Origin of the sequence: Sphingomonas phyllosphaerae FA2 (assembly GCF_000427645.1) — a bacterium.
Lineage (GTDB): Bacteria > Pseudomonadota > Alphaproteobacteria > Sphingomonadales > Sphingomonadaceae > Sphingomonas > Sphingomonas phyllosphaerae.
On the sequence record NZ_KE386571.1, the window covers coordinates 57,672 to 515,527 of the forward strand.

400 protein-coding genes, 4 tRNA genes, 4 pseudogenes and 1 riboswitch (1 of these 409 only partly in view) are annotated in these 457,856 nt (G+C 67.7%); of the genes and pseudogenes, 197 read left to right on the forward strand and 211 right to left on the reverse strand.

Annotation, left to right across the window (positions count from 1 at the left end):
* Both SPHPH_RS0100715 and SPHPH_RS0100720 read right to left on the reverse strand, forming a co-directional pair.
* Positions 1-251 carry the 5' portion of a hypothetical protein gene (locus SPHPH_RS0100715; RefSeq protein WP_028964980.1) on the reverse strand. Its footprint begins 172 nt before the window's first position, so only the first 251 of its 423 coding nucleotides appear in the window; the start codon lies at positions 249-251; the stop codon falls past the left edge of the window.
* 309 nt (positions 252-560) lie between these two features.
* Positions 561-2,141, reverse strand: a complete 1,581-nt coding sequence (locus SPHPH_RS0100720; protein WP_051272754.1) for an MFS transporter — start codon at positions 2,139-2,141, stop codon at positions 561-563.
* A gap of 185 nt (positions 2,142-2,326) precedes the next feature.
* Between SPHPH_RS0100720 and SPHPH_RS20975 the strand changes: the two genes are divergently transcribed.
* Both SPHPH_RS20975 and SPHPH_RS21760 read left to right on the forward strand, forming a co-directional pair.
* Positions 2,327-2,707, forward strand: a complete 381-nt coding sequence (locus tag SPHPH_RS20975) for a hypothetical protein (RefSeq protein WP_156025747.1) — start codon at positions 2,327-2,329, stop codon at positions 2,705-2,707.
* A gap of 181 nt (positions 2,708-2,888) precedes the next feature.
* Positions 2,889-3,266 (forward strand): annotated as a pseudogene (locus SPHPH_RS21760) (IS6 family transposase); the annotation flags it as partial.
* A gap of 44 nt (positions 3,267-3,310) precedes the next feature.
* On the opposite strand, the gene SPHPH_RS0100730 reads toward SPHPH_RS21760, so the two are convergent.
* A protein-coding gene (locus SPHPH_RS0100730) for an IS3 family transposase (protein WP_420329280.1) occupies positions 3,311-4,476 on the reverse strand; the annotation gives its coding sequence in 2 pieces (ribosomal slippage) (positions 3,311-4,215 and positions 4,215-4,476; 1,167 coding nt in all).
* A gap of 98 nt (positions 4,477-4,574) precedes the next feature.
* On the opposite strand from SPHPH_RS0100730, the gene SPHPH_RS0100740 reads away from it, so the two are divergent.
* Positions 4,575-5,291: an IS6 family transposase gene (locus SPHPH_RS0100740; protein WP_028964985.1), complete on the forward strand. Its 717-nt coding sequence runs from the start codon at positions 4,575-4,577 to the stop codon at positions 5,289-5,291.
* 133 nt (positions 5,292-5,424) lie between these two features.
* On the opposite strand, the gene SPHPH_RS0100745 is transcribed toward SPHPH_RS0100740, so the two are convergent.
* The 11 genes from SPHPH_RS0100745 to SPHPH_RS0100795 all read right to left on the reverse strand — a co-directional run bounded on the left by SPHPH_RS0100745 (position 5,425) and on the right by SPHPH_RS0100795 (position 25,091).
* A complete protein-coding gene (locus SPHPH_RS0100745; RefSeq protein ID WP_028964986.1) occupies positions 5,425-5,901 on the reverse strand; it encodes a hypothetical protein in 477 nt (158 codons plus the stop codon).
* Positions 5,898-6,335 (reverse strand): globin domain-containing protein, encoded by a 438-nt coding sequence (locus tag SPHPH_RS0100750; protein WP_028964987.1) that lies wholly within the window; start codon positions 6,333-6,335, stop codon positions 5,898-5,900. Before SPHPH_RS0100750 ends, SPHPH_RS0100745 begins: the two co-directional genes overlap by 4 nt.
* 130 nt (positions 6,336-6,465) lie before the next feature.
* Complete coding sequence (locus tag SPHPH_RS0100755; RefSeq protein WP_028964988.1) at positions 6,466-7,875, reverse strand: methyl-accepting chemotaxis protein; 1,410 nt, start codon at positions 7,873-7,875, stop codon at positions 6,466-6,468.
* A gap of 446 nt (positions 7,876-8,321) precedes the next feature.
* Entirely contained in the window at positions 8,322-8,699 is a 378-nt protein-coding gene (locus tag SPHPH_RS0100760) for a response regulator (RefSeq protein ID WP_238302782.1), read from the reverse strand.
* A 46-nt stretch (positions 8,700-8,745) separates the two neighbouring features.
* Positions 8,746-9,849: a sensor histidine kinase gene (locus SPHPH_RS0100765; RefSeq protein ID WP_028964990.1), complete on the reverse strand. Its 1,104-nt coding sequence runs from the start codon at positions 9,847-9,849 to the stop codon at positions 8,746-8,748.
* A 235-nt stretch (positions 9,850-10,084) separates the two neighbouring features.
* On the reverse strand, positions 10,085-12,502 hold the full coding sequence (locus SPHPH_RS18470; RefSeq protein WP_238302783.1) for a bifunctional diguanylate cyclase/phosphodiesterase: 2,418 nt from the start codon (positions 12,500-12,502) through the stop codon (positions 10,085-10,087).
* Between the two features lie 269 nt (positions 12,503-12,771).
* Positions 12,772-16,071 carry a family 43 glycosylhydrolase gene (locus SPHPH_RS18475; protein ID WP_051272755.1) on the reverse strand — a complete coding sequence of 1,100 codons (3,300 nt, stop codon included), beginning with the start codon at positions 16,069-16,071 and terminating at the stop codon, positions 12,772-12,774.
* A 223-nt stretch (positions 16,072-16,294) separates the two neighbouring features.
* Positions 16,295-19,024 (reverse strand): TonB-dependent receptor, encoded by a 2,730-nt coding sequence (locus tag SPHPH_RS0100780; protein ID WP_037487819.1) that lies wholly within the window; start codon positions 19,022-19,024, stop codon positions 16,295-16,297.
* 48 nt (positions 19,025-19,072) lie between these two features.
* Positions 19,073-21,661 carry a carbohydrate-binding protein gene (locus SPHPH_RS0100785; RefSeq protein WP_202900623.1) on the reverse strand — a complete coding sequence of 863 codons (2,589 nt, stop codon included), beginning with the start codon at positions 21,659-21,661 and terminating at the stop codon, positions 19,073-19,075.
* Positions 21,658-23,046, reverse strand: a complete 1,389-nt coding sequence (locus tag SPHPH_RS0100790) for an MFS transporter (RefSeq protein WP_028964993.1) — start codon at positions 23,044-23,046, stop codon at positions 21,658-21,660. Before SPHPH_RS0100790 ends, SPHPH_RS0100785 begins: the two co-directional genes overlap by 4 nt.
* Complete coding sequence (locus SPHPH_RS0100795) at positions 23,043-25,091, reverse strand: glycoside hydrolase family 31 protein (protein WP_037487821.1); 2,049 nt, start codon at positions 25,089-25,091, stop codon at positions 23,043-23,045. The genes SPHPH_RS0100790 and SPHPH_RS0100795 overlap by 4 nt, the downstream gene beginning before the upstream one ends.
* Before the next feature lie 120 nt (positions 25,092-25,211).
* On the opposite strand from SPHPH_RS0100795, the gene SPHPH_RS0100800 reads away from it, so the two are divergent.
* From SPHPH_RS0100800 to SPHPH_RS0100840, 9 genes and pseudogenes are all read left to right on the forward strand, one after another.
* Positions 25,212-26,243, forward strand: coding sequence for a LacI family DNA-binding transcriptional regulator (locus SPHPH_RS0100800; RefSeq protein WP_028964995.1), 1,032 nt, complete (start codon positions 25,212-25,214; stop codon positions 26,241-26,243).
* Between the two features lie 120 nt (positions 26,244-26,363).
* Positions 26,364-26,594, forward strand: a pseudogene (locus SPHPH_RS18480) (DDE-type integrase/transposase/recombinase); the annotation flags it as partial.
* Between the two features lie 750 nt (positions 26,595-27,344).
* Positions 27,345-27,449 (forward strand): annotated as a pseudogene (locus SPHPH_RS20630) (PEPxxWA-CTERM sorting domain-containing protein); the annotation flags it as partial.
* A gap of 412 nt (positions 27,450-27,861) precedes the next feature.
* The gene (locus SPHPH_RS20310; protein WP_051272757.1) at positions 27,862-29,397 is read left to right on the forward strand and encodes a sensor histidine kinase; all 1,536 of its coding nucleotides are present in this window, start codon (positions 27,862-27,864) and stop codon (positions 29,395-29,397) included.
* Positions 29,394-29,768 (forward strand): response regulator, encoded by a 375-nt coding sequence (locus tag SPHPH_RS0100820; RefSeq protein WP_037487823.1) that lies wholly within the window; start codon positions 29,394-29,396, stop codon positions 29,766-29,768. Before SPHPH_RS20310 ends, SPHPH_RS0100820 begins: the two co-directional genes overlap by 4 nt.
* A gap of 418 nt (positions 29,769-30,186) precedes the next feature.
* Positions 30,187-31,017 (forward strand): 23S rRNA (adenine(2030)-N(6))-methyltransferase RlmJ, encoded by an 831-nt coding sequence (locus SPHPH_RS0100825; protein ID WP_028964998.1) that lies wholly within the window; start codon positions 30,187-30,189, stop codon positions 31,015-31,017.
* Positions 31,018-31,382: 365 nt separating this feature from the next.
* Entirely contained in the window at positions 31,383-34,238 is a 2,856-nt protein-coding gene (locus SPHPH_RS0100830; protein WP_051272758.1) for a TonB-dependent receptor, read from the forward strand.
* A gap of 62 nt (positions 34,239-34,300) precedes the next feature.
* Entirely contained in the window at positions 34,301-35,017 is a 717-nt protein-coding gene (locus SPHPH_RS18495) for a DUF6445 family protein (protein ID WP_051272759.1), read from the forward strand.
* Positions 35,014-36,534, forward strand: a complete 1,521-nt coding sequence (locus SPHPH_RS0100840) for a tryptophan halogenase family protein (RefSeq protein WP_028965000.1) — start codon at positions 35,014-35,016, stop codon at positions 36,532-36,534. The genes SPHPH_RS18495 and SPHPH_RS0100840 overlap by 4 nt, the downstream gene beginning before the upstream one ends.
* A 126-nt stretch (positions 36,535-36,660) precedes the next feature.
* Here SPHPH_RS0100840 and SPHPH_RS18500 read toward each other — a convergent pair whose 3' ends face one another.
* From SPHPH_RS18500 to SPHPH_RS0100870, 6 genes are all read right to left on the reverse strand, one after another.
* Positions 36,661-37,407: an ABC transporter ATP-binding protein gene (locus tag SPHPH_RS18500; protein ID WP_037487825.1), complete on the reverse strand. Its 747-nt coding sequence runs from the start codon at positions 37,405-37,407 to the stop codon at positions 36,661-36,663.
* 1 nt (position 37,408) lies between these two features.
* Positions 37,409-38,263, reverse strand: coding sequence for an ABC transporter permease subunit (locus tag SPHPH_RS0100850; protein ID WP_028965001.1), 855 nt, complete (start codon positions 38,261-38,263; stop codon positions 37,409-37,411).
* 12 nt (positions 38,264-38,275) lie between these two features.
* Complete coding sequence (locus SPHPH_RS18505; protein ID WP_051272760.1) at positions 38,276-39,238, reverse strand: aliphatic sulfonate ABC transporter substrate-binding protein; 963 nt, start codon at positions 39,236-39,238, stop codon at positions 38,276-38,278.
* Complete coding sequence (locus SPHPH_RS0100860) at positions 39,235-40,599, reverse strand: LLM class flavin-dependent oxidoreductase (protein WP_028965002.1); 1,365 nt, start codon at positions 40,597-40,599, stop codon at positions 39,235-39,237. The genes SPHPH_RS18505 and SPHPH_RS0100860 overlap by 4 nt, the downstream gene beginning before the upstream one ends.
* A 31-nt stretch (positions 40,600-40,630) precedes the next feature.
* Positions 40,631-43,051: a TonB-dependent receptor gene (locus tag SPHPH_RS18510; protein ID WP_051272761.1), complete on the reverse strand. Its 2,421-nt coding sequence runs from the start codon at positions 43,049-43,051 to the stop codon at positions 40,631-40,633.
* Between the two features lie 124 nt (positions 43,052-43,175).
* A complete protein-coding gene (locus SPHPH_RS0100870) occupies positions 43,176-43,655 on the reverse strand; it encodes a TauD/TfdA dioxygenase family protein (RefSeq protein WP_028965003.1) in 480 nt (159 codons plus the stop codon).
* 317 nt (positions 43,656-43,972) lie between these two features.
* Between SPHPH_RS0100870 and SPHPH_RS0100875 the strand changes: the two genes are divergently transcribed.
* The 6 genes from SPHPH_RS0100875 (at position 43,973) to SPHPH_RS0100900 (ending at position 50,096) form a co-directional block, all read left to right on the forward strand.
* The gene (locus SPHPH_RS0100875; RefSeq protein WP_238302787.1) at positions 43,973-46,327 is read left to right on the forward strand and encodes a membrane-bound PQQ-dependent dehydrogenase, glucose/quinate/shikimate family; all 2,355 of its coding nucleotides are present in this window, start codon (positions 43,973-43,975) and stop codon (positions 46,325-46,327) included.
* 71 nt (positions 46,328-46,398) lie between these two features.
* Positions 46,399-48,234, forward strand: a complete 1,836-nt coding sequence (locus SPHPH_RS18515) for a cation:proton antiporter (protein ID WP_037487828.1) — start codon at positions 46,399-46,401, stop codon at positions 48,232-48,234.
* A complete protein-coding gene (locus tag SPHPH_RS0100885; protein WP_051272762.1) occupies positions 48,231-48,881 on the forward strand; it encodes an OmpA family protein in 651 nt (216 codons plus the stop codon). The genes SPHPH_RS18515 and SPHPH_RS0100885 overlap by 4 nt, the downstream gene beginning before the upstream one ends.
* A 93-nt stretch (positions 48,882-48,974) precedes the next feature.
* Complete coding sequence (locus SPHPH_RS0100890; RefSeq protein ID WP_028965006.1) at positions 48,975-49,223, forward strand: glutaredoxin domain-containing protein; 249 nt, start codon at positions 48,975-48,977, stop codon at positions 49,221-49,223.
* A gap of 28 nt (positions 49,224-49,251) precedes the next feature.
* On the forward strand, positions 49,252-49,605 hold the full coding sequence (locus SPHPH_RS0100895; protein ID WP_272944257.1) for a thiol-disulfide oxidoreductase DCC family protein: 354 nt from the start codon (positions 49,252-49,254) through the stop codon (positions 49,603-49,605).
* Positions 49,602-50,096 carry a DUF427 domain-containing protein gene (locus SPHPH_RS0100900; protein WP_028965008.1) on the forward strand — a complete coding sequence of 165 codons (495 nt, stop codon included), beginning with the start codon at positions 49,602-49,604 and terminating at the stop codon, positions 50,094-50,096. The genes SPHPH_RS0100895 and SPHPH_RS0100900 overlap by 4 nt, the downstream gene beginning before the upstream one ends.
* Before the next feature lie 60 nt (positions 50,097-50,156).
* Here SPHPH_RS0100900 and SPHPH_RS20980 read toward each other — a convergent pair whose 3' ends face one another.
* The 4 genes from SPHPH_RS20980 to SPHPH_RS0100920 form a co-directional block, all read right to left on the reverse strand.
* On the reverse strand, positions 50,157-50,303 hold the full coding sequence (locus SPHPH_RS20980; RefSeq protein ID WP_156025757.1) for a lmo0937 family membrane protein: 147 nt from the start codon (positions 50,301-50,303) through the stop codon (positions 50,157-50,159).
* A gap of 177 nt (positions 50,304-50,480) precedes the next feature.
* Complete coding sequence (locus SPHPH_RS0100910; RefSeq protein WP_028965009.1) at positions 50,481-50,750, reverse strand: hypothetical protein; 270 nt, start codon at positions 50,748-50,750, stop codon at positions 50,481-50,483.
* Between the two features lie 84 nt (positions 50,751-50,834).
* A complete protein-coding gene (locus SPHPH_RS0100915; RefSeq protein WP_081668421.1) occupies positions 50,835-53,195 on the reverse strand; it encodes a TonB-dependent receptor in 2,361 nt (786 codons plus the stop codon).
* Between the two features lie 81 nt (positions 53,196-53,276).
* Entirely contained in the window at positions 53,277-53,687 is a 411-nt protein-coding gene (locus SPHPH_RS0100920; RefSeq protein WP_028965011.1) for a hypothetical protein, read from the reverse strand.
* 137 nt (positions 53,688-53,824) lie between these two features.
* Here SPHPH_RS0100920 and SPHPH_RS0100925 point away from each other — a divergent pair, with 137 nt between their 5' ends.
* From SPHPH_RS0100925 to SPHPH_RS21635, 9 genes are all read left to right on the forward strand, one after another.
* Positions 53,825-54,718, forward strand: coding sequence for a Gfo/Idh/MocA family protein (locus SPHPH_RS0100925; RefSeq protein WP_028965012.1), 894 nt, complete (start codon positions 53,825-53,827; stop codon positions 54,716-54,718).
* 80 nt (positions 54,719-54,798) lie between these two features.
* On the forward strand, positions 54,799-55,380 hold the full coding sequence (locus tag SPHPH_RS0100930) for an ANTAR domain-containing response regulator (RefSeq protein WP_028965013.1): 582 nt from the start codon (positions 54,799-54,801) through the stop codon (positions 55,378-55,380).
* On the forward strand, positions 55,377-56,588 hold the full coding sequence (locus tag SPHPH_RS0100935) for an ABC transporter substrate-binding protein (RefSeq protein WP_028965014.1): 1,212 nt from the start codon (positions 55,377-55,379) through the stop codon (positions 56,586-56,588). The genes SPHPH_RS0100930 and SPHPH_RS0100935 overlap by 4 nt, the downstream gene beginning before the upstream one ends.
* A gap of 242 nt (positions 56,589-56,830) precedes the next feature.
* Positions 56,831-58,081, forward strand: coding sequence for a nitrate/nitrite transporter (locus SPHPH_RS0100940; RefSeq protein ID WP_028965015.1), 1,251 nt, complete (start codon positions 56,831-56,833; stop codon positions 58,079-58,081).
* A gap of 27 nt (positions 58,082-58,108) precedes the next feature.
* The gene (gene nirB / locus SPHPH_RS0100945) at positions 58,109-60,589 is read left to right on the forward strand and encodes a nitrite reductase large subunit NirB (RefSeq protein ID WP_028965016.1); all 2,481 of its coding nucleotides are present in this window, start codon (positions 58,109-58,111) and stop codon (positions 60,587-60,589) included.
* Positions 60,586-60,924, forward strand: coding sequence for a nitrite reductase small subunit NirD (gene nirD / locus SPHPH_RS0100950; RefSeq protein WP_028965017.1), 339 nt, complete (start codon positions 60,586-60,588; stop codon positions 60,922-60,924). Before nirB ends, nirD begins: the two co-directional genes overlap by 4 nt.
* Positions 60,925-61,057: 133 nt before the next feature.
* Positions 61,058-63,640, forward strand: coding sequence for a nitrate reductase (locus tag SPHPH_RS0100955; RefSeq protein ID WP_028965018.1), 2,583 nt, complete (start codon positions 61,058-61,060; stop codon positions 63,638-63,640).
* Positions 63,630-64,412, forward strand: coding sequence for a uroporphyrinogen-III C-methyltransferase (gene cobA, locus SPHPH_RS0100960; RefSeq protein WP_028965019.1), 783 nt, complete (start codon positions 63,630-63,632; stop codon positions 64,410-64,412). The genes SPHPH_RS0100955 and cobA overlap by 11 nt, the downstream gene beginning before the upstream one ends.
* Positions 64,405-64,533, forward strand: a complete 129-nt coding sequence (locus tag SPHPH_RS21635; protein WP_272944230.1) for a hypothetical protein — start codon at positions 64,405-64,407, stop codon at positions 64,531-64,533. The genes cobA and SPHPH_RS21635 overlap by 8 nt, the downstream gene beginning before the upstream one ends.
* Before the next feature lie 48 nt (positions 64,534-64,581).
* On the opposite strand, the gene SPHPH_RS0100970 is transcribed toward SPHPH_RS21635, so the two are convergent.
* On the reverse strand, positions 64,582-65,610 hold the full coding sequence (locus tag SPHPH_RS0100970) for a methionine synthase (protein WP_028965020.1): 1,029 nt from the start codon (positions 65,608-65,610) through the stop codon (positions 64,582-64,584).
* Between the two features lie 30 nt (positions 65,611-65,640).
* Positions 65,641-66,627 carry a DUF1852 domain-containing protein gene (locus tag SPHPH_RS0100975; RefSeq protein ID WP_028965021.1) on the reverse strand — a complete coding sequence of 329 codons (987 nt, stop codon included), beginning with the start codon at positions 66,625-66,627 and terminating at the stop codon, positions 65,641-65,643.
* 123 nt (positions 66,628-66,750) lie between these two features.
* Positions 66,751-66,971, reverse strand: a riboswitch (cobalamin riboswitch).
* Positions 66,972-67,114: 143 nt separating this feature from the next.
* Between SPHPH_RS0100975 and SPHPH_RS0100980 the strand changes: the two genes are divergently transcribed.
* A complete protein-coding gene (locus SPHPH_RS0100980) occupies positions 67,115-68,572 on the forward strand; it encodes a S41 family peptidase (protein ID WP_238302794.1) in 1,458 nt (485 codons plus the stop codon).
* Between the two features lie 12 nt (positions 68,573-68,584).
* Here the strand turns inward: SPHPH_RS0100980 and SPHPH_RS0100985 are convergent, their stop codons facing one another.
* Both SPHPH_RS0100985 and SPHPH_RS21505 read right to left on the reverse strand, forming a co-directional pair.
* A complete protein-coding gene (locus SPHPH_RS0100985) occupies positions 68,585-69,106 on the reverse strand; it encodes a flagellar basal body-associated FliL family protein (protein WP_238303250.1) in 522 nt (173 codons plus the stop codon).
* A 457-nt stretch (positions 69,107-69,563) separates the two neighbouring features.
* A complete protein-coding gene (locus SPHPH_RS21505; protein WP_051272763.1) occupies positions 69,564-70,415 on the reverse strand; it encodes a lectin-like domain-containing protein in 852 nt (283 codons plus the stop codon).
* 301 nt (positions 70,416-70,716) lie between these two features.
* On the opposite strand from SPHPH_RS21505, the gene SPHPH_RS20315 reads away from it, so the two are divergent.
* From SPHPH_RS20315 to SPHPH_RS18525, 3 genes are all read left to right on the forward strand, one after another.
* Positions 70,717-71,664: an AraC family transcriptional regulator gene (locus SPHPH_RS20315; RefSeq protein WP_051272764.1), complete on the forward strand. Its 948-nt coding sequence runs from the start codon at positions 70,717-70,719 to the stop codon at positions 71,662-71,664.
* Positions 71,665-71,917: 253 nt separating this feature from the next.
* A complete protein-coding gene (locus SPHPH_RS0101005; RefSeq protein ID WP_028965025.1) occupies positions 71,918-74,914 on the forward strand; it encodes a TonB-dependent receptor in 2,997 nt (998 codons plus the stop codon).
* A 95-nt stretch (positions 74,915-75,009) separates the two neighbouring features.
* The gene (locus SPHPH_RS18525) at positions 75,010-77,208 is read left to right on the forward strand and encodes a GH92 family glycosyl hydrolase (RefSeq protein WP_081668423.1); all 2,199 of its coding nucleotides are present in this window, start codon (positions 75,010-75,012) and stop codon (positions 77,206-77,208) included.
* Positions 77,209-77,212: 4 nt separating this feature from the next.
* Here SPHPH_RS18525 and SPHPH_RS18530 read toward each other — a convergent pair whose 3' ends face one another.
* Complete coding sequence (locus tag SPHPH_RS18530) at positions 77,213-78,901, reverse strand: hypothetical protein (protein ID WP_051272765.1); 1,689 nt, start codon at positions 78,899-78,901, stop codon at positions 77,213-77,215.
* A 304-nt stretch (positions 78,902-79,205) separates the two neighbouring features.
* Between SPHPH_RS18530 and SPHPH_RS0101020 the strand changes: the two genes are divergently transcribed.
* Positions 79,206-80,018 carry an IclR family transcriptional regulator gene (locus SPHPH_RS0101020; RefSeq protein WP_028965026.1) on the forward strand — a complete coding sequence of 271 codons (813 nt, stop codon included), beginning with the start codon at positions 79,206-79,208 and terminating at the stop codon, positions 80,016-80,018.
* Between the two features lie 164 nt (positions 80,019-80,182).
* On the forward strand, positions 80,183-83,329 hold the full coding sequence (locus SPHPH_RS18535) for an alpha-L-rhamnosidase (protein ID WP_037487832.1): 3,147 nt from the start codon (positions 80,183-80,185) through the stop codon (positions 83,327-83,329).
* A gap of 111 nt (positions 83,330-83,440) precedes the next feature.
* Here the strand turns inward: SPHPH_RS18535 and SPHPH_RS0101030 are convergent, their stop codons facing one another.
* The 3 genes from SPHPH_RS0101030 to SPHPH_RS18545 all read right to left on the reverse strand — a co-directional run bounded on the left by SPHPH_RS0101030 (position 83,441) and on the right by SPHPH_RS18545 (position 87,478).
* Positions 83,441-85,906 carry a TonB-dependent receptor domain-containing protein gene (locus SPHPH_RS0101030; protein ID WP_238302795.1) on the reverse strand — a complete coding sequence of 822 codons (2,466 nt, stop codon included), beginning with the start codon at positions 85,904-85,906 and terminating at the stop codon, positions 83,441-83,443.
* Positions 85,907-85,991: 85 nt separating this feature from the next.
* The gene (locus tag SPHPH_RS18540) at positions 85,992-87,257 is read right to left on the reverse strand and encodes a PQQ-dependent sugar dehydrogenase (RefSeq protein WP_238302797.1); all 1,266 of its coding nucleotides are present in this window, start codon (positions 87,255-87,257) and stop codon (positions 85,992-85,994) included.
* Positions 87,230-87,478 (reverse strand): hypothetical protein, encoded by a 249-nt coding sequence (locus SPHPH_RS18545; protein ID WP_037487835.1) that lies wholly within the window; start codon positions 87,476-87,478, stop codon positions 87,230-87,232. The genes SPHPH_RS18540 and SPHPH_RS18545 overlap by 28 nt, the downstream gene beginning before the upstream one ends.
* 2 nt (positions 87,479-87,480) lie before the next feature.
* Here SPHPH_RS18545 and SPHPH_RS0101040 point away from each other — a divergent pair, with 2 nt between their 5' ends.
* A complete protein-coding gene (locus tag SPHPH_RS0101040) occupies positions 87,481-89,154 on the forward strand; it encodes a GH39 family glycosyl hydrolase (protein WP_028965028.1) in 1,674 nt (557 codons plus the stop codon).
* Between the two features lie 93 nt (positions 89,155-89,247).
* Here the strand turns inward: SPHPH_RS0101040 and SPHPH_RS0101045 are convergent.
* The 7 genes from SPHPH_RS0101045 to SPHPH_RS0101075 all read right to left on the reverse strand — a co-directional run bounded on the left by SPHPH_RS0101045 (position 89,248) and on the right by SPHPH_RS0101075 (position 93,064).
* Positions 89,248-89,323, reverse strand: a tRNA-Phe gene (locus tag SPHPH_RS0101045).
* Positions 89,324-89,353: 30 nt separating this feature from the next.
* On the reverse strand, positions 89,354-89,527 hold the full coding sequence (locus SPHPH_RS20635; RefSeq protein WP_081668428.1) for a DNA gyrase inhibitor YacG: 174 nt from the start codon (positions 89,525-89,527) through the stop codon (positions 89,354-89,356).
* Positions 89,524-90,450 carry an Rne/Rng family ribonuclease gene (locus SPHPH_RS0101055; protein ID WP_028965029.1) on the reverse strand — a complete coding sequence of 309 codons (927 nt, stop codon included), beginning with the start codon at positions 90,448-90,450 and terminating at the stop codon, positions 89,524-89,526. The genes SPHPH_RS20635 and SPHPH_RS0101055 overlap by 4 nt, the downstream gene beginning before the upstream one ends.
* Positions 90,443-91,015, reverse strand: coding sequence for a Maf family protein (locus SPHPH_RS0101060; protein ID WP_028965030.1), 573 nt, complete (start codon positions 91,013-91,015; stop codon positions 90,443-90,445). Before SPHPH_RS0101060 ends, SPHPH_RS0101055 begins: the two co-directional genes overlap by 8 nt.
* Before the next feature lie 34 nt (positions 91,016-91,049).
* The gene (gene infA / locus SPHPH_RS0101065) at positions 91,050-91,295 is read right to left on the reverse strand and encodes a translation initiation factor IF-1 (protein WP_022685627.1); all 246 of its coding nucleotides are present in this window, start codon (positions 91,293-91,295) and stop codon (positions 91,050-91,052) included.
* 309 nt (positions 91,296-91,604) lie between these two features.
* Entirely contained in the window at positions 91,605-91,979 is a 375-nt protein-coding gene (locus SPHPH_RS0101070; protein WP_028965031.1) for a response regulator, read from the reverse strand.
* A 77-nt stretch (positions 91,980-92,056) separates the two neighbouring features.
* On the reverse strand, positions 92,057-93,064 hold the full coding sequence (locus SPHPH_RS0101075) for an SDR family oxidoreductase (RefSeq protein WP_028965032.1): 1,008 nt from the start codon (positions 93,062-93,064) through the stop codon (positions 92,057-92,059).
* Between the two features lie 171 nt (positions 93,065-93,235).
* On the opposite strand from SPHPH_RS0101075, the gene SPHPH_RS0101080 reads away from it, so the two are divergent.
* Together SPHPH_RS0101080 and SPHPH_RS18550 are read left to right on the forward strand one after the other, a co-directional pair.
* The gene (locus SPHPH_RS0101080) at positions 93,236-95,098 is read left to right on the forward strand and encodes a M61 family metallopeptidase (protein ID WP_162143907.1); all 1,863 of its coding nucleotides are present in this window, start codon (positions 93,236-93,238) and stop codon (positions 95,096-95,098) included.
* Between the two features lie 75 nt (positions 95,099-95,173).
* Complete coding sequence (locus SPHPH_RS18550) at positions 95,174-98,266, forward strand: PAS domain-containing protein (RefSeq protein WP_037487843.1); 3,093 nt, start codon at positions 95,174-95,176, stop codon at positions 98,264-98,266.
* Between the two features lie 98 nt (positions 98,267-98,364).
* Here the strand turns inward: SPHPH_RS18550 and SPHPH_RS0101090 are convergent, their stop codons facing one another.
* The 5 genes from SPHPH_RS0101090 to SPHPH_RS0101110 form a co-directional block, all read right to left on the reverse strand.
* A complete protein-coding gene (locus tag SPHPH_RS0101090; protein ID WP_028965034.1) occupies positions 98,365-99,516 on the reverse strand; it encodes a saccharopine dehydrogenase family protein in 1,152 nt (383 codons plus the stop codon).
* 5 nt (positions 99,517-99,521) lie between these two features.
* A complete protein-coding gene (locus SPHPH_RS18555) occupies positions 99,522-99,836 on the reverse strand; it encodes a hypothetical protein (protein ID WP_051272767.1) in 315 nt (104 codons plus the stop codon).
* Positions 99,837-99,945: 109 nt separating this feature from the next.
* The gene (locus tag SPHPH_RS0101100) at positions 99,946-100,137 is read right to left on the reverse strand and encodes a hypothetical protein (protein ID WP_028965035.1); all 192 of its coding nucleotides are present in this window, start codon (positions 100,135-100,137) and stop codon (positions 99,946-99,948) included.
* 89 nt (positions 100,138-100,226) lie between these two features.
* Entirely contained in the window at positions 100,227-100,958 is a 732-nt protein-coding gene (locus SPHPH_RS0101105) for a phosphocholine cytidylyltransferase family protein (protein ID WP_028965036.1), read from the reverse strand.
* Positions 100,959-100,970: 12 nt separating this feature from the next.
* The gene (locus tag SPHPH_RS0101110) at positions 100,971-102,077 is read right to left on the reverse strand and encodes an inositol-3-phosphate synthase (RefSeq protein WP_028965037.1); all 1,107 of its coding nucleotides are present in this window, start codon (positions 102,075-102,077) and stop codon (positions 100,971-100,973) included.
* Positions 102,078-102,272: 195 nt separating this feature from the next.
* On the opposite strand from SPHPH_RS0101110, the gene SPHPH_RS18560 reads away from it, so the two are divergent.
* Both SPHPH_RS18560 and SPHPH_RS0101120 read left to right on the forward strand, forming a co-directional pair.
* Positions 102,273-103,079 (forward strand): CDP-alcohol phosphatidyltransferase family protein, encoded by an 807-nt coding sequence (locus SPHPH_RS18560; RefSeq protein ID WP_051272768.1) that lies wholly within the window; start codon positions 102,273-102,275, stop codon positions 103,077-103,079.
* Positions 103,080-103,143: 64 nt separating this feature from the next.
* Positions 103,144-103,686, forward strand: a complete 543-nt coding sequence (locus tag SPHPH_RS0101120; RefSeq protein ID WP_028965038.1) for a superoxide dismutase family protein — start codon at positions 103,144-103,146, stop codon at positions 103,684-103,686.
* A gap of 96 nt (positions 103,687-103,782) precedes the next feature.
* Here SPHPH_RS0101120 and SPHPH_RS0101125 read toward each other — a convergent pair whose 3' ends face one another.
* Together SPHPH_RS0101125 and thpR are read right to left on the reverse strand one after the other, a co-directional pair.
* A complete protein-coding gene (locus SPHPH_RS0101125; RefSeq protein WP_028965039.1) occupies positions 103,783-105,333 on the reverse strand; it encodes a spinster family MFS transporter in 1,551 nt (516 codons plus the stop codon).
* 246 nt (positions 105,334-105,579) lie between these two features.
* Positions 105,580-106,143 carry an RNA 2',3'-cyclic phosphodiesterase gene (gene thpR, locus SPHPH_RS0101130; protein ID WP_028965040.1) on the reverse strand — a complete coding sequence of 188 codons (564 nt, stop codon included), beginning with the start codon at positions 106,141-106,143 and terminating at the stop codon, positions 105,580-105,582.
* A 121-nt stretch (positions 106,144-106,264) separates the two neighbouring features.
* On the opposite strand from thpR, the gene SPHPH_RS0101135 reads away from it, so the two are divergent.
* From SPHPH_RS0101135 to SPHPH_RS0101150, 4 genes are all read left to right on the forward strand, one after another.
* Positions 106,265-107,005 carry a Bax inhibitor-1/YccA family protein gene (locus SPHPH_RS0101135; RefSeq protein ID WP_028965041.1) on the forward strand — a complete coding sequence of 247 codons (741 nt, stop codon included), beginning with the start codon at positions 106,265-106,267 and terminating at the stop codon, positions 107,003-107,005.
* Positions 107,006-107,085: 80 nt separating this feature from the next.
* Positions 107,086-107,859 (forward strand): transglutaminase-like domain-containing protein, encoded by a 774-nt coding sequence (locus tag SPHPH_RS0101140; RefSeq protein ID WP_028965042.1) that lies wholly within the window; start codon positions 107,086-107,088, stop codon positions 107,857-107,859.
* 61 nt (positions 107,860-107,920) lie between these two features.
* Complete coding sequence (locus SPHPH_RS0101145) at positions 107,921-108,214, forward strand: hypothetical protein (protein WP_081668704.1); 294 nt, start codon at positions 107,921-107,923, stop codon at positions 108,212-108,214.
* Positions 108,215-108,462: 248 nt separating this feature from the next.
* Complete coding sequence (locus SPHPH_RS0101150; RefSeq protein ID WP_420329281.1) at positions 108,463-109,002, forward strand: hypothetical protein; 540 nt, start codon at positions 108,463-108,465, stop codon at positions 109,000-109,002.
* Between the two features lie 3 nt (positions 109,003-109,005).
* On the opposite strand, the gene SPHPH_RS18565 is transcribed toward SPHPH_RS0101150, so the two are convergent.
* The 4 genes from SPHPH_RS18565 to SPHPH_RS0101170 form a co-directional block, all read right to left on the reverse strand.
* Positions 109,006-109,290 carry a barstar family protein gene (locus SPHPH_RS18565; protein WP_037487847.1) on the reverse strand — a complete coding sequence of 95 codons (285 nt, stop codon included), beginning with the start codon at positions 109,288-109,290 and terminating at the stop codon, positions 109,006-109,008.
* A complete protein-coding gene (locus SPHPH_RS0101160; protein WP_028965045.1) occupies positions 109,281-109,991 on the reverse strand; it encodes an extensin-like domain-containing protein in 711 nt (236 codons plus the stop codon). The genes SPHPH_RS18565 and SPHPH_RS0101160 overlap by 10 nt, the downstream gene beginning before the upstream one ends.
* Positions 109,992-110,008: 17 nt before the next feature.
* On the reverse strand, positions 110,009-110,782 hold the full coding sequence (locus SPHPH_RS0101165) for an NUDIX hydrolase (protein WP_028965046.1): 774 nt from the start codon (positions 110,780-110,782) through the stop codon (positions 110,009-110,011).
* A 10-nt stretch (positions 110,783-110,792) separates the two neighbouring features.
* A tRNA-Ala gene (locus tag SPHPH_RS0101170) sits at positions 110,793-110,868 on the reverse strand.
* 241 nt (positions 110,869-111,109) lie between these two features.
* Between SPHPH_RS0101170 and SPHPH_RS0101175 the strand changes: the two genes are divergently transcribed.
* From SPHPH_RS0101175 to SPHPH_RS0101195, 5 genes are all read left to right on the forward strand, one after another.
* A complete protein-coding gene (locus tag SPHPH_RS0101175) occupies positions 111,110-112,399 on the forward strand; it encodes an SWFGD domain-containing protein (RefSeq protein WP_028965047.1) in 1,290 nt (429 codons plus the stop codon).
* Positions 112,400-112,530: 131 nt separating this feature from the next.
* Complete coding sequence (locus tag SPHPH_RS0101180) at positions 112,531-113,301, forward strand: 3'-5' exonuclease (protein WP_238302798.1); 771 nt, start codon at positions 112,531-112,533, stop codon at positions 113,299-113,301.
* 86 nt (positions 113,302-113,387) lie between these two features.
* A complete protein-coding gene (locus tag SPHPH_RS0101185; protein WP_037487851.1) occupies positions 113,388-114,896 on the forward strand; it encodes a sensor histidine kinase in 1,509 nt (502 codons plus the stop codon).
* A complete protein-coding gene (locus tag SPHPH_RS0101190) occupies positions 114,893-115,345 on the forward strand; it encodes a response regulator (RefSeq protein ID WP_028965050.1) in 453 nt (150 codons plus the stop codon). Before SPHPH_RS0101185 ends, SPHPH_RS0101190 begins: the two co-directional genes overlap by 4 nt.
* Positions 115,342-116,373 carry a sensor histidine kinase gene (locus SPHPH_RS0101195; RefSeq protein ID WP_028965051.1) on the forward strand — a complete coding sequence of 344 codons (1,032 nt, stop codon included), beginning with the start codon at positions 115,342-115,344 and terminating at the stop codon, positions 116,371-116,373. Before SPHPH_RS0101190 ends, SPHPH_RS0101195 begins: the two co-directional genes overlap by 4 nt.
* A gap of 178 nt (positions 116,374-116,551) precedes the next feature.
* Here the strand turns inward: SPHPH_RS0101195 and metH are convergent, their stop codons facing one another.
* The 4 genes from metH to SPHPH_RS0101215 all read right to left on the reverse strand — a co-directional run bounded on the left by metH (position 116,552) and on the right by SPHPH_RS0101215 (position 122,273).
* Positions 116,552-119,224 (reverse strand): methionine synthase, encoded by a 2,673-nt coding sequence (gene metH, locus SPHPH_RS0101200; RefSeq protein ID WP_028965052.1) that lies wholly within the window; start codon positions 119,222-119,224, stop codon positions 116,552-116,554.
* 129 nt (positions 119,225-119,353) lie between these two features.
* On the reverse strand, positions 119,354-120,400 hold the full coding sequence (locus tag SPHPH_RS0101205) for a homocysteine S-methyltransferase family protein (protein ID WP_028965053.1): 1,047 nt from the start codon (positions 120,398-120,400) through the stop codon (positions 119,354-119,356).
* Positions 120,397-121,338, reverse strand: a complete 942-nt coding sequence (gene metF, locus SPHPH_RS0101210) for a methylenetetrahydrofolate reductase [NAD(P)H] (protein ID WP_028965054.1) — start codon at positions 121,336-121,338, stop codon at positions 120,397-120,399. The genes SPHPH_RS0101205 and metF overlap by 4 nt, the downstream gene beginning before the upstream one ends.
* Positions 121,335-122,273 (reverse strand): ArsR/SmtB family transcription factor, encoded by a 939-nt coding sequence (locus SPHPH_RS0101215; protein ID WP_028965055.1) that lies wholly within the window; start codon positions 122,271-122,273, stop codon positions 121,335-121,337. The genes metF and SPHPH_RS0101215 overlap by 4 nt, the downstream gene beginning before the upstream one ends.
* 127 nt (positions 122,274-122,400) lie before the next feature.
* Between SPHPH_RS0101215 and SPHPH_RS0101220 the strand changes: the two genes are divergently transcribed.
* From SPHPH_RS0101220 to SPHPH_RS18570, 3 genes are read left to right on the forward strand one after another with little or no spacing between them, the layout of a single operon-like run.
* Positions 122,401-122,697, forward strand: a complete 297-nt coding sequence (locus SPHPH_RS0101220; protein WP_028965056.1) for a hypothetical protein — start codon at positions 122,401-122,403, stop codon at positions 122,695-122,697.
* A gap of 56 nt (positions 122,698-122,753) precedes the next feature.
* The gene (locus tag SPHPH_RS0101225; protein ID WP_028965057.1) at positions 122,754-123,704 is read left to right on the forward strand and encodes an aldo/keto reductase; all 951 of its coding nucleotides are present in this window, start codon (positions 122,754-122,756) and stop codon (positions 123,702-123,704) included.
* A complete protein-coding gene (locus SPHPH_RS18570; protein WP_051272769.1) occupies positions 123,697-124,323 on the forward strand; it encodes a hypothetical protein in 627 nt (208 codons plus the stop codon). Before SPHPH_RS0101225 ends, SPHPH_RS18570 begins: the two co-directional genes overlap by 8 nt.
* Positions 124,324-124,360: 37 nt before the next feature.
* Here SPHPH_RS18570 and SPHPH_RS0101235 read toward each other — a convergent pair whose 3' ends face one another.
* A complete protein-coding gene (locus SPHPH_RS0101235) occupies positions 124,361-124,999 on the reverse strand; it encodes a DUF4893 domain-containing protein (protein WP_028965058.1) in 639 nt (212 codons plus the stop codon).
* Positions 124,996-125,781, reverse strand: a complete 786-nt coding sequence (locus SPHPH_RS0101240; RefSeq protein WP_028965059.1) for a 3-hydroxybutyrate dehydrogenase — start codon at positions 125,779-125,781, stop codon at positions 124,996-124,998. Before SPHPH_RS0101240 ends, SPHPH_RS0101235 begins: the two co-directional genes overlap by 4 nt.
* 125 nt (positions 125,782-125,906) lie before the next feature.
* Here SPHPH_RS0101240 and ypfJ point away from each other — a divergent pair, with 125 nt between their 5' ends.
* On the forward strand, positions 125,907-126,809 hold the full coding sequence (gene ypfJ / locus SPHPH_RS0101245) for a KPN_02809 family neutral zinc metallopeptidase (RefSeq protein WP_028965060.1): 903 nt from the start codon (positions 125,907-125,909) through the stop codon (positions 126,807-126,809).
* Between the two features lie 233 nt (positions 126,810-127,042).
* Here the strand turns inward: ypfJ and SPHPH_RS0101250 are convergent, their stop codons facing one another.
* From SPHPH_RS0101250 to SPHPH_RS21640, 4 genes are all read right to left on the reverse strand, one after another.
* Positions 127,043-127,720 (reverse strand): DUF1013 domain-containing protein, encoded by a 678-nt coding sequence (locus tag SPHPH_RS0101250; protein WP_028965061.1) that lies wholly within the window; start codon positions 127,718-127,720, stop codon positions 127,043-127,045.
* Positions 127,721-127,819: 99 nt separating this feature from the next.
* A complete protein-coding gene (locus tag SPHPH_RS0101255; protein ID WP_028965062.1) occupies positions 127,820-128,842 on the reverse strand; it encodes a glycosyltransferase family 4 protein in 1,023 nt (340 codons plus the stop codon).
* Positions 128,843-128,846: 4 nt separating this feature from the next.
* Positions 128,847-129,737, reverse strand: coding sequence for a UDP-2,3-diacylglucosamine diphosphatase (locus tag SPHPH_RS0101260; protein ID WP_028965063.1), 891 nt, complete (start codon positions 129,735-129,737; stop codon positions 128,847-128,849).
* Positions 129,738-129,832: 95 nt separating this feature from the next.
* Positions 129,833-129,967 carry a hypothetical protein gene (locus SPHPH_RS21640; protein WP_272944231.1) on the reverse strand — a complete coding sequence of 45 codons (135 nt, stop codon included), beginning with the start codon at positions 129,965-129,967 and terminating at the stop codon, positions 129,833-129,835.
* 159 nt (positions 129,968-130,126) lie between these two features.
* Here SPHPH_RS21640 and SPHPH_RS0101270 point away from each other — a divergent pair, with 159 nt between their 5' ends.
* The 6 genes from SPHPH_RS0101270 to SPHPH_RS0101295 all read left to right on the forward strand — a co-directional run bounded on the left by SPHPH_RS0101270 (position 130,127) and on the right by SPHPH_RS0101295 (position 137,179).
* Positions 130,127-131,188 (forward strand): NAD(P)H-dependent flavin oxidoreductase, encoded by a 1,062-nt coding sequence (locus SPHPH_RS0101270; RefSeq protein ID WP_420329282.1) that lies wholly within the window; start codon positions 130,127-130,129, stop codon positions 131,186-131,188.
* 254 nt (positions 131,189-131,442) lie between these two features.
* Positions 131,443-131,967, forward strand: coding sequence for a hypothetical protein (locus tag SPHPH_RS18575; RefSeq protein WP_051272770.1), 525 nt, complete (start codon positions 131,443-131,445; stop codon positions 131,965-131,967).
* A gap of 47 nt (positions 131,968-132,014) precedes the next feature.
* On the forward strand, positions 132,015-132,758 hold the full coding sequence (otsB, locus tag SPHPH_RS0101280; protein ID WP_028965065.1) for a trehalose-phosphatase: 744 nt from the start codon (positions 132,015-132,017) through the stop codon (positions 132,756-132,758).
* The gene (locus tag SPHPH_RS0101285) at positions 132,755-134,536 is read left to right on the forward strand and encodes a glycoside hydrolase family 15 protein (RefSeq protein WP_028965066.1); all 1,782 of its coding nucleotides are present in this window, start codon (positions 132,755-132,757) and stop codon (positions 134,534-134,536) included. Before otsB ends, SPHPH_RS0101285 begins: the two co-directional genes overlap by 4 nt.
* Entirely contained in the window at positions 134,533-135,927 is a 1,395-nt protein-coding gene (otsA, locus tag SPHPH_RS0101290) for an alpha,alpha-trehalose-phosphate synthase (UDP-forming) (RefSeq protein WP_028965067.1), read from the forward strand. The genes SPHPH_RS0101285 and otsA overlap by 4 nt, the downstream gene beginning before the upstream one ends.
* 94 nt (positions 135,928-136,021) lie before the next feature.
* Positions 136,022-137,179, forward strand: a complete 1,158-nt coding sequence (locus SPHPH_RS0101295; RefSeq protein WP_028965068.1) for a GGDEF domain-containing protein — start codon at positions 136,022-136,024, stop codon at positions 137,177-137,179.
* Here SPHPH_RS0101295 and SPHPH_RS0101300 read toward each other — a convergent pair.
* The 3 genes from SPHPH_RS0101300 to SPHPH_RS0101310 form a co-directional block, all read right to left on the reverse strand.
* Positions 137,152-138,237: a mechanosensitive ion channel family protein gene (locus tag SPHPH_RS0101300; protein ID WP_051272771.1), complete on the reverse strand. Its 1,086-nt coding sequence runs from the start codon at positions 138,235-138,237 to the stop codon at positions 137,152-137,154. The genes SPHPH_RS0101295 and SPHPH_RS0101300 overlap by 28 nt on opposite strands.
* A 62-nt stretch (positions 138,238-138,299) precedes the next feature.
* On the reverse strand, positions 138,300-139,928 hold the full coding sequence (locus SPHPH_RS0101305; protein WP_238302799.1) for a long-chain-fatty-acid--CoA ligase: 1,629 nt from the start codon (positions 139,926-139,928) through the stop codon (positions 138,300-138,302).
* 117 nt (positions 139,929-140,045) lie between these two features.
* A complete protein-coding gene (locus tag SPHPH_RS0101310) occupies positions 140,046-141,845 on the reverse strand; it encodes a peptide MFS transporter (RefSeq protein WP_028965071.1) in 1,800 nt (599 codons plus the stop codon).
* A 127-nt stretch (positions 141,846-141,972) separates the two neighbouring features.
* Here SPHPH_RS0101310 and SPHPH_RS0101315 point away from each other — a divergent pair, with 127 nt between their 5' ends.
* The 3 genes from SPHPH_RS0101315 to SPHPH_RS18580 are packed head-to-tail and all read left to right on the forward strand — an operon-like array spanning position 141,973 to position 143,450.
* A complete protein-coding gene (locus SPHPH_RS0101315) occupies positions 141,973-142,551 on the forward strand; it encodes a nitroreductase family protein (protein ID WP_028965072.1) in 579 nt (192 codons plus the stop codon).
* Between the two features lie 37 nt (positions 142,552-142,588).
* A complete protein-coding gene (locus tag SPHPH_RS0101320) occupies positions 142,589-142,945 on the forward strand; it encodes a GntR family transcriptional regulator (RefSeq protein WP_028965073.1) in 357 nt (118 codons plus the stop codon).
* Between the two features lie 16 nt (positions 142,946-142,961).
* Entirely contained in the window at positions 142,962-143,450 is a 489-nt protein-coding gene (locus SPHPH_RS18580) for a hypothetical protein (RefSeq protein ID WP_051272772.1), read from the forward strand.
* A gap of 165 nt (positions 143,451-143,615) precedes the next feature.
* On the opposite strand, the gene SPHPH_RS0101330 is transcribed toward SPHPH_RS18580, so the two are convergent.
* Positions 143,616-145,286 (reverse strand): acyl-CoA dehydrogenase family protein, encoded by a 1,671-nt coding sequence (locus tag SPHPH_RS0101330; protein ID WP_028965074.1) that lies wholly within the window; start codon positions 145,284-145,286, stop codon positions 143,616-143,618.
* 73 nt (positions 145,287-145,359) lie between these two features.
* Here SPHPH_RS0101330 and SPHPH_RS0101335 point away from each other — a divergent pair, with 73 nt between their 5' ends.
* Entirely contained in the window at positions 145,360-146,250 is an 891-nt protein-coding gene (locus SPHPH_RS0101335) for an L-threonylcarbamoyladenylate synthase (protein ID WP_037487854.1), read from the forward strand.
* Positions 146,251-146,506: 256 nt separating this feature from the next.
* Here the strand turns inward: SPHPH_RS0101335 and msrA are convergent, their stop codons facing one another.
* Positions 146,507-147,046, reverse strand: a complete 540-nt coding sequence (gene msrA, locus SPHPH_RS0101340) for a peptide-methionine (S)-S-oxide reductase MsrA (RefSeq protein WP_028965076.1) — start codon at positions 147,044-147,046, stop codon at positions 146,507-146,509.
* Between the two features lie 67 nt (positions 147,047-147,113).
* Between msrA and galE the strand changes: the two genes are divergently transcribed.
* Positions 147,114-148,115, forward strand: coding sequence for a UDP-glucose 4-epimerase GalE (gene galE / locus SPHPH_RS0101345; protein WP_037487856.1), 1,002 nt, complete (start codon positions 147,114-147,116; stop codon positions 148,113-148,115).
* 153 nt (positions 148,116-148,268) lie between these two features.
* Here the strand turns inward: galE and SPHPH_RS0101350 are convergent, their stop codons facing one another.
* The gene (locus SPHPH_RS0101350) at positions 148,269-148,757 is read right to left on the reverse strand and encodes a phosphatase PAP2 family protein (protein WP_238302800.1); all 489 of its coding nucleotides are present in this window, start codon (positions 148,755-148,757) and stop codon (positions 148,269-148,271) included.
* A gap of 230 nt (positions 148,758-148,987) precedes the next feature.
* On the reverse strand, positions 148,988-149,839 hold the full coding sequence (locus tag SPHPH_RS0101355) for an ABC transporter permease (RefSeq protein WP_028965078.1): 852 nt from the start codon (positions 149,837-149,839) through the stop codon (positions 148,988-148,990).
* Positions 149,840-149,902: 63 nt separating this feature from the next.
* On the opposite strand from SPHPH_RS0101355, the gene SPHPH_RS0101360 reads away from it, so the two are divergent.
* Entirely contained in the window at positions 149,903-150,658 is a 756-nt protein-coding gene (locus tag SPHPH_RS0101360; protein ID WP_028965079.1) for a GcrA family cell cycle regulator, read from the forward strand.
* 318 nt (positions 150,659-150,976) lie between these two features.
* On the opposite strand, the gene SPHPH_RS0101365 is transcribed toward SPHPH_RS0101360, so the two are convergent.
* Entirely contained in the window at positions 150,977-151,837 is an 861-nt protein-coding gene (locus SPHPH_RS0101365) for an outer membrane protein (protein ID WP_028965080.1), read from the reverse strand.
* A gap of 119 nt (positions 151,838-151,956) precedes the next feature.
* On the opposite strand from SPHPH_RS0101365, the gene parE reads away from it, so the two are divergent.
* The 7 genes from parE (at position 151,957) to queE (ending at position 159,915) form a co-directional block, all read left to right on the forward strand.
* Positions 151,957-153,933, forward strand: coding sequence for a DNA topoisomerase IV subunit B (parE, locus tag SPHPH_RS0101370; RefSeq protein ID WP_037487858.1), 1,977 nt, complete (start codon positions 151,957-151,959; stop codon positions 153,931-153,933).
* Positions 153,934-154,268: 335 nt separating this feature from the next.
* Entirely contained in the window at positions 154,269-154,910 is a 642-nt protein-coding gene (locus SPHPH_RS0101380; protein ID WP_037487861.1) for a YoaK family protein, read from the forward strand.
* 91 nt (positions 154,911-155,001) lie between these two features.
* Positions 155,002-156,204 carry an aspartate aminotransferase family protein gene (locus SPHPH_RS0101385; protein WP_272944232.1) on the forward strand — a complete coding sequence of 401 codons (1,203 nt, stop codon included), beginning with the start codon at positions 155,002-155,004 and terminating at the stop codon, positions 156,202-156,204.
* 48 nt (positions 156,205-156,252) lie between these two features.
* Positions 156,253-157,170, forward strand: a complete 918-nt coding sequence (gene argF, locus SPHPH_RS0101390) for an ornithine carbamoyltransferase (RefSeq protein ID WP_028965084.1) — start codon at positions 156,253-156,255, stop codon at positions 157,168-157,170.
* A gap of 147 nt (positions 157,171-157,317) precedes the next feature.
* The gene (gene hslO, locus SPHPH_RS0101395) at positions 157,318-158,232 is read left to right on the forward strand and encodes an Hsp33 family molecular chaperone HslO (protein ID WP_028965085.1); all 915 of its coding nucleotides are present in this window, start codon (positions 157,318-157,320) and stop codon (positions 158,230-158,232) included.
* Positions 158,233-158,587: 355 nt separating this feature from the next.
* Entirely contained in the window at positions 158,588-159,286 is a 699-nt protein-coding gene (gene queC / locus SPHPH_RS0101400; RefSeq protein WP_028965086.1) for a 7-cyano-7-deazaguanine synthase QueC, read from the forward strand.
* Positions 159,283-159,915 (forward strand): 7-carboxy-7-deazaguanine synthase, encoded by a 633-nt coding sequence (gene queE, locus SPHPH_RS0101405; RefSeq protein ID WP_028965087.1) that lies wholly within the window; start codon positions 159,283-159,285, stop codon positions 159,913-159,915. Before queC ends, queE begins: the two co-directional genes overlap by 4 nt.
* Positions 159,916-159,954: 39 nt before the next feature.
* Here the strand turns inward: queE and SPHPH_RS0101410 are convergent, their stop codons facing one another.
* The 3 genes from SPHPH_RS0101410 to lipB form a co-directional block, all read right to left on the reverse strand.
* Positions 159,955-160,644: a hypothetical protein gene (locus SPHPH_RS0101410; RefSeq protein WP_028965088.1), complete on the reverse strand. Its 690-nt coding sequence runs from the start codon at positions 160,642-160,644 to the stop codon at positions 159,955-159,957.
* 220 nt (positions 160,645-160,864) lie between these two features.
* A complete protein-coding gene (locus tag SPHPH_RS0101415; RefSeq protein ID WP_028965089.1) occupies positions 160,865-161,125 on the reverse strand; it encodes a hypothetical protein in 261 nt (86 codons plus the stop codon).
* 92 nt (positions 161,126-161,217) lie between these two features.
* Entirely contained in the window at positions 161,218-161,919 is a 702-nt protein-coding gene (lipB, locus tag SPHPH_RS0101420; protein WP_420329283.1) for a lipoyl(octanoyl) transferase LipB, read from the reverse strand.
* Between the two features lie 125 nt (positions 161,920-162,044).
* Here lipB and SPHPH_RS0101425 point away from each other — a divergent pair, with 125 nt between their 5' ends.
* The gene (locus tag SPHPH_RS0101425) at positions 162,045-162,866 is read left to right on the forward strand and encodes a hypothetical protein (RefSeq protein ID WP_037488919.1); all 822 of its coding nucleotides are present in this window, start codon (positions 162,045-162,047) and stop codon (positions 162,864-162,866) included.
* Positions 162,863-163,606 (forward strand): hypothetical protein, encoded by a 744-nt coding sequence (locus SPHPH_RS0101430; protein ID WP_028965092.1) that lies wholly within the window; start codon positions 162,863-162,865, stop codon positions 163,604-163,606. Before SPHPH_RS0101425 ends, SPHPH_RS0101430 begins: the two co-directional genes overlap by 4 nt.
* Here SPHPH_RS0101430 and SPHPH_RS0101435 read toward each other — a convergent pair.
* Together SPHPH_RS0101435 and hemF are read right to left on the reverse strand one after the other, a co-directional pair.
* Positions 163,576-164,172, reverse strand: coding sequence for a GNAT family N-acetyltransferase (locus SPHPH_RS0101435; RefSeq protein ID WP_037487866.1), 597 nt, complete (start codon positions 164,170-164,172; stop codon positions 163,576-163,578). The genes SPHPH_RS0101430 and SPHPH_RS0101435 overlap by 31 nt on opposite strands.
* A gap of 2 nt (positions 164,173-164,174) precedes the next feature.
* Complete coding sequence (gene hemF / locus SPHPH_RS0101440; RefSeq protein WP_028965094.1) at positions 164,175-165,017, reverse strand: oxygen-dependent coproporphyrinogen oxidase; 843 nt, start codon at positions 165,015-165,017, stop codon at positions 164,175-164,177.
* A gap of 64 nt (positions 165,018-165,081) precedes the next feature.
* Here hemF and SPHPH_RS18585 point away from each other — a divergent pair, with 64 nt between their 5' ends.
* Positions 165,082-165,858: an AcvB/VirJ family lysyl-phosphatidylglycerol hydrolase gene (locus tag SPHPH_RS18585; protein WP_051272773.1), complete on the forward strand. Its 777-nt coding sequence runs from the start codon at positions 165,082-165,084 to the stop codon at positions 165,856-165,858.
* On the opposite strand, the gene SPHPH_RS0101450 is transcribed toward SPHPH_RS18585, so the two are convergent.
* The gene (locus SPHPH_RS0101450) at positions 165,785-166,237 is read right to left on the reverse strand and encodes a tRNA (cytidine(34)-2'-O)-methyltransferase (RefSeq protein ID WP_028965095.1); all 453 of its coding nucleotides are present in this window, start codon (positions 166,235-166,237) and stop codon (positions 165,785-165,787) included. The two genes, SPHPH_RS18585 and SPHPH_RS0101450, sit on opposite strands and share 74 nt — an antisense overlap.
* Before the next feature lie 174 nt (positions 166,238-166,411).
* Between SPHPH_RS0101450 and petA the strand changes: the two genes are divergently transcribed.
* The 10 genes from petA (at position 166,412) to tatC (ending at position 173,364) form a co-directional block, all read left to right on the forward strand.
* Positions 166,412-166,990, forward strand: a complete 579-nt coding sequence (petA, locus tag SPHPH_RS0101455) for a ubiquinol-cytochrome c reductase iron-sulfur subunit (RefSeq protein ID WP_376699661.1) — start codon at positions 166,412-166,414, stop codon at positions 166,988-166,990.
* A gap of 14 nt (positions 166,991-167,004) precedes the next feature.
* Positions 167,005-168,291: a cytochrome b gene (locus SPHPH_RS0101460; RefSeq protein ID WP_028965097.1), complete on the forward strand. Its 1,287-nt coding sequence runs from the start codon at positions 167,005-167,007 to the stop codon at positions 168,289-168,291.
* A 30-nt stretch (positions 168,292-168,321) separates the two neighbouring features.
* Complete coding sequence (locus tag SPHPH_RS0101465) at positions 168,322-169,164, forward strand: cytochrome c1 (RefSeq protein ID WP_028965098.1); 843 nt, start codon at positions 168,322-168,324, stop codon at positions 169,162-169,164.
* A gap of 115 nt (positions 169,165-169,279) precedes the next feature.
* Positions 169,280-169,810 carry an adenine phosphoribosyltransferase gene (locus SPHPH_RS0101470; protein WP_028965099.1) on the forward strand — a complete coding sequence of 177 codons (531 nt, stop codon included), beginning with the start codon at positions 169,280-169,282 and terminating at the stop codon, positions 169,808-169,810.
* 88 nt (positions 169,811-169,898) lie between these two features.
* Complete coding sequence (locus SPHPH_RS20985; RefSeq protein WP_156025763.1) at positions 169,899-170,447, forward strand: peptidase; 549 nt, start codon at positions 169,899-169,901, stop codon at positions 170,445-170,447.
* Between the two features lie 72 nt (positions 170,448-170,519).
* Positions 170,520-171,257: a segregation and condensation protein A gene (locus SPHPH_RS0101480; protein ID WP_028965100.1), complete on the forward strand. Its 738-nt coding sequence runs from the start codon at positions 170,520-170,522 to the stop codon at positions 171,255-171,257.
* On the forward strand, positions 171,254-171,823 hold the full coding sequence (gene scpB / locus SPHPH_RS0101485) for an SMC-Scp complex subunit ScpB (protein WP_238302801.1): 570 nt from the start codon (positions 171,254-171,256) through the stop codon (positions 171,821-171,823). Before SPHPH_RS0101480 ends, scpB begins: the two co-directional genes overlap by 4 nt.
* A 28-nt stretch (positions 171,824-171,851) precedes the next feature.
* Positions 171,852-172,091: a twin-arginine translocase TatA/TatE family subunit gene (locus SPHPH_RS0101490; protein WP_028965102.1), complete on the forward strand. Its 240-nt coding sequence runs from the start codon at positions 171,852-171,854 to the stop codon at positions 172,089-172,091.
* Positions 172,092-172,120: 29 nt separating this feature from the next.
* Positions 172,121-172,588 carry a Sec-independent protein translocase protein TatB gene (gene tatB, locus SPHPH_RS20640; RefSeq protein ID WP_081668429.1) on the forward strand — a complete coding sequence of 156 codons (468 nt, stop codon included), beginning with the start codon at positions 172,121-172,123 and terminating at the stop codon, positions 172,586-172,588.
* Positions 172,589-172,593: 5 nt separating this feature from the next.
* Positions 172,594-173,364: a twin-arginine translocase subunit TatC gene (tatC, locus tag SPHPH_RS0101500; RefSeq protein ID WP_028965103.1), complete on the forward strand. Its 771-nt coding sequence runs from the start codon at positions 172,594-172,596 to the stop codon at positions 173,362-173,364.
* Between the two features lie 629 nt (positions 173,365-173,993).
* Here the strand turns inward: tatC and SPHPH_RS0101505 are convergent.
* The 3 genes from SPHPH_RS0101505 to SPHPH_RS21290 all read right to left on the reverse strand — a co-directional run bounded on the left by SPHPH_RS0101505 (position 173,994) and on the right by SPHPH_RS21290 (position 176,135).
* On the reverse strand, positions 173,994-174,128 hold the full coding sequence (locus SPHPH_RS0101505) for an entericidin A/B family lipoprotein (RefSeq protein ID WP_028965104.1): 135 nt from the start codon (positions 174,126-174,128) through the stop codon (positions 173,994-173,996).
* Between the two features lie 249 nt (positions 174,129-174,377).
* Positions 174,378-175,916: a sensor histidine kinase gene (locus SPHPH_RS0101510; protein WP_028965105.1), complete on the reverse strand. Its 1,539-nt coding sequence runs from the start codon at positions 175,914-175,916 to the stop codon at positions 174,378-174,380.
* A 60-nt stretch (positions 175,917-175,976) separates the two neighbouring features.
* Positions 175,977-176,135 (reverse strand): NepR family anti-sigma factor, encoded by a 159-nt coding sequence (locus tag SPHPH_RS21290; protein WP_162143908.1) that lies wholly within the window; start codon positions 176,133-176,135, stop codon positions 175,977-175,979.
* 266 nt (positions 176,136-176,401) lie between these two features.
* Here SPHPH_RS21290 and SPHPH_RS0101520 point away from each other — a divergent pair, with 266 nt between their 5' ends.
* The 3 genes from SPHPH_RS0101520 (at position 176,402) to SPHPH_RS0101530 (ending at position 178,173) form a co-directional block, all read left to right on the forward strand.
* Positions 176,402-177,196, forward strand: a complete 795-nt coding sequence (locus tag SPHPH_RS0101520) for a response regulator (RefSeq protein WP_028965106.1) — start codon at positions 176,402-176,404, stop codon at positions 177,194-177,196.
* 88 nt (positions 177,197-177,284) lie between these two features.
* Complete coding sequence (locus tag SPHPH_RS21360; protein WP_028965107.1) at positions 177,285-177,422, forward strand: hypothetical protein; 138 nt, start codon at positions 177,285-177,287, stop codon at positions 177,420-177,422.
* A 103-nt stretch (positions 177,423-177,525) separates the two neighbouring features.
* Positions 177,526-178,173, forward strand: a complete 648-nt coding sequence (locus SPHPH_RS0101530; RefSeq protein WP_028965108.1) for a sigma-70 family RNA polymerase sigma factor — start codon at positions 177,526-177,528, stop codon at positions 178,171-178,173.
* A 98-nt stretch (positions 178,174-178,271) separates the two neighbouring features.
* On the opposite strand, the gene SPHPH_RS0101535 is transcribed toward SPHPH_RS0101530, so the two are convergent.
* Positions 178,272-178,451 (reverse strand): hypothetical protein, encoded by a 180-nt coding sequence (locus tag SPHPH_RS0101535; protein WP_028965109.1) that lies wholly within the window; start codon positions 178,449-178,451, stop codon positions 178,272-178,274.
* 39 nt (positions 178,452-178,490) lie between these two features.
* Here SPHPH_RS0101535 and SPHPH_RS0101540 point away from each other — a divergent pair, with 39 nt between their 5' ends.
* The 7 genes from SPHPH_RS0101540 to SPHPH_RS0101570 all read left to right on the forward strand — a co-directional run bounded on the left by SPHPH_RS0101540 (position 178,491) and on the right by SPHPH_RS0101570 (position 185,691).
* On the forward strand, positions 178,491-181,136 hold the full coding sequence (locus SPHPH_RS0101540) for a bifunctional [glutamine synthetase] adenylyltransferase/[glutamine synthetase]-adenylyl-L-tyrosine phosphorylase (protein WP_028965110.1): 2,646 nt from the start codon (positions 178,491-178,493) through the stop codon (positions 181,134-181,136).
* Complete coding sequence (locus SPHPH_RS0101545) at positions 181,115-181,561, forward strand: peroxiredoxin (RefSeq protein WP_028965111.1); 447 nt, start codon at positions 181,115-181,117, stop codon at positions 181,559-181,561. The genes SPHPH_RS0101540 and SPHPH_RS0101545 overlap by 22 nt, the downstream gene beginning before the upstream one ends.
* A gap of 478 nt (positions 181,562-182,039) precedes the next feature.
* Positions 182,040-183,176, forward strand: coding sequence for a M23 family metallopeptidase (locus SPHPH_RS20320; protein ID WP_238302802.1), 1,137 nt, complete (start codon positions 182,040-182,042; stop codon positions 183,174-183,176).
* 160 nt (positions 183,177-183,336) lie between these two features.
* On the forward strand, positions 183,337-183,675 hold the full coding sequence (gene erpA / locus SPHPH_RS0101555; RefSeq protein ID WP_028965112.1) for an iron-sulfur cluster insertion protein ErpA: 339 nt from the start codon (positions 183,337-183,339) through the stop codon (positions 183,673-183,675).
* A gap of 37 nt (positions 183,676-183,712) precedes the next feature.
* Positions 183,713-184,483, forward strand: coding sequence for an exodeoxyribonuclease III (xth, locus tag SPHPH_RS0101560; RefSeq protein WP_028965113.1), 771 nt, complete (start codon positions 183,713-183,715; stop codon positions 184,481-184,483).
* Positions 184,480-185,283 carry a transporter gene (locus SPHPH_RS18605; RefSeq protein WP_051272774.1) on the forward strand — a complete coding sequence of 268 codons (804 nt, stop codon included), beginning with the start codon at positions 184,480-184,482 and terminating at the stop codon, positions 185,281-185,283. Before xth ends, SPHPH_RS18605 begins: the two co-directional genes overlap by 4 nt.
* Positions 185,284-185,439: 156 nt before the next feature.
* Entirely contained in the window at positions 185,440-185,691 is a 252-nt protein-coding gene (locus SPHPH_RS0101570; protein ID WP_028965114.1) for a hypothetical protein, read from the forward strand.
* Between the two features lie 52 nt (positions 185,692-185,743).
* On the opposite strand, the gene SPHPH_RS0101575 is transcribed toward SPHPH_RS0101570, so the two are convergent.
* Positions 185,744-186,895: a hypothetical protein gene (locus SPHPH_RS0101575; protein ID WP_028965115.1), complete on the reverse strand. Its 1,152-nt coding sequence runs from the start codon at positions 186,893-186,895 to the stop codon at positions 185,744-185,746.
* 120 nt (positions 186,896-187,015) lie between these two features.
* On the opposite strand from SPHPH_RS0101575, the gene SPHPH_RS0101580 reads away from it, so the two are divergent.
* On the forward strand, positions 187,016-188,098 hold the full coding sequence (locus SPHPH_RS0101580) for a fatty acid desaturase family protein (protein ID WP_028965116.1): 1,083 nt from the start codon (positions 187,016-187,018) through the stop codon (positions 188,096-188,098).
* A gap of 217 nt (positions 188,099-188,315) precedes the next feature.
* Here the strand turns inward: SPHPH_RS0101580 and lptG are convergent, their stop codons facing one another.
* The 11 genes from lptG to SPHPH_RS0101635 form a co-directional block, all read right to left on the reverse strand.
* Positions 188,316-189,410, reverse strand: coding sequence for an LPS export ABC transporter permease LptG (gene lptG / locus SPHPH_RS0101585; RefSeq protein ID WP_028965117.1), 1,095 nt, complete (start codon positions 189,408-189,410; stop codon positions 188,316-188,318).
* A complete protein-coding gene (gene lptF, locus SPHPH_RS0101590) occupies positions 189,407-190,606 on the reverse strand; it encodes an LPS export ABC transporter permease LptF (protein ID WP_028965118.1) in 1,200 nt (399 codons plus the stop codon). Before lptF ends, lptG begins: the two co-directional genes overlap by 4 nt.
* Before the next feature lie 84 nt (positions 190,607-190,690).
* Positions 190,691-192,634 carry an ATP-binding protein gene (locus SPHPH_RS0101595; RefSeq protein ID WP_337587813.1) on the reverse strand — a complete coding sequence of 648 codons (1,944 nt, stop codon included), beginning with the start codon at positions 192,632-192,634 and terminating at the stop codon, positions 190,691-190,693.
* A gap of 47 nt (positions 192,635-192,681) precedes the next feature.
* Entirely contained in the window at positions 192,682-193,950 is a 1,269-nt protein-coding gene (spt, locus tag SPHPH_RS0101600) for a serine palmitoyltransferase (protein WP_028965120.1), read from the reverse strand.
* A gap of 5 nt (positions 193,951-193,955) precedes the next feature.
* Complete coding sequence (locus SPHPH_RS0101605; protein ID WP_028965121.1) at positions 193,956-194,198, reverse strand: acyl carrier protein; 243 nt, start codon at positions 194,196-194,198, stop codon at positions 193,956-193,958.
* 42 nt (positions 194,199-194,240) lie between these two features.
* The gene (locus SPHPH_RS0101610; protein ID WP_028965122.1) at positions 194,241-195,140 is read right to left on the reverse strand and encodes an NAD-dependent epimerase/dehydratase family protein; all 900 of its coding nucleotides are present in this window, start codon (positions 195,138-195,140) and stop codon (positions 194,241-194,243) included.
* Positions 195,137-196,240 (reverse strand): glutamate 5-kinase, encoded by a 1,104-nt coding sequence (proB, locus tag SPHPH_RS0101615; RefSeq protein WP_028965123.1) that lies wholly within the window; start codon positions 196,238-196,240, stop codon positions 195,137-195,139. The genes SPHPH_RS0101610 and proB overlap by 4 nt, the downstream gene beginning before the upstream one ends.
* Positions 196,241-196,271: 31 nt before the next feature.
* The gene (locus SPHPH_RS0101620; RefSeq protein WP_028965124.1) at positions 196,272-196,835 is read right to left on the reverse strand and encodes a Uma2 family endonuclease; all 564 of its coding nucleotides are present in this window, start codon (positions 196,833-196,835) and stop codon (positions 196,272-196,274) included.
* Between the two features lie 36 nt (positions 196,836-196,871).
* On the reverse strand, positions 196,872-197,942 hold the full coding sequence (locus SPHPH_RS20325; protein ID WP_051272776.1) for an RICIN domain-containing protein: 1,071 nt from the start codon (positions 197,940-197,942) through the stop codon (positions 196,872-196,874).
* 62 nt (positions 197,943-198,004) lie between these two features.
* Entirely contained in the window at positions 198,005-199,051 is a 1,047-nt protein-coding gene (gene obgE / locus SPHPH_RS0101630) for a GTPase ObgE (protein ID WP_028965125.1), read from the reverse strand.
* 206 nt (positions 199,052-199,257) lie between these two features.
* Complete coding sequence (locus SPHPH_RS0101635; RefSeq protein ID WP_238302803.1) at positions 199,258-199,818, reverse strand: TetR/AcrR family transcriptional regulator; 561 nt, start codon at positions 199,816-199,818, stop codon at positions 199,258-199,260.
* Positions 199,819-199,909: 91 nt separating this feature from the next.
* Here SPHPH_RS0101635 and SPHPH_RS0101640 point away from each other — a divergent pair, with 91 nt between their 5' ends.
* Positions 199,910-200,764 (forward strand): metal-dependent hydrolase, encoded by an 855-nt coding sequence (locus SPHPH_RS0101640; RefSeq protein WP_028965127.1) that lies wholly within the window; start codon positions 199,910-199,912, stop codon positions 200,762-200,764.
* Positions 200,765-201,396: 632 nt separating this feature from the next.
* Here the strand turns inward: SPHPH_RS0101640 and SPHPH_RS0101650 are convergent.
* From SPHPH_RS0101650 to hspQ, 4 genes are all read right to left on the reverse strand, one after another.
* The gene (locus SPHPH_RS0101650) at positions 201,397-201,948 is read right to left on the reverse strand and encodes a GNAT family N-acetyltransferase (protein ID WP_028965128.1); all 552 of its coding nucleotides are present in this window, start codon (positions 201,946-201,948) and stop codon (positions 201,397-201,399) included.
* Between the two features lie 184 nt (positions 201,949-202,132).
* Complete coding sequence (gene rpmA / locus SPHPH_RS0101655; RefSeq protein WP_022687450.1) at positions 202,133-202,402, reverse strand: 50S ribosomal protein L27; 270 nt, start codon at positions 202,400-202,402, stop codon at positions 202,133-202,135.
* 28 nt (positions 202,403-202,430) lie between these two features.
* On the reverse strand, positions 202,431-202,727 hold the full coding sequence (rplU, locus tag SPHPH_RS0101660) for a 50S ribosomal protein L21 (RefSeq protein ID WP_022687449.1): 297 nt from the start codon (positions 202,725-202,727) through the stop codon (positions 202,431-202,433).
* Between the two features lie 134 nt (positions 202,728-202,861).
* Positions 202,862-203,242, reverse strand: a complete 381-nt coding sequence (gene hspQ / locus SPHPH_RS0101665; RefSeq protein WP_051272777.1) for a heat shock protein HspQ — start codon at positions 203,240-203,242, stop codon at positions 202,862-202,864.
* A gap of 128 nt (positions 203,243-203,370) precedes the next feature.
* Here hspQ and SPHPH_RS0101670 point away from each other — a divergent pair.
* From SPHPH_RS0101670 to SPHPH_RS0101725, 12 genes are all read left to right on the forward strand, one after another.
* Positions 203,371-203,460 (forward strand) — tRNA-Ser (locus tag SPHPH_RS0101670).
* A gap of 384 nt (positions 203,461-203,844) precedes the next feature.
* Positions 203,845-207,012 carry a TonB-dependent receptor gene (locus SPHPH_RS0101675; RefSeq protein ID WP_028965130.1) on the forward strand — a complete coding sequence of 1,056 codons (3,168 nt, stop codon included), beginning with the start codon at positions 203,845-203,847 and terminating at the stop codon, positions 207,010-207,012.
* Positions 207,013-207,097: 85 nt separating this feature from the next.
* The gene (locus SPHPH_RS0101680) at positions 207,098-208,603 is read left to right on the forward strand and encodes a tryptophan halogenase family protein (protein WP_028965131.1); all 1,506 of its coding nucleotides are present in this window, start codon (positions 207,098-207,100) and stop codon (positions 208,601-208,603) included.
* Entirely contained in the window at positions 208,600-209,814 is a 1,215-nt protein-coding gene (locus SPHPH_RS18615) for an ROK family transcriptional regulator (RefSeq protein ID WP_051272778.1), read from the forward strand. The genes SPHPH_RS0101680 and SPHPH_RS18615 overlap by 4 nt, the downstream gene beginning before the upstream one ends.
* 4 nt (positions 209,815-209,818) lie before the next feature.
* Entirely contained in the window at positions 209,819-213,211 is a 3,393-nt protein-coding gene (locus tag SPHPH_RS0101690; RefSeq protein ID WP_028965132.1) for a glycoside hydrolase family 2, read from the forward strand.
* Positions 213,212-213,267: 56 nt separating this feature from the next.
* Positions 213,268-214,344, forward strand: a complete 1,077-nt coding sequence (locus tag SPHPH_RS18620; RefSeq protein WP_238302804.1) for a lactonase family protein — start codon at positions 213,268-213,270, stop codon at positions 214,342-214,344.
* A 78-nt stretch (positions 214,345-214,422) separates the two neighbouring features.
* Positions 214,423-214,914 carry a 2Fe-2S iron-sulfur cluster-binding protein gene (locus SPHPH_RS18625; protein WP_051272779.1) on the forward strand — a complete coding sequence of 164 codons (492 nt, stop codon included), beginning with the start codon at positions 214,423-214,425 and terminating at the stop codon, positions 214,912-214,914.
* A complete protein-coding gene (locus SPHPH_RS0101705; RefSeq protein WP_028965133.1) occupies positions 214,911-215,900 on the forward strand; it encodes an FAD binding domain-containing protein in 990 nt (329 codons plus the stop codon). The genes SPHPH_RS18625 and SPHPH_RS0101705 overlap by 4 nt, the downstream gene beginning before the upstream one ends.
* The gene (locus tag SPHPH_RS0101710; RefSeq protein ID WP_028965134.1) at positions 215,897-218,239 is read left to right on the forward strand and encodes a xanthine dehydrogenase family protein molybdopterin-binding subunit; all 2,343 of its coding nucleotides are present in this window, start codon (positions 215,897-215,899) and stop codon (positions 218,237-218,239) included. Before SPHPH_RS0101705 ends, SPHPH_RS0101710 begins: the two co-directional genes overlap by 4 nt.
* A 210-nt stretch (positions 218,240-218,449) precedes the next feature.
* Entirely contained in the window at positions 218,450-218,941 is a 492-nt protein-coding gene (locus tag SPHPH_RS0101715) for a nucleoside deaminase (protein WP_028965135.1), read from the forward strand.
* Between the two features lie 266 nt (positions 218,942-219,207).
* Entirely contained in the window at positions 219,208-220,476 is a 1,269-nt protein-coding gene (locus tag SPHPH_RS0101720) for an MFS transporter (protein ID WP_028965136.1), read from the forward strand.
* Positions 220,477-220,546: 70 nt separating this feature from the next.
* Positions 220,547-221,797 (forward strand): arsenic transporter, encoded by a 1,251-nt coding sequence (locus SPHPH_RS0101725; RefSeq protein WP_028965137.1) that lies wholly within the window; start codon positions 220,547-220,549, stop codon positions 221,795-221,797.
* 100 nt (positions 221,798-221,897) lie between these two features.
* Here the strand turns inward: SPHPH_RS0101725 and SPHPH_RS0101730 are convergent, their stop codons facing one another.
* The 4 genes from SPHPH_RS0101730 to SPHPH_RS0101745 form a co-directional block, all read right to left on the reverse strand.
* Positions 221,898-222,305, reverse strand: coding sequence for a hypothetical protein (locus SPHPH_RS0101730; RefSeq protein ID WP_028965138.1), 408 nt, complete (start codon positions 222,303-222,305; stop codon positions 221,898-221,900).
* A 264-nt stretch (positions 222,306-222,569) separates the two neighbouring features.
* Positions 222,570-223,193: a TetR/AcrR family transcriptional regulator gene (locus SPHPH_RS0101735; RefSeq protein ID WP_028965139.1), complete on the reverse strand. Its 624-nt coding sequence runs from the start codon at positions 223,191-223,193 to the stop codon at positions 222,570-222,572.
* 52 nt (positions 223,194-223,245) lie between these two features.
* Positions 223,246-223,986, reverse strand: coding sequence for a hypothetical protein (locus tag SPHPH_RS0101740; RefSeq protein WP_028965140.1), 741 nt, complete (start codon positions 223,984-223,986; stop codon positions 223,246-223,248).
* Positions 223,987-224,025: 39 nt separating this feature from the next.
* Complete coding sequence (locus tag SPHPH_RS0101745) at positions 224,026-225,405, reverse strand: hypothetical protein (protein WP_028965141.1); 1,380 nt, start codon at positions 225,403-225,405, stop codon at positions 224,026-224,028.
* A gap of 165 nt (positions 225,406-225,570) precedes the next feature.
* On the opposite strand from SPHPH_RS0101745, the gene SPHPH_RS0101755 reads away from it, so the two are divergent.
* From SPHPH_RS0101755 to SPHPH_RS0101770, 4 genes are all read left to right on the forward strand, one after another.
* Positions 225,571-226,983, forward strand: a complete 1,413-nt coding sequence (locus SPHPH_RS0101755) for an L-serine ammonia-lyase (RefSeq protein ID WP_028965142.1) — start codon at positions 225,571-225,573, stop codon at positions 226,981-226,983.
* A 114-nt stretch (positions 226,984-227,097) separates the two neighbouring features.
* Entirely contained in the window at positions 227,098-227,655 is a 558-nt protein-coding gene (locus SPHPH_RS0101760; protein ID WP_051272780.1) for a PAS domain-containing protein, read from the forward strand.
* A 25-nt stretch (positions 227,656-227,680) separates the two neighbouring features.
* The gene (locus SPHPH_RS0101765) at positions 227,681-231,109 is read left to right on the forward strand and encodes a CheR family methyltransferase (protein WP_051272781.1); all 3,429 of its coding nucleotides are present in this window, start codon (positions 227,681-227,683) and stop codon (positions 231,107-231,109) included.
* Positions 231,102-231,485 carry a response regulator gene (locus SPHPH_RS0101770; protein WP_238302805.1) on the forward strand — a complete coding sequence of 128 codons (384 nt, stop codon included), beginning with the start codon at positions 231,102-231,104 and terminating at the stop codon, positions 231,483-231,485. Before SPHPH_RS0101765 ends, SPHPH_RS0101770 begins: the two co-directional genes overlap by 8 nt.
* Positions 231,486-231,586: 101 nt before the next feature.
* Here SPHPH_RS0101770 and SPHPH_RS0101775 read toward each other — a convergent pair whose 3' ends face one another.
* From SPHPH_RS0101775 to SPHPH_RS0101805, 7 genes are all read right to left on the reverse strand, one after another.
* Positions 231,587-231,859 carry a CsbD family protein gene (locus tag SPHPH_RS0101775; protein WP_028965146.1) on the reverse strand — a complete coding sequence of 91 codons (273 nt, stop codon included), beginning with the start codon at positions 231,857-231,859 and terminating at the stop codon, positions 231,587-231,589.
* 76 nt (positions 231,860-231,935) lie between these two features.
* Positions 231,936-233,003, reverse strand: a complete 1,068-nt coding sequence (locus SPHPH_RS0101780; RefSeq protein WP_028965147.1) for a CgeB family protein — start codon at positions 233,001-233,003, stop codon at positions 231,936-231,938.
* Positions 233,003-234,091 carry a CgeB family protein gene (locus SPHPH_RS0101785; RefSeq protein ID WP_028965148.1) on the reverse strand — a complete coding sequence of 363 codons (1,089 nt, stop codon included), beginning with the start codon at positions 234,089-234,091 and terminating at the stop codon, positions 233,003-233,005. The genes SPHPH_RS0101780 and SPHPH_RS0101785 overlap by 1 nt, the downstream gene beginning before the upstream one ends.
* Entirely contained in the window at positions 234,088-235,200 is a 1,113-nt protein-coding gene (locus tag SPHPH_RS0101790; protein WP_028965149.1) for a CgeB family protein, read from the reverse strand. Before SPHPH_RS0101790 ends, SPHPH_RS0101785 begins: the two co-directional genes overlap by 4 nt.
* A complete protein-coding gene (locus SPHPH_RS0101795) occupies positions 235,197-236,264 on the reverse strand; it encodes a glycosyltransferase family 4 protein (RefSeq protein ID WP_037487881.1) in 1,068 nt (355 codons plus the stop codon). The genes SPHPH_RS0101790 and SPHPH_RS0101795 overlap by 4 nt, the downstream gene beginning before the upstream one ends.
* Before the next feature lie 14 nt (positions 236,265-236,278).
* Positions 236,279-237,334, reverse strand: a complete 1,056-nt coding sequence (locus tag SPHPH_RS0101800) for an SDR family NAD(P)-dependent oxidoreductase (RefSeq protein WP_028965151.1) — start codon at positions 237,332-237,334, stop codon at positions 236,279-236,281.
* Positions 237,331-238,443, reverse strand: coding sequence for an NAD-dependent epimerase/dehydratase family protein (locus SPHPH_RS0101805; RefSeq protein ID WP_028965152.1), 1,113 nt, complete (start codon positions 238,441-238,443; stop codon positions 237,331-237,333). The genes SPHPH_RS0101800 and SPHPH_RS0101805 overlap by 4 nt, the downstream gene beginning before the upstream one ends.
* 165 nt (positions 238,444-238,608) lie before the next feature.
* Here SPHPH_RS0101805 and SPHPH_RS0101810 point away from each other — a divergent pair, with 165 nt between their 5' ends.
* Positions 238,609-239,190, forward strand: a complete 582-nt coding sequence (locus SPHPH_RS0101810; RefSeq protein WP_028965153.1) for a histidine phosphatase family protein — start codon at positions 238,609-238,611, stop codon at positions 239,188-239,190.
* 176 nt (positions 239,191-239,366) lie between these two features.
* Here the strand turns inward: SPHPH_RS0101810 and SPHPH_RS0101815 are convergent, their stop codons facing one another.
* Positions 239,367-239,765, reverse strand: a complete 399-nt coding sequence (locus tag SPHPH_RS0101815) for a DUF6165 family protein (RefSeq protein WP_028965154.1) — start codon at positions 239,763-239,765, stop codon at positions 239,367-239,369.
* Positions 239,722-240,633, reverse strand: coding sequence for a glycosyltransferase family 9 protein (locus SPHPH_RS18630; protein WP_156025767.1), 912 nt, complete (start codon positions 240,631-240,633; stop codon positions 239,722-239,724). The genes SPHPH_RS0101815 and SPHPH_RS18630 overlap by 44 nt, the downstream gene beginning before the upstream one ends.
* Positions 240,634-240,753: 120 nt before the next feature.
* On the opposite strand from SPHPH_RS18630, the gene SPHPH_RS0101825 reads away from it, so the two are divergent.
* Positions 240,754-241,542: a TIGR04290 family methyltransferase gene (locus SPHPH_RS0101825; RefSeq protein ID WP_028965155.1), complete on the forward strand. Its 789-nt coding sequence runs from the start codon at positions 240,754-240,756 to the stop codon at positions 241,540-241,542.
* On the forward strand, positions 241,539-242,456 hold the full coding sequence (locus SPHPH_RS0101830; RefSeq protein ID WP_028965156.1) for a glycosyl hydrolase: 918 nt from the start codon (positions 241,539-241,541) through the stop codon (positions 242,454-242,456). The genes SPHPH_RS0101825 and SPHPH_RS0101830 overlap by 4 nt, the downstream gene beginning before the upstream one ends.
* On the opposite strand, the gene SPHPH_RS0101835 is transcribed toward SPHPH_RS0101830, so the two are convergent.
* Entirely contained in the window at positions 242,431-242,940 is a 510-nt protein-coding gene (locus tag SPHPH_RS0101835; protein WP_028965157.1) for a DUF1003 domain-containing protein, read from the reverse strand. The two genes, SPHPH_RS0101830 and SPHPH_RS0101835, sit on opposite strands and share 26 nt — an antisense overlap.
* A gap of 38 nt (positions 242,941-242,978) precedes the next feature.
* On the opposite strand from SPHPH_RS0101835, the gene SPHPH_RS0101840 reads away from it, so the two are divergent.
* Positions 242,979-243,932: an MDR/zinc-dependent alcohol dehydrogenase-like family protein gene (locus SPHPH_RS0101840; protein ID WP_051273178.1), complete on the forward strand. Its 954-nt coding sequence runs from the start codon at positions 242,979-242,981 to the stop codon at positions 243,930-243,932.
* Between the two features lie 283 nt (positions 243,933-244,215).
* On the forward strand, positions 244,216-245,211 hold the full coding sequence (locus tag SPHPH_RS0101845) for a Gfo/Idh/MocA family protein (RefSeq protein WP_028965159.1): 996 nt from the start codon (positions 244,216-244,218) through the stop codon (positions 245,209-245,211).
* Positions 245,212-245,423: 212 nt separating this feature from the next.
* On the opposite strand, the gene SPHPH_RS0101850 is transcribed toward SPHPH_RS0101845, so the two are convergent.
* Positions 245,424-246,869, reverse strand: a complete 1,446-nt coding sequence (locus SPHPH_RS0101850) for a methyl-accepting chemotaxis protein (RefSeq protein ID WP_028965160.1) — start codon at positions 246,867-246,869, stop codon at positions 245,424-245,426.
* Between the two features lie 195 nt (positions 246,870-247,064).
* The gene (locus tag SPHPH_RS0101855; RefSeq protein WP_028965161.1) at positions 247,065-247,544 is read right to left on the reverse strand and encodes an Lrp/AsnC family transcriptional regulator; all 480 of its coding nucleotides are present in this window, start codon (positions 247,542-247,544) and stop codon (positions 247,065-247,067) included.
* Between the two features lie 114 nt (positions 247,545-247,658).
* Between SPHPH_RS0101855 and ald the strand changes: the two genes are divergently transcribed.
* Positions 247,659-248,747 carry an alanine dehydrogenase gene (gene ald, locus SPHPH_RS0101860; protein ID WP_028965162.1) on the forward strand — a complete coding sequence of 363 codons (1,089 nt, stop codon included), beginning with the start codon at positions 247,659-247,661 and terminating at the stop codon, positions 248,745-248,747.
* Positions 248,748-248,873: 126 nt separating this feature from the next.
* On the opposite strand, the gene SPHPH_RS0101865 is transcribed toward ald, so the two are convergent.
* Positions 248,874-249,254 carry a hypothetical protein gene (locus SPHPH_RS0101865; protein WP_028965163.1) on the reverse strand — a complete coding sequence of 127 codons (381 nt, stop codon included), beginning with the start codon at positions 249,252-249,254 and terminating at the stop codon, positions 248,874-248,876.
* A gap of 252 nt (positions 249,255-249,506) precedes the next feature.
* Here SPHPH_RS0101865 and SPHPH_RS0101870 point away from each other — a divergent pair, with 252 nt between their 5' ends.
* Both SPHPH_RS0101870 and SPHPH_RS0101875 read left to right on the forward strand, forming a co-directional pair.
* Entirely contained in the window at positions 249,507-250,139 is a 633-nt protein-coding gene (locus SPHPH_RS0101870; RefSeq protein ID WP_028965164.1) for a class I SAM-dependent methyltransferase, read from the forward strand.
* The gene (locus SPHPH_RS0101875) at positions 250,136-250,783 is read left to right on the forward strand and encodes a hypothetical protein (RefSeq protein WP_238302806.1); all 648 of its coding nucleotides are present in this window, start codon (positions 250,136-250,138) and stop codon (positions 250,781-250,783) included. The genes SPHPH_RS0101870 and SPHPH_RS0101875 overlap by 4 nt, the downstream gene beginning before the upstream one ends.
* Positions 250,784-250,976: 193 nt before the next feature.
* Here the strand turns inward: SPHPH_RS0101875 and SPHPH_RS0101880 are convergent, their stop codons facing one another.
* On the reverse strand, positions 250,977-252,635 hold the full coding sequence (locus SPHPH_RS0101880) for an aminotransferase class III-fold pyridoxal phosphate-dependent enzyme (protein WP_028965166.1): 1,659 nt from the start codon (positions 252,633-252,635) through the stop codon (positions 250,977-250,979).
* Positions 252,636-252,688: 53 nt separating this feature from the next.
* Here SPHPH_RS0101880 and asd point away from each other — a divergent pair, with 53 nt between their 5' ends.
* Positions 252,689-253,528, forward strand: a complete 840-nt coding sequence (gene asd, locus SPHPH_RS0101885) for an archaetidylserine decarboxylase (protein ID WP_202900626.1) — start codon at positions 252,689-252,691, stop codon at positions 253,526-253,528.
* 107 nt (positions 253,529-253,635) lie between these two features.
* Here the strand turns inward: asd and SPHPH_RS0101890 are convergent, their stop codons facing one another.
* Both SPHPH_RS0101890 and SPHPH_RS0101895 read right to left on the reverse strand, forming a co-directional pair.
* Positions 253,636-254,961, reverse strand: a complete 1,326-nt coding sequence (locus tag SPHPH_RS0101890) for a sensor histidine kinase (RefSeq protein ID WP_037487886.1) — start codon at positions 254,959-254,961, stop codon at positions 253,636-253,638.
* Complete coding sequence (locus SPHPH_RS0101895; RefSeq protein ID WP_028965169.1) at positions 254,958-255,620, reverse strand: response regulator transcription factor; 663 nt, start codon at positions 255,618-255,620, stop codon at positions 254,958-254,960. The genes SPHPH_RS0101890 and SPHPH_RS0101895 overlap by 4 nt, the downstream gene beginning before the upstream one ends.
* A 254-nt stretch (positions 255,621-255,874) precedes the next feature.
* Between SPHPH_RS0101895 and SPHPH_RS20330 the strand changes: the two genes are divergently transcribed.
* Positions 255,875-256,519 (forward strand): hypothetical protein, encoded by a 645-nt coding sequence (locus SPHPH_RS20330; RefSeq protein ID WP_051272784.1) that lies wholly within the window; start codon positions 255,875-255,877, stop codon positions 256,517-256,519.
* Between the two features lie 47 nt (positions 256,520-256,566).
* On the opposite strand, the gene SPHPH_RS0101905 is transcribed toward SPHPH_RS20330, so the two are convergent.
* A complete protein-coding gene (locus tag SPHPH_RS0101905; RefSeq protein WP_028965170.1) occupies positions 256,567-257,520 on the reverse strand; it encodes a 2-hydroxyacid dehydrogenase in 954 nt (317 codons plus the stop codon).
* Between the two features lie 32 nt (positions 257,521-257,552).
* Positions 257,553-257,738: a hypothetical protein gene (locus SPHPH_RS0101910; protein WP_028965171.1), complete on the reverse strand. Its 186-nt coding sequence runs from the start codon at positions 257,736-257,738 to the stop codon at positions 257,553-257,555.
* 132 nt (positions 257,739-257,870) lie between these two features.
* Here SPHPH_RS0101910 and SPHPH_RS18640 point away from each other — a divergent pair, with 132 nt between their 5' ends.
* Positions 257,871-258,299 (forward strand): NIPSNAP family protein, encoded by a 429-nt coding sequence (locus tag SPHPH_RS18640; RefSeq protein ID WP_037487890.1) that lies wholly within the window; start codon positions 257,871-257,873, stop codon positions 258,297-258,299.
* 87 nt (positions 258,300-258,386) lie between these two features.
* Here the strand turns inward: SPHPH_RS18640 and SPHPH_RS0101920 are convergent, their stop codons facing one another.
* The 10 genes and pseudogenes from SPHPH_RS0101920 to SPHPH_RS0101965 all read right to left on the reverse strand — a co-directional run bounded on the left by SPHPH_RS0101920 (position 258,387) and on the right by SPHPH_RS0101965 (position 268,256).
* Positions 258,387-259,718, reverse strand: coding sequence for an amidohydrolase (locus tag SPHPH_RS0101920; protein ID WP_028965172.1), 1,332 nt, complete (start codon positions 259,716-259,718; stop codon positions 258,387-258,389).
* A 162-nt stretch (positions 259,719-259,880) separates the two neighbouring features.
* Positions 259,881-260,375 (reverse strand): annotated as a pseudogene (locus SPHPH_RS0101925) (TonB-dependent receptor domain-containing protein); the annotation flags it as partial.
* 186 nt (positions 260,376-260,561) lie between these two features.
* Positions 260,562-261,167 carry a bifunctional 4-hydroxy-2-oxoglutarate aldolase/2-dehydro-3-deoxy-phosphogluconate aldolase gene (gene eda / locus SPHPH_RS0101930; protein WP_028965174.1) on the reverse strand — a complete coding sequence of 202 codons (606 nt, stop codon included), beginning with the start codon at positions 261,165-261,167 and terminating at the stop codon, positions 260,562-260,564.
* Entirely contained in the window at positions 261,164-262,132 is a 969-nt protein-coding gene (gene glk / locus SPHPH_RS0101935; protein ID WP_028965175.1) for a glucokinase, read from the reverse strand. Before glk ends, eda begins: the two co-directional genes overlap by 4 nt.
* A 121-nt stretch (positions 262,133-262,253) precedes the next feature.
* Positions 262,254-264,083, reverse strand: coding sequence for a phosphogluconate dehydratase (gene edd / locus SPHPH_RS0101940; protein WP_028965176.1), 1,830 nt, complete (start codon positions 264,081-264,083; stop codon positions 262,254-262,256).
* Positions 264,084-264,343: 260 nt separating this feature from the next.
* Positions 264,344-265,048, reverse strand: a complete 705-nt coding sequence (gene pgl / locus SPHPH_RS0101945) for a 6-phosphogluconolactonase (RefSeq protein ID WP_028965177.1) — start codon at positions 265,046-265,048, stop codon at positions 264,344-264,346.
* A gap of 152 nt (positions 265,049-265,200) precedes the next feature.
* Entirely contained in the window at positions 265,201-266,664 is a 1,464-nt protein-coding gene (zwf, locus tag SPHPH_RS0101950; RefSeq protein ID WP_028965178.1) for a glucose-6-phosphate dehydrogenase, read from the reverse strand.
* A gap of 14 nt (positions 266,665-266,678) precedes the next feature.
* Positions 266,679-267,608, reverse strand: a complete 930-nt coding sequence (gene argC, locus SPHPH_RS0101955) for an N-acetyl-gamma-glutamyl-phosphate reductase (RefSeq protein ID WP_028965179.1) — start codon at positions 267,606-267,608, stop codon at positions 266,679-266,681.
* Positions 267,605-267,928 carry an SH3 domain-containing protein gene (locus SPHPH_RS0101960; protein WP_238302807.1) on the reverse strand — a complete coding sequence of 108 codons (324 nt, stop codon included), beginning with the start codon at positions 267,926-267,928 and terminating at the stop codon, positions 267,605-267,607. Before SPHPH_RS0101960 ends, argC begins: the two co-directional genes overlap by 4 nt.
* A complete protein-coding gene (locus SPHPH_RS0101965; protein ID WP_028965181.1) occupies positions 267,912-268,256 on the reverse strand; it encodes a MarR family transcriptional regulator in 345 nt (114 codons plus the stop codon). The genes SPHPH_RS0101960 and SPHPH_RS0101965 overlap by 17 nt, the downstream gene beginning before the upstream one ends.
* A 265-nt stretch (positions 268,257-268,521) precedes the next feature.
* On the opposite strand from SPHPH_RS0101965, the gene secG reads away from it, so the two are divergent.
* The 3 genes from secG to SPHPH_RS21515 all read left to right on the forward strand — a co-directional run bounded on the left by secG (position 268,522) and on the right by SPHPH_RS21515 (position 271,954).
* On the forward strand, positions 268,522-268,896 hold the full coding sequence (gene secG / locus SPHPH_RS0101970) for a preprotein translocase subunit SecG (protein WP_028965182.1): 375 nt from the start codon (positions 268,522-268,524) through the stop codon (positions 268,894-268,896).
* 84 nt (positions 268,897-268,980) lie between these two features.
* The gene (locus tag SPHPH_RS0101975) at positions 268,981-270,618 is read left to right on the forward strand and encodes a CTP synthase (RefSeq protein ID WP_028965183.1); all 1,638 of its coding nucleotides are present in this window, start codon (positions 268,981-268,983) and stop codon (positions 270,616-270,618) included.
* Between the two features lie 346 nt (positions 270,619-270,964).
* Positions 270,965-271,954 carry an SGNH/GDSL hydrolase family protein gene (locus SPHPH_RS21515; RefSeq protein WP_028965184.1) on the forward strand — a complete coding sequence of 330 codons (990 nt, stop codon included), beginning with the start codon at positions 270,965-270,967 and terminating at the stop codon, positions 271,952-271,954.
* A 242-nt stretch (positions 271,955-272,196) separates the two neighbouring features.
* On the opposite strand, the gene SPHPH_RS0101985 is transcribed toward SPHPH_RS21515, so the two are convergent.
* On the reverse strand, positions 272,197-272,664 hold the full coding sequence (locus SPHPH_RS0101985; RefSeq protein WP_028965185.1) for an Hsp20 family protein: 468 nt from the start codon (positions 272,662-272,664) through the stop codon (positions 272,197-272,199).
* A gap of 203 nt (positions 272,665-272,867) precedes the next feature.
* Here SPHPH_RS0101985 and SPHPH_RS0101990 point away from each other — a divergent pair, with 203 nt between their 5' ends.
* The 4 genes from SPHPH_RS0101990 to SPHPH_RS0102005 all read left to right on the forward strand — a co-directional run bounded on the left by SPHPH_RS0101990 (position 272,868) and on the right by SPHPH_RS0102005 (position 278,329).
* Complete coding sequence (locus SPHPH_RS0101990; protein WP_081668439.1) at positions 272,868-275,318, forward strand: TonB-dependent receptor; 2,451 nt, start codon at positions 272,868-272,870, stop codon at positions 275,316-275,318.
* A 584-nt stretch (positions 275,319-275,902) separates the two neighbouring features.
* Positions 275,903-277,153, forward strand: a complete 1,251-nt coding sequence (locus SPHPH_RS0101995; protein ID WP_028965187.1) for a lipoprotein-releasing ABC transporter permease subunit — start codon at positions 275,903-275,905, stop codon at positions 277,151-277,153.
* A complete protein-coding gene (locus SPHPH_RS0102000) occupies positions 277,146-277,853 on the forward strand; it encodes an ABC transporter ATP-binding protein (protein WP_037487893.1) in 708 nt (235 codons plus the stop codon). Before SPHPH_RS0101995 ends, SPHPH_RS0102000 begins: the two co-directional genes overlap by 8 nt.
* Positions 277,850-278,329 (forward strand): glutathione peroxidase, encoded by a 480-nt coding sequence (locus tag SPHPH_RS0102005; protein WP_028965189.1) that lies wholly within the window; start codon positions 277,850-277,852, stop codon positions 278,327-278,329. Before SPHPH_RS0102000 ends, SPHPH_RS0102005 begins: the two co-directional genes overlap by 4 nt.
* A 231-nt stretch (positions 278,330-278,560) precedes the next feature.
* On the opposite strand, the gene SPHPH_RS0102015 is transcribed toward SPHPH_RS0102005, so the two are convergent.
* Complete coding sequence (locus SPHPH_RS0102015) at positions 278,561-279,148, reverse strand: HdeD family acid-resistance protein (protein ID WP_037487895.1); 588 nt, start codon at positions 279,146-279,148, stop codon at positions 278,561-278,563.
* A gap of 103 nt (positions 279,149-279,251) precedes the next feature.
* Between SPHPH_RS0102015 and dnaE the strand changes: the two genes are divergently transcribed.
* Positions 279,252-282,752 carry a DNA polymerase III subunit alpha gene (gene dnaE / locus SPHPH_RS0102025; protein WP_028965191.1) on the forward strand — a complete coding sequence of 1,167 codons (3,501 nt, stop codon included), beginning with the start codon at positions 279,252-279,254 and terminating at the stop codon, positions 282,750-282,752.
* A 7-nt stretch (positions 282,753-282,759) separates the two neighbouring features.
* On the opposite strand, the gene SPHPH_RS18645 is transcribed toward dnaE, so the two are convergent.
* Entirely contained in the window at positions 282,760-283,338 is a 579-nt protein-coding gene (locus SPHPH_RS18645) for a TetR/AcrR family transcriptional regulator (protein WP_081668441.1), read from the reverse strand.
* Positions 283,339-283,400: 62 nt separating this feature from the next.
* On the opposite strand from SPHPH_RS18645, the gene SPHPH_RS0102035 reads away from it, so the two are divergent.
* Positions 283,401-283,856 (forward strand): monooxygenase family protein, encoded by a 456-nt coding sequence (locus tag SPHPH_RS0102035; protein ID WP_028965192.1) that lies wholly within the window; start codon positions 283,401-283,403, stop codon positions 283,854-283,856.
* 109 nt (positions 283,857-283,965) lie between these two features.
* On the opposite strand, the gene SPHPH_RS0102040 is transcribed toward SPHPH_RS0102035, so the two are convergent.
* Positions 283,966-285,042 carry a PA0069 family radical SAM protein gene (locus SPHPH_RS0102040; RefSeq protein WP_028965193.1) on the reverse strand — a complete coding sequence of 359 codons (1,077 nt, stop codon included), beginning with the start codon at positions 285,040-285,042 and terminating at the stop codon, positions 283,966-283,968.
* A 56-nt stretch (positions 285,043-285,098) separates the two neighbouring features.
* On the opposite strand from SPHPH_RS0102040, the gene SPHPH_RS0102045 reads away from it, so the two are divergent.
* A complete protein-coding gene (locus SPHPH_RS0102045; protein WP_028965194.1) occupies positions 285,099-285,431 on the forward strand; it encodes a VOC family protein in 333 nt (110 codons plus the stop codon).
* A gap of 102 nt (positions 285,432-285,533) precedes the next feature.
* Here SPHPH_RS0102045 and moaB read toward each other — a convergent pair whose 3' ends face one another.
* The 3 genes from moaB to SPHPH_RS0102060 all read right to left on the reverse strand — a co-directional run bounded on the left by moaB (position 285,534) and on the right by SPHPH_RS0102060 (position 288,985).
* The gene (gene moaB / locus SPHPH_RS0102050; RefSeq protein WP_028965195.1) at positions 285,534-286,061 is read right to left on the reverse strand and encodes a molybdenum cofactor biosynthesis protein B; all 528 of its coding nucleotides are present in this window, start codon (positions 286,059-286,061) and stop codon (positions 285,534-285,536) included.
* Between the two features lie 360 nt (positions 286,062-286,421).
* On the reverse strand, positions 286,422-288,209 hold the full coding sequence (locus tag SPHPH_RS18650) for a lytic transglycosylase domain-containing protein (protein ID WP_156026132.1): 1,788 nt from the start codon (positions 288,207-288,209) through the stop codon (positions 286,422-286,424).
* Between the two features lie 38 nt (positions 288,210-288,247).
* Entirely contained in the window at positions 288,248-288,985 is a 738-nt protein-coding gene (locus SPHPH_RS0102060) for a uracil-DNA glycosylase family protein (protein WP_028965196.1), read from the reverse strand.
* 118 nt (positions 288,986-289,103) lie between these two features.
* Between SPHPH_RS0102060 and SPHPH_RS0102065 the strand changes: the two genes are divergently transcribed.
* The 9 genes from SPHPH_RS0102065 (at position 289,104) to SPHPH_RS0102100 (ending at position 297,828) form a co-directional block, all read left to right on the forward strand.
* Positions 289,104-290,762: an electron transfer flavoprotein-ubiquinone oxidoreductase gene (locus SPHPH_RS0102065; protein ID WP_028965197.1), complete on the forward strand. Its 1,659-nt coding sequence runs from the start codon at positions 289,104-289,106 to the stop codon at positions 290,760-290,762.
* A gap of 330 nt (positions 290,763-291,092) precedes the next feature.
* The gene (locus SPHPH_RS20645; RefSeq protein WP_202900627.1) at positions 291,093-291,776 is read left to right on the forward strand and encodes a glutathione S-transferase family protein; all 684 of its coding nucleotides are present in this window, start codon (positions 291,093-291,095) and stop codon (positions 291,774-291,776) included.
* 207 nt (positions 291,777-291,983) lie between these two features.
* Complete coding sequence (locus tag SPHPH_RS0102070; RefSeq protein WP_238302809.1) at positions 291,984-292,235, forward strand: ribbon-helix-helix domain-containing protein; 252 nt, start codon at positions 291,984-291,986, stop codon at positions 292,233-292,235.
* 1 nt (position 292,236) lies between these two features.
* Complete coding sequence (locus SPHPH_RS0102075) at positions 292,237-292,530, forward strand: type II toxin-antitoxin system RelE/ParE family toxin (RefSeq protein ID WP_028965199.1); 294 nt, start codon at positions 292,237-292,239, stop codon at positions 292,528-292,530.
* A 68-nt stretch (positions 292,531-292,598) separates the two neighbouring features.
* On the forward strand, positions 292,599-294,293 hold the full coding sequence (locus SPHPH_RS0102080; protein ID WP_081668444.1) for a tetratricopeptide repeat protein: 1,695 nt from the start codon (positions 292,599-292,601) through the stop codon (positions 294,291-294,293).
* Positions 294,293-295,126, forward strand: a complete 834-nt coding sequence (locus tag SPHPH_RS0102085; RefSeq protein ID WP_028965201.1) for a 4-(cytidine 5'-diphospho)-2-C-methyl-D-erythritol kinase — start codon at positions 294,293-294,295, stop codon at positions 295,124-295,126. Before SPHPH_RS0102080 ends, SPHPH_RS0102085 begins: the two co-directional genes overlap by 1 nt.
* A 113-nt stretch (positions 295,127-295,239) precedes the next feature.
* On the forward strand, positions 295,240-296,313 hold the full coding sequence (gene recA / locus SPHPH_RS0102090; RefSeq protein WP_028965202.1) for a recombinase RecA: 1,074 nt from the start codon (positions 295,240-295,242) through the stop codon (positions 296,311-296,313).
* A 28-nt stretch (positions 296,314-296,341) separates the two neighbouring features.
* Entirely contained in the window at positions 296,342-297,184 is an 843-nt protein-coding gene (locus tag SPHPH_RS0102095) for a class I SAM-dependent methyltransferase (protein ID WP_028965203.1), read from the forward strand.
* Positions 297,181-297,828: a glutathione S-transferase family protein gene (locus tag SPHPH_RS0102100; RefSeq protein WP_028965204.1), complete on the forward strand. Its 648-nt coding sequence runs from the start codon at positions 297,181-297,183 to the stop codon at positions 297,826-297,828. Before SPHPH_RS0102095 ends, SPHPH_RS0102100 begins: the two co-directional genes overlap by 4 nt.
* Before the next feature lie 281 nt (positions 297,829-298,109).
* Here the strand turns inward: SPHPH_RS0102100 and SPHPH_RS0102105 are convergent, their stop codons facing one another.
* Positions 298,110-300,839, reverse strand: a complete 2,730-nt coding sequence (locus tag SPHPH_RS0102105) for a TonB-dependent receptor (RefSeq protein WP_028965205.1) — start codon at positions 300,837-300,839, stop codon at positions 298,110-298,112.
* Between the two features lie 210 nt (positions 300,840-301,049).
* Here SPHPH_RS0102105 and SPHPH_RS0102110 point away from each other — a divergent pair, with 210 nt between their 5' ends.
* Together SPHPH_RS0102110 and SPHPH_RS18655 are read left to right on the forward strand one after the other, a co-directional pair.
* Positions 301,050-302,501: a L,D-transpeptidase family protein gene (locus SPHPH_RS0102110; protein WP_202900628.1), complete on the forward strand. Its 1,452-nt coding sequence runs from the start codon at positions 301,050-301,052 to the stop codon at positions 302,499-302,501.
* 11 nt (positions 302,502-302,512) lie between these two features.
* A complete protein-coding gene (locus SPHPH_RS18655) occupies positions 302,513-302,851 on the forward strand; it encodes a hypothetical protein (protein WP_037487902.1) in 339 nt (112 codons plus the stop codon).
* A 227-nt stretch (positions 302,852-303,078) separates the two neighbouring features.
* On the opposite strand, the gene SPHPH_RS21645 is transcribed toward SPHPH_RS18655, so the two are convergent.
* The 3 genes from SPHPH_RS21645 to SPHPH_RS18660 form a co-directional block, all read right to left on the reverse strand.
* Positions 303,079-303,207 (reverse strand): hypothetical protein, encoded by a 129-nt coding sequence (locus SPHPH_RS21645; protein ID WP_272944233.1) that lies wholly within the window; start codon positions 303,205-303,207, stop codon positions 303,079-303,081.
* A gap of 76 nt (positions 303,208-303,283) precedes the next feature.
* Positions 303,284-304,939 (reverse strand): DNA repair protein RecN, encoded by a 1,656-nt coding sequence (recN, locus tag SPHPH_RS0102125; protein WP_028965207.1) that lies wholly within the window; start codon positions 304,937-304,939, stop codon positions 303,284-303,286.
* A 64-nt stretch (positions 304,940-305,003) separates the two neighbouring features.
* A complete protein-coding gene (locus tag SPHPH_RS18660; RefSeq protein ID WP_051272786.1) occupies positions 305,004-306,002 on the reverse strand; it encodes an outer membrane protein assembly factor BamD in 999 nt (332 codons plus the stop codon).
* Positions 306,003-306,121: 119 nt separating this feature from the next.
* On the opposite strand from SPHPH_RS18660, the gene SPHPH_RS0102135 reads away from it, so the two are divergent.
* Together SPHPH_RS0102135 and SPHPH_RS20335 are read left to right on the forward strand one after the other, a co-directional pair.
* The gene (locus SPHPH_RS0102135; RefSeq protein WP_028965208.1) at positions 306,122-306,946 is read left to right on the forward strand and encodes a class I mannose-6-phosphate isomerase; all 825 of its coding nucleotides are present in this window, start codon (positions 306,122-306,124) and stop codon (positions 306,944-306,946) included.
* 134 nt (positions 306,947-307,080) lie between these two features.
* A complete protein-coding gene (locus SPHPH_RS20335; protein ID WP_051272787.1) occupies positions 307,081-307,773 on the forward strand; it encodes a PAS domain S-box protein in 693 nt (230 codons plus the stop codon).
* A 26-nt stretch (positions 307,774-307,799) separates the two neighbouring features.
* Here SPHPH_RS20335 and SPHPH_RS0102145 read toward each other — a convergent pair whose 3' ends face one another.
* Positions 307,800-309,998, reverse strand: coding sequence for a coiled-coil domain-containing protein (locus SPHPH_RS0102145; protein ID WP_238302811.1), 2,199 nt, complete (start codon positions 309,996-309,998; stop codon positions 307,800-307,802).
* A gap of 233 nt (positions 309,999-310,231) precedes the next feature.
* Here SPHPH_RS0102145 and SPHPH_RS0102150 point away from each other — a divergent pair, with 233 nt between their 5' ends.
* From SPHPH_RS0102150 to SPHPH_RS18675, 3 genes are read left to right on the forward strand one after another with little or no spacing between them, the layout of a single operon-like run.
* Positions 310,232-311,404 carry a hypothetical protein gene (locus SPHPH_RS0102150; protein ID WP_028965210.1) on the forward strand — a complete coding sequence of 391 codons (1,173 nt, stop codon included), beginning with the start codon at positions 310,232-310,234 and terminating at the stop codon, positions 311,402-311,404.
* Positions 311,405-311,444: 40 nt separating this feature from the next.
* Positions 311,445-312,545 (forward strand): DUF2336 domain-containing protein, encoded by a 1,101-nt coding sequence (locus tag SPHPH_RS20990; RefSeq protein ID WP_156025770.1) that lies wholly within the window; start codon positions 311,445-311,447, stop codon positions 312,543-312,545.
* Positions 312,545-313,921: a sensor histidine kinase gene (locus SPHPH_RS18675; RefSeq protein ID WP_037487905.1), complete on the forward strand. Its 1,377-nt coding sequence runs from the start codon at positions 312,545-312,547 to the stop codon at positions 313,919-313,921. The genes SPHPH_RS20990 and SPHPH_RS18675 overlap by 1 nt, the downstream gene beginning before the upstream one ends.
* Here SPHPH_RS18675 and SPHPH_RS0102165 read toward each other — a convergent pair.
* The 3 genes from SPHPH_RS0102165 to gltX are packed head-to-tail and all read right to left on the reverse strand — an operon-like array spanning position 313,871 to position 316,822.
* Positions 313,871-314,071: a hypothetical protein gene (locus tag SPHPH_RS0102165; RefSeq protein ID WP_028965211.1), complete on the reverse strand. Its 201-nt coding sequence runs from the start codon at positions 314,069-314,071 to the stop codon at positions 313,871-313,873. The genes SPHPH_RS18675 and SPHPH_RS0102165 overlap by 51 nt on opposite strands.
* A 6-nt stretch (positions 314,072-314,077) precedes the next feature.
* Positions 314,078-315,361, reverse strand: coding sequence for a citrate synthase (locus SPHPH_RS0102170; protein WP_028965212.1), 1,284 nt, complete (start codon positions 315,359-315,361; stop codon positions 314,078-314,080).
* A gap of 12 nt (positions 315,362-315,373) precedes the next feature.
* Positions 315,374-316,822 carry a glutamate--tRNA ligase gene (gene gltX, locus SPHPH_RS0102175; RefSeq protein WP_028965213.1) on the reverse strand — a complete coding sequence of 483 codons (1,449 nt, stop codon included), beginning with the start codon at positions 316,820-316,822 and terminating at the stop codon, positions 315,374-315,376.
* 176 nt (positions 316,823-316,998) lie between these two features.
* On the opposite strand from gltX, the gene SPHPH_RS18680 reads away from it, so the two are divergent.
* Positions 316,999-319,083, forward strand: a complete 2,085-nt coding sequence (locus tag SPHPH_RS18680; RefSeq protein WP_238303258.1) for a ComEC/Rec2 family competence protein — start codon at positions 316,999-317,001, stop codon at positions 319,081-319,083.
* A 247-nt stretch (positions 319,084-319,330) separates the two neighbouring features.
* On the opposite strand, the gene lexA is transcribed toward SPHPH_RS18680, so the two are convergent.
* Genes lexA through SPHPH_RS0102210 form a run of 6 tightly spaced genes read right to left on the reverse strand, consistent with a single transcriptional unit; the run spans position 319,331 to position 324,060 of the window.
* Positions 319,331-319,993, reverse strand: a complete 663-nt coding sequence (gene lexA, locus SPHPH_RS0102185; RefSeq protein ID WP_028965214.1) for a transcriptional repressor LexA — start codon at positions 319,991-319,993, stop codon at positions 319,331-319,333.
* A gap of 58 nt (positions 319,994-320,051) precedes the next feature.
* Positions 320,052-321,227, reverse strand: a complete 1,176-nt coding sequence (locus SPHPH_RS0102190; protein ID WP_028965215.1) for a molybdopterin molybdotransferase MoeA — start codon at positions 321,225-321,227, stop codon at positions 320,052-320,054.
* Entirely contained in the window at positions 321,224-321,694 is a 471-nt protein-coding gene (gene moaC / locus SPHPH_RS0102195; protein ID WP_028965216.1) for a cyclic pyranopterin monophosphate synthase MoaC, read from the reverse strand. The genes SPHPH_RS0102190 and moaC overlap by 4 nt, the downstream gene beginning before the upstream one ends.
* A 1-nt stretch (position 321,695) precedes the next feature.
* A complete protein-coding gene (gene trpC / locus SPHPH_RS0102200; RefSeq protein ID WP_028965217.1) occupies positions 321,696-322,481 on the reverse strand; it encodes an indole-3-glycerol phosphate synthase TrpC in 786 nt (261 codons plus the stop codon).
* Entirely contained in the window at positions 322,478-323,473 is a 996-nt protein-coding gene (gene trpD / locus SPHPH_RS0102205) for an anthranilate phosphoribosyltransferase (protein WP_028965218.1), read from the reverse strand. The genes trpC and trpD overlap by 4 nt, the downstream gene beginning before the upstream one ends.
* Complete coding sequence (locus SPHPH_RS0102210; protein WP_028965219.1) at positions 323,470-324,060, reverse strand: anthranilate synthase component II; 591 nt, start codon at positions 324,058-324,060, stop codon at positions 323,470-323,472. Before SPHPH_RS0102210 ends, trpD begins: the two co-directional genes overlap by 4 nt.
* A 158-nt stretch (positions 324,061-324,218) precedes the next feature.
* Between SPHPH_RS0102210 and SPHPH_RS0102215 the strand changes: the two genes are divergently transcribed.
* Together SPHPH_RS0102215 and SPHPH_RS0102220 are read left to right on the forward strand one after the other, a co-directional pair.
* Positions 324,219-324,656 (forward strand): hypothetical protein, encoded by a 438-nt coding sequence (locus SPHPH_RS0102215; RefSeq protein ID WP_028965220.1) that lies wholly within the window; start codon positions 324,219-324,221, stop codon positions 324,654-324,656.
* A gap of 85 nt (positions 324,657-324,741) precedes the next feature.
* The gene (locus SPHPH_RS0102220; RefSeq protein WP_028965221.1) at positions 324,742-325,800 is read left to right on the forward strand and encodes an NAD(P)H-dependent flavin oxidoreductase; all 1,059 of its coding nucleotides are present in this window, start codon (positions 324,742-324,744) and stop codon (positions 325,798-325,800) included.
* A 46-nt stretch (positions 325,801-325,846) separates the two neighbouring features.
* Here SPHPH_RS0102220 and SPHPH_RS0102225 read toward each other — a convergent pair whose 3' ends face one another.
* Entirely contained in the window at positions 325,847-327,355 is a 1,509-nt protein-coding gene (locus SPHPH_RS0102225) for an anthranilate synthase component I family protein (RefSeq protein WP_028965222.1), read from the reverse strand.
* The gene (locus tag SPHPH_RS0102230; RefSeq protein WP_028965223.1) at positions 327,333-329,267 is read right to left on the reverse strand and encodes a peptidylprolyl isomerase; all 1,935 of its coding nucleotides are present in this window, start codon (positions 329,265-329,267) and stop codon (positions 327,333-327,335) included. Before SPHPH_RS0102230 ends, SPHPH_RS0102225 begins: the two co-directional genes overlap by 23 nt.
* 110 nt (positions 329,268-329,377) lie before the next feature.
* Between SPHPH_RS0102230 and tpiA the strand changes: the two genes are divergently transcribed.
* Positions 329,378-330,121 (forward strand): triose-phosphate isomerase, encoded by a 744-nt coding sequence (tpiA, locus tag SPHPH_RS0102235; protein ID WP_028965224.1) that lies wholly within the window; start codon positions 329,378-329,380, stop codon positions 330,119-330,121.
* Positions 330,122-330,386: 265 nt separating this feature from the next.
* Here tpiA and SPHPH_RS0102240 read toward each other — a convergent pair whose 3' ends face one another.
* Positions 330,387-331,772: a leucyl aminopeptidase family protein gene (locus tag SPHPH_RS0102240; protein WP_028965225.1), complete on the reverse strand. Its 1,386-nt coding sequence runs from the start codon at positions 331,770-331,772 to the stop codon at positions 330,387-330,389.
* 79 nt (positions 331,773-331,851) lie between these two features.
* Between SPHPH_RS0102240 and trxB the strand changes: the two genes are divergently transcribed.
* The 6 genes from trxB to SPHPH_RS0102270 all read left to right on the forward strand — a co-directional run bounded on the left by trxB (position 331,852) and on the right by SPHPH_RS0102270 (position 338,878).
* Positions 331,852-332,820, forward strand: a complete 969-nt coding sequence (gene trxB / locus SPHPH_RS0102245; RefSeq protein ID WP_028965226.1) for a thioredoxin-disulfide reductase — start codon at positions 331,852-331,854, stop codon at positions 332,818-332,820.
* Between the two features lie 150 nt (positions 332,821-332,970).
* Positions 332,971-334,131: an MBL fold metallo-hydrolase gene (locus tag SPHPH_RS0102250; protein ID WP_028965227.1), complete on the forward strand. Its 1,161-nt coding sequence runs from the start codon at positions 332,971-332,973 to the stop codon at positions 334,129-334,131.
* A gap of 202 nt (positions 334,132-334,333) precedes the next feature.
* Positions 334,334-336,100 (forward strand): LysM peptidoglycan-binding domain-containing protein, encoded by a 1,767-nt coding sequence (locus tag SPHPH_RS20340; protein WP_051272791.1) that lies wholly within the window; start codon positions 334,334-334,336, stop codon positions 336,098-336,100.
* Between the two features lie 17 nt (positions 336,101-336,117).
* Positions 336,118-336,714 carry a hypothetical protein gene (locus SPHPH_RS0102260; RefSeq protein ID WP_028965228.1) on the forward strand — a complete coding sequence of 199 codons (597 nt, stop codon included), beginning with the start codon at positions 336,118-336,120 and terminating at the stop codon, positions 336,712-336,714.
* Positions 336,715-336,916: 202 nt separating this feature from the next.
* Positions 336,917-338,044: a DNA polymerase IV gene (gene dinB / locus SPHPH_RS0102265; RefSeq protein ID WP_081668451.1), complete on the forward strand. Its 1,128-nt coding sequence runs from the start codon at positions 336,917-336,919 to the stop codon at positions 338,042-338,044.
* 30 nt (positions 338,045-338,074) lie between these two features.
* Positions 338,075-338,878 carry a shikimate 5-dehydrogenase gene (locus tag SPHPH_RS0102270; RefSeq protein WP_028965230.1) on the forward strand — a complete coding sequence of 268 codons (804 nt, stop codon included), beginning with the start codon at positions 338,075-338,077 and terminating at the stop codon, positions 338,876-338,878.
* A 107-nt stretch (positions 338,879-338,985) separates the two neighbouring features.
* On the opposite strand, the gene SPHPH_RS0102275 is transcribed toward SPHPH_RS0102270, so the two are convergent.
* Together SPHPH_RS0102275 and SPHPH_RS0102280 are read right to left on the reverse strand one after the other, a co-directional pair.
* The gene (locus SPHPH_RS0102275) at positions 338,986-339,903 is read right to left on the reverse strand and encodes an ROK family protein (protein ID WP_028965231.1); all 918 of its coding nucleotides are present in this window, start codon (positions 339,901-339,903) and stop codon (positions 338,986-338,988) included.
* Positions 339,904-340,347 (reverse strand): MarR family winged helix-turn-helix transcriptional regulator, encoded by a 444-nt coding sequence (locus SPHPH_RS0102280; protein ID WP_028965232.1) that lies wholly within the window; start codon positions 340,345-340,347, stop codon positions 339,904-339,906.
* Between the two features lie 132 nt (positions 340,348-340,479).
* Between SPHPH_RS0102280 and SPHPH_RS18700 the strand changes: the two genes are divergently transcribed.
* Positions 340,480-341,388 carry an alpha/beta fold hydrolase gene (locus SPHPH_RS18700; protein WP_037487914.1) on the forward strand — a complete coding sequence of 303 codons (909 nt, stop codon included), beginning with the start codon at positions 340,480-340,482 and terminating at the stop codon, positions 341,386-341,388.
* 3 nt (positions 341,389-341,391) lie between these two features.
* Here SPHPH_RS18700 and SPHPH_RS0102290 read toward each other — a convergent pair whose 3' ends face one another.
* Positions 341,392-342,150: a PEPxxWA-CTERM sorting domain-containing protein gene (locus SPHPH_RS0102290; RefSeq protein ID WP_028965233.1), complete on the reverse strand. Its 759-nt coding sequence runs from the start codon at positions 342,148-342,150 to the stop codon at positions 341,392-341,394.
* A gap of 165 nt (positions 342,151-342,315) precedes the next feature.
* On the opposite strand from SPHPH_RS0102290, the gene SPHPH_RS0102295 reads away from it, so the two are divergent.
* Positions 342,316-342,501, forward strand: a complete 186-nt coding sequence (locus SPHPH_RS0102295; protein ID WP_028965234.1) for a hypothetical protein — start codon at positions 342,316-342,318, stop codon at positions 342,499-342,501.
* Between the two features lie 105 nt (positions 342,502-342,606).
* A complete protein-coding gene (locus SPHPH_RS0102300; RefSeq protein WP_028965235.1) occupies positions 342,607-343,776 on the forward strand; it encodes a GGDEF domain-containing protein in 1,170 nt (389 codons plus the stop codon).
* A gap of 31 nt (positions 343,777-343,807) precedes the next feature.
* On the opposite strand, the gene SPHPH_RS0102305 is transcribed toward SPHPH_RS0102300, so the two are convergent.
* Together SPHPH_RS0102305 and SPHPH_RS0102310 are read right to left on the reverse strand one after the other, a co-directional pair.
* Complete coding sequence (locus SPHPH_RS0102305) at positions 343,808-345,028, reverse strand: pyridoxal-dependent decarboxylase, exosortase A system-associated (protein WP_028965236.1); 1,221 nt, start codon at positions 345,026-345,028, stop codon at positions 343,808-343,810.
* Complete coding sequence (locus SPHPH_RS0102310; RefSeq protein ID WP_028965237.1) at positions 345,025-346,524, reverse strand: AMP-binding protein; 1,500 nt, start codon at positions 346,522-346,524, stop codon at positions 345,025-345,027. The genes SPHPH_RS0102305 and SPHPH_RS0102310 overlap by 4 nt, the downstream gene beginning before the upstream one ends.
* A 98-nt stretch (positions 346,525-346,622) precedes the next feature.
* Between SPHPH_RS0102310 and SPHPH_RS0102315 the strand changes: the two genes are divergently transcribed.
* The gene (locus tag SPHPH_RS0102315) at positions 346,623-346,895 is read left to right on the forward strand and encodes an acyl carrier protein (RefSeq protein ID WP_028965238.1); all 273 of its coding nucleotides are present in this window, start codon (positions 346,623-346,625) and stop codon (positions 346,893-346,895) included.
* 232 nt (positions 346,896-347,127) lie between these two features.
* On the opposite strand, the gene SPHPH_RS0102320 is transcribed toward SPHPH_RS0102315, so the two are convergent.
* The gene (locus SPHPH_RS0102320; protein WP_420329296.1) at positions 347,128-349,005 is read right to left on the reverse strand and encodes a ribonucleoside-diphosphate reductase subunit alpha; all 1,878 of its coding nucleotides are present in this window, start codon (positions 349,003-349,005) and stop codon (positions 347,128-347,130) included.
* Between the two features lie 381 nt (positions 349,006-349,386).
* Here SPHPH_RS0102320 and SPHPH_RS0102325 point away from each other — a divergent pair, with 381 nt between their 5' ends.
* The gene (locus SPHPH_RS0102325; RefSeq protein WP_028965240.1) at positions 349,387-350,913 is read left to right on the forward strand and encodes a fumarate hydratase; all 1,527 of its coding nucleotides are present in this window, start codon (positions 349,387-349,389) and stop codon (positions 350,911-350,913) included.
* 87 nt (positions 350,914-351,000) lie between these two features.
* Here SPHPH_RS0102325 and SPHPH_RS0102330 read toward each other — a convergent pair whose 3' ends face one another.
* The 3 genes from SPHPH_RS0102330 to SPHPH_RS18705 all read right to left on the reverse strand — a co-directional run bounded on the left by SPHPH_RS0102330 (position 351,001) and on the right by SPHPH_RS18705 (position 355,403).
* Complete coding sequence (locus tag SPHPH_RS0102330) at positions 351,001-351,690, reverse strand: prolyl hydroxylase family protein (RefSeq protein ID WP_028965241.1); 690 nt, start codon at positions 351,688-351,690, stop codon at positions 351,001-351,003.
* A gap of 46 nt (positions 351,691-351,736) precedes the next feature.
* A complete protein-coding gene (locus tag SPHPH_RS0102335; RefSeq protein WP_156025772.1) occupies positions 351,737-352,537 on the reverse strand; it encodes an RcnB family protein in 801 nt (266 codons plus the stop codon).
* A gap of 88 nt (positions 352,538-352,625) precedes the next feature.
* Positions 352,626-355,403 (reverse strand): PAS domain-containing hybrid sensor histidine kinase/response regulator, encoded by a 2,778-nt coding sequence (locus tag SPHPH_RS18705; RefSeq protein WP_051272793.1) that lies wholly within the window; start codon positions 355,401-355,403, stop codon positions 352,626-352,628.
* Between the two features lie 173 nt (positions 355,404-355,576).
* On the opposite strand from SPHPH_RS18705, the gene SPHPH_RS0102345 reads away from it, so the two are divergent.
* From SPHPH_RS0102345 to SPHPH_RS0102355, 3 genes are all read left to right on the forward strand, one after another.
* Positions 355,577-357,625 carry an NAD(+) synthase gene (locus SPHPH_RS0102345; protein WP_028965243.1) on the forward strand — a complete coding sequence of 683 codons (2,049 nt, stop codon included), beginning with the start codon at positions 355,577-355,579 and terminating at the stop codon, positions 357,623-357,625.
* 184 nt (positions 357,626-357,809) lie between these two features.
* Entirely contained in the window at positions 357,810-358,850 is a 1,041-nt protein-coding gene (locus tag SPHPH_RS0102350) for a COX15/CtaA family protein (RefSeq protein ID WP_028965244.1), read from the forward strand.
* Entirely contained in the window at positions 358,847-359,623 is a 777-nt protein-coding gene (locus tag SPHPH_RS0102355; protein ID WP_156025774.1) for a hypothetical protein, read from the forward strand. Before SPHPH_RS0102350 ends, SPHPH_RS0102355 begins: the two co-directional genes overlap by 4 nt.
* On the opposite strand, the gene SPHPH_RS21295 is transcribed toward SPHPH_RS0102355, so the two are convergent.
* Positions 359,598-359,780, reverse strand: a complete 183-nt coding sequence (locus tag SPHPH_RS21295) for a hypothetical protein (protein WP_162143904.1) — start codon at positions 359,778-359,780, stop codon at positions 359,598-359,600. The genes SPHPH_RS0102355 and SPHPH_RS21295 overlap by 26 nt on opposite strands.
* Here SPHPH_RS21295 and rplM point away from each other — a divergent pair.
* From rplM to SPHPH_RS20345, 3 genes are all read left to right on the forward strand, one after another.
* Entirely contained in the window at positions 359,755-360,234 is a 480-nt protein-coding gene (gene rplM / locus SPHPH_RS0102360) for a 50S ribosomal protein L13 (RefSeq protein ID WP_028965246.1), read from the forward strand. The two genes, SPHPH_RS21295 and rplM, sit on opposite strands and share 26 nt — an antisense overlap.
* Positions 360,234-360,785: a 30S ribosomal protein S9 gene (gene rpsI / locus SPHPH_RS0102365; protein WP_028965247.1), complete on the forward strand. Its 552-nt coding sequence runs from the start codon at positions 360,234-360,236 to the stop codon at positions 360,783-360,785. Before rplM ends, rpsI begins: the two co-directional genes overlap by 1 nt.
* Positions 360,786-360,941: 156 nt before the next feature.
* A complete protein-coding gene (locus SPHPH_RS20345; RefSeq protein ID WP_238302813.1) occupies positions 360,942-361,586 on the forward strand; it encodes a PEPxxWA-CTERM sorting domain-containing protein in 645 nt (214 codons plus the stop codon).
* Between the two features lie 73 nt (positions 361,587-361,659).
* Here SPHPH_RS20345 and SPHPH_RS0102375 read toward each other — a convergent pair whose 3' ends face one another.
* Genes SPHPH_RS0102375 through SPHPH_RS0102415 form a run of 9 tightly spaced genes read right to left on the reverse strand, consistent with a single transcriptional unit; the run spans position 361,660 to position 368,857 of the window.
* Complete coding sequence (locus tag SPHPH_RS0102375; RefSeq protein WP_037487923.1) at positions 361,660-361,986, reverse strand: hypothetical protein; 327 nt, start codon at positions 361,984-361,986, stop codon at positions 361,660-361,662.
* Positions 361,983-362,987, reverse strand: coding sequence for a chemotaxis protein CheB (locus SPHPH_RS0102380; RefSeq protein WP_028965250.1), 1,005 nt, complete (start codon positions 362,985-362,987; stop codon positions 361,983-361,985). The genes SPHPH_RS0102375 and SPHPH_RS0102380 overlap by 4 nt, the downstream gene beginning before the upstream one ends.
* A 37-nt stretch (positions 362,988-363,024) precedes the next feature.
* Positions 363,025-363,465 (reverse strand): chemotaxis protein CheW, encoded by a 441-nt coding sequence (locus tag SPHPH_RS0102385; RefSeq protein ID WP_028965251.1) that lies wholly within the window; start codon positions 363,463-363,465, stop codon positions 363,025-363,027.
* A 20-nt stretch (positions 363,466-363,485) separates the two neighbouring features.
* Complete coding sequence (locus tag SPHPH_RS0102390; RefSeq protein WP_028965252.1) at positions 363,486-363,860, reverse strand: response regulator; 375 nt, start codon at positions 363,858-363,860, stop codon at positions 363,486-363,488.
* A 47-nt stretch (positions 363,861-363,907) separates the two neighbouring features.
* Positions 363,908-364,462 (reverse strand): chemotaxis protein CheD, encoded by a 555-nt coding sequence (locus tag SPHPH_RS0102395; protein ID WP_028965253.1) that lies wholly within the window; start codon positions 364,460-364,462, stop codon positions 363,908-363,910.
* Positions 364,459-365,484 carry a protein-glutamate methylesterase/protein-glutamine glutaminase gene (locus SPHPH_RS0102400; protein ID WP_028965254.1) on the reverse strand — a complete coding sequence of 342 codons (1,026 nt, stop codon included), beginning with the start codon at positions 365,482-365,484 and terminating at the stop codon, positions 364,459-364,461. The genes SPHPH_RS0102395 and SPHPH_RS0102400 overlap by 4 nt, the downstream gene beginning before the upstream one ends.
* Entirely contained in the window at positions 365,481-366,332 is an 852-nt protein-coding gene (locus tag SPHPH_RS0102405) for a CheR family methyltransferase (RefSeq protein ID WP_028965255.1), read from the reverse strand. Before SPHPH_RS0102405 ends, SPHPH_RS0102400 begins: the two co-directional genes overlap by 4 nt.
* Entirely contained in the window at positions 366,329-368,563 is a 2,235-nt protein-coding gene (locus SPHPH_RS0102410) for a chemotaxis protein CheA (RefSeq protein ID WP_028965256.1), read from the reverse strand. Before SPHPH_RS0102410 ends, SPHPH_RS0102405 begins: the two co-directional genes overlap by 4 nt.
* A 30-nt stretch (positions 368,564-368,593) precedes the next feature.
* A complete protein-coding gene (locus tag SPHPH_RS0102415) occupies positions 368,594-368,857 on the reverse strand; it encodes an STAS domain-containing protein (protein ID WP_028965257.1) in 264 nt (87 codons plus the stop codon).
* Between the two features lie 298 nt (positions 368,858-369,155).
* Between SPHPH_RS0102415 and SPHPH_RS0102420 the strand changes: the two genes are divergently transcribed.
* Both SPHPH_RS0102420 and SPHPH_RS0102425 read left to right on the forward strand, forming a co-directional pair.
* Entirely contained in the window at positions 369,156-370,184 is a 1,029-nt protein-coding gene (locus SPHPH_RS0102420) for a DUF2332 domain-containing protein (protein ID WP_051272794.1), read from the forward strand.
* 81 nt (positions 370,185-370,265) lie between these two features.
* Positions 370,266-372,110 carry a methyl-accepting chemotaxis protein gene (locus tag SPHPH_RS0102425; protein WP_028965259.1) on the forward strand — a complete coding sequence of 615 codons (1,845 nt, stop codon included), beginning with the start codon at positions 370,266-370,268 and terminating at the stop codon, positions 372,108-372,110.
* 112 nt (positions 372,111-372,222) lie between these two features.
* On the opposite strand, the gene SPHPH_RS0102430 is transcribed toward SPHPH_RS0102425, so the two are convergent.
* The 7 genes from SPHPH_RS0102430 to SPHPH_RS0102460 all read right to left on the reverse strand — a co-directional run bounded on the left by SPHPH_RS0102430 (position 372,223) and on the right by SPHPH_RS0102460 (position 388,667).
* Positions 372,223-374,124 (reverse strand): alpha-L-fucosidase, encoded by a 1,902-nt coding sequence (locus SPHPH_RS0102430; protein ID WP_028965260.1) that lies wholly within the window; start codon positions 374,122-374,124, stop codon positions 372,223-372,225.
* 154 nt (positions 374,125-374,278) lie between these two features.
* Complete coding sequence (locus SPHPH_RS0102435) at positions 374,279-376,591, reverse strand: GH92 family glycosyl hydrolase (protein ID WP_028965261.1); 2,313 nt, start codon at positions 376,589-376,591, stop codon at positions 374,279-374,281.
* Positions 376,591-378,015: a glycoside hydrolase family 125 protein gene (locus SPHPH_RS0102440; RefSeq protein WP_028965262.1), complete on the reverse strand. Its 1,425-nt coding sequence runs from the start codon at positions 378,013-378,015 to the stop codon at positions 376,591-376,593. The genes SPHPH_RS0102435 and SPHPH_RS0102440 overlap by 1 nt, the downstream gene beginning before the upstream one ends.
* Positions 378,016-378,282: 267 nt before the next feature.
* Entirely contained in the window at positions 378,283-380,805 is a 2,523-nt protein-coding gene (locus SPHPH_RS0102445) for a glycoside hydrolase family 3 C-terminal domain-containing protein (protein WP_037487928.1), read from the reverse strand.
* Positions 380,802-383,387 (reverse strand): beta-mannosidase, encoded by a 2,586-nt coding sequence (locus SPHPH_RS0102450; RefSeq protein ID WP_028965264.1) that lies wholly within the window; start codon positions 383,385-383,387, stop codon positions 380,802-380,804. Before SPHPH_RS0102450 ends, SPHPH_RS0102445 begins: the two co-directional genes overlap by 4 nt.
* Positions 383,387-385,702 carry a beta-N-acetylhexosaminidase gene (locus SPHPH_RS0102455; RefSeq protein WP_028965265.1) on the reverse strand — a complete coding sequence of 772 codons (2,316 nt, stop codon included), beginning with the start codon at positions 385,700-385,702 and terminating at the stop codon, positions 383,387-383,389. The genes SPHPH_RS0102450 and SPHPH_RS0102455 overlap by 1 nt, the downstream gene beginning before the upstream one ends.
* 136 nt (positions 385,703-385,838) lie before the next feature.
* Positions 385,839-388,667, reverse strand: a complete 2,829-nt coding sequence (locus SPHPH_RS0102460) for a TonB-dependent receptor (protein WP_028965266.1) — start codon at positions 388,665-388,667, stop codon at positions 385,839-385,841.
* Positions 388,668-388,990: 323 nt separating this feature from the next.
* Here SPHPH_RS0102460 and SPHPH_RS0102465 point away from each other — a divergent pair, with 323 nt between their 5' ends.
* Positions 388,991-389,728: a GntR family transcriptional regulator gene (locus tag SPHPH_RS0102465; RefSeq protein ID WP_028965267.1), complete on the forward strand. Its 738-nt coding sequence runs from the start codon at positions 388,991-388,993 to the stop codon at positions 389,726-389,728.
* 199 nt (positions 389,729-389,927) lie between these two features.
* Here the strand turns inward: SPHPH_RS0102465 and SPHPH_RS0102470 are convergent, their stop codons facing one another.
* From SPHPH_RS0102470 to SPHPH_RS0102510, 8 genes are all read right to left on the reverse strand, one after another.
* Positions 389,928-390,890 (reverse strand): IS5 family transposase, encoded by a 963-nt coding sequence (locus SPHPH_RS0102470; RefSeq protein ID WP_028965268.1) that lies wholly within the window; start codon positions 390,888-390,890, stop codon positions 389,928-389,930.
* A gap of 91 nt (positions 390,891-390,981) precedes the next feature.
* Positions 390,982-392,682 (reverse strand): N-acetylglucosamine-specific PTS transporter subunit IIBC, encoded by a 1,701-nt coding sequence (gene nagE / locus SPHPH_RS0102475; RefSeq protein ID WP_028965269.1) that lies wholly within the window; start codon positions 392,680-392,682, stop codon positions 390,982-390,984.
* Positions 392,679-395,156: a phosphoenolpyruvate--protein phosphotransferase gene (gene ptsP / locus SPHPH_RS0102480; protein WP_028965270.1), complete on the reverse strand. Its 2,478-nt coding sequence runs from the start codon at positions 395,154-395,156 to the stop codon at positions 392,679-392,681. The genes nagE and ptsP overlap by 4 nt, the downstream gene beginning before the upstream one ends.
* 23 nt (positions 395,157-395,179) lie before the next feature.
* Positions 395,180-396,310 carry an N-acetylglucosamine-6-phosphate deacetylase gene (gene nagA, locus SPHPH_RS0102485; protein ID WP_028965271.1) on the reverse strand — a complete coding sequence of 377 codons (1,131 nt, stop codon included), beginning with the start codon at positions 396,308-396,310 and terminating at the stop codon, positions 395,180-395,182.
* Positions 396,307-397,341: an SIS domain-containing protein gene (locus tag SPHPH_RS0102490; protein ID WP_028965272.1), complete on the reverse strand. Its 1,035-nt coding sequence runs from the start codon at positions 397,339-397,341 to the stop codon at positions 396,307-396,309. Before SPHPH_RS0102490 ends, nagA begins: the two co-directional genes overlap by 4 nt.
* An 84-nt stretch (positions 397,342-397,425) precedes the next feature.
* Positions 397,426-398,178 carry a copper homeostasis protein CutC gene (locus SPHPH_RS0102495; protein WP_028965273.1) on the reverse strand — a complete coding sequence of 251 codons (753 nt, stop codon included), beginning with the start codon at positions 398,176-398,178 and terminating at the stop codon, positions 397,426-397,428.
* Entirely contained in the window at positions 398,175-399,176 is a 1,002-nt protein-coding gene (locus tag SPHPH_RS0102500; protein ID WP_028965274.1) for a glycosylasparaginase, read from the reverse strand. The genes SPHPH_RS0102495 and SPHPH_RS0102500 overlap by 4 nt, the downstream gene beginning before the upstream one ends.
* Before the next feature lie 440 nt (positions 399,177-399,616).
* Positions 399,617-399,862 (reverse strand): DUF1488 family protein, encoded by a 246-nt coding sequence (locus SPHPH_RS0102510; protein ID WP_238302815.1) that lies wholly within the window; start codon positions 399,860-399,862, stop codon positions 399,617-399,619.
* Positions 399,863-400,102: 240 nt separating this feature from the next.
* Between SPHPH_RS0102510 and SPHPH_RS0102515 the strand changes: the two genes are divergently transcribed.
* Positions 400,103-400,348 carry a hypothetical protein gene (locus tag SPHPH_RS0102515; protein WP_028965277.1) on the forward strand — a complete coding sequence of 82 codons (246 nt, stop codon included), beginning with the start codon at positions 400,103-400,105 and terminating at the stop codon, positions 400,346-400,348.
* Positions 400,349-400,407: 59 nt separating this feature from the next.
* Positions 400,408-401,760: a L,D-transpeptidase family protein gene (locus SPHPH_RS0102520; protein ID WP_238302818.1), complete on the forward strand. Its 1,353-nt coding sequence runs from the start codon at positions 400,408-400,410 to the stop codon at positions 401,758-401,760.
* Positions 401,761-401,781: 21 nt separating this feature from the next.
* Here the strand turns inward: SPHPH_RS0102520 and SPHPH_RS0102525 are convergent, their stop codons facing one another.
* Positions 401,782-402,327, reverse strand: a complete 546-nt coding sequence (locus tag SPHPH_RS0102525) for a (2Fe-2S)-binding protein (protein WP_028965279.1) — start codon at positions 402,325-402,327, stop codon at positions 401,782-401,784.
* Between the two features lie 56 nt (positions 402,328-402,383).
* Complete coding sequence (locus SPHPH_RS0102530; RefSeq protein ID WP_028965280.1) at positions 402,384-402,740, reverse strand: PilZ domain-containing protein; 357 nt, start codon at positions 402,738-402,740, stop codon at positions 402,384-402,386.
* A gap of 138 nt (positions 402,741-402,878) precedes the next feature.
* Between SPHPH_RS0102530 and SPHPH_RS0102535 the strand changes: the two genes are divergently transcribed.
* Positions 402,879-405,011, forward strand: coding sequence for a histidine kinase dimerization/phosphoacceptor domain -containing protein (locus SPHPH_RS0102535; RefSeq protein ID WP_051272796.1), 2,133 nt, complete (start codon positions 402,879-402,881; stop codon positions 405,009-405,011).
* A gap of 98 nt (positions 405,012-405,109) precedes the next feature.
* Here the strand turns inward: SPHPH_RS0102535 and SPHPH_RS0102540 are convergent, their stop codons facing one another.
* Genes SPHPH_RS0102540 through SPHPH_RS0102555 form a run of 4 tightly spaced genes read right to left on the reverse strand, consistent with a single transcriptional unit; the run spans position 405,110 to position 408,057 of the window.
* A complete protein-coding gene (locus tag SPHPH_RS0102540) occupies positions 405,110-405,628 on the reverse strand; it encodes a biliverdin-producing heme oxygenase (RefSeq protein WP_028965282.1) in 519 nt (172 codons plus the stop codon).
* Between the two features lie 5 nt (positions 405,629-405,633).
* Positions 405,634-406,866 carry a M20 metallopeptidase family protein gene (locus SPHPH_RS0102545; RefSeq protein WP_028965283.1) on the reverse strand — a complete coding sequence of 411 codons (1,233 nt, stop codon included), beginning with the start codon at positions 406,864-406,866 and terminating at the stop codon, positions 405,634-405,636.
* A gap of 52 nt (positions 406,867-406,918) precedes the next feature.
* Positions 406,919-407,539, reverse strand: coding sequence for a peptidylprolyl isomerase (locus tag SPHPH_RS0102550; RefSeq protein WP_028965284.1), 621 nt, complete (start codon positions 407,537-407,539; stop codon positions 406,919-406,921).
* Positions 407,536-408,057, reverse strand: a complete 522-nt coding sequence (locus tag SPHPH_RS0102555; protein WP_028965285.1) for a hypothetical protein — start codon at positions 408,055-408,057, stop codon at positions 407,536-407,538. Before SPHPH_RS0102555 ends, SPHPH_RS0102550 begins: the two co-directional genes overlap by 4 nt.
* A 144-nt stretch (positions 408,058-408,201) precedes the next feature.
* Here SPHPH_RS0102555 and SPHPH_RS0102560 point away from each other — a divergent pair, with 144 nt between their 5' ends.
* Positions 408,202-408,540 (forward strand): phasin family protein, encoded by a 339-nt coding sequence (locus SPHPH_RS0102560; protein WP_028965286.1) that lies wholly within the window; start codon positions 408,202-408,204, stop codon positions 408,538-408,540.
* 104 nt (positions 408,541-408,644) lie between these two features.
* Here SPHPH_RS0102560 and SPHPH_RS0102565 read toward each other — a convergent pair whose 3' ends face one another.
* From SPHPH_RS0102565 to SPHPH_RS0102585, 5 genes are all read right to left on the reverse strand, one after another.
* Positions 408,645-410,195, reverse strand: coding sequence for an efflux transporter outer membrane subunit (locus SPHPH_RS0102565; protein WP_028965287.1), 1,551 nt, complete (start codon positions 410,193-410,195; stop codon positions 408,645-408,647).
* A complete protein-coding gene (locus SPHPH_RS0102570) occupies positions 410,195-413,500 on the reverse strand; it encodes an efflux RND transporter permease subunit (protein WP_028965288.1) in 3,306 nt (1,101 codons plus the stop codon). The genes SPHPH_RS0102565 and SPHPH_RS0102570 overlap by 1 nt, the downstream gene beginning before the upstream one ends.
* 6 nt (positions 413,501-413,506) lie before the next feature.
* The gene (locus tag SPHPH_RS0102575) at positions 413,507-414,727 is read right to left on the reverse strand and encodes an efflux RND transporter periplasmic adaptor subunit (RefSeq protein ID WP_028965289.1); all 1,221 of its coding nucleotides are present in this window, start codon (positions 414,725-414,727) and stop codon (positions 413,507-413,509) included.
* Between the two features lie 108 nt (positions 414,728-414,835).
* Positions 414,836-415,603: an enoyl-CoA hydratase/isomerase family protein gene (locus SPHPH_RS0102580; RefSeq protein ID WP_028965290.1), complete on the reverse strand. Its 768-nt coding sequence runs from the start codon at positions 415,601-415,603 to the stop codon at positions 414,836-414,838.
* A complete protein-coding gene (locus SPHPH_RS0102585; protein WP_028965291.1) occupies positions 415,600-416,766 on the reverse strand; it encodes an acyl-CoA dehydrogenase family protein in 1,167 nt (388 codons plus the stop codon). The genes SPHPH_RS0102580 and SPHPH_RS0102585 overlap by 4 nt, the downstream gene beginning before the upstream one ends.
* A gap of 289 nt (positions 416,767-417,055) precedes the next feature.
* Here SPHPH_RS0102585 and SPHPH_RS0102590 point away from each other — a divergent pair, with 289 nt between their 5' ends.
* The 5 genes from SPHPH_RS0102590 (at position 417,056) to SPHPH_RS0102615 (ending at position 428,079) form a co-directional block, all read left to right on the forward strand.
* Positions 417,056-419,260: an autotransporter assembly complex protein TamA gene (locus SPHPH_RS0102590; RefSeq protein WP_028965292.1), complete on the forward strand. Its 2,205-nt coding sequence runs from the start codon at positions 417,056-417,058 to the stop codon at positions 419,258-419,260.
* Positions 419,260-423,489 carry a translocation/assembly module TamB domain-containing protein gene (locus SPHPH_RS0102595; RefSeq protein WP_028965293.1) on the forward strand — a complete coding sequence of 1,410 codons (4,230 nt, stop codon included), beginning with the start codon at positions 419,260-419,262 and terminating at the stop codon, positions 423,487-423,489. The genes SPHPH_RS0102590 and SPHPH_RS0102595 overlap by 1 nt, the downstream gene beginning before the upstream one ends.
* Before the next feature lie 484 nt (positions 423,490-423,973).
* On the forward strand, positions 423,974-425,281 hold the full coding sequence (locus SPHPH_RS0102605; RefSeq protein WP_238302823.1) for an EAL domain-containing protein: 1,308 nt from the start codon (positions 423,974-423,976) through the stop codon (positions 425,279-425,281).
* On the forward strand, positions 425,278-427,650 hold the full coding sequence (locus tag SPHPH_RS18715) for an ATP-binding protein (RefSeq protein ID WP_051272797.1): 2,373 nt from the start codon (positions 425,278-425,280) through the stop codon (positions 427,648-427,650). Before SPHPH_RS0102605 ends, SPHPH_RS18715 begins: the two co-directional genes overlap by 4 nt.
* Positions 427,651-427,692: 42 nt before the next feature.
* Positions 427,693-428,079 (forward strand): response regulator, encoded by a 387-nt coding sequence (locus SPHPH_RS0102615; RefSeq protein ID WP_028965295.1) that lies wholly within the window; start codon positions 427,693-427,695, stop codon positions 428,077-428,079.
* An 8-nt stretch (positions 428,080-428,087) separates the two neighbouring features.
* Here SPHPH_RS0102615 and SPHPH_RS0102620 read toward each other — a convergent pair whose 3' ends face one another.
* On the reverse strand, positions 428,088-428,924 hold the full coding sequence (locus SPHPH_RS0102620; protein WP_028965296.1) for a class I SAM-dependent methyltransferase: 837 nt from the start codon (positions 428,922-428,924) through the stop codon (positions 428,088-428,090).
* A 48-nt stretch (positions 428,925-428,972) separates the two neighbouring features.
* On the opposite strand from SPHPH_RS0102620, the gene SPHPH_RS0102625 reads away from it, so the two are divergent.
* From SPHPH_RS0102625 to SPHPH_RS18720, 3 genes are read left to right on the forward strand one after another with little or no spacing between them, the layout of a single operon-like run.
* Positions 428,973-429,701: a ComF family protein gene (locus SPHPH_RS0102625; RefSeq protein WP_037487935.1), complete on the forward strand. Its 729-nt coding sequence runs from the start codon at positions 428,973-428,975 to the stop codon at positions 429,699-429,701.
* Positions 429,702-429,732: 31 nt separating this feature from the next.
* The gene (gene grxC / locus SPHPH_RS0102630; protein ID WP_028965298.1) at positions 429,733-429,990 is read left to right on the forward strand and encodes a glutaredoxin 3; all 258 of its coding nucleotides are present in this window, start codon (positions 429,733-429,735) and stop codon (positions 429,988-429,990) included.
* Positions 429,991-429,997: 7 nt separating this feature from the next.
* The gene (locus tag SPHPH_RS18720) at positions 429,998-430,423 is read left to right on the forward strand and encodes a DUF1178 family protein (protein ID WP_037489011.1); all 426 of its coding nucleotides are present in this window, start codon (positions 429,998-430,000) and stop codon (positions 430,421-430,423) included.
* Positions 430,424-430,700: 277 nt separating this feature from the next.
* On the opposite strand, the gene SPHPH_RS0102640 is transcribed toward SPHPH_RS18720, so the two are convergent.
* Together SPHPH_RS0102640 and leuA are read right to left on the reverse strand one after the other, a co-directional pair.
* On the reverse strand, positions 430,701-431,363 hold the full coding sequence (locus SPHPH_RS0102640) for an HAD-IA family hydrolase (RefSeq protein ID WP_028965299.1): 663 nt from the start codon (positions 431,361-431,363) through the stop codon (positions 430,701-430,703).
* Positions 431,360-433,018, reverse strand: a complete 1,659-nt coding sequence (gene leuA, locus SPHPH_RS0102645) for a 2-isopropylmalate synthase (RefSeq protein ID WP_028965300.1) — start codon at positions 433,016-433,018, stop codon at positions 431,360-431,362. Before leuA ends, SPHPH_RS0102640 begins: the two co-directional genes overlap by 4 nt.
* A gap of 241 nt (positions 433,019-433,259) precedes the next feature.
* On the opposite strand from leuA, the gene SPHPH_RS0102650 reads away from it, so the two are divergent.
* Together SPHPH_RS0102650 and SPHPH_RS0102655 are read left to right on the forward strand one after the other, a co-directional pair.
* A complete protein-coding gene (locus tag SPHPH_RS0102650) occupies positions 433,260-433,649 on the forward strand; it encodes a BLUF domain-containing protein (RefSeq protein WP_028965301.1) in 390 nt (129 codons plus the stop codon).
* 67 nt (positions 433,650-433,716) lie between these two features.
* Positions 433,717-434,082, forward strand: coding sequence for a hypothetical protein (locus SPHPH_RS0102655; RefSeq protein WP_028965302.1), 366 nt, complete (start codon positions 433,717-433,719; stop codon positions 434,080-434,082).
* A 34-nt stretch (positions 434,083-434,116) separates the two neighbouring features.
* On the opposite strand, the gene SPHPH_RS0102660 is transcribed toward SPHPH_RS0102655, so the two are convergent.
* From SPHPH_RS0102660 to miaA, 6 genes are all read right to left on the reverse strand, one after another.
* Complete coding sequence (locus SPHPH_RS0102660; protein WP_028965303.1) at positions 434,117-434,734, reverse strand: YceI family protein; 618 nt, start codon at positions 434,732-434,734, stop codon at positions 434,117-434,119.
* Between the two features lie 95 nt (positions 434,735-434,829).
* On the reverse strand, positions 434,830-435,555 hold the full coding sequence (locus tag SPHPH_RS18725) for a hypothetical protein (protein WP_051272798.1): 726 nt from the start codon (positions 435,553-435,555) through the stop codon (positions 434,830-434,832).
* A gap of 374 nt (positions 435,556-435,929) precedes the next feature.
* Positions 435,930-436,949, reverse strand: a complete 1,020-nt coding sequence (gene ilvC / locus SPHPH_RS0102670) for a ketol-acid reductoisomerase (protein ID WP_028965304.1) — start codon at positions 436,947-436,949, stop codon at positions 435,930-435,932.
* A gap of 127 nt (positions 436,950-437,076) precedes the next feature.
* Positions 437,077-437,592: an acetolactate synthase small subunit gene (ilvN, locus tag SPHPH_RS0102675; RefSeq protein ID WP_028965305.1), complete on the reverse strand. Its 516-nt coding sequence runs from the start codon at positions 437,590-437,592 to the stop codon at positions 437,077-437,079.
* Positions 437,593-437,741: 149 nt separating this feature from the next.
* Positions 437,742-439,517: an acetolactate synthase 3 large subunit gene (locus SPHPH_RS0102680; protein ID WP_202900630.1), complete on the reverse strand. Its 1,776-nt coding sequence runs from the start codon at positions 439,515-439,517 to the stop codon at positions 437,742-437,744.
* Positions 439,518-439,590: 73 nt separating this feature from the next.
* The gene (gene miaA, locus SPHPH_RS0102685; protein ID WP_202900631.1) at positions 439,591-440,496 is read right to left on the reverse strand and encodes a tRNA (adenosine(37)-N6)-dimethylallyltransferase MiaA; all 906 of its coding nucleotides are present in this window, start codon (positions 440,494-440,496) and stop codon (positions 439,591-439,593) included.
* Here miaA and serB point away from each other — a divergent pair.
* The 3 genes from serB to SPHPH_RS18730 all read left to right on the forward strand — a co-directional run bounded on the left by serB (position 440,495) and on the right by SPHPH_RS18730 (position 442,971).
* A complete protein-coding gene (gene serB, locus SPHPH_RS0102690; protein WP_028965307.1) occupies positions 440,495-441,376 on the forward strand; it encodes a phosphoserine phosphatase SerB in 882 nt (293 codons plus the stop codon). The two genes, miaA and serB, sit on opposite strands and share 2 nt — an antisense overlap.
* 78 nt (positions 441,377-441,454) lie before the next feature.
* Positions 441,455-442,171 carry a ParA family protein gene (locus tag SPHPH_RS0102695; protein WP_028965308.1) on the forward strand — a complete coding sequence of 239 codons (717 nt, stop codon included), beginning with the start codon at positions 441,455-441,457 and terminating at the stop codon, positions 442,169-442,171.
* Positions 442,171-442,971, forward strand: a complete 801-nt coding sequence (locus SPHPH_RS18730; RefSeq protein WP_051272799.1) for a tetratricopeptide repeat protein — start codon at positions 442,171-442,173, stop codon at positions 442,969-442,971. The genes SPHPH_RS0102695 and SPHPH_RS18730 overlap by 1 nt, the downstream gene beginning before the upstream one ends.
* A gap of 10 nt (positions 442,972-442,981) precedes the next feature.
* Here SPHPH_RS18730 and SPHPH_RS0102705 read toward each other — a convergent pair whose 3' ends face one another.
* The 4 genes from SPHPH_RS0102705 to SPHPH_RS0102720 all read right to left on the reverse strand — a co-directional run bounded on the left by SPHPH_RS0102705 (position 442,982) and on the right by SPHPH_RS0102720 (position 447,308).
* Positions 442,982-444,202 (reverse strand): dihydroorotase, encoded by a 1,221-nt coding sequence (locus SPHPH_RS0102705; RefSeq protein ID WP_028965309.1) that lies wholly within the window; start codon positions 444,200-444,202, stop codon positions 442,982-442,984.
* Entirely contained in the window at positions 444,199-445,188 is a 990-nt protein-coding gene (locus SPHPH_RS0102710; RefSeq protein WP_028965310.1) for an aspartate carbamoyltransferase catalytic subunit, read from the reverse strand. The genes SPHPH_RS0102705 and SPHPH_RS0102710 overlap by 4 nt, the downstream gene beginning before the upstream one ends.
* A gap of 307 nt (positions 445,189-445,495) precedes the next feature.
* Positions 445,496-445,960 (reverse strand): Holliday junction resolvase RuvX, encoded by a 465-nt coding sequence (ruvX, locus tag SPHPH_RS0102715; RefSeq protein WP_028965311.1) that lies wholly within the window; start codon positions 445,958-445,960, stop codon positions 445,496-445,498.
* A gap of 247 nt (positions 445,961-446,207) precedes the next feature.
* Positions 446,208-447,308 carry a DUF3089 domain-containing protein gene (locus SPHPH_RS0102720; protein ID WP_028965312.1) on the reverse strand — a complete coding sequence of 367 codons (1,101 nt, stop codon included), beginning with the start codon at positions 447,306-447,308 and terminating at the stop codon, positions 446,208-446,210.
* A gap of 134 nt (positions 447,309-447,442) precedes the next feature.
* On the opposite strand from SPHPH_RS0102720, the gene gatC reads away from it, so the two are divergent.
* On the forward strand, positions 447,443-447,730 hold the full coding sequence (gene gatC / locus SPHPH_RS0102725) for an Asp-tRNA(Asn)/Glu-tRNA(Gln) amidotransferase subunit GatC (protein ID WP_028965313.1): 288 nt from the start codon (positions 447,443-447,445) through the stop codon (positions 447,728-447,730).
* A complete protein-coding gene (gatA, locus tag SPHPH_RS0102730; protein ID WP_028965314.1) occupies positions 447,730-449,214 on the forward strand; it encodes an Asp-tRNA(Asn)/Glu-tRNA(Gln) amidotransferase subunit GatA in 1,485 nt (494 codons plus the stop codon). Before gatC ends, gatA begins: the two co-directional genes overlap by 1 nt.
* 13 nt (positions 449,215-449,227) lie before the next feature.
* Here the strand turns inward: gatA and SPHPH_RS18735 are convergent, their stop codons facing one another.
* A complete protein-coding gene (locus tag SPHPH_RS18735; RefSeq protein ID WP_028965315.1) occupies positions 449,228-450,280 on the reverse strand; it encodes a glycosyltransferase 61 family protein in 1,053 nt (350 codons plus the stop codon).
* A gap of 149 nt (positions 450,281-450,429) precedes the next feature.
* Between SPHPH_RS18735 and gatB the strand changes: the two genes are divergently transcribed.
* Both gatB and SPHPH_RS0102745 read left to right on the forward strand, forming a co-directional pair.
* Positions 450,430-451,866 (forward strand): Asp-tRNA(Asn)/Glu-tRNA(Gln) amidotransferase subunit GatB, encoded by a 1,437-nt coding sequence (gene gatB, locus SPHPH_RS0102740; RefSeq protein WP_238302825.1) that lies wholly within the window; start codon positions 450,430-450,432, stop codon positions 451,864-451,866.
* A 92-nt stretch (positions 451,867-451,958) separates the two neighbouring features.
* The gene (locus tag SPHPH_RS0102745; RefSeq protein WP_028965317.1) at positions 451,959-452,822 is read left to right on the forward strand and encodes a hypothetical protein; all 864 of its coding nucleotides are present in this window, start codon (positions 451,959-451,961) and stop codon (positions 452,820-452,822) included.
* Between the two features lie 41 nt (positions 452,823-452,863).
* Here SPHPH_RS0102745 and SPHPH_RS0102750 read toward each other — a convergent pair whose 3' ends face one another.
* Both SPHPH_RS0102750 and SPHPH_RS21370 read right to left on the reverse strand, forming a co-directional pair.
* Entirely contained in the window at positions 452,864-453,064 is a 201-nt protein-coding gene (locus SPHPH_RS0102750) for a hypothetical protein (RefSeq protein WP_028965318.1), read from the reverse strand.
* Between the two features lie 13 nt (positions 453,065-453,077).
* The gene (locus SPHPH_RS21370) at positions 453,078-453,230 is read right to left on the reverse strand and encodes a hypothetical protein (RefSeq protein WP_202900632.1); all 153 of its coding nucleotides are present in this window, start codon (positions 453,228-453,230) and stop codon (positions 453,078-453,080) included.
* A gap of 106 nt (positions 453,231-453,336) precedes the next feature.
* Here SPHPH_RS21370 and SPHPH_RS0102755 point away from each other — a divergent pair.
* From SPHPH_RS0102755 to SPHPH_RS0102770, 4 genes are all read left to right on the forward strand, one after another.
* Positions 453,337-453,421 (forward strand) — tRNA-Leu (locus tag SPHPH_RS0102755).
* Positions 453,422-453,478: 57 nt separating this feature from the next.
* Positions 453,479-455,167, forward strand: coding sequence for a trigger factor (gene tig, locus SPHPH_RS0102760; protein WP_028965319.1), 1,689 nt, complete (start codon positions 453,479-453,481; stop codon positions 455,165-455,167).
* 143 nt (positions 455,168-455,310) lie between these two features.
* Entirely contained in the window at positions 455,311-456,879 is a 1,569-nt protein-coding gene (locus SPHPH_RS0102765; protein WP_028965320.1) for an A24 family peptidase, read from the forward strand.
* Positions 456,876-457,820, forward strand: a complete 945-nt coding sequence (locus SPHPH_RS0102770; protein WP_037487942.1) for a glycosyltransferase family 2 protein — start codon at positions 456,876-456,878, stop codon at positions 457,818-457,820. Before SPHPH_RS0102765 ends, SPHPH_RS0102770 begins: the two co-directional genes overlap by 4 nt.
* Positions 457,821-457,856: the final 36 nt, after the last annotated feature.

Sequence of the window (457,856 nt, forward strand, 5' to 3'; positions counted from 1 at the left end):
TTCATAGCTAAGTGCTGGGCGCCGAGCGGGTCGCCTTTTCTATACCCGGCGTAGGCGAGTCCACTTTGGCTGTATCGCTCTGAGATGCGGCCAACCTTGCTCAACTCGCTACCCAGCTCCACCATCGCGGAGGTGTCGCCTGCAAACGCAAGGTGCCAGAGGATCGGCATTCGGTGCCCGATCTGATGATTGTCGCGGATGCCCCAGTAGCGCGCCCATAGTCGATCAACTTTGCCCATCGTCCCCAGCATGCCGTCATGAATGAGTGACGGCAATTGGGCGGGCGATCATCCGGGTCAAACGGCCGACTTTGGGCGCAAGCGGACGAGCGGCTGCGGGTACCCGGCGGGTATAATCGAGTTCGTCCGCACCTTTGTACCAGGGAAAAAGGCGACCGAGGCGGAGGGCGTCTCCGCCTCAATCAGCCGAATGTCGAATTGTGGTGTGAACCGAAATGCGGCTTTGAAAAAGCCGGTTCGTATTTGCAGACATTCTCGGGCTGCGGCTTTCCCAAGAAGCATCGTCAAACGGGATGTCGTTGAAAGCGCCTGCCTTACCGATCAGGCGTGGTGGCCGCTCTGACCGTTGTCGGCGTCCAGATCTCGCAAATCCCGACCGAGTGTTTCTTGACCGAACCAGGCGACGAGAACCAGGGACAGCACGGTCGGCACCATGACCATCAGCGATGAGGTTCCCATCGACAATGCGACCCCGCTGATCGTCAGGCCCTGTGCCAACAATCCCCCGGCTTTGGTGCAGGCCGCCACCCAACCGGTCGCCCGACCGCGTACCCGCATTGGGAAACTTTCTGCTGTATAGGGCAAGACAATCGCGATGATGCCGTTCGATCCGACAATCAGCAATGCGACGGGAAGCACCGGGCTGCCGGTGCCCGCCAGCTCCAGTCGCAGTACGAGCAGCAGGCCCGCCAGGGTCAGCGCGATCATCGTCGCCAGCGCCCATTTGGTGCTCCACCGACTGTAGAGCAGCGCCGCGATGAAGACGGTGGGGAAGGCGATCAACGCGCTTTCCGCGAGCAGGCGGCTCGACACGCCGACCGAATAGCCCTTGGCGACCAGATCGGCGGGCAACCACAGCAGCAGGCCGAAGTTGATGAGGCCCCACGACAGCGCGCACATGCTGAGTGCAGCCAACTTTCCGTAGAGCGACCATCCCGTGAGAGCGTGCGACGGACGCTTCCCCGCCGACACCATCGGACTGGCGCGGGTCGCGCGCGCACCAAAGCGACGCATCACTGCTTCCGCTTCCTGAACGCGGCCCCGCGCGAGCAGAAACTTTGCCGATTCCGGAATGAGCGCACCAAGGAGCACCAGCGTCAGCCCGGTCGGCAGGTTGGCGAGCCACAGGATGCGCCAGCCGAAGACCGGCTGAAGGATCGCCGACATTCCGCTCGCGGCGAAATAGCCACCGACCGCGCCCAATCCACCGACGAGCACCAGGCTCCATCCGCGATGCCGATTGGGCATCATCTCCGCGAGCAGCGCGTAGGTGACAGGAAGCATACCGCCGGCCGCCGCGCCCATCATGAAGCACATCGCGATGTTCCATGCGAGGCTCGGCATCGCGCCGCAGATCGAGGTGCCGACGAACATCACCGCCGACAACAGGATCGATGCCTTGCGGCCATAAACGTCGGCGATCCAGCCCCACAACACCGATCCCGTCACCGTCCCCGCCAGCGCGAAAAACGGGACAAGTGACACGGTCTTCTTGGGCACGCCATATTCGCTGATCATGCCCGGCACGGTGAAGCCGAGCGAGGCGGGCTTCATCACGTCAATGATAAGTGCGATGACGAGGACCGCCATAAGGCCCCAATGAGCCAGGCTCAGTGGGGCGTCCTCCGGCGCGGTGACGACTATGTCGGCCGCAGCGGCGCGCTGCGCGGATACGTCGCGTGGCAACAGGCCGTAGGCCGCTACCAGCGTGCCGAGCACGATCAGCGCCATGCCCACCAGCATCATGCCGTCCATCGGCATCCCCACCAGACGATAATGCATGGCGCGCGCCATCGCGAACATGGGCAGATGGGCGACGACCCCGATCGTCACCGCGATACAGCCCAGAACGAACGCCCAGACCGCTTGCCGATCCGACAGCGTGCTTTTGATCGAACCCATTACCTGGTCGCACCTCTCTGTCGCGTCGATAGAGGTTCGCGATGGGAGGGTGAAGGTGCTCCGCACCCGGAACGGCACTTTCGGATGACAGGCCTACCCCCCCCATTTGGGCCCCGGTCATCATTCGACTAAGTAGCTGCGATTCCTCATTTCTGCTACAGCTTCCCCGAGTCTGGGGGGAATCTATGGGCAGCTTCACCGTCGTGCCGCTGATCGCGCAACGCATCCTCTCGGTGCGCGTCGAGGGCAACCTGTCGCTCAACGACGTTGAGGAATTAAAAACCGCTCAACGTTCGGCGATCGACTTGGTCGGTTGGCTGGTTCAGGAGTATTCTCTTATAGTCGACATCACTGACGCTAAGATTCAGGATACTTCCGTTGCGTCCGCGCTAGACAAACTGCGAACGGACCCAAGCCTGGAGCCGAGCCGATTAGCGTTCGTTCATGGTTCCTCACCCGCCAAATTGCAGGTGCGACGACTTGCTACGCAGCGAGGCGATGGTGTGTTCGAAACCAGCGCAGAGGCCCGTGACTGGCTGAATAGTGGATCACGGCGAGGATCTTAGAGGAGCCGTCCTAGCCGCGCCGCAACAAGACTCTATTCAAACGTCGGGTAAGAACGGGGTGTCTCCGGCTCCGTCAAATCAAATGCACCTGCTGGTAAATGGGTGATGGTGGGGTAGGGGGAGCATGCATTGCCCGCGCAAGCCAGCTTCTCCGTTCCGCTACTTAAATTTGTCGCCGTAGGTGATCCGGCTGGTGGTGCTGATGTACGTGCGCTTTCCACTAAGTCTGCGAAACGTAGAGGATCTGCTGATCGAGCGCGGTATCAATATCTGCCATGAGACGTGTGGCTGCGGTGAAACAGGTTTGGTCCGATGTTTGCGGGCGACATCCGTCGCGCACGCATAAGCCGGATGCGTGGCTCCGACATTGGCGCTGGCACCTGGATGAAATGTACGCGAAGCTGAACGGCGACATGGTCTACCTCTGGCGCGCCGTCGATCACAAGGGTGAGGTGCTGGAAAGCTACGCGAATAGAACCCGTGACAAGGTAGCCGCGCTTGCCTTCATGAAGAAGGCGCTGAAGCTCACGGCTCACCGGAGGCGATCACCACCGATGGTACCGTCAAACCAAATGCACCGGGTGGTGACGTGACCCCAGTCTTTCATCCAGCGGCAACCAGAGACCGACCGGTGTTGTTGCGCATGAGCGCAGGTGAAGCAACGGACGGGGTTAACCCCGTCCGTTGCTGTTCGAGCCCGGCAGCGAACGCAGCCGGGGTAGCGTAGCCGAGCGACGAGTGCAGCCGCTCGGTGTTGTAGTCGTCGACCCAGCGCGCCAGGATCGAGCGGGCCTGACCGATGGTGAAGAACAGCGTCTCGTTGAGCAGTTCGTCGCGCATGCGACCATTGAAGCTCTCGACGAACCCGTTCTGCGTCGGCTTGCCCGGCGCGATGTAATGCCACTCGACGCCAACCTCACCGGACCAGGCGAGCACCGCGTTCGACGTCAGCTCGGTCCCGTTGTCGCTGACGATCATCGTCGGTTTGCCACGCTCGGCGATCAGAGCGGTCAACTCGCGCACGACCCGCCGGCCTGAGATCGACGTATCGGCCACCGCCCGGAGGCATTCGCGCGTCACGTCGTCGACGATGTTGAGCACGCGGAAGCGCCGGCCGGTGACGAGCTGGTCGTGCACGAAGTCCAGGCTCCAGCGCTGATTGGGGAGCGCCAGCACCGGCGCGGGCGCCCGTGCGCCAACCGCTCGCCTTCGCCCCTTCCGACGCCTGACCGTCAGCCCTTCCTCGCGATAGAGCCGCTGGGTCTTCTTGCGGTTGATCGTGATGCCATCCCGGCGAAGCAGGATGTGCAGCCGACGATAGCCGAACCGCCGGCGCTGCTGCGCCAGCTCACGCAAACGCGACCGCAGGTCGCCATCATCCGCCCGGCACGAGCGATACCGCATGCTCGTGCGGTTCGCTCCGATGACCATGCACGCCCGCCGCTCGCTCATCCCCAGCGTCGCCTGGAGATGGGCGACCGCTTGCCGCTTCGCGGCGGGCGTCACCACTTTTTTGACAGCAGGTCTTTCAACCCCGCATTGTCCAGCATCGTGTCCGCGAGCAGCCGCTTCAGTCGAGCATTCTCCTCCTCGAGCGACCGCAGACGCTTCGCGTCGGATACCTCCAGGCCGCCGAACTTCGCCTTCCAGGCATAGTACGTCGCGCTCGACATACCGTGCTTGCGGCAAAGCTCCGTCACCACTGCACCCGCCTCGGCCTCCTTCAGGATGCCGATGATCTGCTCTTCCAAAAACTGCTTCCGCTTCATTCCGTCCGTCCCTTCAAGGGCCGGTCTCTAGCTCCAACTGGATGAAGAAACGGGGGTCACGTCAGTGGTAATCGGGTGATCGTGGGGTAGGGCAGGGCATGCCTCGCCCGCGCAAGCCAGCCTCTCCGTTCCGCTACTTCAACTCGTCGCCCGAAGTGATCCGGCTGGTGGTGCTGATGTACGTGCGCTTTCCGCTCAGCTTGCGAAACGTGGAGGATCTGCTGTTCGAGCGCGGGATCGACATCTGTCACGAGACGGTGCGCCTGTGGTGGAACAGATTCGGTCCGCTGTTCGCGGGCGACATCCGCCGGCAGCGGATGAGCCGCATGCGCGGCTTTCGTCATTGGCGCTGGCACCTGGACGAAATGTACGTGAAGCTGAACGGCGAGATGGTCTACCTGTGGCGCGCGGTGGACCACGAAGGCGAGGTGCTGGAAAGCTACGTCACCCGCACCCGCGACAAGGCGGCCGCGCTTGCGTTCATGAAGAAGGCGCTGAAGCGCCACGGCGCGCCGGAGGCGATCACAACCGACGGCCTGCGCAGCTACCGTGCCGCGATGAACGAGCTTGGCAATGCCGAGAAGCAGAAGGTCGGCCGCTGGGCGAATAACCGGGTGGAAAACAGCCACCTGCCATTCCGACGACGGGAGCGGGCGATGCAGCGGTTCCGGCAGATGAAGACGCTGCAGAAGTTCGCCTCCGTGCACGCCCACGTCCACAACCACTTCAGCCTGGAACGCCACCTCATCGATCGACAGACCTACCGGGAACGACGCTCCGCCGCACTGGCGGAGTGGCAGTCGCTTGTCAGCTGAACACCGCCGTCAAAGACTGAAATGCATCGGGTGGAGAGCGGTTCGCATTAGACTGACACCACCATCTCGAGGGCTTAATGTCCCCTTGCGGGTCCTCGCCGCCGTCGCGAGATCTGGCCATTTGGAGAAGCTGCTACCTTCGATAGAACTCGGCCACCATGAGCAACTGGCGTATCGCCCGCAGCTCTGCATCCAGATGGAGCGACAGCTTGTCGACGGTCGCGAGCATGTCGGCCTTGTACCATCGCCACTCCGATGGGGGCACGCGCAACCATCGCGTCTGGTACGCAACGAACTCCTGCCCCAATTCCATGCAATCGATCTTCATGCCTCTGGCGATGATCTTGCTCGAAGTGGGGGCGTAGGCCACGATCGGATCGAAGATGCTGCCATGCTTGAGGCGTTGGTAGCGCTGGAAGTGCTGGCCGAGCGCGGTTCGCCGATCCGTAAGCAATGCGCATGCGTCGACGCGATCGTTCGTCACCAGCGCCCGGGCGCGCCGCATCATCAGGCTCGCGCGGAGGACGTATCCTTCGGCCTGGACGCGCAGCGCTTTCCGCTGATCGGTCAATCCGAAGAGGTTCGGCGGCGCTAAAGGGCTGTCGGTCATGCGGCGACGCCTCGCTTGGTCGAAACGGCTTCATTGGCGGCCGCGATCATGACACTCGAGAGGATGGCATAGGCGCTCGTCCATGCCGCTTCGGTTGCGGTGTCAAAGCGCGGCCCGAGCGCCCCGCGCAGCGTCTCGATGAGCGCCACGCCGACAATCGAGTAATGCCGCTCCTCGACACCATAGCCGACATGCCTGATGGCTAGCGCTCGGGCGACCGGCACCACCTTCTCGAGTTGATCAAGGGCATCGACGACGGCCGCGAGCGTGAGAAACAGCTTGCGACCTTGATCGTCGATATCGCCATGGAACAGCGCGCGCGTTTCCGGCGCCAGCGTGAACAGCTGATCATAGAAAGTGTGTGCTGCGCCGGCGGCTGCTGGCAGCACGTGGGCGAAGCTTTCCTGAACCAACTCAATCTGATCGCCGGTCATCATGATCCGGAGGTACAGCGCAAATGAGACCGGTGCGTTAACGGGGCGCGGTGATCGAGGCAGTCGAAGGTCGGCTGAAAGAACGAGGGTTAAGGCTATCCGGGATGCATGGGCCACTGTCGTCATTTCGTCAGAACGATGACCAGTCTTCCTGCGCGGTCGGCCGCAGCGCGGTTACCCGCGGCGCCGAGCGCACCACCTCGAGCCTGGAACGCGGCCCGCCGCCAGCACGACGTTGCTGGGCCGACCGGTGGTCGCCCTTATCGGCAAGCGTGAACCGTGCGACTTCCGTTGCCAGATCCTGCGCCTCCGAAGCCAGTGTGCGCGTCGCCGCGGTCGCCTCTTCCACCATCGCCGCATTCTGCTGCGTCACGCCGTCCATCTCCGAGATGGCGGAATTGACCTGCTGGAGACCGATCGCCTGCTGCTCAGCCGAGGCGGCGATCGTCGAGACGATCGTGTTGATCTCCTCGACACGCCCGATGATCCCGCGCAACGCCGATCCCGTGGCGCTCACCAGCTCGACCCCGGCCTCGACCTGCACGGTGGAGGCGGCGATGCGCGCCTTGACGTCCTTGGCCGCATCCGCCGAGCGCTGTGCAAGCGCGCGCACCTCGGAAGCGACCACCGCGAAACCCTTGCCGGCGTCCCCGGCGCGCGCCGCCTCGACGCCGGCATTGAGTGCCAGCAAGTTGGTCTGGAAGGCGATCCCGTCGATGACGCTGATGATCTCACCGATCTCGACCGACGTGCGCTCGATCCCGTCCATCGCGGTCACGGCGCGGTCGACGATCTCGCCGGACGAATGCGCCTCGCTGCGTGCCTGCAGCACCAGCGCGCTGGCCTTGTTCGCGCCCTCGGCTGTCTGGCGGACCGTGGCCGTGATTTCATCCATCGCCGCGGCGGTTTCCTCGAGCGCCGCCGCCTGCTGCTCGGTCCGACGCGATAGATCGTCTGACGCGGCGCGGATGTCAGCGCTCCCGCTGTTGATGCCGTCCGCAACCACCGACACATTGTTCAGCGTCGAAGCCATAGCCGTCATGGCGGCGTTGAAGTCGTGGCGGACGGTTTCGAACTGCCCCGCCAGCGGCGCCTTTATCTCCAGCGTCAGGTCGCCCGACGCCATCCGCCCGAGCCCGGAGCCCAGCGCCTCGACCATCGCGTGCGAGTCCGCGGTGGCGCGCCGGATTGTCTCGGCATTGTCGCGAAAGACCCGCATTGCCCGACTCATCCGCCCAACGCAGTCGCGATGGTCGGCGAACAGGATGGCGGCGTCGAGATCGCCCGCTGCTAGCGCTTCCATCCGTACCACGGTCGTGACGTAGGGGTCGCTGATCAGCTTGCCGCTGTACCAGGTGAGCAAGACCGGTAGCGAGGCCAAAACCGAGCCGCCCAGCATGATGCTCCACACCTCGGCCGCCGGCGACATCGCCGCCATGTAGATCAGGCTCAGGCTCAGCGCCGCGACCAGGATCTGGAAAGCCACAACCACGCGAAATTTGATGCGGATCGGGGCATTGTTTCGGAACCAGGAAATCATCTTCGTACTCCTACCGGCCGGCAGAACTAGCGAAGCTCAATAAATTTCCATTGGCGAAAGTCATTTGCGACGATCTGTATGATCGAAAACACTTGGTTAAGTTCGCGCAGTTATTTCTAGCTCTATTTAACCATAAAATATCGCTGAAGTGCGTTAGATGCTGAGGAGCGTGATCGCGAAAGGCAATTTATTATTAAGGGTAAAGAAGGCGTGTCCTTTGTAGATCGGATGAAAAATCCTCCGATTGTTAAAGTCCTGTTAAATCACTTCAATATCTGTGGAGCTATAAGGAAAGGCACAGTTTCGCGTTCTGCTCGTGAGCATCTGAAGCCAGCAGGAGCACCTTTAGCGGGCATACCGCTGGTTAAGGTTCGTCCGGCCATGTTTCGCGCCAGGGGAGGGCGGGGCGGTACGCGCTCCCCCCCGAAGGTTTTATGACGAGCCGGTCAAGTTGCCGGCGCTTCTGCCTCGGCGATCGGGCGCTCCATCAATCGTCGCATCGCATCCACGATTTCAAAGCGGTCAATTGGCTTGGGATAGAATTCCGCGCGCTCCGGGAGCGACACGCTTTCGCGGGTGAAGTACGCGGCGGTCAGGATGATCTCGATGGGTGGCCAGCGCTTTCTGATCGCCGCAGCAATCTCGATCCCCTTGCGACTGCGCGGCATGTCGAGGTCCATGTAAACCAGACGAATATCCAGCCGCTCCTCCAGCAGCGTGACCGCATCGGCGCTGCTCATCGCTTCCACCGCTTCGAAGCCGGCATCCTCGACCATGCTGATCGCATCGATCCTCAAGATCGGCTCGTCTTCGACGATCAGCACCGGCCATCGTTTAAGGGGTTGAGACTGTCCCATGCTTGTCTACGCGTTACGCCTCTTGCACCTGATACAGCGGTGCAGTTGCCTCTACGGTCAAACCTTCCGGTCCATAGGAAAGCGTAACGCCCCCGGAGCCGGTTAGTCCCATGCGGATCAGGCGCGAGCCAAACCCCTTGCGCGCCGGCTCGATCGCTGGCGGTCCGCCGCGCTCCGACCAGCTCAGACACAGCATGTCCTTGTCTCCATCGCCTGTAACGGTCCACGACACCGCCACCTTGCCATCAGGTGCCGTGAGCGCGCCGTATTTGGCGGCGTTGGTGGCCAGTTCATGCAGCATCAGCGACAACGACAAGGTGGCCCTCGGACCGATAATCACGTCGGGCCCGGACAGTACGAAGCGATCTTCGCCGAAGGTCGCCAAAGCCCCCTTTGCGACGTCGCCCAGGCCCGCGCTGGACCATTGATCCCGCGTCAGCACGTCGTGCGCTGCGGCAAGAGCAGTCAACCGCTTCCCGAACGAGCGAACGGCTTCTTGATCCTCAACCTTGTTCAACGTCTGTTGCGCGAGCGCCTGCACCACGCTCAGCGTGTTTTTGATGCGGTGGGCCAGTTCCTCGTTGAGGAGAAGCTGCTGTGCGTTTGCGACGTCGCGATCGCGCTTTGCTACGACTTCGGAGGTGGTTTCTGTGACGACGAGGAAGATTCCTGCGACCCGGCCGTCCACATCCCAGATCGGACTATGTGAATGCGTAAAGAACGCCTCTTTCGGCACGCCGTCGCGATCCGGCGTGTAACGCCCGTTTTCGACAAACACCGTCTTTCCGGCGAGCACCTGATCGAAGACCGGCGTCAGCTGGTTCCACATCTCCGACCACCACGCGCGTGCCGGCTGTCCCATATGCCCGGGATGCTTGCGGCCGAGACTCGGCGCATAGGCGTCATTGTAAAAGGTGAAGAGCTCCGGGCCCCAATGCACCATCATCGGAAACCCGGAGGCGAGCACGATCTGGACCGCCGTTTTCAGCGGTGCCGGCCAGCGGATCGGATCGCCTAGCGGGTGATCGGTCCAATCGATCGCTCGCAAGGTTTCGGCGCAACCGCCGCCGACTGCCGGAAACGGGTGATGTGGGTCGCTGAGGGCGGGATCGGTCACAAACCGGCCTTATTGCTCTCTTTACGGCTATGCAGCTGTTTTTTTTGCTCGTTCGCGTTTGGCACTGCGCGCATTCGCAGCTCTAAAGGTCTAATCGGCCTACGGCTCTCCGACGATACAGTGACGATCCGGAAGGCGAGAATAGATAGGAACGCGTCAGGCTCGTGGCGGCGATATCGTACAGGTATGAGAGGGTATTTGAACGATCTGCGCAGCGCTGATGTGCGCGGGTAGATCAGGCCGGAATTGATGAAGACATTGCTTGATCGAGAAAGGCGGCAGGCCGTGATGGCTGCGTGAGATCGAGAACGTCATGGAAAGAAGTCGCGGTGAGCGGTCGGCTGACGTGGTACCCCTGGATCGTGTCACAACCTTCCGCGACCGAGAAGGCGAGTTGCTCGCTCGTTTCGACTCCTTCAACGGTCGTTTTGATGCCAAGACATGCGCTCATTGTGATGATCGCCCGGATAATTGCCGCGCTTTCCGGATCGTCGGGGATCCGTCGTACGAAGGATTGATCGATCTTGATCTTGTCGAATGGAAATTTGCGAAGGTAGCTCAGCGATGAATAGCCGGTGCCGAAATCATCCATTGAGATGCGCACGCCAGCCGCCTGAAGCTCGGCCAGTGTCGCAAGCGTACCCGCCTCGTCGTTGAGCAGCACGCCCTCGGTGATCTCCAACTCCAGTCGGCTCGGCTCGAGTCCTGACGCGTGGAGCGCAGACAAAACGACCTTGCTGAGGGCTGGATCACGGAACTGCGCAGGCGAGAGGTTCACCGCCACACCTATGTGCGCTGGCCAGTTTACCGCTTCAGAGCATGCTGTCCGCAGCACCCAATCGCCGAGCGGCAGAATCAGTCCTGTTTCCTCTGCCAATCCTATGAAATCGACTGGTGGGACGAGTCCTCGCTCGGGATGGTTCCACCGCACCAGCGCTTCGGCAGAGGTAATCGCGCCGCTTTGAGCGTCCACCACCGGCTGGTAGTGCAACTGAAGCTCTCCGTGGCTGATCGCGTGCCGAAGGCCGATCTCGAGGCGCCGCCGCTTTTGTGTCTCCTCGTCAAAACGCGGGTCGTAGCGCCGCCAGATTGCACGCCCGTCTGATTTCGCGGCGTAAAGGGCCAAATCGGCGTTCCGCAGCAGTTCGGCGGGATCGTCGCCGTCTTGCGGCGCCCACGCGAAGCCGACGCTCGCACCCAGGTGCAGCGCCTGACCTTGATAGATGAAGGGTCGGCCTCCGATGGTCTGCACAATGCGTTCCGCCAGGATGGCCACGGAGTCGAGATGGTCTGCGGCAATCTGCAGAACAGCAAACTCGTCGCCGCCAAGCCGGGCAAGCACATCGCCGTCACGTAGCGTCGCCTGGAGCCGCTCCGCTACCATCTGCAGGATGGCATCGCCTGCGGCGTGACCAAGCGTGTCGTTCACTGGCTTGAAGCGATCGAGGTCGAGCATGAGCACCGCGAAGGATTGATCGCGCTCCCGTCGCGAAGCCGTGTGGATTGAGAGCAGATCAAAAAAGCGCCCGCGGTTGGCCACACCGGTCAGCGAATCGCTGAATGCCAGGGTGCGCATGCGAGCCTCGGTCCGCAGCCGCTCACGCTGGTCACGTACGGCGATGACCGTGTGGACCTTGTATCCGAGCGCGACCTGCGCGCGCAGGATGCGAACGGGAATGGTGTCGCCGCTTGCGCTGGTGAGCTGCGCCTCCCGTTCCTCGCGCTCGGGAATGCTGGCGAAGTCGACGCCCGGAAGCAATTGGCTCAGGAATGATCCGGGGAGCGTGCCGGGCGCGTAGCCGGAGAGGCGCTCGATACTCTGATTGGCGGTAGTGATCTCATCCCCGGTGCAGATCAGCAATCCCTCAAGCGCGACATCGGCGAGTTCGCGCAGGCGGCGCTGATCATGGCGGAGCCTTGCTTTGGCGGCGAGGTCGAAGCGCCAGCCGAATATCGCAAGGGTGAGGAGGGCAATGGACACGCCCGCTACCCACGGCGCGATGGTCGCCGGCGACATGGCGATTGCCGGGAACTTGACAGCCGGATCTGACCGCACGGTCATCGCCGCCATGCCGCAGAAATGCAGAACGGCGATCGAGAGCAGGAGAAGCGGCGGCGCAGCACGGCGTACGGAGCGACGTCGGTGCGCCAACGTCATCATGCCCAGCCCGGTCACTGGCACACCGACTACAAGCGAGAGCAACACCAGCAACGGGTCCCATGCCACGTTGCCCCGGACAAGATACGCCGATTGTCCGATGTAGTGCAGCGCGGCAATACCGACGCCGATGACGAGTCCTGCGATAAACTGCTGCAAGCGGCGGCGCGAGCGCATCGACACCAGTATGCCGCCGCCGATGCCCGTGATCGCGCAAACCAACGATGCGATGGTGACAAGCGGATCAAAGGCGGCTTCAATGCCTGGCTGATAGGCCAGAAGCACGATGAAGTGTGTGGCCCAGGCGGTGCAGCCGCCCGAAACGATACTGACTAGGGCCCATCGTGAACGAGGCACTCCAACTGCCCGAGCCGCGTGGCGAGCGATCGCGAACGTCGCGTATACGCCGACAGCACAGACAGCAGCGGCAAGCGCCACAAGGCGGTGGTCATGATTGTGCACCATGCAGCGCACGATGGTATGGAGCAGACCCATAACTGCGCGATACGCCGCAAAACTTAATGTTCACGGTAGCGTCCCTATGATCATGAGCGTGCTGCGGTGCCTGCTTCGAGTCCATGCCATTAGCAGCCCACCGTCCAATAGGCCAAAGCTACTGCGGCAAAAAGTTGGCCGGGGGTCGGTACACCCTTCTCCCGGGCTGTTCAGCACCCAAACGCGCTGACGGCTATCTGTCGTGATGAAGATGAACGAACGTCGGATGTGGGGAAGCTCTGCGAACCAACTGGGCGTCCGCTTGTGGGTCAGGTCACCGAGTTCTGTTTGAACGTTGTTACCACTATCGTGATACGGCGATTGGCGGGGGCGACTTCCTCGTCGCGGGTCATGTCGAGCAACAGTCGCCCGTCCGCGGCCCAATGGACTCGGCGCACCCGCGCATCACGCCCGTCGCCGCCGACACCGTTGCCCCATGTGTGATACACATACAGCGGATTGCCATCTTCGTCGGTGGTGAAGGCGCCATGTCCCGGCCCCTGTTCATAGCGGCGATAGTCAGTCACCCCGGCTGGCATCGACTGGCTTTTCTGCAGCGGCGCCGACCATTTGCGCCAGGAACCGATCCTAGTGAGGTCGGCGTTGAGCGGCGCGGAGATGCCGTTGACGACATATTTCGGGCTCACCCCTGAACTGGAATAGACGAGGGTCAGGCGACCGTTGTGGGTGAGCGCGAACGCTCCTTCGGCAAGGTTTTCCTCGACCGAGGTCTGCGGCGCGATGATCGGGGTCGGCGGGCCGGCCAGTCGCGTCGGATGCGCAGGGTCGACCGGCGCGATCCACGTCAGCGGATCGCCGAGCGTGCCCGACGCCGGTAGGTAGCGTTGCGACCAGGTGTAATAGGACCGCTTCCCGACCGTGAAGAACGACATGTCTAGGCTGATGTTCGCCGGCATCTCCGCGCGGCCGAGCGGGGTGCCGTCCGCCTTGCGGATCGCCGCCGGGCGCGACCAGTCGGCCGGGTTGGCGGGATCGCCCCCGTCGCGCAACTGGATGAGGTGCGACGCGACCCGCGACCACGCGCCGCCTTCGTTCGACTGGTCGTCTTTCGGGTTGAAGCAGGGTGCGAACAGGATCGACAGCTTGCCGCCGATCTCGTGGATTTCGGGCGCCCAGTAGCAGCCGGCGATCACGCGCCCCTCGGTGGTGCGGTCGCGGCGCGTGCGCCGGTTGAGCAGGTCGACTTCGCGCGCGCGACCGCCATTGGCATCGGCAAGGTCCGCAAGCCGGTCGGCGACGCGCAGCGGCAGGTGCACGGAGCCGACATTGTCGTTGTCGGTGTCGTCGGTGGCGGTGAGCAGATAGCGGACCCGTCCGTCCTTCTCCCAGCGATAGATGTCGGGATCGGCGCGATTGTAGGCGAAGATCGCCGGATAGCTTCGCTGGCGGACCGTGCCGTGGACCAGATGACGGCCCGGTTGCATGAGCCGCGCGAGGTCGGCGGCATCCCAGTCCACCGCGCGCGTGGCGGTGGAGCCGTCCGAATAGCCGAGCGTCACCCGCGCGCTCCCGAGATCGGCGCTGCGACCCGCGGCGATCTTCTGCGGCGCGACCGTCGCGTTGGTATTGACGATGCGGCCGAAGCGATGGGTGAGGCCGGTTGCGATGTCGGCGCTGATCGCCAGCGCATCGTGAGTGGTCACCGCGCCGATCTGCGCGTCGCCGACGTTGCCGGCCGAGACGATCCGCCGGCGTCGGCCACCATTGTCCGGCTGCCACGTCGCGGCTTGCCACTCCGTCCGCGTCAGATCGGCGACCGTCGTCCACCGCTGCTGCGCGTTGCGGTCGGTCCATGACACGAGATAGCGGCGCGTGGCGCTGTCCCAGACCGCGTGCGGTTGCGTGACGGCATCGGCGCTACGCAGGTCGAGCGTGCCCAGTTCCTCAAAGTCGCCCGGGCGTGCGGGATCGCTGCGGAAGATCACCGTCGCTGTCGCGGCGGGATCGGGCTTGCCCGCCATATCGACGCGCGTCGCGATCACGCCGAGCGCTCCGTCTGCGAAATGGAAGAGAGACGGATCGGCGACGCCGCGCAATGCTACCCGGTCGACCCCGATGTAATCGCCCTTCGCGAACACCACGCCATAATCGTCATTGAGCGGCGTCATGCGACCGTCCGAGCCGCTGAGGGCGAGATGCACGCTGCGAGCGATCGTGGACTGGTTGGCGTCATGCGCGCTGGTCGGGGTGCGAGCATAGGCTTCGAGCTGCCGTGCACCGCTGCCGAGCACGCGGACCGTGAAGCTCTTGGTGAGCGTCGTCCCGTCCGCGCGGGTCAGCCTGCCGTCGAGCCGGACGACCCGCGCCGCCGCGCCGCGGTTCGTGAGCACGCCATCGCGGACCACTCGTCCATCGGCCCGCCATGTCGCGGCGAACCCGTCCGGCACCGGCAGCCGAGTCCCCGACGCGAGCACCGGCGGCATTACCCAGCGCGCCGCAAGGTCGCCGGCATCCGGCGTGGCGCTACGCCAATGCGCCTCGATCTGGTCGCGCTCGGCGGCGGTGATCGACAGGACGGTGCCGTGGCGTGGCGACGGCGGCAGCTGGAAGTCGCGCGGATAGGTCCAGGCGATCGGGGCTTTGAGCGCATTGGTGGCGAGCGGGATGTAGCCGCCGCCGCCATAGTCATCGACCCACAGGAAGTATTTGAACCCGCTCGTGTCGCCCGGATTGGCGACGAAGGCGGTCGGCCCTTCCACCTCGGGCGTCCCGGCGCGGCGGCCGATGCAGCGATCGAGGATCGTCCACTGCCCCGACGCCCCGTCCGCGCGCAGCGACGGCGAAACCTGCGCCAGAATGTCGCTCGACGAGCATCCTTGCGCATCGCTGATCTTGGTGAAGCGGTAATAGAGGTCGCCATCCTTCATGACGGTGGCGTCGATCATCCCCTTCGCCCTGACCGAGCCCGGTACGTCGGCGGCCTTGAACCACGGGGTCGGGGTGGTGAAGGTGCGGAAGTCGCGGGTGATCGCGCTCAGGATCTGCGGCCCCTCGCCATCCTCGACCGTGTGCGCCGCGTCCTTGTAGAGCGTCGAGGTCCAGTAGACGACATAGGCGCCGATCGTCGGATCGTAGGTGGCTTCGGGCGCCCAGGTCATGCCGGCGGCGGGCAGGTTGACGCGGACGTGGCGCTGCTTGCCCCAATGGATCAGGTCGGTCGATTCCCAGATCTCGAGATAGCGGCTGCCGTGGCGGGTCGCGTCGCCCCAGCCGCTGCGCGCCGCCGACAGATCGGTCGCGAGCAGGAAGAAGCGGTCGCCCTCTGCCGAGCGCATGATGAACGGATCGCGCAGCCCGCGCGTGCCCTCGGTCGATTGCAACATCGGCTTGCCATGGTTGAGCGTCTTCCACTGCAAGGCATTGTTGCCGTCGGAGATCGCGAAGCGCAGCTTCTCGCCGTCGATCGTGTTCTCAGTGAAATAGACGAACAGATAGGCCGCGCCGGCGGGCGCAGGCGTGACAGGCGCGGCCGGCGGCGTCGCGCCGGTCAGCGCGATCGGCGCGGCGAGCAGCAGCAGCGGGCGGGCAAACCCTGACGTCCAATCCAACCATCGTCTCCCGATCACCGGGCGGTCGTTTCGCCGGCCCGTCATCGTCCCTAAGGCGTTGATACCCAAAGTCGAAGCCCTCCGTTCGACGGCTCCGCTTCGAGCAGCCGGCTCCGCGATCCGTCATCCCGGACTTGATCCGGGATCCCGCTTCTTCTTCCCACGGTCGGCAAGGAGAAGCGGGACCCCGAACCAAGTGCCGCGCGACGAACGAAGGCCGTGCCTAGAACCGGAAGCGCACGCCCGCCGACAACAGGCTCGCCTCCCAGCGCACGTCGCGCGGATAGCGCGGGTCCTTGACGTAGCTGTGATACGGCGTGCGCAGCAGGTTGGTGGCGTCGACGGTCAGCGTGATATTGTCGTTGACGTTGTAGCTTGCCGACAAATCGAGCCGCCCGACCGCGTCCGAATAGACCGTGGTGAACACGCCGGGCGCGCCGAAGCCGTCCACGTTGGCGCTGCGGTAATTATAGGCGAGCCGCACGCTCGCCGGCCCCAGTTCGTACAACCCGATGACGTTGAAGCTGTACTTGGACACGCCGGGCAGGGTGTTGCGCCCGCCCGCGAAATTGGCTGCGGCGGGGACGACCTGCTCGCCGTCGATATAGGTGAAGTTCGCCTGTGCGCCGAGCCCGCGCAACGCGCCGGGCAGGAAGTCGAAGAAGGTCGTCGCCGCCGCCTCGATCCCCTTGATCGTCCCCGAGCTGGAGTTCGACGGGCGGTAGACGAGGATGTTGCCGAACGGCTGGACGTTGACGACCTGCGGCAGCGAATTGATGAACCCCTCGATCTCGCGATAGAAACCCGCGACCGACACCGACCCGGTGCGCGAAAAATAATATTCGAGCGATGCATCGTAATTGTTCGAGCGGATCGGTTGTAGCTCGGGATTGCCGCCGTTGCCGGTGTAGGAGATGTTGCCGCCGATCGTCCCCTGCGTGATCGTCAGCGTCGGGTTGATCTGGTTGAAGCCGGGGCGGGTCAGCGCCTCGGTGCGCGACAGCCGCAGCTTGAGCCGGTCGGTGAAATGCAGCTGCGCGCTGATGTTCGGCAGCACGTCGACATATTGCGTCGAGGAATCGATCGGGACGAGCTGCGTCTGGCTGGTGCCGGGGATCGGCAGCGAGTTGGTGCCGTCGAGGCGGTTGCGCGTGACGACGACGCGCGTGCCGATCACGCCGTCGATCGGGAAGCCGACATCGAACGCATAATCGAGCTGCGCATAGCCCGAGAACACCTGCTCGCGCGCGCGGAACGACGCGAGCGGATCGTAGCGCGGCTCGTCCGACGCCCACGCCGCCTGCGTCCCGGCATCGGCGTTGAGCCGGGCGAGCCCGTCGCGGACATAGCCGCGCACGTCGTTGAGCTTGTCGTTGAACAGATAGGCGTCGGGGGCGTACCAGCTGCGGAACTGCTGGACGTCGTCACCGCGGAAACCGGGTTCGATGATCCCGCCTTGCGACACGGTCGGCACCTTGCTGATGACCTCGCGCAGCCCCGACAGTCCGGCGTAGCGGCCACCGAATTCAGAGCGCGCATTGCGATCGGCGTAGCGCAAGCCGAGCCGGAACTTGGGGAACAGCACCGAGCCGGTGTCGATCAGCGCATTGCCCTGCCATTGCCACTGGCTGCCTTCGGAGCGGCGGCGCTCGTCATAGACGCCGCGCACGTAGAAGCTGTCGGGATTGGCGAAATCGACCCCGCTCGGCACGAAATTGACGCTGCGTTGGTCGTTGAGCCGCACCGCCAGCGACAGCGGGGACACGGTCTGGGTCTCGAAGCGGCCGAAGGTGTTGCTGACCACCGAGCGCGTGTACGCAAGGTCGGTGGTGAAGACCGCATTGCCGACCTCCCATTTCGCGCCCAGCGCGCCCTGATAGGTGTCGGTGCTGCTGTCGCCGAATTCCTTGGTCGGGCCGTTGACGATGCCGAGATCGATGTCGAACGATTCCAGCGTCGTGCCGTCCGGGGTCAGCACCGCGTTGCGGATCGTCGGCGGGGTGCCGCCGGTGGTGCTCGACTGGATCGGCACGCCGAAGAAGTCGTTGGCGTTCTTGTTGCGATATGCCTGCCACAGCCCGTCGGCGTAGATCATCAGATTGTCGGTCGGCTGCCATTGCAGCGAGCCGTTGACCGACGGCCGCTGGCGCGTGCCGCGCCCGTAGAACAGCCCGATGTCCTGCGGGAAGGTGAAGTCGCGTCCCACCGACGCGGGCAGGATCGCCTGCGCGGCGGGGACATTGTCCTGAAAGCCCTGATAGCGGACCGAATTGAGGTAGCGCGTCTGCGTGAACGAGACGTTGAGCAGCGCGCCGATCTCGCCGATCCCGGTCTGCCAGCGGTCGCTGACCAGCAGGCTGCCGATCGGGTCGAGCTTGCGGCTCTGGTCGTTATAGACCCCGCGCAGCGCGCCGGCGAGTTCGAAGCCCTTGAAGTCGAACGGCCGGCGCAGCCCGACGTCGAGCAGCCCGGCGATCCCGCCTTCGAGGTTCACCGCGGTCACCGCCTTGAACACGTCGACGCGCGCCACCGCCTGCGCGGGGAAGTCCTGGATCGCCACGGAGCGTCCGTCGGCGGTGAAGATCTCCCGCCCGTTGACGGTCGTCTGGACGTTGGGCAGCCCGCGGATCAGCACCCCGTTCGCCTCGTCGAGATAGCGCGTCACCTGCACGCCGGTGATCCGCGCGATCGCTTCGGAGGCGTTGTTGTCGGGGAATTTGCCGATATCCTCGGCGACCAGCGCATCGACGATCGCGTCGGAATTCTGCTTGATGTTCTGCGCGCTGCTCAGGCTCTGGCGGATGCCGGTGACCACGATCTCCTCGGGCGCGTCGCCCGAGGGCGCCGTGGTGCCCGGCTCGGGCGCGGTCTGCGCGGCGGCGGTGGTCGCGGCGACGGTGATCGCCAGTGCGGCGCTCGAGGCGAGCAGGCGCGCGTTCGTCAGTATGAACATCGTAATCCTCCCATTTTTTCGTTTCTGCTTGTCGTTCGGCCGCGCGGATCACGGCATCTGCGTCACCGTGATCCGGTCGATGTTGGGGGCGAAGCGCGAGCGCAGCAGCACGTCGGGCCACACCGTCGAGGCATAGCTCTTGCCGTCCCAGTTCGGCTGTTCCTCGCCCGCGATGCGCACCGTGTTGCGCCCGGCGCGCAGCGTGACGGGCACGGTCATCTCCCACCAATTGTTGCGGTGAAAGCTGTTGGGGAAGGTCGCCAGCACCGGTGCCGCGCCGTTCACCGCGATCCGAGCGACGCGCGCGAGCGGATCGGGATTGTAATGCGTCGCCTTCGACTGTTCGTCGTTCGAGAAGCGCAGCGTCAGCGCGTAGGTGCCCGCGCGCGCGACGCGCACGTCGGGGAAGGTCAGCGCATTGCCGTTGCCCGGCGCGCCGCCGATGTCGAACACCGCTCGGCCGCCGCTCGCCCGCGACGCCGCCGCTACCCGCGCCGTACCCACGACCTGCGCCGCCTCGGCTTCGTAATGCTGCGCACCGACCGCCGGCACTGGCGTCACCCGCAGCCCGCTTCCACCGTCGACCACCACCTTGTTGATGCCGCCGAGCAGGAAGGCGCGATCGCCGCGCAGCGCGCGCCCGTTGACGCGCAGCACCCGCCCACCCGCTGCAGCGAGCCGCGCCGGCCCGTCCTCGGCGGCATAGACCCAGTACGTCGCCATCGCGCCGTCTCGCTTCGCATCACGCGGGTCATAAACCTGCGCCGCATCGCCCGTCGCCTCGGTCAGCGTGATCCGGTCGACCAGCGCGTTGCCCTGCGTCCGCGCGCGCCCGTCGCGGCTGCGCGTCGCCAGCGTCACGACATGCCGCCCCGCGCCGAGCGTCAGCTTGGTATCGGCATGATCGAGCACCGCCGGCTTGTAGCCGAGCGGCAGGTACAGCTCGCCGACCTCCTTGCCGTCGACGCGCAGGAAGACGTTGGTCGCCCCCTCCGCCTCCGCCAGCGGGTCCTTGTTGAACGTGCTGGCGAGCACGCGCAGCGTGTAGCGCCCCGCGCGCGGCACCTGCACCGCAAAGTCGAGCGCGGCATCGTTGCCGCCCGCGAACCCCTCGACCGAATAGCCATCGGACGTATGGAAGCGCGACACGTCCTTGGGCGACCCCTCCGGCCCGCGCACCCTCAAGCCGCTGCCACGCCGCGTCGCCGCCTCGGCCTCATAATCCTGTCGCCACGGTGCGCGCGGTGCGGGCAGGGCGGTCCCGGCCGGGGTGACGACCAGCTCATAGGCCGACTCCTCGCGCAGCGCCGGCAGGTCGCCGCGCCCGAACGTCAGCGCGATTGTGCCGTCGGAGACCGGCACGCGCCGGTCGGCGATCGTCACGGGCGGGGCGGCATCGCCCAATTGCCCAGTCCATGCGATCTCGCGCACGCGCACCTGCGCCGCCGCGCCGAACAGCGCGGGCAAGTTCGTCAGCGCCACCGTCGCCGCGCCGCTCTTGCCCCCGAGCAGCACGCGCGCCTGTCGCTGCGCCGGGTCGAGCGTCGCGACCCCCTGCAACGTATAGCTCTGGTCGCGGTGCGGCGGCGTCACCGCCAGCGTGTGCCCGCTCATCGTCGCATAGGCGTTGAGCAGCCACCATTGCCCGTTGCCGCGGTTCGCCTGCACCGCGCTGTCGCTCAGATTGCCGTCGATGTTCCAGTAAGCGATGTCGGCATCGACCTTGGCATCCTCGATCGCCGCGACCCACTGGATCATCTGCCCCGGCACCGACGTGTGGTAATTATAGGCATATTCGTTGATGTTGACCGGCAGGTGCCGCCCCTGCCACTTCGTCCCCGCGAACAGCCGGTCCTCCCACGCGCGATACTTTCGCACGCTGGTGCGGACGGTTGCCGGGTCGCTCAGCTCGTGCCACGTCACCACGTCGGGCATCGTATCGGCGGCGATCGCGTGGCGCAGGAAGCCCTCGACCTGATCGAACAGGATGCTGGTGTTCGGCCCGGCGATCCGCGTCCCCGGCGATGCCTGCCGCAGCGCGCGCACCGTGCGATCCCAGGCGTCGAGGAACACCGCCGGCTCCTTGAGCCAGCTGACCCCGGTGCAGCTCTTGGCGTCGGCGCTGAACATGTTGCCGTCGGGCTCGTTGAACGGCACGAACACGATCCGGTCGCGATAGCGCGGCGGCAGCGCGCGGACCTGCGCGGCCTGCCGCTTGAGCACCTCGATATAGTTGGTCACCGATTGCGCGCAGTCGCCGCTCTTCCACTTGTACGGAAACTCGCGGAAGATGTCGGTCATGTAGATATAGGTGTCGCCGCCCGACGCATCGGTCAGCAGCGTCGACACCTCCAGCGCGTCGGCGCCGGGATGCTGCGGCCCGTCCTGCGCCTTGGTCGAGACGGTGCGCAAATCGATGCCTTCGAGCAGATTGGGGTGCGGCAGCCGCGCATCGTACAGGCCGTAGAGCGTCCCCGACGCCCCGCCGTGGAACGCGCCGGTGTCGCTGCCCATGTCGACGGTCAGCCGTTCGGGCGCGTCCTGCGCCAGCGCGGGCGCGGCGGTGGTGGCGAGCAGAGCGGCAAGGCAGAGGGCACGCATCGGTCGGAACTCCGGGAAGGGTGCGGCGGCGGTCATGCCGCGCGCGCCGCGTTCATGCGCGCGATCGTCGCGTGGTTGAGGATCAGCCGGCTGATCGTGACGGCGAGCAGCAGGTGCATCGCCGCCGGCACCAGCGTCGACAGGGCGCGGATGCCGGTCAGCGACAACGGCGTCTGGTTGTTCGCGCCGGCCTTGTAGGAGACGAGCACCAGCACCGCGCTGATCAGCGCCCCCGCGACCGCCCACGCCAGCTTCACGAAGAACTGATTGAACGCGAAGCTCATGCCCGACGAGCGCATCCCCAGCTTCCACTCGCCATATTGGTCGGCCAGCTGGATCAGCGTGAAATGCAGCGGCAAGGTGCAGCCCAGCACGATGCAGCACAGCCCGACCAGCACCAGCCACAGGGTCGGATAGTCGCCCGGCACGAAGAAGGCGGCGACATGCCCGACGACGAGGATCAGATTGACCCAGATATAGATCGTCCGCACGTCATGGCGGCGCGTGAAGAAGGTGACGACGATCGAGCCGATGAACCCGCCGATCGTCGCGATGCCGAAGAAGAACGCCTGATAGGTCGTCCCGCCGTTCAGCACATAGGTGATGAAATACAGCGCCGCGCCACCCTTGGTGTTGAAGATCGCGATCAGCAGCAGCGTCATCGCGAAGGTAATGCGCAACTGGTCGTTCTTCAGCGTATTGGCGATCGCGACGCGCAGCGGCGGCTCCTCGATGGCCGCGAAGGTGACGCGCTCGCGCACGAACAGGAAGCAGATCAGGAACATCGCCACCGCGGCGAGGCTCAGGAGCGCCACGCCGTCGCGATAGCCGCGCGCGACATCGCCCGCGCCGAGCGCGCGCACCATGATCGGCAGCCCGACCGAGACGGTGAACGAGGCGATCGCCACCATCGCGAACCGCACCGACTGGCAGGCGACGCCTTCCTCGGCGCTGTCGGTCATCCGCGTCACCAGCGCGCAAAAGGGGACGTTGTTGAGCGAATAGGAGAAGGCGAGCAGGAAATAGGTGATCGCGGCATAGGCGACCTTGCCGTCCTGCCCGAGATCGGGCGACTGGAAGGTCAGGAAACAGCTCAGCCCGACCGGGATCGCGGTCCACAACAGATAGGGGCGGAACTGCCCCCAACGCGTCTTCGTGCGGTCGGCCATGATCCCGATCAGCGGATCGGAGATCGCGTCGAAGATGCGCAGCGACAGGAACAGGATACCGACCACGCCCGGCGCGATCCCGAACACGTCGGTGTAATAGAAGGTCAGGAAATTGGCGATCAGCCCGGTGATGATCGTGCCCCCGGCGTCGCCGAAGCCGTAGGCGACCTTCTCGCCGAAGGGCACGCGCGCGGCCGGGGCCGGGGCGGGGTGGACCGGCGCGGCGTCGCCCTGTTGCGCGATCGTCGTCATGCCTCGGAGTCCATGAACGCCCCCGCGACGCGTGCGCCGGCGCGGACGAAGACCGGCAGCCGGTCGCGCGGCGCGGCGCAGCGAACCGTCGCGTTGCCCGCCACTTCCGCCCCGGTCCACGCATCGATCCACGCGCCCGCCGGCAGCCACACGTCGCGCGCGTCGACGCCCGCCGCGGTGACCGGCGCGACCAGCAGGTCGGGGCCGAACATATATTGGTCGTCGACTTGCCAGCTGCGCGGCTGCTCGGGATAGTCGTAGAACATCGGCCGCATCGGCGGGTCGCCCGCTTCGTGCGCGGTGCGCATCAGCCCGGCGACATACGGCCGTAGCCGCTCGCGCAGGCCGGCGTAGCGGCGCAGGATCGCGAACACCTCGTCGCCGAAGCTCCACAATTCGTTGCCCGCGCCGGTGTCACATTGCGCGACCCCGTCGCGGAACGGCTCGGCGGGTGGGGTGATCGGGTCGCGATGCCCGTGCATCCGCAGCACCGGGGTGAACACCGCCCATTGGAACCAGCGGATCATCAGCTCGTGAAACGCCGGATCGTCGACATCGCCGCCGTGGAAGCCGCCGATGTCGGTCGTCCACCACGGGATGCCCGCCATCGCCATGTTCAGCCCGGCGCTCAGCTGGTTGCGCATCGCGGTGAACGAGCTGTGGATGTCCCCCGACCAGATCAGCGCTCCGTACCGCTGGCTCCCCGCCCACGCGCAGCGCACCAGGCTGACGCTTTCGGTCGCGCCCTCGGCCGTCAGCCCGTCGTGGAGCGCCTGCGCATAATAGAGCGGATAGGCATTGCCGACCGCCAGCACCTCGCCGGCATGATAGCGATAATTGTCGAAGTCATACGCGCCATATTCTGGCTCGGCCTCGTCGAGCCAGAACAAGGTCACGCCCTTGTCGTGGTAGTTGCGCTTTAGCGTCTGCCACAGGAAGTCGCGCGCGCCGGGATGCGTGACGTCGAGGAAGCGCGTGTTGCCGAGGAACTCCTGCTGCACGTCGATGCCGCGATTGGCGCGCACCAGATAGCCGCGCTCGGCGAGCGCCGGGTAATTTTCCGAGCGCGGATCGACGGTCGGCCACACCGACACCATCAGCGCGGTGCCCATCGCCGCCAGCTCGGCGCACATCGCGGCGGGGTCGGGCCATTCGCGCACATCGAACCGCCAGTCGCCCTGCACCGGCCAGTGGAAAAAGTCGGCGACGATCACCGCCAGCGGGATGCCGCGGTCGCGATAGGCGCGCGCCACCGCCAGCAGCTCGTCCTGCGTGCGGTAACGCAGCTTGCTCTGCCACAGCCCCAGCGCATAATCGGGCATCATCGGCGCGGTGCCGGTGACCTGCGCATAATTGCGCACGATCTGTGCAGGCGCGTCGGCGGCGGTGATCCAGTAATCGATCTCGTGCGCGGCGCGCGCGGTCCAGACCGCGCCATTGGCGGCGAAACACGCCTCGCCGACCGCCGGGCTGTTCCACAACATGCCATAGCCGTGGCTCGACACGACGAACGGCACGCTCGCCTGCGAATTGCGCTGCGCCAGTTCCAGCACGCAGCCGGCGAGGTCGAGGTTGGGCTGCTGATATTGACCCATGCCGTACAGCCGCTCGCCCGGCCGGGCCTCGAACCGCACTGTGATCCGCGCCGCGCCGCCGGGCAACGGGCGGAACTCGCGGCCTGCCAGACCCAATGCGCTGATCGTGTCGACCGTGTCGCTGCCGATTGTCCAGAATTTGGTGACCGTATCGCGCTGCCGCCACTTCTCCTCGAGCAGAACGCGCCCGCGATTGTCCAGAAAGCGCACGCGCCCCTGTAAATCCAGCTCCGCCGTGATCCCGCCGTTGCGGATATGCGCCACCGAACCGACCCGTCCGACGAGCGCGGCGATCGGATCGATGTCGAGCAACGCGCCCGGCGCGGCGGGGCGGGGGGCATAGGTCGAGGCGCGCAGCCGCAATCCGCTGGGGCCATGCGCCTCGATCCGCACCCAATCGCCATCATAGGCCCAGGCAATCGCGCGCTCTTCAAGCGTCAGCGTATCCACGCTTTTCTTCCTCTCCCCGCCCGGCAATTCCGAACCGTAAACGTTTTCGGACTTGTGCAATCCGGGTGGTGGTCTGTCAACACCCTTGCGCTGTGGACGTGCGGCAGCGATCAGGCGCGAATGGACATTCGTGCGCTTGCCAGCCATCTGGGCCTGTCGATCGGCACTGTGTCGCGCGCCTTGAACGATCGTAAGGATGTCAGTCCCTTAACCCGGCAACGCGTGCTGGAGGCCGCATCGGCGCTCGGCTACACGCCCAACCAGTCCGGCCGGACGCTGCGGATCGGCCGGACCGCGACGATCGGTTTTATGCTGACGCTGGAACACGATAGCGCGGTGCACGGCGATCCCTTCTTCATGGCGCTGCTCGAAGGCGTGCAGGCCGGCCTGGTGGAACACGGCCTCGACCTGGTCATCCTGCTGGCGCGCAAGGGCGAGGACGGTGAGACCTTCCTTCGCCGCCACATCGCGCGCGGCACCGTTGACGGCTGGCTGCTGTCCGGTACGCAATATGAGGATGCCCGGATCAAGTTGCTGTCGGAGCGTCGCATTCCCTTCGTCGCGCTCGGGCGTACCGCATCGATCGCCGATTATCCGTGGATCGATCTCGACTTCGAAGGTGTCGTTGCGGAGGCAATGGCCTTGCTGCTCGCAGACGGGCACCGTCGCATCGGCTTGGTGACACCGCCGGCGACGATCAACAACAGCCACATCGTCGTCGCCGAATATCGCGCCGCGCTCGTCCGGGCCGGGCTTGCGGCGGATGAGGCATTGATTCACCGTGGCGACACCGACGAACATGACGGTGAGGCCGCGACGCGTGAGCTGATGGCTTTAGAGCAGCCGCCGTCGGCATTGTTGCTAATGGGCGAAACAGCTCCGGTGGGGGCGTATCGAGCGCTCCGCGACAAGGGTCGTGAGCCAGGACGAGATATCGCGGTGATTGGCCTGCGTAATAACCCCATGTGCCAAGCCCTGTCACCCGAGCTGACGTGCTTCACGCTTGATCTAAACGCCTTAGGTCTAGCTCTTGCGGGTAAATTAGTGTCGATAGTAGAAGATGAGGTCGGCTATGTCGAAGCAATCCAATCTCGTTGGCCCCTGAATATTCTTCTTCGGGAGAGCCACAAAGGAGGTCTGCCAAAAGAATAAGTTGAGCGTAGCTTGGTAATGCATAAGAAGTGGCTTCTGTATAAATAATCTTCGCCACTTTATCTTGTTTTTACCATCCGCTGATGGAATTATTGGTCGTTCATGAGCCATGCCGAGAAGCAGGAGGTAGGCCGCTGGGCGAACAACGGGGTGGAGAACAGTCACTTGCCGTTCCGACGAAGGGGGCGGGCAATGTTGCGGTTCTGGCAGATGAATACGCTGCAGAAGTTCGCATCTATCCACGCCAACGTCCACAATCACTTCAGCCTGGAACGCCACCTCATCGACCGACAAAACTACCGTGAACGACGCTCAGCTGCACTGGCGGAGTGGCAGGCGCTTGTCAGCTGAACGTCGCCGTCAAAAGGCCGATTTGCATCGACTGGAGAGCGGTTCGCATTAGACTGACAGCACCGCCACTACCTTGCCAAACGATATTTGGTCGCCGAGGATTAGGCGGGGGGCACCGCCCAGCTAAATGCACCGGCTGGAGATCGGTTGATGGTGGGGCGGGGCGTGCCTGCGCACGTCAGCCTCGCCGTTCCTCTACTTCAGTCGTCGTCAGTGATCAGGCTGGGGCTGCTAATATACGTGTGCTTGCCGCTGAGCCTACGGAACGTCGAGGACCTGCTATTCGAGCTCAGCATCGACATCTGGCATGAGACGCTGTGGTTGTGGTGGAGCAGGTTCGGCCTACTGTTTGCCGGAGACATTCGCCGGCAGCGGGTGAGCCGGATACGCGACCTTTGTCACTGGCGCTGGCACTTGGATGATATGTACGTAGAGCAGGTGCGCTGGCATAATATGGGATCAGCAAAGGAAGAATTTTTCTGATCTCCAAACGCCCTATATCGCAAGATCTGGCGGAAAACTTCTCCTTCGGTCGGGTGTGAGTTCGACGGGGAATGGTTATTTGGGTATGATGAGACAAACACCATCTTTGATATATTTTGCCAAGGCCTTAAAGTTGTAATATTTAAATATATTTATTCTCATACGCTTTAAATATTATTTAGCCCGGCTTCATTGGTGCCGTTGATGGATTTAGTTTGTTTGCAGAAGGTAGCTATTCCGTCATGGATGACGTGACCTTCTCCCACCGCGGCAGTGCCAGAGTCTGCAACTTGGGCCCTGATGATCCTCGGCTTCGGCGGGGTGGGTTATTCCATACGTCGTCGCCAAAAGGCTGCTGTGGGCTTCGCCTGACCTCATACAAAAGTCCGTGGAAGCGATCCTGTGGTTTACGCCAAGATTTGCCGGCAGGGCGATTACTCCGGCCGGAGCTGGGCCACCCCGAATGACTCCGCTTCCCCTGCGCGCAGCCCTTTGACGCCTTGCTCACCCCGGGGAGCACGCCAGCAGCGCGTGATCGTCGAGGATGCCACCAGCGTGAGGTTGATGATGAGCGGATGTACCTCCGCGCGCGCAGCTTGCGTCCGTTGCCGCCGAATGGGGATGATTTTGACTCTTGAGGTTGATCTACTTCGGCGAGAAATGCCGCCGAGCATCTCACAGATGTTCACCCACGGCACGCAGGTGACCACTTTAGATTAGGCCAGAAATCTGTCACGATCCTGTAAGTGAACCGGCGTCGGGGTCGCGAGGGGGCGATTGGCGGATGAATTTTCTGGACCAATTAGAGACTTTCATGCCGCATGGTATGTGCCTTTTATGGCGTCCGGAGTTGATGATCCTCCACATTGGCTCTGATGCGCTTATCGCACTGGCCTATTTCGCCATTCCTTTCGGCATTGCACAATTTGTGAATGCCAGGGTTGACCTGGATCAAGGTCACCGGCGTCTGGCTTTGCTGTTCGCTGCGTTCATCGGCCTTTGCGGCATAACTCACGTCGCCAGCATATTCGTCCTCTGGTACCCGTTCTACGTGACCGAGGGCTGGCTGAAGGCAGCGACCGCTGTCGCCTCCGTTGCGACGGCGATATTTGCGCTATCGCTTGTTCCGAAACTGCTCCTCCTGCCGTCCGCAAAAGCCTTGCAAAGGGAAATCGACGATCACCAGGCGACGCTGCGGGAGTTGCAGGCTGCTCGGGCCGCGCTCGCGCGGCGCGTGGATATGACCGAGAGCGAGTTGCGACGCGTCGAGGCAAACTACGAGACATCGGACAAGCTTCTCAGGTCCGTCGTGGAAACGGTACCCGGCGCGATCTACGCCAAGGATGAAGCAGGTCGAATGATCCTTGCGAACAAGAGCACGCTCAATTTCCTCGGCTTGTCGTGGGAAGCTGTCGTTGGAAAGAGGGATGACGAATTCATCGACGATGCCGAACAGGCTGAGGCGATCATCGCCAATGACAGGTTGGTCTTGAGCGGCGGTGGCATCCGGGAAATGGAAGAGAGCATCACGCTTCCCGACGGCGGAACGCGGACCTTTTGGTCGACCAAATATCCGATGCGGGACGACGCCGGTCGGGCAATTGGCATCGTCGGTGTCTCCGTCGACATCACGGACCGGAAGAAGGAAGAGAGTGACGCCCGTGCGTCGATCGAACGTGCGTTGGCGGAAAAGGTCGCTGCGCTGGAGCAGCGGGACATTCTCATCAGGGAAGTCTATCATCGTGTGAAAAACAACTTGCAGATTATCGACAGCTTCCTGGTGCTGCAAAGCAGGTCGTTATCGGATCAGCGTGCCAAAGACGGGCTGAGAAGCCTACGTGATCGGGTATATGCCTTGGGGCTCGTACATCACCAACTTATGGCGACGGCCGATTTTGCGACGTTCGATCTGTCGTCGTTCTTAAGTGAACTCGTCGAAAATCTCGCTGAGGGGTCTGGCTCTAGCGAAATCGCGCTTTCGGTCAGTGCCGATCCACTCACAGTGGGGCTGGACTTCGCCATACCGTTCGGTCTGTTGGTGACCGAACTTGTCACGAATGCCATCAAGCACGCATTCCCTGCGGGTTCCGGCACAATCCACGTTCAGGTGAATAACATCGGAGAGGATGAAGTCATGCTTCTCGTGAAGGATGATGGGTGTGGGACCACTGCATCGGTGACAGGCGAACCTTCAACAGGCGGTGGGCTTGGCAAGAACATCATCACCAGCATGGCGCGTCAGCTTCGGGGCAACGTGACCTACAGCTGTGACGACGGAACTCGTGTGGAGGTGCGGGTGAAGGGGCCGTGTCGGAAATGAGCGATCTTTCGGATTATGTCCTGATCGTGGACGATGAAGAGATGATCGCGATGGCCTTCAAGTACCAGATCGAGGATCTCGGGTATGCGGTGTGCGGAACGGCGGCCTCCGCGGATGAGGCCGTCGCTATGGCGTGCCTGCACCGGCCCAAGGTCGTGTTGATGGACATGCGTTTGCGGGGCGAGAAAGATGGCGTGGATGCGTCGTTAGACATTCACGAACGGGTCGGATCGCGCGTGATCTTCGTGACCGGCTCCAAGGAGCCCGCGACAGTGACGCGCATTCAGCTCGACCACCCCCGCGCTATCCTGTTCAAACCGGTGTCGTATCGGAAGCTCGAAAGCGCGATTCAGGAGGCGATGCTGGACTGATCTCGTCGAGGCGTATGGACATCGCGTGGCTGTGTCGGGGCTGCGACATGGCGCGGATTGACGGGGCGACGACCTTACATGGGCGTCGGAACCACGCCCCCGCTGAGTGGCCGCGCTTGACCAGTCCCGCCACGAGGCAGCCATGCGTGAAGTGGCTTTCGCTGGCACCGTTAGTCAAATGCACCAGCGTTTAATCCAGGGCGGGATTAAGGCAGGTGAATTTAAGCTCGTCGAGCATTCTTGATGATCGGTCGTCGGCTGGCGTAGACGCGCTCCACCTTGATCGGTCGGCAGCCTGCCCACGGCACGCTCGTGATCTGACAGGGTTGAAACGCCGGAACCGCTTGCCTGTTCGGATTGCCATGCAATGGCGGCAAGGCGGTGGTTCCTGGTTCAAGAGAGACGGAATCCAGCCGCAGTGAATTATCGCCATTCCTTCCACGCTGGTAATAGTGCCGATGTGGTCAAGCACAGTCTCCTCATAGAGCTTGTACGCGCTTTGCAACAAAAGCCGGGAGCGCTGACCCTGATCGACACGCATGCCGGTTGCGGGCTGTACGATCTTGGCGGGGAAGATGCTCGACGTACCGGCGAAGCGCTGCAGGGCGTCTTGCGAACCTTTGAAGACGCCAACCCGCTGCTAGACGATTATCGTGCGGCGGTGCGGGCGGTGAATGTTTCGTCCGAACCACACCTATATCCCGGCTCGCCACGGATCCTGGCGCAACTCGTTCGCCCGCAGGATTTTTTGATCCTGAACGAAAAACATCCGGAGGATGCCGACACGCTGCGCCGGGCGATGCGCGACACCTCCGCTGCCGTGCACGAGCGCGACGCGTATGAATTCTGGCGAGCGATGGTGCCGCCGCGCACGGCGCGCGGTGTAGTGATCGTCGACCCGCCCTATGAGCAGACCGACGAACGCGCCCGCATCACTGCGACCCTCGCGGCGGCTTACCCCAAATGGTCGCACGGCGTGACGGTGATCTGGTATCCGCTGAAGGACCGTAGCCTCCACTGGCGGTGGAAGGAGCAATTGCGCTCGCTCGGCATCCGCAAGTTCCTGAACGTCGAGCATTGGCTGTACGACGTCGACCAGCCGGGCATCTACAACGGCGCGGGCCTGTTCATCATCAACCCGCCCTATGCCTTCACGCAGGCGCTGCCGCCGATGCTGGAGGTGCTCCGCGCCGTCCTTGCGCCCGAGGGGCATCGCGGTGCGATTACGGCGGACTGGCTGACCGGGTGAAAGAAGACGTTGCGGCTTTTCGGCTGCGCCGAATCCGCGTGCCCCGATCCGTTCGGCCGTGAAGCCCGGGGCTCGATTGAAGGCGATGATACCTGTCGGCGGGGAGGGGCTTGACCGACAAACCGGGCGCAAAGCCGCCGATCCGCGCAAGCGATTGAATACGAACAACAAGACTGACAATTGGCCGCTTAGCTTGCTTTGGACCGAAGTCGGATTCGCCGCCGCCTATCCCGTTGTGATCGTTCTACATTCCAGAAATTTGGCTTCTCAGGTTAAAAGTATGACAATTCAATTGTCCGGCATTTGGCTTTTTGCGATATAGGCTAGGTTAGCTGCGACACGGCAGCGACTTGAGGAGGGGGTATATGCGGAAGCTGGAAGCGCGTTGGTTGGTCGGTGCATCGATGGTGGCGATCGCCGTCTTCGGATCGAGTGGCATGGCCGGTGCGCAGGTGAGCGCAACGCCGGCGATGCTGGCCGGCGGCGTCGGGGCCGGGCAGGGTGGCACTGCTGACCAGTCCACTGGCGCGTTGAACGCCTCGCAAGTCGCGCAACAGGATCAGAACGAGCAGGACATCGTGGTCACCGGCGTCCGGGAGTCGCTGCGCTCGGCACAGGCGCTGAAGCGCAACGCCAGCCAGATCCTCGACTCGGTACAGGCGACGGACATCGGCAAGCTGCCCGACGCCAACACCACCGAGGCGCTGCAACGCATCACCGGTGTGCAGATCCAGCGGCGCTATGGCGAGGGGGCGACCGACTTCGATCACCGCACGTCGCCGGCGATCACCGTCCGCGGGCTTACCCAGGTCCAGAACTTCCTCGATGGCCGCGCGGTCTATTCGGCATCGGGCGGTCGCGCCTTCGATCTGGAAGGCATCCCGCCCGAGCTGCTCGCCGGGATCGACGTCTACAAGAACGCGCCCGCCAACATCATCGAGGGCGGCGTCGGCGCGGCGGTGAACCTGCGCACGCGGCTGCCGTTCGACCAGCCCGGCCAGACGATCAGCGGCACCGTCCGCGGCAATTACTACGACCGGGTCGACAAGTTCGGCTATTCGGCGTCGGGGCTCTACAGCAACCGCTTCGACACCGGGATCGGCGAGATCGGCATCCTCGCCAATGCGGTCTATTCGACGAGCGCCTATCGCCAGGACGGCATTCTCGCCAACCCGCAGAACCCGATCCCGGCCGGATCGATCGCCGGCGCGCCCGCCAATGCCCGGGCGCCAATGGGGATGCAGGTCTATGACGATCTGGGCGATCGTCGCCGGCTGGGCATCGCTGCCGCGGTCCAATGGCAGGCGGCGGACAATCTGCTGGTCACCGGCCAGTATCAGCTCGCCAAATATTGGTTCAACCGCCGCGGCGCTTATTACTACACCGTCAACGGCGGATCGCAATCCAACCCGCTGCCCAGCTCGACCTTCACGTTCAACAAGGACGGCTATGCGACGTCGGGGGCGCTGCAGCAGCAGAATTTCGAGACCGGGCGCTTCGACCAGCAATTGTGGAGCCAGAGCCAGAACTTCACGCTCGGCGCCGATTGGCAGGCGACCGACCGCGCCAAGGTCCATTTCGACGTCCAGTATCTGAAGAGCTATTACAACGCCGATCGCAACGGCCACGTCCTGACGCTGTTCACCGCCGCAGGCCAGAACACGCCGACCGGATCGCCGCACCCGTCGATCATCGACTTCGACCTGCGCGGCAGCCGCCCGCGGTGGGACGTGCGCGACAAGGCTTTGCTGACGAACCCCGCCAATTACGCGACGCCGTTCATCGCCGACGCGTTGCAACGCAACGACGCCGATACGCTCGCGCTCGCCTATGACATCGAATATGATCTCGAGGGCGGCTTCCTGCAGAAGCTGCGCGGCGGCGCGCGCTATTCTGACAATTCGATTGATCTGCGCGGTACGTGGAACGGCGTCTGCCTCTACGCTACCGGCCCCGATCCGTCCTGCTCGGCGAAGGACGGCACCGCGCTGATCCCGCTCAGCCGCAATCCGGAGCTGGCGATGTCGGCGCCGTCCCCGAACTTCTTCGACGGCAAGAGCGTCACCGGCGGGCTGCTGTATCCGGCGCTGCCCGGCGGCGGCGGCGTGACCGGCGACGTCTGGAAGCAGACCAAGGCGCTGTACGCGCTGTTCGGCGCCAAGACCAAGGACGCCTTCACCCCCGGCGATCTCAACGCGCAGACCGAAAAGACCTACACCGTCTGGGGGTCGACCGATTATGCGTTCGAGGCGGGCAGCATCCGCTTCGACGGCAATGCGGGCGTACGGCTGGTCAAGACCGACCTCACCTCGTTCGGGACGCAATTCAATTCGGACGGCACCACCTCGCCGCTGGCGGTCGCCAAGAGCTACACCCGCGCATTGCCCAGCGTGAACCTGCGCGCGCGGATCACCGAGGAGTTCCAGATGCGCTTCGCCTATTCAAAGGGGCTGGCGCGACCGAACTTCGATCAACTGTCGACCAATCTCACGCTCAACAACGCCAATCAGGTCAATCCGATCACCGGTCGCCCGAGTGCCAGCTCCGGCAATCCGCGGCTCAACCCGATCGAATCCAACAATTTCGACCTGACCGCCGAATGGTATTTCGCGCCGGCCGGGTCGGTGACCGGTGGTCTGTTCTACAAGAAGGTCGACGGATTCCTGGCCAGCGGTACGCTGGTCCAGACCTTCCAGGGCCGCGCCTATGACGTCAGCACCGTGCTCAATTCGGGCAAGGGCACCGTCAAGGGCGCCGAGATCGGCTATCAGCAGTTCCTCGACTTCCTGCCCGGTCTGTTCAGCGGCTTCGGGGTGCAGGCCAATTACACCTATGTCGACTCGAACGTCACGAATCCGTTCGCGGCCGCCGGCTCCGGTCAGTCGGCGCAGCTGCCGCTCGAGAAATTGTCGAAGCACAATTACAATTTGATCGGGCTGTACGAGAAGGGGCCGCTGACCGCGCGGCTCGCCTATAATTGGCGGTCGAGCTACCTCGACCAGACGTTCGGCGCGGGCACCAACCAGCCGCAATATGCCAAGCCCTATGCGTCGCTCGACGCATCGGTGAGCGTCAACCTCAACACCCATGTCGCGATCTCGGCGGATGCGGTGAACCTGACCAATCGCATGAACGTCACGTACATCGGCACGATCGGTCAGCCGCTGCAATATCAGCTCAACGATCGCCGCTTCGGCCTGTCGCTACGCGCGACCTATTGACGACCCCTCCCGGCCTCTCCTGATAGGAAGAGGCCGGCATCGTTTGGAGGGAAGGAGCGTCGGTGGGGGTTCGGCACGATCTGGCGTTCGCCCCCGGCGCGACCCTGACCATCCTGCACGTCGGCACCGAGCGCGAGCCGGTGTTGGTCGTCGATGGTGCGACCGGACAGGTCGACGCACTGCGCGCGTTCGCCGTCAGTCAGGCCGCGTTCGCGCCGGCCGCAAGCGTCGGCAATGGCTATCCCGGCCTGCTCGGCACCGCGCCGGTCGCGTATGTCGACGCGATGGTGCGCGGGATCCTGCCGCTGATCGCGGCGCATTTTACCGGTTGCCCGGTCCGGCCAGCGCGTGCCCGCGGCAACTTCTCGCTCGTCACCACCGCCCCGGCCGATCTGACCGCCGACCAGCGCGTGCCGCATGTCGACACCGCCGACAGGCTGCAATTCGCGACCGTCCACTTCCTGTCGCCGGGAAATTCCGACGGCACCGCCTTCTTTCGCCATCGCGCAACCGGGTTCGAGACGCTCGATGCCGAACGATGGCCCGCCTACCAGGCGGCGCGCGCCCACGATCCGGTCGCGCCGCCTCGCTATTCCATCGGCGCCGACGACGGGTTCGAGGCGATCGAGATCGTCCCCGCGATCCCCGACCGATTGCTCCTCTACCGCGCGGCGCTGCTCCATTCGGGCTGGATCACGACGCTTCCTGCACGGGCAGCCGACCCACGCCACGGCCGGCTGACCGGCAACCTGTTCCTGCAATGCCGGGTGGACGCATGACCGACAACACACCGCTGCGCAGAATCGCGATCGTCGGCGGCGGCACCGCCGGCTGGATGGCGGCCGCCGCGCTCGCGCGAGTCTTGGGGCCGCACGGCCCGGCGATCACGCTGGTCGAGTCCGAGGAGATCGGGACGGTCGGCGTCGGCGAGGCGACGATTCCGCCGATCCAGGCGTTCAATGCACTGCTCGGCATCGACGAAGCCGAGTTCGTCCGCGCGACGCAGGGTACGTTCAAGCTCGGTATCGAGTTCGTTGACTGGCTGCGATCGGGGCACCGCTATTTCCATCCGTTCGGCGTCTACGGCATCGACAAGGGCGCGGTGCCGTTCGAGGCGATGTGGCAACGGCTGCGCCAGGCGGGGGAGGCGCAACCGCTGGAAGCTTATTCGATCTGCGCGGCCGCGGCGCGCGCGGGCCGGTTCATGCCGCCCCAGCCGGGCAACACGCCGCTCGCGCATATCGGCTATGCCTTCCATTTCGACGCTGGGCTCTATGCCCAGTTCCTGCGCCGCCATGCGGAGGCGGCCGGGGCCATGCGGCGCGAGGGGCGTGTCGTCGAAGTGATCCGAGGCGACCACCCCGACCGGATCGCCGCCGTCGTGCTGAAGGACGGCACGCAGATCGACGCGGATTTCTTCGTCGACTGCTCGGGGTTTCGCGGGCTGCTGATTGCCGAAACGCTGGGCGCGACCTTCGAGGATTGGGGCCAATGGCTTCCCAATGATCGCGCCGTCGCTGTCCCAACCGCGAACATCGCGCCGCCCGCGCCCTACACGCGCTCCACCGCGCGGGCAGCGGGCTGGCAATGGCGCATCCCGTTGCAGCACCGCGTTGGCAATGGCCATGTCTATGCCAGCCGGCACCTCTCCGAGGACGAGGCGACCGCGACGCTTCTAGCCAACCTTGATGGCGAGCCGCTGGCTGCGCCGCGCCAGCTCCGCTTCCGCACCGGGCGGCTCGACCGGTTCTGGATCGGCAATTGCGTTGCGCTCGGGCTGGCGAGCGGGTTCATGGAGCCGCTGGAATCGACCAGCATCCATCTGATCCAGGCGGGAATCGCGCGGCTGCTAGAAATGCTGCCGACCCGCGCGTTCGAGCCCGCAGACACGCGCCGCTACAACCGGTTGATGGTGGCGGAGTTCGAGAGCATCCGCGATTTCCTGATCCTGCATTTTCACGCGACCGAGCGGCGCGACACGGCCTATTGGCGCGATCTGGCTGCGATGCCGATCCCGGAGACGCTGGCCGAGCGACTGGCGATCCATGCGCGAACCGGGCGGGTGTATCGCGAGGCGGATGAGCTGTTCACCAAAACGAGCTGGCTGGCGGTCATGAACGGGCAAGGGCTGACGGCCGATGGCTACGATCCGCTGGCGGCGGGCATGGCGCTGGACGAGGTGCGGGCACGGTTGCAACGGATCGCCGCGGTTACGCAGGCCGCAATCGGGCATATGCCCGCGCATGCCGACTTCATCGCGCGCCATTGCGCTGCGGCCCCGATGATGGTGCCTTGAAGGTATCGGCGGGTGCACCGTCATACCCGCTGAGTTCCGCCGTTCGTACGCCGGGCGGGCATGCGATGCGCACATAAGCCGGTCAGCTGCTCCCAGCATGCCCGCCCCCTCGTGCCTGGCATCCGCTCACGAACCACCGGCCAGAAGCAAGTCCAGAATTCGACCTTCGATCGTCGCGAGTTGCGCATCGCCGTGGCGACGGGGCCGGGGGGCGGGGATGTCGGTATCGCTGACGATCCTCCCTCGATCCATCATCACCACCCGATCGCTTAGCATTACCGCCTCGCCGACGTCGTGCGTGACGAAGAGCGCCGTAAATTGCTGGCGAGACCAGACATTTTCGATCAGTCGCTGCATCTCGATCCGGGTCAGTGCGTCGAGCGCACCGAGCGGCTCGTCGAAGAGCAGCAGGCGTGGCTGGCTGACCAGGGCGCGGGCCAGGGCGACGCGCTGACGCTGGCCACCCGACAGGCGTGTCGGCCATTCGTGCGCCTTGGCCGACAGGCCCACCAACGCCAGCGTCTCGGCGGCGCGCTCCCGTGCGTCGGGCAGATCGCCGGCGCCGAGCACGACGTTCGTCAGGACGTCGAACCACGGGAGCAGGCGCGGTTCCTGAAACACGATGCGGGCGCGGTCGCGGTCCACGGTGATGGTGCCGCGCTGAGGTGCCTCCAGCCCGATGATCGTGCGCAGAAGCGTGCTCTTGCCGCAGCCGGAACGGCCGACGATCGATACGAACGCGCCGGGATCGACCACGAGGTCGAGGTTGTCGATCACCGGAGGTCCATCGAACGCGACGACCAGTCCGGACACCACGATCGGCGTACCACCGGATGCTTGTTCCACGAGCGGCCGCGAAGCGGTCTGCGCCATGTCAACGCTCTCCATAAGCGGGGTTCCAGCGCAGCAGACGGCGCTCGGCCGCGCGCGTCGCCGTGTCGGTCAGCTTGCCGAGCGCGCCGTAGATGACGATCGTCAGCACGATGACGTCGGTCTGGCTGAACTCGCGCGCCTGGTTCGCCATATAGCCGATACCGGAACTGGCGGCGATCGTCTCCGCCACGATCAGCGCCAGCCACATCAAACCGAGTGCGAAGCGGATGCCGACCAGTATCGACGGCAGCGCGCCGGGCAGCGTGACGCGCCGGAACAGCGTCGTCCGTCCCATGCCGTAGACGCGCCCCATCTCGAGCAGGCTGCGATCGACCGACCGCACGCCATGATAGGAATTGAGGTAGAGCGGGAAGAACACGCTCCATCCGATCAGCGCGATCTTCGCGCCCTCGTCGATCCCTAGCCAGAGGATGATGAGCGGAAGCAGCGCGAACGGCGGCACGCTGCGTAGCGCCTGGATCGTGGGGTCGAGCAGCCGGCGCAACCCGACCGATATGGCGGTTGCGATGCCCAGCAGCAGACCAAGCGTCCCTCCCACCGCCAGCCCCGCCAGCGCCCGGCTGGCGCTGATCGCGAGGTTGGTCGGCAGCGTGCCGTCGCGGGTGAGTTGCCATCCCGCGGTCAGGACGGCCACCGGCGCCGGCAGCACCGACGCAGGCAACGCGCCCGTCGCCGATCCCGCTTCCCAGCCGGCGAGCAACAGCGCCGGCACCAGCAGCGGCGTCCAGCGCGACCGGGCGAGACGCGACTCTTGGATCTGCCGGGTGGCCGCGCGGCTGGCCACCGCGCGCGGGTCCGCAGCGCGGCGGGGAGGTCCATAAGCAAGACTGGCCATGATCGTCTCCTCTCAGCGCTTCGGCGTCCAGCCGGTCCAGGCGGCGGCCTGCGCGTCGACCTTGCGGGTCAGCACCCCTGCCTCGAACAGGATGTCGCTAACCCGCTGCTGGTTGGCGATCTCGGCGGGCGCCACCGGGTTCACGGCGAACGGCGTGCCGGTGAAGCGGTCGAGCATTCGCCGCTGAAGCGGTGGGGAGATGCGGGTCGCCGCGGCGAACAATGGCGCCACCTGATCGAGATGCGCGTCCGCCCATGCCGCCTCGTCACGCAATGCGTCGAGCACGGCGCGAACCTGCTGCGGCTGTGCCTTCACCCACGCGCCGCGCGCGATGTAGAAATTGGTCGCGGCCAATCCTCCGCGGTCGAGCGGGACGACACGCCCACCGATCTTGTCCTCGGCGAGCGTAAGATACGGGTCCCACGTCAGCCACGCGTCGATCGCGCCGTTGGCGAAGGCGGTCATCGTATCGCCGGGAGGCAGATTGACGGGGGTCACGTCCTTGAGGGTCAGGCCGTATTTCCTGAGCGCGACGATCGCCGCGACCTCCGCCGCCGATCCCTTTACGAACGCCAGGCGCTTGCCCTTCAGATCTGCCGCCGTGCGGATCGGCGAGCCCTTGGGAACGAGCAACTGGCTGCCGATTTCGGCGGGGAAGCTGTGCGTCGCCACATAAACGATGTCGAGCCCGGTCGCCTGGGCATAGGCGACCGGCGTATCGCCGACATGGCCGAAATCGACCGCGCCGGCACGCATGGCCTCGATGAGCGGTGGGCCCGACGGGAACTCGACCCAACGGACCGGCCCGAGATGCTCGGACTCCAGCCGCTTCGTCACCACGCCGCGAAGTCGGGCGATGAGCAGCGTGCCACCTTTCTGATAGCCGATGGTGATGCCATCGCTCTTGTTCGCCTCGCCTCCGCAGCCGGCGAGAAGCAGCGCCAGTGCGGCGACGATCCAGCCGCGCCGGGTCATTCCGCTGCCTCGGCCAGAGCTGCGCCCGCTGCGGGGTGGACGGGGAAGGGCAGGCCAAGATGCTCGCGCAACGTCGTCCCTTCATAGCCGTCGCGGACCCGGCCGCGGCGTCGAAGCTCGGGCAGGACCTGATCGGCGAAATCGTCGAGATGTTCCGGCAGCGCGGGTGGCATGATGTTGAAGCCGTCGGCGCCATGACCATCGAACCATTGTTCGAGCTGGTCGGCGATCTGGCCGGCGTCGCCGAAGATCGTCCAATGCCCGCGGGCCCCGGTGACGCGCAGGTGCAACTCGCGCGCGGTCAGCCCCTCGCGGCGGGCGATATCGAGCAACAAGGCCGGGCGGCTCTTGCGCCCATCCACTACCAGCCAGTCGGGCAGTTGCCGGTCCTGATCGTGGTCGAGCAATCGTTCGTCCTCGAAGATATGCGCCAGAAAGCGACGGCCGATGTCGGGATGGACCAGTTGCTGCAATTCTTCGTAGCGCGCGCGCGCGTCCGCCTCGCTGCGGCCGATCACCGGCATCACCCCCGGCATGATCTTCAGCGTGTCCGGTGTGCGATGGTATCGCGCGAGCCGTCCCTTCACATCGGCGTAGAAGGCGGCGGCGGAGTCGAGCGTCTGATGCGCGGTGAACACCACCTCCGCGGTCGCCGCGGCCAGGTCGCGCCCCGGTTCGGACGAGCCGGCTTGCACGACCACCGGATGTCCTTGCGGAGAGCGCGGTACGTTCAGCGGACCCGCGACCGCGAAATGCTCGCCGCGGTGGTCCAGCAGATGGAGCTTGTCGGGATCGGCGAACAGCCCGGTGGCGCGATCACGCGGGAACGCATCGTCTTCCCAGCTCTCCCACAGCCCCTTCACCACGGCCGCGAACTCGGCGGCGCGTGCGTAGCGCGCCTCAGGCTCCGGATGACGGTCCAGCCCGAAGTTCTGCGCCTCGGCGGCGGCCGCAGACGTGACGAGGTTCCAGCCGGCGCGCCCGTTGCTGAGCACGTCGAGCGACGCGAACAGCCGCGCGAGCAGATAGGGCGGATAATAGGTCGTTGTCGCCGTCGCGACGAGCCCGATGCGCTGCGTGCGTGCGGCAATCGCGGAGAGCAGCGTCAGCGGCTCGAACCCGGCGACCTGCGGGCTGCGCGCTACGCTGTCGAGCTGCGACCGGTCGACCCAGCCACCCTGGCTGTCGGCAAGGAACATCATGTCGAAGCCTGCGGCCTCGGCACGTTGCGCGATGGTGACATAATGGTCGATGCTGACGCCGGCGTCGGCGGCGGCGCGCGGGTGCCGCCACGCGGCGACATGATGTCCCGTCGCCATCAGGAACGCGCCAAGGCGAATTTGGTCGGTACGCTTGGTCATGGAAACGTCTCCAGAAAGGGAAGCGGGCGGCTCAGCCGAACCGGCGGCCGAGCGTGAGGCCGATCGTGCGGGGTTCGCCGAAGATCTGGTTGATCGGCGAGGAGCCGCCCGCCGTGCTGAACATTGTCGCGTAGCGCCGGTCGAACAGGTTGCGTGACCACAGCGAAAGCGACCACAGATCGTCGGCCGAGCGCACGCCGACGCCGGCGTTCACCAGTGCATAGCCGGGCTGCCAGAAGTAGATCGAGCGCGGATTCGCGAGATTGGTGCGCGTGCGGTAGGCGACGTTGGCATAGCCGGTCAGGACCAGATGGCCGCCGATCGGTTGCGTGACGTCCAGACCGCCCTGCAGCGTCCATTTCGGCGCGTTACGGATTTGATAGCCGGTCAGCGGCAGTCGCGTCGCGGCGGCGGCCACGCCCTGCTGCGTCGCAAGATACGCCTGATATTCAAGGGGGGCCGGCGCATTGTCGTACGACAGGTAGCGCGCATCGTTATGCGCCGCGTTGAAGGTGAGCGTCCAGCCCTGCACCGGGGAGACGCCGGTCTCCAGCTCGAACCCGCGCAGCCGCACCTTGCCGACATTGGCGAGATAGGTGCCGAGGACCGGCTGGCTCTGATCGACCTGCGTGTCCTGATAGTTCTTGATCGTGTCGTTGTAGAAGTTGAGGTTGGCGGTCACGCGCCCGTCGAGCCAGCGGCCCTTCACTCCCACTTCGAAGTCCTGCGACGTTTCCGGCTGGATGATCAGCACGCCGGCCTGTGCGGCGGTCGCAGCCGTGTTCACCGCGCCGGATTTCTCGCCATAGCTGGCAACCGCATAGGCGTTCAGCGTGTCGCTGATCTTCCAGGCGGGATTGATGAGCCACGACCACGATCCGTGCCGCACCGCCGCGTCGAGATTGTAGACTGGGCCGGTGATCGCGGCGCGTTGCGCGGCATAGGCGGCAAGGCTGTCGGTGAGCGGCGCGGCGCCGAACGACGAGCCCGCAACGGACGCCGCCTTCCGCTCGCTGGTGTAGCGTACCCCGCCGGTGACCGACACCCGCTCACCAAGGTGCAGCGTCGCTTGACCGAACCCCGCCAGGCTGTCGACCTTCATCCGTCCGTCGCGATCGACCTCCAGGTTGGCGAGGACGGCCGAGGGCACCTTGGGCGACAGGAAATAGGTGCTCGCGTCGCTGTAATAGATGGTGCGCAGGCGACTGCGCAGATCCTCGTGCAGGTAATACGCCCCGACCGTCCAGTCGATCGGCCCACCTTTGTCGGAGGCTAGGCGCAGTTCCTGCGTATATTGGTCGACATCGACGTCGAAGCCGTAGCGCAGGATCGACAGCGGGCTGCCGTCGCTGTCGTTATAGGGGCGGAAGTACATCCGCCGCCATGCGGAGATCGCCGACAAGGTCGTTCCGCCGATACCCACCGTCGCCTCGTTCGAAGCTCCATCCACGCGCGAGACGAGGCGTTTTTGCGTGTTGAGGTTGGCGTTGTCGGGGGAGGCCAGGCTCGGATTGTAGCCGAAGAGCGTGCGTAGCTTGTTGGTCCAGCTATTGCGTGCGCCGGTGGGATTGGCCGTTGTGGTGAAGGGCGTGTTGTCGAGCTTCAGGTTGGTGTTGACGTCGACGGTCGGCGGATACCAGTTGTTGTATTCGGTCGTTTCGTAATGTTCCGCGATCAATCGGCTGCTGACGGTATCGCTCGGCTTCCACAGCAACTGGCCGCGGGTCGACCAGCGGTTCGTGTTCAGGTAGCCGGCGCCGTCATAGGCATTGGTGATCCAGCCGTCGTCGACCGAATTGGAGAAGGTCAGCCGGTACGCGAGCGTGTCCGAGATCGGGCCAGTCGCATTCAGGCGCAGTTGCTTCAGGTTGCGCGAGCCGTAAGTGGCGTTGATGTTGAGTTCGGGCGTAAAGCTCGGCTGCTGCGTCCGGACGATCAGCGCACCGATCGTCGTGTTCTTGCCCAGCAGCGTGCCCTGGGGGCCGCGCGCCACCTCGATGCTGTCGAGGTCCACGAAATCGAGCCAGCTGAAGCCGACATAATTGTAGACGACGTTGTCGACGATCAGGCCGACGCCGCCCTCCGCGCCGTCGTTGCTGGCGTTGCCGCCAAGACCGCGGATGAAGAGCCCCGAGACGCGCGTATTCTGTTGCAGCGCGCTGAAATTGGGCACCTTGATCGCGAAATCGGCGACTCGATCGAGGTGTTTTGCGGCAAGTTCCTGCCCCGCGACGACCGAAATGGCGATCGGCACGTCCTGCAACCGTTCGCTACGATGACGCGCCGTGACGGTGACTTCGCCTCCGAACGCCTCGTCGACGTCCGGCGTCGACGCATCGGCGATCTTGCCGGCGGTGTCCTCGCCCGGAAGATCGCGCGCGGCAGCCGGCGTCGCCAGCGCGAGGAAGGAGACGGCACCGAGCAACGCGGCACCGAAGCCGTTGATTGTCATGATAGAAAGTTCCCCCTTTTCTTGTTCTTGTCAGCGCGCGTCGAAGCAGCGCGCGAATCCGCACGCGGCGAGTTGCTTCGCGCGCGGCGCGGGTGTGACCCGGTTCAGGTCGGCGGCGACCCGCTCAGGCCGCGGCGGCGCGCTCCGCCGGTTCGGGTTTGATCGTGCGGCTGCGGTGGTCGTCGAGACCGACCGCCACGTCTCTGGCAATGGTGGCGCGGCGCAGATGACGTGGCTTCTTGCCGAAGTCCGCGATGGCGCGATGCTGTATCGCGCGATTGTCCCTGATCGCGACGTCGCCGGGCTGCCTGCGCATCGTATGCTCTGCCACGGTCGCGTGTTCCTGCAACGCGTTGAAGATGCGCTGCGAGCCCGCCTGCTTCACGCCGCGCGCGGCATCGTCCAGCGCGCCCTGCCCGCGAAAAAAGATCACCGTGCAGCGTAGAAGAGCAGCACGGATCGGCGCCAGCGTTGCGGCGTCCCCCGCGTCGCGGCCGAGATCGATGCCGAGGATTTCCGCGCCGGTCCGGCCAGCGGCCGGGCGCATGTCGGGTGCGATTTCGGCGGAAGAGGCACCGGCAAATTCATGGTGGATCACGGTCATGAATGCTCTTTCTCAAACAGGCGACGGGCGATTGGCCGCAACCGACCGAGGCACAATTCAAACTCCACCGATTCAGTGGGAATTGATAGAAATTTAAAATTGGCGGTCGGCAAATTTGGTTTCGCAGGCTGCGCCGGGCGCAAAGACGGCGGATTTGGCCGTCACCGGCGGCTTCAATCACCGGCCACGCACAAACCGGCGCAGACCGATGGCCTGAAGAATCAGCCGATCCGCTCCGGTCTGTGCGATTTGTGTCTTTTCTTTGCTTGCCGCGTTGGGGAGGTGAACGGCAAGAGGACGGCGCGATGGGACGATTGTTGACCACCTTACTGGCGTGGCTCATCGCGATCCTCGGCGGATTTTTCGCGGTGGCCGGCGGGGTGCTCGTCTCGCTGGGCGGATCGCCCTATTATCTGGTCGCCGGCCTCGCCATGATCGCGAGCGGCGCCTTGCTCGGTCGCGGCAGCGTGCTGGGGCGCTGGCTGTTCGTCCTCATCTGGGCAGGGACGCTGCTCTGGGCGTTGTGGGAGGTCGGGTTCGACGGTCTCCAGCTCGTCCCGCGTCTGGTCGCCCCCACGGTGTTGCTCGTACTGGTGCTGTTGACTGGCTGGAGCGGGCGATCGCCACGGCTGCATCACCGTGCGGTTCCGGCGGCCGCCATCGCGCTGATCGCCTTCTGTGCCGGCGGGTTGCTGCTGCGCGGTGAGGGTGCGGTCGCGCAGCAGACGCCGAATTCGGTCGTCGCCGCTGCGCCCACCGGGGGGGCGGACGGTGATTGGCGCGATTATGGCGGAACGCTTTCGGGTCGCCGCTACTCCGCGTTGGCGGACATCACGCCACAGAATGTCGGGCAGCTACAGCTCGCCTGGACGCAGCGCACCGGCGATCTGCCGATGCCGGCGGAGAGCAAGGAGCACAAACGCGAATATCATTCGGAGGCGACCCCGATCCACATCGGCGACACGCTTTATACCTGTACGCCGCATTCCTTCGTCCAGGCGATCGACGCCACCACCGGCCGGACGAAGTGGAGCTGGCACGAGGATGCCAGGATCGCCGGCAACAATTATCTCGTCTGTCGTGGCGTCACCTATTTCGAGGCGCCGGCCGGAACGCCGTGCCCGCGCCGCATCTTCGCGCCGACCTTCAACGCCCGGCTGGTGGCGCTGGATGCCGACACCGGGCGGCCGTGCCCGAGCTTCGCCAACGGCGGCGCGATCGACCTGCGCGCCAATATGGGCACGTCCAAGCCATCCGATCAGATCGGCACCACGCCGCCGGTGGTGGTCAACAATCGCCTGATCATCGGCGAGCGGATCATCGACAACGTCAATCGCGACATCCCCTCGGGCGTGGTGCGCGCCTATGACCCGGTGTCGGGTGCGCCGGTCTGGGCGTGGGACGTCGGCCGCTCCCCCGATGCGATCGCGCCGCTGCCGGCGGGGCAGACCTACACGCGCGGGACGCCCAATGTCTGGGGCGCGATCACGGCGGATTCCGCCAACGGGCTCGTCTATCTCGGCACCGGCAACGCGTCGCCCGATTACTGGATCGGCTACCGCCGGCCCTTCGACGACCGGTTCGGTTCGTCGATCGTCGCGCTCGACATCGCGACCGGCAAGTTGCGCTGGACGCGGCAGCTGGTGCACCGCGACATGTGGGACATGGACCTGCCGATCGGTCCGTCGCTGTTCGACTATCGCGCGCCCAACGGGCAGGTGATCCCGGCGCTGCTCCAGACGACCAAGATGGGGCAGGTGTTCTTCCTCAACCGCATGACCGGCGCGCCGATCGCCGCGATCACCGAACGGCCGGTCCGCACCGACGGCGCCACCCCGGGTGTCCGGGTGTCGCCGACGCAGCCATTCTCGACCGGGATGCCGAGCTTCACCCCGGCGGCCCCCAGCGAGGTCGCGACCTGGGGCGCGACGCCGATCGACCAGTTGTTCTGCCGGATCGACATCCGCCGCGCGCAGGGCACCGGCATCTACCAGCCGATGGGGCTGAAGCCGATCATCGGCCATCCGGCGTTTGATGGCGTAACCGACTGGGGCGGTGCGGCGGTCGATCCGGTGCGCGGGATCATGACCGTCAACACGATGGAGATGCCGTTCAAGCTGTGGCTGATGCGCCGTGACGATCCGCGCGTCGGGCCGATGATGAAGCAGAAGCAGGGCGGCGAGAACGCCATGCAGGCGCAGCTCCAGACGCAGTATAACACCCCCTATGTCGCGGTGGTGAAGGCGTGGGTGGGAATATTCGGCGCGCCGTGCGTCGCGCCGCCGTGGGGGCATTTGACCGCGGTCGATCTCGGCACGCGGCGCATCCTGTGGAAGAAGGTGCTGGGCACCGCCCGCGACACCGGGCTGTTCGGCACGCATCTGGGCGTCCCGATCAAGACCGGCGTGCCCAATCTCGGCGGATCGATCATCACCGCCGGCGGGCTCGCCTTCATCGGCGCGACCACCGACCAGTATCTGCGCGCCTACGATCTCAACAGCGGCGAGGTGGTGTGGAAAGCGCGGCTGCCCGCCGGCGCGCAGGCGACACCGATGACGTACCGAGGGCGCGACGGGCGGCAATATGTGGTGATCACCGCGGGCGGCCACGGTGCGCTGGGCACGCGTTACGGTGATTACACGCTGGCCTTCGCGCTGCCGCGGCAGCGTTGATGCGCGGGGACGGGCGACGATAAAAGCAGGCCGGCGGTTACCTTCGCCGGCCTGCGCGGTTAAGCCGCCTTATGGAACAACAAGCTCTCGTGATCGCGCTGATCGGCGCCTTGGGGATCGGTGCGCAATGGGTGGCGTGGCGGACCGGATGGCCCGCCATCGCGCTGATGCTGGCCGCGGGTGTCATCGCCGGCCCGATCGCCGGCGTGATCGTGCCCGAACAGACCTTCGGTTCGCTCCTGGAGCCGATGATCTCGATCGCCGTCGCGTTGATCCTGTTCGAAGGTGGGCTGAGCCTCAATTTCCGGGAGCTGCGCAAGACCGAAGGCGCGGTGACGCGGTTGATGGTGATCGGCATTCCGCTCGGCTGGGTTCTCGGTACGCTGGCCTGCTATTACGTCGCCGGGCTGGTGTGGCCTGTCGCGATCCTGTTCGCAGGCATCCTCGTCGTAACGGGCCCGACAGTGGTCATCCCGCTGCTGCGGCAGAGCAATGTCGCGTCGCGTCCGCGCGCGATCCTGAAGTGGGAAGCGATCGTCAACGATCCGTTCGGCGCGCTCTGCGCGGTCATCACCTACGAATATCTGCGGCGCGTCGATGACGGGGGGACATTGCTGTCAGTGGTGTCCGCGCTGCTGGGCGCGGCTGTGGTCTCCGGGCTGATCGGGTACGGCATGGCGCGTGCGATCGCCTGGGCGTTCCCGCGCGGGCATGTGCCGGAATATCTGAAGGCGCCGGTCCTGCTCGTCGCCGTCATCGGGACGTTCGTCCTGTCGAACCTGATCCAGCAGGAAACCGGGCTGCTCGCGGTGACGGTGATGGGGGTGGCGGTGGCCAACATGCGGCTGGATTCGCTGCGCGACATCCATCCGTTCAAGGAAAATGTGACGGTCCTGCTGATCTCCGGCGTCTTCGTCCTGTTGTCCGCCTCGCTCGACTTCGCGGCGCTTCGCCTGTTCGAGTGGCGCTTCGCCGCGTTCCTCTTCGCGCTGCTGTTCCTCGTCCGGCCGGCGACCGTGCTGATCGCATTGGCGTTCAGCAAGATCCCGTGGAACGAGCGGCTGCTGATCGCGTGGATCGCGCCGCGCGGCGTCGTCGCGGTCGCGATTTCGGGGCTGTTCGCGCTGCGCCTCAACCAGCTCGGCTATGGCAATGGCGAAATCCTGGTCACCCTGTCCTTCGCGGTCGTGGTCGCGACGATCGTCGCGCACGGCTTCAGCATCCGCCACGTCGCGCGCTGGCTGAAGGTGACCGGGGCGACGCAGAAAGGATTGCTGATCGTCGGCAGCACGTCGTGGAGCGTCTCGCTGGCGCGACAGCTTCAGTCGCTGGGGCTGCCGGTGATGATCGCCGACACGAGCTGGCAGCGACTGTCGGCCGCGCGTCAGGCGGGCATCGAAACCTTCCACGGCGAGATCCTGGCGGAGACGACCGACGAACGGCTCGACCTCACGCAATTTCAGGTTCTTGCCGCGACCACAGAGAACGAAGCCTATAACGCGCTGGTCTGCAACGAATTCGCGCACAAGGTCGGTCGCGACTCGGTCTATCAACTGGGGGGCAGCGGCGATGACGAGGACCGGCGCAGCCTGCCCGAGGCGTTGCGTGGCCGCGCGATGTTCACCGCCGGGCACGGCGTCGAGGACATTTCTCGGCGTGAGGCCGCCGGCTGGGCGTTTCGCAGAACCCGGATCAGCGAGCAGTTCAACTTCGAGGATGCCCGCTCGCTGCTGCCGGACGAGGCCGACATGCTGTTCGTGCTGCACAAGGATGGTCGTATCCGGTTCTTCACCCATGCCGCACGACCGACGCCGCAAAGCGGCGACATCATGGTGTCTTACGGTCCGTCGCGGCATGGTGATCCGGAGGCAAATCGATCCATCGCAGTCGGAGAGGGTATTGCATGACGATGTTGAAGTGGAAGGACCGCGCGTCGCTCCTCGCCGCCGCCGCCGCGATCGGCCTCGGCATGGCCGGGTGCGCGCCGCGAACCGAACCCGCCGGCAACGATACGGCGCACGAATCGCCCGAGGGCGAGGCCGCCGGCAACGGCGCGCTGCCCAACAATCAAGTCGACGATGGGGCGAAGGAGGATGCGGCCAAATCGATCATCCGTCCGGACATCGAGCCATCCCCCACGACGACCCCTCCCGCCAAGGCAGCCGAACTGACCGTGCCGTTCCCCGCCAGCGGCGTTCAGCCGGATGCGGCGGGACGGGCGTTGCTCGACACGCTGGCGGCCGATCCGGTCGTGGCGCTCGGCGGCCCGATCACGATCTGGGGTCACAGCGATTCCAAGGGCTCCGACGCGGCCAACCTCAGCGCGTCCCGCCGCCGTGCAGAGGCCGCACGCGACTATCTGGTGACGAAGGGGATTGCGGCGGATCGCATGACCGTCATCGCGCTTGGCGAGGCGCGGCCGATTGCCCCCAATCGGAATCTCGACGGCACGGATGATCCGCAGGGGCGCGACAAGAACAGGCGCGTGGAGATCAAGGTCGATGTGCCGGCGAACGCGCCGGCCGCCGACGCGGCGCCTTCGAACGATCCGTGACGTCCGGCTGGCCGGCCGCGCACGATGATCGGGAACGTCATGCCGCGTGGGTCGCTTGAGCAGCACGGGCGCGGATGCCCGTGGAGATGCTTGATGGCAGAAGCCGGAACCGCGACACTATATCGAATGGTGCTGCCCGGTCACACCTGTCCGTTCGGCGTCCGCGCCAAACAGATGCTGGAGGACGCGGGCTATGACGTCGACGACCGTATCCTGCGGTCGCGCGACGAGGTCGATGCGTTCAAGGCGGAACAGGGCGTCGCGACGACGCCGCAAGTCTTCATCGATGGCGAGCGGATCGGTGGCAGCGACGAACTCGAGCGCCTGCTGGCGAAGGGGTGATCGCGTGCGTGACGCGGCGGCGCAGCGGGTGACCGTCTGGCATGACGGAAACTGTCCGCTCTGCCGACGCGAGATCGCCCTGATGCGGCGTCTGGATCGGCGCGGTGCGATCGCGTTCGTGGATGCCACCGGCCCGGTTGATTGTCCGCTCGACCGCGCCGACATGCTGGCCCGCTTCCACGCGCAGGAGGACGGCGGTCCGTTGTTGTCCGGGGCGGCGGCGTTTGCGGCGATGTGGCGCGCGATCCCGCTGTTGCGGCCGTTGGGCGAGGTGGCGCGCAACCGGCTGGTGCTGGCCGGGCTGGAGCGTGTCTATCGGTCCTTCCTTCGCGTGCGGCCGCGGCTTAAGCGCCGGTTCCTGCGGCGAAAAGCCCGCGCATGAGGCCGCGGCCCGATCCCGTGGCGCCCGGACAGGAGAGGGTGTGGTGCTACCCGCGCCCTGCGGTCGCAGAAGCCAGCGATCGACATGTCATCATCGAGCATCGCGGTGTTCTTGTCGCCGATACGCGCCGTGCGGTTCGCACGCTGGAGACCAGCCATCCACCAAGCTGGTATCTGCCCCCTGCCGACCTGACGTCTGGGCTGCTGCGCGCATCGTCACGCCGCTCCTTCTGCGAATGGAAGGGGCACGCGGTCTACTGGCATCTGGCGATCGGCGACGAATTGCTCCGCGACGTGGCGTGGAGCTATCCCGAGCCGACGCCTGACTTCGCGGCCTTGCGCGATCACGTCGCCTTCTATGCAGGGCCGTTCGACCGTTGCACGATCGATGGCGAGCAGGTGGTGCCGCAGCCCGGCGGCTTTTACGGTGGCTGGATCACCTCCGACCTCGCGGGGCCGTTCAAGGGCGTTTCCGGCAGCACGGGGTGGTGACGGTCGGCGCGTCGCTTCCCTCACCGACGTGAGCGTAGCGACGCGCGCGGGACTGAACACCTAGACCGATCGACGTCCCGAGAACAGCTGGATCAGCCCGACCACGATGGCGACGACGAGCAGGATGTGAATCAGGCCCCCGGCGACGTGCAGGGAAAATCCGAGCAGCCACAGCACCAGCAAAATCACGGCGATGGTCCACAACATGGCGTCTTCCCTAATCGATGCGCCTGCCGGCGGTGGCAGACACATTCAGAAATAATCGGCGCCCGAAAGCGTTCCACGGGCACGCGTCGCGCGTCATAAACGCGAAAGGGGCGCCCGATGCGGACGCCCCTCCAGTCCGGGCCACGCTTGGGAGCAGCCCGTCCTGTTCGATGTGGCTCAGATGCCGTTCTTCAGATTGGTGTCCGCATCATGCGTGCGCATGTCGTCGGCCTTCTTCTCGCCGAGGTCGCGAACCGCATCGGCCTTGTTCTCGAGTTGGTCCTCGGCCGCGTCGTTCTCGACATTGTCCGCCGCATCCTCGAGATTGTCCGCGACCGCGTCGGCATTGGCCTCGATATTGTCGGCCGCCTGCTCGCGCGGGCTGGAGTTGCATGCGCTGAGCGAGGCCACGCCGGCCAGCAACGCGATCGCCAAAACCTTCTTCATGAAAAGCCCCTTCGTTGGAGGTGACACCTCAACCGGTTACAAGTGCGGCCACCGCACGATGGTTCCACGCCTCGGCATCCGCCGTCACCAGCCACCGGTCAGCCTGACGCCGATCGTCCGGGGCGGGCCGACCAGATAGGAGAAATAGCTCGTCGCCGTGGTGTTGCCGGGCGAGGTCGTAAACTCCTGACCGAACAGCGGCACGACGTCGAACAGGTTGGTGACGAACAGATCGACGCCAACGCCGCGCGCGTTTCGTAAACCGGCCGAAGCATCCACCAGCGTATAGGCCGGTCGCGGCAGCACCTCGCCCTCGCCGAACCCGCTGTTGCTCGATCCGACATGCCGGACCGCGGCGAACAGCGTGCCGCGCCACCTGTTTGACAACGCGACATCGTAATCGCCACGCGCATTCCAGGTCCAGCGCGGCACGTCCAGCACGCGCGATCCTGCCGGCAGCAAGAGGTTGGGCACGTCGTTGCGATAGGTCGCGTCGGTGAACGCACCCCCCGCGTGCAGGTCGAGCCCGTCAAACGGCATGACGGATATTTCGAGTTCACCGCCGCGGCTGCGCACGCGCCCGGCGTTGACCGTGAAGGAGATGGTCGTGGCGTTGTTGATTCCGCACGCCGTCTGGAACGCCTGCTGATAGTCCTTCCAGTCGATCGCATAGGCCGCCGCATCGATCCGCACGCGGCCGCCCCACAGGCTGCTCTTGGCGCCCACTTCGTAATTGTCGGTCCGGTCGCTGCGATAAGGCGGCGGCACGTCGGGAATGCCCGCGGCACGTCGTTCCGCGGGCGAGCAGATGCTGTCGGTGACCGGTGCGTTGACACCGCCCGTCCGAAAGCCCTGCGCATAGCTGGCGTACAGCGTCGCGGCCTGGCCAGGCGCGTAGCTGAGCGTGGCGCGCGGCGTGATGCCATGCTCGCGGTTGCGCTCGTCATAGGCATAAGCGAGATCGCCGCCGCTCACCCCGCCGATGCCGAACCGCCGGTTGGCCTCGCGTTGCCGATAGCCGAACAACCGCGCGCCCGCGGCGATCCTGATGTGCGGCGCGACGGCGTAGGTCAGTTCACCGAACGCCGCGATTTCTTGCTCGCGAAAGCGAACCGCGCTGTCCTGGATGACGGGCGGGCTGCTGGCGCCGAGCGGCAGCGGCGCGGCGACGCCGAACAAATCCGCCACCGTGATCGTGCGGCCGGATCGCTGGCGGAGATCGCGGTAGAAGCCGCCAAGCACATATTGCCAGGGCCCTGTCCCGTCGGAGACCGCGCGGACTTCCTGCGTGAACTGCTTCGTTCGCCCGACATCGACCAGCGGCGTCGGAAACAACCGGCCGCCGGGCGCAGGGCCGACGATCTGCTCGACGATCGGAGAATCGAACGCGGTGACGTCGAACGACAGGCTGTTGCGCCGGTCGAGAAAGGACGAATTCGACGACAGCGTCAGGCCGCCGAACGCGTCGAAGGTATTCTCGATTAACAGCGAGCCGATCGCAAACCGGTCCTTCGCGAACGTATCCGCGTACCGCGCCTTCAGCCGCGCACGCTTGCCGAAGGTCGCGTCGCTGTGCGGTCGATCGGCGTTGCTGAAACCATCCTGCCAGACCAGCGACGGCGTGATCGTGAGCGTCGGCGTCGCGGTCCAGCGCAGCGCGGCCCGGACGAACCCGGTGCGCGCCCAGTTCACGTCCTTGCGCACCGCTGCCGTCCCGCCGTTTTCGGTCAGGTTGCCGGTGACAGGGCGGAGATCGTCGATCCAGCCGCCCTGGCGGACGATCCCGCCCACGACGCGCAGCGCCAGCGTGTCGGCGATGATCGGCAGGTTCAGCATCGCCTTCGCTTCCCAACTCGTGCCGCCGTCCCTGATCGTCGACGCGCCCGCTTCGCCCCGGGTAGCGATCCGCGACGCGTCGGGCTGGTTGGTGACGATCCGCACGATCCCGCCCAGCGTCGACGAGCCGTACAGAACGCCCTGCGGTCCGCGCAGCACCTCGACGCGTGCGATGTCGAACGATTGTGGGTCGGGTTGTGAGAAGCCGCGGAGTGTGCGGGTCTGCAATTGCGTCTCGTCGAGATAGAGTCCGGTCGTCGGCGACTGGACGAACCCGACCCCGCCGATGCCGCGCAGGATGTACTGGGAATTGCCGAGCCCGGTGGTGGCGAAGGCGACGCCTGGCACCGCATCGGCGATCCGTGAGAAATCCGGCGTGTCGAGGCGGCCGAGCAGGCCGGGCGAAAGGGTCGTGACGCTGGCCGGCACGTCCCGGACGATCTGCGGCCGCTTCTGCGCGGTCACGACGATCTCGGCCTGGCGAAGGACGGTTCCTTCGGCATCGGTGGCCGGTCGCGGTGTGGGGGGCGCCGCGACCTGCGCGGGTGCGGGAACGACGAAGAACAGGCAGGGCAAGCAGGCCCCCGCCAGAAGATGGGATCGGATCATGGAAAGGCCTTCGACCCGCGCGGCGGAACGCCCACGCGTTTGAACGGGAGCCGCGTCCGCCAGGAACGCGGGATCGATCGGTCAAAGGAGGGTCGGCGGACCTCTCAAGGGTGGGCGCAGGCGCTCCCATGCGATGCCGGGCGGCAGCACCCGTCGTGCGAGGCCCATGGCCATCACGAAGACGATCAGGGCGGCAAGCTGGAGCGGATCGGTCGCGCTCAAGGCGGCGGCCGACAGGCCGGAAAAGGCGCACGGCATGTCGGCCTTGCCGCGATCGTCCGTCTTGCCGTGATCGGGCATGTCGCCGTGCATGCCCGGCATTGCGGCCGCTGCGGCGGGGGTCGCAATCCCCGGGCAGATCGTGATCGTGAAATGCCCGGGCGCACGGTCGATCATATAGCCGCCGGGAACCAGCAGCTTGAGCAGCAGCGTCGCCGCGCAGATCAGGATCGCGAGCCGGCGTTGCGCAAGAAGGTGCCGAACGGCATGCACGCGACATGACTAGCTTTGCAGGAACGGCGTGTCACCCGAACATTCCGCGGCTGTCGACCACCGATTTGGCGACACCGCGCCTCAGCCGTACAGCACGCTGAGCGACCGGCGACGGCCCCCGACGAAGGATGACAGAGATGCGCGTGCTCATGATCGGACTGGGGGACATCGCCCGCAAAGCCTATCTTCCGGTCCTGTCGCGGCGATCCGATCTCGATATCCACCTCGCCACCCGCAACCAATCGGTTCTGGATGAGGTCGGTCGCTCGTTCCGGATCGCGCATCGACACACCAGCACGGTCGCGGCGCTGTCCGCGAGCACGTTCGACGCCGCCTTCGTCCACACGGCCACCCCCGCGCACGCCGAACTCGTCGAGCTTCTTCTCGGCCGGAATATTCCTACCTTCGTCGACAAGCCGCTTGCCGACAATCTCGGCGAGGTGGAGGCGCTCGTCGCGCTGGCACGGGATCGCGCCACCCCGCTTGCCGTGGGCTTCAACCGGCGGTTCGCGCCCGATTATGTCGCGCTGCGGGCCGTCGATGCCAGCCTGATCGTCATGGAAAAGCACCGCCACCGACAGCCCGACGTCGCCCGCCGCGTGGTGTTCGACGATTTCATCCACGTCGCCGATACGCTGCTGTCGCTCGCGCCCGCGCGGGTGCGACGCCGCACGATCGAGACGCATGTCGTGCAGGGCATGCTGCACGCGATCACGCTCACGCTGGCGGGCGACGGCTTCACGGCGATCGGCACGATGCATCGCGACGGCGGGCTCGACGAGGAACGGCTCGACGTCATCGGCGGCGGCGTGCGCCGGACCGTCCTGAACCTCGCGGATCGCATCGAGTCGAGCGGGATGACGACGGTGCGCCGTCGCGGTGACTGGGTTTCTGTCGGGCAACAGCGAGGTTTCGAGGCGATGTGCGACGACTTCCTGCTAGCAGCGCGCGAGCGCCGGCCCGTCGACGCCCCCGCGCTGCTGGCGACGCACGAGATTTGCGAGGCCATCGTCCGCCACGCCGAAGCGTGAGCATTGCCGTGCCAGCCAGGAGGGACGACGCCATCCAGGGGCTAGTCAGTGTCCCGTCCTCGCTTTAGTCGATCGTCACCGTGAAGATCGCGATCATCGATACCAGCACCACGCGCGCCGCGATCATCTCGGATGGGTTGCGCGAAGCCGGGCTCGTCGATCTGGTGGTGATCGATCCCGCCGGGCCGCTGGTCGCGCAGGTCGAGGCGAGCGCGCCCGAGGTGGTGCTCATCAATCTCGAAAACCCCAGCCGCGATTTGCTGGAGGATTTCTTCGCGATGTCGCGTGCGCTGGCGCGGCCGATCGCGATGTTCGTCGACCAGTCCGACGCGCAGACGACGATGGCGGCGGTCGATGCGGGCGTGTCGGCCTATGTCGTCGACGGGCTGGCCAAGCAGCGGATCAAGCCGGTGCTCGATCTCGCGATCCGCCGCTTTCAGGCGTTCTCGCGGTTGCAGACCGAATTGGCCGAGGCGAAATCGGCGCTGGCCGACCGGCAGACGATCGACCGCGCCAAGGCGATCCTGATGAAGCGGCGCGGGCTGGACGAACCCGCCGCCTATGCGCTGCTGCGCGGCCATGCGATGAAGTCGAACCGCCGGATCGCCGAGGTGGCGGAGGCGATCGTGACCAGCGAAGCGCTGATGGGAGACCTGCCATGAGCGCCGAGACCTTCCGCATCGGCTTCGTGCCTTTGGTCGATGCCGCATTGCCGATCCTCGCGCACGAACTGGGCTTCGCCGCCGCCGAGGGCGTGCGGATCGAGCTGATGCGCGACGTGACCTGGGCGACGGTGCGCGACCGCTTGCTCTACGGCCATACTGATGCCGCGCATCTGGTCGCGCCGCTCGCGATCTCGACCGCGCTGGGGCGTGATAGACCGGCGGTGGCGCTGACCGTGCCGTTCGTGCTGGGGCTGAACGGTAATGCGATCACCTTCTCGACCGCGCTGGGCGAGGCGTGCGGGCTGGGCGACTCACTCGGCGATCCGATCGCGCTCGGCGCGGCGCTCAAGCAGGTGGCGGCGCAGCGGCGGGCGGCGGGGCGTCCGCTGCGCTTCGGGGTGGTGCATCGCTACTCCAGCCACAATTACATGCTGCGTTACTGGCTGGCGGGGGTCGGCATCCGCCCCGACGATGACGTGGCGATCACCGTCACCAGCCCGACCTTCGCCGCCGATGCGCTGGCGGCGGGCGAGGTCGACGGCATTTGCGTCGGCGAGCCGTGGAACGCGATCGCGGTCGATCGCGGCGTCGGCCGGATCGCGCTGGCGACCGCGCAGATCTGGCGGCGCGGGGTGGAGAAGGTGCTGGCGCTGCGCTCCGACACCGCCGCCGAACGGCCCGAGGCGCTCGCCGCGCTGCTGCGTGCGCTCCACGCCGCCGCCGAATATTTCGTCCGCCCCGACACCGTCCAGAACAGTGCCGCGCTGCTCGCGCGGCCCGAATATTGCGACGCGCCGGTGGAGGCGATCCTGCGTGCGATCACCGACCGCATCCGCGTGACGCCGGGCAGCGCGCCGATCGCCTATCCCGACTTCATGTTCCAGTACCGCGAGGCCGCCAACTTCCCGTGGCGCAGTCAGGCGGCGTGGCTCTATGCACAGATGGTGCGCTGGGACGGGTTGCGCTTCTCCGCGGCGGATGCCGCAACCGCGCAATCGGTGTTCCGCCCCGACCTGTACCGCGCCGCGCTGGCCGGATCGGGTGCGCCACTGCCCAACGCCAGTTCCAAGCTTGAGGGTGCGCTCGATGCGCCGATCGGCGCGGGATCGACGCAGGGGCGGTTGCTGCTGGGGCAGGATCGCTTCTTCGACGGCCGTGCCTTCGATCCCGACGATATCGCCGGCTATCTGGCGCAGCTTCCGTAACGCCGCTGATGCTGCGGATGCGAAGGGGACTTGCATCGCCGCCGCGAATCAGGCAGCTTTACATTCGTCGGGCAATGATGCCGGACACGAGATAGCAGCGACACGCCTCTCCAACGCCGGGGAGGTCCACGCTGGCGGAGCAGGGCGACAGCGCCCCGCATCCGTACCGAGGCAACGACGCCGCCAGGACGCACCCGCAAGGGTCGCCGTCCTGGCGGCTTTTTCTGTTTGGAGCACGGGCGATGGCGACGGCGTTCTGGGATCGCGGGCAAGAAGGGGGGAAGCAGGCGGCGGCGGGCGGCTTCTGGGCGAGCGGGCATAGCCCGACGCTGATCGCCGCCTTCCTCTATTTCGATCTCGCCTTCATGGTGTGGGTGCTGCTGGGGCCGCTCGCGCCGGACATCGCCGCGGCGCTGGGGCTCAGCCCGGCGCAGAAGGGGCTGATGGTCGCGGTGCCGACGCTGGCGGGGGCGGGGCTGCGCGTCGTCAACGGGCTGCTGGTCGACCGGCTCGGGCCGAAGCGCTCGGGGGCGATCAGCCAGTTGATCGTGATCTTCGGCCTGCTCGCGGCGTGGATGCTCGGCGTGACCAGCTTCGCGGGGACGCTGGCGCTGGGCGTGATCCTCGGCTTTGCCGGCGCGAGCTTCGCGATCGCGCTGCCGCTCGCCAGCCGCTGGTATCCGCCCGAGCATCAGGGCAAGGCGATGGGGCTGGCCGGCATGGGCAATTCGGGCACGGTGCTCGCCGCGCTGTTCGCGCCCGCGCTGGCGGGGCTGTACGGCTGGAACGCGGTGCTGGGGCTCGCCTGCATCCCGCTGACGATCGTGTTCCTCGTCTACATGGCGCTCGCCAAGGACGCGCCGGGCGCGCCCGCGCCGAAGCGGCTGGCCGAATATCTCGCGCCGCTGCGGCAGGCGGATGCGTGGTGGCTGATGGCCTTTTACGCGGTGACGTTCGGCGGCTTCGTCGGGCTGGCGGCGAGCCTGCCGATCTATTTCACCGATCGCTTCGCGCTGAGCACGGTCCATGCCGGCTATGCGACCGCCGCCTGCGTGTTCGCCGGATCGCTGGTGCGGCCGATGGGCGGCGCGCTGGCGGACCGTATCGGCGGGGTACGCACGTTGAGCGTCGTGTTCCTGCTCGCCGCGCTTGCGCTGCTCGGGGTCAGCCTCGCCGGGACGTTCGTCGCCGCGCTGGCGTGCTTCGTCGCGGCGATGCTGGCGCTGGGGGTCGGCAATGGCGCCGTGTTCCAGCTCGTGCCGCAGCGGTTCGCCGCCGAGATCGGGGTGATGACCGGGCTGGTCGGCATGGCTGGCGGGGTGGGCGGCTTCTATCTCGCCTCGTCGCTGGGCCTTGCCAAGCAATGGACCGGCAGCTTCGCGCCCGGCTTCCTGATCTTCGCCACGCTCGCGCTCGTCGCGCTGGCTGGGCTCACGATCGTCAAGCGCGGCTGGCGCGCACGCTGGGGCACCGCCGCCGGCGTGCGGATCTGATCCACCGGATACGGACAGGACAAGCATATGAAACACGAACCCATCCGCATCGGCGAGGCCGACACCCGGCTGCACATGGTCGTGATCGGCAACGGCATGGCGGGATGCCGCGCGGTCGAGGAACTGCTGGCGCGCGACCCGACCCGCTACCGCATCACGATCGTCGGTGCCGAGCATCACGTGAACTACAACCGCATCATGCTGTCGCCGGTGCTGGCGGGCGAGAAGACCTTCGACGAGATCGTCATCAACGACCACGACTGGTATGCCGACAACGGCATCACGTTGCTGGCAGGCGATCCGGTGATCGCGATCGACCGCGCGGCGCGCACCGTCACGACGCGCGGCGGGATCACGATGGACTATGACCGGCTGCTGATCGCGACCGGCTCCGATCCGTTCATCATCCCGGTGCCGGGCAGGGATCTGCCGGGCGTGATCGGCTTCCGCGACATGAACGATGTCGGCGCGATGCTCGCGGCCGCCGAAAAGGGCGGACGCGCGGTGGTGATCGGTGGCGGTCTGCTCGGCCTCGAAGCCGCGCACGGCCTCGCGCTGCGCGGGATGACCGTCACGGTGCTGCACCTGATGCCGACCTTGCTCGAACGCCAGCTCGACGAGGCGGCGGCGTGGCTGCTGCGCACCGCGCTGGAGGCGCGCGGGCAGACGATCCTGACCGGCGCGGACACCGCGGCGATCCTCGGGGACGCGCATGTCACGGGCGTGCAGCTGAAGGATGGGACCGAACTGCCGGCCGATCTGGTGGTGATGGCGGTCGGCATCCGCCCGTCGGTGGCGCTGGCGCGTGACGCCGGGCTGGACGTCGGGCGCGGGATCAAGGTCGACGACCATATGGTCACCTCCGACCCGAACGTGCTCGCGGTCGGCGAGTGCGTCGAGCATGACGGGCAGGTCTATGGCCTCGTCGCGCCGTTGTGGGACATGTGCCGCGCGTTGGCGGACGGGCTGGTCGAACAGCCGAGCGGCTATCGCCCCGCGCCGACCGCGACCAAGCTGAAGGTCGCGGGGCTCGATGTTTTCTCGGCGGGCGATTTCTCGGGCGGCGACGGCGCGGAGGACATCGTGCTGCGCGACGCCAGCCGCGGCATCTACAAGCGCGTCGTGGTGCGCGCCGACCGGATCGTCGGCGCGGTGCTGTACGGCGATACTGCCGACGGCAATTGGTACTTCGACCTGTTGAAGAAGGGCGAGGATATCGCGGCGATCCGCGACGCGCTGATCTTCGGTCAGGCCTTCGCCTCGGGAGGGGGGCAGGCGGACCCTAAGGCGGCCGTTGCGGCGCTTTCCGACGGGGCGGAAATCTGCGGCTGCAACGGCGTGTCCAAGGGCAAGGTGCTGGCGTGCATCGACGGCGGCGCACACAGCCTCGACGCGGTGCGCAGCGGGTGCAAGGCCTCGGCGAGCTGCGGGTCGTGCACCGGGATCGTCGAAAGCCTGCTGGCGCTACGGCTCGGCGGCGAGGTCGAGACCGGGCCGAAAACGATGTGCAAATGCACAAGCTTCGGTCACGACGACGTGCGCCGCGAGATCGTCGCGCAGGGGATGCGCGCGATCCCCGAGGTGATGCAGAAGCTGCACTGGTCGACCCCGGACGGTTGTTCGTCGTGCCGGCCGGCGCTCAATTACTATCTGCTCTGCGCGCTGCCCGGTGAGTATGTCGACGATCAGCAGAGCCGCTTCGTCAACGAACGGCTGCACGCCAACATCCAGAAGGACGGCACCTATTCGGTGGTGCCGCGGATGTGGGGCGGCCTGACCTCGCCGAAGGAGCTGCGCGCGATCGCCGACGTGGTCGAGAAGTTCAACGCGCCGATGGTCAAGGTGACCGGCGGGCAGCGGCTCGACATCTTCGGGATCAGGAAGGAGGATCTGCCCGCGGTCTGGGCGGACCTAAACGCCGCGGGAATGGTCAGCGGTCATGCCTATGGCAAGTCGCTGCGCACCGTGAAGACCTGCGTCGGCAGCGAATGGTGCCGGTTCGGCACGCAGGATTCGACCGGGCTGGGCGTGAAGATCGAGCGTGCGACCTGGGGGTCGTGGATGCCGCACAAGTTCAAGATCGCGGTCAGCGGCTGCCCGCGCAATTGCGCCGAGGCGACGATCAAGGATTTCGGGATCGTCTGCGTCGACAGCGGCTACGAACTGCATGTCGGCGGCAATGGCGGGATCAAGGTCCGCGCCACCGACCTGTTGTGCAAGGTCGCGACCGAGGCGGAGGCGATCGAGATGTGCGCCGCCTTCATCCAGCTCTACCGCGAGGAGGCGCGCTATCTGGAGCGCACCGCGCCGTGGATCGAGCGCGTCGGGCTGGCGTACCTCCAGTCGCGGTTGCTGCCCGATGCCGAGGCGCGCGCCGCCCTCGCGGGGCGGTTCTTCTACTCGCAACGCTTCTCGCAGGACGATCCGTGGGCGCAGCGCGTCGCCGGCGCCGAGCGCGAGCATCATGCGCCGATGGCGCGCTTCCAGCCGCAGGAGGAACTGGCATGATTGGCGAATGGCTCGACATCGGGCGCGTCGACGAGATCCCGCTGCGCGGCAGCCGGACAGTCCAGGTCGCAGGGGGCGACGATATCGCGGTGTTCCGCACCGGCGAGAGCCAGGTCTTCGCGCTGCTGGACCGCTGCCCGCACAAGCACGGGCGGCTGTCGCAGGGGATCGTGCATGGCGGCGCGGTGGCGTGTCCGCTGCACAATTGGCGGATCTCGCTGTCGACCGGCGAAGCGCTGGGCGAGGATCGCGGCTGCACGCCGGTGGTGCCGGTGAAGGTGACCGCCGGACGCGTGCTGATCTGCCGCGCCAGCACGCTGAAGGCGGCGGCGTGAGCGGGGGTGTAACAAGGCCCTCTCCCCGTTGGGGAGAGGGTTGGGTGAGGGGAAGGTGCCTCGCAGAGAGGGCGGTTTCGGTGAAACCCCGCCCCTCTCCCAACCCTCTCCCCGGAGGGGAGAGGGCTAGGCGATGATCCGCACCACCTGCGCCTATTGCGGGGTCGGGTGCGGCATCCTCGCCACCCCGACCGGCGATCGCAGCGTCCACATCCAGGGCGACCCCGATCACCCCGCCAACCATGGCCGGCTCTGTTCCAAAGGCACGCACCTCGGCGAGACGGTCGGGCTCGACGGGCGTCTGCTCCACCCGATGATCGGGCAGCGCCGCGCGTCATGGGACAAGGCGCTCGATCTGGTCGCTAAGCGCTTCCGTGACACGGTCGCGCAATATGGCCCGGACAGCGTCGCCTTCTACGTCTCGGGGCAATTGCTGACCGAGGATTATTACGTCGCGAACAAGCTGATGAAGGGCTTCATCGGCAGCGCGAACATCGACACCAATTCGCGGCTGTGCATGTCGAGCGCGGTGGCCGGGCACATGCGCGCGTTCGGCGAGGACGTGGTGCCCGCCAGCTATGCCGACCTCGACGCTGCCGACCTGATCGTGCTGGTCGGGTCGAACACCGCCTGGTGCCACCCGATCGTCTATCAGCGCATCCGCGCGCGCTGCGCGGCGGGCGCCACGCTGGTGGTGATCGACCCGCGCCGCACCGAGACCGCCGAGGAAGCGGACCTGCATCTCGCGATCCGGCCGGGCAGCGACGTCGCGCTGATGAACGGCGCGCTGGCGTGGTGTCGCGATGCCGGAGCGGTCGACGAGCGCTACCTCGCCGATCACGTCAATGTGCCGGACGATTTCTGGGCGGCGCTGGGCGCGGGGCACGACCTGTGGTCGGTGGCGCGCACCTGCGACGTGCCCGCGTCCGAGCTGCGGCGCTTCTACGAACTGCTCGCCGCCACCCCGCGCACCGTGACGATGTTCAGCCAGGGCGTGAACCAGTCGCTGGCCGGCACCGATCAGGTCAATGCGATCCTCAACCTCCACCTCGCCACCGGCCGGATCGGCAAGCCCGGCGCGGCGCCCTTCTCGATCACCGGGCAGCCCAATGCGATGGGCGGGCGCGAGGTGGGCGGGCTGGCGACGACACTGGCGGCGCATCGCGACTTCGCGCCCGAGAACCGCGACGTGGTGCAGCGCTTCTGGGCGTCGCCGACGATCGCGCACAAGCCGGGGCTGAAGGCGGTCGACCTGTTCCGCGCGGTGGGCGAGGGGCGGATCAAGGCTTTGTGGGTGATGGCCACCAACCCCGCCGTATCGATGCCTGACGCGGCGCGCGTGCGCGAGGCGCTGGCCGCGTGCCCGTTCGTGGTCGTCTCGGACGTGATGGCGGACACCGATACGGGCGCGTTCGCGCATGTCCGCCTGCCCGCGGCGGCATGGGGCGAGAAGGACGGCACCGTCACCAACTCGGAACGGATGGTCAGCCGCCAGCGCGCGCTGTTCCCGCTCCCCGGCGAGGCGCGACCCGACTGGTGGATCGTGTCGCAGGTCGGGCGGCGGATGGGGTGGAAGTCGGCCTTCGCCTATGATCGACCCGCCGACATCTGGCGCGAGCATGTGCGGCTGTCGCGCTACGAAAACGACGGCGCGCGCGTGTTCACATTGCCCGCGAGCGGCGGGGGCAATGCCGGTTATGACGATCTCGCGCCGTTCCGCTGGGGCGGGACGCCGTTCGCCGACGGACGCTTCTCGACCGCCGATGGTCGCGCGCGGCTGGTGGCGGTGGCGCAGAAGCCGCTCGCCGCGCCGCTGCCGAAATGGCCGCTGACGCTCAACACCGGGCGCTATCGCGATCACTGGCATACGATGACGCGCACCGGGCTGGCCCCACGGCTGGCGCGGCATCGCGCCGAACCGCTGGTCGAGGTGCATCCCGACGACGCGGCGCGCTTCGGCATCGCCGATGGCGGGCTGGCGCGCGTCGCGACGCCGCAGGGGGAGAGCGTCTATCGCGCCAGCATCGTCACGACGCAGCGCGCGGGCGAGCTGTTCGTCCCGATTCACTGGACCGATCGCACGTCGACCGGCGGCCGCACCGGGCTGCTCCCGCGCCCGCTCGCCGATCCGCATTCCGGGCAGCCGGGGTTCAAGGCGACACCGGCGACGATCGCCGCGGTGGCGACGCGCTGGCGCGGCTTCGCGCTGTTCGCTGGCGAGCCGGCGCGGCGGCCCGACGTGCTGTGGGCTACGCGCGTTGCGGTGCCGGCGGGAACGCTGTGGGAACTGGCCGACGATCGCGCGCCGGACGGGCTCGACGTGCTGCTGCCCGCTGGCGAGCGCGTCGAAGCCGTCGATCCGGCGCGCGGCACGCGTCGCGTTGCGGTGCTGGCCGGCGGGCGGCTGGTCGCTGCCTTGTTCCTCACCGAAAACGGGGAGCTGCCCGCGCGGGACTGGCTGATCGAGCAATTGTCCGCGCCGCTGGCGGCACCGACGGTGCTCGCGGGGCGCGCCCCTGGCATCGCGGTCGAGCGTGGCGCGATCGTCTGCGCCTGCTTCGATCTGGGCATACGGACGATCGTCGCGGCGATCCGCGAACAGCGCCTGACCGACGTCGCCGCAGTGGGTGCCGCGATCGGCGCCGGCACCAATTGCGGCTCCTGCCGCCCCGCACTCGCGCGACTGATTGCCGAGGAGAAGACCGATGCCGCATGACGATTTCCCGCCCGCCAGCGTCTGGCTGGTCGGCGCCGGGCCGGGCGACCCCGAACTGCTGACGCGCAAGGCGGCGCGGCTGATCGCGCAGGCCGATATCGTCTTCTACGATGCGCTGGTCGGCCCCGGCGTCCTCGACCTGATCGCGCCGGGCACCACGCGGATCAGCGTCGGCAAACGATCGGGCCGTCATTCCAGGGATCAGGGCACGATCGATACGCTGATCGTCGCGGCCGCCCTTGAAGGGCACCGGGTGGTGAGGTTGAAGGGGGGCGATCCCGCGATCTTCGCCCGGAGTGCGGAGGAAGTCGCGGCCTGCACCGCGGCGGGCGTGCCGGTGCGGATATGCCCGGGCATCACCGCCGCCAGCGCCGCCGTGGCGAGCGCCGGCGTGAGCCTCAGCCTCCGCGGCCTCGCCCGCCGCGTGGTGTTCGCGACCGCGCACGCCAGGCAGGGCGTGCCGCTCGACATGGACTGGACGACGTTTGCGGCGCCGGATGCGACGCTGGCCATCTACATGGGCCGCGCGGCGGCGGCGACGATCGCACGGCAATTGATCGAGGCGGGGCGATCGCCCGACACGCCGATCCTGATCGTGGTCGACGCGTCCTTGCCGAGCGAGCGGCTCGTTCGCGGGCGGCTGTCGGCGCTGGCGTTTCTCGTCGACGCGATCAGCACCAACGATCCTGCCGTGCTGATCGTCGGCGAAGCCGTCGCCAGCGAGGCGCGAAGGATCGATGCCCTCTCGCGGGCGCAACAAGCCGATGCGTAGTTTGCCCAAGATGCTCCGCACCGGCTTCGCCGCGCCCACGGGTGGATGGCGTCGCTTTCTCACGGCGACCGCGCTGTGCTGCGCCGCCGACCTGCTGTTCGTTCTGGTCGTCCGTAGCTGACCGTTTGGCAGAGCGCCGCGCTGTTCAACGAGCGCACGGCGGCGGCGGTCAGGCCGTCAACTCCTCCCGGACGATCGTCGCCCCGGCGGTGAGCGCGTTCAGCTTGCCGCGCGCGACGGCGCGCGCGAGCGGCGCCATCCCGCAGTTGGTGGCCGGGTAGAGCTTGTCGGCATCGACGAAGCGAAGCGCGTTGCGCAACGTCGCGGCGACCTGTTCCGGCGTCTCGATTGCATCGGTGGCGACGTCGATCGCGCCGACCATCACCTTCTTGCCGCGGACCAGTTCGATCAAATCCATCGGCACGCGCGAATTCTGGCATTCCAGCGAGATGATATCGATCGTCGATTTCTGCAGATTGGGGAAGGTCTGCTCATATTGCCGCCACTCGGCGCCCAGCGTCTTCTTCCAGTCGGTGTTGGCCTTGATGCCATAGCCATAGCAGATGTGGACGGCGGTTTCCGCCTTCAGCCCTTGCGCGGCGCGTTCCAGCGTGGCGATGCCCCAGTCGTTGGCCTCGTCGAAGAACACGTTGAAGGCGGGCTCGTCGAACTGGATGATGTCGACGCCTGCGGCCTCGAGTTCGCGCGCTTCCTCGTTGAGCAGGCAGGCGAATTCCCACCCCAGTTTTTCACGGCTGCGGTAATGGTCGTCGTAGAGCGTGTCGATCATCGTCATCGGGCCGGGCAGCGTCCATTTGATCGGCCGGTCGGTCTGCGCGCGCAGGAAGGCGGCATCGGCGACGAACACCGGGTTCGGCCGCGACACCGCGCCCACCACGGTCGGCACGCTGGCGTCGTAGCGGTTGCGGATCCGCACGACCTTGCGCTTCTCGAAATCGACCCCGCCCAGATGCTCGATGAAGGTGGTGACGAAATGCTGGCGGGTCTGCTCGCCGTCGCCGACGATATGGATGCCGGCCTGACGCTGATCGTCGACCGCCAGCCGCAGCGCGTCCTGCTTGCCCGCGACCAGCTCGTCACCGTCCAGCTTCCACGGCGACCACAGGGTTTCGGGGGTGGCCAGCCATGCGGGCTTGGGCAGGCTGCCCGCGGTGGTCGTCGGCAACAATGTCGTCATGATGCAATACCTTCGTGTCGTTCGTGCTGATCAAAGCCCGCAGGTCGCGGACCAGCGCGCGAGCGTCGCGCCGTGCGGCTTGATGAGATGTTCCTCGGCGAACCGCCCCTGTTCGATCGCCAGCCGGCTGCGCTCCTCGCGGTCGTAGACGATGCGGGTCAGTGAATAGTCCTGATACGCCAGGCTGGGCTGGTACCGTTCGGCGGCGACCGAATTGGCGTTGTAAATTTCCGGCCGGTAGATCTTCTGGAACGTCTCCATCGTGCTGATCGTGCTGGCGAGTTCCAGGTTGCTATAGTCGCCGACCAGATCGCCGATGTGATAGAAGGCAAGCGGCGCGACGCTGTGCGGCGGCATGAAGTATCGCGCCTTCATGCCCATCTTTGCGAAATAGCGGTCGGTCGCGGAAACGCCGTCGTTCCTGTATTCGACGCCCAGGATCGGGTGGACGTTCGCGCTGCGGTGATAGACTTCCTTGCTGGAGACGCTCAGGCAGATGACCGGCGGCTTGGCGAAATGCGCGCGATAGGCGTCGGATCGCAGGAAATGCTTGAACAGATTGCCGTGCAGCTCGCCGAAATGATCGGGCGCGCCGCGGTTCTCCGCGCGTCCGAGATGATCGGGCAACACGACGCTGAAGTCATAGTCGCGGATGTACGACGAGAAATTGTTGCCGACGATGCCGTCGCTACGCTCGCCGCGCTGCTTGTCGACCACCGCAGTGTGCAGGATCTCGATCAGCGGAAACGCCTCCGCCCCCGCGTCGGCATCGATCCGCAACGCGGCGGAGATGATCGTCAGCTCGACCGAATAGCGGTCGCCCGCTGGATTGTCCCAGTGCATCAGCGAGTTGAAGCGATGATCGATCATCGCCAGCGTGTTGCGCAGATTCTCGCGCCGACGTTCGCCGCGCGCCAGATTGGCGAAATTGGTGGTGATGCGCGTGTTGTCCGCGGGGCGATAGTCCTCGTCGAACGGGATGCTGCCGACCGTGAACGTGAAGCCGCTATTCGTCATGACTCACCTGCATGTTGCGGGCAGGGGTCACGGAAGAGCGCGCAAGGCGTGAACAGGGCCGGACGGCAAGCGACCGCGGACCATGCGTCAAGCGCGATCCGCCGGAGGAACCCCCGTCCGAGGAACGTTATCGCGTCGGAGGCAGGTCTCCTGGCTCACGGGTCGACGCAGTGGTTCCGGCCTTCCCGGGCTCAGTGCGGAGCCCAGTGACACGAAAAGGAACCGCCGCTCGCCGCTTACAGTTGCGGGGGCAGCGCCGGACTTTGCCTCGAAAGGCAGCACCGGCTTCCCGTCTTAGCCCCATCGCCATGCCTGGGATGAGGAACCTCGACGCGCCGGTTTGAACACGATCCGCGCACGCCTGTCAACCACGATATAAAGATATCCTTATATCGTTAAATGGAAGTCGGGATCGGGTGGACGCAATATCCGGTTGAGGCGCGCGGACAATCCGCACATGGGGGCGGACAGGGGCGGGGGGATGACGATGAAACGACGTGCTGTGATGCTTGCGCTGACCGGGATGACGCTGTCGGCAGCCGACGCGCCGCCACCGGACTGGGCGGCATTGACGCGGCAGGACGTGCAGGCGTTCCACGATCAGGTCGTGGCGAACCATCCCGGGCCGCTCAACCGGCTCGACCCCGGCTTCACGAAGCGGAACGAGGCGAGCTTCGCACTCGCGCGGCGGCGTGCTGGACAGGTGCGGAGCTACGGCGGCTATATCGGCGCGATGCGCGGCTATGTCGCCAGCTTCAACGACGGGCATCTCGCGCTCGATGTCCACGATGCACAGCCGTTGCCGCTGGCATGGCCGGGGTTCCTGACCGGCTTCGACGAAGCGGGGCGACAGGTGGTGCGGACGCGCGCGGATGACGTCGACCTGCCGCTCGGCGCGCAGCTGGAAAGCTGCGACGGCGTGGCGGCGGAGACGCTCGCCGCGCGCAACGTCGGCGCGTTCCGGGGACGGTGGCAGTTGCTCAGCCAACGTGCGACGAACGGCGGACGCTTGTTCATCGACGCGGGCAATCCGTTCATCACCCGGCCGACGCGCTGTCGTTTCTCGGTCGAGGGAAAGGTGCGGGACGTCGCGCTGGCGTGGCGTCCGTTGTCCGATGCCGCGTTTCAGGAGCGGTTCGCCGCCACCGCGCCGCGCGCGCGCCCCGATTTCGCGTCGCGCACCCTCGCTGACGGAACGCGCTGGTACACGATGCCCAGCTTCGACGGCGATCCGGCGGGCGACGCTGCCAGGGCGCTGGCCCCGATGATCGCCGCGATGAAGCGCGATCGCGCCGTCGTGACGACGGCCCCCCGCATCGTGCTGGATCTGCGCGGCAATGGCGGCGGGTCGTCGGACTGGTCGCAACAGATCGCCGCCGTGCTGTGGGGGCAGGCGGCGGCCGACGCGCAAGAAGCGGAGGCGACCACGGTCGATTGGCGCGCGTCGCCGGGCAATTTGGCCGCGATGCAAAAGTACCGCGCCGATCTGACCGCGTCCGCCGATGTCTCGCCCGACGCGAAAGCATGGGTCGAGCGGGTCGCGACCGGACTGTTCGATGCGATCGCCCGACGGCAGCCGCTGTGGCGCGAGCCGGACACCGCACCACCCGCGCGCGCGTCCACGACCGTCGCCCCGGAGACGGTACCGACCGCCAAGGTGTATGTGCTCACCGATTGGGGCTGCGCATCGGCATGCCTCGATGCGGTCGATCTTTGGACCGCGCTCGGCGCGGTGCAGGTCGGGCAGGAGACGAGCGCGGACTCGCTCTACATGGACGTGCGCTCGATCCCGTTGCCCAGCGGCTTTGCGGATGCGGTGGTGCCGATGAAGGTCTATCGCGGGCGCAAGCGCGGGTCGAACGTGCCTGCGACGCCGCGCCATGCGTATCGTGGCGACATGCGCGACACCGCGGCGCTGGAACGGTGGATCGCCGCGCTGCCGTGACTCGGGACGCCCTTACTGCGTGTCGCCGCCACCGACGACGAAGCTGGTGAAGTAAGCGCCGTCGACGGTGCCGCGATAGCCGTCGCCTTGAAGCTGCCGGTTCACCGCAGTGACGATACGGGCGAGCATCTGCGCTTTGCCGGCGTCGCTCATTGCGGTGTCCTGCGGCATGTCGGCGAGCGCCATCAGGATCGCCGAGCGCAGCGCCGGATCGTCATTCTTCAGTGCGTCTCTGGTCGCGGCATCGTGCGTCGACAGCGACACGCCCGCGTCGATCACCGCATCGGTATCCTTGATGTTGAGGACGATGTCCGGGTCGAAGGTATAGTAAAGCGGCTGCGCTTGCCGGGCCTGAACGGCGGGCGCGGCGGGCGCATCCGCCTCGGCGCGGCGCGCATCCCGTTCGAGCGTGTTCGCCACCCCGTCGCGCTGCATCCAGATCCCGAGCGCGATGCCGGCGACCGCGAGGATCAGCGCCGCCGCGAGTGCCGCGATAAGTTTCTTGTTGAGCGCCACAACCGTTCCCGCAACCACCTGATGCAACGGGATAGTCCGACAAGCCTTGCGATTGCGCTAACCGGTCGATCAAAAGGATGGGCCCGTCCGATCGGTGGCCGGATCGTAGTCGTCAGGCTGCACGAGAAACAGGCCGGCGGATCGGTATCGAAGACGTTGTTCACGCTCACGAGCGTTACTGTCTTAGTATCGGCGGCAAAGGACTGTTGAGCGCATCGCTTACCTTGCGCGGACCCGTGCCGGCCGACGCGTGCGACAGACGTTGGCGACCGCGGCGAGCGTGAACAGCGAACCGATGGCATAGCCGGCAATGACGATCATGGGGGACTCCGATCGCGTAAGTGATGGCGATCGGTGTAGAATCAGACGGTTAACAATCCGGCTACCCTGTCGATAAAGTCACAGCCAGACGCGCGCGATCCCTCACGGCCGGGGCGGGATCTGCATCCCGCCCCGCACCGCTCGACCATTCGGCTCAGGCCAGCGCCAGCCGCGCCGTGGTCGCCACACGCCGCCGCCGCAGCGCGCTGCCGACCACGCCGAAGCCGAGGATCATCATCGCCCAGGTCGCGGGTTCGGGAACCGCGGGCGTCACGATCGGGCTGAACGAATCGCGGAACTCCCAGCTGACGATGTCATGCGTGCTGGCCGCCGCGCCGGTCGCCGAGGTGAAGCCGACGAAGGCGGTGGTGGTGCCCAGCACGTCGGCGAGGTTCACGTTGTAGCTGAGGTTGGCGAGGATCGGACGGATGCCGTCGGCGGCATAGCGCACGTCCAGCTTGCCGGTGGTGCCGTCGTAATCGACCCACGAGGTGATGTCCTTGCCGCCGTCGAGCTGGAAGGGCAGGTTCTTGTCCAGCACCACCGAGCTGAGGCTGCCGCCCAGATCGATGCCGATATGGTTGTCGCTGAAGTCGTCGCCGGGGCCATTGTCCCAGGTGTCGAATTCGATGCCCAAGGTGTTGGCGATCCCCTGATAGCCCATGCCCCCGCCCGAGCCGCCGACGGTGTTCGACAGCGTCTGGATCGCGAAGACCAGCCCATCGGCACCGCCGTTGTAATTGTTGGCGATGTTGAAGGTGAAGCGCGTGCTGAAGCCGTAATCGGCGCTCAGCGTGCGCGGCAGCAGGCTGAACGCCGACCCCGCCTGACCGATGCCCGACGGGGTCAGCCGCAGCACGTCGCGGGTGCCGTCGTTGGTCGCCTGTGCCGATCCGTTCAGCTTCAGTCCGTTGGTGTTCGAGAAGTCGTTGTACACGATCGATTGCGCCTGTGCGCCGGTCGCCGCGGCCATCAACAGGCCCGCCGCCATCATCATCGTCTTCATGCCATTTCCCCTGTTCTGCGTCATGTCACGCGGTCGGATCGAACGACGCCGGTTCGCGCGCGGCCCGGCAGCAGCGTCGGGCAACGATCGCATCGGCATCGCCTTACTCTCCGTTCGATCCCGGCGACGTACGCAGTTACGTCGTGGGCACGCCCACCCGCCGTTCGGGACGACACGTTGTCGCAGCGGCGATGCGCGCCGTCGTCCCGATTTCCGCCAGCAACGTCTCACCGACCGACAGTAAGGAAGTGCTATTTTACACTATGCCCCGATTTGATACAGGTCGGGTGGAGGGCAGACGATGCTGATCGATCGCTGGTCAACGCTTGCTGTTCCGCGGCCGGCGCGCTTCGACGTCATGCGTGACATGCTGATGCAGGGGGCGATCCCGATCCGTCTGGAGCGCGACGGGCTGGACCGCGACGGCGGGTTCATCGCCCATGTCGAAGTGCACGGTTTCGCCGGAGGCGTGGGGATGGTGCGCAATCTGGGGCAGGCGGCATCGGGCGTGCGCGGCGCGGCGGAGATCGCGCGCGGCGCACCCGATTGCCTGTGGGCGATCCGCTACCGCCGGACGTCCGGGCGGATCGCGCTGAACGGACGCGAGATCGAGGTGCGCCCCGGCGACATCGTCTACGGCGATTGCGGGGTGGCGGTGTCGGCCAGCGGCAGCCCGTTCGTGGATTTCGATCAATGGGTGTTCCCCGCCGGGCTGCTCCGCGACTTGCTGGCGCGTCCCGACAGCGATCCGGTGGGGATCATCCGCCACACCACGCCGCTTGGCCGGCTGGCGAGCGACTATCTCGCGCATCTGCCCGCCGCGCTCGACATGGTGTCGCCGGATGACGCCTGTTCGCTGATGCGGCATGTGGCGACGCTGATCGCGCTCGATCGCGGGCTGTCGGCGGATGCCGGCGAGGTGGCGCAGGCGTCGCTCGGCGACCTGCGGCTGCGCGAGATCGTCCGCTACATCGACAAGCATTGCGCCGATCCGCGGCTGACCCCGCGATCGATCGCCCAAGCGCAGGGATTGTCGGAACGCGCGCTCCAGCGCTTGTTCGAGCGGACGGGCAAAAGCTGTGCGCGGGTGCTGCTGGAGGCGCGGTTGAACGCAGCACAGGCGTTGCTGCGACAGCGGCCGGCAGGGACGATTGCCGACGTCGCGTTCGCCTGCGGCTTCGACAGCCTGTCATCCTTCTACCGCAACTTCCGTGCGCACTTCGGCCATGCGCCGGGGGATCTGCTGTAAGCGACGTGCCGACAAGCGTTCCGCAACCACGGGGTGCGCATCGAGGATCGGCTTAACCGGCACGATCGCTCGCGCCTGCGGCGTGTCGGAGACCATCGCCTTGTGCCAAAACGAATTAATAATTCAAGTTGACATATAAACTGCTCCATCCGTAGATTGGCCTTACCAAACAGGCAGGCCAATCAAATCGCGCATCAGCCGCGAGGTCGACCGGATACAGGGGGCGCGAGCCCCGAAAAGGGAGGGGAATTCAATGAGGTTCGCTGCACGTCAGCATCGGTCGTTCGGTGCCATGCTACTCGCCGCCACGATGCTGGCCGGCACCCCGGCTTTCGCGCAGCAGGCCGAACCCGCGGCCAACCCGCCGACCCCGACCGTGGCGACCCCCGCCAACCCCGATCAGACCACCGCCGCCGATCCGCAGTCGCAGCCGGAGGCGATCCCGCAGCCGGAGGGCGATATCGTCGTCACTGGCTTCCGCCAGAGCTACGCCGATGCGATCCGGTCGAAGCGCAACGACATCGCGATCACCGACGGCATTTCGTCGGACGGCCTCGGCCGCTTCCCGGACCTGAACGTCGGTGAAGCGTTGCAGCGCGTCCCCGGCGTCCAGATCAACCGCGAGGCCGAGGGGCGCAACGCGACGATCAACCTGCGCGGCCTGCCCGGCGAATATGCGCGGCTGACGCTCAACGGCGTCGCCTTCGCCGAACCGATCCTGACCGAAGCCGCGCCGCTCGGCGCGTTCAACGCCGATATCTTCAGCGCGATTGTAATCGACAAATCGCCGCTCGCCAATGCGCAGTCAGGCGGATTGTCAGGCAACGTCGATCTTCAGATCGCGCCCGCGCTCAGCCGCAAGGAAGGCGGCTTCACCAAGGCGGCGCTGGAATACAACCAGCTTGGCGACAAGTTCGCCCCCGCCGCCACCGTCGGCTACAATCACCTGTTCTCCGACAGCTTCGGCGTGTTCGCGGTGCTGGCGTACAAGAAAGAGAACTTCCGCCGCGATACGGTGCAGTTCAACAGCTATTCCAGCTTCTCCGCCGCACAGGCGCAGGCCAATGCCAGCACGCTTGGCAGCTATTATGCGAAATCGGCCGCCTGCCCATCGTGCACCGGCGCGACCTCGACCAGCGGCGTGCTCTACAACTCGCAGTTGCGCCAATATTCGCGGCTCAACCCCGGTGACCTCTACACCGGGGCGGCAGGCGCGGAATGGAAGCCCGACGATCGCACCCGCGTCAGCCTGACCGGTTTCTACACCGATCGTCGTCTGCCCAAGACGATGCAGTACATCTCGATCATCAGCCAGAACGACGCCAGCTTCCTGACGCCGACCTCCGCGCCGGTGAAGCTGGACGACGGCCGCTATGTCGTCACCGATTACGACTTCACCAACCCCGATGCGCGCGCCTCGACCCGCCGGCTCGGCATCCGCCAGAGCAGCTGGGGGATCAACGGCAAGGCGGAATGGAGCGACGATTCCTGGCGGCTGTCGACCATCCTGACCGCTTCGCGCGCGAACAACCGCTCGGAAGAAACCTCGATCGACTTCGACCGGCTCCAGACGTCGTCCGGCAATGGCGGCAGCGGCACGCTGCGCACCGGCGCGGGCGATGTCGGCGACATGTATTATGCGCTCGCGCCGCAGCCGCTGATCACCAGCGCGGTGCCGACGTGGATCTGGGGCGGCCTGTCCGATCCGACCCAATATTATAACTCCTCGACCACCTCGGCGCGCACCAACCGCTTCCAGTTGACCGGCACGCAAAGCTATGCCGAGAACCAGCTGCTAGCGTACCAGTGGGACGTCGAGCGGACGTTCCAGGACAGCGTCATCAGCGGCATCCAGACCGGCTTCCGTTTCGAACACAACAAGTTCATCTCGCAGGGCTACCGCACCTCGGGCTTCGGGCTCCAGACGCAGAATATCGACGGCTCGTTCGTGCAGACCGCGCCGGTCGCCGGTGATTTCTTCGGGGGCAAGCTGGGGACGTACAGCACCAACTGGCAGGCGACGCGCTTCGATTACGCGCTGTCGAAGTTGCTGCCCGTCACGCTCTATCCGGGCGGCGCGCTGTCGCCGGCGGGGTTCAACATCCGCTACAACGACAACAATTACGCGCTGTATAATTTCACCAACCAGACCGACATCGCCTCGGGCTATGCGCAGGCGAAATATGCCTTCGACATCGGCGGCATCCGCATCCGCGGCAACGGCGGCCTGCGCTACGAATATGCGCGCAATACCATAGATGCGCTCGATCGCATCTCGCTGACCGGCACGATCGGCTCGCCCGCCGATTTCCGCACGAACACCTACAAGCAGAGCTACGGCAAGCTGCTGCCGTCGTTCATCGTCGTCGCCGACCTGACCGAGAAGCTGTTGCTGCGCGGTGCCGCCTATCGCACCTATGTGCGTCCGCAGCCGCGCCAATTCACGCCCTCGACGATCGTCGGCAATCCGATCAACGGCGTCTATTCGCTGACGCTCGGCAACCCCGATCTGAAGCCGTATGAAGCGACGTCGTTCGATGCCTCGCTCGAATGGTACAACCGCCCGAACGGCATCATCTCGGTCGCGGCTTTCCAGAAGCGGATTACCGGGCTGATCGCGCAGATCACCGATCCGACCCGCCTGTGCCCCGCCGACGGCGCGGCGCTGGGCCTCGGCAATTTGCGCGTCAACGGCGATCGCTGCGAAAGCGACCAGATCTACACCGGCGGCGCGGTGCCGACGCCGTTCCTCGTCACCGCCGCGGGCTTCGTCAATCAGGACAATCCGGTCACGGTGCGCGGTCTGGAGTTCAACCTCCAGCAGTCGCTCGATTTCCTGCCCGGCGCGCTGCGCCATCTGGGCGGCGGCTTCAACTATGCCTTCACCGGGATCAGCGGCAAGACCGCGACCGGCGCCGACGCGACGCTGCCGGGTGTGTCGAAGCATAACGCCAATGTCATCGGCTATTACGAAACCGATGCCGGCGGCATTCGCCTCGTCTACAACATCCGCAGCAAATACGATCTCGCCTCGGCCGGTACCTTCACCGGCGCGGCGCGGCAGGTGAAGGCACGCGGGCAGCTCGATCTGTCGGCGTCGGCGAACCTCAGCGACACCGTGTCGCTGTCGTTCGACGCCTACAACCTGACCAACGCGATCCGCATCGAATATGAGAACGATCCGCGGCTGATCCGTCGCGCCGATTATGACGGCCGCACCTTTACCGTCACCGCGCGTGCCACTTTCTAGGTCCCTTCCCTGAGGGCGACTGCGGCGCTTCCGGTTCGTGGAAGCGCCGCCCTTTTTTGCTACGGACCGGCCAACCGACGACATAAGGAACGCGCATGAAGACCAGCACCGGCGTCGCTCTCGGCCTCCTGCTCGCGGCAACCTCGTCGATGGCGGTGTCGGGCGATGCGCCGGGGCTGTTCCGCTACGTCGACCCGCGCGTCGGCAACGGCAACGACGATCAGGGCGACACGGTCCCCGGCCCGACGCGCCCCGCCGGCTCGATCCATCCCAGCCCGCAGACCCTGGTCGGCAGCAACGCCGGCTACGATCGCGACGCCCCGCTCAGCGGCTTCGCGCAACTCCACACGCAAGGCTCGGGCGGGCGCACCACCTACGGCACCTTCCTGATCTCGCCGCAGACGGGCGCACCGGTCTTCGACGAGGCGCGCCATCTCTCGCCCAAGGCTGACGAGCGCGTCGCCGCCGACGCCTATGCGGTGACGCTGACCCGCTATGGCATCCGCGCCGAGGTGACCCCCGCGCCCTATGCCGCGATCTACCGCTTCAGCTACCCCGCCGGACAGCCGGCGACGATGGTCTTCGACATCACCCGCAAGATCCGCGGCGAGCTGGCGAGCGCGGGCTCCGACGTGACGATCGACCCGGCGCGCGGTCGGATCACCGGCCGGGTGCGGACGCGCAATTACTGGAACCCGGCCGAGGTCGATATCTGGTTCGTCGCACAGCTCGATCGCACGCCGACCCGCTGGGGTGTCCATGTCGGCGCGGCCGATCGCGACGGTGCGACGCAGGCAAGTGCACCGGGCGACACCCAACTCGCCGGCTGGTGGCAGTTCGACGCCAAAGCCGCGACGCCGGTCCAGTTGAAGGTGGCAATTTCGTTCAGCAGCGCGTCCCGCGCCGCCGAATTGCTCGACGAAGATATCCACGGCTGGAACTTCGAGGCCGTCCGTCGTGGCACGCAGGCGGCCTGGAACCGCGAACTGGCGCGCGCCATGATCGACGGCGTCCCCGATGCCGACAAGCGCCGCTTCTACACCGCGCTCTATCACAGCGCCGTACAACCGCGCGACCGCACCCGCGACCAACCGCTCGCCGACTGCAAGACCCCGTATTGGGACGATTATTACACGCTGTGGGACACGTATCGCACCGGCTTCCCGCTGATGTCGCTGCTCCGCCCCGGCGTCTACCGCGACAATGTCGCTTCGATCGTGCGCACCTACCGGCGCTTCGGCGCGGCGCATACCGCCTTCATTGCAGGGCGAAATTACCATGTCGGGCAGGGCGGGGACGAGGTCGACAATGTGCTGGGCGAGGCGCTGATCCGCGGCGTGCCCGGCATCGACTGGCGCAGTGCCGCTCCCGCCGCGCTGCATAACGCCCTGAAAGAACGAAGCTCCCGCTACCGCGAACAGGGCTGGTTCGCGGTCGGCGACGCGAGCCCCGAGCCCGACAACCAGCGTGCCCGCTCCGGCTCGTCGACGCCGGCCTTCGCGCTAAACGATTATTATGCCGCGCGTTTGGCTGAAGCGATTGGTGACAGCGGCAAGGCGGCGATGCTCCGCCAGCGCGCGCTTGGCTGGCGCAACGTTTGGAATCCTGAGGCGACCAGCGACGGCTACCGCGGTTTCATCATCCCGCGCTACCCCGACGGCCGCTTCCAGCCGCTCGACCCCAAGATCGGCTGGGACGGCAAAAAGTACGAGAATGTCGGCTTTTACGAGGGGACGGCATGGGTCTATTCCTATGCGATGCTCCACGACGTGCCGGGCATGATCGACGTGATGGGCGGCCGCGCCTTGTTCACCGAACGCCTGCGCCACGCACTCGACGCGGGCCTGATCGACATCACCAACGAACCCAGCTTCGCGACGCCGTGGCTGTTCAGCGAGGTCGGTCGTCCCGACCTGTCGAGTTACTGGGCGGACCGCATCTTCCGCCGCTTCACCCCGGATGCCTATCCGGGTGACGAGGACAATGGCGCGATGAGTTCGCACTATGTTTTCAATCGTCTCGGCTTGTTCCCGAAGCTGACCACCAACCTCTATTACCTCCACGCTCCGCACCAGCCGCGCGGCACGATCGCGGCGGCGAACGGCAAGCGCTTCACCATCGTCGCCGATAATTGGCGACCGGGGCGCATCTACATCGCCTCCGCCACGCTGAATGGTCGCCCGCTCGACACGCCGTTCATCCGGCAGCGCGACATCACCGGCGGCGGGGAGCTGCGGCTGATCCTGTCGGACACGCCGACCCGGTGGGGACAGGCGGCGCCCGGGCCGGCGTGACGCATCACGCGTCGGGTCGGCGATGCAGGCTCATGCGATACCAGCCGAATTCCTTGAGCCCGTCCGCCGCGGGCGGGGCGACAAGCTCCAACTGCCGTGCGTCGCGGACATGCAGGATCATCTGGTGCGCCTTCTGCGATGCGACCCCCTCGGCCAGCGTCCTGCCGCCGACGCGAATGACATAGCGCCCCGTGGTCCCGCCAAGCGTCCGCGGATCCAGCGAGACGCGATCGTACCGCCCGCCAAGGTCGATGCGCACCCGTGATCCCGCGGCGACGCCCAGCCCGGCATGATCGGGCTTGCCGTCCAGCAACAGCGGCGCGCCGTACGGACGAAAGCCGATCTGCGCGAGCACCCACTGGCGTGCCGGGGTGCGGTCGGGCGCCTTGAAGCCTTCGTCCGCCACGTCGAACCGCGCCGGCAGATCGGCGGGCAGATCGATGCCATCGGCAAGCGGGCGACCCTCGACCAGCAGCAGCGCGGTCTCCTGCGGCGCGAGCGCAACGCTGATCCGGCCGTTCGTCGCCGCCGTCGTCGCGTCGGTCCACAGATCGTGGATGCGCGTCGGCGCGGTCGGGGCCAGCCCCAGATCGGCGAGGTCGACCGAGAGCTTCAGCGGCGCCTTGCCACGATTGATGAGCGCCACGGCCTTGCGTCCCGGCGTCGACAGCGCCTTGGCGACGATCTGCCCATCGCCGACGCGGGACACGACCACACCCTGATTGCCCGCCGGGTCCTGATCGACGGCGATCACCGCGCGGTTACCGACGATCGCCGCGATCTCGGGGGTCATGCGGCGCAGATCGTTGCCGAGAATCAGCGGTGCGGCGAGCACCGCCCAAAGGCTCATGTGCGCGCGCGCTGCCGTCAGGTGCTTGCCGTCGAACGCGCCGTTGCCGACCTCCAGCATGTCCGGGTCGTTCCAATGTCCCGGCCCGGCGAACAACGCGCGCGACGCGGCGCTGTCGAAATTGAAGAGCATCGCGTCCCACGACGGCGAGATGTCGAAGCTGGTGCGCGACATCTGCCCATAGCGCTGCGCCCAGTCGTTGACGTCGGCCTGCCCCCACGCACAGATCGAGATCAGCGGCGTCCTTCCCGGCGCGACGCGGCGCACTTCCTCGGCAAAGTCTGCATATTGCCGTGCCAATTCGCCCGCTTTCGATTGCGCTGGTTTTTCGCGCACGATCAGCGGGGTGAAGGCGCGGAACGTGCCGTCCGTCACCTCGCCGACGTCAGGGGCATAATCCGCCACACCGCACGCATCGACCTTGATGAAATCGAACCCCCATTTCGTGAACAGCAAGGCGGCGTCCTGCGCATGGTGGCCGTAGGTGCCGACTTCGCGTTGCTGCACCGTGCCGGCGGGCAGATTGGGAGTGCCTGGCCGCCAGCGCTGCGAACAGGTGTTCAGCCCGATGTCGGTATAGATGCCCGCCTTCAGCCCCATCGCATGCAGCCGATCGACGAACGGGCGCAGGCTGGTGGTGCCGTCCGGAAGCGCGGCAGACGGATAGATGGTGGTCCGCACGCGGATCGTGTCCGCCTCACGACGAAGCCACCACCCGTCGTCGATGTTGACGTGATCGTAGCCGAGCTTTGCCAGCCCGGACGAGACGAGCAGATCGGCCTGCGCCATCGCCTCGGCCTCGCCGTAATTCAGGTCGAAGACGTTATAGGGGTTCCAGCCCATCGGCGGTGTCCGCGCCGCATTCTGGGCATTGGCGGAGGTTACGGCTGCGAGAGCCGCTGCCGCAGCATGCAAGGCGGCCACCCGGCTGATACGCTGCACTATCCCCACGGTCCGTTCCCTCATCACTCATTTGATGAAATACGTATACGATCTGCAGGTGCGATGCCAACACCGGTCAGAATCCTGAATTCGACCTGTCCTGCGCGGGCCGGTGGTGGGCTTGACTGGCTATTGCTCCGTGCCGAAGGATGCGCCACCTCGATAGCAGCTCGAGTGTCCCCGCACGCCCATAGAAAAGGCCCCCATGCCCAACCGACGTGAGCCATCTGGAGAGGAGTCGGCCCCGTCCGCCATCGTCGGGGCGGGGAGCCAGACGTTGATGCGCGGGCTCGATGTGCTGGAGGCGCTGGTTGACGAGCAATTGACGGTCGGCGACCTGGCCGAGCGTGTCGGCCTGAACAAGAGCACCACCTACCGGCTTGCCTCGGCGCTGGTCGATCGCGGATATCTCGCCGCGACGCCGCGCGCGGGATACCGGCTGGGGCCGAAGCTGCTGGCGTTGGGCTCGGCGGCGCGCGATCAGGTAGACTTGGTGCAGGCGGCGCGACCGATCATCGAGGATCTGGCGGCGCTGACGGAGGATACCGTGCACCTTGGTGTGCTCGATGCCGATCAGGCGCTGTACCTCGACAAGGTGCCGGGGCGGCGTCGCGTCGTGGTCTCCAGCCGGGTCGGGGATCGCCACCCGCTGACCTCCACCGGGCTCGGCAAGGCGCTGATGCTGGACCACGACCCATCCTATTGGGAGGAGCGGCTCGCTGCCGAACAGGCCGACGCACGTCGGACCTGGGCGACGTGGAAAAAGCGGATGGCCGATTACAGGCAGCACGGTCGCGCGTTCGATCTCGAGGAGAATGAGGATCGTATCCGCTGCGTGGCGGCGCCGATCCGCGACGTGCACGACCGGATCGTCGCCGCGATCAGCGTCTCGGGCGCGGCGCATTACATGGAAGATGCGCGGATGGATGCGTTGAGCCGCGACGTGCTGGCTGCGGCCGAGCAGATCAGTGCCGCGATCGGACATCGGGGGGCGGGCGGCAAGCGGCCGAAAAGATGATCTTCAGGATGTGGACCTTTCTCCAGATGATGACTAAGGTTGCCCCGGTCATGAGATAAGCCGGGCGGTGTCGGTAACGTGCTGCGAGCTGGATCGGGCGGACGAGGAGCCGGCCGACGGTGAGCGGGGCGGGGGCCGCCCGGTGGGCGCGGGGAGATGGTTTGATGCCGAGGCGACGTTCCGTTTTGCTGGGGGCCGGCGCCGGCCTCGCCCTTTTGCCGATGCGCGACGGTGCGCTCGCCGCGACGCCCGCGGTTCCGGCGTGGGGCGTCGACGGACTGCTGGTCGGCGGCTTGCGCGAGCCGATGGGTCTGCACGACACGCAGCCGCGGCTGTCGTGGCAGCTTCGCTCCAGCCGGCGCGGGGCGCGGCAGGCGGCGTGGCAGGTCGGGGTCGCCTCGACGCGGGCGGGCGCGGAGGCGGGACGGTTCGACCTGTGGGACAGCGGGCGGATCGCGGGCGAGCGGTGTTTCGACGTCGCTTATGGCGGTGCGCCGCTCACGTCACGCCAGCGCGTCTGGTGGCGGGTGACCGCCTGGGACGAGCGTGGGACGGCGGCGACCTCAGCGGTTTCGTTCTGGGAAATGGGGCTACTGGCCGCGACCGACTGGTCGGCGTCTTGGCTGTCCGCGGAAACGCCGCTGCAACGCGCCGATCGCGAGGCCGGGCTGGGCTGGCGGGCCGCACCGGTGGCGAAGCGGGGTGAGCGCCAGATGTTTCGGCTGCGCTTCGATGCCCTCAGCGATGGTGAGCTGACCGCGCTGATCGCGTGCAGCGGCAATTGCACCGTGCGCGTCGACGGGAACGAGATCATCGCGCCGAAACGCGGCGGCTGGGGATCGCCCGGTCCGCGCAGCGCGGTCGTGCCGGTCACCGCGGGTGCCCATGCGCTGACGATCGAGACGCGCGCGCCGGGCGATGCGCCCGCGCGCGCCGCGGCGTTGCTGCGCGTGACGACTGCCGACGGGCGCACGGTGCGCTTCGGCGGCGATGGGCTCGAGTGCCGGGTGGGCGCGGACGAGGCGGGCTGGGTGCCGACCACCGCAGCGGATGGACAGGCGACGGTGCCCGCGCGCGCCGCGACGCTGCTGCGCAAGGGCTTCCGCGTCGATGGCCGCGTCGCCAGCGCGCGGCTCTACCTGACCGCGCTCGGCATGTACGAGGCGGAACTCAACGGCAAGCGGCTCGACGATGCACTGCTGCGGCCCGAATTCACCGACTATCGCAAACATTGCCTCTATTGTGTCGAGGATGTTGCCGACACGCTGGTGCCCGGCGACAATGTGCTGGGCGTGCATGTCGCCGATGGCTGGTACGGCAGCTATATCTCGCCGGACGGGCGCTTTTCCTATGGCGAACCGCCGCTCCGCCTCTTCGGGCAGCTCGAGATCCGCTACGAGGACGGACGCACGCAGACGGTGGCGACCGGCCCGGGCTGGATGGTGGCGGAATCGCCGGTGACGAGCGCGACGATCTACGACGGCGAACATTATGACGCGCGCCGCGCGCTGGACGGCTGGAGCCGCGCCGGCTTCACGCCCGGCGCCGGCTGGTCGCCCGCGGTCGAAGCGGCGCCGGCGACTGCGGCACTGGTGGCGGCGACCGTGCCGCCGATCCGTCGCAAGGAACGCCTGCCCGCGCAGACGATCGCGACGCTGCCCGACGACGCGTCGGTGGTGGATTTCGGGCAGAACTTCACCGGCTGGACGCGTGTCGTGCTGAAGGGACGACGCGGCACGACGGTGCGGCTGCGCTATTCGGAACTGCTGAACGCCGACGGCAGCGTCGATCAGAGCAACCTGCGCGCCGCCGATGCCACCGATCATTATACGTTCGCCACCGATGGCGAAGCGGAACGCTACGAACCACGCTTCACCTATCACGGCTTCCGCTACGTGCAGGTGGAGGGGCTCGGCCGCCCGATCACCGCCGCGGAGATCACCGGCGTCTCGATCCGTAGCGACCTGACCGAGACCAGCGACCTGCAGCTCGGCAGCTACGTGCCACAACGGCTGTGGCTCAACAGCCGCTGGAGCCAGCGGTCGAACTTCACCGGCATCCCCACCGATTGCCCGCAGCGCGACGAGCGGCTGGGCTGGACCGGCGACGCGCACGTCTTCTGGGACGCGGCCAGCTTCAACATGGATACCGCAGCGTTCACGCAGCGCTTCATGCGCGACATGCGCGATGCGCAGCGCGACAGCGGCGCCTATTCGGACATCGCGCCGGTCGCGCGCCACGATCACTTCGCCGAGCCGGGTTCGTCGCCGGGCTGGGGCGACGCCGGTGTCGCGCTGCCGTGGACGGTGTGGCAGCGCTATGGCGACACCGCGATCATCGAGCAGCATTGGGCATCGATGGAGCGGTTCCTCGCCTCGATCCAGGCGAGCAACCCCGATCTGATATGGTCGAAGGCGCGCGGCGTCGATTATGGCGACTGGCTGGCGCTCGACGCGGTCAACCCCGGCGATCCGACCACGCCCAAGGACCTGATCGGCACCGCTTTCTGGAAGGCCGCGGCGGACCAGATGGCCGACATGGCGCGCGCCAGCGGGCGGGCGCAGGACGCGGTGCGCTATGCCGCGCTGTCGGGCAAGCTGGCTGCGGCGTTCCGACGCGCGTTCGTGCGCGCCGACGGGACGATCGGCAACGGCTCGCAGACCGGCTACATCCTTGCGCTGCATTTCGATTTGCTCGCGCCGGGCGCGCGGTCAGGGGCGGTGCAGCGTCTGGTGGCGGATATCAGACGGCGCGGCACGTTGCTGTCGACCGGCTTCCTCGGCACGCCCTACAGCCTCGACGTGCTGGCGGACGCCGGCGAGATCGGGCTGGTCTACGATCTGTTGCTGCGCACCGAATATCCGTCGTGGGGCTATATGATCGCCAAGGGCGCGACGACGACCTGGGAACGGTGGAACAGCGACGCGGGCGACCGCTCGATGAACTCGTTCAACCATTATGCGCTGGGTGCCGTGGTCGGCTTCATGTTCCGGCGTATCGGGGGGATCGCACCGACCGCGCCGGGCTTCACGCGCTTCACCGTCCGCCCGCTGCGGGACGCGCGGATGACGTCGGCGGGCGCGACGTACGACTCGCGGCTCGGGCGGATCGGCACGCGCTGGCGGCAGGACGAGGACCGCTTCTCGCTCGATTTGACGGTGCCGGTCGGCAGCGTGGCCCGCGTCCACCTGCCCGCGGCACAGGGGGTGCGTGTTCTGGAAGGCGGCAAGCCCGCGACGATCGAACAGCGCACCGCACAGGAAGCGATCCTGAGCGTCCCGGCGGGTACCTACCAATTCGAGGTCGGCTAACCCGCGGGCAACGCCCGGGATCGGCTAGGCTTCCGGCCCGACGCGCGAGGACGTGCGGCGGCGGCCCGGAGTCCGACCGCGACCGCCGGAATGCGGTCGCGGCGGTGATGGTTAGAAGTCGAAGCGGACCGTTGCCGACACCGTGCGGCCGTTGAGCGGTCGGGCACGCAGGATGCCCGATGCCGGGATCGCAGCTTCGTCGAAGGTGGTGATCGCCAGCGTGTCGAACAGGTTGTTCGCATTGACGCCCAGCATCAGCCGCTCCGCAAGCCGCCACTGCGCGAAGGCATTGGTGGTGACGAACCCCGGCGTGCGCAGCAGGTTGGTGTCCTGCGAATAGCTGCCGGTGGTGCCGATGAACACCGCACCGATGCTGAACCGGTCGGTGCTGATCTGCGGCGTCGCCTGGAAGATCAGCTTTGCCTGGTGGCGCGGCGTATTGCCGACCACTGCCGGGTTGACCGCGTCGCGGGTGATCTCGGCATCGGTATAGGTCGCCCCCGCGGTAAGCGCGAACGGCCCGCGCCGCACGCCGCCCTCGAACTCCAGACCGGTGGCGCGATACTCGCGCTGGATGATCTGGCTGGTGACGACGTCGACGTTGGTGTCCTGTGCCTTCGCCCAGAAACCGGTCAGGTTCAACGTCAGCCCGGCCTGACGGTATTTGACGCCGACCTCGGCCTGTTTGACCGGATCGAACGCCGCGCTCTTCGTGGCCAGGCTGCCGTCGGTGGTGTTGACGATCGGGCTGAACAGGATGCGATCGGCGTTGGCGCGCGCGCCGCGGCTGTAACGCGCGAACACCGCCAACGGCTCGGCGATGCGGAAGTTGATGCCGCTCGAATAGGACAGATAATGATAGCTGTAGTCGAGCGGGGCGGGGGTGGTCAGCGGGGTGACGCCGACGCGCGTTTCCGGCGACGAGATCACGCCATCGCCGTCGATGTCGCGCGCGACGGTGCCGACGCGGCCGCCGCCGAGATCGGAGCCGAACACCTGACCGCGTGCGGTGCCGAAGTCGTAGCGAACGCTCGCGCCGATTGCGACGCGGCCGATGTGATAGTTCGCCGAGGCGAAGGGCGCGTTGACCGCATAATCGAGATCGACGCTGCGGCGGCGCGTGCCCCCGGCCAGCGCAAGGTTGTACGCATAGACGCCGTTCTGCGTCAGCGCGCGATCGCCCGCGGTCGCCACGTCGACCAGCGCGGCGCGCCCGTCACCACGCACGTCTGAGATCAGCGTCGACCAGAGCGCGTCGCGCGCGATCGACTGGCGCGCGGCGTAGAAGCCGGCGGTGGTGGTCAGGTCGCCGTCGCCGATCGTCCAGACGCGGCTGGCACGAATGTCGTTGGTGACATTGTCCATCGACTTGATGCGCAGGTCGAGGATGTTGAGTGCGGCGAGCAGGCCGTTGCCGTTGAGGCTGGCTGGATCGGCGATCGCCTGACCGGCGGACGGGCCGTTGGCATACGTCAGCCGCGCGCCCGCGCCGCCGAGCAATGCCGCGCCCTGCGTCGCGGGCAGATAAGCGGAGGTGAACGGCGTGACGAAGGCGCCCGAAACGTCGGAGAAGCGGAAGCGTTCGGTGACGGTCCAGCCCGCCAGATCGATCTGGCTCTCCAGGCCGACCGACTTCACCTTTGTGGTGACGCCTTCGGCGAGATCATGGACGACGGGATTGTTGTTGCCGTCGAGCACGAGGTTGCTGCGGATGTAGCGCGACAGCAGCATGTCGCGGTTGGCGTCGAAATTGGCGATCTCGCGGACCTTCGGCGACGCATTGTCGCCGGTCGCCTGCACCGGGACGGTGTCGTAGAAGGGCGAGCGATCGTCGAGGTACTTGCCGTACAGGCGGACATAGCCGCCGGCGAAGGTCTTGGTGACGTTGAGCTTTACCTGCCCGCCGCGCTGCGCATCGTAGCCGGTGCGGCGCGGACCCTCACCCTGCCGGAAGAAGCCGCCGATGTGGAATCGCGCGGTGTCGCCCAGCTTGCCGCCCATGTCGAAGTCGGCGCGATACTGGTCATAGTCGAGCCCGCCGGTCAGCGCGATCGCGCCGCCTTCGGTCTCGCCCGTCTTAGAAATGAAGTTGATCAGCCCGCCGGGCGAGTTGGACGCGAAGGTCGAGGCCGAGCCGCCGCGGATCACCTCGACCTGCGACAGGTTGAGGTCGGCGCGGATCAGGCTGTCGGGGCCGAGGCCCTGAATGTCGCCGAATTCGAGCACCGGGAGTCCGTCTTCCTGCAACTGGACGAACTTGATCCCCGACGAGGCGAGCGGCAGCCCGCGGATCGAGACGCTGGCGAGCGCCTCGCCGGTGGCGGCTTCGGAACGGATACCGGGGATGCCGCGCAGCAGGTCGCCGATGGACCGCGGTGCCAGCTTGGCAAGATCGGCTTCCTTGAGGTTGCTGGTCGAAGTGGCGCTGTCCAGCCGGTCGCGACCCTTGGCGACGCCGGTGGTGACGGTGTCGTCGGCATTCACTTTGATTGCTGCGGCATCAACGGACGCGTCGGAAACGGTGGCCGACGACAGCGAGGTCGACGCCATAGCAGCGGCAATAAATAACGATGTCACGAAAACCCCGAACAATTCAAATGATTAGGTCGGGGCTCGCTAGCTCATAGAGGTTAATGATTCGGTTGCCCTGGGCGATAGCTGCTTAGCCGGCGCGATCCGCGGTCAGCCGCAGCAGGCGTCCGCCGTCGCCGTCTTCGAGCAGCCACAACGCGCCGTCCGGGCCGGTCATCACCGCGCGGATGCGTGCGCCCATGTCCCAGCGTTCGGCTTCGCGCGGCACGTTGCCATCGAAGGCGATGCGGATCAGCGCGGTCGAGGCGAGCCCGCCGATGAACGCCGAGCCGCGCCATTGCGGGAACATGCTGCCGTCGTAGAAGGTCAGGCCGGCGGGCGCGATGATCGGGTTCCAGTAGAGCGCGGGCTGCTGGAAGCGGGTGTTGCCCTTGTGCGACGGGATCGGCGTGTCGTCGTAATTCTTGCCATACGACACCAGCGGCCAGCCGTAATTGCGGCCGGGTTCGATCAGGTTCAGCTCGTCGCCGCCCTGCGGCCCCATCTCGGTTTCCCACAGCTGCCCCTTTGAATCGAAGGCGAGGCCATAGGGATTGCGGTGCCCGGTGCTCCACGTCTCGGCGGGGGTGAGGTTCGGCGCGGGCATCGTCGCCGTGCGGACCGGTGCCTTGGCCGCCGCGCCGGTGTTCTCGGGCGGGTCGATGATGCCGATCGTCGTGCCGCCGGTCTTGCCGGCCCCCGGGTTGCCCGGTGCGGGCTTGCCGTCGAGCGTCAGCCGCAGGATCTTGCCCAGCGCCTGATCGGGGTCCTGCGCGGGGGTGAAGCGCTGCCGCTCACCCGAGGTCAGGAACAGGTAGCGCCCGTCGGGCGAGAAGGCGATGTAGCCGCCGAACTGCCCGCCCTTGCCACGCGGCAGCTGGCGCCAGATCACCTCGAGGTTCTTGAGCGCGGGCTGCGCGCCACTGGTGTCGAGCGTCGCGCGGGCCAGCGCTAGTCCGTCACCACCCTCGCCGGGTTCGGAATAGGTGAGATAGACCTGGTTGTTCTGCGCGAAGGTCGGCGAGGCGGCGACGAACAGCAACCCGCCCTGGCCCTCGAAATGGACGCTCGGCACGCCGCCGACCTGCGTCTTCGCGCCCGTGGCGGTCACCAGCCAGAGTCGGCCGGGCTTTTCGGTCACCAGCAGCCGCCGGTCAGGCAGGAAGGCGAGCGCCCAGGGGCTGTCGAAGGTCGCGACGGGGCTGGCCTTGAACGGCTTCACCTTCGCCGGGGTCGATGCGCCGTAATTGACCGGATCGGCGGTGGGTGCTGGTGCCGGGGCGGACTGCTTCGCGTCCTGCGGCGAACCGCATCCGGCCAGCATCACGATCATCGCCGTCGGGAATAGTCGAACCACGGGATACCTTCCTGAAAGAGAAGCATGTTCTGGCGAACGACCGGCCGGCCTGCCAGCATTGTTTCGGTGATCTGGCGCAAGATGGTCATGGACGGATCGCCGGCATCCCGCAGATCCGGCGCGAGAAGAGCGTGGCAGAGCGGCGGCGGGTGCTCTACCCATCGATCGTCGCGTCCGGCATCGCCGCCGGACCCGGCCAAGACGATGCCAGAGAGGATCACCGATGCGCCGGCTTTCCCGCTTCCTGACCCCGTTGCTGCTTGCCGCGATCGTGCCGTCAGTCGCGGCCGCACAAGCGGCGAGACCGGTGCGCGTGACGGTCGATGCCTCTCGCACTGACGGGACGCTGCCGCCGGTCTGGCGGTTCTTCGGCGCGGACGAGCCGAATTACGCGACGATGAAGGACGGCACGAAGTTGCTGGTCGAACTCGGCAAGCTGAAGCGCGGCGACGTCTATTTCCGCACGCACAACCTGCTCAACACCGGCGACGGCACCGCCGCGTTCAAATGGGGCAGCACCGACATCTACAACGAAACCCCGGACGGCAAACCGGTCTACAATTGGACGAACGTCGACCGGATCCTCGACACCTATCTGGCGCGCGGCATCCGGCCGTACCTGCAACTCGGGTTCATGCCCGAGGCGCTGTCGTCGGCGCCGAAGGGCACGCCGTATCGCCACGATTGGCGGCCGGGGTTCGATTACAAGCGCATCATGTCGGGCTGGGCCTATCCGCCGAAGGACTACGACAAATGGCGCGAGCTGATCTTCCAATGGACCCGGCATAACGTCGAGCGGTACGGCCGCGCGGAGGTCGAGCGCTGGTATTTCGAAGTCTGGAACGAAGCGAACGGCTATTACTGGACCGCGTCACCCGACGACTTCTACAAATTGCATGATTATGCAGTCGACGGGGTGCGCCGCGCGCTGCCGACCGCGCGGGTCGGCGGGCCCGATTCCGCCGGCGCGGGCGGCAGGTTCATGGACGGGTTCCTGAAGCACGTCAGCAGCGAACGGAACTACGCCACCGGGCAGGTCGGGACGCCGGCCGACTTTCTGGCCTTTCACGCCAAGGGCAGCCCGACCTTCGTCGACGGCCACGTCCGCATGGGGATCGCGACGCAATTGCGCGAGGTCGACCGCGGCTTCACCAAGGCGCTGTCGATCCCGGCGCTGGCGAGCAAGCCGGTGGTGATCGGCGAAAGCGATCCCGAGGGCTGCGCGGCCTGTCCGGGACCGGAGAACGCCTATCGCAACGGCACAATGTATTCGAGCTATACCGCGGCCAGCTTCGCCCGGATCTGGGAGCTTGCGGCGCGGCGGAAGGTGAACCTGGACGGCGTGCTGACCTGGGCGTTCGAGTTCGAGGACCAGCCGTGGTTCGCGGGCTATCGCCAGCTCGCGAGCAACGGCGTCGACCTGCCGGTGCTCAACGTATTCCGATTGTTCGCGAAGCTGGGCACCGAGCGGCTGGCGGCGACGAGCGACGCCCAGATCTCGCTCGAGATGATGATCGCCGAGGGCGTGCGCGGGGCGGCGGATGTCGGGACGATCGCGACGCGCACCGCCGACGGGAAGGTGGCGGTGCTGGTCTGGCATTATCACGACGACGACGTGCCGGGCGCGGAGGCGGCGGTGACGCTGGCGGTACGCGGGGTGCGCGGCGGCACGCGCGCGACGCTGTGGCGCGTCGATGGCGAAAACGCCAATGCCTTCGCCGCATGGAAGAAAATGGGCGCGCCGATCGCGCCGAACGATGCGCAATATCTGCAGCTGCAAAAGGCGTCGGTGATGGTGCCGCAGCAAGTGACCGTGGCAGCCGGCAACAAGGAAACGACGGCCACCTTCACCTTGCCACGTCAGGGCGTCGCGCTCGTGGTACTGGATCGCCGCTAGGCGCGACCGTCGAGGCGCCGGCCATTCGAGCGGGTCAGCGCCGCACCCGCCGCGCGGGGCAATGCCGCTGACGGCGCATCATGAAAGAAGGGATGGTGCCCAAGGGCGGATTCGAACCACCGACACTGCGATTTTCAGTCGCATGCTCTACCAACTGAGCTACTTGGGCGCACCGCTTTTCAGCGGCGAGGCGCGTCCCCTAATCGGTGTCGGAGCGGCTGTCCAGCGATTCCGTGTCGATTGTTTCGCCGGGCAGCCGGTAACCCTCGCCCAGCCATTGCAGCAGGTCGCGATCCTTGCAGCCGCGGCTGCAGAAGGGCGCGTGGGCGGGCACCGCCGGGGCGGTGCAGATCGGGCAGCGGGACATGCTCATCCGTCGAATATGGGGGTGCGGCCGGTGCGGCGCACCAGTTGCTCGATCCAGTCGGGGCGCGACTCGAGCCGCGCGCGCACCGCCGCGGGAAGGCGGATCGCGTTGGGGGCACTGGCGGGCACGCGTTCGAGCTGGCGCAGCGCGGCGCGCGCGGCGGCACCGACTGGATCGTCGCGAACGCGCTCGGGCAGCGAGGCGCGCGGGCGCGGGCGAACGATCTGGAGGAAGCCGAAGCCGTTGACCGCGGTGCGCTCGAACGGCGGCGGCAGCGCGACGTCGAGCGCGGCGGCGACGTCCTGACGGAGCGCCTTGCCTGCGATGCTCGGAAAGTCGATGCCGATCGACCCGCCGATTGCGAGGCGACGGATCGCGAGCGCGACCGCGGTGGCGGCGCGCACCGCGAGCTGGTCGAGCGGGCCGTCGCCATCGACGTCGAACAGCGTCATCGCCGGGGTCGGCGTCATGCGTAGCGCGCCGCCCGCGAAGGCGATCTCGCCGGTCTGCGCTTCCTCGATCACCTCCGACCAGCCCGCGGCTTCGAGCGCGTCGGGCTGATGCGCGCGAAGCGTACGCACCGGATAGGGCGTGGCGGTGATCCGCGCGAGCAGGTCGGGGCCGGGGACGGGCACGGCATCGGTGACGCGCGCGCGCGGGCGCTTGGCGCGGCCGGGTTCGGGGATCGCCTCGCGGATCACCTCGATCGTGATCGCAGCACCGAGCGTCACGCCAGGTGGTGCGCGGTCGAGCATCACCTCCTGCCCATCATCAAGCGTCGCAACCAGTTTTTCGGTCAGGCGCGCGCGGGCGACGGTGCCGACGCGCAACGTGTCGGGCAGTTCGACGCGCGCGGCGAGGATGCGGTCGCCGGCGATCAGCGCGGCGCGCGCCTCGCCGATCCCGTCCTCATAGAGCCATTCAGCCAAGGGCGACGCCGCTCGCCGCGAGCAGCGCGCGCGTCTCGAACAGCGGCAGCCCGATCACGCCCGAATGGCTGCCGTGGAGGAAGCGGACGAAGGCCTCGGCACGGCCCTGAATCGCATACCCGCCGGCCTTGCCCAGCCCCTCGCCACACGCGACATAAGCATCGATCTCGGCAGGGGAGAGCGGCTTGAACGCGACGATCGTGTCGGCGAGCCGGACCCGCTCGGTGCCGTCGGGCGCAATCGCGCAGACTGCGGACAGCGCGTGATGACGCCGCCCGGAGAGCAGCCCCAGCAACTCGCGCTGGATCGCTTCGTCGGTGGCGGGGGGCAGGATGCGGCGGCCGACCGCGATCGTGGTGTCGCCGGCCAGCACCGCTTCGTCCGCCGCACGCGGGACTGCTCGCGCCTTCTCGACCGCGAGACGCAGCGCATAGGCGCGCGGCAATTCGCGCGGGTGCGGCGTCTCGTCGATCTCGGGCGCAACGATCCGGTCGGGCACGACGCCGATCCGCGCAAGTAGGTCGCGACGGCGCGGCGAGGAGGAGGCGAGGACGAGGCGGGTCATGAGCACGCGCCCGCTGGCGGGCGCGGGAACAGGATCAGGAAGGGCCGGGACCACCACGACCCGGCATGAAGCGGTACGTGATCCGCCCCTTGGTCAGATCATAGGGGGTCAGTTCCACCAGAACTTCGTCGCCGACCAGCACGCGGATGCGGTTCTTGCGCATCTTGCCGGCGGTGTGACCGAGGATTTCGTGATCGTTCTCGAGCCGGACGCGGAACATCGCATTGGGGAGCAGCTCCACCACCTGCCCGCGCATCTCGAGGAGTTCTTCTTTCGCCAAACGGGATCTCTTTCGCGTTGAATGCGCGCGGCCTTAGCCGAGAAGACGAAAAAAGGAAAGGCGCGCAAAGCGGGGCGCCACAAGGACGCCCGCGTTGCCGGAGACATAGGTGGCGGGGGGCGGGCGCGCAAGGGTGGTGGTGCGCTGGAGGGTGTCACGAGAATGGGTTGTTCGCAAAGAGGCGCGAAAATCCTGCCCCCAACCGGTCCGTCATCCCGGACTTGATCCGCGACCGCGCTTCTTCTTCTTCTTCGTCGAACGAAAGACGCCGCGCCCCGAGCCAAGTCCGGGGCGACGGACGCCGGGCCGTTAACGGCTGTCGAGCAGCGTCGTCAGCTCGCGCGACAGGCTTTCGAAACGATAAGGTTTGGCGAGGAAGCGCCCGTCGTCGGGAATGTCGTTACGCGACGGGCGCGTATCGCCCGATGTGAGCAGGATGCGGATGTTCGGCCAGCGATCGTGGACGATTTCGGCCAGCTTCAGTCCGTCCATCGAGCCCGGCATCCTGATGTCGGTGAACAGCACCTCGACATTGTCCGCCTCCTCCAGCACCGCCAGCGCCTCGTCGGCGCTCGCGGCCTCGATCACCGCATAACCTGCTTCCTCCAGCGCATCGGCGCCGATCATGCGCACGAACAACTCGTCCTCGACGATCAGTACCGTGGTGGGCGACCCGGCGCTCATGTCATTTCATCGCATCGTTCGTCGGACAAAATTATCTGACCCCTGTTGGCGATCGCATAGACATTCCTGCTCTCCGCCTATCGGTCAACGCGGCGCTGACCCAGAAAGGCCAGCGCGGCCAGCCCCATCGCCGCCCCGGCGGCGGTGGCGGTGGCGAGCGGATGACGGCCGGCGGTCTCATAGACGCTGAGGCGACGACCGTGCTGGTCCTGCGAACGCTCATCGCCATTGGCGACCGGCGCGGCGAGATTGTCGTGGCGGCTCGGCGTGCGTTTCGGGTCGCGCAACCACGGCAGCAGCGTGCCGCCGAGCCGATCGAGCAGCCCCGGGAAATGCTGTGCGGTCAGCACCTCCAGCCGTCCGGTTCCCCCTACCGTCACATCGCGGCGGCGATGCTGCGCGGCATCGAGGATCGCCTCGGCGACCAACTCGGGATCATAGACCGGCGGCGGGAGCAGCGCCGCGCCGTCCAGATGGTTGGCGGCGTGCTCGGCGATCGGCGTGTCGATCCCCGACGGCTTGATGAGCGTTACCGAGATCGGAAGGCGATCGGCATTGATCTCGATCCGCAGCGAATCGATATAGCCCTTCACCGCGTGCTTGCTGGCGGCGTAGGCGCCCATGCCGGGGCTGGGGATGTCGGAAACGATCGAACCGATCGTAATCAGCGCGCCGCCGGCGCGTTGCAGGTGCTCGACCGCGGTGAGGCAGCCGTGGACCGTGCCGAAATAATTGGTGCGCAGCAGCTGCTCATGCTCGCCCATCGGCGTGTCGAGCAATTTGCCATAGATCGCGACGCCGGCGTCGTTGACCCACGTATCGATGCGACCGAACCGCTCGACCGCCTTCGTCGCCGCACGCTGCACGTCACGCAGGTCCCCGACATCGGCGGTGGCGAAATCGGCGTGACCGCCGGCCTCTGTGATCTCGCGTACGATCCGCACCAGCGCATCGCCATCGCGCGAAACCAGCACGACGCGTGCGCCGCGCTTTGCGGCCAAACGGGCGGTGACAAGCCCGATCCCGGAACTGGCGCCGGTGATGACGATGACCTGATCGGTCAGGGGCTTGAGCGTCGGGGTCATAGCCTGCCTCCTGTCGCGGGCGTCGGACGCGGCGGCGCGGGGCGCGGATCGGGCATCGTATGTCGTTCCAATATTGTGCGAACCTTGTCTTCGTAACCCGCCGTGTCGCCATCGGTTCATCCCCGTTGAAGATTCGTGTGTGGCAAGGGTGATTGCCGAGGCGCGCCGCGCGTGCTCAAGGGACGGCGGGCGGCGGAGGAGGCGGACGTGCGGACGGCAATGATGATGATGGCAGGCGGGCTGTTGCTGGCGACGCCGGCGGTCGCGCAATCGGCGCGCGAGGTCCGTTACGACCTGTCCTTCCCCGATGCGGCGCATCATCGCGCGCAGATCGTCGCGACGTTTCGCGGCGTGCCGGCCGGGCCGTTGCGCGTGCAGATGGCGCGGTCGTCGCCGGGCCGCTATGCGCTCCATGAATTCGCCAAGAATGTCTTCGCGGTCACCGCGCGCGACGGCGCCGGGCGACCTTTGCCGCTGACGCGCCGCGATCCCTATGGCTGGAGCGTCGCCGGGCACGACGGGACGGTGGTGGTCAGCTATACTTTGTTCGGCAATCGTGGCGATGGCACCTACGCGCAGATCGACACGCAGCATGCGCACCTCAATCCGCCCGCGACGCTGATGTGGGCGACCGGCTTCGACGCCGCGCCGGTGCGCGTGCGGATCGTGTCGCCCGACGCCGGCTGGACGATCGCGACGCAATTGCCAGCGATGGCGGGGCAGCCGAACACCTTTTCCGCGCCCGACCTGCAATATCTGATGGACAGCCCGATCGAGGTCGCGCGGCAGGACATCCGCGAATGGCCGGTCGGGGAGGGCAAGCAGCGCTACACGATCCGGCTGGCGGTGCATCACGGCGGTTCGCCCGCCGATGTCGACCGGCTGGCGGCGCAGGTGAAGCAATTGATCCCGCAGCACCGCAAGCTGTTCGGCGAATGGCCGCGCTTCGATCACGGCAGCTATACCTTCCTCGCCGATTACATGCCTCAGGTGTCGGGCGACGGGATGGAGCATCGCAACTCGACGGTGGTGACGACGCCGACCCCGCTCGACGGCATCAACGCCGTGCAGCTTTCGACCATCTCGCACGAATTCTTCCACGCCTGGAATGTCGAGCGGTTGCGCCCGCGCGAGCTGGAGCCGTTCGACTTCACCCGCGCTAATGCCACGCCGTCGCTGTGGTTCGCCGAAGGCTTCACCAATTACTACGGGCCGCTGATGTTGCGCCGCGCCGGGCTGACGGACATCGATACCTGGGCGAAAACGACCACCGGAGCGCTCAACACGGTGCTATTTTCGCCCGCGCGGCGGAACGGCGGGCCGCAGGAGATGAGCCTGCGCGCACCCTTCGCCGACGCAGCGACGTCGGTCGACCCGGTGGCGCCCGACGTGTTCCTGTCCTACTACTCCTATGGCCAAGTCGTTGCGCTGGCGCTGGATCTTTCGATCCGGCAGCGCTTTCCCGCGCGCTCGCTCGACGACGTCATGCGGTACATGTGGCAAACTTTCGGCCGCACCGAGCGGCCGTACACGCCCGACGACCTACGCCACGGGCTAGCGACCGTTACCGGCGACGCCGCTTTCGCAGATAATTTCTTCGCAAATACAGTGAACGCCAGCAGCCTGCCCGATTTCGCACCGCTACTGGCGCAGGCTGGCTTGGTGCTGCGCCCGGCTGCGCCGCGGCACGGCTGGATCGGCGCACCCGAAGCGCATGGTATTCCAGGCGGAATGGTCCTCGCCGCCGCGCCGGTGCCCGGCTCGCCGCTCGACGTGGCAGGGCTCGACGCAGGCGACCAGATCGTCGCGATCGATGGTGTGGCGCTCTCAGATGCGAGCGGATGGGCGTCAACGCTGGAGCGGCTGACACCGGAGCAGACGGTGACGATCCGCTTCACGCGACGGGGTGTCGAGCAGCAGCGCAGCGTCCGCACGCTTGCCGATCCCCGCCTCGAGATCGTGCGGGCCGAGGCGACCGGCAGCAAACTGAGCGGCAAGCAGCGTGCTTTTCGCGCCGGATGGATTGACGGATAATTAACCTACTCGATCTAGGTCAGAACCCATGTGTCACTCATTGACACAGGGTGGAGCGAGGCAGACATTCGCATCATGGCCCAACGTCAATCGCGCAACGTTTCGCTCACCCCGGAACTGGAAGCCTTCGTCACGGACAGTCTGGCAACGGGCGATTACGGCAATGCCAGCGAGGTCGTACGCACCGCGCTGAAGCTGCTGCGCGACGGCGGTTCGTCGCGCGAGGTGCTGCGCGGCTGGCCGGTCGGCGGCGGAGAGTGCGGGGCAATGATCCGCGACGGCGACTGGTCGCGCCATGCATTGGGCCCGGTCGACCGCTGGTCGCCGACGCTACGCGTGACGGTGGCGAACGTCGTCAACTCGCCGGTGCCCAAGGTGTTGATGTGGGGCCGTGACGGCGTGCTGCTCTACAACGACGCCTATCGCGAGGTACTGGGCGCGCGCCATCCCGGCGGTATGGGCAAGACTGCGGCCGCGGTGTTCCCGGAAATCGCGGAGTGGAATCGTGCGATCATCGACCGCGGGCTGGCGGGTGAGGTCGTCAGCTATCGCGATCAGCCGCTGACGCTGATGCGCGAGGGCGGACCGACCGAATTGTTCTTCGACCTGTTCTACACGCCGGTGATCGAGGGCGACGGCAAGCCCGGCGGGGTGCTGTGCACCGTGATCGACAATACGACCCGACTGTTGCTGGAGCGGCGGCTCGCTGCCAGTGAGGGCGAGTTGCGGATGGTCACCGACGCGCTGCCGCTGCTGGTATCGTTCATCGACCGCGATCTGGTCTATCGCTACGCCAACCAGCATTATTATGAGTGGTTCGGGATTGGCGCCGATGATGTGATCGGCCGCCACGCCTCCGACGTGATCGGCGCGGATAATTTTGAGCGCCGCCGGCCGGCGATGGAGCGCGCGCTGGCTGGCGAGACGATCGTCGAGGATTCGCTGATCCAGCATGGCGACGGATCGTGGCGTCGCGCTGACATCCGTTACCTGCCGCGCTTCGATGAACAGGGCGCGGTGCTCGGCTTCCAGGTGATCGTGCTCGACGTCGAGGAGCGGGTGCGGCGCGAGGAGGCGCTCCACGCCAGCAACGCGCGGTTCCGCGCCGCGATGGAGGCGATGCACGGCGTGCTCTGGACCAATGACGCCGAGGGGCGGATGGTCGGCGAGCAGCTCGGCTGGGCGATGCTGACCGGGCAGACGCCCGAGCAATATCAGGGCTATGGCTGGGCCGATGCGGTCCACCCCGACGACGCGCAGCCGACGGTGACCGCGTGGCGCAAGGCGGTCGAGTCTAAGTCGACCTTCGTCTTCGAGCATCGCGTCCGCCGCCATTGCGGGACGTGGCGGACCTTTGCGGTGCGCGCGGTGCCGCGGATCGACTCGCACGGCGAGGTTGCGGAATGGGTCGGCGTCCATACCGACATCACGCATCAACGCGCCGCCGAGGCAGCGCTACGCGGCCATGCCGAGCAGCTCGAACGGCAGGTGCGCCATCGCGAGCGTGCCGAGGATCAGCTCCGTCAGCTCAACGAAACGCTGGAGACGCGCGTGATCGAGGAGATCGCGTCGCGGCACGCCGCCGAGCGCAAGCTGGCGCAGGCGCAGAAGATGGAGACGGTCGGCAAGCTGACCGGCGGCGTCGCGCACGATTTCAACAATCTACTGCAGGTCGTCTCGGGTAATCTCCAGCTGTTGCAGAAGGATATCGCCGGCAACGAGCGTGCCGAGACGCGCGTCGCGAACGCGCTGGCGGGCGTGTCGCGCGGGTCGCGGCTGGCCGCGCAGTTGCTGGCGTTCGGGCGGCGGCAGGCGCTGGAGCCCAAGGTCGTCAACGTCACGCGCTTCGTGCGCGGGATGGACGACATGCTGCGCCGCGCGATCGGCGAGGGGATCGAGGTCGAGACGATCTTCGGCGGCGGATTGTGGAACACCTTCATCGATCCCGGCCAGATCGAGAATGCGCTGCTGAACCTCGCAATCAATGCGCGCGACGCAATGGAGGGGCAGGGCAAGCTGACGATCGAGCTGGCGAACGCGCATCTGGACGACGATTATGCGCGCCGCCATGACGAGGTCGAGCCGGGACAATACGTGATGCTGGCGGTGACCGACACCGGGTGCGGCATGTCCGACGATGTGGTCGCCAAGGTGTTCGAGCCGTTCTTCTCCACCAAGGCGGAGGGCAAGGGCTCGGGGCTGGGGCTGTCGATGGTCTATGGCTTCGTCAAACAGTCCGGCGGGCATGTGAACATCTATTCGGAGCCGGGCCACGGCTCGACGATCCGCCTCTATCTGCCGCGCGCGATGGAGCGTGAGGACGTGGAGGTGGTGCTCGACAACAGCCCGGTCACCGGCGGCACCGAGACGGTGCTGGTGGTCGAGGACGACGACGAGGTTCGCGCGACGGTGGTCGAGATGCTCGGCGATCTCGGCTATCGCGTGCTCAAGGCGGTGGACGCGCAAAGCGCGCTAAGCGTTGTCGAAAGCGGCATCGCGATCGACCTGCTGTTCACCGACGTGGTGATGCCGGGCACGCTAAAGAGCCCGGAAATGGCCCGCAAGGCACGCCAGCGCCTGCCAAACCTCGCGGTGCTGTTCACCAGCGGCTACACCGAGAATTCGATCGTTCACGGCGGGCGGCTGGATGCGGGTGTCGAGCTGCTGTCCAAGCCGTACACGCGTGAAGCGCTGGCGCGGAAGATCCGGCATGTCCTCGCCCAGCAGGGGCAGCGTCGTGAGAGCGTCGCGCCGCGTCCGCAACCGTTGCCGCGTGTTGCGGAGCCGGCAGGTGAGCGGCGTACGATCCTGCTGGTCGAGGACGATATGCTGATCCGCAGCGCCACCGCCGAGGTGTTGCAGGAGGCGGGGCATGTCGTGGTCGATGCGGCGAGCGCCGAGGAAGCGATGGCCGCGTTGCAGACCGCGCCAATCGACGTGCTGGTAACCGACGTGCACCTGCCGGGATCGTCGGGGCTGGAGTTGGCGGCGCGCGCCGCGGAGCTGCATCCGGGGGTTCGCATCGTCGTCGCGAGCGGGGACATTGGCGCGGTGAAGGTGGAGGAGCCGAACATGCACCTGCTGCCCAAGCCGTATAGCGCGCGTGATCTGTTGGCGTTGCTGGGCGGGCAGAACGTGCGCGAGAAGGCTCGCGAGGAAGAGGGGTGAGCTCCACTCCGTCATCCCGGACTTAATCCGGGATCCCGCTTTTATTCGACAGAAGAAAGAAGCGGGGCCTCGGATCACGTCCGGGGCGACGCGTGAGATCAACCCGCGGTAAACGTCATTCCGGCCCGGGCGATCAGACGGTCGCGGAGCGACGTTCCCATGATCGCGCCGGGCGTCCAGATGCCGCCCGCGCCCTCCACGTCGTGGAGCAGGCACAGCGCGCTCTCGGCGAGCATCTTCGACGTGCAGCCGTAACCGGGATCGCTGTCCCCGGTTACGACCGCGTCGATGCGGGTACCGTCAGGCATCAGCCCGGCAAAAAGGATGTCGAAATAGCCGGCGTCCCGCTCCTCCCTCGACGGGCCTTTGCCTGACTTAGGGCGCTTATCGCCGGCGAACGGATTGAGCTTGGCCAGCGCTTCCGCCGCTGCCTTGGCGAGATCGCCAAGCCCGGCGACCACCATCTCGTCATAGACCAGATCGCCCCAGCGCTGCCCGAGCAGGAAGTTGGTGCGGTGCACGTTCTTGGTGTTGATCGGCGCCATGATGAAAGGTGCCACCCACGACTGGAGCGTCGGGTCGAACTCGGGGAGCAGCCCGGTCGGCTGGTGCGGGCCGGCGTGGCCGGGGGTGAGCGCGAACGGGTCGCTGAGCAATCCCAGCAGCGACGGTTGGCGCGCGGCGGCGGCGAGCGTCGCCTTGAGGCTGGCCGCGGTGCCGCCGGAGAAGCCGCCCTTCATATGACGGACTCGCGCCTTGATCCGGGGAACCGGCGTGCCGAAGCGTGCTAACGCAGCCTCCTGCAAGGTCATCACGCCGAGATCGAACGGAATCGAATCGAAGCCGCACGAGAAGACGATCCGCGCGCCGCTGCGTTGCGCTTCGTCGTGATGCGCGTCGATCATCTGGCGCATCCACGCCGGCTCGCCGCACAGGTCGACATAAGCGGTGCCGGTGGCGGCGCAGGCGGCAACGAGTTTGCTGCCGTGGAGTTGGTAGGGGCCGACGGTGCTGATGACGACCGTGGCGCGGCGGCACATCGCCTCCAGCGTGGCGGCGTCGTCGCTGTCGGCGATGACCATCGGCACGTCGATTGCCAACTCGTCGCGGACCATGGCGAGTTTGGTGGCGGAGCGACCGGCGATCGCCCAGCGCATCCCATCCAGGTCGCGCCGGGCGAGATATTCGGCGACGAGCTTGCCGGTGAAGCCGGTCGCGCCGAACAGGACGATGTCGAATTCGGCCGCCATGATCGTCAGTCCGTGCCGACCCCGGTCAGCGGCGCACCGGAGCCGCCGGCACGATCGTCGCTTGGGTCCTCGCCGTCATGGCCGCCGCCAGCACTCGCGCCGCTGCCGCGCACCGCCCCGGTCGCAGGATCGAACGAGGCGCGGCGGCCGACGTCGCCCTCCGACTCGTCCAGCTGCGACGGGCGTGGAGCGACGGAGCCGGCAGGCATGTCCGCGGCGAGCGCGCGCTCGTCGTCGAGCGTATAGCCCTGGCCGAATTTGCCGGTGTCCTTGTCGAAGGCGGTCCGGCGGCGATGCTGGGGGTCGACGGGGTCGGTCATGGTGGAGCAACGCGCGGATCGAAGTGATGATCCCTTTGTCTCCATCGCCGTTGCCCCATCAATGATGAGAAGAAGCGCAGATGCGGATCAAGTTCGGGGCGATGGGACACTACCGCCGCGCGGGCTGTTCCGCCGCCAGCGCCATCGCCTGTGCCGAGCCGGTGGCGGGTTTGACGCGGGCCGCAGGTTCGTTGCGTCCGAGCGTAAGATAGAGGACGCCTGCGATCAGGATGCAGATCGCCAGCAGGGCGGGCCAGCCGGCGCTGCTGCGCTGGCCGATCGGGCGATGGTCGTGCGACATGGCTATTCTCCGGCGATCGAAACAATCGTCGGGTGTAATAACCTGTGTTGCGGGCGTGTTCCGGGCTGGCCGGTGAGGTTTTGTTGCTGTCAAGCGGCGTGCTGATGCGCGTCGCGGTCGGCTATTGCGGCCTCCGCCTGCGCCAGGGCGCGGGCATCATCGACGTCGAGCCACCAGGCATCGCCGATGTCGAGCACCCTGGCCTCGCCGCTCCGTGCGAGCGCCTCAACCCCGGCCGAGATCGACCCCGCGCCACCCGCCGCGATTGAGGCGCGCAGCGCGTCGTGGAAACGAACGTCGACCGCGAACACTCCGGTATCGAAGCAATTATAATCGGGCAGATGCTTGCCGATCGCGACGATCCGGTCGCCTTCCGCACGCACGCGCGTGACGTCGTCCATGTCGACGAGCGGATTGTCGAGCCGGCGATCGACCCCAAGCGTCAGCGCCGCCTCAGGGGCGGCGATGACGGAGGCGATCAGCGCCGGGTCGACGAGATGGTCGGCCATCATCAGCAAGTGCCGCCGCGCACCGATCGCCTCGGCGCCCGTCAGCACCGAATGGCCGTTCGACAGCGACCAGTCGGGCGTGCGCACGAAGCGCACCGGCAAATCGAGCGTCGCAGCGGCGAGCGCCAGATGGCGTTCGAGCCGCTCCGCTTCATGGCCGGTGACGACGGTGACGTCGGTGACGCCGCCCGCGCGGGCGGCGTGCAGCACGCGCTCGATCAGCGGGACGCCGTGGACCAGCGTCAGCGGTTTCGAGGGTGACACCTCGCGCAGCCGGCTGCCATAGCCGGCCGCGACGATCAGCGCGTGCAAGGTCGAGAAGCCTTATTCGGCGGCGAGGCGCGCGTCGGCGTGGATGAACTCGTTGGTCATCGCGGCCGCCACGTCGTCGGTCACCTGCTGCGGCGGGTGCTTGCAGAAGAACGCCGACGGGCCTTCGAGCGCGCCACCGATCCCACGCTCCAGCCCGAGCTTCACGCAGCGGATCGCGTCGACCACGACCGCTGCCGAGTTCGGCGAATCCTCGACCGACAGGCGCAGTTCGAGGTTCATCGGCACGCCGCCGAACAGGTCGCCCTCAAGCCGCAGGAAGCACAGCTTGTTGTCACCCAGCCACGGAATATAGTCCGACGGACCGACGTGGATGTTCTCGTCCGCCAGCCGCTCGGCGATCACCGCCTGCACTGCCTCGGTCTTCGACTCCTTCTTGCTCGCCAGCCGGTTGCGGTCGAGCATGTTCATGAAGTCGGTGTTGCCGCCAGTGTTGAGCTGATAGGTGTGATCGATCGTCACGCCACGCTGGCCGAACAGGTTCGACAGCACGCGGTGGACGATCGTCGCGCCGACCTGCGCCTTCACGTCGTCGCCGATGATCGGCAGGCCCGCGTCGGCGAACTTCTTCTCCCACTCGGGGCGCGACGCGATGAACACGGGCATGCAGTTGACGACGCCGAGACCGGCCTCGAGCGCACACTCCATGTAGAATTCAGTCGCCTCCTGGCTGCCGACCGGCAGGAAGTTGACGAGGATCTCGGCGCCCGAGTTCTTCAGCTCGGCGATGATCTCCGCCTTCTCGGCGTCGCGGGTGTCGTTGATCTCGAACCCGCGATCGTTGGCCGCGGTCAGCATGTGCGGCGCGACGCCGTCCAGCTTTGCGCCCATCTTCACGATCGTGCCGGTCTTGGGCACGTCGGCATGGAAGACCTTGGTGCAATTGGGCTTGGCCCAAATCGCTTCACTCAGATCAAGGCCGACCTTGCGCGAGTCGACGTCAAATGCGGCGACGAACTCCAGATCGCCCACCTTGTATCCACCGATGTCCTCGTGGATCAGGCCCGCGGCGGTATTGCTGCCGGCGTAGTGATATTTACCCTGAATTAGGCTGCTTGCGCAGTTGCCGACACCGATAACCGCAACCTTGATCGTCGCCATTCTACCCCACTTGCCGACGCTTAGTCGGACGAAAAGCCATTTTACGTTGCCGCTTCGTGACAGATACGTGGCATCTGTCAAGCGAGCCGATGCGCTGTATAGGCGCACCGAGGCAATCTCGCGAGGGACCGCGTGAACGAATCTGAAACGGCTGTGGCGGGAAAGCCGCGTGAGCTGCAAGGTTTTTTGAACAGGGTGCTGTACCACCCGCTGGCGCATGGGCTGGCGAAGGCGCTGGTGCCGACTCCGGTGACGCCGAACATGGTGTCGATCGCGGGCGCGGTGATGGTGATGGTGACGGCGGTGCTCTACGCCTGGGTCGCATCCCCGGTGGCGATCGCCACCGGCTTCGTGCTGCATTGCGGATGGCATGTCGTCGACGGGGCGGACGGGGCGCTGGCGCGGATGTCGGGTCGTGCATCGCCGTCGGGCGAGATCGTCGACGGCCTGTGCGACTATGCCGGGCATGGCGTGCTGTATCTGTTGCTGGCGGGCGCGCTGGATGACAGCGTGGGCTGGATCGCGTGGCCGATCGCGATCGTCGCTGGGCTGAGCCGCGCGGTGCAGTCGGTTTTCGCGGAGAGCCAGCGGCGGACCTATCAATGGTGGGCGTATAATACGCCGTGGCTGCAGAATGCGAAGGCCGACGGGCGCGGTATCGGGGTGGCGCTGTCGAACCTGTATCTGAGCGTGTGGCATGCGCTGTCCCGCCCGACGCAGCGCGTCAACGCGCTGGTGGCGAGCGCCGAGGCCGATCCGCCCGAGCGGCGTCGGATCGCGGGGATCGCGCGGACGGTCGGGTCGCGCGCCTTGCCGCTGCTGGCGGTACTCGGGGCCAATCCGCGCACGATCCTGTTGGGGCTGTGCATGATCGCGGGGACGCCGTTATGGTTCTTCCTGATCGAAATTGTGGTCCTCAACATCGGGCTGGTGCTGGCGATCATGCAGGCCGCCTATCTGGGGCGGCGGATCGCGGCGCTGATCGCGGACGGGCATCAATAGCCATGCCGGAACCGGGCCGTGCGGCGGCGGGTTGGCGCGACATAGATCATAGGGAGGAGCGACGATGCGACAGGTTCTGACGATGACGGGGCTCGGGCTGGCGGTGCTGACGCTGGCGGCGTGCAACGACGAGGGCAAGATGGACACCGGCACGCCGGTCGCCGGCGGCGCGCGCGCGGTGGCGATGCTGGCGACAGCGACGGGCGCACCGGTCGGCCGCGCGAGCGCGACCGAAGTGGCGGGCGGCGTGCGCTTCACTGTCGACGCGACCGGGATGCCGGCGGGGACGCATGGTGCACATGTTCATATGGTCGGGCGCTGCGACGCGCCGGACTTCGCCAGCGCGGGCGGGCACTGGAACCCGACGCAGAAGAAGCATGGCACGATGAACCCGCAGGGGCCGCATCAGGGCGACTTGCCGAACCTTGTGATCGGCAGCGACGGGCGCGGAACGATCGGCGCGGTGATCCCGGGCGCGACGCTGGCTGGGCTGCTCGACGCAGATGGCGCGGCGATGGTGATCCACGCCGGCCCGGACGACCTGATGACCGATCCGAGCGGCAATTCGGGCGGGCGGATCGCCTGCGGAGTGTTCCAGGCGTCGTGAGGTCAACTCCGTCATCTCGGACTCGATCTGGGATCCCGCTTTTCTCCGGCTGACGAGAGAGAAGCGGGCCCGGATCAAGTCCGGGGCGACCGAAGGTCAGATCGGCTCGCCCGCCGACCGCGCCCGTTTTTCGCGGGTGCGCTCGGCGGCGGGGAAGCGGCGGTAGGCGACCAGCCCCGCCGCCAGCGTGATCGGCACGCTGAGCAGCAGCGACAGCATACCCGTCGACAGGCTGCCGCTGAGCGTCGAGATCCGCCCAGCGAGATAGGGGCCGAGCGCGAGCCCGATCAGCGTCGTGCCGATGAAGAAGGTCGCGGTCGCGGTGCCGCGCATCCGGGGCAGCACGAGATCCTGCGTCGCGGCAGCGGCGGAGCCGAGCCCCCACGCCGCGAAGACCTGCGCGCAGAACACGCAGACGTAGAGCACCGCTGGCGCCGCCGTGGTGTAGCCGGCGATCATGAAAGGCACTGGCAGCACCGCGCTGGCCAGCACCGGCACCAGCCGGCCTGCCGGGTTGGTGCGCCTCAGCCGGTCGGCGATAAGACCGCCGGTGGTGACGCCGATGAACCCTGCCGCCGCGCCCGCGCCGCCGATGAACAGCCCGGCCTGCGCCGGTGCGACGCCGAGCACGCGAATCGCATAGGGCGCCGCCCAGAAGCTCGACGCATAGGCCATGAACGCGTTGAGCCCGTAGGCGACGACGGCGCAGAGGAAGGCGGGGGTGCCGAGGATCAGCGCGAAGGTCGGCGGGTCGCGCTGCCGCAAAGCGCAGCCCCAGGAGAAGACCGCATAGAAGCCGACGCCGACCGCGATCCATTGCGGGAGCGGCTCGCCGAGCGCGTGGAGCAGCGCGACGAGCGCTACGGTGACTGCGAGCCCCGCCAGGTTCACGAGCAGCGCGCGCTGCCCGAGCCGTGCCACCCCGATCAGGGTGAGCGGCGGCAGGATCGTCACCAACTCGTCGCCGAAGGCGCGGAACGGCGCCGGGTGTGGCGGCGGGGTGGGCAGACCCTCGACCGCACCCCGCACCGGCTCGCGCAGGGTCGCGACGATCAGCGCTAGGACCAGCCCCGGTATGCCGACCGCGAGGAACGCCGCCTGCCAGCCGCTGAGCCCGAGCGGCCCGCCGCCGGGATAGGCGCGGTTCCAGTTCTGGACGATCAGTCCGCCGATGAACAGCGAGCAGCCACCCCCGACATACAGGCCCGCCGAATAGATCGACAGCGCGGTGGCGCGCAGCCGCTTCGGAAAATAGTCGGAGATCAGCGAATAGGCCGAGGGCGAAGCGGTCGCCTCGCCGACTCCGACTCCGACGCGCGCGGCGGCGAGCTGCGCGCCGCTGGCGGACAGCCCCGACAGCGCGGTCATTGCTGACCAGAGCGTCAGTCCGGCGGTCATCAGACGGACGCGATGCCAATTGTCAGCCAGCCGTCCGAGCGGGATGCCAAATAAGGCATAGAAGACGCCGAAAGCGGTGCCGTAGAGGAAGCCGAGATCCTCGTCGCGCAGGTTGAGGTCACGTTTGATGTCCTCGGCGAGGATCGAGATCACCTGCCGGTCGACGAAATTGAGGACATAGACCAGGAACAGCAGCCCCAGCACATACCATGCATAGCCGCTCGCGCGGGCGTCCTGCTCTCCGGCCATGCATCCTCCCGATTTTTCGGCAGCGTATCAGAGTAATGGAGCGAGGGAAGGGGAGGCTTCCCGGTTTTCTTCGCCGACGCGGGCACGTCATGTCGAACCGGAGTCGTCACTGCGAGCGCAGTGAGGTAATCCAGGGCGTCCTGGTCCGGCTCTGGATTGCTTCGCTGCGCTCGCAATGACGAACGGGAGGCGGTTCCCACGTCATCCTGATCTAGCTGCCCGTTGAAGAAGAAGCGGGGCCCCGGATCAAGTCCGGGGTGACGGCGCGTCGCCAAGCGGCCAGCGCGCCACCGCCTCGTAGCGTGCGCCCTCGTGGCCGAGGATGCTCTCGAACAAGGTCAGGTGCGGCATCGTGAAGTCGGGCGAGGTGAGCGCGGCGTGGGAGGCGATCCAGCGGTCGATCAGCGCCGGATCACCCGCGGTGCGCGAGAAGCGGGCGAGCGTGACATGGGGCAGGTAGCGACGGGGATCGGGGGCGACGCCGGCGCGGGCGAGCGCCTGGTCGACCTTGCGGTGGAGCGCGGCGAGCGGCTCGACCGGGACGACGCGCGCCCAGAGCGTGTCGATCCGGCCGCGTTTGTCGAAGGTGCCCGCGCCATCAAGCCGCACGGTCGGCGCGGGCGCGGCGATGCGCGAGAGCGCGGTGGCAACGTCCTCGGCCTGTTGCCGGTCGACCTCGCCGATGAATCGCAGGGTGACATGCAGCTGTTCGTCGTCCTGCCAGCGCGCGCCGGGCAGGCCTTCCATCACGTCGAGCAGCAGGGTGCGGATCGCCGGGGGCGGGCGCAGCGCGACGAAGAGGCGGTGCATGGGGCTGTAACGAACCTTTGCTGGATCGGATGCGCGGCTGCGCCTCGCTTGAAAAGCGGGAACCGACGCGCGATATTCCCCGTATCCGACCCATTCGTTCGGATGAAGGAGCAAAGAGACAATGGCCAATTGGTCCGATCCCCGGCCCTCCGCTGCCCCGTTTGGCGGGGCCGCTTCGGGCACCCGCACGGAGGCGCGTGACGCCGGCCTGCGGTCGTACATGCTGTCCGTCTACAATTACATGGCCTCCGGCGTACTGTTGACCGGCATCGTCGCGCTCGGCTTTGCGTTGTCGGGCTATGCGCAGGCGGTGTTCGGCACGCCGCTGCGCTGGGTCGTAGCGCTGGCGCCGCTGGCGTTCGTGTTCGCGATGAGCTTCGGACAGGGCAAGTTTTCGACCTCGACGCTGAAGGCGATGTTCTGGGGCTTCGCGGTCGCGATGGGCTTGTCGCTGTCGTCGATCTTCTTCGTCTATTCGCCGATCGCGATTGCACAGGCGTTTGCGGCCACCGCGGCGGGCTTCGCGGCGCTTAGCCTGTACGGCTATACGACGAAGCGTGATCTGTCGGCGTTCGGGACGTTCCTGATCATCGGCCTTGTCGGGCTGATCGTCGCGAGCCTGATCAACCTGTTCGTCAATTCGGGGCCGCTCGGCCTGCTGATCTCGTTGGTCGGCGTGCTGCTGTTCGCGGGGCTGACCGCCTACGATACGCAGCGCACCAAGAGCCTGTATTTCCAGGTTGCTGGTTACGGCCCGGAGATGGTGGGCAAGGCGGTCGTGATGTCGGCGCTGAGCCTGTACCTCGACTTCATCAACATGTTCCTGTTCATCCTGCGCCTGTTCGGCGGGAACCGCGACTGATCCGCGGGATTGAGTGACGGAACGTCTAGGGCTCGGCGGGTAACCGCCGGGCCCTTTCTCTTGCGTGAAAAGGGGGGAGAATGCGCCTGTCGATCGAGGCCGAGCTGGATTACGGTTTTCCCGCCCCCGCCGATGTGTTGCTGCAAATCGAGGTCGCGGCGCTGCCCGATCAGCTGCTGGAGACACAGTCGCTGGTGATCGAGTCGGATCAGCCGATCCGCGCGGTTGCGGGCGAAGACGGGATCGGGCAACGGTGCTGGGCGCGTGCCGAGCATCGGCTGGTAGCGCGATACAATGCGATCGTTGCGATCGACCGACCGGCGGTCCGGCTCGACCTGTTGCCCGCCACCCCGGCGGCGCGGCTACCCGCGGCGACGATCCCCTATCTTTTGCCGAGCCGCTATTGCGAAGCCGACCGATTCGATCATTTCGTGCGGCGCACTTTCGACGGACTGAGCGGTGGCGCGCTGGCGGTGGCGCTCGCCGAATGGGTGCGCGACAACCTCGATTACGCGCCGGTCGCACCGGGCGGCGGGGCGCTGCATACCTTCGCGGAGCGACGCGGCGTGTGCCGCGACTATGCGCACCTGCTGGTGGCGCTGGCGCGGGCGGCGGAGATCCCGGCGCGCTGCGCATCGGTCTATGCGCCGGGGGTCGATCCGCCCGACTTTCACGCGGTCGCCGAGGTGTGGCTGGACGGTGCGTGGCATCTGCTCGACGCCACGGGCATGGCGCGTCCCGACGAGATCGCGATGGTCGGGGTCGGGCGCGACGCCACCGACATCGCGTTCATGACGATCTTCGGCACCGCCAGCCTGTGGGAGCAGCGCGTGCGGGTGACGCGGTTGCCGTAGGAACGGGTGTGCACGAGCGGCGTTGGGATGTAAACCAATGTGTCCGGATGAGGAGGGTATGATGACCGAAGCGAGCCCGATCGACGACCGCGCGCTCGACAGCCTGTCGGTGGCGCCCGACGCTGGCAATGCCGGCGGATCGAAGGACGCGCGACAGGATGCGGGGCAGGACCGCTCCATCGAGAAGCGATTGGCCAAGCACCCGGGGAGCGAGGATGCGCGGCTGGACGCGGGCCTCGACGAGACGATGGACGCGTCGGACCCGGTATCGATCACGCAGCCCGGTAGAAGCGAGCCTGCGCCATCGTCGGGCTTCGATGCCGCCGAGGAAGCGGAGCGTCAGCGCGACGCGTGATGCTGTTACGTTCAGGCCGCTGGTTCGGGTCGAGCCCGGACCGGCGGCATGTCGATTCTTGCGCCTTGCCGCCGCTGACCTACGTATCTGACGTTACTACTCCGTTCGTCGCATCTATGTTGCGGTGCGGCACGCTCCATGCTGACTTGTGACAGTCGGAAGACGGCGCCGTTAAGCCAGATGTTAACCACTTTGGCGCATTCTTCCGGGCATTGGATCATGCACGGCGGGGTGTGACGATGGGTAGAATGAAGGCGGCCGAAGGGGCGATGACGCTGGCCGAGATGAAGGAGTTTGCGACCTTCCCGGCAGCGACGCAGCGGTACATCCGTCGCAGCCTTGATGTCGGTCTCGATCGTGACGATGCACTGGCGCGCTGGTCGCGCGACATCGTCGAGGCAGCGAGCATCCGCGCGCAGGCGCAGCATTACCGGCGGCTCGACGGGATCCGCGCGCTGGTCCCCGATGACAGCGGGCTCGACGCGGCCGAGCAGGTGCTGGCCCCGCTGATCACGCTGGCGGCGTTCGATCTGGGGCAGGGGCGGATCACGTCCTTCTCGGCATTCCGGTTCCTGTTCGAGCGGCTGGTCGGGGCTAAGGTCCGTCCGTGGCTGCCCTCCGCCTTCTGCTCGGCGGCGGCGATGCCGCACCTGCACCCGGAACTGCGGCGTCAGTTGCTCCAGTCGATCAGCGAGGCGGCGGCGACCGCATCGGGCTGGTCGTCACGGCAGCCGGCATTCTTCCCGCACTGGGTCGAGAAGGTCGACACCGCCGCGCTGCCGCACTGACGTTCAGACGAGGCGGAAGTCGATCGGCAGACCCGTATCGCTTGCCGCATCGGCGAACACCCCGCGGACGCGGTCGAGATAGGCGGTCAGTGGCTCGGGGAGGGGCGTACTGACCGCGATTTCGACCGTTAGCGGCGGGCGGACGCAATTTTCTCCCGCCACCAATCCGTCGTACAGCGCGTCGAGGTTGGGGCCGTGCCAGTCGGGCGCGCCCAACGCCGGGAGCAGCGCTGCCCAGAAGTCCTCGCGAGACTGCCAATCGCGTGCATCGAGTTTTATCAGCGACATGCGCGCCAGCCTTTCTCACCGCGTGCCGCCTGATCGAGATGGAAGTGATCGCGGTGAGCGGCATTGTAGTCGGGTGATAGCACCGTCGCGAACAGCCCGCACGCGCCGTCGCGCACGTCGCGCAGGAACGCGGCCTTTGCGCCGCCCCCGTTCCAGTCGCGCGCGACGCTGATCCGCGTGCCGTTCGACAGGCGGAAGCCGGCAATGTCGATCGCGTCGGCGGTCGAATGTTCGCTCCACGCGCCGGTGTCGCGACCGTATAGGCGGCGGCACGAATAGCTGCCGAAATGGTCGATGCGGGTGACGCGGGCGTCGAAATGGCGACGAGCGGCGGGGGCCAGGACGTTCCACTCCCACATCGTCAACGCGGCGGCGACCGGGCAGGAAATGCCGAGATTGGCGGGAGATAGCGTCGTGCTCCGCGCACCTCCGGCAGTCAGCCGTACCGCATCGTCATAGCCGCACTGGCCCTCACGGCGCGCGGGCAGGGCAGTGAAACGCACCCCGGCCTGGGTCAGCAAGCCGCGGCACGAGGCGGCGTCGCCGGTCAGTCCGGCCAATTTGCGTCCGGTGAACAGCCCGACCGGTTGGCCGAGATCGAGCGGGGTCCACGGTAGATCCTGTGGACGCCCTCGCAGCGTGCCCCAGGCGACGAGCGCGAGCGTGGCGAACAGGGCGAGCGCGACGGTCCAGCCGGCGATGTGACGGACCGCGCGCGCTACCCGCGCCGGACCAGATCGCGGCGCTCGGCGGTGACGGGATAGCCGAGATCGTCGGGAATGCAGAGATATTCCTTACCGTTACGGGTTTCGGACCACGGCACCACGACGCGGATCGGATAGGCGCGGGCCTGCGCGACCGCCGCCGCATGAGAGGGGAACAGGGCAAGCCGCTCGAGGTTGCGGCGGGTCGGAAAGATCAGCGACAGACGCCCCGCATCGGCATCGTCGAGCACCGACTGTGCGCTCGACCAGAAGAGGCGGACATTTTCGGTGCCGTCGACTTGCGGCGCGGGCGCGTCGGGGGGCAATTGGGCGAGGTAAAACCGCGTGTCGTAGCGTCGAACCGGGCTATAATCGGGGCGCCAGCGTGCGAACGGGACCAGCAAATCGAGATCCAGCGTCGCATCGATCGTGCGCAGTGCCTCGCCGAAGCACATCTGGCTGCAAAGCGCGGCGCGGATCGTCGCCATCGCGGCGGCGTCGGGAGTCCGCGCGAAGCCGATCGGCAGCCCGGCCTCCTCGATCGTCTCGCGGATCGCCGCGATCCGGGCGGCGCCTTCGTCGATGTCGGGCAAGCCGAGCGCGCGGGCGAGATCATGGTCACCGGGATCGACGCGTCCGCCGGGGAAGACCATCGCGCCCGGCGCGAACGCCATCACGCCGGCCCGTTCGACCATCAGGATGTCGGGTGGCGCATCGGCGCGATCGCGCATCACGATCAGCGTGGCGGCGGGTCGTGCTTCAGGTGGTTTTCGGGGAGGTTCGGTCATCGGTGGCGGGTGGTGGAGCTGAGGGGAATCGAACCCCTGACCTCTGCAGTGCGATTGCAGCGCTCTCCCATCTGAGCTACAGCCCCGCCCGCCGATACCCCGGCCTGGCCGGGAGCGACGCCCTTAAACGCGATCCGCGGGTGACGCAACAGGGCTTCTGACCGAAAGCCGAAAAATCATCGACGGCCAGCCGGTGCGCGCACACGACGAAAACAATGTTGTGCGAGTGTAACGACAGGAACGAACTGCCGCAGATCAGCTTTCTGCTCGTACTGGCGTGACGCCGCAACGCGGTGCGCGACCCGTGTCTGACGCAGGAGAATCATGATGGGCTACGAACGCTATCCGCGCGGTACCGACCCCAAGGGCGATTATTACGGGCGCAGCGAGACGCAGGATTATGGTCGCGATTATGGCGCCGGCCGCTCCGGTAGCTATTCGAGCGCGCGCGACTATCAGGCAGCGGGCGCATTCGACCGCGACGACGATCGCAGCGACCGCAGCCGCTATGGGCAGCGCGACGATTATTCGCAGCGCAGCTATGGCCGCGACAGCTATGGGCAGGGCAACTACGGCCGTGACAATTATGGCCAGCGCGAGAGCTATGGCCGTCAGCAGGGCGGCTTCGGCAGCTATGATCGCGACCGCGAGGACCGTGGCTATTCGAGCGGGCAGCGCAGCGACTATCGCGACCGTTACAGCGAGCGCTCGGGCGGCGGTTACGGCCAGCAGCAGCGCTATGGTCAGTCGTCCGGCTATGGCCAGAGCGGCGACTATCATGGCAGCTACGGATCGGATGGGCGTCGTTTCAACGACGTCGGATCGCGTCGCCACGACGATGACGACAATTATCGTGGTGGCGCGCAGAGCCGCCACCGCGACCGCGGCGCGGATTACGGCCGCCAGCCGCAGGGCTACGACTATGACGATCGCGGCTTCTTCGCCCGCGCCGGCGACGAGGTCCGCAGCTGGTTCGGCGACGAGGATGCCGAGCGTCGTCGCGAGGCCGACAGCCGCTATGACGAGCGTTACTACCAGCAGCAGGGTCGCTCCGACCGCGACGGCGACTATCACAACTGGCGTTCGGGCCAGATCGCCGCGCTCGACCGCGACTATGACGAATATCGTCAGGAAAACCGTTCGCGCTTCGAGAATGAATTCTCGACCTTCCGTACCGAGCGTCAGACGCAGCGTGCGTCGCTCGACAAGGTGCAGGAGCATTTCGAGGTGGTCGGTTCGGACGGCAGCCATGTCGGCACCGTCGACAAGGTGCGCGGCGACCGCATCCTGCTGACCAAGAACGACGTCGACGCCGGTGGTCAGCACCACTCGATCCCGTCGCGCTGGCTTAAGTCGGTCGAGGACAAGAAGGTGACGCTGTCCAAGACCGCCGAAGAGGCCAAGCAACACTGGCGCAACGAGGAATCGAGCCAGGCGATGTTCGGCTATGGTGATCGCGGCAACGATCGCGACCGTACGCAGGGTTCGATGACGGGCACGTCGTCGACGAGCACCAGCGGCACGACGACGACCGGTTCGACCACGACGGGCACGACGACCGGCACGACCGATCAGAAGGATACCAATCTGAACAGCAGCTTCTCCGGCACCTATTGAGCTGGTGCGGCACGCGCTGCCGGAGGGTGGCGCGGCTGTGACGGGAGGCCCCGGACCGGACGGTCCGGGGCTTTTTCGTGCGCGGCGCCAAAGGTGGCAATTTGCGATCGAAAGGCCCACATCGGCTGGGCATGATGTATCCCCGCCGCACGCAATCGCAGATCATTCGCGTCATCGATCTCGAAACCACCGGCGCCGCCCCGCCCGCACACGCGGTGTGCGAGGTCGGCTGGCAGGATGTCGCGCTGGGGGCGGACGGGCGCTGGGAGTTGTATGGCGAGGGAGGCAACATCCTCGTCAACCCGGGCCGCCCGATGCCCGCGATCACGCAGGCGGTCCACCACATCCGCGACGAGGATGTCGCCGAAGCGCCGTGGTGGCACGATGTGGCGCGACAGGTGCTCGATCCCTATCCGCGTCGCATCGCGCTGGCGGCGCATCGCGCGGCGTTCGAGGAGCAATTCTGCACGCCCGCGTTGACGCATGGCGCGGACTGGATCTGCACCTGGAAATGCGCGTTGCGGCTGTGGCCGGATTCGCCCAGCTATTCCAACCAAGTGCTGCGTTACTGGCGCAAGCCGGTGGGGCTGGATCATGAACGCGGGCTGCCCGCGCACCGCGCTTTTCCCGACGCCTATGTCACCGCGCACCATCTGCGCGATCAGTTGAACGAGGCGTCGGTGGCGCAGCTGATCCAATGGTCGAGCGAGCCGGGGCTGCTGCCGCGCGTCCGCTATGGCCCGGATCGCGGCAAGGAGTGGCGTGAGATCGAGGAGGAAAGCCTCGTCAAGTTCATGACCGACCGCGATCCGGACGTCCGTTTCACCGCCGAGACCGAGATGGCGCGGCGGCGAGGCGGCGGGCATGTCGGGCGGATGACCCCGCAGGAGCTTTTGCTCTAGGGTTCAGTACAGGTCCGGCGCAACTTAAGTCAGTGACGCTGCATCTTCGCTGGCGCGACACGCCAGCAGGCGATAACGGAAGCGTAATGGCCGAACTGCCTGCCGCCGCTCCGACCAATCGAACGCTTGCGCGGCGTATGACCGCGCTGATGGCGCTCGGCTTCATCGCGCTGCTGCTGGTCGGCTATGCCGCGGTGCGGGTGATGCAGCGAAACGAGCTGCATACGGGGCTGGTCGAGCATACCTATCAGGTCGAACGCGCGGTGCTGGACGTCCGCCGGCTGGTCGAGGAAAGCGAGGCGGCCCGGCGCGGGTTGATGCTGATCCCCGATCGCACGGTGACGCGGACCAATTTCCAGCGCGCGCGCGCGCAGATGACGCCCGCGCTGGCGCATATCGATGGGCTCGTTCGCGACAATCCGGCGCAGCGCCGCTACCTGCAGGGATTGCGGCTGCAGCTGGGCAGCCTGCTGGCGCGTCAGGACCGGACGCTCGCCTTGCTGGCGACGGGGGATCAGCGCAATGCGATCCTGGCCTTCGCCGACGATGCCGAGGTGCGCGACATCGTGACGATCCGCAACGTCCTCGATCGGATGGCGCAGGTAGAGCGGCGGCTGATGACGCATCGCGACGCCGAACTGCGCGCGAGCCAGAGCGCCTTCTACACGTTGATCGTGCTGGGCGGCGTCGTGCTGGCGGTGGCGGCGGTGATCTCGACGCTGACGATCCTGTCGTACACGCGCGATCTGGCGCGTTCGGACGAGGCGCTTCGCGAACTCAATGCGGGGCTGGAGGACATGGTCGCGGCGCGCACCGAGGACCTGACGCGTGCTAATGAGGAGATCCAGCGCTTCGCCTATATCGTCAGCCATGATCTGCGCTCGCCTCTGGTCAATGTGATGGGCTTCACCGCCGAGCTGGAAACCGCCGCGTCGTCGCTGCGCGCGCTGGTCGAGCGCGTCGATGCCGAGGCGCCCGCGGTCGCGAGCGAGGAAGCGCGGCTGGCGGCAACGGAGGATCTGCCCGAGGCGATCGGCTTCATCCGCACCTCGACGCAGAAAATGGACCGGCTGATCAACGCGATCCTGCAACTGTCGCGGCAGGGGCGGCGCGCGCTGGCGCCCGAGAAGATCGACGTTGCCGCGCTGATCCAGCAGATCGGCGAAACGCTGTCGCATCGGTTGTCGGAGACCGACACCGTCTTGTCCGTCCAGGGATCGTTGCCGGTGGTGGTGAGTGATCGCCTCGCACTGGACCAGATTTTCTCGAACCTGATTGAAAATGCGGTGAAGTATCTGCGGCCCGGTGTGCCGGGCCGCATCACCGTGAGTGGACGGCGCGAACGTGATCGTCTGCATTACACGATCCGCGACAACGGGCGCGGGATCGATCCGCGCGATCATCAGCGCGTGTTCGACCTGTTCCGCCGATCGGGCGCGCAGGACCGGCCGGGCGAGGGGATCGGGCTCGCCACCGTCCGCGCACTCGTCTTCCGACTGGGCGGCTCGATCGACGTCGCCTCCGAACTCGGGCAAGGGGCGGCATTCACCGTGTCGTTGCCGCTCGTCGTCGCCAAACAGGAACTCAACCCATGAATGCGCCGCAATCCGTCAATATCGTGATGATCGAGGATGACGAAGGTCATGCGCGGCTGATCGAGAAGAACATCCGTCGCGCCGGGATCATGAACCCGATCCGCCACTTCACCGACGGCACGACCGCGCTCGATTATATCTTCAACGATACCAGCGGGCCGCAGCTCAACGGCCCGGCGCTGGTGCTGCTCGACCTCAACCTGCCCGACATGAGCGGGACCGACATCCTCGCCAAGATCAAGACCAGCGACGGGCCCGTCAAGCGCACGCCGGTCGTGGTGCTGACTACCACTGACGACAGCCGCGAGATCCAGCGCTGCTACGATCTGGGCGCCAACGTCTATATCACCAAGCCGGTGAATTATGAGAGCTTCGCGCAGGCGATCCGGCAATTGGGGCTGTTCCTGTCGGTGATCCAGGTTCCCGATCTGGGTGACGCGCACGGATGATCGAAACGCCCCGCATCCTCTATATCGACGATGACGCGGGCATCCGGCGGCTGGTGTCGCGTGCGCTCGAGCGGCGCGGGTATAAGGTGACGGTCGCCGATGGCGGCGAGGCGGGGGTGGCGCTGGCCGCGGCTGAGCCGTTCGATGTCGTTGCGGTCGATCATTACATGCCGGGGATCGACGGGCTGGAGACGATGGCGCGGCTGTCGGCGCTGCCCGAGGCGCCGGCGATGGTCTATGTCAGCGGGTCGGAGGAGACGCAGGTCGCGCTGGCGGCGCTGCGCGGCGGGGCGGCGGACTATATCGTCAAGACGCCGGGCGACGACTTCTTCGACCTGCTCGACGCGACCTTCCGGCAGGTGATCGAGCGCGCGCAGCTGACACGCGCCAAGGCGCGTGCCGAGGATGATCTGCGCGCCAGCAATGCGCGGCTGGAGGCGTTGCTGGCGGAGGTGAACCACCGCGTCGCCAACTCGCTGCAACTGGTGTCGGCGATGGTTCGGATGCAGTCGAGCGCGCTGACCGACGAGGCGGCGCGTGCCGCGCTGGAGGATACGCAGCGGCGGATCAGCGCGATCGCGCAGGTTCACCGGCGGCTCTATACCGGCGACGATGTCGAGAACGTCGACATGTTCGATTATCTCACGCAGCTGATCGACGAGCTGACGCAGACCTGGTCGACCGACGATTGCCCGCGCGCTTTGGTGCTTCATGCCGAGCCGCTGCGGCTGCCGACCGATCGCGCGGTGTCGTTGGGGGTGATTGTTACCGAGCTGGTGAGCAACGCGTGTAAGTACGCGTATCCGGGCAGGCCGGGCGAGGTGCGCGTGCGGCTGTCGCGGGATGGCGATGAGCGGTTCCGGCTGACGGTCGAGGATGACGGGATCGGGCTGGGCGACGCCCCGCCGAAGGGGACCGGCGTGGGGACGCGGCTGATCCGTGCGATGGCGCAGAGCCTCGATTCGATCGTCGAATATGATCGCACGCATAGCGGCACGCGCGCGATCGTCGCGGCGGCGGTGGGGTAGGGCGGCTCGACCGTAAATCGTCGCCCCTGCGGAGGCAGGGGCCTATGTCTTTGTCGTTCGTTGATTCATCTGACACAGGCATCATGGCCTATGTGTCAGATGCCGCGATTTATTCGACAGTCATGGGCCCCTGCCTGCGCAGGGGCGACGCTGGTTGATCGCTGCGTGACGACCGTGGTCAGTCGAGATTGGGGCGGAGCAGGCGGGTGGCGCGCTCCTTGTCGACGCCCAGCCGTTGCGCGTAATCCGCCAGCTGATCCTCGCCGATCCGCGCGACGCCGAAATATTCCGCCTGCGCATGACCGAAGTAGAAGCCGCTGACCGCTGCGGTCGGGAGCATCGCGAAGCTTTCGGTCAGCTCCAGCCCGACGTTCTTCTCCGCGTCGAGCATCTCGAACAGCCGCACCTTGAGCGAATGTTCGGGGCAGGCGGGGTAGCCCGGCGCGGGGCGGATGCCGCGATATTGCTCGCGGATCAACGCGTCGTTGGTCAGTTGCTCGTCGCGCGCATAGCCCCATAGTTCCTGGCGGACGTGCTGGTGCAGCGCCTCCGCGAACGCCTCGGCAAGACGATCCGCGAGCGCTTTCAGCAGGATGTCGTTGTAATCGTCGTTGTCGGCCTTGTAGCGCGCGAGGTGCGCGTCGATGCCGTGGATGCCGACCGCAAAGCCGCCCATCCAGTCGCCCGCCGGGTCGATGAAATCGGCGAGGCACATGTTCGCGCGCCCCTCGCGCTTGGCAATCTGCTGACGCAGGAACGGCAGCCGCGTCGAATGTTCGTTGCGGCGGTCGAGATCGGGGACGTTGAAGCCCTCGGGCACGCTGCCGCCGTCGGGCGAGCGATGATCGACGCTGTGGCGGTCGTGGACCCAGACGTCGTCGTCGTGGCGGTGGCACGGCCACAGCCCGGCGACGCCGCGCGCGGTCAGCCACTTCTCCGAGACGACCCGGTCGAGCATCGCCTGCGCGTCTGCGAACAGCGATGAGGCGCTTTCGCCGACCACCTCATCGGTGAGGATCGCGGGGTAATTGCCCGCCAGTTCCCAGGCGCGGAAGAACGGCGTCCAGTCGATGAACTCACGCAGATGCGCCAGATCCCAGTCGTCGAAGACGTGCACGCCCGGCTGTACGGGGGCGGGTGCCTTGAGCGCCATGTCGGCGACGAAGCCGCGCTTGCGCGCTTCCTCCAGCGGCAACAGCTTGTTCTGCCCCTTGCCCTCGCGCGCGTCGCGCACCGCCTGATAGTCGGCGGCGACCCCGGCGACATAATCGTCGCGGATCGTGTCGGAGACCAGCGTCGTTGCGACGCCGACCGCGCGGCTGGCGTCGAGCACATGGACGACCGGCCCGGTGTAGGCAGGCGCGATCCGCAGCGCGGTGTGGACCTTCGACGTGGTCGCGCCGCCGATCAGCAGCGGCATCTGCATCTGCGCGCGCTGCATCTCCTCGGCGACCGTCACCATCTCGTCGAGCGACGGGGTGATGAGGCCGGACAGGCCGATCATGTCGGCGTCATTTTCGTTCGCGGCGTCGAGGATCTTCGACCACGGCACCATCACGCCGAGATCGATCACCTCGAAGCCGTTGCACTGGAGCACGACGCCGACGATGTTCTTGCCGATATCGTGAACGTCGCCCTTGACGGTCGCCATCACGACCTTGCCCTTGCCCTTCGCGCCCGGCTCCTTGGCGGCCTCGATGAACGGCATCAGGTGCGCGACCGCCTTCTTCATGACGCGCGCCGACTTCACGACCTGCGGCAGGAACATCTTGCCCGAGCCGAACAGGTCGCCGACGACGTTCATCCCGTCCATCAACGGCCCTTCGATTACCTCGATCGGGCGCGCGAACTGCTGGCGACATTCCTCGGTATCTTCGACGACATGCGCGTCGATGCCCTTGACCAGCGCATATTCGAGCCGCTTGCGCACCTCCAGTGATCGCCATTCCGCCGCCTGCTTCTCGGCCGCCGCATCGGTGCCGCGGAACTTCTCGGCGAGCGCGACCAGCCGGTCGCCGGCCTCGGGGTCGCGGTTGAGGATGACGTCCTCGCACGCCTGCCGCAGCTCGGGATCGATCGCGTCATAGACGTCGAGCTGCCCGGCGTTGACGATCGCCATGTCCATGCCGGCGGGAATGGCGTAATAGAGGAACACCGAATGCATCGCGCGGCGCACCGGCTCGTTGCCGCGGAAGCTGAACGACAGGTTCGACAGACCGCCCGAGATATGGACGTGCGGGCAGCGCGCCTTGATCTCGCGGCAGGCCTCGATGAAGTCGACGCCGTAGTTGTTGTGCTCCTCGATCCCGGTCGCGACCGCGAAGACGTTGGGGTCGAAGATAATGTCTTCGGGCGGGAAGCCGATGCCGGTCAGCAGCTTGTAAGCGCGCTCGCAAATCTCGACCTTGCGCGCCTGCGTGTCGGCCTGACCGGTTTCGTCGAAGGCCATGACGACGACCGCGGCACCGTAATTCATGCACTTGCGCGCATGGGCGAGGAATTGTTCCTCGCCTTCCTTCATGCTGATCGAATTGACGATCGGCTTGCCGCTGACGCATTTCAGGCCCGCTTCGATCACGTCCCATTTTGAGGAGTCGATCATCACCGGCACGCGCGCGATATCGGGCTCGGCGGCGATCAGCTTGAGGAAGGTCGTCATGGCGTGGTGCGCGTCGAGCAGCCCCTCGTCCATGTTGACGTCGACCACCTGCGCGCCATTCTCCACCTGCTGGCGCGCGACCTCGACCGCGCGGTTATAGTCGCCGGCGAGGATCATCTTCTTGAACGCCGCCGAGCCGGTGACGTTGGTGCGCTCGCCGATGTTGACGAATTGGGTGGAGGAGGTGGTCATGGTTCTTTTCTGAAAGCCCTCTCCCCTCTGGGGAGAGGGTGGGGTGAGGGGTAGGTGTCTCATAGAGCGAAGCGCCTGTGGCGGCCCCTCACCCAACCCTCTCCCCACAGGGGAGAGGGCTTAGTGGCGCTATGCCGCCATCGTGAACGGCTCCAGCCCGGCCAATCGTGTCCGCACCGCCGGCACCGCCACCTGCCGCGGGGCCATGCCGCGGACGTGGTCGGCGATCGCCTTGATATGCGCCGGGGTCGAGCCGCAGCAGCCGCCGAGCACGTTGACCTGCCCGGCAAACGCCCATTCGCCGACCAGCCCTGCAGTCGTCTCGGGCGCCTCGTCATAGGCGCCCAGTTCGTTGGGCAGCCCGGCGTTAGGATAGACCATGATGAGCGTGTCGCACAGCTCGCTCAGCACCTTGACGTGCGGGCGCAATTGCTCGGCACCGAACGAGCAGTTCAGCCCGATCGTCAGCGGCCGTGCATGGCGCACCGCGTGCCAGAACGCCTCGACGGTATGCCCCGACAGGTTGCGGCCGGACAGGTCGGTGAGCGTCATCGACAGCATGATCGGCAGGTCTCGACCCAGCGCTTCGCCGGCCTCGATCGCGGCCATGATCCCGGCCTTGGCATTGAGCGTGTCGAAGACGGTTTCGATCAGCACGAAGTCAGCGCCGCCTTCGACCAAGGCGTCGATCTGTTCGCGATACACGTCTTTCAGATAATCGAAGTCGATCTCGCGATAGCCGGGATCGTTGACGTCCGGTGACAGCGACAGTGTCTTGTTCGTCGGCCCGATTGCGCCGGCCACGAAACGCGGGCGGCCGTCCTTGGCCTGATATTCGTCGGCGATGCGGCGCGCGAGCTTCGCGCTCTCGACGTTGATCTCGCGCACCAGCCCTTCGGCCCCGTAATCGGCCTGGCTGATGCGATTGGCGGAGAAGGTGTTGGTTTCGGCGATATCCGCCCCGGCCTCGAAATAGGCGCGGTGGATCGCCTCGGGCACCTCGGGCTTGGTCAGCGCGAGGATGTCGTTGTTGCCCTTCTGGTCGTGACCGAGCGTCAGCGTGCCGGCGTAATCGGCCTCCGACAGCTTCCAGTTCTGGATCTCGGTGCCGAACGCGCCGTCGGTGATTAGGATGCGCTTGGCCGCCTCGGCGTTGAAGATGTCGCGGATGGTCATGCCGCCGCCCTTTCCTGCGCCGGGCGCGTGCGGACGCCCAGCAGGTGACAGATGGCGAAGCTCAGCTCCGCCTTGTTCATCGTGTAGAAGTGAAGCTGCTTGACCCCGCCGGCATAGAGCTTGCGGCACAGTTCGGCAGCGACGGTCGCGGCGACCAGCTGGCGCGCGGCGGGATGATCGTCGAGCCCCTCGAACAGCCGTAGCAGCCAGCCCGGCACGTCGGTGTTGCACATCGTCGCCATCCGCGTGACCCCGGCGAAGCTGCCGATCGGCATGATACCGGGGACGATCTCCGCGCTGATCCCGGCCGCTGCGGCGGCGTCGCGATAGCGGAAGAAGGTTTCGGGTTCGAAGAAGAATTGCGTGATCGCGCGGTTCGCGCCCGCATCGAGCTTGCGCTTGAGGTTGTCGAGGTCGGCGGCAAGATCGGCCGAATTCGGGTGCATTTCCGGATAGGCGGCGACCGAAATCTCGAATGGATGCAGCCGGCGCAGCCCCTCGACCAGCGCGGCGGCATTCTCGTAACCGCCCGGATGCGGGGCGTAATCGGCGGCACCGGCGGGCGGATCGCCGCGCAGCGCGACGATGTGGCGCACGCCGGCCGCCCAATATTCCTGCGCGACCGCGTCGATTTCCTCGCGCGTCGCCTCGACGCAGGTGAGGTGCGCCGCGGCGGGCACGTTGGTTTCGCGCGCGATCCGCGCGACGGTGGCATGGGTCCGGTCCCGCGTCGAGCCGCCCGCGCCATAGGTGACCGACAGGAAACGCGGACCCAGCGGGCAGAGCGTCTCGATCGACTGCCAGAGGTTTTCCTCGGCCTTGTCGGTCTTCGGCGGCGAGAATTCGAAGCTGACCTCCACGTCCCCGCCGACGTCTGCGTAGAGCGGCGCTTCCAGCGCGCGCCGCGCCTCTTCGAGCTGATTGACCGAGAACGTCATGCCGCCTTCACCTCCCGCACCGGTACGCCCTGTTTGCGCCCGAGCCACAATTTCACCGTCAGTTCGCCGCCTTCGAGCGTCTCGACCCGCTCCAGCGCCAGCCCTGCCTTCTCGAACCAGCCCGCGATCTGCGCATCCGCGAAGCCGAGCCGCGTATGCGCGTCGCGGGCGCGCAATTCCTCGCGATCGTGGCTGGCGAAATCGGCGATCAGCAAGCGCCCGAACGCATCGAGTACGCGCGCCGCCTCCGCGATCGCCGCGCCGGGTTGCTGCGCAAAATGCAGGACGTGGTGGAGGATCGCGACATCGGCGCCGCCATCAGATACCGGCAAGGCGTAAAGATCGGCTTGCCGTAGATCGGCCTGTTCCCCGATCCGCGCACGCGCCAGCCGCAGCATCTCACTGCTTTTGTCGATCCCCAGCACATGCGTCGCGGCGGGCGCGAACAATTCGATCATCCGCCCGGTCCCCGTGCCGATATCGATCAACCGCCCGAGCGGCGCGCTGCCGAGCAATGCGCGCATCGCGGCCTCGACCTGATCCTCCGCGACATGCAGCGAGCGGATTGCGTCCCATTCGCCGGCATGCGCCTCGAACCACGCCGCGGCCGCGGCCGCACGGTCCGCACGCACCGCCGAAAGCCGCGCGATATCCGCCTCGACCTCGCCGGCGACGCCATAAGCGTCGAGCGCCGCCAGCACCGGCGTGACGCGCGCCCGCTCGCCAAGCGCGACGAACACCCAGCTACCTTCCTTGCGGCGCTCCGCCAGTCCGGCGTCGCACAGAATCTTGACGTGGCGCGATACGCGCGGCTGGCTTTGCCCGAGCACCTGCGCCAGCTCGCCGACCGACAATTCCATCGCGCCGAGCAGCGCGACGATCCGCAAACGGGATTCGTCGGCAAGCGCGCGGAAGATATCGAGAGCCAGCTTCATGGCACCACATATAAAGATATCTTTATATGGGTCAACGCAGGACGCGCGTTGAACCTTTTCCTGCCATGTTTCGTTCGCCTTGCCGCTGCGGCTATTTTGCCGGCGTAACAAAACAGGGAGAAACCCGATGAAGCGTCTTTTCACCACCGGCCTGATTGCCGCCACCGCACTCGGCCTCGCGGCATGCAGCGAGCGTGCGCAGAACGAGAGCGCACAGGCGGGTAATGCGATCGCCGCCGACACCGCCGCGACCACGTCGAACGCCGTCAACGACGTCGATGCCGCGACCGATCGCGCGCTCGACAAGGCCGAGAACAGCCTCGACCGCACCGGCGACGCGCTGAAGAACACCGGCGATCGCGCCGCCGACGCGACTGGCAATGCGATGGTGCGCGCGGGCGAGGATCTTCGCGACAAGAACTGATGCGACTGCCGCCGCGGTCGAAAAGCCGCGGCGGTTTCTCTGGCCGGAAGATCAGAATGACCGAAAAGCGACGCCTCGGCGCCTCCGACCTGCGGATTACGCCGCTGGTGCTCGGCGGTAACGTCTTCGGCTGGACCGCGGATCGTGACGCGTCATTTGCAGTGCTCGACGCCTTCGTCGCGGGCGGTGGGACGATGATCGACACCGCCGATGTCTATTCCGCCTGGGTCGATGGCCACCAGGGCGGCGAATCGGAGACGATGATCGGCGAATGGCTGCGCGACCGCGGCGTGCGCGATCGGGTGCTGATCGCCACCAAGGTCGGGATGCTGCCGGGCGAGGGTGGGGAGAAGCTGGCGCCGGCGCGGATCGTCGCGGCGTGCGAGGCGTCCTTGCGGCGGCTCGGGACCGACCGGATCGACCTGTATTTCGCGCATCAGGATGACGAGGATCAGCCGCAGGAAGCGGTTGCGGAGGCTTTCGCGACACTGGTGCAGGCGGGCAAGGTCCGCGTGCTGGGCGCGTCCAATTTCCACGCCGCGCGGCTGAAATCGGCGATCGAGACGGCGCGCGCCGCGACGCTGCCGCATTATCAGGTGCTCCAGCCCGAATATAATCTGGTCAGCCGCCACAAATTCGAGGGCGAGCTGCAGGATTATTGCGTGACCGAGAATGTCGGCGTGGTGCCTTATTATGGTCTGGCCTCGGGGTTCCTGACCGGCAAGTACCGCACGAACGACGATCTTTCCAAGAGTGTGCGCGGCGCACGGATGGGCGACCTGCTCGCCGGCAAGGGTGCCGCGGTGATCCACGCGATGGACGCCGTCGCGGCCGAGAGCGGCGCGACGCTCGCGCAGATCGCGCTGACGTGGCTGATCGCGCAGCCGGGCGTCACCGCGCCGATCGCGAGCGCCACCTCGGCGAAGCAGGTCGAGGAATTGCTCGGCGCAACTGCGATCCGGCTGAGCGACGATCAGCTCGAACGGTTGACCACCGCGGGTGCCTGAGTGGCGGCCGCGACGCTGGCTGGCGCGGCTGACGCTGCTGCTGGTCACGTTCGCGGCATGGCCGGCACAGGCGGCGGTGACGATCACCTTCTGGAGCCGTGACTTCGGCAACAGCTTTCCGCACGCCTTCTTCATGCTACGCGGTACGCCGGACGCGGGCGGGACGCCGGTCGATGCCGCCTATGGCTTCACCGCGCGGTCGCTGACCCCGGCGATCCTGTTCGGCAACGTCGCGGGGCGGGTCGAGCGGCCTAAGCCAAGCTATATGGCGGGCAGCCACGTCCGCTTCTCGCGCACGCTGACCGACGCGCAATATGGCGCGATCCTCGCGCTGATCCGCGACTGGGACGAGCGGACCGGGGATGCGACCTACAATCTCAACAAGCGCAATTGCGTGACCTTCGTGCGCGAGGCGGCGCGCCGGTCGGGGCTGAACAAGGTAGAATTTCCGAAACTGATGAAGAAGCCGAGCGGCTATCTGCGCGCGGTGATCGCCGCCCAGCCGCAAGCGGTGACGGTGATCGAGCAGACGGGGAAAGAATATCTCGCAACGCTGCCGCCGATCGACGGCGTGGTGCCGGTCGACGCACCGGTGAGCACGCCGGGGAACCGGGATTGATCCTGTCGTTTGTCCCGGCGGACGTCGGGGCGACGGCTTATGCGGCCGGCACCAGTTCCAGCACGTCGAGCGTCGATTCGAACGCCGGATAGGGCATCACCAGTCGCCAGCGTTGCGGGCCGATCCGCTCCATCCAGCCGGCGACGTCACGGGTTGCGTCGGCGCCATAGCCGTAAGCGCGGGATTCATCCCCGAGAATCAGCGTCCCCAGGAACGCGGCGCGGGTCGGGTCGGCACGATAGAGCAGCCCGACCTGCCGCTGTGAGCCGGTCGACTTGACCAACTGCACCGCTCCTCCGGGCGCGGCGGTGATCCGGCAATCGAACCACGCGTAAGCCGTAAAACCACCGCCGCCCTTCCCCTTGCTACCCAGCTTGAAGGTGCGGCAGCGATAAGCTCCGACCGGCGGCACGGGGTCGTCGAGCCCCGCGTCGATCGTGAACAATGCCCCCTGCGCGGAAAGATCGGCGGCGGCAACCGAACGCGCCTGTGCCAACGCCGCAGTCCATGCCTCGTACCACCGACGCAAACGGTCGCGATCGGCGGGGGTGGCGAGCCGTCGCCAGTCGGGTGCAGCGGCCAATTGGTCGGGTGGAGGCGGCGCGGTGGGTGGAGCAGTCGGACGCGCGCCGCAGCCGGCTAGGCAGAGGAGCAGCGCGCCGGCAGCGCACCTCACGCTGCGGTCCAGCCGCCGTCGACCGACAGGTTTGAACCGGTGATCGCCTTCGCCTCGTCGCGGCACAGGAACAGCGCGAGCGCGGCGACCTGTTCGGGAGTGACGAACTCCTTGGTCGGCTGCGCGGCGAGCAGCACGTCGTCGATCACCTGTTCGCGCGTTAGCCCGCGCGCCTTCATCGTGTCCGGGATCTGCTGCTCGACCAGCGGCGTCCAGACATAGCCGGGCGAGATGCAATTGGCCGTGATCCCCTGCTGTGCGGTTTCCAGCGCGACGGTCTTGGTCAGCCCGACCAGCCCGTGCTTGGCGGCGACATAGGCGGACTTGTTGGGGCTGGCGACGAGGCTGTGCGCCGAGGCGGTGGAGACGATCCGGCCCCAGCCGCGTTCGCGCATGTGCGGTATCGCGGCGCGCATCATGTGGAACGGGCCAGTGAGGTTGAGCGCGATGATCGCGTCCCACTTCTCGGGCGGGAAATCGGCGATGCCGCAGACGTGCTGGATGCCGGCATTGTTGATGACGATGTCCGGGCCGCCCCACGCCTCGTGCGCGCGCGCCACCAGCGCGGCGATCGCGGCGGGATCGCCGGCGTCCGCCGCATCGTATAACACCTCGCCGACACCGAGCGCGTCTACGCCGGCGCGCGCCTTCTCGATCGCGTCGGGCTCGCCGAACCCGTTGAGCATGACGTGTGCACCCGCTCCGGCCAGCGCGCGCGCCACCGCCAGTCCGATGCCCGAGGTCGATCCGGTGACGATCGCGCTCTTGCCGTTCAGGAACATTGCCGGGCCTTTCACACCTGAGTTTCGCCCATCAATCGGCGAGCGGGGCGGCGGTTGCAACCCGCAGCGGGGTGCACGCATTCATGCCGCAACGGTAACGATTGGCCTTTGCAGGGGAGGCGGACATGCGGCTCGACGATTATGACAATGATATCAATGTCGGCGAGGCCCGCGGTGGCGGTGGGCTTGGCGGTGGCGGGGGCGGGGGATTTCTGTTGGGGCTGCTGCCGCTGATCGGTAGTCGCTTCGGCTGCGGCGGGATTGTGGTGGTGTTGCTGCTGCTCGCGGTGTTCGGCGGGCTCGGTAATCTCGGTGGAATGCTGGGCGGTGGCAGCGGCAGCGCGCCGCAGGTGAGCGCGCCGTCGCGGGAGACGGTGCAGCAGGTCTGCGACGTCTCGACCGCGCGCCGCGATACGTGCCGCGCGTTTAGCAACGCGCAGAACACGTGGGAAAAGATCTTTGCGAGCCAGAACCAGCAGTTCAGCCCGCCGAAGCTGCAATTTTTCAGCGGCAGCGGTCAATCGGGCTGTGGCGCGGCAATGTCGGCGATGGGCCCGTTCTACTGCCCCACGGATCGCGGCATCTACCTCGACACCAGCTTCTTCGACGAACTGGCCAACAAGTACAAGGCGGGCGGCGACTTTGCGCAATATTACGTGATTGCGCATGAATTCGGCCACCACATTCAGAACCTGCTCGGCACCTCGACGGAGGTGCAACAGGCGCAGCGACGCGCGAGCGAGGCGGAGGGCAACGCGCTGTCGGTGCGGCTGGAATTGCAGGCGGATTGCTACGCCGGCGTCTGGGCGTCGATGAACCGCGACCGGCTCGATCCGGGCGATGTGGAGGAGGGGATGCGCGCGGCGCAGGCGATCGGCGACGACACGTTGCAGCGGCAGGCGCAGGGGCGTGTGGTGCCCGACAGCTTCACGCATGGCACCTCCGCGCAGCGGCAGGCATGGCTGCGGCGCGGGATCGAGAGCAACGGAAATCCGGGGGTGTGCGACACCTTCTCGGGCGCGATCTGAGGTTGGCGGGGGCGGAGCATTGCCCGCCCCAGCGTCGTCATTGCGAGCGAAGCGAAGCAATCCAGGGCGTCCTGATCTGGCCCTGGATTGCTTCGCTTGCAATGACGAAATAATCACCTTGTCGCCCCGGACTTGATCCGGGGCCCCGCTGTTTTTTTGTCAGCTGAAGGCAGGAAGAAGCGGGGTCCCGGATCAAGTCCAGGACGACAAAAGAAAGCCTTTCTGCTCAACAATCAGCGGCGGAACGGGTCCTCGAACGCGGGACGTGCTGGGGCGTCGCTCTCGACGCCATTCTCGGCGTCGCGCGCGGCCTGCTCGCGCTGGGCGCGCAGCGACGCGATCAGCGCCTCGCGGTCGCCGTCGAGGCGCGTGTCGGTCGGCGCCTGCTCGATCCCGGCCGCCTTCGCTGCCTTGTTGACCGCGGCGTCCAGCTCGCGCTGCGTGGTCAGGCCCAGCGTCACCGGGTCCTTCGGCGTGATGTTGCCGATGTTCCAGTGGCTGCGGTCGCGGATCGCCGCAATCGTCGTGCGCGTGGTGCCGATCAGGTTGCTGATCGCGCCGTCCGAAATCTCCGGGTGGTTGCGGATGATCCAGGCGATGCCGTCGGGCTTGTCCTGCCGCTTGCTGACCGGCGTGTAGCGCGGGCCCTTGGTGCGGCGCACCTGATCCGGGCCCTTGGTCATCGTCATGCGATAGTTCGGGTTGGCCTGCGCCTTGTCGATCTCTTCCTGCGTCAGCTCGTGCGCGCGGACGGGATCGCGCCCGGTCAGCTTGGTCGCGGCAGTGTCGTCGGCGATCGCCTGCACCTCGAGGATATGCAGCCCGCAGAAGTCGGCGATCTGCTCGAAGGACAGCGCGGTATTGTCGACGAGCCACGAGGCGGTCGCGTGGGGCATGAGCGGCTGGGCCATGCGGACAGTCTCCATAAATGCAAAGGGCCGCCCCTTCCCGGAGCGGCCGCCTGTTACCAAGGGACTTAGTGCGTGGCGCGCGTTAGGGCAAGCGCGCGCTCACGCCGCCTTGGCGAGTGCGTGGCCGAACGGATGGAGCGCATCGAGGAACTGCCGCGCGCTGGCCGGCCAGGTGAAGCGCGCGCCCGCCGCGGCACAGGCGGCGCGGTCGAGCGTCAACGCGCGCGCGATCGCGGTAGGAAGGTCCGCCCCCATCGCGCCGGTTTCGGCGGTCAGCACATCGACCGGCCCCGCGACCGCAAAGGCCGCGACCGGGGTGCCGCACGCCAGCGCCTCGATCATCACCAGCCCGAACGTATCGGTGCGGCTGGGAAACACCAGCGCATCGGCGGCACGATAGGCGGCGGCCAACGCATCACCGAAAAGCGCGCCAAGGAAGATCGCGTCGGGATATTCACGTTCGAGCGCCGCACGCGCCGGACCGTCGCCGACCACCACTTTCGTCCCGGATACGTCGGCGGCGAGGAAGGCGGCGATATTCTTCTCGACCGCGACCCGCCCGACGTGGAGCAGCACCGGCCCGGGCAGTGCGGCCATCGCGGCGTTGCGCTCGCCCTCGGCGCGGAACAGCGGCGCGACACCGCGCCCCCAGCGCCGAACGCGCGTCAGGCCATGCGCGACGAGCGCGCGCTCGATCGTCGGGGTCGAGGCGAGCACCGCGGCGGCAGGGGTGTGGAACCAGCGGACGTAGCGCCAGATCCATTCGGGATTCGCCCCGGTGCGCGCGGCGACATAATCGGGAAATTGCGTGTGATAGGCGGTGGTGAACGGCAACCGGCGCGACAGGCACCAGCGCCGTGCCGCGACGCCCAGCGGGCCTTCGGTGGCGATATGCACCGCCTCCGCGCCGAAGCGGGTGATGCGCCGCCCGATCGTCGCCGGGGGCATGAAGGCCAGCCGGATCTCAGGATAGGTAGGGCAGGGAATCGACGGCGCGTCGGCAGGCGAGACGACCAGCACCTCATGCCCGCCGCTGCGCAACTCCGCGATCACATTTTCCAGCGTGCGGACCACCCCGTTGACCTGCGGCGCCCAGGCGTCGGTGACGATCGCGATCCGCATTGCGTCAGGCGGCGAGGGCGGTGACGGGGGCTGCCTCGCGACGCGCGATTTCCTCACCCCAGTTGAGGATTTCCATCGTGCCGTCGAAATGCTCGACCAAGGCGTTGCACCCCTCTACCCAATCGCCGTCATTGTAATAGGCGACCCCGGCGATGTCACGCATCTCGGCGGTGTGGATGTGGCCGCAAACGACGCCATCCACGCCGCGGCTGCCCGCCGCCTCGGCGACGATTTCTTCGAAGCGCGAGATGAACGCCACCGCGTTCTTGACCTTGGCCTTGGCGTGCTTGCTCAGAGACCAATAAGGCATCCCGAACTTGCGACGCACCGCGCTGACCGCGCGGTTGAGCGTCATCAGCGCGGTATAAGCGGCGTCGCCGACATGCGCGAGCCAGCGATGCGACAGGGTAATCGCGTCGAACTCGTCGCCGTGGAGCACCAGCAGGCGGCGACCATCGGCGGTTTCGTGGACCGCCTTGCGCCGGATTTTGATCCCGCCGAAGTCGAGCCCCGCGAACTGGCGGAACATTTCGTCATGATTTCCGGGGATGTAGATCATGCGCGTGCCACGCCGCGCGCGCTTCATCAGCCGCCAGATGACGTCGTTGTGCGCGGCCGGCCAGTAGAAGCGCTTCTTGAGCTGCCAGCCGTCGACGATGTCGCCGACCAGATACATCGTGTCGCTGTCGACATGGTCGAGGAAGTCGATCAGCATGTCCGCGTTGCAGCCGCGCGTGCCGAGGTGCACGTCGCTGATCCAGATCGTGCGATAACGGCGGCGCTCGCCGACCGGCTCTTCCGGGCGATGCGGACGCGAGTTCGCGAAATCGAACAGATCGGTGACGTCTGCGATATGCCCGGAGACGGGCGCGAGCGTGTCGGCGATCGGCGGCATGGGCGGCTCTCCCTCGCCGCTCTTATGCCGCCTTCATGTGACGCCGCTGTCTCGACGCGGTGACGGCGAGATGGCCGATCGGTGACGGTTCCGCGTCAGCCGGCCAGGTGCGCCATGGCGTCGATCGTCACCGCGATCACGCCCCAACTCACGACGATCAATCCCGCCAGGGTAGCGAAGCGGCGACGCGTCGAGAAATTGTAGCCGGCCGTCATTTTCAGGGTCCTCATCCTCTTTCTTATGACAGGAACGTGACACGTCCGCGGCCCGCAGAAAAGTATGGATTGCTGCCGTTCTTCACGCATAATTTCGATTAGTGAGAACGATTGCAGCTGCAGTGATCGACTGGTCATGTTGCCACCGACGGACGCCCCGCCTAGTCAGAGACCATGACCGATACAATGACCGCCGCGGCGCCGGCCGTTTCCGCCTCGACTGCCGGAGAAAAGCGCCTCGTTTCCCGTATGGAGCGCGGCGCGCGATTCCTCGGCAGCGAAGTAGCGATCATGGCCGGCGCGATGTCGTGGGTGTCGGAGCGGCATCTCGTTTCCGCGATGTCGAATGCAGGCGGGTTCGGGGTGATCGCATGCGGGGCAATGACGCCGGCGCTCCTCGACGCGGAGATCGCCGCGACCAAGGCGCTGACGGACAAGCCATTCGGCGTGAACCTGATCACGATGCACCCCGATCTGACCGCGTTGATCGAAGTGTGCGCGAGCCATAAGGTCGGGCATGTCGTGCTGGCGGGCGGGCTCCCGCCCAAGGGATCGCTGGAGGCGATCAAGGCGAGCGGGGCGAAGGCGATCTGCTTCGCGCCGACACTGGCGATGGCCAAGAAGCTGGTGCGCTCGGGCGTCGACGCGCTGGTGATCGAGGGGATGGAGGCCGGCGGGCATATCGGGCCCGTCTCGACCAGCGTGTTGGCGCAGGAGATGTTGCCGGAACTGTCTGACGTCGTACCGGTATTCGTCGCGGGCGGGATCGGGCGCGGCGAGGCGATCGCGGGCTATCTCGACATGGGCGCGGCGGGGGTGCAGCTCGGCACGCGCTTCGTGTGTGCGAGCGAAAGCATCGCGCATCCGAACTTCAAGAAGGCGTTCATCCGTGCGTCGGCGCGTGACGCCGTGGCGAGCGTGCAGCTCGATCCGCGGCTGCCAGTGATTCCGGTGCGTGCGCTGAAAAACGCGGGTGGTGAATTGTTTACGACGCGCCAGCGCGAGGTGGCTCAGGCGCTGGATCAGGGCGCCGTCGCGATGGCCGAGGCGCAGTTGCAGATCGAACATTATTGGGCGGGCGCGCTGCGGCGGGCGGTGATCGATGGCGATGTCGAGCATGGCAGCGTGATGGCCGGGCAGTCGGTCGGCATGGTCACCAAGGAAGAGCCGATCGCCGACATTATCGCGACGCTGATGACGGAAGCGGCGCAAGCGTTTGAAAAGCGGGCGGGGTAGGCGTCGGTCGTTATTCCCGCCTGCGCGGGAGTGACGCTTGGCGACTCGCCTCGGCCCGTCTGGCGCACGGCGTGGCGGCTTGAGCCTATCGCCGACCGTCCCGCGATGGGATCGCGGCAAGGTCGCGTTTGATAAGGGGTTTTACGATGCGCCTGCGCCTGTTCGCCGTCGGGGTAGCGTCGCTCCTTGCTGCGGCCTGTTCGCGCACACTGCCGCCCGCGCTACCCACGCCTGCGTCGCAACCCATTGTAAAGATGACGCTTGCGCCGATGCCGGTCGGCGCAAGGCCGGGGATGCGGATACCGGCGAAGCTGGCGGACGGGCGGTGGGCGACGCCGAACGTCGGGCTGTCGGCGGCGGGGAGCGTCTGGCATCTGCGGGCGGCGCTGAACGTCGCGGTGCTGGCGTGCCGGGGCGCGGATCAGGCGGTGATGGTCAACGAATACAATGCGATGCTGGCTGCGCGAAAGAGCGAACTGGCGAGCGCGCAGGCCACGTTGCAGCAGGAATATCGCGCCACGCGGGGCACGCAGTGGGAGGATGCGTTCGACGATCAGATGACGCGGCTGTACAATTTCTTCGCACAGGATTTCGCGCACGCCGGATTCTGCGCGACCGCGCGTGACACATTGGCGGCCGTCGGGACCGTACCGGCCGCGGAAATACCCCGGTTCGCGGCGCAGCGGTTGCCGGTTCTGGAGGCACCGTTCACCGATTTCTTCACCGCGTACGATCGCTGGCAATCAGGTGCGTTGGTGCGCGTCGCCGCGACCGGGTAATCGTTGCGCGCTTGCATCGAAATCGCGCGCGCCGGGTTTGAGCGTGCATGACCGACCTGTTGCCGCCGCCGCCTTCGCTGTTGACCGACGCCAGCCTGTTCCTCGACTTCGACGGGACGCTGGTCGAGATCGCCGAGACGCCGGACGGGGTGGCGGTGTCGGACGGGCTGGCGACCCTGCTCGAACGGCTCGGCACGGCGCTGCCCGGCGGCGTCGCGATCGTCAGCGGGCGGCCGGTGCAGGAGATCAGCGCGTTGATCGCCCCCGCCGTGCCGCCGATCGCGGGCAGCCACGGGCTGGAGGTGGCCGCCCCCGACGGCAGCATCACGGCGCCCGATCGGTCGGCCGCGCTCGATGCCGCGCTGGCGGAGGCGCAGGCGTTTGCCGCCGATCATCCGGGCACGTTGATCGAGGACAAGCCGTTCGGCGTCGGGCTGCACTTCCGTGGCGCGCCGGAGGCGGGCGAGGCAATGACCGCGCTGGCCGAACAGCTCGCCACCGTCCATGACCTGCACCTGCAACACGGCAAGATGGTGGTCGAACTGCGGATGGCCGGGCGCGACAAGGGCGCGGCGGTCGAGCTGTTGATGCGGGAACCGTTGCGGCAGCGCACGGTTCCTGTGTTCGTGGGGGACGACGTGACCGACGAAGCCGGCTTCGCCGCGGCCGCCGCACTGGGCGGCGCGGGTGTGCTGGTCGGCCCGGCGCGCGACACCGCCGCCACTTACCGGGTCGAGGGCGTCGCCGACGTGCTCGCCTGGCTCGACACCGCGTGCAGGGAGAAGACATGACGACGCTGGATCTGTGGCCGATCGGCAATTGCCAGGTAAGTGCGCTGGTCGATCGCGAGGGACGGTTCGTCTGGGGCTGCGTGCCGCGCGTCGATGGTGATCCGCTGTTCTCCGCGCTGCTGGGCGGCGAGCAGCCGGACACCGGCTATTGGGGGATCTGCCTCGAAGACAGTGTGTCGATCGAGCAGGAATATATCCGCAACACCCCGATCCTGGTCACCACGCATCGCGATTCGCACGGTGGCGCGATCGAGGTGATCGATTTCTGCCCGCGTTTCCAGCGCGAGGGGCGGACCTATCGCCCGGTAGGGTTCGCGCGGATCGTGCGGCCGATCGCGGGTAGCCCGCGCGTCCGTGTCGCGCTGCGCCCGACCTGCGGCTGGGGCGGGGGATGCCGCGAGCAGGTCGGCGGATCGAACCACCTGCGGCTGTTGATGGACACGATCGCGCTGCGGCTGACCACCACTGCGCCGATCGCGATGGTGCAGGGCGAACACGCCTTCCGCGTCGAGCGGCCGCTGCACTTCTTCCTCGGCCCGGACGAGAGCTTCCAGGGCGATCTGGCCAGCACCGTCGACCTGATGCTGTATCGCACGACGCAGGAATGGCAGGGCTGGGTGCGCGGCCTCGCCGTGCCGCTGGAATGGCAGGAAGTGGTGATCCGCTGCGCGATCACGCTGAAATTGTGCCAACACGAGGAAACCGGCGCGATCGTCGCCGCGCTGACCACCTCGGTCCCGGAACATGCCGGATCGCAGCGTAATTGGGACTATCGATACTGCTGGATCCGCGACGCTTATTACACAGTGCAGGCGCTCAACCGGCTGGGGGCGCTCGACGTGCTGGAGGGCTATCTCGGCTATCTCCGCAACATCGTCGACGGCGCGCGCGGCGGGCATATCCAGCCGCTGTACGGCGTGCTGGGCGAGGCGCAATTGCCCGAACGGATCGAAGAGTCGCTGGCGGGCTATCGCGGGATGGGGCCGGTGCGCGTCGGCAATCAGGCCGCCGAACAGATCCAGCACGACGCCTATGGCCAGATCGTGCTGTGTTCGGTCCATGCCTTTTTCGATCATCGGCTGTTCCGCAAGAGCGGCGTCGAGGATTTCGAGGCGCTGGAGCGCGTCGGCGAGCGCGCCTGGGCCAATTACGACCAGCCCGACGCCGGACTGTGGGAGCTACGCACGCGACAGAGCGTCCACACCTATTCGAGCGCGATGTGCTGGGCGGCGTGCGACCGGCTCGCCAACGCCGCCGAGCGGCTGAAGCTGCCCGAGCGCGAGGCCTTGTGGTCGGAGCGCGCGCAGGTGATCCGCGACCGGATCGAGAGCGCGGCGTGGCGCGAGGATACGCGGCGGATGTCGGCGACCTTCGCGGGCGACGACCTTGACGCCAGCGTGCTGCAATTGCTCGACCTGCGTTTTCTGGAGGCGGACGATCCGCGCTTCCTCGACACACTGGTGGCGATCGAGAAGGGATTGCGGCGCGGCTCGACGATGCTGCGCTACGACACCGAGGATGATTTCGGGCTGCCCGAGACCGCGTTCAACGTCTGCACCTTCTGGTTGATCGAGGCGCTGTTCCTGACCGGGCGCAGCGACGAGGCGCGCGCGCTGTTCGAGGAAATGCTGTCGCGCTGCACCGCCGCCGGGCTGCTGTCCGAGGACATCGATCCGCAAAGCGGCGAGCTGTGGGGAAATTATCCGCAGACCTATTCGTTGGTCGGCATGATCAATTGCGCCGCCATGCTCAGTAAACCGTGGAGTAGTATCCGTTGAATCGCCTGATCGTCATCTCCAACCGCGTCACCGCGCCCAAGGGCTCGACCGCCGGCGCACAGGGGGGGCTGGCGGTCGCGCTCGCCGCCGCGCTGCGCGATCGCGGCGGCATGTGGTTCGGCTGGTCGGGGGAGCAGACCGACCAGTTCAACGGCCACATTAATTTCCAGCGCAACAGCGGCGTCACCACTGCGACGGTCGACCTCGAAGAACAGGACGTTCAGGAATATTACGACGGCTACGCCAACCGGACCCTGTGGCCGCTGTTCCATTACCGCATCGATCTGGCCGAATATGAGCGCGATTTCGCCGGTGGCTACAAGCGGACCAACCAGCGGTTCGCCGACACGGTGCGCCCGCTGATCGAGCCGGACGACGTGATCTGGATCCAGGATTACCACATGTTCCCGCTGGGCGCGGAACTGCGCGCGCGTGGTTGCGCCAACCGGATCGGCTTCTTCCTGCACATTCCGTGGCCACCACGGCGGTTGCTCGGGACGCTACCTAACGCGCGCGAGCTGGTGGAGTCGCTGTTCGCCTATGACCTGATCGGTTTCCATACAGAGGAATGGCTGGAGTCGTTCTGCGATTTCGCACGCCACGACATGGGCGCCACGATCGAGAACAATATCGCCCGGCTCGGCGACCGGCACGTCGAGTTGATCGCCTGCCCGATCGGGATCGACGCAGTCGAATTTGCGGAAATGTCGAAGAGCGTGCCGGCACGGCTCGCCTATCGCCGGATGCGCGACAGCGCCGACGGGCGTGACATGATCGTCGGGGTCGACCGGCTCGATTATTCCAAGGGGCTGGAGGAGCGCTTCCTCGGCTACGAACGCTTCCTCAACGAGCATCCCGAGGAGCGCAAGGAAGTGTTCCTGCTCCAGATCGCGCCGCCCAGCCGCGTGTCGGTGGAGAGCTATCAGCGCATCCGGCAGTCGCTGGAAGGGCTGTCGGGGCGGATCAACGGCGCCTATGCCGACGTCGACTGGGTGCCGATCCGTTACGTCAACCAGGGGTATCCGCGCGATCATCTGGCCGGCATCTATCGTGCCGCCAAGATCGGGCTGGTGACGCCGTTGCGCGACGGCATGAACCTGGTCGCAAAGGAATATGTCGCGGCACAGGACCCGGAAGATCCCGGCGTGCTGGTGCTGTCGCGCTTTGCAGGGTCGGCGGAGCAGATGGCCGACGCGCTGCTGGTCAATCCCTATAGCGCCGAGGAAGTGTCCGACGCGATCTACCAGGCGCTGCGGATGCCGCGCGAGGAACGCGTGCGGCGTTGGGAAAAGCTGATGGCCGGGGTGCAGGAATTCGACGTGACGTGGTGGGCCAAGACCTTCCTGACCGCGTTGGAAAAAAGCGAGATCACCGCCGACGCCGCCGGCTGAGTGAAAATAAACCTGCACTAACGCTGGCGTTCCGGTTGCTGCCGCCGCATCATCGTCGCACGGGCTGCTAATCGGGAATCATAGTGGTGCGTGCGTGAGCGGTGCGGTTTATGCGTTGATCGTGAATGCCTGTGTCGCGGTGCTGTTCGCGGCCACGTTCGCGGTCCTGCGCGCGTCCTATCCGCAACAGCGTGCGACCGGCTGGTTTTGCGCCACCTATGCGATCGGGCTGCTGACCCCGCTCAGCGAACTGGCGATCCGGTACACGGGTGCGCCGCTGGTGTTCACCGCCACCAGTTACCTGTCGCTGGTGCTGTCGATGCTCTGCTTCACGCAAGGGGTGATCGCACTAAGCGGGCGGAGGCCGGCGCGTGCCGTGGTCCCGACGATTGCGATCCTGGCGCTGGCCGGGCGGATGATGCTCGACGATCACGCGCGCAACACGATCGGTTATGGGCTGGTCTTTCAATTTCCCTTCTACGCGATGTTGTTGCTGTGCACGGTGATGGCAGTGTGCGCGGTGCGCCAGCAACGCGATCCGTGGTGGGCGGGGCTGGGCGTCGTCTTCGCGATCACTGCCAGCTATTTTCTGGTGAAGCCGATTTTCGCCGCGGTGTTCGGTTCGGGCGAGTCGATGCGCGATTACGTGGACAGCAGCTATGCGCTGTTCTCGCAGGCGCTGGGCGGATTGCTGACGATCTCCACCGCACTGTCGGTGCTGCTGATGATCGTGCGGTCGATCCTGCGCACGACGCGGGCCGAGTCCGAGACCGACATGCTGACGTGTATCGCGAACCGGCGCGGGTTCGAGCGGCGCGCGGCGGCGGCGATCGCGACGGCGCGGCGACTGGGCGCGCCGATGGCGGCGATCCTGCTGGACCTCGATCATTTCAAGCAGGTCAACGATCGCTTCGGGCATGCGACCGGCGATGCGGTGCTGCACGCGTTCGGGCAGGCGCTGACCTGCGCCTTGCCGCCGGGGGCGCTGGTGGCGCGGCTCGGGGGCGAGGAGTTCGTCGCGCTGTTGAGCGGCGCCGCGCCGCGCGATGCCGTCGCGGCGGCGGAGGCGATCCGCGCCGCGCTCGCCCGGCTGGGGCCGGGGCTGCCGACGGTGACGGTCAGCGGCGGCATCGCCGAGCTGCGGCCGCATGACACGTTGGTGACCCTGCTCGATCGCGCCGACCGCCACGCCTATGCGGCGAAGCAGGCCGGGCGCGATCGTATCTATCCGCCGCTTTCCAGCGCGACATAGGCGCGGCGGCGGAGCATCGCGCCGGGCTGTTCGGCGCGGATGTGCGCCAGCAACGCCTCACGCACGTCGCAGCGCAGGTCGAACGCGGTCGAGGCGTCCTTGGCGGTCATGAGGCCGCGCAGCTCGACCGAGCCATCCGGCTTCACGTCGGTGACCTGCAGGTTCCAGAAGCGGCCGTCCCAGCGCGGGTTGGCGGTGACGATCTCGCCCAGTTTCGCGCGCAGCGCCTCGACGTCGGTGTCGGCGTCGACGTACCAGAAGACGCTGCCCAGCAAGGCGCTCGACTGGCGCGTCCAGTTCTGGAAGCTCTGTTCGAGGAATTTGGAGACGGGGACGACCAGCCGCCGCTCGTCCCAGATCTTTACCACGACATAGGTCAGCCGGATCTCCTCGATCCGCCCCCATTCGTTGTCGATGATGACGACGTCGTCGATGCGGATCGGCTCGGTGAAGATCATCTGGAAGCCGGCGATCAGGTTCTTGAGCGCGGGCTGCGCGGCGGCGCCGACCGCGAGGCCGGCGAGGCCGGCGGAGGCCGCCAGCGTGACGCCGAGGCTGCGCACGCTGGGGATCGTCATCAGCATCGTGCAGATCGTGACCAGCATGATGACCGACACGAAGATCCGCTGGAAGATGCCCAGCCGCGTGCGGCGGCGGCGCGCGCGCAGATTGTCCGCGACGCTGATGTCGGCGTGGCGGATCATGACGTCGGTGACCGTCCCGACCGCGACGATCGCGCACCAGCCCATCAGCCCGGGCACCAGCAGCGCGGCGAGCCGTCCCCATAGCGCCGCCTGACCGCGGGTGAGGTCGAGCGCGGGCTGCACCGCCGCCAGCGCGATCGCGAGCATCAGCCAGCGCAGCAGCTTGCGGATGCGCTCGACGAACAGCGCGCTGGCGCTGTCGGGGCGCGCGGCGGTGGCGCGACGCGCGACCCAGATGACGATGCGGTGCAGCACCAGCGCGAGCGCGAGCGCCGCGACGACGTAGAAAATGTCGGACAGCCAGCCGGGCAGATCGTGCAGCCAGCCGCGCGCGGTCCTGATCGCGTCCGCCATCGTCTCTCTCACGTTACCGGTGGTTCGGGGGCGTAACGAGGTAGCGGGGCGCGGTGTTCCGGCTATCCCGGCAGACGATAGTCCGCGAACTGCCGCCGCAGCAGCTTCTTGTCGATCTTGCCGGTTGCGCCCAGCGGGATCGCGTCGACCACCAGCACGTCGTCGGGCATCCACCAGCGTGCGATCTTGCCGTCGAGGTATGCAAGCAGTTCCGCCTTGTCCGGCGTCTGCCCCGGCGCGGGCTGGACCAGCAGGATCGGGCGTTCGTCCCATTTCGGATGCGCGACCCCGATCACCGCGGCGATCGCCACTGCGGGGTGGCCGCTGGCGATATTCTCGATCTCGATCGAACTGATCCATTCACCGCCCGACTTGACGATGTCCTTGGCGCGGTCGGTGATGTGCATGTAGCCGGAAGCGTCGATCGTCGCCACGTCGCCGGTGTCGAAGAAGCCGTCGGCGTCGAGCACCGGCGTGTCGTCGCGGAAATAGCCGCTGGTGATCGTCGCCCCGCGGATCAGCAGTCGCCCGGCGGTCTGACCGTCGTGCGGGAGCGGCTGGCCGGCATCGTCGACCAGCCGGAAATCGAGCCCGACCTGCAACCGGCCCTGCATCGCCTTGCGCCGCACCTGTTCCTCATAGGGTTGCGCCAGCACCTCGGCGGTCGGCGAGGACAAAGTGGCGAGCGGCGAGGTCTCGGTCATGCCCCAGCCTTGCACGACCTCGACGCCGTAATCGTCCTGGAAGGCGCGGATCAGCGCGGGCGGCGGCGCGGCGCCGCCGATCACGACGCGGTGGAGCGTCGAGAAGGCGCGCCCGGTGCCGCGAAGATAGTGCAACAGCCCCTGCCAGACGGTCGGCACCGCAGCGGAGAAAGTGACGCCCTCCTGCTCGATCAGTTCGTAGAGCGACTCGCCGTCCATCCGCGCGCCGGGCAGCACCAGCTTCGCGCCCGCAGCGGGCGCCGCATAGACGACCCCCCAGGCATTGGCGTGGTACATCGGCACGACCAGCAGCACCGTGTCGCGCTGCGTCAGCGCCAGCGCATCGGCCTGCAACGCCATCATCGTGTGCAGGTAATTGGAGCGGTGCGAATAGAGCACGCCCTTGGGATCGCCGGTGGTGCCCGAGGTGTAGCACAGCCCGCACGCCAATCGCTCGTCGAACCCGCCCCATGCCGCGCTGCCGGCGTGCGGCGCGATCCAGTCGTCGAAGGCGACCGCCGGATAGTCGGTCGCGGGCAGCGTGGCACGGTCGCACAGGAACACGACCTGCTCGATCGACGGCACGTCGCGCACCAGCCGCGCGGCGAGCCCGGCGCAGGCGGGGTCGGCGAGCAGCAGCCGGTCTCCGGCGTGCGCGGCGATCCACGCGATCTGTTCGGGGAATAGCCGCGGGTTGAGGGTGTGGCACACCGCGCCGACGTTCGTGGTGCCGTACCACGCCGCCATGTGGCGCGCGCCGTTCCAGCCGAGCGTCGCTATCCGGTCGCGTCGTGCGATGCCGGCGGCGAGCAAGGCGTCCGACACCTGCCTGGCCGTCTGGTGCAGGCGGCGATAATCGGTGCGGGAGATGCTGCCGTCCGCCGCGCGGGAGACGATCTCGCGGTCTCCGTGCCACGTCGCGCCGTGATCGAGGAAGCGGTCGACGGTGAGCGGCGTGTCCTGCATCAATCCGAACAACTCAGCCATCAATGCTCCCCGATACGCACCAACGAAAACGGCGGCGCCCGAAGTGTCGGGTCGCCGCCGTCTTGCTGCCAGAAGGCCGCGCGCTTGTCGCGTATCGATTGATGTCGATTACGTCGCTCAGCGCACGCCGTGCATCCATTTGCGGATGATCGGCGACAGGACGATCAGCACCGCGCCAACGCCGACCGCGATCAGCCCGATGTGCCAGAAGGTGGCGTTGTAGGTGTCCAGGCTGACCTTCAGGTTGGTCACCTGGCCGCCGACCGTCTCGACGCTGGCGCCCTGCGCGACGATGCCCGCGACATATTGTGCGACCGAGGTCGACAGGAACCACACGCCCATCATCAGCCCGACGACGCGCGGGATCGACAGCTTGGTGATCATCGACAGGCCGACCGGCGAGATGCACAATTCGGCGACCGAGTGGATCAGGTACAACCCCGCCAGCCACCAGATCGCGACCTTGAAGGTCGGGCCGGCGAACGCCCCGCCGAAGACGAGGAACAGGAAGCCGAGCCCGACGAGGATCAGCGCGATCCCGAACTTGACCGGGATCGACGGCTCGCGTCCCGCCGCCGCGAGCTTCGTCCACATCGCCGCCATGATCGGCGCGAAGACGACGATAAAGAAGGCGTTGAAGAACTGCGTCTGACCCGCCGACAGCGAGAACAGGCCGAATACCGACAGGTCGGTATTGCGATCGGCATAGAGCGTCAGGCTGGAGCCTGCCTGCTCGAACATCGTCCAGAACACGACGTTGAAAACGATGAGTACCATCGCCGCCAGCATCATCTGAAACTCGACGCGCGAGCCGTTGCTGAACGACCAGATCAGGATGCCCGGCACCGCGATCAGGAAGGTGCCGAACAGCAATTTGCCCATCAGCGGCAGCGCCAGCACATAGCCGACGATCCCGGCCCCGGCGACCGGATCGGGCGCGTTCATCAGGTTGGTGAACAGCAGGTAGAAGATCGGCACCCCGATCAGCGCGGCAGCATAGATGCCCAATGCGCGATCACGCTGGCCGGGCTGTACCGGCGACTCGCCATAGCCGCGCAGCAACCCGCCATCGAACTGGATCAGCGACCATGACGCGAGCATGCCGACCGCGGCCAGCCCGAAGCCGGCCCACCAGCCGACCATCGTCGCGAGCAGCGGGCAGAGCAATTGCGACAGCGTCGAGCCGACGTTGATGCCCATGTAGAAGATCGTGAAGCCCGTATCGCGGCGACGATCGCCGACCGGGTACAGCTCGCCGACCATCGTCGAAATGTTCGGTTTGAAGAAGCCGTTGCCGACCGAAACCATGCACAAGGCGAGCAGCATGACGGTGACGTAGAACGGGCTGCGCTCGCCATCCGACTGGAACCCACCCTGGGCCACGGTGCGCTCGGCCCGGCCGGCCGCGCCGAGCAACGCGACGGTGCCATCGTCATTGCCCTTGATCGCCAGCCGCTTCGCGCCGTCGAGTACGTAGCGGGTCTCGACGCCCTCGGCGCTCTTCTCGATCGCCACCTCATAGCGCTGGCCATCGATGGTCGCGAACGGCTTGGCGGTGTCGCCGCCGAAGCAGAGCGTGAAATAGCCGATCGCCATCAACACCGCGCCGAACTTCACCGCGCGCTTCGAGCCCAGATATTGATCGGCGAGATAGCCGCCGATCAGCGGGGTGAGGTACACCAGCGCGGTATAGCCGCCGTACAGCCCGGTCGCCTGCCGGTCCCCGAACAGGAAATGCTGCGTCAGGTAAAGCGTGAGCAGCGCACGCATCCCGTAGAAGCCGAACCGCTCCCACATTTCGGTCGTGAACAGCCGGGCGAGCTGGCGGGGATGGCCGAACCAGGTCGCTTCCTCGGCCGGATTGACGTGGCTGATATCCGGCTCGCGCGGGCTGTCCGCGGTTGGGGTGTCCACCATGAGGGGCAAGCTCTCCAGAATATGGGTCGTTGCCCGCGGCGTCGCGCGGGCACAAGGTTGCGGCGGAGACTAACGGCAAAGCGGGCGCTGTAAATATCCTGTCACATCGCCTATCCACCGTCGCGTGATGTTCAACGACCTTTCCTCGCCGCTGTCGATGCTGACCACCCGCCGTTCGGGCAAGCCGCGCGACCTGATCGCGCCCGGGCCGGATCACGCGCAACTGGTTGAGATGATCCGCATTGCCGGGCGCACCCCCGATCATGGCAAGCTGGCGCCGTGGCGGTTCTTGATCGTTCGCAACGAGCGGCGCGATGCGCTCGCCGCGCTGCTGGTCGATGCCTATCGGGCCGAGCGTCCCGCCGCGGGACGCGCGGAGATCGAGGCGATGGAGCAATTCGCGCGGCAGGCGCCGGCACTGGTGGTCGCCTTGTCGAGCCCGCGGCCGGACAGCCATATCCCGTTGTGGGAGCAGGAATTGTCGGCGGGGGCGGCGTGCATGAACCTGCTCCATGCGGTGCACGCGCATGGCTTTGCGGGCGGGTGGCTGACCGGCTGGCCGGCGTTTTCGGATCGGGTGCGTGATGCATTCGGCGAAGCGCCGGAGCGGATCGCAGGATTCATCTTCATCGGCACCCCCGGGCGCGCGCTCGACGAGCGCCCGCGGCCCGATGAGGCGCGGTTGTGGAGCGACTGGCAGGGCTGATCTCGACAGCATGAGCCCCATGCTGTATTAAGGCAGCATGGCAGCGCTCAGCAACGACGACTCGCCCGTCTATCTCCGCCTGCGCGGCACGATCGCGGCGGCGATCCTGCGCGGCGAGTTCGGCGCGGGCGACCAGCTTCCCTCGGTTCGGGCGCTCGCCGCCGAACATGGCGCGAACCCGCTGACGGTGGCGAAGGCCTATCAGAGCTTTCAGGACGACGGTTATGTCGAGGTGCGGCGCGGCGTCGGGATGTTCGTGCTGCCCGGCGCGGCGGAGCGGTTGCGCACCGCGGAGCGCGAGGATTTCGTCGCGCAGCAATGGCCGCGGATCCGCGAGCGGATCGCGCTGCTCGGGCTGGATGCCGCGGTGCTGCTGGAACGTGCGCCGGCGTGACGCTAATGACCCGGTGATGCGTGCCTTTCTCCTTCCGCTGACGCTGGGCGTCGTGCTGGCCGGGTGCCAGCGTGAGCCTGCCGCGCCGACACCGACCCCTAGCGTGGCCGCGCCGTCACCGACGGCGAGCGCCGCACCGTCGCCGGTCGCCGATCTGTCCGCCTATGTCGGCGAATATCCGACCGAGCCGAAGGGGACCGCGCCCAGCTTCCTCCGCCAGCCGCAGGTGCGCGAGGCCGTGGCGGCGGTGGTGCCCGACAAGGAGGTGCGCGCGCTGGTGCTCGGCAGCGACGTCACCGCGACGCCGATCGCGCTGGTCGAGGGGAAGCTGGTCGCCTTCGGGTGCGAGCCGCACAATTGCGGGCCGCATAACTGGGCGGTCGCGATCCGGCCCGACGGGACGGATGCGGCGGTCTGCCTGTACGATCAGGATCGCCGCGTGGCGCGCTGGTATCCGGAGAAGGCCGGGCCGGCGCCGGTCAACGGGTGTCCGTCGGGGGAATAAGCCCGGTATGCCCGCCCCAAACAAGCGGACTGCCCTCCTTTAAACGTCGTCCCGGGTCAAGCCCGGGACGACGAAGAACGATCCGTCATTGCGAGCGTAGCGAAGCAATCCAGGGTTGGACCAGGACGCCCTGGATTGCTTCGCACCGCTCGCAATGACGAAAAATCAGAACGCTTCCGCCGGCAGCGCGTAGAGCACCGACGCATCGGCGTTCGCCGCCGCTTCCAGCCCCAGCGCCTCGGGAACGATCTGCTCCAGATAGAACCCGGCCGCCACCTTCTTCACCTGATCCGCGCCCTCGACCCGCGCCTGTCGCTCCATCAGCCACCCGCACGACGCGACCGACAGCATCGTCAGGAACGGATAGCTCGCCGCGTGGCGATCGTCGGCGTTCGCGCCCTGCAAGCGCCGCCCGATGGCCTCGCACGCGTCGATCAACCGCACCAGCGTCGGCGCCTGCGCCTCGGCGCGCATGTCGGCGATCAGGTCCGCGAACGCGCCGCCGTTCGACAGCGCCAGCTTGCGCCCGACCAGATCGGCGGCCTGAATGCCGTTGGTGCCTTCGTAGATCGGGGTGATCCGCGCATCGCGGAAGAATTGCGCCGCGCCGGTTTCCTCGACGTAACCCATGCCGCCGTGGATCTGGATGCCAAGGCTGGCGACCTCGTTGCCGATGTCGGTGGCGTGCGCCTTGGCGAGCGGGGTCATGATCTCCAGCCGCTCCTTGGCGCGTGCGTCGCCGAGCGTCGCGCGATCGACCTGCCCACAGGCGTAATAGACGAGCGCGCGCGCCGCCATCGTCTGCGCCTTCATCCGCAGCAGCATCCGGCGGACGTCGGCGTGCTCGACGATCGCCGCCGCCTTGCCGTCGCGCGCGCCCTGCACCCGGTCGCGCGCATAGGCGACCGCGGCCTGCGTCGCCGCCTCCGCCGACTGCACGCCCTGCAAGCCGACGTTGAGCCGGGCGTTGTTCATCATCGTGAACATCGCGCGCATCCCGCCGAACTCGGGGCCGATCAGCTCGCCGAGGCAGTCGTCGTGATCGCCGAACGACAGCACGCAGGTCGGCGAGGCGTGCAGCCCCATCTTGTGCTCGATCGACACGACGCGCACGTCGTTGGGGGTGCCGTCGAGCCGCACCTTCGGCACGAGGAACAGCGAGATGCCGCGCGTGCCGGCCGGCGCGTCGGGGGTGCGCGCGAGCACGAGGTGGACGATATTGTCCGCCATGTCGTGGTCGCCGAAGCTGATGAAGATCTTGGTGCCCTTGATCGCGAACGTGCCGTCGCCGCGCGGGGAGGCGGTGGTGCGCAGCGCGCCGACGTCGCTGCCGGCCTGCGGCTCGGTCAGGTTCATCGTGCCGGTCCATTCGCCGGTCGCGAGCTTGGGGAGGTAGGTCGCCTGCTGTTCGGGCGAGCCGTGATGCGCCAGCGCCTCGATCGCGCCGACGGTCAGCGTCGGGCAGAGCGCGAACGCCATGTTCGCGGTGCCGAGCGTCTCCAGCACCGCGGCCTGCACGACGAACGGCAAGCCCTGTCCGCCCCATTGCTCGTCGACGCCGATCGTGCCCCAGCCGCCCTCGACATACGCGCGGTACGCTTCGGGGAACCCGGCGGGCATTTTCACGCCATCGGGGGTCCATTTCGCGCCGATCGTGTCACCCGTGCGCAAGAGTGGGGCCCATTCTCCGGCCGCGAACTGCGCCACGCCGTCCAGCACCGCCTCGATCACGTCGGGCGAGGCGGCAGCGAAGCGGTCGGCGGCGGCGATCTCGTCCAGCCGGACGACATGGTCGAGCACGAAGCGCTGTTCGTTGGTGGTGGCGGCGAAGGGCATTTCTCTCTCTCCTGTCCAGCCGCTATAGCCGAGCGCGATGCGTGCTCAAGACCCTGTCATTCGACGTTACGGCATGGCCGCCGTCGAGGAAGCCGCCGGCATTATTCGTGCCGGCGGTATCGTCGCGGTGCCCACCGAGACGGTCTACGGACTCGCCGCCGACGCGCGCGATTCGGCGGCGGTGGCGCGCATCTATGCGGCCAAGGGACGGCCGAGTTTCAATCCCTTGATCGTCCATGTGCCCGATCTTGCGGCGGCGGAGCGGATCGCGGTGTTCGACGCCGACGCGCGCGCGCTGGCCGCACGCTTCTGGCCGGGGCCGCTGACGCTGGTGCTGCCGGTGCGAGCGGAGGCGGGCATCGCGTCGCTGGTGACGGCGGGGCTCGACACGATCGCGCTGCGGGTGCCGGCGCACCGGGCGATGCAGGCATTGCTGGTGGCGAGTGGCGCGCCGCTGGCCGCGCCGTCGGCTAATGCGAGCAACGCGATCAGCCCGACGCGCGCGGCGCATGTCGCGGCGAGTCTCGGCGGGGCGGTGGCGCTGATCCTCGATGACGGTGCGACCGCGACGGGGGTCGAGTCGACGATCGTTGCGGGGCGGACAATTTTGCGGCCGGGGCCGGTGACGATGGAGATGCTGCGCGAGGTGTTGCCCGTCGCGGCGGGCACGACCGCGCATGTCAGCGCGCCGGGGCAGCTCGCGACGCATTATGCGCCGCGCAAGCCGTTGCGGTTGGGAGCTGTGACTCGGGAAGCGGGGGAGTGGCTGATCGGCTTCGGCGCGGTCGAGGGTGACGACACGCTGTCCGCGAGCGGCGATCTGGAGGAGGCGGCGGCGCGGTTGTTCGATGCGCTCCACCGCGCGGATGCTGGTGAACGCGACGGGATCGCGGTCGCGCCCGTTCCGGAGATTGGCATCGGCGTCGCGATCAACGATCGCCTGCGCCGCGCCGCCCATAGGTGAGCCCGGTCAAACCCACCACCGTCATCCCCGCGAAGGCGGGGATCCAGACGCGCAGGTCTTCGTAAGAGCCGCTACGTCCGAGGTTCTGGATTCCCGCCTGCGCGGGAATGACGGAAGCTACGCCGTCGCTCCTGCGCAGGCAGGAGCCTATGGCTGTTTCGTTTCGCGGTGCGCTCGACACAATAACGTCGCGGCTGTGTCAGATGGCCGGACGCACGATATAGACATGGGCCCCTGCCTGCGCAGGGGCGACGGATCAGGCGGTGACCGTCTTGCTGCGGGCCGCGAAGCTTTTGCGCAGTTTTTGCAGCTTCGGCGGGATCACTGCGAGGCAGTAGGGATTGCGCTGGCCTTCGCCGTCCCAATAATCCTGATGATAGCCCTCGGCGGTGTACCAGTCCGAAAACGGCTCGATCGTCGTCACGATCTTGCCCGACGCGGTCTCCTGCGCGCGTGCGATCGCCTGGTTGGCCTGCTCCTCCTGCATCACCGTCTCGGGGAAGATCGCCGAGCGATATTGCGTGCCGACGTCGTTGCCCTGCCGATTGAGCTGCGTCGGATCGTGCGTCGCGAAGAAGATGTCGAGCAGGTCGGCGTAGCTGACCTGTTCTGGGTCGAACCCGACGCGGATCGCCTCAACATGGCCGGTATCGCCGCCGCAGACCTGCTTGTAGGTCGGGTTGGGGACGTGGCCGCCGATATAGCCGCTCTCGACGCTTTCGACGCCGATCACGTCCTTGAACACGGCCTCGGTGCACCAGAAGCAGCCGCCGGCCAGCGTCGCATATTCCGTCATGAAACTCGTCTCCTTTGCGTCCCATGTAGGAAGTCGCTACGCGGCGGCAACGTTTCGGGAGACTGACATGACGGCGTTGAACGGCAAGGTGATGGTGACGGGCGGCGCGGGCTATATCGGCAGCCATGCGGTGCTGGCGCTGCTCGATGCCGGCTATGAGGTCGTGGTGATCGACAATCTCGTCACCGGGTTCGACTGGGCGGTCGACGGGCGCGCGGCGTTCGTGCAGATCGCGGTCGAGGACCCCGGCGTGCGCGACGTGATCCGTGAGCACGACGTCAACGCGATCATGCACTTCGCCGGATCGGTGGTGGTACCCGAGTCGGTCAGCGACCCCCTCAAATATTACCGCAACAACACCGCCGCGACGCGCACGCTGATCGAGAGCGCGGTGGCCGAGGGCGTGCCGCACTTCATCTTCTCCTCAACCGCCGCGACCTATGGCACCCCCGAGCGCGTGCCGATTGCGGAGAACGATCCCAAGGCACCGATCAACCCGTATGGCATGTCGAAGCTGATGACCGAGTTCATGCTGCGCGACGTGTCCGCGGCGCATGCGATGAACCATTGCTGCCTGCGCTATTTCAACGTCGCGGGTGCGGACCCGGAGGGGCGCAGCGGACAGTCGACGATCGGTGCGACGCATCTCATTAAGATCGCGGTCGAGGCCGCGACCGGCAAGCGCGACAGCGTTGGGGTGTTCGGCACCGATTTCGAGACGCGAGACGGGACGGGCGTGCGCGATTACATCCACGTCAGCGATCTGGCCGAGGCGCATGTCGCCGCGCTCAAGTTGCTGATCGACCAGCCGGGCGAGAGCCATGTGCTCAATTGCGGCTATGGCCGCGGCTTCTCGGTGCTCGAGGTGCTCGATGCGGTCGACCGGGTCACCAACCGGACGATCGAGCGCAAGTTGCAGGGGCGGCGTCCCGGCGATCCGGCCGAGTTGGTCGCGGACAATAGCGCGATCCTCAAGACGATCGAATGGGCACCGAAGCGCGACGATCTGGAAGGCATCGTTCGCGATGCGCTGGTGTGGGAGCGCAAGCTGGCCGAGCGGCAGGGGTAAGGAGTAGCGGCGCACCCCGTCCATTTATCGTCACCCCGGCGAAGGTCGGGGTCCAGTTGCGCAACGTCGATGAGGCACGTTGGGCGCTGTAACAGCGGCTTTCCCCACTGGGCCCCGGCCTTCGCCGGGGTGACGGAAGGGGCGGTGTAGGTCCTAGCGCCGCGCTGTTCCGCCCAATCGCCCGCGCACGGTCGCGGCGATCCACCACCACAGCGCCGCCCAGCCGGTCCCCGCGCTCCAGCCCGCCAGTACGTCCGACGGCCAATGGACCCCGAGGTAGACCCGGCTTACCCCGATCGCACCGACCAGCACGACCGCAAGCAGCAGGACATAGCGTCGAACGACGCGGTGCGGCGTGACCTGTGCCACCAGTCCAGCAAGCGTCAGATAGATGATCGCGCTGTTGGTGGCATGGCCGCTCGGGAAGCTGAGGCCGGTCACCTGCACCAGATGATCGACCAGTTCGGGGCGGGGACGGCCGACCCAATATTTGGCCTGTCCTGCGATAATCGACCCGCCCAGCGTCGCGACAAGCACCAGCGCTGCGGTTAGCCACAGCCGCTGGACCAGGAACAGGCCCACCACCGCAAGCACCACGCAGGTGAGGATCGTCCCGCTGCCGAGCGCGGTGATGTCGACCATCGCCGCGTGGAGCCACGCGGGGCCGAGCGGTTGCGCGGTGTCGCCGGGTGTACGCAGCGCGAGGATGATCGCGCGGTCCCACGCCAGCGGCGAACCATCGCCAATCTCATAGGCAAGCAGTGCGGCGGCGATCAGTCCCGCAATCGCCAGCGCAATCCACGCCAGCCGCGGAGCGGTCGGCGTGCTGCGCGGCTCTGCGGCGGACAGCTCGACGGCGGGCGGGGGCGCGCTCAGCTCTTGAGCTTCCAGCCGCGTCGCAGCAGCGAGTAGCAGAGCAGCCCCAGCACGACGTCGATCGCGAGGATCACGATGCTGCCGGTCGCGACGGGGGAATCGGCGGTGCCGAGGAAGCCGTAGCGAAAGCCGGAAATGACGTAGAAGAACGGGTTCACATGGCTGAACGCGCGGAACGCGGGCGCGAGGTGGTCGACCGAATAGAAGGTGCCGCTGAGCAAGGTCAGCGGCGCGATCACGAAGTTGGTGACCGCCGCGGCATGGTCGAACTTTTCGGCCCAGATCGAGGTCAGCACGCCGGCGAGGCTGAGGAATACCGCGCCGAGCAGCCCGAACCACAACACCGCCCACAGATGCTGCGGGGTGACGTGGACGCCGGGCCACAGCGCCATCGCCAGCCACACGGTCGCCCCGACGCAGAAGGCGCGCGTCACCGCGCCGCCGGTCAGCGCAGCGAGCAGCTCGGCGGTCGACAGCGGCGGCTGGAGATAGTCGACGATCGTGCCCTGGATCTTGCCGACCAGCAGCGAGAAGCTGGCGTTGGCGAAGGCGTTGTTGAGCATCCCCATCACGATCAGCCCGGGCGCGATGAAATCCGCAAATGCCACGTCCGTCCCGCCGACGCGCACCGGGCTGCGCGCGCCATTCGCGACCGTGAAGATCACCAGGAACATCAGCGTCGTGATCGCGGGCGCCCAGATCGTCTGGAGCTGCACCTTGAAGAAACGGCGGACCTCCTTCACATAGAGGGTCTTCAGGCCGCCCCAGTTGACGTTCCGGATAACCGGGACGCCGGGGGCGTTCCTGACGCCTGATGGAATTTGTCCGATGGGGGGCTGGCTGCTCATCGCCGATGCGGGTAACCGCTGCCGACGCCGCCCGCAACCGGAACGCGAACGAGGAAGACGATCATGTCCTGGACCGAGGAGCGCATCGATACGCTCAAGACGATGTGGGAAGGCGGCCAGACCGCCAGCCAGATCGCCGAAGCACTGGGCGGCGTGAGCCGTAACGCAGTGATCGGCAAGGCGCATCGTCTCGGCCTGCAATCGCGCCCGTCGCCCGTCGTCAGCAAGGAAGAGGCGCGTGTCGCCGCCGAGAAGGCGAACGCCGCCGCGGCATCGGCCGCGCCTGCGCCGATCGCCGCCGCCGCGCCGCCCCCGCCGCCCGAGCCGAAACCGGAGCCGCGGGCCAAGCCGGTGGTGGCCGCCGCCCCGGTTGTTGCGCCGCCGCCCGCTTCGGTGGTCGACGCTGACGACGAAGACGAGGATGACGCGCCCTTCGCCGCCGAGGATACTGCAACGGCTGCGCCTGCTCCCGAGCGTCCGCCGCAGCCGATCCTGCGCTCGGTCGGTCCGGGCGGGTTCGTGCGTCAGGCGCCCGGCGAGCAACAGCCGCCGATCGCCCCCGCGCCGCCGCGCCGGCTGGTGCCCGCGCGCACCGCGCCGGAATATGCCGACAAGACGTCGTTGCTCGATCTGAACGACAAGATCTGCAAGTGGCCGCTGGGGCATCCGGGCGAGCCGGACTTCCACTTCTGCGGCGAGAAGGTGAACCCGGGCTTCCCCTATTGCGTCACGCATTGCGGGCATGCGTATCAGGCGCAGCTTCCGCGGCGTGACCGGCGTGCGCCGCCGCTGCCGTTCGGTGGGCCACGGATGCGGTGAGCGCGTGAGGCTCCGGCGCAAGCTGGAGCCCGCCTAGGCGGTCACCCGGCCGGCGCGGCGGAACGCCGCGTCCGACGACGTGGGCTTTGCCCCAAGTCAAGTGTGCATCTTTCGTCATTGCGAGCGTAGCGAAGCAATCCAGGGCGTCCTGATCCGGCCCTGGATTGCTTCGCTACGCTCGCGACGACGGTTGTGGCGCGTTGGCTTATTCCCTCCAGCCGCGCCGCGGGCAAAGCCCGCGTCGTCAGACGTAGCTGGCGCTACGCTGGCCGGGCTTGGGTGAGTCCTGCGCCAGTATGGCGCAGGCCACCCGGCGCCTTAAAACCGGAACGCCGCGGTCGCGCGCAAGCTGTGCCAGTTGAACTTGTCGTCCGAACGGCGGAAGTCCGTCCCGTTCACCGTCCCGCCGTTGTTGGCGTTGGTGAACGGCGTGCCGGCCGGGCCGGCGGCGCGAACGCGGAAATCGTTGTCCTGGTACTGGTGGTAGACATATTCCATGCCGACCGAGAAATGGTCGCCGATGCGCTGCTCGATGCCGCCGCCGCCCTGGAAGCCGAACTGGTTGCGCTTGCCGCGCTGTTCAAAGCTGTTGGTGCTCTGGCTCGACGAGAAATCGCGGTCAATCCGAGCATATGACGGGCCGAACGTCCCGTAGAACAGCGTCGAGTCGTTCGGCGTGAAACCGGCGCGGGCGCGTACCGCGGCCTCCCAGCCGATTTCGCGCGTCATCACGTAATTGGCCGGCGTCGAGGAAAAGCCCGTGACGCTGTCGTTGATGCGCGACTTCCCGAATTCGCCGACCACGCCATAGACGATCGGACCCGATTGATGATCGAAGCCGACGCGGGCGTTGTAGGACCAGCCGTCCTTGTCGTTGCGGCAACCGGGACCGCCATTCTGGGGGCCGGTCGCCGCCTGCGCGCGGCCGTCGCAGAAGCCGGGGCCGAACGCGTTTGCACCGGCGCCGGTAAGGACGGTGTCGCCAAAGCGCCCGTCGAGGTTGCGGTCAAACTGGATCGTCGAGCCGCCGTCATTGGGCTCGACGTCATAGCCACCCGAGGCGCCGACATAGATGCCCGAGAAGCCACTGGTCACCGCGGGATCGCCATTCGTGCCGTCCTGCGCAAGCGCGGGCACCGAAACCAGCGCGGCGACCGCCGCCAGAAGATACGCCTTCATTCACCAACTCCCTGACAATACGAGTCGGCAACGGGACGCGCCCAATATAGGTTGCGTGACGAACGGTTGCTGTCGGCGCGCGGTGGCGCAGGCGGCGTCTGTTCCGTATATACCCCCGCATGTCCGATCTCTTCGCGTCCGCCACTGCCACCCCCGCCAGTTACGATGCGTCGTCGATCGAGGTGCTGGAGGGGCTGGAGCCGGTTCGCCGCCGTCCCGGCATGTATGTCGGCGGCACCGATGAACGCGCGCTCCACCATCTCGCCGCGGAGGTGCTCGACAATGCGATGGACGAGGCGGTCGCGGGCCATGCGACGCGGATCGAGATCACGCTGGAGCCGGGCAACCGCCTGACGATCCACGATAACGGCCGCGGCATCCCGGTCGACCCCCACCCGAAATTCCCCGACAAGTCGGCGCTGGAGGTGATCCTGTCGACGCTCCATTCGGGCGGCAAGTTCGCGGGCAAGGCCTATGCGACCTCGGGCGGGTTGCACGGCGTCGGCGTGTCGGTGGTCAATGCGTTGTCGAGCGAGACGGTGGTCGAGGTAGCGCGCGACCGGCAGCTGTATCGCCAGCGATTCTCACGCGGGCAGACGCTCGGGCCACTCGAGACGGTCGGCGCGGCGCCCAACCGGCGCGGCACGACGGTCGGCTTCGTCCCCGACACCGAGATCTTCGGGCCGGAACTGCACTTCAAGCCGGCGCGGCTCTACAAGCTGGCGCGGTCGAAGGCGTATCTGTTCGCCGGGGTCGAAATCCGCTGGAAATGCGCCGCGTCGCTCATCACCGATGAGACGCCCGCCGAGGCGGTGTTCCAGTTTCCCGGCGGGTTGTCCGATCACCTCAAGGAACAGATCGCAGGCCGTGAATGCGCGACCGCTGACTTCTTCGCGGGGCAGCAGGATTTCGCCGACAGCCAGGGCAAGGTCGAATGGGCGGTGGCGTGGCCGCTGTGGAGCGAGGGCAGCTATAGCTGGTATTGCAACACGATCCCGACCCCCGATGGCGGCACGCACGAACAGGGGTTGCGGCAGGCGCTGGTCCGCGGGCTTCGCCAGTTCGGCGATCTGGTCGGTAACAAGCGCGCCAAGGAGCTGACCGCCGACGACGTGATGGTCGGCAGCGAGCTGATGCTGTCGGTGTTCATCCGCGATCCGCAATTCCAGTCGCAGACCAAGGACCGGCTGACCTCTCCGGAAGCGGCCGGGCTGGTCGAGAAAGCGATGCGCGACCATTTCGATCACTGGCTCGGCCACAATATGGACCGCGGCAAGGCGCTGCTCGGCTATGTGCTGGAGCGGATGGACGACCGGCTGCGGCGCAAGGCCGAGCGCGACGTCAAGCGCAAGACCGCGACCTCGGCACGCAAGCTGCGGCTGCCCGGCAAGCTGACCGACTGCGCTGCCGACAATTCGGACGGGACCGAAATCTTCATCGTCGAGGGCGATTCGGCGGGCGGCTCGGCGAAACAGGCGCGCGACCGCAAGACGCAGGCGATCCTGCCGATCCGCGGCAAGATCCTGAACGTCGCCTCGGCGACCAGCGCCAAGATCCTCGCCAATCAGGAGATCGCCGATCTGATCCAGGCGCTCGGCTGCGGGACGCGCAAGGATTGTCGCCCGGAACAGCTCCGTTACGAACGCGTCGTCATCATGACCGACGCCGACGTCGATGGCGCGCACATTGCGACGCTGCTGATGACGTTCTTCTTTCAGGAAATGCCCGATCTGGTGCGGCAGGGGCACCTCTATCTGGCGCAGCCGCCGCTCTACCGCCTGACCGCGGGGATCAAGAGCCTGTACGCGCGCGACGACGCGCATCGCGCCGAGCTGGAACGCACCGCGTTCAAGGGCAAGAAGGTCGAGGTCGCGCGCTTCAAGGGGCTGGGCGAGATGAACCCGCAGCAGCTTCGCGAGACGACTATGGACCCGGCGAAGCGCAGCATGATCCGCATCACGCTGCCGGGCGAATATGAGGAGCGCGCGGGGGTGAAGGATCTGGTCGACCGGCTGATGGGCACCAATCCCGCGCACCGCTTTGCGTTCATCCAGGAAAATGCTGCGCGGCTGGACGAGGAGGCGATCGACGCGTGATGGGGTTATGTTGCGGATGCTGGCCGACCCCCTCTTTTCCGTCATCCCGGACTTGATCCGGGATCCCGCTTCTTCCTTCATCCGGCAAGAAGAAGCGGGGCCCCGGATCAAGTCCGGGGCGACGAGGGTGGGGTGACTGCGTGAATTGAGGTCCTGAATGCGATGATCTTCGCAAATTCGTCTGTTTACAACGGCGGCGATGCCCGCGCCTTCGTCATTGCGAGCGCAGCGAAGCGATCCAGGGTTGGACCAGGACGCCCTGGATTGCTTCGCTGCGCCCGCAATGACGTCAAGGTGTCGAACATGGTGGGCGATCACCCTAAGGACCGGCCGTCATGCCGATAACCGAACGACCGCGGGCCGACTGGCCGCTCGCGATCGCGTTGGCGGTGCTGGCCGGGTTCGTCGATGCGGTGGGGTTCCTGCGGATCGGCGGGTTGTTCGTGTCGTTCATGAGCGGCAATTCGACATTGCTCGGCATCGATCTGGTCCAGCGCGACGGTGCGACGGTGATGATCGTGGCGCTGATCCTCGGCTTCCTGTCCGGTGTGATGACTGCTGCGATCCTCGGCGAGCGGCTGGGGCGCTGGTCGCCAATGGCGATGATCCTGTTCAGCGCGGCCTTGCTGGCGTGGTCGGCGCTGTTGATGGTCGAGGGGCCGGGCGCGGTGCTGCTCGCAGCGGCCATGGGCGCGCTCAACGTCGTCTTCCAGCGCGGCGGCGGGGTGAGCATCCCGATCACCTACGTCACCGGCACGCTGGTGCGGCTCGGCCAGTCGCTGGCCGGCGCCCTCCTCGGCACCGCGCCGGCGACCGGGTGGGTGCCGTATCTGCTGCTGTGGGGCGGGCTGGTGCTCGGCGCGTTGGGCGGCACGTTTACCTATCATGCGCTCGGCACCGATGCCTTGTGGGGCGCGGCGTCGTTCGCGTTCGCGCTGGCGATCGCGGCGGCGGGCAGGGGGCTTGCGCAACGCTGACGTGGTGTTGTTTGCGCGAATATTTGCCTCTACAAGCGCCACGAGGGCGGTCCATGTCGGGCCGCCCGCTTTCGTTCGAGGAGAAGGCCCCGTGTCGCCTGACGCATCCATCCCGCCGTTGATGCCCGTCTACCCGCGGTGCGGCGTGCGACCGGTGCGCGGCGAGGGCGTGTACCTCTATGGCGAGGACGGCAGCCGGTATCTCGACTTCGCGAGCGGGATCGCGGTCAATGCGCTCGGCCACGGCCATCCGGCGCTGACGAAGGCGATTTCGGAACAGGCCGCGACGTTGATGCACGTCAGCAACCTGTACGGTAGCCCGCAAGGCGAGCATTTCGCGCAGCGGCTGGTCGACAACACCTTCGCCGATACGGTGTTCTTCACCAATTCGGGTGCCGAGGCGGTCGAATGCGCGATCAAGACCGCGCGCCGCTATCATTATGCCAACGGCAATCCCGAGCGGCACGACCTCATCACCTTCGACACCGCCTTTCACGGTCGGACGCTGGGGACGATCTCGGCGACCAATCAGGCCAAGATGCGCGACGGGTTCGAGCCGCTGCTGCCGGGCTTCAAATATGCGCAGTTCAACGATCTGGAGGGGGCGCTCGCGTTGATCGACGGCAACACTGCCGGCTTTCTGGTCGAGCCGATCCAGGGCGAGGGCGGCATCCGTCCGGCTACGCAGGAATTCCTGCAGGGCCTGCGCAAGGCGTGCGACGAGCATGGCCTGCTGCTGGTGCTCGACGAGGTGCAGGCGGGCTATGGCCGCACCGGCAAGTTCTTCTCGCACGAATTGTACGGTATCACGCCGGACATCATGGCGGCGGCCAAGGGCATCGGCGGCGGCTTCCCGCTCGGCGCGTGCCTTGCCACCGCCGACGCGGCAAAGGGCATGGTGTTCGGTACGCACGGCTCCACCTATGGCGGCAACCCGCTGGCGATGGCGGCGGGCGAGGCGGTGCTTGACGTGATCCTCGCCGACGGCTTCCTCGACCATGTCGCGCAGATGGGCGAGCGGCTGCGCTCGTCGCTGGAGCAGCTGATCCCCAACCACGACGGGTTGTTCGATTCGGTGCGCGGGCACGGGCTGATGCAGGGGCTGAAGCTCAAGAGCGACAGCCGCCGCTTCGTCGCGCATTGCCGCGACCATCACGGGCTGTTGCTGGTCGCGGCGGGCGAGAATGTTGTCCGCATCCTGCCGCCGCTGGTGATCGACGAAAGTCACATCGCCGAGTGCGTGGAAAAGCTGAGCGAGGCGGCACGCGTCTACGTGCCGGTCGCCGACGATTGATGGCCTGATCTCCGCCCCCGCGGCCGGGGGCGGAGCGGGGGAGAGACGATGCGCCATTTCCTGAACCTGACCGATGCCGGGCCGGACGCGATCGCCGCGATGCTCGACGATGCCCTGACGCGCAAGCAGGCGCGCGCCGGCTGGACCAAGGGGCGCGTCGATGCCGACGCACCGCTCGCGGGCCATGTGCTGGCGATGATCTTCGAGAAGAATTCGACCCGCACGCGCGTGTCGTTCGACATGGCGGTGCGCCAGCTCGGCGGACAGTCGATCGTCATGGAGGCCGGGCAGATGCAGCTCGGCCGTGGCGAGACGGTCGCCGACACCGCACGCGTGCTGTCGAACTATGTCGATGCGATCATGATCCGCACCGACGATCACGCCAAGATCGAGGAGATGGCGCATTACGCCAGCGTCCCGGTCATCAACGGACTGACCGACGAATCGCACCCGTGCCAGATCATGGCCGACGTGCTGACGATCATCGAAAGCGGCAAGTCGCTGCCTGGGCTCAAGGTCGCGTGGCTGGGCGACGGCAACAACGTGCTCGCGTCGATCGTCGAGGCGGCGGGGCTGATGCACTTCGACGTCGTCGCGGCGTGCCCACAGGGGTTCCAGCCCGACGAGGCTTCGGTCGCGCGCGCGGGCGGTCGGGCGCGGGTTGTCGCCGACCCGCGCGAGGCGGTCGCGGGGGCGGACGTGGTCGTCACCGATACGTGGATCTCGATGGGGCAGGCGCACGCCGAAACCAAGCTGGCGGCGATGATGCCCTATCAGGTCGATGCGGCGTTGATGGCCACCGCCAAGCCCGACGCGAAGTTCCTTCACTGCCTGCCCGCGCATCGCGGCGAAGAAGTCACCCCGGAGGTGATCGACGGCCCGCAATCGCTGATCTGGGCGGAGGCGGAGAACCGGCTTCATGCGCAGAAATCGGTGCTGCGCTGGTGCCTCGGGCAGATCGGTTGATCGCGGGCGGGGGCGCTCCCATTTAGGCGGCTCACCGGAACATCCTTCGTCACCCCGGGCTTGACCCGGGGTCCCGCTTTTCCTGCGCCACGAGGTAGCGGGACCCCGGGTCAAGCCCGGGGTGACGGTTCGGTGGCGAAAGAGACGATGACCGATCAGACCACGACCCCCGATCTCGACCGCGCGCTCGGTTTTACCATTCCCGACCGGCACGCGCGCGGGCGCGCGGTGCGGCTCGGGCCGACGCTGGACGCGATCCTGTCCGCGCACGCCTATCCGCCGGCGATCGAAAAATTGCTCGCCGAGGCGTTGACGCTGACCGCGCTGATCGGCGCGACGCTCAAGGACCCCGCGGGTCAGCTGACGATGCAAACGCAGACCGAGAACGGGATCGTTACCCTGCTGGTCTGCGACTGGCGGGGCGGCGAGGTGCGCGGCTATGTCCAGTATGACGCTGACAAGCTGGCCGCCGCGCTTGCCGATCCGACGTTGTTCGCGCTGTTCGGCCCCGGTTATCTGGCGATCACCTTCGATCTGGCGAGCACCGGCGAGCGATATCAGGGGATCGTGCCGCTCGACGGCGATACGCTGGCCGAGGCGGCGCAAAGCTATTTCTACCAGTCTGAGCAGATCCCGACGCTGGTGCGCGTCGGGATGCACAAGGATGCGACGGGCCAGTGCGTCGCGGGCGGGTTGCTGCTCCAGCATCTTCCCGAGGGCGAGGAGGGGCGCGAACGGCTGCACACCAAGCTCGATCATCCCGAATGGGAGCATGTCGAGGCGCTGGGGCGGACGATCGCGGCGGACGAACTCGCCGACGCGCAACTGCCGCTCGAGACGTTGTTGTGGCGGCTGTTCAACGAGGAGAGCGAAGTGCGCGTCCTCGACGGGCAGCCGGTATCGCGCGGCTGTCGCTGCACGGTCGAGCATATCCGTTCGGTGCTGGAGCGCTTTCCGCTCGAGCAACGATTGGAGATGGCCGACGAGCGTGGATTGATCGCGGTCGATTGCGCGTTCTGCTCGACGGTCTTTCCGCTGCGCGCGGAGGATTTGGCGGCGTGATCCGTCACCAATCCGGCGGGCTGGGGCGTCGCCGCGCGGCTCACTTGCCTCTTTCGTCATCCCGGACTTGATCCGGGATCCCGCTTCTACTTTCTCGCCCGCCAATAACACGCGGGGCCCCGGATCAAGTCCGGGGCGACGAACGAGTGAGGCTAGGACAAACAACCCGTTCTAACCCTTCATTAACCCTTATGCGTCATAAGGATCGCATGCTGTTTCGGCGGCATGCTCTCTCCCCCGCCCGGTCGAACGGGCACCCTTCGGGCCGCCGCACAGGCGGCCCGCTCTTTTTGCGCTTCCGCTGGATCAGGCGGCGGTTGCACTGAAGCCGCAGTGCGCCTAGCTCGCGCGGATCATGACCCAATCCACTCCTGCCGTCGCGCTCATCTCGGGCGGGCTCGACTCCCTGGTGTCCGCGGCGCTCGCGCGTGAAGCCGGGCATCCGCTCTACGCGCTGTCCATCGATTACAACCAGCGCCATCAGGTCGAGCTGGCCGCCGCGCGGCGCATCGCGCGCACGCTGGGCGCGGTGCGGCACGTCGTGCTGCCGATCGACCTGTCGGCGTTCGGAGGGTCGGCGCTCACCGATGCGACGATCGACGTGCCCAAGGACGGCGTCGGCGAGGCGATCCCCGTCACCTACGTGCCGGCGCGCAACACGATCTTCCTCAGCCTCGCGCTCGGTTGGGCGGAGGCGGCGGGTGCGCGCGACATCTACCTCGGTATCAATGCGCTCGATTATTCGGGCTATCCCGATTGTCGCCCCGAATTCATCGCTGCGTTCGAGCATCTTGCCGGACTCGCGACCAAGACCGGGGTCGAAGGCATTCCGTTCCGTTTCCGCGCCCCGCTCCAGCATATGACCAAGGCCGATATCGTCCGCGAGGGCGCGCGGCTTGGGCTCGACATGGGGATGAGCTGGTCGTGCTACGATCCCGCGCCGGGTGCTCGGCATTGCGGGATGTGCGACAGTTGCCGTTTGCGTCACAAGGGCTTCGAGGAAGCAGGCGTCGCCGATCCCACCGACTATGCGGTCACGCCGCCCGCGCCATGAGCTACGCCGTCAAGGAGATGTTCCTGACGCTTCAGGGTGAGGGCGTGCAGGCGGGGCGACGCGCGGTGTTCGTGCGCTTCGCGGGATGCAACCTGTGGAGCGGGCGCGAGCAGGACCGCGCGACCGCGGTGTGCCGCTTCTGCGATACCGATTTCGTCGGCACCGACGGGCTGGGCGGCGGCAAGTTCGCGGACGCCACGGCGCTGGTCGCCGCGGTCGAAGGGTTCTGGGGCGAGGGGAGTGCGCGCCGTTTTGTCGTGCTGACCGGTGGCGAGCCGATGCTGCAGGTCGACGATGCGCTGGTCGATACGCTGCACGCCGCGGGGTTCGAGATTGCGATCGAGAGCAACGGGACGCTGGCGGTGCACCCCGGCATCGACTGGGTGTGCATCAGCCCCAAGGCGGGGAGCGAGACGGTCCAGCGCCACGGTGACGAGTTGAAGCTGGTCTGGCCGCAGCCGGGCACCGCGATCGAGGCGATCGAGGGCTGGGACTTCAAGCACTTCCTGCTGCAACCGCTCGACGATGCCGCTGGCGAGGCGAATGTCGCGGCGGCGATGGCGGTGGTGATGGAGCGCCCGCGCTGGCGGCTGTCGCTTCAGACGCACAAGCTGCTGGGTTTGCGCTGACCGTTCAGCCGGTGCGGCAATCCCGCACCGGCCGCGATGTCACCGCGCGGCGTAGGTAACGGCGCCGAACGGCTGGCCGCACTTCTTGACGACGAACTCGTCCTTCTTCCAGCATGCCTTGTCGAAACGCGGCAGCGTGGCGGGGCTGAGCGATACCAGCATCCGCGGGAATTGCTGCTCGCCCCACGGCGTCAGGCTGTTGCGCACCTCGCGCATGCGGCCCAGCGCGATCTCGCCGAAGGTGCCGCGCGGGGCATAGAGCGCCTCGCGCCCGATGCTCGACGCGGTCGTGCAGAAGCCATATTGCGCCGCAACGGTCGCGAAGCCCGAGTAGGTGCGGGTGCCGAACTGGTCTAGGGCGTTCTGCCCTTCCTTCTTCGTCTTGGCGACGCGCTCGAAATATTTGCCGAGCACGGCATAGGATTGCGCCAGCTCCTGCTTGTGATCGGCAAGAATGGCATTGTAGTTCTGGACGGTCAGCAGCGACGGTTCGAACTGGCATTGCAGCGCCGCGACGTTGAGCGCGGCGCGCATGTTCCACACCACTGCGGCGCGCAGTTCGTCATTGGTCGCGCCCGGCATCATCTGCCCGATGCCCGGTTCGTCGCCGCGCACGCGCTCTCCGCGCAGATCCTTGCTCTTCATATAGAATTGCGCCGTCGCCGGCGTCGTGACCAGCAAGCCGGCCGCCAGCGTCGCGATCGCGCCGGCGATCCCCACCTTTTGCATTTCCCCAACACTCCATCGCACACGGCCACGCCGTTGGCCGCCTTTTACGATGATTTGGGGTGGTGACCCAAGCGCAAACTATCGTGCGCCGGATTCGATTCACCGCAAATAGCTTGCGGCGTGGGATCTTGTTGACGGCGCGTAACGGTTCGTTGCCGTAAAGAAAAAGGCCGCCCGGTTGCCCGGACGGCCCTTCGGATACAATCGCCGTTGCGGCAGATTACATCGCGTTCGACATGCCACCCATGTTCGACATCATCATGTCGTTGCTCATGGAGGTGTCGTTGGCCATCATCCCGCCGTTCATGGCGCCGTCGACGGCGGTCATGTTGTCGGTCATGGTGTCCATGCCCTCGGTGGCGTTCATGTCGGTGACCATGGTGTTCTCGGTGCCTTCGGTCTTCGAGCCGCACGCCGAAACCGCGAGAGCGGCCGCCGCGAGTGCCGAGCCGGCCACGAACTTGGTGATGACTGCACGCATGTAATTGCTCCCTAGACTGTGGATTTGGCGACCTGGCGGCCGTTGTTTTGTTCCCAAATCGACTTGGACATTAATCACAGATGACCGGCCCCTCAAGTCTCGTTTTCACCCGCACAAATCAGGCTATTGAGAAAGGCCTCGGCGGTGAACGCCAGAGCGGCGTCGAAGGTTGCAGCATCTGGCGAGATCCCCAGCGCGGCGGCGCTGGTCACGGGATATTCGGCCAGTCCGCACGGCACGATCCCGGTAAAGTGTTGCAGATCGGGTGAAAGATTGACCGAAAAGCCGTGCAGCGTCACCCAGCGTCGGACGCGGATGCCGATCGCGCCGATCTTCGCTTCCTGCCCGCTGGCGTCGATGGTCCAGATGCCGATCCGGCCGGGGGCGCGGAACGCTGCGATCCCGATCCGCGCCAGTGCCGCGATCACCCAGCCTTCCACCGCATGCACGAAGCAGCGCACGTCGCGCCCGCGCTTGTTGAGGTCGAGCACCAGATAGCCGACGCGCTGCCCGGGACCGTGATAGGTGTAGCGACCGCCGCGCCCGGCCGGCACGACCGGGAAGCGCGGATCGACCAGTTCGGCGGGGTCGGCGCTGGTGCCGGCGGTATAGACGGGCGGATGTTCGAGCAACCACACCAGCTCGCGGGCCTCGCCCGCCGCCACGGCCGCGGCGCGCGCCTCCATCTCGGCCAGCGCGGTCGCGTAATCAGTCAGCCCCGGCGTCACCCGCCATTCGATGTCCGCGGGGGTGGTGTAGCCAGCGGCGATGCCTGTCGTGAAGTTTGTCTGCACGCGCCACAGATGCGGTTCCGCCCGCGGCTTGGCAAGCGGGGGCGGCCGACGACGCCCATTGCCGAGCGGCGGAAGTGCCCCTACGCCCGCGATGAAGATGCAATCGCGGACGGCATGAGGTGGCGATGATCAGGATCGGCGACGTGTGGGATCGGACGGTGGACGTCCTGCGCGGCCGGGCGGGCATCCTGGCGAGCATCGCCTTGATGACGCTGGTGCTGCCGGGGGTGGTGGCCGGGGCGCTGGGTACGATCGTGCCGCTGCCTGTACCGGCGTCGCTGGCGGTGCCGTTGATCCGGCTGGGCGTGCTGGTGCTGCTGGTCCTCGGCGTGCTGGCGATCACCGCGGTGGCCAGCGATCCGGCGGTCGATCGGGCGCAGGCGCTGCGGATCGGCGGGCAGCGGTTGCCGCCGGCGCTGGGCGTGCTGCTGGCGTTGGTGATCGCGGCGGTGGTGCTCTTCATCCCGGCCGGCGTGTTGCTGGCGTTGTCGGGTGCGACGATGACGGCGGGCGGAACCTTCGACATGACGCGCGCGGTGCCCGGCTATACCGCGGGCGCCGGGCTGTACGTGCTGGTGGCGGCGTTGCTGGGGCTGTGGCTCAGCGCGCGGATCGTGCCGCTGTTCGGTATCGTCGTCAACGAACGCCGCGGGATCGGCGCGCTGCGCCGCAGTCTGGCGCTGACCAAGGGGGCGACGCTGAAGCTGATCGGGGTATTGATCCTCTATTTCATCATCACCACCGTCGCGATGCTGGCCGCCACATCGGTGGTCGGCGTGATCGCGCGGCTGGCGCTGGGCGGTGATGCGCCGGGCAGCGTGCGGTTCGTGGTGTCGCTGGCCAGCACGCTGATCTCCGCCGGTGCGACCGTGCTGCAGAGCGTGTTCTATGCGCGTTTTTACGTCGCCGCGGTCGAGCGCGAGCAACGGATGGCGCCGCTCGCATGACGATCGGGTTCGCAGGATTGCTGTCGGTCGTCTGGCGGCTGTTCCGGCGCGATGCGACGTTGCTGCTGCCGATCGCCGGCACGTTCGTCTTCCTGCCCGCCTTCGCCGCGGCGCTGCTGTGCGATCCGCTGCCCGCGTTGCCGGCGGGCCCGCGCAGCGAGGTGGCGATGGAGGCGTGGCTCAGCAACGTCGCGCTCTGGAGCCAGGACAATGGCATCTGGCTCCTGCTGGCGGAATTGATCGGCACCTACGGCATTGCGGCGATCGCGCTGTTCCTGCTCGAACCCGATCGGCTGACGATCGGGCAGGCGCTGGGGCAGGCGATCGTGCGGCTGGTGGCGTTCACGATCGCCACCGCGGCTATGGCCGTGCCGATCGCGCTGGGATTGTGGCTGCTGGTGTTGCCGGGGCTGTATGTGCAGGCGCGGTTGATCGTTGCGGTGCCCGCGATGGCGCGGCACCCGGCGCTGAAGCCGCTCGCCTCGCTGCGGCTCAGCTGGAAGATGACCAAGGGCATGGACCGCGCGTTGACCGGTGCGCTGGTCACGTTGTTCCTCGCGCAATGGCTGGCGGTGTCGCCGTTGCTGCTCGCCGATGAGTCGCTGCGCAGCGGCGCGGGCAATCCGCTGGCGCTTGCGCTGGTCGATGCGCTGATCGCCGCGATCGGCGCGAGCTACGCGGTCGCGCTGCTGCTGCTGGGTGTTGTCGCCTACCGGATTCGCGCCAGCAAGGGCACCTGAGGCGCGGCATCGGCCGGGAGCACGCCGAGCACGCGCGGATCGGTGAAGGTCTCGACCGTCCGCTTGGTCGCGACGAAGCCCTGCGCGCGGTAGAAACCCAGCGCATGCGGATGATCGAGGGTGCAGGTATGCAGCCACACCCGCTCGATCCCGCCGCGCCACGCCAGCCCCAGTGCCCGCGCCATCAGCCACCGCCCGAGCCCGCGCCCCGCCAACTCGGGGATCAACGCGAAATAGCCGATCTCGCAGGCGGCCTCGTGGCGGAAGTCCAGCTCGAGCATCCCGACCTCGATCCCGGCGCGATCGACCGCGGCATAGACCTCGACCGCCGGATCGTGGACGATCGCGGTGAGCGCGGCATCGTCCATGACCAGCCGCGAGAACCACAGCCAGCGCGCGCCGACGCGGCGAAACAGCGCGCGGTATTTGTCGGGCGCGGGCCGCTCCCAGCGCACCAGCCGCAGCGTGGCGTCGGGCAGCGCGCGGGGACGTGGCCGCTCGGTCATCACCAGCGTCGTGACGATCGCGGCGACCTGATCGTCGCTGAGCGTGGTCAGCCCCGACATCGTCAGGCCCAGGTCGCGAGCGGCGGCAGGCTCATCAGGATCGCATCGATATTGCCGCCGGTCTTCAGCCCGAACAGCGTGCCGCGGTCGTAAACGAGGTTGAACTCGGCATAGCGCCCGCGCCACGCGCGCTGCTCGGCGATGTCGGCCTCGCTGAACGGCATGTCCATCCGCCGCCGCACGATGCGGGGATAGGCATCGAGGAACGCGCGCCCGACATCCTGCGTGAACGCGAAGTTGCGCGCGAAATCGCCCTCCAGATGATCGTAGAAGATGCCGCCGACCCCGCGATGCACCTGGCGGTGCGGAATGTAGAAATACTCGTCCGCCCATTTCCTGAAGCGCGGATAATGGTCGGGATCGTGCGCGTCGCAGGCGCGCGCCAGCGTGGCGTGGAAATCCTCGGTATCCTCGGCGATCGGCAGCGGCGGGTTGAGATCCGCGCCGCCCCCGAACCAGCGCTTGGTCGTCACGAGGAAGCGGGTGTTCATATGCACCGCCGGCACATGCGGATTGGCCATGTGCGCGACGAGGCTGATGCCGGTGGCGAAGAAGCGCGGATCGTCGCCCGCGCCGTGGATCGTCTTCCCGAACTCGCCCTCGAACGTGCCGCCGACGGTGGAGACGTTGACGCCCACCTTCTCGAACACGCGACCCTTCATCACCCCGCGCACCCCGCCACCGCCGGGCAAGCCGCTGGGATCGATGCGATCCCACGGCGTAAAGTCGAACCCGGCATCCGATCCGGCCTCGCGCTCGATCGCCTCGAACTCCGCGCAGATCCGGTCGCGCAACTCCTCGAACCAGGCGCGCGCGGCGGCCTGTTCGTCATCCAGCGTCATCATGCCGCCGACCTAGCGCGTCGGTGCGCGCTGGCCAAGGCGCAGCGGCGATGGCAGAGCGACGGGCATGAACGCCAAATCCTTCTGGCGCGGGGTGCGCGTGACCGCGGTCAGCTCCGCCTTCGTCTGCGCCCTGGTGGGGGCGGGCGGCTATTTCGATCGCGATCCATACCATCTCTATCCCGCACAGCCGCCCGCGCGACCGATCGCGGTCGTCAACATCTCGGGCGACATGGGGCTGCGCTTCCTGCTGGGGGCGTCGACCTCGCGCGGGTTGACCGAGCATCGCGTGACGGTGCTGGGCGTGTCGTCGCCGGTCTTCTTCCGCTTCCGCCGTACCCGCGCGGAGGTCGACGCGTTCGTCGCCGATGCGGTGCGCACCGCGATCAAGCGTACCGGGCAGCAGCGGGTGGTGGTGATGGGGCAATCCTATGGCGCGGACATCGTCCAGACCGGGCTGGCGCATCTGCCCGCCGATTTGCGCGCGCACGTTGCCGGAATCGTCCTGATCCTGCCGGGGGAAACGGTGTTCTACCGCGCCGATCCGACCGGCTGGGTCTATCGAGGCACCCCCGACAGTTATGGCGTGGAGACGGGCAATACGCTGACGTGGGCGCCGCTCACGTGCATCTACGGCGCCGAGGAGGACGACAGCCTGTGCCCGAAGCTGCGCGTGCCCGGCGCGACGATCATCGCGATGCCGGGCGGGCACAATCTTCACCACGATGGTGAGGGCCTGCTCGCGCACGTGCTCGGCGCGGTTGCGCGTGCTACGCCGCCGGCCAGCCGTCCGTCTGTCGCAGCGCCTCACCCAGCAGCATCGCCCCCGCCACCGCGACGTTGAGCGAGCGCAGCCCGGCGCGCATCGGCACGCGCACGCGCAAATCGGCGCGGTCGTGCACGTCGGGCGGTACGCCGGCCCCCTCGCTGCCCAGCAACAAAATGTCATCGGGCCTTAACCGCGCGTCGGTCAGCGGCACCGCGCCGGTGGTAGTTGCCAGCACGATGCGACCGGTGCTGGCGGCGAGGAACGCGTCCCAGTCGACGTGACGGCGGACCTCGACCTTCCCCGCATAGTCCATTCCCGAGCGCGCCAGCGCGCGATCGCTCCACGGAAAGCCCATCGGCTCGATCAGATCGACCGCGACGCCAAGGCACGCGCCCAGCCGCAGCAGCGTGCCGACGTTGCCCGCAATGTCCGGTTGGTAGAGCGCGATCCGCATCGCCACCGTCCTTACCGACGCAAAATGCTGTTGGCAAAGCGGCGAGGGCACGGCTATCAGGCCGGAAAGGCCGCCGTGGGGACGGGCAGGCCACAGGCGGGGAGCAACAGTGTCGCACGCGGCATCAGCCACCCGCCGGACAGAGGAACGGGCAGAGGTGTGACGCGAATGGCGATGGCAGAGCAGGAAATCCCCCTCGGCGAAGATCCCGCGCCTTATCATGAGGAAGCGCATGATCCGCGCCGCCGCGACTTTATCAACATCGCCGCGGTGTCGTTCGCCGGGGTTGGCGCGGTCGCGATCGTCCTGCCGCTGATCAACCAGATGAACCCGTCGGCCGACGTGCTGGCGCAGTCCACCACCGAGATCGACATTTCGAAGATCGCGCCGGGGCAGGCGATCAAGGCCAGCTTCCGCAAGCAGCCGCTGTTCGTTCGCAACCTGACGCCGAAGGAGATCGGCGAGGCCGATGCGGTCGACGTCGCCTCGCTGCGCGATCCGCAGACGCTGGAAGAGCGCACCAAGGCGGGCAAGAAGAACTGGCTGATCACGCTGGGCGTCTGCACGCACCTCGGCTGCGTGCCGTTGGGCGCGGGCGAGGGCGAGAACAAGGGGCCGTTCGGCGGCTATTTCTGCCCGTGCCACGGGTCTGCCTATGACACCGCGGGGCGCATCCGGCAGGGGCCGGCGCCGCAGAACCTGCACGTGCCCGACTATACGTTCAATTCCGACACCGTCGTCACGGTCGGCTGAGGGGAGATAGAGAAATGAGCTTTCCCTGGGCCAAGCATTACGAGCCGAAGGCGCCACTGATGCGCTGGATGGACGAGAAGCTGCCGTTGCCGCGCCTCGTCTACAACGCGATTGGCGCGGGCTATCCGGTGCCGCGCAACCTCAACTATTTCTGGAACTTCGGCGTGCTCGCGGGCGCGGCGCTGGTGCTGCAGATCGTCACCGGCGTGGTGCTGGCGATGCATTATGCCGCCAATGCCGGGGTCGCGTTCGGCTCGGTCGAGAGCATCATGCGCGACGTCAACGCCGGCTGGTTCCTGCGCTATGCGCACGCCAATGGCGCGTCGATGTTCCTCGCGGTGGTCTACATCCACATCGGCCGCGGGCTGTATTACGGTTCGTACAAGGCGCCGCGCGAGATGGTGTGGCTGCTCGGCGTCGTGATCTTCCTGCTGATGATGGCGACCGCCTTCATGGGCTATGTGCTCCCTTGGGGGCAGATGAGCTTCTGGGGCGCGCAGGTGATCACCGGCTTCTTCTCGGCGATCCCGCTGGTCGGCGAGACGATCCGCGTGTGGCTGCTCGGCGGGTTCGCGCCCGACAACGCCGCGCTCAACCGTTTCTTCTCGCTCCACTATCTGCTGCCGTTCGTGATCGCGGGGGTCATCATCCTCCACATCTGGGCGCTGCACATTCCGGGGTCGAACAACCCGACCGGCGTCGACGTGAAGGGCGAGCAGGACACGGTGCCGTTCCACCCATATTACACCGCGAAGGACGGCGTCGGGGTCGGCGTGTTCTTCCTGATCTTCGCATTGTTCGTGTTCTTCTCGCCGAACCTGCTGGGTCACCCGGACAATTACATCGAGGCGAACCCGCTCTCGACTCCGGCGCACATCGTGCCGGAATGGTACTTCCTGCCGTTCTACGCGATCCTGAAGAGCTTCACCGCGGACTTCATCCTGCCCGCGAAGCTGTGGGGCGTGCTGGCGATGTTCGGCTCGATCCTGCTGCTGTTCTTCCTGCCTTGGCTGGATGCCTCGCCGGTGCGCTCGGCGAATTATCGTCCGACCTACCGCTGGTTCCTGCTGGTGCTACTGCTTGACGTGCTGGTGCTCGGCTATGTCGGCGGGGCCGAGGCGACCGCGCGCAACGTGATGATGGGCCAGATCGCGGCAGGTTATTATTTCGCGCACTTCCTCATCATCCTGCCGCTGGTGTCGGCGGCCGAGCGTCCGCGCCCGCTGCCCAACTCGATCACCGAGGCGGTGCTGGCGAAGCACGGCGGCACCAGCCCCGCGCAAACCGCGATGGCGAGCTGAGACAGAGACGAAGAGGGGATTCGACAGAATATGGTTCGTCTCATTTCACTGCTGATCGGTGCGGGGTTCGTCTTCGTGCTCGCGCTGGCGCTCTTCTTCACCGCGAAGGACGCGATCCAGAACCCGGCACCACACACCGCGGAACATGCGTTCCACCAGCATCCCGAGAACATTCATCTGTCCTCGGCGGGGCTGTTCGGCAAGTTCGACCGTGCGCAGCTGCAGCGCGGCTTCCAGGTCTACAAGGAAGTCTGCGCTGCGTGCCATTCGCTGAAGTACGTCTCGTTCCGCGACCTGCAGAAGATCGGCTATAACGAGGCCGAGGTGAAGGCGATCGCCAATCAGTGGGTGATCGAGCAGCCGAGCGTGAACCCGGAGACGGGCGAAGCGGCGACGCGCAAGAACCTGCCCTCGGATCACTTCCCGTCGCCGTTCGCCAACGAAGTCGCGGCGCGTGCGGCGAACAACAATGCGCTGCCGCCCGATCTCTCGCTGATGACCAAGGCACGCGAGGACGGCTCGAACTATGTCCACGCGCTGATCACCGGCTATCGCGACCAGCCCGCCGAGCTGCTGCGTGAATTCCCCGACGCCAAGACGCCGGAGGGGCTGCACTACAATCCGTATTTCGCGAACCTCAACATCGCGATGCCGCCGCCGATCACCTCGGACGGGCAGGTGACCTATTCGGACGGGACCAAGGCGACGAAGGACCAGATGGCGCGCGACGTCGCGGCGTTCCTCACCTGGACCGCCGAGCCCAACCTCGAGGCGCGCCATGCGGCGGGGATCGCGGTCGTGATCTTCCTGCTCATCTTCGTCTACCTGACGTGGGGCGCCTATCAAAACGTGTGGCGCGACGTGAAGCATTGAGCGGGCGGCACGGCTTTGCGCAGGTAGAGCCGGGACTCGCTGCAACGTGAACTTCACCAGATGGAAGCGGCGACCGGGCACTCCCCCGGTCGCCGTTTTCGTGTAGGCGGGGCGGATGAACGACGACCTCAAGGCGCTGATCCGCACTATCCCCGACTTTCCCAAGCCGGGCATCCAGTTCCGCGACATCACCACGTTGCTGCTGTCGCCTCACGGGCTCGCGACCTGCGTCGAGCGGATGGTGGCGGCGGTGGACGGTCCGGTTGACCTTGTCGCCGGCGTCGAGGCGCGCGGCTTCCTGTTCGCGGCGGCGCTGGCGATCCCGTTGAAAGCAGGCGTGCTGCTGATCCGCAAGGACGGCAAATTGCCCGGTGCGACGATCGCCGAGGATTATGCGCTGGAATATGGCACCGACCGGATCGCGATCCACGCCGATGCCTGCGCGCCGGGTGCGCGCGTGCTGCTGGTCGACGACCTGATCGCCACTGGCGGCACCGCGCGCGCCGCGGTGCGGCTGCTGCGCAAAGCCGGCGCAGTGGTCGAACAGGCGCAGTTCGTTGTCGACCTGCCCGATCTGGGCGGCGCCGAACTGCTGCGCGCCGAGGGTATCTCGGTGACGTCGCTGGTCGCCTTTCCCGGCCACTGATCCGCCGCCGGAACCGCGCTGCTCAGCCCTCGTTGATGTCGATTGGCGGTGCGTTATGCCGCCTTGCTCCATGTGAGGAGATGCCACGATGTTTGCGCCACGGGTGCTGCTGATCGGGCTGTTGGGAGGGCTGTCGTTGGCGACCGCCGCCTGTACCGACGGATACGGTTATTCGGGGGTCGGACTTGGCTCCGGCTATTACGATGACGCTTATTATGCCGGCGGTTACGGCACCGGCTATTACGGATGGTACGATAACTATTATTATCCGGGCACCGGCGCGTATGTTTATGACCGTTATCGGCGCGCTTACCCGTGGAACGATCGTCAGCAACGCTACTGGGCGCAACGCCGCGCCGGTTACGGAGACCGCGATGTGCGGTCCAACTGGCGCGATTTCGGCCGGGATGTGCGCCGCGAGCGTCGCGACTATCGCGGCGACGTTCGCGCGGACCGTCAGGCGTTCAGGAACGGGCAAATTACCCGTGACCAGTTTCGTCAGCAGCGTCGCGACGCTCGTCAGGAATATCGCAACGATGTTCGCCGCGATTACCGTGACTTGCGCCGCCAAAATCGCGCCGAGGGTGTTCGTACTCCGCGCCCCGACGGCGCGTTCAGGCCACGACAGCGTCGCTGAACCCCTCTGGCCGCACGCGTCGGCTTATGCCAGTCTCGATCTCATGGCGTATGTCATTGATCCACTGGCGGCATGACCGACGCGTCCCCTGAGCAATTGACCCTCGATCTGGACGGGTTCGAGGGGCCGCTCGATCTCCTCTTGTCGTTGGCCCGCGCGCAAAAGGTTGATCTGCGGGACATTTCGATCCTGCAACTGGTCGAGCAATATCTCGGCTACGTCGAGCGGGCGCGGGTGCTGCAGCTCGAACTCGCTGCCGACTATCTCGTGATGGCGGCGTGGCTCGCGTATCTCAAATCGGCCCTGCTCCTGCCACGCGATCCCGAGGTGGAGCCGGACGTCGAGGAATTGGCTATCCGGTTGCAATTGCGGCTGGAACGGCTCGACGCGATGCGGGAGGCGGGGGCGCGGTTGATGGCGCGCAATCGACTGGGGCGTGATGTGTTTCGGCGGGGGGCACCGGAGGGGCTGCATGTCGTGCGCAAGTCGTTCTGGGAGGTCGAATATTACGACATGCTCGCGGCTTACGGGCAGGTGAAGGCCCGGACCCGGCCGGCATTGCATGTGGTGCGGGATCGTGAAGTGGTGACGCTTGAAGCGGCATTGGCGCGCATTGCTGCGCTGCTGGGGGCCGCAATCGACTGGCGCGAGATCGAACAATTCCTTCCCGAGACACCAAATCCGCGGCTGCGGCGCTCCAGTTTGGCGTCCAGTTTCCTCGCGGCGCTCGAATTAGCACGGCAGGGACGCGCCGAGTTGCATCAGGAGGCGCCATTCGCACCGCTTTATCTCCGTCGGGTGGCATCGTGAGCGACGATTTCGACCGGGCGATCGAGGCCGTGCTGTTCGCCGCGACCGAGCCGCTGACCCGCGACGCGATCCGGGCGCATGCCGGCGACGGGGATGTCGCGGGCGCGCTCGACCGGTTGAGCGCGCACTATCGTGGACGCGGGTTCGAGCTGGTCGAGCGCGGCGGACGCTGGCATTTCCAGACTGCCGCCGACCTCGCGCATCTGTTGCGGCGCGGACGCGACGAGGTCCGGCGACTCAGCCGCGCCGGCATCGAGACGCTGGCGATCATCGCCTATCACGAGCCCGTGACGCGCGCCGAGATCGAGGCGATCCGCGGCGTTCAGACCGCACGCGGGACGCTCGACGTACTGATGGAGGCGGGGTGGATCCGCCCGGCGGGGCGTCGCGAAGTGCCGGGGCGACCGCTGATGTTCGCGACCACCCCCGAATTTCTGTCACATTTCGGGCTCAAGAGCCGCCGTGACCTTCCCGGCGTCGACGATCTGCGTGCCGCCGGGCTGCTCGACCCGGTCGATCTGGCCTTCGATCAACTCGCGGTGGAAAACGCCGTCGAGGAAGACTAGATACCGTTCTACCTTAGGAGATTTCGTCATGGGCAGTTTCAGCCTTCCGCATATCCTCATCCTCGCGGTGGTCGCGATCCTGCTGCTGGGCGGCGGGCGTTTCTCGAACCTGATGGGCGACGTCGCCAAGGGTGTGAAGAACTTCAAGAAGGGCATGGCCGAAGAGGACGAGGACGATGCGCGTCCGAAGCCGCGGATCGAGGCCAAGAGCCACGCCGAGCCGGCGTTCGACCGCGATGCCGAGCCGGTGCGCGAGGAACGCCGCTGAGCCCCTGTATCCGATCCGGCGCGCGCTGAATGTTCGACATCGCTCCCTCCGAATTTCTGCTGGTCGCGTTCGTCGCGCTGGTGGTGATCGGCCCCAAGGACCTGCCGAAGGCGATGCGCGTCCTCGGCTATTGGGTCGGCCGCGCGCGCGCGGTCGGCCGCCAGTTCCGCAACGGCTTCGACGAGATGGTGCGTGAGGCCGAGTTGGAGGAGATGGAGAAGAAGTGGAAGGCCGAGAACGAGCGGATCATGCGCGAGCATCCGTTCGTCCCGACGCCGCCTGCTGCCCCGGCCTTGCCCGATCACGCTGCCGCGACCGACGTCACCCCGCCGCACGACGACGTGCAGACTCCGGTGATGGTCGAGAAGCCGCACGTCGTGCCCGACACGCCGCCGGTGGCTGCGCCGCACCAAGGCGATGCCAGCGGGGTCGAGCCGCGCACCGACGATCATCATACATCCGGTGAGCGGGTGGTTCAGGACAAGGCCGCATCGTGACCGAGATCGTCGACGAACTGGAAGATTCGCGCGCGCCGTTGCTCGACCATCTGCTCGAGTTGCGGCGGCGACTGCTGTACTGCATCGCGGCGGTGCTGCTGGCGTTTTTCGTCTGCTGGTATTTCGCGGAAAATATCTTCGGCTTCCTCGTGCAGCCGTTGCTCAGCGCGGGGCAGAAGACGCTGATCTACACGCAGCTGTTCGAAGCGTTTTTCGTGCAGGTGAAGGTTGCGTTCTTCGCGGCGATGATGATCTCGTTCCCGATCATCGCCATGCAGCTCTGGCAGTTCGTCGCCCCCGGGCTGTACCGGAAGGAGCGGCGCGCGCTGCTGCCGTTCCTGCTCGCGACGCCGCTGTTGTTCCTGCTCGGCGCGTCGATGGCCTATTATATCGCGATTCCGATGGCGCTGCACTTCCTGCTCGGCTTCTCCGGAACGGTCGGCGGCGTGCATCAGCAGGCGCTGCCGGCAATGGGCTATTACCTCAGCTTCATCATGCAGTTCCTGTTCGGCTTCGGTGCGGCGTTCCTGCTGCCCGTGTTGCTGATGCTGCTGGAGCGGGCCGGCATCGTGACGCGCAAGCAGTTGATCGGCGCGCGGCGCTACGCAATCGTCGGTGCGTTCGCGATCGCGGCGGTGCTGACGCCGCCGGACGTCGGGTCGCAGCTGCTGCTCGCGATCCCGCTGGTGATCCTGTACGAAGCGGCAATCATCGGCATCTGGTTCACCGAGCGCAAGCGCGCGCGGGAAGAGGTTGCCGCCGCCAGCGCGGAGTAAGCGGTGTTCCTCCCGCGGACGCCGCCTTTGGCGGTGAAGGCGCGGGGCTGACCGTTGTCGTTCGTCGATCTTCGCGATGCGGTTGGGGCGGGGTTGCATCAATTCAGTTCGTCATTGCGAGCGTAGCGAAGCAATCCAGGGCGTCTTGGTCCGGCTCTGGATTGCTTAGCTACGCTCGCAATGACGTATGGGGGACGTGAACTCCGATCACCCCCGCTCCGAGGCGGATCGACAATTAAGTTGTCACGCTCGGCGTTCGAAGAAGATTTGGATCACGCGGAGGCGCAGAGGGCGCGGAGGCGTTCCGCGTGGCCGGATGTAACCCAGTCATTTCTCATCGCGAGAAGGTGAGCTTCCGGTGCGACGACACGAGGTCTCTGCGCCTTCGCGCCTCTGCGTGACAACCCCCTCTCTTTAGCCCTTCTCAGGGACGTGACCGTCCATCGAAGGACTCGGCGGCACTCGTTATCCCGGGTTAGTTCGAGAAAACGCTCCTACCTCCGTTGCGAGGAAGAGCGGGGCCCCGGATCAAGCCCGGAGCGACGGATGGTCGTGACGGCCCGCTGACCATACGAAAAAGGGCGGCCCGTCGTCGACGAGCCGCCCGTTTCGCTTCGGCGTGGCGAAGGTTACTTGTGCTTGTCGGCCGCACCCGCGACGGCGTCACCGGCGGACGATACATCCTTGCCCACGCCGCCGACGGTGTTGCATGCCGAGACGAGCACCGCACCGGCCAGCACGGCGGCAGTTAAAACCTTACGCATTGAATGGTCTCCCAAAACACACAACGCACAATGCCGCCCGGCGCGGTTCGTTCCGCGTCGGTGACAAAGCTGAGGGGGTGGGAACGAATAAGGCCCGGAAGCATCACCGGGGGGGGAGGGTGGATGCTTCCGGGCCTATGTCTTGGATAGCGAAAGCGGGGGGCGTATAGTCGCTATCCGAGGTTGAGAACGACGGTCGGCGGGCCAGGTTCCGCGTCCGATCTCGCAAATGGGAAAAAAATTACAGCGTTATTCGCGGCCTGTAACGGCGATCGCTATCTCGTACGCGCCGGTGAGCGGATCATGCTGCAGGGTTGAGCGCAACTGGCGGGTCAGCCCCTCGATCACGCGGCCATAGCGATGCTTCAACCCTTCGCGCAGATCATCGGAGTCGACCAGCGCGCGTGACGACAGGCGCAGCAGCGCGCGCTGCGGATCGTCGAGCGGCTTGAGCGTGATCCGCACTTGCGTTTCGCTCACGCAGGTCATCGCCAGCTCGACCAGTTCGGTGACGAGAAAGGCGACCGCGACCGCCACGTCCTGCGTGACGTAATAGGTGTCGATGTCGAGCACGATGCCGACGCGCGTTCCTTCGGGGGCGGTGGCGCGGATACTCGACGCCAGTTCGCCGAGCACCGCGCGCAGGCCGACGCCGCGGTTCTCCTCCATCTCGGCATAGTGATAGCGATGGACCACCGCGAGCGCGTCGACGCGCCGCTGGATCGAGGCATAGGCCTGTGTCGCCTCGACGCTGCGCGCGCCACGAGCGTGGAAATTGATGAGGCTGGAGATGACCTGAAGGTTGTTCTTGACGCGGTGATGCACCTCGCGCGTCAATTTGGTCTGGCGCATCAAACCCTCCGCCAGCCCCGCTTCGTGGATCGCCACCGTTCGGCTGAGGGCGCGGAAGGTGTCGCCCAGATCACGGATCTCCTGTGCGGGCAGCGCGCGCAGCATCGCCGGATCGGGCTGATCGCCCGGCGCATAGGCCGCGATGCTGCCGCGCAGTGCGCGGAGCGGAGCGATCAGCAGCCGGTCAACCACGAACCAGCTGATCGCCGCCGCCGCCGCCCACATCAGCAGCGGGAAGGTCAGCGCGATCAATAGCGGCGATCCGATCGGCGCGCTGCGGACCTGCATTTCAAGCGCCAGGCCGGCGATGCCGAGATCGCTGCGGATCGTCTCGCGACGCTCGAGCGCGCTTTCGCGCACCAGCGGGTCGAGTTCGAGTCGCTCGTCGCCGAGCGCGAGCGACAGCCCGTAATCGGGGGCGAAGCCGCTGGGCTGGCTGATCTGCGCGAGGAACGGCGCGGGGAAATAGGCGGCGGCAGTCAACCCGTCGTTGCGCCCGGCGAAGCGGAGCATCACGCCGCGCTTCTCGACGATCCGCGCGCTGACCGCGTCGGTCGCGGACTGGCGCGCGAAGGCGGCGGCACCGGGGAATGGCTCGCCGCAAATCGCGCGGCCACGACGATCGAGGATGACGAAACTGGTGCCGGCGGCGGATTGCTGGGCGAAGACGCCTTGCGCGCGCGCGCAACTGGGGGCGTCGCCACGGTCGGCGGTCAGCGCGTCAACCGCGACGCGCAGCGCAGTCATATCCCCGACCAGTTCGATCGCGATCGCGCGGCTCGATTCGGAGGCAGCGACGCGCAGGTGTGAGCGCAATTCGGTGTCGGCGATCTGCGTGACGCGCAACGTGGCGAAGATCGCGATCAGCGCGAGCGGGAGCAGCGCGATGCTGAGGATCAGGAACAGCTTGGCCCCGGTTGGCCAGCGCGAAACCATATCAAGACGCCCCGCGACGGGCCGGGGGGCGTCAGCCGCGGTAGGGGTGGCCACGTCGCGTTAGTCTAGCTTGCCGAGCAGTGAGAGCAGGTCGTCGGGCACCGCTTCCTCCACGGTTTTCTGGTAGACGGAGCGCAGCGCCGATCCCATGTCGCGGTTCTTCGATTGTGCCGCAGTGCCTTTTTTCGGCTTTTCAGGCGCTTCCTTATCCGACGTCAACGTAAACCCCCTAAGACAGTCCGGTCGTCGGCGCCGCTGACGGACCGACACAGCATCAAAGGACGTTCGTCGGACGAACGCCCCACCCGGACAAGCGCGTAATGCACGTATGTCCGATGAAACCAAATCCGGCATCGTTGGTTCCATGCGGGTGCGACGAAAATCGCCGGTCGGGGGATATCATCTGCGACCTGTCATGACGTCCACGCACATATGGGTATCGGCGGCGCCGGCCGGAGCCGCGCCGCAGGGAGGGTTTTCTACACATGTCGCTCGGACAACAACTCGCGCCGCACCTTCCGTTCCTGCGCCGCTATGGTCGCGCGCTGACGGGCAGCCAGGCGCAGGGCGACCGGTATGTGCGCGCCACGCTGGAAGCGATCGTGGCCGCGCCGGAGGAATTCCCGCGGGACGTCGATCCGCGGCTGGGGCTGTATCGCACGTTCCAGGCGATCTGGAATTCCGCCAACTTCGATGAAACCGCGGACGAAACGCCGGCCGAGGATCAGGAAGCGGTAGCGCGCGCGCGGCTGTCGCGGATGACGCCGCTGTCGCGGCAGGCGCTGCTGCTGACTGCGATGGAGGGCTTCACGCCCGAAGACGCGGCGTATCTGATTGAGGTCGATGCGGCGGAGGTAGACGCACTCGTCGCCGAGGCGCTGGCCGAAATCGAGAAGCAGACGCGCGCCCGCGTGCTGATCATCGAGGACGAGCCGATCATCGCGATGGACATCGAGTCGATCGTCCGCGATCTCGGCCATGAAGTGACCGGCGTCGCGGTGACCCGCGACGAGGCGGTGGCGCTGGCAATGGAGGATCGCCCCGGGCTGGTGCTTGCCGACATCCAGCTCGCCGACGACAGTTCGGGGATCGACGCGGTCAAGGACATCCTGGCCGAGTTCAACGTGCCGGTGATCTTCATCACCGCCTTCCCGGAGCGGTTGCTGACCGGCGAGCGCCCCGAGCCGACCTTCCTCATCACCAAGCCGTTCCAGCGGTCGACGGTGAAGGCGGCGATCAGCCAGGCGCTGTTCTTCGACGAAAGTACGGTTCCGGCCTGATCGCGGCGCGCTGCCATACGATCCGGCATCCTGTTGCGGGTCCGTCTTCGATACGGACCCAAAACGGTTCTAAGGGGTTACATCGCTTATGGCAGACGAAAACGAGCGCATTCACCTCGAAACCGACGAAGCGCGGGCGGGCAGCACGCCCGGGATGACGCGGTATATTCTGGTGGCATCGCTGCTGCTGGTGATCGCGATCTTCGCGGCTATCCTCCTTTCCTGACGCGTCGATGTTGACGCACGGACTGGCCAAGCGGCCGGACGATACCTATCTTCACGGCTCGGACGGGCGCCAGCCAGGCATCGATCCAGCACAACGGAGCGGCATGACCAAATCCAATACGCTCGCAGACGACACGCCTGAAGCGGCGCCGATCGAGCACGTCGCGCTCTCCGATCCGGAGTTCAAGAAACAGCTGGCGCTGGTCATTCCGCATCTGCGCGCCTTCGGGCGTTCGCTGTCGGGCAACCGTGATCTTGCCGACGATCTGGTGCAGGAGACGCTGCTGAAGGCTTGGGCGGCGCGCAAGCGCTTCCAGGCCGGCACCAACATGCGTGCGTGGACCTTCATCATCCTGCGCAACCTGTTTCTCAGCCAGATGCGCCGTGCACGCTTCAAGGGCGAGTGGGACGATCTGGTCGCGGATCGCGTGCTCGCCGCGCCGGCCAGCCAGGACAAGCATGTCGAGCTGGCGGATATGCAGCGCGCGCTGATGCACCTGCCGCAGCCGCAGCGGGAAGCGCTGATCCTCGTCGGCGCGGGTGGGTTTGCCTATGAAGAGGCGGCGGAGATCTGCGGCGTGGCGGTCGGCACGATCAAGAGCCGGGTGGCACGTGGTCGCGTCGCACTCGAGGCGTTGATGGCTGGCAGCGCGCTGTCGTCGCGACGCGATCATGAGGTCGATACCGAGCGCTCGACGCTAGATTCGATCATGAGCGAAGTCGACGAACTCAGCCGGGACCGTGATTCCTAGAGATGATCATCCGCCATTGCGAGCGTAGCGAAGCAATCCAAGGTCGGACCAAGACGCCCTGGATCGCTTCGCTACGCTCGCAGTGACGTCGGTTTGGATCAGCCTCGGAAGCGCACCCGGCGCAATTGATCGAGACATGCCTCGATCTCGCACGGCATCTTCGTTTCCTTGCGGAACGCCGCGCGCAGCGGCATCGCCAGCGCGTCTGCGGCCTGCGGATCACGCACGGCATAGGCGCCATGCGGAGGGATGCTGTCGGAGGTCGCGTCTTGAACCATGATGTCGCAACGCCGGTTTTTCGCTAAGGTTGCGCCGATATGACAGATGCTGTCGCCGAGGCGCGGGCGCGCGCCGCCCGCTTTGCGCCATTTCTGGACGGGTTGATCACGCGCGAAGCGGTGACCGCCGCCGCGCTTTCCGCGGACGATTTGCCGATCGGCAAGCGGCTGCGACTGGAGCGGCGGCAGCTGGCGCTCCAGGTCGCCGAGGGCGATCTGGCGGGGACGCTCGATCTGACCGGGGTGACGGCGGCGCTGACCGACTTCGCGGACTCGGCGCTTGATCGTGCGATCACCGCGGCGATCAGCGAGCGGACGCCTGACGCTGCGGTGCACGGCTTCGCGGCGATCGCGCTGGGCAAGCAGGGCAGCCGCGAACTCAATTATTCGTCCGATATCGACCCGATCCTGATCTACGATCCCCGGACCTTGCCGCATCGCCCGCGCGAGGACGTCGCCGACGCGGCGGTTCGGATCGGCCGGCGCGTGCTGGAGCTTTTGCAGACGCGCGACGCAGACGGCTATGTCCTGCGCGTCGACCTGCGGCTGCGGCCCTCACCCGAGGTGACGCCGATCGTGATCCCGATAGATGCAGCGATCGCTTATTACGAATCGCAGGCGCTGCCGTGGGAGCGCGCCGCGTTCATCCGCGCGCGCGTCGCGGCGGGGGATCGCGACCTCGGGCAGCGGTTCCTCGACACGATCCGCCCGTTCATCTGGCGGCGCAGCCTCGATTTCGGCGCGGTCGGCGAAATCCTCGATATCACCCGGCGCATCCGCGACCATCATGCGCAGGGGCAGGCGTTCGGTCCCGGCTATGACCTCAAGCGCGGGCGCGGCGGCATCCGCGAGATCGAGTTCTTCGCGCAAATCCACCAACTGATCCACGGCGGGCGCGACGCGACGTTGCGCGCGCCGGCGACGCGCGACGCGCTGGCGGCGCTGGCCGCGGCGGGGCGGATCGACCCCGAGGACGCGCGCGCGCTGGCGGCGGCCTATACGCTGTTGCGGACGATCGAGCATCGCATCCAGATGATCGACGACCGGCAGACCCATGCGCTGCCGACCGGTGAGGGGCTCGACCGGGTCGCGCGGCTGCACGGGTTGGCGGACGGCGCGGCGTTGCTGGACCTGCTGCGCCCGCATGTCGAGCGCGTGGCGGCGACGTTCGACCGGCTCGCGCCCGCGCCGACCGCGGCGGTGCCGCACGAGGCTGGCCGGCTGGCCGACTACCTTGCCGCGGCTGGCTTCGCCGAAACCGACGATGCCGCGCGCCGGATCGTCGCGTGGCGCGAGGCGCGCTACCCGGCGCTGCGCAGCGGCGCGGCGCAAAGCGCGCTGGAGGCGGTGCTGCCCGGGCTGGTAGAGGCGCTGGCGCAGGCGCCGGTGCCGTTGATGGCGCTCAACCGGCTGGACCGGTTGCTGGAGCGATTGCCGAGCGCGATCAACATCTTCCGCTTGCTGGAGGCGCGACCGGCGCTGGCGACGTTGCTCGCGGAGATCCTCAGTCACGCGCCGACGCTGGCCGAGGCGCTGGCGCGGCGGCCCGACCTGCTCGACGGATTGATCGATGCGAGCGCGTTCGATCCGGTCGGCGACGTGCCTGCGTTGATGGCGGAGATGCGCGCCACCGAGCAGGGCGCGGACTATCAGGCGGTGCTCGACCACGTGCGCCGCGTCGTCGGCGACCGGCAATTCGCGCTGGGCACGCAGATCGTCGCCGGGCGCGCCGATCCGCTGAACGTCGCGGCGGGCTATGCGCGGGTAGCCGAGGCGGCGGTGGAGGTGCTGACCGCAGCGACCGTCACGCCGTTCGAGGAGGTGCACGGGCGGGTGCCCGGCGGCGAGCTGGTGATCCTGGCGCTCGGCCGGCTGGGGGGCGCGGCGCTGACCCATGCCTCCGACCTCGACCTGATCTACTTGTTTACCGGCGACTTCACCGCCGATTCGGACGGCGCAAAGCCGCTCGGCGCGACGCTGTATTTCACGCGGCTCGCGCAGCGCGTGACCGCCGCGCTGTCGGTGCCGACCGCGGCGGGGCCGCTGTATCAGGTCGACACCCGGCTGCGACCATCGGGCGCGCAAGGGCCGCTGGTGGTCAGCGTCGACTCGTTCGCGCGCTACCAGCGCGAAGAGGCGTGGACGTGGGAGCATATGGCGCTGACCCGCGCGCGTGCCATCTATGGCAGCCCGGCGGCGCGGGCGGCGGTCGAGGCGATCGTCGCGCGCGTGCTGCGCGGCGAGCGCGCGGAACACGACATCGCCGCCGACGCCGCGACGATGCGCGCCGAGATGGCTCAGCACAAGCCGCCGCAGGGGCCGCTCGACGCCAAGCTGCTGCCCGGCGGGCTCGTCGATCTGGAGTTCGCGGTGCATGTCGCGCAGTTGACGCGGCGCACCGCGTTCACGCCCGAACTCGGCGCGGCGATCGACGCGCTGATCGCCGAGGGGGTGTTCGCGCCGGAGCTGCGCGCCGCCTACGACCTGCTTGGCCGATTGCTCGTCACGGTGCGGCTGATCGCCCCCGATGCGCAGGAACCCGCCGCGGCGGTGACGCGCGCCTTGATCGCGCGCGCGGTGATGCTGCCCGATTGGGAGACGGTGCTTGCCACGCTGGCGACGGTGCGCGAGAGCGTCGCGGCAAGCTGGCAGGAGAGCATCGCATGGACACCCTCCCGGACGTGATCGCTACCGGCGTCGATGGCGCGCCGCTGCGGCTGCACGATCTGCCGCGTCCGCTGGTCGTCTATTTCTATCCCAAAGATGACACGCCGGGCTGCACGCGCGAGGCGCAGGATTTCTCTTCGCTGGGTGAAGACTTCGCCGCCGCGGGCGTGACGGTGATCGGCGTATCGCGCGATACCGTGGCGAAGCATGCGAAGTTCCGCGACAAACATGCGCTGACCGTAGCGCTCGCCAGCGACCTAGACGGGAGCGTTACCGAGGCGTTCGGCGTGTGGGGTGAAAAGCAACTTTACGGCAGGACCTATATGGGGATCGAGCGCGCGACGTTCCTGTTCGATCGCGATGCCAGGCTGGTGCAGGCGTGGCGCAAGGTGAAGGTGCCGGGCCATGCCGCGGCGGTGCTGGACGCCGCGAAGGCGCTGTAACGCAAGTCGACATTTCTTCCTCGTCGCCCCGGACTTGATCCGGGGCCCCGCTTCCTTTTGACAGTGGAGCAAAAAGCGGGATCCCGGATCAAGTCCGGGATGACGAACTCTGTTGGCGGGCGATGACGTGTTGATCCGGCCCACGGCCAGTCGACGTTCGCCAATCTCCTGTCTTTCTTCCGTCATCCCGACCGGATTCAAACGACGGTGAAGGCTCGAGCTGGCGACAAAACGTTGGGAATTATCCCGACAGCCCGTACGTCGACCGCGCCCGAAGCGGCCGCACTACCGCTTCTTACAACGACTCGGCGCAGGACTCCGGCGCTTGGACGCGCCCGGCGGCAGACGCTATTGCGTGATTAACCTTCTACCGCGCACAAACCTTTGCGTTCGCTGCGGCGGTTCTATCGCGGGCGGACACGGAAAAAGGGGAAGACCGGCGCGTGTCGCGCTGGTCGCAGTCTTGATCTGGGGTTCGATGACCGACACCGCTTCTTTGCCGGCCGGGCGGCCGCTTGTCCGCCTGAACGCCGTAATCGCCGGCCGACCGGCGCTGCTGCGCGGGGGCGCCGCACTTCTTCTCGGGTTCGCCGGTTATGGCGCGCTGCAAGCTTCGACGCAGGTTGCGCAGGCCGCCGGGCTGACGCCCGCCGCGGCGGCGCAGGCGCAGCGGATGCAGGCGATGGAACACAAGGTGGAGCGGATGCAGGCGCGCGTCGCCACGATCCGCACCGCTGCGCAGCAACATGCCACGCGGATCGAGCAGCGACAGGCGCTGCTGACCGCGGCGCTGACCGGGCAGGGCGATGCGCGCCGGATGGCGCTGGCGACGCTCGCGGTCGATCCGCAGGCGACGCGCGTGGCTGCCGATACGATCCGCCCGTTCCTGAAGGTCGAGCGTCGGCAGGTGGCGCTGGCGCAGGTCGCCGAGCAGCAGTTGCTCGATCGTTATGCCGCGACTGCGCAGCAGCTGCGCCAGCGCGGGATCACGCCGAGCCGCGTCGCGAAGGGCGGTTCGGCGATTGGTGGGCCGCTGGTCGAGGCGAACAGCACCGAAGCGCGCGCCGATCTCGCCGCCGACCAGCAGTTCCGCTCGCTGTTCATGACGTGGAAGAAGCTCGACCGGCTCGAGCAGGGCGTGATCGCGATCCCGTCGGTGCAGCCGGTGCAGAAGCTGCAATTCACCAGCAACTTCGGCATCCGGTCCGATCCGTTCCGCGGCACCGCCGCGATGCACGCGGGCGTCGACATTCCGGGGCCGTCGGGCACGCCGATCTATGCCACCGCTGACGGCGTCGTCAGCCACGCCGGGCGGCAGGGCGGCTATGGCAACATGGTCGAGATCAACCACGGCAAGGGCATCGCGACCCGTTACGGCCATCTTTCCAAGATCATCGTCGCCGACAACACCCGCGTGAAGCGCGGGCAGCTGATCGCGCTGATGGGCTCGACCGGGCGCTCGACCGGGCCGCATCTCCATTACGAGGTGCGGATCGACGGCCATGCGGTTAATCCGGTGCCGTTCTTGACCACCGCCGATTATCTGATGGCGGCGCAGGATCGCGCGGTCGGGCAGATCCCGGTGTCGACCAGTGGGCCGGTACCGCAGGACTGAGGGGGCGCGCTATCACCCTCACGCTGTCGCCCCGGACTTGATCCGGGGCCCCGCTTATTTTTACCGATGCGGGGATAAAAGCGGGATCCCGGATCAAGTCCGGGATGACGAAGAGGGGGATACTCTTTCCGATTGCGGCGATCGCGCCTATCTTGAACGCATGGCCACGCTCGCACCCGACATCGTCCTCACCCCTGCCGCCGCGGCTCGCGTTGCGGCGATTGCCGCGCGCCAGAACAAGCCCGCGATCCTGCGGCTCTCGGTCGAGGGCGGCGGCTGTTCGGGGTTCCAGTATCGCTTCGGCTTCGCGGATGCGCCGGAGCCCGCCGATCTGGTTGCGGAAACCGACGGCGTGCGGCTGGTGGTCGATGACATCAGTCTCGATCTCGTGCGCGGGGCCAGTGTCGATTACGTCGAATCTCTGGGCGGCGCGTCGTTCAAGGTAGAGAACCCGAATGCCGCGAGCGGCTGCGGATGCGGGACCAGCTTTTCGGTGTAGTTAGACAAGCGCGCGGACCGCGTTTAGACCGGCGCGCGTGAAGATCGTCACCTACAACGTCAACGGCATCAAGGCGCGGCTTCCGCGTCTGCTCGAATATCTCGCCGAGGAGCAGCCCGATGTGGTCTGTCTCCAGGAGCTGAAGTCGAGCGACGATACCTTTCCCGAAGCCGACATCCGTGCCGCCGGCTATGGTGCTGTCTGGCATGGACAAAAGGGCTTCAACGGCGTCGCGGTGCTCGCGCGCGGGGTCGACCCGGTCGAGCGGCAGCGCGGGTTGGCGGGCGAGCCCGAGGACGAGCATAGCCGCTATCTGGAATGTTCGGTATTCGGGCTGGTGGTCGCGTCGATCTATCTGCCCAACGGCAATCCGCTGCCGGGGCCGAAGTTCGATTACAAATTGCGGTGGATCGGGCGGTTGCAGGAGCGCGCGCGCGCGTTGCTCGCTGAGGAAGTGCCGGTCGTCTTGGCGGGGGATTACAACGTCATCCCCAACGATGATGACACCTTCTCGGTCAAGGCGATGGCGTCGGACGCGCTGATGCAGTCCGAGAGCCGACATGGCTATCGCGCGTTGCTGGCGCAGGGCTGGACCGACGCGCTGCGGACGCGCTTCCCCAAGGGCGGTGTCTGGACTTTCTGGGATTATCAGGCGGGTGCGTGGCAGCGCGACGCGGGGTTCCGGATTGACCATCTGCTGCTGAGCCCGGTGCTCGCCGACCGGCTGGTGGAGGCGGGTGTCGACAAGGCGTATCGTGGACGCGAGAAGGCCAGCGACCATGCGCCGACCTGGGTGCGGTTACGGTGACGCTGAAATGGGGCGCGGTGGCGCTTTCGCTCGCGATCGCAGCGCCTGCGGCGGCGCAGGATGCGCCGGGGGTGCGTTTCTGCCCCAATAGACCATCGCTGGGGGCGAGCGGGTGCACGACCCTGCCCGGACAGGTGCAAGTCGAGCTGTCCGGGGTCGATTGGGAGCGCAACGACGACGGTGAGACGCGCGAGGACCTGATCCGTAGCGAAGTGACCGCGCGGATCGGGCTGACTGGCAACAGCGAGGCGCAGATCGGGTGGACGCCGCTCGGCACGCTGCGTTCGCGCGACAAGGCCAGCGGCGACGTGATGCGGCAGACCGGCGTGGGCGACGTGACGCTGGGGTGGCGTCGGGCGTTAAGCCATCCCGACGGCAAGAAGCTTTCGGCGGCGGTGCAGCCGTACGTGACGCTGCCGGTCGGACATAGCGGGATCGGCGACGGCGACTGGTCGGCGGGAACCGTGCTGCCGGTGTTCTGGCGCATCAACAAGAAATGGAGCGTCGACTTTACCGGTCAGCTGGCCGCGGCGGTCGACGAGGACGGGCATGGCCGGCATTTCGACGCCACCGGCGTATTCGGCGTCGGCTATGCGTTGACCGACAGCGTCACCGCCAATGCCGAGCTTTCGGTGGAGCGCGATCAGGACCCGGCAGAGCATGTCGTGCGGACGCTGGCGGCGGCATCGGTGGCATGGAAACTAACCAAACACACCCAATTGGACGTGCTGGCAGTGGCCGGGCTGAACCATGATGCGCCCGATGCGCGGATCGCCTTCGGCGGCGCTTTGCTATTCTGACCGGCAATCGGCGTATCGCGCCGACTTTTGGCGTGTTTGGCCTGTGCAACACACCCGTCATTCGGCAAAAACCGCGGATTTCTGCGGAAAATCGGAGTTGGCACGATGGCTGCAAAGTGTCCTGCGTCCCCGATCAACGGGGCAGGGAGACCCGCCATGAAGACCATCGCCACCGCCGTCATCGCCAGCCTGTTCGCGATCGCCCCGGCCCATGCCGCGCCTAAGACCGCCCCGAATGCCGAGCCGTCGCCGGCCGCCGCCTCGACCGACATGCCTTCGCCGGCCCACAACGCCAACACCCGCTATTGCTACAACACCGAGATCACCGGCTCGCGTCTGCTGTCGCGTGTCTGCAAAACCCGCGATGCCTGGAAGCACATGGGCGTCATCGTCCCGCAGAACCTGTGATCGCCGGCACCCGGCGGGTCTCCGGCGCCGGCCGGAAACCCGCCGCCACGGGTCAGAACGTGCGTTCGTAGACCTGATAGATCTTGTTGACGCGGCTATCGATTGCGGTCGCGATCGAGTTCATGCCCTGATTGTCGTCGAGCACCCAGCCGATCTCGCCGCGCGTCGCGCCGTAATTCGCGACCGACGCCTGCCGGATCGCCTCGATCATCATGAACGCCAATTGCCCGGCGAGCCGCGAGCTTTGCAGTTCCTTGCGAACGCCCATCAGCGGCACCCGCATCGTCTGCACACGCGGCTTGCGCAGCCACCACAGCAGCTTCGCCCAGCCGAACGGCAGCAGGCTGCCGTTCAGCGGCTTGATCGCTTCGTTGAGGTCGGGAAGCGTGATCATGAACGCGACCGGCTTGCCGTCCAGTTCCGCGATGCGGATCAGGTCGTTGAAGACGATCGGCTTCAGCTTGACCCCGACGTCCTTGATCTCGGGCGGGGTGAGCGGGATGAAGCCCCAATTGTCGGACCATGCGTCGTTGAGGATGTCGAGGATGATCGCCGCCTCCTCCTCGAACTTGCCCTTGTCGACCTCGCGCACGACGATGCTCTTGTTCGCGTCGCCGGAGCGGATGATCCGCTTCACCAGCGGCGGGAATTCCTGCGTGATGTCCAGTTCGTAGGTGATGAGCTGCTTCACCGCTTCGTAGCCGGCGCGTTCGATCCACCCGCGATATTCGGGCTTGTGATGCCCCATCATGACGGTCGGCGCCTGCTGGTAACCCTTGATGAGCAGGCCGGGCTCTTCCCAGATCGACATGCTGATCGGGCCGAGCGCGCGGGTCATGCCCTGCTCGCGCAGCCAGCCCTCGGCCGTCGCCAGCAATTGCTTGAAGATGCCCTCGTCCTCGGCATCCATCAGCCCCCATTGGCCGCAGCCGGGGCCGAAGCCGCGTTCGGCCGGCATTTCGAGGCCCAGCGTATCGATATGCGCGGAGATGCGCCCGACGACTTCGCCATTTCGGCGCGCGAGGAACAATTGTGCCTTGGCATGGCTGAACCAGCCGTTCTTCTCCGGCGTGATGAGCCCCAGCGCCTCGCCCTTTAGTGGCGGAATCCAGTAAGGATCGTCCTTGTAAAGACGAAACGGCAGATCGACGAACGCCTTACGGTCGCTCTTGGACAGGACGGGAGTGATCGAGAGCTCAGCCATGTTGCTGGCGTGTAAACGGGTCACTCGATCATAGCGAGTGAACATTTATCCAGAAAGGCAAGCTGCCCGCTCCTGTTCCGGTCACCGTCTCGCCACTATGTACGGGCAATGGATATGCCCATGAACACCATGACTCTCGATCGTGCGGCCGGCGCCGCCGTGCGCGCGTCGCGCCCGACGATCGCCGACGACAAGGCGATGCTGAAGGCTGCGGCCGAGCTGACCCGCGACCTGCTGAAGCCGCGTCCCGGCATCTATTGGGCCGATCTGATCGCCTCCTCGGTGGTCGGTTACGGCGCGTTGGTGACGGCGATCGTCACCACGTCCACCGCGCTGGCGATTGTCGCGGGTGTGGTGGCGGTGCTCGCGCTGTATCGCGGGATGAGCATGATCCACGAGCTGACGCATGTGAAGCACGCGTCGTTGCCGGGCTTTCGCGCCGGGTGGAACGCGTTGATCGGCGTGCCGATGATGATCCCGTCGTTCATGTACGAAGGCGTGCACAATCTGCACCATGCCAAGACCCGCTATGGCACGTCGGAAGACCCGGAGTACCTGCCCCTCGCGCTGATGAAGCCGTGGACGCTGCCGGTGTTCATCCTCGTCTCGGCGCTGGCGCCGATTGGGCTGCTGATCCGCTTCGGCGTGCTGGCGCCGCTGTCGGTGCTGTCGCCCAAGCTGCGGGCGGCGGTGGTGTCGCGATATTCGGCGTTGTCGATCAACCCGCAGTTCCGCCGCCGGATGCCGCAGGGCGAGGAGAAGACGCGCTGGGATCGTGTCGAGGCCGCGACCGCGGTGTGGGCGCTGGCGTTGATCGTGCTGACCGCCACCGGCGTGCTGCCGCTCAAGGCGTTCCTGATCTTCCTCGCGGTCGGGTCTGGCGTGGCGCTCATCAACCAGGTGCGCACGCTGGTCGCGCATCTGTGGGAGAATGAGGGCGAGGTGATGACCGTCACCGCGCAATATCTCGACTCGGTCAACGTGCCGCCGCCGGCGCTGCTGCCGGTGCTGTGGGCGCCGATCGGGCTGCGGTATCATGCGCTGCACCACCTGCTGCCGGGCGTGCCGTATCACGCGCTGGGCGAGGCGCATAAGCGGCTGATCGGCGTGCTGGAGCCTGAATCGCCCTATTACAAGGCGAACTATCGCGGGCTGCCGGGGCTGGTCGGCAAGCTGACGATGGCGACGCTGCGGGGCCGGTAAGGGGCCTGTTCCCGCTGCAGCAGTTCACTTCCTCCGGGAAAAAGCTAGAGCTTGGGCCAAATTGTATTCGGGCCTTAATCGTCATCCCCGCGCAGGCGGGGATCCAGAACCTCTGACGTTTCGGCCCTTGCGAAGACCTGCGCGTCTGGATCCCCGCCTGCGCGGGGATGACGGCGTGGTTGGATCCCCGCCTGCGCGGGGATGACGGGGGTGATCGCTATTCCTCGGTCCTGAGCAGCACCGCCTCGCCGATCAGCAGGAACAGCAGGAACGGTGCCCAAGCGGCGAGAAACGGCGGGTAGGCGCCCAAGTTGCCCATCGCGAGCGCGAAACTGTCGGCCACAAAATAGGCGAAGCCCAGCGCCATACCGATCACCGCGCGGACGAACAGCGCGCCGGAGCGTGCGATCCCGAACGCCGCGACCGCGCCGAGCAGCGGCATCAGCACCGACGACAACGGGCCCGACAGTTTGTGCCACAGCACGCCTTCGAGCGCCTTGGTCGGGCGGCCGGCTTCCTCCAGATCGCCGATCGCCTCGCGCAAGCCCGCGAACGACAGGGCGTCGCCGTCGACATTGGCGAGCGTGAACTGATCCGGGGTGACGCCGCGGCCGACCACGGTTGCGCCGAGCCGGGTCACCTTGCCCGAGGCGACGTCGAAGCGGCGCGCCGGCCAGATGCGCCAGCCGTCGCCGTCGCGCACGCCGCGCGGGGCGTTGATGAGCCCGCGCAAGCCGCCATCGGAGTTGCGCTCGTAGACCGTCACGCCGCCCAGTTGCGCGCTCGCGCCACGCCCGCCGATCGCATCGGCCTGGATCAGATCGTCTCCGGCGCGGACCCAGACGTTGCTCCGATTGCCGCGATCGATCGGCATCGTGCCGTAATTAACCTTTTGCCACGCGCTCAGCTCGGCGGTGGCGCGGTTGACGATCCGGTCGTTGAACGCGAAGGTGACGAGCGCGATACCGACGCTGGCGATCACCAGCGGCGCGAGCACCTGATGCGCCGACAGCCCGGCGGCCTTCAGCGCCACCACCTCGCTGTTGGCGTTCATGGTGATCAGCGTCAGGATCGTGCCGAGCAGCACGGAGAAGGGCAGGAACGTAGAAATCAGCTGCGGCGCGCGCAGCGAGACGTAGCGCCATACCTCCGCATCGCCATTGCCCGCGGTGGCGAGGATGCGGCCGCTCTCGCTGAGCAAATCGAGCGTCTGGAGCACCAGCACCAGCCCGAACAGGATGCCGAAGGTGCGCGTCAGGAACAGCCGCGCCATGTAGATCGCGACGGTGCGCGACGGGAACAGCGCGGTCATGCGCGGGCCTCCTTGCGGCGGCGACCGGGCAGGTAGCGCGCCACCATCGCCCACGCCTTGCCGAAGAACCGCTCCAGCGCGCCGATCGGCTGCCCGCCCGGCACGTTGGCGATCGTATGGTACATCCACAGGATCAGCACGGCAAAGATCACGAACGGCACCCACAGGGCGATCGCCGGGTCGACCGCACCGCGCTCGCCCAATGACGCGGCATATTGATTGATCTTGTGATAGGTGACGACCATCACGATCGACAGGAACACGCCCAGTGCCGAGGTCGAGCGTTTCGGGGGCACGCCCAGCGCGACCGCGAGCAGCGGCAACAGGAACATCGATGCGACCTCGACCAGCCGGAAGTGGAATTCGGCGCGGCTGCCGTCGCGTTGTTCCACGCTGCGCGTCGAGGCGTGGCCGAGTTTCGCGAGTTCGGGCAGCGTATATTCGAGGTTCTTGCCGCCGCGGGTGCGGAAGCTCTCGAAGCGGGGCAGGTTGATCGGCAGATCGTGCGACGTGAAGGTCAGCGTGCGCGGGGTCGTGAAATCGGGGCGATTGTGGATCATCGTGCCGTTGGTCAGCCGGAAGATGATGACGTTGGGATCGTCGGTGGCGAGGAACTGGCCGGTGGCGGCGGTGACGCCGACCCAATCGCCCTTGGGCGAGCGGGCATGGACGAAGATGCCGGAAAGCTGGCGGCCACGATCCTGGCTGCGTTCGATGCGCAGCGTCATGCGGTCGCCAAGGTGCGTGAACTCGCCCACCTTGATCGACGCGCCGAGCGCGCCGGTGCGCAGCTCGAAGCGGAGCTGCTCATAGGCGTAGCGGGCCTGCGGCTGGACATAGCCGACGATCGCGATGTTGAGCGCGGCGAGCACGATCGCATAATAATAGGGCACGCGCAGCAGCCGGCCGTAGCTCATGCCGACCGCGCGCATCACGTCCAATTCGCTCGACGTCGCGATGCGGCGGAAGGCGAGCAGCACGCCGAGCATCAGCCCGATCGGAATGCCGAGACCGAGATATTCGGGGAGCAGATTGGCCAGCATCTTCCACACGACGCTGACCGGCCCCCCTTGCGTCGCGACGAAATCGAAGAGGCGGCGAATCCGGTCGAGGATCAACAGCATCGCCGAGATCAGCAACGTCGAGAACAACGGCAGCGCGATCAGCCGGGCCATGTAGCGGTCGATCGAGGTCATGGGCGGGGCAGCGCTGCCTTTGCGTGGAAGACGGGACGACCGGCTATAGGGTGCGTCGGCGGGCGCGTCAGCAGCCGATTTGGGTCATTCGGCAGCGAGCGGTGCCGGATCGTCGCCGCGCGCCGCGGCCGCGGCCACCGCACGGTCGAGCGCGGCGAGCGTGAACGGCTTGCGGAGCACCGGATGGTCGCCGAGCGCAATGCCGCCATTGGCCTCGCCCGCAAAGCCGGTGACGAACAGCACCGGCACCTGCGCGAAGGCAAGTGGGAGGTTAGCGATCATTTCCGGCCCGGTCAGCGACGGCATCAGCACGTCGGAGAGGATCAGATCGACGCGCTCCATCGTCGCCAGCACCGCGCCGACCTGAGTCGCGTCTTCGCACGCGACCGGGTGGTGGCCGAGGTCGGCGAGTGCCTCCATGGTTGACGACAGGACGCGCGCATCGTCCTCGACGACCAGGATCGCGCGGGCGGCGGTGGCGGGGATGGTCGGCGCGAGCAGCGCGGGCTGGGCGGGGGGGCGTGCGGTCGCCTCGCCCCGCCGATCGCGTGGCAGCAAGAGCGTGACGATGGTGCCCTCGCCGACGCGCGAGGCGATCGTCACTTCGCCGCCGATCTGGCGCGCGAAGGCGAAGGTCTGGCTGAGCCCGAGTCCGGTGCCCTTGCCGAGTGGCTTGGTGGTGAAGAACGGCTCGAAGACGCGATCGAGCACGTCGGGCGCGATGCCGCAGCCGGTGTCGGCGACCGACAGCGTCACGAACTCGCCGCCCGGCCGGTCCGGATCGGCGCCGCCCGACACGATGGTATGCCCGGCGCGGATCGTCAGCGTGCCGCGCCCATCCATCGCGTCGCGCGCGTTGACCGCGAGATTGACGAGCGTGTTCTCGAGCTGGACGCGATCGACGCGCGCACACCAGCCGGCGCTGTCATCCTCCAGCACCAGCGTCATGCCGTCGCCCAGCGCGCGGGTGAGCAGGTCGCTGAGCCCATCGAACAGCGTCGCCGCCGCGATCGGCTCGGGATTGATCGCGGTTTCACGCGCGAAAGCGAGCAGCCGGGCGGTCAGCGCCGCGGCCCGCTCCGCACCGTCGCGGGCGCCCTCCAGATGGCGCGCGGCCTCACCGGCGCCGGGCGGCAGATGGCGCGCGGCGAGTTCGACGCCGTTCAGCACCACCGCGAGCATGTTGTTGAAGTCGTGCGCGATGCCGCCGGTCAACTGTCCGACGGCCTCCATCTTCTGCACCTGACGCAGCCGCGCTTCCTGCGCGCGCAGTTCCTCGGTCGCGCGCGCGACCGCGTCGGCCAGCTCGTCGGCGCGCAGCCGTTCGCTTTCCGCCTCGGCGCGCGCGATCGCACGGTCGGCAAGCGCCTCGACCATGATCCAGCCCATCGTGATCCCGCCGCCGACCAGCAGCACGCCGAACACCGCCAGCACCTTCGCGATGGTCGTCGACCGGCGGACCGAGGCGCGCGCCTGCGTGGTGCGCATCTCCAGCAATAGCCGTTCGTCGGTGATGATCCCGTCGAGCGAATCGTTGATGCGGGTGAGCGCATCGCTCTGTCGTGCCTGATAGAAGCGCGACAACGCCTGGCTGTTCTTGCCGTAATTGGTGCTGAGCGCGGTCAGCGCCAGCTCGTCGCCGCGGGTGCGGAACGCCTCCTGCAAGGTCGCGACATGCGTGAGCTGGACGTCATTGTCGCGGACCAGCTTGGCGAGGCGGCTGATCGCCTGTTTCGCGCGCCGCCAGTCGTCGTAATAGACCTGTCCGAGCTGCTGGTCACCCGAGATCACGTAACGACCGAGCGATGCCTCGGCATGGGCGATCGTGCCCTGCACGGTGCGCGCCAGGATCATGACGTCGTAGCTGTGCCGCTGCGACGCGAGCGCGCGATCGCGCTTGTTGTTGACCTCGGCCAGCGTGACGACGAGCAGCGCGAGCACGATCGCGCCGGCAAGCGCCATCACGCTGAGCGTGATGGTGCGCCATGCGCCGGTCAGTCGTCCGGTGATGTCGTCGCGATCGGTCACGGCCGCGATATTAGGTTAACAAGCGTTAAGAGAAGGCGAACGCCGCCTCACTTGGTCGCACCCGCGAGGCGTCCCGCCGAAGCGAACATCGTGATGATGCGGTCGATCTGGTCCGACGTGTGCTCGGCGCAGATCGAGCAGCGCAACAGGAACGTGCCCGACGGCGTGGCGGGCGGGCGGGCGACGTTCACGTAGAGGCCGGCCTCCAGCAGCGCCTGCCACATCACCACCGCCTGCGCCTGATCCTGCAGGATTACCGCGACGATCGCCGAGTCGCACGTCTCGGTGCCGAGCGCGAAGCCCAGCCCCTTAAGCCCGGCGTGGAGCCGGCGGGCATTGTCCCACAGCCGCGCGCGCTTGTCGTGCGCGGTCATCAGCTTGCGCACCGAGGTGGCGGCGGTCGCGACCACCGACGGCGGCAGCGACGCGGTGAAGATGTACGGGCGGCACGAGAAGCGCAGCCCCTCGAACTTCGGGTGGTTCGAGATGCAGAAGCCGCCGACCGTGCCGACCGACTTGGAGAAGGTGCCGATCACCAGATCGACATCCTCGCCGAGCACCAGCCCCTGCGCCTCATAGACGCCGCGGCCATGCTCGCCGAAGAAGCCCATCGAATGCGCCTCGTCGACCAGCACCATGCAGCCGTGCTTCTTGGCGACCTGCACCATCTCGCGCAGCGGAGCGATGTCGCCGAGCATCGAATAGACGCCCTCCAGCACCACCAGCTTGCCCGGTTCCTTGGGCAAGCGACCGAGCCGCTTGTCGAGGTCCTCGACCGAATTGTGGCGGAAGCGGACGATCTCCGCGTCGCCCATCTTGCAGCCGTCGTAGATCGAGGCGTGGCTGTCGGCATCGAGGATGACGTATTCGCCGCGGCCTGCCATCGTGGAGATGGTGCCGAGGTTGGCCTGATAGCCGGTCGAAAAGACGATCGCGCCGCTCGCGCCGTAGAATTCCTTGAGCGCGTCCTCCGCCTCGACGTGGTCGCGGAAGGTGCCGTTGAGCATCCGGCTGCCGTTGGTGCCGCTGCCGAACTGTTCCAGCGCGCGGGTGCCGGCGGCGATCACGTCCGGGTCGAACGTCATGCCCATGTAATTGTAGGTGCCGAGCAGGATCGTCTCCTTGCCGCGGATCACCGCGGTAGTCGGCGAGGTGACCTGTTCCATGACGATCCCGAACGGATCGCGCACGCCCGAACTCATGAGCGCCTCGCGTTCGGCGAGCAGCGGATCGAACTTCGCGAACAGGTCGTGAGCGACCGGCGCGGCGGCGGGTTCGGCGGGCAGCTTCTCGCTCTGGAGGCCGGTTTCGGTCATCCGCCTCAGCCCTTCAGCTTCTCGACGGCATCGGCGAGCTGGCCGACATTCTCGATCTCGGCCTGCATGTTCATCGTGATGATGATCTCGAATTCGTCCTCGATCGCGGCGACGAAGTCCATCACGGTCAGCGAATCCCATTCCAGGTCGCCCTGGAAGCTGGTCGCTTCGGTGATCGCGACGCCCTTCTTGTTGAAGGGTTCGATCTGCGTGCGCAGCGTGTCGAGAATGGCGGTACGGTCGGTCATGCGGATGCTCTGGCCCTGAAATGCGGCGGTTGTCTGTCGCTGCTATAGCAAGCCGTGGGCGCGATACCATCGTGCCGTATCGGTCAGCCCGTCTGCGGCGATGATGTGCGGACGCCAGAGTGCGGGCGGCGGGGCCTTGGCGGGGTCGGCAGTCCAGTCGGGATGGACCATATAGGCGACGCGGTCGGCGGTCAGCTTCGCGTTCGCCCCGCGCAGCAGCCGGTCGGCGCGCGCGGCGGTGCGCAGCAGCGCGGCGGGGAGGGGGAGGGGCCGTACGCGCCGTCCGACCGCCGCGCCGATCGCCCGCGCGAAATCGGCATAGCTGAGCGTGCTGCCGTCGCTCGGCTCGTAGGTGGCGCGGTCGTCGGGCGTCTCGGCAAGCGCGAGCAGCAGGCGGGCGAGGTCGGCGACGTGGATGATCGACAGCTGGCCCTTCGGCGGAATTGGGACGACGCCGGTACGGCGCGCGGCGCGGAACAGGTCGCGTTGCTCCATGTCGCCGGGGCCGTAGACGCCGGGCGGACGGACGATCGTCCAGTCGAGCGCGCTGTCACGTACGACCGCTTCGGCCTCGTGCTTCGACCAGCCGTAGTTCGAAAGCGCCGGCTCGCGCGCCGCGAGCGAAGAGACGTGGACGAAGCGGCGGACGTCCCACGTCCGCGCAGCGTCGACGACATTGCGCGTGCCGTCGATGTTGGCGGCGGCGAAGGCGGCGCGGTCGGGAGCGTTGACCGCCCCGGCGACGTGGACGACGGCGTCGGCGGTCGAGACGAGCGTCGAGATCGCTAGCGTATCGTCAAGTGCGCCGGCGATCCACGTCACGCCGTCGCGGGGCGGCTGCGGGCGGCGAGCGAGCGCGCGCACCTGATGCCCGGCGGCGAGCGCCTGGTCGATCAGCGCGCCGCCGACGAAGCCGGTGCCGCCGGTCAGCGCCAGGATCACAGCAACGCCATATGGTTGCGGTGGACCAGCGCGGCGCGGGGCGCATAGCCGAGCAGCGCGGCATGTTCGTCGCTGCGTCGCCCGAGCAGGCGGGCGGCCTCGACGGCGTCATATTCGGACAAGCCGCGTGCGATCGGGCCGGCGGGGCCGGCGATCGCGACCAGATCGCCGCGCGCGAACGCGCCCTCGACGCGTGTCGCGCCGGCGGCGAGCAGGCTGCGCCCTTCGGTGAGCGCGTGCGCCGCGCCGGCATCGACATGGATCGTTCCCGCCGCGGTCAAGCCGCCTGCGAGCCACGCCTTGCGCGCCGGGGCGGTACGCTCGGCGACGAACAACGTGTGGCGCGCGGCGGTCGACAAGGGGTGAGGGGCGTGGCCGGAGGCGATGGCGAGCGCGGCCCCGGCAGCATTGGCGATCCGCGCCGCGGCGATTTTCGACACCATCCCTCCCGATCCCATGCCGGAGGCGGAGCCGCGATCGGCCATCGCCTCGATGCCGGCGTCGATCCGCTCGACGCGCGGGATGTGCTGTGCGCCGGGCTGCGCAGGGTTGCGGTCGTAGAGTCCGTCGATGTCCGAGAGCAACACGACGCCGTGCGCGCCCGCCGCCTGCGCGATCCGCGCCGCGAGCCGGTCGTTGTCGCCGAAGCGGATTTCCTCGGTGGCGACCGAATCGTTCTCGTTGATGACCGGTACGGTGCCGAGCTGCAGCAGCCGCCCGAGCGTCGCGGCGGCGTTGAGGTAGCGGCGACGCTCTTCGAGATCGCCGAGCGTGACCAACATCTGCGCGGCGGTCAGCCCCTGCGCCGCGAGCACGTCGGCCCACACCCCCGCGAGCGCGATCTGTCCGGTGGCGGCTGCGGCCTGCGCATCCTCGAGACTGGCGCGTCCGCCTTTGGCGAGCCCGAGCCGCCGCGCGCCGAGTGCGATCGCGCCGGAGGACACGACCGCGACCTGCTGCCCGGCGGCGGTGCGCGCGGCGATATCCTGCGCGATCCCCTCCAGCCATGCGCGCCGGACCCCGCCCTCGGGATCGACGAGCAGCGCCGAGCCGATCTTGACGATCAATCGCGGGCAGGCGGCGGGGGGGAAGAGCGACATGACGCGGCGTTAGCGCGGCGGGCGGCGGCGCTCAATCGCGTGCGAACATCTCGGTATGGGGCAGGGTGAGGGACAAGGCGGGGAGCGGCACGTCGAACGGTTCGTCATGCGCGACGTCGCTCCAGCCGTGCGGGCCGGTGCGCTGGATCACGCGCAGCCGCTCGCTGGCGATGTCGACGAAGACGATCGTTTCGACGCTGTCGAGCGCTTTGTATTCGTCGAGTTTCGTGCGCAGATCGGTGCGCGCGGTGGTGGCGGACAGCACCTCGAACAGCACGCGCGGATCGTCGAACGACTTGGCGGTGTCGTGCGCGGGATCGTTCTTGCCGCAGAATACCGAGACGTCAGGGTAGCGCACCGACAGGTCGTGGGTACGGGTCGCCATGTCCGACGTGTAGGGCTTGCACCCGCTACCCCGCAGCGCCGTTCGCAGGAACGCCTGGATGTTACCAGCCACCTCGGCGTGCCGTGCCGAACCGCCCGCCATCATGCGGATGATTCCATTATCCAGTTCCGCCTTCAGGTCGCCGAAATCGAGTTCGAGAAACTCGGCGGCAGTCAGGATCGGATACTCGGGGGCGATCTGCGTGGCCATGCGTGCATCATAACCGTTGACGAGGGCGAAAGACAGTCAGCGGATCAGTTGCCATTGCTGATTGGGGTGGAAGCCGCAGCTCCACAGCCGGATCGCCGCGCCGGGCGCGAGGTTGCCGATATTGTCGAGGCAAGTGGCCGTCGCGCGATTGCGGAGCACGAACCAGCCGTCGCTGGTCGGCAACATCTCCCATTGCTGCTCTGGCGTCCCCGCGGCAGCGGTCAGCGTCGCCGCGGCATTGTCGCCTCGCGCCGTCGCGGTGATCCGGCGGTCGTCGGTTGTACTGGCGAGCGTGATGAAACCGTCTGCGAAGATCGCGCGCCATTGCTGGGCGGTGCCGTCGGCGGGCGTGGCCAGGGCCGGTGCGGCGCTGTCGGCGCGGAGCGCGAGGCCGCTCGATCGGTTCTGGAACCGACGCGCGCCCGCAATAGCGGCGGTCGCATCCTCGCCGAGCCCCATGTCGGCGACCTGCGCGCTGACGAGCTGGGTATTGCGTTGCGTGTCGTTGGTCTCACCGTCGTAATTGAGGCCGTAGGGCCAGAAATGCTGGCTGTCGGCATTGAGTATCGCGTCGGTGCCGTCGAATGACTTGATCCGCGCGACCGCCTTTGCGCCGGTGAAGCGGCCGTCGATGACCGCACGCGCCCAGGCGGCGGTCGAGCCGGAGCCGAGCCAATGCGCCAGTTCGTGGAGCGCAACGCGGCGACTGATCGCGCCGCCGAACCGGATCGTGCCGCGATAGCTGGCGTCGGCGGTCGGCGTCTGCGCGCCGTAGACGACGTTGACCGTGCCGGTGAAGGCGCCGAGCGTATTGGTGTGGCCGATCGCGAAGTCCATGGCGTCGCGGATGCCCGGCAGCTTGTCGGCGGGGATGTCGGACGCCAGCGTGTAGCCGAGCGTGCCGAGCACATAGGGCTCGACCGCCGCGGTCGTCGGGGTCGGGGTCGGGGTCGGGGTCGGTGTGGGCGACGGCGACGGGGCAGGTGTCGGGCTGGGCGTGGGGGCGGCAGTCGCGACGGTGGGGGTGTCCGAAGATCCCCCGCCGCCGCAGCCGCCCACCGTGAGCAGCACCGCCCAAGCCAGACCGTCGCGCTTCCTCACCTGCATCGGCAACCTACCTTTCGAACGGGAGATAGGATGCCGTCGGGCTGACGGAAGGGGCAGTCAGCTTATACCGGCGACCATTCGACTTCCTGTTCCTCGCCATCGTCGTCGACGGGGCGATCAGGGGTCGGAATCGCTTCGAGCAACCGGTCGAGCGCCCAGTCGACGCCGACACCGCTCGCACCCGAGATCGGGATGACCTCCGCGCCGCTCGCTTCCTCCAGCTCGGCCGACAGCGCGGCGATCAGTTCGTCGTCGAGCGTGTCGATCTTGTTGAGCGCGACCACCACCGGCTTCTCGTCGAGCCCGCCGCCGTAGGCGGTCAGCTCGTCGCGGACGATCCGGTAGCTTTCCGCCACGTCCTTGTCGTTGGCGTCGATCAGGTGGAGCAGCACGCGGCAGCGCTCGATATGGCCGAGGAAGCGGTCGCCGATCCCCGCGCCGTCCGCCGCGCCCTCGATCAGCCCGGGGATGTCGGCGACGACGAACTCACGCTGCTTGTGGCGGACGACGCCGAGCTGCGGGCGGGTGGTGGTGAAAGCATAGGCGCCGACCTTCGCCTGCGCATTGGTCACCTGATTGATGAAGGTCGACTTTCCGGCGTTCGGGAGGCCGACCAGCCCGGCGTCGGCGAGTAGCTTGAGCCGCAGCCACACCCACGCCTCCTCATACGGCCAGCCGGTGCCGTGCTGGCGTGGGGCGCGGTTGGTCGAGGTCTTGTAGCTGGCGTTGCCGCGCCCGCCGTCGCCGCCGCGCAGGAAGGTGATCCGCTCGCCCACGCGCGTCATGTCGGCGAGCAGGCTGCGCTCCTCGTCGTCGGCGAGGATCTGCGTACCGACGGGCACCTTGACGATCAGATCGTCGCCACCCGCGCCGGTGCGGTTGCTGCCCGAGCCGCCCATGCCCCGCGGCGCGCGGAAATGCTGGGTGTAGCGGAAGTCGATGAGCGTGTTCAGCCCGGCGACCGCCTCGAAGACGATATCGCCGCCTTTGCCGCCATTGCCGCCGTCGGGGCCGCCGTATTCGATGTATTTTTCACGCCGGAAGCTGACGGCGCCGGGACCGCCCGCGCCGGAGCGGACAAAGATTTTCGCTTGATCGAGAAAGTGCATGGCGTGCTCCGTACCGCTTTAGCGCGGCTAAAGCGATATCGGAGCGCGCCCGGCCGGCGCGGGCTCGTCCCGCGACCGACGACGCGGCTTTGCCGCGGCGGGTTATCCCCGTCATTCCCGCGCAGGCGGAAATCCAGAACCTCCGGCGTTGCGGCCCTCATGACGACCTGCGCGTCTGGATCCCCGCCTTCGCGGGGATGACGACGCTACGCCTCCGCCGCCCCCCGATCCCGCAGCAACATCTGTCGCGTGATTGCCCGTGCGCGGTCCCTCGGCAGACCCAGCGCGCGCGCCATCGGGGCCCCCAGCAGCGCGTCGCCCAGCGCCGCCAGCACCAGTTGCAGCGTCTCGTCCTTGATCGGCGCGTCCGGGCGCTGCTCGCGCGACAGCTCCTCGACCAGATCGTGAACCGCAGTGAGGATCGGATCGAGCGCATCCTGATTGCCGTTGAGGATCATCCACGTCGCCAGCGCCCCCGCGCCGTTCGCACCAAATGCGTCGAACACCACATCGACCAGCTCGGCCGGGTCCTTGCGTTCGCGCGAGCGGCGCGCGGCGTCGCGAATCGGTGCGACGACCAGGGCGGTCATCCGCTGGATCAACGCCGATTGCAGCCCGTCCGCCGAGCCGAAATGGTGGAGCAGGTTGGCGTGCGTCCGCCCGATCCGGCCCGCCACCGCCTTCAGCGTCACTGCCTGCGGCCCCTGTTCGACCAGCAGCACGCGCGCTGCCTCCAGCGCCGCGTCACGCGAAGCCTCCGGGCTCAACCGTCGTCGCAGGGTTGCAATCGCAGCAGGGGGCAATTAACTGACACCATTGTAAGTAAACGGATAATGCCCGTCATTAGTGGAGGTTTCCGTGGCGAAAGCAACCACGCCCGCCGACCTGACCATCACCCCGCGCGACCGGCGATTCGGGCGCGGTGCCACGATCCGGCGTTGGTGGCTGAACGACGACCCTTATGCCACCGCCTTCTACAACGCGCTGTCGGTGACCTTTCCGAAGGGCGAGGGGTTCTTCGTCGACAGCGTGCGGAAGTTCCGTGAGGGCACGCCGCCGCGGCTGGAGCGCGAGATCAACGCCTTCATCAAGCAGGAGGTGCTGCATACCCGCGAGCATGTCGCGTTCAACCGGCATGTCGCCGATCAGGGTTACGACACGACGTTGCTGGATCGCGACGTCGATGCGGCGCTGGCGCTGACCAAGGGGCGGCCACCGATCGGAAGCCTCGCCGCCACGACCGCGCTCGAACATTTCACGGCGATGCTCGCGCACGAGCTGATTGCCAATCCGCGCCATCTGGCCGGCGGCGACGAGCAGGCGCGCGGCTTGTGGCTGTGGCACGCCGCCGAGGAGATCGAGCATAAGGGCGTCGCCTATGACACCTGGCTGCACGCAACGCGCGATTGGCCGCGGTTTACGCGCTGGCGGATCAAGGCGCTGGTGATGCTGATCACGACGTGGCGGTTCGTCCACGGTCGGGCGCGCGGCATGGCCGAGCTGCTGCGGCAGGACGGGTTGACCGGACCTAGGGTCTGGGCGCGGATGGCGTGGTATGCCTTCGGCTATCCGGGGATGGCGCGGAAGGTGGCGGGGGTGTGGCTGGCCTATTTCCTGCCCGGCTTCCACCCGTGGAAGCACGACGATCGCGCGCTGATCGGGCTGGCCGAGAGCGACTATGAGGCGGCGGTGCTGCCGCGAGTGACGGTGTGACCGCGCAATCGGGCGGAAGTTGGCGATGTTTGCGCTCACCGCCGGAAAACGCGGGATCGACTGCGACCAAGGGGACGTGGCGGGAGCGGGCGAGGCCATGGGGAGGGTATAAGGTCGCGACGCTGATGTAGGACAGCAGCGGCTGGCAAGCCATTGTATCGGCGGCTGTTGATTGCGAGCCGATCGGGATGAGGAAGCAGGCGGCACTTGGCCTGCGTCAATCCGGGTCATCAGCAAAAGTGGTGCGGACGGCGAGGGCGGCGTCGGCTTTGCGCCGAAAAGCCTCGTCGATGTTTGCGCATGAATGCTCGCCGCATCGTTCGAAGCTTTGCCGATGCCGCTTCTCTGTTGCCAGCGACGCGCCTGGGAGGTGATGACGGCAAGTTGATCCGTCATTGCGAGCGCAGCGAAGCAATCCGGCGCCGGATTGCTTCGCTGCGCTCGCAATGACGACCGGATGATACGATCTGACGTCATCATGACCTAGTCGGCCCAGTCGAAGACGATCGGCGCATCAATGCCGAGTGCGTTGTGCACCGGGCACGCACGCACCGCGGTCTCGAGTTTGCGCCGTTGGCGCTCGTCGAACGTGCCCGGCACGCGCGCGACGGGTCAGCGTTATCCTCCGACCTTCACGCCGCGATCGGCATTGCGGCGTCGGTGCGCGCGACCTGCGCGTCGAGATCGAGCGCGAAGTCGACCGATGCGACCATCCCGCCGCGCGCCAGCGACCATCGCTGCGACCGGCCGGTCTCGACGAAGCCGAGCTTGCGCAGCACCGTCCCCGACGTCGGATTGTCGGCGTGGTGATAGGCGGTGAGCCGCGTCAGCGGCAGCGCGTGGCGCGCGATGTCGATCACGGCGCGCCCGGCCTCGGTCGCATAGCCTCGGCCCCACGCGTCGGGGGTCAGCCAATAGCCGAGTTCGTGATCGCCATTGTCCGCGCGGTGCAGACCGATCCCGCCGATCAGCCGGTGCGCGCCGCTGCGTTCGACGATGACGAAGCGCGGCTCGGTCGCGCCGCGCGGCAGCGACAGGAACGTCTCCGCATCCTCCGACGTGTAGGGCCAGGGGGCGCGGGCGAGGCGGTTCACGACCGTTTCGTGGCCAATCGCCTGCGCAAGCGCGGGCGCGTCCTCGAACCAGCCGGGCCGTAACGTCAAGCGGGGCGTCAACGCGAACATGTGCTCCATCTCCTGCGACGGGCCCGTGGCACGCGACGATGACGCGCGCGCGACACGGGGGACGGTAAGGGGAGGGAGCAACAAGAAAAAAGGGAGCCGGGGCGGACCCGTCTCCCTTGTCTGGCTGGGTTCCGTCTCGGAACCCCGGGTCGCCCTGGTGGGCAACCCGTGTGGTCACCCGATGTTATTCGGCCGCGGCCGCAATCATATCGACCGAACAGAATTTGCGGCCGAGCTTGCCGTCGTGGAACACCACGCGGCCATCGACGAGCGCAAACAGGGTATGGTCCTTACCGATGCCGACGTTGCGGCCCGGGTAGAACTTCGTCCCGCGCTGACGCACTAGAATGTTGCCCGCGATCGCTTCCTGACCGCCGAACTTCTTCACGCCAAGGCGACGGCCGGCCGAATCACGACCGTTACGCGACGAACCGCCTGCTTTCTTATGTGCCATTGTGTCTGTTCCTTTCGCGCTTTGGGGCTCAGCCGACCGAGACGATCTTCAGGATCGTGTGGTTCTGGCGATGGCCATTGCGGCGACGATAGTTGTGACGGCGACGCTTCTTGAAAACGATCACCTTCTCACCCTTCGCCTGGGCGATGATTTCGGCGGCGACCGTCAGGCCCGCGACGTCCTTCAGTTCCGCGCCCTCGCCAGCGAGCAGCACATCACCCAGCGTCACCGACGCGCCGGCCTCGCCCTCGATCTTCTCGACGACGATCTTGTCTCCGGCGGCGACGCGGTACTGCTTGCCGCCCGTGCGCACGACTGCGAACATGGCTACGATGTTTCCTTCAACGGGAATTGCTTCCCAAATGTCATGGACCGCGACGGGCGTAGCCGCACGGTTGAAGCGTGGCGGTTAGGATAGCCCTTCCGGGATGTCAACCGATTCCCCGACCACAGGGCCGGTTAATGGCGGTGCAATCGCTTCAATCCATAGCGTCCGTCGTCGAACCGGTCGAACAGCCCGGCGATCGCCGGATGGTCGACGGGTTCGTCGCTGTCGTCATGCTCCAGGTTCTGCTGGCTGACATAGGCGACGTAGCTCGATTCGAGATTCTCGGCGAGCAGATGGTAGAAGGGCTGGTCCTTGGCGGGGCGCAGCGTCTCCGGGATCGACTGGTACCATTCCTCGCTGTTGGCGAAGACCGGGTCGACGTCGAAGATCACACCGCGGAAGTCGAGCATCCGGTGGCGCACGACGTCGCCGATCGAGAAACGGGCATGGGCGATCGGCGGAGCGATCGGATCGGCAGGGAGGCGGGTATCAGCCAGCGCATCGCGGGTCATGCCAGCGTATCTAGTGCAGAAATCGTGCAGCACAACACGAGATGCGCTTGCGTCGTGTATCGCAAGCCGCTAGGGGCCGCGCCTCGACCCACCGCCGGGCGCTTTTCGAAGCCGCCGGTGACCCTCGCGGAGAGGTGGCAGAGTGGTCGAATGCACCGCACTCGAAATGCGGCGTGCCCTCACGGGTACCGTGGGTTCGAATCCCACCCTCTCCGCCACTTATCATTGCATCGTGACCGCGAAACGTCCTGCGCCAGTTGCTGGCGGGAGCGAGAGTTCCTGTGCGGTGCGACCGGCCAACGTCGCTGCGGCGAGAGGCCGCTGACCCGGCGACGAGACTACGACCACGCCAATCGGCGAAAAGGCTTGAAATTGGTCAGCTTTTGGTTTTGAACCATGTTTGCGGCGTCAAGCAGTTGAGTGCGCCTCCGAAGTAAGTCTTGCGCTGACGATTTGATGCATACCGCGGGGACGGCACCAAGAAAACTGGTTCAGATCAATGTCTTCCGCGCTGGATACGCTTGACAAATCCGTAGCCGCGATCATTAAATAAAAAAGCCTTATTAAATAAAACACGTTTTCAGGGATGAAGGGGAGGATCAATGCGTAGGATCACTGTACGCGGCGCGATGCTGACCGCCGTATCGCCCGTCGTGCTCAGCATGGCGATGGTCGTGGACGCCACGGCGCAGACCACCACGCCGGACGCCGTCGCCACCTCGGCCGATCAGGTTGCCGCACCGGCGCAGACCGACGACGCCGCCGGCGATATCGTCGTCACCGGTATCCGCGCGTCGCAGGCGCGCGCGATCGAGGTGAAGCGCAACGCGGACAGCGTCGTCGAGGCGATCAGCGCGCAGGACATCGGCAAGCTGCCCGACGTCACCATCTCCGACTCGCTCCAGCGCATCGCGGGCGTCCAGATCCGCCGCGACGCGGGCGAGGGCGCGGCGATCAACATCCGCGGCCTGCCGCAGGTGACGACGCTGCTCAACGGCGAGCAGTTCCTCGGCGCCAATTCGGTGACGACCGTCCAGCCGAACTTCACCGACATTCCGTCGCAGCTGTTCTCGGGCGCGACCGTGTTCAAGTCGCCGACCGCTTCGCTGCAACAGGCGGGCCTTTCGGGCACCGTCGACCTGCTGACGCGGCGTCCGTTCGACCTGAAGCGTGGGCTGACCTTCTCGGCCGCTGCCGAGGGGCAGTATGGTGACAAGACCAAGAAGTGGAACCCGTCCGCCAACGGCTTGATCGCCTTCCACGGCGAGCGCATCGGCCTGCTGGTGTCGGCGGCGTACAGCGACCTGACGCTCGCCAACAGCTTCCGCGGAATTCAGGATTACGGTGTCGCGCTGAATAACGAATATGGTCGCGATGCGACGATCGGCAGCGACGGCGTCTTGTCGCCGGCGATTGCGGGGCAGTTTGCAACCGGCAACAACGGCGTCAGCCGCGGCACGCCGATCCGCAATTCGTCGGGCGCACTGGTCGGCTATGACCTGAACGGCGACGGCGATGCGAACGACACGTACATCACGCCGCAGTCGCACACCGCATGGAACCGCGTCACCGATCGCCAGCGGTTCGGCGCCAACGCCTCGCTGCAATTCGAGATCAATGACGCGCTGCAACTGACTGCCGACGCCTTCTATACGCGCCAGACGCAATATGATCGCACCGCCGGCTTCCAGTTCCAGAACGTCGACTGGTTGTCGTCGCCCTTCGTGCCGACCAAGTCGACCGATACCGGCGCGACCTACAATCAGTCCGTCAATCTGGGCGATGGCCCCAACCCGAACGGCGGCGACCGCATTCCGATTACCGCCAGTCGGCCGTTCAACGTCAACACGGTTCAGCAATATACCTACGGGCTGCCGAACTTCGACAGCTATGCAGAGACGTTCCGCACCAAGAGCGAGTCGCAGAACTACAATCTGCAGCTCGACTGGAAGCCGTCCGAAACCTTCAAGGCGACCGTGCGGGGCATCTATGGCAAGGCGTATCGCAACCGCGATCAGTCCTATACGCAGTTCAGCCTGACCAACGGCAAGCAATGGGCGTATAATGGCGTCGGCAATTATCCGGCCGGCGACGTCACCTTCAACCCGACCGGCTATCAGATCTACAGCGACACTGCGACCGTCGACTATTCGAGCGGCGCGCCGGTGTTCGGCTTCTCGCCGGGGTTCCTGGCGCAGGCGTCCGATCCGTCGCGCTATGGGCTGAAGACGATCTCGTCGGAGGGCAATCAGTATCAGAAGGGCGACATCTGGGCGTTGCGTGGCGATGCCGAGTGGCAGGCCAACGATCAGTTGAAGGTGGCGTTCGGCGGCCGTTACGGCGAGCGGAGCGTCAACCAGTTCACGTTCGACCGCGTCTCGCCCTTCTACGCCGGCAACCGCGACAATGCGGCCAATCCGGCGGCGGGCTGCCTCGTCAAGTGGAAGGCGTTCGACGTCAACCTGAACGACAAGTCCTGCCCGGTGCTCGACGCGCAGGGCAATGCTTACACGGCCGGTCTGACGCGACAGGCGACCGACCCGATCTTTGCCGGGTTGATCAAGCGATATGCGCTGCCCGCCAATGGCGCGCCGAACCTCTATGTTCTCGATCCCAAGGCGATGGACGACAGCGAGGCGTGGCAGAACAAATTCTATCCGGGCAGCCAGAACCTCGTGAACCCGGCGCTGTCGTTCGACGTCCACACGCGCCAGATCTCGGGTTACGCGCAGGTGTCGGGTGAGGGCGAGTTGCTGGGGATGCCGTTCCGCGCGAACGGTGGCCTGCAGGTCGTCAACACGAAGCTCAACGTCCGCCAGAACATCGTCGGCAACCCGCAGCCCTATGGCGTGTCGGGTGTGGACGCGGGCGATCTGGTGACCAAGCGCGAGTTCACCGACTTCCTGCCGTCGATCAACATCGCCTTTGACGTGACCAGCAAGCTGCGCGCGCGTGCTGCCTTCTCGAAGACGATGACGTTGCTCGACTTCCAGCAATGGGGTGGTGGCCTGAACGTCGGTTACGCGATCAACACCACGATCAATCCGGCGCGGTTCGAGGCGCAGACCGCTACCTCGGTCGGCAACCCGAACCTCAATCCGTGGCGCGCGACCAACGTCGAGGGCAGCTTCGAATATTACACCGGCCGGTCCAGCCTGCTGGCGATCGGTGCGTTCTACATCGCGGTCGACAGCTTCATCTCGAACACCACCGAGATCCGCAACGACATCCCCGACAATGACGGCGTGATCCGTCGTCCGGTCGTCACCAACACGCTGGCGCAGGGCGAGGGCGGGACGCTGAAGGGCATCGAGGCGTCGGCGCGGCAGTCGCTGGCCGATTACGGCGTCAACGGCTTCTTCGGTGGGTTCGGTGTCGACGCCAACTACACGCTGTCGCTGGGCGATGCCGGGCTGGTGGATCTGGCGGGCAACAATCAGCCGTTCCAGGACAATTCAAAGCATCAGGTCAATGCGGCCTTGTGGTTCGAGAAGTACGGGTTGCAGGCGCGCGTCGCCTACAACTATCGCTCGAAGCGGCTGGTGTCGTCGAATTACGGCGGGATCGTCGGGCTGGCGCAATATCAGGCACCGACCAACTATCTCGACGCCTCGATCTCCTATGACGTGACGCCGTTCATCACGCTGTACGGGCAGGCGTCGAACCTGACCGCCGAAACCGAGCGTTATTACCTGACCTGGACCGATCAGGTGTTCAACGAGAACATCTACGAGCGCCGCTTCATCGCCGGGGCGCGCGTGCGCTTCTGATCGCGCTTCCCTGCCGCGGGCCGTCGTGCTGTGTTCGCACGTACGACGGCCCAAGGCCCGAGACAGCGTGAGGTGAGAGAGCAGAATGCGTGATCCGATACGATCGATCGTGATCGTCGGCGGAGGTACGGCGGGCTGGATGGCCGCGACGTTCCTCGCGCGGCGCCTGGCGCATCTGCGGCTGGCGATCACGGTCGTCGAAAGCTCGGCGATCGGAACGATCGGGGTCGGCGAAGCGACGGTGCCCGCGATCCGCGACTTCTTTGCCGCAATCGAACTCGGCGAGGCGGACGTGCTCCGCGAGACCGAGGCGACGATCAAATACGGCATCCGCTTTGCCGGATGGAAGGAGCCGGGGCACGACTTCTTCCACCCGTTCGGCCTGTACGGGGTCGGGGCGCATGGCGTGGCGTTCCATCATTATTGGTTGAAGCTGCGCGCGGGCGGCGATGAAACGCCGGTCGGGGCCTATTGTCTGGCGACGCAACTGGCGGAGCGTGGGCTGTTCCTCCCGTCGGTCGATCGGCCGGCCAACGATCTGGGCGTATTCAATTTCGCGGTGCATTTCGATGCGTCGAAATTTGCGGCGCTGCTGCGACGGCTCGCGCTCGCCAACGGCGTCCAGCACGTCGACGCGCGGATCACCGATGTCGTGCGCGACGGCGAGGACGGGCGCGTCACCGCGGTGAGGCTCGACAGCGGGCAGGACATCGCCGGCGATCTGTGGATCGATTGTTCGGGGTTTCGCAGCCTGTTGCTGGGCGAGGCGCTCGACGTCCCATTCGTCGACTGGCGGCAATGGTTGCCGTGCGACCGCGCGGTGGCGATCCCGTGCGAGGCGGCGCAGGTGCACCGGCCGTTCACTACCGCCACCGCAACCAGCGCGGGGTGGCGGTGGCACATTCCGCTGCGGCACCGCGTCGGCAACGGGCATGTCTATTGCTCGGACTTCATCGACGATGCGGCGGCGGAGGACGATCTGCTTGGGGCGCTGGAAGGCAAGCCGCTCGCGGCGCCGAACCGCATCCGCTTCACCGCCGGCCATCGCGCGCGCTTTTGGGAGAAGAACGTCATCGGGCTCGGGCTGGCATCTGGCTTCCTCGAACCGCTTGAATCGACGAGTATAACGCTGATCCAGTCGGGGTTGGAGCGGTTGATCCCGCTGTTCCCGACGCGGGACATCGACCCGCGACTGGCCGCGACCTACAACCGCCAATCGGTGCTGGAGTTCGAGCGCATCCGCGACTTCCTGATGCTGCATTACAGTGGCAACCGACGTATCGGTGAACCCTTCTGGGATCATGTCCGCGGGATCGTGCCTACCGAGGCTTTGCAGGGAAAACTCGACGCGTGGCGCGCGGCGGGCGAGTTTGTGCGGCGCGAGTGGGACACGTTCCAGGATGCGAGCTGGCTGAGCATGTATGCGGGGTTCGACGACCTGCCCGCGCGTTACGCGCCGCTGGCCGATCAAATTCCCGAGGCCGATCTGCACGATAGCCTGATGCGTATGCGCGCGGCGATCGAGGGCACGTTGCGCCATGCCGAGCCGCACGCGGACTTCCTGACCCGCGTCCATGCAGGTCGGGCATGAACGTCGCCGGGCTGTTGCGCCTGACGGGCGCGAATATCGAACATGCCGGGCTCCACAACCAGCGCGTCGTGTTGCACGCGATCCGCGTCGCGGGATCGGCGACGCGGGCGGAAGTCGCGGCGGTCACCGGTCTGACCACCGCGACGGTTACCAATATAACCAACCGCTTGCTCGAAGAGGGCCTGCTCGACCGCGCCGGGCAACGGCGCGGCGGACGCGGGCAGCCGGCAACGCGGTTGTGCGTCAATCCCGACGGCGCGTTCGCGATTGGGATCAACATCGACCGCGATCACCTGACGATGGTGGTGGTCGATTTCGAAGGGCGGTCGCGTGCGCGGATCAGCCGCGAGGTGGCCTATTCGAGCCCCGAGGACGTCCAGCGCTTCTATCGCGATCATGTCCACAAGCTGCTGGGACAGGGCGGGATCGCTCCCGAGGCGCTAAGCGGGATCGGGGTGGCGCGGCCGGACGATCTCGGTGCGATCGACCTGCCCGGGCGACCGCGCGACCATGATCGCTGGTCGACGCATGACGTCGCGTCGCTGTTCGCCGGGCCTCTCGACCTGCCGGTGACGGTCGAGAACGACGCCGCGGCGGCGGCGATCGGCGAGATGCAGTTCGGGCTCGGCCAGCAATATGCGAGCTTTTTCTATCTGTTGATCACCGTCGGGCTGGGCGGGGGCGTGGTGGTCAATTCGCTGTACGATCGCGGTGCGGACGGGCGGAGCGGCGAGATCGGCTTCCTGATGGTCGAGGGTGAGGACGGGCGGCGCGTACCGTTGCAGGAGGTGCTGTCGATCGCCGGTCTGTCGCGGGCGCTGGAGGCCAAGGGGTTGGGCGGAAGGGCAATTCATGCGCTCGATCTGGACGATCCGGCGGTGGCGGCGGTGACCGACGCGTGGGTGGCGCGGGCCGCGGCGGCGCTGGCACCGCCTTTGATTGCAGTGAGTTGCCTGCTGAATCCGGGTGCGGTGCTGGTCGGGGGGCGGTTGCCGGTCGCGCTGGTCGAGCGGCTGGGGCAGGCGACCAGTGCGCTGATGCAGCGTGACGGCGGCTATGCGCCTGTTTTGGCACCGATTCGGACGGCGGCGCTGGCGGAGGATTCGCCGGCGATCGGGGCGGCGTTGCTGGCGTTCGGGCATTTGATGCTGCCGGCCGATACGCCGGGACGACAGCCCGACGCGATGATTTCACGAGACAAAGGGCGGTAGAGTGATGCGCGGGACGACGATGATCGCCGGAATGTTGCTGGCGGGGAGCGCGCAGGCGCAGGAAATCGGCAATGCCGGGCCGTACAATGCGCGTTTTCTTCAGGGCGGTATCGGGGTCGAGCGGCCTTTGGAGCAGGCGGAGGCGCTGGTCGCCGCAGGGGGGCCGTACACGATCGCGACCTGGGTCGACGCGGGTGCGGAGAATGACGCGTCGGGGACGCTGATCCGGCTTGGAATACCAGCCTCCGCTCGCGCCTTGTCGCTCGAAAAGGGGCGAATGGTGCTGCGTGATGGCACGACGGTGCTGCGCGGTGCCGTGGTGCCGAAGGGCTGGCATCATCTCGCCGCCGTATCGGACGGCGCGCGGGTGACCTTGTATCTCGACGGCCGCCGCGTCGGTGGTGGCGCGGCGCGATCCAGCGCGGTCGCGGCGCAGATCGCGATCGCGCCGGCGGACGCGGGCCAGCCGCATTTCGGCGGACAGCTGATCGACGCACGCGTCACCGGCGCGGCGCTCGACGCGCGGCAGGTGGCGGCGATCGCGCGGGCGAGGCCCGATGCGGCGCTGGTGCAGATGACCGAGGTCGGGGTCGGCTGGCCGTTTCAGAAGCAGGCCAATATCGGGCTGACGACCCAGCAGGACGCGTGGACGCTGCCGCAGTCGCGCGACGGTGCCTATACCGCGCCCGTCGCGAAGCCGTTGGCGAATGTCGCGGTGATGCAGCCGGTGGCGGACGATCGCTGGCAGGTGAACGGCTGGACGCTCGCCGCTGCGCCCGAGGTGAAGGGAGACGGCGCGACGCTGTCGCGGCCCGGCGCGCCTTCGGGGACGTGGCGCGCGGCGACGGTGCCGGGGACGGTGCTCCAGACGTTGGTCGATCGCGGCGTCTATCCCGATCCCTATTATGGGCTGAACAATCTCAAGATCCCCGAAAGCCTCGCGCGGCAGGATTATTGGTATCGCACGCGCTTTACCGTTCCCGCCGCGGCGGCGGGCAAGCGGCTGACTTTGGTGTTCGGCGGGATCAACTATGCGTCGGAGATCTGGGCGAACGGGCAGCGACTGGGCGAGACGCATGGCGCGTTCGTGCGCGGGCAGTTCGATTATGTGCCGGTCGCGGGGGAGAATGTCATTGCGGTGCGCGTGTCGCCGCCGCCGCATCCCGGTATCCCGCACGAGCAATCGGTGAGCGCAGGCGTCGGCGAGAATGGCGGGCAGCTCGCGATCGACGGGCCGACGTTCGTCGCGACCGAGGGCTGGGACTGGATCCCCGGCATCCGTGACCGCAACACCGGGCTGTGGCGGCCCGTCGAGCTGGTCGCGACCGGCGCGGTGCGGATCGGCGACCCGCATGTTGTGACCGATCTGCCGCTGCCGCGCACCGATCGCGCCGACGTCTATGTCACGGTGCCGCTCGACAATGCCGGGGCGGCGACGCCGGTGACGGTGCGCGTCGCGTTCGAGGGTGTGACGGTCGAGAAGCAGGTGACCGCCCCGGCGGGCAAGAGCGAGGTGAGGTTCACGCCCGCCGAGTTCCGCCAGCTGAGCGTCGCCGATCCGAAATTGTGGTGGCCGAACGGCTATGGCGCGCCGCATCTGTATGACGTGACCTATCAGGTCGCGGATGCGCGGGGCGTGTCCGACCAGCGCAAGGCGCGGTTCGGGATTCGCGAGGTCAGCTACGACCTGTCGCTGTTCGATGCGGCCGGCGCAATGCGGCGCGTTAACGTCCAGACCACCGACGGCGGGCTGGCGGGGACGCCGCTGATCGACATTCGCCACGCCGCGATCAAGCAATCGCCGACCGGCTGGGCGGAGTCGCTGACCGCGGCGGGCGAGACGTCGCGGGGCGTGACGCCGATCGCCGAGACTTTGCCCGAGCCGCATCTGACGATCCGCGTCAACGGCGTGCGGATCGCGGCGCGCGGCGGAAACTGGGGCATGGACGATGCGATGAAGCGCGTCAGCTATGACCGGCTTGCGCCCTATTTCCGCCTCCAGCGCGAGGCGCATATGAACATCATCCGCAACTGGATGGGCAATAACAACGAGGAGGAGTTCTTCGACCTCGCCGACGAGAACGGCATGATGGTCCTCAACGACTTCTGGCAGTCGACGCAGAATTTCCAGATCGAACCGGAAGATGCGTCGCTGTTCCTCGACAACGCGCGCGACACGATCGCGCGCTATCGCAACCATCCGTCGATCATCCTGTGGTTCGGGCGCAATGAGGGCGTGCCCTATCCGGTGCTCAACGAGGGGCTGGCGAAGGCGGTGTTCGAACTGGACGGCACGCGCTGGTTCACCGGCAGCTCGAACGTCGTGAACCTGCAGGGGTCGGGGCCGTACAATTACCGTGCGCCGGTCGGCTATTTCACCGATCTCGCCACCGGCTTCTCGGTCGAGACCGGCACGCCGTCCTTCTCGACCGCCGAGTCGATCGCCAGCTACGTGCCCGCGGGCGACCGTTGGCCGCTGAGCGACGTGCTCGCCTATCACGACTGGCATTTCGGCGGGAACGGCGACACCAAGACGTTCATGGCCGCGCTCGACCGCATGTATGGTGCGGGCACCAGCTTCGCCGATTTCGAGCGCAAGGCGCAGATGATGAACCTCGAAACGCACAAGGCGATGTACGAGGGGTTCCTGGGGCATTTGTGGACCAAGAATTCCGGGCGCTTGCTGTGGATGACGCACCCGGCGTGGCCGTCGAACGCGTGGCAGATCTATTCGTGGGATTACGACACACAGGCGTCCTATTACGGGGCGAAGAAGGCGGTCGAGCCGCTGCACGTCCAGCTGAACCTGCCGGGCAATGAACTGGTGGTGCTCAATACCACGCAGGCCGATGCCAAGGGGCTGATCGCGCGGGTGAAGGTGGTGGGACTCGACAATCGTGAATTGTTCGCGCGCGACACGAAGCTGGATGCGCTCGCCAATCGTGCGACCGCGCTGGCGGCGGTGCCGCTCGACGGGCTGTTCGCGGCGAACCCGATGGTGCTGGTCAAGCTGTCGCTGATCGGCGCGGACGGGGCGGCGGTGTCGGAGAACTTCTACTGGCGCGGGCGTGATGAGAGCGCCTATCGCGCGCTCGATACGCTGGCGCCGGCGGCGCTGACCGCGCGCGCGGCGGCGGCGGTGGTCGAGGGCAATGATCGCGTCTTGCGCGTGACGCTGGCGAACGACACCGCGACGCCCGCGCTCAACGCCAAGCTGACGCTGGTCGACGCGGCGGGCAAGCGCATCCTGCCGGCGTTCTACGACGACAATTACGTCTCGCTGCTGCCCGGCGAGCGGCGTGAGATCGCGATCCGTTATCCGGCGGCGGTCGCGGGCGCGCCGCGTGTGACGCTGTCCGGGTGGAACGTGCCCGCCGCGACGATCCCGGCCGGGTGATTGACGACGCGGGACAAAAAGCGTTGGCTGCGGTCATGAATGATGATCGAACCCTGATGATGACACGGCGCGGCTGCGTCGGTGGCCTGCTGGCGCTGGGCGCGTTGCCGGTGCGGGCGGCGGTCGCCGCGCCGGCCCTGTGGGTCGGGACCTATGTGGCCGAGGGCGGGGCGGGCGTGGTGCCGCTGCGCAAGGTCGGCGACGCGTGGGGGAGCGGGGCCGCGGTGGCGGGCATCCGCAACGCCTCGTTTGCGGTCGGCGGCGCGCGCGGGCTGCGCTACGTGCTCGACGAGCAACAGAAGGGCGGGCTGGGGGTCTACGATCGTGGCTTCCGCCGGGTCGCGGCGTCGTCGACGCTGGGCGCGGACCCGTGCCATGCCGCGTTGTCGCCGGACGGCGGGATACTGGCGGCGGCCAATTATTCGAGCGGGAGCGTCGCGCTTTGGACGCTCGATCGGGCGACTGGGCTGCCGAAGGGGCCGGTGCTCGCGCTTCAGCACAAGGGCAGCGGCCCCAACAAGGAGCGGCAGGCCGGGCCGCATGCGCATTGGGTTGGCTTTACGCGCGACGGGCGAACGCTGCATTCGGTCGATCTGGGCGCGGACACGATCTTCGCGCATCGGCTCGGGGCGGCTGGCGTCACGGGGACCGATATCGCCTATCGCGCGGTGCCGGGATCGGGGCCGCGGCATCTGGCGCGGCATCCGCGCGTGCCGGTCGCCTATCTGGTCGCCGAACTGGCGAACACGGTGACGGTGTTGCGCGCGTTGCCGGACGGGCGCCTCGTGGCGCGCAAGGTGCTGTCCACGGTGCCCGCCGGCTACCGCGGCGAGAGCTATGCCGGGCATATCGCGATGAACGCGACGGGGACGCGGCTGTATGTCTCCAACCGCGGGCACGACAGTATCGCGACCTTCGCGATCGACAGCCGGGGCGAGCTGCGGCTGATCGGGCATGTCGCGAGCGGCGGGCATTGGCCGCGCTATTTCCGGTTGCTGGAGGCATCTGGCGAGATGCTGGTCGCCAACCAGCGATCGGGCGATGTCGCGCGGCTGCCGGTCGGGCGTGACGGGGTGCCGTTGCGTCCGACGCAGGTGGTGCGGATTCCCTCGGCGGTGTTCATCGGCGTGTGACGACTATTGTCGCGCGCGGGGCTTCCGCCGCGCGAAATGATTGTTATCCTGTGTTTCTGTCTGAAGATGGAGAGTGGGATGTCGATCGTCGTCAATGGCTTGGCGGTGGACCCGCCCGGCGATCCGCGCGTCTCGCTGCTGGATCACCTCCGCGAGACCTTGCACCTGACCGGCACCAAGAAGGGCTGCAATCAGGGCGCGTGCGGGGCGTGCACGGTGCTGGTCGACGGTGAGCGCATCCTGTCGTGCCTCGCGCTGGCGGTGCAGTACGACGGGCGCGACATCACGACGATCGAGGGGCTGGCGGAGGGCGATGCGCTGCATCCGTTGCAGGCCGCGTTCATCGAACATGACGGGTTTCAGTGCGGCTATTGCACGCCGGGGCAGATTTGCTCGGCGATCGGGATGGCGGCGGAGGCGAAGCGGGGCGTGCCGAGCCATGTCTCCGCCGATCTGGGCGGCGCGGTGACGCTGACGCGCGCGGAGGTGCAGGAGCGGATGAGCGGCAATCTCTGCCGCTGCGGCGCGCATAACGGGATCATCGACGCCATTCTGGAGACGGTGGCATGACGCCGTTCCGCTACGACCGGGCCGGCGATGTCGCCGAGGCGGTGCGGATGGGGAATGCGCCGGGCGCGGCCTACTTGGGCGGCGGGACCAATCTGGTCGACCTGTTGCGCGAGACGGTCGCGCGGCCGGAGCGGCTGGTCGATGTCTCGGCGCTGTCGGGTGCGATCAGCGAAACCGACGACGGCGGGTTGCTGATCGGGGCGGGGGTGCGCAACACCGCTTTGGCGGCGCATCCGGTGGTGCGGGAGCGCTATCCGGTCTTGGCGCGCGCGATCCTTGCGGGGGCGTCGGCGCAGATCAGGAACATGGCGACGGTCGGCGGCAATCTGATGCAGCGGACGCGCTGCACCTATTTCTACGATACCGACGGCTCGCGTTGCAACAAGCGGGAGCCGGGGAGCGGGTGTGACGCGCGGGGCGGGTTCACGCGCATCCATGCGGTGCTCGGCGCGAGCGAGGCGTGTGTCGCGACGCATCCGTCCGATATGTGCGTGGCGCTCGCGGCGCTGGATGCGGTGGTGCATGTCGAGCGCCAAGGCGCGACGCGGACGGTGGCGTTCGGGGACTTCCACCGCCTGCCGGGCGAGCGGCCCGATCTGGATACGGTGCTGGAGCCGGGCGAGCTGATTACCGCCGTCGAGTTGCCGGCGCTGTCGGTCGCGGCGCGGTCGACGTATCGCAAGGTGCGGGATCGGGCGAGCTATGCCTTTGCGCTGATCTCGGTGGCGGCGGCGCTGGAGATGGAGGGCGAGCAGGTCGCGGACATTCGTGTCGCGTTCGGCGGGGTGGCGCACAAGCCGTGGCGCGCGACGCAGGTTGAGGGCGCGCTGCGCGGGGCGGCGCTGACCGACGAGGCGATCGGGGCGGCGGCGGCGCTTGAGTTCGCCGATGCGCAATTGTTGCGCGACAATGCGTTCAAGCCGGCGCTGGCGACGCGGACCTTGATCGCGGTGCTGAACGCGCTGAAGACGGGAGAGACGGCATGAGCATCGTCGACGACGCCAAGCAGGTCGCGCAGGGGCTGATGATGGGGGCGATGCAGAAATTGGTGCCGCTCGCGCCCGACAGCTGGATTCCGGGCGGCAAGCCTGACCCGCTGATCGCGCGCAAGCACGGGCTGATCGGGACGCCGGTGTCGCGGCTGGACGGCGCGCTGAAGGTGACGGGCGCGGCGGCGTTTGCGGCGGAATATCGTTTCGAGCACATGACCTATGCGGCGCTGGTCTATGCGACGATCGCGCGCGGGCGCGTCGCGGCGATCGACAGCGCGGCGGCGGAAGCTGCGCCGGGCGTGGTGCTGGTGATGACGCACCTCAACGCGCCGCGGATGAAGAACATGCCGGTGTTCGGGTCGTCGCCGAACGCGGTCGGGCCGCACAACCTGCCGGTGCTTCAGGACGACCGCATCCACTGGAACGGGCAGCCGGTCGCGTGCGTGCTCGCCGAGACGCAGGAGCAGGCCGATCATGCCGCGTCGCTGCTGAACGTCAGCTATGACGCCGAACCCTCGACCACCACGGTCGCCGGGGCGGTGGCGAACGGGACCGAGCAGGCGATGTTCTTCGGCCAGCCGCTGCGCAACGACGTCGGCGATGCCGAGGCGCTGCTGGCGAAGGCGCCGGTCAAGGTCGACCAGACCTATCGCACGCCGCGCCACAACCACAATCCGATCGAGCCGCACGCCGCGACGATCGCGTGGGTCGACGGTGGGCTGGTGATTCACGACGCCAGCCAGATGGTCTCGCAACAGGCCGAGTCGATCGGTGCGGTGTTCGGGCTGGCGGCGGACAAGGTGCGGCTGACCTCGCCCTATGTCGGCGGCGGGTTCGGCAGCAAGGGGCTGTGGGACCATCAGGTGATCGGCGCGGCGGCGGCGAAGCTGGCGGGACGCCCGGTGCGGATCACGCTGTCGCGCGAGGGCGTGTACCGAACGGTCGGCGGGCGGACGCTGACCGAGCAGCGCGTCGCGATCGGCGCGCAAGCGGACGGGACGTTCGACGCGATCGTCCACACCGGCATGTCGGTGATGACCCCGCACAACAACATGCCCGAGCCGTTCATCCTCGGCACGCGCTGTACCTATGCCGCGCGCAGCTTCGCGCTGAAGGTCGAGGTGGCGCGGATGAACATGCTCGCCAACACCTTCATGCGCGCGCCGGGCGAGGCGGTCGGCACCTTCGCGCTGGAGGTGGCGGTCGACGAGCTGGCGGTGGAGCTGGGGATCGATCCGGTCGAGCTGCGTCTCCTCAACGAGCCCGAGAAGGACCCGCTGAGCGGCGTGCCCTTCTCGTCGCGGCATATCGTCACCGCATGGCGGCAGGGGGCGGAGCGGTTCGGCTGGGCCGGGCGCGATCCGCGCGCCGGGGTGCGGCGCGAGGGCGAGTGGCTGATCGGCACCGGCTGCGCGACCGGCACCTATCCCTATTACCGGATGCCCGGCGCGGAGGCGCGGATCACGCTGACGCGCGACGGCGATGCGGTGCGCGCGCAGGTCGACGTAGCGGCGGCGGAGATGGGGATGGGCACCTCCACCACCACCGCGATCGTCGCGGCGGAGCGGTTGGGGCTGCCGATCGAACAGGTCGAGGTCGGATACGGCGACTCGGCGATTCCTGGCGCGATCATGGCGGGTGGGTCGCAGCAGACCGCGGCGATCGGCGCGGCGGTGATCGGGGCGCATAATGCTTTGGTCGCCGATCTGCTCAAGCTGGCGGGCAACGACTCGCCGCTGGCGGGGCTGTCGGCGGACGAGGTCGGGAGCATCGACGGTGGGCTGGCGAGCCGCACCGATCCGTCGCGACGCGAGAGCTACGCCTCGATCCTGTCGCGTGCGCAGCGCGGTGCGGTGTCGGTGACCAAGGCGGGGTCGATGCCGCTGGAGCTGATGCACTGGTCGATGCACTCGCACAGCGCGATCTTCTGCGAGGTGCGGGTCAATGCGGTGACCGGCGAGCTGCGGGTCAGCCGCTTGCTGGGGTCGTTCGATTGCGGGCGTATCCTCAACCCGCGCACCGCCGCCAGCCAGTTCCGCGGCGGGATGATCATGGGGCTGGGGATGGCGCTGATGGAGGAGACGCAGTTCGACGAGCGCAACGGGCGGATCATGAACCCGAGCCTCGCCGAATATCATCTGCCGGTGCATATGGACGTGCCCGAGATCGACGTGCTGTGGACCGACATCCCCGATCCGCACACGCCGATGGGCGCGCACGGGATCGGCGAGATCGGGATCACCGGCGTCGCGGCGGCGGTCGCCAACGCGGTGTGGCATGCGACGGGCAAGCGCGTGCGGGAGCTGCCGATTACGTTGGACAAGTTGTTGTGAGGTGAGCCGGCGCTTTCGTCATTGCGAGCGTAGCGAAGCAATCCAGGGCGTCTTGGTCCGGCCCTGGATTGCTTCCCCCGGCCTTCGCCGGTCGCAATGACGTGGGGGAGAGTGTCAGTCGGTTGCGACGAAGAAAGAAGCGGGGCCCCGGATCAAGTCCGGGGCGACGAGAGGGGGGCACCCGTTTGCGCATTCCCGCGTTGAGCGGCGATGACACAGGATGACGAACGCTGGATGCGCGAGGCGATCAAGGTCGCGCGCTCCAAGGGCAGCGACCCTTCCACCTCGCCGCTGGGATCGGTGATCGTGCGGGGCGGGCGGGTGATCGCCGCCGAGCGCAACCAGACCCACGAACTGCCCGACGCCACTGCGCATGCCGAGATGATGGCGATCCGCCGCGGCTGCGAGGCGGAGGGCGCGCTGGAGCTGCGCGACGCGACGCTTTATTCGACGCTGCAGCCGTGCGGGATGTGCACGATGGCGTCGATCTGGTCGAAGGTCGGGCGAGTCGTTTATGGCGCGGGGCGCGACGACGTTCATGCGATGTATTTCGAGGCGAAGCACGTCGACACGCTGTCGTTCATCGCTGACGCCTATCGTGACGACATCGTGATCGAGGGCGGGTGCCTGCGCGAAGAATGTGCGGCGCTTTACTATCCGCCCGACGCCGAGTTGCCGGAGGATGAGCAGGCGAACCTTTAAGGTGGGTCGGCCGATTATTTGTCTTCTTTCGTCATCCCGGACTTGATCCGGGATCCCGCTTTCTCTTCTTACCCGGTCGCGAAGAAGAAGCGGGGCCCCGGATCAAGTCCGGGACGACGGGCATTGGCCACGCCTTATCAGCGTCCCCCACTGGACCCCGACCCTCGCCGGCTTCTGAACGCCGGTCAGCAATATAAATTAGGGTTGAACGGGATATTTCCGATTGTTGCCGGGTTGGGCGCGCGAACGGTGGAGGAGCGCGGATCATGGCGACGGTGGCGGATATGCTTGGCGGAGCTTCGCTGTCGCGTGACGATGAGCGGAAGCGCGCGACGCGGCCGCTGGAGGCGCTCAACTTCTTCATGGCGGACATGCAGGCGGGGATCGGCCCGTTTCTGGGCGTGTTTCTCCAGCAGCGCGGCTGGACCGCGGGGCCGATCGGATCGGTGATGACCGCCGGCGGGGTGGCGGGCATGTTGATGACCGTGCCCGCAGGCGCGTTCATCGACCATACCGAGAAGAAGCGGCTGGTGGTGATCGTCACCGGCATCTGCACCGTCATGGCGTCTTTCCTGATCCTGTTCTCGCAGGCCGGGTGGGTGGTGACGGTCAGCCAGGTTGCGACTGCAATCGCGGGGGCGGCGATCGGGCCGGCGGTGACGGGCATGACGCTGGGGATCGTCCGCCAAAAGGGCTTCAACGCGCAGAACGGGCGCAATCAGGCGTGGAACCATGCCGGCAACATGGTCGGCGCGGGGCTGTCGGGATATCTTGGCTGGCGGTTCGGGATGCCGGCGATCTTCTATCTTGCCGCCGTCTTTGGCGTGCTGGCGATCAACAGCGTGCTGATGATCCCGGAAAAGGCGATCGACCACCGCGCGGCGCGCGGGCTGGAAAAAGGCGATGACGACGATGCGGAAGGCGGGCAGGCGGAAGGCTTTCGCGCACTCCTCCGCAACAAGCCGATGCTGGTGCTCGCCGCCGCTTTGGCGTGTTTCCACCTCGGCAACGGCGCGATGCTGCCGCTCTATGGGCTGGCGGTGGTCGGCGCAGGGAAGGGCAATGCAGCGATCTTCACCGCCGAGACGGTGGTGGTGGCGCAGGCGGTGATGATCGTCGCCGCATTGGTCGCGACACGGATGTCGGCGGGGCGGGGTTACTGGCTGGTATTGTTGATCTCGTTCGCGGCGCTGCCGGTGCGCGGCGCGTTGGCGGGGACGTTCATCGAGCATTGGGGGGTGTGGCCGGTGCAGGCGCTCGACGGAATCGGCGCGGGATTGCAGAGCGTCGCGGTGCCGGGGCTGGTCGCGTGCCTGTTGAACGGCACGGGGCGGGTGAATGTCGGGCAGGGCGCGGTGATGACGGTGCAGGGCGTCGGTGCGTCGCTGAGCCCGGCGATCGGCGGGTGGCTGGCGCAGGAACTCGGCTACCACATCGCTTTCTATATACTGGGCAGCTTCGCACTGGTGAGCGTGGCGTTGTGGATCGTGTTCGCGGGCGTGGTGCGCGAGGCGTGCGCGGCGGCGCAGGCGTGACGCGGACGCTGGCGAAGCGACGGGCGTTGGGGCAGGGGGGCGGCATGTTCATACCGTCCGACCGCGCGCGATGATCCTTGCCACGGGGGCGACCTGGGGGATTTGCGCCGCCGCCACCGCGGGCGTGATCGCGCGGCCGTTCCGCTGGCCGGAGGCGATCTGGGCGGTGGCGGGTGCAGTGGCGCTGCTGCTGTTCGGGCTGGTGACTCCGGGCGATGCGCTGGGGGCGGTGGCGAAAGGCGGCGACGTCTATCTGTTCCTGATCGGCATGATGCTGTTGAGCGAAACCGCGCGCGAGCAGGGGTTGTTCGACTGGGTCGCGGCGACCGCGGTCGGCCATGCCAAAGCCTCGCCGACGCGGCTGTTCCTGCTGGTCTATGCGACCGGGGTGGTGACGACGACCTTCCTGTCGAACGACGCAACCGCGGTGGTGCTGACCCCGGCGGTCTATGCCGCGGCGCGCAAGGCGAAGGCCGAGCCGCTGCCGTTGCTGTTCGCGTGTGCGCTGATCGCCAATGCGGCGAGCTTCGTCCTGCCGATCTCGAACCCGGCCAATCTGGTGCTGTACGGGGGGAAGATGCCGCCGCCGGGGGCGTGGTTCGCGTCGTTCGCCGCGCCGTCGGTGGCGGCGATCGTGGTGACGTTCCTCGCCTTGCGCTACGTCGAGCGCGCGCGGCTGACCGGGACGTGCGAGGCGGCGGTGGCGCGCGAGCCGCTGAGCGCGGCGGGCAAGGCGGCGCTGGCGGGGATTGCGGCGACGGCCTTGCTGTTGCTGGTCGTCTCGGCGTTGGATCGGCCGTTGGGGTTGCCGACCTGTATCGCGGGCGTCGCCACGATGCTGGTGGTGGCGGCGCTGGTGCGGCGTTCGCCGGTCGCGACGATGCGATCGGTGTCGTGGAGCGTGCTGCCGCTGGTCGCGGGGCTGTTCGTGCTGGTCGAGGCGCTCGATCGCACCGGGGTGATCGCGTGGGTGGCGAATGGGCTGCGCGGTTTGGCCGCGGACCCGCTGCGTGGGGCGGCGTGGAGCGGGACGATCCTCGCGTTCGGGTCGAACCTGATGAACAACCTGCCCGCCGGGTTGATCGCGAGTACCGCGGTGGCGCAGGCGCAGCCGCCGAGGGTGATCGTCGATGCGCTGCTGATCGGGGTCGATCTCGGGCCGAACCTGTCGATCACCGGGAGCCTCGCGACGATCCTGTGGTTGCAGGCGATCCGGCGCGAGGGCGAGGATGTCGGGTTCTGGCGGTTCCTGAAGGTGGGGGCGGCGACGATGATTCCGGCGCTGGTCGCGGCTTTGGGGGCGCGATTGTTGATCGGGTGAACATCTCTTCGTCGCCCCGGACTTGATCCGGGGCCCCGCTTCTTTCTTTGGCTCGCAAGGAAGAAGCGGGATCGCGGATCAGGTCCGGGATGACAGGGAATCAGCGCTGCGCGCTGCGCAGTCTGGCGACGCCGATGCTGTCCATCATCAGCTCGTATTGCGCGGGCGAGAAGCCGGCGCGGAGGAAGCGCTTCAGCTCCTCGGTCGGGATCGTATAGCCATAGTGCCAGCCAAGCACCGCGATGCGGCGAAGCGCCTCGAGCCGGTCGTCGGCGAGCATGTGGTTGTGTGGCGGCTTGAAGAGCACCGACATCGCCTTGGCGATCCGGCCGGGCTTGTCGAGCGACCACAGCCGGTCCTTGCGCGCGAGCGCCACGACCGACCATTCGAGCGCGCTGAGCCGCGCCGGGGCGTCGGTCGGCAGCGGATCGGCGCACGGCGTGATCGCGGCGGGGAGGGGGGCGGTGGTGACGACCGAGCGATCGTCGTCGAGCATCAGATAGGCCATGGGCGAACTCCCTTGGAAACGGGCGGGCGCAGCCGTTCCCGACGTCGCGGACGACGGGTGGAAGCGCTGGCAGGTGAAAGGCAAAGAGCGGGCGGAGCGCGCCCCTCTCAAGACGAGCCGGTACGAACGAAGCAACGAGGATCCATGAGCGGCTCCTGCGATGAGGAGGAACCGCGCTGGCTCCTCATTCCATACCGTGTGGTATATAAACCGTCCGAACGCCCGTCAACGGCTTTGTGTACCGATCGGTAATTTATTTCTGGATCAAGATGTCGGCCACATCGAGAGCGCGATCGACACGACGCCGTCGAGGTCGTCGCGCGTCGCGCCGGAGGTGGCGAGCACCGCCATGCCCTGCAGGATCGCGTACAGGTAATAAGCGAGCGCCTGCGGATCGAGATTTGACGGCAGATCGCCGTCCTGCCGCGCCTGTTCGAAGCGCGCCACGAGCGCGGCGTTCGAGGATTGGCGGCGCTGCATGATGTGTGCCTTGATCGAATCGCCTTCGGCACCGCAGGCGCTGGCGCTGACGACGCCCATGCAGCCCTTGGGATCGCAGGTGCTGGTCTGCGCCGCGACCGCGCCGCGCATGAAATGCTCCGCGACCGCGCGCGCGGTTGGCTGTTTCAATGCCTCACGGGTATAGGCCAGCTTCTCCGCCTCATAGCGGTCGAGCGCCTGGTGGAAGAGCTGTTCCTTGTTGCCGAACGCGGCGTAGAGGCTGGGCTTGGTGATGCCCATCGCGGCGGTCAGATCCGCCATCGACGCGCCGTCATAGCCCTTGGCCCAGAACACGCCGAGCGCGGCGGACAGCGCCGCATCGGGGCAGAATTCGCGCGGACGCCCACGGGTGGGAGCAGGGGCGTCGGCGGTGGTGATCGATTCCATAACGACCGGTATATAATGACGCCGCCCCGATCCGTCGAGGGGGGCGGCCGCGTCAGGCGGCGGTGCCGGTCTCCATCGAGGACAGCCAGAGCGGGAAGCGCGCGACCACCGGTACGCCGAGCGGTGACATTCGGCCGTGCACCAGCCCGAGCAGCGCGAGCGGCAGATCAAGGACGACCGGCACCGAACCGTCGAAGGCGTCGCGCACCAGGCAGAGATGGTAGCGGCGGTCGCTGGGCTGGGCAGCGCGGTCGCCGGTGATCGCGGCGTCGAGGTCATCCTCGACGATCGTCCAGCGGAACAGCGGATCGGCGGCGACGATCGCCGCGGCGTTGAGCCGGCCGAGATCGGACACGAAGCTGAACACGAGGTCCGCGCCGGCGCGGTCGCTGGCGAACCAGCGCGCGAGCGGCGGATTCACCTCGGCATCGCCGCGCACCATGTCGAGCGGACGTTGCGGCACCCAACGCGCCAGCCAGTCGTCGATCCGCTTGCCCTCGGCGCGCGCGGCGTCGCCGCTGACGAACAGCGCGGTCGCGTCGAACCCCTCGCGCGCGAGCCAGGCGGCGAGGATCGCGATACGCTTGGCATCGTGGGCGAGGAAATCGGCGAGGTTCTCGGCGCGCTGCGCCGCGGTGAGCGTGCGGGGATCGCCGCAGTGGCGTGGAGGGTCGGGCGGATAGTCGCCGAGCCGCGCGGAGAGGATCCCATAGGGATCGCCGCCGTCAGCCGGTCCGTCCTCATGCGGTTCCGGCGTCTTGCGGCCGGTGAGCCAATCGGAAATCCTCGACATGGCCACGATCTACCAGTCGTCGCCCGGCGCTGCCAGCGTTCAGAACCAGCTGCGCACGGTATCGAAGACGCCGCGGCCGGCCGAGTCGCCCGCGAGCCCGCCGGCCACGCCGCCGATGATCCCGCCCACGACCGTGCCGACGCCGGGGAAGATCGCGGTGCCGATCGCCGCCCCCGCGGCCGCGCCGCCCCAGCCGCCGGCCGCGCCGCCCGCGAGCCCGGACAGGCTGCGCCCGGTGTTCTCACCGACCCGGTCGCCATCGGCATGGAAGGCGGAACCGACCTCGACCACGTCCATCGCGATCGCGACCGGGCGTGCGACCTTGCCGACCGTGCCGAGCACCTGCCCGGCGCGCACGGCACCGGCGCCCTCACGCATCGCGGCCTCGCCGGTGCGCGCGAGGGTGGCGCCTTCGGCCTCCAGCGCGGTGCCGGTGGTGCGCGCGGTCTGGTTGGCGGCGAGACGGTTGATGTCCATCGTCGCCTCGCGACCGGCCTTGCCCGTGTCCGACGTGTAGCCGACCTTCGACTCGGTTTCGATGCGGACATTGAGGCGTGGATCGACGTTCGGGCGCTCGGCGACGACGTCGACGACGCGGGCACCATTCTGGACCCGGTTGGCGGCATCGGGCGCGGTGGTGACGTCGAAGCCGGCGGCGCGATACCGGTCGCCGATCGCCTGTTCGGCGATCGAGCCGTTGATGTTGTTGGCGACGCCCTTGTCGATACCCTGACCCTTCGCGACGCTGCCGGTAGGGGGCGGGTTGGTCCAGGTCGCGACCTCGATCCCGCCGGCGCGCAACCGATCGGCCAGCGGGCCGCTGAGCCCGCCGCTCTGCGTCCAGGCGCTGGTCGTCCCCTCCCAGCGGACCGACAGGATCGGATTGTCGGTGAGCAACTGCGTGCCGCGCGCGGCCACGGTGGTGCCGCGATCCGTGAGCGCCGTGCCGTGCGCGCCGAGCGCCTGTCCGCGCGCGACCTGGTCCGCGCCGGCCGCGATCACGCGATTGGCGGCCGGGACCGTCGCGCCGGTGACGGTGGTGCCGAGCGGCGTGTCGTTGTTGTTCGCAGGCTGCGACGCGCGCGCGGCGGCCTGAACGTCGGCCGAGAGGCGACCGACATCGCCGATGCCACCGCGCTGCGCGACTTCGGTCTCGATCGCGGCATAAGCGGCGCTGGCTGCGGCCGGATCGGTGCGGGCGGCGGCCACCACCTGTTCGGCGAGCGTCCGCGTGTCGATCCGGCCGGTGGCGGGATCGGTGGCGGTCCGGACCATCGTCGTCGCGACCTGCGCCGGGTTCGCGGGGGCGAGCTGCGTCGCGCGGGCGGTTGCGACGCCCTGCGGCGTCGCGCTGGGGGGCGGCGGCGGTGGCGCGGACGGGCTGGGAGACCGATTGGTCGAACTGGCGGCGTCGAGCATGGCGATGTCCTTCCGCGTTCTTCCTGACATGGCGACCACCGCGCGCACCATAATCGTTTCGACTAAGCGCGCGCCGCCGCAGCGGGTCGCGTCGATGATCGTGCCGGGTGGCCAAGCGGCGTTGCAGCGGACACAAGGGCGGTCGAACCAGAGGCCGAGGACCTGATGTACGCCGCGCTTACCCCCGCTCCGCTCGACCGCTCGGCCTTGCGCCCGATCAGCGTCGCCGAGCTGTTCACGATCGGCATCGGCCCGTCGAGTTCGCACACCGTCGGTCCGATGCGCGCCGCCTTCGACTTTGCGCAGCGCGCGATCGGGCTGGCGCAGGATGTGGTGGGCGTGCGGTGCGACCTGTACGGCTCGCTGGCGTTGACCGGCCGGGGGCACGCGACCGACACCGCCGCGATCCTCGGGCTGGCGGGGTGGGAGCCGGAGCGCGTCGACCCGGATGCCGCGCCGGCGTTGCTGGACACGATCCGCGAAACCTCGCGGCTGCGGTTGGCGGACAAGCGCCCGATCCCGTTCGCCGAGGCGGCGGACATCGTCTTCCATCCGCGCGACTTCCTGCCCGAACATCCCAACGGCATCAGCTTTACCGCGCGGCTGGCGGACGGGACCGGTTATGCCGAAACCTATTTCTCGATCGGCGGCGGGGCGATCCTGCGCAAGGGCGCGCCGGTGGCGACCGAGAATGTCGCGGTACGCTATCCATTTTCGTCGAGCGCCGAATTGCTGGCGCTGGGCGATGCGACCGGGCTGTCGATCGCCGAGCTGGTGCGCAGCAACGAGGAGGCGTGGCGCAGCGGCGCGGAGGCGGACGCGTTTCTCGACGCGGTGCACGCGGCGATGGATGCGTGCATCGATCGCGGGATCGCGCAGGACGGGCTGTTGCCCGGCGGGCTGAAGGTGCGGCGGCGCGCGCGGGCACTGGAGCAGGCGCTGACCGGCAACACGCCGGGGCGCAATCCGGCGGAAGTGTTCGAATGGGTGAGCCTGTGGGCGCTGGCGGTGAACGAGGAGAATGCCGCGGGCGGGCGCGTCGTCACCGCGCCGACCAACGGCGCGGCAGGCGTGCTGCCGGCGGTGCTGCGCTTTTACGAGACGTTGGTCGCGCAGACCAAGCCCGCGCCGGTGCGGCAGGCGGGGGTGCGGTGCTTCCTGTACACCGCGGCGGCGATCGGGATGCTCTACAAGAAGCGCGCGTCTATTTCCGCCGCGGAGATGGGGTGCCAGGGCGAGGTGGGCGTGGCCTGTTCGATGGCGGCGGGGGCGCTGGCGGCGGTGCTGGGGGGCAGCAATCGCCAGATCGAGAATGCCGCCGAGATCGGGATGGAGCATAACCTTGGCCTCACCTGCGATCCGATCGGCGGGCTGGTGCAGATCCCGTGCATCGAGCGCAACACGATGGGCGCGGTGAAGGCGATCAACGCCGCCTATCTGGCGCTGCGCGGCGACGGCAGCCATGTCGTGAGCCTGGACGCGGTGATCGAGACGATGCGCCAGACGGGCGAGGATATGCGGACGCAATATAAGGAAACGAGCCTCGGCGGGCTGGCGGTGAACGTGGTGGAATGTTGATGCACCTGCAACGGGCATCGACCGGCAATGGGGCACTCACGCGAGCGAAGACGGTTGTAGTTCGGATGCCTTCGGGCGTAATCCACATCTAGATCGTTTCGGATCGGAGTATGCGTGACCCCCGAACTTCCTTCTGCGCTGCTCGATTATCTACGCCAGTCGCGTGTCGCGCTGGCGATCGCGACCGCCGACGACGACAATCATCTGCTTGCCGTCAGCGAGCGGTTCTGCACGCTGACCGGCTATCGCCCGGAGGACGTTCTGGGCCGCAACTGCCGGATGTTGCAGCGATCGGCCCCGAACGAGGAACCGCGCGCGCGGCTGCGCGAGTTCCTCGCCAACCCGCGGCAGGAGAATGTCCGCACGCCGATCGTGAATTTCCGGAAGGACGGGACGCCGTTCGTCAACCTGCTGTATATGTCGCGGCTGCGCGCGCTCGACGGCTCCGCCAGCTACATCTTCGCCTCGCAATTCGACGTCAGCCGGTCGCAGCCCGAATTGCTGAGCGAGTATGACGACGAGCTTGGCCGTACGCTGGGACGGCTGTCGCCGATCGCGAGCGATGCCGGGATCGTGGTCGAGGGCACGCTGTTGACGATCGCCAACAGTGCCGCGACGGTGGCGCAGGCCAAGATGATGCTCGCCGGACTGGAGCACGACCATCGTGCGTGACGCCGACGCTCGTCCCGCGTCCGCCATGACCAGACCGGCGGTGCCGGTGGTCGGCATCGGCGCATCGGCAGGCGGGCTTGAGGCGCTGCGCGAGATGCTGGCGCCGGCGCAGCGGCCGACCGGGCTGGCGTTCGTGGTGGTCCAGCACCTCGACCCCAATCACGAGAGCATGCTGGCCGAATTGCTCGACCGCGCCACCGCGCTGGAGGTGCTGCAAAGCGCGGGCGGCGAGCGGATCGAGGCCGACAAGGTCTATATCATCCCGCCGGGGCGCGGGCTGGCGATCCGCGACGGCGTGCTGGAGCTGACCGATTTCGCGCAGCGTCGCGGGATGCGGCGGCCGATCGACGACTTCTTCCAGTCGCTGGCCGGCGATCAGCAATCGAACGCCGCGTGCGTCATCCTGTCTGGCACCGGCGCGGACGGGACGACCGGCCTGCGCGCGATCAAGGAGAATGGCGGCGTCGCGGTCGTCCAGCAGCCGGAAAGCGCGCGCTACGACGGGATGCCGCTGTCGGCGGTCGGCACCGGGTTGATCGACTTCGTCAAGCCGCCGGGCGAGATCCTCGACTGCCTTCGCGGCTTCTTCGGGCGGCGCAATTCCGAGCCGGGCGATGCGCAGGCCGGGGTAGTCGCGGATCATGTCGACGAATTGTGCCGCGTGTTGCGCAACGCGGTCGGGCACGACTTTTCCGGCTACAAACGCTCGACGCTGATCCGCCGGGTCGAGCGGCGGATGCATGTGTTGGGGATCGACACCGGGCGCGCCTATCTGGCGCGGGTGCGCGGCGATGCCGACGAATGCGAGGCGTTGTTCCGCGACCTGCTGATCAACGTCACGCGCTTCTTCCGCGATGCGGAGGCGTTCGAAACGCTGCGCAAGCAGGTGATAGAGCCGTTGCTGCGCGAGCGCGCGACCGACGACGACCTGCGCGTATGGGTGCCGGGCTGTTCGAGCGGCGAGGAAGCCTATACGATCGCGATGCTGTTCGCGGAGGCGGCGCGCACCTCCGGGCAGCCGCTGGCGGTGCAGATCTTCGCCACCGACATCGACGAGCAGATGCTGTCGATCGCGCGCGAGGGCAATTATCCGGCCGCAGCGCTCAATGACCTGGCGCCGGGGCTGCGCGAGCGTTATACCGTGCCGCACGCCGAACGGTTCACGATCGCGAGCCAGATCCGCGACATGATCCGCTTTTCCAGCCACAGTCTGGTCAAGGATCCGCCGTTCTCGCGGATCGATCTGGTTTCGTGCCGCAACCTGCTGATCTATTTCGACGATCGTTTGCAGCAGGCGGTGCTGCCGCTGTTTCACTATGCGTTGCGCCCCGGTGGTTTCCTGTTCCTGGGGCCATCGGAGAGCGTCGGCCGGTTCGAGCATCTGTTCACGGTCGTCGACCAGCACGCGCGCCTTTACGAACGCGCGCCCGGCGCGCCGAGCTATCCGATCGACCTTCCCGGCAATTCGCGGCCTACGGGTGCGCGACGCGAGCGCGACGGACGGGGCGAGAGCCCTGCGCTGACCAACGAGAGCGTCGCGATCCGGCGAATCGTCGACCGTTACGCGCCGGCGAGCCTGATCGTCGATCAGGACGGCGGGATCGCCGCCGCTTACGGAAAGCTGGGCCGGTATTTCGACTTTCCCGTGACGCGCACCGGCGGGAGCAGCGCGGTCAATCTCGCGCGGCCCGGGCTGCGTACCGTGATCGGCCCGCTGTTGCGGCAGGCGCGCGACGAGCGGCGACGCGTGGTGGCGCGCGATGTCGAGGTCGAGACCGACTATGGCATCCAGCCGGTCGAGGTGATCTGCGATCCGCTGGGCGACGGCACGTTGCTGTTCGTGTTCCGCGACAGCGGCGCGTTCCGGCCGTCGGATCAGGGCGAGCTGGAGGATCTGGCCGCCACCGACGATCATCTGGAGGCGATCGAGGACGAGTTGCGGCTGACGCGGCACCGGCTGCGTACCGCGATCGAGGAACTGGAGACCGCGAACGAGGAGCTGAAAAGCTCCAACGAAGAAATGATGTCGATGAACGAGGAGCTTCAATCGACGAACGAGGAATTGTCGACCGTCAACGACGAGCTGAAGAGCAAGGTCGAGCAACTGACGGTCGCTATCTCCGACCTGCGCAACTTCCACCAGTCGACCGAGCTGGCGGTGGTGGTGCTCGATGCCGATCTGAAGGTGCGCAGCTACACCGATGCGGCGGTGTCGATCTTCCCGTTGCAGCCCGCCGATCGCGGCCGGCCGCTGAGCGATGTCGCCAGCCGGCTGCGCGGCAGCGACTATCTGGAGGATGCGCGCGCAGTGGCGGCGGGGGCACCGGCGACGCAGCGGCGCGTGATGACCCGCGACGGCGACCGCGTGCTGTCGCTGCGCGTGTTGCCGTATCGCACGCAATCCGGGTCGGTTGACGGCACGACCCTGGTGCTGACCGACATTACCGAGGCGCTGTCGCTGGAGCGGCAGCTCGCGGCCGAGCGCGAACGGCTCGACCTGGCGATCAAGGCCGCGGGAATCGGTGTGTGGGAATATTGCCCCGAAACCGGCGAGACGGTGCTCGACGGGGTCGAACAGCGCCTGTTCGACGTCGAGGGTGAGGAAGCGACGCGGATCGATCCGCTGCTCGACCGGATCGAGGCCGAGGATCGCGGTGCGGTCGAAACCGCGCTGCGCCGTGCGGTTGAGCGCAATGGCGATTTCGAGGCGACGTTCCGGCTGCGCCCGACCAATGGCAAGGTCCGCTGGGTGAAGGGGTTCGGCCGGGTGATCGCCGGGAGCAATCCGCCGCGGCTGGTGGGCGTGTCGATCGATGTCACCCCCGAATATACGCTGGCGGAGACGCGCGAGCTGATGCTGCGCGAGATGAACCACCGCGTGAAGAACCTGTTCGCGGTGATCGCGGGGATGATCACCGTCGCGTCACGCAACCACGACGAAGTGCGCCCGTTCGCGACCGACCTGCGCCACCGGATCGCGGCGCTGGGCAGCGCGCACTCGCTGGCGTCGCCGGCCGGGCAGCCGCAGGCGATCGGGCTGGACGAACTGGTCGCCGCCACGCTTGCCCCGTATCGCGACCATTCGCACATCACGGTCGAGGGGCCGAAGGTGGCGCTCAACCGGCAATGCCTGTCGTCGCTGGCGCTGATCCTGCACGAATGGGCGACCAACTCGGTGAAATACGGCGCGTTATGTGGGGAGAAGCGCGACGGCGCGCCGGACGGCGGCACCGGGTTGACGGTGCGCTGGCGCGTGGGCGGCAACGGGCTGGAACTGGATTGGGACGAGGTCGGCCCCGGCGATCAGGAGGCGGAGGCGACTCAGCGCGGGTTCGGATCGCTGCTGGTCGACACGAGTGTCCGACAATTACTTGGCGAGGTACGGAGCGAGGCGGCCGGACGATCGTTTCGGATGCGAATGAAACTGCCCGCGAGTGTGCTTGCCCGTGACTGACCCTGCTGCCGTCGACGTCCTGTTGGTCGAGGACGAGCTTTTCATCGCGCTCGATCTTCAGGAGACGATCGAGGATGCCGGCTTTCACGTGGTGGGGCCGTGCGCGACCCTCGTCGAAGCGGAGGCGGCGATCGAGCGCCACGCGGCGCGCTTCGCGGCGGCGGTGCTGGACGTGCGGCTGGCGGATGGAACGGTGTTTCCCGCGGCGGATCGACTGCATGCGGCGGGGGTGCCGTTGCTGTTCCATTCAGGGCACGCCGACGATGCGGCGTTGCGGCAGCGCTATCCCAGCGCGACGGTTTGTCCGAAACCGAGCGCGCCCGACACGCTGGCGAATGCGCTGCGTCGGTGTGCGGAGCGGCAGAAGGCGGCCTAGATTTCGGGGCGTCTGCGCGTGGCGCTCTGGATTGCTTCGCTACGCTCGCAATGACGGCTGGATGCCGGTCGTCCCGGACCAAGTCCGGGACGACGGTGTCGTTACTTGCCGCGCAGCGTGTTGAGCAACGCGAGGCCGATCACGCCACCGACGGCGGCGGCGGCGAACGGACGCTCGTTGATGAAACGACGGGCCTGATCGAGCAACGGGGCGACGCTGTCCTTGGCGTCACCATAGGTCTTCTGCACCGTGCCCTCGGCGCGATCGGCCTTGCCCTCGGCCTGAAGCTGGTTGTCGCCGAATGCCTTACCCAGACCTTCCTTCAGCTTGCCGCCCAAGTCGGTGGTGGCGCCGGTCAGCGTGTCGCTGTTCATCAAACATCTCCTTGTGTGACTTCGCGGGGCATAACCGGGATCAGGGGCGGTTCGTTCCGTTGATCGCAAGGACGCTTCAGGCGGTGGTGAGTTTCGCCTCCGCCGCCTCGCGGAGATGCGCCTCCAGCTCGGCGGCGCGGTGGTGGGCGGTGTGCTCGGCGAGGACGCGGGCGCGGCCGGCGGTGCCGATCGCGTCGAGATCGTGGCGCGCGAGCGCCGCCTCGACATCGTCGCTGGTGTCGGCGAGCAGGATTTCGGTGTCGGGCGTGAGCAGCTCGTCGATCCCCGGCCAGCGGTCCGAGACGATCGGCGTGCCGCAGGCCGTCGCCTCGAACAGCCGCACCGATGGCGACCAGCCGGCGGCGATCATGTCGGCGCGGGTGACGTTGAGCGTCGCGCGGCTCGCCGAATAGAAATCGGCGTGGTCGGCGGGAGCGAGATGCTCGATCCGTTCGACGTTCGCGGGCCAGTCGATCGTGTCGGGATATTGCGGGCCGGCGACGACGAAGCGCTGTTCCGGGTGGCGGCGCGCGGGCTCGATCAGCAAGCGGTCGAGCGTCGGCTGGCGATCGCCGCTGTAGGTGCCGAGATACGACAGGTCCCAGCGCTTGTCCGCGCCGGTCGGGCGGTAGCGGTCGACATCGACCGAGCAATAGAGCGCCCGCGCGGCCGGGCTCATGTAGCGTTCCTCGATCAGCCGCAGCGTCGGGCCGCCGGTGAACGAGCAATAGACGTCGTAGCCGGGGATGACTTCGGGCGAGACGTAATCGCACGCGCCGCGCGCCAGTTTGGCGAGCGTGACGGGCGTGTCGATGTCGTAGAAGCTGGTCACGCCGCGCGCCCATTGCTGGACGAGCTTGCCGACCTCGATACCGTCGGGAACGTAGGAGCCGACCATCACCGCATCGGCCTGTTCGATCTCCTTTTGCCAGTCGGCCAGCGCGGCGAGGCTGTCGTAGAGTTCGAGGCGGCAGTAATCGGGCGCGGGTTCGTCGCGGTGCGCGGCATACCAGGGCATGTCGCGTTCGAGGAACAGCACTTTGTGGCCGCGCGCGGCGAAGGCGCGGAGCAGCGCGCGGAAGGTGGTGGCGTGGCCGTTGCCCCAGCTGGAGCTGAGCGAGAGGCCGAGGACGACGAGCTTCATCACGCGGCCTCGCGCTGGCGGGCGGCGTGCGCCTTGAAGAGCGTGTCGACCTGCGCGCCGCGCAGGTCATAGGTGTGTTCGGCTAGGACGCGCTTGAGCGCGGCCTGACCGATCGCCTGCGCACGCTCGGTGGTCAATGCGGCAAGATGGTCGGCGACGTCCTGTCCGTCGCGCGCGACCAGCACTTCGCGGTCGGGGATCAGGAACAGCTCGATCCCCTCCCACGCATCGGTTATGAGGCAGGCGGCGGCACCGGCGGCCTCGAAGACGCGCGTCGCGGGCGAGAAGCCGATGTGCGCCATCGAGTCGCGCGCGACGTTGAGGACCGCGCGCGGCGTGCAGTTGAAGGCATTGTGCTCGGCAGTGAAGACATGGCCGCGGTGGCGGACGTTGCCGGGCATCGCCTTGGTATCCCAGCCGTTGCCGCCGATCAGGAAGCTCTGTTGCGGTAGCAGCGCGGCGGGGCGGAGGAAGAATTCCTCGACCCGCGCCTCGCGGTCGGGGAGGCGGTTGCCGAGGAAGGCGAGGTCGCATGCGAAGCGCTCGTCGGCAGGCACGGGGTGGTGCGTCTGCGGATCGAGCGCGTTGTAGACGGGGATGCACTGTGCCGCGCCGAAGCCGCGATAGGCGTTCACGACCGGATCGCCGCCGCCATAGGTGAGCACCATGTCGAGGTGCGGCAGCGCGGCGGTGACCGGATGATCGGGGTCGGCGCGCATCTCGTCGAGCGTCGCGGCGGCGTCGACGTCCCAGAAGATCTTGAGTGCGTCGGGGCGGGCGTGCGCGATGATGCCTTCGAGCAGTTCGCGGTCGAAGACGCCGACGCCGTTGGCCTTGACGACGATGTCGGCGTTGGCGGCCTCGGCCAGCACCTCGCGCAGCGCGTCGTGGGTCGCGGGATAGACGACGACCTTGGCATAGGAAGGCGGGTCGATGTCGCGATGCTGTTGCCGCTCGAACGCATCGGGTTCGTAGAAGGTGATGTCATAGCCGCGCTCGCCGAGCGCGCGCAGGATGCCGCGGTAATAGGTCGCGGCGCCGTTCCAGTAGGACGACAGCAGGCTGGACCCGTAGAAGGCGATCTTCACGCTGGGATGCTCCGTGACAGCGAGGGGGCGTCGATCGTGGCCAGAATAGCCAGCAATTCGTCGACGCGGTGCGCGCAGGTGTGGCGTGCGCGGATGGTTTCGAGCCCTGCGATGGCAAGCGATGCGCGTAAAGCCGGATCATGACGCAGGTCGCGCAGGATGCGCGTCATGTCGTCGGGCGTCTGCGCGAACAGGAAGTCGGTGCCGGGGCGGAAGAGATGCTCGGCATCGTCCCACGGTGCGCTGGCGAGCGGCAGGCCGCAGGCGAGCGCTTCAAAGACGCGGATCGTCGGGATCCCGGGCAGGATCGTCGTGTAATAACGCCGGGGGACATGGACGGTCGCCAGCGCACGCGCGAAGATCGCGGGGGCGGCGGCGTTGGGCGCCCAGCCGTGATAGCGCGCGCCATAGGACGCGAGCATCGCCTTGCCGTCGTCGGGGTAGCGGACGCCGTAGATGTCGAGCGGCAGCCCGGCGTCGCGCGCGGGGGCGAGCAGATAGGTCTCGATCTCGGCGGTGCGTTCGCCGTCGCCCCAGTTGCCGATCCAGACGAGGCCGTCGCGATCCTCGGTTTCGACGGGGAAGAAGCGGCGCGTGTCGGCGGCTTCGTGCCACGTCCAGACGCGGTCGCCCCAGCCCCAGTCGCGATAGACGCGCGACAGCGCCTCGCCGAACGCGAGCACGCCGTCATAGCCGTCGAGGTCGTAGGCGCGCATCTCCTCGGGCGCGCTGACCGCGCGGTGGTGCGTGTCGTGGAACAGCAAGGTGAAGCGCGCGCCGTCGCGGCGGAGCGTGCCGAGCGCGGCGACCAGATCGTGCGCGTTCCATTCATGGACGATCACCACGTCGGCATCGTCGACCAGTTCGGCGAGGTCGGCGTCGGGGGCGAAGGTCTGCGACGACAGTTCGGGATAGGCGCGTCGGTAAGCGTCGAGCCCGGCGTCGCCATTGTCGGCGAGCAGGTTGTCGAGGCTCCACGCACCGACCGGTTCGTAGACGCGCACGTCATGCCCGCGCGCGATCAGCTCCGACAGCACGCCGCGCAGGAAATGCGCGTTGCCGTGGTTCCAGCACGAGGCGAGGCTGTGGGCGAAATAGACCAGCTTCATGCCGCGACCCGCTCGCCGGTGGCGGTGACGCGGTCGAGCAGCGCGGCCATTGCGCGCGCGGTCTGCTCCGGCGCGTAGTCGAGCGCGCGGGTGCGGGCGAGCGCACCGCGGGCGAGGCGCAGGTCGGTGTCGGCGGCGAGCGCGGCGATCGCGTGCGCAAAGCCCTCGGCATCGTCGGGGTCGACGAAGGTCGCGACGCCGTCCCACAATTCGCGGAAGGTCGGGATGTCGGACAGGACCAGCGCGCAGCCAGTCAACGCCGCCTCCAGCACCGCCAGCCCGAACGGCTCGTAATAGGCTGCCGAGGCGAAGATTGGGCGGGTCGACAGCGCGGCGGCGATCGCGGCGTCGCTGATCCGGCCGAGCGGTTCGAGATGGTGGAGCCGGTGATGCTCGCCATGCGGGCCGCGCGCGGGACCGGCGGCGCGGAACGGCAGCGGCAGCAAAGCGGCGGCGCGGTCGAGCGTTGCGACATTCTTGCCGCGATCCCACAGCCGTCCGGCGGTGAAGGCGCGTGCCTCGAGCGCGCCGGTCGCGGCGGGTAGTGTGCGGCCGTTGTGGATCGCGCGCGGCGCGGCGGGCAGCGCGTAGAGACGCTGGATCGTCGCGGCGAAGGCGCGGGTCGGGCAGACGATCGCGTCGGCACGCGCGAGGCCGCGTGCGACCAATTCGGTCTGCCACGTGAGATCGGCGGGGAGCGGGCCGTGCTCGACCGCCTCCCACCAGCTCGCGACGCAGCTATGGACGACCGCGACGACCGGCACCGCGAAATCGGCGATCGCGAGCGCGGGCTGGTTGAGCTGGACGACGTCGACCGCGCGTGCCGCAGCGAGTGCGGCGATCGCATCGGCGGCGACCGACACCGCCCGCGCGTCGCTGGCGAGCCAGTCGAGCGGGAGGCGGGTGTCGATCAGCGTGACGCCCGCTGCTTCGGCCTGTGCGTGATGCGCCGGCGAGGGGGCAGGGCCGAGCGTGGCGAGGTCGACCGACCAGCCGGTGCGGACCAGATCGGCGGCGAGCTGAAGCGCATATTGCCAGACGCCGCCGACCGCGTCGGCGGTCATCAACAGCCGTCCTGTCACGCAGCGACCTCGATCGCCGGCGTCTCGGCGGCGGCATGTTCGCGCTGCAACCAGTCGGCGAGCGCGCCGACGCCCTCGCGCCAGTCACGGCGCTCCGGCAGCGCGAGCGTCGCGGCGGCGGCGCGCGCGTCGGCGACGAAATAGCGCTGGTCGCCCGCGCGCCACCCCGAATAGCGGACATCGACCGGGCGGCCGGTGAGCGTCGCGATATGCGCGAGCAACTGGCGCAGGCTGACCGCATTGTCGGGTCCGCCGCCGAGGTTGAAGGCGCGGCCCGCTACATCGTCGATCCGCCGCCATGCGGCGAGATAGGCGTTCACCGCGTCGCGGACGTCGAGCACGTCGCGGACCTGATGCCCATCGCCGTAGAGCGTGATCGGTTCGCCGTTCAGTGCGCGGATCAGGAAGTGCGCGACCCAGCCCTGATCCTCGGTGCCCATCTGGCGCTGGCCGTAGATGCAGCTCATCCGGAAGACGCAGGTCTTGAGCCCGAAGCTGCGCGCGTAGTCGAGGACATATTGGTCCGCCGCACCCTTCGACACGCCATAGGGCGTGTGGAAGTCGAGCGGCCGCGCCTCGCCGATGCCGTGCGCGCGGACCTGCGGGTCGACGGGGCGATAGGCTTCGTCCTCCAGCACGAAATCCAAGTCGGCGAGGTCGCCATACACCTTGTTGGTGGAGGCGAAGATCAACGGCACGTGCGCCGCGCGGGTGCGGATCGCCTCCAGCAACTGGAAGGTGGCGGTGATGTTGGTGGTGAAATCGTCGGCGGGGTCGTCGAGGCTGGTGGTCACCGCCACCTGCGCGGCGAAGTGGAACACCGCCGCCGCGCCCGCAACCTCGTCGGCGAGCCGCGCCGCGTCGCGGATATCCGCATGAACGAAGCGGATGCGGCTGCCGTGGCGCGCGCGCAGCCATGCAAGGTTGCGCTCCACCCCGGCGCGCGCCAGCGCGTCGTAGATCACCACGTCATGCCCTTCGCCGGCAAGCCGGTCGGCGAGGTTCGAGCCGATGAAGCCGGCGCCGCCGGTAACCAGCACCGGCCCGTTCATGCGACCAGCCCGCGGCGCTCGAGCTCGGCGCGCATCGTCGCGACCTTGTCCTCGGCGGTCTGTTCGGCGACCCATTCCGCCAGTTCGGCAAGGCCGGCGGTGAAATCCTGAGTCGCGCGGAAGTCCAGCCGTTCCTGCGCCAACGTGGTGTCGCAGAAGCAATGGCGGATGTCACCGATCCGCGCCTTGCCGACGATCTCCGGGACGAGATCGTTCTTGCCCATCGCCTTGGCGAGTTCGGTTGCGACTTCCGTCACCGAGCGGTCATGGCCCGAGCCGATATTGAACGTGCCGCCGACCGCCTGCGGCAGGAACAGCGCATCGGCGAAGCCGCGCGCCACGTCGCTGACATGGACGAAGTCGCGGCGCTGCTCGCCGTCCTCGAAGATCATCGGCTTCTGCCCGTTGAGCAACCGCGACGCGAAGATCGCGAGTACGCCGGTATACGGGTTGGAGAGCGCCTGGCCGGGGCCGTAGACGTTGAACAGCCGCAGGCACACGCCTTCGATCCCGTAAGGCGCGGCCATGATGTGGGTGGTGCGCTCCTGCACATATTTGTTGAGCGCGTAGATCGAGGCGAGGTTGGGCTGTTTCCACTCCGGCGTCGCGACCGGGGTGAGCGGACGGCCCTGCGCGTCGACCGGCTCCCAATTGGTCAGCCCATCGCGCAGCCCCTTGCGCTCGGCATCCTGGACCAGATTGCCGTCGGCATCGCGGTACAGCCCTTCGCCATAGATCGACATCGACGAGGCCGTGACGACACGGCGCACCGGCTTGTCGATCAGTTTCTCGAACAGAACGGCGGTGCCGACGTCGTTGGTCGAGGTATAGCGTTCGACCTCGTACATCGACTGGCCGACCCCGACCTCGGCGGCGAGATGGATCACGCTGTCGACGCCGTCGAGCGCCTTGCTGACGACATCGCCATTGCGCACGTCGCCGCGGATCAGTTCGACCGCGTCGTTGAGGAGCGGCGGGCGCTCGCAATCGCCGTGGACCTGCTCGATGAGGCTGTCGAGCACGCGCACTTCATGGCCGCGCGCCAGCAACTCATCGGCAACGAAACGCCCGATGAAGCCGGCCCCGCCGGTGATGAGAATGGTTTCCACGAATGTTCCTCCCGCCCCGCAATTGATTTCGATCAATGACACGCGCGTGCATTGCTGATTGATTGCAGAAAGAAGAACATCTTCTACTTAGCTTGGTTCCGAAGATAATTGCGGTACCGTAATTTTTATGGACTTTGCTGGTGAATTGATTCAGATCAATCCGCTATGGCCAGAGTTGTTTTGCTCGCCCGGCATGGGCACCATAAAGAAGTCGGTCGCGTGTTGAGCGGTCGATCGGATATTCCGCTTGATCAGCGCGGGCAGGCAGAGGCCCGGGAACTTGCACGATTGGTGGCCGGTCGCGGCGTGACGCGGATCGTCACCAGTCCGCGCGCACGGACGCGAGAGACGGCGGCGGCGGTTGCGGCGGCGCTGGAGTTGCCGGTTTTGATCGACGCGGCGCTCGACGAGGTGGATTTCGGTGCGTTTACCGGTCGCCCGTTCGCCCTGCTGGAGGCGGATGCGAACTGGCAGCGGTGGAATGCCGAGCGCGACACCGCGCGCTGTCCGGGCGGCGAGACGATGGGCGAGGCGGTGGCGCGCGCGGTCGGGTTCGTCGCGGTTTGCGGGGAGGGCGTGACGTTATGCGTCTCGCATTGCGACGTGATCCGCGGCGTCGTGGCGCATTATCTGGGATTGCCGCTGGAGCGGATCTTTTCGTTGGGGTGCGATCCGGGGTCGGTGACGACGCTGGCGCTGCACGGCGAGGGGGCGGTGGTGGTGGCGTTGAACGAGCGTTCCGGTTGACACATCGGCGGCGTGGTTGGGGCGGCGTTGCAGATGAACTCTACAGACATGGGCCCCTGCCTTCGCAGGGGCGACGGTTCGTTTGGCCGCCGTCGCCCCTGCGAAGGCAGGGGCCCATGTCTGTCCAATCCGGAGGTGCAGTCGCCCCGGCAGCCACGCTTCGGTGTCGGGAAAAATCAATTCACCGCCGCATAGCTCTTCTCTTCGATCAGATCCGACTCAAGCGCGACGTTGATCGCGCGTTTCAGCGCCGCGCGCTCGTCGTTCTTGACGTAGACCGCGCGCGCCAGCCGGATGAACTCGCCGCCGAAGCTGCGCGCCGCCTCCTCGCGGCGGATCGCATCCTCGATCTCCCACAGGTCCTCGTTGACCGACTTTAGCCGCGCATAGAGCGGCGCGACCTCGTCCTGCCCGAGCACGCCCGCACCGATCCGCGACAGCAGCGAATGTTCGCGCGCGACATTGGCGCGCGCGTCGGCGCGGTCGATGCGGTGCTGCTTGATCTCGAGGATCGTGATCTTGTCGAGCAACTCACCCCAGGACACGGGCACGGACGGGCTGGGGAGGCTGGCCATGATCTTCTCCTTCTATCACGTCGAGATCGCACGCGATCGTGGCGAGTGGCGTGTGCCAGTCGCCTGCGGTCGGCTGCGCATAGAGGCGGGTGTGTGGGTACCAGGCGCTGTCGCGGCGGGCGGGGTCCCAGCGCCAGTCGGGCGTGGCTTTGAGCAGCAGCCACGTCGGCCGCCCGAGCGCGCCGGCGAGATGCGCGATCATCGTGTCGACGGTGATGACCAGTGCGCAGCCGGCGACCAGCGCGGCGGTCGCGGCGAGGTCGAACGGGCAGCCTTCGGGGTTGATGACGGGTAGGGTGGTCGGCGCGCTGACCAGCGAGGCGCAACGGTGCCGCGACGCGATCGGTTCGAGCAAGGCGGGCGCCACCCAGCGATCGGCATCCCAGTCGCCAGCCCGCCAGCAGAGCCCGATCGTGTCATCGGGCAGCGGGGCGGGGGCGGCGCTTACATACGGGACGGGAACGTCCCGCGGCGTACAGCGGAGCGCGGCGCAAAGCTCGGTTATCTCGATATCGCACTCCGATCGCGGCAGTGGGTGTGCCTCGTCGAAGGCAGCGAGCGCTACGCCGGGGAAGTGCAACAATGCGTGGAGCCGCGCGGGGACCTCGACCGTCACCGTGCGTGCGCGCTGCACCAGCGACGGCAGGAAGCGGGCGAATTGCAGCGTGTCGCCGAGACCGTGATAGCAGCGCACCAGCACGTCACGATCGTCGACCGCGCCGCCGTCCCACACCCAGCGCCGATGATAGGGGAGCGTGGGGTCGTCGCGCGTCGACGGGTCGCGGGCGACGAGTACGGCCTGCTCGATCGCCCAGGCGTCCTCGTAGCGCTCCTCGCGCATCGCCCGGGTCCAGCCGTGATCGCTCATGCCGCCGCAAACGCGGCACACCCGGGCGGCGGTTCCACAATATTAAGTTGAGCGAGATCAATCCAGCGGAACGCGGCTGTCCGAGGATAGTTGATGCTTGCGATGGGTGACGGGGGATTGATGAGCGAAGATTTGCGTGCGCGGGTCGCGGAACTGGCACCGTGGTTTCACAACATTCACCTGCCCGGCGGCGTCCAGACAGCTCCCGATCATTTCCTGCTCGATTATCCCGGCAACAAGTTCGCCGAATTCGGCGTCTGTCTGCCAGAGGATCTGACCGGCAAGACGGTGCTCGATATCGGCTGCAACGCGGGCTTCTATTCGGTCGAGATGAAGCGACGCGGCGCAGCGCGGGTGGTGGGGATCGACTCCGACGACCGCTATCTGGCGCAGGCGCGGTTTGCGAGCGAGGCGCTGGGATTCGGCGACAGCGTCGAGTTCCGCAACCTGTCGGTCTATGACGTCGCGCAGCTCGGCGAGCGGTTCGACCTCGTGATCTTCATGGGGGTGCTCTACCATCTGCGGCATCCGCTGCTCGCGCTCGACCTGATCCGCGAGCATGTCGCGGGCGATCTGATGCTGTTCCAGACGATGCAGCAGGGGTCGAAGGACGAGGCGCAGGTGCCCGAGGATCATCCCTTCTATGTGCCCGGCACCTGGACCCCGCCCGACTATTTCGACGATCGCGACTATCCCAAGCTGCATTTCATCGAGCGCAAGTTCGCGGGCGACTGGACCAACTGGTGGGCGCCGAACCGCGCCTGTTCGGAAGCGATGCTTCGCGCCGCCGGCTTCACGGTGACCGCGCATCCGCAGGACGACGTCTATCTCTGCCGCGTCAGCGACGTGCCCTTTGCGGAGCACGGACCGGCGGCGGTCTATCCATCCACGGGGGGAGTGCGCGCGTGATCGAAGCCGCGATGATCTGGAACGAGCCGAACAACAAGTCGCACTGGGATCCGGAGGTCGACCCCGACTGGTCGCTGTTCGCCGACACCGTCAAGCGCGCGGGGGCGTCGATCGCGGCGGTCAACCCGGCGGTGACGCGCGTGCTGGGCGGCATGTCGCCGATCGATCCGTTGTGGGTGAAGCGGCTGGAGGCACATGGCTGCCTCGACGCGGTCGACGTGATCGCGGTGCACGGCTTCCCGCTCGACTGGAATTTGTGGTCGATCCACGACTGGCCCGCCAAGATCGCCGAGATCGAGGCGGTGACCGACAAGCCGGTGTGGGTGACCGAGGTCGGCGTCGGCTCGTTCGGCGCCGAGGAGGTGCAGGTGTTCGGGGTCGAGAAGACCGCCGAGCTGCTGATCGGGCGCGTGCCACGCGTCTATTGGTATTCGCTGTTCGACCTGCCGCAGGAATGGGGCGCGACCACCCGCCACCGCGAGGCGGAAGGATCGAGCTATTACCGGCATTTCTACATGGGACTGATCCGTGAGGATGGCACACCCAAGCCGTCGCTTGACAGCTATGCGAAGGTCGCGTCGGAGATGGGGCTGATGCAATGGTTCCATTTCGAGGACCCTCGGCTCGACGACGCGGTCATGTGGATGAAGCGGCTGGGGACGAAGAAGCTGCGCACCGGGCTGAGCTGGGCCGACAGCTTCCGCCCCAATGCGACCGACTGGTTCGACCGACAGATGGAAGCGCTCGCCGAGTTCGATACGACGGTGACCTTCTGCTTCACCCCCGAGCATCTCGGCATCCAGCCGCATCACACCAGCGCGGCGCGCGATCCGCAGGCATTCGCGGATTTCTGCGCGTGGATGATCGACCGCTACGCGCCCGCGGCGGTCACGACCCGGACGGCGGTGGCGTAACCCGGTCGAGCGTGTCGAGCACGTCCTCGGCGCGGACGTCGCGCTCGATTTCCGCAATGTCGTCGGGGAGTGTGACCCCGACGCGTTCGGCGATCTGGCGGACGACCGCGGTGAGCCGCGACAGTTCGTGCTCGGCGAGCAGGTTGATGTGCAGGTCGAGGTCGGCGCGCGCCTGCGCCTGCGCGGCCATGCGGTTCTGGCTGATGAGCACGAAGGTGGACAGGAAGATCGCCTCCACCGACGCAATCATCGCCAGCACGACGAAGGTTGGGTCGAACTTGGGGGTCAGCCGCAGGTTCCATATGATCCAGCCGCCGAAGAACGTCAGGTGCAGCGCGACGAACGTCATCGAGCCGGTGAAGCCGGTGATCCGGCCGGCCAGCCGGTCCGACCAGGGGGCGTCGGCCTCGACGCGGCGCTGGCGCTCGGCGAGGCGGTGGATGTTGTCGGCGAGGGCGCCGTTCAGATCACGCGGTTCATTCATGGGAAGCCAAACGATTGTCGCAGGGTAATGGAAGCATGATGTCGGCCGCGGTGCTGGTCGCGCCGGGGCGGTTCGAGGTGCGCGAGGTACCGGTGCCGCAGCCGGGCACGGGCGAGGTGCGCGTACGGCTGGAGGGTTGCGGCGTGTGCGCGTCGAACGTCGAGCCGTGGGAGGGGCAGCCGTGGTCGACCTATCCCAGCGAGGCCGCCGGGATGGGACATGAAGGCTGGGGCGTGGTCGATGCGCTCGGCGAGGGCGTCACCGACGTTGCGGTCGGTGAGCGGGTGACGATGCTGTCGGGGCACAGCTTCGCGCCGTATGACGTGGCGGCGGTCGACCAGCTGGTGCGGTTGCCGTCCGCACTCGACGGGCAGGCGTTTCCGGGTGAGCCGCTGGCCTGCGCGATGAACATATTCCGCCGCGCCGACGTGCTGCCCGGGCAGACGGTGGCGATCGTCGGGATCGGCTTCCTCGGCGCGGTGCTGACCAAGCTGGCGAGCGATGCGGGGGCGCGGGTGATCGCGATCTCGCGACGCGAGGAATCGCTGGCGCTGGCGCGCGCGAACGGCGCAGCCGAGACGATCGCGATGGACGATCACTGGGCGATCATCGAGCGCGTCAAAGAACTGACCGGCGAGGCGTTGTGCGAGCGCGTCATCGAAGCGGTCGGGAAGCAATGGCCGCTCGACCTCGCCTCGGCGATCATTGGGTTCGGCGGCCGGCTGGTGGTGGCGGGCTATCATCAGGACGGGCCGCGGCAGGTGAACATGCAGGACTGGAACTGGAAGGGAATCGACGTGATTAACGCGCACGAACGCGACCCACGGGTGAATCTGCGCGGGCTGAACGAGGCGGTGGCGGCGGTGGCCGGCGGCCGCGTCGATCTGGCGGCGCTGCTGACGCACCGCTTTTCGCTGGCGGAGCTGAACGAGGCGGTCGCCGCGACGCGCGACAAGCCCGCCGGCTTCGTGAAGGCGGTGGTGACGTTCTGAGGCGGGGCCGCTTCGCGACCGTGACCCCGCGCGGGAGGGCGTTCAGGACCGATCGACATCCACCGATCACCTGTTCTCTCCCGTCATCCCGGACTTGATCCGGGATCCCGCTTCTTCCTTCAGTCGCCACAAGGAAGCGGGGCCTCGGATCAAGTCCGGGGCGACGAATGAGAGATTGTGCGGCTCGGACCATTGCCCGCGCCGCATGGGAGTTTTGACGGTCGAGCCGCATTGGAAGCCGATGACGCGCAAGCGACCAAAGTAGATGAAGGAAAGACGAGGCATGACTCACGCCAAACTCCGCATCGGTTTCCTCGGCACCGGCTGGATCGGGCGGCACCGGATGGCAGCGATGGTTGCGAGCGGCGCGGTCGAGGCGGTCGCGATCAGCGATCCCTCGGCGGAGATGGTCGCCGCCGCCTCGCAGGACGCGCCCGGCGCGCAGGTGTGCGCATCGCTGGACGAGATGCTTGCGCTCGGGCTCGACGGGGTGGTGATCGCCAGCCCGAGCGCGCTGCACGCCGCGCAGTCGATCGCCGCGCTGGAGGCGGGGGTGGCGGTGTTCTGCCAGAAGCCGCTCGGGCGCGACGCCGCCGAGAATGAAGCGGTGGTCGCGGCGGCGCGGCGGGCGGACCGGTTGCTGGGGGTCGACCTGTCCTATCGCCATACCGCCGGGATGCGCGCGGTCGCGCCGCTGGTGCGCGGCGGGGCGCTGGGGCGCGTGTTCGCGATCGATCTGACCTTCCACAACGCTTACGGGCCCGACAAGCCGTGGTTCTATGACCGCGCGCAATCCGGCGGCGGATGCGTCATGGATCTCGGCATCCACCTTGCCGATCTCGCCTTGTGGCTCAATCCGGGGGCGACTGCGGAGCGTGTCGAGGCGGCACTCTATGCCGGCGGTGCGCCGCTCGCGGCGGACGCGGTAGAGGATTATGCCGCTGCGACCGTGCGGCTCGACAATGGCGTGATCGTTCGACTGGCCTGTTCGTGGCGGCTCCACGCCGGGCAGGATGCGGTGATCGAGGCGGCCTTCTACGGCACCGAGGGGGGCGCGGCGCTGCGCAACGTCGGCGGCTCGTTCTACGACTTCACCGCCGAACATTTCCGCGGCACCGCGCGCGAGACGTTGGCGATACCGCCCGACGATTGGGGCGGGCGTGCGGCGGTCGACTGGGCGGAACGGCTGGCCGCCGGTGCGCGCTTCGACGCGGCGGCGGAGGAGTATGTCGCGACCGCGCGGGTGCTGGACGCGATTTATGCGGCGGGGCGGGGGTAGGGAGTAGCTCCGTCATTCCCGCGGGGGCGCGAATCCAGAGACGCTGACGGTTGCGTTTCTATCGACGGACCTGCGCGTCTGGATTCCCGCCTTCGCGGGAATGACGGCAACCCGTGTCCGCCGCGGCGAAGCCGCGTCGTCGGTCAGGGCGGTGCCCCGCCGGCCGGTCTTGGGCGAGTCCCGTCGCAGAGTGCGACGGGCCGCCCGGCGACCTAGAACTCCGACCATTCCTCGTCCGCCACCGCCAGTGCCGTCCCGCGCGTGCCGGTGACCGGGCGGCGCGCGGTGCGCGCCAGGTCGCGGCTGGCCTGTGCCGCGCGCGCCTGCAGGTCGTGGACCGACGCGGCGGCCGGGGCGCTCGCGGCGAGCACCGGGCGTTGCCCGTGCGCGGTGCGGAAGCGGGCGACTTCGGTGGTGAGACGGGTCGCTTCCTCGGCGAGGCTGCGCGCGGCGGCGGTGGCTTCCTCGACCATCGCGGCATTCTGTTGCGTGACGCCGTCCATCTCCGACACGGCGGTGTTCACCTGCTGCAAGCCCGTCGCCTGATGCTCGGCCGATTGCGCGATCGTCGAGACGAGCGTGCTGATCTCGCCGATGCGCGTGATGATGCGCTGCAGCGCCTTGCCGGTCTCGCTGACCAGCGTCACACCCGCCTCGACCTGCTCCGAGGAGGCGAGGATCTTGGCCTTCACGTCCTTTGCGGCATCCGCGGAGCGCTGCGCCAGCGCGCGGACCTCGGAGGCGACGACCGCGAAGCCCTTGCCCGCGTCGCCCGCACGCGCCGCCTCGACACCGGCGTTGAGCGCCAAAAGGTTGGTCTGGAAGGCGATGCCGTCGATGACGCTGATGATCTCGCTGATCTCCGACGAGGCACGCTCGATCCCGCCCATCGCATCGACCGCGCGGCGCACGACGTCGCCCGAGCTTTCCGCCTCGGCACGCGCATCGCCGACCGCATCGTTGGCGCGGCGCGCACCGGCGGCGGTTTCGCGCACGGTGGTGGTGATCTCGTCCATCGCCGCGGCGGTTTCCTCGAGCGAGGCGGCCTGCTGCTCGGTGCGCTGCGACAGATCGTCCGACGCCTGGCGGATGTCCGCCGCGCCGCTGTTGATGCCGTTGCTGGCCGCCGCGACGGCCGCGATCGTGTTCGACACCGCCGCCATCGCGAGGTTGAAGTTGACGCGCAGCGCGTCATATTCTGGCGTGAACGGCGTATCGATCGTGAAACTCAGGTCGTTGTCGGCAAGCCGGCTGAGTCCGCCGCCCAGCGCGTCGACCACCGCCTGTTGCGTCGCCGCCGCCTCGGCCAACGCCTTGCCATTGCGCTGGAACACATGCATCGCGCGCGCCATCCGGCCGACGCAATCGCGGAATTCGGTAAAGGCGATCGGCGAGCCGAGATCGTTGGCAGCCAGCCGCTCCATGCGCAGCACCGTGCTGACATAGGGGTCGCAGATCAGCTTGCGCGACTTCAGCGCGATCACGAGCACGACGACCACGATCGTGGCGGCCAGCCCGATCGCGAGCGTCGCCGGCAGCGTACCACTCGTCGCGCCGATCGTGGTGCCCAGCGATAGCGCGGAGAGGCTGCCATAGAGCGCCGCCAGCACGGCGAACTTCACGCGTATCGGTGCATCCCGTTGAAACCACTGGATCATTCTTATGTTCTCCGCACCCAATCCCGAGCATCTCTACCAATGGAGATTAGCTGGCGGAGAACTGGCGGGATTTGTTGAAGGTGAAGTTAACGGATGCGGGCAAGCAACAAACCTGTAACGCAATCCGTGATGAAACTTTTCCCTGTTTCAAATGTTTGCTGTTGCTGTCACAGAAATTCGATCACCGAGATCTACTTATTCGAGCAAGGCCGGCGGCAGGCGGGGGGCAACGACTTCTTTCAGCACGAACCCGCTTTCCATCTGCGTGACGCCGGGCAGCCGGGAAAGCTCGTCGCGGTGAATCTGCGCGAAATGTGCCAGATCCCGGGCCCTTACAGTGACGAGATAATCGTAGCTGCCCGACATCAGGTCGCAGCGGACCACCGATGGGCTTGCCGCGATCGCGGTTTCGAAGGCGTCGAGCACGTCGATGCGCTGGCTCTCCAGCGTCACCTTGATGTGCACGGTCGTCTGGCACCCGAGCCGCGCCAGATCGAGCCGCGCGGCATAGCCGGTGATGATCCCGGCCTCCTCCAGCGCGCGCTGCCGCCGCGCGACGGCTGTGGCGGAGCGGCCGATCGCCTCCGCGAGCGTGAAGGCAGTCGCGCGGGCATTGTCGAGCAGCAGCGCGATCAGGCGGCGATCGATTCGGTCGAGAACGGGGTCTTTCGGCATCATCGTGCGCGATCATGCAGGATTTCGGCGCAAAGTCACCGGGCGCACGCCCATTTCGCCCGGTTTCAACGTCGATGACGCGCTATACTGCGCGAAACGACAGGAGGCGGACCCATGCGCATCGGCGTGCCCAAGGAAATCAAGAACCACGAATATCGTGTCGGCCTCACCCCCGGCGCGGTGCGCGAATATGTCGCGCATGGCCATGAGGTGATCGTTCAGACCGGCGCGGGCGCGGGCATCGCCGCCGACGACGACGCCTATCGGGCGGCGGGCGCCGGGATCGTCGACACCGCCGAGGAAGTGTTCGCGACCGCGCAGATGGTGGTGAAGGTCAAGGAGCCGCAACCCAGCGAGTGGGTGCAGCTGCGCGAGGACCAGATCCTGTTCACCTACCTCCACCTCGCGCCCGATCCCGAGCAGGCGAAGGGCTTGCAGGCGTCGGGCGTCACCGCGGTCGCCTATGAGACGGTGGTGGACGCGCGGGGACACCTGCCGCTGCTCGCGCCGATGAGCGAGGTCGCGGGACGGCTGTCGATCGAGGCGGCGGGGACCGCGCTGAAGGCAGTCAACGGCGGGCGCGGCGTGCTGATCGGCGGCGTGCCCGGCGTGCAGCCGGCGCGGATCGTCGTGCTGGGCGGGGGTGTCGTCGGTACCCATGCCGCGCGCATGGCGGTGGGCCTTGGAGCGGAGGTGACGATCATCGATCGCGCGATCCCGCGGCTGCGGGAGCTGGACGAGCTGTTCCAGGGGCGGGTGCGGACGCGCGTGTCGACGCTGGAGTCGATCGAACACGAGATTTCGGAAGCCGATGCGGTGATCGGCGCGGTGCTGATCCCCGGTGCTTCGGCGCCGAAGCTGGTGACGCGCCCGATGCTGAAGCTGATGAAGCCGCGCGCGGTGCTGGTCGACGTCGCGATCGATCAGGGCGGCTGTTTCGAGACCAGCCACGCGACCACCCATGCCGAGCCGACCTATGAGGTCGACGGCGTGATCCATTATTGCGTCGCGAACATGCCGGGCGCGGTGCCGCTCACGTCGAGCCATGCGCTCAACAATGCGACGCTGCCCTATGGGCTGGCGCTGGCCGATCGTGGTTATGCCGCGGCGGAGGCGGATGCCGGGTTGATGGCCGGTGTCAACGTGCGCGGCGGCAAGATCGTCAACAAGGTGGTGGCCGAGGCGCTGGGCGTCGCGGGGTAGTGCACCTTGATCGTCGTCCCGGGCTCGACCCGGGACCCCGCTTCTTCTTCTCGCACGGTTGGAGAGAAGCGGGGCCCCGGATCAGGTCCGGGGCGACGGCGGAGGGGCAACCTCCCTCCGCGAGCCTTACTTCTTCTTGCGCGCGCGCTTCGGGGCGGCGGACGCGGCGGTGTCTTCCTCCTCGTCGTGTTCCTCTTCACCCGCCTCGGTCAGCGCTTCGCCGAGCGACTTGAGCTTGTCCTGCGACTTCTCGGCCTTGTCGGCGATCTTGGTCGTCGCCGCGCCGAGCCGGTGGAGCAGGGCGTGGACGCGGTCGGCATCCGGCTCGTCCTTCTCGAGTTGTTTGCGCAGCGATCCGAGGTCGCGCAGGATGCCCTTTGCGCCGGGCGTATCGAGGTCGGCGAGCGCAGCCTCCCAATCCTCGATCATGTCGACGCCCTTGGAGGGCTTGGTCTCGTCGAGCCCGCGATTGATCGCGTTCATGGTTCCGGCGAATTTCACGGCCATCGGCTGCTTCCTTTCGTGGGAGAAAAGTCCCGGGCAGCGAACGAGGTGGCGAACCGCTTGGCTCCCTGATGCAGATCAATCTAGAAGATAAAGATTTCCACTCGCGGCATGTGTCAGTCGCGTGTCGCTTCGATGACGACGACCGTCACCCAATCGTCGTCACGCTGACACCTCGCCGTCGCACAAGGGTCGCCGTCCCAAGGCCCCAGCGGGGCTCCTCAGCGAAGGTAAGCGGCGGGAATGACAGCGACGATGACGACGGCCGGCGTGGCGCTGGCCTATGATCGGTGGGCGCCGGTGTACGATCTGGTGTTCGGCCCGGTATTTCGACAGGGACGCGCGGCGGCGATCCGCGCGGCGGACCGGATCGGCGGGCGCATTCTGGAGGTGGGGGTCGGCACCGGCATCTCGCTGCCGCAATATGCCACCACCAGCCGCGTGACCGGCGTCGATATTTCGGAGGACATGCTCGACAAGGCGCGGGCGCGTACGCGGCGGTTAAACCTGCCGAACGTCGACGCGATCCGCGTCGGCGATGCCGAAGCGCTGGATTTTGCCGACGAGTCTTTCGACGTCGTCGTTGCGCAATATGTGGTGAGTGCGGTTGCCAACCCGCGGCGTGCGCTGGATGAATTCGCGCGTGTCTGCCGGCCTGGCGGCGAGATCATCATCACCACCCGCGTCGGTGCCGAGCAGGGGTTGCGCGGCGGGATCGAGCGCGCGCTGATGCCGATCACCGAGCGGCTCGGCTTCCGCACCGACTTCCCGTTCGCGCTCTATACGGACTGGATCGCGACGCGCAGCGACGTGTCGCTGACCGAGCGGCGTGCGATCCCGCCGCTCGGACATTTCTCGCTGGTCCGCATCGCCAAGGAGAAGGCATGATGCCGTCGCTTCGCAAGCTCCGTTTCGAGGATGAACAGGGCAATCCCGGATTTCGCGCGCAGCTGAAGGAGCAGCGCTGGGACGATCATCGTTATTACCATCACGATCTGATCAACCAGAGCCTGCATTTCGTCAGCGCGTGCACGTTCATCACCGCTTATGCGCTGTTGTTCGTCGATGCCGCGCTGGCCAGCCTGCTGGCCTGGGGCGTCGCGATGACCAGCCGGCAGGCCGGGCATTTCTTCTTCGAGCCCAAAGACTATGACGAAGAGAATGGCGTCACCAACGAATATAAGGAAGAGGTGAAGGTCGGCTACAATCTGATGCGCAAATATGTGCTGATGGGATTGTGGCTGGCGATCCCGGTGGTGCTGGCGCTGTTCCCGACGTTGTTCGGTGTGCTGGAGCGGCCGGACGGGGCGATGGACTTCCTGCGCCATGTCGGGTTCGGGTGGCTGTTCTTCGGCGTTGCGGCGATCCTGTTCCGCGTCGGGCAATTGTGGATCGAGCGCGATCTGGAGACCGGAATCGTCTGGGCGACCAAGATCGTCACCGATCCGTTCAGCGACTTCCGCCTGTACCGCACCGCGCCGGCGAAGTTGTTGAAGCACGGGCGCAGCGACGACACGCACGCGGCGGCGTGAACGGGGGCGGGGGCTTCCGTTTGCCCCCGCCCGTCCGTCATTCCCGCGAAGGCGGGAATCAAGACGCGCGGTGACTGGTGAGGTTCGGGACGGTGGTTGGCACCGTCTCGATAGAGCCGTTACGACATGGGTTCTGGATCCCCGCCTGCGCGGGGATGACGATGGTGGAGGGCGAGAGGGCAGGGCTTCTTCGTCACCCGCCCCGCAGGCGAGCACCGAACGACTCCTTCAACGCCTGCCGCTTCAATTGCTTGTTGGTCGCAACCGGCCCGTCCCACCAGCCGTCGGCCCGCATCGCCTGCCCGGCCGAGACGATCCGCGCGGCGATGTCGTCGAACAGCGCGTCGTCGATGTCGAGGCTGAAGATCAGCCGCCCCGTGCCGACCCATGACAGCGCCAGCCCCTCGGCGCGGAGGTAATATTGCAGCATCCAGTTATAGCGCGACGGGCGGGTGTAGAGGATCGTCCACACCGTCTCCAGATGCGCGACCGACAGCGGCAATCCGGCCTCCGCGAGCAACGTGTTGAGCCGTGCGGCGCGTGCGTTCCATCGCTCGGTCATGCCCTCGTACAGCGCCTCGATCGCCGGCGTGTCGAGCCGGCGCAGGAAGGCGTCGGTCGCGGCCATGACATAGGGGTGCGCATTGAAGGTCCCGCGGGCGAAGCAGATGTCCACCGGGCGATCGTCGCGCCAGCGCTTCATCAGCGCCGCACGGCCGGTCAGCGCGCCGATCGGCAACCCGCCGCCCAGCGACTTGCCCCAGACGATCATGTCCGCGTCGATATCCCACGCCCGCGCGACGCTGCCGGGCGCGAGGCGGAAGCCCATGAACACCTCGTCGACGATCAGCACGATGCTATTGGCACGGCACGTATCGGCGAGGCGGCGGAGCCACGCGATGTACGCGGGCAGGTCCGCGCCGGCCGTTCGAGCGCTGTCTACCAGCTGGCTGTCGGACGGTGCGCCGACGTTCGGATGGAGCGCCTGCAACGGATTGACCAGCACGCAGGCGATGTCCTTGCGCCGGGCGAGCACCGCCAGCGTCTGTTCGGATTGGTCGGCGAGCGTCAGCGTATGGTCGGCGGGAACGGGGTTGCCGATCCCCGGCTGCACGTCGCCCCACCAGCCGTGATACGCGCCCGCGAACCGCACCAGCCGGCGCTTGCCGGTGTGGTAGCGCGCGAGCCGCACCGCCTGCATCACCGCCTCGGTGCCGGACATATGGAACGACACCTCGTCGAGCCCCGACAGTGCGCGCAGCCGGCGGACGTTGTCGGCGACGACCGGGTGATAGCTGCCCAGCACCGCGCCGAGCGGCTCGGCCACGTCGAGCGCCTCGCGCATCGTCGCCTTGTAGAAGTCGTTGCCGAACAGGTTGACGCCATAGCTGCCGGTCAGGTCGATGAAGCGGTTGCCGTCGAGGTCGGTCAGCCACGCGCCGTCCGAGCGCGCCATGAACGCGCCGACGGGCAGGTGTTCGCGCACCGTCGCTGCGAAGGGGAAGGGTACGCGGTAGCGGCCGGTGAATTGCAGGTCGGACAGCCCTTCGCGCGTCCCGGCGGTCAGCGCGAGCGTCTTGGGAAAGCGTTCGGCATAGAGCGCGGCGAGGCGCTCGAAGCCGGCGCGGCGGCGTGCGGCGACAGCGGCGTCGCACGCGTCGGCGCGGAAGAAGCGTTCGTCGACATGCGCGTAATACGGGATCTGCCCGGCGAGGCGCTTGGCCATGCGAACGTGGCCGCCGGGGCCGGGATGCTTGGCGCGCGACAGCGCGAGCCGCTCGCGGCCCTTGGTGGCGGCGAACAGGGTGCCGGCGACGAGCCCGGCGACGGCGGCGAGGGTCTTTTTCTCCATAGCGCCACTACGCGCGCCGCGATGACGCAGGTGTGACAATGCGAAGCGGACTGATGCGCGTGCTGATGCAGGAGGACCTCAATTTCCTGCTGACCAACCGCTTGCCGCGGCGCTGGGCGACGAAAATGGTCGGGCGGATCGCGGCAATCGAGCATCCGCTGGTCGCCAGGCCCGCATTGGCGGCGTGGCGGTTCTTCTGCGACGTCGACCTGCGCGATGCCGAGACCACGCGCTTTTCGAGCTTGCGCAACGGGTTCATCCGGCGGCTGCGCGCGGGAGCGCGGGTGTTCGCGGCGGGCGAGGGCGTGGTGGCGAGCCCGTGCGATGCGATCGTCGGCGCGCATGGACGCGTCGAGGACGGGCGGCTGTATCAGGTGAAGGGCTTTTCGTACCGGCTCGACGAACTGGTGCCCGATGCGGCGCTGGCGGCGCGATTTGCCGATGGGTGGTTCGTGACGCTGCGGCTGACCGCGGGGATGTACCATCGCTTCCATGCGCCCGCCGATCTGACGGTGGAGGCGGTGACCTATCAGTCGGGCGATTGCTGGAACGTCAATCCAATCGCGTTGCGCCGCGTCGAGCGGCTGTTCTGCCGCAACGAGCGCGCGGTGATCGAGGCACGCGGGGCGGCCGGGCGCGAGCTGCTGCTGGTGCCGGTCGCGGCGATTCTGGTGGCGAGCATCCGGCTGACGTTCCTTGATACCGAACGGACGTTGCGCGAGCAGGGGCCGGGACGGCGCGCGTGCGACGTGGCGGTGCGCAAGGGGGCGGAGATGGGGTGGTTCGAGCATGGCTCGACGATCGTGATGTTTCTGCCGGAGGCGGCGCGGCTGCGGGAGGGATTGCAAGAGGGGCAGGCGATCCGCGCGGGGGACGCGATCGCTGAGTGGTGAGGGGTTCCTGTCCTTCCTCGTCGCCCCGGACTTGATCCGGGGCCCCGCTTCTTTCTGGTGGCCGAGGCAAGAAGAAGCGGGATCCCGGATCAAGTCCGGGATGACGGTTACGCCGCGGGCAGCGTCAGCGTCACCAACAGGCCATGCGGCGCATTCTCCGCCAGCGTCACCGACCCACCATAAAGCGCCGCCAGTTCCGCGACGATCGGCAGCCCGAAGCCGTGGCCGTCGCCGCGCTCGTCGAGCCGCGTGCCGGGTTGCAGCACCTGCGCGCGCGCGGTGGCGGGGATGCCGGAGCCGTCGTCGGCGATCGTCACCGCGACACTGCGCCCGTCGCGGTGCGCGGCAACGACGATCCGCGACGCGGCGTGGCGCGCGGCATTGTCGAGCAGGTTGCCGAGCAATTCGTCGAGGTCCTGCGCATCGACCGCGACCGCAATGTCGTCCGTGATCTCGCGTACGATCGTCAGCGGCGGGCCGTCGTGAAGCCGCTCCACCACCACCGCGATGTCCGCAACCGCATGCGCGAGCGGCGTAGCGACGCGGCGGTTGACCGCGGCGGCGCGCGCACGGGCGAGATGGTGGCGAATCGTGCGGTCGATCCGCGCGACGGTCGCGGCGAGGCGCGGCTGGTCGCGCAGGTCGATCGCCAGCGCGGCGACCGGGGTCTTGAGCGCATGGGCGAGATTGGCGGCCGAAGCGCGCGCGGTCGCGAGTGCGGCGGCATTGTCCACGGTCAGTGCGTTGAGTTCGCTCGCCAGCGGCGCAAGTTCGGCGGGCTGGTCTTCGTCGACCTGCTCGCGCGCGCCGATGCGGATCGCCGCGACCTGTTCGCGCAGCCGGCGCAGCGGGCGCAGCGCGATGCGGAGCTGGACGAGCAATGCGCCGGTCAGCAACGCCGCGACGCCGGCGAGCGCCATCAGCAACGGCGTGAGCGCGCCCTCGATCGGCCGCGCGATCACGTCACGAGGTGCGGCGGCGGTCAGCGTCACGTCGCCGCGGCGAGTGGTGAGCGTGATCGTGCGGGCGTGGAGCGTCCCGCCGTCCGCCGCTTTCGCCTCCACCGGGTGTGGCCCGGGTGGGGCGGGCGGCGCGGGTGGCGCCGGCGGGGTGGGCGGTCCCGCGGGTGGGGCAGGAATGTCGGCGGCTCCGATCGCGCCGTCCGGTCCCTTGATCTGCCATTGCCAGCCGGGGTCGCTGCCGAACGCCGCCGCCCGCTGCGTCAATCGCGTGCGATCGACACGCCCCTCACCGTCGACGACCGAGGCGAGCACCAGCAGTTGCGCATCGAGCCGACGGTCGAGCCCCTCGGTCACGAACCGCCCGAGCAGCCCGGCCATCACCGCTCCCGCCAGCACCAGCGCCAGCATCGTCGCCGCCGCCGACACCAGCAGCATCCGGGCCTGCAGCGAACGCGGCAAAAGCCGGCTCATGCCGGGCACACCAGTCGATAGCCGCGCCCGCGCACCGTCTCGATCAGCGTCGCGCCGATCTTCTTGCGCAGTCGCCCGACGATCACCTCGAGGCTGTTCGAGTCGACATCGGCATCGCCTTCGTAGACGCGCTCCAGCAGGTCGAGCCGCTCGATCACCGCGTTGCGATGGAGCATCAGCTGCGACAGCACGCGCCATTCGAAGGCGGTGAGCTTGAGGGGCAAACCGTCGAGTTCGAACACGCCGGTTTGTGTGTCGAACGAGAGCGGACCGCACGCAACCAGTGCCTGCGCATGGCCAGCCGCACGGCGCATCAAGGCGCGGAGCCGCATCACCAGTTCCTCGACGCGGAACGGCTTGACGAGGAAGTCGTCCGCGCCGGCCTTGAACCCGGCGACCTTGTCCGACCAGCCATCGCGCGCGGTGAGGATCAGCACCGGCAGGTCGCGGTGCGCGTCGCGCCACGCCTTGAGCACCGAAATGCCGTCGCGCCCCGGCAGCCCGAGGTCGAGCACTGCGGCGTCGAACCGCTCAGTTTCGCCGAGATGCGCGGCGTCGATGCCGTTAGCGGCAAGGTCGACCGCAAAATTCTCCTCGCGCAGCGCGCGCGCGATCGCCGACCCGAGATCGCGGTCGTCCTCGACCAGCAGGATACGCATCGTGCCCCTTTCTTCGTGTGTGCGTGAACCATGTCCCCTTTGGTCATCCCGGACTTGATCCGGGATCCCGCTTCTTGCCACCGTCGCTGAAAGCGGGGCCCCGGATCAAGTCCGGGGCGACGGGGAGGTGCAGGTGCTTCCTGCTGTCTTCCGCCCTATGCCGATCGCTTAAACCGAAACTGAACGATCCGGTTCAGCGCGGGTGCCAGGGGGCGCGCCTAAACATCGCTCATCAACCCGAAGAGGAGTGAGTGATGAAAGCTTCGATGATCCCGCATCTGTCGCGCGGGCAGCGTATTGCGCTCGGTGGTGCCGCCTTGCTGGCGATGGGTGCCGCCGGTGGTGCCGGCGCGGTGCAGCTGACGCGTCCGAGCGTCGAGATGGCGCCGACCGTGCCGACCGCGATCGCCAAACTGCCTGCCACCAGCGGCATCGTGACGGTGCGTGGGCGCGTCGCGGGTGTCTATGGCACGCGCTTTCTGGTCGAGGATGCCAGTGGGCGGACGCTGGTCGACGCCGGGTCGGGCGCGGGCTCGCTGACCAAGGGCGCGCCGGTGCTGGTGCAGGGCCGCTTCGACGACGGGCAGTTGCGGGCGCGCTTCCTCGCCGATCAGGGCGGGGTGCGCGAGGTCGGCGCGCCGCCGCCTCCGCCGCCCCCGCCCGCGCCGGGGGCTGGCGCACCGCCGCCTCCGCCGCCGGGAGCCGGTGCGCCGCCGCCCCCTCCGCCCGGCGCGGGTGCTCCGCCGCCTCCGCCCCCGCCGGGCGCTGGCGCACCGCCGGCTCCGCCTGCACCGGGCGCTGGTGCTCCACCGCCCCCGCCCGCACCGGGCGCCGGCGCGCCGCCGCCGCCACCGGTGAACGGGCAGGTGACGCCCGCGCCGGTCGCGCCGCGCGCGTGATCGAACCGGGGGAGCAGCGCCACGCGCGCTGCTCCCCTTTTCGCGCGTCAGGCGGTTTCGGGGACCGGCGTCAGCGCCGCGCCGGTGTCGAACCAGCTGATGAGGTTATCGACCACCAACTGCCCCATCGCCGCGCGGGTCTGTTCGGAGGCCGAACCGAGGTGCGGCAGCAGCACGACATTGTCCATCGCGCGCAGCTCGGCAGGGACGTGCGGCTCGTCGGCATAGACGTCGAGCCCGGCGGCGAGGATCGTCCCCGTGCGCAGCGCGGCGATCAGCGCCGGCTCGTCGGTGACGCTGCCGCGTGCGACGTTGATGAAGATGCCGTCCTTGCCCAGCGCCTCCAGCACCTCTGCATTGACCAGATGGCGCGTCGACGCGCCGCCCGGCACGATGGCGATCAGCACGTCGCAGGCTTGGGCGAGTGCGACCGGGCTGTCGTGATAGGCATAGGCCACGTTGTCGCGCCGGGTCCGCTGGTGATAGGCGATCGCGACATCGAACCCTTTCAGCCGCCGCGCAATCTGCTGCCCGATCGCGCCCAGCCCGAGGATGCCGACCGTCCGCCCGCGCAGCGTCGGGGAGAGCGGGAAGGGGGCCTGCTCCCACTGCCCCTCGCGCACGTAGCGATCCGCCTGCGGCAGGCGCCGGATCGTCGCGAGCAACAGCCCGAGTGCGAGGTCGGCGACCTCGGCGTCCAGCACACCGGGGGTGTTGGTGACCATGATCCCGCGCGCCGCCGCCGCCCGCGCGTCGATATTGTCATAGCCGACACCGAAATTGGCGACGATCTCCAGCGCGGGCAGCCGGTCGAACAGCGCGGCATCGACCCGGCCGGCAAGCGTATTGGCGGCCATCCCGCGGATCGTCGGCCCGTGTTCCGCCAGATAGGCATCGGCGTCGGGCTGCTCCCACAACCGGTGCAGCGTGAAGCGTGCTTCGAGCGCGGCGATCACCGCGCCGGGCATCGGGGCGGGCATGAGGATATGTGTGTCGGTCATGCCCGCCGGTGTAGCGGCTCGTGCGCTGCGCGTCAGCCGGCCGGGCGCGCGCCGGGCGTACCGCATTTGACGAACTTTCCATTCGCGCCCTTGCAGCGCGTCGCCTTGGCGGGCGGGCATTTGACGAATTTGCCGGTCTTCGGGTCCTTGCACGGCGCGGCGGCGACGGGCGGAGCCATCAGCGTCAGCGCGGCGGCGACGGCGAGCAGGCGGAACATCGGACACCCTCCAGCCCGACGATCGGGCACAATCGAGGTTAAGGCCTTCTTTCTGCGACGGAAAGAGGAAGGGCTTGTCCGCTCAACGGTTTAGCGACGATATGCTGCGCGACAATGAGAAGGAGGGGCAAGATGCGACTGATCCTGTGTGCGGGCGTGGCGGCGTTGTTGGCGGGCGGCGTGGCGCAGGCCGAGCCGGCGAAACTCGATCCGAAGACAGTGATCTACGAGCTGCGCACTTACTATCCCGCGCCCGGCAAGGCGGCGGCGCTCAACGCGCGCTTCCGTGAGCATACGCTGGGGCTGTTCGCCAAGCATGGCATGACCAATGTCGCCTATTGGAATGAGATCCCCACCGATGCCGCGCCCGAGGGGCGGGTGGTCTATGTGCTCGCCTATCCCAGCCGTGCGGCGCGCGAGGCGGACTGGGCGGCGTTCGGCAAAGACCCGGAGTGGCAGAAGGTCGTCGCCGCCTCCGAGGCGGCGGGCAAGCTGGTGACGAAGGTCGACAGCGTGTTCATGACCGCGACGGATTATTCGCCGCCGATCCTTCCGAAATGATCGTCACCCCGTCATTGCGAGCGGAGCGAAGCAATCCAGGGCCGGATCAGGACGCCCTGGATTGCCGCGCTACGCTCGCAATGACGATCAGGCCGCGCCGCCCGGCTTGAGCAGGTCGAGCACCGCCGCGGTCATCGCGGTCGCGCCGGTGGTGACGACCGCCTGCGGATCGACCTTGAACAATGGCGAATGGTGCGAAGGGATCGGCGGTCCACCTTTCGCGGCGGCATCGAACGCCGCCTGTTGCGTGCCGCCGACCGCGAAATAATAGCCCTTGATGCCGTATTTGGGCTCGATGAACGCGGCGAAATCTTCCGCGCCCATGCCCTTTTGCTGGAACGGGATCACCTTGTCGGCGCCCAGTGTCGTCGCCATTACCGCATTGAGCCGGCGTGCCAGCGCGGCGTCGTTGACCGTTGTCGGCGTGCCCTCGATCACGGTGACGACCGGCAGCTTGTCGGCGGGCATCCCGTTAAGCTCGCCGATGCCGCGCGCGACGCGCCGGATACCGGCGAGCAGTTGCGCGCGCGTCGCTTCGTCGTTGGCGCGCACGGTCACCTGCAATTTCGCCTGATCCGAGATGATGTTGTGCTTCAGCCCGGCGTGGAAGCTGCCGACGGTGATGACCGCCGGGCGCAGCGGCTGGCGCTCGCGGCTGACCAGCCCCTGCAGCGCGATGACCAGCTGGCTGGCCATATAGACCGGGTCCTTGCCCGCCTGCGGGCTCGCGCCATGCGCCCCGATGCCGGGGACGATGATGTCGACGCTGTCGGACGAGCTGTACTGGATGTCCTCCGACGCCGAGACGGTGCCGGCCAGCCCTTCGGAATTTGAGTGATAGGCCAAAGCGTAGTCGGGTTTGGGGAAGCGCGTGTAGAGCCCGTCCTTGACCATCGCCGCTGCGCCGCCGACGCGTTCCTCGGCGGGCTGGACGACGAAGACGACCGTCCCGGCCCAGCGGTCCTTCAGCGCCGCCAGCCGGCGCGCGGTCGCGACCAGCCCGACGATGTGCGTGTCGTGCCCGCAGGCGTGCATCACCGGCGCTTCGACCCCGTCGATGCCGACCTGCCGCACGGTGCTGGCATTGGCGAGCCCGGATTTCTCCTCGACCGGCAGCCCGTCCATGTCGGCGCGGACCAGCACGACCGGACCGTTGCCGTTCTTCAGCACGCCGACCACGCCGGTGCCGCCGACCTTTTCGGTCACCTGCACGCCTTTGATTGCGCGCAGTGCCGCCGCCATCTTTGCGGCGGTGCGTTCTTCCTTGAACGACAGCTCGGGGTGCCGATGGAAGTCGTCCCACATCGCGGCGAGCGACGTGTCGTAATCGGCGCGGATCGCCGCGGCATAATCGGGCTCGGCGGACGCGGGCGGCGCGAACGCGCCCAGCGCGGCGGCGGCGAGAAGCAGATGACGCATGGCAAGACCCCCTTGTTTTCCGCAGCCTAGGGTCTGCGTCCGGTCACAACAAGCGATCGTGTGCGCCGTCGACCGTCATTGCGAGCGGAGCGAAGCAATCCAGGGCCGGATCAGGACGCCCTGGATTGCTTCGCTACGCTCGCAATGACGAAGGCGCGTCAATTACATCCGCAGCGTCGCCGACAGATAGAAGCTGCGACCGTAGAAGCTGCTCTCCTGCCAGATCGACGGATTGTTGTTGTAATAGGCTTCCTCGCGGCTGTTGTTGAGGTTGATGACGCCCGCCGCGAAGCTGAGATAATCGGTCGGGGTGAAGCCCGCCGACAGATCGAATTGCGTGCGGGCGCGCACCGTATGGCCCTCGGTCGCGAAGAAGCTGTCGGCGCCATTCTGTTCGTAGGAGCTGCGGTAATTGGCCGACAGCCGCAGGCTGAACAGCCGGTTTTCCCAATAAGGCGTGATGTTCGCGGTGTTCTTCGACAGGTTGCGCACCGTGAAGCCGGTGCCGATCGCCACCTTGGTCGGGATCACGCGCGTGTAGTTGGCGAGCAAGCCGAAGCTGTCGACCGGCAGCCAGCGGTCGAACGACTGGTTCCAGCTCACCTCGACGCCGCGAATGCGGATCGTGCTGGGGTCGTTCGAGGTCTGCGTGATGTCCTGACCACACGGTACGGTGGTCTAGCTTCCTCTGCTCAGGAAGGCACTAGGCTGCCAGGCTGAGGACGGCGCGCCAAGGCTTATGTCGTGACGCACCAGTCGCTTTCCGCTGTCATTTCGGGTCGACCTTGAACTTCGCTTTGCCAAACGCGGAGTCTTCGGGTCAGGTACGGAACATGGCGACGGTCACCGCCCCAGCGCCGCCGCCGCGCGCGCGCGGGCCTCGATTTCGGGCAGCGTGCCCTCGGTCACCCAGCTGCCGCCCACGCACAGCACTGGCCCGATCGCCAGCCAGTCGGGCGCGCTCGCCTCGGTGATGCCGCCGGTCGGGCAGAACTTGCACTCGTAGAAGGGCGCGGCGAGCGCTTTGAGCGCCTTCACCCCGCCGCTGGTTTCGGCCGGGAAGAACTTGAAATGCTCCAGCCCCATGTCGAGCCCGCGCATGATGTCGCCCGCGGTCGCGACACCCGGCAGCCACGGGATGCCCGCCTCGAGGATCGCCTCGCCGGTCTTCGCCGACAGGCCGGGGGAGACGATGAACTCGACGCCCGCATCCTTGACCTGCGCGACCTGCTCGGTCGACACGACCGTGCCCGCGCCGACGATCGCACCGGGCACCTGACGCATCTCGCGGATCGCGTCGAGCGCGGCGGGGGTGCGTAGCGTCACCTCCAGCACCTTCAGCCCGCCCGCGACCAGCGCCTCCGCGAGCGGACGCGCCTGCGCGGCGTCGTGGATGACCAGCACCGGGATGACAGGGCTGGTGCGCATGACGGTTTCGATGTTGCTCACGATTGATGCTCCTGCGCGAAGGCGGCCGCGGCGCCGAACAGGCCCGGCTGCGGATGGGTGATGAGCTTGACCGGGATCGCCGACATCAGCGACTGGAACCGGCCCTTGGCGACGAAGCGCTGATCGAAGCCCGAGCGCAGCAACTTGTCCTTGATCCGCAGGCCCAACCCGCCCGCGATCACGACGCCCTTCGCGCCATGCGCCAGCGCGAGATCGCCCGCCACCGCGCCCAGCGCGAGGCAGAAGCGATCGAGCGCCGCGAGCGCGATCGAATCGGTGCCCTCCAGCGCCTCGGTCCAGATCGCCTTGTCATCCTTGTGGATGTAGGCGCGGCCCTCCAGCTCGGCGAGCGTCTCGTAGATCGCGACGATCCCCGGCCCGGCGACGATCCGCTCGGCGGACACGCGGGTATAGGTCTTGCGCAGCCGCTTGAGCAACGCATCCTCGATCCCGTCGAGCGGGGCGTAATCCATATGCCCGCCCTCGGTAGGCAGTACGCGGTAGCGGCCGTCCTGCTTGTAGACCTGCGCGACGCCCAGCCCGGTGCCGGGACCGCAGACCGTCGTGACGCCGTCCTTCGGCAGCGGCGCGTCAGGGCCGCACAGATGTTCGAAATCGCCCTCCGGCAGCTGCCCCACCGCATGGCCGATCGCGCCGAAATCATTGATGATCGTCCAGGTCGATGCGCCGAGCCGTTCGGGGATCAGCGACGGGCGGATCACCCACGGGTTGTTGGTCATGCGGATCACGTCGCCGGTGATCGGCGAGGCGACCGCGATCGCCGCCGCATCGGGCAAGGTTCCGCCCATCCGCTCGCGGAACGCCTCATAGGCGGTCTGGAGGCTGGCGTGCTCGGCGGTCTTGAGCGTGGTGGGTGCACCAAGCGAGACGACGTGCCCGGCCTCGACCTCCGCGATGGCGAAGCGCGCGTGCGTGCCCCCGATATCGACCGCTACGACCTGCATAAACTTACTCCCTCTCCCCGGTGGGGAGAGGGCCGGGGTGAGGGGTTGCCGCTGGCGTTCCCCTCGGTGAGACCCGAACCCCTCTCCCAACCCTCTCCCCACAGGGGAGAGGGCTTAAACATCAAAGTCCCGCGCCGGCCAGCACCGCGCTCGCGCCCTTTTCGGCCTCATCCGCCAGTCCGCGGAACATGCCGAACAATTCGCGGCCCATGCCGCTGGCTGGCGCCGGGGTCGGTGCCTGTTCGCGCGCCGCCCATTCGTCGGCGGGCACCAGCGCCTCCAGCGTCCCCGCCTCGGCATCGACGCGGATCAGGTCGCCGTCGCGGATCAGCCCGATCGCGCCACCGCGTCCGTTCAGACCAGGCAGAGCCTCCGGCGAGCAATGGATCGCGCACGGCACCTTGCCGCTCGCGCCCGACATCCGCCCGTCCGTCACCAGCGCAACCTTGAACCCACGGTTCTGAAGCACGCCGAGCGGCGGGGTGAGCTTGTGCAGTTCGGGCATACCGTTGGCACGCGGCCCCTGGAAGCGGACGACGACGACCACGTCCTGCTCCAGCTCGCCGTTCTTGAACGCCTCGATCACCTCCAGCTGGTCGGCGAAGACGCGCGCGGGGGCCTCGACGATCCAGCGCTCGCGCTCGACCGCCGACACCTTGATGCACGCACGTCCGATATTGCCCTGCAGGATCCGCATCCCGCCGTCGGGCGAGAAGGGCGCGGTCGCCGGGCGGAGGATCGTTTCGTCGCGGCTGTCGCCCGCCGGCATCCACGTCAGCGCGTCGCCGTCGAGCGTCGGCGCGGCGGCGTAGGCGGTCAGGTCGTCGCCTGCGACCGTCATGATGTCGCGGTGCAGACAGCCGCCCGCCAGCAATTCCTTGATGACATAAGGCATTCCGCCCGCGGCCTCGAAGCCGTTCACGTCGGCCGAGCCGTTCGGATAGACGCGCGCGATCAGCGGCACCGCCGCCGACAGCCGGTCGAAATCCTCCCAGTCGATCACGATCCCCGCCGCGCGCGCGATCGCGGGAAGGTGGAGCAAATGGTTGGTCGACCCGCCGGTCGCCAGCAGACCGACCGCGGCATTGACCACCGCCTTCTCGTCGACGCACGCGCCGAGCGGGCGGTAATCGTCGCCGTGCGCACCGATCTTCGCAAGCCGGTGGACCGCGGCGCGGGTCAGCTCCTGCCGCAGCTTGGTGCCCGGATTGACGAACGCCGCACCCGGCATGTGGAGGCCCATCACCTCCATCATCATTTGGTTGGTGTTGGCGGTGCCGTAGAAGGTGCAGGTGCCCTGCGTATGGTAGGCGGCGATCTCCGCCTCTAGCAGCTCCTCGCGCCCGCAATCGCCGGTCGCGAACCGCTCGCGCACCGCCGCCTTCGCCTTGTTGGGGAGCCCCGAGGGCATCGGACCGCCGGGGATCAGAATCATCGGCAGATGGCCGAAGCGCAGCGCGCCCATCAGCAGCCCGGGCACGATCTTGTCGCAGATGCCGAGCAGCGCCGCACCCTCGAACGTGCCGTGGCTCAGCGCCACCGCGGTCGACAGCGCGATCGTGTCGCGGCTGAACAGCGACAGCTCCATCCCGGCATAGCCCTGGGTCACGCCGTCGCACATCGCGGGCACGCCGCCCGCGACCTGCGCGGTCGCCCCGGCCTCGCGAGCCCAGACCTTCATCTGCTCAGGGTAACGATAATAGACCGCATGCGCGGACAGCATGTCGTTGTACGCGGTCACCAGCCCGATGTTCATTGCCTGATGCTGCGTCTTCATCGCCTCGCGGTCTTCGGGCGTGCCGGCATAGGCGTGGGCGAGGTTGGCGCAGCCGAGCCGCGGACGGCCGATCCAGCCCTGCCGCTCGCGTTCGATCAGCGAGAGATACGCCTGCCGCGTCGGGCGGCTGCGCTCGATGATCCGGTCGGTGACGGCGCTGACGGCGGGGTTCATGATCTTGCGTCCTCGTCTTGCCGGGGGCGTTCCCGGCAATCATGGCCTTCAATGAAGGCCGTAGCGGCAGTCTTTGCGACAGCATCGTTCGCGGGACAAGGGCTGGAACTTGCTGCGATTGATCCACATCCACCCCCGTTCGCCCTGAGGTGCCGTTGAGCCTGTCGAAACGGCGTCTCGAAGGGCCGGTGCTTCGAGACGATGCTTCGACAAGCTCAGCATCTCCTCAGCACGAACGGTGTGGGAGCGACGTCGATCGGCTACGCCGCCCAGTGGATGTCGACGGGCAGTTCCGCATCGGCCAGCACGCGCCCGATCGGATAGGGCGAGCCGGCGCCCTCCTTGATCGCATCCTCGATCACCTTGCGCTTGGCGTCGCCGGTCACCGCGATCATCAGCGCGCGGGCGGTGACGATCCCCTGCCGGGTCAGCGTGACGCGCGCGACCGGCGCCTCGGGCGGCAGCGGATCGGGCATGACGCCGATCGCGCGACGTTCCTTCGGTCCGTTGAGCGCCTCGTCGTAATCGGGGCCGGGGAAGATCGACGCGGTATGCCCGTCGCCGCCCACACCAAGGAGGCACAGGTCGAGCGGCCAGTGCAGGTCCTGCATCAGCGCGTCGGCCGAGCGGCCCGCAGCCTTGTAATCGTCGGTCGCCTTCGGGACGATCGGCATCACGCGCGCGCCCTTGGGGATGAAGATCTTGCCCAGCGCGGTGACGTTCGACAGCGCGTCGCCCAGCGGCACGATCCGCTCGTCGCCGGGGATGATCGTCACGCGCTTCCAGTCGAGCTTGGCCTTGGCCAGCTTCTCATAGGCGGGCAGGGGGGTCTTGCCGCCCGCCAGCGCGATCACCGCCGAACCGCGCGCGTCGATCGCGCTTTCGATGACGAACTGGATATCGCCCGCGACCGCATCGGCCAGCTCGGCGGCGTCGTCATATTCCCACCATTCGATTTCGGTCATGTGCTTTCCAGTCTTCCGTTCGTGGTGAGGAGAGGCTGAGCCCGTCGAAGCCTCGTCTCGAACCACCATGTCCTTCGAGACGCCGCTTCGACTTCGCTCAGCAGCTCCTCAGGACGAACGGGGAAGGCATTTTTGTCCTTCCCCTTGTCCCATCAATCGTCCTGCCACGTCACGTTATCCCGCTCGGTCAGCGCGATCGCGCCGGCCGGGCCCCAGGTGCCCGCGGCATAATGTTTGGGCTTGGTCTGGTTCGCGGCCCAGCCGGCGCGGATCGCGTCGATCCAGCGCCACTGCGCCTCCACCTCGTCGCGGCGCACGAACAAGGTCTGGTCGCCCTCGATCAGGTCGAGCAGCAACCGCTCATAGGCGATCCGGCGACGCTTGCCCGCGAACTCGGCGTCAAGGCTGAGGTTCAGCGGCACTTCGCGCAGGCGAACGCCGTCGCGGTCGAGGCCCGGCTCCTTGGTCATCACCAGCAGCTGGACATATTCCTCCGGCTGGAGGCGGATGATCAGCTTGTTGGGCTGGAGCATCCCGCCGCGCCCCGAGAACATCGAGTGCGGCACCGGCTTGAACTGGATCGCGATCTCGCTGCGGCGCTTGGCCATGCGCTTGCCGGTGCGCAGGTAGAAGGGCACGCCCTGCCAGCGCCAGTTGTCGATATGCGCCTTGATCGCGACGAACGTCTCGACGTCGCTGTCGTAACCCAGCTCCTCGTCGTAACCGCGCACGACCTTGCCGCCGACCGCGCCCTCTTCATACTGGCCGGTGACGGTGTTCTGCTGTACCTCGGTGGGCTCGATCTTGCGCATCGAGCGGAAGACCTTGGCCTTTTCGTCACGGATCGCGGTGCCGTCATACAGCGCCGGCGGCTCCATCGCGATCAGCGCGACCAGTTGCAGCATGTGGTTGGCGACCATGTCACGCAGCGCGCCCGCGCCTTCGTAATAGCCGGCGCGATCCTCCAGCCCGACCGTTTCGGCGATCGTGATCTGGACGTTGTCGATGCCCTGCGCGTTCCAGATCGGCTCGAACATCGAATTGCCGAAGCGCAGCGTCAGGATGTTCTGCACCGTCTCCTTGCCGAGATAATGGTCGATGCGGAAGATACGGTCTTCGGGGAAGACCGAGGCGACGGTGTCGTTGATTTCCCGGCTCGATTCAAGATCGTAGCCCAGCGGCTTCTCCAGCCCGATCCGTACCGTCTCACCGGCCAGACCGACGCTCTGCAGCCCCTTGACCGCCGGCTCGAACAGCGACGGCGCGGTTGACAGATAGATGGCCAGGCCGCCCGACACGTCACCGATCTTGTCCGCCAGCGCCTGAAATGTCGTCGGGTCGGACAGGTCGACCGGCTGGAAGAAGATCCGCGCGAGGAACGACGACAGCGCGCTTTCGTCCTTGCGGTCGGCCGGCAGGAACTCGTCCAGCGCCTTGTGCGTCGCCTCGCGGAACTGGTCATCGGTCAGGTCGCCGCGCGCCGAACCGGTGATCGTCAGCCCCTCGGGCAGCAGCCCGTCGGCGTGCAGGCCGTACAGCGACGGCAACAGCATCCGCTTGGCGAGATCGCCCGTCGCACCGAACAACAGCAGCTTGCCGACCGGGTTGCGCTCCAACTCGCGTCTCCTTCTTACAGGGTCAGGCCGGCAACGGGATCGAGCCCGGCCATGATGTTCAGATTCTGCACCGCCGCGCCCGCCGCGCCCTTGCCGAGATTGTCGAGCGTCGCGATCAGCAGCGCCTGCCCGGCAGACTCGTTGCCGGTCACGCGCAGCGTCATCCGGTCGGTATTGGCGTCGTCCTCGATCCGCACTGTCGTCACCGCCTCGTGTGCGAAGCGGACGACGCGGTTGCCGTCATAGGCGCTGGCCAGCACCTCGGCGACATCGGTCAGCGTCGCGCGGCGCGTCAGCTGCGCCAGATGCAGCGGCACCTGCACGACCATCCCGCGATAGGCGCGCGCCACCGCCGGCTGGAAGATCGGCGCATGGGTCAGCCTGGCGTGGCGGCGCATCTCGGGCGCATGCTTATGCGCCAAGCCCAGCGCATAGGGGCGGAAGGCGGTGTTCGTCTCGCCGCCTTCGAACTCGGCGATCATCGCCTTGCCGCCGCCCGAATAACCCGAGGTGGCGTTGACGCTGAGCAGCGCGTCGGCGCCGAGCAGCCCGGCGCGCACCAGCGGGCGGACCAGCGCGAGGAACCCGGTCGGGTAACAGCCGGGATTGCTGACGAAGCGCGCGCCCGCGATCCGCTCCGCCTGATCGGGCTCCAACTCGGCAAAGCCGTAGGTCCAGCGATCCGCAGTACGGTGCGCGGTCGAGGCGTCGACGGTGCGGGTGCGATCGTTGGCGATCATCGCCACCGCCTCGCGCGCGGCATCGTCGGGCAGGCACAGCACGACATAATCGGCGTCGTTGATCGCTTCGCGCCGCGCCGCCTCGTCCTTGCGGCGCGCCTCGTCGAGCGTAACGAGCGTGATGTCGCGCCGCGATTCGAGCCGCTCGCGAATCTCGAGCCCGGTGGTGCCGACCGCACCGTCGATAAAGACCTTGACCGTCATTGCGGCTGCACCGCATCGGCGTCGAGATAGCCGACCATTCCGTTTTCCACAGCAATCCCCCAGGCGACCCCGCCGGTCAGGTCGAGCAGATCGAACGCCGCGCCCGCCGAGAGCGTGGCGAGCGGCGCGGCCGTCCGCTCGCGTGTCTCGCGCAACACCGCCTCGCGCAGCAACGTGCGACGGAGCGGCGCGGCGTAATGCGGTGCGAAGACGCGATCGGCGAGCCGGACGTCCGCAATGTCGGGGCGCACTGCATGAGTTCGCGGATCGAGCACGCGCGACCGGCCGGTGAGCGCAAAGCCGCTACGCTCGGGCCGCATCCCCGGTGCCGTGGGCGCGAACGGCGGCAGGGACGGCGTCCCCTTCGCCGATGAACTGGCCGAACTCTTCAAGAAAATCTGCCCCTTCGGTCGTGCGGGCGACGAAGATATTGCGTTTGTCGCTATCGTCGCGTTGGCGGCGCAGATAGCCCAGCGCACCCAAGCGATTCAAGGCGCGCGTCACGACCGGCTTCGACACGTTCAATATGCGCGCCAACCCGCGCACGGTGTGCGGCCCCGGCCGCAGGTAAACCACGAGTAACAGTGCCATCTGACGATTGGTGAGGTCGGGCTCGCCCGAGCGCACGTAATCGACCAGCGCATTCATCCACGAACTCAGTTCGGGTTGAGCCAATGTTGCCACGTCCTCGTCCCGCATCGAAAGAAGGCCGGATCATCCCGGACCTGTCGATGGATTAACGCCCGCTTGCACCGCTGGTTTCAGCTATGTCATGAATTTGGCACGCCCCTTGTCCCGCGGGGGCCGGGCGGTGCGGTTGATCCCGGCGCGCCGCTCCCCTATGTGGCCGGTGATCGGGGGCCGCCGCATGGCGACCGCCGGCCCATTCTCGCTTCGGAATCGCGCCCAGCCCATGTTCACCTTCCTGATCGTCCTCCAGGCCATTATCGCGGCGGCGCTCGTCACCGTGATCCTGATGCAGCGGTCGGAAGGGGGCGGCCTGACCTCGTCGGGCAGCCCGTCGGGGCTGATGTCGGCGCGCGGTGCGGCCGATTTCCTGACGCGCGCCACTTCGGTGCTCGCGGGGCTGTTCATCCTGATGAGCATCACGCTGGCGTTCCTCGCCGCCAGCCGCGGCGCGGTGTCGGTCGACACCTCGCTCCAGCGGCGCGCGCCGGCCGCGCAGACGCAGGCGCAGCCGCCGGTCGCGGCGCAGCCGGCGCCGGCGACCGCGGACAATGCCGTCGCCCCGGCGCCAGCCGACAACGGCGTGCCGCTGGCGCGCTGATCGCGACAATATCGTCGTTTCGTCGCGCGCGGGCTTCCCGCGCGCTTGCCCTTTTGCGCATTTGAAGGTTAGGGGTTGCGTCCCATGGCGCGGTACATTTTCATCACCGGCGGCGTGGTTTCCTCGCTCGGCAAGGGTCTCATGGCGGCGAGCCTCGCGGCTCTGTTGCAGGCACGCGGCTATCGCGTGCGCATCCGCAAGTTCGATCCGTATCTCAACGTCGATCCGGGCACGATGAGCCCGTATCAGCACGGTGAGGTGTACGTGACCGACGACGGTGCGGAGACCGATCTCGATCTCGGCCATTACGAGCGCTTTACCGGCGTTTCGGCGCGCCAGTCGGACAACGTCACCAGTGGCCGCATCTACAAGACGATCATCGAACGCGAGCGGCGCGGCGACTATCTCGGCGCGACGGTGCAGGTGATCCCGCACGTCACCGACGCGATCAAGGCGTTCGCACGCGCCGAAACCGACGATCTCGACTTCGTGCTGTGCGAGATCGGCGGCACCGTTGGCGACATCGAGTCGCTGCCGTTCATCGAGGCGATCCGTCAGCTTAAGAACGAGGTTGGGCGTGGCAATGCGATCAGCATCCACGTGACCCTGGTGCCGTATATCGCCGCGGCCGGCGAGCTGAAGACCAAGCCCACCCAGCATTCCGTTCGCGAGATCGCCGCGCTGGGCGTGCAGCCCGACGTGATCGTCTGCCGCTGCGAACAGCCGCTGCCCGAATCGGAGCGCGCCAAGATCGCGCTGTTCTGCAACGTCCCCGAAAGCGCGGTCATCCCCGCGCTCGACGCCAAGAGCATCTATGCGGTGCCGCTCCAGTATCACGGCGAAGGGCTCGACTCGGAAGTGCTGCGCGCCTTCGGGATCACCCCGTCGTCCGCGCCCGATCTCAGCCGCTGGGAAGAGATCGTCGAGCGGCTGATGCACCCCGAGGGCGAGGTGACGGTCGGCGTGGTCGGCAAGTACGTCGGCCTGCAGGACGCGTATAAGTCGCTTAACGAGGCGCTGGTCCACGGCGGGATCGCCAACCGGGTCAAGGTCAACATTCGCTGGATCGACGCCGAATTGTTCGAGGGTGACGATGACGGCGAGATCGCCGCGCATCTCGAGCCGTGCCACGCGATCCTCGTCCCTGGCGCGTTCGGGTCGCGCGGGGCAGAGGGCAAGATCGCCTCGGTCCGCTTCGCGCGCGAGCACAACGTGCCCTATTTCGGGATCTGCTTCGGGATGCAGATGGCGTGCGTTGAGGGCGCGCGCGATCTCGCCGGGATCACCGCCGCATCCTCCACCGAATTCGGGCCTACCGAGGAGCCGGTCGTCGGGCTCATCACCGAATGGATGGGCGAGCGCGGGCTTGAGAAGCGGGCCGAGAACGGCGATCTGGGCGGCACGATGCGGCTCGGCGCCTATCCGGCGGCGCTGGCCGGCAACAGCGTGGTCGGCTCGATCTACGGCGGCGACTCGATCAGCGAGCGTCACCGTCACCGCTATGAGGTGAACACCGCCTATCGCGAAGCGCTGGAGAAGGGCGGACTGGTGTTTTCCGGCATGTCGCCCGACGGTACGCTGCCCGAAATCGTCGAGCGCCCCGACCACCCGTGGTTCGTCGGCGTGCAGTTCCACCCGGAACTGAAGAGCCGGCCGTTCGAGCCGCACCCGCTGTTCGCCAGCTTCATCGCGGCGGCGGTGAAGCAGAGCCGGCTGGTTTAAAGCTCTTCCGTCGTTGCAAGCGTAGCGAAGCAATCCAAGGCCGGATCAGGACGCCTTGAAGCCGATCGACGTTCAATGCTCGTATGCTTTCTTCGTCATCCCGGACTTGATCCGGGATCCCGCTTCTCGCTTAGGCGGCCAAGAAGAAGCTGGGCCCCGGATCAAGTCCGGGGCGACGAACGAGGGGATGTCCTGATCGCAACCGACGACGGCCCGGCGCGAAGGGCATGAATGTCGATCGGCTCTGAGTTGCTTCGCTGCGCCCGCAATGACGAAGTGCCCACCCATTGCTTACCGCTTACGTCCACGTTAACCTTCCGTTTACAAAGATAAATGGGAGGATGGCATGATCGGACGGGTGGCGACGCTGCTGTGCGCGGCGGCGATGACGGTAGCGCTTCCGGCAGCGGCGCAGACGAATGTGGCGCCGTTCTCTTCGCTGACGGTGTTCGGTGACAGCCTTGTCGACGCGGGCAATATCCGCAAGCTCGGCCTCGGCGCCGATCCGGCGCTGGGCTATGTCGACGGTCGGTTCACCAACGGGTACGATTATACCGACCTGCTGAGCCTGGCGATGTACGGCACGCCAACCGTGGCGTCGCTGAACGGCGGGACGAACTACGCCTATGGCGGCGCGCGCGCCACCGCCACCACCCCGGTGCCGGACGCGCTGGAACAGGTCGCGCTCTACAAGGCCGCGCTCGACAAGGGCGGGAAGGTCGATCCCAATGGCTTGTACGTTCTGAACTTCGGTGGGAACGACGTGTTCGCGGCGGTCAAGGGTGCGGACGCCGGCGTGTCCGATCCCGACGCCTTCCTGCTCGCGGCGGCACAGAATTACGCGGCGGCGGTCGACGCGCTCAACAAGCTAGGCGCGCGCAACATCCTGCTGACCGGCTTCCCGGTCGCGACGGAGGGCACGCCGCTCGCCTATTCGATCAAGGCCGAGATCGATCTGGCGCAGGAACTGGCCAAGCTCAATCTGGCGGCCGATACCCGTTTGATGCGCTACAGCTATCTCGATTTCTTCCAGCGCGTGCAGGCCAACCCCAGCGCCTTCAACCTGCCGAACCCGCTGATTCTCCCGCAGGACAAGAAACCGCTGACCACCTGTCAGGGCGCGGCGGCCTTCCCGGCGTGCACCGGCTATTTCTCGTTCGACGGCATCCACCCGACCGCCGCGATCCATCAGGCGCTGTTCGCGGACATCAACGGCAAGTTCGGTTTCGGGCTGACCGCCGTGCCGGAGCCGACGACCTGGGCCATGCTGGTGCTGGGCTTCGCCACCGTCGGCGCTGCGCTCCGCCGCGATCGTCGGCGGCGCGTGGTCGCCTGAAAGTACGGCAGAACCGACCTCAAACACTGATCGTCATTGCGAGCGAAGCGAAGCAATCCAGGGTCGGACCAGGACGCCCTGGATTGCTTCGCTTCGCTCGCAATGACGGATAGACCGGGCCAGCAGCCGCTCGATCCCGATGAAACGAGGCCGACAAAGGAAAAAAGGAAAGGCGCCCGAGCCTTGCGGCCCGGACGCCCCCACCGGCGTCTCGAAAGGGAGCAAAGAGACGCCGATCCCGATCAGGCGGCCTGTGCTTCGTCGGTCGCCTTTTTCTCGACTGCGGTCAGCGGCGCACCGGTCTTGATCGCGATGCTCTTCGGCTTCATCGCCTCGGGCACCTCGCGGACCAGATCGACCACCAGCAGACCGTCGTTCAGTCGTGCGTCCTCCACGAACACGAAGTCGGCCAGTTCGAACCGCCGCTCGAAGCTGCGGTTGGCGATGCCGAGGTGGAGGAACTGGTTGTTGTCCGCCTTGTCGTCCTTCTTGCCGGTCACCAGCAACAGGTTCTGCTGCGCGACGATCTCGATCTCGTCACGGCTGAACCCGGCGACGGCCAGCGTGATGCGGTAGCGGTCGTCCGCCACGCGCTCCAGGTTGAACGGCGGGTAATTTTCCGCAGCACTCCGGGCGTTGGCCTCGATGAGGTCGAACAGCCGATCGAAACCGATCGTGGAGCGGCGATAAGGGGTCAAATCGAAACGCATCGTCAAATCCTCCAATGAGCTATTTGAAAGCGGCGTCCGCTGTTGCGCGACGCCTGTTTCGTGCAGCCCGGTGACCGGCACCGCACGAGCCTGAATTTGGGGCCGATGCGAAGCGTTTCAAGGGGTCGACAAACCCCTACTTTGTTGATGGAGTATTGGAGGTGCCGCAAAGAGCCGGTTCGAGAATCAAAAGGGGTATCTGCATGTCCGTTACGCTCGCTCTGCTTCTGGCCGCCCAGGCGACGGCGCAGCAGCAACCGCCCGCACCGGTGGTCATCGGAGAGCGGGAAGCGGTGCCGAGCACGCCGGGCGACCCTGACCGGACCGAGGAGCAGGTGCAGCGCAGCTCCGCCGCCTCCGACGTCGTCGTCACCGCGCGGCGGCGTGCCGAATCGGCGCAGAACGTGCCGATCCCGATCTCAGTCGTCGGGGTGAAGGAGCTGGACGCCACCGGCAGCTTCAACGTGCAGCGGCTCCAGCAACTCCAGCCGACGCTGCAATTCTATTCGACCAATCCACGCAATTCCTCGGTCAACATCCGCGGGCTCGGCGCGCCGCTCGGGCTCACCAACGACGGGATCGAGCAGGGCGTCGGCATCTATATCGATCAGGTCTATCTAAGCCGCGTCGCGGCGGCGACGCTCGACTTCCTCGACGTCCAACAGATCGAAACGCTGCGCGGGCCGCAGGGGACGCTTTACGGCAAGAACACCGTCGCCGGCGCGATCAACATCACCAGCAAGGCACCGAGCTTCACGTTGCAGGGCCGCGCCGAGGTGTCGGTCGGCAATCTGGAGTTCAAACAGGCCAAAGCGTCGATCTCGGGCCCGCTGACCGACAATGTCGCGATCCGGCTCGGCGTGTCGACCACCAGCCGCCGCGGCACGATCTACAACGTCGCGAGCAACCAATACGTCAATGCGCAGGACAATCTCGGTATCCGCACCGCGATCCTGTGGAAGGCGACCGACGATCTCGATCTGACGCTGTCGGGTGATTACTCGCGCCAGAACCCGAATTGCTGCGCGCAGATCTTCGTGCGCGTCGGCCAAACGCAGCGTCCGCTCAACCGCCAGTTCGACCTGCTCGCCGCCGCGCAGGGCTATGAACCGCCCAGCCGCAATCCGTTCGACCGGCTGACCGATCTCGACGCGAAGCTCAGCGCGCGCAACCAGCTCGGCGGGCTGTCGCTGCGCGGCGAGCAGCGGCTGGGCGAGGGGACGCTGACCTCGATCACGGCCTATCGTTTCTGGGACTGGCTGCCCGCCAACGACCGCGACTTTACCGGGCTGCCGATCACGACGCTGTCGCAGAACCCGACGCGGCAGGACCAATATACGCAGGAATTCCGCTACGCCGGCAAGGCCGAGCATTTCGATTACGTGCTGGGGCTGTTCGGTTTCTACCAGACGATCCACACCACCGGCACGCAGCGGCAGGGCCCGGCGGCGAGTCGCTGGCTCATCAATCCGTCGAACGCGCTGTCGCGCGACCCGTCGGTGCTCAACGGCCTGACCGCCGCCAACGACATCCGGCTGAAGAACTTCTCGGGCGCGATCTTCGGCAAGCTCAACTGGAACCTGACCGATGCCTTCACGCTGTCGCCGGGCGTGCGCCTGAATTACGACGACAAGACCGGCAGCTATGTCAGCGTCGTGCGCGACGGGCAGGGCAATCTCGTCCCCGCGACCGGCGGCAATGCGCGACAGGCGGCGCAGCGCGACGCGATCCAGCCGCAGGAATTCCGCGATCAGAAGTTCCGCGAATGGAACGTCTCCTATGATCTGACCGCGTCGTACAAGCCGTCGCGCGACGTGCTGCTCTACGGCACCTATGCGCACAGCTTTAAATCGGGCGGGCTCAACCTCAACGGCGTGCCGGTGGTGAACGGCGTGGTGCAGACGCAGCTGGCGCAGGTCGCGCCGGAAAAGGTCGACCATTTCGAGCTGGGCGCGAAGTCGCAATTCTGGGATCGCAAGGTCACGTTCAACGTCACCGGCTTCTGGACCGAGATCAGCGACTATCAGGCGGTGGTCAACAACAGCTCGACCTCGACGCTCCGCGGGTATCTCGCCAATGCCGGCAAGGTGCGGGTGCGGGGTGTCGAAGCCGACTTTTCGGTACGGCCGAGCGACCGCTTCAATCTCTACACGAACGGCGCGTTCACCGATCACAAATACGTCGACTTCAAGAATGCCCCGTGCCCGCCGGAATTGTCGGGCGGCGGGAGCGGCGCGACGATCGGTGCGCCGGGGCAGGCGGGCACCAACAGCCCGGTCGTGTGCGACATCTCGGGCCAGTGGCTGCCGGGTATCTCGAAGTTCGCCTTCTCCTATGGCGGCGAATATAATTTGCCGGGCGAGGTGTTCGGCAAGTCGGGAGAGGCATATCTCGGCGTCGATGCCAATTCGCGGACCAAGTTCTCGTCCAATGCCTCGCGGTCGATCTATACCGACGTGAACGGCTATACGCTGGTGAACGCCCGGCTAGGGTTCCGCACCGACAGCGGGGTCAACGTGTTCGGCTGGGTGCGCAACCTGTTTGACGCCGAATATTACGAGGTGCTGGCAACGACGCCGGGCAATACCGGGCTGATCGCGGGCAATGTCGGCGATCCGCGGACCTATGGTGTGACGGTCGGGTTCGGGTTCTGACGCTTCACACCGTCGCCCCAGACTTGATTCTGGGCCCCGCTTCTTCTCGACAGAAGTAAGAAGCGGGATCCCGGGTTAAGCCCGGGATGACGGAGGTTGTTATTTGAATATACCCCGGCGGAGGCCGGGGCCCAGTTGGAAAGGCTCTGCCGGATAACGCGCCGCGCCATCCCAGCGCCGACGGCAAAGCCGCCGGCGTGACGTCGGACGGGATCGGCTACGCCGACCCGCCGGCCGTTTGGCGCGCTGCTCGCTTCGCTTTGCACCGGCGGCGGGCGCCGCCGCCTTCGCCCTAAAAGCAAACGCCCGGGCCGTTATCCACGACCCGGGCGCCTGCGTGACGATCGCTCGTCAGCCCCCTATCCAGCCTTAAGCCCGCACGCTTTTCCCGAGGGATCAGCGGGGCTTGATGGCGTTCCCCGAACCACGGCCTTTTGCCTGTGTGCCAGTGCCCGCAGGTATGCGGTGCGGCTTGTTCGCTGTCGATACAAATGAACCGCGGCAAAACCGATTGCGGCGACTATGTGACGATTCCGCAACAGCCCCCATTGCGCATCAGCGGGTGGCTCCCTATCGCGGCCGGCATGTTGCTGTCCCGCTATGAGAGCATGATCGCGCGGCGGTATCTGCTGCCGGGCAAGGGTGAACGCTTCATCGTGCTGGTGGCGGGCTTCTCGCTTGGCGCAGTGATGCTTGGGGTCGCCGCGCTGGTGATCGTCATGAGCGTCATGAACGGCTTCCGCGCGGAGCTGTTCGACAAGATCGTCGGGCTGAACGGCCATGCCGTGGTGCAGGGCTATAACAACCGCCTCGACAATTGGCAGCGCGTCGTCGAGCTGGCCAGGACGACGCCGGGCGTGACCAGCGCCGTGCCGATGATCGAGCAGCCGCTGTTCGCGACCTTCAACGGCCGCGCCGAGGCGATCCTGCTGCGCGGGATGCGCCCGGAGGACATCCGCACCAACGCCACGATCCGCACCAAGATCGTCGCCGGCAGCCTCGCGACGCTGACCCCGAACAGCGGCAATGTCGCGATCGGCGCGCGGCTGGCGGAACAGCTCGGTGCGACAATCGGCTCCGACATCACCGTCATCAGCCCACTTGGCCGCTCGACGCCGTTCGGCACGATGCCGCGCAGCGTCAGCTACCGGGTCGGGGCGATCTTCGAGGTCGGCGTCTACGATTACGACAAGGCCTATGTCGTCATGCCGTTGCAGGACGCGCAGACCCTGCTGCTGACCGGCGACACCGTTGGCATGATCGAGTTGCAGACCACCAATGCCGACAAGGTCGGCGAGATCCTCGCCCCGCTCGCCAAACAGGTGCAGCCGTACGGCATCATCAGCGACTGGCGACGCCTCAATTCGGAACTGTTCGACGCGCTGGCGGTCGAGCGCGTGGCGATGTTCGTCGTGCTGTGCATCATCATTCTCGTCGCCGCGTTCAACATCGCCAGCTCGCTGATCATGCTGGTGCGCGCCAAGACGCGCGACATCGCGATCCTGCGCACGATGGGCGCGAGCCGCGGCGCGATGCTGCGGATCTTCATGACGGTCGGCACGACGATTGGCGTGCTGGGCACCTTCGCGGGGCTGGCGCTCGGCGCGATCTTCCTGTTCTTTCGCCAGTCGGTGGTCAATTTCGTCCAGCTGGTCACGGGGCAGAACCTGTGGGATCCGTCGATCCGCTACCTCACCGAATTGCCGTCGAAGGTCGATCCGGTCGAGGTGACCGCGATCGTCATCATCACGCTGCTGATGACCTTCCTCGCCACTGTCTATCCGGCGCTCAAGGCCGCCAATACCGATCCGGTCGAGGTGCTGCGGTATGAATAGCGTACCCGCGCCCGACGGCGCGCCCGCGGTCCTCCAGACCACCGGCCTCGCGCGCAGCTTCACGCAGGGCGAGACGACGATCCACGTCCTGCGCGGCGTCGATCTGGCGGTCCGCCCCGGTGAGATCGTCGCGCTGCTCGGGCCGTCGGGCTCGGGCAAGTCGACCTTGTTGCAGGCGGTCGGATTGCTCGAAGGCGGCTTCTCGGGCTCGATCCGCATTGCGGGCACCGAAGCCGCCAAACTCGACGCCGCCGGGCGCACCGCGCTCCGCCGCGACCGGCTGGGGTTCGTCTACCAATTCCACCATTTGCTGCCCGATTTCAACGCAATCGAGAATGTCGTCCTGCCGCAGCTGATCCAGGGTGCCGAGCGCGCGCCGGCCGAGGAACGCGCCGCCGCGCTGCTCACCGCGCTCGGCGTCGGACACCGCTTGACGCACCGTCCCTCCGCGCTGTCGGGCGGCGAGCAGCAGCGCGTCGCGGTCGCACGCGCGCTCGCCAACCGCCCGGCGCTGGTGCTCGCCGACGAGCCGACCGGCAACCTCGACGAAGCCACCGCCGATCGCGTGCTGGCCGAGTTCCTGCGGCTGGTGCGCGGGGAGGGTTCGGCCGCGCTGGTCGCGACGCACAACGAGCGGCTGGCCGCGCGGATGGACCGCGTCGTCCGACTCCACGAAGGGCAATTGGAGGGCGCGGCGTGAACGCGATCACCGACCTGACCGTCACCGGGGCGGATGGCGCGCCGGTTTCGCTCGAACAATGGCATGGGCAAGTGCTGCTGATCGTCAACACTGCCTCGAAATGCGGGTTCACGCCGCAGTACGAGGGTCTTGAGGCGCTGCAGCGCCGCTTCGCCGATCGCGGCTTTGCGGTGCTCGGCTTTCCCTGCAACCAGTTCGGCGCGCAGGAGCCCGGCGATGCCGCGGAGATCGCGAGCTTCTGCTCGCTGACCTATGACGTGACCTTCCCGATGTTCGCGAAGATCGACGTCAACGGTGCGCAGGCCGCCCCGCTGTTCGAGCGGCTGAAGGCAGACGCGCCGGGCGTGCTGGGGACGAAGGCGATCAAGTGGAACTTCACCAAGTTCCTCGTCGACCGGGAAGGTCGGGTGGTGCGCCGCTACGCGCCCACCACCAAGCCCGAGGACATCACCGCCGATATCGAGGCGCTGCTGTAGCCGATGTTCGGCGATCGCGTGATGCTCGGCTGTATGTTCGGGCTGATCCTCGCGATCCTCGCGCTGCTGCTGGTCGCGATGGCGCTGGTGCACGTAGCGGCAAGATAGCCCACGTCATTCCGGACTTGATCCGGGATCCCGCTTCTTCTTACATCGGTCGGCAGGAAGAAGAAGCGGGGCCCCGGATCAAGTCCGGGGCGACGAACAGAAAGTCTTTTAAGCGAAGACCCCTCAACCCGGCATCGCGAACGCATCCGCGCCCTTGCGGTGATCGCTCGCGGCGGTGATCGCGGTCACGCCGCCGACCAGAAAGCTCACACCCAGGATGAACCCCGGCAGCGTCAGCGCGGACCACGGCACAGTCGCGAGGATGAACCCCGCCAGCAGGATGTTGACCACGCCCAGCGCGATCATCAGCCCGCGCCGCCGCCGCATCCGGAAGCCGAGCACCACCTCCAGCACGCCGCGCACCAGCAGCCACACGGTAACCATCAGCGTCAGCGACAGCGCGCCGGTCGCCGGCTCGAACACCATTACCGCGCCGACGATCACCGACAGCACGCCGAACAGCACCGCATAGATGCGCCCCTCATGCCCTTGTCCGAACAAACCGGCGGCGATCGAAAATACGCCCGAGACGAACAGCAGCGTACCGATCACCATTGTCGCCGCATAGGTCGCGGCGAACGGCCACACGAACGCCGCCACCCCCAGCAACACCGACACCACGCCATACGCCATGATCCAGCCCCAGCCCGCGCCGGTCGCCGCGCCGGGGATGCCGAACCCACGTTCCGATGAAGCTCCGAATTGTGCCATGTCGATCACTCCATTCCGGCTGGGCGAACGGGTCGGCGTGTTCGCGGTTCCGCTCAAGCTGTCGGGGATGGTCGAATCGGGTCGGCGCGCCTAGGTTGCAGCGATGCCGCATTCCGGGTTCGTGCCACTCCGCATCTTCTCCAGTTACACCATGCTCGACGGCGCGATCGAGCCGAAGGCGATTGCCAAGCGTGCGGCGAAGCTCGGCTTTCCCGCCGCGGCGCTGACGGATCGCAACGGCCTGTATGCCGCGATGGCGTTTTCGGACGCGGCGATGGGCGCGGGTGTTCAGCCGGTGATCGGCACGATGCTGGGCGTTGCGCGCCCCGATATGCCGGAGGGCGTCGCGACCGCCACCGACTGGATCGCGCTCTATGCGCAGGACGAAACCGGCTACGACAATCTCTGCGCGTTGGTCAGCCACGCGCACCTCGATCGCCCGCTCGAACTCGCGCCGCACGTCGGGTTCGATGTGCTGGAACGCCATTCCGCCGGGCTGATCGCGCTGACCGCGGGCGGCGAGGGCGGGGTGGCGCGGCTGTTCGCCGAGGATCAGCCCGATCGCGCCGCGGCCTATGCCGACCGCCTCCACGCGATCTTCGGCGACCGGCTTTATATCGAATTGTGCCGCCGCGATGATGCGATCGAGGACAAGGCCGAGCCGTTGCTGCTCGACCTCGCCTATGATCGCAACTGGCCGATTGTCGCGACCAATCCGTGCTGCTTTGAAGAAGCCGATTTCGGCGACGCGCATGACGCGATGCTGTGCATTGCCTCGTCGAGCTACGTCGAAAGCGAGGACCGCCCGCGCAGCTGCGGCCATGCGTGGATGAAGCCCGCGATCGACATGGCGGCGCTGTTCGCCGATCTGCCCGAGGCGCTCGCGAACACGCTCGTCGTCGCGCAGCGCTGCGCGGTCGCCGCGCCGAAGCGCAAGCCGATCCTTCCCAGCCTCGCGGGCGACCGCGAGGGCGAGGCGGCGATGCTGCGCAGCGACGCCGCCGCCGGGCTGGAGGCGCGGCTCGACCGGATCGAGGAGCTCGGCGCGCAGCCCGAAGGCGATCCCGACTGGCGCGAAACGTACCGCAAGCGGCTGGCGTTCGAGGTCGACGTCATCATCCAGATGGGCTTTCCCGGCTATTTCCTGATCGTCGCCGACTTCATCAAATGGGCGAAGGATCACGACATTCCGGTCGGGCCGGGGCGTGGTTCGGGCGCGGGCTCGGTCGTCGCCTGGGCGCTGACGATCACCGATCTCGACCCGATCAAGCTGGGCCTGCTGTTCGAGCGCTTCCTGAACCCGGAACGCGTATCGATGCCCGACTTCGACATCGACTTCTGCGAAACCCGGCGTGGCGAGGTGATCCGCTACGTCCAGGAAAAATACGGTCGCGATCAGGTCGCGCAGATCATCACCTTCGGAAAGCTCAAGGCGCGCGCGGTGCTCAAGGATACCGGGCGCGTCCTCCAGATGAGTTATGGCCAGATCGATCGGCTCGCCAAACTGGTGCCCAACCACCCGACCGATCCGTGGGACCTCAAGCGCGCGCTGAACGGCGTGCCCGAGATCGCCAAGGAATATTCCAACGACAATCAGGTCCGGCAGCTCTGGGACCTCGCGACCAAGCTGGAGGGGCTGCCGCGCCACTCCTCGACGCACGCCGCGGGCGTGGTGATCGGCGACCGCCCGCTCGCGCAATTGGTGCCGCTCTACCGCGATCCGCGCTCGGACATGCCGGTCACGCAGTTCGATATGAAATATGTCGAGGGCGCCGGGCTGGTGAAGTTCGACTTCCTCGGGCTCAAGACCTTGTCGGTGCTCAAGAAGGCCGTCGAGCTGCTCAAGAAGCGCGACATCCACGTCGATCTCGACGCGCTGCAATGGGACGACGAGGGCGTCTACAAACTGCTCCAGCGCGGCGACACGGTCGGCGTGTTCCAGTTGGAATCGGAAGGGATGCGCCGCACGCTGTCCGCGGTGCGCCCGACCAATTTCGGCGACATCGTCGCGCTCGTCTCGCTCTACCGCCCCGGTCCGATGGACAACATTCCGTCGTTCGGTAGGCGTAAGCAGGGGACGGAAGAGATCACCTATCCGCACCCGTTGCTGGAGCCGATCCTCGCCGAGACCTACGGCATCTTCGTCTATCAGGAACAGGTGATGCAGGCCGCGCAGGTGCTGGCGGGCTATTCGCTCGGCGGCGCGGATCTGCTGCGGCGCGCGATGGGCAAGAAGATCAAGGCGGAGATGGACGCGCAGCGCGCCACCTTCGTCACCGGTTGCGCCGAGCACAACCAGATCCCCGCGCCCTATGCCAATCAGCTGTTCGACTTGATCGACAAGTTCGCGGGGTACGGCTTCAACAAGTCGCACGCCGCCGCCTATGCGCTGCTCGCCTACCAGACCGCGTGGCTGAAGGCGCATCACCCGGCCGAATTCTTCGCCGCGTCGATGTGCTACGATCTCCACCTTACCGACAAGCTGGCGATCTTCGTCGACGACGCGCGCCGGCTCGGCATCCCGTTGCTCCCGCCGTGCATCAACGGCAGCGTCGCCGAGTTCGACGTCCAGCTGAACGACGAGGGCCAGCCCGCCGTCCGCTACGCGCTCGCCGCGCTCAAATCGGTCGGCGAGGGCGCGATGGAGAAGCTCTGCGAGGAGCGTACCACCGCCGGCGCGTTCAAAAGCCTCGACGATCTCGCCGCGCGCGTCGACCCGCGGCTGCTCAACAAGCGTCAGCTGGAGACGCTCGCCGCGGGGGGCGCGTTCGACGGACTGGAGCCCAACCGCGCTGGCGTCCATGCCGTCGCCGAGACGGTGCTCGCGATCGCGGCACGCACGCACGAGGGGCGGACCAGCGGGCAAGGCGGGCTGTTCGGCGACGATGCAGGCGCAGGCGACGCGATCAAGCTCCCCGCCAGCGCGCGCTGGTCGCTCGCCGAGCGGATGGAGCAAGAGAAGGAGGCGTTCGGCTTCTACTTCTCCGCGCACCCGGTCGACCGCTACCGCCACCTCGCCAAGACGCACGGCGCGCGGACGTACGTCACGCTCGGCGAGTTGCAGATCGCAGATGGCGCGCGTGTGATGGCGACGATGGCGGTGCTGGTCGAGGAGGCGCGCTGGCGCACCTCGGCGCGCGGCAAGCGCTATATGATGGCGACGCTCTCCGACGCGACCGGACAGTTCATGGCGACCTGCTTCGACGACGGCCCCGCCGCCGATCTCGAAGAGGCCGCCAAGAGCGGTGGGTGCGGGCTGGCGACCGTCGAGCTGGACCGCCGCCCCGGCGAGGAAACGCCGCGCGTGACGGTCAAGTCGATCAAGCCGTTCGAGACGCTCGCCACCTCGACGCGCTTCGCGCTGGAGGTGCATGTCGCCGACGCCGGCGCGGTGGCGGGGCTCGCCTCGCTGATCGGGCCGCTGCGTGGCGCGCGCGGCAAGGTGACGCTCAAGGTGCCGATCGGCGAGGGGGAGATCGCCACCGTGATCCTGGACCGCGACTTCGCGCTCGACGCCGAACTGGCCGAGCGGATCGAGGCGCTGCCCGGCGTGACCAAGGTCGACTTCGAGGTCGAGGAAACCCGCTTGCGGTCAGTGGGGTGAAGCGACTTCACCCCTCCCCCTCGGGGGAGGGGCCGGGGGTAGGGCAGTCACGCATCACCGCCACGATCCCCGCGACATAGGTCCGCAACACCGCGCGCACCTGCTCCGGCATCAAAGTCACCCCGCCATCCAGCGCCAGCGTCGCCATCCCATGCACGATCGCCCAGCACCCTAGAGCCGCAGTTGGATCGTCCGCCCCCACCAGCGCCGCGACGCGCCGGGTGAGAATCGCGAACGCCGGCGCATCCGGCTGCTTCGGCGCCGCCGCGCCGCGCGCGAACATCGCGCGGAACAGCGCCGGATGCGCGCACGCGAAATCCACATAGGCAACCCCCTGCGCGACCAGCCGCTCGGCATCGCTGCCCTCGGCATCCGCCGCCGACAGGGCGTCGAGAAACAGAGCGAACCCGCGCTCGGCGACTGCGGCCAGCAACGCTGCCTTGTCGGCGAAATGCCGGTAGGGCGCCATCGCCGAGACCCCCGCCGCCCGCGCTAGTGCGCGAATGCCCGGCTCGGCCTCGCCCGCCTCCAGCATCACGATCGCGTGATCGAGTAGCGTGTCGCGCAATCCTGTCGCCGGAACCATCACCTGTTTACACCGTATACATGGCTGCGTATGTGTACGGTGTAAACAGCGGAGCGACGATCATGCAAGCCAGCGATGCCAAAAGGATGACGGTCGACCTTGCGGCGTGGCCGGATCTGGTCGTGGTGATGCTCGGGTTTCGCGTCGGCAGCGTGCGCGGCCTGCCGTCGTTCCTGCGCATCGGTCGCGGGCTGCGTGAGATCGCGCAGTCGCCGCCCGACGGCCTGCTCGCCGCGCACCAATGCCTGCACGGCTGGAACCACGTTGGCATCCGCCAATATTGGCGCGACCTCGACAGCCTTGAGGCGTTCACCCGCTCGATGCCGCACGCCGGCTGGTGGAAGGACTTCCTCGCCGATCGCCACGGCAACGGCTTCTGGCACGAAGCCTATGCCGCGCGTGGCGGAATGGAGGCGATCTATGTCGACATGCCGCACGCCCCCGGCCTCGGCGCCTTCGCCCCGGCGCTGCCCGCACACGGGCGACTGATGTCGAGCCGCAGCCGCTTGGGGCGGTGAGTAACCCTTTTACGTCGTCCCGGACTTGATCCGGGGCCCCGCTTCTTAGCGGCGTATCGGGAAGAAAGCGGGACCCCGGATCAAGTCCGGGGCGGCGAAGGAGGGGAACTCAGAACAACTCCCCCTGCGCCCCCGCCGGTTTGCGAAACAGATCGCACCGCAGGTCGAGCGCCCGCCGCCGGTCCGGGAACCCCGCCTTGCCGCGCGCGATCCGAAAGCGCGTCCGCAGCAATTCCGCCCACGGTCCCTGACCCTTCATCCGCATCCCGAACCGCGGGTCATTGTCCTTGCCCCCACGCAGCGACTGGACGATCGCCATCACCTTGCCGGCGCGATCGGGATAATGTTCGTCGAGCCACGCGCGGAACAGCGGCGCGACCTCCCACGGCAGCCGCACCGGGATGTACGACACCCCCAGCGCCCCCGCCGCCGCCGCGCGCGCGACGATCGTCTCGACCTCGCTGTCGGTGATCGCCGGGATCACGGGCGCCATGTTGACATAGGTCGGAACGCCGGCGTCGCTGAGCGTGCGGACCGCCGCCAGCCGCCGCTCGGGCGCCGTCGCGCGCGGCTCCAGCGTCATCGCGATGCGTGGATCGAGCGAGGTGATCGACATCGCCACCGCCACCAGCCCCTTCGCCGCCATCGGCGCCAGCAGATCGAGATCGCGCACCACCCGGTCGGACTTGGTAGTGATGACCAGCGGATGATCGCATTCCGCGAGCACCTCGATCAGCGCGCGCGTAATTCGCCATTCGCGTTCGATCGGCTGATAGGGATCGGTGTTCGTCCCCATTGCGATCGGCGCGCAGGCATAGCCCGGTTTGCCCAGTTCCGCGCGCAGCAGCGTGGCAGCATCGGGCTTGGCGAACAGCTTCGTCTCGAAATCCAGCCCCGGCGACAGATCGTGGAACGCATGGCTCGGCCGCGCGAAGCAATAGATGCAGCCATGCTCGCAGCCGCGATAGGCGTTGATCGAGCGGTCGAACGGCACGTCGGGCGACTGGTTGCGCGAGATGATCGTCCGCGGATGCTCGACGGTGACGGTGGTGCGCACCGGCGGCGGCGCGCCGTCGATCACTGCCCGCGCGTCGCGCCAGTCGTCGTCCTCTTCCGCCTGCGGCAGGTTGAAGCGCGCACTACGCGTGTTGAGGGTCGCGCCGCGGTGAGGCCGTGGATTCGCCATTGCGCAAGGCTATTCGGTCGAATAGAACGTTACAAGAACAAACAGGGAGATGCGATGTGGCCCGCCTCTATTATCTCGAGCTGCCGACCCGCGACCGGGCTGCGTCCAAAGGCTTTTACGCGCAGGCATTCGGCTGGACCTTCACCGATTTCGGGCCGGATTATGCGGCGACGCTCAGTGGCGATACCGATGTCGGGCTCGACGCCGCACCGGACCGCGTTGCAGCGCCGTTGCCGGTGATCGAGGTCGAGGATCTGGAGGCGGCGCAGGCCGCGGTCGAGGGGGCCGGCGGCACGATCACGGTGCCGATCTTCGCCTTTCCGGGCGGCCGACGTTTCCACTTCCGCGATATCGACGGACACGAACTGGCGGCGTCGCAGGCGGGATGAGTTTGTCCGTCATTGCGAACGGAGCGAAGCAATCCAGAGCCGGATCAGGACGCCCTGGATTGTTTCGCTGCGCTCGCAATGACGGCTTGATAGCGTTCCCGCCTACCGCTCCATCAACCGCGGCATCAACTCGACGAAATTACACGGCCGATGGCGGCTATCCAGCTGCGATGACAGGATACCGTCCCACGCATCCCTAACCGCGCCCGTCGACCCCGGCAGCGCGAAGACATAGGTCCCGCGCGCCACGCACGCGCAGGCGCGGCTCTGCACCGTCGAGGTGCCGATCGTCTGGAAGCTCAGCCAGCGGAACAGCTCGCCGAAGCCGGGGATCATCTTGTCGGCGACGCGCTCGACCGCTTCGGGGGTCACGTCGCGCCCGGTGACGCCGGTGCCGCCGGTGGTGATGATGCAATCGACCTGCGGATCGTCGATCCAGCGGTGGAGCTGCGCGATGATCGCCTCGACATCGTCGCGCAAGATCGCGCGTTCGGCGAGCATGTGCCCGGCATCTGACAGCCGCGCGACCAATGTGTCGCCGGAGCGATCCTCCGCCACCCCGCGCGTGTCGGAAACGGTCAGCACTGCGATGCGGACGGGCAGGAAGGCGCGGCTTTCGTCGATCGGCATCGTAGCGGGGTAGCGGCGCGGGGCGGGGGCGTCCAGCGGGCGGGCCATTCTGGCTGGAGTGTTTCAGATAAGTTGACGCGTCACCCCGGCGAAGGCCGGGGTCCAGTTGGGGGACGCTGATGATGCGCGTCACGCTTCATTGCGAGGGCTTTCCCGACTGGACCCCGGCCCTCGCCGGGGTGACGGCGGGAATGCATTCATGTGAACTATCTCGGCGCGGGAGGGGCGTTCAGCACCAGCGCCATGTCACCGCCTCTACGTCGCCCCGGACTTGATCCGGGGCCCCGCTTTCTGACCAGCGAGCAAGAAGAAGCGGGATCCCGAATCAAGTCCGAGATGACGACCTCGAAACCCGCGCCCTCAGTTTGACTGGATCGGCGTCTGCACCCCGACGCTGGCATTCACCGCCAGCGCGGTGTTTGGCGCGGGGTTCATCCGCACCGCGCTCGCCCCCGGCAGACCCGGGAAGCGCGGCCACATGCCCTGCGCCAGTGCGGCGCGGCTCGGGCTCTTCGCCTTGCCGCCCTGCGCCTCGTACATCCAGTAATTGCGCAGCACCGTCACCACGTACCCGCGCGTCTCCCAATAGGGGATGCTCTCGATATACAGCAAAGGATCGCCGCCGTCGCGCACCAGCGCGTTCCATTCGCCGACCGGCTTCGGCCCGGCATTATAGGCCGCGATCACCTTGGGCAGCAGCCCGCCGGTCAGCCCCATGTCGCGCAATTTCTCTATATGCCGCTGCCCGATGTCGATATTGGTCGACGGCCGCGCCAGCGCATTCTGATCGATCGTCAGCCCACGCTCGCGCATATAATCGGTCGCGGCGGCGGGCATGATTTGCATGAGCCCGAATGCCCCGGCCGGGCTGCGCACCTTGTTGCGGAAGCCCGATTCCTGCAGCGTGTGCGCGTAGACCAGCGCCTTGTCGATCCGCCAGCCGGTATCCGGCGTCCAGTTCGGCATCGGATAGCGCGTGTCGGCGGTCGCGACCGCACCCTGCGGCAGATTGTGCGCCAGCCAGACGGTCGTGGCGGGCAGATTCAGCGACTCGCTGAAGCGGACGAGGCTGGTGAACTCGCCTGGCGTGCCGATCCGCGCCTGTTGCCGCACCACGCGATCGGCATCGTCGCTCTCGCCGATCTCGGCCAGCGCGGCGGCGACGCGGATGTTCGGGCGTCGCTCCAGCCGGGTCCAGTCGGCGGAGACGCGCTGCGGGCGCACCGCCGGCATTCCGAGCCCCAGCGCCTGCCGCGCGAGCAGCCCGTAGAAGGTCTCGCCATATTGCGCCGCGATCTTCAGCCGCGCCTCGACCTTGTCGGGCCGCCCGCACGCCATGTCGGCGCGCGCCGCCCAGAACAACGCGGTCGCGCGCAGGTCGATATCGGGGCTGCGCGCCGCGACATTCTCGAATTCGGTCTGCGTCGTCGTGCAATCCTGCTGCCGCCATGCCGCCAGCGCCTGCGTCCAGCGGCCGTGGATCGCCCAGTCACCGCTGCCCAGCGCCGCCTTTGCGCCCATCGTGCGCGCCTGCGGATCGAGCCCTTGCAGGAAATAGATCCACGCGATCCGCGCCTGCCATTCGGTCTGCGCCTCGGGGGACAGGCCGGCGGTGCTCTCCAGCAACGCCTGCGCCTCCGCGCCGAGATCGGCCTTGACCAGCGGCTGCATCTTCACCGCCAGATCGGCGGCGATCTGGTCGCTGGCGGTCGCCTTGGCGCGGACACGGATCGGCGCGCCGTCGTTCCAGATCAGTCGTTGCTGCTCGGGGAGGATCGGCAGATCGCTCAGCCCGCGCGCCTTCGCCACGCGCAGCAGCGCATCGCCCTGCGGCAGTTCGGGCGCTTCCGCGAGCAGTCGCGCCACCGCCGCGCCGTCCGCCTTGGGCGAGCCCTTGGCGGTGTACAGCTCGGCGCGGGCGTAGGCGTGGAGCGGCCCGGTCGCCATCGCATCGAGCGCCAGTTGCGCGTCGCTCCACCGCCCCTCATGGATTGCCGCGAACACCGCGCGATAGGCGCTGCGCTGCTCGGGGGTCAGCTGCGCCGGGATGCCGGCGTCCTCGCTCGCCGAGGGTGGCGGGGCAGGGGGGGCGACCACCGGCAGTCCGCCGCCGACCGGCGCGGCCTGTGCCGGCGCGACCAGCGCCATTGCGGTGGCGATCATCAGCCCGGAGGCATACGCAACTTTCAAGACTCGACCTCCCCGGTCAGCAACAACAGGTCTTTCCACGCTTCCGCCTTGGCGGTGGGCCGATCGAGCAGGAAGCGCGGATGATGGCTCGCCACGACCTGCGTGACCGTGCCATTCTTATGGTTAAGTGCATGGAAACGCCCGCGCGCATCCGCGACGTTCATCGTCAGGATCGCACGGCTGGCCGCATCGCCCATCACCAGCAGCCGTTTCGGCGCGGCCAGCGCGACATGATGCCGCGCGATCTCGCCCAGCCGCGCCTCGATATCGCGCGGCACGCGGCCGGTGGTCGGCCGCCGCACGCAGACCGAGGCGAGCGCGGTATCGGCGCGCGACCGCCCGATCGCGGCGAGCATCCGCTCGAACAGCCGCCCGACCTCACCCTCCATCAACAGCTCGCGGTCGTCACGCTCGGGACAGTCGACGAACACCATCAGCTCGGCATCCGCCGGCCCGCTCGCCGCGATCGCGCCGCCGCCCCAGCGCGCCTCGGGCGCGGCGTCGCCGACCCGCCACGCCGCGAACGCCGCCGCGTCCTCTGGCAGCGCGTCCCCGGCCGGCGCGACCTCCGCCGCCGCCGGACGAGCCGCCTGCCGTGCCGCGAGCTGCCGCGCCGCGCTGTCGAGCCATGCGAACCCGTCGTCACCGACCACCACGTCGACCCCGGCATCGTGCCACCAGTCGAGCGCGCTGGCCGCGGCTTTCGCCCAGTCGAGATTCTGATCGGCCCCCATGCCGCCATAGGATGGAGAGTTGACGCGAAGGTCAACTTACTGGCACCGCCGATGCCGATAGAACGTTGGCACGATACGACGAGCGCCCGGTGCGGGTGCGCGCGCAGGAGATGACGAAGTGAGCGACCGCGAATCCATGCCCTATGACGTGGTAATCGTCGGTGCCGGTCCCGCGGGGCTGTCGGCGGCGATCCGCCTCAAGCAACTGGCCGCCGAACGCGAGGCGGAGATTTCGGTCTGCGTGCTCGAAAAGGGCTCCGAGGTCGGCGCGCACATCCTGTCGGGCGCGGTGATCGACCCGCAGACGCTCGACGAATTGCTCCCGACGTGGCGCGACGACGGCTGCCCGCTCGCCGAGGTCCCCGTGACCCAGAACCACCACTGGGTGCTCACCAAGGCGGGCAAGTTCAACCTGCCGCACCTGTGGACCCCGCCGTTCCTCCACAACAAGGGCACCTATACCGGCTCGCTCGCGAACCTGTGCCGCTGGCTGGCGGGCAAGGCCGAGGAACTGGGCGTCGAGATCTTCCCCGGCTTCGCCGCCGCCGAGATCCTGTTCAACGACGACGGCAGTGTGAAGGGCGTCGCGACCGGCGACATGGGCGTGGCGCGCGACGGCACGCACAAGCCCGATTACCAGCCCGGGCTCGAACTCCACGCCAAATACACCTTCTTTTCCGAGGGGTGCCGCGGGCATCTCTCCAAGGAGCTGATGCGGATCTTCGACCTGCGCCGCGATTGCGATCCGCAAGTCTATGGCCTCGGCGTCAAGGAATTGTGGGACATCGACCCCGCGCTCCACGAACCCGGCAAGGTCGTCCATACGCAGGGCTGGCCGCTCAGCGAGCATGGCGGCAACGGCGGCGGCTGGATCTATCACCAGGCCGGCGGGCAGGTGTCGATCGGCTTCGTGACGTGGCTCAACTATTCCAACCCTTATGTCTCACCTTTCCAGGAGATGCAGAAGTGGAAGACCCACCCACAGGTCGCCGCGCTGCTGAAGGGCGGCAAGCGCGTCAGCTACGGCGCGCGCGCGATCAGCGACGGCGGGTTGCAGTCGATCCCGAAGCTGGTCTTCCCGGGCGGTGCGCTGATCGGTGACAGCGCCGGGTTCCTCAACGTGCCGCGGATCAAGGGCACGCACACCGCGATGAAGAGCGGGATGCTCGCCGCCGAGGCGGCGGTCGACGCGATCCTGTCGCAGCGTGGCGGCGACGAACTGGTCGCATACCCGGAAGCGTTCGAGCGCAGCTGGGTGAAGAAGGAGCTGTCGATCGTCCGCAACGTCGTGCCGCTGGTTAAGAAGTTCGGCGACTTCCTCGGTTCCGGGCTGGCGGGCGTGACGATGTGGGCGGAATATCTCGGGCTGAAGATGCCGTTCACGCTGCACCACCACCCCGATCACGAGACGCTGTGGCGCAAGGATCTGGTCAAGAAGATCGACTACCCCAAGGCCGACGGCGTACTGACCTTCGATCGCCTGTCGTCGGTGTTCCTGTCGAACACCAATCACGAGGAAGACCAGCCGGTCCACCTGACGCTCAAGGACCCGGACGTTCCGGTCGCGTACAATCTCCCGCTCTACGACGAGCCGGCGCAGCGTTACTGCCCGGCGGGCGTGTACGAGGTCGTCGGCGAGGAAACCGGCGACCCGAAGTTCGTCATCAACGCGCAGAATTGCGTCCACTGCAAGACCTGCGACATCAAGGACCCGACGCAGAACATCAATTGGGTCGTGCCCGAAGGCGGCGGCGGCCCGAACTACCCGAACATGTAAGGAAGCCGCCGGTATCGTCGCCCCGGACTTGATCCGGGGCCCCGCTTCTTTCTCAGCGTCAAGCTGGGGAGCGGCGTGCCGGATCGGCTGCGGCATCAGCGATCACCGTTCTCGTTTCTCCGTCTCGCAATCGCCGTTTCGGGAAAGAGCAATCGGGAACAGGTTTTGGGAAAAGCTTGAGCCGCGGGCGTCCGTCTACGCGATCGGCGCGGCGGGCTTGCCATCGCAGGTTCCTTTTTGGGAAAGGAACCTATGCGCAGGTCCCGTTGATCGAGGTCAGTTTCGAGGACGTGTAGAAGGCATGGCCTGTTAAAGATATGACCTCTGCGATTGTTGCTGCTCACCAAACCTGAAGAGGCGTCCATGACGGAGCCAGTCCAGCTTTACGGGTATCGCTACAGCGCGTACACTCGCGTTGCGCGCTTGGCGTTGCTTTCAAAAGGCGTGACCCATCACGTTCAAGAAGTCGACCCATTTGGCGAAGCTTCAGAAACATACCTGACAGTTCATCCATTCGGTCGAGTACCTGCCCTCTCCCACGGAAGCTTCAAAATATTCGAAACGAACGCAATCACTAGATATGTTGATCGCATGTTTGATGGGCCATCGCTACAACCCCACGATGCAGCGTCAGTAGCTAGGATGGATCAAGTGATCGCAGTTGTTGACGCCTATGCTTACTGGCCAATGGTGCGGCAGGTTGCTTCTCATTCGTTCTTTCGCCCGTTTTTCGGTGACCCATCCAGCAGTGCCGAGGTCGAGACGGGATTGGTGGCATCGGCAAAGGCATTGTCTTTTCTTGATGGCGTCGCGAAGGAGGGTTTTGTGCTGACTGGGTACGATATCACCCTCGCAGATTGTCACGTCGCTCCAATGATCGACTATTTCGTCCGCGCCGAAGAAGGGGCAAAAGCGCTTTCAGCGCTACCCAACCTCCAAAACTGGTGGGATAGAGTTTCAGCTTTGACAATCATGCACGCCACCGATCCATTCGCAGACGTGCAAGCACCCTAGGGAACGCTGGACTCGCGCAGACATTCGACGGTTGCATATCACGAGCCATTCCCGAAACTCGATCCGAAATGGGAAAGGCTCTCCGCACCGCGTCATGACTCTCGCAACTCGCTCGGCCGTGCAAGTGATCGCTTTGTCGACTGTGTCGTTATGAATTATTATGAACGCCTATATAAAGCGAGTTCGACGATGGGTGGATATGCCAGAATGACCGTGGTGGTCCCCGAGTCGATGGCGGAGACGATCCATGCCGCCATTGCGGCGGGCGAGTATGCGTCGGCGAGCGAAGTGGTACGCGATGCGATGCGCCTGTGGAACGAGCGCCGGGCGTTTCGTGGAGAAGAATTGCGGCTGCTGCGCGATGCTTGGGACAAGGGCAAGGCCAGCGGCATTGCCGGTCCGCTCGACATGAAGGCGGTGATTGCGGAAGCCCGAAGCGAGGCTGACGCCGCACGCTGAGATGACCGCGATCGTCATTTCGCGCCGCGCCCGCGAGGATTTCAAGCCGATCTGGACTTATATCGCGCTGGATGATCAGCGTGCCGCCGATACGCTGTTGCTGGCACTGGACAGCAAGATCGCGCGGTTACGGGATTTCCCCGCCATCGGTACGCTGCGCGACGACATCCGGCCCGGTGCGCGATCACTCGTTCATGGCCGCTATCTGATCCTTTACGAGCATGACGCCAGCGCCGATCAGGTCGAGATCGTCGCGATCGTTGAAGGGATGCGTGACCTCGACCGCCTGTTGTAAATCGGGCTCGTCAGACCTTACCGCATTCCCCCCTGAACGCACCCGCCCCCTCGCGTGTTAAGCCACGCATGACCCGCCGCCCGCCGCCACTGGACCTCGCAGTCCGCCCCCTCTACCCCGACCGGCCCTCGACCATTCGCATCCGAAAGGCCGCCGCCACGTTTACCCGCCGCCTCGCGCTCCCGCTCGCCGCGACGCTCGCCGGCGCCGCGCTGCCCGCCGCGGCGGCGACGGTCGACCCGGCGGCTTATGCCCGCGCGCGGATCGCCGAAGCGGACGGCGCCGTCTCCAGCGCCGCGCAGGATTATGCCCGCGTGCTCGCCGACGATCCGCAGGACATCGCGATCGCGCTACGCACCTTCCGCGCCGCGGTGCGGGCCGGCGACATGCCGCTCGCCGATCGCGCCGCCGCCGCGCTCGCCGCGCAGAACGCCGCGCCCTCCGACACCGCGCTGCTGACACTCGCCCGCGCCGCGCGTGACGGCGACCGCGCGGGCGCGGAAGCGGCGCTCAAGCGCTTCGATGGCGATCGGCTGCGCATCCTCGCACCGCCGCTCCGCGCATGGCTCGCGCTGGAGGCGGGCAACGATCCGTTCGCTGCGCTCGCGCAGGCCCGCGACGAGCCGGTCGCACGGCGCTTCGCCGCCGAGACGCGCGCGCTGCTCCTGGTCGCGACCGGCCGCACCGACGAAGGCGTGGCGGCGGTGCGCGCGCTGGGCGGCGCGGCCGATCTCGCCGCCTTCGACGAGCGCGTCGCGGCGGCGCGGCTGCTGATCGGGCAGGGCAAGGACAAGGCGGCCCGCGCGTTGCTCGACGACGATGCCGGCGCGACCGCGCTGCGCGTCGAGCCGAACCGTGGCGCGCGGCCGACGCTCGCCTTCGGCGCTGCGCACCTGTTCACGCGCATCGCCGCCGATCTGGCGAGCGGCGAGGATCCTGGCGTGCTCACCTACACGCTGCTGCGCGCCGCGCTGCGCGCCGATCCTGCCAATGATCGCGCGCGGCTGCTGCTCGCCGGGGTGCTGGCGGGCGACGATGCGCTCGATGCCGGGCTGGCGCTGCTCGGCGAAGTGCCCGCCGACAGCCCCTATGCATCGCTTGCCGACACGGGGCGCGTCCAGATGCTTGCGGACGGCGGGCGCGAGGACGAGGCGCTGGCGCTGCTCGACACGCTGACCGTGTCGAAGAAGACGCCGATCGGCGACGTCCAGCGGCTCGCCGATCTGCAGATGCGGCTCGATCGGCCCGCGCAGGCCGTGCCGCTCTACGCGCGGCTGGTGAAGCAGGCCGGCGCGGCGGCCGACTGGACCGACTGGTTGCAATATGGCGCGGCGCTCGACGGGGCGGGGCGGTGGCCCGCGGCGCGCGATGCACTGGAGAAGGCGGTCGCGAAAGGCCCCGAGCAGCCGCTCGCGCTCAACTATCTGGGCTATGCGCTGACCCAGCATCGCGAGCGCGTCGACGAGGCGCAGGCAATGCTGGAAAAGGCCGCGCGGCTGAAGCCCGACGATGCCGCGATCGCCGACTCGCTCGGCTGGGCCTTGTACCTGCGTGGTCAACCGGCGCGCGCGCTGCCGTTGGTAGAGCGGGCCGCGCAGAGCGACCCGCTCAGCGCCGAGATCGGCGAGCATCTCGGCGATCTCTACTGGCAGGCCGGGCGCCGCTACGAGGCGCGCTACGCCTGGACCGCCGCGCAGGCGACCGCGACCCCGGTCGAAACCGCGCGGCTCGCCGCCAAGATCAAACAGGGACTGCCGCAGTGATGATCGCCGAAACTGCCCCCGCCAAGCTCAACCTCGCGCTGCACGTCCGCGCGCGGCGGGCGGACGGCTATCACGAGCTGGAGACGTTGTTCGTCTTCGCGCGCGACGGTGACCGGGTGACGGTCGCCCCCGCGACCACGCGGAGCTTCGCCGTCACTGGCCCCTTCGCCGAAGCGGTCGGTCCGGCCGCCGACAATCTGGTGACACGCGCCGAGGCGGCGTTCCGGCAGGCGTTCGTTCCCGACGCGATCCATGCGGTGACGCTCGACAAGCATCTGCCGGTCGCTTCCGGGATCGGCGGTGGCTCGGCCGACGCCGCCGCGACGCTGCGCGCGCTCGCCCGGCTGCACGGGCTGCCCGTCGATACGCCACGGCTGCTGACGATCGCCGCCGACCTGGGCGCGGACGTCCCCGCCTGCCTGCTCGGCCGCCCGACCTTCGGACGCGGACGCGGCGATGCGCTCGCGCCGATCGCGGGGCTCGGCGACATGCCGGCGCTGCTGGTCAACCCCGGGGTGGCGGTGTCGACCGCGCAGGTGTTCGCGCATTGGGATGGCGTCGATCGGGGCGCGCTCGATCTGACCGGAACGACACTGGAGCGCGCCCGGGCGGGCAGAAACGATCTCCAACCGCCCGCCGAGGCGATCGCACCCGTGATCGGGGCTGTTATTTCCGGTCTCGCCGCGTCACCAGGGGCGGTTTTGACGCGCATGTCCGGCTCCGGCGCGACCTGTTTCGCGCTGTTCGACGACGCGGCGACGCGCGACTCAGCCGCTGCGGCGATCGCAAACGCGGCACCCGCTTGGTGGCTATGCCCGACCACGATCAGCTGAAAAGCTTGTATTCAGGGCGAAGTTCGCTACTTGTTCTTGTGGAACAAACTGAATACAACGGCACGGCGCGTTGAATGCGGCGCGCGGTTGCTCTAGCGAAAGGCTCCACGGCAATGGCCGCCAAACTTCAGGTGATCGATACCGGCATGGCAACCGCGAATACAGACCGTCAAAAGGCGCTCGACGCCGCGCTGGCACAGATCGATCGCGCCTTCGGCAAGGGCTCGGCGATGAAGCTGGGTCAGAAGGAAACGATGCAGGTCGAGGCGATCTCGACCGGCTCGCTCGGGCTCGACATCGCGCTCGGCGTCGGCGGCCTGCCGCGCGGGCGCGTGATCGAGGTCTACGGCCCGGAAAGCTCGGGCAAGACGACGCTCGCGCTCCACGTCATCGCCGAGGCACAAAAGAACGGCGGCACCGCCGCGTTCGTCGATGCCGAGCACGCGCTCGACCCGGTCTATGCCAAGAAGCTGGGCGTCAACATCGACGAGCTGATCGTGTCGCAGCCCGATACCGGCGAGCAGGCGCTGGAGATCGTCGATACGCTGGTGCGTTCGAATGCGATCGACGTGCTGGTGGTCGACTCGGTCGCCGCGCTGGTGCCGCGCGCCGAGATCGAGGGCGAGATGGGCGACAGCCACGTCGGCCTGCAGGCGCGACTGATGTCGCAGAGCCTGCGCAAGCTGACCGGCTCGATCAGCCGCTCGCGCTGCATGGTGATCTTCATCAACCAGCTCCGCATGAAGATCGGCGTGATGTACGGCAATCCCGAGACGACGACCGGCGGCAACGCGCTGAAGTTCTACGCCTCGGTGCGCCTCGACATCCGTCGCACCGGCGCGATCAAGGACCGCGACGAGGTGATCGGCAACTCGACGCGCGTGAAGGTGGTGAAGAACAAGGTCGCGCCGCCGTTCAAGCAGGTCGAATTCGACATCATGTACGGCGAAGGTATCTCGAAGATCGGCGAGATCCTCGACATCGGCGTCAAGGCCGGGCTGGTCGAAAAGGCCGGTGCGTGGTTCTCCTACGATTCGGTGCGGATCGGGCAGGGGCGTGAAAATTCAAAGAACTTCCTGCGCGAAAATCCGGAAATGACCGAGCGGCTCGAAAAGGCGATCCGTGGCCGTACCGAGCAGGTCGCCGACGGAATGATGGCCGGGCCGAGCGAGGACGACGACGTCTGATCGCAAGCGCGGATCGGACGCGGGACAGATGACGGGCGCTGCCGACTGGAGCGGGCGGGTCGGCGATGTCTGGGCGGCGGAATATGCGCGGACCGAGCGCGCCTTTTCCGCCACTGCCGCGGCGCTCGACGCGGCGATTGCGACGGTCGCGCCTGTTTCGGGGCACGCCGTCGATCTTGGCTGCGGCGTCGGCGGCACCACGCTCGCACTCGCCGCAGCCCGGCCGATGCTGCAGGTCACCGGCATCGACCTGTCATCGTCGCTGATCGAGGTTGCACGGTGGAGGGTGGGGGAGGCAGCCGCTGCTCCCGCTTTCGTCGTTGGCGACGTGTTGCAGGTGTTGCCGACCCTCGCGCCGCTTGATCTGCTCGTCTCGCGGCACGGGCTGATGTTCTTCGCCGACCCGGTCGCTGGCTTTTCTGTGTTGCGTGCGGCGACCGCACTCGACGCGCCGCTCGTGTTTTCCTGTTTCGCTGCCCGTTCGGAGAATGAATGGGTCACGGTGCCGGAACGCACACTCGGCCTGTCCCCGCGGGTAGAAGGCGCCTATGCGCCCGGGCCGTTTGCGCTTGGCGATGCGACGTTCACGCGCGCGCTGTTGCACCAGTCCGGTTGGACGGACGTGCAGTTGCGCCTCCACCGGGTCGATTATGTCGTCGGATCGGGTATTGATCCGGTCGAGGATGCACTTGCCTTCTACCGCCGCATCGGTCCGCTGGCGTCGCTTCTGTCCACGGCATCGCCCGCGGAGCGCCAAAGTCTTGAAACGCGCCTGCGCGACGTGCTGGCTTCGCGGATACGCGACGGTGCCGTGACGTTCTCCGCTGCGATATGGATCATCACCGCTCGGGCGGGGAAGGAAGTCGCATGACGATCATCGTGCATCACCTCGAGAACTCACGCTCGCAGCGCATCCTGTGGCTGCTCGAAGAGCTGGAGATCGCCTACGAGGTAAAACGCTACGAGCGGAACAAGGCGACGATGCTGGCGCCTCCCGAACTCCGCCGCGTCCATCCGCTCGGCAAGTCGCCGGTGATCGAGGACACCGCAGCACATGGGGCGATCGGCCCACGCGTGATCGCCGAAACAGGCGCGATCATCGAATATCTGGTCGATCGCGCGGACGGTAAGCTGGGGGCACCGTCAAAGCGCGACGATGCGCTCGCCTACCGCTTCTGGCTCCATTATGCGGAAGGCTCGTTGATGCCGCCCTTGCTCGTGAAGCTGGTGGTGTCGCGCATCCCGCTGCTCGGCAAGCGCGTGGCGGCACGAATTCAGCCGATGATCGACCGCCACCTCGATTATGTAGAGACTTCGCTGTCGGATCACCCGTGGTTTGCCGGCGATAGCTTCACCGCCGCAGACGTCATGATGAGCTTCCCGTTGGAGGCCGCGCGAAGCCGCGCCGGGCTCGATGCCAGCCGGCCGAACACGATCGCCTGGCTGGAGCGTATCCACGCCCGTCCGGCCTATCAGCGCGCCTTGGCGGCGGGCGGACCCTACGCCTATGCGTGATGCCGCGCGGCGTGCGCCGGCTCTTCCGCGGACGCGATGGGAACGCATCATGCGGGGACCGCGCCTATTATTTGGGCGCCCATAAACCGATCCGACCGCGAGCTACCTCGCGGCCGGGGTTCAGGAGCGGGATCCCGGATCAAGTCCGGGGTGACGGTAAGAGACAAAGCGGTACTTCATCTCGCCGCCCGCGGCCGACGAATGGTGGCGATGGTGTTGAGCTGAAGAGGCGCTGCCTACCGCCAGTTCCACCCGACCGGAGCCAGAGCGCGCCTACCCGATCAGAACCGCGTCCGCAGCGTCAGGCCGTAGGTCCGCGGCTCACCCAGAAACGACGTGAACAGCGAATTGGCCGTCGCAAAGCTCGGGCTGCCGAACGCCTGCACCTGCGCCTGCGACCCGGCCCCCTGGAACGGCGCCGTGAACGCCACCTGCTGGTAGTTCGTGTCGAGCAGGTTCTGCGCCCACAGCTCGATCGCCCAACGTTGCTCGTCACCACGCAAGCCGATGCGCGCGTTCATCAGGAAGAAGCCGTCCTGCATCTTCTCGACGAACAGATCGGAGCCGGTGTTGTAATCGCTCGTCATTCGGCCATCGACATAGAACAGCGCGCTCATCCCGTTGCCGCCGATCGCCGGGGTCCAGCTGACCGAGCTGGTGACGGTGTGCTTGGGCGCATTCGACATCTGCGCGCCGGGCAGCAGGAACAGGGCCGCGCTCAATGGCTCGCCGGACTTGCTGCCGACCAGGTTGCGCGCATATTTGGCGTCGGCCAAGGTATAGCCCAGATTTATCGTGACGTCCGGCGTCGGATACATCCCGACCTCCAACTCCACGCCTTGCGTCACCAGCCCCTTGCCGACCTTCCCCGTGCAGGCGCCGGTCGCGGTGGAATTGTCGCGGTCCGCGCCATTCAGCGGCTTGTCGCAGCCGCCGATGTTCTGGACGATGTAGCTGGTCCCGTTGAAGGTATTAAGCTGGAAGTTGGTGAACTCCGACCGGAACGCCGCGACGTTGGCGGTGAATTGGCGCGAGGTGTATTTCAGCCCCAGCTCGTAAGCGTTCACCGTTTCGTGATCGAAGCGCAGGTTGCGCACGCTTGATGCCGCCGGCGTGGTCAGCACCGTCTCACTCAGATCCGAGCGATCGAGATTGTAGCCGCCCGCCTTATAGCCGCGCGCATAGGAGGCGTAGAGCAATGTTGAGTCGAGCGGCTTCCACGACAGCACGCCGGTGCCGGTCAATTGCCCCTCGCGGATCTGGTCGCCCAGCGCGAGCCGGGACAGCGCCTCGCTGGAATTGCCGATGCACGACAAGGTGATGATCCCGCCCGCGACCGAACGCAGCGCGGCATTGCTGCTGGCGAGCAGCGGGCGCAGCGCCGATTGCTGCGCGGGGCACACGGTGTTGTTGTTGTTGAACCCGGCGGCGAGCGTCTTGTGCTCGTTGGTATAACGTAGGCCGAGCGTCACGTTCAGGCGGTCGGTCAGCCGATAGATGTTGTGGGTGAAGAAAGCGAAATTTTCGCTCGTCTGGCGATACACGTCGCGCAGGCTGCCGACGTTGTTGATCGTGCTCAGCCGGTCGAGCCCGGCGACCGCCGTCGCCCCGATCCCGGCGGTCAGCGCGCCGCGCCCGACCGCGCTGAGGCAGCCGGGATTGGCGGCGTTGCGCAGCGCCGCGGTCGGGTTGATCGACAGCACCGCGCGGCACGCCGCGAACGCGCCATATTGCCCGCCGAAATGAAGGTTATCGACCAGTGCCAGATCCTCGTGCGCGTAATAGCCGCCGATCAGCCAATCGAGCTTGTTGTCGAGGATCGTGCCCGAAAAGCGGCTCTCGTGGCTGAAGACCTTGAACTGGCGATAGTTGTTCCCGTCGTCGGGACGATAGACCAGGTCGACGTTCGAATAATCCATGTCGCCGGCGCCGGCCGACTTATACTCGCGGTAGGCGGTCAACGAGGTCAGCTGAGTCGCGCCCAGGTTCCAGCGGACGCGCATCGACACGCCGCCGTCGGTGGTCAGGTTGCTATATGCGCGTCCCGCGGTCTGGGCGATGCGACGGTTGTACGGATCGCCGTCGCTCGGCAGCACCGCGCCCAGGCTGCGCAGGATGCCGGTGATCGGGTTGGCGGCACTGATCGCGTAATCGCCGGCGACGCCGGGCGTCGGATCGACCTTTTCGCGCGTATCGGCATAGACCGCGCCGCAGCACTTCTCGTCACGCCGCGTATAGTCGCCGATGAAGCGCACGGCGAGATCAGGGGTGATCGTGAAGAGCAACTGCCCACGCACGAAATAGCGCTGGCGGTCGTTGAAGTCCGTGTTGTTGATCACATCCTTCAGGAAGCCGTCGCGCTTCGAGGCGACACCGTCGATGCGGAAGGCAAGCAAATCCTTGATGACCGGCCCGGTCAGCGCGCCCTGCACGCGGACCATGTCGTAATTGCCGTAGCTGACTTCACCCATCCCGCCGAACTTGAACTCGGGCAGCTTCGTGTAGATGCTGATCGCGCCAGCCGACGAATTGCGACCCGACAATGTGCCCTGCGGCCCGCGCAGCACCTCGATACGCTCGACCTCGCCCAGATCGTTGAGCCCCGAGCCGGTACGGCTGCGATAGATGCCGTCGATGAACACGGCGACCGAGCTTTCCAGCCCCGGATTGTCGCCGACGGTGCCGACGCCGCGAATACGTGCCGAGGCGTTCGCCTCGCTGCCGGTCGAGGAGACGAGCAGCGACGGGGCGATTTGCGTCATCTGCCGGATATCGGTCGCGCCCGAATTCTGGAGCGCCGCCTGTCCAAACGCGGACACCGCGATCGGCACGTTCGACAACCGTTCCGAGCGGCGCGTCGCGGTGACGACGATGTCGGCGGTGTTGGGGGAGGCTTCCTGCGTGGCGTCCTTGGGCTGGTTCGCTGCCGCACCGCGCAGATCCTGCGCCGTGGCGGGCGCCGCAATCATCGCCAACACCGCCGCCGACCGATACAAACGCGCCTTACGCATGCGGTATCCCCCCGTAACATCTCACGAAATTTGTGACTGTGCTGATACGGGACCACCGATAAAGAATGGTTAACGCTGCGCGCGAAGCACGCGTCCTTTCATGCCCTTATCCGTTGATGCGGCATGACGCCTCCCGCTGCATCGCCGACAATCGCGATTGCGCGATTCGGCATCTCTACCCGACGAATCAAAGGTGATAAGCCCGCTGCCATGAACTCGTTTATCTCCCGAAGCCTCTTGCTGGCCGCGCTCGTCGCCGCGGCCCCCGCCGGGGCGCAGGTGCCGGTCACGCCCGAAAGCGCCGCGCCTGCCCCGATCCCGCTCGTCCAGCCGCAGGTGCCACTGCCGACGCTCAGCGACGCGCAGCGGCAGGAGCTTGCCCGGCTGATCGCCAAGGACGAAGTTGCGCAAGGGCTGAGCCGCACGGCGCGTACCGACCTCGACCGGCTCGACAATGCCTCGCTGGTGCGCGTGGCGCTCGATCATGCGCGCGCGGTGCACGGCGGTCGCTTGATGCCCTCCGATTTCCAGAAGGATTGGGGCATTCGACCAGCCGCCTATGACCCGCTGTCAGGCTTTACCGACGCGGTCGCGCGTGATCGCCTGACCACGTGGGTCCGGTCGCTCCCACCGCCTTATCAGGGGTATGATACGCTCGTCGAAGGGCTGGCACGCTATCGCAAGATCGCGGCGGCAGGTGGCTGGCCGACGCTCACCGTCGCGCCGTCCTATGGCAGAAGCGGGCCGGCAGTCGCGCGGCTGCGTGAGCGGCTGGCGATCGAAGATCCGGAGTTGACCGGCACCGGCGACCGCTTCGACGCTGCGTTGCTTGAGGCGGTGCGCCGCGCGCAGCGTCGCTACGGTCTCAACCCCGCCGGGCAGGTCGGCGCGCAGACGCTCGCCGCGCTCAACGTGCCGGTGGAGCAGCGCATCCAGTCGATCATGGCCAATCTGGAACGCTGGCGCTGGCTGCCGCCGACGCTCGACCGGCGGCGCGTGCAGGTCAACATCGCCGCGGCGGTGCTGACCGCGTTCGACGGCGACCGCCCGATCATGTCGATGCGAGCGGTGACCGGACGTCCGGGGAATGAAACTCCGATGCTGGTGTCGCAGATCAGCAGCATCGTCATCAACCCGCCGTGGAACGTGCCCAGTTCGATCGCCACCAAAGAGCTGTGGCCGAAGGAGCGCGCCAACCCCGGCTATCTGAAACGCAACGGCTTTCGCGTGATCGATACCGGTGACGGCGGCAAGCGGCTGCAACAGGCGTCCGAGCAAAGCGCGCTGGGGCGGTTCAAGTTCGATTTCCCGAACGATTTCGCGGTCTATCTTCACGACACGCCGGCGCGATCGGGTTTCTCGAAGTTCGACCGGCTTGCCAGCCACGGCTGTGTCCGGTTGGAGAAGCCCGAGGACCTCGCCAAATTGCTGATGGCGACCACGCCCGAGTGGCAGCCCGACGCGATCGACGCAGCAGTGGCCGCCGGCAAGACGGTGCGTGCCAAGATGGCCGAGCCGGTCAGCGTCTACCTGCTTTACTGGTCGGCTTTTGCGGGCACGGACGGGCAGGTCGGGTTCCGCGAAGATCCCTATGGCTGGGACGGCAAGCTGGCTGCTACGGTCGAGCGACGGTCCGCGGCGCAGGCGCTGGCGGCGAAGTGAAGGAAGCACGAATGACGGTATGGCGGCATCGGTTGGCGTTGGTCGCGCTCTTGGGTCTGGGCGTGGCGGGTTGTTCCAAGTCCGAGCCCGATCCGCCCGAAATGAACATGACGGTGCAGGAACTCGAACCGACGCCCGAGCCGACGCCGACCGAAGAGCCGACGCCATATGTCGAGCCGAGCCCGACGCCCAGCAACGATACTGCGATCCTGCCGCCACCCGAGGACGCTGCGCCCGACGCGCAGATGATGGACGACGCCTCGGCGACCGGCATGACCGCGCGCAGCGATCGCAGCGGTCGCGAGGATGACGTCGATACCGCCCCGGCCGAAACGCGGCGGCGGGACTAAACGGAGGTTTGCGCGGGCTCGGCGGTTGAAGTCGATCGATGCCGACCGAGCCCGCTACGAACTGCCTGCGTGAGCGCCCCGGCAGAGGCTCTCCGGGCTAGACACTCTAATCAACCAGTCGCCGACGACGTCGCGTCGCGGTCGTCAGGCAAAAGTAACGGGCTGATCCGAACCACGACGAGCATTGCGCGCAGTTGGGCGAGCGACAGGATGGTCGCGATTTATTCTCACCAGAGAATATGATCGGTGATGACACCGACTCTCACGAGCAGACCGAGGATCGCCGCGAAGAAAAGGGCGGCCGCATAGGTGACGAGAGCCTTCGTCCGGCTGCGACGGTCGGTTTCATAAACCATATAAGTGCTTCCGTGGCTCGCTGCCGCGATGTTGCACTGGCAAGGCGCCACCCGCAACTGGCATCTCGGTCGCGCCTCACGCCGTCTCCAGCAACCGCTCCGCCTGCGCGCGCGCCTCCGCGGTGACGGTCGCTCCCGACAGCATCCGCGCGATCTCTTCGCGGCGGCCCTCGGCATCCAGCGGGCGCACGCCGGTGCGCGTCACCGTGCCGTCGCTGGCCTTGGCGATCAGCAGGTGCGTCGCGCCGCGCGCGGCGACCTGCGGGCTGTGCGTCACGACCAGCAATTGCGTCGCCTGCGCCAGCCGCCCGAGCCGCTCGCCGATCGCGCTCGCCACCGCACCGCCGACGCCGCGGTCGATCTCGTCGAAGATCATCGTCGCCGCGCCGCCCTGTTCGGCAAGCGCGACCTTCAACGCGAGGATGAAGCGCGACAACTCGCCGCCCGACGCGATCTTGGCCAGCGGGCCGAACGGCGCGCCGGGGTTGGTGGCGATCTCGAATTCGACGCGGTCGCGCCCCGCCGCCGACCACTCGCTCTCGGCCAGCGGCGCCACCACCGTGCGGAAGCGCGCGGCATCGAGCTTCAGCGGCGCCAGCTCGCCCGCGACCGCCGCGTCGAGCCGCCCCGCCGCTTCGGCACGAATGGCGGTGAGCTGCTCCGCCGCGCGATCGTAAGCGGCGCGCGACCGCGTCACCGCGGCTTCGAGATCGGCGAGCCCCTGTTCGCCGGCATCCAGCCGCACCAGCCGGTCGCGCAACTCGGTGGCAAGCGCCGCCAGTGCATCGGGCTGGACGCGGTGCTTGCGTGCCATCGCGCGCAATTCGAACAGCCGCGCCTCGTCCTCTTCCAGCTGGCGCGGATCGTAGAGCAGCGCGACCGCGGCATCGCGCAGCTTCTCCTCGGCCACGGTGCCCTCGATCAGCGCGCGGTCGATCGCCGCCAGCGCTTCGCCGAGCGCACGGTGATCGTCGGCGATCCGCTCCAGGACGCGGGCCGCCTGTCGCAAATGGCTCAAGGCACCGGCGCTGCCCTCCAGATGCTCGGTGACCGCTTCCAGCTCGCCCGCGCTCTTCTCGGCGCGCTGCATCGATCGGCGGCGCTCGGCGAGCGTTTCTTCTTCGCCGGGTTGGGCGGCGAGCGCCTCCAGCTCGGCGACGGCATGCTCCAGCCAGTCACGATCGGCCTGGGCGGTCGCGATCGCATCGCGCGCCTCGGCCAACGCCACGCGCGCATCGCGCCATGCCGCATAGGCGCTGGCGACGTCGCGCACGCCGCGGCCGGCATAGCTGTCGAGCAACGCACGGTGCCCCGCGGCGGCGAGCAGCCCGCGGTCGTCATGCTGGCCGTGAATCTCGACGAGCATCGGCCCGATCTCGCGCAGCAAGGCAGCGGAGACGGGCTGGTCGTTGACGAACGCGCGGCTGCCGCCGTCGGCCTTGACCAGCCGGCGGATGATGAGCGGCTCGCCGGGATCGATCTCCAGCCCGTTGTCGGCGAGCAGCGCGGCGACCGCGGGCGGTGTATCGAACGTGGCGGTCACTACCGCCTGCGTCGCGCCCGCGCGCACCAGCGTGCTCTCGCCGCGTCGCCCGAGCGCGAGCCCCAGCGCGTCGAGCAGGATCGACTTGCCCGCGCCGGTTTCACCGGTCAGCACGCCGAGGCCGGGGCCGAACTCCAGCTCCAGCGCCTCGATCAGCACGACGTCTCGAATGGCAAGCGCGGTCAGCATGGGGAGCCGCTCCTTACCCGTAAAAAACGCGGTTGGTTACCCTTTTTGTTCCGGTGCGACGGGGTCAGCCGCCGGTCGGCGTCGTCGCAGGCGACGGAGAGCTGACCCCCGGGGTCGGCACGCCGGCCTGTGCGTCGCCGCCGGTGGTTGCCGGGGTGGACGGAAGCGGCGCGTCGGCCTTCGGTGCGGCACCTGTTGCCTCGCCGGGCACCGCCGCGCGCACCGGGGTCGCGACGACCGTCTCGCCGGGCGCGAGCGGCGCGATCGTGGCGGGCGGATTGTCCTTCATCAGCTTGTAGGCGCGGCTGTACCAGTCGGTGCCGGGGTAATTGGCACCGAGCACCGCGGCCGACTTCTCAGCCTCGTTGCGCACGCCGAGTGCCAGATAGCCTTCGGTCAACCGCATCAGCGCCTCGGGCGTGTGGGTCGTGGTCTGATATTGATCGACGACGCGACGGAAGCGCAACGTCGCGGCGAGCCACTGGCGACGACGCTCGTAGAAGCGACCGATCTCCATCTCCTTGCCCGCAAGGTGGTCGCGGACCAGATCGAGTTTCAGTCGTGCGTCGGCGGCATAGCGCGACGTGGGATAACGACGCATCAGCTCGCCGAGCGAATCCAGCGCCTGCTGCGTGATCTTCTGATCGCGGGTCACATCGCTGATCTGCTCGTAATAGCTCATCGCGACGAGGTAATAAGCGTACGGCGCGTCGCGGTTACCGGGGTGGACCGACAGGAAGCGCTGCGCACCCTGGATCGCCTGCGTATAGTCGCCGCTTAGGTAATAGCTGAACGACCCCATCAGCTGCGCACGGCGCGCCCATACCGAATAGGGGTGCTGACGCTCGACCTCGTCGAACAGCGCCGCGGCTTCCTTGTAGCGGCCCTGGTCGAGCCGCTGCTTGGCGGCGGAGTACAGCGTGCCGACGTCGCGGGCGACATAGGGCAGGTCGGCGCGGTTGCGTGAACCGCCCGCACAACCGGCGAGCGACACGGCCAAGGCAGCGACAACACCGATCGCGAGCGAGCGGGTAGGGAGCGGGCGAAGGGTGAGGGTACGCATCGCCTTGGCTCTTAGCTTAGAGGAACCCCCGCGAACAACGGCTTTCGCGCACGCGCAACAGGGGCTAGCGGAAAGGCGTTGATGCGCCCGTCAGCGAACCGGAAGGAAGGATTACGCTCATGCCCGCGACCCTGCTCGCCACCAAGCGCGTCGAAAAGCCGTGGGGGCGGCATCATCTGTATCCCGGCTTCCCCGATCCGGCGCCGGGCGCGGAGCCGATCGGCGAGATCTGGTTCCAGTCGCCGCACCCGGAAGAGCCCGAACTGCTCATCAAATATCTCTTCACCAGCGAGAAGCTGTCGGTCCAGAATCATCCGTCCGACGAGGAGGCGCACAAGCGCGGCCTGCCGCGCGGCAAGGACGAATGCTGGACGATCCTCGCTGCCGAACCTGATTCGACGATCGCGGTCGGGCCGCTCGCGCCGATGACCCGCGAGGAGCTGCGCGCCTCCGCCGAGGACGGCAGCCTCGAGCACAAGCTCGACTGGAAGCCCGTGAAGGCCGGAGACTTTTACTACTCCCATTCGGGCGTCATCCACGCGATCGGCGCGGGGTTGACGCTGATCGAGGTGCAGCAGAATTCAGACACGACATACCGGCTGTTCGATTACGGGCGCCCGCGTGAGCTGCACCTGGACGACGGTGTCGCGGTCGCCGAACTCACGCCCTATGTCGCGCCGCCGCAGCCGGGCGAGGCCGCGCCGGGCCGCAAGATCATGGTGGAAGGCCCCAAATTCGTTCTGGAGCGCTGGACCGGCGGTCAACGTCAGATCGCGCTTCCCGAGGGGAAGACCGGCTGGCTGGTGCCGATCCGCGGCGAAGGCGCGGTCGGCGGCATCGCCTGGAAGGCGGGTGAATGCGTGATGGTGACGGGCAACGAACAACTCCACGCGTCCGAGGATGCCGACCTGCTGTTCGCCTATCCGGGCGATCAACGGCTGTAATCGGCGCATCCACGGCCGAGCGCGTATGCGACCATAACCATGTTGCATTGCCGCGATTTTTCCTGTGATATTTCCATGAAAAGCGCCCGGCCATTGGCCGGTGCGCCACAACAATGGACAGGGAAATCGGGGACATGGATCGGGCCGTCGACCGGGCCGGGGCACGGAAATTGCTGTGTTGTCTGACCGACGAGCATCTGCGCATTGTCGATGCCGACGAGGACTATGGCGTGGCGCTCGGCTATGCGCGTGATGCGCTGGTCGGGCGTGACGTGCTGGAGCTAACCCACCCCGACGACCGGCAGGTCAATCGGGAGCGGGCCGATGCGCTGATCGCCGGTGGCACGCCGTTTTCGATCACGAAGCGCTATCTGGGGGCGGACGGTCGAGCGCTCTGGGTAACCAATCATATCAGCCTGTTCCACGCCGGGAACACGCGGCGGATGATGGCGACGGTCGAGTTGATCGACGGTCCGCCGCCCGAGGACGAGACGCGGCTGCTGCGCAAGGCGGCGGAGCGCATCCTCGCCAAGCGCCGGTTGCGGGCGCATTATTTCGAGGACGAGATGTTCGGGGAGCCGGCCTTCGACCTGTTGCTGGATCTTTACGCACAGGATCTGGCGGGGCGCGATAGCTATACCACCAGTGCCGCGGTCGCGTCGGGGGCGTCGCTCACCACGGCGTTGCGCCAGATCGCGATGCTGGTCGATCGAGGCCTGATCGCGCGCGACCCGGACCCGAGCGATCGCCGCCGTGTCCGGTTGCGGATGACCACGCCGGGAGCGGCGCGGATGCGCGACTATCTGCTTGCGGCGGAACGGCTTTAACGACCCGATGTTTGCGAAGGTTGCGCCTAGCGCAGGCGTTCGATCGCCTGCGCCAGCGCGACGTAGAGCTTGCCCATGTCCGACGACAGCAGCGTCACGCCGAGCGGCGAGGCGTCGGGCTGCGCCAGGATCGTGCGCAACATCGCCTCGAAGTCGTGAATGTAGCGATTCACTTGCTCGCGGAAGTTGCCATCCTCGTCGTACAAACGTGCCACATCGCGCTGTTCGGAGCCGTCGAGCAACCGCACCGCGCGCCGAGTGAAGACGCCGCGATCGCCCTTGAGATAGGCGGCCCAGGCGCTGTCCGAAATTTCCGGCGCGAAGGTGCGGGTGAGATCGATCGACGCCGAGTTAAGCGACTCGATCAGCAGCGAGGCACGCCGCGCAAAGGTGTCGCGCTCGTTCTCCTCATTGGCCGTCCGGGCTTCCTCGAGCCGGCGATCGATGAGCGCGATCGTCGATTCGATCTCCTCAAGCTGCGTCTGCAACCGTTCGCCCGCGCGGCTGGCGGCGACCACCGCGGTTTCTGAGATCCGCGCGACCTGCTCGACCTGCTTCTGCACGCCGCTTTCCACCGCACGTTCCAGCGCGGCGACGCCGGCGCTCTCCAATGCGCTCGCCGCCTCGGGGATGACGCGCGTCAGCGCCTCGCGGGCATGATCGGCGGCGGCCGCAGCGGTTTCGCGGACGCGCAGCAGCGCCTCCAGCAAGCGCGGAGCGGCTTCCTCGGCCAGATCGTCGGCGCGACGGGTGGCATCCTGAACCGCGTCGCCGATCAGCCCGGCCTGCGCGCGACCGCGCTCCAGTCCCTCACTGAGCCGCGTCGTCAGCGTCTCGACGGTTTCGCGTTGCTCGGCGACGACCTGCGCGACCGCCTCGATCGCGTCGTGCGTGCTTTCGGCGGCAGTGACGAGCGCCAGCAGCTCGGGCTTGGCGGCGACGATCACCTGCTTGGTGGAGCCGACACGCGATTCGAGCCGCGCGATCGCGTCGGGCATCGTCTCGTCCATCTCGCGCGCCGCCGCGTCGAGCGCGACGAGCAGATGCTCGGTGGTGGCGATCGTGCGTTCCGCGGTGTTGTTACCACTGTCCATTGCCGCGATCAGCGCCTCGGTGGTCGCCTGAAGCGCGCTGATGGTGGCGGCCAATTGCCGGCTGCGCTCGGTGCCGTCGGTGTGAAGCGCGTCGAAGCGCGCGCCGGCCTGGTCGATCGCATCGTCGAGCGTGCTGAACAGCATCTCGCCCGCGCCGCGTTGCGCATCCAGTCGCGCGGCGATCCGCTCGATCACGACCTCGACCAGCGCAATCCGTTCGCCGAGCGCCTCGGCGCTGCCGCGCGCCGCATGGTCGAGCGCCTGCTGGCTGGCGGTGACCATCGCCAGCATCGCCTCGCCCTGCGCGACGATCCCCTTGCGCGATTCGTCGATTGCGGTGGCGGTGCGCTCCAGCAACGCATCGACCGCGACCGCGGCGTCGGAGGTGACGCCCTCCAGCCGCAGCCCGGCAGTGGCGCTGGTCGCCTCCATCCGCTGCATATAGGCGGCGAGCTTTTCGGCCGCGCCGCCCGCGACGCTTTCCGCCTCGCGGCCGCGCGCGGCGAGCGCGGCGACCTGCGCATCGAGCGCGGCGCTGTGTTCGTAGGCGACCAATCCGGCCTGATCGATCGTCGACGCCAGCGTGCGCGTCTCGTCGGTGGCGCGCGGCAACGCGCCGAGCAGCGCATCGAGCTGCTCGGCGGCGTGGCCGGTGGCGCTCGACAGCGCGCGGGCATGGGTGTCGGCGCGCGCGATCTCGGCCGACAGATCGTCGCCGATCGCCGCCAGGCGGGCCGTCGCGGCCTCGCCGAGCGCCGTCAGCAACCGCACCTGTTCGGCGAGCGCCGAGCGACGCGCCTCGATCTCGTCGCCGAGCGCGGCGACCGCGCTTTCGAGCGCTGCCGATTCGATCCGCATCGCGCGCGCGGTCGCGCCGAAGCGGCGGGCCTCCGCATCGCTGGTCCGCAGCGTCAGCAGCCAGACGATCCCGGCCAGCGCCGGGACGGTCGCGATCGCGGCACCGAATTGCGCGAGCGCGAGCGGCGGCATCGTCGTCAGCGCGTCACGCGCGATCCACAGCAAGGCGACGATCCAGACCGTCGCGATCGCCATCGCGACCCATCCCAGCACGGCACGACGCCGCAGTGGCGCATCGGCACCGTCGTCATCGGAAAAGACGGGATCGGTCACAAATTCCTGCGGCTCCGCGAAATGCGTCGGGACGAATGGCTCTGCTGGCGTCTCTGCGCCCGCTGGTCGAATGTCGAAAATGGAAGACGGCCCCCCGTTCATCATGCGGGTGTAACACGTTTACCGTTTCCGGGAACCCGTTTCGGGCGCGATCCGCCGCTCGGTTCGGCGCAAGCGACGGTCGTGTCGGGGATTGTTGCCAGTCCCTCGACACCACCCTAACAGCCATGCCCATGCTGGCTGGCCTGTTATTCGCGACCCACGAAGCGGAGGATCGCTCCGGGATGCTCGCGGCCACGCTGCCGTTCGCGGCGGCGACGCTGATCGAATATCAGGCGCGGTTGCTGGTGGCGTGCGACGCGGCGCAGATCGTGGTGGTCGTCTCGCGCCTTACGCCCGAGCTGATCGGCGCGCTGGCGCGGATCGGACGGCGCGGGGTGGCGGTGGATACCGTGCGCAGTGCCGCCGACGCTCTCGCCAAGCTGCACCCGCTGGCTCGCGTGGTGATGATCGCCGACGGGCTGGTCACGACCGAGGACGTCGTCAGCCGAATGGCGGGCGAGGCGGGCGATGCGTTGCTGGTGGTGCCGGGCACGCAGGCGGCGACCACATACGAGCGCGTCGGCGGCGGAGCCGCCTGGGCCGGGGTGGCGCGGATCGACGCGGGCCGCGTCGCCGATGCCGCGCGGCTGCCCGAGGATTACGACCTGCAATCGACCTTGCTCCACGCCGCCGAACAGGCCGGCGCGCGGCACGTGACGCTGCGGCTGGACAATATGGCGATGGGGCATGGCATCGAGCGCCGTGCCGTCGCGCTGGAGGAACGCGGCCGCGCGGTGCTGTCCGCGTCGATGGCGGTGCGGCCGAGCTGGTTCGAGCGGCTGGTGCTCCGCCCGCTGGCGCGGATGGCGATCCCGTGGATCGCACGGCACGGGATCGGCACCGAGGCGTGCAGCGCCGGCGCAGGGGCCGCGATGCTGGCGGGATTGGTGACGGTCGGCGCCGGCTTCACCGGTGTCGGGCTCGCGCTGGTGCTGGTCAGCGTGCTTGCCGCCGAGCTGGCGGGGGCGCTGGCGCTGTTCCGCGACGAGCCGGGACTGCTGCGCGCGAACCGCGCGGCGATCCTGATCGCGCCGGCGCTAGCGGTGTTGCTGCTGGCGCATGTCGTCGATGGCGCGGCGGCGACGACGACCGCGCGGTTGCTCGCGCTGCTCGCGCTGGTGGCGGGCGGTGTCGGAGAGCGCGCCGCGAGCGCGCGCGGACGCCAGCCGTGGTGGGGTGTGGCACCGGCATATCTGGCGGTGCTGACGCTGTTTTCGCTGCTCGGCTATCCGACGATCGGGATCGCGGTGGTCGCCGGGTACGCCGTCGCAACGCTGATCGCGGCGGTCGAACGACTTCGCTAGACTTAGCCGTGCTTTAACGAACCCCGGATAAGGGAGGAGCATGTCGGCCTCCTCTCCTCATGCCAGCGTCATGGGCGATCCTGCGCGGCTTGCATCCTGTGCGGCCGACGCCGAACGCGCGGCGGAGCAGCGTCTGTTCGTCGCGGTCGAGGATATTTTCCTCTCGCAGCCGGGCCGGCTCGACGATCGCACGCGCGCGGCGACGCTGCGGCTGGCCGAGGCGACGATCGGCGCGACCGAGCAGCAGATTTCGGGCGACGCGGCGCGCACGCTGATGGCGGCGGGGCGGCGCGAGGCGGCGGCCGTGCTGGGATCGAATCGCTCGCTGGCGTGGCCGCGGCTGCTGGATGCCGGATTGATGCGCGATACCGACCTGATCGGGGCGCTGATCGCGCAGGCGCGGGTCGATCTGCTCGACGAATCGCTCGCGGCGTTGCGCGCGCCGGATGCGGGGCCGACGCTGGTGACGATGCTGATCGAGCGCGGCGACGCGGCGCAGCGCGCGGCAGCGAGCGATTACCTGTTGGCCGACGGGAAGCGGCGGATGGGGGTCGAGGGCCGACAGGCGATCCTGCCGGCGGCGGCGCAGGCGCGGATCGCCTGGTGGGTCGCCGCGGCGCTGCGCGAGCAACTGGGGGCGGAGGGCGGCGCGGTGGCGGACGCGGCGCTGTGTGAAGCGGCGCAACGGCGGATCGCGCGCGCCAACGAAGGCCAGATGCGCGACGCCGCGGCGCGGCTGGTCCATGCCCTGTCGCCGACGGTCGCGGAGCGCGGGGCCCTGATGGTCCGCGCGCTGGAGAGTGCGCGGACGCCGTTGTTCGCGGCATTGCTGGCCGAGGCGATCGGCGTCGATGCCGAGGCGGCGCTGTCGCTGGTGCTCGATTCGACCAGCGATCGCTTGTGGCTGGCGTTGCGCGCGGCGGCGCTGGACCGCGATGCGATCGCGCGCGCCGGCTTCCTGTTGTCGGAGGCGGATCGCGAACGCGACGTGACGATGCTGATCGAGGTGCTCGATCCGTTGGCGGCGCTCGATCCCACAGCGGCGGCGGCGGCGATCGCGACCTTGCGGCTGCCGGGCGACTTCCGCGCGGCGGTGCGCGCGCTGGCGGCGCGGGCACCGGCGGGGCGGGCGGGGATGTGATGCGCGGCGCCTTCCACGCCTTGCTCGATACCGACGACCGTGTGCTGAGCGGCGATGCGTGCTTCGCGGAGCTGAACGATCGCGCGGGCGGGCGGATCGGTGCCGCGCTGGCGCTGGCGGCGGTCGCGGCGCTGGTGCGGATCGCGCGCGGGCTGCGCGTCCCGGTCGCGCGCACGATCGCGATCGGCGACGACGAGAGCGATGGCGACTGGCATGTTCGCGCAGTGCCCGATGCGGACGGGACGGTGGCGCTGGCGGCGACGCTGTTGCGCGAGCGGCCGTGCGCGACATCGTCGGCCGGCGCGATCGTCGCCGCGGAGCCGCCCGCCGACGCCGCCTGGTCGTGGGAGGTCGACAGCGGCCTGCGGATCACGCGCGTCGATGCGGTCGCGATGGCGCGGCACGGGATCGATCCGGTGGCGGTGCTGGGGCAGCCGCTGACGACGCTGTTCGTGCTGGAGGCGCGCGGCGATGGCGCGATGCCGCTGCTCGAATCGGTATCGAACGTGCGCGATTTCGGCGGGCAGGCGGCGGTGGTACGGGCCAGCGGCGCGCGGGTCGCGCTGGCGGGGCGCGTCCGCTACGACGCGGCGGGCGGGTTCGCGGGGTTCGTCGGTGGCGTCTACACCGGGGTCGCCGCCGGGGTGCGCGACGGGCTGACCGGCGCCTTCAACGCGCGGCTGCACCGTGTGCTGCGTGCGCCGCTCGACACGATCATCACGCAGGCCGAAAGCATCAGCGGCGCCGACGAGGCGGGCGTCGGGGCGCATTATCGCGACTATGCCGCGGACATCGCCAGCGCCGGTCGGCACCTGATGGGGCTGGTCGACGATCTCGTCGACATGGAGGCGATCGAACGCGGCGATCTGGTCGTCGCGCGCATGCCGCTCGATCTGGCGGCGGTCGCGCGCGAGGGGGCGGGGTTGCTGGCGGCACGCGCAGCGGCGCGCGCGGTGACGATCGCGCCGCTGGCGGGCGAGGCGAGCGCGATGGCGCTGGGCGATTACCGGCGCGCGTTGCAGATCGTCCTCAACCTGCTCGGCAATGCGATCGATTACTCGCCCGAGGGCGGGGTGGTGCGGATGCGGGCCAAGCGCCGCGACGCGCAGGTGCGGCTGCTGGTGGCCGACGAGGGACGCGGGATCGCGCCGCCCGAGCAGGCGCGGATTTTCGAGAAGTTCGTGCGCGGCGATGACAGCGTGCCGGGGGGCAGTGGCCTCGGCCTCTATATCGCGCGGCGGCTGGCTCAGGCGATGGACGGGGCGCTGACCGTCGAAAGCGAGCTCGGGCAGGGCGCGTGCTTCACGCTCGCGCTGCCCGCCGCTTCAGCGCAGGCGCCGGGCGAGCAGGATCAGCAGCAAGCCGAAGATCGCTAGGCCGCTGCCGTAATCCGCCCAGATGCCGCGCCCCAGCATGAAGCTGGAGCGCGGCCAATTCACATAGCCCAGCCCCTGCGCGATCCAGAGCGCGCCCATCAGCGTGCAGAGCACACCGACGACGGTCAGGATCGGGCGGAGCCGGGACATGCGGGCTTAGCGCTGCGCGACGGGCACGTAGCTGCGCTGCGTCGGGCCGGTGTAGAGCTGACGCGGACGGCCGATCTTCTGGTCGGGATCGGTGATCATCTCGTTCCACTGCGCCACCCAGCCAACGGTGCGCGCCAGCGCGAACAGCACGGTGAACATGCTGGTCGGGAAGCCGATCGCCGACAGGATCACGCCCGAATAAAAATCGACGTTCGGGAACAGCTTCTTCTCGACGAAATACGGATCGTTGAGCGCGATCTCTTCCAGCCGCAGCGCGGTCTCGAACAGCGGGTCCTGCACGTTCAGCGCCTCGAACACCTCGCGCACCGTCTTCTGCATCACGGTCGCGCGCGGATCGTAGTTCTTGTAGACGCGGTGGCCGAAGCCCATCAGGCGGAACGGATCGTTCTTGTCCTTGGCGCGCGCGATGAACTCGGGGATACGCTCGGGCGTGCCGATCTCGTGCAGCATGTTGAGAGCGGCCTCGTTCGCGCCGCCGTGCGCCGGGCCCCACAGGCAGGCGATGCCCGCCGCGATGCACGCGAACGGGTTCGCGCCCGACGAGCCCGCCAGACGGACGGTCGAGGTCGAGGCGTTCTGCTCATGGTCGGCGTGGAGGATAAAGATCCGGTCCATCGCCTTTTCGACCGCCGGGTTCACCACATAGGGCTCGGCCGGCACGCCGAAGGTCATGCGCAGGAAGTTGCCGGTGTAGGACAGCGAATTGTCCGGATACAGGAACGGCTGCCCGACGCTGTACTTGTACGCCATCGCCGCGATCGTCGGCATCTTGGCGATCAGCCGGTGCGACGCGATCATGCGCTGCTGCGGATCGTGGATGTCGGTCGAATCGTGGTAGAAGGCCGACAGCGCGCCGACGACGCCGCACATGATCGCCATCGGGTGGGCGTCGCGACGGAAGCCGCGGAAGAATTGCGCGAGCTGTTCGTGCACCATCGTGTGGCGGGTGATCGTGTGCGAGAACGAGTCCAGCTCGCCCTGATCGGGCAGCTCGCCGTTGAGCAGCAGGTAGCAGACTTCCATGAAGCTGGACTGTTCGGCCAACTCGCCGATCGGATAGCCGCGGTGGAGTAGGACGCCTTCGTCGCCGTCGATATAGGTCAGCTTCGACTGGCACGAGGCGGTCGAGGTGAAGCCCGGATCGTAGGTGAAGGCGCCGGTCTGCGCGTACAGCTTGCGGATGTCGACCACGTCCGGGCCGACGGAGCCCGAAAGGACCGGATAGTCGAGCTCGTTGCCCGACAGCGTGAACTTTGCGGCTTCGGTCATGATCTTCTCCTGTCAGGCCCCGGTCGGGGTCATGTGGTCCGCGATGCGGGCCAGGCTTTCCGCGCGTCCTAGAAGGACGAGTACGTCGAAGATGCCCGGCGAGGTCTTGCGGCCGGTCAGCGCGACGCGGAGGGGCTGGGCGACCTGACCGAGCTTGACGCCCGCGTCTTCGGCCACCGAACGCACCACCGCTTCGGTCGTCTCCGTATCCCAGTTGTGCACCGCGTCAAGCGCCGTGTGCAGGCGTGAGAGCAAGGCAGGTGCCTCGCCGGCAAGCAAAGGCTGCGCGGCTTCTTCCACCGCGAGCGGACGCGCGGCGAACAGGAAGGCGGTGGCGTCGGTCAGCTCGTTGAGGTTTGCGGCGCGCGGCTTGAGCGACGGCATCGCGGTGCGCAGGATCGAACGCCGGGTATCGTCGTGGTCGAAAGCGAGTCGCTCGGCGACGAGATCGGCCAGCCGCGCATCGTCGGCAGCGCGGATGTAATGGCCGTTGAGGTTCTCGAGCTTCTTCAGGTCGAAGCGGCTCGGCGACTTGCCGACCCCGGCGAGGTCGAACCATTCGATCGCCTCGTCGCGCGAGATGATCTCGGCATCGCCATGCCCCCAGCCGAGCCGGAGCAGGTAATTGTCGAGCGCCTCGGGCAGGATGCCCAGTTCGTCGCGATACGCCTCGATTCCGACCGCGCCGTGGCGCTTCGACAGCTTCGCGCCGTCGCTGCCGTGGATCAGCGGGATGTGCGCATAGACCGGGTCGGGCCAGCCGCCTTCGATCGCGTCCATCGCGCGATAGATTGGTAACTGGCGGAAGGCGTTGTTGAGGTGGTCGTCCCCGCGGATGACGTGCGTCACGCCCATGTCGTGGTCGTCGACCACCACCGCGAGCATATAGGTCGGCGTGCCATCGGAACGGAGCAGGACGAGATCGTCGAGTTCGGCATTCTGGACGGTAACGCTGCCCTGGACGCGGTCGTCGATCGTCACCGCGCCCTCAGTGGGCGCGCGCAACCGAACGACGTACGGCTTGTCAGCGGGATAGTCGGTGCGATCGCGCCACGGCGAGCGGATACGCAGCGGCTGCTTGGCGGCCTGTGCCGCGGCGCGCATCGCGTCCAGCTCGTCCGGCGTTAGATAGCAGCGATAGGCGTGGCCGTGCTCGACCATCGTCTGCGCGACCGCGGCGTGGCGATCGGCGCGTCCGAATTGATAGACCTCCTCGCCGTCCCAATCGAGCCCGAGCCAGCGCATCCCCGACAGGATCGCGTCGATCGCGGGCTGCGTCGAGCGGGCGCGGTCGGTATCCTCGATCCGCAGCCGGAACGTGCCGCCATGATGGCGCGCGTACAGCAGGTTGAACAGCGCGGTGCGCGCGCCGCCGATGTGAAGGAACCCCGTCGGCGACGGGGCGAAGCGGGTGACGACGGCGCGGCCGTCCGCGCTGGCGGTTTTGTCGGTTGCGCTCAAGCGCGCTTGCTCCCAGGCTGGATAATCGGATGGCCAGTTCAGCCGCGCCCGCCTCTAGCAAAGCATCGTCGGCGCTTCAAATACGCGCCGCGCACGGCATCGCTTTGATACAGGCCGCGATCGAACGCCGGCTGGAGGCGGAGCGCGATCAACTCGTTCTCTGGGTGCCGGTGGCAATGGGGGCGGGCGCGGCGGCGTGGTTCGTGCTGCCCGATCTGCGGAGCTGGGCAGCGGTGCTGTTGCTGGCGCTGGCGGTCGCGTCGGCGGCGCTGGCCGCGGCGCGGGGTGGGCGCGCAGCGGTGCTGGTGGCGGTGCTCGCGGTGGCGGTCGCAACGGGGCTGGCGCTGACCTGGGCGCGCGCCGAGCGGGTCGCCGCGCCGGTGCTGACCCGGCCGGCGATCGCGTGGCTGAGCGGGCGCGTCGAACAGGTCGAGCCATTACCGGCACGGCGGCTGACCCGGGTGACGCTGACGGTGTCGGAATGGGATGGAAAGGATCCCCCGCCGACGCGGGTGCGGGTTAATCTCGAAGCGCCGACGGTACCGGACGGGCTGGCGCGCGGTGCGGTGATCCGTGTGCGAGCCCGCCTGATGCCCCCCGCGCCCCCCGCCGTGCCGGGCGCCTATGATTTTGCGCGGGTCGCGTGGTTCTCCGGGCTCGGCGCGACCGGCCGGGGCTTTGCGCCGGTGACGATCATCACGCCGGCCCCGACCGACGCCGGTGACATTCGTGCGGCGTTGACCCGGCATATCGAGGCGCGGCTGGCGGGCAGCGCGGGCGGGATTGCGGCGGCGCTGGCCACCGGCGATATCGGCGCGATCGATGAGGGCGATGCCAATGCGATGCGGCGTGCCGGGCTGGCGCATCTATTGTCGGTCAGTGGCTTGCACATCACCGCGGCGGTCGGGTTGGTGATGTGGCTGACGCTGCGGCTGCTCGCGCTGTCGCCGCGGCTGGCGTTGACCGGGCGGCTGCCGCTGGTCGCCGCCGCGGCGGGGGCGGTGGCGGCGATCGGTTACACCTGGCTGACGGGATCGCAGGTTCCGACGATCCGCAGCTGCGTCGCGGCGTTGATGGTGCTGGTGGCGCTGGTGCTGGGACGTGAGGCGCTGACGTTGCGGCTGGTCGCGGCGGGGGCGCTGGTGGTTTTGCTCTGCTGGCCCGAGTCGGTAGTGGGGCCGAGCTTTCAGCTGTCGTTTGCGGCGGTTACCGCGATCATCGCGTTTCACGAGCATCCGTGGGTCCGGGCGTGGTTGGGCGAGCATGAGGAGTCGCGGTGGCGTGGCGTGTTGCGCGGGGCGGCGTCGCTGTTGCTGACCGGGCTGCTCGTCGAGCTGACGCTGATGCCGATCGCGGTCTATCACTTTCATCAGGCGGGTCTTTATGGCGCGATCGCCAATATCGTCGCGATCCCGCTGACGACATTCGTGGTGATGCCGGCCGAGGCGCTGGCGCTGCTGCTCGATCTGGTCGGAGCGGGCGCGCCGGGGTGGTGGGTCGCCGATCGGGCGCTGGCAGTTTTATTGTGGATTGCGAGGACGGTAGCGGCGGCACCGGGGGCGGTGACAGCGTTGCCGGTCATGCCGCAGGCGGCATTTGCCGCGATGGTGGCGGGCGGGTTGTGGCTGGCGATCTGGCGGACGCGGTGGCGTTACCTCGGGCTGGTGCCGGTTGTGATCGGGGCCGTCTGGACGATCGCGACGCCGGTGCCGGACCTGATCGTCACCGGGGACGGGCGGCATCTGGCGCTGCGGGGCGATGATGGCGGCGTGGCGATTTTGCGTGATCGGACAGGGGATTACGTTCGCGATCTGCTCGCCGAGGCGGGCGGGCTGGACGGGGTGCCAGAGCTGCTGAGCGAGGCACCGGGCGCGTGGTGCAATCGTGATTTGTGCTGGATGGAGCGGCATGCCGACGGGCGGGTGTGGCGGGTGCTGGCGACAAGGAGCCTGTATCTGGTGCCGGCCAACGCGCTGATTTCGCTGTGTCGGCGGGCGGATGTGGTGGTCAGCGAGCGGCGATTGCCGCGCGCGTGTCGGGGGCGGTGGCTGACGCTCGACCGGGCAACGCTGGCGCGGACCGGCGGGGTGCGGGTGACGTTTGCGACCGGGCAGGTCGCGACGGTGCGCGCGGCGGGGGACCGGCACCCCTGGGTGAACGCCGGTCGGTATCAGACGCGGAAGGAGGCAGAAGGCTCGTCGATGTTGGCGAGGTGGTTGTCAATGTTGCCTGTTGCGGGCTCGAAGGTGACACGGCCGTGATCGGTTGCGTGCGGCGCCGGACGATAGTGGGTTTTGTTTGGCGAGCTGCGCTAAGTCGTTGCGAAGCTTCGCTCAACTGGGCCCCGGCGTTTGCCGGGGCGGTAGGAGAGCGCGGCGGTGCGGGCTTGCGGAGGCGCGGATGTTTGCGAAGGTTGTGCCTACGCGGTTCGCTTTGGCTTGATCGTCGGGAAGAAGCGGGGCCCCGGATCAGGTCCGGGGCGACGGTCTGGGATTGGTGTCCCGCGCCTTACGAGTAGCGGCGGAGCAGTCCCGCGAGCTTGCCCTGCACGCGGACCTGCCCGGGGGCATAGCGCTGCGGGTCGTAGGCGCGGTTGGCGGGGTCGAGGCGGATCATCGCGCCTTCGTGGCGGAAATATTTGAGTGTCGCCTCGCTGTCCTCGATCAGCGCCACGACGATCTCGCCGTCGCGCGCCACTTCCTGACGGCGGATCAGCGCATAATCGCCGTCGAAGATGCCGGCTTCGACCATCGAATCGCCCGCCACTTCCAGCGCAAAATGCTCGCCAGCGCCGAGCAGCGCGGCGGGGACCGGGAGCATCGTCGAGCCTTCGAACGCCTCGATCGGCACACCGGCGGCGATCCGGCCGTGCAGCGGGATCTCGACCACGTCGTTGGCGGGTTCGGGCATCGTACGCTTGACCGAGGGCGGCGCGGGGCGCTTCGCCTCGGGGCCGCGTTCGGGCGCCTTGATGACCTCCAGCGCGCGGGCACGATTGGGGAGGCGGCGGAGATAGCCACGTTCTTCCAGCGCGCTGATGAGGCGGTGGACCCCCGACTTGCTCTTCAGCTCCAGCGCGTCCTTCATCTCCTCGAACGAGGGCGAGACGCCCGTGTCGGCGAGGCGGTCCTCGATGAAGCAGATCAGCTCGTGCTGCTTGCGCGTCAGCATGTCCCGGCGCCTTCCTAGTGAACGGAGTGCGAACCTTTATGGAACATAGCGCTGTCCGTCAAGCGATCATCAGGATTTCCGCCGAGTCGCCCGCGCGGGCCGGCGGGGCATGCGGATCGCGCACGATCAGGCACGTCGAGCGCGCCAGCGTGCGCAGCATCGAGCTGTCCTGAATGGTCGAGGCGAAGGCGCGACCGTCGCGCAATTCGGCCCGCAGATAGTCGGTGCGCTCGTTGTTGGCGGGCAGGTCCTCGCCCAGCAACGCGCGGGAAACGGGCGGGAACGGGTCCGTGGCGCCGGCGAGATGCGCGACGAGCGGGCGGACGAACAAAAGCGCGGTGACGAACGCGGACACCGGGTTGCCGGGCAGCCCGACCACGGCCATGTCGCCGCGCCGCCCGGCGAGCATCGGCTTGCCGGGGCGGAGCGCGATCCGCCAGAAATCGAGCGTCGTGCCGGCGGCGAGCAGCGCGGGGCGGACGAGATCGTGGTCGCCGACCGATGCGCCGCCGGTGGTGACGAGGACATCGGCGTCGACGGTGGCGAAGGCCTCGGTCAGGCGGTCGAGCCGGTCGGGGAGGATGCCGAGGTCGACGATCTCGACACCGCTGCCCGCGAGCAACGCCCGGAGCAGCAGGCGGTTGGATTCGGGGAGAGCGTCGCCGGGGGTGCCGGGCTCGACCAGTTCGTCCCCCGTGGCGGCGAGCGCGACGCGGACCGGGCGCGCGACCGGGATTTGCGCGACGCCGCCGGTTGCGGCGACCGCGAGCCGTGCGGGGGTAAGCCGCTGACCTTGCTCGACGAGCACGTCGCGCTCGGCGAAGTCGAGCCCGCGGCGGCGGACGTTGCGACCGACGTGCGCCGGGCCTTCGCCGTCGAGCGTCAGCGTGTCGCCGTCACGCGCGGCCTCTTCCTGCACGAGCACGGTGTCCGCGCCGGTCGGAATCGCGGCACCCGTGAAGATCCGGACCGCCTCGCCCGCGCCGACCGTGCCCGAGAAGGGCGCGCCGGCAGCGCTTTCGCCGATCACGCGGAAGGGGCCGGGCAGGTCGGCGAAGCGCAGCGCATAGCCGTCCATCGCCGACAGGTCCGCGGACGGCTGGGTGCGGCGCGCGATGACGGGGGCGGTGGCCCAGCGGCCAAGTGCCTCATCGAGCGGTACCTCTACCGTGTCGACCGGGCGGCCGAGCGCGAGGACGCGCGCCTGCGCCTCGGCGACCGGGAGCAGCGTCACGGCGCGCGCCAGTCGCCGGAGCGGCCGCCGCGCTTCTCGAGCAGGCGGATGTCCTTGATCGTCATCGTCTTATCGATCGCCTTTGCCATGTCGTAGACGGTCAGCAGGGCCGTGGAGACCGCGGTCAGGGCCTCCATCTCGACGCCGGTCTTGCCGTCGGTCGCGACGGCGGCGGTGGCGGTGATGCCGTCTTCTACCGGTTCAAGATCGAGCGACACACGCGTGATCGGGAGCGGGTGGCACAAGGGAATGAGGTCGCTGGTGCGCTTTGCGGCCATGATTCCCGCGACGCGGGCGACCGCGAGGACGTCGCCCTTCTTCACCGCGCCGTCGCGGATCGCGGTCAGCGCCGCAGCGGACATCGTGATCGTGCCGGTCGCGACCGCCTCGCGGCGGGTGATCGCCTTGTCGCCGACATCGACCATGTGCGCGGCACCGTCGGCGTCGAGGTGGGTGAGCGCCGTCACCCTAGCCGACCATCGCGCGCGTTGCCGCGGCGACGTCGTCGTGGCGCATCAGCGCCTCGCCGATCAGGAAGCAGTGGACGTCATGAGCCGCCAGTTCGTCGAGATCGGCGCGGCTGGTGAGGCCGCTTTCGGCGACGAAGGTGCAGCCCGCCGGCGCGTGCGCGATGAGATCATAGGTACGACGGAAGTCGACCGTGAAGGTGCGCAGATCGCGGTTGTTGACGCCGATCAGGCGGGTCTTCAGGCGAGCGGCGCGCTCCATCTCGTCGGCGTCATGCACCTCGACCAGCACGTCGAGCCCCTGCTCGATCGCGGCGGCCTCGCATTCCGCCATGCAGGCGTCGTCGATCGCTGCGGCGATCAGCAGGATCGCGTCGGCGCCGATGCTGCGCGCCTCCACAACCTGCCACGGATCGACGGTGAAATCCTTGCGGAGCACGGGCAGGTCGCAGGCGGTGCGGGCCGCGACCAGATACTCCTCATGCCCCTGGAAATAGGGCGCGTCGGTGAGCACCGACAGGCAGGTCGCACCGCCTTCGGCATAGGCGCGGGCATGGGCGGGCGGGTCGAAGTCGGCGCGGATCAGGCCCTTGGATGGGCTCGCCTTCTTGATCTCGGCGATAAGCGCGTGGCGGCCGGCGGCGACGGTTGCGTCGAGCGCGGCGCGGAAGCCGCGTGGGGCGCTCTGCGCGGCGGCGCGCGCGATGAGGTCGGCGAGCGAGGTGGTCGCCTTGCGGGCGGCGACTTCGGTGCGCTTGGTCGCGCAAATGTCGGCGAGGATGGTCATGACCAGGCGATCCAGCGATCGAGGAGCGTGTTGGCGTGGCCGGCGTCGATCGCCTCCGCCGCCTGCGCCGCGGCGGCGCGCAGGTCGGTCTGGCGTCCCGCGAGCACCAGCGCCGCGGCGGCGTTGAGCAGCACGGCGTCGCGGTATGCGCCATGCTCGCCGGTCAGCAGGCGGCGGAGCGCGGCGGCGTTATAGGCCGGATCGCCGCCACGGATCGCGATCGTCGGGTGGCGCAGGACGCCGGCGTCCTCGGGGACGATCCGCGCGGGGAGCGGGACGTTGCCGACCGTGACGACGCGGGTCGGGCCGGCGCCCGAGATTTCGTCGAGCCCTTCCTCGCCCGCGACCACCGCGGCGGCGTCGCTTCCGAGCTGCGCGAGCGCCTCGGCATAGATGGGGGCGTAATCGGGGCGCGCGATGCCGATCAGCTGGCGGGTGACATGCGCGGGATTGGCGAGCGGGCCCATCAGGTTGAAGATCGTCCGCCGCCCGATCTTGCGCCGGATCGGGGTGATGCGGCGCATCGCGGGATGATGGTTGGCGGCGAACAGGAAGCAGATGCCGAGGTCGCGCAGCGTCGCCTCGGCCTGCGCCCCGGCGCGCTCCATGTCGAGCCCGAGCATTTCGAGCGTGTCGGCGGCGCCGGCCTTGGACGAGGCGGCGCGGTTGCCGTGCTTGGCGACCGGCACGCCACAGGCGGCGACGACGAGGCTGACCGCGGTCGAGACGTTGAGCGTGTGCTGCCCGTCGCCGCCGGTGCCGCAGACGTCGATCGCGTCGGCGGGGGCGGCGATCGGGATCAGCCGCTGGCGCAGGGCGCGGGCGGCCTCGGCGATCTCGATGCTGGTCTCGCCGCGTTCGGCGAGGCGGATCAGGAAGTCGGCGACCGCTTCCTCGCTGGTCTTTGCGTCAAGGATGTCGGCGAACGCCCGCGCCGCCGACTCGCGCGCCAGCGGCGACGACGGATCGGGCAGCAACGCGACGCTCGTCACGCGGCGATCCGCCCCGCGTGATTGACGCCGGCGAGTCGCAGGAAATTGGCGATCAGATCGTGGCCGTGCTCGGTCGCGATGCTTTCCGGATGGAATTGCACGCCGTGGATCGGCAGCTCGCGGTGACGCAGCCCCATCACCGACGCGTCGCCGGCCGTCGCGTTGACGATCAGGCTGTCGGGCACGTCGGTGACGATCAGCGAGTGGTAACGCGTCGCAGTGAACGGCGACGGGAGCCCTGCGAACACGCCGGTGCCGTCATGCTCGACCGGACAGGTCTTGCCGTGCATCAATCCGCCGCGCACGACCTTGCCGCCGAAATGCTGGCCGATCGACTGATGGCCGAGGCAGACGCCGAACAAGGGCCGACGTGCCTCCGCGCAGGCGGCGACGAGGTCGAGGCTGACCCCCGCCTCGTTGGGCGTGCACGGGCCGGGCGAGATCAGGATCGCCTGCGCCCCGCTCGCCAACGCCTCGGCGGCGGTGAGCGCGTCGTTGCGGACCACGCGAACCTCGGCGCCCAGTTCCATGACGTAATGGACCAGGTTCCAGGTAAAGCTGTCGTAATTGTCGACCACCAGGATCATACGACCCGCCATAGCCGATGCGCCGCCGACCGCAACCGCCGAGCGCGCCCGTGCGCAACAGGAATGTTGCACCGGCGCAAAGATTCGTCATGGCAGCGCAAAGCGCGGCGCGGAGAAAAGCGTCGCCCCGCGCGTTCGCGGGACCAAGGAGAAAGACGATGCGCCGTCCGATGATCGCCCTGTTGAGTGCCGCGATGCTGGTGCTGCCGACCGGGGCCGTGGCGCAGGTCCAGTCCGCGGGCGACACCGGGCGCGCGCCGCAGCGCGTGCGCAGCGTGACGCTGGAGGGTGAAGAGAAGTGCCCCGTCGCGCAGGGCGACGAGGTGGTGGTGTGCAGCCGGCTGAACCCCGACGAGCAATATCGCATTCCCAAGCAGTTGCGTGACAGTGCGGAGCCGGCGGCAAAGAACCAGGCGTGGACCAATCGCGTCGCGACGGCCGATCAGGTGAGTCGCGTGGCGGGCGGATTGCCGGATACGTGCTCGCCGGTCGGATCCGGCGGGCAGACCGGGTGCGCGCTGATGATGAACCGCGCGTGGGCGGCGGAGCGCCGCGCGGCGGAGAAGAACGATTCGATGATCCCCGGCGGGCGGTGAACAGCGATCCGGTAGGAAGGCGCGGGGGCCCGGGTCAGGTACGGGATGACGGAGGTGGTGTTGTCGCTCCGTCAGGTGGGTTGGCATGTCGTTTGTTGATCGGCTGAACCTCCGTCTGCCGCTGATCCAGGCGCCGATGGCCGGTGTTTCGACCCCAGCGCTCGCGGCGAGCGTGTCGGAGGCGGGTGGGCTCGGGTCGATCGGCGTCGGTGCCGGCGATTCCGCCGCCGCGCGGGCGATGATCGCAGAAGTGCGGGAGCGCACCGGGCGTGCGTTCAACGTCAATCTGTTCGTTCATCGCCCGGCCACGCCCGATCCGGTGCGCGAGGCGGCGTGGCTGGCATGGCTGGCGCCGGTGTTTGCGGCTTATGATGCGGTGCCGCCGCAAAGGTTGCGCGAGATCTACACGAGCTTCGCCGACGATCCCGACATGCTGGCGATGCTGCTGGAGGTCGCGCCGCCGGTGGTCAGCTTTCACTTCGGACTGCCCGATGCCGAGGTGATCGGCGCGTTGCGGGCGCGCGGCATCGTCACGATGGCGACCGCCACCAGTCTTGACGAGGCCCGGCTGATCGCGGCGGCCGGAGTCGACGCGGTCGTGGCGCAGGGCATCGAGGCAGGCGGGCATCGGGGCGTCTTCGATCCCGCTGCCCCCGACGATGCGCTGGGCACGATCGCACTAACGCGGCTCCTGGTACGCGCGACATCGCTGCCGGTGGTCGCGGCGGGCGGGATCATGGATGGTGCGGGGATCGCCGCCGCGCTCGATCTGGGCGCGGTCGCGGCGCAGCTCGGGACGGCGTTCATCGCCTGCCCCGAGTCCGCGGCGAGCGACGAATATCGGGCGGCTTTGGCGGGAGAGGGCGGTTATCATACCGTGCTCACCTCGCTGATCTCGGGGCGACCGGCGCGGGCGCTGGCCAACCGCTTCACCGCTTTGGGTGAGCAGGTCGCGGGGTGGCGTCCGCCCGATTATCCGATCGCCTATGACGCGGGGAAGGCGCTCCACGCCGCGGCGGTGGCGAAGGGCGAGCATGGTTATGGCGCGCATTGGGCGGGGCAGGGCGCGCCGCTGGCGCGGGTGCTTCCCGCCATTGAGCTTGTGCGGTTGCTGAGCGAGGAACTCGCGGCGTGTCGGCGGTGAAGGAAGAAGCGGGGTCCCGGGTCGCGCTCGGGACGACGTACGAGGCTTACTGCCCGAAGTCGGGCGTTGACGCGTGCCGCACCGCCTCGCGCGCGGCGGCGAGGAGGGCGCCGGCCTTGGCCTCGCATTCGCGCTGTTCGTAGGCCGGGTCGCTGTCGGCGACGATGCCCGCGCCGGACTGGACGTGGATCGTCCCGTCCTTGACCACCGCGGTGCGCAGCACGATGCACGAATCCATCGAGCCGTCCGGCGAGAAATAGCCGACGCCGCCGGCGTAGGCGCCGCGCTTTTCGGGTTCCAGCTCGGCGATGATCTGGCAGGCGCGAACCTTGGGTGCGCCGCTGACCGTGCCGGCCGGGAAGCCCGCGAACAGCGCATCGATCGCGTCATGCTCGGGGGCGAGCCGGCCGACGACGTTCGAGACGATGTGCATGACGTGGCTGTAGAATTCGATGCCGTAGCTGTCGGTCACCTGCACCGTGCCCGGCGACGCGACGCGGCCGACGTCGTTGCGGCCGAGGTCGAGCAGCATCAGATGCTCGGCGCGTTCCTTGGGATCGGCGAGCAGGCTGTCGCGGTTGGCGGCGTCCTCCAGCGCGGTCTTCCCGCGCGGGCGGGTGCCGGCGATCGGGCGGATCGTGACCTCGCCGTCGCGCGCGCGGACGAGGATCTCGGGGCTGGACCCGGTGAGCGCGAAGCCGGGCAGGTCGAGATGGTAGAGGAACGGCGACGGGTTGATGCGGCGCAGCGCGCGGTACAGCTCGAACGCCGGAAGCGGGAAAGGCGCGGTGAAGCGCTGCGCGAGCACGACCTGAAAGATGTCGCCGGCGGCGATATAGTCCTGCGCGCGCGCGACCATCTCGGCGTAGCGGCCGGGGGCGAGCGTGGGGGCGAGCGCGATGTCGGTCTGCTCGGCGCGGGCGCGCGGCGGCAGTGCGCTGGCGGCGAGGCGGGCCTCGACCGCATCGAGGCGTTCCTCGGCGGCGGCGATCTGGTCGCCCGGCACCTGCGCGGCATCGGGCCAGACCGGCGCGACGAGGAACAGCTCGTCGGCGAGCCGGTCGAACATCAGGATGACGGTCGGGCGCACGAACATCAGGTCGGGCAGGCCGAGCGCATCCTGTTCGGGCTGCGGTAGCTTTTCGACCAGCCCGATCGTCTCGTAACCGAAATAGCCGACGAGGCACGCCAGTGCGCGCGGCAGTTCGGGCGGCAGGTCCATGCGGATCGAGGCGACGAGGTCACGCAGCGCGGTCAGCGTCGGCGCGGCGCAGGGCGCGAACGCGTCGCGATCCTCCAGCCAGCGCGGATTGATCTCGGCGCGGTCGCCCTGCGCGCGGAGCACGAGATCGGGGGCGAGGCCGATCATCGAGTGGCGACCGCGCACCGCGCCGCCCTCGACCGACTCGAGCAGGAAGTCGCCGCGCCCGGGCTCGATCAGCTTGAGCGCAGCGGCGACCGGTGTCTCGGTGTCGGCGATCCGCCGCCGCCAGACGAGCGCGGGGCGACCGCCGGCGAGCGCCGCCGCGGCATTACTGGCCGGCGTCGCCACCAACGAGGTCCTTCTTCAGCTGGGCGATCGCGTCGGGATAGCGCTTGGCGCCCTGCGCGGCGGCGACGGCATTGGCGAATTGCTGCGCATATTCGCCGCCGATCGCGCGACCGAGATCGGCGCGGGTCGCCTGGATTGCCGCAGGCTGCTTGCTTGCGTCGCCGGGCACGATCTGCTCGACACGCAGCACCAGCCAACCGCGCCCGTCGGGAGCCTGGATCGCGCGTGCCGCGCCCTGCTTCAACCCGAACATCATTGCGAGCACCGGATTCACCTGCCCCTGATTGGCGGTGATCTGCGCGCGGGTCGCCTCGACGCGCTCGACCGGCGCCTTGACGCCGGCCTGCGCGACCGCGGCGGCGAGCGGGGTGCCGGCGTTGACCTTTGCGACGATCGCGTTGGCGGCGGCCTGCGCGGCGCGGCGCGCGCGGTCGGCGGTGAGATCGGCGACGACCTTCGCGCGCGCCTGTGCGAGCGGGATCGGGGTGGCGGGGACGATGCGGTCAAGCGCGGCGATCGCGAAGCCGCCATCCTGCCCGATGCCGACCGTGGTCGGCGTGTCGCCGTCCTCGGCCGCGAAGCCCGCGGCGATCACCGGGGCGAGCGTCGCGTCGGGCTGCGCCTCCGGCTGATCGGGGTTGATGCCGCTCGACAGCACCGCCGGGGTGGTCTGGACGTTGAGCTTCTGGTCGCGCGCGACTTCGGCGATGTTGGCGTTGTCGGCGAGCGCATCCTCGACCGCGTCGCGAATTTTGCCGATCGTGTCGTTCGCTTTCTGCTTGGTGAGTGCGGCGACGATCTCCGGGCGTGCCTGCGCCAGCGTCTTGCCGGGGTCCTGCGAAACCTTCTCGACGCGTGCGACGACGAAGCCGATCGAACCGCGCACCGGGCCGACGACATTGCCCTGCGCCGCCCCGAACAGCGCGGCGGCGACCGCCGGCGAGGTCTGGGTCGCGAGTGCGGATTGCTCGACCGCGGTGATCGTGCGTGCCTCCAACCCGGCGGCGCGCGCGGCCGAGGCGAGCGGCGTGCCGGCCTTGACCTTGTCGGCGAGCGCCTGTGCCGTCTTCTGATCGAGGACGGTCGCCAGCGTCACGTCGCGGAGCGGCTTGGGCGCGTATTTCGCCTTGTCGGCGTCATAGGCCTTCTGGATTTCGGCGTCGCTGGGCACCGCCTGCGCGGCGACCTGCTGCGGGGTGACGAGCGCGTAGCGGATCACGCGGCGCTCGGGCGTGGTGTAGCGCGCGACGTTGCGCTTGTACCAATCCTGCACCTCGGCGTCGGTCGGCGCGGGGCCGGACACGCTGGCGGGAATCAGCGCCGCCTGACCGGCGCGGCGTTCGAGCAGCAACGAGGCGTATTGCAGGGCGAGGCGCTGCGGCACCTGGCTGGCGCCGACCGTTGGCACGATCAGGAATTGCGCCATCGTCTCGCGCGCGATCTCGCGCTGGACCTGCGCATCGGTCATCCCGCGCTGCGCGATCAGGCGGAGATACGCCTGCTGGTCGAACTGGCCGGTCGCGCCCGCGAAGGCGGGGATCGCCTTAAGCTCGCTGCCGACCAAAGCGCGGCTGACGCGCATGCCCTGTTCCTCGCCGAACGTCTCCAGCGCCAGCCCGGTCAGCGAGCGGGTGATCAGGCTCTCGACCCCGCCGGCGCGGACGAAGGTCGCCATGTCGAGATCGGGCTGTTGCTGGCGTGCGGTGCGGATTTCGTCCTGCGCGCGGCGGCGGATGTCGTCCGCGGTGACCTTCTCGCCGTCGACCGCCGCCAGCGGGTGGCCGAGGATGCCGCCGCCGCTGGCCAGACCGGTGACGTCGCCGGCCGCGAACGCCAGCGCGATCACGATCAGGATGCCGAAGGTGACGATCATGCCAACCTTCGAATGGATGATGCCGCGGAGGAAGCTGAGCATGGAAGAGGCAGACCGGGACAGGAGTGAAGCTCGCCGCTTTAGGCACACGTCCGGCTGGCATCAAGCCGCGCGGTCGTATAACAGGTTTAACAACTCAACGGGGAGACACGATCGTGCGGCGCAAGCTGGTGGCGGGCAACTGGAAGATGAACGGCGATCTGGCGTTGCTGGCGGAGCTGGATGCGGTGGCGGCGGCGGCGGCGCGCTTGCCCGAGGTCGATGTGGCGGTGGCGGTGCCCGCGACGCTGATCGCGCCGGCCGCGCAGCGGGTGCCGGGGCTCGCGATCGGGGCCGAGGACGTCCACGAGGCGGAGAGCGGCGCCTTTACCGGCTGCGTCTCGGCGGCAATGGTGCGCGAGGCGGGGGCGCGGTTCACGATCGTCGGCCATTCGGAGCGCCGCGAGTATCAGAACGAGACGAGTCAGGATGCGTGGGCGAAGGCGGCGACGGCGCATCGCCACGGGCTGTCGGTGATCCTGTGCTGCGGCGAGACGGGGGCGGAGCGTGATGCGGGGCGGGCGGAGCGCGTAGTGCAGGCGCAGATCGAGAAATCCTTGCCCGAGAAGGCGCATGGCGACTGGCTGACGCTGGCCTACGAACCGCGCTGGGCGATCGGGAGCGGGCGGACGCCGACGCTGGAAGAGATCGCGGCGATCCACGCGATCGCGCGCGCGAAGATGCGGCAGCTGATCGGCGCTGCGGCGGATGGCGTGCGGATTTTGTACGGCGGGTCGGTGACCGGCGACAATGCGCGCGCGATCATGGCGGTGCCGGATGTCGATGGCGCGCTGGTGGGGGGGGCGAGCCTGACCGCGGCGAAGTTCGTGCCGATTATCGAGGCGGCGGTCGGATAAGGCACCGTCGCCCCTGCGGAGGCAGGGGCCTATGGCTGTTTCGTATTTTGGGCGGTTTGACACAGGGGTGGTGGGCCGTGTGTCAGACCTTGCGCGGCACGATGCAGACATGGGCCCCTGCCTGCGCAGGGGCGACGGCGCAGGGGGCGGGGCTTGCCTCGTCTTCGTCTTCGTCGCCCCGGACTTGATCCGGGGCCCCGCTTCTTCTTGGCGGTCGGGCAGGAAGAAGCGGGATCCCGGATCACGTCCGGGATGACGTGGTCGGTCAGCCGAACCTTTTCTTCAGCAGCGCCCATGTCGCGCGCAGGCCATACGCTTCGCCGCCTTTCGGGCGACCCGGCCGCGGCGACGGACGCCACGCGAAAGTGTCGAGGTGCGCCCATGGCACGCTCGCGGGCACGAAACGGCGGAGGAACAGCGCGGCGGTGATCGAGCCCGCGAAGCCGCCATCGGGCGCGTTGACCATGTCGGCCACGTCCGACTTGAGCATGTCGTCGTAGCCGTCCCACAACGGCAGTCGCCACAAAGGATCGTGGACCGACGTCCCCGCCGCGAGCAGTTCGGTCGCGAGCGTCTCGTCCTGCACGAACGTCGCGGGCAGGTCCGGCCCGAGCGCGACGCGCGCCGCGCCGGTCAGCGTCGCGAAGTCGATCAACAGGTCGGGCGCGCCCTCGACCGCTTTGGTCAGCGCGTCGCCGAGGATCAGCCGGCCCTCGGCATCGGTGTTGGTGTTCTCGACCGTGAGCCCTTTGCGGGTCGTCAGCACGTCGCCGGGGCGGAAGGCGTTGCTGGCGATGGCATTCTCTACCGCCGGGATCAGCAGGTGGAGCCGCACCTTGAGCCGCGCTTGCATCACCAGCGCGGTGAGCGCGAGCGCGTGCGCGGCGCCGCCCATGTCCTTCTTCATCAGCCGCATCCCCGACGATGGCTTGATGTCGAGCCCGCCCGAATCGAAGCAGACGCCCTTGCCGACCAGCGCGAGGCGCGGCGCGGATGGGTCGCCCCATTCGAGTTCGATCAGGCGTGGCGCGCGATCCTTGCTCGCCGCCTGTCCGACCGCGTGAATCATCGGATAGCCGGTGGCGAGCGCGTCGCCGCGCGTGACGGTGACGGTCGCGCCATGCTGTGCGGCAAGCGCGTCAGCCTCCGCCTCCAGCTCGGCCGGACCGAGGTCGCTGGCGCCGGTGTCGACCAGATCGCGGACGCGAGCGGTGGCGGCGGCGAGGCGGACGGTCTCGTCGATCGCGGCGACGTCGGTGGTGAGCAGCACGCGCAGCGCGGCGGGTTCGACCTTGCGGTAGCGGGTGAAGCGGTGCTGCGCGAGCAGCCAGCCGAGCCCCGCCGCGCCGGTCGCGCCGCCGTCGGCGAGCCGGTACGTGCCTTCCGGGAGCGTGTCGGCGAGCGAGGCGATCCGCCACGGCGAGTCGAGCGCTTCGTCGCAGACCAGCAGCATCGCCCAGTCGTCCGCCGCCTCGCCGGGCAGGATCGCGCGATTGCCGGCGCGGCCGGTGACCTTGTTGGCGGCGACCGCGGTGCGGACGCGCGCCGGTTGCCCCGCGAGCCAATCAGCGAAACGGTCGGGGTGGACGACGTGGATGTCGCGGGCGGGCTGGCCGCGATCGGGCTGGAGCAGGGCGCTAAAGTCGGTCATCGCGGGACCAAAGCAGGACTTGGCGCGGGGCGCAACGCGCGCGGTTCCCTTGCGCGGCGCGCCATCCTACATCGCGCGCATGACGACACATTCGACTCGCATGTTGATCCTGGGCTCGGGCCCGGCCGGGCTGTCCGCCGCGATCTACGGCGCGCGCGCCGGGATGGCGCCGATCGTGGTGCAGGGCATCCAGCCCGGCGGCCAGCTGACCACCACCACCGACGTGGAGAATTATCCCGGCTTCAAGGAGGTGATCCAGGGGCCGTGGCTGATGGAGCAGATGCAGCAACAGGCCGAGCATGTCGGCACGCGGCTGATGTGGGACACGATCGTGGAGGTCGACCTGACTGCGCGTCCCTTCCGGCTGATCGGCGACGGCGGCGACGTCTACGAGGGCGAGGTGCTGGTGATCGCGACCGGCGCGCAGGCCAAGTGGCTGGGGCTCGACAGCGAGGATGCGATGAAGGGCAAGGGCGTCAGCGCGTGCGCGACGTGCGACGGCTTCTTCTATCGCGGCAAGAAGGTGGCGGTGATCGGCGGCGGCAACACCGCGGTCGAGGAGGCGTTGTACCTGACCAACCACAGCGACGACGTGACGCTGATCCACCGCCGCGACACGCTGCGCGCCGAGCGGATTTTGCAGGAGCGGCTGTTCGCGCATCCGGGCATCAAGGTGCTGTGGAACAAGGAAGTCCGCGCGTTCGTCGACGGCGGCGGAAATGCGGGCCTCGTGGCGCTGGAGCTGGAGGACACCGTCACCGGCGCGCATTCGCGGATCGACGTCGAGGGCGGGTTCGTGGCGATCGGGCACCATCCGGCGACCGAGCTGTTCCGCGGGCATCTCGCGCTGGACGAGGACGGCTATATCGCGGTCGAGACCGGGTCGACGCGCACCAGCGTGCCGGGCGTGTTCGCGTGCGGCGATGTGATGGACAAGGTCTATCGCCAGGCGGTGACCGCGGCGGGAACCGGGTGCATGGCGGCGCTGGATGCCGAGCGGTTCCTGGCGGCGGCGGAGTTCGAGGCGGTGAGGGAAGCGGCGGAGTAACGCGGTCGGCGCAGGCACCTGATCGCGTTTGCGATGAGGGTCGGGTCGACCTGACCCGAAGGCCGACACGTCACGGATCGAAACCGGGCCGCGATCATTCCGCCACCTCACCTCCCGCGGAAGGAACGGCGCGTGCCGGTCGTCAGCAAGATCGTCAGGACCGTCCTCGCCGCGCTGCTGTTGCTCGTGCTCGCGATCGGGCTGGCGATCACGATCGTCCCGCGCTTCCTCGACCGGCTCTATTACGAAGGTCCGGCGTCGGATCATTATGACGGCGCGCGCTTCTTCAATCCCGATGGTGACGACACGATGGCGCCGCCAGCGGGCGGCAGCCGCGGCGGGTTCCTCTGGCGGCAACTGACCGGCAGCGACGATCGCCCTGCATGGCCGGACACCGTCGCGGTCACGCCGGCGCGCCCGCCGGCACGGGTAGAGGGAACGCGGATGCTCGTCACCTGGGTTGGCCATGCCACCGTGCTGATCCAGACGCAGGGGCTCAACATCCTCACCGATCCGGTCTGGGGCGAGCGCGCCGGCCCGCTCGGCTTCGGCCCGCGCCGCGTCGCTGCGCCGGGCATCCGCTTCGAGGATCTGCCGCGCATCGACCTCGTGCTGGTCAGCCACAACCATTACGACCATCTCGAGAAAGCGACGCTCCGGCGGCTCTGGCAGCGCGACACGCCGACGATCGTCACCAGCCTCGGCAACGACAGCGTCATCGCGCAGACCGGTGCCCGCGCCACCGCGCTGGACTGGCGCGGCACGGTGCAGGTCCGCCCCGGCATCCGCGTCGCGGTGACCCGCAACCACCATTGGGGCAGCCGCTGGTTCGCGGACCGCAACCGTGCCTTGTGGTCGAGCTTCGTCTTGCAATTGCCGGCGGGCGGCAATTTGTTCTTCGCGGGCGACACCGGGTTCGGCGACGGGCAATGGCCGGCCGAGGCCGCGGCGCTTGGCCCGATCCGGCTCGCGCTGTTGCCGATCGGCGCGTTCCGTTTCGTCCCCGGGCAGATGGTGTCGGGCGCGCACATCGGCCCCGCACATGCCGCGCTGGTGTTCGAGCGGCTGCGCGCATCGCGGGCGCTGGCGATCCACTGGGGCACGTTCCGGCTGTCCTACGAAGCGCGTGACACGCCGCCGCGGATGCTGGCCGCGGCGATGAAATGCCTGAACCGCACCGGCTTCGACGCGGTTGCGATCGGGCGGACGGTCGAGGTGCCGGTTGCGACCAATCCGCCGCCGCTGCCGGCCACGACCCCTGTCGCGATGCTTGCCTGTCTTGACACGCCAGCGGTTCGCGCGCTGCGGTAGGGTCCACCGAGCCTAGCTGCCTGGCGTCATTGCAAGCGGAGCGAAGTCATCCAGTGCCGGATCAGGACGCCCTGGATTGCTTCGCTGCGCTCGCAATGACGAACGCCTTGCCGACTCCTCCACCTAATCGATCCGATTATCGAGCCGGCCGGCCGCGTCGCTTATGCTCCACTCACGTTATCGGAGAGGAAAGGGCGCAACGATGCTGTCAGCCAATCAGGCCACTGCGCGGGTCGGCACGAACCCCAACCCAACTGCGTCGTTCGATCCGCCGGTGACCCGGAATGGGCTGGACCGGCTGATGGCCAGCCCCTCGCGGCTCGACCAGCTCGCGCCGCCGCTCGCGCATGTCGTGGCGGAGGGCGACACGCTCTCCGACATCGCCGCGAAGCACGGCACGACCTGGCAGACGCTGGCGCGGATCAACGGCCTTTCCGATCCCGACCGGCTGACGATCGGCCAGCCGATCCGCCTTCCGGCGAGCGACACGCCCGCGACGCACGTCGTCCGGCGCGGCGAGACGCTGTCGGGCATCGCGCAGGCGAACGGACTGGACGTCGCCACGCTCACCCGCACCAACCATCTTGCCAACCCCGATCGGATCGCGGTCGGTCAGACGCTGCGGCTGAGTGGCAGCGCGCCTGCACCGCAGACTGCGCCCGCTGCCCCGGCAAACGCGCCGGTCAACACCCCCGCCAGCGCGGCGCCGCGACTCGGCGCGATCGCCGAGCGCTACGAGAGGGGTGGCCGTGGTCCCGGTACGGTGTCGACCGGGTCCGGCGATCCCGGCGGCGTCTCCTACGGCGTCTACCAATTGTCCTCGAACGCCGGCACGCTGCAGAAATTCCTCGCCAACGAGGGCAAGAGCTATGCCGCCGAACTCGGGACGGGCGTCGGCAGCGAGGGCTTCAACGCCACCTGGAAGGCGATTGCCGCGCGCGACCCGCAGGGCTTTCGCGCCGCGCAACACGCCTTCATCGATCGCACGCACTATCAGCCGGCGGTCGACGGCGTGAAGGCGACGACGGGGCTCGACCTGTCCAGCCGCCACGCTGCGGTGCGCGAGGCGACCTGGTCGACTTCGGTCCAGCATGGCGGTGCGCAGGGCATCCTCAATGCCGCGATCAGCAAGACCGACGCGCAGGTCGATCGCACTTCCGCCGATTACGACCGCAAGCTGGTCGACAACATCTATGCCGGTCGCGCGGATTATCTGAACGGGCTTGCCGACAACGGCAAATACACCGCGAAGGAAGCCGCGCAGCTGCGCTCGATCGCCGCGACGCGCTACCCGAACGAGCGGCGCGATGTCGCGGCGTTGTTCGAGGCCGCCCCGGCTGCTGCCACCGCGTCCGCCGCGCCCGCGACCGCGGCCGAGGCGCGCACCGCCGCCGATTTCGCGAAGATCGTCGAGACGTCGGGCGATGCGCAGGCGCGGGCGGATCTCGCCGCGGGCAAGCAGGTGCTGGTCGCGATCCGCACCGACAGCACGACCGGCGCGCACAACGGGCAGGGCGACTATAACGATCGCTTCGCGCTGCTCTCGCGCGCTGCCGACGGCAGCTACCGCGCGCAGACGTTCCAGGGGAATACCGAGCCCGCCGGCAAATATGCCGCGCGCGGTTATGGCGTCGACGTCAACGGCGACGGGCGCAAGGAACTCGGCCGGCTGGTCGAGGGCAGTTACCGTTACGAATTGCAACCAGGCAATTTCGCCGGCAACCGCTTCTTCCGCGCGACCGAGACACAGCAGGCGTTGCGCGACAGCAACCATGACGGGCGCTTCACCGCCGCCGACACGATCGACCGCAGCGGGGCGGGGCGTTCGATGCTGATCCATCAGGGCGGGAACGGCACGACCGGCTCGGCGGGCTGCCAGACGCTGAACCCGGCCGACTTCGCGGCGTTGTTGAAGGGGCTCGGCACGCAGCACAGCTTCAGCTACGTGCTGGTCAACGCCAACCGCTGATCGCTTTCGGAGGCTCCATGCGTCCCGTTCTCGCCGCCTTGCTCCTGCTCACGGCATGTGGCGAGCCCGGCGCGGCGCAACCGGATCGTGCGACGGGCAACACGCCTGCTACTGCCACTGCGACGACCACGCCGGCTGCCACCGCCGCCGGGGCGTGCGAGCCCGATGCGCCCGAAAGCCCGTGCCCGGTCGTCGGGCATTGGCGGATCGTCAAGACCTTCAACCCCGCCGCGTCCGACCCGACCGTCGACGACATGGGCATGACGGGCGCGACGCTGACCGTCACGGGCAATGGGGCCGGGCCGGGCGCGATCCGCTGGGATGGTCCGGACACCGGTCAGTTCGACATTTCCGACGTCTGTACCGGGCCTTTCCTGAGTCCCGCCGCGAAGCCGCACCCGGATGCCTCGCGCGCCGTGCTGACCCGCGCGCTCACCGCCTGGAGCGTCAAGGCCGATGCGGCGGCGGCGCGGCATCTCGGCTGCGATGACGGCCATTGGTCGGTGCCGAGCGATCCGTCCGGTCAATGGTACGGGCTGGTCCTGCCGCTCGGCCGGACGATGGCGTTCGAATGGTACGACGATCGCATGATCCTCGCCGAACGGATCGATTGACCGCGGCAACATACCTGATTTGTTCCGCTTTGTGCTGGCCGTGCGGGTGACGGCCTGCTAAGCTCGCCGGGCGTTCAAGGTTCTTATTGCAATGGGCTAAATGACTGATCGACAGCCCTCCCCATCCGTCGCCCCGGACTTGATCCGGGGCCCCGCTTCTTCGGCGACCGCAGCAAAAGCGGGATCCCGGATCAAGTCCGGGATGACGAAGGAACGTTGGCGCTCTCCGACTGTCGATCGGCCCGAGGATACGCGCATCATCGTGGCCGCTTCCCGAAAGATCATCCATATCGACATGGACGCCTTCTATGCGTCGGTCGAACAGCGCGACGCCCCCGAATTGCGCGGGCGTCCGGTCGCGGTCGGCGGCAATCGCGCGCGCGGGGTGGTCGCGGCGGCCAGCTACGAGGCGCGCGCATTCGGGGTGCGCTCGGCGATGCCGTCGGTGGTGGCGGCGCGGCGCTGCCCCGACCTCGTCTTCGTACCGCCGCGCTTCGACGTCTATCGCGCGGTCAGCCGGCAGATCCACGCGATCTTCGCCGATTATGCCGATGCGATCGAGCCGCTGTCGCTCGACGAAGCGTATCTCGACGTCAGCGAAGATCGCCGCGGGCTCGGCTCGGCCAGCGCGATCGCCGCCGAGATCCGCGCGCGGATCAAGGCCGATACCGGGCTCACCGCCTCCGCCGGGGTCAGCTACAACAAGTTCATCGCCAAACTCGCCTCGGATCAGAACAAGCCCGACGGCCTGTGCGTGATCCCGCCGCCCAAGGGCGCGGCGTTCGTCGCCGCGCTGCCGGTCAAGCGTTTCCACGGCATCGGCCCGGTCACCGCCGAGAAGATGGCGCGGCTTGGCATCCACACCGGTGCCGATCTGCGCGACCGTCCGATCGATTTCCTGCGCGCGCATTTCGGTAGCCACGCCGATTATCTCCACGGCGCGGCACGCGGCGTCGACGACCGGCCGGTGCGTGCAGAGCGTCAGGCCAAATCGGTCGGCGCGGAACGGACCTTCGACGCCAACCTGACTGATGCGACGGAGATCGATGCCGCGCTGGAGACGGTCGCGGCCGCCGCCTGGACGCGCGTGGAGCGTGCCGACGTTCGCGGGCGCACCGCGACGCTGAAGCTGCGCCGCGCCGATTTCACCACGCTGACGCGCGCGCGCTCGGTCACCGGGGTCATCGAAACGCAGGACCAGTTGCTCGATCTCGGGCGCGGACTGCTCGCACCGTTGCTTCCCGCCCCAGGCGGAATACGGCTGCTCGGGTTGACGCTGTCGGGCATCCTGCGCGACGAGGAAGTCGTACAGCCCGCTCTTCCCCTTTGAACCGCCCCTTAGAACCACAAGGAATCGCCGATGAAACCGCCGATCGGCCCCGCCACCCGCCTGTGCATGTCGCTCGCCGCGCGCCCCGGCACGTTCGGGTCGCGTTTCCACAATCACCTCTACGACGCGCTGGGGCTGGATTACGTCTACAAGGCGTTCACGACCGACGATCTGGCCGGCGCGATCACCGGCATCAGGGCGCTCGGCATTCGCGGCTGTGCGGTATCGATGCCGTTCAAGGAAAAGGTGATCCCGATGCTCGACGGCCTGCGCGACAGCGCGGCGGCGATCGACAGCGTCAACACGATCGTCAACGATGGTGGCGAATTGCTCGGCTACAACACCGATTACAGCGCGGTGCGCGATCTGATCGCGGACCTGCCGCGCGTGCCGTTCCTGCTGCGCGGCAGCGGCGGGATGGGCAAGGCGGTCGCGACCGCCTTGGTCGACGCCGGCTTCCCGGATGGGACGATCGTCGCGCGCAACGAGGCCGCCGGGCGCGCGCTTGCGGAGCGGCTCGGCTGCCGCTGGCAGGCGGAAGCGGACGGCGAGGCGCCGCTGCTCGTCAACGTCACCCCGCTCGGCATGACCGGCGCGGATCAGGACGCACTCGCCTTCCCCCCCGACCAGATCGCGGCGGCGCAGATCGTGATCGACGCCGTAGCCAAGCCGGTCGAGACCCCGCTGCTTCGCGCCGCGCAGGCGGCGGGCAAGACGGTCGTCACCGGCGCGCAGATCGCCACGTTGCAGGCGTTGGAACAGTTCGTTCTCTACACCGGTGTGCGACCGACTGACGAACAGGTCGCGGCGGCGGAGGCGTATGCGCTGAGCTGACCCGAGTCGTTCGTCATTGCGAGCGTAGCGAAGCAATCCAGGGCGTCCTGATCCGGCCCTGGATTGCTTCGCTACGCTCGCAATGACGGATCAGGCTGAGGTGACTGTCAGGACGCCAGCACCTTGATCCCGGTCCGGTCCTCCAGCGCTTGCGCGCCGAGCACCACCGCGCCCAGCGGCCCGGCATTGCCACCCAGCGCCGCGGGCACGATGAACGTGTCCATATCCGATACCGCGGGCAACGCGACATAACCGTTCAGGCTGGCCGCGGTCGCTGCGCGCAGCCGGGGCAGCAGCCAGGGGTTGCCGACCATCACGCCGCCGCCCAGCACGATCCGCCGCGGCACGCCCGTCAGCGTCAGCGTCGCGAACAGCGACGACAGCGCGCCGACCACCGTCTCCCATGCCGGGTGATCGTGCGGCAGGTCCTCGCCCTTGATCCCGGTTCGCGCCGCGATCGCCGGCCCGGCGGCCAGCCCCTCGACGCACGCGCCGTGATACGGGCACGATCCCGCCCAATCGTCGCCGGGCAGCCGCACCGGGCGGATGTGCCCAAATTCGCTGTGCGTGAGACCGTCGACCGGCCGGCCGTGCGCGATCATTCCCGCGCCGACGCCGGTGCCGACCGTGACATAGGCGAGGTCGCCCAGACCCTGTCCGGCACCCCAGCGCGCCTCGGCCATCGCCGCGCCGACCACGTCGCTGTGGAAGCCAACCGGCACGTCGTAGCGCGCCGCCAGCCGCCGCGCGATGTCGGTCCTCGCCCAATGCGGCTTGGGCGTGGAGGTGATCTTGCCGTAATCGGCCGATTGCGGATCGATCGAGACCGGGCCGAAGCTGGCGATGCCGATCGCCGCGACGCCGCGCCACTTGTCCATCGCCGCCTCCAGCGCGGGCAGCGTCTCTTCGGGGCGGGTGGTCGGAACGCGCACTTCCTCCAGGATCGCGTCGGGGCCGCTGGAGAGCACCGCGATGCACTTCGTGCCGCCCAGTTCCACGCCCGCGATCAACGGCAGCTGCGCCATTCAGTCTTCCTCCTCGGCCGCGGCGTCGATCCGCCGCAGCATGTCCGTAAATCGCGCCAGTTCGTCCGCGTCGAAGCGCCCGAAGATCCGGCGCTCCAGCGCGACGGCCTGCGGCGCGACCTGCGCGTACAGCGCTTCCCCCTCCGGGCTCAAGCGGAGATGGTGCGATCGCCGGTCGGTGGCGTTGGGGGTGCGGGTCAGCAACCCGCGGTCGGTGAGCGCGATCGCGGCGCGGCTGACCGTCACCTTGTCCATCCGGCTGCGCTCGCCGAGCTGCGCCTGCGTGACGGGCGCGTATTCGGCGATCAGCGTCACCAGCCGCCATTCGGGCACCGTCAGTCCGAACGCCGCCTCGTAGGCGTCCGCGATCCGACCACTGACCCGATTGGAGGTAACCGACAGCAAATACGGGAGGAACTGCTCGAGATGAAGGCGTTCTACCATGGGACACCCAAGAGAGGACGGGAAGGAAACGATCGGAACCAGAACCGGAAACGTTGCATTAATGTGACAAGGGGCACAAGGACCCCTTCCACTTTCGCGGAGTCACATTCGGGAGGCGCAACGGAGCAGAAGATGGCAGCGATCACGGCGAACGGTATCCAGATCGAATATGAGGACGAAGGACCGCGCGACGGTCAACCGATCCTGATGGTGATGGGCCTGGGGGCCCAACTGGTCCGATGGCCGCAATCGATGGTCGATGCCTTGGTCGAGCGTGGCTATCGCGTCATCCGCTTCGACAATCGCGACGTCGGGCTGTCGACCAAGTTCGATGATCTCGGCGCGCCGCACATCGTGTGGACCGCGATGCAGATGCAGTTCGGGCGCGTCCCCGCGGTTCCCTATACACTGACCGATATGGCGCAAGACGGCATCGGCCTGCTCGACGCGCTGGGCATAGACCGCGCGCATGTCGTCGGCGCGTCGATGGGCGGGATGATTGCGCAGTTGATCGCCGCGCGCTGGCCCGAGCGGGTCCGCACGCTGACCTCGATCATGTCCACTACCGGGCATCCGCATTGCTCGCGCCCGACGATGCGCGCCACCGCGTTGCTGCTGCGCCACCCCAAGAGCGACGATATCGAGGCGATCGTCGCGCATGGCACGATGGCCGGGCGTGCGGTCGGTGGACGCTTCCCGATCGAGGATGCGATCATGGCCGATCGGATCCGCGCCGAAACGCTGCGCAACCGCTGTCCGACCGGCTTCCTGCGCCAGATGGCGGCGATCATCGCCGACGGCGACCGCACCGACCGCCTGCGCCGGATCACCGCGCCGACGCTGGTGATCCACGGCAGCGACGATCCGCTGGTGCCGGTCGCGGGCGGGCGCGCGACGGCGCAGGCAATCCACGGCGCACACTTCATGGAAGTCGATGGCATGGGGCATACGTTGCCGCCCGAACTGGTCGACCCGATCGTCGCCGCGATCGACGATCACATCCGCCATCGCCGCCGCGATCCGATCCCGCAGGCCGCGTAGGCGCTAGACGGCCTGTGCACGCGGCGCGTGCCGGACCGCCGCGCCGATCACGCCGAAGCCGAGGATCATCATCATCCAGCTTCCCGGCTCGGGCACGCCGCCGCTGACCTGCAACGACGTCGCGGCCAGCGTCAGCCGAGTTGCGCCATCGACGCCGCCCGACCGGTCGCCAGCCGCGTAAGCCGCGAGAAACGATCCGATTCCGCTGACCGCGAACGTCCCGCCCTGCCGATAGTCGGGCGAGGTGAGGGCCGCGTCGCTCAACGTGAAGCGGAGGTCGTCGGTCGCATCGCTGTACCAGCTTCCGTAATCCGCGCAGCAACTGCTGCTGTCCTCATACCGGGTCGTCAGGTCGAGCCGCCCCGCACCCGCATCCTTCACGATCGCACCCAGATCGTCGATCCGCGCCGACGGACCGAAGCACCCGAAGCCCGGCTCGCAATACGGCGGTTCGTCCTTGTCACTCGTGCGGATCGCATAATCGATGTCGTTGATCGTCAGCGTCGCGGTGACGGGCGGGCGGGTGCCGTCCTGCACCAGCCCGCCGCCCTGCGCCGACGATCCCGCAACGCTGGCCGCATATTGTGCCAGCGGCATCGCGTCGTCGACGGTGAAGCGCGCCGAAAAGCCACGGCCGACGACATCGTCGCCGAACGCCGCGCTGTCCACGCTGCCGTCTTCGACGACAATGCCCGTGACGATATAGGTGAAGATGGCCGCCGAGGCGGGTGTCGCCGCCAGCAACGCCACAGCGAAAGCCATCACGATCCGTGCCGTTCGCATGCTCCGTCTCCCTGATCCGGCGTAAGCGCATGGCCGGCATAGCACTTTAACCGCTACGTGTCTGATATCGGGCACTTTCCTGTGCGCAGCGCTTTCGTGCTAAACCAACGCTGCTCCCCGTTCCGCCGCTGCAAGAGGACGCGCATGTTCGTCGACTTTCGCGATCAGCCCCCGCCGCCGCCCTGGCAGCCGCCGCGCCGTCGTCCGCGACTGACGCCGAAGCAGGAAAGGGCGCTGGCGGCGATCATCGGCTTCAACGTGATCCTGCTGATCGTCGCCCCGATTGGCGGCGCGACCTTGATCGGTGCGCTGATGCTGCTCTTCCGCTGACGAAATATTATAACAAACCTAGGTATCCCGGCCACTTGCCGCTTGCGTCAACGTCAGGTTATACGATGCCATCGCGCCGGGGGGCCGTGATTCGGGGGGAATTCCGTGACGCTGGACGTGGCGACACTGTTCATCGCCAGCATGGCGATCGAGTTCGTGATGGCGCTCTATTTCTGGACGCTGTGGCTCGGCCGCCGCGAACAGCGCGTGCATCTGTGGGTCGCGTGCTCGATCACCGCCGGGGTGCTTGGCTGCTTCTGCTACATGCTGCGCGGTATCGCGCCCGAATGGATCGCGGTCTGGGCGTCGCAGGTCTGCTTCATTCAGGTCTTTGCGTTCCTGTGGGGCGGCGTGCGGCTGGTCCATGCGCGGTCGCACTTCGCATGGGCGGTATGGAGCGGCAGCCTCGTCTGGACCGCGCTGTGCCTGATCCCGCCGCTCTTCGCCGCGGAGGCGCTGCGCAACGTCGTCGCGACGCTCGCCTTCACCTTCTACTGCCTTGCGATGACCGGCGAATTGCTACGCCACGCGCGCGCGCGGACCGCTCCGGCGCGCTGGCTGACCGGTGGGCTGCTCGTGCTTGTCTCCACGGCGTCGCTGACGCTCGCCGCCTATTCGGCCCTGCACAGCGCGCCGGTCCGCCCACTCGCCAGCGCCTCGTCGCTGCCGGGATTGTGGCTGCTGCTGTATACCGCGATCTACATCACGCTGGTGCTGTCGCTGACCACGCTCGAACTCGGCAACGAAGCGCAGCGGCAGCGTGAGGCCGCGACCACCGACTCGCTGACCGGGCTGCTCAACCGGCGCGCCTTCATGGAGCGCGCCACGCCCGCCGCCGCGCTGCCGGGCGGCGCGACCTTGCTGATGCTCGACATCGATCATTTCAAGCAGGTCAACGATCTGTGGGGCCATTCGGCGGGCGACCGCGCGCTGGTGCTGTTCGCGGGTGCATTGCTCGATACGACCGGCGAGGTGGTCGGCGCGGTGGCGGCGCGGATCGGCGGGGAGGAATTTGCGGTGCTGCTGCCCGGTGGGTCGCGTGACGAGGCGGTGGCGCTCGGGCTGCGCATCTCCGCGCGGGTCCGCGAGCTTCGGCATACGCCCGGCGCGGCGCGGATGACCGTCAGCATCGGGCTCGCCGAGAGTGACCCCGTTTCCCCGACGCTCGACGATCTGCTCACCGGCGCCGATCGCGCGCTGTACCGCGCCAAGCGCGGCGGTCGCGACCGTCTTGAACAGGACGGCGTTCCGTTCGCCCCCGGTCTCGCCGCCTGATCGACGCGGACCGGACGCTCGGTCCGTCAAATCACACCACGATCTCGCCCGGCGCGGGGTGCCCGAGGAACGCCGCCGGGCTCGCGGTCGCGCCGTACGCGCCGGCGAGGAAGATCGCGACGATCTCCCCCACCATCACCGGCGGCAGCGCGACGCGGTCGCCCAGCCGGTCGAGCGGGGTGCACAGGCAGCCGACCACCGATGCCTCGCCGTCCGGCGCAGCGCCCATCCGTCCCGCCACCGCGAGCGGATAGTTGCGCCGCACCACCGTCCCGAAATTGCCGCTCGCCGCCAACTGGTGATGCAGCCCGCCGTCGACCACGACGAACGTCTCGCCACGGCTCTGCTTCATGTCGACGACGCGTGTCAGATAGACGCCGGCCTCGGCGACCAGCCAGCGCCCGAGTTCGATCGCAAACCGGCTGTCGCGCAGCACATCGCCGCGCGCCGCCAGCGCCTCGCCCAGCGCCGCCCCGACCGCCATGACATCCAGCGCCACGTCACCTGCGAAATACGGCACCCCGAACCCGCCGCCGAGATTGACCAGCGGCGGCACCGCACCGGCTTCGTCCGCCAGCCGCGCGGCGAGCGCAAGTGTCGCCGCCTGCGTCTCGATCACCGCCGCGGCGTCCAGCGCCTGCGATCCGGCGAAGATATGGAAGCCGCGCCAGTCCGCGCCCGCCGCGATCACCTCACGCACCACCGACGCGGCGTGCTCGGCATCGATCCCGAAGGGCGAGGCGCGCCCTCCCATCTTCATGCCCGATCCGCGCAGTTCCAGATCGGGGTTCACCCGCACGGCCAATCGCGGTACGATCCCGAGCCGCTCGCCCGCTGCCAGCGCGCGTCGTGCCTCGCCCGCGGATTCGAGATTGATCGTCGCCCCGGCCGCGATCGCCGCCGCCAGTTCGTCGTCGCGCTTGCCCGGGCCGGCAAAGCTAATCGCGGCACCCGGCTTGACCGCCAGCGCGTGGGCCAGCTCGCCCGCCGACGCCACGTCCAGTCCGTCGACCAGCGGTGCGACCCGCGCCAGCAACGCCGGCAACGGATTGGCCTTGATCGCATAATGCAAATCGATCTCCGCGGGCATTGCCGCGCGGAACCGCACCACCTGCGCCGTGACCAGTGCCGCGTCATAGACGAAGAGCGGCGAGCCATGCGCCGTCACCAACGCCGTGGCATCGTGTCCGCCGATCGTCAGGGCCCCCGTCTGCGCGGCAAAGGCGGGCGGGATCGGCCCCATCGGCTTCATACGCTCGCCTCCTTCACCGACGCCGCGATCGCCGCGCGGTCCAGCTTGCCGTTGGCGTTGCGCGGCAACTCGGTACGCCAGTCGATGCGCGCCGGTTGCATATAGGCGGGCAGCTCCCGCTTCAGCCGCTCGCGCAACGCCGCCTCTGCGGCCGCATCTCCGCGCGCAACCAGCACGATGGCCTGCCCCAGCCGCGCGTCGGGAACGCCGACCGCGACCGCCTCCGCCGTTTCCGCGCCGGCGGTCGCAGCTTCCTCGACCTCCTGCGGACTGATGCGATGTCCGGCGCTCTTGATCATCTCGTCGTCACGCCCGACGAACCGCAACAGCCCGTCGTCGTCCGCCACGACGGTATCTCCCGACCACACCGCCGTCCCGCCGTAATGCGATCCCGCCGGTGCCGGGCGGAAGCGGAGCGTGGTTCGCTCGGCATCGCGCCAATAGCCTTGCGCGACAAGCGGCCCGGCGTGAACCAGTTCGCCCGGCTCGCCCGCCGCTGCGAGCGCGCCATCGGGGCGCACCACCATCACTTCGGCAAACGGCACCGCGCGCCCGATCGAGTCGGGCTGCGCATCCACCAGATCGGGGTCGAGATAGGTCGAGCGGAACGCCTCGGTCAGCCCGTACATCGGGAACAGCCGCGTCGCCGGGAAGCGTGCGCGCAACGCCCGCACCATCGTGGGGGTCAGCGCCCCGCCCGAATTGGTCAGGCGCCGCAGCTGCCCAGCGGTCTCGGGTGGCCATTCGCTTTCCAGCAGCTGCGTCCATAGCGGCGGCACCCCCGCCAGCGTCGTCGCCCCGACCCGCGCCACCGCCTTCACGACATCGCGTGGGGTCAGATAATCGAGCGGCGCGACCGCCGCCCCCGCCGCCCAGGTCGACAGCAACTGGTTCTGCCCATAATCGAACCCCAGCGGCAGCACGGCCAGCACGCGATCGTCGGGCGTGATCGCCAGATAGTGCGCGACCGCGACCGCCCCCAGCCACAGGTTCGCATGGCTGAGCATCACTCCCTTCGGCCGACCGGTCGACCCGGAAGTATAGAGCAACGCGACCAGCGCATCGGGATCGGCGTCCGAGCGCGGCAACGGATCGCCCACCTCCGCCTCGGTCACGACCCGGCATCCGTCCGGCACGTCGCCCACCTCCAGCGTCGCCGCGCGCGCATCCTGCGTCAGCAGCAGCGCCGCGCCGCTGTCGGCAAGGATATGCGCGACCTGCGCGCGCCGCAGCACCGGGTTGACCGGCACATGCACCAGCCCGGCGCGCGCCGCTGCCAGCGGCATCCAGCACGCCACCCGCGTTTTCGGCAGCCATGTCGCGACCCGCTCGCCCGCCGGAAGCTCCAGCCCCGCCAGCCACCCCGCCAGCCGCGCCACCGCCTCCTCGGCGGCGGCATAATCGACCACGCCCTCGCGATCGATCAGCGCGGGCGCGTGCGGCGCCCCACACAGCACATGGTCGATCGGGCGCGGCGTAGCATCAGGGGACACCATAGATTCGGCTTCTAGGCTCAGGCGTTGCGGAATCCACCCCTTGCGCCTAACGCGACGCCGGCTTGCCGCCGGATACATGCGGCGAAGGTGGAGGTTGCGTGATTCCCGAAGGCACGAGCGAAATCGAGACGACCATCCGCGCGGTGCTGGTCGACGTTCTGGCGCTCGACCCGGAGCGCGTCGCCGCCTTCCACGCCGACACGCCGCTGTTCGGTGCGCTGCCCGAACTCGATTCGATGGCGGTCGCGGGCGTGCTCACCGAGCTGGAGGACCGGCTCGGCATCGTCATCGAGGACGACGAGGTCGATGGCGAGATGCTCGAGACGTTCGGCGCGTTGGTGACGTTCGTCGCCGGCAAGGCGCTGGTTTAAGGCCCCAACCGTCGACGTCGTCATCCCCGCGAAGGCGGGGATCCAGAACCTCTGACCTCGGGCCCCTTGCAAAGACCCGCGTGTCTGGATTCCCGCCTTCGCGGGAATGACGAAATTACGGAAAGAAGGTAACCTTCCCGTTACCCCGGACTTGATCCGAGGCTCCGCTTCTTCTTGGCCACAGAAGTAAGAAGCGGGACCCCGGATCAAGTCCGGGACGACACTAGCTGGCTTACTGGCAGGCGAGGCACTCGTCGTAGTCGGTCGTCTCGCCGATCGAGAATTTCGGCGTGTCGATCGTGTTGTCGGCCTCGACTCCACCCGATCCTTCCGAGCCCGCGAAGCCGGCGCGCTGCACCGACTTGGAACGGAGATAGTAGAGCGACTTGATGCCCAGCTCCCACGCGCGGAAGTGGAGCATCAGCAGATCCCACTTCTCGACGTCGGCGGGAATGAACAGGTTGAGCGACTGCGCCTGATCGATGTACGGCGTGCGGTCGCCGGCGAGTTCGAGCAGCCAGCGCTGGTCGATCTCGAACGAGGTCTTGTAGCAGTCCTTCTCCTCCTGGCTGAGGAAGTCGAGGTGCTGCACCGACCCGCCGTGTTCGAGGATCGAGTTCCACACTGTCTCGGCGTTCTTGCTCTTCTCGCTGAGCAGCTTTTCCAGATACGGGTTCTTGACCGCGAAGCTGCCCGACAGCGTCTTGTGCGTGTAGATGTTCGCCGGGATCGGCTCGATGCACGCGCTGGTGCCGCCGCAGATGATGCTGATCGACGCGGTCGGCGCGATCGCCATCTTGCAGCTGAACCGCTCCATGACGCCGACATCGGCGGCATCGGGGCACGGCCCGCGCTCATGCGCCAGCACCATCGACGCCTCGTTCACCTGCGCGTTAATCTGCTTGAACATGCGCAGGTTCCAGCTCTTGGCCATCGCGCCTTCGAACGGCAGCCCGCGTGCCTGCAGGAACGAGTGGAAGCCCATTACGCCAAGCCCGACCGAACGCTCGCGCGCCGCGCTATAGGCCGCGCGCTCCATGCCGGGCTCGTGGCGGTCGATGTAGTCCTGAAGCACATTGTCGAGGAAGCGCATCACGTCCTCGACGAAGCCCTTCTCGTCCTTCCATTGATCCCACGTCTCGAGGTTGAGCGACGACAGGCAGCAGACCGCGGTGCGATCGTTGCCGAGATGGTCGGTGCCGGTCGGCAGCGTGATCTCGCTGCACAGGTTCGAGGTCGAAACCTTCAGCCCCAGCTCGCGGTGATGCTTGGGCATCGTCGAGTTCACATGGTCGGAGAAGACGATGTACGGCTCGCCGGTCGCCAGCCGGGTCTCGACCAGCTTCTGGAACAGCGCGCGCGCATCGACGGTGGCGCGAACGGTCTTGTCTTTCGGCGACAGCAATTGCCATTCCGCGCCCTCGCGCACCGCCGCCATGAACGCGTCGGGGATCAGCACGCCGTGGTGGAGGTTGAGCGCCTTGCGGTTGAAGTCGCCCGAGGGCTTACGGATTTCGAGGAATTCCTCGATTTCGGGATGCGAGATGTCGAGGTAGCAGGCCGCAGAGCCGCGGCGTAGCGAGCCCTGGCTGATCGCGAGGGTCAGCGAATCCATGACGCGGACGAACGGGATGATCCCGCTGGTCTTGCCGTTGAGCCCGACCGGCTCGCCGATCCCGCGGACGTTGCCCCAATAGGTGCCGATCCCGCCGCCGCGCGAGGCGAGCCAGACGTTCTCGTTCCACGTCTTGACGATGCCGTCGAGGCTGTCGGGGACCGAGTTGAGGTAGCAGGAGATCGGCAACCCGCGTCCGGTGCCGCCGTTCGACAGAACGGGCGTTGCCGGCATGAACCACAGCTTAGAGATATAATCGTACAGCCGCTGCGCATGCGCCTGATCGTCGGCATAGGCGCTGGCGACGCGGACGAAGAGGTCCTGATAGCTTTCGCCCGGCAGCAGATAGCGATCCTTGAGCGTCTCCTTGCCGAAATCGGTCAGCAGCGCGTCGCGGCTGTGATCGACGTCGAGCGGGAAAGGCGCGGTGCGCGCGCCATGCTTGGCGATCGCCTGTTCGGTGGCGGTCGCCTCTGCGGTCGCCTGGGCCGTCATCGCCTCGATCATGTCTGCGCTCATCGCCTCGGCGTCCGTGGTCGTGAAGTTCATGCTCTCGCCCGCCTGTCAGTGGTGCGATCCGTTCGGATCGGCTATTCGATAACCCCGACCGGCCGCGCAACCGATGTGGGGCGTCACCCGCCACCTTACCACCGATAGCGCCGGTGCCCGGCCTCTACCTCTACAGATTGTGGCAGAAGCGCACGACGGGCAAGTCCCGCGATAGGACCGCCTCCGGCCATATGATGATGCGACGCGCGGACTTCCGCCAATTTCCGAAAGCGCAAGTCGCCAAATTTTTTTTCACCATCCCGGGCCGTCGCTCGGGCGAATCGCGGCGCTGTTGCCGCGGAGCGAGCGCGCTTATAGAGCGTCGCCATGACGACCGTGATCCGTACCGCCGACCTGATCGAGAGCGTCGCCGACGCGCTCCAGTTCATCAGTTACTATCACCCGATGGATTATATCCGCGCGCTGGGGACCGCCTACGAAGCGGAGCAATCGCCCGCCGCCAAGGATGCGATCGCGCAGATCCTGACCAACAGCCGGATGTGTGCGGAGGGGCATCGCCCGATCTGCCAGGACACCGGGATCGTCAACGTCTTCGTGAAATGGGGCATGGACTGCCGGCTCGACGAAAACAGCCGCTCGATGCAGGAGGTCGTCGACGAGGGGGTGCGGCGCGCGTATCTCCATCCGGAGAACAAGCTGCGCGCCTCGGTGCTTGCCGACCCGGCATTCACTCGCCGCAACACCAAGGACAATACGCCGTGCGTGCTGCACGTCGAGATGGTGCCGGGCAACACCGTCTCGGTCGATGTCGCGGCCAAGGGCGGCGGCAGTGAGAACAAGTCGAAGTTCAAGATGATGAACCCCAGCGATTCGATCGTCGACTGGGTGGTCGAGATGCTGCCGCAGATGGGCGCGGGCTGGTGCCCGCCGGGGATGCTCGGCATCGGGATCGGCGGCACCGCGGAACATTGCGTGCTGCTCGCCAAGCAGGCGCTAATGGAGCCGATCGACATGGGCCCGCTCAAGGCGCGCGGGCCGCGCAACGATATCGAGGCGCTGCGGATCGAGATCTTCGACAAGGTCAATGCGCTCGGCATCGGGGCGCAGGGGTTGGGCGGGCTGTCGACGATCCTCGACGTCAAGATCAAGGACGCGCCGTGCCATGCCGCGGGCAAGCCGGTGGCGATGATCCCGAACTGCGCCGCGACCCGCCACGCGCATTTCACGCTCGACGGATCGGGGCCCGCGTTCCTCGAAGCGCCCAAGCTGGCGGAATGGCCGGACGTCAACTGGACCCCCGACAAGGCCGCGATCCGCGTCGATCTCGACACGCTGACGCCGGAGGTGGTGCAGTCGTGGAAGCAGGGTGACCGGTTGCTGCTCAACGGCAAGATGCTGACCGGGCGTGACGCCGCGCACAAGCGCATTGCCGACATGCTGGCGAAGGGCGAAGAGCTTCCGGTCGAGTTCAAGGGCCGCGTGATCTATTACGTCGGCCCGGTCGATCCGGTCGGCGAGGAAGTGGTGGGGCCGGCGGGTCCGACTACCGCGACGCGGATGGACAAGTTCACGCGGATGATGCTCGATCAGGGCCTGCTCGCGATGGTCGGCAAGGCCGAGCGCGGGCCGGCGGCGACCGATGCGATCCGCGAAGCGAAGAGCGCGTATCTGATGGCGGTCGGCGGCGCGGCCTATCTGGTCGCGCGCGCGATCAAGGGTAGCAAGGTTGTCGGCTTCGCGGATCTGGGCATGGAGGCGATCTACGAGTTCGAGGTGTCCGACTTCCCGGTGACGGTGGCGGTCGATGCCGAGGGGAATAACGTCCACCAGCTCGCGCCGCTCGTGTGGCGCGAGAAGATCGCGCGTGAGGGGTTGTTGGTCCCCGCCAATTGACGTCACCCCGGGCTCGACCCGGGGGCCCGCTTCCTGTCGCGCGTGAGAGAAGAAGCGGGGTCCCGGATCAAGTCCGGGACGACGACGTCAGGCGCGCGGCTTACGGCCCCAGGGTTCCTCGCGGAACCACTTGGTGATGATGTATTTGGTGCCCTCCAGCACCGCCATCCCTTCGTGGAGCGTCGCAATGTTCGGGCTGCCGTCGGGGTTCATGTTGTTCCACGCCAGCAGCATCCCCTTGCGCGGTGCGACGCGCAGGCCGCCCTTGGGGAACCAGGTCGCGCCGCCCTCCTCGACGTCGTTGAGGTAGATCATCGCGGTGAAGGTGCGCTGTCCGCCATTCTCGCGCATCGCCGGCCAATAGCTTTCGGCCTCGTGGAAATAATCGTGGTGCGCGCGGAACAGCTGGCCGGGCGCATAGCGCTGCCCCTGCATCGTCTCGCCGAACTCGGGCGCGATGCCGAGCGACGCGGCGATATATTCGTCGATCTGACGGATGCCGTCGGCGTTGCGGTCCATGTCGCAACTGTCGCTGGTGCGGCTGGCGGGACCGCCGCGGTCGCTGAACAGCGTCGAGGGGCGGCGGTTGCCGTCGATCACCTGCACCAGCCAGTCGCAATTGGCGGCGTCGAGGAAATCGGGGCAGCGCCACGCCGCGACCGTGTCGCTGGGCAGGCGCTGCATTCGAGGATCGGCGTCGAGCCGCGCCGCCACCGCCGCGCCTTGCTGGGCGCGGACGGCGGACGGGTGGCCGGGCGGGGTGGTGGCAAGCGACATGCGCGCCGGTGTGTCGCGCGCCGCCGCGACTTTCAAGCCACCGACGTCACTCGAAGATGCCGTGGATCACGTCGACCACCGTGCCGTCCTCGATATCGACCAGCAGCGCGTCGTCGTAATAGCGGACCCAGCGATACGGCTCCTCGGCATCGGGCAGCCGGTAGGCGTAGGGATCGTAGATCCAGTAGCGCGGCGTGTAGAGCATCGGGGCGAGCGGCATGCCGACCCCGAAGCGCCGATAGCCACCGCTCCAGCCATAAGGCGCGTAATAACGCGGCAGGCGGAACGCCGAGCGCCGCTCGTCACGATAACGGCTCCAGTCGTAGCGCGGCTCGCGGCGCCATGCGCGATCCCAGCGCCCGTCGCGCTCCGAGCGCCAGATCGCGGCGGGCGGCGTCGGCGCCTCGCGGCGATCGTAGCGGCGGCGGCCAGGCTCGGCGGTCCAGTCACGTTCGGGGGCGCGGCGCGCCACGTCGCCGCGCTGGTCCCGATATTGATCGCGCTGCCATGCCTCACGCGGCTCCGGGGCGCGGCTGCTCCGCCAGTCGCCGTTCGGTGCGGGCGGACGGGGGAGGGAGTCTTGTCCGCGATCGTCGCGTCCCCAGCGCTCGGCACCGCGACGATCGGGCGTGGCGCCGTCCCGTTCCCAGCGGCGCGGTGCGGGCTCCGACGCGCGAGTCGCGGGTGCGGCCGGGGCAGGGCGCGCTGCAGGCTCGGGTGGCGGGGTCGGCCGCTCGGGGCGTTCCCGCCGCCATTGCCCGCGATCCATCGACCGCGCGTCCTGCGCATGCGCCGGCGGCACCAGCGCCGTCATCGACAACAAGCCCGCCACCATCGCCTTCAACATCGCCACCTCCGACTATCGTGCCGCCGTCCTGCCACGCGGTGCGACAACGAAGACTGAACCGGTCGTGCAGCCGATTGAAAGCCACGCGTCATCCCCCGGCGAGGATCGCCCCGACCCGCTCGATCAACAGCCGGCGCGGATAGGGTTTGCGGATCAGCCGATCCTCGCTGACCCCCGCCAGATCGGACGGATCGGCATGGCCGGTGACGAACAGCACCGCGATCTGGCGGTGAAGCTCCTGCAGACGGCGCGCGAACTGGACGCCCGTCATGCCCGGCATCGCGATATCGGTGACGACCAGCCGAACCGCCGGTTCGTGGACCAGCGCCTCCAGCGCCGCCTCGCCATCGGCCGCCTCGATCACGCGGCATCCCGCCTCGCGCAGCGCCTCGACCGCGACCTGGCGGACGCGGTCGTCGTCGTCGAGCACCATCACCGTTGCGCCATCGATCAGCTCGGCAGGCCCGATCGCCGGCGCGACGGGCGTCACCTCGGCGGGCGCCACGGCGGCGCGCGGCACGAACACGCTGACCGTCGTCCCGCGCCCCGGCGCGCTGTCGATCCGCACCCCGCCGCCGGATTGCTTGGCGAAGCCGAAGACCTGTGCCAGCCCGAGCCCGGATCCCTTGCCGACCTCCTTGGTGGTGAAGAACGGCTCGAACGCGCGCGCCAGCACCGCCTCCGACATGCCGATCCCGGTATCGCCGACCGCGACGCGGACATAGTCGCCGGGCGGCGGCTCCTCGGCGCGCTCGGGCCGGCCCCGCGTGGCATTGTCGACCGACAGCACCAGCGTGCCGCCATCCGGCATCGCATCGCGCGCGTTGATCGCGAGATTGAGGATGATCAGCTCCATCTGCGTCGGATCGACGAACGCCGGCCAGACGCCGGACGGGGTGCGCGTTTCGATCGCGATGTCGCGCCCCAACGTGCCGCCGAGCAGTTCCAGCAATCCGGCGACGGTGCGGTTCAGATCGACGACCTTCGCCTCCAGCCGCTGCCGCCGCGAGAAGGCGAGCAATTGCGCGATCAGCGCCGCGCCGCGCTCTGCGGCGATGCGGACATGCTCCAGCCGCGGTTCGAGCCGGGTATCGATCAGTCCGCGCTTGCCCGCCGCGACCAGCGAGTCGATATTGCCGAGGATCACGGTCAGCAGATTGTTGAAATCGTGCGCCACGCCCGAGGTGAGCTGCCCGATCGCCTCCAGCCGCTGCATCTGGTGGAGCGCCTCCTCTACGCGCTCGCGCTCCGCGATCTGTTCGGTCAGCTCGGCGGTGCGGTCCGCGACCCGTGCCTCCATCCGCTCGCCCGCAAGATGCGCGTCGGTCACGTCGATCGCGCAGGCGGTATAGCCCTGGAACATGTCGCCGATAAAACGCGGACGCGCCTCGACGTGCATCCAGCGCGTCGCGCCTGCGGGCGTCAGCAGCGGATGCTCCCCGTTGAGCGGGCGCGGGGTTGCGAACCAGCCGGTGCGCGCGGCCGACGCGGCGCCGCGGCGATCCGGGCGTAGCAGCTCGACCCAGCCGCGCTGCTCGATCGTCTCGGGCGCGACACCGAGGATCGTCTCGAACCCGCGGCTGGCGAAGGTAACCTGACCCTGCGGATCGGTCATCCACACCAGCGCGGGCAGGCTGTCGGCAAGCGTGCGGAAACGCGCCTCGCTTTCGCGCCACGCCTCGGCCTGCAGCTTGCGCGCGGTGATGTCGATGATCGTGCCGACCACCCGGACGCAGGTGTCACCCTCGAAGATGCCGCGCCCGCGCACCGAAAGCCAGCGGACGCCGCCGACGCGTTCCTGCGCGACGCGGTATTCGACGTCGAACAGCCCGCGCTTGGCGGGGTCGATGACCGGCAAGAAGGCTCTCTCCAGGATCGGGCGGTCCTCGGGCTCGACCAGGCCGCGGAACGCTTCGCGGGTCAGCGGCGGGCTGCCGGCGGGAAGTCCGTAAAGCGACATGCCGAGCGGGGAGCAGATGAAGCGATCGGAGCGGAAGTCATAGTCCCAGGTCGCGATCTCGCCCGCCTCGGTCGCCTGTTCGAGCGAGGCGCGTCCGCGCGCCAGCGCCTCGCGCGCGCGGTGCCGGTCGGTGCGGTCGACTCCTTCGATGAAGATGGCGGTCACGTCGCCCTGCTCGTCGGTGATCGGCTGGCAGATGAAGTCGATCCAGTAATCGCGCAACACGCCCGGCTCGGCGGTCGGCAACTGTACCGGCATGTCGACCGCGCGGAACGGCTGGCGCGTCGCGCGAACCTCGTCGAGCCGGTCGATGAAGCCGGCGGCGGCGACTTCGGGTATCGCCTCGGCATAGCGGCGCCCCACCAGTTCGCGGTCGCCGGTCATGCGGCGGTAGGTGGCGTTGGCCAGTTCGATGACATAGTCCGCGCCGCGCAGCACTGCGATGAAGCCGGGCGCCTGATCGAACATCTGGTGCAGCCGTTCACGCTCGCGCTTCGCCGATTCGACCGTGCGCATCCGCTCGGTCACGTCGGACACCACGCCCAGCACTCCGCCGACGGTGTCGTCGTCGAGCATGACGGCGGACAGCGACAGGTCGAAATGCAGCGTGGAAGGACGACCGTCCGTCAGCACGTGGAAGCGGCGGTCGCCGGCCGTCAGCGTTCGCCCGGTTGCGAAGACCTCGTCGACCATCGGCGCGACTTCGTCCCACGCCCGGTGCCAGCGCCGGTCGGCGGTCTGACCCAGCGCCGCGGGATGACGCTCCTGCAGCAGCGTCGCATAGGCATCGTTATAGAAGACGTAGCGCTGCGGACCCCAGATCAGCAGGATTTGCGCCCCGGTCGGCAGCAGCAATTCCAGCGTGCTGCGCAACGGCGCCGGCCACGCCTCGATCGGGCCGAGCACGGTGCCCGACCAATCGGTCGTGCGGAGCAGCTTTCCGACTTCTCCCCCCTTTTCAAAAGGGTGCCGGTCGTGATCCGGGCGGGAAGGAGGCGGCGTCATCCTTCCTGATGTAGCTTAGCCGGGGCATCGCGAACAGTTGGCAAACTTGGTGCGCCGCCGGTATCTGAAGGGTCATGAACCCTGCCTTCCGCTCGCTGCATCGCCACGGCATGGTGCGCGTCGCCGCCGCCACCCCGCTCGCCACAGTCGGCGACCCCGCCGCCAATGCCGAGGCCGCGCTCGCGATCGCGCGCACCGCGCACGACGCCGGTGTCGATCTGGTCGTCTATCCCGAGTTGAACCTCAGCAGCTATGCGATCGACGATCTGCACCTGCAATCGGCGCTGCAGCGCGCGACGCGGGAGGCGATCGCGGCGGTGACGGCGGCGAGCGCGGACCTGGGTCCAGTGCTGCTGGTCGGCGCAGCGCTGGAGCGGGGCGGCCGGCTCTACAATTGTGCGCTCGCCGTCGCGCGCGGGCGCGTGTTGGGGGTGGTGCCCAAGACGTTCCTGCCGAACTACCGAGAATATTACGAGAAGCGCTGGTTCGCGAGCGGGGCGGGGCTGGCCGGGCTCACGATCGCGATCGATGGCGAGGACGTGCCGTTCGGGACCGACCTGCTCTTCGCCGCCGACGATCTGCCCGACTTCGTGATCCATGCCGAGATCTGCGAGGATTATTGGGCGCCGACCCCGCCCTCGACGATGGGGGCGCTGGCGGGGGCGCTGATCTGCGCCAATCTGTCGGCGTCGAACGTCGTGATCGGCAAGTCGCGCGAGCGGATGATGCTGTCGGCGTCGCAGTCGGCGCGCGCGATGTGTGCCTATGTCTATTCCGCCGCCGGGCCGGGGGAGAGCACGACCGATCTGGCGTGGGACGGACAGGGCAGCATTCACGAGTTGGGCGAGTTGCTGGCGACCTCCGACCGCTTCGCGCACGAACCAGGGCTCACGATCGCGGATGTCGATACCGAACGGCTGGTGCAGGAGCGGCTGCGCAACGGCACCTTCAACGACGCCGCCGCCTTCGCCGCGCATCCCGAGACGCGCTTTCGCCGTGTCGCTTTCCGGCACCAGCCCGAGTTTGCCGACGTCGGGCTGAAGCGCGAGATCCGCCGCTTCCCCTTCGTGCCCAACACCCCCGACAAGCTCGACGAGGATTGCTACGAAGCCTTCAACATCCAGGTCGAGGGAATTGCCAAGCGCTTGGTCGCGGCACGTGCGCAGCGGCTTGTCATCGGCGTGTCCGGCGGGCTCGACAGCACGCACGCGCTGATCGTCGCCGCGAAGGCGCTCGACCGGCTGGGGCGGCCGCGCAGCGACATCCTCGGGATCACCATGCCCGGCTTCGCGACCAGCGAGGGGACGAAGGGCAACGCGTGGAAGCTGATGCGCGCGCTGGGCATCACCGCCGAGGAAATCGACATCCGCCCCGCCGCGGCGCGGATGCTGGAGGATATGGGGCATCCGTTCGGGCGTGGCGAGCCGGTGTATGACGTGACGTTCGAGAATGTGCAGGCGGGGCTGCGCACCGATTACCTGTTCCGCATCGCCAACCAGCGCGACGGGCTGGTGGTCGGCACCGGCGATCTGTCGGAGCTGGCGCTCGGCTGGTGCACCTATGGCGTCGGCGACCAGATGAGCCATTATGCGGTTAATGCCGGCGTGCCGAAGACGTTGATTCAGTTCCTGATCCGGTGGGCGATCGGCACCGACCAGTACGATCGCGAGACCGACGCGGTACTGGAGGCCATTCTAGGGCAGGAAATCAGCCCCGAACTGGTCCCCGGCGAGGTGATGCAGAGCACCGAGAGCAAGATCGGGCCGTATGCGCTCAACGATTTCTTCGCGCATTACCTGATCCGCCACGGTCTCGCGCCGTCAAAGGTCGCGTTTCTTGCGTGGCATGCGTGGCACGATGCATCGACGGGCCGCTGGCCGATCGGTTACCCGGAGAACGCGCGTATCGCCTACGATCTGGCGACGATTACGCATTGGTTGGAGCGGTTCCTGATCCGCTTCTTCCAGACCAGCCAGTTCAAGCGCTCGGCGATCCCCAACGGGCCGAAAGTCTCGGCGGGCGGGGCACTGTCGCCGCGCGGCGACTGGCGTGCACCGTCCGACGGCACCGCGGCAGCGTGGCTGGCGGAGTTGAAGGCGAACGGGCCGGATATTGAAGGGTAATCGACTTTCGTCATCCCGGACCCTTCGACAAGCTCAGGAGAACCTTGATCCGGGACCCACTTTTTTCTTAAAGGCGTGAGAAAAGCGGGGCCCCGGATCAAGTCCGGGGCGACGAAGGAGGGGCGGTGATTCGCGGTAAAGCGCGCGGGCTTCCCTTCCTTACAAGCGGGTCGTAGAAGGTGCCATGCTACAGGCAAGCCCGGGGTTCTCGCTGTCCACGCGTCCGGCCGCGCTCGCGCGCTGGCTCTATTGGGTCGCCGCGCTGATCGTCGCGATGGTGGTCGTCGGCGGGATCACTCGCCTGACCGAATCCGGGCTGTCGATCACGCAATGGAAGCCGATCAGCGGCGTCGTCCCGCCGCTCACGCCGGCACAATGGCACGCCGAGTTCGCCAATTATCAGCGCATTCCCGAATATCAGCAGCTCAATCGCGGCATGACGCTCGACGGGTTCAAGGCGATCTTCTTCTGGGAATATCTCCACCGGCTGCTCGGGCGCGTGATCGGTTTGGCGTTCGCGTTGCCGCTGCTGTGGTTCGCGGCGAAGCGGCAGATCCCGCGCGGCTATGGCTGGCGGTTGAGCGCGCTGCTGGCGCTCGGCGGATTGCAGGGGGCGATCGGCTGGTGGATGGTCGCCTCCGGCCTGTCGGTGCGCACCGACGTCAGCCACCTGCGGCTCGCGACGCACCTCGGGACCGCGCTGTTCATCCTCGGCGGGATCATCTGGACCGCGCGGGACCTGAGTGCGCTCGCCACCAACCCGCTAGCGCGTCCCGCGGCGCTGCGCACGGGCGCGGCGCTGGTGATCGCGACACTGGCGCTGCAGATCATTCTGGGTGCGCTGACCGCCGGGCTCGACGCGGGCTATGCCTTTTCGAGCTGGCCGCTGATGGGCGACGCGTGGTTTCCCGCGAACGTGCCAATGCTGACGCCGGCGTGGACCAATGCGATCGACAATCCGGTCCTTGTGCAGTTCCTCCACCGCTGGATCGCGTTCGTCACTGCCGGGGCGCTGGTGTGGCTGGCGTATCAGACGCGGAAGATGCGCGCGGATCGGATCGCCGCCGTGGTCGCGCTGCTGGTCGTCGTCCAGATCGGGTTGGGGATCGCGACGCTCCTGTCGGGCGTGGAGATCGTCGTCGCCGTCGCGCATCAGGCCAACGCCGCGCTGCTGCTGATCGCCACTGTCGTCGCCGCGCACACCGTCAGCCGCCGCCGCGCGTGAGGGTGCTGGCGATTGCCGCGCTGCTGTCGAGCGGCGTGGTAGAGGCGCGGTTCGCCCCCATATTGGGCGCGCCGTACCGACTGTTGCGGACGCAGCAGCATTATGACAGCCGCAATGGCGAACGCCGTTTCGACAGCGAGCGACGGGTCGTCTTTTTGCGCGAGGGCCGCGGCTACCTGGTGCGGCTCACGCTGGTCGTCACCAGGGACAGCCGCCCCGACAGCCATTATGCGATGCTGGCAGCGGGGATGGCCGGTCGGCCGATCGAGGTGGAGCTGGATCGGCGCGGGCACCTTCTGAGCGTCCGCGAGTTGGACGCGATCTGGGCGCGGTTGCGCGCCGCGATCGGGGCCGCGGCGACCAGCGACGCGTTGCGGCTGACCCTGTGGCGGGTTCACGACGCGGCGACCACGGCGCAGCGCGTGCAGGTGGTGGCAGGCGTGCTGGCGATCGTGCTCGCACCGTACGAAGCGGAGCAGCGAGCAGGCACCCGCGCGGTCACCTTGCCGTCGGTCGGCGCGGTGCGGCTGGCGGCACCGATGCAGGGAATCGAGACGGTCCACCGGAGCGGTGCGCGGGTGGAGATCACCGCCGAGGCGAAGGCTGACGACGGCGGCACAATCGTCTCGCTGTCGCGGCACCGCACGATCGATGCCGCCAGCGGGTTGGTCACGGAGCAGCGGGAGGAGCAGACGATCGGCGCGGATGTCGGGAGCGAGGCGCATCTCGATCGTGACACCACCACGATCAGATTTGCCCCTGCGGTATCATAATACCCGTCAGCAAACCCGCGGAAACCTTGACAGGATCGGCCGCGCGCGGCATTGCGCCGCCATCGACGCGTGCACCCGGCGGGGTGGCGCGTTTTTTCTCTTTCGACGCGAAATGAAGGTCACCAGGCACCATGAAGGCGCTGATGAAGACCACCAAGGCGGCCAAGCCGCACGAGGTGGAAAAGAAGTGGCACATCGTCGACGCCACCGACCTCGTGGTCGGTCGTGCGGCGGTGGTGATCGCCAACGTGCTGCGCGGCAAGCACAAGACCAGCTTCACCCCGCACGTCGATTGCGGTGACAATGTCATCGTCATCAACGCGGACAAGGTGCGCTTCACCGGCAACAAGCTGACCGACAAGGTCTATTACAAGCACACCGGGTATGCCGGCGGCATCAAGGGCATCACGCCGGCCAAGGTGCTGGAGGGCAAGTTCCCCGAGCGCGTGCTGGAAAAGGCCGTCGAGCGCATGATCCCGCGTGGTCCGCTGGGCCGTCAGCAGATGCGCAACCTGCGCATTTTCGCGGGCGCCGAGCATCCGCACGAAGCGCAGAACCCGGAAGTCCTCGATATCGCGGCCATGAGCCGCAAGAACAAGGTGGGCGCATAATGTCCGACAACCGCCAGTCCCTTTCCGATCTGGGTGCGGCGCTCCAGCAGCAGCAGCAGGCCACCGACGGCGCGCCGGTCGAAACCTCGGCCGATGCGTATCTGGCCGGTGACGTGCAGGAGCCGGTACAGCGCGCGCCGCTGCGTGCGCAGGAAATCGACAAGTACGGCCGCGCCTATGCGACCGGCCGTCGTAAGGATGCCGTCGCGCGTGTCTGGCTGAAGCCGGGCTCGGGCAAGATCACGATCAACGGTCGTGACCAGGAAGTCTATTTCGCGCGTCCGACCCTGCGTCTCGTCATCAACCAGGTGTTCGGGATCACCGAGCGCGAAGGTCAGTATGACGTGATCTGCACCGTCAAGGGCGGTGGTCTGTCGGGTCAGGCCGGTGCGGTGAAGCACGGCATCAGCCAGGCGATCACCCGCTACGAGCCGGCGCTGCGCGCTCCGGTGAAGGCGGCAGGCTTCCTGACCCGCGATCCGCGCGTCGTCGAGCGTAAGAAGTACGGCCGCGCCAAGGCACGTCGTAGCTTCCAGTTCTCGAAGCGCTAAGGTAAGGCGGGTGGTGCCGGCTGTGCCGGCATCGCTCGACGACTTGGCTCGCCAGCGATGGTACGAAGGGGCGGTCCGGCAACGGGCCGCCTTTTTGCTTCTGTCGCGCCGGCGATCCCCGGCCCCAAATATCGACTGTTCCGATTCGGTACTGTCATGAAGCGACAGGCGTATCGCGACCGTCGCAAACGAGGCATCCTGCCGCTACGGCATCTGCCATCCAATATACTTCTCGGGGGAGGGGACATGAAGAAGTTAGCGTATATCGCCGCGCTGATCATCGGGACGACGGCTGCCACGAACGCATCGGCCGCGCTGCTGGCGACGTGCAGCGTCAACGACATCGCGCCCACCGCGCAGGCGTGCGTTGGGTTCCAAAACGGCAACCTGCTCAGCAACAACCAGTCGGACGTCGATGCGCAGACCGCTGCCTTGAAGCAGCTCGGTTTCGACTGGTCGGGCACGACGGTGGCGAAGGTCACCGGCCTGAACAGCGCGACGACCGTCAACTTCGGCACCGCTTTGAAGGGCGTTACCTACATCGCCGTGCATTATGGCAACGGCACGGGCGGCCCGGGTAACGGCACCGCTTTCTATCGTCTGGATGCGGGCAGCAATCTCTCGTCGATTACGTTGAGCTACAAGTCGGCGAGTTCGAACGCCGTCCTCTATGCCACTAACGTCGGTGCGGCCGTCCCGGAACCAGCGACCTGGGCGATGATGGTCCTCGGCTTCGGCCTTGCAGGCTATGCGATGCGCCGCAGTGCGCGTCGCGAGATGACCGCGCTTCGCGCTTCCTGACCGGCATCGCCGGCACGGGAAAAACGCCGCCGGCATGAGCCGGCAGCGTTTTTCGTACAGCGTCGTCGATGGTTCAGGCCGTGCCGTGCTGCGTGAGGAACGCCCGCAGCCGGTCGGCCATATCCTGTAGTGTCACCTGCCCGATGTCGCCATCAGCGCCGTTCGAGGTGCGCAGCAGATCGGCGATCGCAAGCTGGATCTGCGTGATGTGGTCGATCAACTGCAGGCTCGCCATGTGCCGGCGCAGCGTGTCACCATCGCTGCCCAGATCGTAGGCGAGTTCGGCCAGCATGCTCGACGCGAGCACCAGCTCGGCGGCGAGCGCCTGCGCCAGCGGCCGCGGCACGCCGGCTGCCGCCGCGGTCCCCATCGGCAGGGGTAGCCCCGCCGCGGCGCTCATTTCGAACACATCTTCATGACGCCCGCGACCAGCGCGTCGCTGGCGACCGGCTGCGAGACCATACCGCGCGTCAGCGTATAGCCGCCGCCGCTCTCCGCCGGGGCGAAGGCATAGCCGCCCGCCGCGTTCAGCGCGCGCAAGCCGCCCGCACCATCCTCGTTGCCGTCGAGCAGCAGCACGCCGACCGCGTTCGCCGCCGCCGCCTTCGCCGCCGAGGCGAACAGCAGTGAGATCGACGGACGTTCGCCCGCGACCGGATCCTTGGGCAGCAGCCGCAGCGTGCCGTTCGGCCAGCTGTCGATGACGAGGTGCGCGTCGCCGTGCGGCGCGAGATAGATCGTGCCTTGTTCCGGCTTCATGCCGTCGGCCGCGACCACCACCCTGGCGGCGCACTGCTCGGCAAGCTTCTCGACCATGCTTTCGACCATGCCCGGCCCGAGATGCTGGACGACGACGGTCGGCGGACAGTTCGCCGGGAAGCCCGCGAACAGGTCAAAGATCGACTTGGTGTTCGACGCATCGCCGCCGACCAGCAACAGGCGACCGTTCCAGTCGATCGGCGGGTGCTTGGCGGTTTTGGGTGCGGTCTTCGGCTTCAGGTCGGCTTTCTTGGCCGCCTTCAGTCGCTTGGCCAGCTTGGCGATGATCGCGTCCAGCTCGGCGGGCGCCGCGACGCGCGGCTTGGGGAAGCAATCGATCGCGCCTAGCCGCAGCGCCTCGATCGATTCCGCCGCACCGTCCTGCGTTCGGGTCGAAAACATGATGACCGGCATCGGCTTGGTGTCCATGATCTCGGCGAGATACTCGAGACCGCTCATCCCCGGCATCTCGACGTCGAGCGTCATGACGTCGGGGCGCTTGCTTTCCACCAGCCCGCGCGCTTCCGCCGCGCCATCGGCCATGCCGACCACTTCCACGCCCGGGATCCGCTCAAGGGCACCCGAGATCAGCGCGCGCATGGTCAGCGAATCGTCGACCACCAATACTTTCGTTCCAGCCATGACCCAGTCCTAAATTACGCGCGTTAACTATGTGTAATCAGGCGGCATCCGCCATTGCGGCGCGTTCCACCAGCCGCTCCAGCGCGAGCACCAAAATTAGCCGCTGATCGATGGTTGCGAGGCCGTCGAGGAATTGTTGGGCGGCGGAGTCGCCCATGTCGGGGAGGGGCTGCATGTCCTCGGTCTGCACCGTGACGATGTCGTTGACCGCGTCGACGATAATGCCCTGCAATTGCTCGCCAATACGCACGACGATGATGACGTGGCGCGCCGTCGGATCGGTCATGCCCCAGCCCAGCCGGTGACGCAGATCGAGCACCGGGAGCACCACCCCGCGCAGATTTACCACGCCGCGAACGTGGCTGGGCACGTTCGGGAGCGGGGTGGCCGGCGACCAGGCGCGGATTTCGCGAATCGCCATGATGTCGACGCCCAGATACTGATCGCCGAGCTGGAAGGTGATGAGCTGACGGGACATAGGGTTCGTTCCTTGTGACATCAGTGCAGCACGCGCCGGATCGCGGCGGCGAGCTTTTCGGGGTGGAAGGGCTTGACGATCCAGCCGGTCGCGCCGGCCTGGCGCGCGCGCTGCTTCTTCTCGTCGGAGCTTTCGGTGGTCAGCACCAGGATCGGCAACGTGCGGCGACCATCGGCGCGGACGTTCTCGATCAGCCCGAACCCGTCCATGCGCGGCATGTTGATGTCGGTGATGAGCAGGTCCGGCTCGTCCTCTTCGTCGAAGCTGGCGAGCGTCTCCAGCGCATGGACGCCATCCTCGGCCTCGACGACCTGATAGCCGAGGTCGGTCAGCGCGGCGCGCAGCAGCATTCGCATGCTGGGCGAGTCGTCCACGGTCATGATCGTCTTGGTCACGGGTACTGGCTCCTGGGCAGAATTCGGGTCGTAAGGAGTAGGCGGGATCAGAAGAATTCGACGTCGCCGAGCGTGGCGGGCGGCGGCGGGGCGGGGCGGACCCGCACGACCGGCGCCGGGACCGACTGCTCCGTCACGACCCTGCAGCGCGCGAGGCCCAGCGCCGGGCGAAACTCGACCCGCCGCGCGCCGTTGCCACCGACATCCTCGCCGACCAGCGCGATCCGCTCGTCACGCAGGAAGCGACGGGCGAACGCGATATTGTCGCCGCCGATGTCGCGGAAACCGGTGCGCATCGTCGCGCCGCCGAAGATCCGCGCCTTGAACCGCGACCGCACTCCGCCCATCGCCAGCATCGCGTTGATGAGGACTTCCATCGCATAGACGCCGTAGCGCTGCATCGAGGCGGGATCGGAGGCATGCCCCTCCGCTAACAGGTAGTGGTTAATACCTCCTACCTTGGCGACCGGATCGTAAAAACATGCGGCGATGCAGCTGCCGAGCACGGTGGTGAGCACGACGTCGGTTTCGTCGCTGACGCGCGTTTCCCCCTGCGCAACCGTGATGCGGCGCAGTCCATCGCGAAGCGCGAGCCCCGTCATGCACGACACTCCTGCAGCAAGCGCGCGGCGATCCGGCGCAGCGGCATCTGCTGCACGACCGCGCCGATGCGGTGCGCGACCGCGGGCATCCCGTACACGACGCTGGACGACTCGTCCTGGCCGATCGTCACCGAGCCGGACTGGCGCATCGCCAGCATTCCCTCGGCGCCGTCGGCACCCATGCCGGTGAGGATCGCGCCGACCGCATCGGCACCCGCGATCCGCGCGACCGAGTGGAACAGCACGTCGACCGACGGCTGATGCCCGCTCATCTTCGGGCCGGGGAGCAAGCGACAGTAACGCCGCGTCGCTGGGCCCGCGATCTCAAGGTGTTGATCGCCGCCGGGTGCCAGATAGACCTTGCCGGCACGCAGCACCGCGCCGGCACGCGCTTCCTCGACGCTCGGCTTGCACAGCCGGTCGAGTCGCGCGGCGAAGCTGGCGGTGAAGCTGGGCGGCATGTGCTGCACGATCACCGTCGGCGGGCAATTGGCGGGGAAGCCGGACAGCAATTCGATCAGCGCCTCGACGCCGCCGGTCGACGCGCCGACGGCGATCATCGACTGGTCGCGGGGCGTATAATCGGCCTGCGGTGCCGGCTCGGGCGTGCGCGGTGCCGCCGCGACGCTGCGCCCGCGCGAACCGGAGGCGGCACGGACCAGCGCGGGCAGGCGGATCGCCTCGTCCGGGCGGCGCAGCGCCAGCTTGTCGAAACATTCGAACGCGCCCAGCTCGAGCGCGGCGATGCTGGCGTCCGCGCCTTCGGAGGTGAGCGTCGAGAGCATGACGACCGGGGTCGGGCGCAGCCGCATCAACCGTTCGAGAAAGTCGAGGCCGTTCATCCCCGGCATCTCGATGTCGAGCGTGACAACGTCGGGATCGAGTTCCTTGATCCGCGCGCGCGCTTCCTCCGCGCTGGACGCGGTGCCGACGACCTGGATGTGCGGATCGCTGGCGAGCGTGCGCTGGATCAGCGCCTGCATCGTCAGCGAATCATCGACGACGAGGGTGCGGACGCTCATGCGCGCACCTTTAGATAGGCGGTGCGCCCGACGCAGTCGAAGCGTGCCGCAACATCGGGCGACAAGCGCTCCGAATGGCCGATGTACAGCATCCCCCCGGTCTCCAGATGATCGGCCAGCCGCGATTGCAGCTTGGCCTTTGTGGGTTCGTCGAAATAGATCATGACGTTGCGACAGCAGATCGCGTCGAAACGCCCCTTCATCGGCCACGGACCGAGCAGATTGAGCGGCCGGAACGAGATCGCCTCGCGCAGCGCCGGATCGACCGTCAGTCGATTGTCGACCCAGGTCGCGCGCAGCTTGGCGGGCACGGTGCGCAGCGTGTCCGCCGAATAGCGGCCCGCACGCGCGGTATCGAGGACGCTGGGCGACACGTCGGTGGCAAGCATCCGCAGATCGCCCTTGAGCAGCCGTTGTGCCGCCGACCGATCGTGGCCCAGCGCGGCCATCAGCCACGTATAGGGCTCCTCGCCGCTGGAGCAGGCCGCCGACCACAGCCGCACGCGGCCGCCGTTCACCAGCCGCTGCGACAGCGTCGGCCACATCCGCTCGACGAAATCCTCGAAATGATGCGCTTCGCGGAAGAAGCTGGTGTGGTTCGTGGTGAGCGCATCCAGCATCCGGTTGCGCTCTTCCTCGTCCTGCTCGATCACGCGGAGATAGGCGGAGACGCTGGTCAACCCGCACGCGCGCACGCGCGGTGCGACGCGCCCGTAGACGAGCTGCGACTTGCCGTCGGGCAACAGGATGCCGAGCGTGTCGTAGACGATCTTGGCGATCGCCTGATGATCCGCGGGTGCGAAGTCGAACTCGCGTTTCGCCGAGGACATGGCGAGCGCGGCGGTCATGCGGCGTGCGCAAGCTGCGGACGGCGCGACCGCTGCGAGGTGAGCGCATCGACATCGATGATGAGCGCAACGCGCCCGTCGCCGAGGATCGTCGCGCCGGCCAGCCCGTCGATCGCCTGATAATTCGCCTCCAGGCTCTTCACGACCACCTGACGCTGATCCTGGATCGAGTCGACCAGCAGCGCGGCCTGACCCTGATCGCCTTCGACGACGATCAGCACTGCCTTCTCCGGGTTGCGTTCGCCGCCCTCAATGCCGAGCTGTTCGGCGACCGGGTAGATCGGCACATAGGAGCCGCGAACGTCGAGCACCGAGCCGTTGATGCCGATCGCGGTGACCGAGCGATCCGACGGGCGCAGGCTTTCGACGATGTGGCTGAGCGGGATGACGAACGTCTGGTCGCCGACCGTGACGATCATCCCGTCGACCACCGCAAGCGTCAGCGGCAGGCTGAGCGAGAAGCTGGAGCCCGAGCCGAATTTCGAGTGGATGCCGATGCGGCCGCCGAGCGCCTGCACGTTCTTGCGCACCACGTCCATCCCGACGCCGCGCCCCGAGATGTTCGAGACGGTCGCCGCGGTGGAGAAGCCCGGTGCGAAGATCAGATTGTCGACTTCCTCGTCGCTCAGCACCGCATCGGGCAGGATGATCCCTCGCTCGACCGCCTTGGCGCGGACGCGCGTACGGTCGATACCGCGCCCGTCATCGGCGACAGTGATGACGATCCGGCCCGAATGATGCGCGGCCGAGAGCGTGACGACGCCGGTTTCCGGCTTGCCCGCCTTGACGCGTTCCTCGGTGGTTTCCAGCCCGTGATCGACCGCGTTGCGGATCAGGTGGGTCAGCGGCTCGCCGATGCGTTCGACGACGGTCTTGTCGACCTCGGTCATCTCGCCTTCGATGTCGAGACGGACGCGCTTGCCGGTTTCGCCTTCCAGCTCGCGGATGATCCGCGGTACGCGACTGAAGACGGTCTTCATCGGCTGCGCGCGGATCGCCATCGTCGATTCCTGAAGCTCACGCGTCAGGTGATCGAGATCGGTCAGTTCGGAGATGCCGGCCATGTCGTTCTCGCTCAGCCGCTGCGCGAGCATCGCCTGGGTGATGACCAATTCGCCGACGAGGTTCACGAGTCGATCGAGCTTGTCCAGATCGACGCGGATCGTCTGCGCAACTGGCGTCGGAGGCGGAGTAGGAGCGACCGCGACCGGGCGCGGCGCGGCAGCCGGGGCGGCGGGGGCCGTCGCGACCGGTGCGGGAGCGGGCCCCGGCGCCGGGGTGGGCGCTGGCGCGACGGCGGCCGGAGCTGGGGCGACGGGCTCCGCGACCGCGGCGACCGGAGCGGGAGCGGGCATGGGGGCCGGGCTCGGCTCGGGCGCGGCGGCGACGACGATCGTCGGCGACGAAACCGGCGGCAGTGCCGCGACTCGCTCCAGCGTCAGCGCGCAGCCATCGGTGAATTCGAAGACAGCGCGGATGTCGTCTTCTTCGACCGCGGCCGGCACCGAGATGCGCCACGCTAGATACGACAACTCGGGATCGAGCGTCGCGAGCGGGGGCAGCGAGTCGGCATCGCACGACAGGACCTGCGCACCCATCCGCTGTAACTCGCGGAGCAGCAGCAGCGGTTCGCCGCCGTTGTCGAGCGCGTTGGCCGGCGGACGGAAGGTGAGCAGCCAGCCGGGGGCGGCCGCACCGGTGGTCAAGAGATCGTCGTCGTCCGCCGGACCGGCCGCGCCGCCGACATCGTCCAGCATCGCCATCAGGTCGTCGAAATCGTCGCTGACGCCGGCCGGCGCTTCCTCGACGAACGCGGCGGGCGCCTCGGCGACCGGCTCGGCGGCACCGGGTGCTTCGCCGCTCGATGCCGCGATCAGACGCGCGAGCATCGCCGCATCGTCCGGCGCATCGCCGCCGTCGCGCGCCGCGGCGACGTGATCGGCCAGCATGTCGAACGCCGCGACGATCAGGTCGACCAGCGCCGGGGTCAGCGCCAGCGTCTCGCTGCGCAGCAGATCGAGCAGCGTCTCATATTGGTGGGTATAGGCCTGCAGCCGTTCGTGCCCGAACGCGCCCGCGCCGCCCTTGATCGAGTGGACCGCACGGAAGATGCCGTTGATCGTCTCACCGTCATATTGCTGGTCGCGAAGCGCGGCGAAGGCGCTTTCCATGCCGGCCAGGCCTTCTTCGCATTCCTGGAAGAAGATCTGCTGGATTGCATCGAGGTCCAAGGTCGGGCTCCTGCGCGAAAGGTAGTGAGGTCAGGCGGCGGTGAGGACGTCGATCGCGGCGAGTTCGCCGGCCTCGACCATCGCGACGCTGGGGAAGGCGACCTGCCACGACAGGCCGCGTGCGACCGCGGCGGCGCGCGCCGTGGCCAGCACCTGCAGACACGCCTGACCGATCTGGTCGACCCCGGCGGCGTCGATCGCGACCGGCTCTGCGGCGTCGACCAGCTTTTGCAACGACAGGCGCAATGGCGCCGCCGCGGCGGTATCCAATCGGGGGCTGAGGACGATCGACATCGCGGTCTTTCCTGTCAGATGACGGTGAGGACGAACGGGCCGAAGCGATGTGGCATCATGATCGTCCCCTCCTTCCCAAAAATGGTCGACCCCCGCGCTTCATCCTGCCGACGGGGGACCGGTCGGCAGCCGATGTGCCCGATCTGTCCTAAAATGACGTTAAACCTGCCGGGCGATGGCAAAGCATCTTCCGGGGCCGGTGCGGTTAATCCGATTACAACCAATGCCTTGCATGGATGACCGGGAACGGCGCCGGTGCCGGCGGGGAAGTGCATTGTTGCAGGCGTTAAGGACGATCATGCCTGAGAGTGACTCGGGGGAATTGCTGCGCCAGTCGGCGGTGATGCGCGCGATCGGCTCTCCGTTCGTGGCCGAGATACTGGCAGCCGCCGACCGGCAGCTTCATCATGCACCGCGCACCCGCGCGATGCTGGCCGACTGGCCGGGCGATCCGGCCGCGGCGGCGGTGGCGATGCGGCTGAACGCGGCGCTGCACGCGCTGGCGCGTCGCGACACGCCGACGGTGCTGGGCGCGCTCTATCGCGGCGAGCATGGCGATGTCGACGGCGCGGTACGCGCAGCGTTTGCGGCGCACGATGCGTTCATTGCGCAGTGGATGCGCGACACGCCGCAGACCAACGAGGTCGGGCGGGCCGGTGCGATACTGGCGGCGCTGATGGAGGTGGTTGCGCGCGCCGACCTGCCGGTCGAGCTGATCGAGCTGGGGTCGAGTGCGGGGCTCAACCTGAATCTTGCGCGCTATCGCTATGATCTGGGCGGTGTGCTGGCCGGTTCAGCCGACTCGGCAGTGCAGGTCGCGCCCGAATGGCGGGGCGCGCGCGCGCCGGATCGCCGCGTCGACGTCGTCGCGGCAGAGGGGGTCGATCTCCACCCGCTCGACCCGAACGACGCCGCGACGTGCGAGCGGTTGATGGCCTATGTCTTCGCCGATCAGCCCGCGCGGGCCGCGCGGTTGGCGGCGGCGCTGACGGTCGCGCGGCAACACCCGCCGCGCATCACTCGCGCCGATGCGACCGGGTGGCTGGCGGAACGGCTCGACACGGCGCAGCCGGCCGGGCGGTGGCGCGTGATCTTCCATTCGATGATGGCGCAATATGTCGGTGCGGCCGAGCGGAAGGCGCTGGAGCGCAGCATCGCGGCGGCGGGCGCGCGCGCCGACGAACGGCGACCGCTGGCGCGGATCGCGTTCGAGTGGAACGCGGGGCGCACTGCGGTCGAACTGCGGCTCACCTGCTGGCCCGACGGCGACACGCGCGTGCTCGCCATCTGTCATCCCTATGGCGCGTGGATCGAGTGGCTGGGGTAAAAACCTCCCCTTTATCCGCATTTAACTAATCGGCGCTACGCGTCGGACGACCAACAGGCCCGTGCGGCAGAAAGACCAGAGATGTTCAAGACCCTGAGCATACCGAGGAAGCTGGGTTTCTCCTTCCTCGTCATCAATGCCTCGGCGGCGATCATGATGGTCGTCTTCTTCGCGAACATCTGGATGATTCGCTCGGCGACGGTGAACAGCAACCACAGCCAGGACGTCTATGCCAAGGCATTGACGCTGGAGACGTCGATCCTGCGCGAGAACAGCCAGTTGCGCGGCTATCTGGTCACCGCCGATCCGACCTATCTGAAGTCGTACAACGAAGCGCGCGACGAATATGACCAGACGACCCTCGCACTCGAAAAGCTGCTGACCGATCCGGCGCGCCGGGCGCTCGTCCTCACCTCGCGCGCGGAAACCGCGAAGTGGCGGGAGGCGTGGAGCAACCGGCTGGTCACGATGGTGAAGGCCGGGCAGCGCGAGGCCGCCGAACAGGCGGTGCGCGACGCCGGCAAGAAGGTGCTGACCAGCGCGATCGTGCTGCCGCTGCGCGACCTGCGCGATCAGGAAACCGCCGCGATCGAGGAAAATGCCGCGAGCCAGGCGCACGCGCTGACCACCGCGACGATCGCGCTTGTGCTGGGCGGCATCGCGCTGATCGGCATCGCGGTGTTGCTGCAGACCGCGTTGAGCCGCAGCATCGCGCGCCCGGTCAGCGCGCTGACCCGGCGCATGGCCGATCTGGCCGCGGGCAAGAGCGCGATCGACGTTCCCGATACGGCGCGTGCCGACGAACTGGGCGACATGGCGCGCGCGGTGCTGGTGTTCCGCGACGCCGCGCAGGCCAAGCTAACCGCGGATCAGGAGCGCGAGCTGGCGATGCGGGAAATCGGCGACGGGCTGCACCGGCTGTCCGAGGCCGACCTGACCGTGCGGCTGAACGCCTTGCCGGGCTCCTATGCGGTGCTGTCGAAGGATTTCAACGGCGCGGTCGGCAAGCTGTCCGACCTGACCTGCAACGTGCGGCGCAGCGTCGAGACGATCAAGCAGAACGCCGACGAGATCAGCCAGTCGGCGCGCGACCTGTCGGCGCGCAGCGAGCAGCAGGCGTCGTCCTTGCGCGAAACCGCCGCGGCGATGGATGAGATCACGGGTACCGTGCGCGAGGGCGCGTCGAACGCCGCCGACGCGAACAAGGCGATGGCCGACGCGCGCAATGCCGCCCAACTGGGTGGCGAGGTGGTCCGCAAGTCGGTGGAGGCGATGAACGGCATCGACAAGGCCAGCCGCGAGATCGCCGACATCATCAGCGTGATCGACGGCATTGCGTTCCAGACCAACCTGCTGGCGCTGAACGCGGGCGTCGAGGCGGCGCGTGCGGGCGAGGCAGGCAAGGGCTTCGCGGTGGTCGCCAACGAGGTGCGCGCGCTGGCGCAGCGCTCGGCCGACGCGGCATCGGACGTCAAGACGCGCATTCTTTCCGCGATCCACCACGTCAAATCGGGCGTCGAACTGGTCGACGAGACCGGGCAGGCGCTGGAGCGGATCATCGAGCGGGTCGGCAGCGTGAGCGTCATCATGGACACGATCGCGCGCGCGTCGGACCATCAGGCGCAGAGCCTGGGTCAAGTGAACATCGCGATCAACGAAATGGATGGCGTGACGCAGCAGAATGCCGCGATGGTCGAGGAGTCGACCGCCGCCGCGAGCCTGCTGGCGCGCGAATCCGAGCAACTCGCAGGTGCGGTCGCGACGTTTACGGTCGACGAGCCGGCGGCGCGTCCGGTGGCCGTGGCGGCGAGTGCTGCGCCGCGTGCGCGCCACATCACCGCGCCGGCCCGCGCAACGCGCGCCGTGCCCCGCGTGGTCGGCAACACCGCGCTGGCGACGAGCGAGGACGACTGGTCGGCGTTCTGAGCCCATTATTCGTCCTCCCGGACTCCATCCGGGATCCCGCTTTCACTCTGGCAGCGAAGAAGAAGCGGGGCCCCGGATCAAGTCCGGGGCGACAAGAGGGTGGGGATTTGAGTTACCCCGTAAAGGCCCCGATCTCGGCCACCGTCATGCTGCCCGCCGGGATCGCTGGCGCGTCGAAGCGCAGCAGGAGGTAGCGCGCCTGCCGCACCGTGAACGGCACACGCTGTGTGGCGAGCGCATAGGCGATGTTGCCGAATTCGCCCGTTGCGGCGGGTGACCAGTCCTTTCCATCCGCGCTCGTCTCGGCGACATAGCCGCGGGGTGGCGCGGTATCCTTCGCGACGGTGCGCGATGGCGTCAGGCTGAAGCCGGCGAGCGGCAGGACGCGGCCGAGATCGACCGTGACGCTGGCGGGATTGGCGGCGGTCGGTGCCGGCACCGTCCAGCGTGTCTGCGCATCGCCATCGATCAGCTTTTCCGCACCGGGTCCGCTGGCGGTGACGATCGACCAGCCGCGCTGCGGGATGATCGTCGGATCGGACACCTTGGGCGGCGCGACCGGCACCGGTTGCACCTGTCGGAACAGCGAAATCTCGCTGATCGCGGGGCACGCGGGGGCGTCGAGGATGCGCAACCGCAGCCGGCGTGCCGATGACGGCGCAGGCAGGCGTACGATGCGCTGCGCGCTGATGCACTCATGTTCGGCAACGGTGCGCCACTGCCCGGCTTCCTCGAGGTCGATCGCGAACTTCGTCACGCGCACCCCGAGCGGGAGATATTCGCGCATTCGGATCACGTCGAAGGTTCGGTTCGGCGGGAGGTCGAGCGTCAGCGTCGGCGTCGTGTCGCCATCGGGGGGCGACCAATAGGTGTCGCGGCGGCCGTCGAGCACGCGCGATGCGGCGAAGGCGCGGCCGCGCTCGGCGCTGGCATGCGCGACCGCGCCCTGCGCCAAATCGCGGGCATAGGTCTGCGCCTGCGCCTCGCCGAAGCTCTTGAGCACCGCGGCGTCGTGATCGGCGACGCGGCCGCGACGATCGGGCGGGATGTTGAGGTGCATGTTGGTGCCGCGTCCGACCGACTCGTCGAAGTAACGCAGCAGGCGCGCGGGGCTCTTCACCTTCGCATCCTCATCGGCGTGGTAGAACCAGCCGGGGCGGATCGAGGTGTTGGTCTCCGCCGGCCACCACAAGGGCGCGCCGCGGACGCCCGAATTGCCTTCGGACTGGACATAGGGATGCGCGGGCATCGTCGGCCAGCACGGATCGCCCGCGACGCCATCTTCGTTGCCGACCCAGCGGATGTCCGCGCCATAGGGGTCGAAGGTGCAGGCCATCGGCTGATGCTGGTGCACCAGCGCGATGATCGACGGCCAGTTATAGTATTTCGGCGCGTCAATCTTCCGCGTCTCGCGCGCGCCGCCGTAATAGCCGTCGCCGCCATTCGCGCCGTCGAACCAGAATTCGAACAGTTCGCCATAGCGCGTGCAGAGTTCGACCACCTGCTTGCGATAATAGTCGATGTACGCGGGGCGGCCGTATTCGGCGTGGTTGCGGTCCCACGGCGATAGATACAGGCCGAAGGCGAGCCCGGCGCGGCGCGTCGCCTTTTCCATCTCGCCGACGATATCGCCCTTGCCCTGCTTGTACGGGCTGTTGCGGATGCAATGTTCGGTCAACAGCGTCGGCCACAGGCAGAAGCCGTCGTGATGCTTGGCGGTGAGGATGATCCCGCGCATTCCGCCCGCCTTGGCCGCCGCGACGATCTGGTCGGCGTCGAAGTCAGTTGGGTTGAAGAGCTTCGGGCTCTCGTCACCGTAGCCCCATTCGCGATCGGTGAAGGTGTTGATCGAGAAATGGATGAAGGCATATTGCTCGCGCATGTGCCACGCGGCCTGACGCTTCGAGGGTGTCGCGCCCCATGGCTTCGGCGCGGCGCTGCCCTGCGCGAGGGCGGGGAGCGCGGTGGTGGCGGCACCGGCGGCTAGCAGCGCGCGGCGGGTGAGGTCGGTCATCGGGGGCTCCTGAGACGGGCGCAAGAATCAATTGTCACCCCGGCGGAGGCCGGGGCCCAGTGGCGGGCGGCTCGCGAGATGCGGCTACGTTCCCCATCTGGGCCCCGGCCTTCGCCGGGGCGACGGTAGTGAGTGGGATGAATGGAGTTTGCCATCACCCCGGCGTGCGCCCGAACGACGGCGGGCGGTCGGCCAGCGCCTTGCCGAACGCGGGGTTGGGCGTCGCGCTCATCGTGAAGCGCAGCGTGCCACCCTTCACCAGATCGGCGTGCGCGATCCAGCTTTTCGTCCACGGACGCCCGTTCCACGTCACCGCGGTGACGTAGGGGGTCGCGGCGGTGTTGCCGGGGGCCTCGACCACCAGCCTCTTTCCGCCGGGCAGCGCCAGCGTCGCGCGCTCGAACAACGGCGAGCCGAACACATAGACCGCCTCGACCGGGTCGACCGGGTAGAAGCCGAGCGACGACATGACGAACCACGCGCTCATCTGCCCGCAATCGTCGTTGCCGATCACGCCGTCCGGATCGTTCTTGTACATCTCGACGAGCAGGCGGCGCACCATCCGCTGCGTCTTCCAAGGCGCGCCGACGAAGGCATAGAGATAGGCGACATGCTGGTCGGGCTCGTTGCCATGCGCATATTGGCCGACCAGCCCGCTGATGTCTGGCGGCGCGTTCTTGGGCAGCGTCGACGGCACGGTGAACAGCGCGTCGAGCTTGGCCTCGAACTTCGCGTCGCCGCCCATGTGCGCGATCAGGCCATAGACGTCGTGCTGGTTGAGGAAGGTCGCCTGCCAGCCGTTCGCCTCGGTATAGTCGCGCCACCACGGCTTGGGCATGTGCCCGAGCTGGATCGGATCGTAATCCTTCCACCACGAACCGTTCGCAAAGCGCGGGCGCGCGAAGCCGATCGACGCGTCGATGACGTTGCGCCAATTCCCCGAGCGCTTGAGCAGCCGCGCGGACTCCGCCTCGGCACCCGCGACGCGCGCGAGCTTGGACGACGCCCAGTCGTCATAGGCATATTCCTGCGTGCGGCTGACGCTCTCGAACCATTTGTCGGCCGGGACATAGCCCTTGGCGTCGTACAGGTCGCGGCCCTTGCTGTTGTCGAGATCGGGCGCGCTGAAATCGAACGAGCGCTTGGCGATCGCGGGCCAAGCCGCGGCGTAATCGGCGGGGATGCCCTTGGCGTGCGCCTCGGCGAGCACCGACACGCCGTGCCAGCCCATCATCGTGCCGGTTTCGACTCCCTGCAACGGCCAGACCAGCGGGCCATAAGGGCTTTGCTGCGTCTGGCGGATCAGGTCGTCGACCAGCGACTTGGCGCGATCCGGCGCGACGATCGTCAGCAGCGGGTGGAGCGCGCGATACGTGTCCCACAGCGAGTAGGTGGAATAGGCACGCTGCCCGGTGGGGACGGTGTGCACCTGCCGGTCGAGCCCGACGTAGCGGCCGTCGACGTCGGAGAAGAGCGTCGGCGCGACCATCGTGTGATAGAGCGCGCTCGCCATGATCGTGCGCTGGTCGGCGGTACCGCCCTCGACGGTGACCGCGCCCAGCGCCCCGGCCCAGCGGCGCGCGGCGGCGCGGCGGACGCTGTCGAAATCGCCGCGCGCCGCCTCGGCCTGCAGGTTGGCGCGCGCGCCCGCGACATCGACCGCCGAGATGCCGCAGCGGACCACGATCGGCGCCGCGCCGGCATCGTCGAAGAACAGCACCGCCTTGACGCGCTTGGCCGCCACGGAGGTCGTGCCCTTCGGCTGCTCGGCATCATCGTCGCCGTAGAAGGCGACACGGTCGGGCTGGCGCGAGAGCTGCATCGCGAAATGGATACGGCGACCCTTCGCCCAGCGGTGGACGCGGCGGCTGCCGGTCAGCGTGCCATCGGCGTGGAGCGTGAGGCTGCCCTCGTCGATCAGCGGCCCGCTGTCCCATTTGTCCAGGATCATGTGCGCCATGTCGATCAGGAGGTGACCGGCGCCCTTCGGGAAGGTGTAGCGGTGCCAGCCGGTCCTCTCGGTGACGGTCAGCTCGGCGCGGACGCCGCTTTCCAGCGCGACGCGGTAATAGCCGGGCTCGGCATGTTCGTCCGAATAGCGCTGGCGATAGCCGGCGTCGGGGTTGTCGATCGGGCCGGGCTGGAGCTGCACCGGGCCGCGTGTCGGGACGACCAGCAAGTCGAGCATGTCGCCAATCCCGGTGCCCGACAGATGCGTGTGGCTGAACCCCATGATCGATCCGTCGCCGTGGTGGTAGCCCGAGCAGGTATCCCAGCGCGCGACATCGGTGTCGGGCGACAGCTGCACCATCCCGAAGGGCAGCGTCGCGCCGGGATAGGTGTGGCCGTCGCCGCCGGTGCCGACGAACAGATTGGGCGCGGCGCGGCGCGGGGCGGCGGCGAAGGCCGGGAGCGGGGTGACCGCGACGGTGGCGGTGGTCGCGAGCAGGGCGCGGCGGGTAAGCATTACAGGGCTTCCTTGAGGATCGCAGGGTTCGTGCGCGCGAGCCGCACGATCAGTTCGCCGAACAGGCCGTTCGCCCAGGCGAACCAGTGGCGCGTCCATTTGGCGGGATCGTTCATGTCGAACGTCTCGTGCATGAAGCCGGTGCCCGCGTCGGTGTCGCGCAAGGTCTTCAGGCAGGTGCGGATGACGCCTGCGTCGGTGGTGGAAAGCGCGCGGACGATCAGCGACATCGGCCAGATCTGACCCAGCCCGACGTGCGGCCCGCCGATCCCTTCGCCCGCGGTGCCGCAGAAGAAATAGGGGTTGGCCTCGCTCCACGCCGCCGCCTCGGTCCGCCGCCACAAGGCGTCGTCGGGCGCGACGCAGCCGAGATAGCCGAGCCCCGACAGCGACGGAACATTGGCGTCGTCCATGAACAATGCGTTGCCGAAGCCGTCGACCTCGAACGCCCACACCTCACGCCCATCGCGCAGCCGCATCGTGCCCCATTGCTTCAGCGCGGCCTCGACCTCGGCGGCGAGCGCAGTGGCGTCGCTGGCGAGCGCATCGTCGTGCGCGGCCTCGCTGGCGACGCGCGCCATCTCGCGCAGCGCGGTGACCGCGAACAGGTTCGACGGGATCAGGAACGGATATTGGCAGGCGTCGTCGGACGGGCGGAAGCCCGACACGATCAACCTCACCGGTCGCATCGGATTGCCCCAGCCTTCCAGCGGCATCATCTCGGTGTTGCGGTTCGAGGTGCGCAGGAAACTGTACGGCCCGCGCCCGTCCTTGCGCTGCTGCTCGCGGAAGGTGCGGACGCTCGCGCGCGCCGCCGCGGCCCAGGTTTTGTCGAACGGCCGCGGGTCGCGCGTCGCCTGCCAGTAACCATGCGCCAGCCGCATCGGATAGCAAAGTGAGTCGATCTCCCACTTCCGCTCGGCGACGCCGGGCTTCATCTCGGTCTGATCCTTGAGCGACCACGACAAATCGGTCTTCGCCGCCGGGTCCTGCATGAAGGCGTTGGCATAGGGATCGATCAGGATCGAGCGCGCCTGTCGCGCGATCAGCCCGCGGAACAGCTCGCCGAGCCTCGGATCGTCCTTGACCAGATGCAGGTACGGCGTGACCTGCGCCGAACTGTCGCGCAGCCACAAGGCGTTGATGTCGCCGGTGATGACGAACGCGTCGGGCTGGCCGTCGGCGGTGCCCATCTTCACGGTGGTGTCGAGCGTGTTCGGATAGCAATTGCCGAACATCCAGCGCAGCTTCGGGTCGGCGATCTGCTTGGAGACGCGTGCCAGCTCGCGTTCGACCGCGGGCGAGGTGAAGCGGCGATCGGCGAGCGCGGGGCGCTTGCTGGCATAGTCTGGCGTTGCGCCGAAGGCCGGCGTCGCGGCAAGCGCGGCGCTGCCCGCGAGAAAGTGGCGGCGGGTGGGGGTCATGCGGAGGTTTCCGATCGAGACGTCATTGCGAGCGTAGCGAAGCAATCCAGGACGTCGCGTGCTAGGCTCTGGATTGCTTCGCTGCGCTCGCAATGACGGGAGATTTGGTATGCAGCGTCGACACCGCTCACTCCCGCCACCCCGGCGAAGGCCGTGGTCCAGTTACGGGGCGCTGATGACGACGCGGGGCGCTTCATTACGACTGCCTTCCCAACTGGGCCCCGGCCTTCGCCGGGGTGACGGGGAAGAGGTAAGGGGAGGGGGAGATCACTTCGGCAGATCCATATCCGCCCCGATCACCGCGAAGTCGGTCCACGCGCCGGCAGCACTCCCCGGCTGGCCACCGCCGACCCACAGGCGATACGCGCCCGGCACGACATGTCGCCGCCCGTCGCGCTCGACGACGCTCATCATCCGCGGATCGATCGTGAAGCGGGCCGTGGCGCTCTTGCCGGCGCGCAGCGGTACGCGCTGGAAGCCGACGAGCTGTCGTTGCAGGACCGGCGCGGTCATCCCGCCTCCCGCCACTTTCGGCAGGACCAGATACGCCTGCACCACTTCTTCGCCATCGCGCCGGCCGCTGTTGGTGACGCGCGCGGTGATGGTCAGCGGCTGGCCACTCGCGACGCTCGCCGCGCCGGTGACCCGGTCATAGACATAGGAGGTGTAGGACAGGCCGTGGCCGAACCCCCATAAGGGCGTGCCGGTGAAATAGCGGTAGGTCCGCTCCTTCATGCCGTAATCGATGAAGGCGGGCAGGTCGGTGGTCGCCTTGTAGAAGGTGACCGGCAACCGTCCCGACGGATTGGCCGCGCCGGTCAACACGTCGGCGAGCGCGGTGCCGCCGGCCTCGCCCGAATACCAGAGCGCGAGCACCGCATCGGCCACATTCGGGTCGACCGCGACCGCGCTGCCGCTCGCCAGCACCAGCACGATCGGCTTGCCCGTCGCCTTGAGTGCGGTCAGCAGGCGTTGCTGCGCGAAGGGCAGCGCGATGTCGCTGCGGTCGCCGCCGATGAAGCCGGGGACCTGCACCTGCAACGCCTCGCCTTCCAGATCGGGAGACAGGCCCCCGACCATCACCACCACGTCGGACGCCTGCGCCGCCTTGACCGCCTCGGCGATCATCGGTTCCTCGGGCGGGAGCCACAGCAGGCGGAACGTCTCGTCCGGGCTGCTGTGGTTGAGCGTCAGGTCGAACGGCTGCGGCCGGCCGTCGCTGTCCCACGCGATCTCGACCCGGCCCTTGGCGATCGCGCCGTCGTGGAGCACGCGCCCGCCGACCGACAGCGTCGCGGTGTCGTGGGTCTTGCAATCCTTCCAGCATTGCGCCTGATCGAGCATCAGCCGGTACGCACCCGGCCCCGGCGGGGTCAGCGTCCCGGTCCAGCGCGCGACATAGCCCTGTACGGGCAAGCCGGGGGCGGGGGGCACGCGGGTCAGGTCGAGGTCGATGTGGCGCTCGGCGCGCTTCAGCACCTCGCGGCCCGCGACGCTGTAGCTGGCGGTCAGGTCCTTGAACGCGGTTTCCGGGAGCACCACCGGCGCGCCGTCGGCGAGCACCGCGCCTTGCGCATAGGCCACGTTCGCGAACCGCTGACGCAGGCCTGCCAGCGGCGTGATCGGCTGGACCGCGGTGCCGTGGTAATTGCCCTGCAAGACGCCCAGATCGTCAGCGTTCGCGCCGATCACCGCCAGCTTGGTGGTCGGTGCGAGCGGCAGCCGCTGGCCGTTGTTCTGGAGCAGCACGATCGCCTTGCGCGCCGCGTCCAGCGCGAGCGCGCGGTCAGCGGCGGTGTTGACCGCATCGGGCTTGATCGAGGCCCAGGGGCTGGTCGCGCCGAACGCGATCCCGAGCCGGCGACGCGCTTCGAGCGAGCGGTGGAGCGCGGTGTCGACCTCGGCCTCGCTCACCAGCCCGCGCGCGACCGCTTGCGGAAGCGCCGCATAGGTGTTGCCGCAATTCAGGTCGTTGCCGCCCTTGACCGCCGCGGCCGCCGCCGCCGCGGCGTCGAGCCGGTAATGATGGAACATGTGGATGTTCGCGACCGCATCGCAGTCGGACACGGTGAAGCCCGTGAACCCCCAGTCGCGCCGCACGCGATCGTTGAGCAACGTGCCCGAGGCGCACGCCGGGGTGCCGTGGATCGAATTGTACGCGCACATCAGCGATTGCGCCTTGCCCTCGGTCACCGCCATGCGGAACGCCGGGAGGTAGGTCGCCTCGAGATCCTGCGGGCTGGGATCGACGTCGAAGCCGTCGCGTCCGGCCTCGGGGCCGCTGTGCACCGCGAGATGCTTGGGCGTGGCGATCACTTTGGGGTGGAGCGGGTCCGGCCCTTGCAGCCCGGTGACGAACGCCACCCCCAGCTTGCCGGTGAGATACGGGTCCTCGCCATAGGTTTCCTGTCCGCGGCCCCAGCGCGGATCGCGGAAGATGTTGATGTTGGGCGACCAGATCGTCAGCCCTTCGTAGATGCGGCGGTTCGCGCCAACGGCCTGCGCGTTGAACTTCGCGCGGGCCTCAGTGGCGACCACATCACCGATCTTGTGGACCAGCGCAGTATCCCAGGTCGCCGCCATCCCGATCGCCTGCGGGAAGACGGTCGCGTGGCCGTTGCGGGCGAGGCCGTGCAGACCCTCGTTCCACCAGTCATAGGCGGGGAGCCCGGCCTTGGCGTCGGCGGGCGCGGTGCTTTGCAATTGCGCGGCTTTTTCCTCGATCGTCATCGTCGCGATCGTCGCCGCGACCGGGTCGGCGGCCGCGCTTGCCAACAGCAGCCAGATCATTTGCGTCCTCCCAGCGAGCGCAGCGTTAGCGCGCGCTTCAATTGTGCCGGCGTGGCGGTAGTTTCCACGCGAATGGTCCGGCTCTCACCGGGTAGCAGATCGAACCCGTCGTCGGACGGCTGCGCCGACAAGGCCCCGAAATCGAGCATTACCGCGCGGGCGAGCCGCGTGGCGGTGATCGTCACCGTCCGCCCGTCCCAGCGCGTCGATAAACCGGGATCGGGCCAGTGGATGTCCTTGGGCAGCGCGCGCTCGACGAGGCGGCGGTGCAGGAGGCGGTCGCCGGCATAGAGTTCGGCGACGCCATAGCTGTCCGCCGCCGGGGTCGTGCCGAACAGCGCGGCATCCGGCACTGCCGCCACGTCGGTGGAGGCGAGGGGGGCGAGGGTGACGTCGCCCCCCTGTTCACCCAGCAATCGCCCGTCCATCGCATAGCCGCGCACCCGCCAGCGCGCCGCCGTCGGGGTCGTCGCGTCGGAGACGAGCGCGACGCGGGTCGCGGCGTCCTTGTGCTCGGTAACGATCACCTGATCCGCGAAGAAGCGTCGCGCGGCGTACTGAAGCAGCTTCCAGCGCCCGTCATAGTCGATGCTCGACCACGAGATCGCCGGCCACGTATCGTTCAATTGCCAGTAGAGCGACCCCATCGTCACCGGGCGGCAGGCGCGGTGGTGGAGGGCGGCCAGCTCGATCGCCTGCGCCTGATTGACCTGCGTGAGATAGACGTAGTCGGCCAGTCCCCGGGGCTCGCCGAGCCGCTCGCGGATGTAGAGCAGCAGACGGTCGTTGCCTTCGCCGGCAAGGAACTTCTGGTGCACCTTCATCACCGCGTCGGTGGGCGTCACGTCGAGCGTGCCCGCAAAGCCCTTGATCGTCGCGAGATCGGGCATCGCCTGAAAGCCGTATTCGGACATGAAGCGAGGGCAAGAATTCAGATAGTTGGCCACCGGTTTCGACCCGGACCAAACATCCCAGAAATGGCGGTCACCGGCGGCATCGGTATCCACCGGGCCTTCGTAATCGGTCGAGGGTGAACCCGGCCAATACGGCACCGCCGGATCGAAGTCGCGCACCGCCTGCCGCAGCACGCGGTCGAACAGCACCGCCATGCCGGTGCCGATCCGCTCCTGCTCGTCAGGGCCGACCGCTTTCTTGAAGGCCTTGCGATCGGACCAGTTTTCCCAGCCGGACAGCACCTCGTTGCCGCCCGCCCACAGCACGATCGAGGGGTGGCCGGAGGCGCGCGCGACCTGTTGCTCGGCCTCGATGCGGACGTTCTCGCGGAAGGCTGCGTCGGGGGGCGTCACCGCGCCGCCGAACATGAAGTCCGACCAGATCATCAGCCCGAGTTCGTCGGCGGCGTCGAAGAAGGCGTCGGGCAGGTAATAGCCGCCGCCCCAGACGCGGATCATGTTCATATTGGCCGATTTCGCATCGGCGAGCAGCCCGCGCATCTTCTCGGGCGTGACGCGCGCGGGGAAATTGTCGAACGGGATCAGGTTCGCGCCCTTGGCGAAGATCGGGATGCCATTGATCCTGAACCCGAATGCGCCGTCACCGCGGATCAGCTCGACGGTGCGCAGCCCGATGCGGCGTTCCGTCCGGTCGCTCTCCACGCCGGCTTCGACCAGCGCGCCGGCCACCCGGTAGAGCGGTTGCGCGCCATAGCCGACCGGCTGCCAGCGCTGCGGCTGCGCGATCGTCAGTGGCACGGTGACGCGATTGTCACCTGCCGCCAGCGTTACCTGCTGTTCGGCGGTGACGACCTTGCCGTCCGGACCGGTGACGGTGGCGCGGACCAACGCCGGGCCGGGGCGATCGGCGAAGATGGCGAAGTTTGCGCCTAGACGGGCCTCGGCATCGTTGAGGGCGACCTGCTGGACCAGCATCCGCTCGAGCCGGGCGTCGTCCCACCCCTCCAGACGTATTCCCTGAGTGGGCCCGATGTTGACGATGCGGGGCCCCCAGTCCCAGCTCCAGTCATATTTGGGTTTGCGGATGTAGGGCGATGTCTGCTTGCCCTTCGGCTCGTCGCCGAACGCGGAATCATATTCGCCGGGCAGCGGGTGCGCCTCGGCCAGCACCTTCGGCTGCATCGTCCGGATCGGCGAGGCGAAGGTGAGGGTGATCGTGTTGTCGCCGGGCTTGAGCCAGCGCCTCGCGTCGACGCGCCATTGGCGGTGCGCATTGTCGGTGGTCAGCACCGCTTGCCCATTGACCGAAACGGTGGCGAACGTGTCGAGCGCATCGAACGCGAGGTCGAGATGGTCGCGCGCGACCTGCTCCGCGGTCAGCCGGAGCGTGCGCCGATATTGCCAGCCGGTCAGCCCGGCCCATTGGATCGCCGCCTCGTTGGTGCCCTTGAAGGGATCGGGGACCTGCCCGGTCGCGATCAGCGCCTGTTGCACGCTGCCCGGCACGGTCGCGGCGAACCATTTGGCGGCGCGGGGATGCGCCTTTGTGGCCTCGGCATCGCTGAGGTCGATGCGGACCTGCCAGTCCCGATCGAGCGGGATCACCGTCTTGGGCGCCGCCACAGCGGCGGTCGAGGCGAGCAGCAGGGGCAGGGCGAGCCAGCGCATCAGCGGCGCTCCGTCAGCGTCACGCTGGCGACCGCATAATAAGGCTCGTCGAGCGGCGAGGTGAATTGGAAGCAAATGTCCTGATCCCCGGTCATCTTCGGCAGGGTGCCGGTGAAGGTGAGGCGCTGCGGGGCGGTCGTCGGGTCGGGCAACGGGAACCCGCCGATCGCGACCGGCTTCGCGGTCGTGTCTCCCGCATCCTGCGCCTTGGTCGCCGCCGCACAGCCGAACTGCACCAGCAATTCGCCGTGCGGCGACACCGGATAATGCCGGCGCAGCTTGGGAATGTCGTGGCCCAGCGCCCAGTTGCGCGCCAGCCGCACCACCTCGACCGTATAGCCGCCCGCGATGTCGAGCGGCGCGGCCGGATAGACCGCGCAGGTGTTGAACAGGTTCAGGTTGAACGCCGGCGCGGTGTCGGTCACATCCGGAACCAGCGGCACGCGCAGGCCGAACGGCCCGGTACCGCAGGGGGCGAGATCGTTGTTGCCGCGCGTCAGCAATGCGGCGCGCGCGGTGTCGAAGCGGCGCACCGCCGCGGTCGGCTGCCCGGCGGCGTCGAAGGCGGTGGCCTGCACCACCACGCCGGGAGTCAGCGACAAGGGAGCCTTATAGGCGCGCGATGTGGACGAGGGCGTGCTGCCGTCGGTCGTGTAGCGGATCGTGCCGTAGCCGGCCTGCGTCGCCAGCGTCAGCGGCACGCGATTGGCGCGCAAGGCGTCGCCGCGTGTGCCCGGCACGGTGAACCCGACCGCGAACGCGCTGTCGGCGACGGTCATGCCGCCGCGCGTCCAGCGTGCCGTCTGTCGCTGCACACGCGGTAGGAAGCCGTTCAGATCGCGCTTGTCCTTCGCCGACCAGGTGATCTCCGCCAGCGCCGCAGCGCGCGGGAAGATGTGGAACTGCACCGCCGCCGGGGTGACGAGATATTCGCTCCAGACGTTGCCCTGCGCGCCCAGCACATGATGCGCACGCTCGGCAGGGATGCCGGCGGGCATCGGGTCATAGGCGTAGACGTCGGCCAGCGAGCTGACGACGTTCTGCCCCGGCACCTCGCTGTCGAGGGTGCTCTGCACGCGATCGAGGTACAGCGGCGTGCCCGGCGACAGCACCACGTCGTGCCCCTGGTTGGCGGCGGCGACCGCGCCGGCCTCACCGCGCCACGACATCACCGAGGCGCTGGCGGGCAACCCGCCGTCCAGGATCTCGTCCCAGCCGATCAGGCGGCGGCCCTTGGATTGCAGATACTGACCGAACTGCTCGATCATCCAGCCTTGCAGCGCGTCTTCGTCCTTCAGCCCCAGCGCCTTGATCTGCGCCTGCACCACGGGGCTGCGCTGCCATTGTTCCTTCAGCGCCTCGTCGCCGCCGAGATGGACGTAGGTGCCGGGGAAGATGTCGATCAATTCGTCGAGCACTTCCTTGACGAACGCGATTCCCTGCGGCCCGGGATTGAACAGATACGGCTCGATGCCCCAGCGATTGCCGACCGGCGGCCGGTCGCCGAGGATGCCGAGTTCGGGATAGGCGGTGACCAGCGCGGTGGCGTGGCCGGGCAGGTCGATCTCGGGCACGATCGTGACGCCGCGCTCACCGGCATAGGCGACCAAGTCGCGCAACTGATCCTGCGTGTAGAAGCCGCCGACCCGCGTCGCCGGGGCGGGGCCGCCGGTCGACGGCGGGGTGCGCCACGCGCCGGTTTCGGTCAGCTTCGGATAGCGCTTCACCTCGAAGCGCCAGCCCTGATCGTCGGTCAGATGCAGGTGGAGCGTGTTGAGCTTCACCGCCGCCATCTGGTCGACGATCCGCTCCAGATCGGCGATCGTGAGGAAGTGTCGCGCGGGATCGATCATCAGCCCGCGCCACCCGAAGCGCGGCGCGTCGTCGATCGTCATCGCCTTGACGCGCACCGGCTGGCCGACGCGCGCGTCGGGGCTGAGCACTTGTACGAGCGTCATCGCGCCATGGACGAACCCGGCCGGGGTGCTGGCGAGGATGCGGATGCCGTCGCGTGCGGCGATCAGGCGATAGGCCTCCGCGCCGGTGATGCCGGCGTCCTGTTCGAAGCGGATGCGCGCCGCGCCGGCCGTGCTCTCCAGCGTCAGCCCGCGCGCGGTGCGGACATGCGCGATCAACAGCCGTGCGGCGGCGGCGGCGGGAGCGGCGGCGCTGACCGTCGCGCCGTTCGCGATCGTCACGCTTCCCGATCTGGCGACGATCGACTGCGGTAGCGGGAGCAGGGATTGTGCCAAGCCGGGCGCGGCGAGGCACGTCATCGAGAATGCCGCGACCGCGGTCGCGAAAGGCCGGGGCATCGCTGTTCCTTGGTTCTGTTTTGGTATTGGCAGGCATCATGCCGCCGCGATTCCGGCGCGTCCATGCCGCCGGCAAAAAAAATGGGCCCCCGCGGATGCGGAGGCCCAGGGCAGGAATTAAGATAAGTAACTGAGGTTATAAGCGGAACGTCACGCTGCCGACGAAGGTGCGGCCATTCTTGTAGAAGGCCGACGGACGGTCGGGGGTGCCGCTGTACTGGAGATAGGTCTCGTCCAGCAGGTTCTGCGCGTTGACGGTCAGCGAAATGTTCTGGGTCAGCGCCAGCGAGGCCGACGCGTCCAGCTGATTGTACGGCGCGACCATCTCGAACGAGTTCAGGCGACCGATCGAGCGGAAGTAGGACGAGCGGTAATTGTAGCTGACGCGCGCCTGGAACGGACCCTTCTCAAAATAAGGGATCACGTTAACGGTGTGCTTCGACAGATACGGCAGGTTCAGCGCACCGTCGATGCCCGGGATCACCGAGGTCGAGCTGTCCTGATAGGCATAGTTCGCCTGGATGCCGAACCCGCCCCAAATCTCGGCCTGGCCGTTGACCAGTACGCCGTTGACCTTCGCCTTGCCGGCGTTGATCGGGCTGTTCACGCGGTAGGTGTTGATGACCCGGCCCTCGAGCGAGTTGTAAAAGCTCTGCCCGGTTTGGGTCGTGGTGATGATGTAGTTGCTGATCTCGCGACGATAGAGTTCGAGCGACAGCAACGCACCGGCGCGCGGATAGAATTCCGCGGTAACCTCGTAATTGGTCGACTCGTAGGGCTTCAAGTTCGGGTTGCCGCCGCCGGCGTCAAGCGTGACGTCGTTCTGCGAGATCGACGCTGCCAGATCCTGATAGCGCGGACGCGAGATCACCTTGGCCGCCGCGCCGCGCACGATGAACTGCGGCGAGATTTCGTAAGCGACGTTCAGCGCCGGCAGGAACTTCAGATAGTCCGTTGAGGTGCTGGTCGGAACCGGCGTCGGGTTCTGGTTGGTCGCGGTCGGCAGCGACAGCGCATAGTAAGACGCGTCATGGGTGTAGACCAGACGACCGCCGAGGTTGCCGCGCAGCCCGCCCTGATCAAAGTTCACCTGGACGTAGCTCGCCGCGGTCCGCTCCTCGACGCGCGTCGAGGCACCGACCTTGTAGAACAGCGGCGTGTTGATGCTATTCGCAAGGATGTCGATCACCGCCTCGCGCGGCAGGTTGAGGTACTTGGTCGCGGTGCCCGAGCCGCCCGAGCCGTCGAAGATCCCGTCCGGCGTGGTCAGCGTGGTGACGCCGAGCTGCGAGCCGTCCTTCGACGTGGTCAGATAGCTGTTGATGCCGCGCGCATCGATCTTGTTGACGTGATCGGTGATCCGGGCGCCGATCAGCAGCTGCTTGAAGAAGCCGTCGCCCAGCGGGACGACCGCGTCGAAGCCGCCGAATGCATCGCGATCGGTTGTGACGCTGTAATCCTGCCCGCCGATCTGTGCGGCGTTCAACTGCGTGCCGTTGACGAGATACGGCGTGCCCTCGATCGTGACCTTGTTGTTGCTTGGGTTGGTGAAGTAATTGGCCGGGTTGGTCAGGTCGCCGGTGAAGTTCACCTCCGCCGTCGTCGGCGAAATCGCGTAGCTGAACGGCAGCTTGGTCTGCACGTTGAACAGATATTCGGGGTTGCGGCCACCGGTCGCCTTGCTCCAGCCGCCGACGAACGACACCTTGGCACCGTTGTCGCCTTCCCAATCGGCGAAGAAGTTGAGGTTGTCGGTCTTCAGCTTGGTCGAGCGGACTAGCGTATCCAGCTGCGCGTTGCGCTGGCTGGTCGCCGCGCCGAAGCTGGCATTGGTGATGACGCCGTTCGAGATCGTCGCGGATTGCAGGTCGGCACCGCTCCATGCGCCAGGGATCGTGTACATCGACTGGCTATAGTTGTTGTAATTGCCGTCGATGTGCAGGCCGTTCAACGTCAGCGTCAGATTGCTGGCCGGACGATACTGCACCGTGCCCGACACGCTGGTGCGCTCGCGCTGCTGCTGGAAATAGGCGTAGTTGATGCCGAACGGCAGCGTCGCGGCGGCGAGGTCGTTGCGCGTGCCGCCCGTGACGGTGGCGTTTGGGTTCTTGAGCAGCGCTTGCCCGCTGGCATCGCGGACGAGGTTGATGTTACCGTTGGCATCACGGGTCGGGTTGCCATCCGCGTCGTTGATCGTCTGGAACAGACGGCCGTCGGCTTGCTCGTACCCGAAGAATTCGACGCCGGCGCGGACGAGCTGCTGCTTGTCATAGGTGGCGGCGACGAGGAAGCCGAACGTCTCGTCCTGGTTCTTCCAGCTGTACAGGCCCGAGCCGCGGATGCTGCCCTTCTCCGAACGGTCGTTGTAGGTGTAGCCGCCCGAGGCGAACACCGAATTGGCGTCCAGCTCCAGCGGGCGCCGCGTGCGCACGATCACCGTGCCGCCGAGGCTGCCGTCCTCGAGTCGGGCCTCGGGCGACTTGTAGACTTCAAGGCGGTCGACCAGCTCGGGGGCGAGCAGCGAATAGTTGAAGGTACGGCTCGACGGATCGTTGTCGTTGCCGCCCCAATCGGCCGAGGCGAGCGCGTGGCCGTCGAGCAGCATGCGGTTGAGCGCCGGATCGGTACCGAGGATCGCGACCTTCTCGCCCTCACCGAAGCGGCGGTCGATCGAGACGCCGGGGATGTGCGCGAGCGACTCGGCGACGTTGCGATCCGGGAATTTGCCGATGTCCTCGGCCGAGATCGCGTCGACGACCGCGTTGGCGTTGCGCTTCAGCTCGATCGCCTGCCGAAGACTGCCGGCATAGCCGGTGACGACGATGTCGTCGCCGACGGTGCCGTCGGCCTGCGTGTCGGGCGCGGCGCTTGCCGGCGGCGTGGCCGGCGTCTGCTGCGCCTGCGCGCTGGTGGCGGCGAAACCGACAATGGCGGTGGAAACCAGCATCATGTGACGCAAGCGCATACCTGAACCCCCTCATAAGCCCGTGGGCCGAGCACATTGATAAACGGGCGATGCGTCGGCGTAGTCGTAACTACGAACCGCATCGGTCCTGGACTGGTCTTGTAACCAATCTGGGTCAGCTCGGACATAGGTTGTTACGAAATAGTTTCACGTGCAAAAGCGATTTTTAGCATTTCGGTCGAAAGTGTGGTTTTTGGGCGACATGGCGATCCCGCCGTTCTGGCGTCGCATTGGCCGGGTTGGGGTTGCGCGCCGTCGGGCTTGGGTTACGGTTGCCGTCAGGGGAAAGCTCTGCGCTCTAGCGGAGACAGGAAGGAACGCGGATGGCCTTTTCGGACGAGGTGGGACGGTTTCGGGAGGGCAATGCCGCGCCGCTCTACCTCCAGTTGCAACAGGTGATCCGCGAGGCGATCGATGGCGGCATCCTCAACCAGGGTGATGCGATTCCCGCCGAGCGCGATCTGGCGGTCGAATATGACGTGTCGCGGATCACGGTGCGCAAGGCGATCGGCGGGCTGGTCGAGGACGGATTGCTGACGCGGCGGCGTGGGGCGGGGACGTTCGTCGCCGGGCGCGTCGAGAAGAGCTTCTCCAAACTCTCGTCCTTCTCCGAGGACATGGCGGCGCGCGGCAAGACCGCGTCGAGTAGCTGGATCAGCCGCGTGGCCAGCACCGTGAACCCAGAGGAGAGCATGGCGCTGGGGCTGTCACCGGGCGCACCGGTGTTCCGTTTCCAGCGCATCCGCCATGCCGACGACGAGCCGATGGCGCTCGAGGTGTCGACGATCGCCGGTTACTGCCTGCCGTCGGTCGAGGCGGTCGAGGACTCGCTGTACAGTGCGCTCGACAAGGCGGGCAGCCGCCCGGTGCGCGCGCTCCAGCGGTTGCGCGCAGTGCCGTTCGGGCCGGAACATGCCAAGATGCTGGGGGTCGACGCCGGCCATGCCGGGCTGTTGATCGAACGCCGCGGGTTCCGGCGCGACGGGCGCGCGGTGGAGTTCACGCGGTCCTATTATCGCGGCGATGCCTATGACTTCGTCGCGGAATTGTCGGACCTCTGAGCTCCCGTCGTCCCGGACTTGATCCGGGACCCCGCTTCTCCTCGACGGTTGCGCCAGGAGCGGGACCCCGGATCAAGTCGAGACCTCTGCGAAAGGCGCCCGAGAAGGCGGGTAAGGCTTTTCTGGCCGATGGGGGGAGCCGTCAAGCGTGCAGGTAGGTGGGTGTATGTCCCCTGCCGAGAAGCCTCGAACGGGTCGTTCAAGCAGCAGCCCGCCGCAGATTATAGGCGATGGCGGCAAGGTCGACCTGGAGGCGGCATCGTTCGAGCCCGCGGTAGCGCATTCTGACCAGGCCGTAGGAACCGCGCTTGAGTTCGGAAAAGGTCCGCTCGACGGCGCCGCGTATCCGTCCGATCAGCTTGTTGCGCACCGCCTGCCAAGGGGGAAGCGTCGGTTGCCCGCGCACGCGGCGATGCTGGATGCGGTCCTTGATGCCGCGCGCCTTGAGCGCCTCGCGCCGGGCGCGCTTCTCGTAAGCCTTGTCGGCATAGACGGCGCGCTCGTCGCCCAGGATGAGGTCGTCGGCCACTTCGCTCTCATAGGTCTTGGCCGGCGTCACCCGCCGGTTGCGGATCAACCCCGAACCCTGGTCGACACCGACATGCACCTTATAGCCGAAGAACAGCCGGCGTCCCCGGTCGACGCGCGTCCAGCTGGCGTCGGGGTCGTTGGCCGAACGGCTCTCCCCGCCTTCCGCCGGCCGGGCACTGCGCGGCGGACAACGGACCGCCGCCTCCACCAGCGTGGCGTCGATCAACGTACCGGACTTGACCAGGAAGCCTGCCGCATCGAGCTGACGCTGCACCTCGACGAACAGCGCCTCGCCCAGCCCCGCCTCGACCAGCGCCAGCCGGAAGCGGCACAAGGTCGTCTCATCCGGCGTCGGCTCCTCCAGCGCCAGGCCGCAGAACCGCCGGAACGATACCCGGTCGGATAGCGCCTCCTCCAGCCCCGGGTCCGACAAGCCATACCATTGCTGCAGCAGCAGCGCCCGCACCATCGCCAGCGCCCGGTACGGCGGACGTCCCGTCGTCCCGGGCCGCACCCGCCGCACCAGCGCCTCCACCGGCGCCCAGTCGATCAGCGCCGCGATCCGCTCCAACCGCGCATTCCGGCCAAACCCCGCCGGCAAAAACGCCTCCGCAAATCCCCGCTGTTCCATCGACGCCGATCCTCCCACAGCATCGAATCATATCCATGCCGAAACGTCAGCACATTTTCGCAGAGGTCTCGATCAAGTCCGGGGTGACGGCTTATTGGGTCAAGGCTTCCGCATCCGCTACCAGCAGGTGCAGCGTGCCATCCGCCGGTCGCGCCACCGCGCGGACGCCCAGTCCGCGCAATGCCGTTTCGTCGACCTTCGCCTGCCTCAGCGTCACGCGGACGCGCCCCGGATGGACGCTGGCCTGTCGCACATTCGCTGCACCGCCGAGCGCCTCCAGCGTCGATGCCGAGAGCACCACCGCCGCGTCGGCGGTGTCATCGACAACGTTGACCGCCGTGACCGTCACGCCGCCTGCCGCGAGCGCATCGCGAATCTCAACCGCGACCACATCGGCGATCGGGCCAAGCACGACCTGCAACGCGGTCGGCGAGGGGCGGATCAGCCCGCGCGCGCCGAGCGCCTTGAGCGCGGCATCGTCGACCGCCTGCTGGTCGCGCACGTTCAGCCGCAGCCGGGTGGTGCATGCGCCGACTTCGGTGAGGTTGCCGGCCCCGCCCAGCGCGCGCGCGAACGCCGCACCGCGCTCTCCCGCGGCGACCGCCACCGGCCCGTCGCCCTCGACCGGCTCGCGCCCCGGAGTCTTGAGGTCGAAGCGCGCGATGAAGAAACGGAACAGCCCGTAATAGAGCGCGAAATAGACCGCACCGACCGGGAGCAGCAGCAGCGGCCGTGTCGCGAGCCGGAAGTTCAGCACATAATCGAGCAGCCCCGCCGAGAAGCCGAACCCCAGCTTCACGCCCAGCGCGTCCATCAGCGCCATCGATATGCCGGTCAGCACCGCATGGACCGCATAGAGGATCGGCGCGAGGAACATGAAGCTGAACTCGATGGGCTCGGTCACGCCGGTCAGCATCGAGGTGAGCGCGAGGCTGAACAGCATCCCGCCGATCGCCTTGCGCCGTTCCGGCAGCGCGGCATGGTACATCGCGAGGCAGGCGGCGGGCAGGCCGAACATCATGACCGGGAAGAAGCCGGCCATGAACGCGCCCGCGCCGGGGTCGCCTGCGAAGAAGCGGCGCAAGTCGCCGGTGCTGCCGTGATAGTCGCCCATCACGAACCAGACGATATTGTTGAGCAGATGGTGCAGCCCGGTGACGAGCAGCAGCCGATTGAGCAGCCCGAACAAGAACAGCCCCGCGCCGCCCGAGGCGGCGATGCCGTAGCTCAGCTGGTCGATCCCGCTGGCGATCGCGGCGAACCCGGTGCCGATGACCACCGCGAGCACGAGGCCGGCGAGACCGCTGACGATCGGTACGAAGCGCCGTCCGCCGAAGAAGGCGAGATATTCGGGCAGCGCGATCGTCGAAAAGCGATTGTAGAACAAGCCGCCGACCAGCCCCGAGAGGATGCCGGCGGGGACGTCGAGCCGCGTGATCGCCTTCGCCTTCCACGCTGCGATCGCCAGATCGGCCGAAGGGCCGGTCAGCCCGGCGGTGACCTCAGGGGGCACCGACAACAGCACCTTAGCGGCTTCGGTGGCGACGAGGAAGCAGACCACGCCCGCCAGACACGCCGCGCCGTTGCCGTCGCGCGCGAAGCCGGTCGCGACGCCGATCGCGAACAGCAGTCCCAGGTGCGAGAAGATCGCGTCGCCGGCCGCGCTGACGAACGCGATGTTCAGCAGGTCGGGCTGGCCGAGCCGCAGCAGCAGCCCGGCGATCGGCAAGACCGCGATCGGCAGCATCAAGGCGCGGCCGAGCGGCTGGAGGGTGCCGAGGATCGACTTCATCGCGCAAACTCCCGTGCGAGGCGGCGGACGGCGGCGGCGTCCGGGCAGGCGAGCGCCGCGCGCGCATGATCACGCGCCGCCGACAGGTCGAGATCGCGCACCAGCGCTTTGATCTCCGGCACCGCGGCGGGCGCGACCGACAATTCGGTGACCCCGAGCCCGAGCAGGATCGGCACCGCGAGCGGATCGGAGGCGAGGCTGCCGCACACGCCGGTCCAGCGGTGGCGCAGCGCGCCGCCGCGCACCGTCTCGCCGATCAGCCGCAGGACGGCGGGGTGCAGCCCGTCGAGCGCGCCGGCGACCGCGGCATTTCCGCGGTCCATCGCCAGCGTATATTGGGTCAGGTCGTTGGTGCCGATCGACAGGAAGTCGGCCTCGGCGGCGAGCAGATCGGCGCCGATCGCGGCGGCGGGCGTCTCGACCATCACGCCGAGTTCGACGTCGCGCGCGCCGCCTGTCAGCCGGTCGAGCACCGCGCGCACCTTGAGCAGTTCGTCGACGCCCGCGATCATCGGCACCATGACCCGGCAGCGCCCGAGCGGGCGGACGGCGAGGATCGCCTTGAGTTGATCTTCGAGGATGTGCGGATGCGCGAGCACGACGCGGACGCCGCGTAGGCCGAGCGCGGGGTTTTCCTCACCCGCGATCGGTAGATAGGGCGCGGGTTTGTCGCCGCCGATGTCGAGCAGCCGGACGATGAGCGGACGCCCGTCGAGCGCGTCGACCACCGCCTGATAATCGGCGGTCTGTTCGGCGACATCGGGGGCGGTGTCGCGGTCGAGGAACAGCAATTCGGTGCGCAGCAGCCCGCAGCCTTCCGCGCCGTTGCGCACCGCGACTTCGGCGTCGGCGGGCGACCCGCAATTGGCGAACAGCTCGATCCGCGTGCCGTCGGCGGTGCGGCAATCCTCGCCGGCGCGGGCGAGCGCGTCGGCGCGGCGCGTCGCGGCGGCGGTGACGCGGACCTGCGCGTCGGCGAGCATCTCCGGCGACGGGGCGGGGTGGAGCCAGCCGGTGCTGGCGTCGAGCACCAGCGTCGTCCCGTCTGGCACCGCGCGCAACGCGCTGCCGAGCGCGACCAGCGTCGGCGCGCCGCGCGCGGCGGCGAGGATCGAGACGTGCGAGGTCGGGCCGCCATGTTCGATCGCCAGCCCGGCGACCCGGTCGAGATCGAGCGCCATGAACTGCGACGGCAACAGATCGTCGGCGAGCAGGATCGCGCCCGCGGGCAGCGTCACCGCTTCCTCTTCGGCGCCGACCAGCCGCGCGATCAGCTGACGTTCGAGATCGAGCATGTCGTCGGCGCGTTCGGCGAGTCGCGGGTCGCCACCGGCGCGCAACGCGTCGGCCTGCGGGCGGATCGCCTCGCGCCAGGCATGGGCCGCGCTGCTGCCGCGCGTGATCGCCATCAGGGTGTTCGCGATCAATTTCGGATCGTCGAGGATCGCGGCGTGCGCCTCGAGGATCGCCCGTGCGCCGGCGGGGCCGGTGGCGGCGCGCTCGGTCAATTCGGCGATCAATCCGGTGCGTGCGGCCTCGAACGCCGCTTCCTCCGCGGCGACGCCGTTGCCGCTGGCGGCGACGGCCAGATCGGCTACCTGCAACCGGAACGCCGCGCCAATCGCCAGACCCGGTGCGGCGGTCACGCCAGCGATCGCCCCCTCGGGTACGTCACCGGCGGCGGGTGGAGCGGGGCGGGGCGCGACGGGAGCGGCGTCTTCCTTGATGCCGTGGAGGATCAGTTCGGCGACCGCCTCGACCGCCGCCGCGGCCTGCGCGCCGGTCGCGGCGATCGTCACCCGGTCGTTATGCGCGACGATCAGCGACAGCAAACCGATCGGGCTGGTCGCGCCGACCGGTTCGCCATCCTTCGCCAGCGTCACGACGGCGTCGAAGCCGCGCGCGACCTCGGCGATGCGCGCGGCGGGGCGGGCGTGGATGCCGTGCGGCAGCGGCACGACGATCGTGCGCGTCGTTGCAGGACCATCGTCCGCCGCCTGCTGCGTCTGCGCGTCGAGCGCGGTGAGCGTCATCAGCGCATCGCCCGATGCGACGATCGCGCCGGTCGCGCGGTGCGCGATCGTGAAGCGGTCGCCGTTCGTAACGACGATCGGCGTCACTGCCGCGCGCGCCTCGCGGACGATCCGGTCGAGGTCGAAGCGGATCAGCGGCTGGCCGCGCGTCACCGCGTCGCCTGCCGCGACCAATGTCTCGAACCCCTGACCCTTCAGCCCGACGGTATCCAGCCCGATATGGATCAACAGTTCCGCGCCCTCGGAGGTGCGCAGCGTGATCGCATGACCGGTCGGCTGCACCGTTACGACGCGCGCATCGCACGGCGCGACCAATGTGTCGCCCGTGGGGTCGATCGCGACGCCGTCGCCCAGCATCCGCTCCGCGAACACCGCATCGGGCACGTCGTCGAGCGCGCAGGCCCAGCCTTCGAGCGGTGCGTAGAGCGAGAGGGAAGCCATGGCGTCTCCGGAAACGATCGGGGTCAGGCGACCGGCTGCGCGCCGATCCAGGTGCTGGCGGGGTACAGGTCGCGGGTCAGGATCGCCCAGTCGGCGCGCTGCCCGACCGCGAGAGTGCCGCGTTCGTCGGAGAGGCCGAGGAACGCCGCCGGGCTGGTCGCCGCCAGCCCCGCCGCCGCTTCCGGGCTCAGCCCAAGCCGCGTCACCGCGCCGCGCACCGCGCCTGCCATGTCGAGGTCCGATCCGGCGAGCGTCCCGTCGGCACCGACGCAGCGTCCGCCCTCGACATGGATCGGCTTGCCCTGCAGCACGAAGTCCTTGGTCTGCGCGCCGACGCACGGCATCGCATCGGTCACCAGCATGAAGCGGTCGGCCGGGCGCGCGCGAAGCGCGATCCGAAGCGCAGCATCGTCGACATGGAAGCCGTCGACGATGATCCCGCACCAGGCGCTGTCATTGTCGAGCGCCGCGCCGACCACGCCAGGCGCGCGATGCGCCAGCGGCGACATCGCGTTGTAGAGATGCGTCACCCCGCTCGCGCCCGCCGCGAAGGCGGCGGTGGCGGTCGCGTAATCGGCGTCGGTATGGCCGAGGCAGACGCGCACGCCCGCCGCGACCAGCGTCGCGATCTGTTCGGTCGACACCCGCTCGGGCGCGAGCGTCACCATCACCCGCCCGCGCCGCGGCGCGGTCAGCAGCGCGAGCATGGCGTCATCGAGCGCGCGGAATCGCGCCGGGTCGTGGATGCCCTTGCGCGCGACGTTGATGACCGGCCCCTCGACATGGATGCCGATCACGCCGGGCACGCCGGCCTCGATCGCGGCATCGACCGCGTCGAGCCCGCGCGCGATCGCATCGGGCGTGTCGCTGATCAGCGTCGGCATCGTCGCGGTGGTGCCGTAGCGCGCGTGCGCCAGCGCGATCGCCGCCAGCCCCTCGACCGTCGGCGTGTCGTTGAACAGCACCCCGCCGCCGCCATTGACCTGCGTATCGATGAAGCCGGGCATCACCCAGCCACCGTCGAGATCGGTCGCGCCGGCATCGGCGTCGGCGTCGATCGCGGTGATGATCTGGTTTTCGACCGTGATCGTCGCGGCGGACAAGGTGCCGCCGGGTGTGACGATATGGCCGTTGGTGAAACTGTGCCGCGTCATAGCGTGCGGGTGACCTTGCTCAGATGGCGGGGCGCGTCCGGGTCGAGCCCGCGCGCGACGGACAGATTGTTGGCCATGCGATAGAAGCTCTGGATCGTCAGGATCGGCTCGATCGCGGGATGGTCGGCGAGCGCGGGCGGATGGCTGGCGCCGTCGGCGCGCGCATCGGCGAGCGCGACCCGCGCGCCGCGCGCCGCGAACTCGGCCGCCGCCTCGCGCACGCCGTCTCCGGCGATATCGGAGGTGGCGAAGGCGAGCAGCGGGAAGCCTTCGCCCACGATCGCCATCGGCCCGTGGCGGACCTCGGCGGCGCTGAACGCCTCGGCATGGAGCGCGCAGGTTTCCTTCAGCTTGAGCGCGGCTTCCTGCGCGATGCCGAAGCCGAGCCCGCGCCCGATCACGAACAGATTGTTGGCGTCGACCAGCAGATCGACCACCTCGCTCCAGTCGAGCGCCCAGGCGGTGTCGAGTCGATCGGGGAGCGTATCGACCGCAGCACGCAGTCGCTCATCGCCCGACCATTCGGCGACCAGCAGCGCCAGCGCGGCGAGCGCCGTAATATAGGATTTGGTCGCCGCAACCGACTTCTCCGGCCCGGCCATCAGCGGCACGACCGTGTCGGCGGCTTCGGCGAGCGGCGAGCTGGCGTCGTTGACCAGCGCGACGATCCGCGCGCCCGCCGCCTTTTGCGCGGCGACGGTGGCGAGCAGGTCGGGGCTGCGTCCGCTCTGCGAGATCGCGATGCACAAGGGTGCCGCCGGGGTCTTCACGGCCGATTCGTAGACCGAGGCCACCGATGGCGCGGCGGAGGCGACCGGCACGCCGACGAACGTCTCGATCAGATATTTGCCATAGGTCGCGGCGTGATCCGACGAGCCGCGCGCGCAGGTGACGACGACGGCCGGCGGCGTCGCGCGCAGGTCCCGCGCCAGATCGCGCAGGGTATCGCGGTTGGTGGCGAGCGTGCGCGCCACCGCGGCGGCGGATTCGGCCGCCTCGGCGAACATCAACGTCTTATCGGCGTCGGGCATGTGGTGGCGCTTCCCTCGCGAACGGCGCGGACCCGGTGTGCCGCCCCCCTGTTGGGACGGAATTAAGTCATACATTGGTATTGTTCAAGTCTCTGCCGCGCGAAGCATGCCGGCGAGCGTGGCAACCGTCTCCACATCGGTGGCTTTCGCGATCGGCGGGCTGAAGCCGAAGTGTGTGAGTGTCGCGTCCTGCTCGGGAAGCGCGGCGCGGCACGACGCGTGCACTTCCGTCACCCCGGTGGTGAGGAGCGCGGGCAAGGTCGCCGCCGACACGCCGCTGCCCGCGAGGATCACGATCCGGCCTGCGGCGCGCTCGACGAGTGTCGCCAGCATCGGCACCGCGTCGACCGCTTGCGGCGTTCCGCCCGAAGTGAGGATGCGATCGAAGCCCAGCGCGATCGCTTCCTCCAACGCGGCGGGCAGGCCGGGTGCGAGATCGAAGGCGCGGTGCAGCGTCAGCGCGAGCGGGCGACCACGCGTCGCGCCGAGATCGCGTGCGTGCGCGATCCACGCGGCCAGCGTCTCGGTGTCGAGGCGATGGTCGCGCACGCTCGCGCCGATGACGACTCCGGCCAGCCCCGCTTCGGCGGCGGTGCGAATGTCGTCGGCGACCAGCGCGCGCTCGGCGGCGTCATGGACGAACCCGCCGGCGCGGGGACGTGCGAGCAGGTGGACGGGCAGGGGCGCCTGCGCCGCCGCACGCACCAGCGAGGCGGGCGGGGTGAGCCCGCCGACGTCGAGCGCCGCGCACAATTCGATCCGGTCCGCGCCGCCGGCAACCGCCGCGGCGATGCCGCGCGCATCCTCGACGCAGACCTCGAGCAGCCGGCGCGTCATGCCGCGAACAGCGACGGCGCCTTGTTGACGACGGTGCGCCCGGCGGTGTCGGTGACGGCATAGGTGAAGCCGGGCAGCAGGCAGAACGCCCCGACGTTGCCGCGCGGATCGAGCGCGAGGAAGCCGACCTGTACGCCCTTGATCGCGTCGCCGCGGAGTTTGGCGATGTGACGGACCACTTCCTCGCACGCCCGCTGCGGCGACAGGCCGGCGCGCAGCGACGCGACGACGCGCGCGCTGCCCGAAACGCGCGTGACTTCCTCGCCGACCCCGGTCGAGGTCGCGCCGCCGACACCGCGTTCGACGTACAGCCCAGCGCCGACCTGCGGCGAATCGCCGACCCGCCCGCGCATCTTGAAGGCCATGCCAGAGGTCGTGCACGCGCCTGCCATCCGCCCGCCCGCATCGCGCGCGAGCAGGCCGATCGTGTCGTGATCGAGCGCGCCGCCCGGGGGCACATGCCGCTGTGTGCCGTACGTGCCGGTCTCACTATTGGCGACCGGCTGGTATTTGGCGGTCTTCAGCCAATCGCGCCACGCCTGTTCGGCCTCGGGGGTCAGCAAATTCTCCTGCGGAAAGCCCTGGTCGCGGGCGAAGCGTGTCGCGCCTTCGCCGACCAGCAGGGTGTGCGGCGTCTTCTCCATGACGCGACGCGCGACCGAGATCGCGTGGGTGGTGTTCTCCAGCGCGGCGACCGCGCCGACCGCACCGGCATCGTCCATGATGACCGCGTCGAGCGTGACGTGCCCGTCGCGGTCGGGATAGCCGCTATAGCCGACCGAATGGTTGTTCGGATCGGCCTCCGGCACCTTCGCACCCGCCTCGACCGCGTCGAGCAGCGAGCCGCCCGCCTTCATTGCCGCGAACGCCACGTCGTTCGCCGCCGCACCGAAATCCCACGTCGAGACGATCATCGCGCCGCCCCCGCGCGCCGCCGTTGCCGGTGCCGTCGCCCCCAGCGCCGCCATTCCGGCCATCACCGATCGCCTGTCCGTCATCCGCCACGCCCCTCGCCTTGTTCGTCGCCCACCATGCACGTCCGGCCGGCGGTCGCAACGACAAGCTGCATTGGTCTTGCGCGTGGGTCTATCCCGGTATCGACCTGGACGAGGTCGTCCTGCGACACCCGAACAGCAAAAAGGCCGCGGGTTCGTCCCGCGGCCTCCTGCACTTCTCGCTTCGTCATCGGGCAGCGCCCGCGATGACGGGCGACGGCAGTTCCTATCTTTGGGGCGCGCGACGGGCGAGAACCACGACCATCGCCAGCGTGCCCAAAGCGCCGACGGCGCCGACAGCGATCACCATAATGCTTGGTACGTCCATCATCCTCTCCCTGCCGCGTCATTGGCGGCTTTTCATTTTGTGCGTGGGAGAGTGGACGCAAGCCGCCATCACTGCAACTATTAACTCAGCGCCGCCTCATTATTGCGGAAGGCGCTTATTCCAGATCACTTTCGCTGACGATGATCGGCTGTGCATCGGCGTTGCGCGCCAGCGCCGAAAGCGCCGCGTCGACAATCGTGTCGGAGAAGCGATTGAACATGTCGATCGCGTCGCCGTCGGGCGCATCGCCGCTCAACGCTTCCAGCACATCATATTGAACGGCAAACTCATACTCGTCGCCGTCGGCCTCGGCGCTGAATTCCACCTGCCGCTCGTCGATGTTGTCGAGCAGCGTGCCCATGTCGATCTCAAGCCGGTCGATCGCCATTCATTCGTCCTTTCGCTTTCGTCAGCAGCGACAAAACGGAAGAGGCGGCGATGTTCCGTCCGCATCGTCCGATCATGTTAACCATACTGGCGCGCGGCGCGCACGTCCGGTCGCAGCACGGATGGTCGGCGACGCGGCGATCGATCAGCGATAGGCGCACAAGGGAGAACGGTACGTCGACCATAGGTCGCTGATGCCAAAGGGAGATAGTTCATGCGTCATCGTTCGATCATGCTCGCTGCGTGCGGCATGTTGATGCTGGGGGCCTGCGCCAAGAAGGCGCCGCCGGCTCCGCCGCCCCCGCCGCCGGGTGCGGTCGCCGGCAGCCATGCCGCGGATCGCGACGGCGACGGGATCGTCGACGGATATTATACGTCCGACGGCATCTATCATCCCTACGCGCCGCCGGCCCCGCCGCCGCCGCCGCCCGCGCCGACGCGTCGCGGGGAACGGGGCTGATCACCCGCCTGTCGGGAGAGTGGCGGTGCCGCTCTCCCCTGGTCGGGATCGCCGCCATCGTGCTGACGGTCGCCGCGCCACTGGCGCCGGCGGCCGCAGCCGTGTCGCGTACCGCAAAGGCATCCGCGGCCAAAGCCAAGCCGAAGGCCGGCAGCCAGAAGGCCAAGGCCGCGAGAGCCAGAAGCGTCAGTTGGGTCGCCGATCAGGCGCGCGACCGCGCTGTCGCCGCCGCGATCCGCGCCGCTGCGGGCGGCTGGATGGCGCGCGTCTATGCGCAGCGCAACGACGCGCCACTCTGGGCGAATGGCGGGCGGATCGGTCCCGCGGCGGAGACGCTGATCGGCTATCTGCGCGATGCCGATCTCGATAACCTCAACAGGTCATCCTACGATGTCGAAAAGCTGCGCGTGCGCATCGATGCGGCGCGTGGCGGCGATCCGGTGCGGGTGGCGGCGGCGGAGCTGGCCCTCTCCGACACCTTCGTCCAGTTCGTCCGCGACCAGCGCAAGCCGCGCGACGTCGGGATGAAATGGGCCGATCCCGCGCTCAAGCCGAAACGCCCCAAGCCGGAGGCGGTGCTGCGCGCGGCGACCTTTCCGAAATCCTTCGCCGCTTATGTCAAGGACATGGGCTGGATGAGCCCGCGCTATGTCGAGCTTCGCCAGCTGTCCGCACAGGCGCGCGCGGCCGGGATCGCTCCCGCGGCGCTGACGCGGCTGCGGCGCAACCTGGATCGCGCCCGCATCCTGCCGGGGCCGTGGACGCGGCACGTCGAGGTCGACGCCTCCTCGGGGCGGCTGTGGTATTACGAAGCCGGCACGACGAAGGGCACGATGCGCGTCGTCGTCGGCACGCGCGAGACGCAGACGCCGATGCTTGTCGGCACGCTGCAATGGGCGATCCTCAACCCCTATTGGAACGTCCCCGATTATCTGGTGCGCAAGAACATCGCGGCTAAGGTGCTGGCGGGGCGCACCCTGGCGTCGCTCCATATGGAGGCGCTGAGCGACTGGACCGCGAGCGCGCGACCGATTCCGGCCAGCGCGATCGACTGGCCGGCGGTGGCGGCGGGCAAGCGCGAGCTGCGGCTGCGCGAGCTGCCGGGGCCGGTCAATTCGATGGGCAAGGTAAAGTTCCTGTTCCCCAATACCGAAGGCATCTACCTTCACGATACGCCCAATCGCGCGCTGCTGGCGAAGGAGGACCGGCATTTCAGCAACGGCTGTATCCGGCTGGAGGATGCAGCCCGGCTCGGCCGCTGGTTGATGGGAAAGCCGCTCAATCCGGGGAAGAAGCCCGAGCAGGCGGTCGCGCTGACCGCGCCGACCCCGGTGTACCTGACCTATCTTACCGCCACCGGCGGCGCGCGCGGGCTCAGCTTCCGCGACGACATCTACGGTCGGGACGGGTGAGCGAGTTTGTCGGCGGACGGATCACCGCCCGCCGGACGGATCGAGCGCCGGCACGCGCCGCGCCGCCTCGGCAGGCTCGATCCCCGGTCGGGGTGCGGCGGGCAGGCGTTCGTCGCCGCGGATCGCGCGGCCCGCGCGCTGGATCGCCTCGATCAGCCGCGGATAGATGCCGCAGCGGCAGATGTTCGTGATCCCGGCGCGAATGGCCTCGTCGGACGGCATCGGATCGCGCTTCAGCAGCGCGGCGGCAGCCATGACGATGCCGGGGATGCAATAGCCGCATTGCGGGACGTTCTCGGCGATCAGCGCAAGCTGCACCGGATGCGCCCGCTCACGCGACAGGCCCTCGATCGTCGTGACGAACGTCCCCTCGACCGCGCGCAGCGGCACCTGACACGATCGCACCGCCTTGCCGTCGACGTCGACGGTGCACGCACCGCAACTCCCGGTGCCGCATCCGTATTTGGTGCCTGTCAGGTTGGCGGCGTCGCGCAGCGCCCACAACAGCGGCGTGTCGGGCGCCATCCGATACTCAACGGCCTCGTTGTTGACGGTCAGGCGGGTCATCACCCGGGACTATCCGCCCAAGGCGCGCGCAACAAGCCGCCTGCGGCGATCGGGCGTTACCCGTCCCGGCGGCGATAGGCGTGGTGGATGTTGTTGATCCATCCTGCGCTCGCCTTCGCCGCGGTCGCGCCGCGGTCGCGCGGCTTGCGGGCTTCGGCAAGATCGATCGCGCCCTTCGTGAAGTGCAGCCCGGCCAGCGTCGCCGACGTCCACATCACTTCGGCGGGCAACTCCTGCAGCGATCCCATCGTCACGGCGACCTGATCGCCCTTGGTCAATTCGCCCGGATTGTCGATGCATGCACCGGTGATCGACAGATTGCGCACCCGCGCCTCCACTGCCCGCTCGCGATGGTCGATGCGGGCATACAGGATCACGCTGCTGCGCGGTTCACGAGGAGGAGAATCGGACATTGCGAGTCGTCATAGCACGGACGTGGCGAACAGGCAGTTAACGCGTCCGGACGTAACGGCGGGGCTGATTTTGATTAAACCCCTTGATCTGCATAAGAACGGTTGCATGCCGCTGCGGCATTGAAATAGTGCCGACGGATGGATCCGCATCCCGCGTCGATTGAGGCGCTTCTTTCGCCGTCCAGTGCACTCACGCCGTGCGATCACGAACCTATCCACCTTTCGGGGGCGGTGCAGCCTCACGGGATCATGCTGGTGGCCGATCCGCGTACGCTGCGCGTCGTCGCCGGCGCGGGCGCGATCGAGGACGTGCTGACCCCGGACTGGCTCGACGCGGATCTTTCGGTGCTGCTTGATCAGGATGTCGCAGCCCTGACCGGGGCGGCGCCGGGGCCGGGGGGTACCGTGCTCGGCGCCACCGTCGCGGGGCACGACGTTGCGTTGCATCGTGCCGGGCCGTGGCTGATCGCCGAACTGGAGCCGAGCGAGGCGACGCCGGGTACGGTCGCCGCCACGCTGGGGTGGCTCGACGCGATCACCGCCGGGTTCGAGCGAACGGGCTCGCTGCGGATGCTGAGCGATCGCGCCGCGGCGGCGTTCCGCGCCCTGACGGGGTTCGATCGCGTCATGATCTACCGCTTCCTCGACGACGACGCCGGCTGCGTGATCGCCGAGGATCGCGATCCGGCACTGGCGTCATTCCTCCACCACCACTTTCCGGCGAGCGACATCCCGCGGCAGGCGCGCGCGTTGTACGTGCGCAACCGCACCCGCGTGATCCCCGACGTCACCTATGTTCCCGCGCCGCTGCGCCCGGCCGGGTTCGAGCAGGTCGATCTCAGCGATGTCGCGATCCGCAGCGTCTCCCCGGTGCATGTCGAATATCTGCGTAACATGGGGGTGCAGGCATCGGCGTCGATCTCGATCGTCAAGGACGGGCTGCTGTGGGGCCTGGTGGCCTGTCACAACATGACTCCGCGGTTGATGCCGCGCAGCGTCCGCGCTGCCGCGGCGGCAATGGCGAGCGCGCTGGCCCGGCAGATACTCGCCAAGGAAGAGGCCGAGGCCTATCGCGTCCGGCTGGCGCTGCGCAGCGAGGAGGACGCGTTGCGCCCGCTGCTCCAGCAAAGCGATCCGTTCCGCGTGCTGGCCGAGCGGACCGACGAGCTGCGCCGGATGTTCGATGCCGACGGCCTCGTACTGGTCCGCGACCATACGTTGCTCTCGACCGGCGTGGCTCCCGCCGATGAGGATGTGTTCGACCTGCTGCGCTTCGCGGCGCTGCGCGAGGACGGTCCGGTGTTCGCAACCCGCGAGCTGGCGATCGACTGGCCCGATGCAGCCGCGTTCGGGCCAGTCACCGGCGTGCTGGCGCTTCGGATCGACGATCGACACACGTTGATATGGCTGCGGGTCGAGCAGATCGAGGAGATCGAATGGGCGGGCAACCCGCACAAGGCGATCCCGCACGATCCAAATGCGACCCTGCACCCGCGCGCGTCGTTCGAATCGTGGCACGAAACGGTGCGCGGGCGCGCCCGGCGCTGGACGCTGGAGCAGATCGAGGGCGCCAACCGGCTCCGCCGCCTGCTGCGGGAGGCGCGCGTCTCGAACGAACTGCGCCGGTTGAATCAGGAACTGGAGCGGACCGGCGCGGAGAAGGACGCCTTGCTCGCGCAGAAGGACCTGCTGATGCGCGAGGTCGATCATCGCGTGCAGAACAGCCTGCAACTGGTGTCGTCGTTCCTCGCGATCCAGGCGCGCGATGCGGGGCCGGGCGTCGTCGCCGACCAGCTGCGCGAGGCCCGTTCGCGCCTGTCCGCGGTCGCGCTGGTGCACCGCCGCCTCTATCGCGAGGACCAGATCGAGACGATCGACCTCAGCCGCTATCTCGGCGAGCTGATCGAGGATTTGAAGGCGTCGCTGGGTGACGAATGGTCGCGCCACATGATCTTGTCGATCGCGCCGGTGCTGATCCCCACCGATCGCGCGGTTAACATCGGGCTGATCGCTGCCGAGCTGGTGATCAACGCGACCAAATATGCCTATCCGGAGCAATCCGGTGGCCCGATCGAGATCACGCTGGAGCAGTATCGCAACCGCCTGCGGTTGATCGTCGCCGATCAGGGCGTCGGCAAGCAGGGCGACGGCGAGGGGTTCGGCAGCCGGATGATGCGCGCGGTGATTCAGCGCATCGACGGGCAGATGGACTATCTCGACAACGAACCCGGCCTTCGCGCGGTGCTGACCGCGCCGATCGAGGCGGCCTGATACTCTTCGTCGCCCCGGACTTGATCCGGGGCCCCGCTTCTTGTCGACCGCACTGGGAAGCGGGACCGCGGATCAAGTCCGGGGTGACGATAAATGGCTCAGTCCGCTTCCGCCGCTTGGGCATAAAGCGTGAAGGTCGCCAGCGCGCCCGCGATCATCCGCGCGGTCCAGTCGCCGTCCTCGCTGGTTGCAGCTTCGTCCAGCGCGGCGCGGATCGCACGCCACTGGCCGGACGCGTGCACCGCCCCGAGATACCGCCCCGGCATCTCCGGCGGCACCTGTCGCGCGAGCATTGCGCCACCCAGTCGCGAGCCTTCGACGACATACAGCACGCCCCACAAGGTTGCCTCATCGTCGCCCGGCGCGAAGAGCAGGGGATCGGGCGCCGCGACGCCCAAGTCGGTGAGATCGGCCGCCAGCAAGGGCGCGCGGGTCGGCAGCGTCCGCGCGAACGGCAGCGCCGCCATCACGCGCTCCGCCGCCGGGAGGGCGCGACCGTGCGCCAGCAGGAAGCGCCGATACGCCTCCGGCGACGCCAGATCGTGCTTGCCGAACGCGGCGTCCACCGCCTCATGCGCCGCGCCGGTCGCGTCGCGCAGCATCGTCATCGCGGACATCGTCGTCAGTCCAGCCCGCGCTCCAGAAAGCGCTCCGCCACCGCGCAATGCATCGCCACGCCGGTGGCGAGCACATTTTCCTCGATCGTCATCCGCGTGTTATGGAGCGGCGGGTTGGTGCGCCAGTCGCTGCCGGCCGGCGCGACCCCGACGAACGCCATCGCGCCCGGCACCTCGCGCAGCACATAGCTGAAATCCTCGCCGCCCATCATCGGCGCGGGCATCGCGGTCCAGCCCGCGCCGCCCGGCACCTCCGACGACAACTCGCGCAGCAGCCGCGTCGCGCGCGCGTCGTTGACCGTCACCGGATAGCCCTCTTCGATCGACGTCTCAGCGACACAGCCATGCGCGGCGGCGATCCCCTGCGCGATCTGGTGGAACGCCTCGCGCATCGCGGTGCGCGTCGCCTCCGACAGCGTGCGCAGCGTTCCCATCAACTGCACTTCCTCGGGGATGATGTTGTGCGACGATCCGGCGTGGATCTGCGTCATCGTCAGCACCGCGGGATCGGCGACCGGCACGCGGCGCGCGACATGCTGTTGCAGCGCGGTGACGATCGCGCAGGCGACCGGGATCGGGTCGATCGCCTCGTGCGGCATCGCCGCGTGGCCGCCCTTGCCGCGGATCGTCGCCAGCACCGTGTCGGTCGAGGCGAGCATCGCGCCCTCGCGGCCCACGAACATCCCCGCGGGCGCGTTGGGGAGGATGTGCAGCGCGAACGCCGCCTCGGGCCGCGCGACGTCGAGCAAGCCGTCGGCGATCATATGCCGCGCGCCGTGATGCCCTTCCTCGCCGGGCTGGAACATGAAGACGATCGTCCCCGCCATTTCCTCGCGGCGAGCGCTCAGCGCCCGCGCCGCGCCGACAAGCATCGCGGTATGCGCGTCATGCCCGCAGGCATGCATCTTGCCGGGCACGGTCGAGGCGAACGGCAGTCCGGTTTCCTCGCTCATCGGCAGGGCGTCCATGTCGCCGCGCAGCAGCACCGTGCGCCCGTTCGACCCCGCGCCGCCGCTCCGCCCCCCGCGCAGAATCGCGACGAAGCCGGTGGTGCTGGTGCTGTCGTGGATCTCGAGCGGCAGCCCGGCCAGCGCCGCCTTTGCCTTGGCGGTGGTCAGCGGGCAATGCAGCCCGACCTCAGGCTCGGCATGGATCGCCCGGCGCAGCGCGATCACGTCGGCCAGTTCGGCGGCACCAATCGCGGTCCAGTCGGTTCGGGTGGCGAGCGTGCTGGTCATGACGGACTCCTTTGGTCGCAGCTGTAACCGATCCGTCATGCCGGCGGAAGCGTCAGGGGGCGCGGCGCGCGCCGGTGATGCGGATCGCGGGCGCGAGCATCTGTCCCTTCATCGCGCCTTCACCCAGCGTCGGCGAGGTGGGGGCGAGCAGGATCTTGCGGATCACGTCCATCCCTTCCAGCACGCGCCCGAACGCAGCGAAGCCGGGCTGCCCGTCCTTGGCATCCATCGACGTAAGGTCGCCGACCACGACGAAGAAGTCGCCGGTCGCGGTGTTCGGCGCGGCCATCGCCATCGAGATCGTGCCGTCGGTGTGGCTGAGCCCGGTCTGCGTGGTCGGCTCGAACTTGATTGGCGGCAGCGTGCGCTTGGCATCGTTGCGCGTGCCGAACTGGACGATGCCGTAGCCGTCCGCGACCTTCACCGCGCGATAGAAGGAGACGCCGTCCAGCTTCTTGCCGTCGACATATTTCAGGAAGTTGGCGGCAGTAATCGGCGCGGCCCTGGTGTCGACGCCGATCGTGACCGGGCCGGCGTCGGTGGTCAGCACGACCCGCGTCAGCGTCGCCGGAACCGGCGCGGTCGGAGGCGTTGATACTGGCGGCGGCGCAGCCGGGGTGGCGGGGGCGACCTGCGGCGCGGCCAGCGCAAGCGCGACGAGCGCTGCGATCATGCCGCCCCCCGCGGCGCCGGCGCGATCAGCACCGGCAGCGTGTTCGCGGCCGCCCCGGTCAGTTGCAGAACGTAGCGGCCGGGCGCGAGGCGATAATCGACGATCTTGCGGATACCGCTGCACGCTGGTCCGTGGCTATGCGCGGCGGAGGGCAGGGCACGTCCGCTGCGCACTACCTCGATCCACGCCGGGGCGCCGAGTGCGATCCGGTAAGTGCCGGGCCGCGTTACCTGAAACAGCGCCATTCCGGCATTGGTCCCCGCACCGAGGTCACGCGTCGGCGGGGCGGCGGGGGCGAGCCGGTCGAGCGGGACCAGCCGCAGCTCGGCAGCCCGGCCGACCGCGATTACCGGCGCGTGGCGTGTCGCTGCTCCTGCATCCAGTGCAACCCGCGTGCTCCAGCTTTCGAAGCCGATCGGCAGCGCCGGGCGCACGGTGGCGCACGACGGCTCGGGCGCGGGCACGTCTTGCGCGGAAAATAGCGCTGACGCGAGCAGCAGGGACAAGGCGAACGACATCCACGGGGCTCCATGTATCGCCGCTCCATACCCTTCCCGGCGCGCCGCGACCAGCCCGGCGATCGGCGCTCGCGGCAACCAACGACCGGCTTGCCGGGTTCAGTGCGAAGGTGCAGCCTGACGTCACGGTAAGGGAGAGCGATGATGACCGATCAACACAATGATATGGGCCGCGCGGCAGCCGACGCAGCGCAGCAGGCGACCGATCGCCTTCGCGCGTCGGGCCAGCATATGATGGAAAGCGGCCAGACGATCAGCACCAAGATTCTCGATCAGGTCGAGGCCAACACGCAGGAAGCGTTTGCCGCGATGCGCGCCGCCGCGCAGGCGAAGGATCTGTCGCAGGTGATGCAGATCCAGAGCGACTTCCTGCGGAGCCAGGGTCAGCGTTCGATGGAGCAGGCGCGGGAGATCGGGCAGCTGATCATGCAATTCGGACGTGCAGCGGTGGCGCCGGGTGGGGGGAATGACCCGAACGGCTGATCCCTTCGTCATCCCGGACGTGATCCGGGATCCCGCTTCTTCTTCTTCTTCGCAGTAACGAGAGAAGCGGGGTGCCGGATCAAGTCCGGGACGACGAACCAAGGTTAGTTTGCTGTCGGTCGTGGCCCCTGATCGGAGACGTCGAGCAGCGAGTCCCCGCCCAATGTCCGGTACAGCGTCACCAGATTGGTGGCGCGCACGAGCTGCGTCGCGACCAGCGTTCGTTGCGCCGAATACAATTGCCGCTGCGCATCGAGCGAGGTGAGGTACGTGTCGATCCCGCCACGATAGCGCGCATTGGTCAGGTTCAGCGTGTCGACTGCCGCGGCGTAGAAGCGCTGGTTTGCCGCAAGCTGGTCGGTGATCGTCCCGCGGCGGGCGAGCGCATCGGATACTTCGCGGAACGCGCTCTGGATCGTCAGTTCGTAATTGGCGAGCGCGGCGTCGCGCTGCGCCACGCTATAGTCGACGTTCGCGCGGCCGGCACCGGCGCGGAAGATCGGATAGCTGGCGTTGGGCGCCACCGACCAGTTGAACGCATCGCCCGAGAACAGCGTCCGCAGCGCAGTGCTCGCGAAGCCGACCAGCCCGGTTAGCGAGATGCGCGGGAACAAGGCCGCGCGCGCCGCACCGATTTCGGCATTGTAGGCGCGCAACGAATATTCGGCCTGCACGACATCGGGGCGACGCAGCAGCACGCCCGAGTCGATCCCGGCGGGCAACTCGCCGATCGTCTGTGCGGCCTGTTCGATCCCGGCCGGCAATTGCGCCGGATCGATCGGGGCGCCGACCAGAAGTTGCAGCGCGTTGACGTCTTGGGCCAGCAAGCTGCGCTGCTGCGCGAGGTCGGCCTCCGCGGTGGCGAGGATCTGTTCGGCCTGCCGCACGTCGGTGCGCGGCGAGACGCCGCCGCGACGCCGCGCATCGGTCAGCCGCACGCTGGCGCGCGCCGCAACCGCGGTCTGGTCGGCGACGGTCAGCAAGCTCTTGTCCGCGGCATAATTGAGCCATGCGCTGGCGATATCGCCGATCAGCGTCAATCGCGTCGCGCGCGCGGCGGCCTCCTGCGCGAAATAGCGCGATAGCGCCGCGCCGGTCAGCGAACGGACGCGCCCGAACAGGTCGATCTCGAAGGCGGTGACACCGAGCTGCGCCTGGAAGGTACTGTTCGAGCCCGACACGACGGTGGTCCCGCCGGTGCCGGTGCCGGTTCCGCCGGTGCCCGGTCCGGTTCCCGTGCCACCAGTGCCCGTGCCGGTGCCCGTTCCACCGGTACCGGTTCCGCCGGTGTTGACGCCGGTGTTCACCCCCGAGCGGCTGCTCTCGCGATAGCTGTAGGCACTCGTCGCGTTGAGCTGCGGGAACAAATCGGCGCGCTGGATACGATATTGCGCGCGCGTCGCCTCGATATTGGCGACCGCAACGCGCAGGTCACGATTGTTGACCAGCGCCTGATCGATCAGCGCCTGCAACCGTGCGTCGCGGAAGACGTCGCGATAGGTGACGCTGGGCAGCGCCGCCTCGCTCTGGCGCAGATAGGCGTCGCCGACCGGCCATGACGTCGGCACCGGCGGGGCGGGGCGGACGTAGGTGGGCGCGAGCGAACAGCCCGCGAGCGCGACGGAGGCGCAGAGCGCGGCGATCAGGCGAGTCATCATGCCCCTTCCGGCGCGGGCAGCGCGGGCTTGTCGATCGGACGCGGCAATTGCTTGGGCGCGTCGGGTGCGGCGTGGCCGCCGTGGTCGTGCGGACCGTCATCGTCCGGGCCCGGCTCGGAACTGGGATCGGCACCACGCCGCAGCCCCTTCCAGCCGTCGCGGAAGCCGCGCCGCACCAGTACGAAGAACAACGGGATGTAGAAGATCGCCAGCACCGTCGCGGTGATCATCCCGCCGATCACCGACGTGCCGATCGCGATCCGGCTGTTCGCGCCCGCGCCCGTGGAGATCGCCAGCGGCAGCACGCCGAAGATGAAGGCGAGGCTGGTCATCAGGATCGGGCGCAACCGGATCTTCGCCGCGGCCAGCGCGGCGTCGATGACACGCTTGCCCTTCTTCTCTTCCTGCTCGGCGAATTCGATCATCAGGATCGCGTTCTTCGCCGCGAGCCCCATCGTCGTCAGCAGGCCGATCTGGAGATAGACGTCGTTGACGAGGCCACGCAGCGTCGTGAACAGAATCGCGCCGATCAGCCCGAGCGGGATCACCAGCAGCACCGCGAACGGGATCGACCAGCTTTCGTACAGCGCCGCGAGGCACAGGAAGACGACGAGGATCGACAGCCCGTACAGCAACGGCGCCTGTCCCGACGACAACCGCTCCTGAAACGACAGCCCGGCCCACGACACGCTGGTCCCCGGCACCTGTCCGGCCAGTTCCTCGATCCGCGTCATCGCGTCGCCCGAGCTCTTGCCCTCGGCCGCCGCGCCCTGGAATTCGTAGGACGGGATGCCGTTGAAGCGCGACAGCGTCACCGGAGCCTGGCTCCAGCCGATCTGCGCGAACGCCGCGAACGGCACCATCTGGCCGTTCGATCCGCGCACGAACCACTGGTTCAGGTCGGTCGGCGCGGCGCGATATGGCGCGTCACCCTGCACGAACACGCGCTTGACGCGCCCGCGGTCAACGAAGTCGTTGACGTAGCGGCCACCCCAGGCGGTCGACAGCGTCGTGTTGACGTCGGCCTGCGTCAGCCCGAGCGCGGCGAGCTTCTGCTGGTCGATGTCGATCTTCAGCGTCGGCGTGTCGGGCAATTCGGTCAGCCGCACCGAGGCGAGCGCGGGATCGGCGTTGGCGGCGGCGAGCAACTTGTCCTTGGCGGCGGCGAATTGCTCCTGCGTCAGCCCGCCGGAATTCTGCAATTCCATCGTGAAGCCGTTCGACTGCCCCAGCCCGCGCACCGCCGGCGGCACCAGCGCGAAGACACGCGCGTCGCGCAGGCCGCGGAACGCTGCCGAGGCACGCGCCACGATCGAATCGGCGGTATTTTCCTTGCCCTTGCGATCGTCCCACGGCGCGAGATTGACGAAGCCCTGACCGGTATTCTGCCCGCTCGCGCCGCCGCCACCGCCGCCGCTGACGGTGAACATCGTGCGGACGTTCTTGCCCTCGCTGGTGGCGAGATAATCCTCGACCTTGTGCTGCACGTCCTCGGTGCGCGAGCGCGTCGCGCCCGCGGGCAACTGGAACTGCACGATCGCCGCGCCCTGGTCCTCGGTCGGCAGGAAGCCGGTCGGCATTCGCAGGAACAGCACCGCCAGCAACCCGACCGTCAGCAGGTAGATCAGCAGGAACAGCGCCTTGCGATCGATCACCCGCCGCACGCTCGCGACGTAGCGCGCCACGCCGCGATCGAAGGTATTGTTGAACCCGTCGCGCGCGCGCTCCAGCCCGTGCGCGACGCGCGGGAATTTGCGGCCGATCCAGCTTTCCTCGATCGGATCGCCATGCTGGTCGTGGGTCTGCTTGAGCAGCGTCGCGGTCAGCGCGGGCGACAGGATGACCGCGACGAGCACCGACAGCACCATCGCCGACACGATCGTCAGCGAGAACTGGCGGTAGATTACCCCGGTCGACCCGCCGAAGAACGCCATCGGCATGAACACCGCCGACAGCACGAGCGCGATCGCGACGAGGGCGACCGTGATCTCCTTCATCGATTCGATCGTCGCCTCGCGCGGGGTCATGCCGGGGTTTTCCTCCAGCAGTCGCTCGACGTTCTCGACCACGACGATCGCGTCATCGACCAGCAGGCCGATCGCGAGCACCAGCCCGAACAACGTCAGCGTGTTGATCGAAAAGCCCGCGACATAGAAGACCGCGAACGTGCCGAGCAGCACCACCGGCACCGCGATCGCGGGCACCAGCGTCGCGCGCCAGCTTTGCAGGAACACGAACATGACGATGACGACGAGGATGATCGCCTCGATCAGCGTCTTGACCACTTCCTCGATTGACAGCTTGATGAAGTCGGTCGTGTCGTTGGCGAAGGCATAGGTCACGCCGGCCGGGAACGCCTTCGATGCCTGCTCGACCTGCGCCTTGACCAACTCGGCGGTCTTGAGCGCGTCCGCGCCGGGCGCGAGCAGCACCGCGATGCCGGCGCCGGGGTGGCGATTGACGCGGCTGAACGCATTGTAGCTTTCCGCGCCCAGCTCGATCCGCCCGATATCGGCGAGGCGGACGGTGCCGCCGTCCTGTTCGGTCTTCAGGATGATCTTGGCGAACTGGTCGGGCGTCTGGAGCCGCGATTGCGCGGTGACGACCGCGTTGAGCATCTGCGTCGACGGGCTCGGCTGCCCGCCGATCTCGCCGGCCGCGACTTCGGTATTCTGGTTCTGGATCGCGGTGATGACGTCGCCCGGCATCAACTGGAAGCTGTTGAGCTTGGCGGGATCGAGCCAGATCCGCATCGCATATTGCGAGCCGAAGACGTTGGTGTCGCCGACGCCCTGGATACGCCCCAGCGGGTCCTGCAGGTTCGAGACGAGATAGTCGGAAACGTCCTGATTGGTCAGCTTGTCGGTGGTGTCATAGACGCCGACGATCAAAAGGAAGTCGGGGTTCGACTTGCGGACCACCAGCCCCTGTTGCTGCACCTGCTGCGGCAGGCGGCTCAGCGATTGCTGGACCTGGTTCTGGACCTGCACCTGCGCGATGTCGGGATCGGTGCCCTTGTCGAAGGTGGCGGTGATCGTCACCGAGCCGCGGCTCGACGAACTCGACTGGAAATACAGCAGGCCGTCGATGCCGGTCAGCTGTTGCTCGATGACCTGCGTGACGCTGTTCTGGATCGTCTGGGCGTTCGCGCCGGGGAAGGTGGCGCGGATCGAGACCTGCGGCGGCGCGACGTCGGGATATTGCGCGATCGGCAGCGACAGGATCGCGCCGACCCCGGCCAGCATGACGATGATGGCCAGCACCCATGCGAAAATGGGGCGGTCGATGAAGATGCGGGACATGCCGGCTTAGCCCGCCTTGCCCTGACCGCCACCGGATTGTTTCTTCATTTCCTCGGGTGAGGGGGCCTTCACCGGCTGCGGCGCATTGGCGGGCACCGCGCGGATCTGTGCGCCGGGACGCAGGTTCGCGAGGCCCTGCGTGATGATCTTCTCGCCGGGCTTCAGCCCGTCGGTGACCACCCAGTAGGCGCCCTGCGTGCGATCGGCCTTGATGTTGCGTTGCTCGGCCTTGCCGTTCGCGCCGACCACGAACAGCGTCGCATTGCCCTTGGCGTCGCGACTGATCGCGGGCTGGGGCACGAGGAAGGCGTTCTTCAGGATCGATTGCGCGAACTCGGCGCGGACGAACATGCCCGGCAGCAGCAGCCCCTGCGGGTTCGGGAAGCGCGCGCGCAATGTGACGGTGCCGGTGCTCTGGTCGACGACGACCTCGGCGAACTCTACCGTGCCCTTGATCCCGTAATCGCTGCCGTCCTCCAGCTTCAGCGTCACCTCCGCGCGCGCCGGGGCAGCGCCGCCGGCGGCGAGCGCACGGCGCAGCGCGAGCAGGTTGGTGCTCGATTGCTGGATGTCGACGAACATCGGGTCGAGCTGCTGGATCGTCGCCAGCGGATCGGCCTGCGTCGCGCTGACCAGCGCGCCGACCGTGAACAACGAACGCCCGATCCGCCCGGTGATCGGGGCGGGGACGGTGGTGAAGCGCAGGTTGACGCGCGCGCTGTCGAGCTGCGCGCTGTTGACGCCGATCTGCGCCGATGCCTGCCGCTGTTGCGCGACCGCGTCGGTATAATCCTGCGCGCTGATCGCCTCCATCTCGGCAAGCGGCTTGTAGCGGTCGGCGCGGATCTTGGCGGCGGCGAACGTCGCCTGCGCGTTGGCGACATTGGCCTGCGCCTGATTGGCGGCGGCGCGATAAAGCGACGGGTCGATCTGATAAAGCGGCTGCCCGCGCTTCACCAGCGCGCCCTCGGTGAAGAAGCGCTTCTGGATCACGCCGGTGATCTGCGGGCGCACCTGCGAGCTTTCATAGGCGACCGTCCGGCCGGGCAGTTCGCTGATCGTCGGCACCGCGGTCGGCTGGACGACGACATAGCCGACCGTCGTCGGGCCGCTACCGGGACCACCCGGGCCACCCTTGCCCTTGGCCTGCCCGTTGTCGCTGCCACCGCCACAGGCGGACAGGGCAAGCGCCGCCGCAAGGCTCGCCAGCCCGGCCGCCGCGCGCATCCGCCGTACCGTCAAATTTCTTTTCACTCTGTGCCTGTCCGAACCCGAGGGTGTCCTCGGCTAAGCGCTATTTGTCGCAAATGTTTCGCACCGGCGAACATTTATTCGTCAACCGCGGCGGAATCGTCCCGGCCGCCGCTCGGCAACAGCCTGCAATCCCTCACGGAAATCTTGCGTTTGCATCAAGCGGTCCTGCTCGGCGCGCTCATGCTCGGTCCGCTCGCGCACCGCCTCGGCCAGCCCCGCGCGCAGCGTCGCGCGTGTCGCTTCGACCGCGAGCGGCGCGTTCGCGGCGATCTCGGCGGCCAGCGCCTGCGCGGCGGCGCGTGCATCGGGGGCGATCTGGTCGACCAACCCGTAGCGCAGCGCCTCGTCCGCCTTCACGCGCCGCCCGGTCAGCAGCATCAGGCTGGCGTGCTGCCTGCCGATCACGCGCGGCAAGGTGAGGCTGATTCCGAACCCCGCGTGAAAGCCGAGCGTCACGAAATTGGCGGAGAACTTCGCCTCGGGCGCGGCAACGCGGAAGTCGGCGACCAAGGCGAGCCCGAGCCCGGCGCCGACCGCCGCGCCCTGAACCGCTGCGACGATCGGCTTCTTCGCCGAGAACAATCGATAGGCGCCACGGTACAGGGCGGGGGTTTCGCTTTCGCCGTCTTCGGTGGTGAGCGGCTTGTCGCCGGTCAGGTCGGCGCCGCCGCAGAAGACGCGCCCCTCGGTCGCGAGCACCACCGCGCGCACCTCCGGGTCGGCGTCGCATTCGTCCAGCACGTCGGCGAGCGCATGGATCAGCGCGGCGTTGACGTGGTTGTACGGCGCGCGGTCGATCACGACGGTGGCGACATGATCCTCGCGGGTCATGGACAGATGCTGCTTCATGCGCGGGTTCCCAGAAGGTTGCGGGCCACGACCCAATTGTGGATCTCGGTCGGGCCATCGTAGATCCGCATCAGGCGGATGCGCGCCGCCATCTGCGCAAGCGGCAGCTCGCGGGTCATCCCCATCGCGCCGAACGCCTGCATGACATGGTCGAGCACCTCCCACGCCATCTCCAGCGCGAAGCTCTTGAGCATCGACACTTCGGTGCGCGCGTCGCGGCCCTGATCGATCTTCCATGCGCAATCATAGGCCATCAGCCGCGCGGCATGGATGCGGATCGCGGCATCGGCGACCCAGTTCTGCACGGTCTGCCGCTCGCTGAGCGGCTTGCCGAAGGTGGTGCGCTGCGGGGCATAGTCAACCAGCATGTCGAGCGCGCGCGCCGCCATCCCGATTGCATTCGCCGCCATCTCGGCGCGGCGCGTGTTGAGCCGCAGCTGCATCGGCGCGAAGCCCTGCCCCTCGGTGCCGAGCAACTTCCAGCCCGGAACGCGGCAATCGTCGAGCGCGACCTCATAGGTGGTCTCGCCGCCGATCATCGGGATCGGGCGCACCACCGAAAAGCCCGGCGCGTCGCGATCGACCAGGAACGCGCTCATTCCGCCGCGCTGGCGCTTTTCCTTGTCGGTGACCGCGATCACGATCGTGAAGTCGGCGCGGTCGGCCTTGGTGATCCAGATCTTGCGGCCGTTGAGCACCCAGTCATCGCCGTCGCGCACCGCGGTGGTCTTCATGCCCGCCGGGTCGGAGCCCGCGCCCGGCTCCGAGATGCCGATCGCCGAGATCGTCTCGCCGCGCACATAGGGGGCGAGATACGCCTCGCGCTGACGGTCGTCGACGGTGGCGGCGAGCATCCGCAGGTTCGGACTGTCGGGCGGCAGCGTCCACGGCACGATCGTCCGGCCCAGCGCCTCGTTGACCGCGACCATCGCGACCGCGGGCAGGTCGGTCCCGCCGACATCGGCCGGTGCATCCAGCCCCCACAGCCCCAGTTCGCGCGAGATGCGATCGACGTTGGCGCGCTCGTCCGCGGTCAGCTCGAGCCCGTGCCCGGCGGCATCGCGTTCCAGCAGGCCGTTCTCCAGCGGCACCAGTTCGTCATCGACGAAGCGCCGCACCAGCTCGGCGATCATGCGGTGATCGTCGTCGAGATCGAAGTTCATGCGCTCTCCCAGCGTTCGTTGCCGCCGGCTCTAAGCTGTTGGCCGGGCGTGCGCCAGCGGTGTCGATGATGGTTCCCCCCTCCGTCATCCCGGACTTGATCCGGAATCCCGCTTCTTCTTCCAGGGGAGCCACGAAGAAGCGGCGTCCCGGATCAAGTCCGGGGCGACGAGACGATCCCTGACTTCGCTCCGACCCAAAGCGCGCAACCGTTTCGCCGGTGGATCGTTGCCGTGGGACGGGAGATCAGAACCGGATTGCCGGACTCTCCCGCACAAAGGGGCGTTGTTCTTGGTTTTTTCGGTTCGTCACTCCCGCCTGCTCCTGGCCAGCGCCGGGATCGCGTTGATCGCAGGACAGGCGCAAGGCCAGATCCAGACGCCGGGCACCGCCCCGGCGCGGGGTCCCGATGCGCCGCGCGAGACGCCGCCGGCCGCCGATCCGCAGGGCGACGCACCGATCGTCCCCGACGCCGAGTTCGACAAGGCGCTCCCGCCGCTGTCGGGGGACATCAACGCGCCGCTCGAGCCGATGCCCGCCGACACCACGGCACCCGCGACCACGCCGGCTGCCGACGCCGCCGCACAACAGCCGATCACCCCGGGCACGCTGCCCCCGCCGCCGGCGGTCGACTCCGCGCTTGCCCAGCCGCTCGAGCCGCTGTCGACCTTCAACACCGAGCCGCTGCGCTCGGTCGCCGACGTCAAGGACGAGGACGCGCCCGATATCCGTTACACCAACGAGGTGCGCGGGCTCGATCCGCTCGGGCTGACCGACGAATTTAACTCGCTGTCGGCGCTGCGCGAGGGCAAGGGCAAGGCCGACAATGCCACGCAGGTCGCCGCACGCGGGCGCGAGGACGAACAACTCGCGGTGCGGCTGATGAAGTCGCTCGGCTATTATGACGCCTCCGCGATCTCGACGATCGAGACCGTTCCCGGTGCTGGCCAGAAGATCAAGGCGATCGTCAGCGCGACGCCCGGCCAGCAATACAAGCTCGGCACGATCGCGGTGAAGGCCGATCCGACCACGCCGCCCGATCTGGTCCGCCGCGAACTGCCGCTCCGCACCGGCGACCCGATCGAGGCGCTGCGCGTGCAGGGCGCGGAGGCGAACGTCAGCCTGAAATTGCCGCAACAGGGCTATCCGTTCGTCAAGGTCGGCGAGCGCGATATCTTGCTCGACGAACAGACCGCGCGCGGCGACTATACGCTGCCGGTCGACACCGGGCCGCGCTCGTCGTTCGGCGTGCTGCGCACCGAGGGCGAGCCGGTCTTCGACCTCAAGCACCTCAACGTCTTCCCGCGCTTCGATCAGGGCGAGCTGTACGACAATCGCAAGGCCGACGATCTGCGCGAGGCGCTGGTCGCGACCGGTTTGTTCAACGGCGTCGGCGTCCAGCCGGTCCGCACCGGCACGATCCTCCCCGACGGCACCGAGCAGGTCGACCTGATGGTCCGCCAGACCCGCGGGCCCGCCAAGAGCCTGTCGGGCGGCGCGGGCTTCCAGACCGGGCAGGGCGTAACCGTCGAGGGCACGTTCACCAACCGCAACCGCTTCCCGCCCGAGGGTGCGCTGATCCTGGGCGCGATCGCGGGCACGCAGCAGCAGGGGCTATCGGGTACGTTCCGCCGCCAGAACGCCGGCAAGCGCGACCGCACAGTGACTTTCGTCGCGAGCGCGCTGCGCGCCAATTACGACGCTTTCGAGGCGTTCACCGGCACGCTGTCGGGGCGCATCTCCTACGATTCGACCCCGATCTGGCAGAAGAAATTCACCTACGCCTATGGGTTCGAGCTGGTCGGCACGAACGAAAGCGTCTTCGACTTCGCCGAGAACGATCGCGTTCGCCGCACCTATGGCGTGTTGGCGCTGCCGGGGCAGGTGCAGTTCGACACCTCGGACAATCTGCTCAACCCGACGCGCGGCTATCGCCTGAAACTGAGTCTCAGCCCCGAAACCTCCGTGCAGGGTTCGGTGCGGCCTTATGGGCGCAGTCTGGTCGAGGCGACGGCTTATTATCCCGTTTCCGACAGTCTGGTGATCGCCGGCCGCCTCCGTGCGGGTAGCATCTTCGGGATCGCGCGCGACGACATCGCGCCGTCGCGGCGCTATTACGGCGGCGGCGGCGGATCGGTGCGCGGCTATGGTTTCCAGCGGCTTGGGCCGCTCGAGCCCGAAAGCTCGCTGGTGCCGGACGACAAGGATCGCGACGAGGTCAAGGATCTCCGCCCGATCGGCGGACGCAGCCTCAACGAATTCTCGATCGAGGCGCGGTATCGCTTCGGTAATTTCGGGATCGTGCCGTTTATCGACGGCGGCAACACCTATGAGAGCAGCCTGCCGAACGGCAGCGACCTGCGCTTCGGCGCGGGCATCGGCGGCCGCTTCTACACCAACTTCGGCCCGATGCGCGTCGACGTGGCGACGCCGCTCAACCCGCGACCCGGCGATGCCAAGGTCGCGCTCTATATTTCGATCGGGCAGGCGTTCTGATGACTGACGACACGCTGGCGCCGCGCGAGGGCACGATCGTGGTGGAGCGCCGCCCCTTGTGGCTGCGCATCCTCAAGTGGATCGGCATCGCGATCCTCGCCTTGCTGTTACTGCTCGTTGCGATCGTGCTGGGAATCAACACCGATCCGGGCCGCCGCTTCGTCGCCGACCAGATCGGCGGCTACACCACCGCCTCGGGGCTCAACATCAAGGTCGGGCGGATCGACGGCTCGCTCTACGGCCGGATGCGGCTCAGTGACGTGCGCGTCAGCGACCCCAAGGGCGTGTTCCTCACCTCGCCGCGGCTCGATGTCGACTGGCGCCCGTTCGCCTTCGCCAACAACCATGTCGACGTGCGCTCGGTCGCGAGCCAGCTCATCACGCTGCGCCGGAATCCCGAGCTCAAGCCCTCGACCGAGCCGACCGATCCCAACGCACCGCTGCTCCCCGATCTCGATATCGACATCAACCGCCTGCAGGTCGCGCGCTTCGTGATGGAGCCCGCAGTGTCGGGCGCGCGCCACATCGCGCGGTTCGACGGTCAGGCGCATATCGCCGACCGCCGCGCGCAATTGCTGGTCAATGCGGTGACGCTCCGCGCGCCCGGCGTTGCGGGTGGCGATGTCGCGCGCATCAAGATCGACGCGGTGCCCGACGACGACAAGCTCGACGTCGACGTGCGCCTCACCGCCCCGGCGAGCGGGATGGTCGCGCAGTTGGGCGGGCTGAAGGCGCCGCTGACCGCGACCGTCACCGGCCGCGGCAGCTGGGCGTCATGGCAGGGCCGTGCGCTCGCCACGCTCGGCGGCGGGCAGCTCGCCGACCTCGCGCTCACCGCACGCAACGGTCATTTCGAGGTGCGCGGTCCGACGCGCCCCGGCCTCTATCTCGAAGGCCCGGTCGAGCGGCTGACCGCGCCGGCCTTGCAGGTCGCCGCCGACGTCACGCTCGGCGAGCGTAGCGCCGATACACGCGTCAAGCTGACCTCGAACGCGCTGGCGGTAGACGCCGGCGGCATGCTCGATCTCAAGAACAGCCGCTTCGGCAATTTCGCGGTCGATGCCAAATTGCTCACCCCCGGCGCGATCGCCCCCAACGTTCGTGGGCGTGACGTGCTGGCGCGCGTGGTGCTGAACGGCGCGTTCGCGACCCCAACCGTCGACTATAAGGTCCGCGCCACCTCGCTCGGCTTCGGCGAGATGAGCGTCGAGAATCTGTACGCCGAGGGGCTGGCGCGCGTGAACAGCGACCGCATCCTCGTGCCTGTCCATGCGCGCGCGAAGCGGATCGCGGGGCTCAATCCGGCGCTCGGCGGCCTCACCACCAACGCGCGGATCGATGGCGATCTGGCGATCCAGATGCCGAACATCCTGTCGGACAATCTGCGCATCCGCTCCGACACGATCGACGCCACCGCGATCGTCGCCGCCAATATGGAGACCGGCCGCTACACCGGCGGGTTGCAGGGGCGCGTCAACAACTTCCGTGTCGACAGCGTCGGCATCCTCAACATTCAGACCGATGCCAAGCTGGTGCCCGGCGCGCGCGGCGGGTTCGGGATTACCGGGCGCGTCGCGGTGCAGACCAAGCGGTTGTTCAACGAGGGCGCGCGCAACTTCCTCGGCGGCAATGCGGTGCTCAGCACGCGCTTCGGTTACTCGCCCGAGGGCGTCGTTACCTTCGAGAGCCTGAAGATGAACGCGCCGCTGTTCCGCATCACGCGCGGGCAGGGGCGCTTCGATCCGGCGAGCGGTGCGCTGCTGGTCGATGCCGACGCTTACTCCAAGCAATATGGCCCGTTGTTCGCGCGCGTCACCGGCTCGGCGACCGCGCCGGTCGTGCGGCTGCGCGCGCCGCGGCCGGGGGTCGGGATCGGGCTCGCCGATCTCGACGCGCGTGTCGTGGGGCGTGGCGGGTCGTATCAGGTCAACGCGACCGGCGGCACCAATTACGGGCCGTTCAACGCCGACGTGCTGGTCACGCCGGGCAAGCAGCTGGCGGTCGATATCCGCCGCGTGCTGTTCGCGGGCGTCCAGTTCGCGGGGCGCGTCGTCCAGACCGCCGCCGGGCCGTTCGCGGGGCAGGTGCGCTTCAACGGGCAGGGTCTGAACGGCCTCGCGACGCTGGGTGCGCAGGGCAAGTATCAGCGCGCCAGCGTCAATGCGCGCGCGCTCGCGGCGAAGATCCCGGGCGCGGTCGACTTCACGATCGGGCGCGCGCTCATCAACGCCGACGTCGTGCTCTACGACAAGCCGCAGGTCCGCGCCGACGCGCAGATTGCCGACATGCGCTATGGCGCAACGGTGATCGAGGCCGGGCGCGTGCGTGTGAACTACGCCAACGGCTCCGGTACCGCTCAGGCGCTGCTGACCGGTTCGAACAGCGTGCCGTTCCGCCTGGCCGCCAATGCGCAGCTGTCGCCGTCTCAATATCTGGTGGCGCTGCAAGGCGCGGCCAATGGTGTCAACTTCCGCACCGCTTCTCCGGCGCGTATCGTGCCTGACGGCAAGGGTTATCGCCTCGATCCGGCACGTCTCGACTTCGACAAGGGCTCGATGCGGCTGGCGGGCAAGTTCGGCGGCGGCGCAACCTCGGCACAGCTGCGGCTCGACCGGCTCGACCTCGCGCTGCTCAACGCGCTCGTGCCCAATCTCGGGCTCGGCGGGCAAGCGACCGGCAGCGTCGACTATGTCCAGCAGGCGGGTCAGGCGTTCCCGACAGCCGACGCACGCGTCAACATCGCCAACTTCACCCGCTCCAGCCTGACTTCGGTGTCAGAGCCGGTCGACGTGGTCTTCCAGGGCCGGCTGACCAGCGCGGCAGGTGAGGGGCGTGCGCTCATCAAGCGCGGCGGCACCCCGGTCGGCCGGATGGTCGCAACGCTGACGCCGAGCGGCAGCGGCAGCTGGACGACACGCCTGATGCAGGGCCCGTTGGCGGGCGGGATCCGCTACAACGGGCCGTCAGGCGTGCTGTTCAGCCTCGCCGGGCTCGCCGAGCAGCAATTGTCGGGGCCGATCGCGATCGCGGCGGACTTCGGCGGAACGGTGGGCGCGCCGCGCATCAACGGCCTGATCCGCGCCGACAATCTCACCTATACCAACGAGACCTATGGCACGCGCCTGACCAACATGCGGATCGGTGCGCGCTTCAACAACGACCGGCTGGAGCTGTCGCAGCTTCAGGCCAAGGCCGGCGAGGGAACGGTGCAGGCGCAGGGCAACGTCAGCCTCGCGGCGGCGCAGGGCTTCCCGCTCGACGTGCGGGTCGCGCTGCGCAATGCGCGGCTGGCGAAGTCCGACGCGCTCGGCGCGACCGCGACCGGCGATATTCGCATCCAGAACAATGCGAACGGCGGGCTGATCTCGGGCGATATCCTCGTCCCCAACGCACGCTACGAGATCATCCGTCAGGGTGCCGCCGAGGTGCCCGAGCTGACCGGCATCCGTCGCAAGAGCGACGCGCCGCGGCCCGCGCGCCCGACCGATCGCCCGGCCGCCCCGGCGGTGGGGCTGTTCAAGCTCGACCTGCGCGTCCACGCCGACAACCAGCTGTTCGTCTCGGGCATGGGCCTGGAGAGTGAATGGTCGATGGACCTGCGGATCGGCGGGACCAGCGCGGCGCCGACGATCGGTGGCGGACTCGATCTGGTGCGCGGCACCTATTCGTTCGCGGGCAAGCGCTTCGAGGTGTCGCGCGGGCAGGTGCGCTTCCGCGGCGGCGCGGCGCTCACCGATCCGGACATCAACATCCTCGCCACCACCAGCAACGATGGCGTGACGTTCAACATCAACATCACCGGCACTGGACAGCGCCCGCAGATCGCCTTCACCTCCACCCCGTCACTGCCGCAGGACGAGGTGCTCAGCCGGCTGCTGTTCGGGACCAATCCGGAGAATCTGTCGGCGACCGAGGCGCTGCAACTGGCGTCGGCGCTCAACTCGCTGCGCGGGTCGGGCGGCGGGCTCAACCCGCTCGGCAAGCTGCGTTCGGCGACCGGGTTCGACCGGCTGCGCATCCTCGGCGCGGACGAGGCGAGCGGGCGCGGCTCGGCGCTGGCGGCGGGCAAGTACCTGACGAACGATATCTATATCGAGATCGTCACCGACGCGCGCGGCTTCACCGCCACCCAGCTGACGATCGCGCTGACCAAGTCGATCAGCATCCTGTCGCAAGCCGGGTCGTTCGGCGGGTCGAACGTCCAGCTCCGCTACTCGCGCGACTGGTAGAGGCAGCTCCCTATCTTGACGGCGCCCCGAACTGGATCCGGGGCGCTGCTTCCTTTTACGACACGCGTGAAAAGCGGGATCTCGGATCAAGTCCGGAATGACGAAGAAGCGCAGGGCAGCTTCAACTCGACGACGTCGATCGGCCGCGACAGGCAGAAGGCGATCAGCTGAAGATAAAGGATATGTGCAGGGAGCACTTCGACGGCCGCGGATCGCTGGCCGGATCACCCACATTCGCGCGGGCAGGCCGCGCCACGCTTCATCGCTGGTTCGGCGGTCCAGCCACAGGCCGGACCGCCGCTGGAATTACCAGGGCTTGACGACGATACCGACGGCAAGCGCGACGATGAAAGCGATCATGGGTCTCTCTCCCTTATGTGACCCCCCGAAGGGTGACTTCTTCTTAATGGAACGTTAGGCAGGGCTCAATGGCGTTAACCCTTTATTCACCATCGATCGTGACGACTTAAGTCATTCTTCAAGAGTGAGTTCTACCAACGGCAAGGACATGGCCAGCCTGTACCATCTTGCTCCGCTGACGCCGCGCGACGACAGCACCGTGCCGATGGCGCGGCAGCAAGGGCGCGTGCTGGCAAAAGTCACCAACTACAACGCTTTACGCCGCGATATCGGGGTAAAGGCGATCGGTCGGGTGATGCAGGATATGGCGGCGCGCCTGCGCGTGGCGATGCCGGACGCGGAGGTCGAACCGGTCGGCCGCGACGTGATCGAGGTGGCCTTCTCTATCGCCGAGCCGGCGGCGTTGGCGCAGATCGTGGTGAAATGTCGCGCGATCTGCGGTGTCCCGATTCAGGTCGACCGAATTTCCTGCTTACCCAAAATGGCGATCGCCGGTGCCTGCGCGCCCGCCGATGGCGACTCGACCCTCCTGATCGAACGCGCCGAGGCTGCGCTGACCGACGCGGAAGCCGCCGCCGCCCCGCGCACGCGGCCGGCCGGTGCGGTCGAGGAGACGGTCGTCGCCGAGGTCGATCGCGCGCTCGATCGCGGCGAGATGGTGCTTCATTACCAGCCGAAGGTGCATATTCGTCGCCAGGCGATCGATTGCGTCGAGGCACTGGTGCGCTGGCAGCATCCGCAGCGCGGATTGGTGCTCCCGGGCCACTTCATCCCCGCCACCGAACGGGCGCAGCGGATGGAACGGCTGACGCTGTGGACGATCGCGCAATCGATCGTCGACCAGCGCGCGCTGCGGACGCAGGGCCATGACGTGCGGATTTTCATCAACATCTCGGGCCATCTGCTCGCCGATGCCGAGTTCGTGCGGCTCGCCTGCGCCTGCATCGCGGCCGCGCCCGACGCGCGGCTAGGCTTCGAGGTGACCGAAACCTCGGTGATCCGCGATCCCGATGCCGCGATCACGCATCTTCGCGAATTCGACCGCATCGGGGTGCGCATCTCGATCGACGATTATGGCGCGGGCCTGTCGAGCCTCGCCTATCTCAAGCAGCTTCCGGCATGCGAGCTGAAGATCGACAAACTGTTCATCACCCAGCTCACCAGCTCGAACCGCGATCCGTTGATCGTGCGCTCCACGATCGATCTCGCCCATGCGCTCGACATGGAGGTCGTCGCGGAAGGAGTGGAGACGCAGGCGGCGCTGGCGCTGCTGTCGGTGATGGGCTGCGACATGGCGCAAGGCTATTTCATCAGCCCGGCGCTCGCACTGACGCCGCTTGCCGCGTTCCTCGCCGCCGAGCAGCACCGTCAGGCGACGCAGGACGTGCGCGGCTCGTTCACGCGCCGCGCCGCCGGGTGGAAACGCGGATGATCGCGGCGGCGCGGATCGTGCTCGGCGCCATCCTCGCCTCGCTGCTGATCGCGGTCGTACCGGCGCGGGCCGCGCCGGTCGACTTCGGCGCGATCGAACGGCACATGGTCAGCGATCCTGAATCCGCGCTCGCGATGGCACAGGCCACCCGCGCGCGCTTGGCACCCGCGGCGCTGGGAAGCGCGGACGGCGCGACATTGCTGTGGCTGGCGGGCGAGGCGCAGGTGCGGCTCGGCGATCCGCGGGCCGGGCTACAGACGCTGGCGCAGGCGCGCGGCATCGCCGCGCGCCTGCCGGACGCCACCCGGCTGCTTGCCGACATCACCTTGTCGCAAGGCGGCGCGCTCACCGATGCCGGTCGGATCGCGGAGGCCTTGTCGAGCCTGCAACGTGCGCATCACATGTTCGTCGCGCTGCACGATCGTCGCAGTCAGGCGCGCGCGCTGATCCTTATTGCGCTGCTCTATACCAGCGCGCAGGACCATGTGACCGCGCTTCGCTATTTCGATCAACTCGAAGACAGCTATCCCAACGATCCCGGGCTCGCGGTGGCGGTCGAAAGCGGCCGGGGCAATTCCTTGCTATCGCTCGGGCGTTATGACGAGGCGCAGCAGGAGTTTCGCGAGGAACTGGCCGCCGCCCGCCGCCTGCGCAGCCTGCCGGTGATGGCGCAATCGCTGGGCGACCTGTCGCTCGCGCAATTGCGCGGCGGCGACGTCGCGGGTGCGGCGCGCAGCGTTCAGTCCGCGCTGGCGGTCGCGCGTCGCCCCGATGCGGCGGCGATCCGGCCGCAGTTGCTGGCCGCGGCGGCGGACGTTGCGCTGCACGCCGGCGATCGTGTCAGAGCGCGCCATCTGGTCGAGCAACGCTTCGCGGGCGTCGACCTGACGCACACGATCCTTGCCGATCGGCACGCGCATGACGTCGCCTATCGCACCTTCGTCGACAACGGCGATCCCGCCGCGGCATTGCCGCATCTCGTCGCCGTCCAGCGGCTCGATGCGCAGGCGACTGACATCGCTCGTTCGACCAGCGCGGCACTGGCGGCGGCACGCTTCGACTATGCCAATCAGGAGCTGCGGATCACGCGGCTGAAAGCGGCGGACTTGGCCCGGACGATCGCGTTCCAGCGCGCCACGGCCCGGTCACAGCGGCTGATCCTGTACGGCGTGGTCGGCGCGACATTGCTGATCATCGCGCTGCTCGTCATCGGGCTGGCGATGATCGGGCGGAGCCGCAACCGCGAACGCGCCGCCAATCGCGATCTGGCGGCAAGCAATGCGCAACTGGAAAAGCTGTCGCTCGCCAAGACCGAGTTCCTAGCCACGACCAGTCACGAAATTCGGACGCCGCTGAACGGTGTTCTGGGCATGACGCAGGTGATGATCGCCGACAAGACGCTCGACCCGCAGGTGCGCGAGCGGCTGAACGTCGTGCATGCCGCCGGACAGACGATGCGGACGCTGGTCGACGACATCCTCGACATGGCCAAGATCGAAACCGGGCGACTGACGCTGGAGGTCGCACCGTTCGATCTGCATGCCACGATCGATGCCGCCGCGCGGCTGTGGCGCGACCCGGCGGTCGCCAAGGGCCTGCGCTTCGAGGTCGATATCGCGCACGCGCCGCACTGGATCGTCGGCGATGCCGCGCGGCTGCGGCAGATCGTCTTCAACCTGCTGTCTAACGCGGTTAAATTCACCGAAGCCGGGGTCGTTTCGCTGCGTGTCGCGGGGGGGCAGGGGCGGCTGACGATCGCGGTCACCGATCACGGCATCGGCATGGATGGCGCGACGCAACGGATCATCTTCGAATCTTTCCGTCAGGCCGATGCCAGCACCACGCGTCGCTTTGGCGGCACCGGGCTGGGTTTGTCGATCTGTCGCAATCTGGCGCGCGCAATGGGAGGCGACGTGACGGTCGACAGCCGGTTGGGCGAGGGATCGCGCTTCACGGTCGATGTGCCGTTGGTGCTCGCCGAAGCGCCGACCAGTGCCGTCGAGCAGGGCGGCCTGTTGATCGTCGAGCGGCAACCGATCACGCGCGCCATGCTGCGCGCGCTGTTCGTGACGGAGCGTATTGTCTTCTGCGACGCGGACGAGGCGATCGCGCGGATCGACGAGATGCGGCCGGATGGCGTGCTGCTCGATGCAGGTACCTATGGCGAGGCCGCCGCGGATCTCGTCGCTTTGGTGGAGGCGGCGCACGGCGCGCCGGTCGCCTTGCTCTGCCCAAAGCTGGACGAGAGCAAGCGCCACGCCATGTACGCGACGGGTATCACAAATGTTATCGAAAAGCCTGTTTCCAAACAGGCGTTGGTCGACGCAATAGGTGCCATGCTCAGGCGCTCCGTTCGGGACGCTGCGTAACGGGCAGGTGGCGTTGTGCAGGAAGGGCGGAACATGGCAGCGATGACGGTGCTGTTCATCGAGGATGACCGGATGAACCGCCGTGTCGTGCGCGACATGCTGGACGTCGCCGATGTCGAGATGGTCGAGGCCGAGAGCGCCGAAATCGGGCTGGAACTGATCGACACGCATGATTTCGCGATTGCATTGATCGACCTGCGGATGCCCGGCATGGACGGGCTTACCGCGATCGGCCACATCCGCGCGCGCACCGATGCCAAGGCGCGGCTGCCGATCATCGTCGTCACCGCCGACACCGCGGTCGACCTGCGCCAGCGCTGCGTCGCGGCGGGTGCGAACGACGTGATCTTCAAGCCGGTGGCGATGGACGAATTGTTCGACGCGATGGGCCGCCTGCTCGCCGAGGATGGCGACGCCGCGCTGATCTGAGCGCGTTATTACCCCTGCGGCCGCAGCGCAGCCGCCAATGACGCCCCTGCGCTGCCGCGCCGCGCCGGCTGGGGCTGGTCGGGAGAGGGCGACCACGCGGTCAGGAAGATCAGGTCGAACCGCTCCGCCGTCCGGCCGTCCGGGTCCGCGCGCGCGGCGAAGGCCGCTGCTGCGCGCGCCAGCACGTCGCGGCGCAGCGGATGCCGCGTGGCGAGCACGTTGCTGCCCGCCATCCCGCGCAGATCGTCGAGCAACCGCCCGAACGCGCCATAGCGCACCGTCAGCGTCTCGCTATCGGCGACCGGCAGCGTCAACCCCGCGCGCACCAGCAGATCCCCCGCCGAGCGCAGATCGACCTGTGGATGAAGCCGCGCTACCGGGCGCTCGCCCTCCGCCTCGCGCAGCACTGCGCGCAACGTCGACAGGCTGTTTCCGCCGACGAACGCGCCGAGGAACAGCCCGTCCGGGCGCAGCGTCCGCCGGATCAGGGTCAGCGCGCCGGGCAGGTCGCCGACGCTGTCGAGCGTCCCTGCCGCGACCACCAGATCGAACGCGCCGTCCGCGAACGGCAGCCGGTCTTCGTCGCCCTGCACCCCGCCCGCCGCGCGCGCGAAGGCAAAGCCCGGATCGAACCGCGCGACCCTTGCCCCCGCGGGCGGCGGGAACGATCCATCGAAACAGCCGAGATCGAGGACGTCGGTGAAGTCGCGCTTCACCGCACCCAGCCGGTCGACGATCCCCTCGATCATCGCGGCGCGCAGGAAATCGTGGTCGGCATAGCCGATGGCGGCACGGTCGCGGCGGAGGCGGCGCGCGGCGCGGTCGAAGATGTCGGGGGAGGCCATGATGCGCGTGGCTTGTGCCCGTTCGCGGCCCGCGCCACAAGGTCGGGCGTGCCGCCCCGCCTGCTCCCGCCCGGCCTGCTCGACCTCGTGCTTCCGCCGCGCTGCGCGGGGTGCGGCGCCACCGTTGCGGGGCAGGGGCGTTTTTGTGCCTCCTGCTGGTCGAGCCTGCGCTTCCTCGGTCCGCCGTGGTGCGCGGGTTGCAACCTTCCGTTTGCGTTCGATCGCGGCGAGGGGGCGATGTGCGCCGCCTGTCTCGCCGACCCGCCCGGCCATGCCGGCGTTCGCGCGGCGGTCGCTTATGGCGCGGTGGCGCGCACCGTCGCGCTGCGGCTCAAATATGGCGCGCGCCCCTTCTATGCCGCGACGATGGCCGCATTGATGCTGCGCCATTTGCCAACGGATGCGACGCGGCTGATCCCGGTGCCGCTGCATCGCCGCCGCTTGTGGTCCCGCGGGTACAATCAGGCGGCGCTGATCGCGACGGCGCTGGGCAAGCGCGCTGACCTGCCCGTCGACCTGCATGCGCTGCAACGCCACCGAGCGACCCCGCCGCTCCGCGATCGCTCCGCGCGCGAGCGGCGTGCGACCGTGGCGGGCGCGTTCCGCCTGACCGAACGTGGTCGGGACGCCGTCAGGGGCGCTTCGCTGGTGCTGGTCGACGACGTCTACACCAGCGGCGCGACGGCCGAGGCGTGCGTCAAGGTGCTGCGCGCCGGTGGCGCGGCGTCGGTGACGATCCTCGCCTGGGCGCGGGTGATCGAGGGCGCAAGCGATTGACAGCGCGGGTCGTCGCCCACACCTAGGGGTGATGGCAAAGGTCGAGATCTACACCAAGGCATTCTGTCCCTATTGCGCGCGCGCAATGAACCTGCTGGCATCGAAGGATGTCGCGGTGGAAGAGACGGATATCGGCATGAACACCGCCAGGCGTGGCGAAATGATCGAGCGCGCCGGCGGTCGCACCACCGTTCCGCAGATCTTCATCGACGGCACGCATGTCGGCGGCTCGGATGATCTTGCCGCGCTGGAACGCGCGGGCAAGCTCGATGCGCTGCTCGGCCGCTGACGATGCGATGATCGTGTTCGACCTGCGGTGCGCGCGCGACGGTCACGTGTTCGAGGCATGGTTCGCCTCGTCCGCCGCCTATGACGACCAGCGCACGCGTGGATTGCTGGAATGCCCGTCATGTGGCGCGGCGGACGTCGAAAAGGCAGTCATGGCGCCCAACGTCGCGCCCAAGGGCAATCGCAGCGTTGCGCCCGCCGAGGCCAAGGCTTTGCTCGCGAAGGTCGCCGAGGCACAGCGCCGGGCGCTAGCCGGATCGCGCTGGGTCGGGAGCGATTTCGCCGCCGAGGCGCGCGCGATGCACGTGGGCGACAAGCCCGACGCGCCGATCCACGGCCAGGCGAGCCTCGCCGAAGCGAAGCAGTTGGTGGACGAAGGCGTGCCAATCGCCCCGCTGCCGCTGCCGGTCACGCCGCCGGAAACGGTGAACTGAGTAACGCCGGGACAGGCTCAAGCAGCGCCCGTTCGTGCTGAGCTTTGTCGAAGCAGGTGGCGGGTACACGCCCTTCGACAAGCTCAGGGCGAATGGCACATGTTGGCTTGGCACGGGTCAGGAAGGCGCAAGTGGGCTGACGCCGTCACCCGGCGTTCGTTTCTGCCGTCAAATTGTCATTCCCGCGAAGGCGGGAATCCAGAACCTCTGACGGTGCGACCCTTGCGAGAACCTGCGCGTCTGGGTTCCCGCCTTCGCGGGAATGACGGAAGTGGGATCAGTTCTCCGCCGTCATCGGTTCGTGCAGCAACAAGGCGCCGTCCTCCGCAATCTCGACCGACAGCGCGCGATAGTCCTCGACGCTGCCGTACGCGGTTTCCAGCGGCTGGTGATGCGTCGCGGTGATGACCATCACGTCCGCGCCCGCCGCTTCGCCCGCAGCGATCCCGGCCCGCGCATCTTCCCACACCAGACAGTCGTTTGCCGCCACGCCCAGTCGTTCGGCGGCGAGAAGGAAGCAATCCGGCGCGGGCTTGCCCCTCTCGATATCGTCGGCCGTCACCATCACCTTCGGAGCCGCCAGCCCGGCGGCACGCAACCGCACCTCCGCCAGCGAGCGCGGCGCGGAGGTTACGATCGCCCAGCGATCCGCGGGTAGCGCGCGCGTGAACGCCGCCGCGCCCGCGATCTCGACCACATCGGCAACATCGTCGATCTCGGCCTGCAACAATGCCTCGAACTCCGCTTGCGGGTCGACGCCGGGTGGTGCGAAGCGGCGGATTGTCTCGATTGCGCGGACCCCGTGCATCACCGCCATCAGCGCGTCGACGTCAATCGCATGCTTCTCCGCCCATGCCGTCCATGCACGAATGGCGGACGGGATGCTGTTGATCAGCGTCCCGTCCATGTCGAACAGGAAGGCGGCGTAGCGGCGCGTCACGCGCGATTCGCCGCCGAGAGCACCGCGCGGACGCTGGCGGTCGCGATGTCGCTGTCGATCCCGACCCCCCACACGGTGCGGCCGTCGCCTGTGCGGCATTCGAGATAGGCAACCGCTTGCGCACCCGCGCCGTGGCCGATCGCATGTTCGCTATAATCGACGACGTCCAGATCGGGTCCGGTGCTGTCGGCAAGCGCCGCGATCACCCCCGAGATCAAGCCATTGCCGCGCCCGGACAGCGAGCGTTCCTCGCCGTCGATCGCCACGCGCCCGACGAATACGCGCTCACCGGTCGCGCCTGTCTCCTCATAGTCACGCAGCACGAAGCGGTCGCCGCTGCCCGGCAGATACGTCTGTTCGAACGCGCCCCAGATGTCGGCGGCGTTCAGCTCGCGGCTGCTTTCGTCGGCGAGCGCCTGAACGTGGCGGCTGAAATCGGCCTGCATCCTTTTGGGGAGCTTCAACCCCTTGTCCTGCTCCAGCACCCAGGCGACCCCGCCCTTGCCGCTCTGCGAATTGACGCGGATCACCGCCTCGTAGCTGCGACCCAGATCGGCCGGGTCGATCGGCAAATACGGCACTTCCCACAAAGTGTCGTTGCGCGCCGCCTGCGCCGCGAAACCCTTCTTGATCGCGTCCTGATGGCTGCCCGAAAAGGCGGTGAACACCAGATCGCCGGCGTAAGGCGTGCGCGGATGCACCGGGATGTTCGTCGCATATTCGACCGTCTTCACGATCTCGTCGATGTTCGACAGGTCGAGCTGCGGGTCGGTGCCTTGCGTGTACATGTTGAGCGCGACGGTCACGAGATCGCAATTGCCGGTTCGCTCGCCATTGCCGAGCAGGCAGCCCTCGACACGGTCCGCACCCGCCATCAGCCCAAGCTCGGCGGCGGCGACCCCGGTGCCGCGATCGTTGTGCGTGTGGAGCGAGATCACCACCGCCTCGCGGTTGGGGATATTGCGCCCGAACCATTCGATCTGGTCGGCATAGACGTTCGGCGTCGCGCACTCGACGGTCGCGGGCAGGTTGAGGATGATCGGCGCGTCGGCGGTCGGGCGCAGCACCTCCATCACCGCCGCGCAGACCTCGACCGAGAAATCCAGCTCGGCGGTGGAGAAGGTTTCGGGAGAATATTCGAACTGCCAGCGCGTGTCCGGCCGCTTCGCCGCCTCGTCACGCAGCACCTTCGCGCCCTCGACTGCGATGTTCTTCACCTCGTCGCGCGTCATCCCGAACACGATCTTGCGCCACGCCGGGCTGACCGCATTGTAGACGTGGACGATCGCGGTCCTCGCGCCCTCCAAACTCTCGAAGCTGCGCTCGATCAGGTCGCGGCGCGATTGCGTCAACACCTGGATCGAGACGTCGTCGGGCACGCGACCGTCGCGCACCAGCCCGCTGATGAAGTCGAACTCGGTCGCGCCGGCGCTGGGGAAGCCGACCTCGATCTCCTTCAATCCCACCTTCACCAGCAGGTCGAAGAAACGCGTCTTCTTCTCGGCATCCATAGGGTCGATCAACGCCTGATTGCCGTCGCGCAAATCGGTCGACAACCAGCGCGGCGCGCGCGTGATCGTGTTCGACGGCCAGCGCCGGTCGGGCAGGTCGACGGTCGGGAAGGGGCGGTATTTGACGGAAGGATCGCGCAACATCACGGGGCTCTCTTATGCAGGAGCGTCGGGGAAAGGTCGGATCAGCCCTTAGGCGCGTCGCGCGTGCGATGCACGCGTCGGCAGGTTCGCGCCTAAGGGCGCGTAAGTCGCAGAAGAAGGGCCGGGCCACGCGTCATTGGGGCCGTGCCTACCCCGCGAGACCGGCCACTGTCCAGTGCCGCGATTTTATTGAGGAAAAAGCAAGGTTTCCCGGCCATTTACGGCGTTGACGGGAGTTTGCATGTTACAGATCGTCTATATCAGCACGGCCACCGGAACAGTGGATACGGCCGCGATCCTGGCCACTTCGCGCCGTAACAACGCGCGCGATGGTTTGACCGGCCTGCTCTATACCAATGGCAAGCGGTTCCTTCAGGTGCTCGAGGGCGATCCCGCAAACATCGAGCGGGCGATGGCCCGGATCGACGCCGATCCGCGGCATCGCGCAATGGTGGTGCTTTCGTCTCGCGACGTCAGCACACGCGAGTTCGGGGCGTGGGCGATGGCCGAACGCGTCGTCGGCGACGATGCCGACGCCTTCGTGGCGCGCGTCCGGACGCTGGTCGCGCAGGCCTCGCCTTCGGTGCGCGCGACCTTCGACGGCTTCGTCCAGCTGCACCGCGCCGCCTGAGATCGTCGCTTGCCCGCCGCTCGGCACGGCGCAATAACCTTCCTCGAAGCAGACGGGGAGGTTAACGATGCGCGCGATCATCATGGCGGCGGCGATCGGGATGGCGGCGGCGAGTGCCGCGTCGGCGGCGGACACGGGTGACTATGGTCCCGCGCTGCGCAAGATGCTGACCGATGCGGCGGGCGGACGCTGTCCCGACGATCTGATGGCCGAGCCGTTGCTGTCCGCATGCCGCGCGCAATTGCCACAGATGCAGCCCGGCTTGACGGCACTTGGCGCGGTCGGCGACCTGTCGTTCATCAAGGGCGAAGGCGACGGCGACACGCGCATCGAAACCTATGCGGTCAAATTCGCGGGCGGGACGACGGCGATCTGGAGCATCGGTCACCGCAAGGACGGCAAGTTCGGCGCGGCCTACTCGCTCGGGCAGTAACGCCCGGCCCCGCGTGGCGGGGCCGGGAGGGCAATCAGGCCGTGAACGCCGCCTGCACCGTCAGCTTGACGTTGTCCGACACGACCGGCGCGGCATAGCCGAGGCCGAAGTCGCTGCGCTTGATCGTGCCGGTGCCGGTGAAGCCGAAGTTGACCTTCTTGCTCATCGGGTTGGTGCCCGCGCCGACGAACGTGACGTCCAGCGCGACCGGCTCGGTGACGCCCTTGATCGTCAGATCGCCGTTCAGCGTCGCGCGGTTCGGCCCGCGCGGCGTCACCGATGTGGAGACGAAGCGCGCGGTCGGATTGGCTGCGGCATCGAAGAAATCGCCCGACTTGAGGTGCTTGGCAAACGGCGCCGAGGTGGTCGACAGCTCGTTGATCGCGAAGGTCACGTCGACCTTGGTCGCGGCGGGCTTCTTCGGGTCGATGGTGATCGAGCCGCCCTGCGCGCCGAACTGGCCCTGCAGCATCGAGAAGCCCATGTGGTTGACCTCCCACGTCACCTGCGTGTGCGCGGGGTCGACCTGATAGGTGCCGGCGGCGACGCGCGCCGCCTGCGGCTGGCCGGGCTGCTGCGCGGTGGTCGCGAGCTGCGCGACGGCGGGAACCGCGAGTGTCGTGGCGAGAACGGCGGCGATGATCGGACGCATGTTGTTGATCCTCCTGTGGTGTGCGCGGTTGCACCACAGTTTCGCGTCGGTGCGAAGACGCCGCGCACGAAACGGATCATTTCGCCGCGAGGCCGCTATTCGCCCGCGGGTTCCTGATCTGGCTCCGCGCCGCCGTTGGGGATGATGTCGAAGCGGATCCGCACCCATGCGCCGATCAACTCGGTCCCGCCCTTGCGCGGCGGCCTCACGAGGAACTGCCACGCCGCCTGCCGCAGCGCGCGCCCGATCCCGGAGCCCGGCGTCTCGCCCAGCTCGCGGCAATCCTCGACATGGAAGCGCGGCGCGGTGCGGCACGCCACCATCCCCCAGCCGGTCTTGCCGCGCGGCATGTACGGCTGCGTCTCGGCGGGGCGGGGACGGCGATACCATTCGGCGGCGTACAGCGGCTCGCCGCCCGGCCCTAGCCCGACGGTCTGCGTGTCGTCACCGCGTCCGCTATCGCCCTTGCCGCTCGCAGACGGACCGGCGGTGCCCTTGATCGTGCCGATGTCGGAGGCGGCATAATCGACGTGGTTGAGGATCATCACGCCCGGCAGATGCAGCGGTTGCTCGGGGAGCGGCGGGGCGGGCACCGGGCGCGGGGTGACGACGCGCGGCGTGGTGATCTCGCTGCGGGTCGGCGCGGCCTGCTGGCGCTGCGCCTTTTGCGTGTCCGATTTCTGTTGCTTCGCGCCTTCGTTGCGTACGTCGAAGCTGACCAGCCGGCGTCCGTCGCCGAAGTCGCCGTGCACCACGCCGCCCATCGTCAGCAGCGCGAGGATGATCGCGATCGCGATGCCGATCGCCAGCAGCACCGACACGACGCGGCTGCCCGTGTCTTGACGGGTCCGGTACGACGAAGCTCGGTACGTCGCCGTCCGCATCTGCGCGCGATTACAGGAGGGAGCCGCGGGCGGCAATCGGCTTCGGGGTTACAAAGCGGTTAGGTGGTGGGCGCAAGTAACGTCATTCCCGCGAAGGCGGGGATCCAGACGCGCAGGTCGTCGTAAAGGCCGATACGTCCGAGGTTCTGGATACCCGCCTTCGCGGGAATGACGCCAGAGGAGGTGCGCGATGCCCCCCAACCCGCCGGCCCGTCGGCCCCGGCAAAGCCGGGCCCTATGGGCCGGCTCTGCCGCGCCGGCCGATCTGGCGCAGTCGGGCGGCAGCAGGGCTGCCGCGCGCTGCGCTGCGATCAGTTCTTTTCCTTGTCCACCAGCTTGTTCGCGCCGATCCACGGCATCATCGCGCGCAGTTCGCTGCCGACCTGTTCGATCGGGTGGCGCTTCGCGGCGATGCGGCTGGCCTTCAGTTCGGGCTGGCCGGCGCGGTTGTCGAGCACGAAGTCACGCACGAAGCGGCCCGACTGGATGTCGGCGAGCACGCGCTTCATTTCCTTCTTGGTCTCTTCGGTGATGATGCGCGGACCGGTCTTGATGTCGCCATATTCGGCGGTGTTAGAGATCGAGTAGCGCATATTGGCGATGCCGCCCTCATACATCAGGTCGACGATCAGCTTCAGTTCGTGAAGGCACTCGAAATAGGCCATTTCGGGGGCGTAGCCCGCCTCGACCAGCGTCTCGAAGCCCGCCTGGACCAATGCGGTGGCGCCGCCGCACAGCACGGCCTGCTCGCCGAACAGATCCGTTTCGCACTCTTCGCGGAAATTGGTTTCGATGATCCCCGAACGGCCGCCGCCGACGCCCGATGCATAAGCGAGCGCAACGTCATGCGCGTTGCCGCTCGCGTCCTGATGGATCGCGATCAGGCACGGCACGCCGCCGCCGCGGACATATTCGCTACGCACGGTATGGCCCGGGCCCTTCGGCGCGATCATGATGACGTCGATGTCCGCCGGCGGCTCGATCAGCCCGAAGTGGACGTTGAGCCCGTGCGCGAAGGCGAGCGCGCTGCCGGGCTTCATTCGGCCCTTGATATCGTCCTCGTAGATCGCGGCCTGATGCTCGTCGGGAGCGAGGATCATCAGGATGTCAGCCCATGCCGCGGCATCCTTGGTGCTCATCACCTTGAACCCGGCGCCCTCGGCCTTCTTCGCGGTCGCCGAGCCTTCGCGCAGCGCGATTGCGACATCGGTGACGCCCGAGTCGCGCAGGTTCTGCGCATGGGCGTGACCCTGCGAGCCGTAGCCGACGATGGCGATCTTCTTGCCGGTGATGAGATTCAGATCGGCGTCGCGATCGTAATAGACCTTCATGATATTCTACTCCTTTCTTCGTCGCCCCGGCCTTGCGCCAGGGTCCCGCTTTTCGCCGGTGTGGCAGAAGAAGCGGGACCCCGGATCAAGTCCGGGGGTGACGTGGTGTTGATGTAAAACGATAAACTCAGGCCGCGTCCTTGCCGCGGGCGATCGCAACGATGCCGGTGCGCGCGACCTCGATCAGGCCGACTTCCGCCATCAATTCCAGAAACTTGTCGATCTTGCTCGTGCCGCCCGTCACCTCGAACACGAAGCTGCTGGTCGTCGCGTCGACGACGCGCGCGCGATATACCTCCGCGAGCCGCAGCGCTTCGATGCGATGATCGCCGGTGCCGCGAACCTTGACCAGCGCAAGCTCGCGCTCGACGTGATCGCCCTCGGCGGTCAGGTCGTGGACGCGGTGGACGGGCACCAGCCGGTCGAGCTGCGCGACGATCTGCTCCAGTGTCGCCGGGCTGGCGCTGGTAACGATCGTAATGCGGCTGACCGCCTTGTCGGCGGTAATCTCGCTGACCGTCAGGCTCTCGATATTGTAGCCGCGCGCGGTGAACAGCCCGGCGATCCGGGCGAGGATGCCCGGTTCGTTGTCGACGATCACCGCCAGCGTATGGCGTTCGGCTTTCTCTTCACGGATGTGCATTTAACATTCCTGACTCCCCTCCCTTTGAAGGGAGGGGGTTGAGGGTGGGTTAGCGTCCTGGCGGTGTACGGAGGGCGGGGCGCACCTTGCGCCGTATGCGAGCACGCCACCCACCCCCAACCCCCCCCTTGAAAGGGAGAGGGCTTTCATCAAACCAGCGCCTTGGCCTCGTCGTCCATCGTTCCGCTGACCTCGTTGGCCTGCAGGATCATGTCGGTGTGCGCCGCGCCGCTCGGGATCATCGGGAAGCAATTGGCGAGCTTCGCCACCATGCAATCCACCATCACCGGACCGTCATGCGCCAGCATCTCGGCGATCCCGGCCTCCAGCTGGTCGGGCCGCTCGATACGGATGCCCTTCCAGCCATAGGCCTCGGCCAGCTTCACGAAATCGGGCAGCGAATCCGAATAGCTCTCGGCATAGCGGCTCTCATAGGTCAGCTCCTGCCACTGGCGGACCATGCCCATATATTCGTTGTTGAGGATGAACACCTTGACCGGCAGGCGATATTGCGTCGCCGTCGCCAGCTCCTGAATGTTCATCTGGATCGACGCCTCGCCCGCGATGTCGATGACCAGCGCATTCGGGTTGCCGAGCTGCGCGCCGATCGCGGCAGGCAGGCCGTAGCCCATCGTGCCCAGTCCACCGCTGGTCAGCCATTTGTTCGGCAGATCGAACCCGAAATGTTGCGCAGCCCACATCTGGTGCTGACCGACCTCGGTGGTGATGATCGGCTGGCGGCGATGCGTGGCGTCGTACAGCGCGCGCACCGCACGCTGCGGCATGATCTCGCCATTGTTCTCGTTCGGCCCGGTCTCGGGGAAGTCGAGGCACTTGCGCGCCCGCCAGCCCTCGATCCGCCGCAGCCATTCGGCGATGTCGGGCTTCGGATGCTGGCGCGCCTTCCAGACGTGGATCATGTCCTGCATCGCATGGCCGGCATCGGCGACGATCGGAAGGTCGATCCGCACCGTCTTGTTGATGCTCGACCGGTCGATGTCGATATGCACCTTGCGGCTGTTGGGCGAAAAGGCGTCGAGCCGCCCCGTGACCCGGTCGTCGAAGCGCGAGCCGATCGCGACGACCAGATCGGCCTGGTTCATCGCCATGTTCGCTTCATAGGTGCCGTGCATGCCCAGCATCCCGAGCCATTGCGGCCCGCTCGCGGGATAGGCGCCGAGCCCCATCAGCGTCGAGGTCACCGGCGCGCCGGTGATCTTCGCCAGCTCCTGCAACAGCTGCGACGCGGCCGGACCCGAGTTGATGACGCCGCCACCCGTATAGAGCACCGGACGCTCCGCCGCCGCCAGCATGTCGACGACCTGCTCGATCGCGGCGCGGTCGGCCTTGATCTGCGGGCGATAGGTCTTGTGCTGGATCGGGCCGGGCTTGGCATAGCCGGCGGTCGCGACCTGCACGTCCTTGGGGATGTCCACAACCACCGGCCCGGGGCGGCCCGAGGTGGCGATATGGAACGCCTCATGGATGACCGCGCCGAGCCGCGCCGGGTCCTTCACGAGATAATTGTGCTTCGAGCAATGACGCGTGATGCCGACGGTATCGGCCTCCTGGAACGCGTCCGAGCCGATCAGCGCGGTCGGCACCTGCCCGGTGATGACCACCATAGGAATCGAGTCGAGCAGCGCATCGGTGATCCCGGTGACCGCGTTGGTCGCGCCGGGGCCGGAGGTGACGAGCACGACGCCGGGTTTGCCGGTCGAGCGCGCATAGCCTTCCGCGGCATGGGTGGCCGCCTGTTCGTGACGCACGAGAATGTGGCGAATGCGCTTCGAACGGAACAAGGCGTCGTAGATCGGCAGGACGGCACCGCCCGGATAGCCGAACACGACCTCCACGCCGAGATCGCACAGCGCCTCGACCAGGATGTCTGCTCCGCTCTTCTCGGTCACGTCACGTCTCCTCATTGGGGAAGGGGCAGACGTCTTAGCCTGCCGGGTCCGGGGGCGCTACGGCATAGAAAGTTACGCGTCAACAGCTTTATGCGAAATAAAATTGCGAATTTGACGCGGTGCAGCATCGCCAGTCGGCGGGTAACTGATTGCGGAACCACGTATATTGTCGCTTGGCGTAACGCCGAGTGGCGAGCTGCGAAGCCGCCAGTGCGTCGACGCGTGACAGCGTGCCGGAGAGCATAGCAGCGATTTCGGGCACCCCGATCGCGCGCCGTACCGGCGCATCGGCGGGCACGTCGGTGCGCGCGAGCAGCGCGGCGGCCTCTTCGACTCCCCCCTCGTCGAACATCTGCACCAGCCGCGCATCGCAGCGCGCCATCAACGTCTCGCGATCGGGCAGCAGCACCAGTCCGCGCACGTCGAGCGCCTCGCCGATCCCGCCGCTGCGATCCGCCTGCCATGCCGCCAGCGGTCGCCCGGTCGATCGCACCACCTCCAGCGCGCGCGCGACCCGCGTCGTATCGCGCGCGTTGAGCCGCACCGCCGCTTCCGGGTCTTCCCGCGACAGCGCCACATACGCCTCGGCGACCGGCAGCGCCCGCACCGTCGCGCGCACCTCGGCGTCGATCTCCGGCACCGGCGCGATCCCGTCGAGCAGTGTGCGCAGGTACAACCCGGTCCCGCCGACCAGCACCGGCACGGCGCCGGCCGCATGAACACGACGCACTTCCGCCGCCGCATCCGCCGCCCAGCGCGCCGCCGAGCACGCCTCCGCGCCGTCGACATAGCCGAACAGCCGATGCGGCACGCGTACCTCGTCGACGGGGGAGGGGCGTGCCGACAGTACGCGCAGGTCGCGATACACCTGGCTGGCGTCGGCGTTGATCACCATCCCGCCAACGCGTTCCGCCAGTTCAATCGCGAGCGCGCTCTTGCCGCTGGCGGTCGGCCCTGCGATGAGCGCCAGCCTTGGCTTTGCGGGGTTAGGCATGTTCACGGCGACGCTGATAGCAGCAGGGCGGCTGACGCCCAACATCATGGCCGAGGCGCATGACCGCCTCGCGGCGGCGGGCTGCGCACCGACGACGATGGCATGGATCGACGAGGGCGACGCCGCCGACTGGCAATTCGAGCTGGCCCCGGCGGACGCCCGCGCCGCGCTGGAGGGCGCGTTCGATCGCGTCGACGTCGTCGTCCAGCCGCGCGACGGACGCCGCAAGATGCTGCTCGTCGCCGACATGGATTCGACGATGATCACCGTCGAGTGCATCGACGAACTCGCTGATTATGCCGGCCTCAAGCCGAAGATCTCCGCGATCACTGAGGCGGCGATGCGCGGCGAACTCGATTTCGAGGCGGCGCTCGACGCGCGTGTGGCCTTGCTCAAGGGGCTCGACGCGGCGGTGATCGATACCTGTCGTGCCGAGCGCGTGCAGCTGATGCCGGGCGCGCGCGAGCTGGTGCGCACGATGCGCGCTTGGGGGGCGAGCGCGGTGCTGGTGTCGGGCGGCTTCACCCGCTTCGCCGAGCCGGTCGCCGCCGAGATCGGCTTCGATCGCGCGATCGCCAACGTGCTGGAGATCGACGGCGCGGCGCTGTCGGGTACCGTCGCACGCCCGATCGTTGGAGCCGCGACGAAGCGCGAAACCTTGCTCGACACCCGCGCCGCGCTCGGGCTCGCCGATGCCGCGACGCTGGCGGTCGGCGACGGCGCGAACGATCTGGCGATGATCGAGGTCGCCGGGCTCGGCGTCGCTTATCATGCCAAGCCGATCGTCGCGGCGGCAGCGGCGGCGCGTATCGAGCACGGCGATCTGACCGCGTTGCTGTGGGCGCAGGGTGTGCCGCGCGCCGAATGGGCAACCGTTTGACGGATCGCCATTAACGCTTCCTCCACCATCCGCGTGGCAAGCAGCCACACGGATCAACGGGGGACATCGGCAGCCAACATGCGCGTACTCGCGGTCGCATCGCAGAAGGGCGGGTCGGGCAAGACGACGCTCGCCGGGCATCTTGCGGTGCAGGCGGAGCGCGCCGGCCTCGGGCCGGTCGCGCTGCTCGACATGGATCCGCAAGGCACGCTCGCGCCGTGGGCGGGCGCGCGTACCGCGCGATCGCCGTCGTTCGCCGCGACCAGCGTGACGCGGCTGGCCGCCGATCTGGAGGGCTTGCGAGAGCGCGGCGTGCGGCTGGTCGTCATCGACACGCCGCCGGCGCTGACCGTTGCGATCCAGGCCGCGATCCATCTCGCCGAGCTGATCGTCGTGCCGACGCGCCCCAGCCCGCACGATCTCCACGCGGTCGGCGGCACCGTCGACTTGTGCGAACGCTCGGGCAAGCCGATGCTGTTCGTCGTCAATGCGGCGACACCTCACGCAGCACTGACCGCGGACACTGCCGTCGCGCTGTCGCGGCATGGCACGGTGGCGTCGGTCACGGTGCATCAACGCGCCGAATATGCCGAGTCGATGGCCGACGGGCGCACCGTTATGGAGGTTGCCCCGGAAAGCGCCGCCGCGCAGGAGATCGAGGCGCTGTGGGACGGCGTCTCCGACCGGCTCGAAAAGAACTTCCGTCGCACCGTCTTCACCACCGGCACGCTGGGTGGCGGACATGGCGTGGTCCGCGCCACCGCGCACAGCTTCGGCCGCCGGGTGCTGAGCTGATGACGCGCGCGCTGTTGCGCACCGGCGGGATGCTGCTGCTCGCACTGGCGCTGGCGGGATGCAGCCTCTGGCATTTCGACTTCGGCCGCGCACACACCGCGCAGGACGATGTCACGGCGGCACAACGCGCCCTCAAGCAGCGACGCTGGCCGGTGGCGATCGCGCGTGCCGAACAGGCCGTCGCGCAGGACGGCAGCGATGGCGACCGCCGCGCGCTGCTCGCCACCGCTTACTTGCGCGCCGGGCGCTTCCGTTCGGCGGCGCAGGCGTTCGACGACACGCTCGCGCTGCGGCAGGCGGACGCCGCCACCGCGCTCCACCTCGCACTCGCGCAGATCGCCAGCGGGCAGCATGACGCCGCGCAGGCGACGCTGTCGCGCTACGCCGCGCTGATCCCGGCCGCCGATCGCGGGCTGGCGCTGGCGCTGGCCGGTCAGCCGGGGCAGGGCGTCGAGGTGCTGATGGCGGCTATGCGCGTCCCTGGCGCCGATGCGCGCACGCGCCAGAATCTCGCGATGGCGCTGGCACTCGCCGGCGAATGGCCCGACGCGCTCTTCCTTGTCGGGCTTGACCTGCCGCCCGCGCAAGCGCGGCAGCGCATCCTCGGCTGGATGCGCTTCGCCCGCCCGACCGGCCCCGCAGAGCAGGTCGCCGCCTTGATGAAGATCACTCCCGCCCTAGATCCGGGCCAGCCCGAAGCGCTCGCGTTGCAGCGCCCGGCACCGGCGGCGCTCGCCGACGCCGACATCGACCGCTTCATGCCCGGCCCACCCGAGGAAGCGGTGACGACCGCCCGCTGACGCGGCATCCTCACCCAGCGATCGCGCGGCCACCCTTCCACATCGCGGTGACGCGTCCCTGCACCGGCAGGCCATCGAACGGCGTATTGCCCGCCTTGCCCGGCAGCCGGTCGGCATCGATCTGCCACGGCGCGTGTTCGTCGATCAGGATCACGTCGCCCGGCATCCCCGCCGCCAGCGTCCCCGTCTCCAGCCCGAGCAGCGCCGCCGGCCCCTGCGCCAGCAACCCGAACAGCCTCGTCAGCGTCACCCGCCCGTCGCGCGCCAGCCCCAGCGCGAGCGGCAGCAACGTCGCCGCATCCGCCGCGCCCGCGCTGGCATCCGCGAACGGCAGCCGTTTCTCCTCCGGCCCGCGCGGATCGTGCCCCGAACACAACAGGTCGATCGTCCCGTCGGCCAGCGCCGCCAGCGCCGCCTTGCGATCGTCCTCGCTGCGTAGCGGCGGAGAGAGATGCGCGAAGGTACGGAAATCGCTCATCGCATTGTCGCTGAGCAGCAGATACGCTGGCGTGACGCCGCACGTCACCCGCACCCCGCGCACCTTGGCCGCGCGCACCAAGGCGAACCCCGCCGCGGTGGTCACACAGCGCAGGTGCAGCCGCGCGCCGGTTTCCTCCGCCAGCATCAGGTCGCGCGCGATCGCCAGCGGCTCGGCGAGCGCCGGTGCCGACGGCAGCCCGAGCCGCGTCGCGGTCTCGCCCTCGGTCGCCACCGCGCCCGCCGCCAGCCCGCCGTCCTCGGCATGGGTGACGACCACGACGTCGAGATCGCGCGCATACATCAGCACGCGGTGCATCACTCCCGAATCGGCGATCCAGCCACGCCCGGTTCCGACCGCGCGCGCCCCCGCCGAGAGGCAGATCGCCATCTCGGCGAGGTCGGTGCCCGCCAGCCCGCGCGTCGCCGCCGCGATCGGATGGATCCAAAGATCGGGCCGCCCGATCAGCGCGAGGCGCTGCACCGCGCCCGGCTCGTCGAGCACCGGCACCTGGTCGGGCATCGGCGCGACCCGGACCACGCCCCCGGCGCGCGCCGCGGCGCGGTCGATCCGCGCCACGCCGACGTCGATGATCCCCGGCGCCAGCAATTTGCCGCGACAGTCGACGCGCTCGGCATGGCTCGGCGCCTCGCCGGAAACGATCGTGCCGTCGACGATCAGCAACTCGCCGTCGCGCTCGCCGCCCGCCGGGCAGACCAGCCGCGCATTGGTCAGGTGCAGCGCCTGCGTCATGCCCAGCCCTCCACCTTGCGCGCGCGCCGCGTCAGCACGTCCAGACACGCCATCCGCACCGCCACGCCCATCTGCACCTGCTCCGTGATCGCCGATTGCTCGACATGGTCGGCCACCGCCGAATCGATCTCCACCCCGCGGTTCATCGGCCCCGGATGCATCACCAGCGCCCCCGGCGCGCGATCGTTGAGCCGTTCCAGCGTCAGCCCGTAGCGCAGGTGATATTCGCGGGTAGACGGGACGTAGCCGCCCGCCATCCGCTCGGTCTGCAACCGCAGCATCATCACCACGTCCGCGCCCTCGATCGCCTTGTCGAAGTCGGTGAAGGCGGTGACGCCGAACCGCTCGATCGCGGGCGGCATCAACGTCGAGGGCGCGCAGACGCGCACCTCGGCGGCCAAAGCGGTCAGCGCGAGGATGTTCGAGCGCGCGACGCGGCTGTGCAGCAGGTCGCCGCAGATCACGACGCGCTTGTTGGCGACGCCGCCCAGCCGCCGCCGGATCGTCAGCGCGTCGAGCAGCGCCTGCGTCGGATGTTCGTGCCGCCCGTCGCCGGCGTTGAGCACCGGGCAATCGACCTTGTCCGCGATCAGCCGCACCGCGCCCGACGACATGTGCCGGATCACGATCACGTCGGCGCGCATCGCGTTGAGCGTCATCGCGGTGTCGATCAGCGTCTCGCCCTTCTTCACGCTCGATTGCGCGGCGTGCATGTTGACGACGTCGGCGCCGAGCCGCTTGCCCGCGATCTCGAAGCTGAGCAGCGTGCGCGTGCTGTTCTCGAAAAAGGCGTTGATCTGCGTAAAGCCCGCCAGCCGCTGGTCGGGCGCGGCGCGGGTCCGGTTCGCCTCGACCCAGGTTTCGGCCTCGTCGAGCAGGAAGGTGATTTCGTGGGGCTCGAGGCCCTCGATCCCGGTCAGATGGCGGTGCGGAAACACCGCGCCTCCGGGGATCAGCGTGGCGGGGCGGTGGTCCGACTGGTTCATCGAAGCCGCTGCCTAATGGCGGAGCGGGGAGGGGGCAAGCGGGGTGTGGGCTAGGGCCTTATCGCCACTCCTACCGTCGCCCCGGACTTGATCCGGGGCCCCGCTTCTTCTTGGCGGTCGAGATCGAAAAGCGGGATCCCGGATCAAGTCCGGGATGACGGTATGTCGTGGAGCGCGCCCACCGTCCGACCTTCTGCACCCGTCATCCCCGCGAAGGCGGGGATCCAGACGCGCAGGTCTACGCAAAGGCCGAAAGGTCAGAGGTTCTGGATTCCCGCCTCCGCGGGAATGACGAAGGGCAGAAGGATCAACCCACCGCCACCAGCGCATCGATCGCCGCCTGCAGGATATGCGCCGCGGCATGGTTGTCGATCCGCTCCGCCCGCTTCGCGCGACTGAAGTCCTGCTCGATCAGCGCCCGCTCCGCCGCCACCGTCGACCAGCGCTCGTCCCACAACAGGATCGGCAGCCCGGTATCCCGGCAGTTGCGCGCAAACGCCCGCGTCGACTGGCTGCGCGGGCTCTCGGTCCCGTCGAGATTGAGCGGCAGCCCGATCACCCAGCCGCGCACCTGCTGCGCCTGCGACAGCGCGACCAGCGCCGCCTTGTCGACCGTGAACTTCGTTCGCTTCACCAACTGCGCCGGACTCGCAAAACTCCACCCCGCGTCGCACAGCGCGGTGCCGACCGTCTTGGTCCCGACATCCAGCCCCAGCAGCCGCCCGCCCTCGGGCAGCATCGCGCGAAACGCCGCGGCTTCGGTGACGATCATCGGCGCCCTTCCGTCCGTCATTGCGAGCGCAGCGCGGCAATCCAGGGCGTCCTGGTCCAACCCTGGACTGCGTCGCTACGCTCGCAATGACGGTTAAAGCTGTTCGTGCTGAGCCTGTCGAAGCACGTGGCCCGGCGATCACGCCCCCCTCGGCTGGCCGACCAAGCCGGCCGCTCGGGACCGGCTTCGACAAGCTCAGCGCGAACGGTGTTTGATGATCGACCCGGGGCGGACCACACGCCCGTCATCACCCTGCCGCCAGCCGTCGCGCGGCATCGGCGCGCACGTTCGCCCAGAACAGGCTGTAATCGTACACATGATAATTGTTACCCGGCAGCGTGTACGGCCCCACATCCGGTGGCGATCCGATCAGCAGCAACCCGCGTCCGCCGCATGTCGCGCCGATCCGCCCCGCCTCGATCCGCGCCTCGCTCAGCGCCGCATTGGGGAACAGCGTCCCCAGATTGGCGCTCGCCGGCGCGGCGGCGTTCGGCGTGCCGGTCAGCGGGTTGGTGCACAGCATCTGCGTGCCGCGCCGCGGCTTGCCGTCGAACCCGGTCGAGCGGTCGTAATTGTCGAGGATCAGCGACGGGTCGGCAGGCTCCGCGAACGTCTGCCACGACAGCACGCAGCCACGCTGGTCGGCCCGCTCGCACGCCGGCAGGCCGAGCGCGGGCAAGTCGTTGCTGAACGACACCGGCCACCCGACGACATAGGCCGCGACGATCCGCTTCGCGAGCGGCGTCCCCGCGACCCGGTCCTTGAGCAGATGCGTCAGGTGCAAGGCGCCTTGGCTATGGCCGGCAAGGATGATCGGCCGGTTCGGACCGGCCTCGGCCAGAAACGCGTCGAACGCGGCGAGGATGTCTCCATAGGCCAGCGCCAGCGCCTGTTCGGCGGCGCGCTGGTCGGTCAGGAACGCGCCGAACGTCGCCTGACGATAGCGCGGGGCCCAGATCTCGCCCGCTTCGTTGAACGCGCTTGCTTGCCCGCGCAGGAACAGGGCGGCGCGGTTGTTCGCCTCCTCGTCGGTCAGCGGCGCATTCCAGTGCGCGCGGTTGAGGTAGGAGGTCGGGTGGATGAAGAACACCGCCGCGCCCCCGGGCGTCTTGCGCGGCGAATAGCCGGGCGGCGTCCACAAGGCCGGATTGCCCGCCAGCGCCGGTCGCGCCAGCCACATCGAGTCCGGCGCATAATCCTTTGCGCTCAAGTGCTTCTGATCGCGGAACGACTCGCCCGGCACCATCGCCATCCGCATCATCCCGACGCCCCACAGGCGGTAGGCAAAGGCAGCCGCCGTCCCCAGCACGATCAGCGCGACGACGACGTAAAGGAATTTGCGGGCCAAATGTGTGTCACCATTGTGCGGTGCAGCAAAAGCGCCGGGTCCGCAACCGCAAAGCTGGTGCCTCAGGAACGCGCCAGGCGCAACCATGCGAGGCGTGTTGCAAGACCGGGCCGCCGGGTGGTAGCGGCGGCGGCATGTCCGTTGACACCGCAACCGTCAGGCGCATCGCCGGCCTCGCCCGCATCGCCATCACCGACGACGAAGCCGCCCGGCTCGCGCCCGAACTCGGCAACATTCTCGACTGGATCGAGCAACTCGGCGAGGTCGATACCGCCGGGGTCGATCCGATGACCGCCGTGATCCCCAACCACCTTCGGCTGCGCGATGATGTCGTCACCGACGGCGGGGTCCGCGACAAGGTGCTGGCGAACGCGCCGCAGGCCGAACATGGCTTCTTCACTGTGCCCAAGGTGATCGAATAATGACCGCACTCACCGATTTGGGCATCGCCGCGATCCGCAATGGCGTGCGCGACGGCGACTTCTCCGCGCGTGAGGTGGCCGAGGCGTTCAATGCCGCGGTCGCCGCCGCCAAGCCGCTCAACGCTTTCCTCGTCGAAACCCCTGAACACGCGCTCGCCGCCGCCGAAGCTGCCGATCAGGCGCGCGCCGCGGGCGAGACCTTGAAGCCGATGGCCGGCGTGCCGATCGGCATGAAGGACCTGTTCTGCACCAAGGGCGTGCCGACCACCGCGGCGAGCCACATCCTCGAAGGCTTCACGCCCGAATATGAGTCGACCGTTTCGCAGAACCTGTGGAACGCCGGCGCGGGGATGCTCGGCAAGCTGAACCTTGACCAGTTCGCGATGGGCTCGTCGAACGAGACCAGCTATTTCGGCAACGTCATCAGCCCGTGGCGGCGCAACGACGGCGGCAACGCCCCGCTCGCGCCCGGTGGCTCGTCGGGCGGTTCGTCCTCGGCGGTCGCGGCGCGCATCGCGCCGGGCGCCACGGGGACCGATACCGGCGGCTCGATCCGCCAGCCGGCGGCGTTCGTCGGCATCTCGGGAATCAAGCCCACCTACGGCCGCTGCTCGCGCTGGGGGACGATCGCTTTCGCCTCGTCGCTCGATCAGGCCGGGCCGATGGCGCGCGACGTCCGCGACTGCGCGATCATGCTCGAGGCGATGGCCGGCTTCGACGCGAAGGACGCGACCTCGCTCGACCTGCCAGTGCCGAACTGGGAGGGACAGCTCAACGCCTCGCTCGCCGGCAAGCGCGTCGGCATCCCCAGGGAGTATCGCGTCGACGGCATGCCCGCCGAGATCGAGGCGCTCTGGCAGCAGGGGATCGCGTGGCTGAAGGATGCCGGCGCGGAGATCGTCGACGTCTCGCTGCCGCACACCAAATACGCGCTGCCCGCTTATTACATTATTGCTCCCGCCGAGGCCTCGTCGAACCTCGCGCGCTACGATGGCGTGCGATACGGGCTCCGCGACCTCCCGGACGGTGCTAATTTGCAGGAGATGTATGCACGGACGCGCGCCGAAGGCTTCGGCGACGAGGTCAAACGCCGCATCCTGATCGGCACCTACGTGCTCTCGGCCGGCTTCTACGACGCTTATTATACTCAGGCGCAGAAGGTCCGCACGCTGATCGCCCGCGACTTCGAACGCGCATGGGAGGTCTGCGACGTGCTGCTGACCCCCACCGCACCCTCGGCAGCGTTCGCGCTCGGCGAGAAGTCGGCCGACCCATTGGCCATGTATCTCAACGACGTATTCACCGTTCCTTCCAGCCTCGCCGGCTTGCCCGCGATGAGCGTGCCGGGCGGTCTGGACGCGGCGGGGCTGCCGCTGGGGCTGCAGGTGATCGGCAAGCCGCTCGACGAACAGGGCGTCCTCAATGCCGCACTGGCGATCGAGGAACGGGCCGCCTTCACCGCGCGACCGGCCAAGTGGTGGTGATCGCGCGCTTCGATTAGCGCACCGCCGCCTCCACCATGTCGATCGCGCGCAGCAGACGCGCAACCGGCATGGTGAAATCGTCGCCCGTCGCAACGTCACCGACCGAGAAGGCGAAGCGCAATCCCGCATCGGCGGTCGCGAGCCGGTGGATGGTGTTGAACGACGCGGGCGACTGGATCGCGAACACGCACGCACCGGGATCGAGCACGGCGTTGGCGTGCGCCAGCGCCGACCCTTCCACCCCTACGACGATGCGGGCGTCGCGCAGCGTCCCGGCGATCTGCGCCACGGGCAAGGTATCGGGCGCGATGATCGTGAAGCCGCGCGCCGAAAGCGCGGCGATCACCTCGGCCTCGTTGCAAAGATTGCGTCCTGCCGCCTGCGCGCCGCGCCGGATGAACACCTTGTCTGGCCCGCCGCGTCCCGCAAGGGCGGCGCGCAGCCGCGCGCGCACCCGCCTGAACCGTTCCATCCGTGCGGGATTGTAGCCGCGATCGTCGATCAGCCACAGCCGTCGCACCCGCGCGTCCGCGATGCTGCGCGCCGGCAGATCGATTAACGCCCGATAGCCGTCGCTATGCCCGAAGCGTGCGGGATCCAGCACCATCGGCACCATCCCGCGTTCGATCGCCAGTTGCTCGCGAGACCAGCCATCGGCCACCCAATGCCCGAAATAGCGGTCGATCACATAGTCCGCGCACAGCATCGCCTCGGGCAGCGTCGCGAACGTGCCGCGCAGCACCTTGCGCTTGCCCGGACCTGGGCGGATCACCTGCACGCCGCCATGCCGCAACAGCGTTCCGTCGGCGACGATGACGTCACGCACGATCCGCGCGGTCGTCGCGGACTCGATCCGGCTGCTATGCAGCAGCCGGTCCAGATCGTCCTTGGGCGCGACCCCAGGATAGTGCGCGATAATCCGGTCGAGCTCGTCAGGCAGGAAAAGCGCCGGCGCGCGCTCGACCCGTCCCGAGGGGTCGATGTCGACCGTCTTCGCGCCGCGCCAAAAGCCTTCTGCATCCAGCGGTCGCATGATCCGCGCGGTGAGCGGACGAAGGCTGAACATCACATCGGTCCCCCACGATCGTGCCGCGCTTGGACCGCGCGCCGCGGCCCAAGTCAAGCCGGGCGGACATTGCCAGCGCGCGGTGCGTATCCTAGAGCGACACGCTTCCAGCAAGGAGCGGAAAGACGGTGACCGCGAGCGCGTATCGAGTGAAGGGTAGCACGGGCGACTGGGAAGTCGTCATCGGGCTGGAGGTCCATGCCCAGGTGACCAGCAACGCCAAATTGTTCTCCGGCGCAGCGACCACCTTCGGTGCCGAGCCAAATACGCAGGTATCGCTGGTCGATGCCGCGATGCCGGGAATGCTGCCCGTCCCCAACCGCGAGTGCATCCGTCAGGCGGTGCGCACCGGGATGGCCATCGACGCACAGATCAACAAATGGTCGCGGTTCGATCGCAAGAATTACTTCTACGCCGATCTGCCGCAGGGCTATCAGATCAGCCAGCTTTATCATCCGCTTGTCGGTGAGGGCGCGGTCGAGATCGAGGTCGGCGACGACACCAAGACGATCGGCGTCGAGCGCATCCACGTCGAGCAGGACGCCGGCAAGCTGATGCACGATCAGCATCCGACCCGCTCCTATGTCGACCTCAATCGGTCGGGGGTCGCGCTGATGGAGATCGTCAGCCGCCCCGACATGCGCTCGCCCGCCGAGGCCGGGGCGTATCTGACCAAGCTGCGCTCGATCCTGCGCTACGTCGGGTCATGCGACGGCAATATGGATCAGGGCTCGATGCGCGCCGACGTCAACGTCTCGGTGCGCAAGCCCGGCGAGGAATTCGGCACCCGCACCGAGACGAAGAACGTCAACTCGATCCGCTTCGTCATGCAGGCGATCGAGCATGAGGCGGCGCGGCAGGTCGACGTGCTGGAGGCCGGTGGCACGATCGTGCAGGAAACGCGGCTGTTCAATCCCGACAGCGGCACGACACGCTCGATGCGCTCGAAGGAAGACGCGCACGACTACCGCTATTTCCCCGATCCCGACCTGCTCCCGCTCGAACTGGACGAGGCGTTCCTGGATGAATGCCGCGCCAGCCTCCCCGAACTGCCCGATGCCAAGCGCGCGCGCTACGAGGGGCTGGGGATCACGCCCTACAACGCGCAGGTGCTGACCGCCGAGGTCGAGAGCGCGCGCTGGTTCGATACGCTGCTCGACGCCGGCGCGAAGCCGGTGGCCGCCGCCAATTGGGTGACCAGCGAATTGTTCGGCGCGCTCAACCGGCTGGGCCGCTCGATCGGTGACAGCCCGGTCACGCCCGGTCAGGCCGCCGAACTGCTCGCGCTGGTCGCCGACGGTACGCTGTCGGGCAGCCTCGCCAAGCAGGTGTTCGAGGCGATGCTTGAAACCGGCGACGCCCCGGGCAAGATCGTCGAGGAACGCGGTCTGAAGCAGACCAGCGACACCGGCGCAATCGAGGCGGTGATCGCCGACGTGCTCGCGAAGAACCCGGGTCAGCTGGAGCAATATCGCGGCGGCAAGGTCGCGCTGTTCGGCTTCTTCGTCGGTCAGACGATGAAGGCGATGGGCGGCAAGGCCAATCCGGCGGTCGTCAATGATCTGCTGAAGAAGGCGCTCGGGTAAACGACCCGGAGCGTTTTGCGGCCGCTTGCTCTTGGGCGGGCAGCAGCTAAGTTCCTCCTTGTCGTCGACCGACGACATGGGGGAATTTTTCAATGAAACGACTTTTCGCTGCGCTGCTGGCGTGTGCGCTGCCGACTGCTGCCTCGGCTGAAACCTTGAACAACGCCACCGTCGTCACGCTCGTCAAGGCGGGGCTGGGCGACGAGGCGATCATCGCGAAGATTAAGGCGACGCCGGGCCAGTTCGATCTGTCGACCGATCAGATCATCGCGCTGAAACAGCAAGGCGTGCCGTCGGCGGTGATCGCGGCGATGCTGGGCACTGGTGCCAGTGCGGCCGCTGCCGCTTCGTCGATCGATTCGGCCGACTGGCGCGTGCCGCATCCGGCGGGCATCTATCTCTACAAGGGGGAGGGCGATGCGGCGCAAATGGCGCGGATCGATCCGACCACCGCCAACCAGACGAAGACGGGCGGTATGCTCGGCTATATGGTGACGGGCGGGCTGGCCTCGATCAAGATGAAATCGGTGATCCCGAACGCCCATGCCCGCGTGAGTGGGACAAAGGCACGCCCGGATTTCTACTTCTACTTCGATGAGGCGAACACCAGCCTGTCCCACGGCGCCAACACCGGATCGTTCCTGGCGGGGCCGGCGGTGACGACCACGTCGCCCAATGAATTCAGCCTCATCCGGTTCGACGTGAAGGAAAACCGCCGCGAGGCGCGCGTCGGCAGCTTCAACATCGCTGGCTCGAAGAGCGGGGTGATGGACAAGGATCGGATCGCGTTCAGCTACGATCGGATCGCCCCGGGCGTCTTCAGGGTGCGGCCCGACGCCGATCTGGCGCCGGGCGAATATGGCTTTCTGTATTCCATGTCGGCCGGCTCGACCTCCGGCCTGTATTCGGGCGGCGTGATGAGTGCCCGTGTCTTCGACTTCGCGGTCACCAAATAGGCCGGGAGCCACCGGCGGCGCGCATCACGATCTTCCGGGCGTTATTGCTGGGTCAGATCCTGATTCTTCACCTCGCCGCCGGTGCCACTGTTGCCGTCGAACTCGCCGGTATCGGTGAAACGCGCCGGCTCCTTGCCGCCTTCGCCGCGCGCCACCGCGTCGCTGCGTGCCTCGACCGCCTGCTGGATGTCGGGGCGTTCGTCGTCGCGGTTCGGGGTTGGGTCGATGGTCTTGTCGGTCATGGCGTCGCGCCTCTCAGATGCTAGGGGTCGTGGGGGACGGCGTACCGGGGGCGGGGACGTCGATGTCCGGGCCGGGCGGCGTGATTTCAGGCGGCGGCGTATCGGGCGTAGCCGGCTGAGTCGGCTGCGGCACGTCGGCGGGCAGGTCTCCGGGGTTGGTGGCCATGGCATTTTTCTCCTTCGCTTCGACAACGCGCCGTCGAAGCGCGGGTTGCCCGCTTGCCCCGTCGCGCGCGTCGGTATAGATGCCGCCGACCGGCGGTGTCCGACTAGCGGGCGTGGCGGAACTGGTAGACGCGCCAGATTTAGGTTCTGGTATCGCAAGATGTGGGGGTTCGATTCCCTTCGCCCGCACCAGTCCCCGCGCAAGCGGGGTTGCCACCACTAACGAAATTCTTCTGACGAAAGCGGCCAATGCAGACTGTCGAGACGCTGAACGAGGGCCTGAAGCGCGCCTTCACCCTGACGATCCCCGCCGGCGACATCGCCAAGCGGGTCGATGCCGAGCTGAAGCGCGTTGCGCCGCAGATCAAGATGCCGGGCTTCCGCCCGGGCAAGGTGCCGACCAATTTGGTCAAGAAGATGCACGGCCCCGCGATCGAGCAGGACGCGCTCAACACCTCGATTCAGGAGGGCATACAGGCGCTGATCGCCGAGAAGCAGCTGCGCCCGGCGATGCAGCCGAGCGTCGAGCTGGTCGAGGGCTATGAGTCGGGTAAGGACGCCGAGCTGAAGGTCGAGCTGGAAGTGCTCCCGCAGGTCCCGGCGCCCGCGATCGAGGGTCTCAAGCTCGAGCGCCTCACCGTGCCGGTCGACGAATCGGCGATCGACGAGCAGCTGAAGCGCTTCGCCGACGGCGCCAAGCGCTGGGAAGATGCGGGCGACAAGGCCGCGGAAACCGGCGACCAGGTCGTCATGGACTTCGTCGGCAAGACGCTGGACGGCGTCGCGTTCGACGGTGGCACCGGCACCGACATGGCGGTCGAGATTGGCGCCGGTCGCCTGATCCCCGGCTTCGAGGAGCAGGTCGTCGGCGCGAAGGCCGGCGAGGAGCGCCAGATCAAGGTGACCTTCCCCGAGGATTACGGCGCGAAGGAACTGGCCGGGCAGGACGCGACCTTCGACCTGACGATCAAGTCGGTGAAGACCGCGGGCGAGAGCCAGATCGACGACGAGATGGCCAAGAGCCTCGGGCTCGAGAGCCTGGAGCAGCTGCGCGGGTTGGTGAAGGGCCAGTTCGAGCAGGAGAACAATGGCCTGACGCGCACCTATATGAAGCGCAAGCTGCTCGACCAGCTGGCCGAGGGGCATGACTTCGAAGTGCCGCCGTCGATGGTCGAGGCCGAGTTCAACCAGATCTGGCAGCAGCTCCAGCACGAAGCGACGCACGAGCCCGATCCGCAGGCGGCTCTCGACGAGATGGAGAAGGAGCGCGACGATTACCGCAAGATCGCTGAGCGCCGCGTCCGTCTCGGCCTGCTGCTGAGCGAAATCGGTCAGGCGAACGGCGTCGAGGTCACGCAGCAGGAAATGCAGCGGCTGCTGATGCAGGCGGCGCAGCAATACGGTCCCGAGGATCGTCAGCGCTTCATGCAGTACGTCCAGCAGGACCCGATGGCCGCAGCCCAGCTTCGTGCCCCGCTGTACGAGGACAAGGTCGTCGACTTCCTGTTCGATAAGGCCGAGATCACCGAGCGCGAGACGACCAAGGAAGAGCTGGAAGCGGCGATCGAGAGCGAGGACGGTTTCGCGACCGGCACGCACAGCCACGATCACGACAACCATAAGCCGAAGCAGGCCCGCGCCAAGAAGAAGGCCGAGCCGGCTGCCGAGGGCGACGAGGCCGCTGCCGAGGCGAAGCCGGCCAAGAAGGCCGCCGCCAAGAAGCCGGTCGCCAAGGGCGAGGACGCCGGCGCGGTGACCGAGCCGGCTGCCGACGCCGAGGCAGCGCCGGCCAAGAAGCCGCGCGCCAAGAAGGCCGCGCCGGTCGACGCCGAGACGCAGGTGACTGAGTCGTCGCCGGAAGCCGCCGAGGCGGCCGAGGGCACGCAGGCCGCCGACGATGTGCCGGCAAAGAAGCCGCGCGCGAAGAAGGCCCAGTAAGCCGGCACGCGTCCGGACCCCGGCGCTGATGCGCCTGGGGTTCGGGCGCTGCCCACTGTCCCATCGCCGCATGACGAAGGCGGATGACGCCCCTGTTTCCGGCTGTTAGACGCGGCCCGATGGGGCGTGAAACGGGGGCTGGCATGGACATGGCGCTGAGCGGCGATAGCGCGGGGCGGACGGTCGTTCAGACCGGCAACCCCGTGCGCGCGCTCGACATTTTCCGGCACATCGTCTGCATCCTTGCGCTGATGTGGACCGGGATCGTCAACGGTCAGCCGTTCTTCTTTCCCGACACGACCAACTACGTCCGCGCCGCCGATCTGGCGGTGCATCTCGCCTCGGGTCGGACGATCTCGACGGTCTGGACCGCGCGTTACGCCGACGATCTGCCGCCTAGGCAGACTGCCCCTTCCTCGGCACCGACGGGCGCGACCGACAATCCCGAGGCCAAACATCGCACCAGCGCGAACGACCTGAAAAGCGGGTTGGTGATGAGCGGCCGCTCGCCGTACATCGGTGCGCTGCTCTATGCTGGCTGGGTGCTCGGCTGGTTCTGGCCTTTCGTGCTGCTGCAGGCGGTGATCGCCTATCTGCTCATCATCATGGTCCTGCGCCGCTTCGATCTGGCGCGCGCGTCGATCATAACCCTCGTCACGCTGATATTGTCGTTCACCACCAGCCTGCCGACCTACAACAGCATGTTGCTCGCCGACGCCTTCGCTTCCTTCGGGATGCTGTCGCTGGTGTTGCTCGCGCTGCCGGGGCGGTTATCGCGCTGGCAAGTCGCGTTTCTGGTCGCCGTCATCGTGATGTCGGTGATCGCGCATCTCACGCACCTGACCATGTTGGCGGGCATGACCGGCGCGATCGTGCTGCTGCGGCTGGTGGGATGGCTGCGCCCGCCGCCGCGCGTCTGGTACGCTGCGATCGGCGCGATGATCGTTGCCGTGCTGGCGATGCAGGCGACGACCTACGCGACGCGGATCGCGGTCGGACGCCCGCCGCAATTGCTGCCGTTGCTGACCGCGCGCTTCTACGCCGACGGGCCGGGCGAGAAATTCATTGAGGCGGGCTGCGAGGGCCGGCGCTTCGAGGCGTGCCGCATCCCGATGGGCAAGCCCTTCGACAATTCGAGCTGGCTCTTCTCGGTCGAGCCCGAAACCGGTGCCTATATGCTCGCCACGCCCGAGCAGCGCCGGCTCATGGGTGAGCAGGACGTCGCCTTCGCCACCGCCGTGCTGCGCGCCTACCCGGTCGAGCAGATCGGCGCTTCCGTCCACGATACGATCCGGCAACTGCTGTGGATCGATTATGACGCGCTCAATCAGGGCTGCGGCACCGGGCCGGAATGCTGGGAAAGCCTGCCGCCGGTCGTCCGTGCGCGTTTCATGCAGACGCCGTCGGGCCGCAACGCCTGGCCGCGCGACCTGATGAACGGCATCCTCTATGCTGCGGTGATCGCGTCGTTGCTGGCGCTCGCGGTGACGATGCCGATACTGGCGCGCCACGATCGCGACGGCTTCGTCAGGATGCGCAACGTCCTGATCATCACCGGCGCAGGGATGCTCGTCTGCTGTTTCTTCGGTGGCGCGGTCGCCGATCCGCAATATCGCTATCAGGGACGGTTGATCTGGCTGCCCGTCTTCTTCGGGTTGATCGCGGTGCTGCGCGCCCGGCAGATACGTCGCGCGGAGGTCGTGCCGCAGTGAACTCGGCCGCGCGGATTGCGGTGCTGTTGCCGTGCTATAACGAGGAAGCCGCGATCGCGCAGACGGTCGCGTCCTTCCGCGCCGCGCTGCCGGATGCGGCCATCTACGTCTACGACAACAACAGCCGCGATCGCACGCGCGAGCGCGCCGCCGCGGCGGGGGCGATCGTTCGTACCGAGCGGATCCAGGGCAAGGGCGCGGTGGTGCGCCGGATGTTCGCCGACGTCGACGCCGACGTCTATGTGATGGCGGACGGCGACGCGACCTACGACGCCAGCGCCGCGCCGGCGCTGGTCGCGCGGATGCTCGACGAGCAGCTCGACATGGTCGTCGGCTGCCGCGTCGGCGAAGCCGCGGCCGCCTATCGTCGTGGGCACCGGCTCGGCAATGCGCTGCTCACGGGGATGCTGACGCGGCTGTTCGGGCGCAGCTTCACCGACATCCTGACCGGCTACCGCGTCTTTTCGCGCCGCTTCGTCAAGAGTTTCCCGGTGCTGTCGGTCGGCTTCGAGATCGAAACCGAGATCAGCGTCCACGCGCTCGAACTCAAGATGCCGGTCGGCGAGATCGACACGCCGTACTTTGCGCGTCCCGAAGGATCGGTGTCGAAGCTGAGCACCTATCGCGACGGCTGGCGCATCCTCGGCACGATCGCGACGCTCTACCGGATCGAGCGGCCGTTGTGGTTCTTCGGCGGGATCGGCGGCGTGCTCGCGCTGCTGGCGGTCATCCTCGCGGTGCCGCTGGTCGTCACCTACATGCACACCGGCCTCGTGCCCCGCTTCCCGACCGCGATCCTGACCACCGGGCTCATCATCCTGGCGGCATTGTGCTTTTTTGCCGGGCTGATCCTCGACACCGTGGTGCGCGGGCGACGCGAGGTGCGCCGACTCGCCTATCTGCAACTGCCGGCGCCGGGGCGGGTGAGCGAAGGGGCTTGAACCGTTTCGCGGAAGCACCGATGTTGCGGCTCTTCC

Excerpts from the sequence above, each read along its gene's own strand:
- SPHPH_RS0100720 (WP_051272754.1), bottom strand. The coding sequence starts at position 2,141 with ATGGGTTCGATCAAAAGCACGCTGTCGGATCGGCAAGCGGTCTGGGCG.
- SPHPH_RS20975 (WP_156025747.1), top strand. The coding sequence starts at position 2,327 with ATGGGCAGCTTCACCGTCGTGCCGCTGATCGCGCAACGCATCCTCTCG.
- SPHPH_RS0100740 (WP_028964985.1), top strand. The coding sequence starts at position 4,575 with ATGCCTCGCCCGCGCAAGCCAGCCTCTCCGTTCCGCTACTTCAACTCG.
- SPHPH_RS0100745 (WP_028964986.1), bottom strand. The coding sequence starts at position 5,901 with ATGACCGACAGCCCTTTAGCGCCGCCGAACCTCTTCGGATTGACCGAT.
- SPHPH_RS0100750 (WP_028964987.1), bottom strand. The coding sequence starts at position 6,335 with ATGACCGGCGATCAGATTGAGTTGGTTCAGGAAAGCTTCGCCCACGTG.
- SPHPH_RS0100755 (WP_028964988.1), bottom strand. The coding sequence starts at position 7,875 with ATGATTTCCTGGTTCCGAAACAATGCCCCGATCCGCATCAAATTTCGC.
- SPHPH_RS18470 (WP_238302783.1), bottom strand. The coding sequence starts at position 12,502 with ATGGGTCTGCTCCATACCATCGTGCGCTGCATGGTGCACAATCATGAC.
- SPHPH_RS0100780 (WP_037487819.1), bottom strand. The coding sequence starts at position 19,024 with ATGTTCATACTGACGAACGCGCGCCTGCTCGCCTCGAGCGCCGCACTG.
- SPHPH_RS0100785 (WP_202900623.1), bottom strand. The coding sequence starts at position 21,661 with ATGACCGCCGCCGCACCCTTCCCGGAGTTCCGACCGATGCGTGCCCTC.
- SPHPH_RS0100790 (WP_028964993.1), bottom strand. The coding sequence starts at position 23,046 with ATGACGACGATCGCGCAACAGGGCGACGCCGCGCCGGTCCACCCCGCC.
- SPHPH_RS0100800 (WP_028964995.1), top strand. The coding sequence starts at position 25,212 with ATGGACATTCGTGCGCTTGCCAGCCATCTGGGCCTGTCGATCGGCACT.
- SPHPH_RS20310 (WP_051272757.1), top strand. The coding sequence starts at position 27,862 with ATGAATTTTCTGGACCAATTAGAGACTTTCATGCCGCATGGTATGTGC.
- SPHPH_RS0100820 (WP_037487823.1), top strand. The coding sequence starts at position 29,394 with ATGAGCGATCTTTCGGATTATGTCCTGATCGTGGACGATGAAGAGATG.
- SPHPH_RS0100830 (WP_051272758.1), top strand. The coding sequence starts at position 31,383 with ATGCGGAAGCTGGAAGCGCGTTGGTTGGTCGGTGCATCGATGGTGGCG.
- SPHPH_RS0100840 (WP_028965000.1), top strand. The coding sequence starts at position 35,014 with ATGACCGACAACACACCGCTGCGCAGAATCGCGATCGTCGGCGGCGGC.
- SPHPH_RS18500 (WP_037487825.1), bottom strand. The coding sequence starts at position 37,407 with ATGGCGCAGACCGCTTCGCGGCCGCTCGTGGAACAAGCATCCGGTGGT.
- SPHPH_RS0100850 (WP_028965001.1), bottom strand. The coding sequence starts at position 38,263 with ATGGCCAGTCTTGCTTATGGACCTCCCCGCCGCGCTGCGGACCCGCGC.
- SPHPH_RS18505 (WP_051272760.1), bottom strand. The coding sequence starts at position 39,238 with ATGACCCGGCGCGGCTGGATCGTCGCCGCACTGGCGCTGCTTCTCGCC.
- SPHPH_RS0100860 (WP_028965002.1), bottom strand. The coding sequence starts at position 40,599 with ATGACCAAGCGTACCGACCAAATTCGCCTTGGCGCGTTCCTGATGGCG.
- SPHPH_RS18510 (WP_051272761.1), bottom strand. The coding sequence starts at position 43,051 with ATGACAATCAACGGCTTCGGTGCCGCGTTGCTCGGTGCCGTCTCCTTC.
- SPHPH_RS0100870 (WP_028965003.1), bottom strand. The coding sequence starts at position 43,655 with ATGACCGTGATCCACCATGAATTTGCCGGTGCCTCTTCCGCCGAAATC.
- SPHPH_RS18515 (WP_037487828.1), top strand. The coding sequence starts at position 46,399 with ATGGAACAACAAGCTCTCGTGATCGCGCTGATCGGCGCCTTGGGGATC.
- SPHPH_RS0100885 (WP_051272762.1), top strand. The coding sequence starts at position 48,231 with ATGACGATGTTGAAGTGGAAGGACCGCGCGTCGCTCCTCGCCGCCGCC.
- SPHPH_RS0100890 (WP_028965006.1), top strand. The coding sequence starts at position 48,975 with ATGGCAGAAGCCGGAACCGCGACACTATATCGAATGGTGCTGCCCGGT.
- SPHPH_RS0100900 (WP_028965008.1), top strand. The coding sequence starts at position 49,602 with ATGAGGCCGCGGCCCGATCCCGTGGCGCCCGGACAGGAGAGGGTGTGG.
- SPHPH_RS20980 (WP_156025757.1), bottom strand. The coding sequence starts at position 50,303 with ATGTTGTGGACCATCGCCGTGATTTTGCTGGTGCTGTGGCTGCTCGGA.
- SPHPH_RS0100910 (WP_028965009.1), bottom strand. The coding sequence starts at position 50,750 with ATGAAGAAGGTTTTGGCGATCGCGTTGCTGGCCGGCGTGGCCTCGCTC.
- SPHPH_RS0100915 (WP_081668421.1), bottom strand. The coding sequence starts at position 53,195 with ATGATCCGATCCCATCTTCTGGCGGGGGCCTGCTTGCCCTGCCTGTTC.
- SPHPH_RS0100925 (WP_028965012.1), top strand. The coding sequence starts at position 53,825 with ATGCGCGTGCTCATGATCGGACTGGGGGACATCGCCCGCAAAGCCTAT.
- SPHPH_RS0100935 (WP_028965014.1), top strand. The coding sequence starts at position 55,377 with ATGAGCGCCGAGACCTTCCGCATCGGCTTCGTGCCTTTGGTCGATGCC.
- SPHPH_RS0100940 (WP_028965015.1), top strand. The coding sequence starts at position 56,831 with ATGGCGACGGCGTTCTGGGATCGCGGGCAAGAAGGGGGGAAGCAGGCG.
- nirB (WP_028965016.1), top strand. The coding sequence starts at position 58,109 with ATGAAACACGAACCCATCCGCATCGGCGAGGCCGACACCCGGCTGCAC.
- nirD (WP_028965017.1), top strand. The coding sequence starts at position 60,586 with ATGATTGGCGAATGGCTCGACATCGGGCGCGTCGACGAGATCCCGCTG.
- SPHPH_RS0100955 (WP_028965018.1), top strand. The coding sequence starts at position 61,058 with ATGATCCGCACCACCTGCGCCTATTGCGGGGTCGGGTGCGGCATCCTC.
- cobA (WP_028965019.1), top strand. The coding sequence starts at position 63,630 with ATGCCGCATGACGATTTCCCGCCCGCCAGCGTCTGGCTGGTCGGCGCC.
- SPHPH_RS21635 (WP_272944230.1), top strand. The coding sequence starts at position 64,405 with ATGCGTAGTTTGCCCAAGATGCTCCGCACCGGCTTCGCCGCGCCCACG.
- SPHPH_RS0100970 (WP_028965020.1), bottom strand. The coding sequence starts at position 65,610 with ATGACGACATTGTTGCCGACGACCACCGCGGGCAGCCTGCCCAAGCCC.
- SPHPH_RS0100975 (WP_028965021.1), bottom strand. The coding sequence starts at position 66,627 with ATGACGAATAGCGGCTTCACGTTCACGGTCGGCAGCATCCCGTTCGAC.
- SPHPH_RS0100980 (WP_238302794.1), top strand. The coding sequence starts at position 67,115 with ATGAAACGACGTGCTGTGATGCTTGCGCTGACCGGGATGACGCTGTCG.
- SPHPH_RS21505 (WP_051272763.1), bottom strand. The coding sequence starts at position 70,415 with ATGAAGACGATGATGATGGCGGCGGGCCTGTTGATGGCCGCGGCGACC.
- SPHPH_RS20315 (WP_051272764.1), top strand. The coding sequence starts at position 70,717 with ATGCTGATCGATCGCTGGTCAACGCTTGCTGTTCCGCGGCCGGCGCGC.
- SPHPH_RS0101005 (WP_028965025.1), top strand. The coding sequence starts at position 71,918 with ATGAGGTTCGCTGCACGTCAGCATCGGTCGTTCGGTGCCATGCTACTC.
- SPHPH_RS18525 (WP_081668423.1), top strand. The coding sequence starts at position 75,010 with ATGAAGACCAGCACCGGCGTCGCTCTCGGCCTCCTGCTCGCGGCAACC.
- SPHPH_RS18530 (WP_051272765.1), bottom strand. The coding sequence starts at position 78,901 with ATGGGCTGGAACCCCTATAACGTCTTCGACCTGAATTACGGCGAGGCC.
- SPHPH_RS0101020 (WP_028965026.1), top strand. The coding sequence starts at position 79,206 with ATGCCCAACCGACGTGAGCCATCTGGAGAGGAGTCGGCCCCGTCCGCC.
- SPHPH_RS18535 (WP_037487832.1), top strand. The coding sequence starts at position 80,183 with ATGCCGAGGCGACGTTCCGTTTTGCTGGGGGCCGGCGCCGGCCTCGCC.
- SPHPH_RS0101040 (WP_028965028.1), top strand. The coding sequence starts at position 87,481 with ATGCGCCGGCTTTCCCGCTTCCTGACCCCGTTGCTGCTTGCCGCGATC.
- SPHPH_RS20635 (WP_081668428.1), bottom strand. The coding sequence starts at position 89,527 with ATGAGCATGTCCCGCTGCCCGATCTGCACCGCCCCGGCGGTGCCCGCC.
- SPHPH_RS0101060 (WP_028965030.1), bottom strand. The coding sequence starts at position 91,015 with ATGACCCGCCTCGTCCTCGCCTCCTCCTCGCCGCGCCGTCGCGACCTA.
- SPHPH_RS0101070 (WP_028965031.1), bottom strand. The coding sequence starts at position 91,979 with ATGAGCGCCGGGTCGCCCACCACGGTACTGATCGTCGAGGACGAGTTG.
- SPHPH_RS0101075 (WP_028965032.1), bottom strand. The coding sequence starts at position 93,064 with ATGACCCCGACGCTCAAGCCCCTGACCGATCAGGTCATCGTCATCACC.
- SPHPH_RS18550 (WP_037487843.1), top strand. The coding sequence starts at position 95,174 with ATGGCCCAACGTCAATCGCGCAACGTTTCGCTCACCCCGGAACTGGAA.
- SPHPH_RS0101090 (WP_028965034.1), bottom strand. The coding sequence starts at position 99,516 with ATGGCGGCCGAATTCGACATCGTCCTGTTCGGCGCGACCGGCTTCACC.
- SPHPH_RS18555 (WP_051272767.1), bottom strand. The coding sequence starts at position 99,836 with ATGACCGACCCCGTCGACCCCCAGCATCGCCGCCGGACCGCCTTCGAC.
- SPHPH_RS0101100 (WP_028965035.1), bottom strand. The coding sequence starts at position 100,137 with ATGTCGCACGACCATCGCCCGATCGGCCAGCGCAGCAGCGCCGGCTGG.
- SPHPH_RS0101110 (WP_028965037.1), bottom strand. The coding sequence starts at position 102,077 with ATGGCGACGATCAAGGTTGCGGTTATCGGTGTCGGCAACTGCGCAAGC.
- SPHPH_RS0101120 (WP_028965038.1), top strand. The coding sequence starts at position 103,144 with ATGCGACAGGTTCTGACGATGACGGGGCTCGGGCTGGCGGTGCTGACG.
- SPHPH_RS0101125 (WP_028965039.1), bottom strand. The coding sequence starts at position 105,333 with ATGGCCGGAGAGCAGGACGCCCGCGCGAGCGGCTATGCATGGTATGTG.
- thpR (WP_028965040.1), bottom strand. The coding sequence starts at position 106,143 with ATGCACCGCCTCTTCGTCGCGCTGCGCCCGCCCCCGGCGATCCGCACC.
- SPHPH_RS0101135 (WP_028965041.1), top strand. The coding sequence starts at position 106,265 with ATGGCCAATTGGTCCGATCCCCGGCCCTCCGCTGCCCCGTTTGGCGGG.
- SPHPH_RS0101140 (WP_028965042.1), top strand. The coding sequence starts at position 107,086 with ATGCGCCTGTCGATCGAGGCCGAGCTGGATTACGGTTTTCCCGCCCCC.
- SPHPH_RS0101145 (WP_081668704.1), top strand. The coding sequence starts at position 107,921 with ATGACCGAAGCGAGCCCGATCGACGACCGCGCGCTCGACAGCCTGTCG.
- SPHPH_RS0101150 (WP_420329281.1), top strand. The coding sequence starts at position 108,463 with ATGAAGGCGGCCGAAGGGGCGATGACGCTGGCCGAGATGAAGGAGTTT.
- SPHPH_RS18565 (WP_037487847.1), bottom strand. The coding sequence starts at position 109,290 with ATGTCGCTGATAAAACTCGATGCACGCGATTGGCAGTCTCGCGAGGAC.
- SPHPH_RS0101165 (WP_028965046.1), bottom strand. The coding sequence starts at position 110,782 with ATGACCGAACCTCCCCGAAAACCACCTGAAGCACGACCCGCCGCCACG.
- SPHPH_RS0101175 (WP_028965047.1), top strand. The coding sequence starts at position 111,110 with ATGGGCTACGAACGCTATCCGCGCGGTACCGACCCCAAGGGCGATTAT.
- SPHPH_RS0101180 (WP_238302798.1), top strand. The coding sequence starts at position 112,531 with ATGATGTATCCCCGCCGCACGCAATCGCAGATCATTCGCGTCATCGAT.
- SPHPH_RS0101185 (WP_037487851.1), top strand. The coding sequence starts at position 113,388 with ATGGCCGAACTGCCTGCCGCCGCTCCGACCAATCGAACGCTTGCGCGG.
- SPHPH_RS0101190 (WP_028965050.1), top strand. The coding sequence starts at position 114,893 with ATGAATGCGCCGCAATCCGTCAATATCGTGATGATCGAGGATGACGAA.
- SPHPH_RS0101195 (WP_028965051.1), top strand. The coding sequence starts at position 115,342 with ATGATCGAAACGCCCCGCATCCTCTATATCGACGATGACGCGGGCATC.
- metH (WP_028965052.1), bottom strand. The coding sequence starts at position 119,224 with ATGACCACCTCCTCCACCCAATTCGTCAACATCGGCGAGCGCACCAAC.
- SPHPH_RS0101205 (WP_028965053.1), bottom strand. The coding sequence starts at position 120,400 with ATGACCATCCGCGACATCTTCAACGCCGAGGCGGCCAAGCGCATCCTA.
- metF (WP_028965054.1), bottom strand. The coding sequence starts at position 121,338 with ATGACGTTCTCGGTCAATCAGCTCGAAGAGGCGCGGCGCGCGCTGGAA.
- SPHPH_RS0101215 (WP_028965055.1), bottom strand. The coding sequence starts at position 122,273 with ATGAAGCTGGCTCTCGATATCTTCCGCGCGCTTGCCGACGAATCCCGT.
- SPHPH_RS0101220 (WP_028965056.1), top strand. The coding sequence starts at position 122,401 with ATGAAGCGTCTTTTCACCACCGGCCTGATTGCCGCCACCGCACTCGGC.
- SPHPH_RS0101225 (WP_028965057.1), top strand. The coding sequence starts at position 122,754 with ATGACCGAAAAGCGACGCCTCGGCGCCTCCGACCTGCGGATTACGCCG.
- SPHPH_RS0101240 (WP_028965059.1), bottom strand. The coding sequence starts at position 125,781 with ATGTTCCTGAACGGCAAGAGCGCGATCGTCACCGGATCGACCTCGGGC.
- ypfJ (WP_028965060.1), top strand. The coding sequence starts at position 125,907 with ATGCGGCTCGACGATTATGACAATGATATCAATGTCGGCGAGGCCCGC.
- SPHPH_RS0101250 (WP_028965061.1), bottom strand. The coding sequence starts at position 127,720 with ATGGCCCAGCCGCTCATGCCCCACGCGACCGCCTCGTGGCTCGTCGAC.
- SPHPH_RS0101255 (WP_028965062.1), bottom strand. The coding sequence starts at position 128,842 with ATGCGGATCGCGATCGTCACCGACGCCTGGGCGCCGCAGGTCAACGGG.
- SPHPH_RS0101260 (WP_028965063.1), bottom strand. The coding sequence starts at position 129,737 with ATGCCGCCGATCGCCGACACGCTCGCGCCCGTCTCCGGGCATATCGCA.
- SPHPH_RS21640 (WP_272944231.1), bottom strand. The coding sequence starts at position 129,967 with ATGAGGACCCTGAAAATGACGGCCGGCTACAATTTCTCGACGCGTCGC.
- SPHPH_RS0101270 (WP_420329282.1), top strand. The coding sequence starts at position 130,127 with ATGACCGATACAATGACCGCCGCGGCGCCGGCCGTTTCCGCCTCGACT.
- SPHPH_RS18575 (WP_051272770.1), top strand. The coding sequence starts at position 131,443 with ATGACGCTTGCGCCGATGCCGGTCGGCGCAAGGCCGGGGATGCGGATA.
- otsB (WP_028965065.1), top strand. The coding sequence starts at position 132,015 with ATGACCGACCTGTTGCCGCCGCCGCCTTCGCTGTTGACCGACGCCAGC.
- SPHPH_RS0101285 (WP_028965066.1), top strand. The coding sequence starts at position 132,755 with ATGACGACGCTGGATCTGTGGCCGATCGGCAATTGCCAGGTAAGTGCG.
- SPHPH_RS0101300 (WP_051272771.1), bottom strand. The coding sequence starts at position 138,237 with ATGGCGGACGCGATCAGGACCGCGCGCGGCTGGCTGCACGATCTGCCC.
- SPHPH_RS0101305 (WP_238302799.1), bottom strand. The coding sequence starts at position 139,928 with ATGGCTGAGTTGTTCGGATTGATGCAGGACACGCCGCTCACCGTCGAC.
- SPHPH_RS0101310 (WP_028965071.1), bottom strand. The coding sequence starts at position 141,845 with ATGGTGGACACCCCAACCGCGGACAGCCCGCGCGAGCCGGATATCAGC.
- SPHPH_RS0101315 (WP_028965072.1), top strand. The coding sequence starts at position 141,973 with ATGTTCAACGACCTTTCCTCGCCGCTGTCGATGCTGACCACCCGCCGT.
- SPHPH_RS0101320 (WP_028965073.1), top strand. The coding sequence starts at position 142,589 with ATGGCAGCGCTCAGCAACGACGACTCGCCCGTCTATCTCCGCCTGCGC.
- SPHPH_RS18580 (WP_051272772.1), top strand. The coding sequence starts at position 142,962 with ATGCGTGCCTTTCTCCTTCCGCTGACGCTGGGCGTCGTGCTGGCCGGG.
- SPHPH_RS0101330 (WP_028965074.1), bottom strand. The coding sequence starts at position 145,286 with ATGCCCTTCGCCGCCACCACCAACGAACAGCGCTTCGTGCTCGACCAT.
- SPHPH_RS0101335 (WP_037487854.1), top strand. The coding sequence starts at position 145,360 with ATGGCCGCCGTCGAGGAAGCCGCCGGCATTATTCGTGCCGGCGGTATC.
- msrA (WP_028965076.1), bottom strand. The coding sequence starts at position 147,046 with ATGACGGAATATGCGACGCTGGCCGGCGGCTGCTTCTGGTGCACCGAG.
- galE (WP_037487856.1), top strand. The coding sequence starts at position 147,114 with ATGACGGCGTTGAACGGCAAGGTGATGGTGACGGGCGGCGCGGGCTAT.
- SPHPH_RS0101350 (WP_238302800.1), bottom strand. The coding sequence starts at position 148,757 with ATGGTCGACATCACCGCGCTCGGCAGCGGGACGATCCTCACCTGCGTG.
- SPHPH_RS0101355 (WP_028965078.1), bottom strand. The coding sequence starts at position 149,839 with ATGAGCAGCCAGCCCCCCATCGGACAAATTCCATCAGGCGTCAGGAAC.
- SPHPH_RS0101360 (WP_028965079.1), top strand. The coding sequence starts at position 149,903 with ATGTCCTGGACCGAGGAGCGCATCGATACGCTCAAGACGATGTGGGAA.
- SPHPH_RS0101365 (WP_028965080.1), bottom strand. The coding sequence starts at position 151,837 with ATGAAGGCGTATCTTCTGGCGGCGGTCGCCGCGCTGGTTTCGGTGCCC.
- parE (WP_037487858.1), top strand. The coding sequence starts at position 151,957 with ATGTCCGATCTCTTCGCGTCCGCCACTGCCACCCCCGCCAGTTACGAT.
- SPHPH_RS0101380 (WP_037487861.1), top strand. The coding sequence starts at position 154,269 with ATGCCGATAACCGAACGACCGCGGGCCGACTGGCCGCTCGCGATCGCG.
- argF (WP_028965084.1), top strand. The coding sequence starts at position 156,253 with ATGCGCCATTTCCTGAACCTGACCGATGCCGGGCCGGACGCGATCGCC.
- hslO (WP_028965085.1), top strand. The coding sequence starts at position 157,318 with ATGACCGATCAGACCACGACCCCCGATCTCGACCGCGCGCTCGGTTTT.
- queC (WP_028965086.1), top strand. The coding sequence starts at position 158,588 with ATGACCCAATCCACTCCTGCCGTCGCGCTCATCTCGGGCGGGCTCGAC.
- queE (WP_028965087.1), top strand. The coding sequence starts at position 159,283 with ATGAGCTACGCCGTCAAGGAGATGTTCCTGACGCTTCAGGGTGAGGGC.
- SPHPH_RS0101410 (WP_028965088.1), bottom strand. The coding sequence starts at position 160,644 with ATGCAAAAGGTGGGGATCGCCGGCGCGATCGCGACGCTGGCGGCCGGC.
- SPHPH_RS0101415 (WP_028965089.1), bottom strand. The coding sequence starts at position 161,125 with ATGCGTGCAGTCATCACCAAGTTCGTGGCCGGCTCGGCACTCGCGGCG.
- SPHPH_RS0101425 (WP_037488919.1), top strand. The coding sequence starts at position 162,045 with ATGATCAGGATCGGCGACGTGTGGGATCGGACGGTGGACGTCCTGCGC.
- SPHPH_RS0101430 (WP_028965092.1), top strand. The coding sequence starts at position 162,863 with ATGACGATCGGGTTCGCAGGATTGCTGTCGGTCGTCTGGCGGCTGTTC.
- SPHPH_RS0101435 (WP_037487866.1), bottom strand. The coding sequence starts at position 164,172 with ATGTCGGGGCTGACCACGCTCAGCGACGATCAGGTCGCCGCGATCGTC.
- hemF (WP_028965094.1), bottom strand. The coding sequence starts at position 165,017 with ATGATGACGCTGGATGACGAACAGGCCGCCGCGCGCGCCTGGTTCGAG.
- SPHPH_RS18585 (WP_051272773.1), top strand. The coding sequence starts at position 165,082 with ATGAACGCCAAATCCTTCTGGCGCGGGGTGCGCGTGACCGCGGTCAGC.
- SPHPH_RS0101450 (WP_028965095.1), bottom strand. The coding sequence starts at position 166,237 with ATGCGGATCGCGCTCTACCAACCGGACATTGCGGGCAACGTCGGCACG.
- petA (WP_376699661.1), top strand. The coding sequence starts at position 166,412 with ATGGCAGAGCAGGAAATCCCCCTCGGCGAAGATCCCGCGCCTTATCAT.
- SPHPH_RS0101460 (WP_028965097.1), top strand. The coding sequence starts at position 167,005 with ATGAGCTTTCCCTGGGCCAAGCATTACGAGCCGAAGGCGCCACTGATG.
- SPHPH_RS0101465 (WP_028965098.1), top strand. The coding sequence starts at position 168,322 with ATGGTTCGTCTCATTTCACTGCTGATCGGTGCGGGGTTCGTCTTCGTG.
- SPHPH_RS0101470 (WP_028965099.1), top strand. The coding sequence starts at position 169,280 with ATGAACGACGACCTCAAGGCGCTGATCCGCACTATCCCCGACTTTCCC.
- SPHPH_RS20985 (WP_156025763.1), top strand. The coding sequence starts at position 169,899 with ATGTTTGCGCCACGGGTGCTGCTGATCGGGCTGTTGGGAGGGCTGTCG.
- SPHPH_RS0101480 (WP_028965100.1), top strand. The coding sequence starts at position 170,520 with ATGACCGACGCGTCCCCTGAGCAATTGACCCTCGATCTGGACGGGTTC.
- SPHPH_RS0101490 (WP_028965102.1), top strand. The coding sequence starts at position 171,852 with ATGGGCAGTTTCAGCCTTCCGCATATCCTCATCCTCGCGGTGGTCGCG.
- tatB (WP_081668429.1), top strand. The coding sequence starts at position 172,121 with ATGTTCGACATCGCTCCCTCCGAATTTCTGCTGGTCGCGTTCGTCGCG.
- SPHPH_RS0101505 (WP_028965104.1), bottom strand. The coding sequence starts at position 174,128 with ATGCGTAAGGTTTTAACTGCCGCCGTGCTGGCCGGTGCGGTGCTCGTC.
- SPHPH_RS0101510 (WP_028965105.1), bottom strand. The coding sequence starts at position 175,916 with ATGGTTTCGCGCTGGCCAACCGGGGCCAAGCTGTTCCTGATCCTCAGC.
- SPHPH_RS0101520 (WP_028965106.1), top strand. The coding sequence starts at position 176,402 with ATGTCGCTCGGACAACAACTCGCGCCGCACCTTCCGTTCCTGCGCCGC.
- SPHPH_RS21360 (WP_028965107.1), top strand. The coding sequence starts at position 177,285 with ATGGCAGACGAAAACGAGCGCATTCACCTCGAAACCGACGAAGCGCGG.
- SPHPH_RS0101530 (WP_028965108.1), top strand. The coding sequence starts at position 177,526 with ATGACCAAATCCAATACGCTCGCAGACGACACGCCTGAAGCGGCGCCG.
- SPHPH_RS0101535 (WP_028965109.1), bottom strand. The coding sequence starts at position 178,451 with ATGGTTCAAGACGCGACCTCCGACAGCATCCCTCCGCATGGCGCCTAT.
- SPHPH_RS0101540 (WP_028965110.1), top strand. The coding sequence starts at position 178,491 with ATGACAGATGCTGTCGCCGAGGCGCGGGCGCGCGCCGCCCGCTTTGCG.
- SPHPH_RS0101545 (WP_028965111.1), top strand. The coding sequence starts at position 181,115 with ATGGACACCCTCCCGGACGTGATCGCTACCGGCGTCGATGGCGCGCCG.
- SPHPH_RS20320 (WP_238302802.1), top strand. The coding sequence starts at position 182,040 with ATGACCGACACCGCTTCTTTGCCGGCCGGGCGGCCGCTTGTCCGCCTG.
- erpA (WP_028965112.1), top strand. The coding sequence starts at position 183,337 with ATGGCCACGCTCGCACCCGACATCGTCCTCACCCCTGCCGCCGCGGCT.
- SPHPH_RS0101570 (WP_028965114.1), top strand. The coding sequence starts at position 185,440 with ATGAAGACCATCGCCACCGCCGTCATCGCCAGCCTGTTCGCGATCGCC.
- SPHPH_RS0101575 (WP_028965115.1), bottom strand. The coding sequence starts at position 186,895 with ATGGCTGAGCTCTCGATCACTCCCGTCCTGTCCAAGAGCGACCGTAAG.
- SPHPH_RS0101580 (WP_028965116.1), top strand. The coding sequence starts at position 187,016 with ATGAACACCATGACTCTCGATCGTGCGGCCGGCGCCGCCGTGCGCGCG.
- lptG (WP_028965117.1), bottom strand. The coding sequence starts at position 189,410 with ATGACCGCGCTGTTCCCGTCGCGCACCGTCGCGATCTACATGGCGCGG.
- lptF (WP_028965118.1), bottom strand. The coding sequence starts at position 190,606 with ATGACCTCGATCGACCGCTACATGGCCCGGCTGATCGCGCTGCCGTTG.
- spt (WP_028965120.1), bottom strand. The coding sequence starts at position 193,950 with ATGACCGAAACCGGCCTCCAGAGCGAGAAGCTGCCCGCCGAACCCGCC.
- SPHPH_RS0101605 (WP_028965121.1), bottom strand. The coding sequence starts at position 194,198 with ATGACCGACCGTACCGCCATTCTCGACACGCTGCGCACGCAGATCGAA.
- proB (WP_028965123.1), bottom strand. The coding sequence starts at position 196,240 with ATGTCGCTCTTCCCCCCCGCCGCCTGCCCGCGATTGATCGTCAAGATC.
- SPHPH_RS0101620 (WP_028965124.1), bottom strand. The coding sequence starts at position 196,835 with ATGGCCACGCAGATCGCCCCCGAGTATCCGATCCTGACTGCCGCCGAG.
- SPHPH_RS20325 (WP_051272776.1), bottom strand. The coding sequence starts at position 197,942 with ATGCAGGTGAGGAAGCGCGACGGTCTGGCTTGGGCGGTGCTGCTCACG.
- obgE (WP_028965125.1), bottom strand. The coding sequence starts at position 199,051 with ATGCACTTTCTCGATCAAGCGAAAATCTTTGTCCGCTCCGGCGCGGGC.
- SPHPH_RS0101650 (WP_028965128.1), bottom strand. The coding sequence starts at position 201,948 with ATGTTCGCGTTGACGCCCCGCTTGACGTTACGGCCCGGCTGGTTCGAG.
- rpmA (WP_022687450.1), bottom strand. The coding sequence starts at position 202,402 with ATGGCACATAAGAAAGCAGGCGGTTCGTCGCGTAACGGTCGTGATTCG.
- rplU (WP_022687449.1), bottom strand. The coding sequence starts at position 202,727 with ATGTTCGCAGTCGTGCGCACGGGCGGCAAGCAGTACCGCGTCGCCGCC.
- hspQ (WP_051272777.1), bottom strand. The coding sequence starts at position 203,242 with ATGACCCGCGATGCGCTGGCTGATACCCGCCTCCCTGCCGATCCGATC.
- SPHPH_RS0101675 (WP_028965130.1), top strand. The coding sequence starts at position 203,845 with ATGCGTAGGATCACTGTACGCGGCGCGATGCTGACCGCCGTATCGCCC.
- SPHPH_RS0101680 (WP_028965131.1), top strand. The coding sequence starts at position 207,098 with ATGCGTGATCCGATACGATCGATCGTGATCGTCGGCGGAGGTACGGCG.
- SPHPH_RS18615 (WP_051272778.1), top strand. The coding sequence starts at position 208,600 with ATGAACGTCGCCGGGCTGTTGCGCCTGACGGGCGCGAATATCGAACAT.
- SPHPH_RS0101690 (WP_028965132.1), top strand. The coding sequence starts at position 209,819 with ATGCGCGGGACGACGATGATCGCCGGAATGTTGCTGGCGGGGAGCGCG.
- SPHPH_RS18620 (WP_238302804.1), top strand. The coding sequence starts at position 213,268 with ATGATGACACGGCGCGGCTGCGTCGGTGGCCTGCTGGCGCTGGGCGCG.
- SPHPH_RS18625 (WP_051272779.1), top strand. The coding sequence starts at position 214,423 with ATGTCGATCGTCGTCAATGGCTTGGCGGTGGACCCGCCCGGCGATCCG.
- SPHPH_RS0101705 (WP_028965133.1), top strand. The coding sequence starts at position 214,911 with ATGACGCCGTTCCGCTACGACCGGGCCGGCGATGTCGCCGAGGCGGTG.
- SPHPH_RS0101710 (WP_028965134.1), top strand. The coding sequence starts at position 215,897 with ATGAGCATCGTCGACGACGCCAAGCAGGTCGCGCAGGGGCTGATGATG.
- SPHPH_RS0101715 (WP_028965135.1), top strand. The coding sequence starts at position 218,450 with ATGACACAGGATGACGAACGCTGGATGCGCGAGGCGATCAAGGTCGCG.
- SPHPH_RS0101720 (WP_028965136.1), top strand. The coding sequence starts at position 219,208 with ATGGCGACGGTGGCGGATATGCTTGGCGGAGCTTCGCTGTCGCGTGAC.
- SPHPH_RS0101725 (WP_028965137.1), top strand. The coding sequence starts at position 220,547 with ATGATCCTTGCCACGGGGGCGACCTGGGGGATTTGCGCCGCCGCCACC.
- SPHPH_RS0101730 (WP_028965138.1), bottom strand. The coding sequence starts at position 222,305 with ATGGCCTATCTGATGCTCGACGACGATCGCTCGGTCGTCACCACCGCC.
- SPHPH_RS0101735 (WP_028965139.1), bottom strand. The coding sequence starts at position 223,193 with ATGGAATCGATCACCACCGCCGACGCCCCTGCTCCCACCCGTGGGCGT.
- SPHPH_RS0101740 (WP_028965140.1), bottom strand. The coding sequence starts at position 223,986 with ATGTCGAGGATTTCCGATTGGCTCACCGGCCGCAAGACGCCGGAACCG.
- SPHPH_RS0101745 (WP_028965141.1), bottom strand. The coding sequence starts at position 225,405 with ATGCTCGACGCCGCCAGTTCGACCAATCGGTCTCCCAGCCCGTCCGCG.
- SPHPH_RS0101755 (WP_028965142.1), top strand. The coding sequence starts at position 225,571 with ATGTACGCCGCGCTTACCCCCGCTCCGCTCGACCGCTCGGCCTTGCGC.
- SPHPH_RS0101765 (WP_051272781.1), top strand. The coding sequence starts at position 227,681 with ATGACCAGACCGGCGGTGCCGGTGGTCGGCATCGGCGCATCGGCAGGC.
- SPHPH_RS0101775 (WP_028965146.1), bottom strand. The coding sequence starts at position 231,859 with ATGAACAGCGACACGCTGACCGGCGCCACCACCGACTTGGGCGGCAAG.
- SPHPH_RS0101780 (WP_028965147.1), bottom strand. The coding sequence starts at position 233,003 with ATGAAGCTCGTCGTCCTCGGCCTCTCGCTCAGCTCCAGCTGGGGCAAC.
- SPHPH_RS0101790 (WP_028965149.1), bottom strand. The coding sequence starts at position 235,200 with ATGAAGCTGGTCTATTTCGCCCACAGCCTCGCCTCGTGCTGGAACCAC.
- SPHPH_RS0101795 (WP_037487881.1), bottom strand. The coding sequence starts at position 236,264 with ATGACCGCCGACGCGGTCGGCGGCGTCTGGCAATATGCGCTTCAGCTC.
- SPHPH_RS0101800 (WP_028965151.1), bottom strand. The coding sequence starts at position 237,334 with ATGAACGGGCCGGTGCTGGTTACCGGCGGCGCCGGCTTCATCGGCTCG.
- SPHPH_RS0101810 (WP_028965153.1), top strand. The coding sequence starts at position 238,609 with ATGGCCAGAGTTGTTTTGCTCGCCCGGCATGGGCACCATAAAGAAGTC.
- SPHPH_RS0101815 (WP_028965154.1), bottom strand. The coding sequence starts at position 239,765 with ATGGCCAGCCTCCCCAGCCCGTCCGTGCCCGTGTCCTGGGGTGAGTTG.
- SPHPH_RS18630 (WP_156025767.1), bottom strand. The coding sequence starts at position 240,633 with ATGAGCGATCACGGCTGGACCCGGGCGATGCGCGAGGAGCGCTACGAG.
- SPHPH_RS0101825 (WP_028965155.1), top strand. The coding sequence starts at position 240,754 with ATGAGCGAAGATTTGCGTGCGCGGGTCGCGGAACTGGCACCGTGGTTT.
- SPHPH_RS0101835 (WP_028965157.1), bottom strand. The coding sequence starts at position 242,940 with ATGAATGAACCGCGTGATCTGAACGGCGCCCTCGCCGACAACATCCAC.
- SPHPH_RS0101840 (WP_051273178.1), top strand. The coding sequence starts at position 242,979 with ATGTCGGCCGCGGTGCTGGTCGCGCCGGGGCGGTTCGAGGTGCGCGAG.
- SPHPH_RS0101845 (WP_028965159.1), top strand. The coding sequence starts at position 244,216 with ATGACTCACGCCAAACTCCGCATCGGTTTCCTCGGCACCGGCTGGATC.
- SPHPH_RS0101850 (WP_028965160.1), bottom strand. The coding sequence starts at position 246,869 with ATGATCCAGTGGTTTCAACGGGATGCACCGATACGCGTGAAGTTCGCC.
- SPHPH_RS0101855 (WP_028965161.1), bottom strand. The coding sequence starts at position 247,544 with ATGCCGAAAGACCCCGTTCTCGACCGAATCGATCGCCGCCTGATCGCG.
- ald (WP_028965162.1), top strand. The coding sequence starts at position 247,659 with ATGCGCATCGGCGTGCCCAAGGAAATCAAGAACCACGAATATCGTGTC.
- SPHPH_RS0101865 (WP_028965163.1), bottom strand. The coding sequence starts at position 249,254 with ATGGCCGTGAAATTCGCCGGAACCATGAACGCGATCAATCGCGGGCTC.
- SPHPH_RS0101870 (WP_028965164.1), top strand. The coding sequence starts at position 249,507 with ATGACGACGGCCGGCGTGGCGCTGGCCTATGATCGGTGGGCGCCGGTG.
- SPHPH_RS0101875 (WP_238302806.1), top strand. The coding sequence starts at position 250,136 with ATGATGCCGTCGCTTCGCAAGCTCCGTTTCGAGGATGAACAGGGCAAT.
- SPHPH_RS0101880 (WP_028965166.1), bottom strand. The coding sequence starts at position 252,635 with ATGGAGAAAAAGACCCTCGCCGCCGTCGCCGGGCTCGTCGCCGGCACC.
- asd (WP_202900626.1), top strand. The coding sequence starts at position 252,689 with ATGCGCGTGCTGATGCAGGAGGACCTCAATTTCCTGCTGACCAACCGC.
- SPHPH_RS0101890 (WP_037487886.1), bottom strand. The coding sequence starts at position 254,961 with ATGAGCCGGCTTTTGCCGCGTTCGCTGCAGGCCCGGATGCTGCTGGTG.
- SPHPH_RS0101895 (WP_028965169.1), bottom strand. The coding sequence starts at position 255,620 with ATGCGTATCCTGCTGGTCGAGGACGACCGCGATCTCGGGTCGGCGATC.
- SPHPH_RS20330 (WP_051272784.1), top strand. The coding sequence starts at position 255,875 with ATGAAAGCTTCGATGATCCCGCATCTGTCGCGCGGGCAGCGTATTGCG.
- SPHPH_RS0101905 (WP_028965170.1), bottom strand. The coding sequence starts at position 257,520 with ATGACCGACACACATATCCTCATGCCCGCCCCGATGCCCGGCGCGGTG.
- SPHPH_RS0101910 (WP_028965171.1), bottom strand. The coding sequence starts at position 257,738 with ATGTTCCGCCTGCTCGCCGTCGCCGCCGCGCTGACGCTGATGGCTCCG.
- SPHPH_RS18640 (WP_037487890.1), top strand. The coding sequence starts at position 257,871 with ATGCGACTGATCCTGTGTGCGGGCGTGGCGGCGTTGTTGGCGGGCGGC.
- SPHPH_RS0101920 (WP_028965172.1), bottom strand. The coding sequence starts at position 259,718 with ATGCGTCATCTGCTTCTCGCCGCCGCCGCGCTGGGCGCGTTCGCGCCG.
- glk (WP_028965175.1), bottom strand. The coding sequence starts at position 262,132 with ATGCAGGTCGTAGCGGTCGATATCGGGGGCACGCACGCGCGCTTCGCC.
- edd (WP_028965176.1), bottom strand. The coding sequence starts at position 264,083 with ATGAACCCCGCCGTCAGCGCCGTCACCGACCGGATCATCGAGCGCAGC.
- pgl (WP_028965177.1), bottom strand. The coding sequence starts at position 265,048 with ATGACCGAAATCGAATGGTGGGAATATGACGACGCCGCCGAGCTGGCC.
- argC (WP_028965179.1), bottom strand. The coding sequence starts at position 267,608 with ATGACGGTCAAGGTCTTTATCGACGGTGCGGTCGGCACCACCGGGCTC.
- SPHPH_RS0101960 (WP_238302807.1), bottom strand. The coding sequence starts at position 267,928 with ATGCGGCCCGAGCGTAGCGGCTTTGCGCTCACCGGCCGGTCGCGCGTG.
- SPHPH_RS0101965 (WP_028965181.1), bottom strand. The coding sequence starts at position 268,256 with ATGAATGCGCTGGTCGATTACGTGCGCTCGGGCGAGCCCGACCTCACC.
- secG (WP_028965182.1), top strand. The coding sequence starts at position 268,522 with ATGTTCACCTTCCTGATCGTCCTCCAGGCCATTATCGCGGCGGCGCTC.
- SPHPH_RS0101975 (WP_028965183.1), top strand. The coding sequence starts at position 268,981 with ATGGCGCGGTACATTTTCATCACCGGCGGCGTGGTTTCCTCGCTCGGC.
- SPHPH_RS21515 (WP_028965184.1), top strand. The coding sequence starts at position 270,965 with ATGATCGGACGGGTGGCGACGCTGCTGTGCGCGGCGGCGATGACGGTA.
- SPHPH_RS0101985 (WP_028965185.1), bottom strand. The coding sequence starts at position 272,664 with ATGCGTTTCGATTTGACCCCTTATCGCCGCTCCACGATCGGTTTCGAT.
- SPHPH_RS0101990 (WP_081668439.1), top strand. The coding sequence starts at position 272,868 with ATGTCCGTTACGCTCGCTCTGCTTCTGGCCGCCCAGGCGACGGCGCAG.
- SPHPH_RS0101995 (WP_028965187.1), top strand. The coding sequence starts at position 275,903 with ATGTTGCTGTCCCGCTATGAGAGCATGATCGCGCGGCGGTATCTGCTG.
- SPHPH_RS0102000 (WP_037487893.1), top strand. The coding sequence starts at position 277,146 with ATGAATAGCGTACCCGCGCCCGACGGCGCGCCCGCGGTCCTCCAGACC.
- SPHPH_RS0102015 (WP_037487895.1), bottom strand. The coding sequence starts at position 279,148 with ATGGCACAATTCGGAGCTTCATCGGAACGTGGGTTCGGCATCCCCGGC.
- dnaE (WP_028965191.1), top strand. The coding sequence starts at position 279,252 with ATGCCGCATTCCGGGTTCGTGCCACTCCGCATCTTCTCCAGTTACACC.
- SPHPH_RS18645 (WP_081668441.1), bottom strand. The coding sequence starts at position 283,338 with ATGGTTCCGGCGACAGGATTGCGCGACACGCTACTCGATCACGCGATC.
- SPHPH_RS0102035 (WP_028965192.1), top strand. The coding sequence starts at position 283,401 with ATGCAAGCCAGCGATGCCAAAAGGATGACGGTCGACCTTGCGGCGTGG.
- SPHPH_RS0102040 (WP_028965193.1), bottom strand. The coding sequence starts at position 285,042 with ATGGCGAATCCACGGCCTCACCGCGGCGCGACCCTCAACACGCGTAGT.
- moaB (WP_028965195.1), bottom strand. The coding sequence starts at position 286,061 with ATGCCGATCGACGAAAGCCGCGCCTTCCTGCCCGTCCGCATCGCAGTG.
- SPHPH_RS18650 (WP_156026132.1), bottom strand. The coding sequence starts at position 288,209 with ATGGCGCTGGTCGCGCCGGCACAGGCCGCGCCGGTCGGCGGCGGACTG.
- SPHPH_RS0102060 (WP_028965196.1), bottom strand. The coding sequence starts at position 288,985 with ATGGGGGCCGATCAGAATCTCGACTGGGCGAAAGCCGCGGCCAGCGCG.
- SPHPH_RS0102070 (WP_238302809.1), top strand. The coding sequence starts at position 291,984 with ATGACCGTGGTGGTCCCCGAGTCGATGGCGGAGACGATCCATGCCGCC.
- SPHPH_RS0102075 (WP_028965199.1), top strand. The coding sequence starts at position 292,237 with ATGACCGCGATCGTCATTTCGCGCCGCGCCCGCGAGGATTTCAAGCCG.
- SPHPH_RS0102080 (WP_081668444.1), top strand. The coding sequence starts at position 292,599 with ATGACCCGCCGCCCGCCGCCACTGGACCTCGCAGTCCGCCCCCTCTAC.
- SPHPH_RS0102085 (WP_028965201.1), top strand. The coding sequence starts at position 294,293 with ATGATCGCCGAAACTGCCCCCGCCAAGCTCAACCTCGCGCTGCACGTC.
- recA (WP_028965202.1), top strand. The coding sequence starts at position 295,240 with ATGGCCGCCAAACTTCAGGTGATCGATACCGGCATGGCAACCGCGAAT.
- SPHPH_RS0102095 (WP_028965203.1), top strand. The coding sequence starts at position 296,342 with ATGACGGGCGCTGCCGACTGGAGCGGGCGGGTCGGCGATGTCTGGGCG.
- SPHPH_RS0102100 (WP_028965204.1), top strand. The coding sequence starts at position 297,181 with ATGACGATCATCGTGCATCACCTCGAGAACTCACGCTCGCAGCGCATC.
- SPHPH_RS0102105 (WP_028965205.1), bottom strand. The coding sequence starts at position 300,839 with ATGCGTAAGGCGCGTTTGTATCGGTCGGCGGCGGTGTTGGCGATGATT.
- SPHPH_RS0102110 (WP_202900628.1), top strand. The coding sequence starts at position 301,050 with ATGAACTCGTTTATCTCCCGAAGCCTCTTGCTGGCCGCGCTCGTCGCC.
- SPHPH_RS18655 (WP_037487902.1), top strand. The coding sequence starts at position 302,513 with ATGACGGTATGGCGGCATCGGTTGGCGTTGGTCGCGCTCTTGGGTCTG.
- SPHPH_RS21645 (WP_272944233.1), bottom strand. The coding sequence starts at position 303,207 with ATGGTTTATGAAACCGACCGTCGCAGCCGGACGAAGGCTCTCGTCACC.
- recN (WP_028965207.1), bottom strand. The coding sequence starts at position 304,939 with ATGCTGACCGCGCTTGCCATTCGAGACGTCGTGCTGATCGAGGCGCTG.
- SPHPH_RS18660 (WP_051272786.1), bottom strand. The coding sequence starts at position 306,002 with ATGCGTACCCTCACCCTTCGCCCGCTCCCTACCCGCTCGCTCGCGATC.
- SPHPH_RS0102135 (WP_028965208.1), top strand. The coding sequence starts at position 306,122 with ATGCCCGCGACCCTGCTCGCCACCAAGCGCGTCGAAAAGCCGTGGGGG.
- SPHPH_RS20335 (WP_051272787.1), top strand. The coding sequence starts at position 307,081 with ATGGATCGGGCCGTCGACCGGGCCGGGGCACGGAAATTGCTGTGTTGT.
- SPHPH_RS0102150 (WP_028965210.1), top strand. The coding sequence starts at position 310,232 with ATGCTGGCTGGCCTGTTATTCGCGACCCACGAAGCGGAGGATCGCTCC.
- SPHPH_RS20990 (WP_156025770.1), top strand. The coding sequence starts at position 311,445 with ATGTCGGCCTCCTCTCCTCATGCCAGCGTCATGGGCGATCCTGCGCGG.
- SPHPH_RS18675 (WP_037487905.1), top strand. The coding sequence starts at position 312,545 with ATGCGCGGCGCCTTCCACGCCTTGCTCGATACCGACGACCGTGTGCTG.
- SPHPH_RS0102165 (WP_028965211.1), bottom strand. The coding sequence starts at position 314,071 with ATGTCCCGGCTCCGCCCGATCCTGACCGTCGTCGGTGTGCTCTGCACG.
- SPHPH_RS0102170 (WP_028965212.1), bottom strand. The coding sequence starts at position 315,361 with ATGACCGAAGCCGCAAAGTTCACGCTGTCGGGCAACGAGCTCGACTAT.
- SPHPH_RS18680 (WP_238303258.1), top strand. The coding sequence starts at position 316,999 with ATGGGGGCGGGCGCGGCGGCGTGGTTCGTGCTGCCCGATCTGCGGAGC.
- lexA (WP_028965214.1), bottom strand. The coding sequence starts at position 319,993 with ATGCTGACGCGCAAGCAGCACGAGCTGATCTGCTTCATCGAGGACCGC.
- trpC (WP_028965217.1), bottom strand. The coding sequence starts at position 322,481 with ATGACCATCCTCGCCGACATTTGCGCGACCAAGCGCACCGAAGTCGCC.
- SPHPH_RS0102210 (WP_028965219.1), bottom strand. The coding sequence starts at position 324,060 with ATGATCCTGGTGGTCGACAATTACGACAGCTTTACCTGGAACCTGGTC.
- SPHPH_RS0102215 (WP_028965220.1), top strand. The coding sequence starts at position 324,219 with ATGCGCCGTCCGATGATCGCCCTGTTGAGTGCCGCGATGCTGGTGCTG.
- SPHPH_RS0102220 (WP_028965221.1), top strand. The coding sequence starts at position 324,742 with ATGTCGTTTGTTGATCGGCTGAACCTCCGTCTGCCGCTGATCCAGGCG.
- SPHPH_RS0102230 (WP_028965223.1), bottom strand. The coding sequence starts at position 329,267 with ATGCTCAGCTTCCTCCGCGGCATCATCCATTCGAAGGTTGGCATGATC.
- SPHPH_RS0102240 (WP_028965225.1), bottom strand. The coding sequence starts at position 331,772 with ATGACCGACTTTAGCGCCCTGCTCCAGCCCGATCGCGGCCAGCCCGCC.
- trxB (WP_028965226.1), top strand. The coding sequence starts at position 331,852 with ATGACGACACATTCGACTCGCATGTTGATCCTGGGCTCGGGCCCGGCC.
- SPHPH_RS20340 (WP_051272791.1), top strand. The coding sequence starts at position 334,334 with ATGCTGTCAGCCAATCAGGCCACTGCGCGGGTCGGCACGAACCCCAAC.
- SPHPH_RS0102260 (WP_028965228.1), top strand. The coding sequence starts at position 336,118 with ATGCGTCCCGTTCTCGCCGCCTTGCTCCTGCTCACGGCATGTGGCGAG.
- dinB (WP_081668451.1), top strand. The coding sequence starts at position 336,917 with ATGACGAAGGAACGTTGGCGCTCTCCGACTGTCGATCGGCCCGAGGAT.
- SPHPH_RS0102270 (WP_028965230.1), top strand. The coding sequence starts at position 338,075 with ATGAAACCGCCGATCGGCCCCGCCACCCGCCTGTGCATGTCGCTCGCC.
- SPHPH_RS0102275 (WP_028965231.1), bottom strand. The coding sequence starts at position 339,903 with ATGGCGCAGCTGCCGTTGATCGCGGGCGTGGAACTGGGCGGCACGAAG.
- SPHPH_RS0102280 (WP_028965232.1), bottom strand. The coding sequence starts at position 340,347 with ATGGTAGAACGCCTTCATCTCGAGCAGTTCCTCCCGTATTTGCTGTCG.
- SPHPH_RS18700 (WP_037487914.1), top strand. The coding sequence starts at position 340,480 with ATGGCAGCGATCACGGCGAACGGTATCCAGATCGAATATGAGGACGAA.
- SPHPH_RS0102290 (WP_028965233.1), bottom strand. The coding sequence starts at position 342,150 with ATGGCTTTCGCTGTGGCGTTGCTGGCGGCGACACCCGCCTCGGCGGCC.
- SPHPH_RS0102295 (WP_028965234.1), top strand. The coding sequence starts at position 342,316 with ATGTTCGTCGACTTTCGCGATCAGCCCCCGCCGCCGCCCTGGCAGCCG.
- SPHPH_RS0102305 (WP_028965236.1), bottom strand. The coding sequence starts at position 345,028 with ATGAAGCCGATGGGGCCGATCCCGCCCGCCTTTGCCGCGCAGACGGGG.
- SPHPH_RS0102310 (WP_028965237.1), bottom strand. The coding sequence starts at position 346,524 with ATGGTGTCCCCTGATGCTACGCCGCGCCCGATCGACCATGTGCTGTGT.
- SPHPH_RS0102320 (WP_420329296.1), bottom strand. The coding sequence starts at position 349,005 with ATGACGGCCCAGGCGACCGCAGAGGCGACCGCCACCGAACAGGCGATC.
- SPHPH_RS0102325 (WP_028965240.1), top strand. The coding sequence starts at position 349,387 with ATGACGACCGTGATCCGTACCGCCGACCTGATCGAGAGCGTCGCCGAC.
- SPHPH_RS0102330 (WP_028965241.1), bottom strand. The coding sequence starts at position 351,690 with ATGTCGCTTGCCACCACCCCGCCCGGCCACCCGTCCGCCGTCCGCGCC.
- SPHPH_RS0102335 (WP_156025772.1), bottom strand. The coding sequence starts at position 352,537 with ATGTTGAAGGCGATGGTGGCGGGCTTGTTGTCGATGACGGCGCTGGTG.
- SPHPH_RS0102345 (WP_028965243.1), top strand. The coding sequence starts at position 355,577 with ATGAACCCTGCCTTCCGCTCGCTGCATCGCCACGGCATGGTGCGCGTC.
- SPHPH_RS0102350 (WP_028965244.1), top strand. The coding sequence starts at position 357,810 with ATGCTACAGGCAAGCCCGGGGTTCTCGCTGTCCACGCGTCCGGCCGCG.
- rplM (WP_028965246.1), top strand. The coding sequence starts at position 359,755 with ATGAAGGCGCTGATGAAGACCACCAAGGCGGCCAAGCCGCACGAGGTG.
- rpsI (WP_028965247.1), top strand. The coding sequence starts at position 360,234 with ATGTCCGACAACCGCCAGTCCCTTTCCGATCTGGGTGCGGCGCTCCAG.
- SPHPH_RS20345 (WP_238302813.1), top strand. The coding sequence starts at position 360,942 with ATGAAGCGACAGGCGTATCGCGACCGTCGCAAACGAGGCATCCTGCCG.
- SPHPH_RS0102375 (WP_037487923.1), bottom strand. The coding sequence starts at position 361,986 with ATGAGCGCCGCGGCGGGGCTACCCCTGCCGATGGGGACCGCGGCGGCA.
- SPHPH_RS0102380 (WP_028965250.1), bottom strand. The coding sequence starts at position 362,987 with ATGGCTGGAACGAAAGTATTGGTGGTCGACGATTCGCTGACCATGCGC.
- SPHPH_RS0102385 (WP_028965251.1), bottom strand. The coding sequence starts at position 363,465 with ATGTCCCGTCAGCTCATCACCTTCCAGCTCGGCGATCAGTATCTGGGC.
- SPHPH_RS0102395 (WP_028965253.1), bottom strand. The coding sequence starts at position 364,462 with ATGACGGGGCTCGCGCTTCGCGATGGACTGCGCCGCATCACGGTTGCG.
- SPHPH_RS0102400 (WP_028965254.1), bottom strand. The coding sequence starts at position 365,484 with ATGAGCGTCCGCACCCTCGTCGTCGATGATTCGCTGACGATGCAGGCG.
- SPHPH_RS0102405 (WP_028965255.1), bottom strand. The coding sequence starts at position 366,332 with ATGACCGCCGCGCTCGCCATGTCCTCGGCGAAACGCGAGTTCGACTTC.
- SPHPH_RS0102415 (WP_028965257.1), bottom strand. The coding sequence starts at position 368,857 with ATGTCGATCGTCCTCAGCCCCCGATTGGATACCGCCGCGGCGGCGCCA.
- SPHPH_RS0102420 (WP_051272794.1), top strand. The coding sequence starts at position 369,156 with ATGCCTGAGAGTGACTCGGGGGAATTGCTGCGCCAGTCGGCGGTGATG.
- SPHPH_RS0102425 (WP_028965259.1), top strand. The coding sequence starts at position 370,266 with ATGTTCAAGACCCTGAGCATACCGAGGAAGCTGGGTTTCTCCTTCCTC.
- SPHPH_RS0102430 (WP_028965260.1), bottom strand. The coding sequence starts at position 374,124 with ATGACCGACCTCACCCGCCGCGCGCTGCTAGCCGCCGGTGCCGCCACC.
- SPHPH_RS0102435 (WP_028965261.1), bottom strand. The coding sequence starts at position 376,591 with ATGCTTACCCGCCGCGCCCTGCTCGCGACCACCGCCACCGTCGCGGTC.
- SPHPH_RS0102440 (WP_028965262.1), bottom strand. The coding sequence starts at position 378,015 with ATGACCCCCACCCGCCGCCACTTTCTCGCGGGCAGCGCCGCGCTTGCC.
- SPHPH_RS0102445 (WP_037487928.1), bottom strand. The coding sequence starts at position 380,805 with ATGATCTGGCTGCTGTTGGCAAGCGCGGCCGCCGACCCGGTCGCGGCG.
- SPHPH_RS0102450 (WP_028965264.1), bottom strand. The coding sequence starts at position 383,387 with ATGCGCTGGCTCGCCCTGCCCCTGCTGCTCGCCTCGACCGCCGCTGTG.
- SPHPH_RS0102455 (WP_028965265.1), bottom strand. The coding sequence starts at position 385,702 with ATGCCCCGGCCTTTCGCGACCGCGGTCGCGGCATTCTCGATGACGTGC.
- SPHPH_RS0102460 (WP_028965266.1), bottom strand. The coding sequence starts at position 388,667 with ATGCGCTTGCGTCACATGATGCTGGTTTCCACCGCCATTGTCGGTTTC.
- SPHPH_RS0102465 (WP_028965267.1), top strand. The coding sequence starts at position 388,991 with ATGGCCTTTTCGGACGAGGTGGGACGGTTTCGGGAGGGCAATGCCGCG.
- SPHPH_RS0102470 (WP_028965268.1), bottom strand. The coding sequence starts at position 390,890 with ATGGAACAGCGGGGATTTGCGGAGGCGTTTTTGCCGGCGGGGTTTGGC.
- nagE (WP_028965269.1), bottom strand. The coding sequence starts at position 392,682 with ATGAAGTCGATCCTCGGCACCCTCCAGCCGCTCGGCCGCGCCTTGATG.
- ptsP (WP_028965270.1), bottom strand. The coding sequence starts at position 395,156 with ATGGCTTCCCTCTCGCTCTACGCACCGCTCGAAGGCTGGGCCTGCGCG.
- nagA (WP_028965271.1), bottom strand. The coding sequence starts at position 396,310 with ATGACGCGGCACAGTTTCACCAACGGCCATATCGTCACACCCGGCGGC.
- SPHPH_RS0102490 (WP_028965272.1), bottom strand. The coding sequence starts at position 397,341 with ATGCCCGACGCCGATAAGACGTTGATGTTCGCCGAGGCGGCCGAATCC.
- SPHPH_RS0102495 (WP_028965273.1), bottom strand. The coding sequence starts at position 398,178 with ATGACGCGCCGGCTGCTCGAGGTCTGCGTCGAGGATGCGCGCGGCATC.
- SPHPH_RS0102500 (WP_028965274.1), bottom strand. The coding sequence starts at position 399,176 with ATGACGGACAGGCGATCGGTGATGGCCGGAATGGCGGCGCTGGGGGCG.
- SPHPH_RS0102510 (WP_238302815.1), bottom strand. The coding sequence starts at position 399,862 with ATGGGCACGCTGCTCGACAACATCGACGAGCGGCAGGTGGAATTCAGC.
- SPHPH_RS0102515 (WP_028965277.1), top strand. The coding sequence starts at position 400,103 with ATGCGTCATCGTTCGATCATGCTCGCTGCGTGCGGCATGTTGATGCTG.
- SPHPH_RS0102525 (WP_028965279.1), bottom strand. The coding sequence starts at position 402,327 with ATGACCCGCCTGACCGTCAACAACGAGGCCGTTGAGTATCGGATGGCG.
- SPHPH_RS0102530 (WP_028965280.1), bottom strand. The coding sequence starts at position 402,740 with ATGTCCGATTCTCCTCCTCGTGAACCGCGCAGCAGCGTGATCCTGTAT.
- SPHPH_RS0102535 (WP_051272796.1), top strand. The coding sequence starts at position 402,879 with ATGGATCCGCATCCCGCGTCGATTGAGGCGCTTCTTTCGCCGTCCAGT.
- SPHPH_RS0102540 (WP_028965282.1), bottom strand. The coding sequence starts at position 405,628 with ATGTCCGCGATGACGATGCTGCGCGACGCGACCGGCGCGGCGCATGAG.
- SPHPH_RS0102545 (WP_028965283.1), bottom strand. The coding sequence starts at position 406,866 with ATGACCAGCACGCTCGCCACCCGAACCGACTGGACCGCGATTGGTGCC.
- SPHPH_RS0102550 (WP_028965284.1), bottom strand. The coding sequence starts at position 407,539 with ATGATCGCAGCGCTCGTCGCGCTTGCGCTGGCCGCGCCGCAGGTCGCC.
- SPHPH_RS0102555 (WP_028965285.1), bottom strand. The coding sequence starts at position 408,057 with ATGTCGTTCGCCTTGTCCCTGCTGCTCGCGTCAGCGCTATTTTCCGCG.
- SPHPH_RS0102560 (WP_028965286.1), top strand. The coding sequence starts at position 408,202 with ATGACCGATCAACACAATGATATGGGCCGCGCGGCAGCCGACGCAGCG.
- SPHPH_RS0102565 (WP_028965287.1), bottom strand. The coding sequence starts at position 410,195 with ATGACTCGCCTGATCGCCGCGCTCTGCGCCTCCGTCGCGCTCGCGGGC.
- SPHPH_RS0102570 (WP_028965288.1), bottom strand. The coding sequence starts at position 413,500 with ATGTCCCGCATCTTCATCGACCGCCCCATTTTCGCATGGGTGCTGGCC.
- SPHPH_RS0102575 (WP_028965289.1), bottom strand. The coding sequence starts at position 414,727 with ATGCGCGCGGCGGCCGGGCTGGCGAGCCTTGCGGCGGCGCTTGCCCTG.
- SPHPH_RS0102580 (WP_028965290.1), bottom strand. The coding sequence starts at position 415,603 with ATGAAGCAGCATCTGTCCATGACCCGCGAGGATCATGTCGCCACCGTC.
- SPHPH_RS0102585 (WP_028965291.1), bottom strand. The coding sequence starts at position 416,766 with ATGAACTTCGATCTCGACGACGATCACCGCATGATCGCCGAGCTGGTG.
- SPHPH_RS0102595 (WP_028965293.1), top strand. The coding sequence starts at position 419,260 with ATGACTGACGACACGCTGGCGCCGCGCGAGGGCACGATCGTGGTGGAG.
- SPHPH_RS18715 (WP_051272797.1), top strand. The coding sequence starts at position 425,278 with ATGATCGCGGCGGCGCGGATCGTGCTCGGCGCCATCCTCGCCTCGCTG.
- SPHPH_RS0102615 (WP_028965295.1), top strand. The coding sequence starts at position 427,693 with ATGACGGTGCTGTTCATCGAGGATGACCGGATGAACCGCCGTGTCGTG.
- SPHPH_RS0102620 (WP_028965296.1), bottom strand. The coding sequence starts at position 428,924 with ATGGCCTCCCCCGACATCTTCGACCGCGCCGCGCGCCGCCTCCGCCGC.
- grxC (WP_028965298.1), top strand. The coding sequence starts at position 429,733 with ATGGCAAAGGTCGAGATCTACACCAAGGCATTCTGTCCCTATTGCGCG.
- SPHPH_RS18720 (WP_037489011.1), top strand. The coding sequence starts at position 429,998 with ATGATCGTGTTCGACCTGCGGTGCGCGCGCGACGGTCACGTGTTCGAG.
- leuA (WP_028965300.1), bottom strand. The coding sequence starts at position 433,018 with ATGTTGCGCGATCCTTCCGTCAAATACCGCCCCTTCCCGACCGTCGAC.
- SPHPH_RS0102650 (WP_028965301.1), top strand. The coding sequence starts at position 433,260 with ATGTTACAGATCGTCTATATCAGCACGGCCACCGGAACAGTGGATACG.
- SPHPH_RS0102655 (WP_028965302.1), top strand. The coding sequence starts at position 433,717 with ATGCGCGCGATCATCATGGCGGCGGCGATCGGGATGGCGGCGGCGAGT.
- SPHPH_RS0102660 (WP_028965303.1), bottom strand. The coding sequence starts at position 434,734 with ATGCGTCCGATCATCGCCGCCGTTCTCGCCACGACACTCGCGGTTCCC.
- ilvC (WP_028965304.1), bottom strand. The coding sequence starts at position 436,949 with ATGAAGGTCTATTACGATCGCGACGCCGATCTGAATCTCATCACCGGC.
- ilvN (WP_028965305.1), bottom strand. The coding sequence starts at position 437,592 with ATGCACATCCGTGAAGAGAAAGCCGAACGCCATACGCTGGCGGTGATC.
- SPHPH_RS0102680 (WP_202900630.1), bottom strand. The coding sequence starts at position 439,517 with ATGAGGAGACGTGACGTGACCGAGAAGAGCGGAGCAGACATCCTGGTC.
- serB (WP_028965307.1), top strand. The coding sequence starts at position 440,495 with ATGTTCACGGCGACGCTGATAGCAGCAGGGCGGCTGACGCCCAACATC.
- miaA (WP_202900631.1), bottom strand. The coding sequence starts at position 440,496 with ATGCCTAACCCCGCAAAGCCAAGGCTGGCGCTCATCGCAGGGCCGACC.
- SPHPH_RS0102695 (WP_028965308.1), top strand. The coding sequence starts at position 441,455 with ATGCGCGTACTCGCGGTCGCATCGCAGAAGGGCGGGTCGGGCAAGACG.
- SPHPH_RS18730 (WP_051272799.1), top strand. The coding sequence starts at position 442,171 with ATGACGCGCGCGCTGTTGCGCACCGGCGGGATGCTGCTGCTCGCACTG.
- SPHPH_RS0102705 (WP_028965309.1), bottom strand. The coding sequence starts at position 444,202 with ATGACGCAGGCGCTGCACCTGACCAATGCGCGGCTGGTCTGCCCGGCG.
- SPHPH_RS0102710 (WP_028965310.1), bottom strand. The coding sequence starts at position 445,188 with ATGAACCAGTCGGACCACCGCCCCGCCACGCTGATCCCCGGAGGCGCG.
- ruvX (WP_028965311.1), bottom strand. The coding sequence starts at position 445,960 with ATGATCGTCACCGAAGCCGCGGCGTTTCGCGCGATGCTGCCCGAGGGC.
- gatC (WP_028965313.1), top strand. The coding sequence starts at position 447,443 with ATGTCCGTTGACACCGCAACCGTCAGGCGCATCGCCGGCCTCGCCCGC.
- gatA (WP_028965314.1), top strand. The coding sequence starts at position 447,730 with ATGACCGCACTCACCGATTTGGGCATCGCCGCGATCCGCAATGGCGTG.
- SPHPH_RS18735 (WP_028965315.1), bottom strand. The coding sequence starts at position 450,280 with ATGTTCAGCCTTCGTCCGCTCACCGCGCGGATCATGCGACCGCTGGAT.
- SPHPH_RS0102745 (WP_028965317.1), top strand. The coding sequence starts at position 451,959 with ATGAAACGACTTTTCGCTGCGCTGCTGGCGTGTGCGCTGCCGACTGCT.
- SPHPH_RS0102750 (WP_028965318.1), bottom strand. The coding sequence starts at position 453,064 with ATGACCGACAAGACCATCGACCCAACCCCGAACCGCGACGACGAACGC.
- SPHPH_RS21370 (WP_202900632.1), bottom strand. The coding sequence starts at position 453,230 with ATGGCCACCAACCCCGGAGACCTGCCCGCCGACGTGCCGCAGCCGACT.
- tig (WP_028965319.1), top strand. The coding sequence starts at position 453,479 with ATGCAGACTGTCGAGACGCTGAACGAGGGCCTGAAGCGCGCCTTCACC.
- SPHPH_RS0102765 (WP_028965320.1), top strand. The coding sequence starts at position 455,311 with ATGGACATGGCGCTGAGCGGCGATAGCGCGGGGCGGACGGTCGTTCAG.